The following is a 461,373-nucleotide window of genomic DNA, read 5'->3' as shown; positions in this document are numbered from 1 at the left end:
GGTATTCAAATTTGTGAGAAAGATTTTGAAGGTCCTCTAAGAACGCTTTCAAGTCTTCGTCGTTAAAGTCAGCGAAGAATGCGCTTCCTTCTTTAATTTTCTTTTGTCTATACAACCACTCTTTAACCACCGACCCCTTTGAATCAAGAGACGGAAGGATGAGACCTTTTAAAGAGTAGTAGGGTTTTAAGACGTCTGGACCTTTGTACTTAGTGAGTAGAACAGAGACTTTCATGTTACAGATTAGGAGGTTGCCTCTAAATTCTGAATTCTTAAACGTTCTACCAATAATGCGGACATTAATTTTTTGATAATCAATTAAAAAGAAATCCCGGCGGACCGGGATTTGATTGAGAGTAGTTTATCAAAAGGCGTATGACATGCCTATACTACTAGTAAACAAGTAGTCATTTACGTCTGTGATTCCCTCAACGCCGTCGAGTAAATCTGAAGCGACATATTTTCCTGAAAAGCGCAAATTGACTCCCAGGTTGTAGGTAAGATAGTACCTGAAGCCAAGTGCAGCGCCTACAGATGGTTTGTATTCTGTGTGGGTTTCTACCTCTTCTCCGAGTTTAGAGAAGGTCTCTGCAGGTGGGTAGGTAGACTGAACGCTGATGTAGCTCATTCCAGCGTTACCTTCCAAATAAGTGTAGAAGGCACCTTTCATGAATCGCACATCATCTCTTCCTGTGAGGAGAAGTCGTCCACTCACTTGGGCATTGAAATGATATCCTTCTACTTCTGTTTGATCGTAATAAGACCTGTTTGGGCTTGAGTAGAAGTGATTAAGTGTGTTCAGTTCAACTCCTCCACCAATAGAGAAGCTTCTGCTCTTAGAGGCTCTTGTGTGCATGGTAACGGAGAAGCTTGGATTGACATTTTTAAATCCAATAATTTGATCCTGAAGATCTCCTTGAATGGCTGAGATACCACCATTCACTTCAAGAACCGTGAAGCGTCTTTGACCAAAAGACAATACGGATAGCCCGAGAACAAGGCTGGAGATTAGAATTGATTTTTTCATGTTAGGAGGTGTTGTGTTGTTCGTTTACTAAATTGTGTAAAGCATTGAATATGTGTCGAAAAGCTTTTCTGACAGAAAGTACTTACAGAAGTCATTCTGATTTCCCTACACAAGATATACGCGTTCATGTAGGGGGAAGTCCACATAGAATTGAGTGAACGATTATCTTTGACTTATGACAAATCGTAGCCTATTATCATTCGCCACTTTTCTTTTTGGAATATCTGCCGTTGCGCAGCACAATTACATTCCGCTAGACTCGCGTTTAAATGATCGCATTCCCATGACGGGTACTCACCGCAGTATTTGGCCTGCTCGATTGGATGAGAATAGTATGCTTGAAGTGAGTAAAGCCCTAGATTCCTCTTTGGAAGCCCATGGTTGGTGGGATAAAGACATGCTGAGAAGAAAGTTGTCTGATGAGCACCTCATCGACATGGGCGGAGAAGATTGGAGTTTATTTGTCGATCCGATTTTCACGATGCATGGAGGCTTTGAATTTACCTCAGACGGTTTAGAAGGATTGAGCTACAATACCCGAGGTGGTCACGTGGAAGGGAGATTGGGGTCTCAGTTTACCTTTGAGACTACCTTGATTGAAAGTCAGATTTTTGTTCCTCAGTATTTGAATTCTTACATCGAAAACTACGGAGTAGTGCCCGGTGAGGGAATCGCTAAGGAGTTTTTTACGAACGGGTGGGATCACCGCTGGTCATCGGGTAGCTTGAGCTACACACCTAGCAAGTTTTTCAACTTCAGTGTAGGTCAGGGAAAATTCTTTTACGGTGAAGGATACCGCTCCTTGTTGCTCAGTGATAACGCCCTGAACTATCCTTATTTCAGAATTGAAACCACCTTCGGTCCATTTAAGTATGTCAATTTGTGGACGCAGATGTATGATATTCGTGAATCTGTCAATCTAAACCCTGGGAATCGCAGAAAGTGGATTTCTACACACTACTTGAGTTGGAACGTAACAGAGAGGTTGAATATCAGTCTTTACGAAGCAGTGGTTTACGGTTCAGACACGCTCAATGGCGGATTAGATGCTAGCTTCTTTAATCCTGTCATTCTTTATCGTCCAATTGAGGACCAAATGGACTCTCGCTTGGGTAATGTTTTGTTAGGCATGCAGTCATCCTATCACTTCCCAGGTGGGCATAATGTCTATGGTCAGTTTTTGATTGAAGAATTTGTGTTTGATGCCCTTGTGGAAATGAACGGCAGTTGGTTGAACAAGTTCGGAACCCAGCTTGGATATTCGTATACACACAACTTTGGACCGCACAGGGTAAATGCACTAGTGGAGTGGAATAGAATTCGTCCTTTTGTTTATACCCACAGAAATGTGTTGATGAATTATGCTCATTTCAATCAACCCATTGCACATCCTTTGGGAGCCGATGTGAACGAGTGGATACTTAGATTGAGATGGGAGAGAGGAAGATGGTCGGCACTCGCACATTTTAGTACGGCTAATGCCGGGCTGGCCAATACGATCAACGGCACATATTACGCGGAAGGAGTTGACTTATGGACACCGTATACTAGTCGCTCTAGAGATCATGGATTTTCAACGAACGACCAACCATCTGTTCGCATTACCAACGCGCGATTCCGGTTAGCTTGGATGGCGCAGACAGCTTGGAAAATGGAGTTGTTTGGTGAATGGGGATACCGTTCAGGTCCCATGTATCCTGCGGTGGCGATTGATGGAGTAGCCCCACCGACGACTTCGTCGAACTGGATCACTTTTGGTGTGAGAACTCAGCTCTACAGAACGTATTCCGACATTTAATTCTTACAGTACATTCTGAACAGAATTGACTGACGGAAAAACCGTTCGACACGGGATAGATGAACAGCGTTACTTGCCGCTATTAACATCTAATCCACGTCAGTCATGAAACGTAAAATCATTACTTCCGCCATACTCGTGTTGAGTGTGAATATGGTCTCTTTTTCTCAGGAAATTGGCTTGTTTACGGGCGTTCAACAAATCAGTGGCGAGCTCTCTGAGTACGATATGGTCGTCAATCCCATGGCAGCTGTTAGTGGGATATGGGAAATTGATGGCGTTCCACATTTTCGTTATGGTGGTGAATTCCGCATGGCATCAATGTCGAATGCTCCAGACGCAGATGGTTCGTGGTTAAGCGGATACCAATCTGAGGGCATGGATTATTCACTTATGGCTATTATGCGCTACTACATCAATACGCCCATCAATATGAAGGCTCGTAGAGGCTCCTTCTTGGCCTTCGTTCAAGGGGGTGTGGGCTTTCACATCATGAAATATCAAACCACTGTTCCAAATGTTCGCTCTTTCCAAAACAATGTAGATGAGCCACTTAAGTTATCTGACCCCATGGTGTCTAATGGTGGTGCACTTGAGCTAGGCATAGGTTTTCAATATTACTTAAGCACCAAATGGTCACTCTCTGCCTATGGAGGTGGACAATACACTGGCAATGATTACATGGATGGGGTGTCGGGAATCACCGATGTGAAAGACTATCCATTCTATGCAGTAATCGGGGCGTCGTACCGAATCTATTAAGAGCTATGATCTATCGCATCGCTGCGATGGGTTAGCCCTGAGGGGGGATGAAAGAGGAGTATTTTACTCCTCTTTTTTTTGGGATTCTAGCATGTAGTAATACGGGATCAGAAGCATCATTAACACGGGGTTCATAATGATTCTATGTAGGTGTGAAATCATGCTGCTGTAACCAGAGGGAGCGTAGAAGACCAACAACAAGTAGATAGGAACCAATACGAAGAGTCCAAAGATCAACACCCAAACGGCAAATCGCGTATATGTTCTATTTTGAAACAATCCGTGAATGAGGAGTATGCTGAAAAGATCGTTCAACAGATAACGAAAGGCCTTGTTGAGGACCACTTGAAACTTACTGCCAAACCGTATGTCTTCCCATGTGTCGGTCCAGGGTAAGATTTCTCCGTGCAGCCAAGAGTGTGGATTTAACCATGCTTGCATGAGGTAAGTGGAGCCCAGTCCAATTATTGCAGCGGCCACAATGAGCCAATTGGCGTTCTTAAAGGCGCGCATCATGATTCTGGAGTTTCGCTTGGATCTATGCGTTTAACGGATTTGCTCATGCCGTACTTGTTTACCCACCAAACCCACAAAAGAAAGATCACAACGTATAAAATTGCTGTGAAAAAGTACTTGTGATAGAAGTGATAACCTCGCCCGTCGTAATCCACATTGATAATGGCCAAAAGGAGCAGTCTGCCAATGTTGGCGATATGGACGATCAATAGGCCCAGTGGAAGGAACCATGTCATCGCTTTCCATTTCCCTCCAAATCCAATAACAAAGGCAAGGAAAAGAATCATCACGTTCACGGCGTTACATCCTTCTTCAATACTCAATGCATATCTGTCGTTTAGGTGAATGGTATCGTAGGTTTGCTCTTCGGCCGCTTGTATGTACAGATGTGCATCTTCATACAATTCCGTCTCATATCCGAGGAGGTCGGCAATTCCAACCGTTTGACGGGTCACAAAGTGCGTTACGGGATCTGCTTCTGGAGTCTCTAGGCTGTCGTAGTGTGAGATAAACTGTCCATAGATCACACTTAAAATAAGATAGGTAGCGAGAAAACGGATGAGGAATAAGAGTACTCCCTTCATCGGGCCAGATAGGAGAGGGGCAGAAGTATCTTCTTTGGACATAGATTGGAATATTGATCGGTATGAAGATACAAAGGTCTACAATATCCGAATGCGATACGTCATGTCTCTATGGACGCCAAACACTCCAATCACTTCTGTCTGCATTTTTAATGTCAAGATCGTAGCAATCAATCGATCTAGGCCTTCTTCTTCCCTTACATAAGTAGGAATCCTTAAACCGATAAATCAATCCAATTTCATGTGTTCCAGCCGTGTTTTCAATGCCTAGATTTGGCAAGGTAAAGTCGTAGCTATAGCCTAATGTTAGTGGGCCGAGAGTATACATGAAGCTCAAGATGAATGAATCGAAATCATCATCAAATACTACGATGTACTTCTTGCGATAAGCCATACCCAACATCAGGTTGGACATGACATCGTAGTTGACATTGAGCGTATTCGTCTGCAATACCTGTTGATGATCCATCACCCAACCAATACTCAAGTAATGAGGTTTGTTGGTGTACTTGCTGGTTTGGAAGTGGGTGTAGAAGTACGCCGTATATCTCGGCAAGAGTCGAGTTTCCATATTGAAGAAACTCTCCACGGGCTTGTTTACGTGAAAGGCTGCTACACCAAGACTTACATGACTTCCTCTCTTGCCAAATGAAAAGCGAAAACGCGATCCGACTCCGACGTCGAACACCATATTGCTGGTCTCGTTTTGCGGATTGACCTGCGATTGATTGACATACATTCCCAAGTAAGGATCGAGTTGATCAGAAAAGACCAAGTCTTCCCAATCTAAGCGACGTTGTCCAACCGCAAATTGCATCCCAAAGCTCCAGATGAATTTTTTATTTCGAAGGGCATCCAACCCTCTTCCAAAGCGGCCTGGGAGGTGAATAGCCACCAAGGCGGCTGCATTGGTGTTGCGCATGTAGCCTTCGCCTTCGGTATCATCATAGAGTCGTAACCCCAATCCTAAATTCCAATTCGGACAGCCACCAGTTACATAGGCCATATTCGTTTGGAATCGCGAAGGAACGCTAGTCCACTGTGCACGTGCATTAGCTCCCGCACTAATTTCTCCGGTTCCCCCGGCAAAAGCTGGGTTCAAATAGAGTTGGTTGATGTTGAATAATGAGAATGCCGGATCCTGCCCGAATGCCGTTGGGGCTATCAGGATGGTAGCGACGAGTACTATGTGTCTAGCGTATAAGCGTAACCGTACCATATCTCAACACTCTTCCGTTTTCGTATTCTTTTCCAGGCCAAATGTAGCCATCTACAAACACAGCGCTAATTTTCCACACATAAGCTCCTGATGGCAACTCGTCTTCTCCTTCGTTCATAAAGGTACCATTCCACGATTCGGTTGGAATGCCCTCTTCAGAAGATAGTTCAGTGGTTTCAAAAACCAGGTTGCCATAAGCATCAAAGATTTCGAGATGGTAACGGGCAATGCTGTTTCCTTTTGGTAGGAAAACATTACCATCACCTACACCAATCAAGTCGGGAGCAAAGGCGTTGGGAACTTCAAGTCGGTAGGCATTCAGAGTAATCGTCTGACATATGCTATCTGGACATCCGTATGGGTTGTCTACGCGCAAACACACGTCAAATTCCCAATCTCTTTCGTATCTATTCGCGTCAAAATCATGAAGCGGAGAGGACTCAGAACTTACTCGTCCATCCCCAAAATCCCAATGGTAAGTGGTGTTTCCATCCGTAAATTGCGAGGTGTTGATGAATTGCACGGTTCCATCACTGTTAAACTGAAAGTTGAAATCTGCTTCTGGACGAGGATAAACCGTAACTGCTCTCGAAATAGTGAAGCTATCCACACAACCGAAGCTGTTCTCTACAATGAGGGTAACATCATAGATGCCAGCACTGGTGTAGGTATGCGTTACGCTCGTGTCTGAAGTGTTGGTTGAGCTTCCATCACCAAAGTTCCAATAGTAATTGCTGATGCTTCCAGTTGGGAAGTTAAATGAACTCAAGCTGCTGAAATTCACAACAAGTGGTGTACATCCATATGTGCTATCCAAGTTGAAGTTGGCCGTAGGGGTAGGCGGAACTACGATGCTCGTGCTAGCGGTATCTGTACAACCAAAGGCGTTGTTGATTATCAACTGTACTTCATATATACCCGGTGCATTGTAGCTGAAGGTTGGGTTAGGAACGGTGTCGGTGTTGATACCCGGATTGTTGATGTCAAAATCCCACAAGTAAGAAATAGCTCCAACGCTACGGTCGGTGAAGGAATACACTTGTGGCGCTCCACAGATTCCTCCGGCAATTTTGGTAGTATCAAATGCCGCTGTAGGTAATGGGTTGATGACCACTTGCTGAGTGATGCTGTCGATACAACCATTGGATGTTGTCATCACGAGTGTAACATCGTAAGTCCCCGTATTGGCGTAACTGTGAGTTGGCTCAAATAAGGTAGATGTTGTTCCATCTCCCAAATCCCACATGATATTCGTAATTCTTGAACTCGTGGTATCACTGGTATTGTTGAAAGTGAACGGTTGTTCATTGATACAGAGGGATACCGGATCAAAGTTAACCACAGGGCCAGGGTGTACGATTACATTTCTCACCAGTGTATCTGGACAACCATCTGAAGTTCCTACAATGAGCTGAACAGGATAGGTGCCTGGATTGGCATAAATGTGATCTGGGTTAACGAGGAAGCTGGTTGTTCCATCGCCAAAGTCCCATTGGTAAGAGTTGATGAATCCACTTCCAATGGTGGTGTTGTTCACAAAATGGGTAGTGTCTCCTAAACAGACCGCATTCGCCGTGAATTGAACATTAGGCGTATCGTACACTTCTATGGTGACGAAGGTTGTATCGAAGGTACAGTTGTCGTTTGCAAATAGGGCTACAGTATAGGTGCCAGCTTGGTTATAGGTGTAAACGAGGGTATCACCTATGGCCGGTTGATTACAGTTCCCCGTGAGGGTGTCATAATCCAAACACCAAGAGAAATTTTGACTTCTGAAGCTTGCATTGGCAAAGGTTACGGTAAGTGGAGCACATCCACTGCGCGGGAATGCATTGATGAAAGCATTCACCGTTGCCCTTCTAACCGTGATATCCACATCGGCAGAATCTACTCCACACGGATTGTACGCGTAAAGGGTACTGGTATAGGTCGTATCTAAATTATTACCGTTATAGATGAAGTTATGGTTTTGAGCTCCCCACACGTAAATGGTGTCGTTGTTAGGAAGAACCAATGGCTGACGTAGAATGGTGTCCGCTGTACCATCGCCATAATCGAGTACGAGGTAATCTGGGCTGCCATTCACTTGACCGTCTAATTGGAACTCAACGCCCATAGGAGAACACCCTAACGTGTTGTCAGGTAACAATCCTGCAGAAGGGTTAGAACGAACGGTCGCAGTGCGGGTAAGGGTGTCGAAGCCACAGCAGTTTCCAACGGTGAGTTCGATGTAATAAGTGGTGTCTTGAATATTGCTTGGTTGGAGCGTTGGCAAAGTGCCGGATGAGGCTGTATTGCTTGAATACAATACAATTCTATTTCCTGCGCCGTCATCTGCATAGACCTCCCAATGATAAGAAGAGATGGTGCCGGTACTGAAGTTTGTAGCGTTCACCTGCAATGGCCCACAGCCATAATTGGTGTCCAGTACAAAATCTGCAGTCGGTGGAGATTGAATGTAGTACGACTTAGTCAGCGTGTCCGTACAACCGTATTCAGTCGCTACAATCAAGGTGACATCAATATTTCCAGTGGTAGTAAAGGTGTGAACGGCGGTATCCGTGGTGTAATCGGTTACACCGTCATTGTCCACATCCCATTGCCACGAAGTGATAGCTCCACCTAAATTCCCCACGCTTGAAAGGTCATAGAAGGTTGTTGGAAGATCAATACACAGAGTGTCTTGTCCACAGGTGCTCAATTCTCCAAAGTCGGCAGTAGGTCTTGGTCGAGTGATCACAGTGTCCGAAACCTGGTGGCTACAACCTCTGGCATCAATCACTTCGAATGAGATCAGATATTGTCCTGGGGCAGCATACTGATGAATTGGATTCTCAACTGTATCAGTAGTTCCATCACCAAAACTCCAATTCCAAGACACAATTGGAACATCTCCAGTGCTCAGGCTTGTGAATTGCGTGGCTTCGCCTTCACACACTTCCGTTGCGGAGAAATTAGCTACTGGATTCGGCCATACGGTAAGTATTTGCTCAGCGGTGTCTGAACATCCACTGGAGGCTGTAACGATGAGTGTTACTACGTAAGAGCTGTCTCCGGTTGTACCCCTATTGGTAAGCAGGATAGAAGGATTCTGAGCTGTGCTAAACAAAGTACCATCCACAAACCACTGATGACTCACACCCGAGGTAGATGTGTCAGTAAGTACAGCATTAAATGGATGACACGAGCTATCGGCATTGGCAAAGAAGCCCGCAACAGGATCCTCAATGGTATAGAATGGAAGTTCTAGCGTATCATTTGCACATCCAAAAGGCGAGCTGGCTATCAAGCGAACAAGAACCGTATCTCCATCGTCAAGAATGGTGTAGCTAATCGCATTTGCCCCTACATATGTTTGAAGGATTGCGTTGGAATTCGGGTCTACGATTTCCCAAGTGTACTGTGCATTGGCATCTGCAAAAGTGGTAAGGCTTACTGCGCTGGTGTCAATGGTGAACGGGGCACATCCACTTTGAGGGTTTCCAGCAAAGAGTGCAATGGGGTCTGGGTGAACGATAATGCTATCGCTGATGGTATCTGAACAGCCGAAGGAGTTCGTCGCTATTAGTGTAATGAAATAGGTGGTATCATTGGTTCCACTGTTCACAAAGGTCTCGGTGGGATCTTGTGACGTTGAGGTGTTTCCATTTCCGAAGTTCCATTCAAACGTCATGGAAGTGATGTCCATTCCGGTTTGATTCGGACTGCTGATATTGATGAAATCAACCTCAAAAGGACCACAACTATCGTTGGCATTTACAGTGAAACCTGCGGTAGGCGTAGGATAGAGGGTGAATTTTGTACTGTCGATATCTTGACAACCTCTACTGTCGGTTACGGTTTGATAAATCGTGTAAACAACAGAATCACTTGTGCTTGAAGGGAAAGAGATGCTTGGATTTGGATCCGTTGCATCATCTATTACCACCCCAGAGTTGGGTAGAACACCATACAAGTAGGTTAAGCCTGTTCCCGAAGCGTTATTGACAATACTGATGTTTGCTGGCCCACAGGCATTTGCAGATGTAGAGAAATCTGCCGTAGGGCGTGCGTAAACCGTAACCTCTTGCGAAGTGGAATCGGAGCATCCAAAAGGAGAGGTTGCCACGAGCCATACAGTATAGGTTGAATCGAAGTTGCCTTGAAAATCTGGAAATACGAAGGATGCAACACTGTCATTTCCATTGATTACAATGACCGAAGGAGAACTTACTCCCCACGCAAAGGAAGTCCCAGTGGGATAACTACCATTTTGCACAATGGTCACACTATCCGGTGCACAGAAAGGAGTGGGGAGAGTAAAATCAGCGTTTGGCAATGGATGCACTACCACGTTTTGCGTAGCAGTATCGGTACAGCCCGTTCCCGCAGTGATAATCAACTGAAGGGTGTATACCGAATCAAATTGGGTTGAGGTGTTGCTAAGTGTGATGGAAGGGTTTTGCTGGTTGCTAAACGAAACTCCATTCACAAACCACTCGTGCGAAACTCCAGCAGTCGACGTATCTGTCAAGCTCAAATTTAATGGTGCACAGCCGCTATCTGGTGTTGCGATGAATCCTGCTCTAGGATCTTCAATAGTGATGAATGGCAGTTCGAGCGTGTCGTTGGTACATCCAAAAGGAGAGGTCGCGATCAATCGGATAATGACCGTATCTCCATCGTTGTTCAATGTGAAAGACAATGCATTTGGACCAGAGAACGATTGAAGTATAGTTCCGTCATTTGGATCTACGGCTTGCCAGATGTATTGGTCGTTTGCGTTCACATATTGGGTAAGGCTTACTACCGAAGTATCGATGAGGAACGGTGCACAAGATGTACTTGGTGTTCCAGTAAAATCAGCAATAGGGTTGGGATGAACTGTAATGGTATCCACAAGAGTATCGCTACACCCGAAGGCATTGGTAGCGATGAGTGAAACGAAGTAGCTAGTATCGTTCGAACCATTGTTTGTGTACGTTACCGAGGTGTCACGAGCGGTTGAAGTTATTCCATTTCCAAAGTTCCATTCAAACGTCATGTCTGAAATGCTCATCCCACTTTGGTTAGGTGTTGAAGTATTGGTGAACAAAACGGTGAGAGGTCCACAGCTATCAGTCACACTAGGGGCAAAATCTGCAGTAGGTGTAGGGTAAATGGTGATTTTAGCACTGTCAACATCCATACATCCACGGCTATCTACTAACTGCTGATATATGGTGTATACGACTGAATCCGCTGTAGATTGTGGGAAGGAAATCAACGGAGCTGGATCATTCGGGTCGCTGAAATTTACGCCTGCGCTCGGATTGGCGAGATAGACATAATTGAGTCCGCTGCCTGAAGCGTTGTTCACAACCTGGGCATTCGTTGGGCCACAAGAGTTGGCCGGCAGATTAAAGCCTGCAGTTGGACGCGCGTTTACCGTTACTGTCTGCGCTACTGAATCGGCACATCCAAAGGGTGATGTAGCGATTAGCCAAACGGTATAGGTGGAGTCGAAACTACCTTGAATATCAGGGAAAACAAAAGATGCGATGCTGTCGGATCCGTTTACAATTTGAACAGATGGTGAACTGGCTCCCCATTGGAAAGTAGTCCCAGCTGGATAGGTCCCTGTTTGAGTAATTGTCACACTATCAGGTGCACAGAATGGAGTAGGGATGGTGAAGTCTGCGTTTGGATTCGGGTGTACAATCACGGATTGCTCCATGGTGTCGGTACAACCTGTACCCGCTGTGATAATCAATTGAATGACATACGCGGAGTCCACAGTATTGGAACTATTTGAAAGGTTGAATGACGGGTTCTGAACGTTGCTGCTCAACACTCCATTGATGTACCACTCGTGTGTTACACCAGCGGTAGAGGTGTCTGTGATATTGACGATTAGCGGACTACAGCCGCTATCTGGTGTGGCTACGAAGCCTGCAGCAGGAGATGGAATTACCGTGACCGTTACTTCAGAAGAGTCGGTACATCCGGTAGAAATGTTCGTTTGGATGAGGCGGTAAGTGGTAGTACTATCTGGCGAAACAGTTACAATGCCGTTATTGGCAAAGGTTCCACTTCCTGGAATGATCCAATTGTAGCTGAAACCTGGGGCATTCGATGTGCCCAATACGGCTGAATCTCCAATACAGATACTGCTATTAGGGCCCGCATCAACTGGTGGTAGTGGATTCACTGTAATCTCAACCGTATCGGTATTGACACAACCGGTTAAGCTGTCTGTAACGGTCAAGACATAAGTGAGGACCAAAGGTGATGAACCTGTGTGTGTAGCTGTAACCCAAGGGTTGGTATCGGTGGCTGAGTTTAAGTCAGAGGAAGGCGCCCAGCTCCAACTCACTCCCGTTGGAATAACTGCTTGAATCTGAATAGAATCATTCGAGCAGTAGTTTAAGTCTGAACCCGCATCTGCTTCAGGAAGAGGATGAACGAGAACGTATATATCGAGTGTTTCTCCTGGACATTGTGTAGGAGTAGGACCCGTTGCGTAGACTTGATAATGTACATACCCTGAAAGTCCTGAATTGATCAACACATCAGAAATAGAATCAGAACCACTCTGTGCACCGCTTATTCCTGAAGCTTGAGAAATGACGGAATAATTGAATTGAGTTCCGCTGACGCTAGAGGTTGGCACAAACTGGAAGCTTTCACCCGAACAGATCTCAAACGTGTCTACAGGCTGAGTGATATCCGGCAATGGATGGACAACTACGGTAAGGGTGGTGGTGTCACCCGGACAATCAGTTGGAGCGGGACCCAAAGCCCACATGTTATAAATAACCGTGTCTGGCGTGTTTCCGCTGTTGAAAAGCGTATCACTTATTGTACCGGTTCCCGATGGGGTCACGTTGAATACGGAACCTGTAGACACCGCACTCCAAGCTGAGCTACTGCCGGGAATAGTAGTGTTTAAGTTGAATAAGAGACTGTCGCCCGAACAAATCTCGCGAAGGAAAGGTCCTCCCAGCGTTGGACGAGGATTGACCACAATAGTAATCGTATCCGTGAATTCACAACTTCCATATCCCGTGGTGTAGTACAAATCAAACGTTCCTACGCTGCTTGGGGTGAAAACATTGCCGTTTAAAAGGGAAGGCAAGCCGTTAATCGACCAAGTACCTCCAATTGGGGTGCCTGTAAGCGTAATTGGGTCCGAATCAACACAGACGATAGTGTCAGGTCCAGCTACAGGCGGGACGGGGTCAACTACAGTGATAAGAACCGTATCAAGATCTGAACACCCATTCGCATCCGTGAAAGAATAAATGAGTTCATGCGTTCCCGTGCCGGCAATATTTGGGTTGAATCCATCGGTACCAACAATTCCATTTCCCGTCCATGTACCTCCAGGAGGGGAATAACCTTGAAGCGTTTCTACCACATTGCTGTTACAATAGGTGGTATCGTTGCCCGCGTCAACGTTCAAGATGGGTTGGAATACCGAAACGACAACGCTATCAATGGCAGAACATCCCAAGCTGTCAACAACGGTGAAATAAAAGGTCGTGTCGTTTAAAATACCAATTCCAATAGGATCTTCCACGCTTGCATCCACTAATAAGTTGCTTGGCGACCAAGACAGGGTGTAGGGAGGTGTACCTCCAGAGAACGATCCATCCAAAAAGAAGGTATCGCCTGCACAAATCTGAATATCAGATCCAGCATCAACAATGAGTTCAGGATTGACGGTAACCAGCACTTCTTCCGTGCTTTCACAGCCGTTAGAATCCGTCACGGTGACAACGTATCTTGTGGTATTTGTAAGTCCTGTAAGGGTTACAGTATCAGAATTAGAAGAGAAGCCAGATGGGGGAGCAGTCCGCCAATCGAAGGTATAAGGTGCACTTCCGCCGAGTACGCCTACTCCAAGGGTAATGTCAGAATTGTAACAGATGATGGTATCTGGAGAGGCAATAATACTCGGCCCAGAAGAGAAGTCGAGGGTTTGACATGCCGAGTCGATTCCGCATTCCGTTTCCACCACCATACAGACGGTGTATACTCCCGTATCTATAAAGGCAATGTGAGGATCCACATCATTGGAATCCGTTCCATCCACATACGCCCATCCGCTTGGCGGAAATACATGCCAGCGGTATTCGACCACGTAGGAATTATTCGTGTCAATCAGAGGGACATTTCCTCCTGCGCCGTAATTGATGGTGTCTAGCTCGCAACTGAATACATCGGCAGGCATGGTGAGGGAAGGTGGACCACCTACTACAATAGTGGTGTCGTAAAACACGCTATCACATGCGTTTACAGCGTAATACGTTACAGTGTAGGTTCCTGGGTTTGTGAATCGCAAATCAACTTGATCGTCATCTACACTGGTTCCATTTACAGAGGCCCAAGCGGAATCTGTACCATTGACGACATAACCTGATTCGGTAGGGAAACAGCTCGAGTAGAACGTGCTGTTATTGTTGAATGTGACATCCACAGGAGCACACGTTCCTGAGGCGGTGGTATTGACATCAATCACTGGTGCATCGCCTACACAAATCGTGATACAGGCTGTATCGTTACCACAGGGGTGTGCACCAGCGAGACATACTTGATACGATCCCGTATCTTGGAAAGTCACAACCGGGTTAGGTGAATTGGAGTTATTAATGGACCATCCGGTAGAAGGAGTAATGATCCAATCGCGTGAGTAGGTAAACGTACAATTGCCGCCTGTTACATAAAAGGCGCTATCTGTGAGATCTTCCAATTGTACGCTCTGACCTACACAAACGGTGCTGTCTTCGGCTTGAAGATTCAGTATAGGTGCTTGAGAAACCTCAATGGGGCTCGCAACGGCTTGAGTGGTGCCACAAGGGTTGGTAGCTCGCAAACGAACGTAGTAAGAGTTTGGGTTACCCAATAAGTCGGTAGTACCACATGAAGTAGTTGTATACGTGTAGGATACAGTATCAGGTGGTGGATGTTGGAAGGTCATGGTGGTTCCATCTCCGAATTCAATCACATAGGTGGTTCCCGGCGGGTTGTTGGCCGTATTTAGAATAGGAACGTCCAAAGTAAAAGGCACACATCCTTGTGATGAACCAATTCCAATACCTACGTTTGGATTCTGACCATTAAAGAAATTGTATTGAACCGTATCAACACAACCATTGGCGGCGGTAACCACAACCGTTATTGGGAAGTTGCCTAAGCTAGTATAGGTGTGACTCGTTCCATTGGGAAGTGTAGCGCCCGAGTACGGTGCTGAACCATCTCCCCAATCAATCCAATAAGAGGTGTTGATGGCAGTGGTAGATGAAACATTGTTGAGGGACAAAGTATAGGTTGAGGAGCCTCCTGCACCCACACAATTGGCAAAAGGGGTAAAGATGTCTTGGTCGGCAATAGCGGCTTCTGGTCCCGGAATAACCGAAAAGGTTTCACAGGCAGTATCTGAACAGCCGCCGTTTTCCGTGTAGACATAACAAATGTTGTGTGTTCCAGCTCCTGCAGCAGTAGGGTCAAAAACTCCATTGGTTACTCCTGGACCATAGTAGGTTCCTCCTGAAGGAGCTCCCCCGGTTAGGGTGATAGGAGCATCACTGGAACAAAAGCTATTGATTGGAGCGGTATAAGTGGCAGAAGGGATGCTATTACTAACAATGACATAAACCGAATCAGTCTGAACGTTTATGCCATCTGTGACCAACAATGAGGTGTAGTAAGACCCCGCCGTATTGTAGGTGATAATATGAGGACCGGAGGTCGTTTGGCTATTAGGAGTTCCACCAACGAAATTCCAGAAGAAAGTAGGGGAACTGAAGCCAACGGCAATTCCGTTATACGTGATGGTACTACCTTCACATAGGCGAATAGTGTCATTTACCGGCGCGGGATTGGCAAATGCTATTACAGTTTGTCCGTGTGCATACGTGCTTAAAACAGTAGCGCACACCAATATCAAACTGCGCAAGGAACGTTGAGATATAATCGTTCTACGCATAGAAAAAGGACAACTACATATTCAAATTCAACAAAGCTCCAAGTCCATTCTGAATTCGAATGTAAGAAGTTCCCATTTCTGTTTTCAAGAATTCAGGATATCCCTACAAGTATAACTTGAAGCTAATAATTGATTTACAATCAATTGATGTTAACATTGGTCAAGTATATTGGGGATGCGTTGCGAAGATAGAGAAACTTGGAGATACACGTTTAAGTTTTAAATCTAATACCGTAATTTGATACTGATAACTACCACCATTATCTATGCTCCAACAAATCCCGGTACCTGCTGTCATTATTGATACGGACAACAAGATTGTTGAAACCAATTCGCTATTCGACCAACTTAATGTTGACAGGAAAGACGTGGAGAATTTCCTAAGCACAGGAATGCTTGAAGTTTACGGTCGAAAATCGTCTTATAAAATTGAAATAGGAGAGAGACAGGCGGACGGATCGGCTATCATGTTGATTGTAGAAAAAGATTTCGCCGAGCAAAGTCAGGCCATGGCCGCACTCCTTCAGTCTTTGGAGGATATTATTCTAGAGGTGGATTCTCAATTGCGTTTTAAGAATGCGTGGACCAATGATGAATCACGACTATTTGCTCCTAAGAAGAACATTCTTGGTAAGAAGATCTCAGACATTATCCCTCCACCACTCTCCATTCAGTTGAGTGATGTTTGTCAGCGCATACTTTTTGGTTCTAGCGTAGAAACGGTGACATATGGTTCCCCCATTCCAAACGACAATAGAGAGTTTGAAGCTCGCATGACGCCTGTATACACTGGGAATGAAGTTTCGTCAGTAGCTGTACTTATCCGTGAAACCACAGAACTCAATCTAAAGAAACGCCAGCTTCGTGAAGCCCTAGGTCGACTGGAGTTGATTACTGGACTTCCAGATTCTCCGGTGATTTACACTGCTCAAGCAGATACAATTTCCAATCGTTTTACCAGTCAAAATGTGGTTCACTTGTGTGGATATGATTTGGTGGATGGAGAGTTAGAAAAGTCTTGGGGAGAACTTATCGTTCCAGAAGACATAGCGCAAGTAGATACGAGCATTCAGGAGTTTTTGTCGAGTAACGATCAGAGTGTTCAGCTCAATTATCGAATTCATCACAAAGACGGGCGAACGGTATGGATTCGTGAGTCGATGGTGAAAGATTTGAACCGAAAGCAAGAGATCACAGCCATTCATGGGACGTTGATGGATATCACCAGCTTGCAGTCGGCTTTGATGAATTTACAGGCCAATCAAGACCTGCTGAATAGAGCGGGTCATGTTGCAAAATTAGGAGCGTGGGAATTCAATCCGAAAAGTGGCAAGTACTTTTGGTCGAGTGAGTTATATCAGATTTTAGAGATTGATCCAGATTCAGAAATTAAGGCTGAATCGGGTTTGGATTATTACCATCCAGATGATAGAAATAAAGCCGAAGAAGCATTTGTAGCCCTAGTTGAAAAAGGTGAGAAGTACGATATTGATGTCCGACTTCATTATGAACATGGACGAACGAAATGGGTGAGGAGTATCGGTCTTCCCGTTCTGCGGGGTGATGAAGTGATATTCTGTTATGGCATGATTCAGGACATCACGGAAATGAAAGACAGAGAGCGTGAACTACATGAATCGATGTCTCTCTTCAACCAAGCCTTTATGAATGCTCCACTGGGTATTACGCTGATTGGAATGGATGGACTTTGGCTGAAGGTGAATCCAGCTCTTTGTTCCTTGACGGGATATACCGAAGAGGAGCTAGTGGGTAGACACTTTATGGATTTGGTTCATCCCGATGATATTCCTGATGACAAAGTGGCGTTCAATCAAATTATTGAAGGCAAGGCAGAGACCATTGAACGGGAAAAACGCTACATCAAGAAGAACGGAGACATCTTTTGGGTAAAGATGAATGCCTCTGTAGTTCGCGATAAATCGGGGAATCCACGATATTTTATTACACAGGTATTTGACGTTACCGATCGCCGGAATTATGAACTTCAAATTCTAAAGACCAGTGAAGAGGCGAGGAAGGCTGCGAAAGCAAAATCCGAGTTCCTCGCTCAAATGAGTCACGAAATTCGAACGCCGATGAATGCTGTGGTTGGTATCACCAATCTTCTGTATGAGGAAACACGCAACCAGCCAGAAATGCACGAGAAAATTGAGGTTCTCAAGTTTGGAGCCGACAATCTTCTAAGCATAGTTAACGATATTCTCGACGTTAGTAAGATTGAGCAAGGAAGCCTGAAAATCGACATGTTGAATGTGGATATTCGGGAAATCTTAAAGGGCGTTAAAGGAATTTATGCTCAACGTGCTGATGAGAAGCAACTGGATTTTAACGTTCATATCGGCGAAGACGTACCTATGTTGCTAAAAGGTGACCCTCAACGCATTACACAAATACTCAACAATCTGGTTTCCAACGCTATAAAGTACACCAATAAGGGGAAGGTGGATGTATACGTTGAAGGAGAGAGAAACAAGGAGAATTTCGATTTGAGCGTCCGAGTAGTGGACACAGGCATTGGTTTAGATCAAGATATTCAAAAGATTCTTTTTGAGCCTTTTACGCAATCCAATTCTTCAGCGGTGAAGAATATTGGAGGCACAGGGTTGGGACTTTCTATTTCAAAACGTTTGGCTGAATTGATGGATGGAAAATTGACCTTTCACTCCGTACTGAATCAGGGTAGCGAGTTTGTTTTGAATCTCACCATGAAAGTAGTTCGGAAAGACAAGACAAAAACCACGAGTAGCACGAGCTATGGTCAGTTGGGTTTGAAAGGCGTACGACTATTATTGGTAGAAGACAACACGATGAACGTATATGTAGCAACCCGGTTCCTTCGTAATTGGGGATGTACGGTAGAAGTTTCTATGTCGGGCGAACAAGCGATAGCACGAAGTGATCTTTCCGAAATTGATATCATTCTTATGGACATGCAAATGCCTGGAATGAATGGAATTGAAACAGTAGAGAAATTAAGAGAAGCGGATGTAGAAGCGCCAGTTTTTATGTTAACCGCTGCAACAGATTTGAAAGAAAAAGAGAACGAATGGCAACATCTAAAGATTGAAGATGTAATTTTCAAACCCATTGTTGCCGATGATTTATACCACAAGCTTTATCACGTGATTTCCTCTAAGTCAGTGAAATAGATTCCGTTTTGATCGATGTTGTAGTCGATTAATTCCCAATGGAGAAAAGTCGCTAGAATATGACGCGCTTTCTCTGGAGTAATATTGGCGGCTTTGATCAATTTGGAAATGGAAACGCGTTCACCGGCGTAGATGAGTTCGTAGAGCTTGCGATGGACATCTCCATATTTTTCCAATACCGTTGTTCGACTTGTTTCATCTCGCATTCTCCAAAATTCTAAGAGCACGCCATTTGCTGGATGATTCTGATCTGCCCTTCTGAAATAGGCCCATTTTTTACCGTCCTTATCTATGGCGAAATGCGGGCGTTCGTCGCTGGGCTCAACGATCACCTCTAGAACTTGTTTTCCAGAAACATCGTGTGCAATGGCGGTAAAGGATACATTGGGTTCGGTGTAAAGTTCAGCAGCCGCTTCAATCACATAGTATTCTTCATCACTGCGAACTCCGGCTATTCGACCATTGTCTTTAACACCGATGAGCAATCTCCCTCCATCTGTATTGGCAAAAGCAACTAGGGTTTTTGCGATTTTTCTCGCATCATCAACCCGAAATTTAAAGTCTTGGGTTTGGTGCTCTCCCTGTAGGATAAGCTCTTCAATGTAGTGCATCATTCAACAGATTTAGAGACTTTTAGCTCTTTGTATCCCGTTTCTGTATCATACACACGTTCAAATGCAGTGTTGGGAATGATGCCAATCACAATTTCCGCAGTTGTTCGAATTCTACAACCCGGACGAACATGACCACCTCGAACCTTCCCTTTGTCATCACCAATGGTCATGTGCAAGTGCAGTCCATCTTTACTTACAGTACCACTGATCTGAAGAATCTCAGAAGGGAGTTCACTTACTTTCACCGACTTCTTAGAGGCATAGCGAAGGGAAGCTTGTTTCAAACTACCAACTCCAGAGAGAACGGTGGCTGCTTCTATCGAATTCTCAATGGCCCAATCTTGAAGCGAGTGGTATAAATCCGCTCCCGGTTTTAGGCGTAGAACATCAATTTTCATGTCTTCTAAAGCTTGTGGTCCAAGATACGGGAGTCGTGGTCAAGTTCAGTAAACCAAACCTCATTTTATCTCGTATATGGTTTCAATGAGCCGTATTAATTCATGGATATCGGATGCGAGTGTGGATTGGGAAGATCCAACATTGTGCAGTGAAGAAGCCCTGTTGAAGCTTCGGGCTCCTGTATTATGTGAATTTTGCGTAGAATCCTGTATCCAGCTCCCTGAAGAGTTACGCGGTCCCTTTCTCGACTTTCTGGATTTATTGGAATTGGAATCGTGGACCTATAAGGACGTGTTCCATTTCAGAGTGGTTGTCCTCCGCATTCTACAATTGTTAGAGAGTATCTACCAGAATGGCTATTCCTCTGGAGTTGATCTGGCCAGCTGGTATATGATTGCCGCTTTTGCTGATTCATGGAATGACAAAATGCAAGATGTCATCCAATTGTGGAAGGGAAAGCGCTCTTTTCTTATGAATTGATGAAACTAGGCATCTTGTAGGATGTCTGCGTACTTGGGATCGCCTTCCATCGTCTTTCTGGAATAGGGGCAAAGCGGAACAATTTTTAAGTTTCTCGTTCGAGCATCCTTCACTGCATAATTGAGCAAGGCTTTACCAGCTCCTTTACCACGCAAGAATGGTTTTACCTCGGTGTGATGAAGGATGATGATCTTTTCCAATCGACTAAACTTCATGTACGCCTGAACGTCATTACCGCTTAGAATTTGATATTCACCGCGGTTATCTTCTGTTAAGTGTTCAGTTATTTGATGCGTTTCACTGCTCATTTTGGTGGGTGAAAGGTTCCATTTCTTGTTCAATATCTTTCCGAAGCTCAATAAGGCGTTTCGCATAGTTCTGCATCTGGGTTTCACTTTCAGTTTCTGGAATCCATGTTGGAACTTTCGCAGGTTGATTGTCGTCATCAACTGCAACAAACACGATGATACAGTGTGTTGTTTTAACCTTGCGTTGTGTTTTTGGATTTAAGGCTTCGAGATCTACGGCAATATGCATAGATGTGGTTCCTGTGTGGATAATTCGAGCATGTACTTCTACAATGTCTCCAATACGGATGGGTTTGTAGAAGCGAATACCGCCGACATAAACGGTTACACAATAATGACCACTCCAGTTTACAGCCAGTGAATATCCAGCTTGGTCAATCCACTTCATCACGGCTCCCCCGTGAACTTTACCGCCAAAATTAACATCGCTTGGTTCTGCGATAAATCGGAAAGTGAGTTTGGCGTTCTCTCTCAATGCTTCGTTCGTCATACGTTAAATATACGGCAACGTTCGTTAGATAAATGGCCCTGTGGAGATGTAGGATATTTCTTACATTAAACTCAAGGTTTAACCTTGACATACAACACACGGATATCATAGATGCTAATCACTCAGGCCGTGTGTAAAAGGCATAAACCTGATTGGTGGTAGTCTCGCCTTAAGGTGAGGCGATTGGTTCGCACCGAGTCATGTACTTGATTCTGTGAAGTAAGGGCGTTGAAAGACGCCCTTATTTTTTAGGTAAATTCAATGAAAAAGGCCGACTTCATTGTCGGCCCTAATTTCGAATAGATGCGTGAACTAAACAGCCGTGTATCCACCATCTACCAAGTAATACCCACCTGTCATGAACGAGGCTTTATCTGAACTCAAGAAAACAACGAGGTTGGCTACTTCTTCTGGTTGTCCAAGACGACCAATCGCGTGTTTGCTGGCCAAGAAATCCTTGGTTTCTTCGTCGAGGTTTGCATCGAGTAGGGGTGTTTGAATATAACCTGGACCAACGGCGTTACAGCGAATGTTCTTTGCACCGTATTCAGCGCCAATGTTCTTGGTTAGTCCAACCAATCCGTGCTTGGTGGTGGTGTAAGCGCTCGACATGGGAGCGGCAACCATACCGTGTACAGAAGCCATGTTTACGATAGATCCACCACCGTTTGCTTCCATGGCTTTGAGTTGATATTTACAACCGTAAAAAACGCCGTTTAAGTTAACATCCATCACTTTTTTCCAACTGTCTAGCTCATAGTCTCCAGTCTCGGCCATTTGACCGCCAATCCCCGCATTGTTACAAGCAATATCCAGTTTTCCAAAAGTGTCTACCGTGGCTTTTACCAAGGCTTCGTTTCCTTCTGCTGTTCCAGTGTCGGCCTTAAAGAATGCCGCTTTTCCACCTGCTGCTTCAATCTCTTTTACGGTAGCTTCACCGCCTTCTGTATTGATGTCAGACACCATTACAGATGCGCCTTCTTCAGCATAAGCAAGAGATACAGCTCTCCCAATTCCGGAACCGCCACCGGTTACAATGGCTACTTTTCCAGTCAATAATTTATTCATGATATATACATTAAAGTATTAACTCTGTGTTACAACACTAAAAGTACAAAACAACATTCGAAGCAGGGCAGAAGGGATGTTAAATCTGAAGGAAATAAACGGTTTAATTAGTAACAATCCATTTTGAGCTGACCCTTGTTCTGATAGTAGCTTAAGGGCTTGTTATTTCGTTCAAGAGTAATCTGATGAAGCGTCTCTACCACGCCCTTTTGCATGGCTATCGAACCACAAATCATAAACTGCGCACCCGATTGAAATGCTTCGGCTATTTTGACCTGATCTCTAAGAAGAAGGTCTTGGACATAAACTTTAGAAGCGTTTTCGCGTGAATAGGCGACCCTCAACTCACTCAATCTGTGGTCTTGAAAAGCTTCGGAGAGAATGCCTTCATATAAACGGAAAGATTGAGAGGTCTGGCCACCCCAGTACAAATCTATTTCTCGGTGTTTCGAGTTGTTTTCTATCATTCCCAAAAAGGGCGCTATCCCAGTTCCAGTTGCTATCATAACTGTCTTCGAAGACTTGGAATTGAAGTGAAATTCCCGGTTGCGCACAATTGAACCATAAAGTCGATCTCCACTTTTGAGATTACTCAAGTAGGTGGAACAAATACCATAATCATGTCGCTTGATGGATAGAAGTAAAGTACCTGCCTGAGTTTGCGCAATGGAGTACAGTCGCTCGTGTGTATGGTTCTCAGGAAGAATAGACAATAAGTCTCCAGACACATACTTGGCCGTTGGGCTTTCCAATTCTAACGTGAAGGTGTTATCCGTTCGGTTTTCGATGGCGGTGCAACGAAGTACATGGAAAGTGTGTTCCTTCTTCTTTGCTTTAATGGCAAGTTCGGGTTGTGAGACCGCCAATTCGAGTGGGAATAAATCTGCCCATTGCACGGTCCATTGATGGAACGATTCCCAGGATTTATTGTGAATGGTGTGGGTGTCCAATGCCTTACGACTCATAGGCAGGGCTGAAAGCATGTCCTCCACTTCAAAAGCAAATTGACAAAAGTTAGGATAGGAGAGTGAACCAAAGCCAACCACGGCATAGTTGAAGGGTTGGTTTGGATCAGTTGAGGCAATCAGCTTGGAGAATTTCCTTGCATTGGATGGCGCTTCCCCAGTGCCATATGTGGCTGTGAACACCACCAGATGCTTCATGGAAGCATAGGAACTGTAGTGATTCAACTCATCGATGTAGACACGTTTATTCGCCTGCATTAATGTTTCTGCAAAGCATTTGGCAAATTGGCCCGTTGTTCCCGATTCAGAACCGATCAACAGAACGATCTCAGCTTCATCTTTCCCGAACTTGTTCCGGGTCTTGCCTTTCAATCGGCGGAAGGTCATTATAAAACCCGATGCAATGAAGAACGTGATACAGATACATGAAAGTGCCAAAACAATAGACCAAGCAACGCTTCCTTGTCCCGTGTGTAAGGCCGTGCTTAGGTTTTGGGCGATTTGTGTGAATGGAAAGGGGGTTTCGCTCTCTACGACTCCTGTGTATTGATTCACAGAGATTTCAACATCCTTTAATTGGATGAGATAACGGTCTTCTGCATCGTCGGAAAACGGGAACTCTACTTTTCGTATATCAGCAATGGACAGTTGATTGAATACGGGAAATTCAGATGGATCTAACGAAGGTTCTGAAGAAGATGTCGATACTGGTGTGGTGGTTTCTGTCTCCCAATCGGGAATGAGTTCAAACCGAAGCAATGAGAGGTAGGTTCCAGTGATCGTGATGATGAGTATAGGCACCAGTGCGAGCCGGCCTAGATAGACGTGGAAATATTGAAAGAAGTTCTCTCGGATGATTTTGGCAGCGAAATTCCGTAATCCGCGTTGTCTCTTGATAATAAGGATTACACCAGAAACGGTGATAAGGAGTAGGAGGAAGGAAGAGAGCCCCACAAAGAATCTTCCCGTACTTTTCAGAAATAGAGAACGATGAAGGTTGGTGCACCACTCGTAAATTGGAGCTGTTTCAATCTGTTCTCCCAATAATTTTCCCGTTTTGGGATGGATGTAATACTGACCATAGTTTCCCTCTTTATCCAGTAAAGTTGCGGACACGTAGTGATGCTCGTCCGTTTGAATGTCGAGTACTTCATCGTATTTCTCACGAAGTACAGTCAGAGTTTGGGCCAAAGACACGTCTTCCATGGCTCGGGCTTCAGAACTGACCTCTAGCGTATACTGTATGGGTTCAAAGGAGAGGATGATTCCAGTGACGGATGCAAGAAAGATGAAGACAAAAGAAGATACAGCCAAGGCAAGATGACTGTATCTCCAAATGGAGCTGGTCATGTGATGTGGAAATTAGTTCGGAATCATTCGAACGTATCGGATGAAGCCGGTTCCTTCGTATTTGCCTGAAACATTCTCTGTAGTCAGCGGAAACTCTACATCACTCGTATGATATCCCACTTCTTCAACCGCGGTTTCAAAACGCAATTTATATCCCGCATTGAGCACGCTTTCATCAATTTCAATAATACTAATGCTGCGTTCTCCACCCGCTAAGGTTGCTCCTGTGATTCCATCCACGTTGCGAGGTTCTTTGCCGAAGTAATCCCACCACTCTGGAATAGAGTGATACCATTCTGAATCATCACCCAAGATGTAAAGGGTTCGCTCATAATCGCCTTCTGGATTGATGAGGGAAATTACAACGTATGCACCTTCTCCCTGATAATTCGTCATTTGAATCATACACTTGAAACTCTTTGATTCAGTGGTGTCGCTCTTGAAGCCAAAGATGAGTGTGATGGCGAGTAGCGCCAATATTGTGTTTCTTTTCATGGGGTGGATGTGTTAGTCTTGTAAGAAGCTGAGATTGATTTCCTGAGCACGCAATACTTCGTTTTCAAGAGCCAGATCGTATGGTGTTTCTCCAAACTCTGTCGTGCTATGGAGGTTGGCGCCATTTGAAATGAGCAGCTTTAGGATTTGATCGTCATTCGCCTTAAGTGCGGCTATGTGAAGAGGGGTTAATCCCTCTCCGTTAGTGGCATTTATATCTAATTCATGTTGCAGCGCCGCTTTTATCAATACTTCACTTCCCGTCTGAGCCGCTAAGTGGAAGAGATTATCTCCATTTGGTGAAGTGGTGCCGAAGTCGAATCCAGCGGATTCCAAGGCGTTCATGATTTGTTCAAATCGAGCCTGATCACCCGAAATCAATGATTCCGAAAGGAAGTAAGACAGGTTGTTTCCATTGATATCTACCACATGGACATCGGCACCCAATTGAATGAGTAGCTCAACAACTTCCAGTGAATTTCCAGATACCGCCATTGAGAGTGCAGATTCACCGTTGCTATTTGTCGCATTGATGTCGGTCGATGTCTTGGTGAGGAGCTCTACCACGTCCACGCTATTTCTAGCAGCCGCTTTCATGAGAGGCGTATTTCCCAATTCATCTGAAGCATCAGGCGAGAGTCCAGCGGATATGAAATACCGAAAGACTTCTAAGTCTGAAGATGAAGATGCGAGGAGATGCAACGCGTTTTCGCCATTCAAAGTCGTAACGGCTGGATCCACCCCAACACTTTTCAAAAACTGAAAAACCGCTATCCCATTTGGAGCTCGGCGCATTCCTTTACTCGCCATTATTGTCGCGTTACCTCCATCTTTCCTTATGGATTGAAAATCAATCCCAGCCTCTATTAGTGCTTGCATTACATGGATGTTTCCTGATTTCGCTGCGTAATCGAAAGCATTGTATCCCTGATTATTGGTGCTATTTAGAGGTAGACCTTTTTCAATAAAGTAATCGAGCTTGTCTAGTGAAGAAAGGTGAGGGGTGATAAGGAGGAGGGCGTTAGCTCCATCCAAATCCACCTCTGTCTTGAGGTTCGAACCAGCTGAAATCATTAAATCATAAAGGTCTGGATTCGTCTGACCTGCATAAGCTGCAAATGTGGCAACTGTAAATCCGTGATCGTCGAGTTTAGTAACATTACTACCTTCATGAATAAACCGTTCTAAAGCGGCCTGATTTCCCTTGTAGGCGGCCCAATGGGCATAGATTCTACCGTCGTGTGTACGCTTATCAACGGTATTACCTTCTTGATTCAACAAGTATTCAATGACCTCAATTGGAGCTTCATTCAAAAGAGCCAATACCATCGGATCAAAGTGCCAACGATTGAATTCTGCTGGATTATTTCCGGCTTCCACGAGCTGTGAAACCTGTTGAATGGTCGGTTGCGATTGCCAGAAAGTTTTGTCCAGCAGGCGGTTCTCTGTCTGACTAAATGCTGATGTCATACTCAGAGTAAGTGCGACTATAATAGAACTTAGTTTCACTTCTTATTATTTAGACTAATTAAAAATAAAGTGCAAACTTAAGTTGTACAGTCCATATGGCAAAGGGGGAGAATAGAACTATTCTGTGAAAAACACTTCCAGAAAGGTGAACAACATAATGGGTAGGGGCAACTGAAGTACATGCCGAACTTATATATCGACTTTATGTACAGCCTGAAAATGTCTATATTTAGTTAGTCTATTGACTTTATAACCAGGCACCTAACCCATGCGACACGTCTATTCCCTCATATTGGGACTGTCTTCTCTGGCGGTCTCTGCTCAAACGCTATCTGCACCCATTCCTCAAGGAGTTTATGGAGGAAGAGTGCTGGCTATGGATCAAATTGTAACTGGTCCTTCAGCATCACGACTCTATTTTTCTACCGAAAGTGCCAACTCACTTTTTTACATGGACATTCGATATTCCAGTGGCTACGCTATTTACGATTCGGTTCATCCCGTTCCAGCTGCAGATTGGGACGATGGATATGGAAGCGGCGTTCATGCTGTACAAGGTTTTGAAACCACTGGAGAAGCCTTCTTTTTAGCGAATGGCACCATCTATAAAGTAGACCCTTTTGCATCATCTGCCACTTCCGTATTGAACATGGCCAAGAACTTCATTATCGAGACGAATACTTTTGTGGCCGTTTTGAATGGAATGACCCCAACATCCAATGATTCATTGGTTTGGGGAACCTTGAACACCTCGGGGGGGCTAACAAACAGCGGAGGCATGGGGCTCACGCACCAATTCAATGGGGCGCCGAAAATGATTGTAGATCCACTCACCAACCACCTGTACCTTTTTGAAGGAGGAACAACGCCTTATCAAATGAAAATAGCGGCAAATATCCACAGTTTGTCGTCTGGTGCAAGCATTTCAAGCGCTGTTAATCCAGCACCAGTAGATCCCAATATTGAATGGATCACTTTTGGAATATCCCCAACGGGAGATTGGTATGTAGCAGGGGCTCCTGTTTTCGGCGCACCCCCATCAACCGATAAAAAGATCGCGATTTCTTCTGATAATGGTCTGACTTGGAATACTTCTGATTTTGCGCTTCCCGGCCCTCCCGGTGGAACACCAGGTCCTAATTTTGCCTTCACCGCGGTTGGTGCCGTACGATATGCGGTTTACTGCGGGGTTGCTTTTTCGGATTCCATTGGTGCACCTGGAAGTTGGAGGGAGATTGGACGGGCTTATACGGGCAACAATAACCGAGCAAACGATGGTGTTGTGGTAATTGATATGTACAATCAGGGTACGACGTTCATTACAACGAATGTAGGGTTGGGTGTGTCAACCTATGCAGCCGACACGGTAAAGGGAGCCAATCTAGGGCTCACTGCGGTACAAGTGAATGGCATCGACATGACAGATTCGTACGCCACTGGATGGTTTGCAAGTAAATCGGGTATTCGCAAAGTATCTGCTTATAAAAGTAGCACGCCGTTATGGAGTGATCCCATATTTCCAAGGGGTGACGGCTCACCTTATTACTCTGTAGCCATTGACCCTTCGGATAGTTTAACGGTATACGTTGGCAATGGCAGAATTTATAAAACAGAAAGTGGCGGGGCTCCTACGAGTTCGGCTCCTGATGGGTGGACATTGGTGTTTGACCCCATGATGGGCGGCACACACGGTGGAACCTATAACTTCCCACGAATTGGTACGCGTGTGACTGGACTGGCGGTGTCTCCTTTAGATCCAAACATTGTCTATGCGACATATACCTTAGAGAATACGGATGATGGAGGAATCTTTGTTTCAACGGATGGTGGTGTGACATGGACACAGGAGATGATCGTTGCTGGGGCGCCGGGAATGGATGTAGATGCAACGGATGTTGTGGCTGTTGAAGAAAGCGGGAAGTCGGTTTTCTATGTATCCCTTGCTTCAAATCCAATGACCAGCGGATATTATGGTATCTATCGAATTGAAGAAAGCGGATCGGGATCACGGACCAAGACGGCTGAAAGTGCATTCGGTGCCACCGATGGTATTTACAAGTTAAGTCTTACCAGTGGCCGAGATAGCTTGTTGGCAGTGTATAGAACCTCTTCTGCAATAAATCCTCCTAATCGTATATATGTTAAAGATATAGCGTCCAGTACTTGGAGTTATATTGTAGGTCCTACGGGTGCAGTTCCAACCGCCTTAACCAGCGGAGATGGCTATATATTCACAGCTAGAGATCATGAGATATATAGTCACCCTATAGATAGCGCAGTAGGTTCTTGGACATTGGCGTATTCCTATCCAGTAGGAACAAAAATCAATGTTCTCTACTACGATGAACTACTCGTGGGAGCGGGCACAGGATTGTACGCACACGATTGGAGTGGATCTATTGGACTTCCAGAGAGTATTGCAAAAAGTAGGGCATTCCCCGTTTATCCCGTTCCTTCAAGTAATAGTCTGTACTGGGATGTTCGTGATGATGTAACCATCTTCGACATCCATGGAAAGATCCACCTTTCTGAAGAGGAAGTTGATCACATCGATGTATCACAACTCCCCAAAGGTATCTATATCATTCAAGGAGAGCGTATTGGGATCCAGCGATTCGTAATTCAGTAAGGGAAGTATGCCTTTTTAAGTCGGACGGTAGTAGATGCTGGGTTACTTCCCGATACAGAAATTCGCAAAAATGTTCCCTAGCAAGTCATCTGTAGTGATTTCACCCGTAATTTCTCCAAGGTGAGCGAGTGCCTGACGAATATCGAAGGCAAGAAGGTCGCCGCTGATGCCGGTGTTAAGGCCATTTTGAATGCGTTCTACGTCTTCTTGGGTGCGAAGTAGAGCTTCGTAGTGTCTGGTGTTGGTAATTACCGTGTCGCTCTCCTGAAGGCGTTCTATCTCTACTGTGCTCAGCAAGTGTTCTTCGAGCTCTTGAATTCCCTTGTGATGCTTAGCCGAGAGCTGAAGGTCGGTGGTAGGGAATGCGGCAAGTTCATCGGCCGAACGAAGTGCATCTACCTTGTTGGCAATAACGATAACGGGCTTGTCACCCGCGCGGTCCTTTATCTTTTGGATGCGTTCCGCTTCGCTAGAGGCTTCGGCTTTGGAGGCGTCAAATAAGTAGAGTACTACTTTTGCTTGATCGATCTTGGCGTAACTCCGTTCAATGCCGATGCGCTCAATTTCATCTTGGGCTTCTCGCAATCCAGCGGTATCAATGAAACGAAAGGTGAGTCCACCCAAGTGAATTTCATCTTCCACCGTATCTCTGGTGGTGCCTTCTATGTCTGAAACGATGGCGCGTTCTTCTTTGAGTAATGCGTTTAGAAGTGTGCTCTTTCCCGCATTGGGAGCACCTACAATGGCTACAGGAATTCCCTCTACTATGGCATTCCCCAAACTGAATGATGAAATGAGTCGGTTAACAGTAGAGGTAATGGTGTTGAGCAAAGTTTCAAGCGCTGTGCGATCGGCAAACTCTACATCTTCCTCGGCAAAGTCCAATTCCAATTCGATGAGTGAAGCGAAGTTGATGAGTTCTTCTCGAAGTTTGGCCACCTCCTGACGAACGCCTCCGCGCATTTGATGCATGGCTACCTTGTGTGCCGCTTCATTTTCGCTCGCAATGAGATCCCCCACGGCTTCTGCCTGAGAAAGGTCCATTTTGCCGTTGCCAAAAGCTCTCAAGGTAAATTCACCTGGACGAGCAGATCGCGCACCTTTGCGAATCAATAACTCCATCATTCTGCGCTGAATGAAGGTGGAGCCGTGAATGTTGATTTCAACTACATTCTCTCCGGTGTACGAATGTGGCGCTCTAAAGAGTGAGATGAGTACTTCATCCACCAAATTCTCTCCATCCACTATAGAACCAAAATGTAGGGTCTGTCCCTTGGCATCAACAAGCTTCTTCTTGGGATTTGGAGCCCGATAAATGGAATCAGCGATTTCTATGGCCTTTGGACCACTTACACGAATAACGCCGATAGCACCCATTCCTGGAGGCGTGGCCAATGCACAGATAGTATCTTCAATGTAGGACATGCGGCAAAGGTAGGAAATGCCAAGTCTAAAAGTGGGTAGAGAAGCCCAGTACAAAGTTCTCTTGGAGGAATACAATTTCCTGAGAGGCGTAATCGCTATCGTCTAAAGTAGTCTTCACATCCGGAAGGTTGATGTAACCGGATTTAAGTTGGACGGCCATGTAGAAGTACTTCCAAAAGTTGATGTTTATTGAAGCATTCCCGCTCAGGCCAAATCCTGCCAAATGGAAGCGATCGCTCTGCTCATTTCCCATGAGAATCACATTCGACTTCGGAATATAGACCCCTGCATCAAAACCCAAGGTACCATAGACTTGTATGTTCCAGGCATTTACATTGGTGTTGCGAGCAGCCCATAATCGCTGCCAGTAATCGACACCCACAAACACATAATTCAATCCATCAGTATGTTCATACTTCAGAAAGCCGGTTGTGAGGTCGATGTAATCATCATCGTAGGTACCATCGAAAGGTGAACCTGTATTGATGCTTCCCTCAATTTGCACGGTTTGGTATTGACGAACCACGTATTTCATGTGATCATATCCCAGAGAAACACTCCAGTGATCATTCACAAAATACCCAAATCGAATGTTGGTTTGGGGAATAGTAATCGTTTCGGGATTGAAGTAAACATCGGGCTTGATGTGAGTTGGACGATCAGTAGCTACGACATCTTCCAGTGTGAAATTGTAGCCATTTCCACGAAATTGGATATCAGAATCCATGTATTGTGCTTGATTCCATCCCCAATTAAAATAAAACTGGCCCTTGGAATAGGCAGGTTCTGTTTGAGCAAGTGATGAGAGGGAGAGCAGGGCGGCGCAGGCCAAAATGATGTTTTTCATGTTTACTTGGTGGTGCGGGACTTTATCAATGGCGTTAACAGATAATCCAAGCCATTTCTTTTGATTTCAAAGATAGTGCGCAATTGCATTCCGAGCTTGCCTTGTGGAAAGGCATTCTTCCGATCAAACCATTCCAAATAGCTAATCGGTAAATCACATAGGTATCGTCCCTCGTATTTACCAAAGGGCATTTTGTACGAGACGATTTCCTTCAGAATTTCTGGATTCATCATAGGGGTGAAGAGCCTAGTAAAAACAGGGTAGGGCGTTTGTCGAGGCTAGGTGGTTGGTTCTTCCATTCGCCTACGGATTGTGTGTAAATCTCCTCGTCAGGCGAAGTGATGTGCGTAGCAATGCAAAGCAAGGTTTCATCTAAGCATGTGGAGAGTATGTCCTCGAGAAATTTATCATTCTGGAGAGGAGACTCCATAAATATTTGAGTTTCTCCCTTGAGTGCTCTCTTTTCAAGCGTGGCTAATTTCTTCTTGCGAACACTCTTTTCTGCAGGCAGGAATCCGTGGAATGTGAATTGATTTCCATTCAGACCCGAAGCCATGAGCGCCAATACTACAGATGAAGGCCCTACTAGCGGTATCACGCGAATCTTGTATTCGTGAGCCTTTAAGATGAGGAGCTCACCTGGATCACCAATGGCGGGAGCACCCGCGTCCGAGATGAGTCCAACGGGAAAACCCTCTTTACAAGGTTTGAGTAAGTCTGGAATCTCAGCCTCATCGGTATATTGATTGTAGATGCTGAAATGCAGGCTGGGCTGCGACTTGCCAGGGTGAACTCTTCGAATAAACTCCCGAGTGGTTTTCTCATTCTCTACGATGTAGTGATCAATGGAGTCTACCACCTTCTTAATGGAAAGTGGCAAAACCTCGAGAGGTTCGGTATCCGCTATTCTCGAAGGTATAAGATAGAGTGGGGCAGGAGGGAGTTCAGGTGTCATTTACCGTACTTCTTAACGATAGCTTCAGCAGCACTATCAATCATCGTAAATACGTCCTCAAATCCCCGATTGCCTCCGTAGTACGGATCTGGAACTTCCATTCCTTTCGGCATGTTATCAGCTTCGTCTAATAGTAGGGAAACTTTCAACTTATCCTCTTCATTTCTAGCGAGGTCGAGAACGTTTTTCAAGTTGGACTTATCCATCACATAGATGCGATCAAAGGCATCGAAATCGGCAACCGTGAATTGACGGCCAACGAGTTTGTCGATCTTCACATCGTGCTTGCGTGTGGTCATCACTGCTCTTGGGTCTGGATTTTCTCCAATGTGAAAAGCGGATGTTCCAGCAGAATCTACCTCAATATTTGTCCCTTCAGCTCGGTGACGTAAGATGCCCTCAGCCATTGGAGAGCGGCAAATATTCCCGAGACATACCATTAGAATCTTCATGAGAGGAATTTAGGTAAGGTTGGTTGAATTAGAAAGGTAAAACGAAGATTTTCCAGAAGTTGTAGGAAAAAAAGAACCCCGCGAGAAGCGGGGCTAAAATTTAGGCGAGAGTCAGTTTCTTTCTCAAGTCGTCTACATAGGTTCGGAAACGCTTGTCTGTCTCTGCTAAGTTGTTCACGGTTCGGCAAGCGTGTAGTACCGTAGCGTGGTCTTTGTTACCACATTGTGCTCCGATGGTTGCCAGCGAATTTTTGGTGAGTTGTTTGGAGAAGAACATCGTCAGTTGTCTCGCTTGTACAATTTCGCGCTTTCGCGTCTTTGACTTGAGCAATTCCATTGGCATGTCGAAGTAATCGCATACCACCTTTTGAATGTAGTCAATGGAAATTTCGCGAGTTGTGTTCTTAACGAACTTGTCGATCATTTGCTTGGCAAGGTCGACAGTGATTTTCTTTTTGTTCAAGCTAGATTGAGCCAAGAGGGAGATCAGGGCTCCTTCGAGTTCACGTACATTCGAATTGATGCTGTAGGCAAGGTATTCTACTACATCATCCGGCATCTCAATTCCATCCGTAAATAGTTTTTTGCGCAAGATGGCGATTCGAGTTTCCAAATCTGGCTTTTGCAAATCGGCACTCAATCCCCATTTAAAACGACTGAGTAGGCGTTGTTCCATTCCTTGAAGATCAACCGGAGCGCGGTCGGAAGTCAATACCACTTGCTTGCCGTGCTGGTGAAGGTGATTGAAGATCTCAAAGAACACATCTTGCGTTTTCTCCTTACCGCTGAAGCTCTGTACATCATCAATAATGAGTACATCAATCATTTGGTAGAAGTGAACGAAGTCGTTTTTTGTGTTGTTGCGGATGGAATCAATAAACTGTTGCGTGAACTTTTCTGCCGAAACATAAAGAACGGTCTTCTCAGGGTAGCGGTCTTTAATTTCAATACCAATAGCGTGTGCTAAATGGGTCTTACCTAAGCCCACACCTCCGTAAATCAGAAGGGGGTTGAAAGAGGTTCCTCCGGGTTTGTTCGCTACAGCATAACCTGCTGAACGAGCTAGGCGGTTACAATCTCCTTCAATAAAACTCTCAAATGTGTAGTTTGGATTAAGCTGCGACTCAACGTGCACCTTCTTCAATCCAGGAATGATGAAAGGATTGCGGATTCCATCATTCCCGCCAATTTCCACCGGCATGCTTACCTGTGGATTTTTAATTGGTCCTCTGTTCGTGCTAGGGATCTTAACCGTGTGCGGATTGGAGTTGCCATAGGTATTCTCCATAACGATGCTGTAAACCAACTTGGCATCGTCTCCTAGCTCTCTGGTGATTGCTGATTTCAACAATTTGATGTAATGTTCTTCCAGCCACTCGTAAAAGAATTTACTAGGTACCTGAATGGTTAGAACTACACCTTGAAGCTTGAGAGGCTTGATAGGCAAGAACCACGTTTTGAAAGCTTGGCTGTTGATATTGTCCTGAATATATTCAAGACAACCCTTCCAGACGGTTTCAGCGGTTCTGTCCATCGATCGAAATTAGCAGTTAGTAAATTGATTTTTAGTTGCTCAGCACCGTAAAAGTGTCACAGATGGACGAGTGCCTTGTTCCTAGGACAAATGTGTGAACAAAAAAGTTATTAAAAAAGGGAAATTAGACTTGACTTTTAACTTTTTTAGCCCAATCTTCTGAGCGAGGCTCTATTCTCTCAATCCCAGTATTTTTGCGGGAACGTGCTAATAATCAGATAAATGGTTACGACTGAAACTTTTGTCCGTGTCCGATATTCCGAAACGGATCAAATGGGTGTGGTGTATTATGGAAATTACGCTCAATATTACGAAGTAGGTAGGGTAGAGTTACTTAGAGAGTTGGGGATGAGTTACAGAGCCCTTGAAGAGAGCGGAACAATGCTTCCCGTTCTTCAGTTGGAATGCAAGTATATTCGTCCTGCCAGATATGACGACCGCTTGAAAGTGGTTACGAAAATCACAGAACTTCCCAACACACGCATTCGTTTTGAACATGAAATTTACAATGAAGAGGAGGTTCTTCTCAATGTGGGTTCGGTAACCTTGGTGTTTGTAAATATGGAAACAAACCGACCGCAGAAGGCTCCGCAGTCGGTTATAGATATCTTCAGCCCCTATTTTATTAACGAGAGCGAATAAGTTTTTCGCTGTACGCTTTGTCGTGCTCATTAATGAGTGTCATGATATACACACCATTATTGAGTGCTGAACCGTCGTAATTCCAATTGGACTGTCCGCTAGGAATGGTTCCATTGTCAAGTGTTCTCCCCGAAAGATCTGTCAGCATAAAACGGTACGAACTGTTTGCATTCAATGACACATTTAACTCTCCGGTAGTTGGGAAGGATGCTGTGTTGTTGAAACGAACGGTTTCCAATTGGCTTTCGTCAATACTCCAAGGAGCGCTTGGCAAGATGCTGTACATCACAAAAGACTCCCAAATGGGTTGGATGTTTTGTCCACCGTTAAAGCTGCTGTCGGCTTGAACGACTAACATGGCGGCTTGCGACATGGTCATATTTACACTGTATCCATAAAGCGACTCCAACAGTAATTTGTCGGTGGTCTCTCTTCCTAGCCGACTCCAGATTTCCATCATGGCAGCCACCCAGATGTCGGTGTTGGCATAGATACCCGTAAAGCTCAGAGAAGTGTACTTCTTGTTGCTATAGCCATTTCTACCTTGCCAGTATTCATTGTGTCCGTCCCAAGAGAAGATTCTATCGTAGCCATACGAGCTGATAGATCGACTGTAACTAGCAGCTAAATAATCACCGTTAGCTTCATCTAAGCAGCCGCGCTCTGTACCACTATTGGTATTCGGTGCGGCGCTGTAACTGATCGCGTGGCCGTATTCGTGTACAATTACATCTGCATCTTCCGCATCGTCAACACCGCCTTCGCCAAAGAAAAGTCGAGGTGGATTGGTAGAACGAGAGAACATTGAGTTATCTGATCCGCTCAGTGCGTTAGCATCTACGGGTATTTGATAGTTCACTAGATTGAAACCTAAACTCTGCATGTACAGCTGGAAAGCTGTGAGATGATAGAAAGCATTCCCTTGTTCAAAACGATCATCCGATCTGCCAAAATCAAATGTAGAAGACACGCCTGTTGCCACAGGAATAGAAGGACTGTCAAAATCTTGGATCACTACCCAAGGATTCTCGAGTTTGAAGCTGCCGTTAGAATAAGTGCCAGGAACCTGCTTAATGGTGCGGAGTGGATTTAGAACCGTTTCATTGTTATCGTTCATATCTAAATACGGACTCATGTAAGTAGATTGAGCCGTTGTAAGTGGATCTGGATTGAAGACTGCAATCGTAAGTGGAGTATCGACATGAAGATTCAAATCGCGGTGCCAAATCACCGAATTCGATGCATCAACAACCACTTCTTCGTATTGATACCCGTCGATGATCACCTTGCGAATGGTTGGTTGAAGATCGGTACCATTATAAAACCAAACTCCAGCTTCACTTGCATTTAAGAAATCATCTGAACTGATGGTAGTCGACTCCAACAGAGGTGTACCGTTAGCCAATGCCGTTGGATAAACATTTGCGGTGATCAGCGTAATTCTATTGTTGAGATCGACATTGGCGGTTAATCCCGCACCAAAAACACGTTGACCTGAAATGGTTTGATAAAAGCGATAGTGCTTTCCAGTTGGACTAGTGCTTACTCCATCAAGCTCTAATGCTGAGCCCGTCAGTTCCGGAACTTCATGGAAAACAGCGGTTCGAATGGCAGCTTCAGCATCGTCTTGGATACGTGTTCCGTCATACCATTGTATGGCCTTCTTTTGCATTACCGGATGAGCCCATGTATTGCTGTCTTCAAGTCCGTGTTTCTGACCGAAAACACTTGCAGAAAGGAGCATCGCAAGCGCAATGCAAACGTTTGTGGAGTAACCAGATCTCTTCATAACATGTCAGAATTTCCTTTCAAAGATAGTGTTTTCCATAGGCTCAATGGTTGATTCCAAATGATCTAGGTGAGATCGCCGAAATGAAATGGTGTATCGACAATCGTATTCCAACACTTGCTTTTCAATGGTAACGTCCAATTTATCGAATAGGTGTAGGACCTGACTCATGTGGTTGTAATCCGTTGTAAGAACACCTCCATGTTCCAATTGGTTTACTTCAATTTTTGTGGATTGAAGGGCTTCCTCTGTGGCTGTTCGATATGCGTTGATCAATCCTCCAACACCCAGCTTCGTGCCTCCAAAATACCGAACAACGATAGCTCCAACATTTACAACTTCTGCCGACTGTAATGCATATAAAATAGGGGTTCCTGCACTGTGAGAAGGTTCGCCATCATCGTTGGCACGAAAGGCAATTTCATCGGGATTGATGCGCCAAGCATAACAGTGATGTCGCGCTTGGTAATGTTCTTTCTTCAACTCTGCTAGCCGTTCCTTGAAATCATCTTCTGTTCGAACTGGGAAAACATAAGCGAAGAACTTACTACCCCTGTCTTTAAACAGAGCTTCCCCTGGTTGGTGTATGGTTTTGTAGGTGTCTTCTATGGATTCACTCATGTTCTAATTCAATAAACTCAAGATGGCAAAAGCGGCAGTAACCAATCCGATAATTCGCCACTTTGTAAAATATTCTGCAAAGAATAGTCGGGCAATAACAGCAGATATCGCAACTATTCCAACATTGTTAATCGGGTACAAGATGGCGCTGGGGAAGTCTCCTCCTAAGGCTTTTAGTAAGAAGAAAATACTCCCATAATTGGGGATGCCAAGCACAATTCCCCAAAGCCAACTCTTGGCGTCCCATGTTGTTTTCTTTTGAATGTAAATGGAATAAAGAAGATAGAGAACGCCCAAAATTCCCGCAACAGCAAAGGCAGAACTGGTAAATGTTGCAAGGTGATTTTCTTTGGCTACACCGCTTTCCACAATCTTCATAGTTGCATCCAGAACACCACTTCCTACAAAGAGTATGAGTGGTCCTTTCCATTCAAAATTCCCTGATGAATTCTCAGGCTTGTTAATGCTATACACCGCGAGGATGGCCAGAAGGATTCCGATGATGTGAAAAGTGGAGAGCCTTTCTCCATGCATCCAAACACCGAATAAAATGGGAATGATGAAGGACATTTTTACGGTTACCGAAACCACGTTTACACCGTAGTCTTGGGTAATCTTTGCCATAAGCTGGAAGAGGGTGATAAAGAGAAACCCAATTGCGAATGGCCAAACTCCCCATTCCAAAAGGGATTCTGGATGCTCCACGCTTCCTGAAAGTGGAAGCCACCCCAAGGTTCCAGCAATAAAATAATTGGCAACAATGGCTTGGAGGTTGTTCACATTAAATTTGCCAAACCACTTGAATATCACAAAAATAAAGGTGGAGCAGGCGATGCTCAGCAGAAGATAGATCATAGATGAACAAATCTCTGCCAAAGGTCCTGATCGACCTCTGTTGTGTCGATGAGTCTGGCGTTTCTCAATTCTGGAGATTCAATGCCATCACCGAATATCGACTGACCTGTAAGAATATAAGCCTCGTCCCATAGATCATCGTTGGTAAATCGCTTGATTGTTTCTGCACCGCCTTCAATCAACACGTGAACTATACCACGCTCAAATAACTCGTGGAGCAGTTCCATGGCCGTGAAGGTGTTCCAACCTTCGATGGGATCTTCATACCCGTAATCAGCGGCGTTCGGACCAACAATCCAGGTAGACTGTCCATCGTTCATCACCGTGTTTCTCTTGTCAATCGGACGTTGCGTCCAAATAATACGCTGTGGATTGTTACCTGGCCAAAGTCGGGCTGTTAGACTAGGGTTATCCATCACCACCGTTTTTCCGCCCACCAGTATTCCATCTACCTGAGCACGCAACTTGTGTACTTTTTGCTTGCTGCGGTGCCCCGTAATCCAATGAGGTTCATTGGGGTTTCTGGCTTCCTCTGATGGAGCTATAAAACCATCCGAGGAACGCGCCCATTTCAAAGTGACATAAGGTCGTTTCAACTTGTGAAATGTGAAAAAAGCTCGATTTAACCAACGGCACTCATCTTCTAATACGCCAACCTCAACACGAGTTTGGCTTTCTTCAAGAATTTCAATTCCCTTTCCGCCAACAACGCTATGAGGGTCTATTGTCCCGATCACTACATGCGGAATTCCCTCGCTTACAATGCGATTTGCACACGGTGGAGTTCTACCGAAATGTGCACAAGGTTCAAGATTGACGTAGATTGTTGCAGACTTGAGTCGGCTTTTATCCTCAACGGATTCTATCGCGACCACCTCGGCGTGAGGGGTTCCAGGTTTAGCATGCCAACCTTCCCCGATAATCTCACCTGCTTCAACAATAACGGAGCCTACCATAGGGTTCGGATGGGTATATCCCTCTCCATTCAAGGCGAGTTCTATACATCGACGCATGTAGAATTCATGATTCATCCTTCAAAAGTACATTCAAGTTTTTGTACTTCAATGGAGAGCTATTCAGAGAGGGGATAGACAGGAAAACCATCAGAGATGAGAGAGGGACCAAGGCATGGTATAGCAAGGGGTAATTGTATTATAAATTGTAGTTGTCACCTTTCATTTTCCCTGCATTCAAGTTCGTAATCGAAATGGAATTAAGGGGTATGGTAAACGTTTACAATCGCTTAGATTTCCACAAATTGAATTTCACGAATGAGATGCGGCATACTCTTATTGAGAATGACGAAATTGAAACCGGGGAGGGGAAGGACGAAGTCCCACCAATGCGATACTATGAAGTAAATGCAATACTTGGTGCTCTCAACTTTTTGTGTTTGTGCCGATAAGAGATGTCTCGCGATTTTCGCATCAGATCGTTACAGGCTGACTTACCTTTGCGCTATGACCACTCGAGAGTTTACAAATCAATGGATTTCTGCGCTGTCAGAGCGTTACGATTCTAGAGAAGCCAGTGAAATACTGCGCGTTTGGCTGGAAGATTCCGCCGGGATTAGTCGTTCTCGTTGGATGTTGATGGACGTAGTTCCCGAAGACTTAGCATATGCCGATTTGTTAGAACGACTCAAAGCCGGAGAGCCGATTCAATATATTACTGGGGTGGCTTTTTTTAGTGATTTGCTCTTCAACGTAAACCCAAGCGTGCTCATTCCACGCCCAGAAACGGAGGACTTAGTGAATTTGCTGAGGGACTATACACCCCGTGGTGCTTCTGTTTTAGACATTGGCACGGGGAGTGGTTGCATTCCTATATCATTAGCCAAAATGAGATCTGACCTTCAGGTTTGGGGGCTTGATTTCTCAAAACCAGCCTTGGAAGTTGCGGCGACCAATGCTGAAAAAATGCAGGTGAAATGCACCTTTATAGAAATGGACATTCTAAGTGAATGGCCGGAAATCAACTACGATATCATCGTTTCAAATCCACCTTACATTGAAGATAAGGAGCGCGATAGCATGAGTGGTCATGTGGTAGATTACGAACCTAGTTCAGCTTTGTTTGTACCCAATGAACAGCCCTTGTTGTTCTATTCGAGAATCATGGAAAGTGCTTATAATCATTGTGATCAACTCTGGTTTGAATGCCACATTGATCATGTTGAAGAAGTAGCGCAGCAGATGGTTGCCACGGGCTATGACAAGGTGACTACTTATCCCGATATTACGGGGAGATTGAGATTCGTTTCTGGAATATCGAATCCAATCTTGCACAGAGAATCCAATTGACGAAATTTGAGCAGATAATCCACAGCAATGAGTAAAGCTGAAGATAGAATACATCAGTTAAGACGAGAACTAGAAGAGCATAATTACGCCTATTATGTTCAAAATCAACCTTCGATCAGCGATCGAGAGTTTGATGTACTGCTCGAAGAATTGATCGGGTTAGAGAAGGAGAATCCAGCTCTATATGACCCGAATTCTCCATCGCAACGGGTGGGTGGACAAGTGACGAAAGACTTCGAAACAGTAGTCCACAAGCGTCCGATGCTTAGCTTGAGCAATACCTACAATCGCGAAGAAGTAGAGGATTTTATTCGACGTGTACAAAGCGGGTTAGAGCGCGAAGAAGTGCAATTTGTCTGTGAATTGAAGTACGATGGTGTCGCCATTGGAATCACTTATCAAAATGGAGCTTTCTACCAAGCCGTTACTCGTGGGGATGGTACAAAGGGAGATGATGTATCAACCAATGTTCGCACCATTCGCAGTGTTCCGATGAATTTGAAGGGAAAAGACTTTCCTGAAGAATTTGAGATAAGAGGAGAGATCTTCATGCCCTTGGCATCCTTTCAGAAAATGAATGAAGAGCGCGAAGAAGAGGGATTAGATACGTTCGCAAATCCTCGGAACTCGGCCTCAGGAACGCTGAAGATGCAGGATTCATCGATAGTTGCACAACGCGGCCTCGATATCTATCTATACTATGTATTGACCGGTGATAGACGTTTTAGCTCGCATTTTGAGAGCATTGAGGCGGCCTCCCGCTGGGGGTTTAAAACGCCGCCAGCTGAGAAGAACTTCATTCGAAGGGTTTCCAATGTTGATGAAATTTTTGAGTTCATTGAATACTGGGATGTTAAGCGCAACCATTTGCCGTTTGAAATCGATGGAATTGTCATTAAAGTTGACAATTACTCAGATCAGGAGGTATTGGGATATACCGCTAAATCGCCGAGATGGGCCATTGCCTATAAGTTCAAAGCAGAACAGGCGAGAACAAAGTTGTTAGGCGTTTCGTACCAAGTTGGCCGAACAGGAGCTGTTACACCTGTCGCAAATCTACAGCCCGTGCAGCTTGCAGGGACCACCGTTAAACGTGCTTCGCTACATAATGCCGATCAAATTTTAAAATTAGGTCTGCATTTTAACGATACGGTCTTGGTTGAAAAGGGAGGAGAGATTATCCCTAAAATTGTAGGAGTAGATGAGTCCGAAAGACCTTCGGACAGTGAACCTGTACTCTTTATTTCAGAATGTCCGGAATGTGGAGAGACGCTGAAGAAAGATGATGGAGTAGCACAACACTATTGTCCGAATGAACTCTATTGTCCGCCACAACAAAGAGGAAAAGTTGAACATTTCATATCTCGAAAGGCCTTAGATATCGATGGACTGGGAAGTGAAACGGTTCAATTATTCTTTGATAAAGGCCTTATTCAAAATGCAGCAGATTTATACCGTTTAACGGCAGAAGACTTGCTTCCACTGGAGCGATTTGCAGAGAAATCAGTAGAGCGCATGCTTCGTGGGATAGAGGCGAGTAAAGAGATTCCATTTGAGCGTGTACTCTTTGGGATTGGAATTCGTTTCGTAGGAGAAACCGTAGCTAAGAAATTGGCCAAATCATTGAAATCCATGGATGCTATACGTGCTGCTAGTGTAGAGCAACTGATGGAAATTGATGAGATTGGTGACAGAATCGCAAACTCCGTTGTATCTTATTTTGAAGAAGATAGGAATGTTGACTTCATTAATAAATTGAAAGAAGCTGGTCTGCAGATGGAGCTAGTTGAAACCGAAGGTGCAACCGAATTATTAAGCGGATCAACTTTCGTTGTATCGGGTATTTTCGAGCGATATGAACGAGATCAATTGAAAGCGGAAATCGAGAAAAATGGAGGCAAAGTAGCTAGTTCGGTTTCAGGAAAGACAACCTACTTACTTGCTGGTTCAGGAATGGGGCCGAGTAAATTGGCAAAGGCTGAGAAATTGGGAGTTACCATTCTTTCGGAAGATGAATTTGATCAGATGATAGCTAAATGATATTCGGGAAGAAGTATTGGTATAAGAAGACCGTAGAAGCTTGGAAGCCTTCTAGGGAGTTTGCGGGATGGGAGAAGGCTACACGAATCGGAGTGATCGTTCCTCAACTATCGGGATCTGATCAGGCAGTGATAGATCGTGTTATGGATGAGTGGCGGCACCATGGAAGACATGCCCATGTGCTAAAAATCTCTCAGCAAAAGATGTCCAAAAAGAAGGAATCCATTCGAGAACGCAACACGCTCTACGCGAATGAGTCCTCTTGGAAGGGCATTCCAACTAGTCCAGATTTTAATGACTTTATCTCTCACAGATACGACCTCGTTTTGCAACTTTGCACAGAATCTAAAGGGTTATCTCCGCTTATTCCTTACATGATAAATGCAGGATTAGTCGTTGGACCTGCTGGTGCTGATCCTCATCCATACGATTTACAAGTTAGAGTGGAAGATCGGCCATGGAGTGATGTCATAAATGAAATTGAGAATTGGCTTAAGAAAATTAAATATGTCGCATAAATTTAGAGGAACAGGTGTGGCGCTCGTTACACCGTTTGCAAAGGATGGTTCGGTTGATCACGAAGGATTGACTAAACTCGTTCACCATTGCATCGATGGTGGTGTAGAATACCTCGTGGTATTGGGAACAACTGGCGAAAGTGCCACTTTGAACGCAGAGGAAAAACTCGAAGTAGTCAGCACGGTGTTGATCGCCAATGCGGGCAAGCTTCCAGTGGTTTTAGGAGTTGGTGGAAATAACACGGCGGAAGTAGTTTCTTCTTTGGAATCGGGTATTCCAGAAGGCATTGATGCGATACTATCGGTAAGTCCGTACTACAACAAGCCAACACAAGAGGGCATTTATCAACATTACAAGGCAATTGCTGAAGTTTCTCCTGTTGATATCATCCTTTACAACGTCCCAGGTAGAACTTCTTCCAACATCTCTTCGGCTACAATCTTGAGATTGGCACATGATTTCGACAATATCATCGCTGTGAAAGAAGCTTCTGGTAATTTGGAGCAGGTGATGGAGATCATCAACGGACGTCCAGCTGGTTTTGCCGTTATCAGCGGAGACGACAACTTGACGTACTCCATTGTCGCTCTTGGAGGCGATGGGGTGATTTCAGTGAGTGGACAAGGTTTTCCTGAGATCTTTACTCCAATGGTGAGAAGCGTGCTTTCTAGCGAACTGGATAGCGCAAGAGAAATGCACTATCAATTGTTTGAGGTGACCAAGATGCTTTTTGCTGAAGGTAATCCAGGTGGAATCAAAGCAGTTCTCAAGCAACGTGGAATTTGTGGAGACACGCTCCGATTGCCACTTTGGCCCATCTCAAACGATCTTTACATGAAGCTCGAGAACGAGACCAATCGCTTGACCAAGTGACATCAATCTTCATATCGTATTAACCTAAGGGTAAGAACAGAGGGTTTCCTTTGTTCAAACCTTTAGGAATGCGAAAGCGTATAGTTGATACCGTAGTAATCAGTGATGTTCACCTTGGAACATACGGTTGCCACGCGAAGGAGCTGCATCAATATCTCCGCAGTATAAAACCTCGCACTCTTGTTTTAAATGGAGATATCATCGATATCTGGAATTTTAGAAAGAGATATTTCCCTAAATCACATCTCAGAATTTTAAAACGCCTCTTGCACATGGCGAGCAAGGGGACCGATGTGTATTACCTAACGGGTAATCACGATGAACTGCTTCGTCGATTTGCCGATTACGACCTCGGAAAAATTCACCTGCGCAATAAGTTGGTGTTAGAAAAGGACGGTTCAAAAATGTGGATTTTCCACGGAGACATCTTTGATGCGAGTATTCAGAATGCACGCTGGTTGGCTAAGTTGGGAGGTTGGGGATATGATATGCTCATTTTGATAAACCGTTGGATGAATTACGCTCTAGAAAAGATGGGGCGTGAGAAATACAGTTTGTCAAAGAAGATCAAGAACAGCGTTAAAAAAGCTGTGAAATACATCACCGATTTTGAAGACGCAGCTGCTGAGCTCGCGGTGGATCAAGGGTATGATTATGTGATTTGCGGACATATCCATCAACCTCAAATGCGAGAGGTGGAAACTAAGAACGGGAAAACTATGTACCTCAATTCAGGCGACTGGGTGGAGAATTGCACAGCGCTTGAGTATAATGAGGGAAAATGGACCATGTATCAACACGACATGAGCGATGTTGAAGATGAGTCACAAGATGTATTAATAGAAGCGAGTCCGAAAGCAATATTGGCCGAACTTCTCAAAGAAACCCAGATCATTGAATCGGCCTAAAGTGTTGTATGCGATTCAGGGGACAGGAAATGGTCATGTTTCTAGAGCGCGTACCCTATATCCCAGTTTGATAAAGTACTTTGATGTTGATTTTGCCCTAGTTGGCAAGAACAGCGAAGTAGAGTTACCCGTTCCACCGGTATGGACGGGTAGAGGAATTACGATGGAGTATTCGAAATCGGGAAGTGTTTCCATTTTAAAAACCCTCCGCTCGAATTCACTTACAGTCTTCAAAAGAGAGATTGAAGAAATGCCAGTGGAACAATACGATTTCATCATCAACGATTTTGAAAGTGTTTCCATCCGATCGGCAAAGAAAAAGAGAGTACCCGTATTTGGGCTGAGTCATCAAGCAGCGGTATTGGCCGAGAATGCGCCAAAACCAACGCTATTCATGCCTTTTGGGAAGTGGGTATTGAGGTGGTACGCACCTTTCTCTGAAGGATTGGGTTTTCACTTTCAACGATTCGATCAGCACATTCTCCCTCCGGTAATTCGCGAAGATGTTTTGCTCAGCAACCACCGTGTTGGAGATAAAGTAATCGTGTACTTGCCCGCCTTTGGTGCCAAAAAGCTAAAGAGGGTGCTTTCAGCCATGCCATATCGCTTCATTGTATTCCATAAAAGTGTTAAATCTGACTTCAGTGAGCAGAATTTAGAATGGAAACCCATAAATGCAGAAAAGTTTTCGACAGAACTTTTGCGATCAAAAGGGGTGCTTTGTGCTTCTGGATTTGAGCTTCCGGCAGAATGTTTACACCTGGGAATATCGCTCGTTACTATCCCCATAAAAGGTCAATACGAACAACACTGCAATGCAGAAGCGCTGCGCCAAATGGGCGTTCACGTCATTTATAAGCTGAATAAAACACAGTTGCTCTTGGCACTTCATGAAGCACTTGGCGGGAGGCGAATAGAGCAGGGGAAAGGGGATGTCCGACCCGAAGTAGCGGAGGCAATAAAAACTTGGTGGGAAGGAATGCGAAATTGATACTTTCTACGTTCTTGGATTTCCACTACTTTTGCAAGATGTTTCGAAAAACGGGATTATACATTTTTGTCATTTCGACAATGATTCTCTTCACAGGATGCAATGAATATCAGCGCGTCTTGAAGAGTACAGACTTGGAGTACAAGTACGACAAGGCATTGGAGTATTACGAAAACGGAGAATATAACTATTCGTTCGGTCTATTTGATGAACTGCGTACTCTTTACCAAGGAACAATGCGCGTGCGAGATGTGTATTATTACTACTCTTCATCGCTTTATCATTTGGAAGATTACATTCTAGCGGGATATCACTTTAAGACATTTGCTCAAACCTTTCCTCGTCATGAAAAGGCCGAGGAAGCTGCGTTTCTAGCCGCAAAGTGCTATTACCTAGAAGCGCCAAAGTATAGCTTAGATCAGAGCTATACGTATAAAGCAATGAATGAACTACAGCTCTTCATCAATACTCATAGTGGATCGATTTTTATTCCGGAGTGCAATGAAATGGTAGATGAGCTCAGAGCAAAACTGGAGAGGAAGAGTTTCGAAATCGCTCATCAGTACTATCACACACAGCGCTACCAAGCGGCCGTAGTATCGTTTAACAACACATTGAACGATTTCCCGGACACTCCGTACCGAGAAGAGGCAATGTATTACCGGATGGTTTCAGCATTTAAATTAGCTGAGAACAGTGTATTAGACAAGCAACAAGCTCGCTTTAGAGAAGCGAGAACAGCATATCTTGATTTTATTCGTGCGTATCCTGAAAGTGAATTCAGAGAAGATGCTGACGATGTAAATCAGGACATTGAAGAATTTTTGAACGGTTAATTAGTTTCTTGATGGATTACAAGAAGAGCCAAGCACCACGCACTACTATTACGCGCAATTTTAACGATATCGATGCGCCAACTGAGAACCTTTACGAAGCATTGGTCATGATCGCACGTCGTGCTGATCAGATCAATGATGAGATTCGTGAAGAGCTTCACGAAAAGCTTGAAGAGTTCGCAACTCACACAGAAAACTTGGAGGAGATCTTTGAAAACAAAGAACAAATCGAAGTTTCTAAGTTTTACGAAAGTCTTCCAAAACCACAAGCTCTTGCGCTTCAAGAGTGGTTGGAAGGGAATGTGCACACGCGCTACCCAGACGACGTAAAGAAGGTATTCTAAGTTAGCTATGCTGCACGGTAAGAAGGTCCTTTTAGGGATTACCGGCAGTATCGCGGCCTACAAGTCAGCTCACTTAGTGAGATTGTTCGTGAAGGCCGGAGCGGAAGTTCGTGTTGTAATGACGGAAGCCGCAACGGAATTCGTGACTCCTCTCACTTTATCTACATTGAGTAAAAACCCTGTTCTGTCATCGTTTACAAATGATGAGACAGGGAACTCGGTGTGGAATAATCATGTGGAGTTGGGATTGTGGGCCGATTTATTTGTTGTAGCACCTGCCTCCTCAAACACCTTGAGTAAAATGGCAAGTGGTCAGTGCGACAATCTACTTACGGCAACCTATGCCTCCGCCAAATGTCCTGTATTCTTTGCCCCTGCAATGGATCTGGATATGCACGCTCATCCAGCAAATGGAGCGAATATCTCCGCGCTTCAATCTTTTGGCAACCACCTCATTCCTTCAGAGGTTGGGGAGTTGGCAAGTGGTTTAAGTGGCGAAGGTAGAATGGCTGAGCCTGAGAATATTATTCAATTTATTGAAGAGACACTCAGAGCGGGATTACCACTTTCGGGAAAGAGGGTTCTAATCAATGGCGGACCAACTTATGAGGCCATTGATGCTGTGCGTTTTATAGGGAATCACAGTACTGGTAAAATGGCGATTGGTCTGGCTAAGGCTGCATTGGAGTTGGGAGCTCAAGTGCATCTCATTTTAGGCCCCACTTCTCAAAATCTCAATCGATCTGGTTTAACACTGGAAAGAGTAGTGAGTACCGATGAAATGCACGAGGCAGTGATGAAGGCTTTACCAAAAGCCGACATTATTATTCTTTCGGCCGCAGTTTCCGATTACAAGCCTGCTGAAGTCCTTACTCGAAAGCAGAAGAAGTCGGAAAGCAATTGGTCCATCGCACTTGTTCCTACTGTAGATATTCTTTCGGACGTGGGACAAAAGCGCACGTCTGGTCAGTTCTTGACTGGTTTTGCCTTAGAAACCAACAATGAAGAAGAGTATGCCCAATCGAAGCTAGAAAAGAAAAAGCTCGATTTGATTGTGCTGAATAGTCTTCGTGACTCTGGTGCGGGTTTTGGACACGATACCAATAAGGTAATTCTCTTTGATCGAAATAAGAATCGTACAGAATTACCGTTGATGAGCAAAGATGAAGTTGCGGTACGCATCTTCGAAAAGATAAATGAACTACATGCGTAAGTTTCTCTCCACTTGTATTGCTGTAATTTTATTGAGTTTCGGATCAACGGGTCAAGAACTCATGGCGACGGTTGTAATGCAAGCGCCAGCGGTTCAGATTACGGATAAATCCATCTTCAACAGTTTGGCTACTTCGCTTCAGGAGTTTATGAATAATAGAAAGTGGACTAACGAGAAATACGAACAGGAGGAGAGAATTGCTTGTTCTTTCGTTTTTACTATAAATTCCTACGACCAACAGTCTGGTAAGTTTTCGGGACAACTGCAAGTGAATTACAGTCGACCGGTTTACAACTCCACTTATCAATCTCCAGTCTTAAACTGGATAGACAACGCCATTCAGTTCGAATACGTTGAAGGATCGCCTATTGATTACGTAGAGAATCAACATTTGAGTAATATGACTTCCATCTTGGCCTATTACGCTTATGTGATTATCGGTTTAGATCAAGCAACCTTTAGCCCAGGTGGAGGAGAGGTGTACTTTGTGAAAGCGCAAGGAATTGCGGCCGCAGCTCAGAATGATAATGGAGCAACCGGTTGGAGATCTTTTGATAGCAACAGAAACCGATATTGGTTGGTCGATAACTTGTTGAACCCCGCATTCTCGCAAGTGATTAACACACTATACACCTATCATCGTTTAGGGTTGGACAAAATGTACGACCCAAGTCAGCAAGAAGCGGCAAAACTCCAAATCAAAAGCAGTTTGATGGCTTTGAAAGAAGTACATCAACGCAGACCAGGTTCATTCCTAATGCAAGTCTTTATGGAAGCTAAAAGTGATGAGATTATCAACATTTTTAGTGCAGGTCCAAAAATGGAAGCTCGTGATTTGGTAGAAGTACTGCAGACCATAGATGGTCCAAGAGCTTCCGATTACGACGCCATTACCGGTCAGTAATTTCCCTAAGCAAGCTCTTCAATTTCCTTCTTTCTTCGGGAACAACTCCTATCTTTGATCGAGGAGTACTATTACTATGATAACAAGTCTACACGTACGTAACTATGCGTTGATTGACGAGCTGGATATGCAGTTCGACAAGGGATTTTCATCAATTACTGGCGAAACAGGTGCGGGGAAGTCCATTTTACTTGGTGCAATTGGTTTAGCTCTAGGTGACCGAGCGGATCTAAAATCGGCCTTGAATGCCGATGAAAAGTGCATCGTAGAATTGACCGTTAAGATTGTGGGCTATGGTATGGAGAGTCTGTTTGATGAACACGACTTAGACTATGCTGACGAAACCATTCTTCGTCGAGAAATCTTGCCTTCGGGAAAATCTAGGGCGTTTGTAAACGATACCCCTACCAAGGTTACGGCTTTATCCGCTTTTGCCAATCGGTTAATCGATATTCACTCTCAGAACGACACCATCTTATTGAGAGATCCTGCATTTCAGCTGAATTTGATCGATGGTATGGCCAATAATGCCTCAGAGCTCAAATCCTATAAATCGGCCTATTCCAAATGGAGAAAAGCCGTGACTGATCACGAACAGCTTCTTCAAAAGTCAACAGATGGCCTGGATATGGATTATCAGCGATTCCTTTTGGACGAATTGGTGGAAGCTAAAATTGACAACCCAAATGAAGAAGAAGTTATTGAAGAAGAGCTTCATCGATTACAGCATGCAGAGGATGTAGCAGAATCTTTAGGTAATGCCGATCGAGTTTTGGTTGAATCCAATGGACTGTTAGAGAACATAGATGCATTGATGTCTAGCTTGACTTCAGGGGCTAAATACGATTCAAGAATTCAATCCATGGTGGAGCGAGTTCAATCCTCAAGGATAGAATTGCAGGATATTTCCTCAGAAGTGTCATCTCTTGCGGAAGATCTAGAGTCGGATCCACATCGCTTGCAAGTGCTTGATGACAGAATGGGTGTTCTCCAGCATTTAAAGGCAAAGCATCGAGCTTCAAGCATAGAAGAGCTCATGGAGCTTCGCGACGACATCGCAGTTAAGCTTGATACCTTCGAGAGACTAGAAGAACATCTAGCCGAAGCTCAGAAAGAAGTTGAGGAAGCTGCAAAGGAGCGGGATAACGCCGCTGTGAAGTTGACACAATCTAGAAAGAGTGTGCTTCCTGTAGTTCAAGATCACATTGCAGAATTACTCACTCGTTTGAATATGCCCGATGCTCGTGTGCAGCTTCAATTAGCCGCGGTAGAACCTTCGGGTTCCGGGGTTGATGAAATGGTCTGGCTTTTCTCTGCCAATGCAGGTCGAACTCCGCAGGCCATCAGTAAGATCGCAAGTGGTGGTGAACTTTCACGGGTGATGCTTGCTCTCAAAGCGCTGATGAGTAAAGTAAAAGGCTTGCCGACTATCATTTTTGATGAAATTGATACTGGTATCAGTGGTGAAACGGCAAAGCGTGTTGCAGAAATCCTACGAGAAATGGGCAGCAATATGCAAGTCTTGGCCATTACCCACCTTCCTCAAATAGCTGCAGCAGGACAAGCCCACTACCTAGTTGAAAAACAGGTAAATGCTGGAGCAACTCGCACACATATTCGTCAGCTTAATCCTGATGAAAGAATTGAAGAAGTAAGTAGAATATTGAGTGGGAAAGAGGCAACAGAAGCGGCTCGTGCTAATGCAAAGGAGCTTTTGGCCAATGACTAAGTATATCAAATACGTATCTTAGCCCGCTCAACAATTGATTTAATCTATCCAACATATGTCGAACAATCTATTAGCCGGCAAAAAGGGAATCATCTTTGGCGCCCTTAATAAAGACTCAATCGCCTGGAAAGTAGCGGAGCAATGTCACGCTCAAGGTGCTGAGTTTGTATTGACAAACGCGCCTATCGCTATGCGTATGGGTGAAATCAACGAATTGGCTGAGGCTACGGGATCACTTATCATTCCTGCGGATGCCACCAATATGGAAGATCTTGACAAGCTGTTCAAGGGTGCAGTTGAGCACTTGGGAGGTAAGCTTGATTTCGTGTTGCATTCCATCGGAATGTCTGTCAATGTTCGCAAAGGCAAGCATTACACCGACTTGAATTACGATTGGTTGGAGAAAGGATGGGACGTGTCAGCAGTTTCTTTCCATAAGGTTATGCAAACCGCATGGAATCTAGATTGCATGAATGAGTGGGGAAGTATCCTCGCATTGACGTACATGGCAGCACAGCGCACCTTCCCAGATTACAATGATATGGCCGACAACAAGGCGTATTTGGAATCTATTGCACGTAGCTTCGGTTACCACTGGGGTGTGAAGAAGAATGTTCGTGTGAATACCATTAGTCAGTCACCAACCATGACAACTGCAGGTTCTGGTGTCAAAGGATTTGATGGTTTTGTAGCCTACGCAGACAAGATGTCTCCACTGGGTAATGCTGATGCAGATGAGTGTGCATCATACTGTGTTATGATGTTCAGCGATTTCACGAAGAAAGTGACGCTTCAAAACCTCTACCACGATGGCGGCTTCTCAAACATGGGAGTGAGCGATGTGGTTATGGATCAATTCATATCAGGAGGAGAGAAGTAACGTTTTCTATTCCTATTTTATACAAAGCCATCTACTGTGTAGGTGGCTTTTTTTATAGGTTGAAGATTGGGTGATAGAAGTTTAGTTTTGTGAGGGTAGAGGCGTAAGTAAACGTTTATCCTACGACTAAGCGTGGTTTGATTCGTACCTTGATTGTGGGGAGGAGGAGCGGTGGCCCCCTGCCGATTTGCGAAGAGGACGCAGCCCGTAAAGCTTATACTCTAGCATGATGATAGATTTAATGTCCCTCATTTTTAGTATCTTATGAAGGAACAACCCATCTACAAGAGTCATGCATTTCAACGAAAGAGAATTAACCCTTCTGTACAACGCGAGAAATTCTCGTGATCGTCAGACTTTAGCCTACGCGCTAACCATTACATCGCACGTGAACAAGCAAGAAGTGAGTTCCGTTCCCATATCAGGTACTTTATTCCGAATTCTTCTAGACCGATTTGACGGCGACCCGAAGAGCTTGTTGAATAAAGCGGATCCCGAGTATCAGCGAATTCACAAAGGAAGAGAGTACAACCCTGCGGTGTGGATTGAAGCCATCAAAAGACGTCCCGAATTACTTCGGGCTCCCATTGCGATGTATAAAGGGAAGGTGGTTCTTTGCGATACACCTACCGCCATTCTCAAACTGGCAAATTCGAATATTGGAATTTCGGCCTAATTAGAACTCACTCTTCATGTGAAAGGTAATCTTGTCGAACTTGTCTTGTGCCATTTGTAATCCAAAGGCTGAGTCGGCAAGAAATACGAGCTTACCGAACTTGTCGGTGGCGAGATAACGCTGCTTTAAGCGTTTGAACTCTTCTAGTTGATCGTTGTCAGTGCTTTCAATCCAGCAGGCCTTAAAGGCAGGGAAATTCTCGTATGAACACTTTGCATTGTATTCGTGCTCTAAGCGGTATTGAATTACTTCGTATTGAAGGGCTCCAACGGTTCCGATAATTTTCCTTCCGTTTTGAATGAGAGTAAAGAGCTGTGCAACCCCCTCATCCATTAATTGATCAATCCCCTTGTTGAGCTGCTTAGCTTTAAGAGGATCTGCGTTATTAATGAAGCGGAAGTGCTCAGGTGAAAAGCTCGGGATTCCAGTATAATGAAGAGTTTCTCCACCGGTAATCGTATCTCCAATTCTAAAGTTTCCTGTGTCCGGCAAACCGACAATATCTCCAGGATATGCTGCGTCTACAATCTCCTTTTTAGAAGCCATAAACGTTGTTGGGCTGCTGAATTTCAAAGATTTACCCTGACGAACATGTAGGTAGTTGGTGTTTCGTTCAAAGGTCCCTGACACCACTTTAACGAAGGCAATACGACTTCGGTGATTCGGGTCGATGTTCGCGTGGATTTTGAATACAAAACCAGAGAAATCCTTCTCGCTAGGTTCTACTAATCTTTCTTCTGCTGCTTTAGGCTGAGGGGCAGGTGCAATGTCGACGAAACAATCGAGTAGCTCTTTAACGCCGAAATTATTCAAAGCTGAACCAAAGAAGACCGGACAAACCTGACCTTTGAGGTATTCATCTCGATTGAACTCAGGGTAAACTCCTTGAGCCAATTCCACTTCTTCACGTAGTGTATCAGCTGCATCACTTCCAATGTGATCGTTCAGACTTTCATCTTCAATGTTGTCAAATTCAATCGACTCCGCTATTCTCTGCTTACTCGCAGCACTAAACAACTGAAGGTTATTTCCCCACATATTGTAAACACCCTGAAAACGTTGTCCCATTCCAATAGGCCACGACATAGGGCAGAGGGAGAGGCCGAGTTTCTGCTCCACTTCATCTAGCAAGTCAAAGGCATCTTTACCTTCACGGTCTAATTTGTTGATGAAGATGATCATTGGAGTGTCGCGCATTCTACAAACTTGAACGAGTTTCTCGGTCTGAGCTTCCACACCTTTTGCAACGTCGATGACTACAATCACACTATCTACGGCGGTAAGCGTGCGATAGGTATCTTCTGCAAAATCCTGGTGACCAGGAGTATCTAGAATATTAATCTTCTTGTTTGCATATTCAAATCCCATTACGGAAGTAGCCACAGAGATACCTCTCTGTTTCTCAATTTCCATAAAGTCGGAAGTAGCAGCTTTCTTAATCTTGTTCGATTTTACAGCGCCTGCTTCTTGGATTGCACCACCAAATAGGAGAAGTTTCTCTGTTAGTGTCGTTTTACCGGCATCAGGGTGAGAGATAATACCAAAGGTTCTTCTACGTGCAATTTCTTCCTTAAAGCCCATGTCGTGTTCTTCCGTGTTGGATTAGCGCGCAAAGGTAGCTATTACACGCGTAGAAGCACAAGGCAGAAACAAATCTCATTTTTTTTCGCACTTTTGTTGAACTTTCCGGTTATACAGTTAAACAGAAGTTAAAATTGCAATGGAGAGTAAGTACTCAATAAAAGACTTAGAGCGATTAACAGGAGTTAAAGCGCACACCATACGTGTGTGGGAACAGCGCTACAACGTAGTTTGTCCGGCACGGACAGATACCAATATTCGACTCTATTGCGACAGTGATCTCAAACGTTTGTTGAACGTTTCAACGCTCGTACATAATGGGATGAAGATCTCCAAGGTTGCAGAACTTTCTGACGCTGAGAGAAATGCACTTGTGCTTGACTCGTCGAAATACAATGGTAATTACGAGAGCCAAGTAAACGGTCTTAAAATAGCCATGCTTGATTTTAACGAGCTTATGTTTGATAGAATCTTGACGAATAGCATCGCTCAGATTGGGTCTGAAGAGACTTTCTCGAAAGTAGTCGGATCATTCATTCAACAAGTTGGTTTGCTATGGCAAACGAATACAATCAGTTTGGTTCACGAGCATTTTGCTTCTAATCTCATCAAGCAAAAGCTGTTTGTGGCGATTGATTCTGTATTCTCTATGAACCAATCAGACTATTCAAAAACTCTAGTTCTTTATCTACCATCGGGTGAGCTTCACGAACTCGGTTTGCTCTATCTTAACTTCATTCTCCGGAATGCAGGGCACAGGGTCGTGTTCCTCGGTCAAAGCGTGCCTATTGATTATTTGAAAGAAGTTGTAGTTCGAATGAAAGCCGATGGTCTCGTGAGTGTTTTTACAACTACTCCATGTTCTTCGGACTTAGATACTTATTTCAAATCGGCCGTTGATTTGCTAGACGGAAGAGATTTGAAATGGTTCATCACTGGACAGCAAATCCGTGAATACGATGCATCTAGACTGGATGAAAGGTTCGTATTGACCCCAGACATTGCCTCTTTGAAGAAGGCCCTTTTCGAAAAACTCAGTGTTTAAGCGCATTCTGAACCTTGAGGAAATCTTTTGATCATTTTTAATCAATGTTGAAACAAAATGTTTAACTTTGATTTCAAATAGTTAAACAAAACTACTAAGATGTCAAACGCCGAATTCGGGAACCTTATCAACCAACATCATTCTTTTCTAAAGCAACTTGCATTGAAGTTGACGAAGAGAGGAGATGACGCTGATGACCTGATTCAGGAGACTTTCTATAAAGCCATAAAGAATCAGGATAAGTATCGTGCTGGAACGAACCTCAAGGGTTGGTTGTACACGATAATGAAGAACACCTTCATCAACAATTATCGCAAGAAGAAGAATCAAAACACATTCGTAGACGATACGGAGAATCGCTATTTCATCAATTCAGGTGAATCAGCCAAAACCGTGGATACGGACAGTCTCGTAGATCATGAGTACATCATGCGACAAGTAGAATCCATTGATAAAAACTACTTGGAAGCATTTATGATGCACTATAATGGTTACAAATACGAAGAAATTGCCGAAATTTTGGAAATCCCATTGGGTACAGTGAAGAGTAGAATCTTCTTGGCCCGCAAGAAAATGATGGATCGTCTCAAGGATTACCGAATTTAATCAGCACTATGTCAAAACCCACCGCCGTTGTTATTGGAAGCGGTTTCGCCGGTATGGCGGCTGCTACTTCTCTTGCCGCTAAAGGATATTCTGTTACGGTGTTGGAAAAGAATTCCACCCCAGGAGGGAGAGCTCGAAAATTCTCTGATTCAGGTTTTACCTTTGATATGGGACCAAGTTGGTACTGGATGCCTGATGTGTTTGAGGACTATTTCAACCACTTTGGCAAGAAAGTGTCTGATTATTATGAATTAGTCCGTCTAGACCCGTCTTACCGCGTTTATTTCGAGAAAGAGGCAGTTGATATGCCAGCGGATACAAACGCGCTGTTCAAGTTGTTTGACAAAATAGAGAAGGGGAGTGGCGATAAATTGAAGAAGTTCCTCAAGGAAGCGGCATTCAAGTATGAAGTAGGTATTCAGGAACTGGTCTACAAACCGGGTAGATCCCTCATGGAGTTTGCCGATATGAGAGTGGTCAAAGGACTGGTTCAAATGAATCTGCTCTCGTCGATGAAGTCTTACATTCGTAGACATTTCAAAGATCAACGACTCATCCAATTACTGGAGTTTCCCATTCTTTTCTTAGGTGCTCTTCCCAAGAATACTCCAGCTTTATATAGCTTAATGAATTATGCAGATATGCAATTGGGAACTTGGTATCCCAAAGGTGGTATGCATAAGATTGTTGAGGCTATGGTGAGCTTAGCTGAGGAGAATGGGGTTCAATTCAAATGCAATGAAGAAGTTCTGAGTTTTCATTATGAAGGAACTCGTATTTCAGAAGTGATTACGGCCAACGCGAATTATAGAGCGGATGTCTTTGTTGCTGCAGGCGATTACCATCACATTGAACAAAACGTTCTCCGAAAAGAATCGAGACAATACGATGAGAAGTATTGGGATTCTAGAAAACTAGCTCCATCTTCCATCATATATTATGTTGGATTGGATACCAAAGTAGATGAGCTTCTTCATCACAACTTGTTTTTTGACAGTCCATTTGATGTTCATGCTTCTGCCATTTATGAAAAACCTGAATGGCCTAATCACCCCCTGTTCTACACTTGCTTGGCATCTAAAACGGATGAAACTGTAGCGCCATCCGACGGTGAGAATCTTTTTATCTTGATTCCCATTGCCCCGGGAATGAAAGAAACGTCCGATATCATGGAGGTTTACTTTGAAGAGGTGATGAACCGAATAGAGACAAGAACTGGACAAGACTTACGTCCACATATTGTCTTTAAAAGAGATTATGCCCATTCGGATTTTGTAAAAGATTACCACGCATTTAAGGGAAATGCTTATGGTTTAGCCAATACGCTGGATCAAACCGCTATCTTAAAGCCAAAGATGAAGAGCCCAGTGGTTCCAAATCTGTACTATACAGGGCAATTAACAACGCCTGGTCCTGGTGTGCCACCTTCCTTGATCTCTGGTCGTGTCGTGGCTGGAGAAATTGTAAAAGATCAACTAAAAGTAACCGCATGAAAGCTCTGTTCGACCAATTGTCCTTTCGCGCTAGCCGCCTAGTAACACATCGTTACAGTACTTCTTTTACCTTGGGTATCTTGGGGTTACAACGTAAGTATCACGACCCTATTTATGCGTTGTATGGCTATGTTCGCATCGCAGATGAGATTGTAGATTCCTTCCACGATTATCCGAAACCAGAATTATTGGCTGAGTTTAAAAGAGATACCTATCTAGCTCTAGAAAGAGGAATTAGCACCAATCCCATACTCAACAGTTTTCAGCAAACGGTTAGAGATTACAATATTGATATTGAGCTTATCGAGTCTTTCTTGCATAGCATGGAGATGGACCTAAATCCTATTGACTATACCAGCGATAAGTACGAGGAATACATACTTGGCAGTGCAGAGGTTGTTGGGTTGATGTGTCTCAAAGTCTTCGTCAATGGTGATGAACAGACGTATCAACGCTTAAAACAACCGGCCATGAAGCTGGGATCTGCCTTTCAGAAGATCAACTTCTTGCGCGATTTGAGTGATGACTACCACAAGCTTGGCAGAACATACTTTCCAGGTGTGGATTTAAATCAGTTCTGCGATAAAACAAAAGCTGAGATTGAAGAAGATATCGAAGCCGACTTTAAAGCAGGTTTTGAAGGAGTTAGAGCTCTTCCGAAAGGTGCTCGCTTTGGAGTATATATTGCGTATGTTTACTATTACTCCTTATTTAGGAAGATCAAGAGAACGTCTTCTCATGTGATCTTCAAAGAACGGATTCGCATATCAAACAAGCGCAAATACGGTCTGTTTGTGAGTTCGTACTTGCGACACAGTTTTAACTTATTGTAATCGAATAGGTAACCCTAGCAGAAGGTTGGATTTCTGAATGAGCAGGCATTTTAGTGTTATTCTGTTCTTACCTTCGCCAGAGTTTATTTACGCCTTAACCACACATTCATGGCAGAACACGTAATCCTGGTCGACGAGCACGATAAAGAGCTCGGACTGATGGAGAAGTTGGAAGCCCACCGTAAAGGTCTTCTTCACCGCGCATTTTCCGTTTTTATCCTCAACGCCAAAGGTGAGATGATGATTCATCGTAGAGCTTTGGAAAAATACCATTCCGGAGGTTTGTGGACCAACGCTTGTTGTAGCCACCCTCGTCAAGGGGAGAGCATTCTAGAGGCTGGAAATCGTCGCTTAATGGAGGAGATGGGATTTACGACACCCTTAACTAAGGTGTTGGAGTTTACCTACAAAGCAGAGTTAGACAGCGGGCTAACCGAACACGAGTATGACCACGTGATGATTGGCCATTTTGAAGGTGAACCCAATCCCAACCCTGACGAAGTGTGCGATTGGAAGTGGATAGAAGTACCAGCCTTACGTGCCGATATTGAAGCCCATCCTGGAAATTACACGGAATGGTTTAAAATCATTTTTGACCGATTCCTCCAAGAGGCAAACGTATGATTGTCTCGGTTAGTCGACACGCACACTTTAATGCCGCACATCGCCTCTTCAACAAGGAGTGGAGCAATGAGCAGAATGATGAGATTTTCGGTAAGTGCAACAACCCTCATTACCACGGTCATAATTACGAATTGATCGTAACAGTTAAAGGTCCAATCGACCCCAAAACCGGTTATGTGATGGATATGAAAGTACTTGCAGATTTGATTGAAGACAAGGTTGAAAAACAGCTAGATCACAAGAACTTAAATGAAGAAGTTCCCATCTTCAAAACGCGTATCCCTACCGTAGAGTGGATCGCAGTTACGATCTGGGAATGGCTTCGACCACACATTTCTGAGGATCTAGATTTAAAGGTTGTTCTCTATGAAACGCCAAGAAACTTCTGCGAGTTCGATGGAACCACGCAACGATAGAATGGAAACCTCACCTGAGGAGATTCTCCACGTGATTGAAATGGCAGGGGAGTCGCATGTTGGGACGTCCAAAGAAACTCCGCTTCGTTCCGATGCCTTTGACATCTCAGATGATGAGAAAATTGACAGAATCGAGGAGAAGTTCCGTGATATTCTGGAGATTCTTGGGATGGACCTTAATGATGATAGTCTTTCTGGCACTCCTCGTCGCGTTGCAAAGATGTACGTCAAAGAGGTGTTTCAAGGGCTCAATCCTGCTAATAAACCCGAAGCGAAGCTGTTTGACAACAAGTATCAGTACGGTGAGATGCTAGTGGAGAAAGGGATCACTCTACAGAGTTATTGTGAGCATCATTTCGTCCCTATTCTAGGCAAATGTCACGTGGCCTATATATCAAACGGACAAGTTGTTGGATTGAGCAAGATCAATCGAATTGTGAAGCATTTCGCCAAACGTCCACAGGTTCAGGAAAGACTAACGGAACAGATTGCCGAAGAATTGAAAGCAGTATTGAACACAGAAGATGTTGCTGTATACATTGATGCAGAACACCTATGTGTTTCAACTCGCGGAGTGGAAGATTGTGGCTCGAGTACTGTTACCACTCACTACGGTGGCTCATTCCAAAAGAAATCCAAGCGCAAAGAGTTTTTGAAATATATATCTGCTTGATAGCCAGAAATCAACGGAGAGCCTAATAAAATCAATGGATTCAAGAGTTTATAAATCGAAAAAGGATTTGTATCCTTGAAGACAACAGAACACTTATGAAGATCCTCCGAAAATTGTTTCGACCTGCATGGAAGCATCGTGAATTTGATGCTGTTTCAGAGATGAATGAGAACAAAGCTGCGGCTATTCCAGTTGAAGAATACGATTCTGCCCTCACGGAAATCGAATTGAGAGATCGATAGCATTTGAGGGCTTATATAAAAGCCAACAAATGACGAAACTGAATATCTTTTGGCATCGGAGAGATTTGCGCATCGAGGATAATGCTGGACTCTACAAGGCGCTTAGGGGTGATTTACCGGTGCAACCTCTCTTTATTTTCGACGAGAATATTTTGTCTCAACTAGAAGATAAACGAGATGCTCGAATCACCTTCATCCACAATGAGATTACTCGCCTTTCAAAGGAGTATGAATCGCACGGTTCTTCACTCATGGTTCGTTATGGGAACCCCGTAGACATTTTGAAGGAGCTTTTGTCTGAGTTCTCGATTGAAAATGTCTATACAAATCGCGATTACGAACCGTATGCAAAGGAACGCGACTCAGAAGTTTATGAGTTGTTAAATGCCTCTAATGTCCATTTTATTGGTGCAAAAGATCATGTAATTTTCGATAAGGATGAAGTGGTAAAGGGAGATGGCTCACCCTATTTAGTATTTAGTCCGTATGCTTCTAAATGGCGACAAAAGCTGAATGACTTCTACACTTCCTCTTATCCTACAGAAAAGTATCTTGGTAATCTTCACCGGTCAACTCCCACTCAGATTCCGTCATTAAGCGACTTGGGTTTTGAAAAGAGTGAATTGGAGTTCCCATCCAGAGAGTTTCCAAAGAAAATCATCCGAACATATGATGAGACGCGCGACTATCCGGGTAAAGACGGAACCTCTCGGCTCAGCGTACACTTGAGATTTGGAACCATTTCTATTCGAAAACTTCTGCAAACAGCACTTAGTTCCAATCAAACCTTTGTGAACGAATTGATATGGCGGGATTTCTATCAAATGATCCTTTTTCATTATCCAGAATGTCCCACTAAAGCGATTAAACCTCAATACGATAACATCGAATGGGAGTCGAGTGAAGAGCATTTCGAGCGTTGGTGTAAAGGGCAAACTGGATATCCTTTGGTAGATGCAGGCATGCGTGAATTGAACTCAACAGGATACATGCACAACCGAGTTAGGATGGTGGTTGCCAGTTTCTTAACCAAACATTTATTGCTTGATTGGCGCTTGGGAGAGCGCTACTTCGCAGAGAAACTCCTGGATTACGACTTAGCTTCGAATGTAGGCGGGTGGCAATGGGCTTCAGGAAGTGGATGCGATGCTGCTCCGTATTTCAGAATTTTCAATCCTACCAGTCAATTGGAAAAGTTTGATCCGGATTTGAAATACGTTAAACGGTGGGTGCCAGAATATGGCACATCGTCGTACGCTAAACCTATGGTTGACCATAAGCAGGCACGTGAACGAGCGTTAGAGCGTTACAAAAGTGGATTGAATAACTAGTTATTCGCTTTTTCCTTCACTACTTCGCAACCGAACAATCCTTTCTCTTTGATGATGTTGTCTACATAAGCAGGTAAACTCTCTTCCCAACCCGATTCTCCGTTTTTGATTTTCGAGAGAACTTCTCTTGAAAAAACATGGAGGATAGACTCGTCAAAGTCTTCGATATCTACAATTCTACCGTTGTAGATGAGATAGTCGAAAATAGGGCGGAAGCGAGGGTGAACTTTTAGGTTCTTGCTGGTAGTGAGTTTGGATTTGGAAGTAGGTTTGAATGGATACACGTATATCTTGATGTCTTTGGAGAAGATTTTACCAAATGCCTCCAAAATGCCTCCATTCAAATTGCGATAGTACTTCTCATTGAAGATTTCTTCGAGGTTAGGGATGCCCATAATAAGGCCCGAACGCTTGGAAGTAAATCTTCCGAAATAATCCACCAACTTGTAGTATTCTTGATAGTTAGAGATGAGAACAGTTTGTCCAAGTGAACAGAGTATCTCAGCTCTATCCAAGAAGTCTTGTTCGTCAATTTCACCTTCGGCTAACAAGTTGTTAAGGGTGATTTCAAAGAGTACAACAAGGTTTTCGCGGTCTACCTTTCGTTCTTTAACGAACATTCGGTATCCCTTTTTAATCATATCGATATTCACCTTGGTAACTGGGCGGAAAGATCCGCGCAAGGCGAGTACATTCTTTTTGTAGAGCAGCTCGGCTGGAAGGAGGTTATTTCCTTCTGGACCAAAGATGACAGCGTCGGTGAACCCGTTCTTGATAAGCTGCAAACTCATCAATCGGTTGTCCACATCTTCGAAGTCTGGACCAATGAAATTGATCATGTCCACTTCGATGGCATCTCTAGAAATGTTGTCGTAAAGCGAAACTAAGAGCTCCTTTGGATCTTCCCAAAGATGGAAAGCTCCATGGATGAGATTAACACCCATAGCGCCAATGGTCTCCTGTTGATAGCGTGCCTCATTCTCGTGCATTCGTATGTGCAGAATGATTTCATTTGGCAATTTTTCAGGAGAAGTCTGGAAACGCAACCCCAACCAACCATGTCCTTTGAAGGTCTTGGCAAAGTTGATCGTAGCCACTGTATTCGCAAAAGTGAAGAAGCGTTTGTCAGGGTGCTTATCACGACTCAAGCGATCATTCATGAGCTTGTATTCGTGATCGAGCATTTTGCGAAGGCGCTCTTCCGTTACATAGCGATTGTCTTTCTCTTTGCCGTAAATGGCATCAGAGAAATCCTTGTCGTATGCAGACATGGCCTTTGCGATGGTGCCGGAAGCACCACCTGCTCTAAAGAAGTGACGAACAGTCTCTTGACCAGCTCCGATTTCGGCAAAGGTGCCGTAAATGTTCGGGTCAAGATTAATCTTCAACGCTTTTTGCGCTGGGTTGAGAATTAAGCGATCCATGTAAAGGGCTTTGCACTTTCGTACTTAGACAAAGGTAACGAGAAGTTCTACGTTTACCGTGAATTACCGTGTATTTTTGCACCATGGAAGTAATATTGTCTGGTACCGGAACATCGCAAGGCGTCCCAGTTATAGGCTGTGATTGTACCGTTTGTAAGTCGACTGACACTCACAATGTTCGACTGAGAACTGCCGCGATTATTCAAATGTCTAATGGACTCAATATTCAAATAGACTGTGGTCCAGACTTTCGTCAACAAATACTGGCAAATGATATTCATTCACTTGAACACATTCTGTTGACACATGAGCACATGGACCATATCGCTGGAATGGACGATGTGCGGGCTTTTAACTTTTCTAACAGGGTGGACATGAATGTGTATGGAACCGGACAGGTATTGGCCAGGATTCGCCACCATTTTGATTATGCCTTTTCTAGAGTTCCCTATCCTGGAGCACCTCGGATTGTAACGAATGTGATTGACTCTAATCCATTTCAATTGAATGATGTGATTGTTCAACCTATTCCAGTGTGGCATGGCAAATGGCCAGTCATGGGATTTAGAATCGGAAACTTTGCGTACATCACAGATGTGAACGCCATTCCCGCTTCTTCTCTCGAATTGTTGACAGAATTAGATGTGCTCGTTTTGGGCGTTCTTCACCAAAAACAGCATCATTCCCATTATCATCTAGAAGAAGGAATAAAGGTGGCTAAGCTCATTGGTGCCAATCGAACGATTTTCACACACATCAGTCATCAAATGGGATTGCATGACGAGGTTTCCGCGGAGCTTCCAACAGGAATTGAACTGGGATACGACGGGATGCGTATCCATGTACATCAGGAATAAAAACTAAACAGGGAAGTACTCTCCTTTGTTGAAGATTCCGCTCACTTTTCCTTTCAACTCAACTTTGGTAAAGGGTTGATTATAAGCGATACTAGCTGTGTCAGTTACGCGATCACTCCAAGTGGTGGTTTCGTTGTAGATGGTGAATTCAGCTGGGCTACCTTCTACAATTTCTATCGCACCTAGATTATATGAATCTCTCGGTCCATGCGCCACGCATTCCACCCAACGGTCGAGCGAAATCACTTCCGATAGGTGAGCTCCGTAAAGCCCAAATGCATGCTCTAGATAGGCCATGCCGAATGAAGCGTGCTCAAATTCACACTTCTTGTGTTCTACATCAAAAGGAATGTGATCTACTGCAATGGCGTCAATAGTGCCATCGTTTACCGCTTCAATGAGCGCGGCTTTGTCCTCGGTATTTCTCAAAGGAGGAAGCACTTTGTACATACTGTCGTAGTCTCTCAAAACTTCGTCAGTAAGGATCAAATTGTACAAATTCACATCACAGGTCACGTGAATTCCGTTCTCTTTGGCTTTTCGTATTCGGTCAACAGATCCTTTAGTAGAAATAGAAGACAAGTGAATGTGACCTTCGGTATAAGCTGCCAATTCCAAATCTCGGGCGACAATCAGCTCTTCACTCAAGTTTGGAATTCCCTTCATCCCTAAATATGTACCAGTATGTCCTTCATTCATCTGACCCGCAGAAGCGAGGAGGGGTTCAAAAGGAAAATCGACAATGGGCATTTCGTGCGGCTTAGCATAGAGCAGAGCCATACGAAGTAGGTTAGGGTTCTTGATTGGATTCTTGTCATCTGAAAACCCTACAGCACCTGCTCCAAACATGTCGTACATCTCCGTCATCTCTTCTCCCGACATGTTCTTAGAAAGTGCTCCAAGCGGGAACAGGTTAATCGGTGTGCCTTGAGCTTTCGCGTAGATATACTCAATATCACTTTTACTCTGAACGATAGGCGAGGTTGACGGCGTCAAGCAAACGGTGCTAAAACCACCTTTTAAAGCGGCATTTGCACCAGAGATAATGTGCTCTCGCTCTTCAAAACCTGGATCAGCAAAACTGCTGTGCATTTCAACCCAACCCGGAGAAATACATGCTCCGCTTAAATCGTGTACTCGCGTAGCATCATCTGCTTCAAGATTTTCGCCAATAGCAACGATCTGTTCATCCTTGATCAGGATATCTACTACACTGTTGTGGTAAGGTGAGCGCGTATCTATTACTCGCGCACTGCGGAGAAGAATGCTTGTCATGACCGCAAATTTATGCTTTTGGACGTCTCCAAAGAATCATTTCTAAAAGAAGAACCACAATTACGAGATAGATCCACAAATTCGATTGGGAATCAGGGGAATTCATTTCGTTAATCGCCGTGTCTATTTCCGAAGAATTACTGACTTCAAATACGGTAAAGTCTGCGGAATTGGTTTCTAAGATGCTCTCAATGTCATTGGTAGATAGCCTTCTCACGTCGCTTTCTCGTCTGTTGGCATGGTAAGCAATCAGCCCTAAAATTTCATCCTCAGACTTCAATTCTGCCATACCCGAGTGAAGAATATCCACTTTCGTATTCACATCTACATACTTTCCAGAAACTTTCTGTTCAGGTATGGATACGAGGCTATCCTGTACAATCTCAACAATGTGATCACCGCGCATGGCAACAGGAATTCGAAGCCATTCCGAATGATCTAAGTCAAAGCTGTACCAAGGTTTTGATTCCTTGAAAATCGCCATTTGATAGAGCAATACAGGATATAAATCGCTGGTGCCGTAATGCTTGTTTGGATGGGCATTCCATTGATAAACCTGACCAATACCACTTGGATATCGAATGAGTGACGGAGCGCCATTGCTTCTTGATAATAGAGATTTCGCACCCAAACGCACGTATTGATTATCAATTTGATACTCAAAGGATACGGCGGGCATTTTGACTCTGTCGGTACTCTCATAAAAGACACCCGAATAAAAAGGGTCATTGCTTTTTATCTCAATATCGCGAACCTTAAGGGTGTCGGATTGATAAAATGGAGCAAGTCCTAATGATTGTAACTCGGCATTAGTAGGACCGCTTGGAAAGACAAGTACTGAAGCACCCGACTCTAAAGCATCCGAAAGAGAAGGAGCAAGACCTGTAGGCCATTGGGACGTAGGTTCTACGACCACCAAATCGTAATTAGACAGACTTCCGAAAGGAATGTTTTGAAAGCTCACAACATCTACGGTAGAACTCGAATCTGAGATATAACTCTCTAGTGGCAAAAACTCTCCATTCGGATTCCGAATATCCAAGAAGCTCAAATTTTTTCGAGTATCTATGGCGATTGGGTAATGATCGTCAAAGTGAACACTCTCATCTTTGATTCTTATCTCAACCGGAATATGCTGCTGTTGAGGAGCTGAAAAAGAAAATTTACCTGTTTTTGGAGTATGGGGTTCAATTTCAATAGATAGAGTCCCCCTTACTTCGTTTCCAACCCATAACTCCACCTGTGTTTGTGTAGGGTTTTCTCCAAACGCATGGATGGAATAGTGTACGTCAACAGACTGCCCTGGTAAGATAACAGGAGTAGATATCCAGGCGCTGTCAATTGAAATATTAGAGATGCTTCCGCTTGGTTCAAATAGGTATGGAATCCATTTAATGGGTTGGTTATGCGTATTAAAATTCTCAATTGCAGATGATTGCCCATCTGTAAGCACGAAGAAAAGAGCTGAGTCTTTTAAGCCATAGGTTGAGATTCGCTTGGCTAAATCCGTCCAACTGATGGAGTTTTCTGAAAGTGTGATTTCATTGATCTTCCTACCTGCAGCTGTTGCATTTAACGGGACGGCATCAGAACCATCCAGCGTTGAAGTCAAGATGTGAAAGGATGCATTAGGGTAATTCTCTACGATTTGTTGCGCAGCTTGCTTAGCCTGCGACCACAGCGGCCCCTCACCAGATTTGAGAGACATGCTTGGAGAATTATCTACATAAATGAGAATATCATTGGTGGAGATCGATGGATTCGACTCTTTTGGAAAAAAGGGAAGGGCAAATGCGATGGTAAGCGATCCCCATGCTATTATCCTGCACAATAGAATGATCCAATGCTGAATGCGTTGTTGCTTTTTGGCAGATTGCTGAACTTCTTTTAGAAATCGTATATCGCTAAAATAAAGCGTCTTATACCTCTTCAGTTGAAGAAGATGAATAGCGATTGGAATGCTGATCCCCAGCAATCCCCAAAGCATATAGGGGTTGATAAAATCCATTGAGAGCAAACTTAACGAAGCAATGTGGTGTCTGCAACGTTGCGTGATAGAATACCTAATGAGCGGATGAAATGAATACTCCTTGAAAGCACTTCCTCTTGAGAAAGACTGTATTTGCCATTGGCAATCACGTGCGAACCTGCTGGAAACGTTTCAAATACAACGCGCTTGGAGCCTAAGTTTTCGGCGAGCCACCTCATGTGTTCAACACTAACTACATTGTCTTGTGACGTATCACTTTCATACCATGCTACAATGAAAACAGGTGTTCTTGTGGCTGTAACCGCGTCGTCTTCAAATGCTGATTCACAGAGTTCCTGCATTTCAGGAAGCGATTCAATCCTGTAGAATTTGTCCCAATACATTTGGTAGTATTCGTCTTCAACGCCCACATCGCGCATTCTCGATCCCAAAACCAATCGAGCAATAGTTTCACCCCAGTGGCCATTTAAGAGTCGGGCATTGGGGTCGGCAGGTGTAACATTGGGCGAGTAAAACACAAGTCCGGCAACCGTTGGGTCTAAATTCGCTAGTCGCAACCCTAATGGAGCTCCAGTAGAGGTACATACAATCAAGATGGAATCACCCAATCCATGTGCTATAGAAAGCGCTTGAAGCGCAGTGTGCCATGCTCCGGTTGCAGTGTAATGAAGTAGTGGATTATCTGTCACCAACCCGTGATCGAAGAGCGTAGGAGCAAACAAGTTAAAACCGAAGGTGTCGGCCATTTGGGTATGGGTTGGAGCGCCTTCTTCAGGAGTTGCGCTAAAACCGTGCAAGTAGAGAATGCAATAGGGTGTTTTAGCGCTGTCTTTTAAATACAGATATGGTTCACATCCTTGTTTAAAAGGAAGCGAATCATTCCAATCCTGAATACGAGACAAACTTCCGTCAAATGAGAGGTTCGTCTGAAAGGATGCATTTTCGTAATCGGGTCTGTTTGGAGAAGGGCCTAAAAACCAGAAAATCACTGCTAGCAATCCAAGCACTAAAAGAGTACGGCGCTTTTTCACGATTAATATCTACGAATAATTTCAACCTGATCTAATTGATAATGAAACCCTTGTCCAGGCAACTCTCTTACGCGCAAAACTCCTTTGAGCTTTACGACGTCATCGGTAGACATTCGATCAGGGACATCTCGAAAGGATAAGCCCATAACCGTTTCAGGTCCAGCCCCTCCACAAAAGAAGCAAGAACTGAATGCAAAGGCAGATAAGGCATAGTCGTCACCTTGAACATCTAAGGGAATGATATAGCCAGTAATCTGCACCGAAGTGCTATCAAGTCCTAGAATTTCAGGTGAGTATTCCGCTTTGAGCGACCAATCGCTGCGATCTCTATCGTAGAACTCTACAAATTCAACCTTGTTTAAATCTTCCCATTTAATAACCTGTTGAGCTTCGGCAGAAAGAGGAAGCCATAGCAGGATTAACAGATGTATGAAGTTTTTCATCCGGCGAGCTGCGTTTCAAACAGTGTAAAGAAAAAGCTTCCTGGCTTCACTTGCTCTAACCTCAAGCGGCCCATTAAAACTACATATTGATCGGTAAGCAGGCGAGGAGGAGCATTCTTGAAATACAACTGCACAACGGTTTCAGGACCCGCATTTCCACAGAAAAAACACTGTGCGAGCGGATAGGCTGAAAGCACATAAGTCTGGAGCTGGACATCCACTGGAACGATATACCCTTTGAGCATAATCATTTTTCCATCCAATTGTTTGAGTGTCTCCGTGTATTCAGGATTTACAAAAGCCCCATCTTCGTTTAATTCATAGCCTGTACCAGTAAAAGCTGACCAGTCTACAATCAATTGAGCTTGACTGTAAATACTACATAGAAGCAGTGTGGAGAATAGGATTTTACGCATTCTTTATATTCTTGTGGATCGTCATTTTAAAGATACGGATGATTACAGGAACCGACACTACAAGTGCAAGTAGCACTGCAAGAGAAAACAAGTAAATATCTGTAGGTGTGAGTGTGGGAGGTGCAAGGTTGACGCCGAATTTTTGAGCGATTTGACTTCTGTAAAGCACTTGAATCAACTTGATGATTCCAACACCAATCACCCAGCCCGAGGACGTAATAAAAAAGGCTTGAAGGTAAATCATGGCACCTAATCGCCGTGGAGAGAGTCCAAAAACCCTCAAAAGGGTATGGTCAAATTGTTGAGCACGCATCACTTCGTAAAGGGTGATGGAAATGCTGAATACCCCAAGTAATAGGAAAAGCACGCTCAACACGATGAATGCACTCTTGGTATTGCCGAGTAGTGCGTAAATGCGGTTGACTTCAATACTGGGTAAGATGGCTTGGAATGTAGACTTTTCATTGATTACCCGTGGCAATTGGAACATAGCCATTGGGGAATTTGTCTTGACTAAAACAGCGGTTACAGCTTGTTCTTCTTCAGATATGTGATGGACATGCCACACGCTAGAAAGCGGCGTGATGAGCAATCGATCTGCCACAGTTTGTGAGTTGTCGAACAAACCTACTACATGGTATTTCTCTTCATGATGATGCTCGTCAGCAGATTCGCCATGTTGACCTTGAAAATTATCTCCAATTGAAAGACCTAATTCTGAAGAAAGGGATTTGGAAAGAACGACATCCATGGTGTTGACAGGCCAACTCCCATCAGATAATGTTAGGTTATAAATGGACTTCCAAGTGCTATCTGTTCCCAGAATTCTGCGGCCTTTGTAGGTGTCGCCATACCCTATAAGCGAGGCCCGTTCAACCATGGGATTCTTCAACCATGGTTTCACTTCCTGCAAAGCGATATTTCCGAGTGGAGCATCCATGTGATACACATTGGCAAGTAATCCCTGTAAAGGAGAGCCTTTGGCAGTCCAAACCTGATTTACATCCCCTAAGTCGGATACCAATTGATCATCTACACTGGATTGCAGTGTAAAAAAGCCTGAGATTAAGCCAAATCCTAGAATCACCATGACCCATTGTACAATCAATCGAGTTTTGCGATTCCATAGCTGAAGAACAGCCAGCTTAAGCGTGGTCATCTTCTTCATTTTCCTATTTGTATGGTATTTGAAACTCTGCTCTTAACACGCTGATCATGGGTGACAATGAGGATTCCAATGTTTTGTTCTTTCGAGATGGTCTCGAAAATGTCCAAAATGGCACTAGCATTTACATCGTCTAGGGCACTTGTAGGTTCATCCGCCAATATGAAAGATGGTTTTGTACTTAAGGTACGCAGTATAGACAAGCGTTGTAGTTCACCTACTGAACATTCACTGGGCTTCGATTGTAGTAAATGAGAAACGGATAACTTCTCCGCATGCTCAGTGATGAAGCTCACGTCAGGCTTCTGACGAACCGCGTAACTTGGGAGCATGAGATTGTCTTGCACGGACAAGTCATTCAAAAAGTGATTCTTTTGAAAGATGAGTCCGATATGTCGAGACCGGAGTTTGTCGCGCTGCGTTTCCGATTTGCGAAGTAGGGAAGTGGTTCCGTAGAGTATGTTGCCTTCTTGAATGGCCAAAATACCAGAAAGAAGCTGCATCCAAGTACTTTTGCCACTACCAGAATTTCCGATAACGGCTATCATCTCTCCGCGATGAACCACTCCATCTGGAAAGGAAAGGGTCGTTCTTCCGTCGTACGTATATGAAAGTGAATTCCAACTAAGTTGATCAATCATGAACACAAATCTAAAACATGAAGTAGTAGCAATCCTAGGAGCTCACCCGAGTCCTTCAAGATATGCTTATTTGGCTGCCGATTCCCTACTATCCAAAGGTCATACTGTTATTCCAATAGGTCGTCGTGAAGGCGTAACAGCAGGCGGACTCTCAATTCAGACTGATCCATCTACCTTGATCGGACAAAATGTGGACACTGTGACGCTTTACATTAATCCTACTATACAAGAGGATTACAAAGAATTGATTGCCAAAGTTCATCCCAGACGCGTCATTTTTAATCCAGGTACTGAAAACATGGAGTGGGCGAAGGAGTTAGAAGCGCAAGGTATCGAAGCTGATATGGCTTGTACACTCGTGCTGTTGTCTACAGGGCAGTATTAACTCAAAAGAACTCGGCAATAGCCCAATACAGCGCCAAACAACCATAAATCAACTTCATACCCGACCCCAACAGGAATCCAATAAAGGAACCGATGGCTGATTTCAAGGCTTTTGACGAGTCCTTATCTTGCATCATCTCTCCAACATAGGCACCAATCATCGGTCCAATAATCACTGAGATTAATCCAAAAGGAGCGAAGAAAACGCCGATGAGAAGACCTACGGTTGACCCTCTTACTCCCGCTTTCGTTCCACCGAATTTCTTAGTCCCCCAAACCGGAATTACATAATCCAAGGCTGTGATTATCGCTGCGGCAATTGCAGTCCATATCAGAAAGGAGGTTGAAAAGCTTGATTCCGCGGTAAATGAGAAGAGTAGGAGTCCGATCCACCCCAGGGGAGGTCCCGGTAAAACAGGTAAAATACTTCCAGCGATTCCCGCGAGTATGAAGATGAAAGAGAGGAAATAAAGTAGATAATCCATAATCGTTTAAAAGCTAACGCTACTTGTGAAATTATTACCGATATTGAATCCTGTGCGAAAGCACCTACCAAATTTAATATTTACCTAAGTCCGAAAAGGGCAAAATAGAATAGAAAGCAATGCCAACACTTCACAAAGAGGAGAAGTGGGTAGAACTTTCTTTTCCATCGAACCAATCGCCAAACAAAAGTTACGCTGTTTCTAACCATGGCCGAGTAAGAGTATTTGATGTTGATATCAAACAAGGTCGCATTCTCCGAGGCGGCATTATTGGTGGATATCCTTCCTTAAAGATTCGTATCGATCGAAAAGATAAAACGTTCTATATCCATAAGTTAGTAGGAGAGTACTTTGTTGATGGACAAAGCGAAGAAAGAAGTAAACTCATCCACTTGGATTTTGACAAGAAGAACAACCACGTGTCCAATCTAAGGTGGGTGACCAAAGCCGAAGCGCTCAATCATCACAAAGAGAATCCAGCCGTGATTGCTGCCAAAAAAATACAAGCTCAGTACGTACCTGAAGTGGGACACAAACTCACTACAACAGATGTGATGCGTATCAAGAAGAAGATTTGGGATCCCAATCGGAAAACGCGACTTCGCTTGATCGCCAAGCAATTTGGTATTTCAGAAATGCAATTGTACCGAATTAAATCTGGCGAAAACTGGAGTCACATTCGTGTTGAAAACGAACCGGATCATACCTTAAAAAAGAAGTGAGTAGGTTGTAAATTGCCATGTGTTTGCAATTGTCGACGTAGAAACAACCGGTGGATATTCGGATAACCACCGTGTAATTGAGGTGGGTATTGCGATCAGTGATGGGACTCAAATCACTGAACGCTTTAACGCATTGGTGAATCCCGGACGTACCATTCCCGCTCACATCACCCAACTTACTGGAATATCCAATGCTGATATTGAGGGAGCTCCACCCTTTAGCGAAATAGCAGCCAAGGTGTATGATCTTCTTCAAGGTCAAGTGTTTGTAGCTCACAATGTAAACTTCGATTTCACCTTTATTAAAAGGGAATTGGAAGAGGTCGGGTATACTTGGAATGCGAAGAAGCTCTGCACTGTTCGATTGTCCAGAAAGATCTTTCCCGGATTGAAAAGTTATAGCCTTGGCAACCTCGCCAGTCATTTTCAAATTGTAAATCCGAATCCACACCGCGCATTAGCAGATGCAGAAACTGCAGCAGATATTCTTCATTTGTTATTGAAGGAAGATGAAACTGAAGTGAACTCGCAATTGAACAAGAATAGAGGTACTTCTCAGCTTCCCATCCATTTAGATGCGAATGTCTTCCACAGCTTACCGGAAACACCTGGGGTGTATTACATGAAAAGTGAGAAGGGGGAGAACCTTTACATTGGCAAAGCCATTAATATCAAACAGCGTATTTCTCAACATTTTACGGGCAGTTCGGGTGAGAAGCGAAGGCAGCGTTGGTTGCGTGAGATTCATGATATCAAGTACATAGAAACGGGTTCAGAAGGATTGGCACTCTTACATGAAGATCACGAGATAAGACATTACTGGCCACCGTACAATGCCGCTCAAAAGCACCCCGTAGCGAAGTGGGGTATTGTATCTTATAAGGATAGGAAAGGCGTGCCTCGACTGGCTGTTCAAAGAGCAGAAAAGCGCATTGATATCCTCGAACACTTCTACAGCTTTACATCTGCGCAACAGTTTTTAGGTGAATTGGTTAGAGAATTAGAGCTTCACCCAAAACTAAGTGGCCTCGGTTGGGACTCTGATGTAGAAATTGAACTCCACACCGAGCGTCTAAACGCTTGGCTTGACCAACGCAAGAAAGAGAGTGAGGTAAATGGTTATTTGAAGTTTGACGGTCCCGATGCTTCAGTGGGATATGTGCTCATTGAGAATGGAGGATACTCAGGCATTGGAACCGTGAGCTTAGGTATAGAAAAGTGGACATTATCTTTATTGAAAGAGAACTTGTGGCATTACCATGAGAGTCCAACAGCGCGACAAATATTAAACGCTTTACTTCGAGATCATCCGCTGCATTCCTTTGATATAGAGTAAATTGATAACGAATAAATCGGGGTAGATATGATGTGGAGAATTGTCCATATCACCATATCTTTGTTGTAACATTGATTGAATTCAAATTCAGAAAGTCATGAAAACGGTACTACATAAATCTACAGACAGGGGATATGCTAATCACGGTTGGTTAGACACCCACCACACTTTTAGTTTTGGGAATTGGTACAATCCTAATCAGATGCACTTTGGTGCATTGCGTGTGCTAAACGACGATATTGTGAGTCCCGAAAACGGATTCGGACAGCATCCACATGCCGACATGGAAATTATTTCCATTCCACTTAAGGGAGCTCTGACGCATCGAGATACCATGGGGCATGCACAGGCAATTAATACAGGAGATGTGCAGGTGATGTCTGCGGGCACAGGGTTACAACACTCTGAATTCAACGAGAGTAAAACCGATGAAGTGAATTTTCTTCAGCTTTGGATTTTCCCTGAGAAGCGCGGTGTAGAACCTCGTTATGATCAAAAAACCTTTGATGTTAGTGAGAGAAAGGGCATGTGGCAACGCATTGTTCAGCCAAAGGATGCAGAGGGCTCAGGACTATGGGTTCATCAGAACGCCTACATGTACTTGATAGATCTGAAGAGTGGTGATTCTACAGAATACCAACTCAACAGTGAGGGAAACGGGGTTTACTTCTTTGTGATTGAGGGAGCGCTCAACGTAGCCGATCAACATCTTGACAAAAGAGATGGACTTGGTGTGTGGGAATCGAGCAAAGTGAGTTTATCCGCCACTAGTGAATCTACGGTACTGGCTATTGAAGTTCCAATGGAACTACCGCAATACTAATTGTGAATAAACGAAAAAGGCCCGATGTGAATACATCAGGCCTTTTCTCTTATAAGTATGCGAGCTTATTTCGCTTGCTTTTCCTCCATTTCAAGGAATTCATCAAAGCTCATCAATTTGTCAACGAATGAATCTGGCGACAAGCGAACCACGCGATTCGCAACGGTTTGCACGAAAGTGTGGTCATGCGATGTAAACAATACCGTTCCAGGGAAATCACGCAAGGCGTTGTTGAAGGCTTGAATAGATTCGAGGTCCAAGTGGTTTGTTGGTTCATCGAGAATCAAGAGGTTACCTTTAGCCATCATCATTCTAGAAGTCATACAACGAACTTTTTCGCCCCCGGATAGGACGCTGACATTCTTGAATACCTCTTCTCCTGAAAACAGCATTTTACCCAAGAAGCCTCTGATAAATACTTCATCTTTCTCTTCAGAAAACTGACGAAGCCAATCTACCAAATTCTCTTTCCCTTTGAAATATTCCTCATTCTCGTTGGGTAGGTAAGCCTTGGTGATTGTCTGTCCGAAGCTAACCTCACCTGAATCCGCTTTTATTTCATCCATCAAGATTCGGAAGAATGAAGTGATGGCTAGACCGTTGTCGGCAATGAAAGCAATTTTATCTCCCTTATTTACCTTCAAATCAAAGTTTGAGAAGAGTGGCTGACCATCTACCGTCTTAGTCAGGTTTTCAACGTCCAAAATTTGGTTTCCAGCTTCGCGCTCTTGTTCAAAGATAATTGCCGGATAGCGACGAGAAGAAGGCTTGATGTCATCCAAGTTAATCTTGTCGAGCAACTTCTTACGAGAGGTGGCTTGCTTTGACTTAGAAGCGTTTGCACTAAATCGAGAAATGAATTCTTGAAGTTCTTTCTTCTTTTGTTCGGCCTTTTTGTTGGCAGCCGAACGCTGACGAAGAGCAAGCTGACTTGATTCGTACCAGAAAGTATAGTTACCCGTAAACAAGTTGATTTTACCGAAGTCGATATCAGCAATCTGAGTACAAACGGTATCGAGGAAGTGACGGTCGTGTGATACAACAATCACCGTGTTTTTAAAGTCGAGTAGATAATTCTCTAACCATCCAATAGTTCTGATGTCCAGGTCGTTAGTAGGCTCATCCAGAATCAGAACATCAGGATTGCCAAATAGCGCTTGAGCGAGGAGGATGCGTACACGTTGTGAACCATCGAGATCAGCAAGATTTCTAAAGTGATCCTCTTCTCCAATGCCCAGGCCGGAGAGAAGGGCAGCCGCATCTGGCTCTGCATTCCAACCGTCCATTTCAGCGAACTCATTCTCCAATTCAGACGCTTTAATACCGTCTTCTTCAGAGAAATCAGGTTTTGCATAAATGGCATCCTTCTCCTGCATGATTTGCCACAAACGTTGGTGGCCCATCATTACTGTATCAATGGCTCTACAGTCGTTGTACTCGTTGTGATCCTGCTTCAAGAAAGCCATACGCTTTCCAGGTTCAAGACTTACACCTCCTGAGTTAGGAGTGACTTCACCTGAAAGGATTTTTAGAAAAGTAGACTTTCCAGCGCCATTGGCACCGATGATTCCGTAACAGTTTTCACCGTGGAACTTGATGTTTACTTCGTCAAAAAGAACGCGCTTCCCAAATTGGAGGCTCACATTGTTTACTGTAATCACGACTGATGTGGTTTTGAGGGGGCAAAGGTAGGGAAGTGGAGTGGAAGAAATGAATTAATCTTTAATGAAGCGATTCTTGCGGGATAAACATCAGTCAATATTCCTTTCTATCCATTTGTTAGATGCTTCTAATCACGGATAATTCATGAGAATTCCATTTCGGATTTACGCTGTTCAATTGATAGTAGAAACACGTATTTCATGTTGAATATCAACAAACTGACCAAGAATCACTCATGATACTAAGACTTGCATCCGAGCCACTTACTGCGAAACTTCCAATGGTAAGTTAAAAGAAGGAGTTTCTGATTGAACTCATGAACCATGCTAAAAATCTCTTAGCCATTGGGTCTTTAAATAGTGATCGCTTTTTTACATGTCGATAGAGACAACGTCTTAAAAACCTTTAAGGAGATCCGAAGTTATCAAACAAAGATGTAACCACACGATAACGAGTGATCATGAGCTGCGTTAGATAAGTGCGTTCAATAAAAATGAGCCTAGAGCTATTAGATGGAACGTGACCCAGATCCTGAAACACATTCGGCTAAATCCCGTGATACGGAATCATCTTGGTTGGAAGACTAATTCATTGATCATTTTAATACTTCCAAAAACTAGAATAATGATGACAAGAGATCGTGCAGTTTCCATTGATAACGATGCATGATTCTCTAAATACGTTGTTCTTATAATTAATATTATGTTCAATTGATATTTCAAAGAAAAGGGAGATCAATTTATTAACCTCCCTTTTGTGAAGCTTACTCAGTGCGCTTCAATATTATTCAGCAGATTCAAGTGCTTTTACTTTCTGAGTGAACTCACCTACTTTCTCAACATTCCCCAACTTGAAGTACACCTCACGAAGAGCTTTAACCGTACTCAAGTCATTTGGATCTGCTTCGTAAGCGATCAAGAAATAATTAAGAGCTTCTTTATAGATTTCATCACGCTCAGCATCTAAACGATTGAATTCAGAAGTTTGGTTTCTATTCAAACTATTCATCTTCTCTGAAATCGCATTCGTTCTATCAATGAAGATATAACCCGCCATATACGCTGAAGCTGAATTGGTTGAATCTACTTCCAATGCTCTATTGTAGAACTCAAGTGCTTTTTCCGTATCGTTCTTCTTTGTCTGGTAGATATAACCGATGTTATACAAGTACAAAGTATTAGTTGGGTCCGACTCTAGCGCCGCTTCGAACTTAGAAAGTGCACTTTCATAGTCGCCCGTTTCCAACATAAACTGAAGTTGAAGATTCTGGAGACTAGCGTTTCCTGGATGCATCTCCAATCCCTTAGAAATAATTTCCATTGCCTTTGCCGTGTCTCCTAAATCATGAGTGAGTTTAGCTGACTGCCACCAAAGTGTGTAATTAATATCTGGAGAAAGAACTGGATCACTTGCCTTTCCTTGCTGAATGAGCATGTCCATAGTGTACTTATCCGGCATATTCATACGGTTTTCACTTCCGTTGTAATATGCTTGCCATACTCTACCTCTGTAATCATTGTCAATCAAGAAGTTATAGTGCTTCAACGCATTCTCATACTTCTCCAATTCAGTAGCGATACGCGCCATGGTGTAAACCGTTACCGTATCCGTTTTACCCAAATAATCTGTTTTGTACTTAATCACTTCAGAATGAAGATTGTAAGCTTGTTCTGCATCCTGTTTGCTGAAGTATGCGTCGTCTGCTAGAGCAGAAAGTGCAACTACGGAAGATGCAATACCACTTTGCGCTTCCTCCATGTAGTCGTCATCGTCCACTTTCTTATCATAGGCGATAAGCGCAGTGTAATTCTCGAGCGCTTCATGGATATACTCAACGGACGCTGATTCTTGATTCAATGTTTCATAAATCAAACCTCTGTGAAACAAGAATTTCTGCATCGTTGATTCACGGATGTCGTCAACGGATTTTGTTGCGATCACTGAATCGGCTTGATCAATGTAATCTTTAGCTGAAATCAAGTCAGGACGCTTCAATGCAAGAATTGCACTGGATACCATTGTTGATTCCTGGGCCAGCAATGCTCCTCCACTCATCAACGTCGCGAAGACAACTAAACGTGCTTTAGATACCATAGTATAAATACTTAATGTTTTTCCTGTTGGGTAAAAATAATGAATGTTTCGAAGCTTACTCGTTGGCAGTTTCTGTGCCAGCTTCCGGTGCAGCGTCTTCTGCCCCTTCCACATTTTCAACTCCATCTACATCTTCCAACGTTTCATCTTCGTCACTGGTTGGAACTTTTGCAACACTTGCAATAGAATCCTTCCCTTTAAGGTTGATAAGTCGAACACCTTGAGTAGCTCTACCCATCACACGTAATTCGCTGATTTTCATGCGGATCATTACGCCTGCGCGGGTGATAATCATCAAGTCTTCTTCGTCGGTTACACCCTTCATTGCGATGAGCTCACCTGTCTTATCTGTAACGCTAATGGTCTTCACACCTTTGCCACCTCGATTGGTTACGCGGTAATCTTCCAAGCTAGATCTCTTACCAGATCCCTTTTCACTTACAACAAGGATATCTGCTTCACCTTCTTGAACGCATACCATTCCAACCACTTCATCACCATCATGACCTAATGTCATTCCTCGTACACCCGAAGCAGTTCTACCCATGCTTCTAACCGCGCTTTCGTGGAATCGAATCGCCTTACCTGAACGAACGGCCATCAAAATCTCATTGTTGCCGTTGGTGAGTTTCGCTTCAAGAAGCATATCTCCTTCGCGAATACCAATGGCATTGATACCATTCACACGTGGACGACTATACGCTTCAAGCGGAGTTTTCTTAATGATACCACTCTTCGTACACATCACGATAAAGTGGTTGCTTATGTATTCTTCATCCTTCAAGTTCTTCACGTTGATAAAGGCCTTAACCTTATCATCTTGAGGGATATTGATCAAGTTTTGGATAGCTCTACCCTTACTTGCTCTTGTTCCTTCTGGGATTTCAAATACGCGTAGCCAAAAACACCTTCCTTGCTCTGTAAAGAACAACATAAACTGGTGATTGGTGGCGGCAAACACGTATTCGATAAAGTCAGCATCTCTCATCGAAGCCGCTTTCGCTCCTACACCACCTCTAGTTTGCGTTTTGTATTCGCTGAGTGAGGTACGCTTGATATACCCGGCATGTGAAATGGTAATAACTACCTCTTCATCCGGAATCATATCTTCAATGCTCACATCACCACCGGCATATTCAATGTTGGTTCTGCGCTCATCTCCGTACTTCTCTTTCACTTCGATAAGCTCTTCCTTGATGATGGACATACGAAGTTCAACCTCGTTCAAAATTCGCTTGTAGTAAGCGATTTTATCCATCAATTCAGCATACTCCTCTTTAATTTTATCGCGCTCAAGTCCAGTGAGCTTTTGCAGACGAAGATCTAGAATAGCACGCGCTTGTAGCTCGCTTAAGCCAAAGTTGCTCATCAAACCTTCACGTGCTTCTTCTACCGTAGTACTAGCACGAATCAATTTGATAACCTCGTCCAAGTTGTCGATGGCAATCAACAAGCCTTCTAGAATATGCGCACGCTTTTCAGCTTGAGCCAACTCGTACTTGGTTCGGCGAACAACGACATCGTGACGGTGGTCAACGAAGTGACGAATGAGGTCTTTCAAGTTCAACATTTCCGGACGTCCATTCACCAAAGCAATGCTGTTGATGCTGAAAGACGACTGGAGAGAAGTATACTTGAATAATTTATTCAAAACGACATTGGGAACCGCATCACGCTTTAAAACGTAAACGATACGCATACCGTTACGGTCAGATTCATCGCGAATATCCGAGATGCCGTCTAGTTTCTTTTCATTGATGAGATCGGCCGTCTTCTTGATCATTTCGGCCTTGTTAACTTGATATGGAATCTCGTTAACAATAATGCACTCGCGACCATTCACCTCTTCGATATTGGCCTTAGCGCGAAGCACTACTCTACCCCTACCTGTATGATAGGCATCACGAACACCTTCGTATCCGTAAATAGTACCTCCAGTAGGGAAATCAGGTGCCTTAATGCTTTCAATCAACTCATCGATCTCAACATCGTTGTTATCAATGTACTTGATGGTTGCATCAATCGTATCCGTCAAGTTGTGTGGAGCCATGTTGGTGGCCATACCCACTGCGATACCACTAGCACCATTCACAAGCAATTGTGGAATACGAGTTGGCAATACGGTAGGCTCTTTCAACGAGTCGTCGAAGTTAAGCTGGAAGTCCACTGTATCTTTTTCGATATCAGCGAGCATTTCCTCTGCCAACTTCTTCATTCGCACCTCGGTGTAACGCATAGCCGCTGGACTATCACCGTCAACGGAACCGAAGTTACCTTGACCGTCTACCAACGTGTAACGCAGCGACCAGTCCTGCGCCATACGAACCATAGTATCGTATACAGAGCTATCGCCGTGTGGGTGGAACTTACCAAGTACCTCCCCTACAATACGTGCGGATTTCTTATAAGAACGATTGGAAAATACTCCCAATTCGTGCATACCAAATAATACTCGACGATGCACGGGCTTTAAGCCGTCGCGCACGTCGGGAAGCGCCCGAGAAACAATTACAGACATCGAATAATCGATGTACGAGGATTTCATTTCCTCTTCAATGTTTATCGGTATAATGCGTTCTCCTTCAGCCATAATGTCAGTTTCAGATGATCACAATACAGTCTATGACAAGTTTCAAAAATAGGGTTTACTGAGCGTTACACCATAGCTATAGGCCGCGAATAATCTGTACTTTTTACACAAATCCGTGTTTATAACTCAATGCAAAGAAAATTTTCGATTCACTACGCTAAACGGTACATTTGGTTTAAACCAAGCTGGCACAACTTTCGTTGTATACGTAGACTCACAGACCAGCATATATAATATCATGGACGAAAATTTTTCACCCAGAGTAAAGGACGTAATCAGCTACAGCAAGGAGGAAGCTCTTCGCCTTGGCCATGATTACATTGGAACTGAGCACTTAATGCTCGGCTTGATTCGTGAGGGTGAGGGTACAGCCGTTCAAATTTTAGAAGATCTCGGTGTTGACATTCGCGCAATGCGAACAAAAATCGAGAACATCTCCGTGCCATCTGCGGCACGTCAGTTATCTTCCAAAAAGAATCTACCCCTTACGCGCCAAGCAGAAAAGGCTTTGAAAACAACGTTTCTAGAAGCGAAAATCTTCCAGAGCAATATCATACGAACTCCTCACCTCCTCTTGTGTATCTTAAGGAATGAGGACGATCCTGTTACCCGACTCTTAAAACAAATGGGAATAGACTACGAAAGCTTTAAAGGCGAGTTCCAAGCACATCATCTCGATAAAGGAACCGACTCTATCACTCCTTCAGAACCAAAATCAGAGATGCCTTTCGGCGATGAAGACGAGGATTTTGAAAACAAAGGAAGCGGTTATCAAAGTAGCGGAAACCCTAGAGGAAAGGCTGATTCTAAAACCAAAACTCCTGTTTTGGACAACTTTGGAAGAGACTTGACAAAACTAGCGGAAGAATCTAAACTCGACCCTGTAGTGGGGCGTGAGAAAGAGATTGAACGCGTTTCTCAAATCCTTTCACGAAGAAAGAAGAACAACCCCCTACTCATTGGAGAGCCTGGGGTTGGTAAATCTGCCATTGCCGAAGGTCTAGCGCTTCGCATTGTTAAGAAGAAAGTGTCTCGTGTACTCTTCAATAAGCGAGTGGTAACTCTTGATCTTGCCTCTTTGGTGGCGGGAACGAAGTACCGCGGACAATTCGAAGAGCGCATGAAAGCATTGATGAATGAACTCGAGAAGAATGATGACATTATCCTCTTCATCGATGAACTTCACACGATTGTAGGCGCAGGTGGAGCAACCGGTTCTCTCGATGCCTCTAACATGTTCAAGCCTGCTTTGGCGCGAGGAGAAATCCAATGCATCGGTGCAACAACACTTGATGAGTATCGTCAATACATCGAGAAAGATGGCGCCTTGGAACGTCGTTTCCAGAAGGTAATGGTGGAACCTACCTCTGTAGAAGAAACCATTCAAATCCTCAACAACATCAAGGACAAATACGAGGATCATCACAATGTAACCTACACTCAAGAAGCACTGGAAGCATGTGTGAAGCTCACGCAGCGCTACGTTTCTGATCGTCATTTGCCAGATAAGGCGATTGACGCCTTGGACGAAGCTGGTTCACGTGTTCACATTACGAGTATTCATGTTCCTAAAGAGGTTCTTGATCTAGAAAAAGAACTCGAGAAGATTCGCGAAGACAAGATCTCTGTCGTTAAAAAACAACGCTACGAAGAGGCTGCTAGACTTCGCGATGATGAAAAACGCGTAGAACAGCAACTCGAAGAAGCACAGCGACAATGGGAAGCAAACGTAAAAGAGAACAGAGAAATCGTCTCTGAAGAAAACGTCGCGGAAGTTGTTGCTATGATGACTGGAATTCCAGTTCAACGCGTGGCTCAACAGGAAAGTCAACGCTTAACTCGCATGGGCGACGAACTTAAAGGTCGTGTAATCGGACAAGATGACGCTGTTAAGAAGGTCGTTCGCGCAATTCAGAGAAACCGAGCAGGATTGAAAGATCCAAATAAACCCATTGGTTCATTTATTTTCCTTGGCCCTACTGGTGTAGGTAAAACGCAATTAGCCAAAGAGCTTGCAAAAACCTTATTCGACTCAGAAGATGCTTTGATTCGCATCGACATGAGTGAATACATGGAGAAATTCGCCCTTTCTAGATTGGTTGGAGCGCCTCCGGGATACGTAGGATACGAAGAAGGCGGTCAGCTGACCGAGAAAGTTCGTCGTAAGCCCTACTCTGTTGTTTTGTTGGATGAGATTGAAAAAGCACATCCTGACATCTTCAACTTGCTGCTTCAAGCCCTCGACGATGGCCAAATGACAGACAGCTTGGGAAGAAAAGTTGATTTCAAGAACTGTATCATTATCATGACCTCTAACATTGGTAGTCGCCAATTGAAAGATTTTGGTCAAGGTGTTGGTTTTGGAACCAAAGCACGTTCTGAAAGTGTTGAAACAAACACCAAAGGAATTATTGAGAATGCTTTGAAAAAGGCCTTTGCCCCAGAGTTCTTGAACCGAATTGACGATGTTGTTCTATTCAACTCTCTGAAACCGGAAGACATCCATAAGATCATTGATCTTGAACTAGCTAAACTCTTTGGTAGAATCAAAGACCTTGGTTATGAAATGAAGATTTCTAAAGCAGCCAAAGATTTTATTGCTGACAAAGGATACGATGAAGCCTATGGTGCCCGCCCATTGAGCAGAGCCATTCAGAAGTACATTGAAGATGGACTAGCTGAAGAGATCATCTCAAACAAGGTTGAAGAAGGCGATTCCGTGAAAATAGATTTCGATAAGAAGAAAGAAGAAATTGTAATCGTTGTCGAAAAGCAGAAGCAAGAGCCTGAAGCTTCAGGCGACGATTCCAAATCTTAAGCCGTTCTCTAACCCATGAGACCGCAAGCCGCCTCCGGGCGGCTTTTTTTATTTCTATTGAATCTGGAATATACCTTAGTGTAGGAAATTCCACTCCTACTTCGCCCCCGGAGTGGTGCTCACTTGTAGTATATTGGCATGATTTCTGAAATTTGATTTCCGAACTAACAATCATCGACATGAAACGCCTTTATATCACAACCGCCATCGCCTTCTCTGTACTACTACTAGCTCCCTCTTGTAAGAGCGTCGATCAATACGGAGTAGAACAACAAACTCCATTCAGAGGATCTGACTATGAATCTAGTCGACGCTACTTTAGAGCCGTTGGCAAAGGGCAAAGTGCCGACGAACGAGTGGCTCGCAGCAAATCAGACATGGACGCTCGCACTCAGTTAGCTGGAATGGTAGACGTTACGATTAAAGAGGTAGCGGACGATTACTTGAGAGAATCAGCGATTGTTGACCGCAGCGAAGTCATGACTCAATTTCAATCCCTTTCTCGTCAGGTGATGAATACGCGCTTAGCGGATGTGCGAAAGCTTGATGAAAAAGTATACTACAACAGTGAAAAGCAGCAATACACAGCCTTTACCGCTTATGAGATTCACAAGAATTCAATGTTTGATATGATTGAAGATCAAATTGAACTCAAAGCTGAACAGAATGAAGCGGTCGTTGAGGCGATGAAAGAAATCCTCGAGCAAGCCCGAAAGCAATCAGAGGAATAATCCAAGTTGCCTGTCTTTTAATTTCACAAAGTGCTCAGTCGAAAGATTGGGCACTTTTTTATTGGAATAATACCTCCTTTGTCCAACGGCATAGGCTTGCCGTAGCGACTCCGAAACTCTTCCTGTTCCCGCCATTCGTATTCCATATCGAAAGGCCTTTACACTTCCATTGTGCGTTTGTCGAATGGCGTTCATTACTTTGCTCTTCCTTTCCGGGTAATGTTCTTCCAGCCAATTCTCAAAAATTCCTTCGAGTTGCCCATTGAGCCGAACCGTAATGAACTTTGCTTGAACTGCGCCAGCCTCAGATGTAGCCTTCATCAGTGGCAATATTTCATGACTGTTCAATCCTGGGATAATGGGGGCAATCATAGCAACTGTTGGAATTCCCGCTTCCGATAACTCCCTAATCGCCCTTAGCCGCTTGTAAGGAGCACTTGCCCGAGGCTCGAGCGCTCTTTGAAGCTCTGCATCCAAAGTCGTTACTGAAATGGCAACACGAATTAAGTCTCGTTTTGCCATTTCCTTCAATACATCTAAATCTCTCAATACGAGAGCATTCTTCGTAATAACCCCTATAGGTTGGCCATATTCTAATGCTACTTCAAGCAATTGCCTCGTCAGTCCTAGTTTGCGCTCTACTGGTTGGTAACAGTCAGTGTTCCCCGATAACATGATAGGTTCACCATTCCAAGACGGCGTATTTAACTTCTTGCGAAGCAACTCTGCAGCATTCTCTTTGTAAAGAATTTTAGTTTCAAAATCACTTCCACTATTGTACCCCCAGTATTGATGACTGTTTCTGGCGTAGCAATACGGACAACCGTGCTCACACCCCGCGTAGGGATTCATACTCCAGCTCATGCTCACATCTGGACTTGTAACGGGATTAACAATTGTTTTCGGTGACGTTCGAATCAACTCAGTTCGCTCCTCCTCCGTTTCTACCAGCCACTCCTCTACCGGAACATACTCTAACTGTTCAAATGAATTATGCGGCTTGTCGTTGCTTCCTCTTTTCATGAAACCGCTTTTTGATCATTATCCAATCTCTTCTCCCACTCTTCATACTCCTCCTCCGCAAACCTTGGGTCGGGAATCATATCGGCCTTTACGAGCTTACTCACCTCCAAACTGTAGAAGCCAAACTCTTCAACCACCTTTCCTTCAACGATATATACACCTCTCCCTCTAAATGGCCATTGCGTAACTGATGGAGGAAAATGCACCGTGTCAAAAACACAGCCGTCACGATCTAAAAAGGTTCCAAAGTGCATTCGCTTACCCTGAGCCGTTCGAGTATCTTTAACTGTTATCAAGTAGCCATAAATGCGAATATTCTCTCCGTTGTAACGAGCGAAATCATTAGCTAAAACAGGACTGTCTACCTCCTCTTTCAACAAGTAAAAAGGACTCTCCAATGGGAAACCCAACAATTCTATTTGATCAAACAAATCTTCTAGTCCACTCTGATGCAATGAAGGAATCTCAAAAGGTCGACGTTCAGTCTTGAACAAACTGGGAACCAGTTCGTTTTTAGGCTTCTTTTCAAGTTTAAAATGAGCCTCCCAAAGCAACGCACGTTTTGATTTACCCGTAAAGCGAAAAGCGTTGATACGAATAAGAATACTCACTTGCTCTATACCTATCGACACTCGATTAATAAAATCGTCAAAGCTCTCAAACTCACCATTAGCGTCGCGTTCTTGGAGAATAGCAAGCCCCGTCTTATCGTCAAAGGAATGTAAATGCATAAATCCCAAATAGATATCCTTCCCTCTAATCGTGGTGTGGTAATCCCCCAAATTGACACACGGCGGACAAATAGTAGCACCAGCCATCCTAGCCTCGTGCACATAAAACTCCGTTCGATAAAAACCACCAAAATTATTGATGACCGCCACCATGTACTCCAATGGATAGTGCGCTTTTAAAAAGAGACTTTGATAACTCTCTACAGCGTATGAAGCCGAATGACCTTTAGCAAAAGCATATCCAGCAAAGCTTTCTATTTGTCGCCAAACTTCTGACGATTCCGAATCAGGATAACCCTTTGATTTACAATTGACAAAAAACTGTTCTTTAACCTTTTGAAACTCTTCTCTCGAGCGATATTTCCCAGACATTCCCCGACGCAAAACATCAGCTTCAGCTAGAGAAAGCCCTGCATAGTGGTGTGCAACCCGAATGACATCCTCCTGATAAACCATTACACCAAAGGTTTCAGGCATAATACTCAACAAAATGGGGTTGGCTTCTTTACGTCTTTCAGGATACCGGTAACGAAGAATGTACTCCCGCATCATTCCCGACTTTGCAACACCTGGACGAATAATGGAGCTAGCAGCAACAAGCGCTAAGTAATTATCAACCTTTAACTTCTTGAGCAACATGCGCATAGCTGGAGACTCTACATAAAAGCAACCAACAGCCCTCCCGTTTCTAAGTAGGTCTTTAACACCTTCATCGTCCTTAAATCGCTGAATATCATGAACATCAACCTCACCTTTATCCGGCTGATTCTTGCGAATAATAGCAATAGAGTCTTGGATCTTACTCAACCCTCTCTGACTCAAGATATCAAACTTGTAAATCCCAATATCTTCAGCTACAACCATGTCGAATTGCGTAGTTGGAAAACCTTTAGGAGGCATAAATGTGGCTGAATATGCTTGAACAGGTTTATCAGTGATTAATATTCCACCCGCATGAATACTCAAATGACTGGGAAAGTCTTGAATATACTGACTGTACTTAAGCACAGCTTGAACCACAGGGTCACTTGTTTTAGACTGAAACCTTCCCGACGCCAATCCATCAATCTCATGCTTGGGCAATCCAAAGACCTTCCCCAACTCACGAACCACTGCTCTAAACTGAAACGTATTGTAAGTAGCTAGTAGAGAAGTATTTGGGAACCTTCTAAAAATATAGTTCGTCATATCCTCTCTATCCTTCCAAGAGAAGTCAATATCAAAGTCAGGAGGATTAACTCGATATAGATTAATGAAGCGCTCAAAGTACAGATCGAGCTCCATGGGGTCTACATCTGTTATTCTCAGCAAATAAGCTACTACACTATTCGCACCGCTTCCTCGTCCTACGTAGAAATAACCCTTTGATCTGGCGTGACACACAATGTCCCAGTTGATTAAAAAGTACGAGACAAAGCCTTTTTCCCTAATGATACCCAGCTCTTTCCTGAGGCGTTCTTCCACGCTTTCGCCCCCATTGGGATACCGGTATGCAAGCCCCTCCTTACAGAGTCTTGTCAACAGCGCAAAATCCTCCTCCTCTGAACCTGTATACGTAGATTGATTTTGGGATTCCTGATCTTCGCCAAAACCAAAATACACATTGCACCGCTCGAGAATATTGGAACTGCGAATAAGCCAAGCTGGACGCTCAGCGTACGCATCAACTAATTCAACTGGAGTTCTGAAACGTTCCGACATTTCGCCTACTTCCTTTTGTGGAAGTTTACTCAACAAGGTGTTTCGATCAATGGACCTAAGCAACCTATGCGCATTGAAGTCGCGCTTGTGGCGAAAAGTTACAGTAATCAACGCAACATACCGACTCTCCTCCCATTGCCCCTGCTTCCACGTGGTTCTAAACATCTGATGTGGAGCTATGCCGATATACTCATTGGACTTCAGCTTTCTCCTAGGAGCATTCCTGAGAGGGTACACCACAACAACATCATCTTCATTTGCAAGAGCCATCTCTGCCGGGATTGGATCTCCAGAATGTAAGTATGAACTCAAAAACGTGTTAATCTCTTGAAAACCGGAGTTGTTAACTGCTAGCGCAATAAACTGTTGCTCGCTCCCCCTCCTAAAATCAACCCCAACTACAACATGTATGTTGTATTTAGGGGCTAATCGAAGCAATTGTAAAGCCGCTGAAGTATTGTTGATATCAGTAACTGCAATGCGATCATGCCCCTGCTCCACTGCTGTTTGGAGCAAGACTTCCGGCGATAAGGTGCCGTACTTAAAACTGTAATATGTGTGACAGTTAAGTAACAATTGGAAACACTTCTTATAAATGGTAAAACGATTAGAACAAGCTCTGCTGCCCCGACGGAGGATCTTCTTGTTGCCTCTTCCTTTGTCGAGCTCGAGTTTCCCCCATCCCCTCAAGCTTCAACTCATCGTAGATTTCATAATCATACTCTGTAAAAACCCTTTGCCCCACAGGCTTTAGTAGCTCCAACCCCTGGGATCTAGGGTTTTTGATGGCCTTATTGATGGGGTACGCATTCATCAAGGCTGCATCATATGGCTCTAACAGAGATGTAACCTCACTAAGAGGCAAATCCCTCGAAAGCCAATCCAATTCGGCGTCAGGCTCAAGAATAACAGGTGATCGATGGTGACCAATCTTTTGCATCAAAGAATTTGCAACGGTTGTAAGAATAGCAAAAGACCTCAATATTTCACCTGTCTCCGTGTTCACCCATTCATCCCAGACTCCCGCAAAAGCAAAAGGCCTGCGTTCTCGTAGGTAAACCAGATAGGGTTTATTTAGCTTTTCAACCTCAGGCCCCTCTACAAAAGCATCCGCCAAAACCAAACAACGCTTATCTCGAATGGAATTTTGAAACATCGGTTTGTGAATAATCCCTTTTGCACCGCGGTAGTTAGGATTGTTATCAGAATTGAAATCTCCTTCAGACCGAGCGTTGAAAACATACATGGGTTTCTTAGACCAATGAGGCGTGAAGCCAAACTGAAATCGTTGAACAGATTCCGGATTGTGATTGGTAATGACAGGTGCGTTAGAGCCGGGACCTACATTCGTATTGAAAGTCCATTTTTCAGGCGCCAGAACCTCTGCGTTGAATCTCTTTTCAACCGCCTTAACCTTGCTAACTGTTACATATCTACCACACATGATTGCGCTTTTTAGGCTCTAACTATAGCTTTAATTAATCGATTTTAAAGTCCTGATTTTAAAAATCATAACAACGTTTCATAAAAGAAATCTATCACCACTCACGACCTTCTGTTCGCCAACAGTATGGGCGGATCTCCATTAAAGGGATTCATCATTCTACCTATACTCCTAGCCTGCATTCCAGCCGCCCGAATAACAGACCGATCTCCATACTTATCTCTCATTTTATCCATCGCCTGATAGAGCTGTTGGATCTCAACATTATCCTCAAACAGATTCATTTGATGTCCACCGCTAACCAGATGACTCATTCGAATACCAATAAGCCGAACCAACAACCTCTTGTCATATAGTTTTCTAAACAGCTCTTTTACTTTTGGTATTAGGATATGATCCGAAGCGGTATACGGTATCCTAGCTTGCAGGGTGTGTGTATTGAAATCCGAATAGCGAACCTTAACAGCTACACAGGCGGTTAACTTCGTTCCCCGCCTAAGTTGGAACGCTAAATTCTCAGCCATGGCCGTTAGAATACTATCCAGCTTCACAACATCTATAGTATCCTTATCAAAGGTCCGCTCGGTAGAAATGGATTTGCGCTCTGAATATGGAATAATAGGCGTCAAGTCCACTCCCCTAGCCTTCTCCCAAATCACCTTGCCGTGCTTACCCAACACGCGCTCCATCATTTCCATAGGCATATCTTGAACCGTGTGAATCTTCCTAACCCCCAAGTGCCGAAGGGTTTGATACGTCTTTTCACCAACCATTGGAATCTTTCGAACCGACAAAGGCGCTAAAAACCCCCGCTCTTGCCCAAAGTCAATGTGCATCTGGTTATTCGGCTTCGCCTCTCCTGTGGCCACCTTTGAAACCGTCTTATTGACTGATAAACCAAAAGAAATAGGAAGTCCCGTTTCCTTCATAATTGTCTGACGCAGCTCTGAAGTGTATTGGTAACATCCGAAAAAGCGATCCATCCCCGTCAAATCAAGATAAAACTCATCGATGGATGACTTCTCATACGCCGGAACCGCATCCTTGATAACATCTGTTACTAGCTGCGAGTACTTTGTGTAATTGGAGGAGTTTCCTCGAATGACAATAGCCTCTGGACAGAGGTTAAGAGCCATCTTCATCGGCATAGCAGAATGCACACCGAATTTTCGAGCCTCATAACTACACGAAGCCACCACCCCTCTATCGCTGGTCCCGCCAATAAGTATAGGCTTGTCATTCAGACGACTATCCATCAGTCTTTCCACAGAGACGAAGAAGGTATCTAAGTCCATGTGAGCAATGGATCTCTCGCTAGAAGACCGCAATAAGTACCGCTTTCGCTGTGGCTTTACGCTTGACATCTGAGGTTTATATTTTCTGTTTGATTTCGTTCAAGTCCATTTGAATCTGACGTAGAGCTCCCGATAGATGATGCGTATCTGAAGCGGAAGTCACACCATCTGGAATCTCAAACGAAGTGAAGCCAACAGCCTTCCACACTTCTATCACATCGTGAACAGGAACTTCATACGGGTCGTATTCAAGATTATCCGATTTCAATCTGAAATACCCCTTGTTCAACTCACTTATGACACGTTTGTAGACTACACCCTCGCTTCGAGTGACCATCACATAGCATTCGTCATTCTTTATATCCGACCAATCCTGTACGTAGGCACATATAATGTAAGATCCCGGAGGAATAGGAAGCATACTATCTCCCTTAATTTGAAACACGCGATAACTCCTATTCCCTGTCAATTCAGGGAAAGGCAGATCAAATCGCGGCAATTGCTCTATGAAGTCCACATCGCCGTAACCGTTTAGATATCCTGCTGAAGCCTTTACTGGAACCAGAGAACTCAACTCTTGATCACTGTCTCGATCTACAGCAATCGGGAGAATTCGCAGAGAGCGACCAATCGTGTCGGGAATGTTACCACTTGACAAAGCTTCCGGATCGGATAAATCAGCACTAATTAGCGCGTCGATATTGACCTCAAAAAAATGTGCTAAATGTATAAGCGTAGCAAGCTTAGGCTCGCTTCGCCCTTCTTCGTAAGCGCCAATAATTGGACGCTTGAGTCCAACTCTCTCTGCTAACTGAGCTTGAGTGAGCCCTTTCTGCTTCCGAAGGTATTTTAAATTGGAGGACAAATGATGCATGTCGTTTTCTTTTGCTTTGCTAAAATAATAAGAATGATACTATTTTTAGCAAAGTTCAAATTAAGAAAACGAAATTTTATCCGATACGATTAATTATCAGCTAGTTACAGAGCGCTAAAAAGATACTGTTAATTTTAAACCTGCTCGCCCGCCATAGCGTGTCCAGCAATCCATCCGCCGGTCCAAGCAGCCTGAAAGTTGAATCCACCCGTGATGGCATCAATATCCAAGACTTCTCCCGCCATAAAGAGGTTTTCATGAAGCTTGCTAGAAAAAGTGCGGAAGTCGATATCATTTAAGTCAATACCCCCCGCTGTCACAAACTCATCTTTAAATGTACTCTTACCCGAAACCACAAACTCCGCCTTGTGAAGCTGATCTACCAGCTTCTTCAAACCGGGTTTTGACACATCTGACCAAGTGGCTTTTTCTGGGATTTTGGCGGATGTACAGATATTCTTCCAGAGTCGGAGCGGCAAGTCAAACAACGCATTACTGTGAATGCGTTTGCGTTGTTGATCTGGATCTTTTCTGAAATCGTTCAAAACATCCAAAAGCAACTCCTCTTCCAGTTGAGGGACAAAATTCACATGAAGAAGAAAACGATATGAAGTGCCGTGTAAATCACGAGCTCCCCAGGCGCTGAGACGAAGAATAGCTGGACCACTCAACCCCCAATGTGTAACGAGAAGAGGGCCGCTTGCCTCAATACCAAAAGCGGGTAACGAAAGTTCCACATTAGGAACACTAACCCCTGCCAATCCTGCAATTCTGGGGTCTTTTACATTGAATGTAAACAATGAAGGAACAGGAGGTACAATCTTATGTCCTAGCTTTTTAAGTGAGTCCCACATCTTTTTACTACTCCCCGTAGCAATCAAGACTTTATCAGCTGTAATCGCCTGCTTGTCTTCGAGGCGAACCAGCCACTTATCACCTTCTTTCTCTAGTCCTTCTACACCAGTTCTCGTCTTGATGACAACACCAGCACGCTCTGCAAATTCTGTCAAACAATCAACAATGGTTTGAGAATCATCGGTTACAGGGAAAATTCGGTTATCCGACTCCACCTTTAACTCCACGCCTCTATCTGTGAACCACTCCATTGTATCTGCCGTTCCAAATCGATGAAAAGGACCTTTGAGCTCAACGGTTCCTCTGGGATAAAACTCCACCAATTCATCAGGATTGAAGCATGCATGTGTAACATTACACCTTCCTCCTCCAGAAATTTTCACCTTTCCCAACAAGTTCGGTGTCTTTTCGAGGATTACCACTTCACTGAACGGATCAGCTTCAGCACAAGCAATGGCAGCAAAGAAGCCAGCAGCTCCCCCGCCAATAATGACAGATTTACTTCGCGTTTCGGACATTTTGCAAAGGTACGTACAGGATTGCGTTATCTACGCAATAGTTTAAATCCAAAATCTCTACCAATTTCACCTCTCGAGATTCGAATCCAAACCATAGCTAACTGTTCTAGTAAAACATAGGATTCGCTACCTCCCAAGTCGTAACACTCAGAAAAACCAATGGCTTTAGCCAATTGCTGAGCTACGTCTTTGGCATATGAATCATTTCCAGCATAGAACATGTCCATGCCCTGTCTGCCAAACATAGGATTAGCCAAGTTGTTCGCTCCTGTGGTATTAAAGCACTTTACTACATTCTTGCAATGAGTAAGCTCTTCTAGCGCGTGTGTAGTGGTCTCAAATGGAGTGCGCTTGTTCATGATGGAGTTCATAGCGTCAATAAGAACCTTGTTCTCGAGATCCCCCATCCGCTCGATCATCTCTTTCAATCCCTCAGGCTTAAACGCTGTAATAACGACATCGGATTGATCGACAGCATCTTCTACTCGCGCTACAGAAATGCTCGGGTGTTCCGAGAGCCAGCTCTTCGCTGAAAAATTCTCTAAATCTCTAACACCAAAGGTTACTGTGTACCCGTTAGCCGACAAAGATGAAGCTAAGCCTCGCCCCACATTGCCAGATCCAATTATCGCCACACTAGTAGGTTTCTTCACTCTCATGGCTCGAAGGTACATTATGTAACAATAATTTCGATTATTACGCTTATTTTTGACGCTGAGTTTAATTTTAAACTCTCAACTAACTACATCTAGACCATGACTACGCTCCGTGATTATTTACTCAAGTACTTCGATGAACACCCGTTTCTTGAAGAGGCATTACATGAGAATCTACTCAACGTTTCTGCTCTCGCAAGACAGCTAATGCCCGATTTAGAAGAGCACTTAGGCAAAGAGCTGAAGGAAGGTGCTGTGATTATGGCCATCCGCCGATTAGACCCTCCAGGATCTTACCGAGCCAAGCACAAACTCACTCTCTACATCAAGAGCCTTGGTGATATCGTTGTTCGATCTGGACTTGTTGATTACACTTTCATCAACTCTTCCACACTCGTAGAAGCTCAAGCTAAGTTCTTGCAAGAGCTAACCAACATGGGAGATGTCTTTCATACATTCTCCAGAGGTGTGGAAGAAACAACTGTAGTCGTTTCTCAAAAACTGGATGAAACGGTCAAGAAGTGTTATGCCAAGGAACGAATGGTTCAATCCCGCTCTCCGCTATCTTCCATTACCGTGAAGCTTCCACAAACCAATACAGATGTACTCGGTTTGTACTACTACTTATTCAAGCAGCTCGCTCAAAACGGAATCAACGTTGTAGAAGTTATCTCTACAACCAATGAATTCACCGTAATTGTAACAGAGAGCGATTTGAACCGCGCATTCCAAGTTATACACGGCCTCAAGAAGAATTAATCTTACTTGAGTTGACGTTCTACATCTATACCCACGAGGTGGATACACCCATCATCGCTCAGCTCATATAGATGTTCATAACACTTGTAGATGACTCGATCGTTTTCTCGAACAATTCCGGTCATCAAATCAATCATAAACCCTTTCTTGTGTAATTTTTGATAAGGAAGGGTGTACTCCCCTTTCTTAAAGTGGAAAGTCAGGATTTTCCAATTCTTTCTCAAACGGCGATGCGTATAGCGCATCATGTTTGAAAATTCAGAATTTAAAGCATTGTGGTAAGTGCTTCTGCAATGATCATCGCAGAATTTCTTGTCAGTACGACCATAGAAACTTGCTCCGCAGTGTAGACATTTTGTGTCCATTTTGGTTGGTGATTTGGTTAAAAAAGCGATGCAGGCTGTTCTAATGTACACATTGTTTTTAAAAAGCAACAAATCTCAAAAAGAATAGTCGTTTGCAAACGTGTGTAGACGATTGTACCCATCTATACACGGCACTTCTCTTTTTCATTACCTCACTTTTGAAGTCTTAATCAAAATATGATGGGTTATGAAAAACAGTGTTAATCGTGTTACCCTAATGGGGTCGCTCGGGAAAGATCCTGAAATCACCACATTTGAAAGCGGCAAGAAGAAAGCCTCGTTCTCAATTGCTACAAATGATTACTACACCAACGACAAAGGTGAACGTATTGAATCGACGGAGTGGCATCGTGCTATTGCATGGGGTAAAGACGCCGAGTATGTAGAGTCACACTTAAGAAAGGGAAAACGCGTCATTTTAGAAGGAAAGCTCACTACTCACTCTTACGAAAAAGGCGAGCAAACCCACTATGTGACCGAAGTGAGATGCAATACGCTTCAAGTGATAGCTTCTGCTGATACCGCTAAGGAATAAGAACGCCATTCTTTATGGAGATATTCTGCTCTCCATAGAGAGTGAACGAGGCTGCCTCATCCAATTGAGGTAGCCTTTCTCCATTCTCGAAGACCGCTTCCTTAGCATCTATCGTTTGCAAGGCACATTGATGGGAAAGATCGCCGATATCTCCAAGAATTGCCATGTACGCCAACTTGCCCGTCGTTTTATCAGGATGGTAGTTATACCGAATCCCTAGATCCGCAACAATGCTTCGATCTGAATAGCGAATCGTTACATTCTCAATCTTTAAATCCCACTGCTTATTGTCGTTAAGTGGGATTGCCTTGTAATCAGCAATGGAATAATCGTTCAAAACGGTCGAATTCGACAGTACGCGCAAAGCTTCTATCAGCAGAATAAAGTTGAGTTTCCTAGCCACGTTTCTATTCGGGTCACCGGGAGCAGCACCTGATTCAATCAAAATAGTGGGAATCCCCAAAGCTTGAACATTTTCTCCAAATGCCGTAGGATAGTACTCATCAGTATATTTACCCGCTCCAGGTTCGTAAAACTGCTTGGTGATCTTCTGTAAATGAGATATCCAATTCATCGATTTTCGGCGCGTAGGGTTAACCGATCTGCTCGCATCGGCTGAAGGTGCTAAAAAACTGATGACTGCACTGTGATCAGTGCCCTCTAAGTGGAATATGTTGCGCTGATCGTGTAGGTTAAACGCAACTTCAGCGCCAGATGCCTTGATGCGATCCATGAGTAATTTCGTTTCTGGTGAACTCAAGGCCACAGCATCTCTATTGGGATCGATATTCAACGCAGTACGTCTACTCCATCTTTCCGCTCCATCAGGGTTAACCATCGGAATAGCCCGTATATGAATTCGCCTTAATACATCCGCTAACCAAGATTCTTGAGCATGCGACTCTATATACAAAAGTAAATCCACCAGTGCGTAAGTAGCAGTCGCTTCATTGCCGTGCATTTGCGACCATAGCACTGCTCCGCGACTTCCGGTGCCAAGAACATACTCGCGAATCTCTCTTCCTTCTACCGACCTTCCTATTACGCTATAGTTAACGTTTACTTTTGTAAACAATCTCACCATTTGAGCATGAGTAAGCCAACGGTCATGCGGTTCACTATTGGAGTGCCACCATGACAATGCATTAGTCAAGGTAGAGTCAGAAGTAGACATTGAAGAAGAGTTTAATAACTTGAAACGAAATCTAGAGTTTACATACACTCTATACTTTCGCTGTTTATAACCTGATTTCAATGACCAAGATACAGTATCTAAGCGTTCTTGCTTCCATCCCCCTGCTTTCATTTGCTCAACCCCATTTGCAAGTCACCATTGGTGAGGTCAATCACCGTGAAGCATACTTCTCATGCATTGCATATGACGCATCCTATCGTCTAGAATTCTATCTCTCAAATGACAACAAGGGTGTTATACACGATAAACAAGGAGCAAGAATTTCATATGAACAGAATTTGCCCATTCGATTTACAGGTTTAACCCCTAACCAGTCTTATGATCTTAGGGTCAAGTACGCCAACAATTATGCCCCAACAGACACGGGAGTGGTTGCGTTGGCGAGTATTCACACTCCTTTGGATTGGCAGCACAGGGTTCCTGCACCTGACTTTAGCTTTGTAGCCGGTAGCTGTAATTATATAAATGAAGAAGATACCGATCGCCCTGGTAGTCCATACGGCGGAGATTATGAAATCTTTACATCTATGGCTGCGGAGGATGCTGATTTCACACTATGGTTGGGGGATAATGTGTATCAACGCCCATCAGACTATTCTAGTCCGTCTGGATTGTCGCGACGCTTTATTCAAGACCGAACAAATGCGCATTTACAAAAGTTACTTTCCACTCGTCCTAACTACGCGATTCTAGATGATCACGATTGTGGGCCAAACGACATGAACAGCTCATACTTCTTAATTGATAGTGGTTTGACTGCCTTTAAAACTTTCTGGCCTCGATCTCAATACGGAGTTAGAAATGTTAACGACCTGCGTTGGATACAAGTGCATAGTGATGTTGTCTTTATAGGATTAGACAACAGAACTCATCGTACTTCGACCAACTCACCCACTCCTCAGATACTTGGAACGGAGCAGATCGAATGGCTTATATCGCAAATAGAGTTTTACAATCGCGCTAGCTTCTTCATCATTTCTATAGGAGGACAAGTTCTTAACTCCGAAGCCGTGTTTGAGACGTATGCAACCTATCCTGAAGAGCAAGAGTATCTCTTGGATCGTCTTGCTTCTCTTGAGACGAATAACATCATTTTCCTCACAGGTGATAGACACCACTCTGAAGCTTCATCAATACAAACAAAAGAAGGCTTCCGCATAGTAGACTTAACTATCTCTCCCCTTACTTCAGGTGTAGCAAGTGCTACCAAAGGAGAGAACAATTCAAACAGAATAGGTGAACTGATTCATCAGCGTAACTACGCACTGATTACGGTGAAAGGTGAATCTGGAGATCGAGTACTAATCGCCGAATACAAGAACAAAGATGGTGAAGAAATAATCACATATACATTTCGTTCCTTGTAACAATTGTTATTTACATTTGAAGCATGGAAGATATTACCAAACGTATAACAGAGATCATTTCTAAACGGAAATTGAGCAACGGGGCCTTTGCCGACAAGATTGGAATCAAGCGTCCCATTATTAGTCACATCTTATCGGGACGAAATAAGCCTAGTTTACACGTGGTACTTCAGATTCTTGACGCTTTTCCAGAGATAGACCCATCTTGGCTTCTTTTAGGCAAATCTCAGAAGGTTGAAAATCCTCCTATTCCACAGGAACCCCTTGAAAAAACAGGTGCTCCAGAGCTTCCTTTCACTGAAACAAAATCTGAAGAGATTTCTGAAAAAGATGATAGCCTCCCTTCTACCCTACTATTAATAGAAGGAAACGAGTTCCGTATCATTAAGAAATCTAATTGACCGACTTGAAATAAGGTAGTCGCATGTATTCCGGTTCAAACCATTCTGATTGTTGGTATATCCAATACAATTGAGCTGAAGGGTTTTGAGCGAATTCATCACTTCCTTCTTTCATCGCCTCAAATCGGGCCTTGAGATCGGGATATCTCTGTAGTAGTTCTTCAGCTGTATCTTCAAAGACATAGGAACTGTAGTGCTCCTTTTGTTGAAAATACGTGGCAAACATATTCCACTTCACAAAACTGCTAGAAGCCATCGGCTCCAAACACTCAACCACATATCTTCCCATCCTTTGTTGTGTTGAAATTCGATAACACATTAGCTTTGAATATGTTCCAATCAAAATTTCATCTTCTACCACTTGCAAATCTCTAAGCATAACATGCCCTTCGTACGGCCGATCTGCTAAATGATACGCTTCAATGTTAAAACTAACTACGTATTCAGGTACCCTTGACGGTCGAGTAAATGTTACCGTATCCATCTCCACCCCGGCTGCTATAAAGCGATCAACGATATCGTGCTGACCAAAAGGGATATAGTAATACTGAGGAACTCGTACGGTTTCAACTTCAATGAGTCGGTTGTAATAAGGCAACTCCACCTCTTCTACCTCCTCACTGTACTTCAATCGCTCGCCTGTCGTAACCGCACTGGATACCACATCAGCTTTAAAAGATTGAAAATCAAGTAAAGAGTGCTGACTACTATCTATTTCCCATCGAATCGTGTAGGAATCTAACGAAGCGTTTCGATACTGCAACTTGGCTGCTCGGATCTGACTTCCCTTTTCACGTCCAAGATCTAAAACTCCTTCCAAGAAAGCTGTAGTAGCTCTCACGCGCACTTCATAAGGCTTTAACATGTGTGCTTCTGTCACAAAAGCAACAGCGCCACAGAGAGCCGCGTATCCTGTGGTATACATAGCACCTTCTTCAAACATGGCAAATCCTGCATTGGGAGTTCTCCCAAAGACATTCACGTAAGGAGACATCAACACATCCCTTTCCTCCATTTCATTGAACATGAAGGCTTCAGCTTCAAAAACTAAATCGCGCATGGGAGCAGGATACTTCTGCCAAGGACTCGTGATCAAAGTCATTTCATACGGGTAATCTGCACCATTGGTTGAATGCGTATCTACAAATATTTCGGGATCAAATCGCTTGAATAGCTCATAGAGTGCATACGTGTTCCTAGTGTCGGCCTTAATCAGGTCTCTGTTCAAATCGTAATTTCTGGCATTCCCCCTAAAGCCCTGATTAATAGGGCCATTTTGATTAGCTCTTGTATAAGGCCTTCTGTTCATAGCTCCTCCAATATTGTACATCGGTATCACCACTAGCATAGTCTTTTCATCTATGGATGGATCAGCAAGCATTGCATTAAGCCAATGTAGAGAGGCGTCTACTCCACAACTTTCTCCCGGATGAATGCCATTATTCACAGCAATCACCCATTTCGATTGACGCAAGGAATCAATGTTTTCCGGAGTTGTGGTTTCACTCGTCACAACCAAAGCGTGTATCGGAAGTCCGTAATCCGATTCACCTAAAACGATGAGAGCCGCATTGTCACTAGCTTCATCCAGTTTCTTATAAGCGTCGATTAACTCTGGGTAGGTATACGTTTGATTATCTTCATGACGCATCTCTAAATCCAGCAATTGGCCAAAGGAGATTTGAGTTGCAACAAGAGACAACAACAATGTGAACTTTACACGCATGACTTGTGTTCTTTTTTAAAAACCACGAAATGTACACATTGCGCACTACACAGCGAATTCCAATTTCATTAGATGAGGCCTGGGCGTATTTTTCATCACCGGGAAATTTAAATGAAATCACACCTGATGACATGGGGTTTCACATTCTCGGTGAAGTTCCTGAGAAGATGTATCAGGGCATGTTTATCAATTACAAAGTGACGCCATTACTCGGAATAAAAATGGATTGGACAACCGAAATTACGCATGTAGTTAATCGGTCGTTTTTTGTTGATGAACAGCGTGTAGGCCCTTATAAAATCTGGCATCATGAACACCATTTCAAAGAAATTGAGGGAGGTGTCGAGATGACCGACATCGTCAGTTATGCCCTACCTTTTGGATGGATTGGTAAACTCGCACATCCACTTTTGGTAAAGCGAAAATTGAATAGCATCTTCGAATTTAGATTCGCAGCCGTTGAACGTATCTTCGGCACCTTTAAAGACTCTATGGCATGAGTGAAGTGTTATTCGGAATTGATTTTGGCAGCAAGCTCGCAGGCACAACTGTAATTTCCATTTTTAAAAATGGGAGCATCTACTTTTTGGATGTAGATGATGGTGTAGATGCGGACGATTTCATCCTCAAAGCTGCGGATCACTTCAAACCCAATTGCGTTTTTATTGATGCCCCTCTCTCATTGCCCGGAAAATACCGCGGATGTTTAGGACTCGATGACTACATGTTCAGAAGAGCAGATAAAGAGTTGAAGGCTATGAGTCCTATGTTTTTAGGTGGATTAACCGCTCGTGCCATCCGACTGAAAGACCTACTTGAAGAAATGGAAATCGAAGTGATGGAGACCTATCCGAAAATTCTAGCAACTCGGTACGACCTACAAAATCTGGGATATAAAGCAAACTCCACCCAATTGAATGTGTGTCGTTCTAAGCTTCAAGATGCACTCAATCCCAATATTAACATGGATTGTAGCGATATCAAAACATGGCATCACCTAGACTCCTTGCTGGCATTGATGTCGGCCATGAACTACAAGAGCGGCACTGCGGAGATTTATGGCGATGAACGTGAAGGTCTTATCATTGTATGAGCAAGCAAAACCCCATAGATCCTGACAAGATCACAGATTCTCCTTCCAATTTACCGTATGCGCACACGGTAGGTGGAGCCAAGATTACCGTCCCCGATTTGAACAGAAATCGGTCGAGAGCTCTTGAAGCCATGGATCATCAGACGGATCAACAGCTCGAGCAAATTCGTCAGCAAATGGAGCTTCTTGCGCATCAAGCTAAAGCCATTCAGGAGCGCAGAGAATTGAGCGAAATGATCTACGCGGCTCACATTCCTTTCAAGCCCGAAATCAACCACATCTACCATCTTTATCAAAAGGCAGATGAAACCTATGTACTCTCCATGATTGGCCCCAACGAATGGTCCTCTGGAATGAAGTACGACGCCTTTGTTTACACCGTGAGATTGCTGGCAGATCACACCTGGGATATCCTGAAATAGTCAAAGTTATGTGAAAGCGCAACATTGAGCGTCTCTAGTTGTTTAACCTAGTAAATCAATGTATTATGCCTACCTCTACATCCAACAAGAGCAAGGTGACAAAAACCACTTTGCTTGACGCTTATGTTCGAGAATATTGCCTGACTGGACATCGTCCACCTTCCATCTATGCCTTCTGTGATGCTATGGAAATTTCAGAAGGTGACTTTTATAACTTCTTCACTTCATTCGACCAACTGGAAGCATCCATTTGGAAGGATGCCTTCGACCATGCCTATCATCGTGTCAATAACGATGACGAACTAGCCGAATTGAGTGTCCGCGACAAGTATCTAACGTTTGCGTTTGCTTGGGTTGAAGTGCTAAAAGAGCGTCGATCGTTCTACGTTCTCAGCTTCAAACACCAATGGACTCCCTTCCCTGAAAGTGCATTAAAGGAGCTTAGATCACATGCTAAAAAGAGCTTTGGCAACTGGATTGAAGAAGGAAGCTCAAATGGAGAAATTGAGAGAAGATTCAAGGTTTCTGATCACTACGATGAGGCTCTTTGGATCAACCTCCTGTTTATCACTGGATTTTGGATGAAAGACGATAGTGTTGGATTTGAAAAGACAGACGCAGCCATTGAAAAGAGTGTGAACCTTGGTTTCGATTTGCTGAACAAAGGTTCACTCGACTCCGCACTGGATTTAGGTAAATTTCTATTTCAGAATTTCAGATGAAAGAACAAGATAAGATTCCCACCTCCAGAGGTGCAAGAACAGGTCGTTTTATAAAGACCGGTGCCCAAATTGGAGGAAATTACCTCAAACACTACGCAAAGAAACTAGTCAATTCAGAAGCTTCAGATGAAGACTTGCACAAAGCGAATGCGCAAGACATTTATGGCGCTTTAAGTGAGCTAAAAGGTTCCGCTTTAAAAGTGGCTCAAATGATGAGTATGGATCAGGGAATCTTGCCTGAAGCGTATACGAATCAATTTTCCTTAGCGCAATACAGCGCTCCCCCTCTTTCCTATCCCCTTGTCGTTCGCACCTTTCAAAAGGCCTTTCAAAAATCTCCGACGGATGTATTCGACACCTTCTCAAAGAGTGCGATAAGCGCTGCTAGTATGGGGCAAGTTCATCGCGCCGAACTGGATGGAAAACTCTTAGCTGTCAAAATTCAATATCCTGGTGTTCAAGATAGCTTAGAATCTGACATGCGTATTGTAAAACCCATGGCTGCTCGATTGTTTCAGTTGAACAACTCGGATATCGATCACTATTTAGAAGAAGTGGCTGGACGCATGAAGGAAGAGTGCGACTACAGTTTAGAGCTCAAACGCAGTGTTGAAATTAGCAAAGCCTGTGCTCACATCAGTGGACTTACTTTTCCCACCTATTATCCCGAGTTGAGCTCAGATCGAATTCTCACCATGGATTGGATGGAAGGTGTTCACCTTAAAGAGTTTACGGAGTCAAATCCTTCCTATGAAGTTCGTCAAAAAGTAGGTCAGGCACTTTGGGACTTTTACGATTATCAGATCCATGAACTCAAATCGCTGCACGCCGACCCACACCCAGGAAATTTCCTCATTCGCGAAGATGGAACCGTAGGAGTGATTGATTTTGGGTGCGTGAAGAACCTTCCAGAAAAGTTCTACCATTCCTTCTTCAAGCTCACAGATGCTGAAATCTTGACCAATGACCAGAAGCTGGATGATGCCTTGCTAGAACTCGAATTCTACAATGAATCTGATGACCTTGAACTAAAGGAATTCATATCATCCACCATGCGAGAATTTTTGTCGCTTTTAGGACGTCCCTTTATGGAAGAAAAGTTTGATTTTGGCGATGAATCCTATATCAAAGCGGTCTTTGAATTGGGACAACGTTTTGGAAAAGACTCGAAGATTAGAAAAATCGGGGCTGGACGTGGACCAGCGGATGCCATCTATCTAAACCGAACTTATTTCGGACTTTACACACTTTTGAATAGATTAGGTGTTCAAGTTCGAACCTCTAGAAACAAGTGATGAACTACTGTCCTACTTGCGGATCAGACGCAATAGAATATAGAATTCCCGAAGGAGATCACCGCTCCAGAGCCGTCTGTTCTGATTGCAACTCCATCCATTACAGCAATCCACTCATGGTAGTGGGATGTTTAGTGGTGAATGATGGAAAGGTGCTATTAGCGCGGAGAGGAATTGAGCCTAGAATGGGTTTTTGGAACTTGCCCTGTGGTTTTATGGAGAATGATGAAACCACGGAAGTAGGCGCTCTTCGGGAGGTGTTAGAAGAAACAGGGTTAGAAGTAGAAATACAGCATTTGCATTCAGTTTACAGTGTGGTCCCGGCCAACCAAGTTTACCTTATTTATAAAGCCATAACTGACCGCACCGACTACAAGCTAACACCTGAAAGTACTGAGATTAACTTCTTTAGTCCTGATGAAATTCCTTGGGATGAAATTGCCTTTACGGCAAACATGCATGCATTGAAGGCTTTTGTTGAAAATCCCGAATCAACTAACGTACATTTGGGCTCTCATATTTGATTTATGTCAGCACCCCTACCCCTTCATTGCGTCAGCGTTCCTCCTACCCATCCTGCGGAAAATGGCAAATCACCAGTCGTTCTGTTGTTACACGGCTACGGTAGTCACGAAAACGATCTATTCTCGTTTGCAAATGACTTGAGAAGAACACATTACGTCATCTCACTTCGTGCTCCACTACGCTTGGGTTTTGGTGGGTTTGCATGGTATGAAATCAACTGGAACGAGAGCGGTGAAAAATGGACTGATGTAGAGGCTGGGTTGAACAGTCTTAAATTATTGGAGAGTTTCATTGATCAATTAGAAGATCACTTCCCCGTTGATTCCAACGCTATCACTTTAATGGGGTTCTCACAGGGTGCCATTATGAGTTATGCCTACAGTTTTCGTCATCCAGAGAAACTCAAAGCCGTCGTGGCTATGTCCGGTTATATCGTTTCGGAATTGATGCCTAAACAAGCCGTGATGCAGCTCGTTCAGAAAACGCCTTTTTACATCACACATGGTACGGAAGACGCGGTCATCCCAGTATCGTGGGCTAAACAGGGTGTTGATTATCTCGAGAAACTGAAAATAAATCACGTTTTCAAGACCTACCCTATGCCCCACGGGATCAGTCCAGAGGCCTATGCAGAATTAAAAGCCTGGCTCGTCGAGAATTTGGGTATCTGAAAAAGATGAAGTTGCTATCATTGCCTTCCTCCAGCTATAGTATCCATAGAAGCTCATCGCAGTATATACCACAGAGAGTCCACTGTAGAGAATCAATCCTCTATCAGCATATAGCCAAATGCTAAACCCATTAATGGCTATCCAATAAAACCAACCTGTAAGCACACGTCTTGCCTCTAAGAATGAGGCAACAAAGGCGAAGCCCGTAGACAGAGCATCTTCAAAGGGTCTACTTGCATCTGTTTGAGAGCTAAAGAAGTAGCCCAATCCAAGTGTAGTCAGAATCCCAATGCTGATAGCACTGATGTGCTGCATCACCTTCCAGCGAATCGGTTGAATTTGGTTCGAAGAGTCAGAATTTCCTGCCCACTTCACCCATCCATAAATTCCAATTAGGACATAGAAGAAAAATAGGATAGCCTCGGAATACAGTTGAGAATTGAGAAAAATGAAGATGCTCAAACCCGATCCGAGAATCCCCATTGGCCAGCAATAAACCGATCGTTTAATGAGCAAGATGAGATATGCTATGTTGAGGACAACCCCAGCAATCTCAATAGTATCGAGAGAAAAAAGCTCCATGGTCTTTTATTAGTGAGCCAAAGGTACATCTGAAGTAGAGTACAAAAAAATGAGGCTCCCACCGAGCGGTAGAAGCCTCACCAACCAAACTAACCTAACCAATCAACCTATGAAAACTACCCTAGATTGATATCCTTTCGGATATACTACTAACGTAGCTTCGGTGAAAATGGTTCTCATCTACATGCAAAAAAATCGTTAAGACTTTTAGCATGTTATAATTGAAGACGTGCAAGAGCCTAAACCCTTACACGTTTTAACTTTCAAGCTATTATTAACCTACTAGCTCCTTCACCAAATCAGCTGCTTCAACAAGCTGTACGGCAGAGTGAACCGCAAGACCACTCTCATCGATGAGCTTCTTCGCTTCTTCAGCGTTAGTTCCCTGAAGACGAACGATAATAGGCACTGGAATATCGCCGATGTTCTTATACGCATCAACAATACCCTGAGCAACGCGATCACAACGTACAATACCTCCGAAGATATTTACGAGGATGGCTTTAACATTCTTGTCTTGAAGAATGATGCGGAATGCTTTTTCTACACGAGCAGCATCAGCAGTACCACCTACGTCCAAGAAGTTTGCTGGGTTACCACCGGCCATCTTAATGATGTCCATAGTAGCCATTGCAAGACCAGCACCGTTCACCATACAGCCAACGTTTCCGTCAAGCTTAACGAAGTTGAGTCCAACTTCACCTGCTTCAACTTCCGTAGGATCTTCCTCTCTTAGGTCACGCATCTCAGCGATGTCTTTGTGACGGTAAAGTGCGTTATCATCAATAACGACCTTTGAATCAACTGCCAAAATCTTATCGTCAGAAGTCTTCAAGACAGGGTTGATTTCGAAAAGGGAAGCATCAATACCTTCGTACGCCTTGTAAAGCGACTTCACAAATACAACCATTTCTTTGAAGGCAGTACCTGTACAGCCCAAATTGAAAGCGATTTGACGCGCTTGGAAATCACCAAGACCAACCGCTGGATCGATCTCTTCAGTGAAAATCAAGTGAGGAGTCTTTTCAGCCACCTCTTCGATGTCCATACCACCTTCTGTAGAGTACATGATCATGTTGCGACCTTTTTGACGGTCGAGCAATACAGACATGTAGAACTCTTTTGTTTCGCTCTCACCAGGATAGTACACATCCTCGGCGATCAAAACTTGGTGAACCTTTTTACCCTCTGCAGAAGTCTGCGGAGTTACGAGGTTCATGCCAATAATATCATTTGCTCTCTCTCGAACTTCGTCTAGTGACTTAGCAAGCTTCACACCGCCGCCTTTACCGCGACCACCTGCGTGAACTTGTGCCTTAACTACCCACCATGACGTGCCGGTGTCTTCAGACAATTTCTTCGCTACTTCAACAGCCTCTTCTGGCGTCTGTGCCACCAAGCCGCGTTGAACGCGTACACCGTATCCGGCGAGAATTTCTTTACCTTGATATTCGTGGAGATTCATATTATGATTCGCTTTAGGTTGGCGCAAAAATAGGCCACGCCACCACAAAATCCTAGGCTAATGAGCCGTTATTTCCGTATTCTTTTTAGGAAATGTTGTCTCGTTCCAAAATCTATCTTTGCACCTAATGACAACAAGAACTCCCCTCCTGTGCTTCACGTTGTTCTGTGCCAACCTTCTCACAGCTCAAAGTGAACCAAAAGTGTATTCCATTGAACGTTGTTCTACTCCACCTGTCATTGATGGAAAGAGCAATGATGAGGTTTGGAATGATGCGGCTATAGCTACTAATTTCTTTATGCTCGAGCCTGAAAATGGCACTCCCGAGCGCAATGAGCGAAGAACTGAAGTTCAACTGGCATTTGACGATGATGCGATTTACGTCTTCGCACGAATGCACGATGAATCACCTGAACAAATTCTTCATCAATACTCTCCCAGAGATGTGTACAATGTGAATACCGATTACTTCGGAATTTTCATCAATCCGTTCAACGATGGCTTGAGTGATTTCAACTTTTACGTTACCGCTGCTGGAGTTCAATCCGATAGTAGAACGACCGACGATGGTGAGGACATCTCATGGAATACAGTTTGGAAAAGTGAGGTAAGTATCGATTCTCTCGGCTGGACGGTGGAGATGGAAATCCCCTATCAATGCCTGCGTTTTTCTGAAAAAGCCGTGAAAGATTGGGGACTGAATATGATGCGATATACGAGGAGAAATCGTCAGAATTACACGTGGAATTTCATTGATCGATCGGTAGCGACTTACGAGTTACAAACCGGACTATTGCGAGGCATGGAGAATATCAAACCTCCTGTCCGCCTGAGTCTTATGCCCTACTTCTCGGCCTATGAGAATGTTTACCCTTCTGGAGATCATGCGGAGTCGGTCAACTTTGGCGCCGATCTGAAATACGGAATTAACGAGAGCTTCACACTGGATGCTACGCTCATCCCCGACTTTGGTCAGGTGGCGTTTGACAAACAAGTTCTAAACCTTGGTCCTTTCGAAAATCAATACCAAGAGAATAGACAGTTTTTTGTGGAAGGAACAGATTTGTTTTCAAAGGGTAACATGTTCTATTCGAGACGAATTGGTGGTTCTCCTAAGAATATTACCAATGCCGACTTAAGTGATTTGTCGGATTTGACCCAAGATTACACACGCCTACTCAATGCCACCAAAATTTCAGGCAGAACGAGTGGAAACACTGGTATTGGATTTCTGAATGCCATCACAGATAATAACTACATCGAAGGCACCGACTCAACAGGAGAAGAGCTTCGAATCCTAACAGAGCCACTTACCAACTACAACGTGTTCGTGATTGATCAGCGAATCAACCGCAACCGATCAGTCAGCCTAGTGAATACGAACGTTATGCGAAATGGAGCTGCCAGAGATGCGAACGTTACAGGATTTATTGCTAACCTGAACAACAACAGCAATAGTTACAAGCTTTACGGAGAAGGGAAATACGCTCACATTGCTCAAGGCGATAGCACCATTGGCGATTATTCTACATATGTCGCTCTAAGCAAGATTAAGGGCAATTGGCGATGGAATATTGCCCAGCAATACGTAGGGGATGAATTTGACCAAAACGATCTAGGCTTCCAAGCACGCAACAACCGATTCGGCCATTCCGTTGAAGGATCTTATCAAATTTTTCAACCAACAGGATGGTTCAACCGCTATCGAATTACTGCTATTGCAACTCATTACATGCTCGCTAACCCGAGGGTTTATGAGAGTTTTGATGTGGAAGGTCACTTTTTCGGCATTACAAAACGGTTCTTTGCTTTCGGTCTTGATTTTGAATCTTCTCCTGTGGATAAAATCGACTACTTCGAAGCGCGCGTTCCGGACAGGAAGTTCATACGCCCACCGGGATATACTCATAGTGGTTGGATCAGCACAGATTACAGAAGACCCTTTGCCATTGACGCAAGCTTCACGTATTACCGCCAACCGGGATTCGACAACGAAATGTATTCGTTCAACATTGAGCCAATTGTTCGTGTAAATGACAAACTCAATTTCTCATATGAAATCACCCCTTCTTTCGAATCAAACAACACGGGTTGGAGTGGATTTATGGGGGATAGTGTAATCATTGGAGCAAGAGGTATTTGGACCGCTCAACAGAATCTCAAATTAAATTACATCTTCACTCCTAAGATGTCCTTATCCCTCAATTTTAGACATTATTGGAGAAGTTTGAGATACAATCAATACTATAACTTAGAAGAAGACGGAACGATTGAAGTCATCGCTGAAGATCTAGGCAACGATGTAAATTTCAACACGGTGAATGTCGATTTAAAGTTTTCTTGGTGGTATGCTCCAGGAAGTGAACTCGTACTGCTCTATCGCAGTTCTCTTATTGACTCCGATAACAACGTAAACTCTTCCTATGGTGAGAACTTCATTCAATCCATTGGAATGCCGAGTACACATATCTTCAGTATTCGATTGACCTACTTCTTGGACTACGCTATCTTCGCCTCATGACAAACACAATTCTATCCGCTCGAAACATCGTTAAGAGCTACGGTGATGTAAACGTTCTCAAGGGCGTTGATATTGATGTGTATTCTGGAGAAATAGTCAGTATTAGAGGAGCTTCTGGAGCGGGAAAAACAACGCTTCTTCAAATTATGGGCACCTTGGAACGTCCTGATTCTGGAAGTCTCATGTATGGCGACCACAAGGTTCATCAACTCAGAGATAAGGGTTTGAGTAATTTTAGAAATACTCATATCGGATTCGTGTTTCAATTCCACCACTTACTTCCTGAGTTCACCGCCTTAGAGAATGTATGTATGCCCGGCTTTATTGCAGGTAAACCCGATTCAGAAGTGAGAAAACGGGCGGGTGAATTGTTGAAAATATTGAACATTCATCACCGAATTGATCACAAGCCCAACGCCATGTCTGGCGGTGAACAGCAGCGTGTGGCTGTGGCTAGAGCACTGATCAATCAACCAGATATTGTGTTTGCCGATGAGCCTACTGGAAACCTGGATTCCGTGCATGCCGAAGAGATGCATGAACTCTTTCTTCGTCTTCGAAACGAATTCAACCAGAGCTTTGTGATTGTAACCCACAATCATGAATTAGCTGAACTTGCAGATCGCAAGTTGGAGATGATAGATGGTAAGATAATCCGATGATGTCGGAAAATATCAAAGAGATACTCGATGAATTGGTGGATCGATACAATCGTCCCAATTTTATCGAGGACGATCCCATCTCCATTCCACACTCTTTCACTCTTTCTCAGGATATTGAAATAGCGGGCTATCTCTCCGCTACCATTGCTTGGGGGCAAAGAAAAACCATTGTAAACAACGCCCACAAAATGATGGACATCATGGGTAATACTCCCTATGAGTTCACCATGAATGCATCACCTGCTGAACTGTCAGATCTTCGATTTGTACACCGTACTTTCAATGGAAATGACCTTGCATTTTTAATTTATGGTCTGCGTGATATCTATTTAGAGCACAAATCATTAGAGAAGGTCTTTCATCCAAGAAAGGGTGAAGACAATCTCTTTCCCGCTATTCAAAGATTTAGAGATCAACTGATCGGCACTCGCGAACCTGGCCGATCTGGAAAGCACATTGCGAACCCCAGCAAAGGAACCGCAGCGAAGCGGATTCACATGTACCTTAGATGGATGGTTCGAACCGACGACAGAGGGGTAGATTTTGGTCTTTGGAACTCCATCTCTCCGTCCTTGCTATCTTGTCCACTTGATGTCCATACAGGTGTTAATGCACGCGCTTTAGGGCTGCTCAACCGAAAACAAAACGACCGAAGAGCTGTAGAAGAACTGGATTTCTCACTTCGTTCGTTGGATGCTGAAGACCCTGTTAAATACGACTTTGCTCTTTTCGGAATGGGGGTAGATCCCTCTATGAAAGCATTGAAGTGAGGTAGTTTTAACGTATCTTTCCTCTATGCTACAAAAATTCTCTTCCTACTGGTGGTTCCTTACTTTGAGCGGGGTTCTCTTCTCAGCTCTTGGAGCTATGCTGTTATTCAGCAATGAATTTGGTCTATCTGATCTTCTCCACTACTTGGGCTTTGTCCTTGTGGGAATGGGGGTTTTCACAGGCATCATTAATTATGTGATGATGCGGAAGGAATCGCATTATGACTGGCGTTGGTTTGCCCTTGCAGCCGCTGAACTCGCCATGGGATTAATTATTCTATTCAATGATAATTGGGCCGAGAGTACCTTCATTCAAATGATAGGGGTCTGGAGCATTCTCATGGGCGCATACCTGATTTACACCGGATTAAAGAAAACCACAAAGTCGATTATTGTCACACTATCAGGCGTGATTTCTCTCGCCTTTGGAGGATTGATCTTCTTTGATCAAATGGAAGAAGGAAACCTTCACAAATTGGTAGGCTTGTATGCCGTGTTACTCGGTATTTTCGTCATCAACGGCTCACTAAAAATCCGAGCTTGGAAAGTAAATCACGAGGCGAAGGATACACTCAGTGAATAATCACTTTTCGTGAAACTCATCCGAAGTGAAGACGTGTTGATCGGACAAGTCTCCCGTATTTCGAATCATTTTCTGTGCTATCTGTTGAGGATACACTCCCTTCATCTTCTTTGGAAGAATAGCGTTCACCACCTTAAAGATGGATTTCGCCAACGCTTCTCCGCCTCTAGACTCGTCCCTTTCCCCCATTATTAGTGATGGTCGGTAGAAGTAAGCCTCATTAAAAGCACTTGCTACATCTCGTTCCATTTTCCCTTTGGTAGCATTGTAGAAAATGAAACTGTCGGGATTAGCTCCCATCGCTGAAACGACGTGCAAACTTCGAGCTTTTTCCTCCGATGCTTTCGTTGCAACGGCTACTGGAATGCCATAATCAATGCCAAAGTACACATCCTTGTTTGGCGTCTTTGCTTTGGTCGTCCCAATCGCTACGTACACATCCGACCCAGCAAATGGAATGGAAGAATGAGACAACTCACGTTGATTAGCAATCACAATTTGATGCACTGACTCACTAAAAATATCCGAAGGTCGTCGCACAACGGCATAAACCGTCACCCCCAGTTCATTCAATTGAGAAACCAATTCGCGCCCCACTACTCCAGTTGCTCCAAAAACAATCGCCTTACGGCTCGAGGTTTGCATAATTTATAGTTGAAAAGCGATATCCATCACTTGTTTCATACGTCTTTCGACTAAAGAAATCCCACACATAACTGGTGGCGAACAGCACCCCGGCCCATATCATTTCACTTTCAGTGAGAACCGGGCGATATCCATTTAAAAGAGAGTTTACGCCGTTCAACCCAACAATCCCACCCGCTGCAATCCTCTGAGCCACACCGATGGTCTTAAAAAAGGGTTTATAAATGCGAACAGCGGATATTTCTCTCAATTGAATTTCACCCCCTTCTATAAAGATAGAGGAATCGCCTACAGCCGTTAGATATCCCCGATAATAATCTTCCTCTCCATGAATGAGCACTCCAATTTCATGGGCGGTTTCAATTTTGACAATCTTTGCTACTTCACCTTGGATTACCAGGTATTGTTGTGCCTCCATCGTCACTGTCGTCAGGAGAAGAGTCATCAGGAGTATCAGTTTCATCTTTATCATCAACATAAATATAACGAACCTCAATGGGTTGAGTAATCTTCCATGCATCGCCAATCACGTCGGGAACATCTTCTTTCTCAAACTCGGGTTCAGGTTCTTTGACATGAGCATTATAGGGTGCTTTCGAATAGATAAATGCCATCACGATACCTGTCACCGCTCCGGCAAAATGACCTTCATAGGAAACGTGATTATCCAATGGAAACAGCCCCCACCAGAGTCCTCCATACAGGAAGATAATCAGCAAACTCAAGGACAACATATATCGATTTGCTCGAATCAAGCTACTCACGAATAGAAACGCAGCGAGTGAATAAATCGCGCCACTTGCTCCAATATGTATGGCATCTCTCGCTATGGCAAATGTTCCAATGGCTGGAAACAGTATGCTAAAGACCAATATTTTTAAAAAGATCGTAGGGAAATAATACCGCATGAGGGATAGCAATACGAACAAGCCAACCACATTGTTGAACAAATGCTCCCAAGATCCGTGCAGGAAAAAGAAGGTGATGACTCCAAAGACGCGATTTGAATCCCGTGGTCGTAAACCATGTTGAGACAGGTCAAGGTCAAAAATGACACCTATTGCGTGGATGGCAATGAGAGCAGCGACGACCAATCCTGGAAAAATGGTGTACGTCCAAAGTGGTTTTCTTTGTTCCAATGGATTCATGTTTGAAAACTAGCAAATGATTGTGTGAATCGAACAATCAATTCCTCCTAACTTTGACGTCAAAGCATAAGAAACATGACATCTCATACTCCCTTAGCAGAAAGAATGCGACCACAAGACATAGATAACTATGTTGGACAGAAGCATTTAGTTGGTAAAGGCGGTGCCCTTCGTCCAGCTCTTGAGCGCAAAGTGTTGCCGAGTATGATTTTGTGGGGACCTCCAGGTGTAGGTAAAACGACCCTTGCCTTCTTACTTGCTCGCACAGCAGATGTAGGATTTCACACCTTAAGTGCGGTAAGCGCTGGTGTTAAAGACGTTAGGGAAGTGATTCAAAGTGCGGAGAAAGCGACGATGTTCAGGACCACTCCCCCCGTTCTTTTTATTGATGAAATTCATCGGTTCAGCAAATCGCAACAAGACGCCCTCTTGGGAGCGGTTGAGCGAGGAACCATCACCTTAATTGGCGCTACAACGGAGAATCCGAGTTTTGAAGTGATTCCTGCACTATTATCGCGCACACAACTTTACGTTCTCAATTCTCTCAGTGAAGATGAACTGATAGAAATCGTTCAGCAAGCCATCGAAAAGGATGTGGAGCTATCTAAAAAATCCATTCAGTTGGAGAGCACTAAAGCTCTGCTTCGCTACTCGGGTGGCGATGCGAGAAAATTGTTAAATCAGTTAGAATGGCTGGTTGAGCGAGAATCTAGCTCGAAGGTGGTTATTAATGATGCCTATGTGGAATCGACGCTACAACAACGAGGAGCCCGATATGACAAAGCTGGGGAACAACACTACGATATCATTTCAGCCTTCATCAAATCCATTCGGGGCAGCGACCCCAATGGTGCGGTTTACTGGCTAGGTAGAATGATTGAGGGTGGTGAAGATCCGAAGTTCATCGCACGTAGACTTCTGATCAGTGCTTCTGAAGATATTGGTTTAGCCAATCCCACCGCATTAATCATGGCAACGAACACCTTTATGGCCGTTGAGCGTATCGGGATGCCAGAGGGACGAATTCCACTTTCGCAATGCGCCATCTATTTAGCCACTAGCCCGAAGAGCAATGCCTCGTACATGGCTATTAACAAAGTCCTGAGCGAAATCAAACAAAGCGGCGACCTGTCAGTACCACTTCACTTGAGGAACGCTCCTACAAAGACCATGAAAGACTTGGGCTATGGAGCCGGTTATAACTACAGCCATGATAATCCAGGTAATTTCGCAGATCAAGCTTATTTACCAGATGAGTTGGATGGTACACGATTCTTTGAACCAGGAGAAAGTGAGCGAGAAAAGCAATTGCGGCTCTTTATGGAACGCAGGTGGAAAAAGAGATACGGATACTAAACCTGTAATAACTCGAAGTCCATATCCTTCAGGGACTTCAAACGGATACAACCGTTTACAGCTGGCTTCGTGTGTCGCAAATCGATAGATTGGCATCACGGGGAGGTGGGCAAATTTTAATCCCACTAACCAATTCCAACAATTCCATCACTCATTTCACAAAGACTTTTTGCGGACATCTATCCACTCAATGAATACTCTAGCTTTCCGACTAACTACTTGGAGTAAATATCACGTTGTGCCCTCATTTAGTCCACAAGACAAAGCCTCTACCCCTAGCTCGATCATGCTCGGTTTGATCAATGAAGGTGGGAATTGTTGGTCAACACAAACAAAAAAGCCTCCCAAAAGGGAGGCTTTCTCTCTAAGAAGCACTTGACTCCTTAGAAACCATCAAATGTATGTGGGAAACTAACTTCTGTACCATCGCAGTTTGCATTTAGGAAAACTACGTTGTTACATCCGTCTTCATCTTTAAAATCAACTGTCACATTCGCTACTTCAGAAGTACCAGAAGTAAGGCTTACGTCAACAATACCTTCCGTAACAACATACTGACAAGTTCTTTCGAAGCGCATGTTTTCGGTAAATGACGTTGAAAAGCTGATGGTATCTGCCAAATCATTTCCATGAGCCATTCCATAGAGTTCAAATACGTCATCTTCAATGCTATCTGTAGTCGTAAAACCAGACTCCCATTCCATGGAAAGGTTTGCATTGTAGTTGTATTCCGTACCAATGGTAAAATTGCTACTTACCAATGAAATTACCCAGTTGTTGGCTGTTTGACCTGTATTGGTAACAGCGATATTACCGACTACAGGAACATCATCAACATGATAGCCTGTAAGGTTTAAATTAATAGAACCGGCTTGTGTGAAGTAATCCCCAGTAATGGAACCAGAGATCTTACCTCTTCTCGACTTACCATCTTGACAAATCACATTGGAAGTGCCAAAGTCTACAGTGATAGAGTCATTGGCTAGCGTAACTGTTGCTCCGTCTATAGTAGTAGAGCCGTTGTTTTGCAAATCTTCGTTTCTCATGGCTTCATCAACGCGCGAAACAACATTCATAAAGTAAGAAGTTGTTTCAATAAAGGCATCTCCCATGTCTAGGTCATCTTCAGTGATGCCACAAAGGTTAATGTCTTCACACGAGACCATTGTGCCCGCCAGAGCAACAACAGCAAGGGATTTGTAGAGGAAGTTTTTCGTCTTTTTCATAATTCAAAAATTTCAAATGATGGTTGGGTTGGTTAGATCGTTTCGTTATTTGAGTTGTTTTCATCTTCTGTTTCCGATGAAGACTCTCCTTCTTCAGAGCCGCTTTGAGCCGCTTCTTCTGATGGAGGTGCAATCAGTGCAGGCTCCTTGTCCACTTCGTATCCTTTGAGGTCTTTGCGATACAATGCCACGTTCATACCAAAGCGGATGTTTGCCATATTCAGATCCTTCGAAAGTTGCGCACTCATCACATCATCTGTAAGAAGATACAATTGAATGGGACCTAAATTCAATGAGAATCCGACACCTACATTCAGGTTATCTCCGTCGATAACCGCATAGTTTGCATAGAAGCTGAACCATTTGCTCCAGTTTCCAATGTAGCTCACACCAAAAGTATTGAAAGTGCGGTCTCCCCATTGATTCAACTGGTAAGTAGCTCCAAATCCGTGCTTCGGATGCAGTTGATATCTTGCACCAGCCATGTAACTTCTAGGAAGTGCTTGTGTAAAACTGCCACCAGCCGTTTCTTGAAAGTTTAAGGCATCTACGATATCATTCAGAATAGAATCCCCATTCATACTTCCTTCCTCTCCATAAGAGTACTCTACCCCTTCCCATGTATATTGTCCCTTACTGGTATAGGTTCTAGTATTCGTGCTCCACGTCACAGAGCCGATATCTAAAGCAGCGATGCTCACCTCAAGATTTGGCATCACTTCGTATGAAACACCTAAATCAAAGGCGTATCCTTTGTTGTCGCTAAAGAGGAAGGTATTAACTCCTGTAAATTCGGGATCATCCACATTCAATACCGTAGCTACGCGAGTCTCAATATCCGTGTTGAAAGTCCATACATCAGAATTAAAAGTACCCTGAAGATCTGTGCGAGTAGAAGACATATGGGCTAATCCACTTAAATACTTCAATCGACCACCCACTCTCATTTTGCCATCCATCAATTCGTGTTGGTAACCCACGTGATAAGTGAGATAGGAATTCAATGTAGTCTCGTTATTGGACATGTTGATTTGTCCATTAAGCGGAACAGAGCCGTAATACGCCAAATTCAGAATCTCAACAGGGTATTCAAAACTCACTTGATTCTTCACTTGTACGCCTAAGCTCCAAAAACCTTTTCCCGTTCTGAAACCTACGTAGGCAATATCCATCGTCTGATCGATGAGGAGTCGATCTCCTTCACTTACATTGTCTAATATGTATTCAATCGACTCATTTCCATTGAGTCCAGATGAAATTACCGGAGCCAAATCAAAACTTGAATTGTGTACATAGGTGCTCTGCATACCTATACCGGGAATACCAACAACGGCGCGATACGGTTGATAAGCTGACGGGTTTGCCATGTGAAATTCACCCACTCTTTCAAAGTTGTAGGCAGAAATCATGGATTGTCCGTGGGCTAGTGATGCTGCAGTAACGAAAGCACCTACCAGCATGTGTTTAGTAGAAACTTTCATTATAAATCGTATTTCAATTTGACATTCAAGCCCAGCTTCACTGCAATGTCGTAGTCCTCATAGATCTTGACGACATCGTTACCATTATTGGAAGTATTCATTGTAACAATCAACTGAAGCTTGCTCGCATTCAACAAGCGATCAATCTTGGTAGCTGTCAATACTTCTTCTTCGGTTGTAATGGTATACCCTGTACTTCTGCCGTTTGCATCAACAGGAGCTGCATCGAACAGATCGAGTGTTACGCTATCCAGAATTTGTTGTGAACTGGTAATGAATCTCACTTTCAAATCTGCGTCAAGTGGAAACTCATTCTCCACATGGAACTTCATCACTAGCTTCTCAATCGGGTTGTCTTGCTCTCTCAAATCAGAGAAATCGATATCGTTGATGTCCTGTTCAAACACCAAGTTCTGCGTTCTCAATTCTAATGGAAGATCAATGGTCACTCCCACTTGCATTTCTCCATCAGCTGTGATGAAATTGTCGATTCCCGTTTCACCAGCGGGATTCATTTGACCTGAGCCACTGTACAATATGGTATTCGGCACATTTGAAATGAAGTTCACAATATTGCTGGTTGAGTTGTTTATGATCACATGGGTTGTGTCATAAGCACCAATCGTGGAAGGCCCTGAAATGGTAATAGGATCTAAGCCCAAAGTGGACAACTGACCCGCTGTGTTTACGCCGTCCAACTTTAAATTCAATTGAAGGGGTAGACCAACGTTCGTTGTTACAGCAAGGTCGATGGTAGGATTCTCGAGATAGAGACCATTCAAGAAATTTTCAAATGCCTCTATTCCCAAATTTAAATTTCCCGATGGAACGGAAACATTTCTCTGACCAAAATAACCCACTGCATTTCCGAGTGTGAGGTTTTCATAGACCAATTCCAGGTCAACCGACTCTCCCGCAGCTGCGCCTCCGTTATTTAAAATGACAATGTCAAAGCTGATGTAATTCTCAGTGACACCGCCGTTTGTTAAATCCATCTCCAAACCTGCAACAGGAACAGTGGTGGTTGAAAGGCCTACAGGAGCAACAATGTCTACTTGGAAGGTTGTTCCTCCAATATCGGCATTGTTAATAACCACGCGCAATTCTACGGTATTGCTCAAGGGGTTATTTACACTCAAGCTCAATAACCCGTCGCGAACGCGAAGAGATTTGAACTTCGCTTCACCAATGGTTCCCAGCGAAGAACTCACAGAAAGTGATGGAATGTCTAAAGGAACTGTAGTTACGATAGGGTCCTGTTGAGGGACAGAAGCAAAATCATCAATGGAAAAGCCGAAAACACTATCGCTTTCGTAAATCACACGGAGTCCACCATCTGGATCTACCGTAAATAGAGTGTCGTTGACAAGGATGTCCTCTAGGCTAATTCTTGCGTTGGCAACCGGTAACTCCCATTCTCCGCGATACTGAATATCAGAGAATTTATCGAAGTCTAAATCCGGAGCACAACCAAGCATAGCTAAGCCGAGTGAAAGAAGGACTAAGTTCTTCAGTTTCATAGTTAGGTGTAGGTTTGTAGGAACACCAAAAGTAACTAAATGTAGGTAAAAACTGAAAGAAACTTCCTACAGAGCAACCATTTACAGGATCGTAAACTCTGTTCTTCTATTCAATGCTCGACCTTCTTCTGTTGAATTATCGGCAATTGGCACCGTTGCCCCAAAACCTTTCACTTGCACTCTATCTTCGCTAACTCCCTGTGAAACAAGATATTGCTTTACCGCTTCTGCTCTATCTAAACTCAATTTAGCATTGTAAGCGGCATTGCCCTCATCGTCTGTATGTCCGTCTACTCGAATCTTGACGTCTGGATTCAACTCCATAAAACCAACGAGTCGGTTGAGTTCAATTTTAGATGGATTCTGTAATTCAAATGAATCATATTCGAAGAACACATTTTTCAAAACCGCACTTTCCCCAGATACGATAGGCTTGAGAACAATCTCAACATATTCATCGGTAGCATCGGTTTGATCTTTTAGGTTAATCGTTTCCGAGTAGAATAAGTAACCCGGAGAAGTGACATTTACCGCATAATTTCCACCAGAAGGAAGCGATACATAGAATGTTCCGTCCGATGCATTCTCATCCGACAAAACCTCCTCGCCAGTTTCAAGGTCCACAAATGAAAGTGAAGCTTTAACAGGATTACTACTAACTTCCTCAACTACAATTCCATCAATCCATGCTACAGGAAGCGCACGAACTTCTTCAGGCAATTCAAATTGATATAGTTCTAGATGATCAGCTTCATTACCTCTGTCCGATGCGTAATACGCCGTTTTTCCATCTGGAGCTACCGCAAGTGAGAATTCATCTTGGAAAGTGTTAATCGGATAGCCCAGATTTTGGATGTTCGTCCAATTGCCATTTTCATCCTTGTGTGCCACGAAAAGATCTTCTTGCCCCATTCCGGTGTGACCATTGCTAGAAAAATAAAGGGTTTTTCCATCAAAATGCAGGAATGGACTAGCCTCTCCTCCTTCAGTATTCACATCGCCCTGTAGTTTTGTAGCTCTCGTCCAGCGGCCATCTACTAGATGAGATTCAAAAATATCTCCCTTATCACCTGATCCATTACCACCTCTCACAAACAGAAGCGTTTTCCCGTCTGCAGATATGGTGGGCTGACTCTCCCAAAAGCGGGTATTGATATTACCTCCAAGATTAAAAGGAGCTGCCCAAGTACCATCACTGAGTTTCTTCGACACATATATGTCACAAGAGCCAAAGCCTCCCTCTCGATTACAACCTGCAAAGAAGATGTAGTTCCCATCGGCTGAAAGTGATTGTGCGCCTTCATTGCCCGTGGTATTTAAAAAACCCTCTAGACGCTGAGAACGCGTCCATTCTCCATCCACCTTCTCGGTAGCGTAGAAGTCTTCATCCATTGGCTCGACGTTCATGTTTCGCCCCGTAAAAACTAGCGTCTTTCCATCCCCTGATACGGATGGGAAATATTGCATTTCCATGGTATTCACCATTTCTCCTAGCCACTGTGGTTCAAAAGGAACAGGATGGGCTATTTGAACCAATGCGAACTGTGCAGTCTCCTTCATCTTATGTGCTCTTCCCGCATATCTACTGTTCAACTCGTCGGAATCGAGGTAAATTTGAATAAGACTATCAGCCTCAGCATAATACCCCAATCGCAAGGCGGCATCTGTCCATCTGAAGTATACCGCCATGGGCATCCCGAATTCCACAGCTTTCGCGTAAGAGGTCATCATTTCATCTCCTTCACCCAAATATGTATGGATGTCGGCCTTAAAAAGCCAGGCTTCCGCGTAATCTTCACTGCTTTCTACCGACTTATTTATGTGCTCCAAGGCTTCCTGATAGTTTCCGTTAGCTACACTGGAACGCGCGTCTTGATATTCCCTTTGGGCACGTCTAGACTGGGCGCAAGCAGCGGTAGCAATGAATAAGAGGGGTAGTAAAATGGATAGTTTACGTATCATAAAGAGTAAAGCTGTGTGAAATAGCGCTTGAAGATAGGAGGAATTCTTTTACTCGAATATAGAATTGACCACTTACAAAACGTATTCCTTACGTAGGAATTGCTATTTTTGTCCCTTTGTTCAAATATGGATATGGACGACACGGCTTTCGAGCGCGTAAAAGAAGTATTTACCGAGTACTTAGAGCATAACAAACAGCGTAAAACACCTGAACGTTATGCCATATTGAAAGAGATCTACGCGAGTGAGGATCACTTCGATATCGAGTCCTTGTACATTTCAATGAAGAACAAAAACTATCGCGTGAGTAGAGCTACACTCTATAATACGATAGAACTTCTCCTCCAATGTGGCCTCGTGCGCAAGCATCAGTTCGGACAAAATCAGGCCCATTACGAGAAATCCTACTTCAATAAACAGCACGATCATGTTATTTGCACCGATACAGGTGAAGTAATTGAGTTTTGTGATCCCCGTATCCAGCAAATCAAAGCGACCATTGAAGAGGTCTTTGGTGTGAGCGTAGACGGACACTCCCTCTACTTTTACGCAAGGAGAAATGCTGAAGTAGAAAAATCGAATTCGAATTCCACAAAATAAGCAGAACGCTTTATGGCAGTAGATATCCTCTTAGGACTCCAATGGGGAGATGAGGGAAAAGGCAAAATCGTTGACGTACTCACTCGTCAATATGATATTATCGCACGTTTCCAAGGTGGACCAAATGCAGGTCACACACTAGAATTCGACGGAATTAAGCACGTATTGCACACCATTCCATCTGGTATTTTTCACGACAATTCCATTAACATTGTAGGTAACGGTGTGGTGATTGATCCTGTTATTTTCAAGAAGGAAATGGATGCGTTGGACAAGTTTGAAGGTGATTTCACTGAAAAACTTCTCCTTTCTAGAAAGGCACACTTGATCCTTCCTTCTCACCGTATGCTCGACGCAGCATCTGAAGCCTCTAAAGGCAAGAAGAAAATCGGATCTACCTTGAAAGGTATTGGCCCCACTTACATGGATAAAACTGGAAGAAACGGTTTGCGTGTAGGTGATATTGAACTTCCCGACTTCCGCGAGCGCTACAACAACTTGGTGGCAAAACACAAAGAGCTCATCTCTTTGTACAACTTTGAGTGTGATCTCGAAAGCATGGAAGCCGAGTGGTTTGAAGCTATTGAATACTTGAAAACGCTTACGTTGGTTGACAGTGAACCCTATATTCACAATGCACTTCGTGAGAATAAAAAGATTCTTGCAGAAGGAGCTCAGGGAACGTTGTTGGACATCGACTTTGGAACCTACCCTTTTGTGACTTCTTCAAATACCACCGCGGCTGGCGCTTGCACCGGTCTTGGTGTAGCACCAAATCGCATTGGAGAAGTGTTCGGAATCTTTAAAGCTTATTGTACTCGTGTTGGTAGTGGCCCATTCCCTACGGAACTTGAAGATGCAACAGGTGAAGAACTCCGCGCTAAAGGTCACGAGTTTGGCGCTACCACAGGTAGACCTAGACGCTGTGGCTGGTTGGATCTCCCTGCGCTTAAGTACGCCATTGACATCAACGGTGTGACTCAGCTTATCATGATGAAGGCGGACGTATTGAGTGGTTTTGACACCATCAAAGTCTGTACTCAATACAAGTATAGAGGTGAATTGGTCGACCATTTGCCTTACAGAATTGAAGATCACCTTGTAGAACCTGTTTACGAGGATCTACCAGGATGGAGCGAAGACCTAACTTCTGTACGTTCAGAAGACGAAATGCCTGCTAACTTGCGTTCTTACATCGACTACATTGAAAAGCACACTGGTGTTCCTATTAAAGTGGTTTCTGTAGGTCCAGATAGAACGCAAACCATTCAGAGATAAAATTTGTGAAGCTACTTCACACTCTTCTTTTCCTTCTCCTCGGAGTCACCGCCTTTGGTCAAACAAAAAAGACCAAAATAGAGATTGTATTTGCCCGAACCATCAAGCAGATCAACCGTTCTGGCGAGGTTGTACGACTCATTGGAGATGTTCGAATGAAACATGAAGGTGCGCTGATGTATTGTGATTCAGCGCACTTTTTTCCCGTTTCTAACAGCATGATTGCCTACAGCAATGTGCACATTAATCAAGGAGACACCCTACATCTTTACGGCGACATTCTCGATTACAACGGCAACACTAAAATGGCCGACATCCGAGGAAATGTGAAGCTCGTAGATCCAGATTTGACGCTCACTACCAGTGCATTGATGTTCGACAGAAATTCACAAGTAGGATACTATACCACTGGAGCAGAGATCATTGCAAAGAACGAGACCCTACGAAGTATTCGAGGTTTGTACGATGGCAACACCAATCTCCTTCGATTTAAGGAAAAAGTTGAACTTCAAACCGAAGATTACATCATCTATTCCGATACCATGTATCACCACAGCGAATCGGAACAAACGTGGTTCTACGGCAAAACACACATTACTGGAAATGGCGGCGACATTTACTGTAATAAAGGATACTTCAACGCTATCAACGATTACTCTTGGTTTGTAGACAGTGTATTCATCTACAATGACGCTCAGCTGATTCGCGGAGACTCTGTCTTCTACAACCAACAATCAGACGTCGGACAAGTATACGACAATGTGTTTCTCTCTGATACAGTAGAAGGTTACTCCGTGACAGGAACCTTTGCCCGATACACCAAGAAGAACAGCTATGCATTTGTGACTGGTTTTCCCGTTTACAGTATTGATGTTGATGGTGATTCGCTGCATTTGGCAGGTGATACACTACTTACTTTTCGTGAACACGACACGACGGAACGATTTTTGAAAGTGTACCACAACGTGAGAATTTATAAATCAGACTTTCAAGGACGCTGTGATTCACTCTTCTATTCTGAAATAGATTCCACCTTCCATTTATATCATCAACCCATTCTTTGGACGGGAATCAACCAAATGACTTCAGATAATATCGCCCTGAAATTACGCGACGGGAAAATGGATAGCCTTTTTATGACAGGCAATGCATTCCTGCTTTCTGAAACGGAGGAAATCCTATACGATCAAATTAAAGGGAAGAATATGTATGGACAGTTTGTGGACAATGAACTAGAACGCATATTCGTTTCAGGAAATGGTCAAACGGTCTACAACGCATACGATGAGAACGAGGTTCTACTCGGAATTAATCGCGCCGACTGTAGCGACTTAGAGATCAAGGTAAAGGACAACAAGATTATGCGAATTATCTTCTTGGTGAAACCCGATGCCACCCTCTACCCTGTTGAAGATATTCCAGAAGGTGAAAAGAGATTAAAAGGATTTAAGCCTAGATTTGAAGAGCGTCCGTCTTTAAGCGACATCTTTCAATGAAACAAGTACTCTCCATTCTATTCATTGCACTCTTCGGCTTTCAACTCAAAGCGCAGCCGGAATTTATAGAGGTTGAAAGTGTTTCTGAATGGGAAGAGGTTCTGACCCTCTCTCAACAAAGCAAACGCCTCCTCTTTGTTTATGTGGTTTCTGATGACTGTGATCCATGCGATCTTATGTTTAAGGAGACCCTTGGAAATCAAGGAATCGCCGAAGAAATCACAAACCATTTTATTCCTGTACTGATCCGTAATGAATCAACGGTTGGTAAGAAGTTCATTCTCACCTTCGACGTTGTTCAACTACCTTCAAGCTTGTGGATGACGGGAACAGAATTTGTTTGGATGACCCTAGAAGGTGAATATGACGCTGAAGAGTTCAATACAAAGCTATCCGATCTTCGCAACCTCATAAGAACCTACCCTAATAAGCTGCAATATGCCTTGAGTGGTGGAGATACACTTCAAGTAGAAGATTGGTTTGACTTGATGTTTCTATCTTCCATTAATAGAACGAGTTATGAATCTGACTTAATCAATCAGTTCAAGAATGGATTGTCGTGGGACTCCCTACAGTCTCCAAAGTACTGGCCTTTCTTAGCTACCTACGTATCCGACGTTCGAAGTCCGATTTTCAACTACATCGCAATTGATCCTGCGGAAGCTCTTGGCACCGATTTCCCATGGTCAGATTACTACGACATGATGTACGAACACAACCTCGACAAGGCCATTCGTGAATACGATTCCTCTCGGGTTGAATCGATCGAACTTCTCCTACTTCCTACAAAGATTTACGATTCTACAGCAACCAAGACAGATACAGTACTTACGAGAATTGCTCTATGGCAAGAATTCCTTCTTAGAACCGGAGAGTTTGGCGCTTACTTAGACTACAGCGACTCAGCACTGAGAAGCATTCCGCTGACAGAAGATATCGTTAAAGAGCAAATCCATGTACTCACCTCCTACTCATTGAGTGACGATGCATTTACGAGTGGATTGAGATGGGTAAATCACACATTAAAGACTGAAAAGTCTGCTAATTTATACATCATGAAGGCCGACATGCTTCTTCGATTGGGCAAATTGCCCCAAGCTACTGAAGCCTTGATAGAAGCAGAAAAGCAGAACCCGAATGACAAACAGAAAGAATCTATAGAGTTCTTAGATATGATCATTCGAAACCGCTATTGATAACTATACCACGTCCTTGTACTCGGCCAAAATCTTAGCCAAATCTGGCTTGAAATAATTCGGGCCTTTCATCACCTTTCCGTCCTCACGGTAGATCGGCTCTCCGTCTTCACCCAACTTAGACATATTGCTTCGTTGGATTTCATCAAACACACGTTCAATGACATCTTGCATACCGTGACTCAAGATCGTTCCACAAAGAATGTAGAGCATATCACCTAAAGCATCTGCAATTTCCACAGTATCGTGATTCTGAGCCGCTTCAAGATATTCTTCATTCTCCTCTCGCATCAGCTTGTATCTCAAAAGGTATTGATCTTGTGGAATCTCACCAACAGGCTTGGTATTCTGGGGAATTCTATATGTCTCGTGAAAGGTGTAAACGGAATCGAGTTGCTTCTTCATAATTAAATTAAATAGACTGACCTTTGTCAGGATTCTGGCGCAAAATAGCGCCTACCTTTGAAAACAAGATAACACAAGATGAAAGAAGTTGAGGTTATTACCACAGGCCACTGGATATTCGCCGCAATTTTCGCCGTTGCCTTTGTCATTTTCCTTGTTTGGAGTTACCGCAAAGACGCTGCACGCCATGCGAGATACGAAATGTCATCCTATGGAATCGTCACCCTTTTCGCTGTGTTGCTGCTCATCATCTATATTTTCAAACGGCTTATTTAAAGAATCATGGCAAGTTTTGTATCTGCCCAGGAAGCGATTTCTCACATCAAGTCTGAACAAAACTTATTTATCCACACCGCCGCTGCTGCACCACAAGCCCTCGTTGGCGCTTTAGTGAATAGAGCATCGGAGTTGTATGGAGTTAAGATTTACCATCTGCATACTGATGGAAATGCGGAGTATGCCAATGATGAATACGCGGGTATTTTCGATGTATTCTGTCTGTTTATTGGAGGAAATGTGCGCAAAGCCGTGTGGAACGGTAGAGCGCAGTTCGTACCCTGCTTCCTTAGTGAAGTTCCAGGTTTGTTCAGAAAGAATGTCATTCCTCTCGATGTTGCCCTGATTCAAGTTAGTCCTCCAGACCGACACGGTTTCTGTTCATTGGGAATCTCTGTAGACGCCACCAATGCTGCTTGGCACTCTGCAAAACTCGTAATTGCACAGATCAATGAAAACATGCCCCGCTCTCATGGCGATGGTTTGATTCACATTAGTGAGATTGACTACGCTGTGGAGCACACCCAGCCGCTCCCGCTGCACGAGCCAGCACCTATAACTCCCGAAGAGGCTAAGATTGGCAAGCACATCGGACAGATGATTGAGAATGGCTCTACTCTTCAGATGGGCATAGGCTCCATTCCCAACGCCGTACTCAATGAGTTGAGTACCCACGAGAATTTGGGGATTCACACAGAAATGTTTAGTGATGGGATTATCCCTCTAGTCGAGAGTGGTGTCATCAACAACTCTAAAAAGAAGATTCACCCTGGTAAAATTGTGAGTGGATTCGCCTTCGGTTCACAGAAGTTGTACGACTTCATCCACGACAATCCATTGGTGAACATGCTGGACATTGCTTACGTAAACGATGTTTCCGTGATTCGTAAAAACCCTAAAGTGGTAGCTATCAACAGCGCCATTGAAGTGGATGTAACTGGACAAGTTTGTGCAGACAGCATTGGCACAAAGTTCTACTCCGGCGTAGGTGGCCAAATGGACTTTATTCGTGGGGCTTCTCTTTCTGAAGGAGGAAAGCCCATCATCGCACTTTCAAGTGCAACGAATAAGGGAATTAGCAAGATCGTATCTCAATTGAAACCCGGAGCGGGCGTGGTCACTACTCGCGCTCACGTTCATTATGTGGTGAGTGAGTATGGTATAGCCGATCTTTATGGCAAATCTATTCGTGAAAGAATTCATGCTATGATTGATATCGCTCACCCAGATCACCGAGAAAATCTTGAAAGAGAGGCATTTGAGCTATATCACTCTTAAATTGGCATAAACCAGTGTAAGACTTACCTTTGCATCAAAGAACATAAGAAATGAATCGTCGCCAAACATTTACGTTTGTTGCTTCCCTTCTCGCAGTAGCAGCATTTACTCGTCTTATTCCTCACGCTCCTAACTTCACAAGTATGGGTGCTGTAGCTCTAATTGGTGGGGCTTGGTTTAGAAAGAGTTCATGGTCTGTTCTCTTACCTCTCCTTGCTCTATTTGCAAGTGATTTGGTTTTGAATAACCTCGTGTATTCTACTGGGTCTGGCTTCACTCTATTCTACAGTGGAGCTGAGTACATTTACGGAGCGTTCGCGTTGATTAGCTTACTAGGTGCATTTGGATTGAAAAATGCCAAGCTTTCCAAATTTGGACGCTACGCTATCTTCGGAGGAGTTTCTGCTTTTCTCTTCTTCCTCATCTCCAATTTTGGAGTTTGGATGGCGGATGCCGGAATGTACTCGAAAGATTTTGCTGGTTTGATGGCTTGTTACACAGCCGCTGTTCCTTACGCATTGAACTCGGTTGCTAGCTTTATAGCTTACGGATTCGCCATTATGGGAATCAAAGAAGTAGTTGAAGCTCGTTTCGCCGCTTCTCGTGCATAAGCGTAGAAATCGATCAAAATAAAAAAGGTCCGCCTCATTTCGAGAGCGGACCTTTTCTTTTCTGGGTCTATAGACCTAGACCTTTACTTATTGAAAGCGTAGTTTCCTGGAATAATTCCAACCGTCAAGGTGTCAACTACCGCTTGAGAAGAGATATCGTAACGATACACTTTTCCTGAGCTAGCGTAATCAACGGCGTCACCTAAATAAAGTTCGCCATCCACATCATTGTACCCCATAGAGTAAAGCGAAGCACCTGGAACCAATGAAGTAGTATTCAAGGCTGTGGCTGTAATGTCAAGGCTGAATGGAGTTCCGCCGTAACCATTGCTCAAGTAGTACAAAACTTGACCAGAAGCGTCGAGCGTTAGTCCAGTTGGTCGATCTGCAGAAGGGAATACAAGTCCGAGTTCCTCTGCCCCTGTGGCCATGTCGTATCTGTGAATACTTCCGTCTTCATTGTTAGAAGCATCGTTCCAATCGGTGTAGCCACCACACAATACCCATAGATCACCATTTGCATCAATGGCAATTCCATTAGGATTGTAGCCGGTGTACAAGGTGTCCACAACGGTATGCGTAGCAGTCTCAATTACAGTAACGGTTGAATCCAAACCGAAACCACCTGAATTTGCAACGTACAACATGCCATTGTGAAGTAACATGCGCTCTGGCCCTGTGTTTACATTCACACTTGCAACAAGCGACTGACTCGTTGTATTGTAGAATTCAACGGAGTTACTTCCCCAGTTTGAAATTGCTACTTCATTTGCACCAATACCTACAGCGTAACGCGGCTGTTGCAATCCCGTAATGGTTCCGTTTGAGCTCATGTCATCAGCATCAACGATTTCAACTACACCGCTGTTGTTTACAACAATAAATGCCTGATCACCAGAAATACTCATACTGTGAACCACGTTTCCAAGTGGGCGAAGGTTAACACTCGCAAACACATCGTTCTCAAGCGTTCCATCTGTGGTGTTGTAGAACGAAAGTGTTCCGTTTCCACCTTGAAAAGGACCTTCATTGGTGATGAACATCCCATTGGCATAATCTCCGTTGTTGCCTTTAGATGTTTTGGGCTCATCTTTAGCACATGACGCCAAGATTGGAAGTGCAGCTAAAAGGGCCCAAGAATTAATTCTCATGGTATTTAAATTGAAATTTGACTGATAGATTGCCTTGTATCCCCGGCATAGGGTAAAATCGTTGCTGACTGTATTCTTCGTTGGTGGCATTGAGAACTGCTGCTCCCAATGTCACATTTACCGAACGATAGGGTAACGTATAGTCAACCCCCAGATCTATTAGGTTATATCCGGGAATATCGTAGACTGGATTGTTGTCGGTTGTAGTATGTACGTTGGATGTTCGGGTTGCTCGCATCCAAAGAGAGGCCCCTAAAAATTTGACTGAAGCATTCAAAGCTGCTCTGTACTCTGGAGTATAAATCAATTGGTTCCCAAGCGTTGGATCGCTGGGGTTTGTACTTTCCAAAGTTTTCGTGCTATTCCAAGAACCCTCTACTCCAATTACAAATGGCACTGTAAGCGCAGATGATGAGGCATATGAACCTCCAACAGTCCCACCATAAAGTTCTACTTTTCGAACATTCATGGGGGAATAAAACGGTCCAACCGAAACCCAAAGAATATAGTCTTCTACTTGAGAATAGTATGGATCTACCGAGAGTGATAGTAGTCCTCCTGAAATATCCCACATCTTTTTTAGTCGGATATCTACCGTATAACCAAGCTCCGGACTAAGGTTGATATTCCCTCCTGGTGTCCAGTATAAATCATTTAAGGTAGGGAATCTAAAATGCTGACGATAGGAAGCTTGCGCATGAAAACCTCGCACATTATTCAGCTTCAATCCCACCGATGGCAACAGTGGTGTTTGGGATTGTTGATGATCTACTTTGAGCGCGCCATCCAAGATGAGATAGTCTTTTGCAAACGTCCAGTTCAAGCGTACACCAGCTCCCATTCGGTGTAAATCTGAAGTTGACTTAGAACTCCCTTTCACCTTTTGGTAAGCGTGATCAAGAACGGTAGTAAGCAAGAGAGATTCGTTAATATGGTAATAGAAAGATGCATCGCTGTATTGTGCCCAAGCCAGGTTGGTGTCATTTAAACTCGCCGTAGGATCTACGTAGCGTTGATCCTCCCAGTAGTTACTGGTTTGTATGTGATAGCCATACCTGAGCTGATCCACTTCATATCGGAAGTAGGCTCTGGTTTGATCGTCGTATTGTGTGGCACCTGGACCATAGGTCTGGCTAATGCTCTTGGGAATCCCCCTATCAATCGTAGATCCCCAAAAACCCCATGTAAGCTGACGATTCTCAAGCATCCAGTTACCCTCATAGGTAAGGTGTACGGCAGATTGATCCGAGCCTATCCTCTCGCGAACATCACCGTATAAATCCGTATACTCAAAATCGAGTGGCCCCCATTGATTGATCGTTCCTAGATGATGCGAGACCTGCTTCGTTTTAAATGATATTCTCGCCCGGTTTTCAAACAACCCAGACGTGCGATAAGTAAACGTATTTGAAACTTCTAGATCGTTGTTCAACTGTTTGTTGGAATACACTTGAAGGGCTCCCCCCATGTACGAAGAACCGTTTAAAGATCCCGCTGCCCCCGCATCAATTTCAACTTTAGCATCCAGAGGAAGGGTTGAAAGGTCTGTTAGACCTAAGGCCGGAGAATTTAGCGGCATACCGTTCCAATACACGGCAGTTTGAGAAGGACTGTATCCTCTAAAGGAGATCGTACTGGCCAATCCAGGTCCGTAGCTTCGTATGTAAATGGAGGAATTGCCCGCTAGCGATTCAGCTAGGTTTACATCGGCCATAGATCGAACGGGTAGCGTATCAATACGCTCATCCGAACCATAGCGTGCATTGCCAAAGCGAGGTGCTTCAATTGTCACTTCCGACAACTCTTCTTGAGCATCTGCCGAATAGGTGCTAGTTATTCCAAGGAATAATGCACCAACAATATGTAGGTACTTGTTTTCTTTCATGCCACGCTCTCTTTCTTCCCGAAGAGGATGTGTTATTACATTCGTGGCAGGTCTTCTGACTCTTCCTTTGTCTCATGCCTTCCCGATTTTACTCAGTGGCTGTGTGGATTGAGACACTCATGGAATTACAGCTGCGGGTACAGTTCCGGATTTACACCGGATTCCCTTTTCATCCCGAAACTTCGGGACACCGCGAATGGCGCGAAGGTAGTTAAATTCCTATCGCGGTTGGAAACGTTTTTAAGGCTTCATTGTAAGAGGATTCAAAGGCCAAGCCATTCACCCCTGTACGTATCTGATTTTGAGCCGCATAGTTTAGCAACTTCTCGGTTGGCATGTTGCCAACAAGATCATCGGCTGCCATTGGACAACCACCGAATCCCTTAATAGCTCCGTCAAACCTCCGGCAACCAGCGCGCCAAGCAGCATCTACTTTTTCAAACCAAGTAGACGGTGTAGTGTGTAAATGCGCTCCGAAGAGTACGCCATCGAAACGAGGAATGAGATTGCTAAATAGATAATCAATGCTATCTGGGTTTGAGGTTCCGATGGTATCAGACAAGGAGAGTACTTTCACCCCCTTACTCACCATTTTTTCTGCCCACTCTTCTACTATCTCTACACTCCAAGGTTCATCATACGGATTGCCAAACCCCATACTTAAATAAACCACCAAGCGCTTATCGTGCTTGTGTGTCAATTCGCTAATGGCCTTCACCACATCAAAAGCCTCCATCATGCTCCTGTTGGTGTTTCGCTGTTGAAAGGTTTCAGAAAGTGAAAATGGGAACCCCAAGTCATCGATAACATCGTATTCGCATGCTGCCTCCGCTCCTCGAACATTGGCCACTATACTGAGTAGTCTTGAGTCGGTTTGATCCAATTCTAACTTCTCCACTACCTCTCGTGTATCTCTCAATTGAGGAATCGCCTTTTCAGAAACAAAAGATCCAAAATCTATTGTATCAAACCCTACTTTCAACAAACTGTTGATGTAGTCGATCTTACGCTGTGTGGGAATAAACGGATGTATGCCTTGCATCGCATCACGCGGACATTCCACGATTTGCATGCGGGATTCTTGAGCCATTTCCTTTGTTGATTTTTGAGCCAGTGCGAAGATACGATTTAATGGGGTTTTAGGAGTTTGCGAGGTTTGAGGGGTTTGAGGGGTTTTAGTCTGGTGCCTCCGCGCTGAAGACTAAAGTCCTTTCAATATCCTCTTCACCATACCTGGGCCTTCGTAAATGAAGCCAGTATATACTTGAACCAAACTAGCTCCAGCGTCTAGTTTCTCTTTTGCATCTGCAGCGGTGTAGATCCCTCCAACAGCGATGATGGGGAAACTTCCCTTGGAAAGCTCTGCCAAGCGTTTGATTACCGCAGTGCTCTTATCCTTTACCGGAGCTCCACTGAGTCCACCAGCACCTATGCTCTCTACGTATTTTGCATCAGTGATGAGTCCAGATCTATCTATTGTCGTGTTGGTGGCAATTACCCCATCGATACCTGACTCACGAATGATATCCACGATGTCCACTAATTGTCCATCTGTAACATCTGGAGCAATTTTAAGTAGAATTGGTTTTCGTGCTGGTTTGGTTTTGTTGAGCTCTTCCAGTGTATTCAACAACTCTGTAAGTGGTTCTTTGTCTTGTAGTTCTCGTAAGTTTGGAGTGTTGGGAGAACTCACATTCACCACAAAATAGTCTACGTAATCGTACAAAGCATTGAAGCACTTTACGTAATCGCTTGTGGCTTCTTCATTTGGGGTTACCTTATTCTTACCGATGTTCCCTCCAATGATGAGCTTTGGGTTTCTCTTCTTGAGTCGCTCTACCGCACTATCTACCCCACTGTTATTGAAGCCCATTCTGTTGATCAATCCACTATCCATCGGCAAGCGGAACATGCGAGGCTTGGGGTTTCCCGGTTGCCCAACTGGGGTTAAAGTCCCTATTTCAATAAAGCCAAACCCAAAATTATACAGCTCCTTGTAGAGTTTGGCATCCTTATCAAAGCCAGCGGCTAGTCCAACGGGATTTGGAAATACAATACCAAAAACTTCACGTTCAAGGGATTTATCCTCCACTCTAAAGGCCGAACGAAGCATAGCGCCTACACCGGGAATGCGGTGAATGACCTTGACAAATTTAAATGTGAAGTGGTGTGCCGACTCAGGATTGAGTTGGAATAAAATGGGACGAATGATCGACTTGTACATGCGGAGAATTTGCCGCAAAAGTAATCAAGAAAGAGCGGAATTCCTCAATATGAAGCCTTGGCTCTATCCATGTCGCGCTTCTGTTGTTTCTCTTTCAACGTGTCGCGCTTGTCGTGTTGCTTCTTACCCTTTGCCAAGGCGATATCTAGCTTGGCCCATCCTCTGTCGTTGATGTACAAACGAAGGGTTACGATGGTTAACCCTTGATCTTTTAACTTCTTCTGAAGCTTGTCTAATTCTCGTCTAGAAAGAAGCAACTTGCGTTCGCGCAGTGGATCGTGGTTGAAAATATTGCCGTGATCGTACTCAGCAATGTGCATGTTCTTCACAAACAATTCCTCTCCTTCAAAATAGCAATAGCTATCCGCTAAGTTGGCCTTGCCTTGACGAATGGACTTAATCTCCGTTCCCTGCAATTTCAAGCCTGCGGTAAAGGTTTCCAGTAACTCGTAATCGTGACGAGCCTTGCGGTTTTTTATGAGGACATCATTTTTCATGAGCGAACAAAGGTAAGTAAACGGGCGACTATTCCTTATCGGATAGCATCGGAACAAAACGGAAGTCGCCATGCACCGCTCTCGAAAACTGTTTTTCGCTCTTTCGTGTGATGCAATACATCGTTTGTACAGCGTCTACAGCTCCAACCGGTATCACCAATCTCCCTCCCACTTTGAGTTGAGCCAGAAGAGCTTTGGGAATTTCTGGAGCCGCAGCCGTTACTACGATACCATCAAAAGGTGCAAACGTGGGCATCCCTTTATAACCATCGCCAAACTTAGCGGTAGGCTTGTATCCCAATTGTTGCAACAAAACACTCGTGTGATCAAAGAGTTCCTTTTGACGTTCAACCGTAAAAACCTTCACTCCCATCTCGCAAAGAACAGCGGCCTGATATCCAGAGCCTGTTCCGATTTCGAGAACCTTATCTCCTTCAGAAACCCCGAGCAAATCACTTTGGACAGCTACTGTGTAAGGCTGAGAAATCGTTTGGTTTGCGCGAATAGGAAACGCCTGATCTCGGTAGGCGTATTGCTCAAAGGAGCTATCCATATACAAATGACGTGGAACCTTCGAAATCGCAGTCAATACGGCTTCGTTGTTCACACCTTTTTCACGTAGGACCTCCACCAACTGGTTTCGCAAGCCCTGATGTTTTGGGGTATCTTTTCTCATGGTTGAATCGGCGCCACGAAATTAACAAACCAAAGTGCAAAATCGATTACAATCAGTCTGCCATTCTTCCTGTCATTTTGCCTTACCTTTGAACTCAAAGTAGAGTTACTATGCCGCTAAAAATAGGCGTTCTCGGAGCAGGACATCTAGGGAAGATTCACATTAAGTGCATCGGTTTACTACCAGAAACGTATTCATTGGTAGGGTTTTACGATCCGAATAATGAGGCTGCAGCCGCAGTGGAAGCCACTGGATTGAAGCGTTACGACAGCGTTGAAGCATTGGTTGAAGACGTTGATGTCATCGATATTGTCACCCCTACGCTTTCTCATTTTAATTGTGCAGTTACTGCCATTCGTCGGTCTAGACACGTATTTATTGAGAAACCCATCACTCACACCATTGAGCAGGCCCGAACGTTGATCAAACTCAGCGAAGAAGCTGGTATCAAAGCACAAGTAGGACACGTTGAGCGATACAACCCAGCCTTTGTGGCTGCGCGTCCGTTTATACAATCACCGATGTTTATTGAAAACCATCGACTTTCGGAATTTAATCCAAGAGGAACGGATGTGTCGGTTGTGATGGACTTGATGATTCATGATATCGACAGCATTTTGGCAGTGGTGAAATCGAATGTGAAGCGCATTTCAGCAAGCGGTGCTGCAGTGGTTAGTGACACACCTGATATTGCCAATGCACGAATTGAATTTGACAATGGTTGTGTTGCCAATTTAACGGCAAGTAGGATTTCCATGAAGACCATGCGCAAATCGCGCTTGTTCCAGAAAGATGCCTACATCACCGTAGATTACTTTGAAAAGACTGCGGAAGTGGTTCGTATGAAAACACACGAATCAACCGAAGAGAATCCATACGCCATGGTTCTCGACCTTCCAGATGGCAGCAAGAAGCAGATCTACTTTGAACAACCTAAAGTTGAAGAGGGAAATGCTATTAAAGATGAGCTCAAAGCATTAGCTGACGCAATCAATAATAACCATACACCAGACGTTACCTTGGAGGATGGCTACCGAGCACTGGAAGTAGCCCATCAAATTTCCGAACAATTGGAAAACTCCTTGAACGTGATTTCTAAATAATGAAGTACATCTATTCTCTAGTCCTCCTCGGACTTGTTCTTACCGGTTGTAAAAAGGATCCCGCAATTGTTCCTGCCTATCTTCATGTTGACGCAATGAAGGTGAATGCCGACTACGCTAAACACGGGACTTCATCCAGTAGAATTACTACCGTTTGGGTGGAGGTGGATGGAGAGTATATCGGCGTTTTTGAACTTCCAGCCGTGGTTCCCATTGCGGCCACAGGATCTCATAGAATCACTTTAACTCCAGGCATCAACTTGAATGGCATTCAGAGCCTTAGGAATATTTATGAATTCTATACGGAGTACGAACAAACCTTCAATTTTGAGGAGAATAAAGACTATTGGCCCAATGCCAGCGGTGATAGTATCGCAGAGGTAACCTATAGTGCTCGTACCTTCTACACCTACGATAACCTTGAGGATTTTGAAGGACTTTCATTGGCCTTTGAACGTTCCGTTCGAGCCGATACCGGTTTAGTCCGCTCCACCGATTCTCAATATCTCAATGTAGATCCTTCTATAGACGAGGAAAACACAGCGGTAGGCTACTCTTACCTCGGGGATGATGACCTCCTCTTTGAAGTGGTATCCGTAAAAGAATACACCGACCTACCGGCAGGTGGAGCGAACGTATACCTCGAAATGAATTACAAGATTGATGCTGTTGTAACGGTGGGAGTTTTCCGAAATGCCGAGGGACAAGTGGATCAAGTTCCTGTGGTGAGCTTGTACCCGAACGACGAGTGGCAAAAAATTTACATCAATCTAGTTTCTGAAATTAGCGCTTACCCAAATGCTGAAGGGTTTAGAATCTTCCTAGGAGGTGTCAATCTCAAAGGAAACGGTCCAAAAGAACTCCTCTTCGATAACATCAAGCTGGTTTATTGATGAAAAAGAATACGCGTAGGCAGATTGCTCTCTACGTAGCTTTTGATGCACTGGGTGCATTGATGGCCTATGCCGTGTTGTACACTTTTCGAAAGCAGTACATCGAACCTGATGTATTCCCTGTTGAGAATATCCCATACGACAACATCTTTTATCAAGGGCTATTCTTCACCACTGCTTACTGGCTTCTACTCTATACCTTATTAGGGTTTTACAAAGATATTTGGCGACGATCTCGATTGGTTGAAATCTTCCAAACCATTGGTTCTAACGTACTTGGATCACTTGTCATTTTCTTCGTTTTCATCTTAGATGATTGGGTGGCCACCTATAAAGATTACTATGAGAGTTTTGCAGTATACCTCGTAACCCTCATCATTCCTACCGTTACTTTCCGTTTCATTCTCTCTACCCGCACGAACCGAAGAATTCAAGCAAGAAAACTATGGTTCAACACACTGTTGGTTGGTTCGAATGAGAAGGCCGTTAAACTCTACTCGGATATCGAAAACCAACGAAACACTACGGGACACCACTTTGTCGGTTTCGTTTCGGTTCAGGAAAAAATCGAATTCTTGGTAGAAAAGGATCTTCCCCTACTTGGCAACTACAAGGAAATGAGTCGAATCATCGACGAATACCAAGTGGAAGAAGTTCTCATTGCCATTGAGTCACGCGAACACGAAAAGCTAGAAGCCATCATCAACTTGCTGGAAGATCACGATGTACGTGTGAAATCCATTCCTGATACCTACGACATTATTGTGGGGAAAGTACGTATGGAATCCTATGGCATTCCGCTTATCGAGGTGAAGCACGAGATAATGCCAGTATGGCAACGGACCGCAAAACGCGTATTCGACATCTTGGCCTCCTCCATCCTCTTGTTGTTGATTTCCCCTCTACTCATCTTCTGCGGAATCATGGTTTGGCAGAGTTCTCCAGGGAAGATCTTCTACCGTCAGCAGCGCATTGGAATCCATGGAAAACCCTTCCACATCATCAAGTTCCGAAGCATGTACGAAGATGCTGAAAAGCATGGTCCGCAGCTCTCCAGTGATGCGGATGACAGAATTACTCCGTGGGGACGCATCATGCGAAAGTATCGCTTAGACGAGTTTCCTCAGTTTTACAATGTATTGATCGGTGAGATGAGCATCGTTGGTCCGCGTCCGGAGCGTCAGTATTACATTGACAAGATCATGGACAAAGCGCCACATTACAAGCACATTCAAAAAGTAAAGCCCGGGATCACCTCTTGGGGGATGGTAAAATTCGGATACGCTTCCACCGTAGATGAAATGATCGAACGTCTCAAGTTCGATTTGATCTACATCGAGAACGTCAGTTTCTTCAACGATTTAAAGATCCTCTTCTATACCATTTTGATAGTTTTGCAAGGAAGAGGCAAATAGAATAACCACAAATCAAGGACATGCAGAACATTACTGTTATTGGAGCCGGAACCATGGGTAACGGCATCGCTCACGTATTTGCGCAGTTCGGATACAACGTCAATCTATACGATATCCACCAATCCAGCTTAGATCGCGCTGTGGCAACCATCACGAAGAACATGGATCGCCAAGTTGTTAAAGAGCTGATTTCAGAAGACGACAAGAACGCCGCTTTGGGTCGACTTTCAACCTCTACGGATCTAAAATCGTCGGTTGAGAAAGCCGACTTAGTGGTTGAAGCAGCTACAGAGCGAGTAGATATCAAGCTCGACTTATTCCGTCAATTGGATGAACTCACTAAAGAGTCGTGCATTCTGGCATCGAATACTTCCTCTATTTCCATCACCAAAATCGCGGCAGCTACTAAGCGTCCAGAGAAAGTGATTGGCATGCACTTCATGAACCCAGTTCCTGTAATGAAGTTGATTGAGATCATCCGCGGTTACAGCACCAGTGATGAAACAACTGAGGCCATTGTTGAACTTTCAAAGAAACTCAACAAGATTCCAGTTCCATGTAACGACTACCCTGGTTTTGTTGCGAACAGAATCCTTATGCCAATGATCAACGAAGCCATCATTTCTCTTCACGAAGGAGTTGCAGGCGTGGAAGAAATCGATTCCATCATGAAGCTGGGAATGGCTCATCCAATGGGACCACTTCAATTGGCCGACTTCATTGGCTTGGACGTATGTATGAGCATCTTAAATGTATTGTACGAAGGCTTGGGCAACCCTAAATACGCCCCTTGTCCACTGTTGGTAAACATGGTTACAGCTGGAAAGCTGGGAGCTAAATCAGGTGAAGGATTTTACGATTACAGCGAAGGCCCGAAGAACGCGAAAGTGTCTTCTCAATTCGTGTAACCATTGGAATATAGCTACAGAAAGAGGCCCATTGCGGCCTCTTTTTTTATGCCCCCTACTCCATATTGCCGCTTGTACCTTATATTGCGGCCCCGCAAAAATTCAATTAATCCAAAATACACACATGAAATACGCTATCCTTCCACTTATAGGAGCGCTATCGCTTTCTGCCTTTGGTCAAGATAACTTGGTAAACCAAGCCAATGCTAACGCCACAGAAGCGGGTCCGGGTTACCAATTCGAAACCCTTATTGACCTTGAAGCAACTCCAGTGAAAAACCAGTACTCTTCAGGTACTTGTTGGAGCTACGCTACCAGTTCATTTGTTGAGTCCGAAATGATTCGCATGGGTAAAGACCCTATCGATCTATCGGAAATGTTCACCGTTCGTCAGGTTTACATTGACAAAGCTGACAAATACGTTCGTCTCCACGGATTCTTGAACTTCGCACAAGGTGGTGCTCTTCCAGATGTGATGTACGTAATTAAGCATTACGGCGCCGTTCCTGAAGAAGTATATCGCGGTTTGAACTACGGTACCGAAATGAACGAGCACGGAGAATTGGAAGCAGCTTTGAAAGGAATTCTCGATGCTGTTATCGAGAACAAGAATCGCTCGGGTATTACTCCAGCTTGGAAAATAGGTTTTGACGCCTACCTAAGCGCGTATCTAGGTGAATATCCTGCTGAATTTGAATACAACGGCAAGAAGTACACTCCACGCAGTTTTGCGGACGACGTGGTGGGAATTGATCCAGACGAGTATATCCAATTGACTTCTTGGACACATAATCCATACGACACCGAAGTTCAGATTCAAGTACAAGACAACTGGACTTGGGGAAGCTCTATCAATGTAGAGTTGGATGAGATGATGAAGAACATCGACCATGCTTTGGAAGAAGGGTACACCGTTGCTTGGGCTGCTGATATCGAAAGAGGTTGGTTCAGCCTTCCAACAGGTTTGGCACTTGCTCCTGCGGGATGGGACGATATGGAATCGGCTGAAAAGACAGCTTGTTTTGAAGCTCCTGTAGCACAAATGGAAGTAACTCCAGAAATTCGTCAAGCTAGCTACGACAACTATGAGACAACCGACGATCACGCTATGCAAATCACCGGTAAAGTGAAAGATCAAAACGGCAACATCTACTACATTGTTAAGAACAGCTGGGGCGATCGCGAGAATGACTTCCGCACTGGGTACATCTACGCTTCTGAAGCCTATGTACGCATGAAAACCATCAGCGTAATGATGCACGAAGATGCACTAACCAGCCATGTAGAAGACTTGGTTGACTAAGAATAGTCGTGTTGAGATGATATGGAAAGGGAGCCAAAGGGCTCTCTTTTTTTTTTGTGAACGTAAGGTATTCCTAATGTCCATCATCCGGTAATACTAACTCTGTAGGGTTTGACGCAATGGCTACATACGCAGGTTGACTCCAAGGACCCCAGAGATTTCTACTCCTATAATCATTATCTTTCTGACACTCTCAGAAGACTACAGCTCTACATGATATCCATCACGTCCAAACGTCATTCGTTTAAATTCTATGCTCTCCTAACCTTCCTCACTTTATTTCTTCTGGGATTAGGAACCAGTTCTAAAGGCGAACATTAGAATCCAGTAGCGCACTTAAATAAGTACCTCTTGACACATTGAAGAGATGGAAAGAAAAAGTAAAAAAAGGGCTATATCAACGCACATAGCGGGTGAACAGCTACTAGCAAAGTCTTCAATTCGTAGTTTGGTACTGACAGATAGAAAATCGCTTCGAAGCCGCCAGAAGACACATACAAATCGTTAGAACACATACATTCATGACTCAAAAAGAACAAATAAAGACAAGTAAATTCCTGAGTTTGGTCTTGAGACACAGACCAGATACAATTGGTTTGACCTTGGATAAAAATGGGTGGGCCGACACTAAAGAGTTGTTAGAAAAAGTCAACAGCAACGACCTTAGTTTGACCTTTGATGAGCTCAAAACTGTAGTAGAAAATAACGACAAGAAGAGATTCCTGTTTTCAGCAGACTTTTCAAAAATAAGAGCCAATCAAGGGCACTCCATCGAAGTGGACTTAGAATTGAAAGAAAAAGTCCCACCTGAGAAGCTCTTTCATGGGACGGCAGAGAAAAACCTCTTGTCTATCCAAGAAAAAGGTCTGATAAAAGGTCAAAGACAACATGTTCACTTATCATCGGAGAAAGAAACGGCATATCAAGTTGGAAAACGATATGGAAAGCCAATCGTATTGACTATCAATACCGGCGAAATGCACAGACAAGGACAAAAGTTCTTTCAATCACAAAATGGGGTTTGGTTAGTGGATAGAGTATTACCAACCTTTATTACATTTCCATCATGAAAATATTTAAAATCTACCTTCTGTTACTTATTCCTATGGTTTCATGCGTGAATTCAAAGGGTAATGAAAGTGTTCCGAGCACATCAACAGAGGAAAGTAAACTAGAGAAGGATACAGTCCACTTCAATACTCACATAACAGGGTCTGGCAGTCCAACTGTTATTTTTGAATCGGGTTTGGGAACTCCCCTGAATAATTGGCATCAAGTCCAAACGAGTATTTCGGCCAACTATAAAACGATTTCTTACGATCGCTTAGGCATTGGAGGCTCATCAGCTACCGAATCTCCTAGAAACATTGATAACTTGGTTTCAGACTTACGTACGTTGATCACTCTGAACGAGATCGATGGTCCAATTGTGTTCGTTGGTCATTCTCTCGGCGGACATATTGCTAGAAAGTACCAAGAGCTCTATCCATCCAATGTTGTTGGCTTATTCCTGATTGATCCCACAAATGAATATTTGTATGACGCGGTTTTCAATGAAATGACTTCAGAAACTGTCGACTCAATGAAGACAGCTTGGGATGATAATTTTAAAAATCAGCCAATTGGGGTATACAACGAATGGAAAGAAGTAGATGGTATTGATGCGGTCTTGAGAAAATGTCCTCTACCTACGGGCATCCCAATCACCATCTTGGCTTCTTATCAAGAAAGTTCTTTTTTAACAGAGACAAATGCCAAGCTTAAAAAAGAGCTTTTATCAGATTGGCAAGAAGGCAAGGCTAATGTGACAATATTGGAGACTACAAATAGTGGTCACTACATACATTTGGGAGAACCGGATTGGGTAATTTCCCAATTGGAGACTTTTTTAATGAACATTCAATAGTTCTAACATTTAGCACTTGAAGTATAAAAGCCCAGGCATTCCGCTGGGCTTTTGTGTGTTATGAAAGTCCCCCTACTCTCCTTTTCCTCCGTCACCCGTCACTTAGCATCCATCCCCTTCAATTCCCATGCGAAAGGATTCGTGCGGTAGAAAGGAACTCTTCACCCGTCATCCAACATCCGCCATCCAACACCTCAAACACCTTAAACCTCTTAAACACTCTTAACCTATTCCCCCCTTCAATTCCCACGCGAAAGGATTCGCGCGGTAGAAAGGAACTGTTTCACCCGTCATCCAACATCCGCCATCCAACACCTCAAACACATTAAACCCCTTAAACACTCTTAACCTATCCCCCCCTTCAATTCCCACGCGAAAGGATTCGCGCAGTAGAAAGGAACTGTTTCACCCGCCATCCAACACCTTAAACACCTCAAACACCTTAAACACCTCAAACCCCTTAAACACCGCAACAAAGCGTACATTCCATCCATGAAAACTACACTCTCCACCCTATCAGTCATCTTGCTATCTCTATCGGCCCACGCTCAAAACCCAACGGAAGGTATAGGCGCGGTAATCACGCTCTCCATGATTACCTTAATTAGTGTTTTGGTTCTACTCGTCTCTTCTATCGTACGCCTAACCAAAGGAAAGAATAAGGCGAGTATTCTTGTAAATGTGTCGGGGGCTGTATCTATTCTGTGCTCCGTGTTGTCTATGGCTATTCTCAGGACAGAGATTGACTCTGGTTTTTTAACCACCTGTCTAGGAATTATCTTTACTTCCACTACTCTTATCGTTTTAAACCAGAGAGTTGGTAGGAGTAAGAATGAAGATCGATGAGTTTTAGTTTACTTCTTCCTCCTCGAAAATTATGGCTGGCTGTGAATACTCTATGACTAATTAGGTCACTCCTAAGTAGATGATAAGCGATAGAGCAGCAAAACCCTAGAAGAGCAAATGCCCAAAATTGTTTTAGAGACATATATCAACGCACCTGCCGAACGGGTATTTGACCTTTCACGCAGCATAGATCTTCACAAATTGTCGACCGCCCAAACAAACGAGGAGGCTATTTCTGGCGTAGTGACTGGATTGATTTCGATGGGTGAGCACGTAAAATGGCGAGCTCGTCATTTCGGTATTTATCAAACACTCACTTCCAAAATCACCGAATTCGACCGACCGAGATATTTTGTAGATGAAATGGTGCAAGGTGTCTTTCATTCATTTGTCCATCAACACCACTTTGAAGAGAAGAATGAAACCACCATCATGCGCGATATTTTCAATTATCAGTCACCTCTTGGCTTCTTAGGAAAAATAGCAGATGTGCTTTTCCTCAAACGATATATGACAAGACTTCTGAAGACCCGAAATGAGCTCATCAAAGAGTTCGCGGAAACTAGTCGATGGAAAGAAGTAATCACAGACTAAAAAAGACTCCTCATGTATGTTTTTGCTTCTGAGATTAGACTGTACACTACAGAAAGTAGGCGCTCCCACCCTTTCCTCGGCATGCGAATAAGTTCCATTACAAGAAACACTAGCCATCAATGAAAATGATACGATTCGTGCTTTCAATCATAGTGGGACTGCTGGTTTTGTCATGCACAAACCGCACCGATAATAGCAACCATCAAAATTCCCCCTTGTCAAAGAAGGCTTTCTACCAGGCTAGAATGCTAGAGAAGAATTTCCAGTTTGAGAAGAACGGACCTTGTGACGATGCACTTGAGGATACGTTACATGAGAGGTCGGTTGTCTATTTTGAATCCCGAACCTTTTCAGATTCCAGCGCAATCATTGAATTCAAGTTTATAGACGCATGTTGTCAAGAGTTTCTAGGGGACTACTCCATTGTGAATGATACTCTTATATTCAACTATGAACAGGTAAATGATGAGGTTTGCAGCTGTTTATGCTGGTACAAATACAAGTTGACTATTCACGAACCAAGTGAAAAGTATAGAGAAGTTAGAATAAAGACATACAATCAGTAAGCTCTTCAGCTCAATGGACAAACAATCTACATCACTAAATGCTTTGGCAACCTTGGGTTGGTTGTTCCTTCGACTCATCATCTTAAACGCCCTAATCCTATCCGCTGCATTGGCTCTAGGAGCTTGTCGGTATTTCTTGGAGCCAACAGACTCCTTCTTGGTAGGGTTTCCCATTCAGCTTTACTTCGTTACATTCTTGCTGTCGAATTTGGTTTACATCTTGGGCATCGTTTTCGAGGCTGTCTACCTCCAAATTTGGGACAAGAAAATTGACATTCGGAACTATGAAACGAAATTCTTCAAAATCAGCCTTGTGATGATTTTAATCGTTGCTGTATTTGGAATAGGGATGTACTTCATCCGCTATTTTGCTTGACAAAGAGGCTTAGAATTTCCGGGCAATATGGACTCCTCAGACTACATCGGAAACCCTACATTTCTCTTTTTCTCATCATGAAACATTACATTGGAATCACAGAGTATCAAAGTACTGGATTGGGGAGAAACAATACTTTGAATCCGAAGTGATGGAAATCAATAAGCAACAAAGGGCGACTATTAAAATCAACATCGAGAGTTCCAACTAGAAGCATGGAGAGATTAATTGAAAATATCAAATCTTACATTTCACTGAATGATAAGGAAATACAACTTCTTCATGATTCCGTTGAAAAGAGAGTATTCTCCAAGAATGAGGTGATATTTACGGAGGGGAAAGTATCAGATGAGATCTATTTTGTAACGAAAGGATGTGTCAGGCTCTTTTACAATGTAGATGGCAATGATAAAACGGCGTTCTTCTATACGGAAGGTCAATTTATTTGCGCTGGCGAAAGCTACACCTTCCATATTCCAGCCATGGAAAACTATCAAGCGATCGAACAATCGGAACTCTTCATCTTCACAAAATCGAAGATTGAACGCTTATTGAATGAAGCTCCTAAGTTTGAGATTATTGCTCGAATAGCCACCGAGAATGAACTCATCACTTGTCAGAAGGTAATCGCATCTTTCGTCACCAAATCTGCAGAGGAGCGCTATCTCGATTTATTGGTAGCACAAGGTGAACTGTTTCACCGTGTGCCTCAGCAATATATAGCCTCCTTTTTGGGCGTATCTCCTGAAACCTTGAGTCGAATAAAAGCACGCGTATTCAAGAGGATGCGTTCTTGACGATCGTCAAGAGAAAGCCGAACTCCCCTCTCTAGCTTTGTCAAAAAAACAATGAAAACAAAGAGAGTTTTAGTCGCAGGAGCAACCGGATACTTAGGGCAATACTTAGTTAAAGAGCTCAAAAAGAGAGGCTATTGGGTAAGAGTGCTAATCCGTCATGAAGATCAGATGCGAAAGTTTGACGCGGTAGATGACTACTTCATTGGACAGGTTACCGAACCCCAAACGATCGTGGGAGTTACGAAGGATATCGACTGGGTTTTCTCCACCATAGGTATTACCCGACAAAAAGATGGATTGACCTATATGGACGTTGATTACCGTGGCAATTCTAACTTATTAGCAGAGGCGCTGCACAATCAGGTAGAAGCCTTCCACTACACTTCAGCTATAAACGGAGACAAATTGCGGCACCTTAAGATATTCGAGGCTAAAGAGCGATTTGTGGATGAACTCAAGATGGCTGGAATTGACTACTGTATTTTCCGGCCGAATGGATTTTTCTCGGATATGAGAGACTTCCTCCAAATGGCAAAGTCAGGCCGAGTTTACTTATTTGGCGATGGTAGATATAAGCTGAATCCTATACATGGAGAAGATTTGGCAGCGGTTTGTGTAGACAAGGCTGAAGCCAGATGTAAAGAGTCCATTATTGGAGGTGTGGATGTCCTCAGTCAGAATGAATTGGCTGAACTTGCCCTAAAGGCCTGGGGAAAACCAATAAAAATCACCCACTTGCCCGATTGGACACGTAGATTTACCATCTGGTTGGCAAGAACGTTTACTTCTTCAAAAACCTATGGCCCAATAGAGTTTTTCATGACTGCCATGGCGAGCGATAATGTAGCACCCTCATACGGGTCAAAACGTCTGGAAGACTTTTTCAGGTCGGAAGTCAACGAGATTAGAATGAAGGTGTAAATGCATCCATTGGCCTTGTAAGGAGCTTGCCCATCCGTCCATGGAATGATCACTTGGCGTGGTCATTAACATTCTGCTATCTTTGATTTTCTCGAACTTGAAATCTAGAGGAATCAGATCAAATGATAGAGCATACTGGGTTAAATCAGAACCTTTATGAGGTTGATTCACAAGTATACGATAGGCTTTCGCTGAGCATTACTAATGTGGTGAATGAACGCGAAGGAGTTGAGTATGATGCTTGTAGATTTCAACTGAATGGAATGAATATCATTTCCAGAAGTTCTAAAACTACTCCCAAAAAATCTGGGCAATTTGTGACATTCTGGAAGCGAGATCAACTGGGAGAAACAGCTCCTCACTCAGAGAATGACCCTTTTGATTTTTACATCGTCCAATCAAGATCAAGAGATCAATTAGGACAATTCGTGTTTCCAAAATCGGTATTGATCAAGAAGGGATACATACGCACAGCCTTGAAAGACGGGAAAAGAGGCTTTAGAGTATATCCGATATGGGATCAAACCTCAAATAAACAAGCCGAGAAAACCCAAGACTGGCAACTGAAGTACTTTTATAAAATTGATGAATTGACCAACTTGAATAAAGTTCGTGAATTGTATGGAATTCAGTAACAGATGAGTGGTTCAGCGGGCAAGACTGGAATAAACTTGGCCATCACTTCTCAAAATTATCATGAAGTAATCATCAATAAATCAATTAAAAAACAGAATGTTATGGGAGCTTGGGACTACGGCATATTTGACGACGATACAGCATACGACTTCTTTGATGAGATAGAATCGGATGCGAAAGGCTTTTTCAAAAGATCGTTTGAAGCAGCCAATGAATCGGACTATCTTGATTACGATTCAGCTCATCGAATAACTGTTTCTGCAGCATACTTAGACAATTTCCTAAACGGGACAACGTATGCAATGGACTGTGACGAGGAAAAAGACATCAGTAATGTGAATTTATTCCGCGATTTAAAGGGAGAACTTGTACTAGATGATCTTAAAGAAATTGCAAGACAAGCATTGAACCGTGTCATCAGTGAAAATTCAGAATTAAACGAACTCTGGATGGAGAATGAAGATCTTTACCCCAAATGGAAAGGCAATATTGAAGCATTAATTAGCAGGCTTAAATAGCACTTAGCCTATTATCACACGCAGATTGATCGCCTTCCTTTAATCATAGACTCCTAAAATGACTAACGAGCTAAAGAACAATACGGGCACAAGAATAGGCTCCATGATTGTGGACCACATGGCCATGACTTTTATCGCGATGATATTCTTCATTCCAGGAATGGTCTCAGGATTTATGTCGGCTTTTGAAATTAGTCATGAGCCAACGAATATGGACTTATTAGGTGAATATAAATACCTAGCCTTAATAGGATTCGCTCTGTATTTCTGTAAAGACAGTATTAATGGCAGAAGTATCGGAAAGCGCGCCACGAAACTGCAAGTTGTCAACTACAAGGATGGAACTGTAGCTTCTCCCTTGAAGTGCACGGTACGCAATCTCTTCATTGTTGTGTGGCCCATTGAAGTGATAGTCACCCTTGCTAGTCCTAGCAGAAGAATTGGAGATTTCGTAGCAGGAACCAAAGTTGTCCCTTACACGCTTGAACGTGAACAACCTAAAGTGAACTATACTCAAATTGGAATAGCGCTAATACTGGCTTATTTATTCGCGGCTATCGTTCTGATCCTTCCACTTGAAGGATTGAAAGCAAAGGTTGAGAGTCACAGCGTTCGGTATGTAGAGCGCTCTTTAAACGAAAGTGCCGCCCGTGAAACCGAACAACGCTATGCCACACAAATGGATTCCTATCTCACCGCTGATGTTGTAGTCTATGACCAAATAGAAGACGGTGAAGATTTAAAGTATGTGTCTGTCATCCTTCACTTGAAGGAGAATTACTTGGAAACTACTGAAGACTTCGATTATATAAAATCAATCACACTCCCACTGCTGCTCAGACAATTTCCTGAAGGAACCTTTGTAGGACAGATTAAGTATGTCTACCGTGAACCTGGACAGCTAAACATTGAAACCTTACCGCTAGACTGGCGGGAGTAGGCTGGTCATCGGGCTTCAGGCACCATATTCACTTGGCGCCTTCCCTGTGTACTTTCGAAAAATTCGATTGAAATGAGCAGCGTCAGTGAAGCCTAACTTGTTTGCAATCTCCTTGATGCTCAAATTACTTTGCTTCAATAGGCTTTCTGCCATTTTCACTTTGGTCTCCACGATGTACTGCTGGAGTGATATTCCCAAGTGCTTTTTGATGTAGATCCCCACATAATTAGGCGATAGATAGAAGTTTTCAGCAATCACTTTGACCTTTACCCTATCCTTCTTCAATACATTCTGTCGAACATAAGCAAGTATCGCTTCTACTCGATCCGTATGTGATAGGTTCTGTACCGGTTTATCCTTAAATGATGTCTTCAAATTTCTAGATAAGACTATCAAAATTGCTCCGAACAGTTCGGTTATCACATTTCTACCATACGTTTCTGGATTCTCGAGTTCATCTCGAATGAGATAATACAATCCATAGAGCTGCTTGCGATCCATTTCATTTCGAATGACGCTTTTCGCAATGACATTAGAGTGGAAAATTACCGATTCCAGATTCTTTCGCCAGTACGTACTGGTAGTGAAAGATGCCTTTTCAATAAAGAGTTGTTCGGTAAACTTGATAATTCCAAATGTTGTCGGTTCGGATATAACGAATTCGTGTTCGTCTTTGGGAGTCAGAAAGAAAAGATCACCCGCCTTATAATCCACAATGCTCTCATTCAACAGATGTTGTCCGTTTCCTTTCAAGACAAAGGTCAATTCAAAGAAGTGATGCTTGTGGCGGGGATAGCCCCAATCGTTCACGGCTTCAAACTCAAGGACATCAATATCCTTTGTAATGTAAAATCGCTTTGCCATTGGGGTTGATTTATACAATTATACAATGGATTTATACAACAACATCCCTCATTCTCTACTCTATCTTGGTCCAAGTAAAAATCTAAACGATGATAGAAAAAGAAAAAATACTCAACGCATACATATTTAGACACGCGTGTAAACTATTCGATACGGAGAAGAAAATCAGCGATTCCGATATGCAATTCATTCTTCAAACGGCGCAGTTATCGCCCAGTTCCTTTGGTTTTGAACCATGGCATTTTGTGGTAGTTCAAGATCGAGGTCTTCGCAAAAAATTAAAGGAACAAGCATGGGGTGCAACTGCCAAGTTGGATACAGCCAGTCATTTTGTGATTTGTCTCACCATGAAATTTCCCCTCATGAAATACGACAGCGAATACATTGAGAATTTCATGAGGGATGTACAGAAACTACCCGAAAATGTAATTGAAAGCAAAGGCAAAATGTATGAGGTATTTCAAAAAAGTGATTTCAATTTGACCGACGAGAGAAAGCTGTTTGATTGGGCCGCCAAGCAATGCTACATACCATTGGGCAACATGATGACAAGTGCGGCAATGATTGGCATCGACTCCTGTCCTATTGAAGGTTTCAATCAGGAAATCAGCAATACAATTCTCAAGGAAGATCTCGGAATTGATACATCCCTGTATGGTATATCCTATATGGTTGCATTTGGTTACCGAGTGAATGAGCCCAGACCCAAAACCAGAAGAAACATAAGCGACTTCGTAACCTTTAAATAGTCGGTCATGAAAAGTTCTAGAGTCATACCTAACACGCTCCTTGCGTTAGTTTTCATCTTCAGTTCCTGTCAAACACCTAAGTCGGATACAGCAATGGCACCCCATCCATCATCAGAATTGAATGGAACAAATAGCCACTGGCCAAATGGCGCCCAGCTAGTTATTTCCTTTTCCATGCAATTTGAAACAGGAGGTCAACCAGAAGGTGCTGAAAGTCCATTTTCGGGAAACCCTTTAACCGCCGGAAATCCAGATATGCCGGCTAATAGCTGGTTCCGTTACGGTGCCAAAGAGGGTGTTAACAGAATGTTGAATCTTTGGAAAAAACATGGGATTCATGTAACCTCTCACGTTGTTGGTGAAGCAGCTATAAAATATCCCGAAGTAGCCAATGCCATAGCTGCTGGTGGACATGAAATCGCTGCACATGGCATCTCTTGGAGCGATCAGTGGAATATGAGCTATGAAGATGAACTCCAATTCATCAAAGAGGGAATTGACACCGTTGAAGCAATTACCGGACAACGAGGTAGAGGCTATAACGCCAACTGGTTACGCAGAGGACCAAACACACTAAAAGTTCTTCAAGATCTTAACTTTCTATATCACATTGATGATTTGAGTCGGGATGAGCCGTTTATACGAATGGTACGAGGTGAGCCATTTGTGGTTATTCCCTATACTCTACGCAATAATGACATTGTGAACATAGAGGGAAAAAACTGGAGTCCCGATCAATTTTTAGCGCAATTGAAAGCTGAATTCGACCAGTTGTATTCCGAAGGTGCCTCACAACGACGAATGATGAGTGTTAGCCTCCATGATAGAATCGGTGGAGCACCGAGTATTGTACACGTTGTGGATCAATTTATCGAATACGCGAAACAACACGAAGGTGTAGTGTTTATGCGAAAAGATGAAATTGCCGAATTGATAAAAGACGATCCGAATACACCGATCGACCATTCAGAAAGAGAATTCAATCAGTAAACTAAAAATCGGGGTCATCACTTTGGCGAAAACCGAGTATTGCACCAAGATTTAACCAATATGGAAATCACACACCATGAAGCATACACGACTATTTCAGCCCTATACTATGAATGGTAGAGCATTGAAGAACCGTTTTCTAATGGCTCCAATGACCCGTTCAAGAAGTGACCAACCAGGCGATGTTCCCAACAAACTGATGGCAACATATTACGGTCAAAGAGCTTCAGCAGGCCTTATCATTACAGAAGCTACGCAAGTCTCTTTGCAAGGAAAAGGATATGCTAGAACTCCCGGTATCTATACCCCAGAACAAATAAAAGGCTGGAAATTGACCACAGAAGAAGTACATGCAAAAGGAAGTGAAATCTTCTTGCAACTATGGCATGTTGGCCGAGTGAGTTCCTCTAAGGTAAACGGATTACAACCCATCGCTCCCTCTCCCATTACCGCCAAGGAAACCAAAGTGTACGTCTTTGACGGAGCCCCTAATGGTGATGCCACTTTCACACCCGTTGAAGAACCGCGTGAAATGACGCAAAAGGACATTGATCGCGTTATTAAAGAATTTGCTCAAGGTGCAAAAAATGCGATGAAAGCCGGATTTGACGGTGTTGAAATTCATGGAGCTAATGGCTACCTCATCGATCAATTCTTGCGCAGTAATTCCAATCGGCGAACGGACAAATATGGTGGCAGCATGGAGAACCGAATTCGCTTGCTCACTGAAATCACACAAGCCGTTGTGGATGAGGTTGGAAGTAGGAATGTAGGAATTCGATTATCACCATTCATCAGTTTCAAGGATATGGCAGATCCCGAAATTCTGGATACCATTATGCTTACCGCAAAGGCACTTGAGAAGATCGGAGTGGTTTACATTCATTTGAGTGAGGCCGATTGGGATGATGCTCCAGAAATTCCAGATGAATTTAGAATCGAATTGAGAAAGACTTTTAGCAACACCATCATCGCCACAGGAAACAAAACGCCAGATCAGGGTGAGCACTTATTGCAAAACAATTGGGTTGATATAATCGGTTTCGGACGAAAATTCCTAACCAATCCAGACTATCCAGAGCGTGTAAAATTAGACGCTAAAATGAACGAAATCAGCGATTCGCATACACTATTTGGCGGTGGAACTGCAAGAGGCTACACCGACTATCCATTTCTAACAAAAGACTAATTAATAGACGTAATCGTTGAAGAGAGCTACTGTCTGATTCTACAGGGATGATCAAAAGCATTGGTTGATTTCATTTTACACGCTCGTAGTAAATCAAAACAGCAGGTATACATCAGGCTATTTGTGGTAGAACAAATCACAAACACCTATCTGAATAAATCACTCCCGCCTTGTAGTGTTCCCTTTCGCCTACCACAAACAATCATCAACTAATACCTCACCCCCATCGCTCTAAACAAAAAGCCCATCAACCACGCGGGACCAATAAGCAAGAACTGAAGGTCTTTAAAGAAACTCGGTTTCTTCCCTTCTATACTGTGACCATAGAATTGTCCAACCCAAGCAGCGGCAAAAATGATCAGTGCCATACTCCAAACCGACATCGGAAGAAGCTGCAAACCGTACAAACCGATATAACACACCACACTGAACAGCGTCATTCCAATTCCCATGGGTATGCTGTGAGCATAGTAGAAGGCTAAGACAAAAAACAGAAGAACGGTTCCCCAATGGGCTATGCCATGCAAGGATTCAGGGAACAATTGAAGCAGTAATTCGTTGGGTATGCTGGCCACCAAAGCGAAGATGGAAAAGAAGATACTGGGGACACAAATCCAGTGGATCAACTTATTTAGCGGGTTTTGGTGACTTTCACCGTATTCGTCAAACCAAGAATCGAGACTTCTCATGATACAGTTTTTAGGGAAGTTCGAGCATTCTTCGGACATTTGCAATCCACAAAAGAAAACCGAATCATGTCGGACGATTTAAATAAGAAACTAGAATCCCTTCGTCAGAAGCTCGACGAAATGGAAACATGGCCAACGCTATACATGTACAAATTCATTGTACCTGCGGATAACCAAAAGGTAGCTCAGGTTGAAGCCCTGTTCGATACAAAAGAATCTCAGGTGACCACTCGTACGAGTAAGAATGGGAATTTCGTCAGCATCACTGCGGTTGAAATGATGATTTCACCGGAAAGTGTCATTGACCGATACAAGCAAGCTGAAGGCATAGAAGGGTTAATGTCCCTCTAGTTTATCGCGTCATCACGATATAATCTTTAAGCACCTTCCGTAAAAAGTCGGTGCTTTTTTCTTTTCCTTTCGTAATACCCAACACCTCTTCTAACTTGGCGACAAGTTCCTTTACAGCCTGTTCGTGACCACTTGTTGGATTTCTCTCTACCCGCAGAACCGTTTGCTTGATTAACAGCGCTTCTTCTTCTGACAATAAGCGAGCATTCGGGAACACCGGTTCATAGTTCTCTGTAGTCTCCAAATTGAGGATATGCTTCAGTGTCACATTGCGTTCCATTCGATCGCGAACCACAATGGTTCCGCCCAATACATCACCCAAACGCTGAGAGTATTTACCTGATAGTATCAAAACACTGGCAAGCGCACCAGAAGTAAGGAGGATGTCAAAAATGCGCATAAACCAACGCGAAAGAACCTCATCTAGTTTCACTCTACCACCATCCAAACGGATGGCACGAATGCCCAGAATGCGCTTTCCGGGGGTTCTCCCAGCCCATGCCAATTCGAATATGGCCGAGTAAAAGATGTAAAATGGCATCACAATCAACCATATGTAAATCTCTTCCACCGTATTTGAGGCATAGGGAAAGAACCACATGCCCAATAATGAAAGAAGTCCAATAGTCAACCAAAAGATGGTTTGATCGAGAGCGAAAGCCGCTAGGCGCATTCCAAAGCTTGCCAATTGAAGCTCTAGGGTCACGTTTTGCGGCGTTTGAATATCTACCGTTTTCATGCGTTCGTGAAAGTATGAAAAAAAGACTCTTTAAAAATCTAGAAGAAGATTAGATCTTATTTCTATTTTAGCTCTCCTCTCATGAAAGAAAGTCAGTTTATAAAGGATAACGCTCGCACATGGGCGCCCATTGAAAAATCGCTTCGCACTCTCAAACGTGGTCGCTTTACTTCCGATTCCAATTCAGATATTGGCGAGAAGTACATGCGACTGACCGATGATTTGAGCTATGCCCAGACGTTTTACTCCAAAAGATCGGTTCGCGTCTATCTCAATTCATTGGTGTCTGATGTGTATCGGGTAGTATTTCGGTACAGCGAAACTGACGAAGACAATTCCGTAAAGCGCTTTTGGATAAAGGACATCCCTTCTATCCTATATCACGGTAGAAAGGCATTCCTACTCTCCTTTATTATCTTCTGTGTCGCCATGATCATTGGCGCATTCTCTTTATCTCAAGATGCTTCCTTTGCCAATGATATACTCTCGGAAGGGTATGTGAACATGACCGAGCAGAACATCGAGAAAGGGGATCCTATGGCCGTATATAAGTCGGCAGATTCTTGGTCGATGTTTAAACGCATTGCCATGAACAACCTCAGGGTAATGACTTTCGCTTTTCTACTTGGGATATTCTTTGGTCTAGGCACCATCGGAGCCTTGATCAGCAACGGCGTTATGTTGGGTGTCTTCCAGTATTTCTTCTATCAAAGAGGTCTACTTTGGGAGAGTTTCCTAACCATTTGGCAACACGGTACGGTTGAGATTTCGTGCATCATTATTGGCGGCGGTGCGGGGTTGATGCTGGGTTCAGGTTACTTGTTTCCTGGCAACTATTCGCGTTTATTGTCTCTCCGATTGCAATTCTACCGAGGGATGAAGATTGCCTTGGCTATCATGCCTTTTATCATCTTCGCGGCCTTCGTGGAATCGTACATCACTCGTCACGACGACATGGCTCAGTGGATTCGCTTCACATTCATTCTCGCCAATGCTGCGATTATTTTCGGTTACTTCATCTACATGCCCTATCGCTATGGTAAAATTCATGGTCGCTTAGAACGTGGCCCAGATGAAGATGCGGCCTCTATCTCTTATCAATTAAAAGAAACCGGAATATTGAACATTGGAGAAGTGATTCAAAATGCGGTGATAAAAACGCAGCGCTTCTTTGTTTCTTTCGCTCCTGCCATGTTCACGATCATCACGCTTATCACCGCTGGGTTATTCTGGCAAAGTGAATGGCTCGTTCATCATATCGATTGGCAAGAAACAGGTACTAGGGGTTTGATCGCATTTGATTTTGCCTCAGCCGCAGCAGTTGGTTTGAATAACTTCCTTCAACTTCAAGCCCTTTCCGACTTCAACACGAGTCCCATCTACTTCGGACTACTTCTCTCTGCTCCACTTGCATTGATTCAAAGTATTGTGGTAGCGAGATTCAATGATATTCCCTTGGCACAACTGGCAAAAAAGGCGGTCAGTCACTTTATTCTACTCACCATCGTTCTTTCGGGATACACTCTCGCACCAGCCTTTTTAATCTTGCAATACGTTCTCCTCCTTCCGGTAGCTGGCGTCGCATTCCAAGTATCAATAAAAGACAACATCACCTACTTCAATGCCTTCTTTAAGTCGTTTAAGTTATACTTCTCAAACTTCAGCATGTCAATAGTTTGGGTAGGGTCTGTAGCCCTCGCCTCACTCCTGCTTGCTGTACTTGTTCAAGGTTCGCTTCTAGGAGTACTGATCTACTTCATGAACACCTTTATTAGCATCGATAACGTTGGAGATCCAACCATTACGTCAGCCATTCGATTCTTCATTTCCTTTGTGACCATTAGCGTACTGTTTGCATTAGCCCAAATTGGATACGCCCTGATTGCCAACACGGTTTTAGAATCGAGAAGAGCCGATGAACTGAGAAGTCAGATCTCGAATATTCAACCACGTAAAAAGCGATACGGCATTGATGAAACGATCTAGCTTTTTACTTTTTCTACTTCTCTCTTTTCAGCTATTCTCCAGTAATACGGGTTTAGACAGCTCGTTCTATGCCCAACAACTGGAAGAGTACGATTACAGCAAAGAAATTTCTGATCTGCCTGAAGACACCACGGTAGGTAGAGCTCAATTCCACCCCATTGATGAATTGAAGGAAGAGGATTTTGAGAGTCAAACTCTAACTCAAGGCGAAGATGAGTCTAGCGGCTTATTTACGACCCTTCTGATTATTGTCTTGGTGTTTGGCATCATCGGATACCTCATTTGGAGATATCAAAACTCCGGTAAAAACCTTGCGACGAAAGAGTTACAAGCGGCAACCTCAGTAGAACACGCCGAAAAAGACTTGCTGAATGTAAGTCTGGATGATTTAATCCGAAATGCAGAGCGATCAGAAGACTACCGTTTATTGGTACATCTTCACTTCCTAGAGCTTTTGCGTGCATTGCACGAAGCCAAGCATATCTCTTGGGTTCCCTATAAAACCAACGGACAGTATTTGTACGAGATCAGTGATGCAGAGGTACGCCGTCAGTACTTCGACATTGTAGTAGTATTCGACCGTGTTTGGTATGGATACAAGGAAATCAATGCAGCCAATTTCGACATTTGGTTCAACCGCGTAAACCGTTTGAAATCATGAAGAAATCATCGGTAATCGTAGTATCCATCGTCGCAATCATCATTATCGCCACAGGGGCGATGTTGTATTCCTTCTACACGAGCTTGGAGCACAGTTGGAGTTATCCAGGCTATATGGACAAGCAGCCTTATTCCAATGACTTGTTCCAAAAACTGGTAGAGCGCCGTAGCGACACTACTGTGAGTGAGAGTTCCCCGGTTGCTGAATGGCCTATTGACAGCTCAAACATTGGTGGGACGTTGGTTTATTATCACGACGATTATCCGTACCCTTCTTATGAGCACATGAAGGATTTGGATAGTCTGGTTCGCGCTGGAGCACATTATGCAAATCTCTCAAACGGATTAAATGACATCCTGCTCTGGAGATTCATATTGTACGGAGACACTACCCTACTGACACGTGAGAATCTATACTATCCCACTTCCTTGGATAGCTCAAGACTTCTCAATCAAGTGAATGCAATAGCTCAGCGGTTGTACAACCATAGAATTCCATCAGACAATGTGACTCTACAACTGGTTGACACAGATGTTTCGGCTACATTCAGCTATGCGGTTCGCAATGATACCATCCGACGAGAAGAATGGCATGAGGGGTACATTCACAAGAGCGTGCTAGATACCCTGTTTCCAACTGCCATTGTCACTTCTCATGTGAAGGGACAAACTTCCAGTGTTACATCTTTTGATATCCCCCGTGAAAAGGGACGGATTCACATTGCATTGATTCCGGCCATTTTTACCAATTATGCATTATCCAATACAGAGAACTTTGAGTTTGCTTCTCAATATGTGCAATCTTGGCCAGTGGAGATGTTAGTAACCGACGTTTACTATCCATCATTTGAGTCAGACAATCAGAACAACTCAACACTGGGTCAATCGCCTTTGCATTTCATACTGTCATTCCCTACTCTTCGGTGGGCTTGGTATCTGTTATTGGTATCTCTGTTGCTCTTTATTCTCTTCCGAACACAGCGAAAAGAGCGCATTGTGCCTGTTATTAAGGGAAGAACCAATCAAAGTTTGGAATTTGCCAAGAGTTTGGGAACCTTGAAATTCAAAACTGCAGGGGCAAACAAACATGGGGAACTCGGACTAGAGATGTACCGTCAGTTCCGCATTTGGGCCAAGCGAAGATTTAGAAACAATGGAAGTATGGATGCGGAATTTAAATCCCATCTCATTGGAATGCTTCCCAATCAAGCCGATCGGATTGAAACCTTGTTCTATCTCCACCACAAGTGTGAGACGATGACTCATGAGGTAACAACCGAAGATCTGTCAAAAATTTATTCAATAACAAGATACATCTACAGTCATGTCTGAAAATGAGAATATCCAACCATCAGGAGCGGAAACTCCAAAAGATGATGCTGTAACGCCAAATCCCACTGGGGGTTCTGCGGAATCAATGTCTTCGCCACTTACGGAAGTACCTACAACTTCCTATAGTGCTCACGAGAACAAGTTGACGGGCATGAACAAAAAGCTGAATGAGGCGAGAGCTGAAATTCACAAGTTGGTGATTGGCCAAGATAAATTCATCGATTTGCTCTTCATCGCCATGTTGAGTGAAGGTCATGCACTCGTAGAAGGTGTACCAGGGATTGCAAAAACGCTAACCTCTAAGCTTCTTGCCAAAGTGACAAGTTTGGATTTTTCGCGTATTCAATTTACACCTGATTTGATGCCAACCGATGTGATTGGTACCAATGTGTACATGATGAAAGAGGCTGAATTCAAGTTCAAGAAAGGCCCTATTTTCTCACAGTTTGTATTGATTGATGAGATCAACCGCGCTCCTGCGAAGACACAATCTGCGCTATTTGAGGTGATGGAAGAAACGCAGGTTACAGTAGATGGGACTACCTACCCCATGAAAACACCATTCATGGTATTAGCCACTCAGAACCCATTGGAACAAGAGGGAACTTACAAGTTACCCGAAGCGCAAATGGACCGCTTCCTTTTCCGTATTCTGCTCGATTACCCAAGTGAACTTGAGGAAATTCAGATGTTGGACCGCTTCTCAGGTAGCGTGAGTTCGCATGATCTATCTTCCATCAATGCCGTCCTTTCCAATAAGGATATTGAGGAATATCGCGAATTAGTGGAAAACGTAAACGTGGAACCTAGCCTGAGAAAGTACATTGCTCAGATTATTCAACTTACGCGCAACCATCCTGATTTATACCTGGGTGCGAGTCCGAGGGCTTCGCTTGCTATTATGAAAACGGCCAAAGCGGTTGCTGCTATCAACGGCAGAGATTTCGTTTCACCAGACGACATTCAATTCGTCCTCTACCCTGTTCTCAACCACCGTTTGGCACTCACACCAGAACGCGAAATGGAAGGAGTTACACTAGAAGATGTGCTAAGAGATATCATTGAAAAGACTGAAACTCCTCGATGAGAAAAATCCGAATTCGATCCTATTATATCCATCCTAAAACCTTTTGGTTCATAGGGGCCTTGATTCTCATTTTTATCTTGGGATTCATTTGGGATTTCCTATTCCTACTGGGTATTATAGGTGTCCTCGGTTTTGTGCTAGCCTTGCTGTATGACAGTTTGCTACTGTTTGGAAGAGGAAGTATTTCTGCGGAGCGAAGTGCCGCAAAAATCCTCAGCTTGGGCGATTCTAACCAAATTGTGTTGAAAATATTCAACAACACCGCCCGAAAGATCAACTTCTATATCATTGAAGAACTCCCCTTTCAGCTTCAAAACCGTGATTTTCGAATTTACGGTTCGGCAAAGTCTACGGAATCCTTTCGCGCAGAATACGAAATCACGCCAAAATCGAGAGGTGCTTTTGAGTTTGGAGATACCATGGTGTTTCTTCAATCTCCATGGGGTTTAGCAGAACGTCGCATACGATGCAAAACCGCCAGTGAAATGCGGGTATACCCATCTATCATTCAAATGAAACGCTTCCAGCTCGCCAGTATAGAAAAGCTACAGCGCGATTTTGGTAGAAGTAAAACGCGTCGCATTGGACACAACTATGAGTTTGAACAGATCAAGACGTATGTTGAGGGCGACGATTACCGCAGTATCAATTGGAAAGCGACGAGTCGTTTAAATGAACTCATGGTGAATCAATACACAGACGAGCAATCGCAGCCAGTGTATGTTCTGATTGATAAGTCGCGACAAATGCTACTCCCGTTCAATGGCATGAGTCTCTTGGATTACGCCATTAACACGGCTCTTGTGATCTCTAACGTGAGTTTGCAAAAGAGGGATAGAATCGGGTTGGTGACCTTTGAAAAGGGCATTGATACCATGCTAAAGGCTTCATCGAATCCAAAGCAACTTCCTACGATTCTCGAATCATTGTACAAGGAAAAGCCTGGTCAGCATGAATCCAACTTCAAGCTGATGTACAAGGTGATGAACAGTTTGGCAAGAACGCGTTCCCTCCTCTTCGTCTTCACAAACATTGAAACACGAAATCAACTCAACCGCGTTTTGCCAGAGTTGATCCGCATGCGAAAGAGACACCTCCTTGTTGTGGTGTTCTTCAAAAACACGGAATTAGAAGACTATGCCCACGAGTTTGCGCAAAATACGCTAGACATCTACCGCAAGACCGCTGCCTCGAAAATGGAAATAGACAAAACCATTCTCGTTCAGGAATTGAATCAAGCGGGAATACACACTTTGATTTCTCGTCCGGATGAATTGACCATTGATACACTAAACAAGTATCTTGAATTTAAGGCAAGAGGACTGATTTAGGTACATTTGCGCCCATGATTCGAATTGGTATTAGCGGAGGTCCTGGTACAGGTAAAACCAGTATTATTCAGGAACTCGAACAACGCGGACACACTTGCTTTCACGAGTATTCCAGAGAGGTAATCAAACATTCTCTGGAGAACAACTCCGATGTGCTACCCTGGGACAACCTACCTGCTTTTACGGAAAAGGTGATCGAAGGTCGACTTACCCAATACCACAGCGCCCAAGATCGCATTACGTCTTTTTACGATCGAACCATTATAGATTCTATTGCTTATCAGCACGTTGACCATCTTCCCGTTAAGCCTGAGTGGGATCAATTGGCCAAAATACACCGGTACCACGAACGCGTATTCATCACTCCACCTTGGGAAGAGATCTACCAACAAGACAATGAGCGACGTGAAACCCTAGAGAAACTCATTAGAATTCACGAAATTTTGTGTCATACTTACGAAGACTATGGATACCGCGTTATTGAAATCCCAAAGGCGTCGCTAAGTGAACGAACGGATTGGCTACTTGAACAGATTTGAGCAACGGAAGAAACATACACGAAACGCTAAAATCCTTTTTTGGATACGATAGCTTTCGTCCGGGCCAAGAGGAGATTATTCGCGATGTACTAGACCGAAAAGATGTCATTGCTCTGCTTCCCACAGGAGGCGGTAAAAGTCTGTGTTATCAAGTCCCAGCCCTTGCTCGTGATGGAGTGTGTATTGTGGTCTCTCCGCTCATTGCACTAATGAAGGATCAGGTCCAACAGCTCAACCAACGTGGGATTGACGCGGTTGCCCTCCTCAGTGGAATGTCCTATCGTGATATTGACCGTATTCTGGACAATGTGGTTTTTGGTGATGTCAAGTTTCTTTACCTCTCTCCAGAACGATTGAAAAGCGAGATTGTACGAGAACGCATCAAGCGAATGAACGTCAATTTGGTAGCCATTGATGAAGCGCACTGTGTTTCGCAATGGGGCTATGACTTCAGACCGCCCTACTTAGAAATTGCTGAAATACGTCCTTTTGTGAACGGGGCTCCATTCATCGCTCTTACGGCATCGGCCACTCCCGCAGTAATAGAGGACTTGAAAGGGAAATTACAGCTCGTCCATCCATCGGTACACAAGAAAACCTTCTTCCGCCCAAACCTGATTTTTAGGGTAGAGCATACGGAAGGTCCAGAGCAGCGTATCTTGGATATCCTTTCAGAAATTCCAGGGTCTGCGATTATTTACATTCGAAGCAGAAACCAAACAACCCACCTTGCTACGCGATTAGCAGCCATGGGAGTATCTGCGGTATCGTATCACGCCGGACTGGAGCGTCAGGATAGAGATATTCGTCAGGCCCAATGGATGGCAGGTGACATACGTGTGATGGTTGCTACCAATGCCTTTGGAATGGGCATTGACAAACCCGATGTGCGATTGGTTATCCACCTTGAACTTCCCGATGGTCCAGAGGCGTATTACCAAGAAGCAGGGCGCGGTGGTAGAGATGGAAAGCCCGCTTATGCCTACATGCTTCTTACCCCTAACTCAAAGCAGCGCCTAATTGAAAGGGTAAAATCACAATTGCCCGATCTTGAATTAGCACGTAGGGTATACACTGCCCTTGCCAATCATCTTCAAATACCCATTGGAAGCGGCGAAGGAACTTTTACAGGCCTAGACATACTAGGGTTCTCTAAGAAATATGACTTCGATCATCGCTCTGCGTTTCAAGCATTACTACTGTTAGAACGCTATGGCCTCATTCGACTTTCCGAAGGGTTTAAACCGAGGAGTACTGCACAAATCATACTGCCGCAACGCGAATTGTATGAATTTGAGGTGACGCACCCTCGCTTTGTGCCACTTATCCGACAAATGCTGCGGTGGTATGGCGGAATTACAACGGGGCCGACAGGAATAGACGAGCGAGCTTTGTCGGCTGCAATTCAACTCCCCGGTGTATCTGTGGTGCAGCAATTGAAAACTCTAGATGGGATGCGGGTGGTTGAGTACAGGCCCGCAACAAGTGGTCAGGGTTTGGAATGGACCATGGCACGAATGGAGAGCAACTACTTGCCCATTCAAAGAAAAGAATTGGTCAAGTTAGAGGAAGAGGCCATCAAGCGGATGAACGCCATGATCTACTTTGCTTCTCACGAACGAGAATGTCGATTTGGAGTACTTCTTGCCTACTTCGGGGAAAAGCCTGTTCGTTGCGGACAATGCGACCGCTGTAAAAGTGAAGACTATATAACTCCTGAAATCCCAGTAGACGAAGCCATTCGCACCGCATTAAGCACTTCGGATTACACCTTGTTAGAATTGGAGCAAAATCTCAATTCCTACCGTGTTGGTGACATTCGAAAAGCCCTCAGCATCTTAATGGACGAAGGGCAAATAAAGCGCAATCCCGACGGACACTATTCAATTCACAGCCGTTAACTTTGTAACATGAAGGCACGTATTGTATACATGGGCACCCCTGAATTTGCGGTAGCCCCACTTGAAGCATTGATTCAATCTCAACACGAAGTGGTGGCGGTTGTAACCGTACCCGATCGTCAAGCTGGTCGCGGAAGAAAACCAACTCCAAGTGCAGTTAAGGTATGTGCCGAAAAACACAACCTACCCATACTACAGCCCGAAAAATTGAGGGACGAGCAGTTCCAAGCTGAGCTCGTGTCGTACAATGCAGATCTATTTGTGGTGGTTGCCTTCCGTATGCTCCCTACTTCAGTTTGGTCCATGCCAAAGTTGGGTACTTTTAATCTCCACGCTTCCCTACTTCCTGATTATCGCGGCGCGGCTCCTATCCATTGGGCGGTAATAAACGGTGAAGAGAAAACCGGAGTGACCACCTTCCTCATCGATGAAGAGATTGATACTGGAAATATTCTCTTACAAGCCGAAACGTCTATTGGAGCAAATGAAACCACGGGGGAATTGTACCATCGATTGATGGACCTCGGTAGTCCTCTGGTAGTTGAAACTGTAGATGGACTGTTGAGTGGTAAACTGGAAGGAAAGACACAAAAGCATGTAGATTCTCCGAAGAACGCCCCCAAGTTGTTCCGAGAACATCAGTATGTGCCTTTAAATGATATCGCTGAAGCCGCACATAATCGCGTGCGTGGATTAACTCCCTTCCCTGCTCCTCTTATTGTACTAGAAACCAGTAGTGGCGAACGCATAGAAGCCAAAGTGGCCAATAGTACGTATGAAGAAGGCCAAATAGGTGAATGTGGCACACTGGAATGGCGAAAGAACGAGTTGGCCATTCAGTGCAAAAGTGGACTTCTCATCCTAGGTGAAATCCAATGGCCAGGGAAGAAAAAAATGGGGGTTGCCGACTTCAAAAATGGTTACACAGAGTATTCTGAGTTGAAAGCGCTCTGTACCCCTTGATTTTGCTGAGAACCTCTATTTGCAAGAAAAATCTGATGGGGTTTTCAACATTTCACCACTTTTATCAACAATAAGGCGCATTTATAGCCCTGAATCTTGCATGGATAGTGCATTCGTCTATATTTGTAAGGCATTCAAGCGAATTAGTATAACCAAAATTTCAATCGCCATGAACAAAGCTGAATTGATCGACGCGATGGCTGCTGATGCAGGTATCTCTAAAGCACAAGCAAAAAAGGCCCTTGACTCATTCACAGGTAATGTAGCAGGTGCACTTGGTAAAGGTGGCCGTGTTTCTCTAGTAGGATTCGGTTCTTTCTCTGTATCTAAGCGCGCTGCACGTGAAGGTCGTAACCCACAAACTGGTGCTCCGATCAAAATCGCTGCTAAAAACGTAGCTAAGTTTAAGCCAGGTGCTGAGCTCAACGACAAGTTGAACTAAGCCTAGCTTATAAGAAAAATCACCCCGACAAGCTTTTGCTTCGTCGGGGTTTTTTTATGCCCGTAAATGAGGGTCAGACTTCTGTTATCATAACCAATGATCAGATATTCAGATCAATATATGGTACGCAAGGGGAAAACAATACACTTTCAAACGAGTACCCTCTTCCATAGTGCAATTCGTACACATCGTTTTCATGCATCGATTCAGGGAAATACGTGAAGCGAATCTTTCTGTGTGTCGAGTACTTCATCGCTCCATCTTCATAGTAAAAGGATGCGTCCATGCCTTGATCTTCTGCGAAATATCTCGTTACTCTACCCAAGGAATCAGATAAGACCATGTAACCTCTTACGAACTCACCGTTCTTGACTTCCACACTCTCTGCGGCACGGTAGCTATATGACAATCTATACTTAACGAATGTTCCCCAAACCGTTGAGTCATTCTTCCGATCTGCCTTATATTCATCTACATACATTCCAGCAGGTGATAGATGGGTTTCCCGAACGCGTAGCCCATCTACATACTGGATCAACCTTTCCAATTGCCCATCTTCATATCTTAGGCATTCAACTACATGATGCTCTTTTCGACCATCTCCGTACTCTACCTCAATCGTTTGTTTCACTAAGAAGAGGTCCTCATCATAGTGATAGGATATGTCCCTTTGGATCATCTGAGAAGCTCCTTTGGAGTTCTCGAATTCATCCTTTCTCGTTTGAATGAGTCCGTTGTGATACGTGTATCTCGAGTGCTTTATCTTCCATCTTTCCCATTCCCAATTCTCTAAGGTCTCCATAGGTTCCAACTGTCGCGCTCGGACTTCTGTCATGGGGTCTAAATCACGGGGAGGTAGAAACATAGAATTGAGCCCGGGAACATCCATCTTGATCCATTCAACCTCTTCCCCTCTGGGATTTCCCTCGCACATGGAGTAAGAAATAATTTCATCATACTCATTAAACACAGTCACTTCAGCACTTTCAATCACCCGATCATAATCGATGAAGAATACCGTATCTGATAACAGGCCTCCTTCATTTCGGTAGGATCTTTTTAGGATTGCATTTGTTGGTACGGCCTTTCCGAAGATGGGATATTCATGAACATTATCTCTATTGATAATCAGTGTGCTCTTAAGCTGAGCATTTTGATAGTTGTGCTTCACTACTACATATCTCGCTATTCTATCCTTTCTCTCATATACATCTCTCCATTCGATGCCCTTCATCACTTTCGTATACACCACACGTCCTTTCGCATCACGAACGGTTCTATCCACTTCCTCTGGCTCTTGAAATCCCTCTCCATTCGGTTGTTTAAGTGCAGTTGAATGGATCACTGTATCGTCTTTCCAGGTGTATATCTCCTTTGATCGGAGTAGCAATGAATCGTGATTGCCCATTTCGTAGTTCAATCGCTCGCTTAACCGACCATCGTCGGAATACACATACCGATATTCACGGTAGAGGGAATAGAAATAACCAGAGGAATCATTCGGTTCAACTCGAGAAATGTATTGACGCTCCACATCGATCGCACCGTTATTGAGAAATTCCTTCTCCTGAATCAAATGCGCCGTTCCGTCTGGGTAAACCTTGTAAATGGTGTTATCTGGAACCCAAAATGCAACCGACTCCTGTACATCCAATGGCGTGGAAGCAGTTTGTTCTTTCTGACCAGAACAAGCGAAGAACAAAAAGAGAACGACAGGTAGCATTTTAATCATAGCTCTGTGAAAATAAAAAATGCCGAGCATAATTGCTCGGCATTTAGGTATTAGTCGCCCGAAGCTTGAAGCCCGGAGCCATTAATTATCATATCACCATTCCAGCAGCTACCGTTTCATTGGTCGTCTCATCAATCAAAATGATAGAACCTGTATGACGGTTTTTGCGGTATGAGTCTACGAACATCGGACGAGTGGAACGGATCTTCACTCTTGCGATATCGTTCATCTTGATGTCTTGATCCTCTTCATTTCTGTGAAGGGTATTCACATCAACTTTATAAACTACTTCCGTGATCATTGCACGAGCTTCATTCGTTGTGTGACGAATGATGTACTTCGCACGTGGACGTGGAGCGGCATTATTCAACCAACACAACATCACATCGAGGTCTTGTGAAGAATCTGGTTGATTATTCGGGCGAACAATCATATCTCCACGAGAAATGTCCACATCATCAGCTAGGTTGATCGTCACACTCATTGGAGGGAATGCCTCTTCAATCTCACCATCCATGGTAACAATACTAGTGATCGTCGATTCCAATCCACTTGGAAGAACCGTAACCTTATCCCCTGGCTTGAATACTCCACCTGCAATTCTACCTGCGTATCCACGATAGTCGTGGTATTCGTCAGAGTGTGGGCGAATCACCGTTTGTACTGGGAATCGGCAATCAATGTGGTTTTCATCGCTGCCAATGTGGATGGTTTCTAGTGTGTGAAGCAAAGTTCCGCCTTCAAACCAGCTCATATTCTCGCTTCGGTTCACTACGTTATCTCCATGAAGCGCTGAAATAGGAATGAAACGAACATCTTTGATGTCAAGTTTTGAAGCGAATTCTTCGTACTGATCAACGATTTCGTTGAAACGCTCCTCACTGTATTCTGCCAAATCCATCTTGTTTACACATACTACAATGTGCGGAATTTGAAGAAGAGAGGCGATAAAAGAGTGACGCTTCGTTTGCTCCAACACGCCGTTACGAGCATCCACCAAAATGAGTGCTACGTTAGCTGTAGACGCACCAGTAACCATGTTTCGGGTGTACTGAATGTGTCCTGGAGTATCGGCAATAATGAACTTTCTCTTGGGTGTAGCAAAATAGCGATAGGCCACATCAATGGTGATGCCCTGCTCACGCTCATCCTTCAAACCATCGGTAAGAAGACTGAGGTCAACATGCTGAAGACCTTTTTTGGTACTCGATTTCTCAACCGCATCCATTTGATCTTCAAACGTGCTCTTGCTATCGTATAGAAGACGACCGATAAGCGTTGATTTTCCGTCGTCTACACTCCCTGCTGTAGTAAAGCGAAGGAGTTCCATATCTAGATAATTGGTAGTATTCACAATATTCTTTTTGTCCGTTGAAACTTAGATGATCGGCTGTTTAGAAGTAACCCTGACGTTTGCGGTCTTCCATACTCGTCTCACTGCGCTTATCATCCTCACGATTACCGCGCTCTGTTACACGAGTTGAAGCCACCTCCTGAATAATTTTCTCCAAATCATCTGCATCAGATTCAACACCACCTGTAATGGTGATATCGCCGAGCGTGCGGAAACGGATCATTTTCACTTGAGGCTCATCGTTCTCACGAAGAGTGATGTAGTCAGAAACAGGCAACCAGCTATTGTGTCTCCAAATCACTTCACGTTTTCTAGCGAAGTACAGACTTGGAATCTCAATGTTCTCCATCAAAATGTACTGCCATACATCCATCTCTGTCCAGTTTGAAATCGGGAAGACACGGAAGTGCTCACCCATTCTCTTCTTACCGTTAAAGAGGTTCCAAAGCTCTGGACGTTGATTTTTAGGATCCCATTGACCGAAGTCATCTCTATGAGAGAAGAAGCGCTCTTTGGCACGTGCCTTCTCTTCATCTCTACGAGCACCACCCAAGCACGCGTCGTAACCCATTTCTTCAATGGTGTCGAGCAAGGTTGTGGTTTGAAGCGCATTTCGGCTCGCATTCGCTCCTGATTCCTCAAGAACGCGACCGTCATCAATGGATTTTTGAACACTACCTACCACGAGGTTGGCCCCCAAATCTTTGATTAATTGATCTCTGAACTCTATGGTTTCTGGGAAATTGTGTCCCGTGTCAATGTGTACCAATGGGAATGGGATCTTCGCAGGGAAGAATGCCTTTCTAGCCAAATGGGTTACAACGATGGAATCCTTACCTCCTGAGAATAAGATCGCCGGGTTATCAAATTGCGCATACACCTCGCGGATAACATAAATCGCTTCCGCTTCAAGCTCTTTAAGGTGTGAAAGATGGTAATTGCTCATATAGCTATTGTTTCGATGCAAAGATGCTAAATCCTACTAAATTGATATACTTTAAAATCAAAGTTTTTTCTCAATGAAACTGAGAACCTTAGCCACACTTTCAGCCAGATCTTCTGTATCGGTGTGCAAGTGGATGTCTGGACTTTCAGGAGCTTCAAACGGTGATGAAATTCCTGTGAAATCTGGAATTTCTCCTGCACGCGCTTTCTTGTAAAGTCCTTTTACATCTCGAGCTTCACAAACTTCCAATGGACAATCCACGAAGACTTCTACAAAATTCTCTGCTCCGACCGTTTGACGAACCTTTTCTCTGTCCGATTTAAACGGAGAGACAAATGCCGTAAGGACAACTAAGCCTGCATCTAACATCAGGTTGGCCACTTCACCAATTCTTCGAATGTTCTCTACTCTCCCACTCTCAGAGAAGTCGAGATCATTATTGAGTCCACGACGAACATTGTCACCATCCAAGATGTACGTTCGCGTTTTGCGCTCGTGAAGCACCTTCTCTACCGCATTTGCCACTGTGCTTTTACCCGATCCTGAAAGTCCTGTAAACCATAGAACCAATGGCTTATGGCCGTTCAGTTCTGCCCGCATTTCAGCGTTGACATCATGAATCTGTGGAATGACGATTACCTTCGACATTAGGCGTGAATGTTATATCTCAAAGTGAGATACGTTAGTATTGTAATGATATAAATGAGTGTCAGTGGTGCCCCAACACGCAAAAAGTCACTGCTCTTATACCCACCAGGTCCATACACCATGAGGTTGGTTTGATAACTCACTGGAGTTAAGAAAGATGCGGACGCTCCATAGGCTAGAGCCAAGAAATAAGGCGTTCCATCTACTCCATTTTGAGCAATAAGAGCTGCCACAATGGGGAATACAATGGCCACAGAAGCAACGTTTGTGACGAAGCTAGTGAGCACAACGGTAAGCAAGAAAACACTGGTGAGTATGGTAAAAGGACTGGCCCCATTCAGAAGTCCTGTAAGTCCATTGCTGATCCATGCCGCTGTTCCCGTGTGAATTAAGCTAGTACCCAAGGTTACTGCCGTTATCAGGATAATCAGCAAATCTGAATTGATATCCTTGCGCAAATCTTGAGCGGTAAACATTCCAAAGCTGGCAAGCACGCCGAGGAACATCAACAAGAACATAAAGAGATCTAAGTAACCCGCAAAAACTGCGCTCAATCCGAGAAGGGCCGCACCCATAATCCACTTCTTCTCTCTCTTGCCATTGGTCGCAATGCGTTCCATTACAGAAACGGTGTACAAATGCTTATTGCCAACAATGATGTTCTTGAATCGATTACCAGTAGTGATGAGTAGCAAATCTCCGAACTCCAATTCAACGTCACCAATCTTTCCTCCTAATCGTCTACCATCTCTGTGAATGGCAACAATGGCAGCATCAAACCGCTCTCTAAAATTGGTCTCTCTCACTTTCTTGCCGGCCAAATCAGATGTGATGGGAAGAAGTACTTCCACAACATCCAAGGCATCACCCATTTCAAATTTATCGCGCTTTGCTATCTCAAGGCCGTTATCATCCTTGAGCAATTCAACGATTCTATCAACCTCACCAGCGAAATAAAGTAGGTCGTTAGCCTGCAAACTTTCTGTTGGTGTTACTGGCGATATGAGTTTGTTTCCACGATAAATTTCAACCAAGAAAATACCGTCTAGGTTTCGCAGTCCCGCTTCCGTAATGGTTTTCCCCACTTTATTCGACTGTGGTAGAAGTACGGTTTCCACAATGTACTCTCGTCGGTTATGGGTAAAGTCCTCCAACACATCCTTGCGATTACTCAGCAGCTTATAACCCACAATCACTAGGTACAACAGACCAAAGCCGGTTACCAAGAGGCCCGGATATAGGAAATCGGAAAATGCCAATGGCTGTAGATCGTTGGCTTCTAACAATCCGTTTAAAACGAGGTTGGTACTGGTACCAATTACCGTGATGGTTCCTCCTAAAGTCGCGGCAAAACTCAATGGCATTAAGAATTTTGAGGGAGAGAGGTTTCTCTTCTTGGACCAGTTGTACACGTACGGAATCATCAAGGCCACAATAGGCGTATTGTTTACCACAGATGAAAGTAACGCTACCGAGGAAGTCATCCCTGCAAGAAAGGCGCGTGGTGATTTAATCGATCGGAACAGACCATCAATCAATCCCAAAAGGTTGAAATGCTTCCGCAGTGCTGAAGTAATAAAGATCAAAAGGAAGATGGTGAGAATACTTTTGTTGCTCACCGAAGAAAGCAGCACCTCAACGGGCACGATACCACTTACCACTAAAAGCATGGTAATCCAGCCAAACACCAGAGTGGGTTTGAAACGTTGGATGAACAAACTCACCGTAATGGCGAGCAAGGCTCCCAGAAGAATATAATGTACCGTAGTTTCTGTCATCTTTGTCCTGGTACTTCCAAATTAGGAGCATTTACCCCCCTCCCAATCTGTTCAGTACAAGTGCAATAATACAAAAATCTACTAATTCGATAGGATTAAATCAAGGAGCTAATCGATTCAAGGTCCATACGCCTTCCTCCAAGGTGTATAACAACCTATCATGCAACCTACTAGCTCTTCCTTGCCAAAACTCAATCTTGCTTGGAATCACAGCATAGCCTCCCCAGAAAAGCGGACAATCAGGTCCTGTTTCACCGTATTGGTCGGTATTCGCTTTCACGACCTCTTCCAACACTTCACGGTTTTCAATAATGGCAGATTGAGGTGAACTCAACGCACCAATTTGACTTCCAATCGGGCGTTCCTTGAAATACTTTTCATTCTCATCATAGGTCAAGCGCGTAACCTCACCCGAAACGCGAACTTGACGTTCGTGATCAGACCAGAAGAAAAGCAAGGTTGCCCTTGGATTCGCGTCCAATTGTTGTCCTTTTGCGCTGTTGTAGTTGGTGTAGAACACAAATCGACCTGACTCTACTCCTTTGAGAAGTACTATTCTCGCATCGGGCATGCCGTCTTTGGTTGCTGTAGCTAAGGTCATGGCCGTAGCATCACCCCTACCCGTTTCGCACCATTCTGCAAACCATGCGTCAAACATTTCCATGGGATTCTCTGGAGCATCGGCTTTATTTAGGCGACCTCTCACGTACTCCCTGCGATCTTTTCTGAGCTTTGTGTCTTCCATGCTACAAAATTCGTTGATTTGAGTTGGATTTCAATGAGAACCTAGCTAATTTGGAAACAATGGAAATTCCTACTACTGGCAAGCTACTAATCGCCGAACCCTTTTTGGGGGATCCCAACTTTGACCGCAGCGTCATCCTCATCACCGATCACGGTGAGGATGGTACCGTGGGCTATGTTCTCAATCGCCCTTTGGATTTAAAGGTAGATAGTGTGATTCCAGATTTCCCAGCGTTTGACGCCCCACTTTACAACGGTGGTCCCGTTGAACAGAGTAACTTGTACTTCTTGCACAAACGTCCCGATCTCTTTGAAGACTGCATTAAGATAGACGAGAATCTTTGCTGGGGAGGTGACTTTGAACGATTAAAGGAAGTCGTAGAGCTAGGGTTACTCCTACCTTCTGATATCCGCTTTTTCTTGGGGTATTCTGGATGGGGAAAAGGTCAATTACAAGCAGAACTCAGCGAGAAATCATGGCGAATTCTTCCTTTGGACACCATTCGTCTGTTTGATGAATCTCCTGAAAACTTCTGGAAAGCCGCCATCAATCAACTCGGAGGCGATTATCAGTTGTGGGCAAATGCTCCGTCAGACCCCTTGCTTAACTGATTCATTCAAAGCTGTGACAATTTCTAGAGCTTTTTGGTTGGAATACTTCTTCTTGCGGTATTGTCCAACCCATTGAATGCCATGCATCGCATTGCTCAACCAAACCTCATCGGCACGTTGAAGATCAAAAGGTGAAAAGCCTTTCTCTTCTACTTTTAATCCCCAAGCACTTGCAGAACGCAAAATATGCTTGCGCATCACTCCCTTCAAGGCGCCTGAACTCAATGGCGGCGTGGTCAGCGTATCTCCCGTAATCATATAAACATTGGAAGAAACAGCTTCAACGATGTGTTTGTCTTTATTGATGAGCAGGGCGGTATCGAGATCGTTTTCATCGGCATAAATCCCTGCCAAAGTATAGAGTAAGCTATTGGTCGTTTTCAAGTTGCTGAGCATCGATTCATGCACTTCATGATCCTTGTATACATCAACAGAAAGTCCTTCTGTATTCAATACGTACTCCACGTGTGGCCACGCCTCAACCTGAATGATGAACCCTTGATAGATTTTCTCTTTCGGTGTATACTTCCCCGGCGCATCGCGGTAAACCGTAAGGCGAACGCGTACGGCTCCGCGCTCCATGTGATTGGCGCGAATGGTTTCAAGCATTTGCTCTTCCAAGAATTCGGGGGACCAATCAAGCGGGATTTCCATGCGTAAAATTCGCATAGACGCCATCAAACGGAAATAGTGATCTTCCCACAAGAGAAAAGACTCTCCGTTGAACTTTACGGTTTCAAACAGCGCATCTCCATACTGAATGGGGCGGAAATCGGCTCTGAAGTGAACCGCATCGATGTCGAGAATCTCTCCGTTGTGATTGATCATGCGACAAAGGTACATTCAAAGCTGAATTGACAGAATAAAATTGTCATAGAAAGCATTTATAGCATATCACACCCCTTCTATCTTTTAGAGTGATAGGTATGAAAATAGAAAAGCCCCGCAAATGCGAGGCTTCTCAAGGTTAGGTTTACTTCTTAGTAAACAGAAAGGCGCTCAGTGCCTGTGAGCTTTTCACTCTTCACTTGAACAATGTAAACTCCTGGAGTCCAATTGCTCGCGTCAAAACGGAAGTCGTTGCTGTTTGGTTCAGCAGTAAATACCACGCGACCTGTAACATCAATTACTCGTACACTTTGAATAAGTTCTTCTGAACGAACGCGAACGTCGCCATTCGATGGGTTTGGATACATTTTGAAGTCAACCACCGCAGCTTCAACTACGCTGATATCATTGGCATCCATAACTGTCTTCATACGTGGAGTGATGAAATCCATTACAGTATCGATGTAAGCCAAACTTTGTGACTTGATGTTCGGGTTGGTCTCATTCGCTCCTAGTGGATCAGATGGGTCCCAGAAATCCCAAGGATTGGAGTTCACTGCAAACGGTAGGTTTGGATCAGCAGGTTGAATTCCAATTGGGTAAATACCGGAAAGGCCATCTGGGTTAGCTGGATGATTCTTAGAGATTGTCCATGTAGGATCGGTGTAGTTCTCACGCTGGAAAACGTAGTTATTGAAAAGCATGTTCGCTTTCTTGATAGCGGTGTAGCTACCAGCAACTTCTACTACATCCCAGAACTGACCGTTCACTGGAACGCGAACCATTCCCGAAACATAAGGCGCATAGAAATCATACACACAGTGAACCGACAACATTGGTACATCACCCGCTTCTAGCCAAGATTGATCTCCCAAGGCACCGCCCATGTTGATAACCATTCTAACATTTGAAGGTACACCTGCAATGTTCTCGATGTTTCTACCTGGAGCGTTGAAATCAATTACAGGCAATCCGTTGGAGTTAGTACCTGTGATTACCGCTTTACCGCCGAAACCATCCCAATCCCCTACGGTAGATGTATCTACATAAGGATCTCCAACATTCACTTTACCTCCAAAAATACCCACGGTATCTTGGTACTGGAATTTAGTAGGAGTGGTCAACTCGTTCAACTTATCGATGGTCGCATAAGCGAAGGTGATATAACCACCAGAACCTTGACCGATCAAGTAAATATTTTCATGGTCAACGCGAAGTGGGTTACCCATTGCCAATTGACTAGCGCGGATGTAACGAACGGCGTTTTTAGCATCTTGAACAGCATTATAAACAGCCATCAAGTTAGAACCGCGACGAAGGTCGAGATTTGACGTGTTGTTCGGCTGCCATCCCAATCTATAGGTAACCGACGCTGCAACATAACCCATTCGAGCGAATCGCTGACAAATTTCAACAGCAGCACTATCTTTTCTACCTCCCATCGGAGATACAAGACCTTTCGGCAAGAACGAACCCGTGTGGAAGTACATCACCACAGGGCGATTCATTTCATTATCAATAGCCGTGTCTGGCTGGTAGATATCCATATACAATGGAATCACCTGAGGACCACCCATTGCGGCTGGCACGTAAGCGCTAAAGTTGACGCCATAAGGCACGTCAGCTGTAACGGTAATATCGGCGTTCGTGAAAACCTCGTCCACGTAACGGGTTTGTCCACTTACAGCCATTGTTCCAGCCGCGAACAGGCCGGCAACGAGTAAAGACTTTTTCATAAGCTTTGTTCTGTTTATTGTTAGAAAGATAAGGATTAATCCACGGTGTATCAAGGTCTCCAATTGTAAGCGAGCGATAAATAAGCTAATCTGCCTACTTGAGGACCGCCATACACTTGATATACTTTGTTATTCAGCACATTACTTGCACCGAGTTTTGCTGTTAAATTCCAATCGGGAATCACATAGGTCACTTGCGCATCTAGCAAGTCGTAGCTATCAATGAAACCTGTAAACTGAGGCGAGCCTTCAAACTCGAATCCTTCAATCCACTTGTAAGTTACGTTAAAACCAATCTCGTGATTCTTGAATTTCACTGGAATTTCTCGCCCGCCAAAGCTGATGTTGAACTTGTTCTCTGGTGTGTTAAAGGCAGGAATAATAGGATCGTCTGTTGCCGTATTCAACACGTTCCAAGTGTAGTTTCCGCTTAGGTTGAAGTAATCGGCGAAGTAGTAGTTGAGTCCGATGGAAAACCCTTGGGTGGTTACAACGTCCTGCGCATTCGCCGCAATTCGATAGACATCCACATTTGTAATGGTTGGGAATTGAGGGTTGTCCGTAATATCTAGTCCTATTTGGTACCCGATAAAATCACGGTAGTAGCTGAAATAGTAGTTTGCATCTACATAAAGTGCTTTCCAAAGTGTGGTTCGGTATCCTATTTCGGCCGTTTGAACACGCTCTGGACGAATAGGATTAACACTAAAGTAGTTCATCTTGTAGTTCTGCTGATCCGTAATTGGTAGGGAAAGGAAATACTCGAGTTCATCTGCTGTGATTAGCGAATCGTATCCGTTCAGGTTACCGATCAACATGGCTGGGCCTACATTGTAGTACAAATATTGATCTTGAAGAGTAGGGTTGCGAATGGCACTGGAGAACGAAACTCTCAAGCTGTTGATTTCATCAATGTTGTAAACGACGGAAGCAGCTGGAGAGAATAGGTAATCGAAGTTCACATTCTTATCCATGCGAAGGGTGGCGCTTATCTTCCACTGTTCTCCGTTAAACATTCGCTCCCATCCACCGTAAACACCGTATTCCCAGTTCTGGATCACACGTCCGTTGGTATCGCTAAACAAGGTTCCGTTGGAGTTTGGCGTGTAAATACGACCGTTTCCTCCTACCGTAAAGTCCCCAAGATTAACAGGGTCAAACTTGTATTCACCTTGAAGGTGATAAAGTGACGAACGGTCTTCAAACATACTTCCACCATCCGCGAATGAAGTGGTTGTGATATAGTTGAATAATTTGTCGAATTCACGGGTGCCTGGCGTAGAGCCGGGGTTGCTCAAAGTGTTGTGAAGATCATTGTGCCACTGCGTTAGCTGTCCTCTATGTCTATCCACAAAATCTACCATGGCGGCATCGTATTCATTTTGAGGAAGACTCTCGCTTGGGTAGCCCGGTAGATTTCGCACCTGATTGCCATAATTGATCTTCCACAATTGAGAGTAGTTGTTGGCCCACACTCTACCCGACCTCAAACTGTCTTGCATACGAAGTGCTGTAAAGTAGGCATCGTAACTATTGCCGGCATCTTCATTGGTTGAATACGCTCGAACAAACCACTTGTCTTTGTTGCGAACTTCAACGCGGTTTTGGAAAAAGAGGATGTCTTTAAGGCTGTAGCGATTATCGCCCTGATAAACCGTGGTTCCCGTACCAAAGTTGAAGGCATAGATGAGTTCGATATCGCGATTGGGCTTATAGTGCAAACTCGTTCCCAACTTGATATTCTCAGTGTTGTAATCTACCAAATACTGCTCTTCTATCCCCGTTCTGTGATAAGTTCCCAATGCGGGATATTCTTTGGTTGAACCCGGTGTAAGATACCCCGTTTCATCACCGTAACGATTCACGGCATCGTATCCACCTGGATTATTAGCGGGAGACTCTGAACCGTCTGTAGGATTCATATTCGTAGCTTCCCAATCATCGGCTGCTAATCGATACAGATTGATCTTGTAGGCAAATACAGGCTCGCCTTCATCATTGTCAAAGGCCTGTGCCCATCGCACAGCTACTTCATTGAGGTTCCGCTCCCCCACTTTCACGCTTGCATCCAATCCACGAAAAACGAAAGGATCTTTGGTCGTCATTGAAATCACCCCATTAAAGGCATTCGGGCCATAGAACGCTGAACTCGCACCTGCGATGATATCCACGTTCATGACATCCAACTCTGAAGCTCCAAGGAAGTTACCCAAAGAGAAATTCAAACCCGGAGCCTGGTTATCCACACCATCAATGATTTGGAGGGAACGAACGGGTGAAGTAGAATTGAAACCACGGGTGTTAATCACTTTAAACCCAATACTTGCAGAAGTCAAATCCACTCCCTTCAAGTTACCTAAACCGTCGTAAAAGCTCGCACTAGGAGTTTCCTGAATCGCGCGTAAATCCAGCGCTTCAATGGTCAGTGCCGATTCTTCTTGCTTATCGCTCAACCTTCGTGCAACTACACTCACCTCCTCCAACACTTCTTGATCGGGAGATATACTGATGGTCATTTTGGAGCGAACGCTCGAAACATCCACGATTTTCTCCGCGTAGCCCATTCCCTGAACTTTGATCTGGGTTGGAATTTTAAAGAGCTGAATTTCGAATTCCCCATCAAAATTGGTGGAGACCGAAACACTTTGTCCTACTTCTGTAATCACAACACTCGGTAAAGGTTGCTTATCGTCAGCATCAATAATGACACCTGATAACAACTGAGCGTTAGAGAAATACGACAAAAACAAAAGACCTACGAGTACAATGTATCCCTTGCGCATAAAGGAGGATAGTTTCAATTGGAATGGAAATCTACCAAAAAAATTGGCATTTCAAACACCAAATTCTATTCGTTGCGCATAATTTTTACCGCCATAAAGTGTCAGGTTGACACCGATTTATTACCAAATGGAGGTAATTTGCTTCTGCAACTAATTCACTCATTTGCAGATGCTCGCACTTTCTTCAATCGAGCACTCAACAATGGAGGGGTCACTAAAGTGGTCAGAATGACAACAATAATTACAACAGCGAAGAGCTCGTCATTCAAAACACCTATCGATTTACCAATACTGGCGAAAATCAATCCTACTTCACCCCTTGGCACCAAACCGATACCAACGAGCAACTTGTCGTATCCCTTCTTCAAGAACATTCCTGCCAACAGTTTTCCAACAATGGCTACAACGGTAAGCATCAATCCCGCTAGGAGTACATCCCAATTTCCAAATGCCATGATATCCACTTGGAATCCCATCAACACAAAGAATACAGGTGCAAAGATGCCTTCAATTGGAGCAATCAAATCCTCAATGGTTTGATGATCGCGTTTGAAGCGCTTGAAGAGATCATCTCGCAACACCAAGCCCGCACAGAAAGCACCCACAATGCTGGCTAAGCCAATCACACTAGACAACCACGCGAAGAGAAGCAACAAGGTAAATGGAAAGAGTAAGAAGGTGTTTCTCCCTGCAAAGAAGCCAAAAAACTTGACTACATGACGTAGGAGGTATCGCTCAGTTACATATACAAACACTAAGAATAACAGGGCTTTGGCCACGATTACCACAATTTCAGTGAGGTCGATATTTCCACTGGTCACTAATCCACTTACAATAGCTAGAAGGATCAGTCCCATGATATCGTCGATAACCGCTGCACCTAGAACAAGCTTACTTTCCTTTAATTGCAAACTATTGGCATCCTTAAATACCCGGGCGGTGATTCCAATGGAAGTAGCTGCTAGGGTTGCCCCCACAAAGATGGCTACGTTTTGATCTTCAATTCCCGGAATGAGAAATTCTGCCACCAAGTAACCGAGGACAAACGGAAAGACCACTCCCAAAGTGGCCACCGAGAAACTAATAGATCCCATCTTGATCATTTCGGCACTGGAGACCTCCAGTCCAACCATGAAGAGCAGCAGCAATACCCCTAGCGACGAAAACAGTAAGGTGTAATTGGCATTTAGAAAATTATTCAAAAAGCCTTCGGACGTCATGACATTGACTATCCTAGCTTGTACATCATCGGGCAACTCGGTTTCATTGGCCACGTAGTTCTTCACTGCTACATCGAACTCAGCTTCCATATCTGAGGTTTCCTCGATGATTTCACGAATTTCATTCTGATATCGAATGGTGGTTACCAAGCGGTTGTTCAAACTAAAGAGCAATGCCCCTAGTGCTATTCCGATTATCAACTCCCCCAAAACCTCACTTTGCTTAAAACGACGGGCAATAAATCGACCCGAAACGGCGGCAATAAGAATGAGGAAAATGGCTAAAAATTCCTTCGTAAAAGGATCACTATGTCCCTCATCGGACGCGAAGGAGAGCGTTGGAAATAAGAATAAAAGACTGAAGAATAAACGCTTAGCGTATGGAATCATGAAATGTTTTTTGAGATGAACCCTTAAGATATATAATCTCGAACGCAATAAAAGCCATATCGTTCACAACATCTTCCTATAACATTGGTAGTACTTTCCAATTGGTGTTACTAAATTTGCGCTCCAACTCAGAAAAATTAGCCCTTTAGGTTATGTTGAATAAAATCATTCGTCTCGGACTTACCGCTCTCGTTCTTGTATGGGCCATCATCGAATTTGCTGATGGACACATCGGAAACGGAATTTTCATCACTTTGCTTTCGGGCATTGTGCTCTTCACCTACTTCCGTCACGAGCGCATGATTATGGCCTTGTGGTACATGCGTAAACAAGACATGGCTAAAGCGGCTAAACATGTGAATGCCATTAAAAATCCCGATCAATCGCTCACGAAGGGTCAAGTGGCGTACTGGTACTTCCTCAAAGGTGTTCTTGAATCTCAAACCAATATGAATAAAGCGGAGAGCTACATGCGCAAGGCTTTGAACACTGGATTGAGAATGAAGCAAGATCAGGCTATGGCCAAACTCCAACTCGCAGGAATTGCCATGTCTCGTCGCCGTAAGCGTGAAGCACAAGCACTTCTCACAGAAGCTAAGAAGTTGGACACTCGCGGAATGCTTGACGATCAAATCAAGATGTTTAAGCAGCAATTGAAGCGCATATAATTGGCCGACCTATCTTTGGTCCCATGCGCATCTCTGCTCTACTTTTTCCACTCACGCTTTCTTCTACTCTAGCGGTTGCTCAGAGTAACGACACCCTTCTGAATCAACGCATTGAGATTTGGATTAATCCTGATTCTCACGAATTTAGGGTTGAACAATCCAGTGAACTGTATCTAGAATCGGGAGCGTTAGAAGCTTATAATGATATCTCAGCTTGGTCTGACCCTCATTCTCATCTTTTTCAAGAATTACTGAATGAACAAGATGTTGATTTGAACTTTGCCGAAGATTGGGAAAAAGGAACGCTGATTGAGGATAGTGCAATTCGTCTTTCGTTTCCACAAGCTTCAAGCGTCAGATTCTCAATATCCGACAGCAAGTCTCATTTTGATGTGCCGACGAATGCTGAGCTGACCGTTGGAACGGTTACAAATTCATATCGCTTCTTCCCTCCACAACGCCAATATACAGGTGAAGGCATCGACGATCATTTCTTTGCGATGAATCGCCCCTTCTTCGCCTATTCTGTAAATAATGATCCTCAGACTAAACCGGCAAACGTGAATGGATACACCGCCGACAAACCCTATCGCTCTGAGTTAATCATTCACAATTCAGGAAACTATTCCGTTGTAACTCCAGATTATCCCGGCATTCGAACCGATGCGGAGATTGTGTCTGTTCAACGGACTTCCGAACCTTTCTTTGTACAGTCCAATCAACTATTCGACTTCACAACAACAGATGATGAATACGGAACCGTGCATTGGCTATATCACGAAAACCTCCCACCTATTTCCATGACGGAAACCGTGGGTCGCTTGGCGAAATACATCGAGAATTTATACGGTGATATTTGGCCAGAGAATATGAACGTTTGGGTAGTTGAAGACAAAGGCGCCCTCCGTTCACGACCGGGTTTATTAGTGGTTGAATACTCTGAAAATGATGCCGTTTTTGAATCGAGAGTGATTGAATCATTCATAGAAGCACTTTATAGTAGAGTGTTGTTTGTGAATGAATTAAAAGATCCTTGGCTCACTGTAGGAACCGCACATTATCACCGATATGACTTCCTAGCTACGGCCTATCCTGAAGAGAAGTTATTGGGCGAATACTCCAACTCACTCGTCGCACGATTCTTGGATGTTGAGGATCTCAAACCCACCTACTTCCATCGCTGGCTTTACCTCTACATGGCTCGCCAAGGATTGGATCAACCTCTATCCGATTCGGCACTTGCATTCGCTCCTCTAAATCGCGAAGCGGTGTTGAAGGGAAAGGCGGCGCTGCTGCTAAGCACCATTCGAGGATATGTGGGAGAGGTTGCCTTTAAAAGAGGTTTGCGTCGATTAATAGAGACGGAATCAGGAACGCCTACCGGACCTCAGGAGTTCGTGGCTCCTATTCGCTATTATTCCAACGTAGAACTCGATTGGGTTTTAGGCGATATTTACTCCACGACCAAGCTGGTGGACTACAGTCTAGATGACGTAGATCAGTGCAGCTACATGGTTACTGCTGATGTTACGAATCACGGTGAAGTGGCCATTCCATATGCCACACTAGGCTACGACAGGGATGGAAATCCCGTCTTGGAAGAATGGCACGAAGGTCACCTTGGATCTACAAGAATTCAGCTCCACACGGAATACTACAGCAAGGTGGAGCTTGATCCCAACGGGAATTTACCTGACTTTGACGAACAGGATCACATGAGGAAACCGACGGGGCTGTTTCAAGCGGTTGAACCCCTGCGACTCAATTTTTACACGGGATTGGATCAGGGCAAAAAAACGCAAATTAACTGGTTGCCATCTTTAAAATACAATGCCTACGACGGTATTCTACTGGGAATGGTTTTCTACAACAAAACCCTTCTTCCCAAGCGTTGGGAGTATCGAATTGGTCCAGAATACAGCACCAATACTGGTGAGTTAACAGGAATGGGGTCAATCAAGTACTATCATCCTTTGAACTCTGGCTGGCTGCAAGCTTTTAATGTAGGATTGTATGGTAAATACTTCCATTACGACGAAAATCTAGCCTATAGTCGAATGAGTCCAGGTATGAACCTCTACATCCGGAAGTCATCCCCCCGCAGTACCGTTCAACAGAGTATTCGATTGAGAGGCGTAGGCGTACAACGCGAATTGAAACTCGAAGACGAACTGAAACCCGTTACAGAAACCAATGCCGATTATTGGATAACCGATCTGCGCTATCGCCGAGAAGAACAAAATGTACTCGCTCCTTCTTTCTTAGAAGCAGATCTTCAAGTCTCTTCTCGATTTACCAAGGTGAGTGCTTCCTTCCGTCAGAGATTCATGCTTCCAAATCGACAGTGGTTGGGAATTCGAGTTTTTGCAGGAGCATTTGTACACAACATCCAACCAGAAGGCCAACCCTTCTTTGCCTTCGGAATGAGTGGAACACAAGATTACCTGTACGATTACAGCTTCATTGGTCGATCGGATTCATCGGGAGTATGGAGTCAACAGTTTTTCATCAGCGACGGTGGATTCAAAACCTCTACACAAGTTTATTCGGACACGTGGTTAGCCAGTATCTCCACCAATATTCCCATTTGGAAAGGAATTGGACTCTTTGGTGATCTAGGGTATGCAGGAAGACAGCAGCAATTATACTGGGATTACGGCATCCGGCTTTGCATTGTGCCTGATTTCCTTGAGTTCTACTTCCCTATTCAAAGTAATTTGACCAACCACATTTCGCAGCCGAACTACATTTCGCAGATTCGCTTCATTCTCAACCTCGATCAAGACGACATCATACAACGAGCAAGACGAGGATGGTACTGAGATTCAGAGTAGTAACAAAATGAGGAATAGCAATGCATATTCCTTACCTTTGTATTCGCTTTGCATAAACCCCAAGTTATGTCGAATACCATCGAAAAATCTACCACTGAGACCCAATACAAACAAATCGTACTCAACGATTACAAACTCGCTGTTACCAGTAGAGAAGCCAGTTTGATTGGTCGACGTGAAGTTCTAACCGGAAAAGCCAAGTTTGGTATTTTCGGTGACGGAAAAGAGCTCGCACAAATTGCATGGGCTAAAGCATTTAAGAATGGCGACTTCCGAAGCGGATACTACCGTGACCAAACCTTCATGATGGCCATTGGTCAGCTTACGGTTCAAGAATTCTTTGCAAGTCTTTACGCCACTACCGATACAGAATTGGAGCCCGCTTCAGGCGGTCGCCAAATGAATGGTCACTTTGCCACTCGAAGCTTAGACGAGAATGGCAATTGGGTAAACCTCACAGAACAAAAGAACTCCTCTGCAGATATTTCTCCTACTGCCGGACAAATGCCTCGCCTACTAGGATTGGCTCAGGCATCGAAGGTGTACAGAAACGTTGAAGCCATCGCTAATAGCGAGAAGTTTAGCAAATCGGGAAATGAAGTTGCTTGGGGGACCATTGGAAATGCTTCCACTTCAGAAGGTCTCTTCTTTGAGACCATCAATGCTGCTGGTGTGCTACAAGTTCCTATGGTCATTAGTGTTTGGGATGATGAATACGGAATTTCCGTTCACGCCAAGCACCAAACAACCAAGCAGAATATCTCAGAAATTCTCAAGGGATTCCAAACGGATGAAAACGGCCAAGGCTACGAAATTCTTCATACCAAGGGATGGGATTACGCATCTCTAGTTGAAACCTTCGAAAAAGCAGGCGCAATTGCCCGAGAAAAACATGTACCTGTATTGGTACACGTTCGTGAAATGACTCAACCACAAGGGCACTCTACTTCAGGTAGCCACGAGCGCTACAAGAGTCCAGAAAGACTACAGTGGGAAAAAGAGCACGACTGTATTGTCAAGTTCCGTCAATTCATTGAAGAGGCTGGAATTGGAACCGCCGAAGAACTAGATGCCATTGAAAAAGAAGCGAAGAAATCTGCTCGCGATCAAAAGGCGGCGGCTTGGAAAGACTTCAACGTTAGCATCAAAGCTGAAATCTCCGAGGCTGTTGCCCTTCTCGAAGGAGTGGTTTCCTTGAATGGTGAAATTCAAACGCTTATTGATAATCTCAAGGGCTTGATGGATCCATTGCACAAAGACGCAGTCAGTGCTGTTCGTCGCGCGCTTTGGATTTTGAGAGGAGAAAACAACGACGATAAAATGGCCTTGGTTCGTTGGTTGAATGGTCAAGAAGCCGTTAACCGCGATCGGTACAACACGCACCTCTACAGTGAAAGTGCACAAAGTGCATTGAATGTCACTCCTGTTGAGGCTGAATATGCTACCGATGAAGAAGTTGATGCTCGTGTCATCATGAGAGACAACTTTGATGCGATCCTCGCTAAGTACCCAGAAGTACTCATTTTTGGTGAAGACAGCGGCAAGATTGGTGATGTAAACCAAGGATTAGAAGGTCTTCAAGAGAAATACGGCGAAATTCGCGTTAGTGATACCGGAATTCGCGAAGCAACCATCTTGGGTCAGGGAATTGGAATGGCCATGAGAGGTCTTCGTCCAATTGCTGAAATTCAATACCTCGATTACCTTCTCTATGCCCTACAAATCATGAGCGATGACTTGGCTACGGTTCAATACAGAACCAAGGGTGGTCAGAAAGCGCCAGTGATTGTGAGAACACGTGGCCACCGTCTAGAAGGCATTTGGCACAGTGGCTCACCAATGGGAACCATCATTAACAGCATTCGCGGAATTCACGTTTGCGTACCACGAAACATGACCAAGGCCGCTGGTTTCTACAATACCTTGCTCGAATCTGACGAGCCTGCTTTGGTAATTGAATGTCTAAATGGATATCGTCTGAAAGAAAAGATGCCTAGCAATCTTGGAGATTTCAAAACTCCATTGGGTATTCCAGAAGTGATTCGCGAAGGTTCTGACGTTACTCTCGTTACCTATGGTTCCAACTGCAGAATCGCAATGGAAGCTGCCGAAGAGCTAGCAAAAATGGACATACAAATTGAAGTGATTGACGTTCAAACCTTGCTTCCATTTGATATCCACCACAGCATTGTAGAACGACTTGCAAAAACCAATCGACTGTTGGTGTTTGACGAAGACGTAAACGGTGGTGCAAGCGCCTTCATCTTGCAACAAATTTTGGAAACACAAGGCGGATATCGATACTTGGATTCAGCTCCTCAAACACTAACATCTAAGGATCACAGACCTGCTTACGGAACCGATGGTGATTATTTTTCAAAACCATCCGTAGACGACGTTGTAGAAGCTATCTACAATATGATGAGCGAGTTAAATCCCAATGCTTTTCCTAAAATGAAATAATGACGGAAAATTCATTCAAAATTTTGCACATCAATTTGGTGCGAATGTGATTTTTGACGTATTATTGTAGTAGAAAAATTTATTTGCGTCCTGAGAGAGAGAGCGAAGCACGCAGAGAGTGGAAAGTCCCCCGCCCGGGGGACTTTCTTATTTTATACCCTTTGGGTTTGATGGTTGTACACCAGTAATCGGGCGCAGAGCTCTAGAATCTTAAGGGCCAAGTAGCTACCTAACGCCTACTACTCTTATAGTGCTTATACCCCCCGTACATTATTCCTGCTCCCAAGATTAATTCTAAGAAACCGAGAGGTGCCGGTGTGGAAGGATTACCGGGTTGTGCGTATCCGATCATATAGGTAATACATACCAATAAGATAGTCAGCGTGAGCTTAGTGCTTAATGAAACTTTCATAGTTCGAGGTGTTTGATTTGGATTGGCGAACCGAATTCTGGTACCACGCGAATAAGATGTGCTCCGCGAGACACTTGAGGCAAAGCAATTTGGCTTCTCCCAATAGAAATATCATGACTTTCAGAATATAGAATTCTGCCACTCATATCTACCACCTGAACCATAGAAGCACCGCAGTTTGCCTTAGAATCCATCAAGAGATGATCTCCACTAATCCAAGCTGTAAGTCGATTTTTCACTCTTTCTTCATCAATGCCAATAGAACCTCTTCCTAGGTGAATGGCAAAACGAGTTCCTCCCCAAGTAGCGTCATGGGTAAAGCGATAATTCCCGTTCTCTAGGTCGTGGAAAATCCCATTCTTTTCATCTTCAAGCAAAATTGTCATGGCGGCGTTGAAATCACTCGGATCCAGTTCGATAAAATACTCAGCCCCATCCACTGCATTGGTAAACTCCATAGGCACTGTATACGTTGAATCCAGCGGCATGGTGCTAATGGACAGCAGAACCCCATCGGTACTCACCAAGCTCATGTTCGGAACTTCAAATCCCGGTGTCCTATCATAAGCATCCTCACTCCCTATTCTATCGTAGCTTGCATTTTCATCAATGGCAAGAAGTACTTGATCCCACGATGAGTCTGCAACAGCAAATGTGTTGAGTCGAACTAATGATTCATATTTCTTCGTTTTGAGATATCCACTTCCTGAATTGGTCAGGGTTCTATTGGATAGAGAAATGGTCAGGTTCTCATTGCTTGCATCTGTGAGTTCCAACTTCACCCAAAATGCCTGAAATGGATTGATGTATTGAGTTGCTGTAGCTCCCGCCAATAGAGAATTAGAGTGACTTACAGTACTTAATTCCCCACTGGGTAGAAAGGCGATGTATTGATTATTGGCAGCATCCCAAACATGCACGCCTGTATAGGTCAAATTCGTGTTAGCCGCCATTACGGACTCCAAATCAATCCAACATGGAAATGGATTATAAACGAGGTTCCAACCTTCATCTGTGGCTATGATAGGAGTTGACACCACTGGATCTAAGAAATTGTACAGCGTAAAAGAACGTGAATCAACATTATCGGGCACACTCGCACTAATACTCACCACTCCTCCATTAGTAAAGGGATAGTTGGCATCCCCCGTATAAATATTATACGCTGATGCACTGCTGTATGCAGCGGTACTCGAAAGGTCACCAATATCGGTCCAGCCATAGGCCTTTCCTGGGTTCAAAGCATCTTCGTCTGCGTCGTAGTAATAAATATTCCGTTGACCTGCAGTTATATTTGGATTGAAATCAGTGCCACTTAAAATGGACAGTGTTGTACCTGCTTCAAAGGGAAATCCGATTTGGCGCCAATGACCATTGCCGTCGTTCGTCAGGTCTATTTCCCAATTGGGAGCATTTCCTGTCGTACTAATCTTTGCTCCCGTCAGACCTGGATAAAAACTTGAACCGTATTCAAAGGTCAACGTCCCCGTATTGTTGAAATTGATATTGTTCGAACCTGAGATGGTAATGAGTCCACCTGATCGCACGGTCACCGTTCCCGCATTATTGAGATGTTGAGATCCATTGCCTTCCAAGTACAACACAGCTCCATCGCCGATAATGATATTTGCTGTCGCTGCAATATCCACATCATTTGCCCCGCTCGCTGTGAGCGCAAGAATTCCATCTGACATGTTTAGGCTGCCATCCAAAGAAGTTGAACCATTCGACGAACTGATTTCAAGAGTGACTGCTGGGTTGAAGATGAACACGTTTCCCTGTATATCTAGCGAACCATTGATAAGAATACTAGCGCTTAAGAAAAATCCTCCATTGAGAGTCACGTCACTATTAATGGTCACCAAGCCCGCACCAGTACTGGCCGAGATTGTAGCCCCGGTTACATCTGAATATGAACTAAACACTGCAGGTGAACAGCCTGTTTGCGGTGCAAAAGAGCAACCTGAAGCATTTAATGTTAAACTTCCATAGGTGACCGAACCTGATGTAATGTTGTAATTCACATCATCACCTCCAGTAATGAGCACTGAATTGCCAGAACCGGGATATCCCACTCCAGCTCCTCCGGAAACATTCCCCCACGTTGCAGGATTGTCCCAATTTCCGGTTCCGCCTCCAAGATCACTGGTAAAATCTTGGCCGAATAATAAGGCTGACGAAAACACACAGATCGCAGTAATTGATTTTCTCATTTCAGGTCTACTTGAGTGGTTAGTACTTATTCAATTTAGTGAAAAATAATGGTAGATGGTTTAGGATGAGGGGGTTGAGGGGTTTGAGGCGTTTGAGGGGTTTGAGGCGTTTGAGGGGTTTGAGAGGTTTCAGGGGTTGGATAGAGCCGTGAGGCCAAAAGCGAGAGCTAACAGCCGAAACCTCTACACTATCCCCTATCTTCGCGTCATGCGAATGTTTCCGAATACTGTAGCCGGTGTAATCGAAGCTCTAGAGACGAGTTTTGGCAAAGGCATCTACGCCGATAAGGTGGTTGAGCGAATCTTGAGAAGTAACAAAAAGTGGGGTTCTAGAGACCGTTCATTTGTTGCTGAACACACCTATGAAATTGTGCGCAACTGGCGATTCTTATGGTGGTTGTTAGACATGGAGCCATCCACCAAGAGAAAGTCGCTCTGGAAGCTAGTCGGTGTATACTTCCTTTGGAAGGGAATTGATTTACCAGATTGGCCAAAGTTTGATTCCATTCGAGATTTCGACCTCCCAAGTAGATTGGCTGAGCTCCCAAAAAACATTGGCATTGAAGAGAGTTTTCCCGAGTGGTTCAATGAGCGCGCTGAAAATGAACTCGGCGGTAATTGGGCTGCGATAGCCCATAACCTCAACGTTCCTGCCTATGTTATTCTCCGCGTTAACACCCTAAAATCTCATCGAGCTGATGTGATGGAGGAACTGCGAGAAGCTGGACACACCGTGACCGAATTGCCGGATAGCGAAATTGGAATCATCTTAGAAGGGAGACCTCGGCTGAATCACTTACCTGCTTTTCAAGAAGGACGAATTGAAGTTCAAGACGGTGGTTCGCAACAAATTGCTCCGTTTACAGGTGTAACTGCTGGACAAAAAGTAATCGATGCTTGTGCAGGTGCTGGCGGTAAAACGCTTCACCTTGCTGAAATGATGAAGAATAGAGGTAGCATTGTCTCTATGGACATCGAAGAACGGAAGCTAGGAGAATTAGAGAAACGCGCCCAACGCAGTGGTATCAATATCGTAAAAACGCATCCCATCGATAGCCGCACTACGATTTCTAAATACGAACATTGGGCAGACACCCTCTTGCTAGACGTCCCATGTTCTGGAACGGGGGTCATCAAGCGAGATCCCGATACAAAGTGGAAGCTTCAACCTGAACATTTAGAACGAACACTAGAAATACAGGCGGATATCCTAGAGAGGTATTCCAATATGCTTCGCCCAGGAGGAACCCTGGTATATGCCACTTGCTCCATTTTTAAATCGGAAAACGAAGATCAAGTCCGTAATTTTCTAGAGAATCATCCTGAGTATACTCTAGAACAGGAGGAGCGCGTAAATCCATGTGAGTATGGCGATGGATTCTACATGGCTCGTCTTATCAAAAATGACTAATCCCATCTCCCATGGCTTTTGAGCGCATCACAGAGAAGTCATCTCTCTACAACAATCTCGAACAGCAAAGTACTGAACAACTCCTAACGTGGATCAATCGCGAGGATCACAAGGTTCCTGCGGCTATCGAACCCATTATTCCCATCATTGCAGAATTAGTGGATAAGATTGCCGAACGAATGAAAATGGGTGGGCGATTGTTCTACATCGGCGCGGGTACGAGCGGAAGGCTTGGTGTAGTAGATGCCAGCGAATGTCCCCCAACTTTTGGCGTCCCTCATGGATGGGTAATTGGACTCATTGCCGGTGGAGATCGCGCCATGCGAAAGGCGGTTGAATTTGCAGAAGATGACACCGAGCAAGCATGGAAAGACATGACGGAGCACGCCATTGGCACCAACGATACCGTCATTGGAATTGCTGCAAGTGGCACCACACCTTATGTAATTGGCGGACTCAATGAGGCTAGAAAAAATGGACTCCTCACCGCGTGTATCACTTGCAACCCTGATGCTCCCGTTACTACCGCCGCTGAAATACCGCTCGTTGCCGTTACTGGACCAGAATTTGTTACGGGCTCCACTCGCATGAAGGCTGGTACCGCCCAGAAATTGATATTAAATATGATTTCTACCGGCGTGATGATTCGCTTGGGTCGTGTGCTAGGAAACAGAATGGTGGATATGCACCTCAGTAACAACAAGCTAGTAGATCGAGGAACACGAATGATTATGGACAGTACTGAGCTTCCCTATGAAGAAGCCAATGCGCTATTGGTTCAACACGGAAGCGTGCGCAAGGCCATAGAGGCTCATGAAGGCAAATAAAAGCTGAACGTTGAACCTTTCCCCTCTTCTGAGACCACCATTAATTCTGATCCGTGGGCTTGGACGAACTCTTTCACGAGGATAAGTCCCAATCCACTTCCAGGTTCATCTTCGGTGCCATTGCTTCTCTGAGGTGGCTCCATGTGTTTTAGTCGCTCTAATTGATCGACGGACATCCCAATACCAGAATCTTCTACCGAAAAGAAAAAACCCGAACCCGTTTTTTCAACCTTTATGACAATCTCCCCTCCTCGCTCTGTATACTTCAGTGCATTTGTAGTGAGATTCAGCAGAATACTCTTCAACATGTGAATATCTGCTTTAATAGATGTACCACTAGGAATATCAGTGATCAAGTTGACTTCTTTCTGAAGACAGGAGAGTTCCAAGAGATCAGAAACTTCGTCGATGATGGCATCTAATGAAACCTCTTCTGGAGAAAACGTAAGACTTCCTTGTTGACTTCTACTCCAATCCAAGACATTGATGAGGAGATCATGAACGCGATTTGAACTTACTTGAATCATGTTCAGCATTTCAAGTACATCGTCCATTTTGCCTTCCTTAGCGCTGTGCAATGCCAGATCACTCAGTCCAATTACCGCGGCAATTGGGTTCTTTAAATCATGACTTAAGATAGAGAAGAATTTATCTTTCAACTCGTTAAGCGCTAGCATGCGCTGTTCGTTCTCTTTGGCTTGTTGTATATTCTGAACGATGGAAATATAGTTGACTGGTTCGTCTTTTCCATCTTCATAAATCGCACTTACAATGGCATCAGTCCAAGTCGTATGACCATCCTGATGAATGTAGCGCTTCTCGATTCTATAGTGGGATCTGCGATTCTGGAGCAGATCATCAAAAAGCTCCTTTTCCCTAATCCGGTCTTCAGCGACCGTCACCTCTGGTAAGGAAACTCTACGCGCCTCCCTCTCTGACTCAAATCCGACCATTTCACAAAAAGCACTGTTGGCCGCAATAATTCTTCCTTGAGAATTGGCTAATACCACCCCAGCTTGAGCGCGATAGAAGATCGATCTCAATCGCTCCTCGCTTCGAATCAAGCGGTGTTCGATTAGCTTCTCTTCATTGATACTGACAATGACAGAAATGTAGTGCGTGATGACATTATTGGGGTCGGTTATAGGAGAAACAACGGCTTTGAGCCACTTGTCTCCACCTTCTCTTCTACGGAATCGGAAAACATCTTCAATATGACTACTTCCCTCTGCTCGTCGTTCCGCAAAAAGACGTTTCACATTTTGCCAATCGTCTGGATGTAAGAGCTCAGATGGATTTTGTAAGAGTACCTCTTGCGCCGTCGAATACCCCAGGAGATTCGCTGCACTTTCGTTGGCATACACTAAATTCTTGGAAGCATCCGCGATCAATACTCCTACCGAGAACCCATCGTACCTGCTCCAATCAAAGTTCGGCTGACAACGAAGATCGATATCGATAAAGACCGAAGCATCCGCTTTGAACTCTACTCGTGCTGAAAGACAACGTTCGTTTCTCCCAGTAAACTGTAACCATTCTGTAGCCCTCGACTTTCGAACTCGGTAAACAGCTGAAATCAAAGATGTTGGCAATTCGCCTAGGTCCAGAGCATCGCCCTCGGGAAGTGGCAGAATATTCTGACCACCGGGGAAAACCTCAACGTTGTTATCTTTAGTCACTCGAACCCATACAGAATTACGGTCCGCCCAATAGTGCGAAAACCAATCTGTATTTGTCTTAATTTTTGATTTCAAAGTGACTCGATTTTTTAGAAAGCCGACCGAAAATACGAGGATAAATCCTTTTAACCTAAGCGTTAAGCATGAACTATAACAGTTTTTCTGAAAGTACTCCAAAGAACAGCCTCAAAATGTACGGCTTGAAGCCCATAAAACTTGTAAGCTTTGCCCTACTATCACTGGTGCTATTTTCATGTTCCGACCGCGCTCCTTTTGGTGATACGAATTACAGTTTTCGCGCAATGGATGCCCCCGATGAATCGAACATTTGGATTGCTGCACAGCACGGCTTCTGGGCACACTCCTCCAATTCTGGTGAAACTTGGGATACCGGACATATTGCGGGATTTGATGGCGAAATAAGAGATATCGAAGCTTGGGATGAGAACACAGCCATCGCAATGGGAATTGAAAGTCCAGGAATACTGTGGAAAACGACAAACGGTGGTAAATCCTGGGTGGAAGTTTACCAATTGGATCATCCTTCTACTTTTTTTGACAACATGGATTTCAACTCCTCCGGCTCTGGTATTGTTATCGGCGATCCAATAGATGGAAAATGGACCATCCTTGGTACCCATGACTACGGAGAGAATTGGACGCGCTGGAGTCCTCAAACTTCCTATTCTGCTCACCCCAACGAAGTCGCTTTTGCTGCATCTGGTTCTGGATTGATCTGTGAAGATTCTCGAATTACATTCTTTACGGGAGGCGGTGCTAATGGCATGAGAAGCACAGACTCTCGTCTAAACCGCACCTTCCAAACGGATACCAGTAACACCTTTGGCATTTACTCTGCTACCCTCAACCACAAAGGCGACATTTTATTTGTTGGGGGCGATTACAGATTTCCTGATGCTACCCACGGAAATGGAGGGGTTTTGCGATTGGTTGATGGCCAGTACAACTTTGTTGAGTTTACCGATCCTCCTCGTGGATACCGAAGCTGCATCATACAACTCAGCGACCAATCTTTCGTATGCTGTGGGCCCAATGGTGTAGACTATTCTGCCAATGGTTTGATGTGGACTTCTCTCACCAAGGAAGGCTTTCACGTTCTAGCATCTCCCCCAAACAAAAGAGAACTATGGGCCGCAGGTAGCAATGGTAGAGTGGTTAATCTTACAGAGCTGTTACCGTAGAAGGCGTCAGTCACCCATCACCCGTCATCCATCATCCATCATCCATCATCCATCATCAGACATCAGACATCAGACACCCATCCCACGCCACAACATCAAAAAAAGAACGGCCATCTCTGACCGTTCTCCCCCAAAAACCATCGCAGAGATTAGCGTGCGAACGCGCCTACTACGAGGTAAGTTGAAATGTCTGTAGTGCTGATACTTTGTGTTGGATCGTGCACTACAAAAAAGGCTTCATAATTTGCCGTGATGTCTTCGTATGACATGTTAGCCGTTTGAGACAACGTGATGGTTCCTCCGTTTCCTGTTCCCATTTGAACAAATACATTTGAATTCGGAGTCTCGTTGTACGGCGTTCCATTTGGCGTATTGGCTGGATCTGCCGCATCGTGTGCATGTACCATGTACATTTCACCGTCCATTGTGTTCATCAAGGTCACTGTGATCTTAGACGAATTGTCATCAATCTCTTCTACCTCCATCTTTGCGCTAAAGTTGTTGGCGTGAGACCCACTATATGCATCACTGAATGCATAGTTGTACGTCATGGATTGCTTTGGATCCTCCTTCATGTCGTCATCCTTAGAACAAGATGCCATTCCTAGTGAAATAGCGAGTGCTAAAGTCAATTTAGCAGTTGTAGATGCAAAAGCGTTAAAATACTTCATCATTGTTTTTTTAATGGGTTATGATTCATCTACGCCACTACTCCACACCTTGGATTTCCTCTAGCCCAACTTTTTTTCAATCAATGTTGTAACATGCTGATTTAGTGAGTTATAAAAGTTGACATAAATCATGTTTTAAGGTGATGAGGGTCACGATATCCCCCAATAGTAAGGTGTACTTTCACTATGAAAATTAACGCGCCATGAAAAAGACAGTAGTAATCGGAGGCAATTTTGCCGGCTTCACCGCCGCGTTAGAGGTAAAGCGCCGCGGTGGAGATGAATATGAGGTTTTGGTAATTGACAAGAGCCCCGTATTCCTATTTATTCCAAGTTTAATCTGGGTGCCTTTCCGTAGAAGAGAAATGAAAGACATCACTATCCGCAAGGATGTCATCTTCAAGAAAAAAGGAGTCGACTTCATGCTTGCGGAGGCTTTACAAGTAGACCCTGACCACAACATGGTTAGAACCGACAAAGGAGATGTCCACTATGACGAACTTGTCATTGCCACAGGACCTAAAGTTAAATACGACGTAGCTCCAGGCGTTGCGGAATACGCCACATATATAGGCACTCCAAAAGGAGCGATGGATATTCGCAAAAGACTTGAAGAGTTTGAAGTGAACCCTGGCCCCGTAGTCATTGGTGCTACCCAAAGCGCTGGCTGTATGGGTGCTGCCTATGAGTTCCTCTTCAACTTTGAAAAGTGGCTTCGCGATAAAAAAATTCGCAAAAAGGTGGATCTCCACTGGATTACTCCAGAACCGTACGTAGGTCACTTTGGAATTGATGGAATGGTCGGTGCTGAAACCATGCTCAAAACCTTCATGAACATGTTTAACATCCACTTCCACACTGAAGTTGGTGTCGAAAAGATGGATGCCCATACCATTACATTGACCAATGGTGAAGAACTTCCACATGCATTCACGATGTTGATGCCGCCATTTATTGGAGTGGACTTCGTCACAAAGAGTCCACAATTGGGAGCAACAGCTGCAGGTTATATTCCAGTGGGTGAAGACTACCGTCACCCGGTATATCCCAATGTTTGGGCAGCCGGAATTGCAGTAGATGTTAAACTTCCCTTCACCCCGGGTAAAGTTCCTTTTGGTAGCCCTAAAACAGGCTACCCAAGCGATGAAACAGGAAAAATTGTAGCCAAGAATATCATCAAGGTTCACAAAGGAGATAAAAACCTAATCAAAAAAGCATGGGGCGCTATCCCTGGACTCTGTGTCATGGATGCTGGTAAAAAAGAGGTATTGATTATCAGTAATCACCTTTTCAAACCTAGAAGCTTTGCGGTCATGATACCGAACGTGCTTTACGACTTTAACAAAGTCTTGTTTGAGAAATACTTCCTCTGGAAGACACGCCACGGTTATAGCTTCTTACCGTAGACGTGCAAACGTGCAGAGCACGGCGCGTGTGGCATGGAGATGCCACGCAGAAAGGTTCCGCCTCCCGGCGGGACCTTTTTTTGTCTTCGGTCGTCTGGAGCCTCGGACTATTGACTTAGCTTCTAAAAAAACCAACCAATTCCTTACCTTCACATAAATACCTTACTATGTCAGAAGCAAATCCACATCCAGAAAGAGACACTTGGGAATTTTACAAAGACGAAGCCGATCTGTGGCGATGGAGAAGAACCGCTGTGAACGGACGCATTGTTGGAGCGAGTTCTCAGGGATATCACAACCGACAAGATTGTGTTGACAATGCGGAGAGAAACGGTTGGGAATAATACGGAGCTAACTTTAACCCATAGGTAAGCCTCGCCTATTCTCAAAGCAAACAGACCCATGCGCCTTTCCCTTTATGCTTTACTCTTCTTGTTACTCACCGGGTGCGGCCTTTTTAGAAGTGCCAGTATCCGAAGGGACATCTACCGCGCTAAGTTGGTCAATGCCCCTGTTAACGACACTCTACATGTAGAAAACAAGATGGGGTTGATGATGGTCTACGTTAAGGTCAACAATCATCCGAGACCACTTGAATTCATTTTTGACACTGGAGCAAACCTCACTGTTTTGAATTCAAATACAGCAAAGGAATTGGGCTTGTCATCGGATAAAACCATGAAATTGGGAGATTCTCAAGGATCGTCTTACGAAGTGTCGGTGATCAATCTAGATACCCTACAATTGGGAAATGGAGTTTATACGGATGTTCTTGCCGCCATTATTCCTTTCCCTGAGAACAGCATGATACCCTGCATGGCTCGTGATGGCATTTTGGGATATCATGTGATTCGGAACGCGCAATGGGCATACCACCCTGGTGACACTATTTTAGTAGGATCCATAAGCGATTTACGAGGAAACCGCACCTATGAAAATGTAGAAATGACAGGTAGAAAAGCACCTGTGCTCTCTCTTGATTACAATGGAGTGAGATACGGTGGTGTACTCTTCGACTCTGGCTCCACTGGAGGACTTGACTTGAAGAAATCCGCCATGAATCCGCACATGAATTCTAAGCGCTTCGTGACCCAAATAGACGGCACCACACAGGGTGTTTATGGAAATGTGCTGGACACTGTTTACCGGGTTTATAACGACACAGTCCAAGTTGCTGGCATCCCCCTGCTCTCCAATGTTGATTTCAGTGATAAAGTAGAGCGCAAAATTGGAATGAGCGCCTTTGGAAATAGGCACTTTATTATTGATGGTCAGAATGAACGACTCTATCTTGGGGAAGCTGAGAGTGACGCTGTCCTCAGCCGTTCATATGGATTCGTGCCTGGTTTGAGAGATTCTACATTATATGTTGCCAATCTGAATCTTCAATCCCAAGCCCATCAAGATGGAGCTGAAATGGAAAAAATCATTTATTCGATAAATGGTCGCACAGCAAAGGACCTATTGAATACGGATTGTGGATACTTGAAGATGATACTATTCTTCTCAAGGAATGAAGAGAACCTCACCATTCAGTATAGTGATGGAAGCGTATTCACCTATCAAAAACACGTTCCCAGAGGGGAGCTTTTGAATGAGAATTAAGAGGGCTGGATGCTTGACAGCTCAAAACAGAATCGCGTTCCCCCTGAAATGGGAGTAGTGACATAAACGGGAATCTCTAGTTTGGATGATAGCGTTTTAGTGATTCTCAATCCTAAACCCGACCCCATTTCACCAGATGTCCCTGAGCTAGAGGGGATTGCTTGATCTGAGTAAAAAGCTTCCGGAGATAGTCCCTTCCCTTCGTCTTCAATAAACAGAAGAACATGATTGTCCCTTCGCTTGGTGTAAACCTCTACAGCACCGCCCTTCGGACTAAATTTTATCGCGTTGTGGACCACGTTTCTAAAAATCACTTCCATCGCATTTCTGTGATTCTCAAGGTAGATACCCGGTGTGATATTGAAATTCAATTGAACCTTTTTCTGTTTGGCAAGAGGATAAAACATGGATCTAATCTGACGGAATACATCTTCCAAATAGAAGTGATCTTTCACAACCACATCTGCCCCCAATTCATTCCTCGACCAATACAGTAGGTTTTCAACCAGGAACATAGTGCTTCGCGTCATATCCAAGAGCTCCTTGGACAACTCCACTACCTCTTCCTTGTTTAATCTGTCGTTGCTGATCAACTCCATCGCTCCTTCAATACTCGCCATAGGACTACGGATATCATGCGCAAGCACAGAAAAGAGTCGGTCTTTCTCCGCATTGCTCTTCTCCAATGATTGAGTAAGAGTTGTATTCTGCAAACTTTTCTCCTGTAGGGATTCTAAAGATCTTTGGTATCCATTGATCGTGCGCGAATACAGGACAAAAACGATGGTTAAACTAATGCCGCTAGTAAAAAAGAAGTCGATGTATTCATTTTCTACACTTGAATACACCTCTTGATCTACGGGGGTAGCATAATCGTAATAAAACATGCCGGCGAGCAAGATCAAATGTCCTGCATAAACCCAAATCTGATACTTTTCATGCACCAAACCTATAACCGCCACAAAGGAAACGAGGGCAAGTACATAAGCAGGTCCATTAATCCCCCCTTTTGCGATAAATGAATAGATCACACCTACTACTGAACTAAAGACGACAATCATCAATCCCAAATTGGTGAGACCGAAGAATCGCGAAATTGTCCAAGCCAGTATGAGCATAACCATCACGAGGCCATCTACAATGGCGATCTCATACAGCTCTATCCATATTAACAAGGGTAAAAAAAGGATTAATAGTCCAGCCACGGAGAGAACCGTAGCATTAAAGACAATTCCCCGCGTTGGCAGACCATCATCCACTCCCAATAGATGTGTCCACAGTTTTTTCATAGGTAGTAGGTCAATTTAAGGAAAAAGATGGAAGGGTTGGGGGTTTTGGGTGGGTAGAAGTTTTAGGCGTTTTAGGGGTTTAAGGGGTTTTAGAGGTTTACGGGGTTTAAGGGGTTTAAGGCGTAGGTGGTTACTACCACAGGCCATACTACCCTGAACTACCGTGCGAATCCTTTCGCGTGGCCCCTGACCATTCTCTTGCGTGCTTTTCACAATAGGGCTCAAATGGAGTGTGCTTCACTAATTCCAACGAAAACAGCTAGTGACTACTAAGTTTTGCACTAATGGATTCGTGCGGAAGGGTTGGAAATGAGGTTGAGAGGTTTGAGAGTTTGAGGTTTGAGGTTTGAGGTTTGAGGTTTAAGGAGTTTGCGGGGTTTGCGGGGTTTTAGACGTAGATGGACCTCAAGCCTGCTGCCCAGAACTACCGCGCGAATCCTTTCGCGTGGTCCCTCGCTATTCTCTTTGCTTGCTTTTCACAACAGGGCTCAAATAAAGTGTGCTTTCCTAATTCCGACAATGACTACTCCATTCACATCGTCATTGCACTACCTTAGACCACGTCCCTTTAATCTCGCTTAAAGCAAAAGCGGATTGTAAACGAGCGATATAAGGAACACTAGTTAATTTCTCGGTTACGAAGCGCTGGTAATGGGAAATATCGCTGACCAATATTTTAAGGAGATAATCGAAAGATCCTGCAATATGGTGACACTCTACAACGTCATCTAACTCTAGGATCTTGGCTTCAAACGCCTTTAAATGCTCAGCTTCATGAGTTTTCAATGTCACTTCGCAAAAGGCAGTAAGTGTTCTTCCCAATTTCACACCATCTATAATGGCGGTATATCCTCTAATTACTCCAGTCTTTTCTAACTTTTTGATTCTCTCATAGATAGGTGTCGGAGAGCGGTTAAGCTCCGACGCTAACTGAGCTACGGTCATCTTGGCGTCCTTTTTCAATAAGGCAATCAACTTGAGATCTATGGAATCCATGGCAGTGAAATATTCTAAATACGTAGCAAAACTAGCCATTTATAGATGAATCTTCTACCCAATTAAAATTCATCCAGAAATATATACCAATACCTTTGCTATACACAGGATAAATTTAAACTCTACCCCATGAGTAAGCGTTTCCCAGAGAGTGAAATGATGTCGTACGGTTACGATCCCATGTTATCAGAAGGATCAGTTAAGCCTCCCATCTTTCAAACCACAACCTTTGTTTTCAAGACAGCCGAAGAAGGAAAGCGTTTCTTCGAAGTAGCCTATGGTCTTCGTGAAAAAGATCCAGCTGAATCAACAGGTTTGATTTACAGTCGATTGAATAACCCTAACTTGGAAATTCTCGAAGATCGTCTTACCCTTTGGGAAAACGCAGAAGCAGGTGCCGTATTCGAATCTGGTATGGCTGCTATTTCTACTACACTTTTGGAATTGCTACCTCCTCACAGTGTACTTATCCATAGTGCACCGCTTTATGGAGGAACCGACCACTTCATTCACCACGTACTTCCAAAGTACGGTATCGATTCATTGGGTATGGATCCAGGAGAGAGTCACGAAGAGGTCATTGCCCGAATTGAAGCCAAAGGCTGGTCAGATCGCGTTGCAGCGGTTTACATCGAAACCCCAGCTAATCCAACTACAGAGCTAATCTGTATCAAAAATTCAAAGCGCGTAGCAAAGCACTTTGAAACCGGTGAAAAGAAGGTTCCACTGATTGTGGACAACACGTACATGGGACCTGTATTCTGCAAGCCGAGTGAGTTTGGAGCCGACCTTGTTCTGTATTCTGCTACCAAGTACATCGGTGGGCACAGCGATGTTGTTGCTGGTGCTGCGGTAGGTTCAGCCGAATTGATTACACGCATCAAAACTTTGAGAACATTCTTGGGCAATATGGGGTCTCCATTCAACAGCTGGTTGCTGATGAGAAGTTTAGAAACACTTTCTATCCGAATGGAACGTCAAGCTCAAACGGCCGAAATCGTTGCCGATTGGTTGAAAGAGCATCCAAAGGTAGAAGTTGTTCATTACCTCAAGTACGCTAGCGAGCGCAACGAGCGCGAAGGTAAAATCCGTGAGGAGCAGTTTACGAGCAATGGTGCCATGATGGCCTTCAACATCAAAGGTGGTGAAGCTCAAGCATTCAAATTTTTGAATGGTTTGAAAATGGTGAAACTCGCCGTATCACTAGGCTCAACGGAGTCGCTTGCGGAACATCCTGCTACGATGACGCACGCCGATGTAGCCCAAGAAGACAAAGAGAAATACGGAATTGCCGCTAACCTTGTTCGACTCAGTGTTGGTTTGGAACACCCCGATGATTTGATCGAGGATGTTCGTAACGCTTTGGAACAGGTCTAATCCATAAAAACGGGATCAAGTGTTACATCAACTTTCACTTGATCCCATTTTAAGCTCATGTTCGAACTCGATAAGTCAATCGCGAACGTGTCTTGTATTCCGTACGTAGTTTGAGGTCGTGATATCACCGTCAGCATATCAAACTGAGCGTCTCTCGATGCTTTTCCATTCATATCTACTCCCCAGCCACTGTTTTTCGTATTGAAAATCACAATCCATTCATTGGGATTTGGGATGGTCCACAAGGAGTACTTTCCCGCTGGTAACCGCTTTCCATTCACCAGTAGATCTATATTGGATTCAAACGTGGTCACCTCATTGGCACCAGTTCTCCAAGTTTCCCCGTACGGAACAAGTGATCCAAAAATTTGACGGCCTTTCTTAGAAGGTCGAGAATAGTGAACCTCCATTCTCACACCATCTTCTTCATACAACTCCACCGCCTCTGGAGAAGCCTGCTTTGTTTGGTATCTCAGGTAGTAAAAGAAACCTGTTACAAGAATCAGTACCGAGAATAAAACAAGAAGTATACGTCTGAATGCTTTTTTCATAACTGGAGAATTGATTCTACCAAGGTAACAATTCATTTATTCTATAATCTCCCCATTTTTCTTAGGCTTCACATATATTTTGGTCTATTTTCATATTCTCAAGTAGACTCACCCATCCATGACGAAGCAATTTCTAAAGCTCTTTATCCCAATTGCTGTTTTGGCCTTGACCATTACATCGACCATTTATAGGATGCACTATACTCGGTTGAAAAGTGAAGTTGCGATAGAAAGTCAGCACAATGCAGAATCCATTTTGGATGATGTGATCCTCCGTTTCATCTCTATAGGCAGAGGATTGAACGGAATTGCTTCCACTACTTCATTGGATTCTACATACAGTCTAGAAGATCTATCGAGCAATTTAAAGGGATATATCTACAGTCGACATGAACTCACACAAGTTCGGTTCATCGATACAACGGGTATGGAGGTGATTCGCTTCAATCGAAAGAACAATATCATTACGCGAACTCCAGACTCTCTACTTCAGAACAAATCAAAAAGAGCGTATTTCAGAGATCACATCAATGACGAACCAAACACTTTGGGATTTACTCCATTGGATCTCAATATGGAAAATGGTCAATATGAATACCCATATGTGATCGTTATTCGTTGGTCATTTCCTCTTTTTGCTAGCGATGGAACCCGAATGGGAATGCTCGTTGCTAATATTGACGCAAGAGAATTGTTTGACGACGACAGCTTCCTAAATGTTCGAAATGACGGGGCGCTTATGTTTGCGACTCAAGAAGGTGCTGTTTACTACAACGATCACATCTATTTCCAAGAATCCGCCGACTCTCTCTTTAGCGCCATAGGCTTTGAAGGCTGGGAGGTAGAAAATGGATTCTCCAATGACAAGTCCATCTTTTTCAGAGACTTGCGTCCATCTTTACAGCAGATGATGGAGGATAATTTGAATACGGATGAAGTTCGAATCAAGGCTTCATCCAACAATCCTACAATGGTGCTCTACCGTCTTCCCTATGATAGCTACATCAAAAGGGTACATGTGAACCTACCCTATATCTTTATCATTCAATCCTTCTTCGTTACACTCATTGCGTTTTTCTGTTACCGTTGGGCGCGATTTAGAAAGTTGGAGCAATACAGCTTTAGCGAAGTGGTGAAGGCAAACCGAGCGTTGAATACATCGGAAGCTGCGTTGAAAGCCACTAAGAAAGAACTCGAAATTCTCGTAAGAAATCAGCGGAAAGAACTGACAAAGAACGCACAACTCCTCTCTACTCTCTTTGATTCAAGTATTCATTACGCCGGAGTGATGGACACCGATGGAAGACTCATAGACGTGAATCGAAGAACTTTAGAGACACTTGGAATTGATAAGAAATACGTTGAAGGAAAGTTCGTTTGGGATTTCCCAGTGTTTGGTGATCAAGAGCAGGTACGAAAAAATCTAACCCAAGCCATTGCCGTAGTTTTAAATGATGAAGTGGTTCATTATGAAACTACAATGATCGATAAGCAAGGTAAAAAGCGCCGTATTGCCTTTAGCCTTACACCACTTAAGAATGAAGCCGGAGAAATCACCAATTTGATTCCTGAAGGTGTTGATATTACAGAGCTTCATGAGAAGGATCGTCAGCTTCACGCACTGATCGATCAAATGGAAACACGCAACAAGCAGTTAAAGGAGTTCAGTCATATCATTTCACATAATGTGAGAAGTCCAATTGGTAACCTAGGACTTTTACTCTCCATATACGACGATGCTGAAGACAATGAAGAGCGTGCTGAAATCGTTGCTAAACTGAAAGAAGTAAACCACAGTTTACAGAACCTACTGGAAGAACTCTTAGAAACGGTAAAGATTCTAGACAATGCGGAGATCAAAACCCAAATTGTTGACATAGAGCCTGCCATTGAACAAGCCCAAAAGTTATTGGCGCGTCAAATTGAAGAAACCAATGCCCAGATTCATGTCGATCTGAGCGCTGTTAAGAAAGTGTATTTCCCAAAGGTCTACTTGAATAGTCTCTTGTTGAACCTGATGAGCAATGCCATTAAATACCGATCCGAAGAAAGACAGCTCGAGTTGAATATATCAACACGAGTGAATGAAGCAGGACGAACTGAACTCATCTTCTCAGACAATGGTTCGGGTATAGATATGAATAAGAACGCCCACAAAGTTTTTGGACTGTACAAAACCTTTCACCGCAGCAAGCCAGGCAAGGGTCTGGGTCTATTCATGACCAAAACTCAAATTGAATCGTGCGGAGGTCAGATTAAAGTAACGAGCAAATTAGATGTAGGTACCACCTTCACTATCATCTTCCCATCTTCAGAAAAACGATAACCAGCCATACAAAACACCCTGCATTATGTTACATGAAGGAAGTAAAGAGATTATTTGCATCATAGACGATGATGAAGTTTACCAATACACCGCTACAAAATCGATTAAGAGTAGCTCTGTAGTTAAGCGTGTATTGGTTTTCGGAGACGGTGAAGAGGCTTTTAATTATCTCAACGAAAACCTAGGTGTACGAGAAAAACTACCCGACATCATCTTTTTGGATATCAACATGCCTTATATGGATGGTTGGGAGTTTATGGAGCAGTTTGTTAAAATCAAACCCAAACTTAGCAAGCCAATCACGGTATACATGATCAGTTCTTCCGTTGTTCCAGATGATATCGAAAAGGCAAACTCCATTTCAGACATCTCTGATTACATCATTAAACCGATCACTCAGCAAATGTTCCGAGAAATACTCGATACTAAGTCTTAGTTCTAGAGAATACTTTCTCGTGTTCTTCACGCCACAGTGTTCCTTTACGTCTTGCTGTTTTTCGCAAATAGGACTTGATCAACCAATATGCTGTTGTGAGCACGGCCAAGAGTAGTAAACTCCACGCATTGGTATGGTTAGCAGGGATAATAACGTAGTAGGTCAGTAAATTGATGAGCAATTGAAGTCCGGCATATAGCGAACTTACCGCCAAATGTGGCCAGCCGACTTCATTTACCAACATGTGAAATAGGAAAGTTCTGTGAGGCTTTAGCGGATTAAAACCATGGAATACACGGTGTAAAACCGAATAACCTGCATCTACCGCATACACACTCAAGAAAAGTAAATATTGCCACTGTCCCGTATACAGAATAAGCGCTCCCATGGCAAATGCCGTTGAATACGCCATGGTGATAGAGCCGATATCTCCCGCAAATACAAGCGCTCTCCTTCTGAAGTTATAGATGCCGAACACAATCACAGAGAGCAATAGAAAAATCAGCAAGCGCATCTCAATGAAGCGCATTTCATAGTTGATTAACACCAAGGTTGCCAAATTCAAGCTCGCATTAATAGCCGTGATGCCGTTAATGCCATCCATGAAATTGAAAGCATTTACCCACCCAACTCCAACAACAAACATCAGGAGCAAAATGGGCCAACCGAGATTAGCTACATGAAGATCGAGCAACATCAAACCAACAGCTGCGATTTGAACCATCAATCGATAAACGGCTTTCACGTTCATCACATCATCCCAAAAACTCACCACAGACAGCATGAAGACACCTGCGAAGAAATAGGGATGTAATGGACCGTGAATGGCAAAGAAAAGCAGCACTACAATGGGAAATAGAATTCCCCCTCCCCGCAATACGGTGTGTTGATGATTGCTGCGATACCCAGGTTCGTCCGTAATGTCAAAGCGCTTTGCGATGTACATGTACAATTGCATCACACCAACTAGAATGATGAAAATAGCGGGATATATGAGGTATTCTAACTTCATTTGTTCCCCGATATTTCAGCATACAATGCACTTTGGGCATCCCAAATCACTTCAGAAGCAAAATGTTGTTCAACGCGCTTCCGACCAAACTCTCCGTGTTGCTCACACAAATCTGGGCGAGATAGATAATGATTGATAGAGGTTGCCAATAATTCTGAGTCTTTGGGGCGTATTTTCAATCCAGCGGAACTGTTTCCCAAGGTATCTCGCAAGCCTGGAATATCGGCAATAACTACTGGACGTTTCATGGCCATGGCTTGTAGGACTACGTTGCCAAACCCTTCGCGGTAACTGTATTGAATAACAACTGTGCTGGCCGCTATTACAGGTTGAATGGGATTCACTTGACCCAATAAATGAATGCGCGAATTCTCAACCATTGCCTTTACAATAGAAGGATCCAAAGGATCGCCTTCCTCTGCTGGTCCTGCAACTAGCCAATGTAGTTCTGCGTACTCACCCGCCAAGCGCTTATAAGCCCGGTAGACCTCGGTGAGTCCCTTATCTTTCGTCACCCTACCAATGGTAGTCATGACCAAAGCATTGGGAGAAATCCCAAGCTCAGATCTCAGGTCATTCCCCTTTTGAACCCACTCATCTGTGAGTTTATAGAGTTCCGTATTAATTCCATTGCTGCTACCCGCACCAAAAACAACGGCTTTTTGAGGATCTAACATGCCTATTTCCACGGCATGATCGCGCAGAGAAGGACTAATCACAATCACCTTTTCAGCCATCGAGCAAGCTAGCTTCTCCGTTCGGAATACGATCGCTCGTTTAAGGCCAGTCAAGGTGTCACTTCGAATTCCTCTCAATGTGAAGATCATTGGGAGTTTAGGTAGGAAAATTTTTGCCAATGCAAAGAGAAATCCTGTTTTAGGGCTTCCTACATTGATGACGTCTGGCTTTTCCTTCTTCAGAATTCGAATGAGTTGGAATAAGGATCTGATGTCTTCAAATGGGGCAATATCTCGATTCAATTGAATGGGAATAACTCTTCCCCCCTCTTCTTTGGCCAAATCATCCACCAATTTTCCCGGAGTAGACATGATACTCACATCGTGACCTTTCTCCGAGAAATACCGAACGGCACCCTTTAAGTGAAATGCAGAAAAGGCGTTGTTAATGACCAACATCAATTTCATACCACTATGAACGTTTGGGAATCACACCTGTAAAAGCTTCACCATCTCTTTCACTTACGGGTTTCACAGGCTGCGCAGGAACACCAGCCACCAAATAGTAATCGGGTGTGTCGCTTACCACGCTTGAATTGCTTGCAACCAAATTGCCCTTGCCCAATTTCACACCGCATTTTACGGTGACATTGGCTGCCAGCCATGAGCCCTCACCAATGGTAATAGGGCGGTAAATATTCTGACCGCTAGCAAAGCTTCCGTCTTTGAAAACGTGCTGGGCCGAACTGATCACCACATTGGGACCAAAAAGTACGTTGTCTTCAATATAAATTCCTGCCTTCGCATTAATCCATGTCCCTCTGGCAAAGTAGACGTTGTCTCCAACATTTAGTCCCTGTGGTCCATTGATGACCACTCCTCCCGCTAGTGTGAAGTTCTTGCCACACTTTCCAATAAAAGGGCTCACCAGCACCCCACGAAAACGTATGGTGAACTTATTGTCTGGTAACCATGCTGTGATCAGCTGGACAAACCAGAGTGGTAAAATATAGCGGAGTTGGTGGTAGATGGAGTTGATAGGACGTTCGATTTAGAATTCAAATATAGCGAGGTTCCCCTTAATCTAGAGGAATAGCATCACGCAGTTCGGTATACATCACAATTCTTCGCGGTCCGAGTACAGATTGACCGTATTCCCTCGCCTTTTGAATATTGCGTTCACCGATTTCCATCCAAGTATCACTATGGTCTATTAATTGGGCAAAAAACTGAGTTGCATGCTCTACATCATCCAATGGAAAGGTGTGTGCCTTATCAATCAACTCAACAATACCTCCAATGGGCGTCCCAACACAAACCAAACCTCTGGCCATGGCTTCAATCATGGAGCGTGGAACTCCTTCGGAATAAGAAGGCAGACAAAAAATGTGACAGGAATCCAGAATGCGAACGATGTTATCAAAGCCTGTCACTTGATTATGAAAAACCACATCATCATTCATATTCAACTGATTCACCAGTGCTCTTGCGCTTTCCTGCTCTGCTCCAGTTCCCACAAAATGCAATTCGATGGGGTACCCCTTCTCCTTCAACACAGAACCGATACGGATCAAGTAGGCTTGGTTCTTAGGAATCACAAAACTGGCCACCTCTACAATTCGAATAGGATTCAAAGGGGGTAATTCCCGAGGAGAATCCAATATGTATTTTTCATTTAATCGAATACTAGAAATGGCTTTCGTATTCACGTTTGCCGGAGGTGGATAGAGCGATTGGAGATGCGAAGCGCTCACGTAACTCCCGGTCTTTGCCGATTGAACAATGGCCTTCATTCTCTGTCCATGTACACGCCCAGCTAGCAGCATAATTTGCCGTTTAATCCGACCGTCATCTACCGAAAGTAAACTCTCTAAAGGATCGCCTACGAACTCAAAGATATGAGGTTTAGGCTGCTTTCGTCTTTGATTTATCAGATGAACATTCCATGCAGCGGTTGCAGGTATTCGGTAACAAATAGCGTCTACCCCATCAATCAACTTGGCAAAAGGCCTAAAATACTTCATGGAATCGATGAACCACTTCACGCCGTGAACTGCCGGTGTCCCATGAAACTCAAGTCGATCTCCAGAAGATTTTACCAATCCCGTCGAATCTTCCACCGACTTCAACCTGCACAACACATCCACCTTCTCAAACACTTCTAAATAAGGTGCAAAGAACTCGTAGTTAAAACCAAATGTATCATATACCTCACCATCACATTCATAGTAAACATGGTCGGTTACAAATAGAAGTCTGCCTTTCATGGGAACGAAGATAGGGGTTGGTCATTGGTCTTTCATCCTGGAGCCTGAAGTCTAGGACCTAGCTACTCTCCTTTTCCGCAGAACCAAATAACCCATAACAAATTGCATGAGCGTCAATATTTCAGCATAAAGCACATTGAGCAATACCTCATTTACGGTTTCATGGCGATAATAGGTAAGAATCAACAATACAGCAAAGGAAACACCTTGAAAAAGAACCTTCCACCTATGCTGACGGAAGGCATTAAATACAGCCCCCAAGAAAGTGTAGGCAAAGCCAGCCGTACTGGCCAGCAAAATCAGCATTAATGCATCCATATAAGCCGTGTAGGCTTCTGTAAATAGCAAGGTGATTATACTTTCTCCAAAGAGCCAAAAAACGAGTGTGAGTCCGATACCCAGTCCGCCACCAATGGCCACATTCAGCGCAACAAATTTATCCAAACCTCTGTAGTTCTTCACTTTCAACAATTCGCCATATCTGCTCTGCGTTGCTGTAGAAAGTGAGCCTACAATCTGACTTCCAATCATTCGGAAGTAGTAAAGTGTTCCCACTATACCAATCGCCTCCAGGCCAAAAAACTGCTCCAGGGCGAGTTTGGGATAATTGATGTAGTATTTTTCGATCAGCGCTATGATTACCATTGGAATGGTGAGAACAATCATGTGTTTGATCGGTGTAGGGACATCGGCGACTTTTCTCCCAAACTGTAGTGCCCAGCGCAAATCGAAAGCGACGAATAGTAGAATATTTGTTCCCAAATACACCCAAAGCAAGGTCAGGAAATCAGGTTTCCAGAGAATGCCTACCGTTGCCGTAACCACAAATGTGCCTCCGGTTTTAATCCATCGCGACATTGCTACGCGTTGCGTACTTTCAATCTTGTGGAAGAGCCCGTAGTATAAGTTAGATTGATTCTCCAGCAACTTCATGGTACCCAGTATGAGCACATACCAGAAATACTCACTATCTGTAAACTGAGTGGAGATGAGCAATACAGCAAATGCGAAGATATTTACGCGATTCCTATATCTGTGGTAGCTGTGATAATGGCCCTCTTCTGTGCCTGTTAGGTACAAGCTTCTAAGTTGTAAATCGAAAGCAAGCGTAATGGGAAGCACGAAGGCACCTACATAATTGAAAACTCCAATCTCTTCTGTTGAATAGAGTCGGACAAATACCGTGAGTAGCAGGAATTGAAAGGCTGCATAGCCAACATTTCCAAGTAGGGCAAAAATGAAATTGAATTTAAGCCCGTTGGTGGCTTTGTACTTCAGCATATACTATGAGGTATCACGCTGTGAAGATACGCTTCCTTAATCGTTTGCCGATTTATTGTCGAGTTGTTCGTACACGCTATTGTTAGAAATAAACTCAGGTACCATTTCCTTCATTACAGAAACCAAGGTCATTGGATCTGCATCAACGAGCGCTTCAGAAAGCTTGTCAATTTGGCGACGAACCACATCAAAATCGTTCTTCTGCACGCGTGCCTTGAGAATCTTAGCATTGTGTGTAGGAAGCGTATTCTCGTTGTTGGCAAGAAGTTCTTCGTACAACTTTTCACCCGGACGGAGTCCTGTCTCTTTGATTTCGATATCCTTACCCAAGCGCAAACCCGACAAAGCGATCATTTTCTTTGCCAAGTCATAAATCTTTACACTCTCTCCCATATCGAAGACGAAGATCTCTCCCCCTTCTCCCATGGCACCAGCTTCCATAACTAGGTTACAGGCTTCCGGAATCGTCATGAAGAAACGAGTAATATCCTTATGCGTCACTGTGATCGGTCCACCTTGTTCGATTTGCTTGCGGAAGAGTGGAATTACTGAACCATTGGATCCCAATACATTACCAAAACGAGTAGTGATAAACTGCGTCCTACATGTGCCAGAATTGGCTAGTGCTTGAGCGTAGATTTCAGCAATGCGCTTCGTCGTTCCCATTACATTGGTAGGATTCACGGCCTTGTCTGTACTCACCATCACAAACTTCTGAGCTCCGTACTCACAAGCTAAATCGGCCATGATCTTTGTACCAAATACGTTCACCATCAAGGCTTCGTATGGGTTTGCCTCCATCAACGGAACATGCTTGTAAGCTGCTGCGTGATAGATCACTTCTGGCTTATGCGTCTCAAACAATTTCTCCATGCGAAGAAAATCCTTCACACTTGCCACAACGAATTGACATCTATTGAAGAGATCAGGGAATTTAGATTTAATCTCAAACTCCAACTCATAGAGTGGGCTCTCCGCTTGATCGAGATAAATAACCTTCTTAGGACTGTAGTGTAAAACCTGACGAGCAATTTCAGATCCGATAGAGCCGGCTGCCCCTGTTACCAAGATCACTCGATCCTTAATCTCTCGTTCGATATTGAAGTTATCCAGTTGAATCGGATCGCGTTCCAGCAAATCTTCAATTCGCACTTGGCGCAACTGTCGTGCAGACAACTCACCGTTAATCCACTTTTCAGCTGGGGGAACAATCTTCACTTGAAGACCTAATCGAACCGCCTTATCGGAAATTTCACGAAGCTTAGCCCTACTCAATCCTTGAATTGAGATAACTACTTCACTGATTTCCTTTTGCTCAATAAATTTAATCTTCAACACCTTATCTGGGTGTAGAACTGGAATGCCTTCCAAAGACTTGCGAACCTTACTCGGATTTTCATCCATAAAGGCCACAACGTTTACGTTAGAAATGGGATCAGAAAGGAGAGCATTTCGAGTAATCATTCCTGAAGTTCCCGCACCGAAAATCACAATATTTCTATTGTTCATGCGGGCGCGCTTCACTGCCGTGATATAGATGCCTTTTACGAAGAATCGACTTCCAATTAGGAAGAACAGAACCAGCAGGAAATGAATGATGATGATACTTCTACTGAAGTTGAACACTCCAGAGTACAAGGGTTGAAACCAGGAAAAGTAAGCTGAAATAAAGAGAACTCCCCCACTTGCAATCATTGCACCTTCAACCAAGCGAACGGCGTCATTTACCCCAGTATGACGAACAATACCCGCATAACTTTGCGTGAGTAAGAAACCAATAAAGTAAGCCATACACGCTACAATTGCTTGTTGGCTCAAATCATTTGGATCTATTTCATGGAATTCGAAATTGTATCGCAAGACAGTAGCGATAACAAAGGCAACACCTACCATGAAGATATCGAAGGCAAGCACTACCCACCTAGAGAGAAAGCGGTCGTTATAACTGCTAAGAATTTTTCTAAGCATACTGGTTGATTGGTCTTGCCAAATGTAATGAATTTTCTTCCATGACATATGTGACATACGATTGCGAGGGTAAATGGGTTTTTAATTGTGCATCAGTGAGCTGTAGGTCTCATCCGTCACCTGTCACTTAGCATCCATCATCCCCCCCTTCAATTCCCACGCGAAAGGATTCGCGCGGTAGAAAGGAACTGTTGATCTCACCCGTCACCCAGCATCCATCCTCCAACACCTTAAACCCCGCAAACACCCATCATCCGTCACCCAACACCTTAAACACCGCAAACACATTAAACTCCTTAATCACCCATCACCCGTCACCCAACACCTTACCCCCCTTAACCCCATCAAACTCCTAACACACCCCAACCTCCCTACCCATCACTAACTACATACTTATCCCTATCTTTACACCCTTATTTACAATCCTAGTCATCCAACTCACTATGAACCTTACACGCATAGGTGTCTTTTACGACGGAAATTACTTTACACACGTTAGTAACTACTACAACTACGTACACGACAGAAAGAGCCGATTAAGCCTTTCTGGAATCCATCGATACATCACAGAACGTTTGGCCTTTTTAGAAGAAAATGAAGTGGAGCGATGCAAGATTGTTGAGTCCCATTTTTACAAAGGTCGAATTGTAGCATCGGAAGCAAGTGAAAAGGGAAACCAACTCTATTTCGATCGCGTTTTTGACGATATCTTGAGCTACGAAGGTGTCACTGCTCATTACCAACCTGTGAAGGGTATAGTGAATAGTCGTTCTGCCGATAAAGGCCTGAACCTGCAAATGGCTGTCGACATCCTGGATTTAGCCTACAATGACAAATTAGATGTCGTAGCTCTAATTGGCGCTGACGGCGACTACACCGCCATCGTGAACAAACTAAACTCACTCGGAATCAGAGTGATGCTCATCAGTTGGGATTTTGAATTCACCAATGATGACGGTAAGCGAATGACGACCAAAACTTCTCAAGACCTCATCAAGAGTGTATCTTACCCTATCCTCATGCACGATCGAATTGAAGAAGGTCTCGAAGATGACGACGAATCCATTCAAAACATTTTCGTCCTCCCTCCTCCTGATCAACGCGAGGAACGTCAACCGCGTGAAAGCAGAACTTTCGATTCTACGTCGGTTGATAATTCAGATGCAAAACCGGGAGAAGTTCACGAGAGCGAAATCCTAAGTTTGAAGACCGGATATGGATTCATTCAATTCCAGCCAAACAACCTCTTCTTCCACCACAGCAATCTCACCAATGCGGATTTCAACGACCTCTACGAAGGGGATGCGGTAAAATTCATCGTTGAAGAAAATGATAAAGGTGAATTGGTTGCCAAGGAAGTGGAGTTGATGGTATAAGGCGGTAGGGAACGTGATGATTCTGGCCCTGGAGATGTAGGATGGGTGGCGGATGCTGGGTGCTGGGTGCTGGATGACGGGTGACGGGTGCTGGGTGCTGGGTGCTGGGTGCTGGGTGTCCGATGAGCGGGGTCAATAAAACATTGAAATTCATTTTTCTCCATGAACCTAATCGTAATTGGCGGTGGCATAGTTGGTTTGGCAACGGCCTACAAATGGCAGTTGAAGAACCCTGAAGGAGTAGTGACCGTCTTGGAGAAAGAGGCAGGAGTTGCCAAGCATCAAACAGGAAGAAACAGCGGAGTAATCCACAGTGGAATCTATTACAAGCCCGGCTCACTCAAAGCCACTACGTGCAGAGATGGGTACCAACAGTTGGTTGAGTTTGTAGAGAAGTACAATGTTGACTACGACCTCTGCGGTAAGCTGATTGTTGCTACAGAAGAGCGAGAACTTCCCCAAATCGATAGAATTTATGCTCGAGGAATAGAAAATGGTTTGGAAGGACTGGAAATTATTGGTCCCGATGAAATGACTGATGCAGAGCCTTTTGTAGCTGGAATCAAAGCCATCAAAGTTCCTCAAACGGGAATTGTCGACTATGTAGGCATGTGTCTAAAGCTCGCTGAACTCATTGTTGAATTACAGCCTGAAAGTCGTGTATTGCCCCATCAACGCGTCATACGCATCACCCAAAAGGGAAAGGTAACCGCTGTAAAAACAGACACAGATACCTTTATTGCAGATCGTGTGGTTGCCTGTGGCGGCTTGGAAGCCGACCGATTGGCAGCATTGGATGGTTTGAACTTAGACGTGAAGATTGTTCCCTTCCGAGGAGATTATTACGATTTGACACCATCTGGAGAACACAAGGTGAAACATTTGATTTACCCCGTACCTGATCCAGATTTGCCCTTTTTGGGTGTTCACTTTACACGAATGATCAAGGGTGGCGTGGAGTGTGGACCCAATGCCGTTTTCTCCTTTAAACGCGAAGGATACTCCAAAACCTCTTTCAGCTTGCGAGACAGCCTTAATGCCCTGAGATTTTCGGGTACGTGGAACCTATTTAAGAAACACTGGCGTTACGGACTGGGAGAATATGAAAGGGCATTTAGTAGATCCAAATTTCTTGAAGCCCTTCAAAAACTCATTCCATCTCTGGAAGACAGTGACATCACTCCAGCACGCGCAGGAGTTCGTGCGCAAGCACTACGCCCAGATGGAACGCTGGTTGACGATTTCGTAATTGAAAAGGGGCGAGCGGCCATCCACGTCATCAACGCGCCGAGTCCAGCTGCTACAGCAAGCTTGGCCATTGCGGATCGCATTGTGAAAGCTCTATAGTCTGGAAACTATCAGACTACAACAACTTCAACAAATACTCTCCATACCCACTTTTCTTCAGTGGTTCGGCAATTTCACGTAGTTGCCTAGAGTCGATGAAGCCCATTTGGTAAGCTGTTTCTTCAATACAGCCAATTTTTACACCTTGGCGGTTCTCAATGACTTGCACGAATTGAGCAGCTTGTTGTAGGGAGTTAAATGTTCCCGTATCCAACCAAGCCGTACCTCTATCTAGGATTCCCACATGGAGATTTCCCCTTTTCAGGTACTCTCTGTTCACGTCGGTAATCTCATATTCTCCTCGTGGTGACGGCTTCAAGTTCTCCGCAATCTCGATCACCGAATTATCGTAGAAGTAGATTCCGGGAACGGCATAGCTCGACTTTGGCTGAGCAGGTTTTTCTTCAATACTAAGTGCATTGAGATTTTCATCAAACTCAACCACACCGTATCTCTCTGGATCAGAAACCTTGTAAGCGAATACAACTCCTCCAGATGGATTGGCTGAATCTTGTAGCAACTTACCCAACCCCGTTCCATAAAAGATATTATCTCCTAGGATAAGTGCAACCTTATCATTTCCAATAAAGTCTTTGCCCAATACAAAAGCCTGTGCCAGACCATTGGGTTCGTGTTGCACTACGTACTCAAATCGACATCCCAATCTCGATCCATCTCCCAATAATTTCATGAAAAGCTCCTGATCATGTGGTGTAGTGATGATCAGAATTTCACGAATTCCGGCACGCATCAACGTGTCCAGTGGATAGTAAATCATCGGTTTATCGTAAACAGGCATGAGCTGTTTAGATACTGCCAGAGTAAGCGGATGGAGTCGGGTTCCCGAACCTCCTGCGAGTATGATGCCTTTCATAAGTTCGAAGGTAGAAAAGTTTACGGTGATGGGAGGAATCTTAAGAGAAGTAGTAAGACATCAGAAGAAAAGGAAGAGTACTTCAAAGTAATAATCCTTCATTAAAGACACTTATTCTAATCTCTTCATCCAATTCAATGTTTAATCCTATTCTTCTGAGTGCCCCTGAAATTTTTGAGGTGGCATCGAATCGGAACCTTTCATTAAGACCAAAGCCGTCTTAACCAGTATCCGTAAATCTAGACCAAAAGAAATTTGTTGTACATATTGTAAATCAAAAGTGAATCTTTTCTTCCATTCAATTTCATTTCTACCACTCACTTGAGCTAAGCCTGTAATTCCTGGGACAACGTGATGCCTTTTGCGTTCTTCCAAAGTATAAAGCGCTAAGTACTCTGGTAATAATGGGCGTGGCCCAACAAAACTCATTTCTCCCTTAATCACATTTAGTAATTGCGGTAACTCATCAAGCCCAAATTTCCGAATGAACCTTCCAACCCTAGGAATAGACTCATTCTCTGCAGCGTAGTAACCATCACTCCGCATAGATCGGAATTTGTACAGCTTAAACGGTCGCTCACGATATCCAATTCTTTCTTGAACGAAAACCACCTTGTGGCTGATGAACAAGTAGACCAAAACAGCTGTAATACACAGAAAAGGGATAGCAAGGACAAAACATGTTATTCCCAAAAGACGATCGAGTACCGGTTTGACGGTTTTGCGATACATGCTCATTTTAGTGGTTTGGCTGGAACCCCACCCCAAGTTTCATTGATGGGGATATCTATATTCACAACAGCGCCTGCTCCTACTACACATCCTCGTCCCAATTTAGTCGCCTTTATCAACTTTGCCCCTGTCCCTATGTAAACCTCTTCTTCTAAGGTCGCTCCACCTGAAATATTAGCGGAAGGCATTATACAACTGTAATCTCCTATTGTGGTATCATGTCCAACGGTACACCCCAAATTGATGAGCACAAAATCACCAATCCGAACATTAGTTGTAATAATGGTGCCGTCGGCTATATATGTACCATTGCCAAGATGAACATATTCTGGCCAATGAATTCTGGCATTGGGATGAACGATGGTTGGAAAGGTTAATTTCTCATTCTTCTTCAGCCGTTCATGAATTGATCGCTTTAAACTAGGGTTACCTATGGCAATCATGACCTCATAGTGTCCTTCCGCAGTACTCAAATCAGCTACATCTCCCCAAATCGATAACCCATTAACAGGTTCTGTGGCATTGTCGTCCACAAAGGCAATCTCATTCCAATTCCCCAATGCTAGGGCTGTAGCGGCTACCTCTCTGCCTAAGCCACCTGCACCTACAATCAACAAGGTCATATGATTTGCATCACCGATCATGCTTTCGCCCTAATTTTAGAAACCAATTTCATTTTAAAAGGGAGGTAAACCGCAACTAATCCACCCAAAACTAGAATGAAATACGAAAATCGGTTATTCGAACTCATTCCTATCCAACCCAGATTAATGAGTAATTGAATGGACGCATAGATCGCAGAAACAGCCACATGTGGAATCTTCATTTCATTGGCCAAGTACTGATACAAATGGGTTCGATGTGCTTCAAAAATATTCTCACCTTTCTTTAATCTCGTAAGGATTGTAAACACGGTATCTACCCCATAAACCGAGAAAAAGACAAGGATTGAGAATCCATATCCAGATAGCATTAGATCCAACAAGATAAACGCCAGAATAAACGCCATACTCACGCTACCAACGTCACCAGCAAAAGTTCTGGCCTTGCGGCGTATGTTGAAAACCCCAAATGCAAGTACAGAAAGTAATCCTACCTCAACAATAGAGGAATCCAATAGAGTTTGGTACTCACCGCTGCTATACAGGAATAATGCTGGAACGATGATAGATAAAGCGTACAATGCCGTGATCCCATTAATACCATCCATAAAATTGAATGCGTTGATCCAACCTATGATTAAGACTAATGCAGCCAACCACAAATACCATGGTTGCGAATCAAATCCCATCCCCCATAAGAGAAGTACGACCGATAGGATATGAACCACCAAACGAGATAGCGGCTTAATGGTGTATTTATCATCAATGAAGCTGATGACAGAAATGGTAAATAAGCCTGATACGACCCAAGCGGCATGATCCATCACACTGCTATTCTGGGATACTATTAACCCTATGAAAATAGAAATCGGAAAGATAATCCCCCCTCCTCTAATGGTCAGTGTGGAATGCGAAGATCGACCTGATGGAACATCTACTATTCCAATGCGCGGTGCGATCCATATATAGAGCATTTCTAGCAGTACAAAAACTGAGAAAAGTACCGCTAGCGTAATGTTGTCAAGCTGAAACATCAGACAGTTAGTTGGATTGAGTCAATTTTTTTATTTGATCTAGATAGCTACCTACCACCCACTTTTCATCAAAAGTATCTTCCGCTAGCTTCCTTCCTCTATCCCCCATTTGCAATCGCTCACCTTTGGATTTACCCAAAAGTTTTAAAATCGCTTGCTGGAGAGAATTTACGTCTTTTGGCTCACAAAGAAATCCACTTTCATCTGCGATCACCGCTTGTCTACAGCCCGGTACATTGGTAGTAATAATCGGCACCCCTGAACTACTTGCTTCGAGCAAGACTCTGGACATTCCTTCCCGATAGGAAGGAAGTACAATGGCATCATACTTACCCAGCTCTAATTCAGGACTATCCGTTTGTGCATGGTAAATAATCAAACCGTCAGACTGCCATTGAGAAACGGTGGCGCGAGAGATTCCTGTTATCTGCATCTCATCCAATCCACCGAGAATGTGGAACTTGGCATCCACGCCTTCTGAACGAAGAATTTTGATGGCATCCACATATTCCACTACTCCTTTGTCCTTGATAACTCTACCTACAAAGCACAGCTCCGTACTGTCATTCGTCCCAAATGTTCGGTGCTTTGGATGGAACCGGTCGATGTCAACGCCTGAACCAGGAAGGAGAGAATAATTGGTTCTACGGCCAAGGATATGCTGAACGAAATAGGCTTGATCATCTTCATTCTGAAAGAAAATATGATCGGCTTTTCTCTGACTCAACTTGTAGAGTATTTTGATCAACTTCCATGTTAAGCCCCCTTTGATAAAGGCAGAACCAAGACCAGAAACATTATTGATAACCGGGATGCCATTCAACCTAGCTGCCAAAGAACCGTAAATATTAGGCAAGATGGCATTGTGCAAAATCACATCAGGTGCTATCTGTTTATAGATGGTTCTATACTTCAAAAACAATCGTATCTGATTGGAAAATGAAGCGTCGTTATTGTGAAAATCAAGACGATGAACCACAAAGCCTTCCTCTTTTAGAAGGTTGGAGTATACTTCATCCCAAGGGCACAAAACGTGAATCTCACACCCCATAGACTCTCTAATCTCCGCCAGCATTTTGCGACGGAAATTATAAACGGACCAAGCACTGTTATTTGAGAAAAGTATCCTCATCTCTTCTGCCAAACCACACGATTAATGTACGAGGTATAGGATAGAATGATTCGAACTACTTTTTCACCCACATTCGGCATAGAGTAATCCGCTACAGGTCTAAAGTTTCTATTCTCTAAGTTCTGAGAACTCAATTGGGTAAGACCTTGCATGATTCGTTCTGGATCCATACCAACCATCATTACAGAAGCTTCCTCCATTGCTTCAGGTCGCTCATGAGCATCTCTGATATTCAGCGCACGGAAGTTCATAATGGACGATTCTTCTGAAATTGTTCCACTATCCGAAAGTACCGCGAATGCATTCTTCTGTAGTGCGTTGTAATCAGAGAACCCTAGCGGTTTAAGGAACTGAACCAGCTCGTGCATTTCAACATTGGAAGTCGCGAGTCGGTTCTTCGTACGAGGATGCGTAGAAACAATGATGGGGTAACCGTACTTCTCAGCGATTGTATTTAGGGAAGTTAGAAGCCCATTGAAATTCACATCATTCGTAATATTCTCTTCCCTGTGAGCAGAAACTACAAAGTACTTTCCCTTCTCTAATCCAAGGCGTGTGTGTACGTCTGATGCGTCAATCTGATCCATATAATGACCCAGAACTTCAAACATCGGACTTCCTGTTTTGATGATACGATCGGCTGGAAGACCTTCTTTTAGCAAGTATTCTCTCGCTATGTCACTGTAAGTCAGGTTGACATCAGCCACATGATCTACAATCTTTCTATTCGTTTCTTCAGGAACGCGTTGATCGAAGCATCGATTTCCCGCCTCCATATGGAAAATAGGAATCTTTCTCTTCTTTGCTGGAATGGCACACAGGCAACTGTTTGTGTCGCCTAAAACCAGAAAAGCATCAGGAGCTTCACTTTCTAAGATTGGATCAATTTTAATCAGAATCTGTCCAACGGTTTCTGTCGCATTTTTTCCAGCGGCCTCCAAGAAGTAATCTGGTTTGCGAATTCCCATATCTTCAAAGAAAATCTGATTCAATTCATAGTCGTAGTTCTGCCCAGTGTGGACTAGAATATGCTCAATTGCATCAGACTCGTCTAGCTTTGCCATCACGCGTGCAAGACGAATAATCTCTGGTCTTGTGCCTACTACCGTAAGTACCTTTAACTTTTTCATACTTCTAAGAAATAAGTATCTGTTCGATTCTGATCGAAAATTTCATTGGCCCAGAAAAGGGTGATCAACTCCGTATCACCAACATTTGTGATGTTATGCGTGTATCCCGTTGGTATATCTACCACCTTAGGTTCTTTGCCGTTTACGGGATATTCAATTACTCGATCTGAGAAAATGTGTCTAAATCGAATGACCGCCTCTCCTCGAATGACTAAGAACTTCTCGGTCTTCGTATGGTGATAGTGGTTCCCTCTCGTGATTCCCGGTTTAGTTGTGGATATAAAGACTTGTCCAAACGCCTCAGACTTAATCCATTCAAAAAGATCTCCTCTATTATCCACTTTGAGTTCCATCGGATAAGCGAACTGATCTTCTGGAAGGTAGGATAAATAGGTACTATAGAGATACTTGGTAAGGGTATCGCCTACAGCTGGAGCAATAAGCGTTTCTCGATTGGTAGGAAATGAGGAGATCGTTTTAGCCAGATATCCCAAAGAAACATTGAAAACCGTTCTAATCTCTTCGTACTTACACTCGTTCTCGACGGAGTCATGTGAAATCTGCTCCAAGAACTGCTCTACCACATCATCTACATAAACCACTGGAAACGTGTAATTAGGATCTCTAATTTCCAATGGTTTACCGTGAGCTACATTGTGACAAAATGTAGAAATAACTGAATTGTAATTCGGTTTTGACCACTTGCCAAAAACACCGGGCAATCGGTAAATCACACCTTTCAATTTACCTTGATTTGTAGCTTCAACTACCAAATCTTCTGCCCTCTTCTTACTAATGCCGTACGGATTATCTATCAACGCCTGAGTGGAAGAACTCATGACAAAAACAGGACACTTCTCACCTCCCAAATGACGGATGAGCTGCTCCGTTAGATCGGTATTTCCGGTGGTAAACTCCTCTTCCGTTTTGGGACGATTCACCCCTGCCAAATGGTAAATGACATCTACATTTTCCAATAGGCTTGAATAATCGTCAACAGATGTGTTTCGAGTAATCTCTACCAGCTCCACTTCTTCCAGTCTTTGCAAACGGGAAATCAAGTTTTTCCCTATAAACCCACTGGCTCCTGTAACGGCTATCTTCATCCTTTCAATTCATTTTGAACGTATTCCAACTGAAGAATCAACTTCTTGAGTTCATCATTCGAAAGTCGGTATGTGTTATGAGAATGGTAGTCTTCGATTTTCTGAACTTCTTCATTTCCCTCGGAGAAGTACTTACCGTAGTTCAGGTCTCTATCATCTGCGGTTACTCGATAGTAATCGCCCAAGTCTTCACTCTTCACTCGTTCTTCTGCTGTAAGCAAGGTTTCATAGAGTTTCTCACCATGACGTGTTCCAATCACGCGTACCCCTACTGTACTGTTGAAAATATCGAGCATCACTTCTGCAAGCTGTCCAATGGTTGCCGCAGGAGCTTTCTGAACAAACAAATCTCCTGATTTTCCATTTTCGAAAGAGAACAACACCAACTCAACGGCCTGCTCCAACGACATCATAAAACGGGTCATTTCAGGATTGGTGAGTGTTAAAGGCTTGCCTTCTTTAATCTGCTGAATAAACAGAGGAATAACCGATCCCCTACTTGCCATTACATTTCCATAACGGGTTGCCGTGATGGTTGTGCCATGAGCCACACGCGATTTGGCAACCGCAACCTTTTCCATCATTGCTTTTGAAATCCCCATTGCATTAATGGGATAGGCCGCTTTGTCCGTGCTGAGGCAAATAACCTTTTCAACATGGTTGCGAATGGCTGCGTTCAAGACATTCTCCGTTCCGAGAACATTCGTCTTCACGGCTTCTATAGGGTAGAATTCACAAGATGGAACTTGCTTTAAGGCCGCCGCATGAAAGATATAGTCTACACCTTCCATCGCATATTGGAGACTATCGGAGTCTCTTACATCTCCGATAAAGAACTTTACTTTATCACTTTGAAGCTGATGACGCATATCATCTTGCTTCTTTTCGTCGCGACTAAAGATTCTGATTTCTTCAATATCAGAATCTAGGAATCCCTTCAGTACAGCATTTCCAAACGAACCTGTGCCTCCGGTGATGAGAAGTCTCTTATTTTTAAACATATGCTAGCTTATTTTCTCGCATCAACACTTCATCATGAATCACGGGGAAAATGAAGAATATCGCGAATCCGATAGACGGGGTTAAGTTGTTGACAGTAGCCAAAGAGAACGCTACAATGAGCATAATCAATGGCAAATTATTGTTCTGTTTGGTTTTAAAATTGATTCTCTTGGCGATTGGATTTCCTATCAAATAGACCTGAATTGTTCCTATTAAGAACCCAAATAAAGCAAAGGTATCAAGCACTTGAGAATGTTGTCCAAATCCCGAAACCCCAGCCCCAACTCTACGTATTGGATCTACAATGATTCCAAAAAAAGGATTATTCAGGAAAAGCTTAAAACTCTGAGAGTACGTGTCTGCCCTTGCTGTTACTGAAGCTCCCGAATTTCCTTTGATCAGCAAATCTCTAATCTCTTTTACCCTAGAAGCGTTCAATGAATCGCCTAGATAAGCCAATGCGGCATCCGATATCAAGACTATGATAGGTTCAAAGAACAAAAAGATAAATACACCAACCGTGACGATTATAATGGCACGTCCTTTCGAAAGTCGAGGGAAAAAGATCCTCATCACCAATGCAAAGAGACAAAGAAGCAGGCCGGTCATGAAGTTGGAAAGTAACACGGTAACAAATAAGAGCCCCAACAGTGACAGGACAGTAAGTCGATGCTTCCTTGGCATTGAATTCCTGCCAAAATAGAAAAGCAACGAACAGAAGATCACTACAATGAAATAAATAAACCCATACCCCCCAACAGAGGTAGAAGCTCTTTCAACGGCACCTCTTTCAAGAATATCTCTCGATGCGAAAGGATTAACCAGTAAGGCTCTGATCGTTGTAAGACAGGTCGCGACAATAAAGGGGATCAACCCGTAAATAATTCGCTTGTTGTAATAGTGAAAGCCGTAATATTTATTGATCTCATAACCAATGTAGAATAAATACAATTGTGAGAGCTCTAAGAATCGGTTTCCTATAACACCATTGCCAAAGAAGTAAGAAATCAATACGGTATATAGGACAAATACACCAACATACATCCTGTACTTCGAACGGTTGAATATTGCTCTTTTTCCAATAGTAAGCGAAACAAGCAACCAAAGGATCATCAATGCCGCCCACAATTGATTGAAGAATGAGAATACCCTTACCTGTGGCAAAAAGGATATCAATGCGAGTACAAACAGGATAATATTGCTGAGAATAAGTCTAGATCTCATCTTTTCTCCTTCAGAATAGTTTTGTACAATTCATCCCATTGCGACTCCAATCGTCTCCGATCAAAAGTGGTATTCACCCTATTGAAAGCATTATGTCCAAATTCCTTTCTCTTTTCAACGCTAGCGACTAATTCTGCAATGGCTTCGCTTAATTCAGAGGCATTTCCTGGCTCTACCAACCTGCCATTATGGCCATCAATTACAATTTCAGGAACTCCACCCGTGTTTGAGGCGACTAAAGCCAAGTGGTAAGAAGAGGCTTCTAAAAGCGCTACAGAGAGGGTCTCGTGCAAGGTAGGAAGAACAAATATATCAGAGGCATTCAGATAATCGCCCACATTTGCCTTATACCCTAAAAACACAACCTGACCTTTCGCAATCTGATCGGACAATTCTTCTTGCATCTCGTCTAGGTACTCTCCTCTTCCCACAATTAAAATGGTAAGATTTGTCTGCTTCGAGAGAGAGCGAATAGAATCCTTAAATATGTGATAACCCTTGTCTTTGGTAATTCTAGCCACTGAAATAGCAACTACTTGATCCGCAGGAATTTTCAGCTCCTTCCGAATGTCATCTCTTGAAATAGATTGAGATACTGGCGGTGGAAAGTTGTAAATAAATGACCTCGTCTTTGATTTAAGGATTCTTAAGGCCTTTCTATTTGCAACGTACTTACTAACTCCTACTGCTCTGGTTGCACTCAATAATGTGAATGGTTCAAGAATATAAGTCAGTAAGAAACTTTTAATCTTGGAGAAGTACAAGGCATCTCCTGAAAAGCCTCGAACAGAAACAACGGTACGTTTTACACCTGCCAATCTGCATGCAACGGCCATGTGGAATCCTGACAATTGTAACCCCGTATAATGAACGATGTCGGGCTTAATCTCACGAATCTGGTCTCTAAGATGGAGAATGCGTTTCCAACTGACACCTGCTCCAAGGCTCACATCATACCAAATCGTCCTAAATTCATAAGACTCCTTAAGCTCGGACTCCATAAGTCTAGTGGTACTTGTAAACGGCCCCCCTCCTTTACCAGCAGTGGATAAGTCCATTGCTATTACAGGTTTAGAAACCGTGCCTTGTTCGCTTTGTACTGTGTTCATCAATTAGGAAATAACACGTTCTAATTCTGACATATAGACTTGGTAGTCAAAAACTTGAGACTCTAAACATCTTTCTTTCAAACTGTTTTTTTCTTCAGTTGAAAGCATGAATACTTTCTTAAAGCTGTCGAACAAACTCCGTTCGGATGAAGGGTCAATAAAAAAGCCGAGACCCTCACCCTCGATGAAGTCACTGAGGTTACTCGTATTATTACACAAAACAGGTGTGGAACTTGAAACCGACTCCACAAATTTGGTAGGAAATCCTGCGGTGTTCACTCGATTTGTATCCCTTATGAAAATCGAGAAATCAGCTTGTGATAGATGGTGAATTACCTCTTTGTGATTCAATCGACCAAAGAACTGAACGAAAGTAGGTATACCCTTCTCCGGACTCATTTTAAAGCTCTCTCGATACTGTTCTTCAGTAATCCCAATAATTTTAAGCTCAATTGGCTTCTTGAATTCCTGCTCACATTGGACCAATGACCAAATGATCTTGTCAAGTCTATCCTTCCTTCCATTGCCAGGAGATCCGGCATAAATCAGCTTTAAGGTGTGGTCAGTAGAGGTAATCTGCTTCGGCCATTTCTCGTCGGCTTTGTCCACTGTAGGTGGTATTTGAACCACGTTGGGAACTATTTTGAAATAGTAGTTGTAGAGGAACTCAGAAATGGCAATGACTCCATTCAATCTTTTCTGAACAACTGTCATCAACAACCAAGTATCTATATTTTTCAGAATTCCCGACGGACTTTTCATGCTACCAAGAGCCCACTCTGTATTATCTGAAACTACAGGAATGGTTCGTCTCTGACAGAATTTAATGATTCTAGCCAAAGCAATGGACGAATAGTTATAAGCGATTACCGCTTTAATATCCCCACCCTTAGAAACTTCTTCAAATACCTTTAGAAATGATTGATGAGAAGTGACATTGCGAACCCAATCGAGGACTCCTGTTGGATACGGAACACTATATACATCAAAACCATGCTCCTGATGATACGTCTTCAGCACGTCTCTTTCTTCTAGACCGTGCTGAGTATCCACAAATACGATGTGGTAGCCTAGGTCCTTATAACCCTTTGCCAATCCGATTACGCGTTGTGCAGCTGCGTTACCATCTGGAAGTATGAATCCTCCTATATATATGATTGTCCCTTTGCTCATGTTTCCAGAATCAAAATGGGTTGTATCCGTTGTCTACATACCTCACTTTATTCCAAAATTTGAAATGCTTAATGGCAAGAAGGTGAGCTTTGAGTGATGAGAACTTTGATTTTCCTGTAAGAATCCAAATCATCACTTTCAATGTTCTCTTGTATTTCCATTGTGACAAGAGCTTTTTAGAATCAGCTCCTGAAAAGTGAAGTACAGCAATTTTCATTACGGCAAAAGATCTCCAATACTCAATTTTCGGTGAGTTCGAATCTCCATCGGCCGTGGTGACCTTGCCTTTATGCCAAATCTTCGCATTTGGCGTGTAAATCAATTTATTTCCAGCCTTGACCGCTCTGAGTGCATAGTCGTTTTGCTCCCCATAGAGAAAGAAGTAATTTGAATAATACCCAACTTGATCAAAGACAAGTTTCGGAATCAACCAGAAGATGTCATCAATCATACCCATCTCCATCTCTTGATCGTATTGACCGAGATCCTTCTCTCTTCTATTCTTGACAAAAGCGGGAAAATCAAGTAATCCAGTTTTGCCTTTACCATTACCGATGAACTGGAGTGTATCTTGTTCATCATAGTTATATACTTTACCTGATACGATGGCCTTATTATCGTGCTTCTTGGCGGTTTGTATCAATTCAGTGATTGCTTTCGAATCGATGATAGTGTCATTATTCATGACAAGTGTGTAATCCGAATTTCTTTGCTCGAAAGCAATTTTCAATCCTACATTCACACCCCCAACGTACCCGATATTGTCAACAATTCTATGAACAGTCAATCGTGAATCATCAAGAGGTAGTAAAGATTTAAGCTCTCTGAAATTATCTTCTGTAGAGCCATTGTCAATAACCACTAAATGAATGTCTTCTCCCACCGATTCTAACACGGAAAGAGCACATTTGCTGGTATAGTCGTTCTGATTGTAATTCAGTGTAATCGCTGTAATCATGGCCTATAGTCCTAATGGTGTGAAATCAACGTCTGGATAATAAGTGGCATACCTGCGGATACGAGCTTGAAGTTCCTTAGGCAGTCCTTGTCCGCGTCCAGCCACGCCTTTGTTCTTTCTGGTATTAGCTTGGTTGGAGGCACTAATTGCATTGTTCAATTTATCATCCGACAGTGGCTCATCCATGAAATTGAAAATGCCTTTGATGACACCTCCAAAATCTTCTTTTAGGTCTTGATAAGTGATCAAATGCACCTTTCCCTCTTGGCGCAAAGGAGAAGTCATCCAACCTGCATAAAAATTAAAGTACCAAGGAATGATCATATCAACTACAAAACTAAACTTAGCTTCATCGTCCATCTTCGACCAAATCTCATCGTTCATGAAACCAGCTGGAACCCTTACGCTCTCTTTGTTCATGTGATCGACATAAGAATATACTGTATCGAAGATGTCTCTCACTTGAAGTACAATGTGAGAATTGATGAGACGACATATTTTCTCCGTATACAAGCTATACCTACAATGTTGATGAGAAGAGTAAACTTTAGGAGCATTTGAGTTTCTCAAAAGTGGTAGCAAATCAATTTCCTGCTCTCTGTGTTCAAAACTGGGAGCCAGCCTAACACTTGGCCAATCCAGCAATTCTTCAACAACATGAGATAACCAAGTTGATCCAGATTTGGGCGCACAAACTAAGAAGAGATGTTTGTCAATTTTTGTCTTGAGAACTTTATCAACAAATTGATAATCATACACTTTTGGATCTACATCTGAAACCGAAGGCAGGTTGAGTCCAGAAATAACTCCTTGTGATTTCTTGGCCAACTTACTGAGTGCTTGTTTTGACTTTTTGATCATATCAATGATGTATGTTATTTTCTTCTGAGTTTAGAAAGAAGTGCATTTCGTTCCTCTTTGGACGCGATGTACCAAGTTCCAAGCAAGAGCAATGGACCAATAACGAAATTCAAATTGCGAGTTAAATCGTTCATCTGACTCAAAACTGTGAGAGACACTCCTCCAATGAACACATATGCCATAAGCTTCAAGGTGCTCAAGCGATATGAGAAATCAAATGTGATTCTGGTGTAAATCATATAGACCCAAAAGAAAACAAATGGGGATACGATAAATTTCAACGTCCATCCTATCAATCCATAACGATTCACAGCCCAGTAGGTAACGAGTAAGTCAATACTTCCATAAAACAATCTAAACACCCCGTGAACCTTAATTTTACCCATCGGGGTAAGGGATTGTGAGAACACGTACCACCAGACAAAGAAGGAAGTTCCCATCAAATGATAGGGTAGATAATTCGAGGCATCAAGAAATTCTGTGGAATAGAAAGTTACAATAATGAGTTTATGGTACGGAATACCTATAAACAGTAATGGAATTAATCCAAAACTACCAATGCGCAATGCATCATTAATAAGCCCACTTACCTCCTTATGGCCTTTCATTTCACTAAATCGAGGATACAAATACGTCGAAAGAGCTGGAAGAATAAAACCTGTAAAAATACTAGCGAATAACAAGATTGGACTATACAAACCAATAGCATCAACTCCTAGGTGATCCAATACAATAGACCTTGTGACTAATTCCACAATAATCAAGAAGACACCAACAGTGAGACCAAAAGCAGAAAACAGGAAGAGTTCTTTTAAGAAATCTCTTCTGAGTGGCGCTTTTATAATACGTGCAAAACTAATCTCATACTCTTGAAAACACTTCTTGTTCGCAAGCCACATTAAAACCGCCACATCAATTGCAATGGCCAAAGGAACGTAGGCCACCGCCCCTTCTAACTCCCAAATTAGAATGAGTGGGATGGAAATGACAAACTGAATAGCGCTTGTAATAATTCGCGCTCTGGAGATGGCTCGTACATTTTTAAAAGCCTTCAGTATAGAGAACGGAAAACTGTGAATTACGAGGATTGGAAACGTAAGAAGCGCAACAAAGAAGTATACAATGTATTCATCTTCACCAAAGAGATAATTTGTGACCTCTTCTTTAAAACCAAGCATTAACCCAACGCTCAGCACCACAAACCCAAATATGACTAATGCATATGACTTAAATGCTGAGTAAATAAGCGATTTAGCATCATCCTTTGATTTACTTTCAGCTAATTGCTTGACAAAAGCTTCAGCTGTCCCAATGGTCGTAAACTGCGAAACTTTATTGGTTAGAAATGTAATTTGATCTACGATACCTACACCAGTAGTACCAAGAATCAAAGCGCTAATCTTTACACGAGCTAAACTTGCAAAAAATTGAGCAAATCTAGTTCCTGCAAGCATCGAGGTGCTTTTTAAGAGACTTTTAAATTCCGATGCCAAAGCTCTATTGTCTAGGTTAAAATTGCTTGCCAGGTATTCCCTTGACCTTCGATTTCGATTCAACTGATCGGATGAGCAATGTATTTGCAGCCACCACCACTTCTGACCCAATGATTACATTCATTAAAACCGTTGAACCCGATCCAATGTATGAATGCTGACCAATTTGAATTTTACCACTGCTCGCAGGATATTGATGACTGAGATTAGATTGTGTCAACTCCATGTGCGTGATAAAAGTGCACTTCATAGAAACAACCACGTTAGAAGAAATGTGTATTTCTTCTCTCAAATCAAAAAAGCACTGCTTCCCTATGTGAACATCATTACCTATTCTGAGCTTTCTCAAATCATGGCAATTGTGAAATACAATCCCCGTTTCTATATCGCAGTTGGAACCTATTTGAGCCCCCATTAATCTCATGATGGGGATGATAGACTCCTTTCCAACCCTGCTCAAGTAAGAAAAAGCGTTGCTTCGTCCAGCCAGTAGATAGCGAACGAAAAAGCTGATGCTGTTCCACCCAATAATGAATGGGCGGAACAGATAGCTAAGTACTTTAGAAGCCTTTCGAAGCAAATCGAGCATCATTTAAAAGCTCTAATGTTTTCAATGACGTATTCTACTTCTTCGTCTGTAAGATCTGCATGGAGCGGAAGTGTCATCAATCGTTCAGATTCAGCTTCAATAAATCCACAGTCTTTTGCATATGGAGTAAAGAGAGGCTGCATCGATAGCGGTGTGTAGTGACAACCCGTAGCGATTCCCTTCGATTTAAGGTGAATCATCAATTCATCTCTTCTATCCGCTCTAATACCAAACATTTGGTAGCAGTAGTTGGAAGGCTCAAAAGGAAGCAATGGCATAACACCTTCTACTCCTTGAAGTCCATCCATGTATTTCTGAATGATCTCAGATCTCCTAGCATTCATTGCCGGCAACTTCTTAAGCTGGGCCAATCCAATCGCTGCCGCGAGGTCATTCATATTGTATTTATAACCGAGCACATTGATTTCATAAAACCAGTGCATGGCATCACGCTTCTCGTCGGTGTACGATTGCGCTGTTTTCCAGTTATCCTTATCGATGCCTACCCAGCGCATTGCCTTTACATCCTTAAAGAGCTCAGGATCGTTGGTCACCATCATACCTCCGTCGCCGGTGGTCATTAACTTCTTCTCTTCAAAGGAATAACAACCAATGTCTCCCCAGGTACCAAGGATTTTACCTTTGTACATAGCTCCTGCTGTATGGGCGCAATCTTCAATAACACGAAGACCTTTTTCCTTTGCCCATGGCACCAATACCTCCATAGGTACAGGATGTCCGGCATAGTGAACCGGAATGACAGCAACGCAATCTTCATCATACTTGGCCTTCATATCGTCCAAATCGATACCGAGCGTCACTGGATCTGAATCCACGAATACAGGAACCAAATCATTGTACAATACCGCTGTTGCCGTAGCGGCGAAAGTCTGAGAAGGAACAAGAACCTTCTTTCCTTTTGGGAAATTAAAGCACGCAATAGCAAGGTGTAGTGCCGCTGTAGCTGAATTCACGCCAATGGCGATTTCAGAACCGACAAACTTTGCCCACTCTTCTTCGAATTCGTTCACATTTGGCCCCAGTCCAATCCATGATCTTTCAAAGGCAGCTTTAATGTTATCAAGCTCTTCCTGACCTACTGAAGGTTTGAATAGTCTAATATTCATATGCGTTTAATTTACAGCTCAATGCCCTTGTACTCTTCGACAAATTGAGCCAGCGTTAAGTTGTTTTTATCTTTATCTGAAAGCGTTGGCTCCACACCGTTCAATGGCCAATCGATTCCAATGTCTGGATCGGACCACAGAATACCACGTTCCGCTTCTTTGTTGTAGAAGTTGTCGACTTTATATACGACCTCGCTATTTGGCTTCAAGGTGCAGAACCCATGACCAAATCCTCTAGGAATGTAGACTTGCTTTCCATTTTCTGGTGTCAACTCTACAGCATCCCATTGTCCAAAGGTGGGCGAACCCAATCTGAGATCTACAAACACATCCCAAACGGCACCAGCAATACAGCGAATCATCTTTGTTTCTGAATGCGGCGGAAGTTGAAAATGCATTCCACGAACAACACCAGTGTGAATGGATTTGGAGTGATTCTCTTGTTTCCACTCTCTGTGAATACCGTGAGCTTCAAATTCTTTCACATCATAGCTTCTCATAAAAAAGCCTCTGTGATCGCGAATGGGGTTTAGCGTAATCTCAAAAACGCCTTTTAGCTTTCTCTCTTTGAATTCCATCTCTCTGAGTAGTCGTTTATCTGAATTGAGCAGAGTTGTTCAGCACCACTCTCTGCCACCGACATATACCAATCAAAAGTGTACTTGATCGTGTCTGATGGTCCGAGAATTGGATGCCAATTCAATCTCTTTTTCGCTTTATTAATGTCTAATGTGAGAAGGTTTGCCTCGTGGTGAACTTTCTTGTCTGAAACATCAATCCAAGAAACTTTACCAGACAGCTTTACAAAACCATCCACAAGATCTTTAACCGTTAATACGTTCTCTGCTTCTGGCCCAAAGTTGAACGCTTCACAGAGCTCCGTTGGATTCTCAAACATCTTAGCTCCCAAAAGAAGGTAACCTCCAATAGGTTCTAATACATGTTGCCAAGGTCGAACAGCAAGTGGACTTCTCAATTCGATATCCTTCGATTGTTGAATCGACTTCATACAATCTGGGACGATTCGATTATCTGACCAATCTCCGCCGCCAATGACATTTCCAGCTCGAACAGAAGCAACAGACTTCAAATGATCATCGTAAGAATTGGGATTGAAAAAAGACTTTCTAAATGATTGGATAAGAATTTCCGCCGCCGCTTTGCTTGAACTGTAGGGATCATATCCTCCCAATTCATCGCTTTCACGATAAGGCCATTCCCACTCTTTGTTCTCATACACTTTGTCTGTAGTAATGAAAACACCAACTGCCTTTTTCGAAAGAGATCTCAGAGCTTCCAGGATATTAGCGGTACCGGTAACGTTCACCTCATAGGTATACACTGGATCATTGTAACCATCAATCACTAGGGCTTGAGCAGCCATGTGAAAAACGAAATCAGGCTGTTCTGCTTCAAAGATTTCAACCATCTTCGAAAGGTTTCGAATATCCTCTCGATAATCGACAATCTTAGATGATAGCTCTAACTGATGGTAGAGATCTTCTTCCCGTTTGGGGTCAAGACCAATACCAACCACATGAGCACCAACGGAATGCAGCCAATAGGACATCCAAGAACCCTTAAAGCCCGTGTGCCCCGTTACAATTACCTTTTTTCCTCTATATACTTCTAGAAACTTCATGGAAACTCAGACTAAATGATTACCAAATCTTCCATTCGGCTTCGTTCTTATCCCAAAGCTTGTTCAAGTGATTCACATCGCGAACCGTATCGGCACATTCCCAGAAACCATCGTGGATATGAACCATCACTTCGCCTTCGTTTGCCAAATCTTCAAGTGGACCGAATTCAAAGTCGCAATTCACATCGGTGCTCAACTTGTCCAGCATACTCTTATTGAATACCATAAACCCTCCATTGATCAAACCCTGACCAATTTGAGGTTTCTCTTCAAAAGACAACACTTGACCATCTTTCTGAATCACCTCTCCAAACAGTGAAGGAGGGCGTACACCCGTAATGGTGACTGTCTTTTGGTGGTTCTTATGGTACTCGAGAAGTGCCTGAAGATCAACATTAGAAACGCCATCTCCGTAGGTGAGGAAATTCACATCGTCCAAGTACTTTTCTAGACGCTTGATTCTGCCGCCTTTCAAAGTTTCAAGTCCCGTATCCACGAGCGTTACCTTCCATTCATCAGCATTATCGCTGTGGTACTGAATCTCACCCGTAGCTGTGTTGACCGTGAAATCTGAACTGAAGTTCTTCAACTTGTAGAAGTAATCCTTAATCACATTGCCTTTGTAACCCAAGGCAATCACGAACTCATTAAAGCCATGCGCAGCATATATCTTCATAATGTGCCAAATGATAGGGCGACCTCCAACCTCTACCATTGGTTTCGGAATCAATTCCGTTACATGTCCTAATCTCGATCCGTAGCCTCCAGCTAAGATTACTACTTTCATGGCTTTTCTGTTTGTTGGTTTATGTAAAAACTAGCAGCTTCTTTAAGTCCCTGTTTAACAGTATACAGTGGATTGTATCCTATGAGGTTTCTCGCCTTAGTAATATCCGCAAGACTGTGTTTAACGTCTCCAGGTCTTTCTTCCTGATAAATAGGTTTCAAATCCGAATCCGTCAATTCCGCAATTATCCCCCATAGCTCGGTCAATGTGGTTCTATCCCCACATGCAATGTTAATCACCTCATGAGACTTGAGGTCTGTAGTCAACATACCTTTGATGTTGGCCTGAATGGCGTTCTCCACAAACGTAAAGTCTCGAGAAGTTTCACCATCCCCAAAAATCTTTGGTGCCTCGTTGTTAAGAGATGCTTTGAAAAAAAGAGGAATTACTGCCGCGTAAGGATTGTCGAAAGACTGGCGTGGACCAAAGACGTTAAAGTAGCGAAGACCAATACTGTGAAATCCGTATACTCTGGAAAAAGTATCACCGTAAAACTCGTTCACTCTCTTCGTAATCGCATATGGGGAAAGAGGTAGTCCTTCCTCCCCTTCTACTTTAGGTAACTTCGGACTAGTACCATAACTCGATGAAGATGCGGCGTACACAAAACGCTTTACATTTCCATTCTCCTTAACCGCCTGAATGACGTTCAAGTATCCACTGATATTTACCGCATTTGAAGTGATGGGATCTTTGATTGATCTGGGAACGGATCCCAATGCAGCCTGATGAGAAACGTAATCCATGCCTTCCACAGCAGTGACACACGTCTCATAGTCTCTGATATCCCCCTCCAAAAATTCAAAAGCTGGATTGCTCATGAATTCTTCAATGTTGTGGTAATAACCATTTGAAAGGTTATCCAACACCCTCACCTTTTTCGCACCAAAGTGCAGCAGGTAATCAACCAAATTCGAACCGATGAACCCCGCTCCTCCTGTAATCAGAAAAGAGCTCGTACTCAAATCAATATCGTGATACTTGTTTCTTGACATATCTTATAATCTTGCTGTTACCGATTCTTTAGGAAGAATGGATTTAACATCGAATATCACGTGTTGATCACTGGCCAACTTCTTGAGATCTAACTCTAAAAACTGTTGGTGTGCAACAGCCACGATGATAAGTGAATAGTCGCCAGGGCTGAGTTCAGAATGCTCTGTTTTGATATCTATACCGTACTCATGCTTCACCTCCGCCTTTTCAGCCCATGGATCGTATACATCCACATCCATATCATAGGTGATGAGCTCATTGTAGATATCAATAGCACGAGAGTTACGGATATCAGGACAGTTTTCCTTAAACGTGATTCCCAACATCAAAGCCTTAGAAGAAGCAACCGCAATATGACGCTTCAACATGTGCTTCACCGACTGAGTGGCGACATACGCTCCCATTCCATCGTTCAATCTTCTACCTGCTAGGATAATTTCTGGATGATAGCCTACTTCTTGTGCCTTCTGAGCTAGGTAATAGGGATCAACACCAATACAATGACCTCCAACTAGGCCCGGTCTGAATGGAAGGAAATTCCATTTTGTACCAGCCGCCTCGAGAACCTCGTTGGTGTCAATACCCAGAAGGTTGAAAATCTTTGAGAGCTCATTTACAAAGGCAATGTTGATATCTCTCTGACTGTTCTCAATCACTTTCGCGGCTTCGGCAACCTTGATATTCGAAGCGCGATAGGTGCCAGCAACAATAACCGTTTGATACACTTTGTCAATGTACTCAGCGGCCTCTTCTGTTGATCCAGAAGTCACCTTTAAGATTTTTGTTACGGTGTGCTCCTTATCTCCCGGATTAATTCTTTCTGGAGAATAACCAGCGTAGAAATCCACGTTGAACTTCAAACCCGAGAAACGCTCTAATACAGGGATACACTCATCCTCCGTAACGCCAGGATATACAGTAGATTCATAAACCACAACATCCCCCTTCTTCAATACGCTACCAATTGTTTCGCTAGCTTTAATCAAAGGAGTGAGTACAGGTCTGTTGTGATGATCTGTTGGCGTAGGAACCGTTACAATGTAAAAATTGCATTCCGCTAAATCTTCTTTCGATGTAGAATTGAGTAGACCAATTTCCCCCTTTCTAACATCCTTGCCCAACACAGAGGCTAAGTTCTCATTATCAACTTCTAAGGTTGAATCAATACCGTTATTGAGTTCATCAACTCTTGAACGATTTATGTCAAAACCTACAGTCGGGAATTTCTTTCCGAACTCTACAGCGAGAGGTAGGCCAACGTACCCGAGGCCGATGATACCAATCTTTGTGTCTTCAATTCTATTCATAATCTGATTCTATGATATATTATTTATTCACCCAGATCAGGGCAAACAAAGGTTTATCACTATCTGAAATCTCCTTGGCGATTTTATAACCAATGAGCACATTCATGTGATTTTCTGCTTTTTTGATAAGACTCTTGAGATACGGGATGTCGAATTCCTCTCCAATGAAGATTAATTCTATTCGGCCTGACTTAAAATCATCAATTGATTTTGATGAAATCCAAACTTCATCCAATCCTTGTAAGCGGTCTACAACATTGTCGATCAATGCGTCTAGACGGGTTACTTTTCTCACCATGTTGGTGATATCGGGAACTAAGGGATGATTGTAATTGACGCGAAATATCTTCTTTCGTCCATCTAACTGACTCTCTAGAAGTCCGGCCTCTTCAAACCTATTGAGTTCAACGCGCACCGCGTTACTACTCTCGCCGAATTCTTGAGCCAAACCCTGAAGATATCCTTTAGACTCACTGTCTAAAAAGAATTTCAGGAGTAGCTTAATTCTCGTTTTTGATGTGATGAGAATGTTTAGCAAGAGGGTTAGGTTGGGTTGGTAGCTTAATCAGGTAACAAAATTACTTGATTAAGTCTCTTGAGCAAGAAAAAGAGGTAAAATCTACGTAATCATAGTTTTACCTCTTTTCATTTCTCTAGCTTCTCTTGAATAATCGAGCAAAGAAACCTGGTTGATCCTCACTCTCGCCATAATAACCGTAGCCGTAGCCGTAGCCATAGCCATAACCGTAGCCATAGCCGTAACCATAACCGTAACCATAGCCATTGTTTGTGCGTTGTGCATCGTTGAAGACGATATACATATTCTCAATGTTGCGCACCTTTCTCGTATCCTCCATCGCCCTAACGAGACCTTTAACGGTGTAGTTTTGTCGAACGACGAAAAGGTTCAAATCGGTGTACTTAAACACCTCGAAAGTATCCGCCACAACGCCAATTGGAGGAGTATCAAATATGATGTACTCGTACTTCTTCTTAAGCTCTTCGATCAGATCAGCGAATTTCGAAGACATGATCAATTCTGACGGATTTGGCGGAACGACGCCCGCACTTATAATATCAAGGTTCTCAGACTGAGTTGTCTTTTGAATAATTTCTTGAACTGACACTTGACCTGCCAAGAAATTGGACAATCCGACATCATTCTTCAAACCAAAGTCATTGTAAATCCTCGGTTTTCTTAGGTCAACTCCAATCAACACCGTTTTGCTTCCGCTGATTGCAAGAATGGAAGCGGTATTAATACTTACAAAGGTCTTCCCTTCACCCGAAATACTTGAAGTTACTGAGATTAAGTACGGTGTACTATTCTCCGTATTAATGAATTTCAAACTAGCTCTTAGTCCTCTGAACGCTTCAGATAACGCAGCTTTCGGTGAATCCAATACTACGAGGTTGCTCAGTTTGCTATTATGGCCTAATTGACCAATTACGTCAATTGATGTAATAGCCTTGAGGTCTTCTTGGCTCGCAATCTTGGCTCTGAAGAAATCTTTCAAGAACACATAGATGGCTGGAAATACAAGTCCCAATAGAAGTGCTATACCATAATTCAACGATGTTCTAGGTGAAATTGGAAGAGCATTGGTTCTAGCTGGATCAATTACGCGTTGATCAGGTTGAACGGATGCCTTGGCAATACCAGCTTCAGCGAGCTTTTGCATCAAAAACGTGTACAACTCATTGTTGATGGTATAAATACGCTGAATTTGGAGGTAATCACGCTCCATTCTTGGCAATTTCGCAATCTCACCTTCAACTTCTCGAATCTGTCTATTGAGGTCGCGAATTAAAATCTTGGACCCCTCAGAAAGATTATTGAGGTTCTCCTTCAAAGATTCGATCGTGACCCTTAGTTGGTTGGAAACCCCTCTCACCTGAGGGTTATCTCTCGTAGCTCCAATTAAAAGTACTTGTCTTCTGTTGTAGAGCTCTTGCAAGCTGCTTACTAATCTAACTAAGGTTGGATCATTTACACCGAGAGTGCTCGGTGCGATGATATTGTCAAGTTGTGACTCATCCTGCAACAAGGAAACCATGTAGTTATAGTATTCCAAGTTGGATCGCTCAATATTTTTACGCTCAATTAAGCTATTCAAATTTGACGCAATCACACGTCCTTGTTCACTAAGATCTATGACTTGTTCTTCGGTGCGATACTCTTCTCGTCTCGATTCGGCAACATCAAGACTATCCTCAACTCTCTTCAACTGTTCACTGATGAAGTCAATAGTAGATTGAGCCTGATTGGTCTTCTCTTCCATCCCCATGGCTATGTACTCCTGCACTAGCATGGTAAGGAATACCTCATTCTTCATTTTCTCAGGTCCTACAAGCTGAATATCAATACCTGAAGCACCTTCCGCTGTTGGCAAAATTTGAATGGCTGATTTCAGTTCTAGAAGAAGTCCTACTGGATCTCTAAAAACGAACTTAAACTCTTGATTTGACTCAAAAGAGAGTTTCATAAATGAAGACGTAGGCACCAATTTAAACCTCCCAAAAGGTCCTTCTACCCATTCGTTCAGAGTGCCAGATATATTGAGTTCAATAGACTCTAAGACATTGGAGACTTCGGAAACTTCTCTAGAGATATAATCATACTGTTGTGCTTTTGCCGGAATGTTTGCGGAAAGCTCAAAATCCCCAGAAACCCCTTTAAAAACAACATTGAATGGCACACTCAAGGTTTGTTGTACAGTGGAATCCATCACAATGATAAATGGACGATAAGCATATTGCTCTTCACCGATAAGTCGACCGTGGGAGTAATATGTAATTCCAAAATCAAGCTTGCTCAAAGTGCGCTCAATCAGACTGTAGCTCTGAAGAATCACTACTTCATTCTCAAACTTAAGTCGAGGGTTATAATAACCAATGGCACTCATCAATCCTTCAACTCCTCCTCCTGCACCATTGCCTTCGTCGGCAATAACTACTGTAGTGGAAGTGCTATAAAGCTTCTTGGAATATCTATTGGTTAGAAACGCTAAGAACAGAGCAATAACAACACAAAAGCCGAAAATATGCCAGTGTCCGAGCATTTTGTAAAGAATCGCCTTAACGTCTATGGCATCGTCTTTATGCTCGTTGAAAGGGTTGTTTGGATTCTCAGACATCAATTGCTCAAATTACGAAGCGAAACCGCGATTAATAACACTGAACTAATTATGGAGAGGGTCTGAACAAAAGATGTAAACCCTTTCTCTCCAATACCCCAAGACTTTTGCTTCATTGGTTTCACATTGATCACATCATTGGGCTGAACCATAAAATCCGGATTGGTCAATACGCTCACATCTGTCAAATCCAAATCAATTACTCGAACTCCTTCTGGATATTGGCGAATGATCTGAACTTCCCTACGTTTACCATAAATATTAGCATCGCCAGCAAGTGCGAGCGCTTCAAATATATTTGCCTGATTCTGATAGATGGTATACTTTCCTGGGCGATTGACTTCGCCAATTACACTGAATCGGATACCACTCAATTGAACACTCGTAAAAATAGCGTCTTCTTGAAAATAAAGGCTAAGCTTCTCATTGATAACCACTTTAGCCTCTTCAATCGTCAATCCTTCCACTAGAACTGAACCCACGACGGGCAGTTCAATTCTACCTTCACTATCTACGGAATAACCTGTGATATAGAAATAACCATCACCCACGTTTTGTAGGTTCTGAGTTCGTGCATTATTGAATGCTACGGAAGCCTCTTCACTAAAGCTGCGAACGGTTACATTCAAAATATCATTCTCTTGAATAACATATTTCTGACGTTGAATAGAGTACAAAGAATCGGCTTGTTGGCCTTCTTCTACTTGCAAATACGTCAAGTCTTTTTGGGGGATGCAGGAAGTGGTACCAAGTCCTATAACCAATACTAAAAAGAGAGAGGCAAGTGAAAACCTCCTGAACAGAGTGCGCGATTGCGCTGCTTGCTTGGGCATATTTGGTAGTTGGGTTATTACTAAGCTGCCAAATATACGAAGCCCAAGGCTCTTACCACATGCAAGAAGTAAATAATAGGTTAAAGATTTAGTGATTTTAAGTCAGTTGTACTTAGAACTTAAGTAGGGAGGTACTATACTCTGAGTTCTTTGTAGCAGACTGAGTGTATGTACATTACCCGTGTTGCCCGCCTTTTTGATTGTAAATGAATTTATTGAACATTGTCAACCTTTTTCGTACTGCCACATTTTCACAATACAATGAAGTTCAGATTTTCTACCCTTCACCATTGCTACGCTAATACGATAAATGTGAATGCTGAGAATCACCAACAGTAACTTCCCCCCAATGGACACCGCTTTTCTTTGACTTTCATGCTGTGACCATACACTAAACTTCCCCTATCTTCGTGTCTTTAGACGCCAGTTGCCAAGCGAAAGCTTGAAGTCAGAATCCGGTGGTCCAAAACTCTTGACTCGTATGATAAAATTTGCCCTCATAGGTTACGGAAGAATTGGCAAACGCCATGCTGAAATGATTCTCGCGAATCCCGATGCTGAATTGGTAGCAGTCATTGAAAACCAATCTGACGTAGAATTGGACATTGATGTTCCTCTATTTGACACGATAGAGGCTTTCTTACAGTCGAATATTGCGTTTGACGTCGCCAACATTGCCACACCCAACGGGTTACATGCAGAACACGCTCTTCAATTCTTGGAAGCAAAAGCTCATGTGGTGATCGAAAAACCTATGGCATTATCTAAGGAAGATGCTGAAAAAGTGATCTACAAATCACTTCAAGTCCATCGCCATGTTTTTGTAGTGATGCAAAACCGCTATTCTCCTCCTTCAGAATGGTTGAAATCACTGATTGCAGATGGAACTTTAGGCGATATCTACATGGTTCAAATCAATTGCTATTGGAACCGCGATGGTCGATACTACCATGGTGACTCTTGGCATGGAACCATTGCACTAGACGGCGGAACACTGTTTACTCAGTTCTCCCACTTCATCGATGTGATGTACTGGCTCTTCGGTGATATCAAGAATATTACAGCTCGACTAAACGACTTCAACCACAAAGAAATTACTGAGTTTGAAGACTCTGGAATGGTTCAATTCGACTTTGTAAACGGCGGTATGGGATGCATCAATTATTCTACTTCCGTTGCTCACTCAAACTTGGAAAGTAGCATTACTATCATTGCTCAAAATGGCAGTGTGAAGGTAGGTGGACAATATATGGACCAAGTGGAAGTATGCAATATCCCAGGCTACACCATGCCACAACTCGCTCCTACTAATCCGGGTAATGACTACGGTTCCTACAAAGGTTCCGCTGCGAACCACAACTTCGTGATCCAAAACGTAGTCGATGTACTGTCCAATCAAAAAACAATCACCACTAACGCCCTAGAAGGAATGAAGGTGGTGGATATCATTGAACGGATTTACGAGGCTGGAAGGAAGTGATGAGGTTGGGTTGGTTGGGTTGAGGTTTCAGGGGTTTTAGACGTTTTAGGGGTTGGATGTTGGATGACGGGTGACGGGTGACGGGTGACGGGTGATAGATGTCTGATGACGGATGTTGGATGAAGAGGATTATGATCGTGTGAAGCGTTGTGTTAGTTCTTCACCTCGTGGGATTCCTTTAGATATACAGCTATGTGAAGCTCAAGTAGAATGGTCTACTCAAAACCCCAACAAAGTACTTAGCAAAAGTTCTCTAACTCACTGCGCTGTATACCCACCATCCACTATGATATTCTGACCTGTGATGTATTTTGCCTGATCACTCAGCAAAAATTGCACGACAGGTGCAATATCGTTCGGATTTCCCATCCTGCGTAGAGGTACTCTTCTTTCGTAAGCTTCTACAAACTTTGGATCTTGATGATCAAATATTCCTCCTGGAGAAAGTGCATTTACTCGAACGCCATGCTGACCGTAATGCGAAGCCAAATAGCGCGTCAAGTTGATCAACCCTCCTTTGATGGCTGAATAAGCAGCTGGAGCTGATATCCCTGTATTTTCATAAAGCGTTGGATCGTTCCCTACTACCCCGTAGATGGAGGCTATGTTAACTACAGAACCACTGTTTTGCTTGACCATGTGAGACAGTACGCGTTGAGTGATGTAGAAAACACTGTTCATCTGCATGTCTACATTCTTCCTCCAACTTTCTATCTCAATTTGATCTACCGGTTTTCCCCAATCCGACGTTCTCGGGTAGGCATTGTTGACCAAACCATCAATAGAACCGAATTCTTCTACGATGGACGCAATGGTTTCATCCACCGATGTTGGTTCGGTAATATCACACTTCCATGTGCCTTTCACGAGATCGTTCTCTACATGAAGGTCGAGGTTAATAGAGCGATATCCCGAAGCATTCAATTCGCGAATGATCTCGGATCCAATCAATCCAGAACCTCCTGTCACTAGTACTACCTTACCACTCATCTAAACAGATTTTTAGCGTTTTCAAACTTTCAGAGAATTCATTCATCGGAATGGACCCCGATGTCAAACAATTCAACCAATAAGCCATTTGCAAATTGTACGTCTCTTGAATATCCACTTCTACATGGTGAATGATATCCGTACGATTCGCAATCACCAATCCACGAATTAAATCAATCTCTATGGTACCATCCTCCATTACTACTTCTAGCGTTCGCTTTGGATCTCTCCTGAAGTAATTCAAAACGATGTTGATGACCTTGTCGGGATACTCTAACCAATAGCGCGCACTATCCACAGAATCAATCTCTAAATCAGAAACAGTTCTCAAGTTGTTCTGTACTGAAGTTGGATCTCCAAAGAGATAGCGAACAAAATCGATTTCGTGAGTTAGATCTAGATGAACGCCACCGCCCTGTTCGCGTAGGGCACTGTAATTGGTTCGATAGTCTTGATTGGGGCGCCAATCGGGTAAATAGGAACCACAATAGGATTGTACTTCTAGCACCCGCTTTCCCGCTAAATAGTGCTTCGCCCAAGTGATGAGTGGATGGAACCGCAGATTAAATGCGGTATACACCATACTTTGATGCTCGGCAATGAGCCTCTCCAGTTCAGCCGCATCTTCCGAATTGTGTAGGGGCGGTTTCTCTAGAAAAACAGGAATTCCTAGAGGGAGGATTTGGCGTAAACTTTCAGCGTGAACCGAAGTTGGCGTGGCCACCAAGGCGAAATCACAATCACTTGGAATCTCTGCAATGCTATAGATACTTTGGACTCCTTCCACCTCTGCTCCATCTCTTGAACGACGAAGAGCATAGAACTCCGCGTCAGGACGAATGGCTATCAAGGCCTCCTTATGTTTTCTGGAAATGGATCCTAGTCCAACAATTAGCACCTTCATATCTCTATTTCTAGCAGATTTTCGCTCAACAGGATTTCCATTACTCTAAAATCTCTTGGCTCATCTAGGTCAAAGCAATGGTGTTTCATTACATAAGCCAAAGAGTACGGTGTGGTAGAAGTTGAATATCCCTTGTTAAAGTATTCTCTTTTAAACAGGTAGAAGGATGCATTCATGTCATACACCAAGGGCGCATTCTGTCTAGATTTCACGTCGCCGGCATCTTTCACCACTTTTGCAAACCCATTCTCGCCTGTTTCAACCATGTTGAAATACGGATTACGAGCAGCAGGACTTACAGAGAATATATTGAGTGCTTCCTCATTGCTCGACAATTGCTCATAAGCCTGTTCAATGTCGTTCAGGGTTCTCAGCGGAGAGGTGACGTCTAGATCCAGAATATAGTCGTAGGTTTTCCCATACAATCGCTCCGAATACAACATTGCATCCTCAATGGCTGCAATTTTACCTGCTTTATCCGTCGCAAATTCATCGGGACGAATATATTCGGTACTATACCCTACCTCAGCGGCGCATTTTAAAATTTCATCACTGTCTGTGCTCACCTGAATATCGGCACCGTACTTCTCCTGTATAATCTGAGCGAGATTAAGCGTGTAATGAAGCAAGGGCACTCCATTGAGGGGCTTGATATTCTTTCCAGGAATCCCCTTGGAACCTCCTCGCGCACAAATCGTTATCAACAAAGACCTCATAAATCGAGATGTTTAATATCCTCTTGAGCTTTTTGAAAATCATCCGGCTTTCCGATATCAAGCCAATACTGTCTGAGTGGGAATGAAACGACATTAAATCCATTCTGAACCAAATCCTGCATCAAATCGGTGCTGTTGTAGAAGGTACCTTTTGGAATACGATTCAGCAACTCTCTTTTAATCAAATAGATACCGCCGTTGGAATAGTAGGTGTAGGTCGGTTTTTCCTTGAACGAAATGATGTGATGATTGCTAGTTTCCAACACCGCATAAGGAACATCCACTCGATACGGAATGGTAACAATAGACATGTCGGCTCCTTTCTCTAAAAAGTCCAAAAAGAACTCTTCATAATCGAGTTCAGTAAGGATATCCGAATTTGTAACTAAGACGTAATCGTGCAATAAGCCTTCAGCATAACTCACAGAGCCGATGGTCCCTAAAGGTTGATCTTCTTGTATATACTTGATATGTATGCCTTTGTCTTCGCCAGATTTAAAGGTCTGTTCGATTTGATCTCCTAAGTAGTTAATGGAAATCCAGATATCGTCCACGCCGAATTTCCGCAGTCGATCAATCCCGTGCTCGATAATGGCCTTACCTCCAATTTTCAAGAGTGGTTTTGGTGTATCCTTGGTCATGGGAAGAAGTCGAGTCCCCTTTCCCCCCGCCATAATAATGGCATCCATTGGTAGATAAGAGCTGACGTATCGGAAGTTGATCACATTCACAATTCGCTTCTCTGAATCCACCACTGGAAGGATTCTAAAACCACCTTCTCTCAGCGCAATCACATTCTGAATGTCGTACTTGTCTTTGGTGATGTACTTCGGCTTTGACTGTACGAAGTCAGATACTCGATCTTCCAGTGCCTTCCCGCTGATCAAACCTCTCCGAACATCCCCATCGGTCAAACTGCCAATCAAAACACCTGCTTCATCAACGGCGAAAAGAATCGCGTCTGCTGCCAACTCGTTTAGCCTTTCTAAAGCCTGACGAATGGTGGAGGTATGTGGGATGAGATGTAGTTTGTAATCTATCATTTAGCCGATTTTATGATCTCAACGATGCGCTTCGCTGTATCGTCTTTCTTGTATTTATTGGCTCCTGTATATCTGCCCAATGAACGAACCTTCTGTAAAGCCTTTCCCAATTCAATCGCATCAAAAGCGACGTCCACTACATTATTGCTGCGCGTCCTTCCATCCTGACGATTACCGACATTGATGGCGTATACGCCTGCTGAGGCCGCTTCAATAATGCCGCTTGATGTGTTCCCAAGGAGCATCTCTGAGGACACCATTGCCGCATAGTAATTATCCCTACCAAAGGTTTCTACTAAACTGAATCGATCTGGCATCTCACCTTTGAGTTGTTCGAATAGGTCTCTGTACAGTTGCCCCATCGCATCTGAATTCGCCATGGTCACTACAAAGTGTAAATCTGTCACTGTGTTGGTAAAGAACACTTTCAACTGTCGGATATGCTCGTGATTGGATTCTGCATTTACGGTTTCCGGATGAAAGGTAATGAGAACAAACTTTCCTTCAGGAATGGCAAATTGCTCCCTTACTTCATACCAAGACGGAAGATCTCGAAGGTTCAATCCATCTAAACTCAATGCTCCCACGTCATATACATGAGGGTGATCAGGCAGCAATGATCTCACTTTCTGCGCGTATTCCTCAGTACTAGTGAAATGAATGGCAGAAGCCAATGTAATCTGATGACGATAAATCTCGTCTATCGCGCCGAGCGTCTTCTCTCCTCCGTGAAGATGAGCCAACTTTATTCCAAAGGGAATGGTCGACTGAACCGCCGCATTCATCTCAAATCGATCTCCCAATGTGAAAACCAAATCGAATGAATGCAATTTCCAATATTCTGAAAAAGCGACAACCGTTTCTCCATACTGGCGTACAATATCACTCGCAGTATCTCCTTCGGATAAACCTACAACGGAATGAATTTGTCCAAATCCATCTTTCTCAATCAAGTTGATGGTCATTCCCTGCGACTTGGTTAAATGCATGCCGAAGACAATGATATGCAGATCCACCTCCTCATCCGCTTGAAGGTGTTTTAGCAGTGGCGTGTAGATACCGTAATCTGCTCTGGAACTGGTAAGTACACCTATCTTCATCATGAAAAATCAGATTCTTTCAGCTGGTGACCTACGGCGAGATTCTTCGATGCTGTTTTACCTATCACTTCATTCCATCGCATCGGACTAATACCGTCTCCCGGTCGCAATGGAATTAGGTGGGATTCTGTAAAAACTTGTCCTTTCTCGATGGCTTGATTGAGATGTAAACTCTTTCTAGCAATGGCCATATTCCTCTTCTCACTTGCGCTGGGAACTTTTTCACCATTTCCAGATATCGCTTTCTCAATGTTCCGAATAGATGCCACCATCTCAATAAGTTCAGAAGGCTCTAGAGAAGCTTTGTGATCCGGACCTGGCATATTCCGATCCAGTGTAAAGTGCTTCTCGATGACGGTTGCACCCAAGGCAACCGCCGCAATCGGCACTTCAATTCCTAACGTATGATCGGAATATCCAACTTGAACCTCGTATGTTCGCGCAATCGACAACATCGCCATGAGATTCACATCATCCATGGGTGTTGGGTACTCTGTATTACAGTGAAGTACTGTGATATCATCTTTCGAAATACCGCGCTCTAGAATTTCAATTGCCTCTCCAATTTCACTCATAGTAGCCATACCTGTGGATAGGATGACAGGCTTTCCGAATGAAGCTATTTTAACGAGGTAGGGATAGTTCGTAATTTCTCCACTGGGGATTTTAAAACGATCAAAACCCAAACTATTGAGATAGTCCAAGCCTTCTGTATCAAATGCAGTGGAGAAAAAGCGAACACCTTTTTCCTCAGCGTACTCAATCAACGCAATGTGATTTGAATCAGAGAGCTCTAGCTTTTTAAGCATATCGTATTGCGATTCGTCCGAACCCGGTTCATTCGCCTTCTGATAGTCTGCTTTTGTTGCAGATTTTGAAACGATCTTATCTGCTTTGAAAGTTTGAAACTTCACATAATCCACACCCGCTTCGGCAGCCGCATCAATCAACGCCTTTGCCTTATCCAGACTGCCATTGTGATTTACTCCAGCTTCAGCTATGATTAGTGTGTGATGTCTCATTTATTCAATTTTCTTGCGGGATTCCCGACCCATGTTTCACCGTCTGGAACGTTCTCCAAAACGACAGAGCCTGCCCCAATTTGCACATCATTACCGATGCGCACACCTTCTTTTACGACAGAATTGGCACCAATCATGGTTCCAGCTCCCACACGAACGGCTCCTAAGAGTACAGCTGCAGGAGCGATGTGACTTCCATCCCCTACTTCACATTCGTGTTCTACAATGGCATTGGTATTAATGATACAGTCTTCGCCTATTCTCGCAAAGGCATTTATTCTTGCTCCAATTCCAATGTATGAACCGCCGGAAATCGTCGCCGAGCTACTCACTCTCGCTGAGGCGTCAATCACCGTTGTCATTACACCTCCATTCGCTCGAACAGCATTTGCCGCAAGGCGACGGACACGGTTATTTCCAATACCTGCAACAAATTGACAATCCTCACTCCAAACTGGAAGATCTACATCCGTTTCAATCCCCATATATTCAAGTGAATACGGATTCTGCTCTGCAACCCCCATGGATAAATAACCCACTGGTTTTACGGACATAGAATCTATGACAACCCAGGCATGACCTGAATTTCCCAATATGTACACAGGCTTATCCTTTAACACCGCTTGGAATATTTACAATTCTATCTTCTAGGAACACAGAGTTCGTCAGACTATCGGTCTGACAATCCTTGTACATCGGCAATTCACTCATCAGCTTCCAAATGGGACGTGTCATCACACCCGCTTCATTGGTCGCTTTCAACAGCGCGTCGCGTTCGGCTCTATTCTCAGTCTGGATGGCCATTAACCAATAATTCCATCGCGTAGTGGTTTCCGGCGGAGATAAGAGCTGTATCCCCACTTTGGAAAAATACTCGGCATACCGCTCAAACAGCAATTGCTTCTCTTTGATTAGGTCATCACACACTTCCATCTGAGCCAAGAGAAGTGCAGCATTCAAGTTGGGCATTCGATAATTAAATCCCGTCTCATCATGCACGTATTCCCAAGGATGAGGAACCTTTGCAGTAGTGGTGATGTATTTCGCGTGGGTAGCCATTTCCTCATTCTTGCTAACCAAGATGCCACCTCCACCCGAAGTAATCACTTTATTCCCGTTAAAAGAATACGCACCAACAACGCCCATGGTACCCGCAGGTTTGCCTTTGTATTCACATCCGTAGGCTTCTGCAGCATCTTCTACCAATGGGATACCCCACTTCTCAGACACGCGAAGCATTTCGTCCATGTGAACCATGAAACCAAAAGTGTGCATGGGTAAGATAGCGGCAATTCGTCTACCTGTTGATTTGTTATAAACATCTGCCCCCCTACGTTCTCCGAATTCCTCAAAGAAGGATTCTACCGCGGAAGGGGACAATCCCAATGTATCTCTATCAACATCCAAAAAAACAGGATGCGCATGTAAGTAATGAATCGTATTTGCTGTAGCTACAAAGGTGAGCGCCTGTGTTAAAACCTCTTCATCTCTTTGAACACCTGCCAAAAGTAGACTGATGTGAAGTGCAGCCGTCCCATTGACCATGGCAACCGCCTTCGAAGTATGCGTCTCTCTGGCTACCCATTTCTCGACTTCATCAACAAACTTCCCGACCGATGAAACAAAGGTGGATTGTATAGATTCCGAAACATATTTCAATTCATTTCCTCGAAAAACCGGAGCATGAAGAGGAATGAAATCGCTTGGAACGCCATTGATTTCTCGAATGGCACGTATCGTTGCTTTGTGATCCATCACATTTTGGAATCTAAGTATTTCCCCTTCTCCTCATGAAGAAAATTGGGAATCATTTGCTTGAACAAGGTGACAATTTCTCCCTTGCTCCATCGCTTCTTTTCACGCATTTGGACAATCTGACCTTCAAAGAAATTCGTTAAGTCTTCCTTGGATTCCCACTCGTTCTTGATGACTCCCAAATTGTCAAAACGCTCCATATCAAGCACTTCGCTATCGGTATAAAATTCCTCAAAATCCTTTTCTCCCGTGGTATCCGAAGGGGCAAACAAACATGGCCACTTTCCTTCTTTCGGCAAGGTTGCCATCAATGCTCGAGCTTCATCTTCTGATTCACACTCGTATGCCTCTAATCCCCTGCTCTTCAAATAACGCACAGCGATATCGGAAAAAGTAATGAGATGAAGGTTTTCACTCAACTTTGGAAAGAAGATGTCGCGGTTATCTCCAAAAAGGGTGGACATCAAGCATAGTTCTCCAGACTCCTGAGGGGTAACAAAATAACGACGAACATCATTAGGAGCTGCAATGGGCTGGTTTTTCAACAATCGTTGATTGAACCCGTGCAACAGAGACCCATCCGAGAAAGCAACATTTGCAAAACGGGCTGTAGAGATAGAGATCTCTCGACTTCGCTTCATCAAGAACATCTCCATAATTCTCTTGGAAGCGCCCATCATGTTGACTGGATTCGCGGCCTTATCCGTAGAAACACAGAAATACTTCTTTACCCCCTTCTCAATACACTGAGCAATGGTTTTATCCGTATTGAAGACGTTGACGTCTATCATGCGCATCAACGTAAATGGATCCTTTTCGCTTCTTACATGCTTGAGTGCAGACAGATTAAGCACATAATCATAACCCCCTGACTGCTCGAAGAATGCATCGTATTCAACGCTGCCAATGTCCAATGCAAAAGTTTGAAAATCGCCGGAGATATACCCAAATGTGCTTCGAATATCACGCACCAGTTCCACCAAGTTGTTTTCTGATAAATCAACAACGTGAAGGGTTTTGGGATTGCGTTTAAAAATCTCCTTAGTCACAGCTTGCCCAATAGATCCAGCACCTCCCAAAACTAAAAACCTAGACGTACTCACTCGACGAACAATTTCGTCTTCATACTGACTTACATCTGTACTGAAAAGGGCTGTGTTCCGGCCTATTAACTCAAGCATTCTTCAATTTTTCTTTAGGTGCTAGGGCAAAAGTGTGGAGTTGCTGAAAGTGGATCTCTGCAGATTTGCACGATACCCATTCATCACCAAACTCTTAAACTAGGCTAAAATAGTGGAACCGTAGCATCTCTTCAACATATTGGCAGGAATAGTGTGTTGGGGGTTGGGGTTGGGTGATGGATGATGGATGACGGGGGACGGGTGTGCGACATGTGGGGTCAAATCCTCAACCCCTTCACGCTGCTCGGTACATTCACAATTCTATCTTCCAAAAATTGAGAATGGGTCAGATCGGTCGTTTGACAGGATTTGAACTCTGGCATCTTGTGGAGGAGAGTCCAAATAGGACGACAAGTAATATCGGCTGCATTGAGAGCATCGAGGAATTCCGTTCGTTGTTTCCTATCCGCCAATTGAAGGGTGATCAGCCAAAAGTTTGCCTTTGTACCGGGGCGTTCTGAGCGCATCTTCACGCCTTCTCTTTCCATGTGCTCGGAATAGACATAGCCCAGAGCGCGCTTTTGATAGAGCATTTCGCTCAAGTGTTCAATTTGACCTAGTGCCAGTGCGGCGTTTAGGTTAGGCATCACGTAATTGAAACCAAGTTCATCGTGAAAATACTCGTATGTGTGCGGCTTTTTCGCGGTACTGATCAAATGACGAGCGCGATTTGCGAGTTTAGAGTCGTTAAGAATCAAAGCACCACCTCCACCGGAAGTGATGGACTTATTGCCATTAAAAGATAGTGTCCCGATGGCACCGAAGAGCCCGACATGCTTATCTCCCACCTTTGCACCCAAGGCTTCAGCGGCATCTTCAATCAACGGTAAATCCCACTCCTTACAGACAGCGGCAATCTCTTCTATTCGAACGGGAAAGCCGAGTGTATGCATGGGCAATACAGCGGCAATTCGCTTGCCCGACTTTACATTGAAAACACCGTTAGAGCGTTTTTCACAGGAAGATTTTAAGAAGCCTTCAAGGGATTCTGGCGACATTCCCATACTGTCGGCGTCTACATCTACAAATACAGGTTGAGCACCCACATAACGTATGGCATTGCCCGTTGCTACAAAAGTAAGCGCTTGTGTAATCACTTCATCTCCTGTGGTCACTCCAACCATGTGGAGCGCAACGTGTAAGGCCGCTGTCCCATTAGAAACAGCCACCGCCTCTTTCGCACCCGTATATTCCGCTAGAGCTTTCTCAAACTTTTGGATGTAGGCTCCAGAAGCTGAAGTTTCTCCTGAGACGACTGCATCATTAACATACTTCTGCTCATTACCATTAAAAAATGGAACATGAAGTGGAATTTGACCTTCTTTTACCCCGTAGATTTCGCGGATAAACTGGATGGTGGATTTGATCATAAATTCGAAGAATACCTAGGTCTCAGAAGTTTAGATATAATGGTGAACACCTAGATGCAAGAGGTGCGATAATTATCTGGTAAAGATAGTGTAACCAAAACTCTTAATAAAGCTGAACCCCACGACTGGGATTTAGCGAGTTCTAGTTACTACCCCATTGAGTAGTTGGTACTCTTGTTTGGATTCTGGACATTGGGCTTTACCCCCGGAATCGAAATGCAATCGATGCCCGTATTCACTCACCCAACCTATTTGTTGGGCTGGATTGCCAACCATTAAAGCATATGCAGGTACATCTTTGGTGATGACAGCTCCAGCGCCAATTAAGGCATAGGAACCAATCTCATTTCCGCAAACAATAGTTGCATTGGCACCAATTGAAGCACCTTTCCGAACATAGGTAGAAACGTATTCCCCTCTTCGTATTACTGCACTTCGTGGGTTGGTAATGTTGGTGAATACGCAAGAAGGTCCCAGGAAAACATCATCTTCACATTGCACTCCTGAATAGATGGAAACATTGTTCTGAACCTTCACATTGGAACCCAAAATCACGTTGGGAGATACCACCACATTCTGACCGATATTGCAGCGCTCACCTAACACAGCGCCATCCATGATGTGACAAAAATGCCAGATTTTTGTTCCCTTTCCAATCACTGCATTGTCAGCAACATAGGAACTTTCATGAACCGTATAGGGTGTTTTCATCGCAGGGATCTACAGTAGATTTCGAATTCCGAAATCAAACTTAGGTAAAGTTATTGGAGTGGGATGCCCTTACTTGATATTCAAGATAAATCCTTCGCCGTGCACATTCTCGATTTCAATAGAAGGATCAGCGGATAAATATTTGCGAAGTTTAGCTACATACACATCCATGGAACGTCCTGTAAAGTAGTTCTCATCCTTCCATATCTTCACCAAAGCAACCGAGCGTGGTAGTAAATCGTTCTTGTGTCGAGCTAACAAATCCAACAACTGAGATTCTTTGGGTGACAGCTTCTGATCTTGTCCATTGTGCGACAGAATACGCAAGCGTGGGTCAAATTTGAATTCGCCAATTTGATGTTTGTCGCCTTCACTTTTACTGTGACCAGGCTGACGTTGAAGTATGGCTTTGATTTTATAGAGTAAGACCTCCGTATCAAAAGGCTTGGTGAGGTAGTCATCGGCTCCAATGCGGAAACCTTCAAGCACATCCTCTTTCATGCTCTTTGCGGTAAGAAAGATAAGCGGTTGATTGGGCTTCGACTTTCTTATTTCAGTAGCGGTGGAGAATCCATCTCGCTTGGGCATCATCACATCGAGAATACACAGATCCCATGGACCATCTGCAAACTTAGATAAGCCTTCGTCCCCATTCACGGCGAGTTCAGCTTCAAAATCGTGAAGCTCCAAAAAGTCTTTTAACATGGGACCAAACGACGGGTCATCTTCAATCAAGAGAATCTTACTCATGAGGTAGTTGGTTTTCGTTTTGCTAAGGTTGAACAGCCTTCCCAGAACGAGATCTATTATTCAACTATTGTAGTAAGATACGATGGACGGGCAACAAAGTCAATTCTAAAAATTGGCTGTGCTTCTCCTCTATCTCAATACCCTAGCGGCTTCGAAGCTAGTTTACTCCGAGATAACCTGCATTGTTGAGGGACAATTTTTGCATAAGTTTAGGATTTAAGGGAAAGAATTGGCCCTTAGTCCTCTCCTACCGCTTGAATCTATTACAGCTATGACCTTTGGTTAGTGTTCTTCCCACGCGAATGGATTCGCGCGGTAGCAGTTACACAGCTATTCATGCTTGGCTTATGATGCTTTCTTGCCTCGCCACGCGAAAGGATTCGCGCGGTAGCAGTTACGCAGCTATTCATGCTTGGCCTAGACGTTACCTGAAAGCCAAAAACCTGCTCTGCACAGGTACTATGATCCAGTACTCGGGGTCGGCACCGCCCTAAGCGCTTCTCTCCAATGTCTATTCACAAAACCAGTGGAACGAACTTTTTGTAAGTCCATTTTTGAAAAGAAAGGTCGCTGAGCTTTGGTTGGGAATTCTTCTGTGGTACAAGGAGTAATACTTCCTGACAGATTGCATTCCTCTTTGATGGCAAGGGCAAAATCGTACCACGACGCCACTCCTTCATTGCTAAAGTTGATGATGGAGTTGAGATGCTGCTTTCGTATTTCTTCGTTCGACAAAAGAAACCAAATGAAATTGGCTAAATCATACGCCAGCGTAGGTGAACCGATTTGATCTGCCACCACTTTCAAATCTCTTCCCTCCCCCAATAATCGCTTCATGGTGTTGAAGAAATTTTGATTGAGATCGGAATACAGCCAACTCGTTCTTAAGATGATGAAATTCACACCCGATGATGCTAAAACATGCTCACCTCTCAACTTCGTTTCTCCATAAACACCAGTAGGATGCGGATGATCTGATTCCTTCCGCAATCCATCTACAGGACCACCATAAACGAAGTCGGTAGATACGTGAAGAAACGTGACTTCCTTTATTTTACAAGCCTTCGCGAGATTCTCCACAAGTTGAACATTGCCGTATTCAGCAGCGCCAGGTTCGTCCTCGGCACGGTCAACAGCGGTATAAGCAGCGGTATTTACGAGGTGGGTAATCCCCTCTTTCTCGATGAAATCGACAATGGCAGTAGTCTCACTCAAATCGACATCGTTTCGGCTCGTAAAAACAGCATCTACACCTACCGGTAAAGTAGCTGCTACGCATTTACCCAGTTGTCCAGCTCCGCCTGTTACCCAAACTTTCATTCCCATTCTTTCTGCGCTTCATTCAATGATGGGAGAACTAAATCCTTTTCGCTCAACTTCAATTCAACGTTGAGCTCTGGCCATTCAATCCCAATGGTAGGATCATTCCAAATCACTCCCCTTTCGTCTGCCTTCGAGTAGTGATTATCGCATTTGTAGGAAAAGATGGTATTAGCTTTCAAGGTGACAAACCCATGACCAAATCCTCTAGGGACATACAGCATTTGCTTGTTTTCACCATTGAGTTCAACCCCAAACCACTTTCCATAGGTCGGTGAATTTGGACGAAGATCCACTGCTACATCCCACACAGCTCCCTGTATCACACGTACCAATTTGGCTTGTGCAGCATCACCGATCTGAAAGTGAAGTCCACGCAACACTCCTTTGGACGACATGCTCTGATTGTCTTGAACAAAATTGGCATTTGCCCCCGTGAGCTTTTGAAAGAGCTGATCGTTAAACGACTCAAAAAAATAGCCACGGTGATCGCCAAAAACTGTGGGCTCTAACAGATAACAATCTGGAATGGGTTGGTCTAATACCTTCATGGTCAATATTGCGTAGAATTAAGAGCGCTCTAAGGTAATAACAAAGGTACTGCCTTCCCCTACCGTACTCTTTACTTCAATCTTTCCTCCGTGTCTGTCAATTATTTCCTTGGCATAAGCCAAACCGAGTCCGTGCCCCTTTACCGTGTGAACATTTCCCGATTCTGCGCGATAGAACCGATCAAATATATGCTCTCGAACTTCTCTACTCATTCCGATCCCGTTGTCGGAAATGGAGATGACGACATAAGAGTTCGACAACTCTGTGTCAATTCGAATATGCGGTGGTTCCATGGAATATTTCACCGCATTATCGATGATATTAATCAACACATTTGAGAAGTGGTGATGATCTACATTGACCTTCTCATCCTCCAATCCATGAGGATTGTATTGAATAAAACCTCCGCGTTGTTCAACGGTCAATTCCAAATGACTCTTGGCCCCTTCAATGAGGTCCGAAAGAGAGATATTCTCGCGTTCTAGGCTGATTTCATCCTTATCTAAAAGCGACATTCGCAGCACGTGTTCTACCTGCTTGTGCATCCGCTGGTTTTCATTCCGAATAATCTGGGTGTAGTGAGCTCGCTTTTCGGGATCATTCTGCAGCTTTGGAGAATTCAGTGCATCTATAGCCAAGTTGATGGTAGCTAAAGGTGTTTTGAATTCATGGGTCATATTGTTGATGAAATCAGACTTAATACTACTGATCTTCTTCTGCTTCAACATTTGTCGGATGGTGGTCCAGAACGTAATCACCACGCCGAGTGTGAACACCAAGCTCAAGGCCACCATTGTCCACATACTACTGTACACTTCGTTCATCTTGTTGGGAAGTTGAACGTGCAAGTAAACGGGCTTATCCCATAGGTCATTTCGCAACACTTGAACTTTATACGAGGGTAAGTAGGATTCGAAATCCTCTGAGATCAGACTACTAAATTCACCGTCTTCTGAAAGGGCAAATTCAAAATTGCTCGCAATTCCTTTATCCTCTAACTCCGATTTCAATACACTATCCACCGCGTCCAAGTCGAAGCGTCTGCCAATAGGAACATACTCTCGCATGGTATTCCGCACGAACATTTGAAGTACTGTATCCATCATCAGCACCTTCTCTTCAACACGATGCATTTGGGCTTGCTGAAGGTGAATCTTTCCATCGTCTGATCGCTTACCACTCCCTTCCTGACTCACTTCTACACGATAAGGACCAGCTGGTGAATAGTACGTTGTATCCGCCTGAAAACTAAATGTGTAAAACCCTGTACTATCGAGGAACTGAATTTCATCTCGATCTAGAATATTGGGATTGATAGCAGAATCAACCTGAAATACATGAGGGATCTGCGACTGTAACCATGGGCGAAAATTCTCTTCTTGTTCAATGATTCGCTTGGCATCCAAATCTTCCAAATCCTCACCCGTTGTCCGCATTGCCTCCATCACCTCGCTGTCAAAACGAGCCTTGCGAACTTCTACCGCATTAGAAAACAAATAAACTTGAACCACAATGGATCCAATCAATGCAGCGGTGATAAAACCGATTAGAATTTTCGAATTGTTATTCGTCATTTGCCAAAAATAGTCGCTGAAGTCCGTATGGGGGTAAATTTAACGGGAATTTGGTTTTTGGCATTGGGTCTATGACCGCGATAGAGCCTGCAGCACAGTCATCTCGCCAGGATAAATGGTTTAGCTCTCTAGAAGCCAAAGCCCATAGCCAGAACTCTGGAGCCTCCACTCGTCCTCCATCCCCACAATTCATTACATTTGTCACAATGATGAGAAGACCTATGCGCAAACTTTTTGTTCCTATCGCTTTACTGGCCACTACTACTAGTTGCGATAAATTGAATGAACTGACTGTATTTGACATTTCTACCACTACAGAAATTGTCATTCCGGCTACAACGGGGATAAATCTCCCGTTTTCAATGACCACTCCTAACATCGAAACGAATTCGAGTTCCACTTTTGAGAATAACGATACAAGAGCGGATCTCATTCAGGACATTCGTCTCACAGATTGTGAATTGGTTATTACAAGTCCATCGAGTGCAAACTTCGATTTCTTGAACAGTATCGAGATTTACATCAGCACACAAGAACTACCAGAAGTATTGGTTGCTGAGAAGCAAAACATCCCAGAAGATGGAAGAACTTCTCTTACTCTTGATGTGACCAATGAGGATTTGTCGGAATACATCAAGTCTGAGCGCTATGACATGCGTACTAAAATCGTAACGGATCAAGTGCCAGGATCTGAAGTTCGCATTGATGCCTCTACTGTATTTCGTGTAGACGCTAAAGTATTGGGGATTTAATTCATGGCAAATGCAGATGAGTTGAGAGCGCGATTCATAGATTATCTCAACTCAAATCAGCCTCTACCTCTCACAGGACAAGAGAACTTAGATGCTTCATCAAAAGCCATTTTGGAAGAGATGGCTAACCGAATGAAGAACAATTACCCGTATGCTCATCCATTGTATGCGGGTCAGATGTTAAAGCCACCTCACGCAATAGCCCGTGAAGCCTATGCTTTTGCTCAGAATATCAACCCCAATAACCACGCGTTAGACGGCGGTAAAGAGAGTTCAGCCATGGAGATGGAGGCTGTGGCGGGCATTGCGAAAATGTTTGGTTGGGATACCCATATTGGACACCTCACTGGAGGTGGTACCATGGCGAATTTAGAAGCACTATGGATTGCGAGCCAGATTCACCCCAACAAACGCATCTTGGCTTCTGCTGCTGCACATTACACGCACGAACGCATCACCTCTGTTCTAGGAATCCCTTTTTCGAAAGTCTCGAATGCCATAGATCGGCCAGTAATGGATCTTTCTGCCTTGGAAGATGAGCTGAAGAAAGGAGATGTTGGAACCGTTGTGCTCACAGCTGGCACCACTGGAACTGGACATGTTGAACCCATTGCTGAGGGCATCGCATTGTGTAAGAAATACGGAGCACGATGTCACATTGACGCGGCCTACGGTGGCTACTTCACACTCTGTGTAGCGAGTTCTCCTCTTCAAGGTAATTTCAATGCGATCACCCGTGCAGACAGTATCGTTATTGACCCGCATAAACACGGTCTTCAACCTTATGGTTGTGGATGTGTCCTCTTTTCCGATCCGAGTATTGGGAAGTTCTACTTGCACGATTCGCCCTATACCTACTTCACATCCAACCAACTTCACTTGGGTGAAATCAGTTTGGAATGCAGTCGACCAGGCGCAAGTGCCGTGGCCTTGTGGACCACCATGCAGCGCTACCCATTGACTGAAGATGGAGAAATGGCTCAGGGGTTGTCCAACTGCCTCAACGCAGCTAAAACGCTGTATTCAAAATTATTAGAAAACGGAAACTGGATTCTTCCTTACAAACCTGATTTGGATATTCTCATCTTCGCTCCCAAATGCTCTCGAGTATCCGAAATATCAGAGGCTTCCCAAACGATGTTTGATAAAGCAGAAGAGAACGGACTCTATCTAGCGCTGTACAAGATGCCATCGGAATCACTTAAAGCCGTGATACCCGAAATCGAGGTAGATCGCCCGACTGTCACCCTCCTTAGGTCAACATTAATGAAATGGAATCACCTGGATTATATCGGTGATATCTTCCGAATTTTGAAATCGATCTCTTAGAAAATCCAACCCACACGAAGACGTGCATAAGGGATGCCGTATTGAATGGCCATCTCCCCTGTTCCACTATTATCACCCGATACCAACATACAATAGGCAGGGAAATCAATACCCACACTAAATCTTTGGTAGCGATTATTGTGGAATGGACGACTGTAACGAATGCCCGGAGCAATAGTCAATCCGAAATCCAACTGGTCCATGCCAAAATCAGATTCGGTGTACAACAGTTCTTCTGAAGCGCGACCATAGGCCTGACGATAGCCCAAGTCGAAGGTAGCTAGGATAGGCATGGTAAATGCCAGCTCGCCATTGTGAACATTGCGACTCATTCTAGACGTAATCTGTCCACCGATACCAACGCGAATGCTTTTCTCTAAGTACTTGTAATCAGCATTGTACAGACTATCTGCTGTAAACTGATCGAAGTGATATGCGGCGATGTCCGTATAACTCGTTGCCTTGCTGCGGTAACTCAAGTCCAACATCCATTGCCAATTACCATCATCTCGACCATCTTTGAACTGTGACCAGATAAATCCAGTGGCGAAAGTGTTGGTAGTTCCACCTTTTGCCTTGAAGAAATCGTCCAATTGAGTCGTTCCATCCGACAATTCATATCCTCCATAGACCTCAATCATAGCCGATTGTGCCTCTGCTTTTGGAGACATCAAACCCAAGGCTGATACAGCCAACAGTACGAGAGCGTTCTTCTTCATAGGCTCAAAAATAAAAGAAATGCGCAATGGTTGGATATGCAATTCCACTTTTCATCAAATCTCTGCCACCATGCAACGCACACTTCCACCTCCCACTCTCTCAATAACAGGCACGGGAACAGGAAGCAAGGAGGTATATTTTCTCAGCTGAAAAATCTGCTCTGTGGTAAAAGATCTGCGGGCCGACGAACTCAATAATAGGCAATTTTGCCCGTCTTCAGATTCAACTTCTAGCATATTACCAGCAAAGGCTTTTACTTGGTCTTCAGTGAGAATAACTTGTTCTTTCCCGGCATGATCAAAATGATGACTCAACGCTTCACGGACATGAGTATCCCTAATCATTTCGGGCGCCCAAGCAACAAACTCTTTACCCACACACATCATTACATTAGTGTGATACACCGGTATTCCATTGCGATCCACGGCATCAAACGCGAAGAGTTCATATCCAAGTTGAGCACATAATTCTCTAGCCAACAAAACATTACTTCTGGAGGACTCACAGATATAAGCTTCCTTGCGTTGACGATCAAAAACCAGACTACCGGTTCCTTCTAAATACTTACCCTCTTTCTCATAATGTGTCAGGTCGATAATTTCTGAATACCCGTAATACTCCTTCAATCGATCAATGATATCCGTGCGACGCTCCAATCGACGATTCTCGGCCTCCATGGGATAGAGAACGATGACACCATTCTCGTGGGTAGAAAACCAGTTATTGGGAAAAATAGCATCCGGCTTGGGGGGCAAAATCGTGTCTTCTTCCACCACATGAGGAATGTGATGAAGAGTCAGAACCTGTGTTAGTCGATTAAACTCATCCAAAGCTTTTGAACTTGCCTCCGCAGGAATTTCTTCCATTTGATATGCATTACTCGCTGCAGTTTGTGGATTAAAAGCAAAAGAACGAGGTCTGATAAGAAGCAACATTACAATGAAGTATTAGGAATTGATGCAGTCAACAATCACTCGAATTACGTTCAATTCTTTCATTTTTTATATGATTTCTGTCAATTATCAACACATTTCGAATCATTTTCCTCAAAAATAATGACTGCCGAATCTGCGCGTTTCCCGCCGTACTGACACACATTCTGCAGGATAGTCAGTCGCCTCAAAATCAGTGCATTTGATCACTACACTCCACTAAACACTTTGTAACACACTGATTAACAGATATATATTTTTGAACATTTATCATGTTTCAGGGTTCTATGAAGAGTTGTCGCACGAAGTTTGCGCGAAGAGACACGAAGTCATGACATGTTACGACAGAGCATGACCATTATGAACCAAACATCACTAAATGAAAGTGCTTGTTATCGGAGCCGGCAATATGGGTTCCACGTATGCTGAAGGTATGAGAGATTCCCACCTCTTGGGAACAAAACAAAAACTCATGATCTACGACACCTCAGAAGAGCGTAGAAATCAATTGAAGGAAGACAGTGAATACGATGTATTCGACAATCTAGAAGAATGTCTTCCTCAAGCTGATGTCATTTTTATCGCGGTTAAACCGTATCATGCCTCTGAGCTTTTTGCCAAAATGAAACCGATGGTAGGAACCGATCAAATCATCGTTTCCATTATGGCAGGTGTAACCTTAGAAAGTATGGTAAGCGAACTGGGCCTAACCAAGGTAGTGCGTGCCATGCCGAACTTGCCTGCACAGGTGGGTAAAGGAATGACATCTTACACGTCTACCGACGATGTCAGTCGAGTTGAACTTCTCACCATTGGAGGATTGTTGGATACCACAGGTAAATCCATCCATGTAAGCAATGAGCGTTTTATCGATGCATCTACGGGTATTTCAGGAAGTGGTCCTGCCTATATTTTCTATTTCATGGAATCCATGATGGAGGCAGCCCGCCAAATGGGATTCAGCGACAAAACCGCCAAAACACTAGTAAGCAGCACATTTGAAGGAGCTGTTGAATTGTTCAACCAGAACGATATTACTCCGGTTGGCTGGATGAATCGCGTGGCTTCCAAAGGAGGAACTACCCGAGCAGCACTTGACAGCATGCGAGACAATAATGTCAACGAACTGATTAAGGACGCGGCATACGCAGCTTTTAATCGGGCTACGGAGATTGGTGAAGAGCAATCAGCGGAGGCTTAATTCACCTGAGAAAAGAAACAGTATTAACCTAATTCGTTGGTAATCTGCGAAAACCGCAGTCTTTGTCGGAAACACCCCGACTCAGAAATTAATTCGTAATCCAAAAATATGGAGACGAAAAGAGTGGTCATTAAAGTCGGCACGAACGTTATGACCAATAAAGATGATAGAATCGTGCGCCCTATCCTTCAACGCTTGGTACACCAAATTGCCGAGCTTTATGAAAGAGACATTCATACTATCCTAATTTCAAGCGGATCTGCCATTGCAGGTAAAGAGGTGCTTGGTGATTGTAAGATAGATGATCCTAGTGTTCGCCGACAGGTTTTCAGTTCCATTGGACAACCTCGAATGATGCGAATGTACTATCAACTCTTTCACGACTACGGTCTAACCTGTGCTCAGGTACTCGCAACAAAGCGAGATTTCAACCCAGGAGTACACCGAGAAAATATGATTAACTGCTATGAAGGCCTCATTTCGCAAGGTGTCATTCCTATTGCGAATGAAGATGATGCTACATCAGTTACTCAATCCATGTTTAGCGATAACGATGAACTAGCCAGCCTTGTAGCGGAGTTAACCAAAGCTGACATGATGATTATCCTCACCGATATTGACGGTTTCTACACGGGGCACCCCGATGATAAGGATTCCGTGATCATATCGGAGGTACTTCCTGATCAAGATGTAGAGAAATACATCCAAGACAGTGAAAAGGATGAGCATCAAGGAAGAGGCGGAATGGAATCCAAGGTAAAAATCGCCAAGGATACTGCGTCGAAACACATTCCAACCTACATCGCCAATGGTAAAATTGACAATGTGATTGTAGATATCATTGACGGTAAAAAAGTGGGTACAGTTTTCAGAAACCCAGATGACGCAATGAAATCAAGTTTAGCTTAAACCACTAACATGGAATTACAAACAACAGAAAAGAAAAATAGCGTTCTGCAGAGTATGATTGACATTCTCGATCGCAGACGTACCGATATTATTAGCGAGAATAAGCGCGATTTAGACGCGTATGACCCGAATGATAGAGCGATGTACGATCGCCTTATTGTGAATGATGCCAAGGTAGATGGCATGATTGAAGCCGTTCGCCAGGTAAAGGCTATGAAGGATCCCGTTGGTAACATTTTGTCGGAAAGACAACTTGACAACGGACTAAAAATCCAAAACAAAACTGCTCCATTTGGGAATATCCTGATCATCTATGAATCTCGTCCGGATGTAACCATTGAAGCCGCTGTTCTCGCTTTTAAAGCAAACAGTAAAATCTTGCTAAAGGGAGGTAAGGAGGCCGTTCACAGCAATCGCATCTTAGTTGAATGCTGGCATGAAGCCCTCAAAGAAAATGGTTTAGATGACTCTTGGATTCGAATGTTGGAACTCAACCGAGAGGCCACTCAAGAATTCTTGAGAAATCCTGATGTCAAACTCGACTTGATTGTCCCACGAGGTGGCGAAAGATTGATCAAATTTGTGAAAGATCACGCTACGTGCCCGGTTTTGGTAAGTGGTAGAGGGAACAACTTCCTGTTCATCGACAGTGAAGCCGATTGGAAAAAATCCATCGATGTCATCCTAAATGCTAAGACCGATAAGATTTCAGCTTGTAACGCCCTTGATAAGATCTTGATCAGCGAAGAGCTTCCAGAATTGGATCAGAAAATTGTGGAACTCAACTCCATTCTCAGAGATGCTGGTGTTGAAGTACTTGGTGACAAGTACGTTCATCAACTCGATGCTCAAACTAAGACCATTGATGACCAAAATACGTGGTTTGAAGAATTCCTTGCCATGAAATGCGTTGTGAGCGTAGTTCCTACTTTAGAAGAAGCCACGCGTAAAATCAATGAATTCAGCGGAGGCCATAGTGCCGCCATCATGACAGAGAACTCCAATCGAGCAGATGTATTTATGGAGACTGTAGATAGCGCTGCCGTTTACCAAAACGCTTCTACACGATTTACTGATGGAGGAGCAATGGGAGTTGGAGCTGAACTTGCCATCTCTACGGATAAACTGCACCACAGAGGTCCATTGGGACTAGATCAGTTGGTGACCAACAAGTACTACGTGTACGGGAATGGACAAGTGAGATAGGATAAGGCCTTAACTTCGCCCAAAAAAAAACGGTAGAATAGTCACACCTGTGCACTATTCTACCGTTTTTTCATTCTATAGAGCCTCCGCCCTATTTATACTAGAAACCCACTCCAATACCTAAGCCAATTCGCAACGACTTAAAATCCATTGGGAGATTGTTTGATTGATCTCTATCGTCATAGCTGAACAAGTCGTAACCAACGGTTAATTGCACAAATCCATTGGCTCCACGCCCACTAAGAACAGAAGAACGCACTCGTCCTTCTAGTGTGGACCATTCTACAGCGGTAACATTATCACCTGCAGGAGGAGCAAAAGAACTCTGGTAAAAAAGTCCCACAGCATCACCATCTTGTTCCGCTTGCAAACCAATCTCAAATCCATCTGTCCACACTACTGGTCCGCCATAGGTATAGTTCTGAAATAATCCCTCGCCTGTTCCTGTTCCGCTAATTCCAGCTCGAATGTAGGACGCTCGAACCAAATCAAAGATTTTCAGTCCTACTCTGAACTGACGAGAGGTCATTGCCCCTTCAAAATCGCGGGAATCACTGTCTTCCTCAAGTCCGAACATATTGCGGTAATTCCCACCGGCATAAAGGCTTAAAAAACTTCGCCCTTTTTGATCGGATTGAATCATGTCGTAGTACAAATTGACATCAATTTCAGGCCATCCAAAGTCGGCACCATACGACTCCGCATTAATATCTGGAACCACTTCAAATGGAACTGGGAAGTAAACACTACCCGAGACATCTCCATGGAAATTACTTTGTGAAAAAGCGAATAATGGAGTAAGAATAAAGAGAAATGCTAATCTGTATAGACGCATAAAATTAGATTTTGGGTTCATATACATCGCGAGGAATGTAGGAAAAATCCGCAGAGGGGGGCTTGGTCTTTGGCTTCTTTGCTGGTGGCTGTCGCTTAACAGTCTTCGGTAATCTGGAGTCATAGTCTAACCAACTGCGTCAGCCCTTGCACAGCCCTTGCCTCAGGCTCTTATACAGCCCTTTCCCTACGCGCACTCTGGACAAACGCCCTGAACCAACAAATCTTCAGACTCCATCACATAGCCTTTTGGCAAGTTGACGGCTGGGATTACCACGTTTTCCAAACAACGCGTATCTCCACAAGAGGTACATTTAAAATGTACGTGATTGTCGTGATGGTGATCTTGGGAACAACCACCGCCACACAAAGCATACTTCTTCACCGTTTCATCATCCACAACTTGATGAATGATACCCGCTTCTTGAAGCGAAGTGAGAGTTCGATACAGAGTCACACGGTCCGCCTTGGGCATAGCGGTTTCCATGTCTTGATGCGTAATGGCCTTTCCGACATTCAGCAACTGATTGATCACCTCTCGACGAATCTCAGTTGAACGTAAACCGTGTGACTTCAATATATCTTCTGCCCTGCTCATTTTAGCATTATTCTACGCGCAAATGTCCGTAATAAATCCCTTGATTACCCAATTTATCAACGGCAATAATGGCCACTTCGTACTCCCCTGCTTTCGCATCAGTAGGAATGGTAAGGCTTACCGCAGAAAGATCGAAGGAACTCACGTTTTGATCAGCGAGATCGAACTCGCGTTCTCCAAACGTAATGTAATGATCCACATCTTCTTGTTGACGAAGGAGGATATGAATTTCTTCAAACTCGTCTACATCCGATATACTTCCCGCCAAGGAAATTACATCTCCAGGAGCAAATTGAGGCGTCGCGCTAAAGTCAGGAGCTGTTACACTGATGATAGGCTCACTTCCATTCTTAATAATGAGCACCTTCTCTACAAACTCACCTTCATTTCCCGCTTTATCAAGAACGCGTAAAACAGCATGGTACACACCAGCGGTGGCTTCTTCAGGAATGATAGTTGTATCAACAGCTACCGCCGACTTCCCATTCACGCTGATGATATTCACATACGTCCACGGTGTAAAACCCGCCTTGTTGTGGTCGTGACCATCAAAATCATCGTGCAAATCAATCTTTACTTGCTTTAGAGCTTCATTGTCACTCACCTCAGCCATAACACCTATGGCAGTACCCGCATTTAGATAAATAGGATTCTCTGATTCTCCCTGAACGGTAGCAGAAACAAACTTTGGAGGCGTTGTATCTCCCTTGTCTTTTGTACAAGAAACCAACGTGAGTAAAGCAAAAGGAACAATAAGTAATCTCATCTTTGACATGTATTATTTTCGCAACTATGTTGCAAATATACACCTGAAACCCATTAACGCAACTTTGTTGCATTAAAATTTATAAGCTACTTGAAGAATGAGGTTAATTCCCTGTTCGGGAAGATTGAGAATGCGGTAGCGAGAAATATGGCGAAGGTACTCCGCATTGGTAAGGTTCTGCCCGCGCAAACGCAGTTCTAAAGACGATACATCGCCCAACTGAATTGAATATTGCGCATAAGCATTGAGTAAGATATACCCAGGCGTTTGTCTTTCGTTGTTGGCCACTCTGTTTTGCGCAAAGGTGTTGACCACCTCTGCACCAACTTTCCAAGCACCATTCGAAAACTCCGGAATTAAACTTATACTAGTTGCGGGTTGAAATGGCAGATAGCCTCCGGTTTCTCTATTTCTAGACTCTAAGATTTGATCTGAATTTATGGAGAGATTGAAATACTTGCTCGCATGGTACGCGAGGTGAATTTCCATTCCAGATATGTAAGCAGGCGCATGTTCGTATGCATAGATCTGACCTGCATCTGGAAGTGGACTAAATTCTCCAGTAGGATTCAAGAAAATATAATTACTGTAAAGGTACGCCCACCCCGTCACTTTGAACTCAAAAGACCCTTTTCCATTTCTCGGCACCAACTCTTTGAATACCGACAATTCTATCAAGGTTCCTCGCTCCAATTCTAAATCGGGGTTTCCTACTTCATGTCTGAATGTCCCATGATGAACTCCATTTGAAGCCAGTTCGGCAACAGCTGGAATTCGCTCAGAATAACTCAATTGCCCAGTGAATTGAAAATCATTCCAAGATTTAGCTGCTCCAAGTGAAAACGACTTAGCCCAGTAGTTCGACTCGAAGTTAGGAACGCGCTCCACCAGTGAGTCTGGTGCAGCATACCACGGTTGCTCATAGCCCGTAACCACCATGTGCGCTTGATCAAAGCGGACTCCAGTCGATATATTCCACGATCCCAAAACAAAATCGGATAGTGCATACACTCCATAATTTTGTCGACTAAACGTTGGCAAGAGGAACTCCCATCCAGATCTTTCATTCTCTTGAAACTGTGCGCTTCCTCCCACACTCCAGTGAGCATCAAGCCAGTTAAACTTGCGCTTTCCAGAAACTTGGGTTGTTCTTAAATCCAACCCAATGCCCAAAGTATTGTTTGGATCTACATAGTTGAGACCATGTGCATGGGGTGCAGAGCGCTCTTCTCTATGATTGTGTTGATAAGCCATTTCCAGGGCCCAAGTCCCATTGAAGTCCTGCTGATAGGTACTATTATAACTTACTTGGATCTTATCGTGAACGGTCCGCTGATATGGGATGTTTACATCGCGCTGATTTCCCACATCAGAAATATCAAACTGCCTAGGAATCCCCATGGCTCCCGGAAAAAGACCAATTTTCTGAGAAAAGCGACTCACTCGAGCCTTCCAGTATCCATGTATTCCAACATATCCACCGAAATCGAGGTTCCCATTGATTTCTGTGCCTGCCGTATTCTTTAGGACTCCATCTGGAATGGTAAGATTATATCCATTATAGGTAAATGACTCCGCTGGAACGCGATAATCGCCAAAGTCTTGGAGCGTGAAACGACCCCGCACATAAACATTTCTCCACCGATAAGATAGAGATGTCGAGGTACCTATTGCCTTGTTATTGCTTTTGGCAATTCCACTTACTTCCCCGTGAAACCCTAATGGAGGAAAGGTGTTGTCAGAATTAGCTAACACGATTCCGCTCGCTGAAGCCGGACCGTATTCCAAAGTTTTAACACCTGTTAAAATGGACACACTGTTGACACTAAATTGATCAATTTCTAGTCCGTGATCCATCCCCCATTGCTGACCTTCTTGTAGAATTCCGTCTTGAACTACATTTACTCGAGTCCCCACAAATCCTCGAATCATGGGTTTTGAGATTCCCACTCCTGTGTTGACAGAATGAACTCCAGGAAGTCCATCAATAGATTCTGATAGCGAATTCCCGGCTCTATTGCGCAGGTGATCTTCATCGATGCTCTCTGCGGTTGAAGGACCATCTGAAGTCAATGAACCGTAAACCGTAACCGGGGCTAATTTCGTATACCTCTTTTCAAGCTGAGATTCTACGACAAGATCGGACGGACTTACATGAACCACTTTTGTGAGATAGTCATCGGATTCAATTACCAAATCCACCGCTCTATCATTGGGAAGCGTCAGTACCGCCAAACCGTTTAAACCATCTGTGATAGATCCTCCGGGAATTCGGACAGTGAAAACCTGAATGCCATTCTCTTGCTCGTCTACCACTCGTACTTCCACACTTCGCTGTGCGAATACCGACGTAAAGCTCAGTAGGCAGAACAGCGAGAAGAAGTATTTCATGAATGTATTATTTGGAAAGTAGCTGGATAAGCTGATCTAGGGTCAATGCCTCTTGTTCACCCGTGGACTGATCCTTCACCTTTGCAATGCCATCGTTCATTTCACTTTCACCGATGATGGCCACGTGTGCAAAACCTTTCTTATCTGCGTAATCGAACTGCTTCTTAAACTTGGTATTGTCTGGGTAACACTCTGCTGCAATTCCTTTCTCTCTCAAAGCGGTTGCCCACTTTTGAGAAGTAAGCATCTCCGCTTCTCCCATATTGAAGAATAGTATGCTTGGTTTGCTTTCACTGCTATCTGGGAACAAATTCAATTCCTCCAAACACAAGTAGATTCGGTCTAAACCAAAGCTGACACCCATTCCACTTAAATCTTTAAGGCCAAAGATTCCCGTGAGATCGTCGTATCTACCACCACCTCCAATTGAGCCCAGCTGAACATCGTTTGCCTTCACTTCGAGAATGGCCCCTGTGTAGTAGTCTAAACCTCTTGCCAAAGTGAGATCCACTTTAATGGATGCGGTCTTCAAGCCCAAGGCATCGACTTTATCCAACACAAAACGCAGTTCTTCTAGACCTTTCATTCCCATTTCCGAATCTTTCAAGAAATCGGTCAAGAAGTCTAGAACCGCCTCATTGCTATCATCCATAGAAAGCAGTGGAAGAACTTTTTGCGTGCCCTCTTCAGGAATTCCACGCTCAACCATTTCGGCCACTACTTTCTCTGCGCCAATCTTGTCTAGTTTATCTAGGGCTACGGTAAAATCCACCAACTTGTCAGATGCGCCTATCACTTCCGCAATACCGGCAAGCACCTTGCGGTTGTTGAGATGGATGGTCACATTCAACCCCAACTGCGTAAATGCTCTGTCGTAGAGTTGAACGAATTCTACTTCCTGCCAAAGCGAATCACTGCCTACCACATCGGCATCGCATTGCCAAAATTCGCGGAAACGCCCTTTTTGTGGACGATCCGCCCTCCAAACGGGTTGCATTTGATAGCGCTTAAAAGGAAAGGCCAACTCATTTCGGTGTTGAACTACAAAGCGCGCGAAAGGCACGGTAAGATCGTAGCGAAGGGCTTTGTCAGCTATCTCTAAAGCCCACTTATTCGGAGAATCGCTGTTGCGAATTTCCTGCGGAAGCTTCGCCAAGAAGTCCCCCGATTTTAGAATTTTAAAGATCAAACGATCTCCTTCCTCACCGTATTTGCCTGTGAGTGTTTCAATATTCTCGAAACTCGGCGTTTCAATGGGCTGAAAACCATAGCCTTCGAAAGCGGTACGCAATACATTCATAATGTAATGTCGGCGTGATACTTCTTGCGGATTGAAGTCACGTGTACCTTTGGGAATGCTCGGTTTTACGGCCATGAGAATAATTTTTTCGCAAATATATAGTGTACATTTTAGGCAGTGCCTATGTACGCGTACTCAATTTAAGACGGTAGAGTCTAGGGATGATAAAACTGAAGGTTACAGTAACTGAAGCAGATGGCAAATTGTTCATCATCTATCAGGTCTTCAAATGTACCTTGGTTGTGACTCCAGTTTTCCAGAAAGGCTTTATCGGAATAGAAGATGTTCGCGAGGTATTCGGATTCATATTCCTCATAGAGAACTAAACCCAAACAATGTGCGGCTTTCTTACTCTCTTCTATGCTCATTCCCATAAATGATCGTGGAAACCTCCATCGCAGCAAATCCTCGCCCCGCTGCATGTATTGCTTGAGTGTATTGGGACCGGGGGTATTAAAGATGACACGGTGATAGGTTGGATCGTCTTTGGCGTATTCCACCAAATATCTACCCTGTGTATAAATGGGAATGCCGTTTTCCGCTTGATTGTCGTCAATTCCGTGATGAACGCGGGCTTCATCTGAATAGCGCTCGCCATTCACGACATAAACGTACTTGATGTAATTCGGAATCTGGCTCGTTACTGTCACATAGCCTGTTCCCATATTATCTTCAATACGAGAATCTGTGTACCAGCGTCTTCCTTCACTAATTCCAAAATAGAGGAGCAAGCCTGTCACGACCAGTGCGATAGCCTTCTTGTAATTCTTCGAAGCTTCTGCATCTTGCTTCTCCCGCAAGACGCGCACGCGTCGAATCATCTCCTTTCTCTTGGCTTCCTTTAGCGCCTTTTCTGCCGCTTCTTTTGCTGCCCTTGCACGTAAATTGGCAAAGGTTTCAGAGGAATGAGCTTGCTGTGGTCGCCCGGCATTGTTCCACTCTTCCAACCGATCATACGCAATGGCAACCAAGGCAAATTTGTCCTTGGCATTGGGGTCTGAGGAAATGTCTGGGTGAAACTGTTTAGCCAGCTTCCGATACGCGGCACGAACTTCATCCCACGAGGCTCCATTGGGCAACCCCAAAATCTTAAACGCCTGCTGTATGCTGATTTTTTTTCGTGCCACACAAAGAGATTAGAGAGCTCAAGATACAACAACTCCATCCCCTTTGCAGAAGATGGAGTCGCAATAATAAACAACTTGTAAGTAAATGCCTAAGCAAAAAGCGGACGCTCGCTCATCATGTCGTGAACCTCTGCTGCTACTGCATCTAGGTTTTCTTCGTTCTCCGGATCCATGATCACGCGGTCGATTAATTCCACCACTTTGTCCATGTCCGATTCCACCAACCCACGAGTGGTAATTGCCGCTGTTCCCACGCGAATACCACTGGTTACAAATGGAGATTTATCATCGAAAGGAACCATGTTCTTATTCACCGTGATTTGGGCTTTCACTAGTGCATTTTCAGCAAGTTTACCAGTCACATTCTTATTTCTAAGGTCAATCAACATACAGTGATTGTCCGTTCCTCCCGAAATAATATCATATCCTCTCTTCACAAATGCTGCGGCCATTGCTGCTGCATTCTTCTTAGTTTGAATGATGTAATGAAGAAATTCATCAGAGAGCGCTTCGCCAAAGGCAACAGCCTTTGCTGCAATAACGTGCTCTAGTGGACCACCTTGTGTACCCGGGAATACGGCTCCATCTAAAATGGCACTCATTTTCTTGATTTCACCTTTCGGTGTTTTCAATCCCATCGGGTTGTCGAAGTCGCTTCCCATCATAATCATACCACCACGCGGACCTCGAAGGGTTTTGTGCGTAGTTGTTGTTACGAAATGGCAATGCGGCATAGGATCGTTCAAAATTCCTTTCGCAATTAATCCTGCAGGGTGACTCACATCAGCAAGAAGGAAAGCTCCCACCTCATCAGCAATTTCGCGGAATGTTGCGTAGTCGATATCTCTAGAATAGGCCGACGCACCGCAAATAATGAGCTGAGGCTTCTCTGCATGAGCCACTTCGCGAACCATGTCGTAATCAATGATTCCCGTTTCTTTCTTCACCCCGTAGAAACACGTTTGATAGGTCTTTCCACTAAAGTTTACAGGAGAACCATGCGTGAGGTGACCTCCGTGTGAAAGGTCGAATCCCATGATTTTATCGCCTGGTTTCAATACAGCCAAGTAAACTGCTGCATTTGCTTGCGAACCTGAATGTGGTTGAACGTTTACGTACTCAGCTCCAAAAAGTGCTTTTGCACGATCGCGAGCCACGTCTTCAACTTTGTCAACCACTTCACAACCACCGTAGTAGCGCTTACCTGGATAACCTTCAGCATATTTGTTAGTCAATACAGATCCCATGGCTTCCATCACCTGGTCTGAAACGAAGTTTTCAGAGGCTATAAGCTCTAATCCTTCTGTCTGGCGCTCACGCTCTTCTGCAATGAGCTCGAAAATGGTGGTATCTCTTTCCATATTATGTTGTAATCTTGCATCAAATCGGTCAGAAAACGCTCAAAAATACAGGAAAATGATCAAAGCGAACGACCCTAATCGACGCAGTTGGATCAAAGTTGATGAAGGTTCAGACTTCCCCATCCAAAATATCCCGTTTGGGGTGTTTATTCCAGAGGATGACATTATCACTACAGGCACGAGAATTGGCGATACAGCCATCGACTTGTCGGCCATGCAGCAGTTGGGATATTTCAAGGATATTGAGATATCTGACGACGTTTTTCTACAAGACACATTGAACGATTTCATCGCACTTGGTCGTGGTATTAACCGCCAAGTTCGCGATAGAATTGCTAAAATCTTCGACGAAAACAATGCTGAATTGCGCGACAACGAAGAGCACAAGGCACGAATTCTCTTCCCAGCGGACAAAGTTCAGATGTTGATGCCGATCTTTTCACAAGATTACACCGACTTCTACAGTTCTCGCGAGCACGCCACCAATGTGGGCACCATGTTTCGCGATCCAGACAACGCCTTACTACCAAACTGGCTTCACCTGCCGGTAGGTTACCACGGAAGATCTAGCACTATTGTGATCTCGGGTGAGCCTATCCATCGCCCAATGGGACAGCGCAAGCCAAAGGATGCCGACAAACCCGTATTTGGACCATCGGTTCGCGTTGACTTCGAATTGGAAATGGCCTTTATCACGGGTGAAGGTAAAGCCATGGGACAACGCATCAGCACAGAAGAAGCTGAAGAATACATCTTTGGTATGGTGTTGTTCAACGACTGGAGTGCGCGTGATCTTCAAACTTGGGAGTACGTTCCACTCGGACCATTCCTCGCCAAAAACTTTGGATCGAGTATTAGTCCTTGGGTGGTAACCATGGATGCACTTGAGCCTTATCGTTGCGAAGGTCCTAAACAAGAAGTTGAAGTTCTCGATTACTTGAAAACAGAAAAAGACGGAGCGTTCGATATCAACATCTCTGTGGCTATTCAACCTGAAGACCAAGAGGAAACTGTTGTTTCGAATTCCAACTTCAAGTACATGTACTGGAGTATGGCTCAGCAATTGGCTCACCACACGGTGAACGGCTGTAAAATCAATCCAGGTGATTTGATGGGGTCAGGCACCATTTCTGGACCAACACCAGATAGCTACGGATCGATGCTAGAGCTAGCTTGGAATGCAACCAAGCCTATTCCTATGAACGGCGGTGGCGAAAGAACTTTTATTGAAGACAACGACACCGTGATTATGCGTGGTTACTGTAATAACGGAACCACTCGCATCGGTTTTGGAGAAGTGAGCTGTAAGATTCTACCCGCTATAGAATAAATCTCCTTCAGATAATTGAAAAGCCCCCATGTTGAATGGGGGCTTTTGTTTTTAGGACTTATTTGATCAACAGTATTTCTCGCTGTTGTTCCCCATTTGGATTGGTCAGTGTAATGATATACGTTCCAGTCACAAAGTTTTGAGTGTTTAATTGAACATCGGAATCGATCCATTCATTCATCAATACTCTCCCCTGTAAATCGGCAACTTGCAACAAACTCTCCTCTGCTTGAGCGTCGAAATGAATGTTCACTATTCCATCTGAAGGATTCGGATAGACCGACAATCCCAAATCTACTTCTTCAGCAATAGAGGTTGTTGGACTTGCCTTACAAATAGGTGCAGGGGCACTTACCACGTTTGGATCTCCAATGCTAAACCAGTCGATGGAAAGATCGTCACAGTGCGATTTGATCTCTACCACATTAATCCCGGGTTGTAACGTTATGGGTTGCAGAATCACGTTGGTAAAAGTGGTTGCTCCGCCCGAAGCTGCAAGTGAAACTGGAGCTCCCCAGGCGGAAACGCCGTTCACGAATACCTCAATCTCACCTGCATTGACCAATGCATATTCTAAGTTGAAATCTGCAGTAAATGTATTTGCACTTTGAAAGGTGTAACGGATGTATTCTTGGTCGTCAATATCCTTCACAGCGAACTCACCGGTTGCTATTGGGTACAACCTCAACAACTCACCTTTTCTTCCGTAGCTCAATGATCTAAGGTTCTCTGGTTGATCATTGGGATCAGGGAATTGAGTGAAGAAGTAAATCATCTCTGGAGGCAAGGTTTTGTAGTACGCTACATCCTGACCGCCGTAATCAAACCACTCGGCTTCAACCTTGGTATCTGGTGTTCTGTGCGTTCCTCCAAATGGGCGAGAGTCCCGTGAATTCAAAGGAGCCAAATTGCCTCCATTAATTTGGACTTTTGCCGTGGCCGTCATTTTCAACTCCGGGGAGGTTCCTGCTGCGTTTGCTGCAATCATCCGTACAGAAAGCGTTTTGGTGGTCGCATTCCAGTGATATGCATTTGTACTTGAAGTCCACACAGCTGCCTCGGAACTCTTTGAGGAATAGCCTGAGGTGGAAATGGTCAGGTTCGTAGGCGAATCCAAAATTTGAAAATCGATGACGTCCCCATTCATAGCATAGTTGAGGTGAATGTCGAGCGGATCTGGAATTCCCTCCAACAAGCGGAGTTTATAAACCCTACCTAAGTTTGGAACTACTCCGTACTGGGCTTTGTCTTGAAGCCTTTCATCCGTGTGGATACAATGACCGTCTCCCCACTCCATGTACTGATTCCCCGCGTCTGGATTGGTGTTTGCGCCACCAATTGTGTAGAGCTGATAATTGTAGAAAACATTCAACGCTGCGAAGTGATAATCAGTGGTATAGCTCTTTGCGTTCAAATAAGAGGTAAAGTTGGTTTGATCTACCATGAACGGATGATACACACAAACAGCGCCCCAGGGCTGAGTCAGTACGCCATCTACATCATGAGCAACTGACATCAATCGAACGGACATAGGTTCGATGATCTCTGGGTCGTACAGTTTGGAATTTGGAGTAAAGGTGCAGCCCTTAAAAATATTGTTCGTGCGGTTCTCTCTACCTCCAATCAATTCAAAAACACCTTGATGGGTGTAATTAAAATCAGCAAAATGACTGTCGTATGCGGCCATATAACCGTCATAGAGAGAAATGGCTGAATTGGTAAAATGGGTACTGCCTCCAAGTGGATTGTTAGCAGAATGGCCCACGAAAAGCGAATTGTACGTTCGTCCTTTGAAGGAAGTAACTGTCATGCCTTTCCCTACACAATCGGCCAATATGGTGTTGTGAAATTCAATGCCCTTATCCACGGTTAGGGTCCACCAACCTCTGTAACAATGGTAGGCAGTGAAGTTGGTCACCGTCTGCCATGAGAGGTTATTGAGAAAGTAATGACCTCCGTTAAAGCCCGTGGTGGAATTGTCATCATTTGCATGATCTTGATGGAACCCAGTCATGGCTCCATGAGCAGTGTTATTGTGGAATTTGGTGAGTGGTAAACGGCTGGGCTGCAAACTAGAATAAGCAGGATCATTCGCCGAAGGTCCCGTTGGATCTTTTGGCATTCCATACCAAAAGCCCATGCCTTGTATCCCCGCTACGTGATTTCCCTCAAATGTATTCTGTGGATTTGTAATCCAAAATGCACCAGGTCCTCTTGCGCGAATATGTGCCTCTCCTCTATCGGAACCAATAAATGAACTAGCTCCAATTCCCAATGGAGGTCTACGTACATTCATCACGAGGTTGTTATTCATCACATTGCCACTTTCTACAGCATCTTCAAAGAACATTGCATGACCTTGTGTTTCGAATACCACGTTGTCATTCACCGTTGAATTCTGAGTGCCGTGAACAGTTACCGCCCTAAAATAGAGGTCGTGCAAAGAGCTATTCATCAAATACTGACCAGAAACATCTTTGGCCATATGCCAATGGAAAGGATAACGGGCCTTGAATTCCTGCTGCCCCATTCTGAACAATTCAACACCTGAAACAAATCCAAATGCCGAGTACATAATCATGATATGTCCACCGTGATGGGTTACTTCTGAAGATTTATCCCCTTGAATCTTGATGTTTCGCGTGAGCATACCCACTTCAGTTCGCTCGTCCAAGTCCCAAGACTGAGATCCGCTGGTGTAAGTTTGAATCTCTCCATAGTGACTGAATTGTAGAGGAGGATTAATTTCAATGATTGTGTTTCCATTCACAACTTGCGTAGAAACCACATTCACTCTTTCCGCTTGTTCCAAGTGCCCATCATCTCCCCAAAAGTTCTGCAAATCAAAAATGTAGGGAGCAGAAGAAGCGATAACGATTTCATCGCCCGGATTCCATCCAGAAACGATTCCTTCAACTTCTATTTGTCCTTCACCAACATTTGCAGTGCGATCTAAAACTGTCCAACTCGTTTTTTCAACTCCGTGGACGTGAAGCATTCCATTCGACATTACCATGATACCCTTCGAATTCTCTGGGGGAAATGAAGTGACTCCAGGAATAATGGCAGGAGATTCGCCATTTAAGGTAAGTACGCCTTTCCCTCTCCACGGCTCATCTTCTGTCCCCCATTCAAAGAGAGATAGTTCACCAGAAATAAGCATGTATTCGGTTTCGATAGATACCGTTTCCAATTCGGGAAGAACCACTAGCTGACCATGAACACGTATCGCTTGCACTTCAACATCACAGTCGATCACAACCGCAGATTCTAATGGTATGGTCACTTCATCGCCGGGACCAGGAACCGCGCCGGTATTCCATGTACCTGGATCCGACCATCTGAGCATTTGTCCAACATGAGGTGTCGCCGGGTATGGAACTACAACTCCATTTTGTATGGAGCTAACTGGATTTTGGCCATTGACAGAATGAAGGCCGAACCAGATCAGTAATAGCATCAAATGCCACTTACTGAGCGTAATCTTCAAAAGCATAAGGTTAGAATTAAGAGAGTTAATAATTGAGAGTTCTCAAGTTACATCCACATATAATGGTATCAAATGAAACTAGATGATAAATGCAATTTGAAGGGAATAAATTGATAATCAACACCCTACTCGATCACTTCTCATTTTCACTATCTATGGTGCATCTGCCCTGTATACACCATCAAAACAGGCGCACATTTTTAGTATCTTTCTTGTTATAATTCAGAAAGTCTATCTTTTTAGAATCATCGAGAATAAAATCTAATTTCACCCCTTCTAAAGGGCAACTTTAATGGAAGACACCAAATCCGTTCAACACGATAAAGACAGAGCTGAAATCATCAATCGCTATAGAGCACTTCTTCGCTCTATGGAAGGAAAGGCAGATGCCAAAGACAAGAAGATGATTCGCAGAGCCTTTAACTTGGCGCTTGATGCACACAATGGTGTAAAGCGCAAGAGTGGCGAACCGTATATTTTACACCCCATTGAAGTAGCTATTATCGTTGCCCGAGAAATCGGACTGGGTCCAACCAGTATTGCGGCGGCTCTGCTCCATGATGTGGTAGAAGACTCCGATTATACGTTGGAGGATATCGAGAGGTTGTTTGGTGAGAAGGTGGCTCGAATCATTGATGGCCTCACGAAAATGTCGGGGGTATTTGATCAAAACATCAGTGCTCAAGCGGAGAATTTCAGAAAGCTCCTGCTCACCATCTCAGATGATTTGCGTGTTATTCTTATCAAGATTGCCGACCGTTTACACAATATGCGTACGATGGAAAGCATGCCACACCACAAGCAACTAAAGATTGCGAGTGAAACGCTTTTCATCTTTGCCCCACTAGCGCATAGAATTGGTCTGTACACCATCAAGTCGGAGCTTGAAGACCTATCACTAAAATATACCGAACCTGAAGTCTATCGAGACATTGCGCTCAAGATAAAGGCAAGTCGCGCTGGTGAAATGAAATACCTGAAGCGCTTCTCCTCTAAAATCAGAGATAGTCTGAAGAAGGAGTCGTTTGAATTCACCATAAAAGAACGCACAAAGAGCATCTTCTCCATTCGTAGAAAGATGATCAACCAAGGTGTGAGCTTTGATGAAGTGTACGACAAATTCGCCATGCGGATTATTGTTGATTCACCACCTGATCAGGAGAAAGCCGACTGTTGGAGAGTGTATTCTATCGTTACCGATTTCTATCGCCCCAATCCCGACCGACTGAGAGATTGGATTTCTGCGCCGAAATCGAATGGCTATGAATCTTTGCATACCACCGTTATGGGACCAGAGGGTCACTGGGTAGAGGTTCAAATCCGTTCCAAGCGAATGGATGAAATTGCGGAGAAAGGTTACGCTGCTCATTGGAAGTACAAAGAAGATAAGGCCACAAGTGACAATCTAGATCAGTGGTTGAGTCGTGTTCGCGATTTACTTGAGAATCCTGAATCGAGTGCTGTTGAGTTTGTAGACAGCTTTAAAATGCAACTCTTCAGCGATGAGATTTTCGTATTTACTCCACAAGGAGATATGCGAAACTTGCCGAAGAACTCTTCCCCACTCGACTTCGCATTCGACATTCACACAGATATTGGCCTGCATACCTTAGGCGCTAAGGTGAACGGCAAACTCGTGCCATTGAGCTTTAAACTCAAGAGTGGAGATCAGGTTGAAATCATTACTTCCCAAAAGCAAAAGCCAAAGGAAGATTGGTTGAATTACGTCCAAACTTCACGCGCTAGATCCAAGATCAAGCAGAGCTTGAAAGACGATTACAACCGCATGATCGACAAAGGTCGCGCTGTGCTCGAACGCAAGTTGAACTTCATCAAAGTCAAGATGACGGAGAGCAATGTTCAACGCATGGTAAACCACTTTGGTTTTAAAAACCCGAACGAACTCTTCTACAAAGCAGGAATGGGCATTGTAGACAATAAAATGTTGAAGGAGTTCGCCAAGGAAACCCAAGGTGGAATTTATCAGTATCTAAAGAGCAAAATTCGTCGACAACCACAGGTAAAAGACACCGAGAAGAAGGATGTTGTTGGAAGCACCCTTGTATTTGGTCCCAACGAAGAAATTCTCGAATACAAGCTGGCCAAGTGTTGTAACCCCATTTCAGGCGATGAGGTATTCGGCTTTGTCACTGCAAACGAAGGGATCAAAGTCCACCGTTCTGATTGCCCGAATGCCATTAGCATGCAGAGCAAGTTTGCGAACCGTACCATCCGTGCGAAATGGGTGAAAACAGAAGCCAGCAGCTTCATTGCCAACCTTGTGATCAAAGGGATTGATACCGTGGGTCTCGTTAATAAGGTCACCCAAATTATTTCCAACGACCTCAACGTTAACATCCGCTCCATCAGCATTGCCGGAGAAGATGGTGTTTTTGAAGGAAATATTACCGTAGTTGTAGAAGACCGCATTCACCTCAACAATGTTATGGACAAACTAAAGAAGGTTGAAGGTGTGGTGAGCGTGGAGAGAAAGTTTGCTACGAGGTAAGGAGGCTGTGCAAGGACTGCGTAAGGGCTAATGCAGGGGTTTCACAAGGGCTACGCAGGGACTGCGTAAGGGCTAACGCAGGGGTTTCACAAGGGCTGTGCAGGGACGACGTAAGGGCTAACGCAGGGGGTTCACAAGGGCTGAGCAGGGACGGCGTAAGGGCTAATGCAGGGGGTTCACAAGGGCTGTGCAGGGACTTCGTAAGGGCTAACGCAGGGGTTTCACAAGGGCTGTGCTAGAGTGCTTGGTAATAGATACCGATAAGGATTCTCAACATCAAATTCACCAGAATGATAAATGAGGACCTCTCCTTCAGCATCACCTAATTCCAATTTGTCAACTCCCGTTAAACACAGAGAACTGTTCTCAAAAACCTCTTTTTTGAAGAGGAGATATTTGTACTCAACTACTCGAATCGATTCACCACATGCAATGAATCCACCCGACAGTAATTCTACACTCCTATTGTTGGAAATCGGTAAAGACAAAGTGGTTACCCCTACTGGAAAGATGATGGCTTGGATGAAAAGTAGCGGGAGGGCAATCGCAATAAATCCAATCTTCTTCCAAGTATTACGCAATGTGGCAAAGATTATGACAGTTAGAGCAGCTAACATGAGTGAAACGACTTGCTTAGTGTACGCTCCACGAGGCTCTACCTTTAAATGGAGCATCCCGAAGACCAAAAGGATATAAATGAGTGACAGCCCTAGCCACAAGACCCAAATGTACTTTTCAACCCCAACTAGTCGCTCTTTCCAAAGTCCTGGAAGAAAATTGAGCGCTAAGATCAAAACTGCAAAAAGAAAAACTATTGTCATTTGATTAAATGGGCATCGAACTCCAAATGGTAGAATTAGGCAATTCAAACCATAAGAACCACAACATAATACTTAGTAAACCGAACGTTCAACTCTGCAATAACCGCCCTCTCCAATGCAGGTTCCATGCTCCAACAAGTGGAATGGCAGTTACGCATGTCGTAATAATAAAATCTAGAATGCCATATTTCTGCCCTTCTGATGTCAACCATCTATGAGTCACAATTGAACTCCAGATAATTTGAACCATTTGAGCGAACGCAAAGAGCATTTTGCCTCCATCAACTTGTAGAACAAGGAACACGATGATCCAAAATTGACATACAACATTGAAAGAGGTGGTGACTATTAAAGGTATACTCCTTCCTGAAATCCAGAAAGATAGTGCGGTTGTATAAAGAATGAAGGCTGTTTGCGAGAGAGCCGCTGAGAACAATAAAATAGCGTAACCCACCATAGGAGATACACTTCGAGCGGTGATCAAAAACACGCCGAAGCCAATCAACAAAGGCAACAATGCGAAAAATATCAATCGCTTAGGGCTGCGAGTCAAAAAGAGAGAAGCTAGATTCATCTTTCACGAAAGTAGCACTTATCACTCCAGTATCAACTTTCTTCTGACTTCCACATCTCCAACTACAAGAGTAACAAAGTACACTCCCCCACTTTTAAGCTCGCTGAATGAGTGCTCAATGTGATTCTCCCCAATCGCAACTTGAAGAAGTTCGTTGGATTCGATCAGTTTTCCGTAAGCATCGTGGAGACGCAGTGCTACGGTTTGACTCTCTTGGAGGTGAAAGCGTAAGTTGAGCTTTCCAGAACTGGGATTGGGATAGAGCTCAAATTGCAATGGATCGTTACTTGACGGATTTATCTCATCCACACCTACTGATTTTGGAAGTGAGAGATATACGGCATAGATCTGCGCACTGGCTGCACTTTGCGAACCATCGTTCACAAAGAAAATATTGGGCTGTGAACTTGAAATGCCTCCGTAGATATACCCCACAAGTACACTGTCCTGGGTCAAGCTATCCAACTCAAAAACAAAATTGCTAAAATGTGGGAAGTTTATATTCGGAATGAACTCAGCCCCTGCGCCAAGAAGGGCAGGCATTTCAACGGGGAGTTTGTATTCAGTCATCGTGCCATTGGCCTCTCTAGTTACCCGAGCAATAGTCTTCACAAAAGGAACATTATTGTCTTGAACCAAGGTTCCTGCTTGGTCGTAATACTGTGCAATTCCACCAAAAAACACAGTGTGCATCTCATTCTGACTAGACGAATACAAGGGCAATGTTGGACAATGGTAGTGATTGTAATATTGTTGGAATCCAGCGTCTACCGCAAAACCTGTAGAATCAACGGTTACCGAGCTTAGATAAGGAATGTCTGCATGGACTTGAAAAACACCAGAAAACATCGTCACCCCTTGCTCTCCATTGGGTAATATTTGGGGTTCTGCATTGTAGTCACGGCGATGTAGATCGGCACTGCTTACGTAGGCTGTCAAGTGATTAACTACCAACGTTGTACCATCGTCCGTCAATTTAAACTTCCGAATCGCATTGGTATAAACCTGTGTAAAACCAGGTCCGTGGTTCGGCCCCATGGGATTGTAACTCCCCAAAAACTTTTGCCCCCCTAAAAGATAGTAGGTGTCATTGATCTTCCTAAGCTGACCTCCCGTCACTTGAAACTGAGCATCTGTAATTTGGCGGATATCACTGGTGAAAGAGGTGTTATTGATCACAGCATTGATCACATTGGGAACGTGTATCGCAGTCAGTTTGTCGTAGGTAGTATGGGCAGCCTGAGTGGCGCTGTAGCCATAGCCTCCTAAACAATACAAGTAATCTCCTTCTTGATAGTGTTCCATATTCGTTGAGCTCAATTGCTCACGAATGGAAGCTGGCAAACTCAATAGTGAAGCGGTCCACACTTGTAACCCTACAGGGTCAATAACCATCAACTGATTATTGTGCCCGGCAACATCGAAAGAGGCCCACGGTTGTCGTCTGTGCAATCCATCTAGTCGTCCTCCCACAATCAGCCATTTTCCATTTGCCTGACCAAAGGCATAGGATTGGAGTCCTCCTAGATTGGGAATGGAAATAGGATGTAAACGGACTTCGAAGGGTACAGTTTGCGCTATAGACCCTGTGGAAAGGGTTATCATAAACGCAGCTAAAATCGAACGAACACCGTGAAAAGTAAGGTTCATGGCAGTCAGGCTAAGTGGTTAAACACGTAAAAGTAGCCCTGAGGTGCCAAGGGTTATGTGACAAATGGTACTTAGGGAGAGTGTTGTGGAGTCGGAGTACTGCGTGCGGTGTTGGAACCAGTTATCTAAAACCTCATAAACCCATCCATCTGCAATTGGAGTACCCGAAGTGTTTCATCGTCTACAATCGTGTCATCTTCATCGAGGAGATCGTGTAATCTGGAAATGGGAACCTTGTTGGAGAATACCTCCATCTTTAAATAGTGCAACACTCCCGTGAGGTGATCCATTCCTCGAAGGTTTCCCGCTCTTCCGGTGGCAACGCCAACCAAAGCGACCTTTTTCCCTACCCACATAGCAGGATCTACACCGTCTAAGAAAGTTTTAAAAATTCCGGGGTAACTGCCATTGTACTCTGGAGCAATGATGATAAAGCGTTTGGCAGGTATGATTTTGCTTTCCAACAACGCCTCTACTTCTGCACTTCTTTGTCCAAACAAGTCCGAAACAATAAAATCGTTGGGCAATTCATCCATTCGGAAAATAATGGGGTCTTCCCCCGCTTCTTTCAGGAGTCTTTCGTAAGTTGAAACCACCTTAAGTGTTTGGTTCTTCGGACGGTTGGTTGCGCATATAATTGTGATCATCGAAAATCGAGATATCTGTTCATAAAATTCGGTCACGTGAGGCGATTCTTACCTTTTGCCCCCAAATGACTTTTGTACTTTTATCCGGTCTCAAAAAGAGGTGTGTCAACCTAATTTCGATCACGGATGAAGTTCACAACACCTCTCTGTGCAAGAGATAAAAGGCGAAATTCAGAAATATAACCGAGAATGGGTAAAATCGTTGCAATAGCGAATCAAAAAGGCGGTGTAGGAAAAACGACAACTGCAGTAAACTTAGCTGCATCACTGGGCGTTTTGGAGCAAAAGGTATTGTTGATTGATGCAGATCCACAGGCAAACGCAACCTCTGCTTTGGGTTTCGATCCAGACAATATCCAACTCGGAACCTACCAAGCCATCGAACACGAGGCTGACGTTAAGGATATCATCCTCAAAACGGAAACTCCAAATGTAGACTTGGTTCCGGCTCACCTAGATTTGGTTGCCGTAGAAATCGAATTGGTAGACAAAGATCGTCGCGAGTACATGCTCAAATCAGCATTGAAGAACGTTCGCGAAGCTTACGATGTAATTCTAATCGACTGCGCGCCTTCACTCGGTTTGATTACCATTAATGCTCTTACTGCAGCCGATTCAGTCATTGTTCCTATTCAATGTGAATATTTTGCACTCGAAGGTTTGGGTAAGCTACTCAACACCATCAAGAGCATTCAACAATTGCACAACCCCGATCTCGATATTGAAGGGCTACTGCTTACCATGTACGATCAGCGTTTGCGCTTGAGCAATCAAGTAGTAGACGAAGTGAAGAATCACTTTCAACAAATGGTATTCGACACCATCATTCAACGCAATGTGCGCTTGAGTGAAGCTCCTAGCTTTGGTGAATCCATCATCATGTACGATGCAACGAGCAATGGAGCGGTGAATTATCTTAATTTAGCCCGCGAATTCCTGTCGCGTAACGGCAGCGCCCAAAAAGCAACTGCAGAAGCATAAGATGACCGCAAAGAAAAAGCCCGCACTCGGAAAGGGACTTTCCGCCCTCCTCAAAGATCCATCGTCAGATGTGAGTTCAGCACAAGATGAACGCGCACCAGAAGTGGTAGGTCATATTGCGGAGATTGATATTGACAGTATTGAAGTAAATCCATTCCAGCCTCGTACGCATTTTGACAAAGAGGCCTTGGAGGATTTATCGAATTCCATTAGCGAATTGGGGATTGTTCAACCGATTACCGTTCGCAAAGTTGGATTCAACGAATACCAGCTCATTTCAGGTGAGCGAAGATTCCGCGCCAGTAAATTGGCCGGACTCAAGGCAATCCCTGCCTACATTCGCTTGGCAGATGATCAGGCGATGTTGGAGATGGCCTTGGTGGAAAATATCCAACGTCAAGACCTCGATGCCATTGAAATAGCATTGAGCTACAAGCGACTTATCGAAGAATGTAACCTTACACAGGAGCAAATGAGCGATCGTGTTGGGAAAAAGCGTTCTACCGTTACAAATTACCTTCGTCTACTCAAACTTCAACCGCTCATTCAAGCGGGTATCCGCGATAGAATGTTGAGCATGGGACACGCTCGTGCCTTGGTGAATATTGAAGATGAAACGGAACAACTCAAGATTTACCGCGACATCATTGCGGAAGACTTGAGCGTACGTCAAGTAGAAGAACGCGTACGTCAGATGAAAGACCCTAAACCAGAATCAAAACCGGTTCAGGATGAACTTCCACCTGCCATTCGCGATATCCGCAGCCAATTGGCCGGATACTTCGATTCCAATGTTGAGGTGAAGAGAAATGCGAAAGGCAAAGGAAGTCTCGTTATTAAGTTCGATTCCGATCGAGATTTAGAACGAATCCTTGAGTTGATCAACCGTTGAGACATTCGAATAACATCCTACCCTTTTTGACAGCGGCCTTTGTGCTGCTGTTGTCGTTTTCTGGCACCGCTCAAGTAGAAGAGGGAGAAACCGAAAACGATTCTATCCACGAATTGCCCAACTTGGAAGCCGACCCCAATCTCTTCCGATTTGGACAATCCAGCGACTTAGAGGCTCCCAAGACGGAGGTGGAAGAAGATACAGGGCACTCCCCTACCAAAGCCACTCTCCTGAGTTTGATCCCAGGCGGCGGACAGATTTACAACGATAAATGGTGGAAAGTTCCGATCATTTATGGTGGCTTAGCTACCTCAGGATACTTCATTTACGACAACAACCAACAACTTCGGTTCTGGACGAATATCATTAATCAACGCCTTGATTCTACCCAAACCGACGAATACGAAGGAATTTACTCGGACAATCAGCTCTTCACCATTCAAAATAGCTACCGACGTTACCGAGACTTGAGTATCATTATTACCGTGGCCATCTACGGTCTACAAATTCTAGACGCCAACGTAGATGCGCACTTATATAACTTTGACGTATCTGATGATATTTCGCTCCATTGGGAACCTACCTTTGTAGCTGACCCAAGATTGGGAGCGGTTTATGGAGCGTCATTTCGAATACGATTTTAAATGAAAATTGCACTGCTCGGATATGGGAAAATGGGAGTTATTATTGAAAAGATGGCTCTTGAACGCGGTCACGAAGTGGTACTCCGCGTTGGACGAGATGGCTGTACCGACGAAGAACTTCGTCGTGCAGATGTAGCCATCGACTTCTCCCTACCTTCCGTTGCATTTTCGAATATCCAACGATGCATCGAAAACGATGTTCCCGTTGTTAGTGGAACCACAGGCTGGTTGGATCGCAAGTCTGAAATTGAAGCCCTTTGCAAAGAGCGCAATGGCAGCTTCATTTATGCCTCGAATTTTTCGCTAGGCGTGAACCTCTTCTTCGCCCTGAATGAGCACTTGGCAAAACTGATGAACGGTCATGAGGTCTATAATGCCAAACTGACTGAAATTCACCATACTCAAAAGCTAGATGCCCCAAGTGGAACAGCCATCACTCTAGCCGAAGGAATGTTAAAGAATTTAGAAAATTACAGTTCTTGGAAGCTGGTTGAAAACGGCGAACTCGCTGACGAAAATCAGTTACCCATTGAGGCTGAGCGAATTGACCCTACTCCAGGCACTCACATCATTCAGTACTCTTCTGAAATTGACGACATTGAAATCAAGCACACCGCGCACAACCGCAATGGATTTGCACTAGGCGCCGTTATTGCTTCCGAATACCTGCTACAGAATCCCGGCATCCGCACCATGAAGGATGTCCTTGGACTGGCTTAAACCTATATCCTCTACCTACCATGATGTACTTGTATCTCTTTATCGGACTCGCTATTTACCGCGGACTCATCTCGTGGAAGTTCTACGTGGCAGCCGGTAGAAAAGCTTGGGAGGCATTCGTTCCCTTCTACAACGTTTGGGTTCTACTCAAAATCACCGACCGACCAAAATGGTGGATTCTGTTGTACTACGTTCCTGTAGTCGATAACGTGATGGCAATCATTCTCACCTATGAACTTCTTCACGTTTTTAAATTCCGTGAAATCAAGTATGCCATCCTTTGTGTACTAACCCTTGGACTCTACCTCGCCTACCTGAACTACACGGAACCACTTAAGTATCATGGTCGAGATGATTCTTGGATAAAGAAAAACCTAGGTTCATGGGTGAATGCCGTTTTATTCGCGGTAGTGGCAGCTACCCTCATTCGCTCCACAACGTTCGAATCTTACACGATTCCAACGGGTTCCATGGAAGAATCGCTCATGGTAGGCGACTTCCTGTTTGTGAGCAAAATGCAATATGGTGTTCGACTTCCAATGACTCCATTAACAGTTCCATTGGTCCACGACACCATTCCTGTGTTGGGTATTCCGGCATACACCGACTTTATTGAGTTACCTTACATTCGATTGCCAAAGATCAACGAGATTCAACAAAACGATCCCGTGGTCTTTAACTATCCCGCACAAATCAACACTCAAGGGGGGCGCCAAACTGCCAACGGTCCTACTCCACTTGAAGTAACCGTTCCACCAGTAGACAAGAAAACCAACTTCGTAAAGAGAGCTGTAGCCGTGGCCGGTGATACACTCGTTATTGATGATGGACAAATCTTCATCAATGGTGTGAAAAGTGAACTTCCAGATCGCGCTAAACCTCAGTTTAAATACTTAGTGGAATTCGATCCTGCTTTCTACCTCGATCCTGTATTTATGAAGGAAGAATACGACATTGAATTTGCGGGAGGTTCACAAGAGATGACCAATCAAACTGCCGGAGATGTTCGCATTTATCCAAGAGGCGTTTTTGATGAATTCGGAATCGTCACCACGAATAACTTCTATGCCATCGACCTCACAGAAGAGAATGCAGAGAAGCTCGCTCAGCACCCAAAAGTTCTTCGACTTGAAAAACTTATTCAAAGAGTAGATTCCAGCAACTATGATGAGGTGGCAAACAGCCGCTGGTCGCTTAGTCTTTTTCCAAATTTGAGTTCCCATGCTCCGGCTCAACATGTTTGGACACGCGACGATTACGGTCCACTTTGGATTCCTGAAGAAGGTGCTACAGTAGATCTAAACTTGGAGAACCTTTCCATTTATCGGAAAATCATTGAAGACTACGAGCATCATAGCTTGGAAGTGAAAGACGGCAATATCATGATTGATGGCGCTGTAGCGACCTCTTATACCTTCGCCCAAAATTACTATTGGATGATGGGCGACAACCGTCACAATTCACACGATAGTAGGTATTGGGGATTTGTTCCTGAAGATCACATTGTGGGGAAACCTGTGTTCATCTGGATGAGTTTAGATGGCTACGAAAGTGGATTCAAGAAATTGAGAACCGACCGTATCTTCACAACTGTAAATGGTTCAGGCGAACGCGTTCATTACTTCTGGCCATTCATGGCTGTAGTTGTCATTTGGAATGTGATTGCTCATTTCCGCAAAAAGAAGAAGGCGAAAGCTGCGTAATTGATGCCGAAAACGGTACTTCCCCCGGCTCTTTTCCCTCCCATTGTGTATATGTCACTGTGGATAGGAGAAGACGTAGCTTGGAATGTAGAACGCAAATACGAAAAGCGCAGTTGGAGAAACCGCTACCGGATCTTGGGACCAAATGGTGCCCAAGATTTAAGCGCTCAGATTAATCATCAATCGGATAAGTCCGTCTTCTCTAAAGTAGAGCTTGATCACAAACACGATTGGGTCAATAAAGAGTGGAAATCCATCGAAACGGCCTATAGAAACGCAGCTTTCTTTGAAGCCTTATCTCCCGAGCTGCAACCCATTGTATCTCATCCGCACTCTTCACTTTTAGAACGATGTGAGGCCAGTATGAAATGGGTCTTGGAACAGCTCCAACTCCCCACTTCATTGGAGTACAATGATGGTCTTCCCATGCACCCCACAGTAATGAAACCCAACGAGAAATTCGACACTATTGCATACCGACAAGTCTTTGCTTCAAAGCACGGCTTTATTGGGAATTTGAGTGTCCTCGATCTCTTGATGAATGAAGGTCCATTGGCATACGACATCCTCACGGAACAATACAAACTCGTTTCAAGCGACCTCTGATAAAACCGTTTTTCATCTCCCCTTTTATACTGCCTTGAGTTCGTTAACTTAGCGCTCCGATGAAACACACCATTTCCATTTTATTTGCACTTCTGTTTACCCTGCCAGCTTGGGCGCAAGAAGAATGTGAATTCACTAGAACGTACTCCATTTCAGCTGAATCTGGAATGAAAATGCGATCTCAACCGCAAGCAGGAACTCCCGTTGTTACCTACGTTATGTTCGATTCCATTGTGGAAGCATGTGACATTTCATTTGGTCAGGCTGAGTTTGAAGAAATTAAAGGTGACTGGCGAAGGGTGCGCTACAAAGACAAGGTCGGGTATATGTTCGACGGGTTTTTGAAGCGTATGGATACCCTCGCTGTTCCGATGGATACCCTATCCATGGACACGCTTTCCTCCGATTCTCTTCCTGTATGGTCAACGGATTCAATATCCATGGTCAATGATAGTTCCCTCGTCGAAGCGATAGTGAAAGACACCGTTTACTTCGTTTGGGATCGTACGAAACGTGACAGCATTCCATCAAACGGTCGATTAGATCGTCAGCAAATTAGAGCGTTGGCGACCGTATTGAATAAAACAGAACTTCGCAGAGATTCCTTGATTTCATTCCTTTATGAGCTCCCAACCTTGGGAAGTCAGGATTCTGTTATTGCATGGATTGATGCAGGCATGCCAGGAGGAATTCAATCCCACCAAAACCTCTCTTCAACCGAGGTTGAAGCCCCTACTACCTCTAGTCCAGTAGAAGAAACACCGAAAGGACCACCTCCTTTTACCATTCAATTAGCAACTGAGGCTTACAACTATTGTGGAGATATCAATCAGATTGATCCTAGTATGAATTGGTATGGACTATTCCCCGACGAACCAATGGGTGGATATTTCCTAAAGCGAATCGACCTTGAACTTGTTGTGAGTAAAACGCGTTTAGGTTCTTCTATGGAGTTCGACATTCGCAATAGTTCGGGAAATTACGCGCACTTCCTATTTGGAGTGAATCGCTTGTTAGACACCAACAAGTTCTATCAACTCTCTCCTGAACGATTTGTGCATATCCCACCAGCTCTTTTCCCTGGTCAGCAAATGGAAGCATTTGCGCAGTACAATCGTCCGAGTGCCGCCAACGTATTCATCTCAGCTACGGGAAGCGTAGTAGAAGTGGGTGCTTGTCCGGTAATTGACAACTACAAAATGCGCATTAACACCCAAGGTCCACGTGGTGAGATCATTCAAGATATCACGCCCCTTTTTGGCAATTTGGGCGAATGTGGTATGCCTGAAATGTACTGGTTTGGCGACCTCAACGGCGACAACTATCCAGAACTCGTATACGTAGCAGCAAACAAAAAGAAGAACGTATTTACACTTCTCCTTTCCAATACACAACTTGAAGAAGGACTCTATACCGTTGGTTCAACATGGACCATTGAAACATGCGACTAACCACCGCAGTATAGCGTTCAAACCCCAAAAGTCAAATTCCCCATGGATATCGAATTCAACAAAAACGAAGATGCGCTAAAGTTGCTCGTTTCAGAAATGAAACAACGCCTCAAAAAAGTAGCTCTCGGAGGTGGTGAAAAACGTATTGCCAAACAACATGCTCAAGGGAAACTCACAGCCCGCGAACGCATCTCTACCCTACTTGACAGTGGCAAGCCACAAATTGAGATTGGTGCATTTGCTGGTGAAGGCATGTATGCGGAATACGGCGGTTGTCCAAGTGGCGGCGTAGTAGTGGTGATGGGATATATTAAAGGAAGATTGACCATCGTAGTTGCCAACGACGCTACTGTAAAAGCGGGTGCATGGTTCCCAATCACGGGTAAGAAGAACTTGCGCGCTCAAGAAATTGCCATGGAGAATCGCATTCCAATTGTATACTTGGTTGATAGCGCTGGTGTATTTCTCCCAATGCAGGATGAAATTTTCCCGGACAAAGAAAACTTTGGTCGAATTTTCCGCAACAACGCTGTGATGAGCTCCATGGGAATCACACAGATTTCTGCCATCATGGGATCATGTGTGGCTGGCGGTGCCTACCTCCCTATCATGAGTGATGAAGCCATGATTGTGGACAAAACAGGATCAATCTTCCTAGCAGGTAGCTACCTCGTTAAGGCGGCGATTGGGGAAAACATCGACAATGAAACCTTGGGCGGTGCCACCACCCATTGTGAGATTAGTGGAGTGACCGATTATAAGATGCCCAATGACAAAGAGGCATTGAAGTCCATTCGCAATATCATGGACAAGATGGGTGCTCCTAAAAACGCCGGATTCAACCGCATTGAATCGAAAGCGCCAGAATTTGATGAGAAAGAAATTTACGGACTCATTCCTCGCGATGGCAAGCCCTACAAATCCATGCAAGTCATTCACCGCTTAATTGACGCCGACTCATGGGAAGAATACAAAGCGGGTTACGGTAAAACTATCATTACGGGCTATGCACGAATGGATGGTTGGGCAGTTGGAATTGTGGCCAACAACCGAGAAATCATAAAGAGCAAAAAAGGAGAAATGCAGTTTGGTGGTGTAATCTACAGCGACTCTGCCGATAAAGCTTCTCGCTTTGTAGCCAACTGTAACCAAAAGAAAATACCATTGGTGTTCCTGCAAGATGTTACTGGCTTTATGGTGGGTAGCCGCTCAGAACACGGGGGAATTATTAAGGACGGAGCGAAGATGGTGAATACCGTTTCGAACTCTGTGGTACCGAAATTCACCGTAATTATTGGAAACAGCTTTGGTGCAGGTAACTACGCGATGAACGGCAAGGCATACGATCCTCGTCTCATTGTAGCTTGGCCCAACGCCAAACTTGCAGTAATGGGTGGCGATCAAGCTTCTAAAGTGATGCTCTCCATCGAGAAAGCTTCGGCTAATGAAGAATTGACTCCAGAACAAGAACAAGCACTTCTCGATAAAATCAAGAAGAGATACGACGAGCAAATGTCGCCGTATTATGCCGCTTCACGAATTTGGGTGGATGCTATTATTGACCCTTTGGATACCCGAAAGTGGATTTCCATGGGAATTGAAGCAGCTAACCAATCTCCAATAGAGAAAGAATACAATCCTGGTATTATTCAGGCGTAGTGAGGCTTCTTGAGAGTTATGGAATCGGTGGGCTTTCGTTTACTGACGAAAGCTCAGATCTCTGTTTGTCAACCGAACCTTCACTGTATTGAGGTTGTCGGAGTTTGGCCGAGAGCATGTCCGCTTGATTCACATCCTCCCCCGGTAATTCTTTCACTTGGAATTTGCAATGCGAATAGGTTGTAGACTACCATAAGTGAGATGTAAGCAGGAAATAACCCTGTGAGTAGATTCACGCGGAAGTAAAGGACTTATTATGGCTCATTCAGTTCTTGACTCGAAGCAAACTGCAGACAAATCACTGTAAACACTAATCTTCTGTGCGAACGAGAACGTATGGTGTGGTTTATATAAATTCGCTCCAAACTTTCTCGTATTATGAATTTTAGAGACTTCTTCGCTCTCGTCTTTAAGCTCGTTGGACTTTATCAGTTGACAGGACTCGTTACCATGCTAATGGGAATTCCATCGATTTTGGTTGGAAGTGGCTTTGGTCTTATGGGTTATGGAAGCATGGCCTTGATTATTATAATAGCCGTTCAAGTGTTGGTTATTTATCTCTTCCTTTTTAAGGCCCATCAAATTGTTGGTTTCCTAAAACTCGACAAAGGATTTGATGCCAAGGAAATCAATTTGGGTAGCCTGGACGCTCGCTCTCTGTTAAGAGCATCCATCATCATTCTAGCTACTTATTTCATTGTCAACGGATTAATCGGCTCATTGACACAGTTTGGAAACTATGTGAACTTGGACCCGTCTCTTGTTAGTCCAGAAACAAAACGCACCACCTTACTTCAGACGCTTCTTTCTTCATATTCTACCTATAACATTATTGTTGGTGTAGCGCTCTGGTATCTCCATGAGAAACTCGTGAACATACTTTCTCCAGATGTGAGTGAGGAGAATTAGGAGTTGTAAGTTAAAGGTTCTGGATACAGTCGAATCACATGGTAAATAGAGCTATGTGCCGCCAATAAAGCTCCTACAACACTGTAATCTTCCTGTACAAGTAATCTTCTCCCATAGCAATACGGAGGACATATGTTCCTGCCGCTAGACCTTTTACGTCAATGGAGTAATTGGATGCATTCACGGAGTTGTTCAATACAGAGTTTCCCCCCACACTGAACAGTTCTACAGAAGTGATGTCAAGGCTTGACTGAATAGACAGTACATCGCTAACAGGATTTGGACTCACGGTTAGTAGTACCGTTTCGAGGTCAGAATCGCCACTAAGCGTTACATGAGCCACCGCACTCTCATCTCCTAAAGAGATCACTTTATAGGAAAATTCATCTGTGCCATCCCACACATCAGAAGGGAGGTACGAAAAACTTCCATCGGAATTTAACTGAAGGAATCCTTTGGTGGGAGCATCTACTAAAACGGCTTGCATCTCGCCGTGACTCCACTGCTCGTCATTGGCCAATACCCCCTCTACATCATCGTAGTAGCTAGAACCTGTGATTCCAGTATAGGCATCCTTTCGGGCAAGGGTAAAATCAGGAAGATCAGGCAACTCAGAACGCATGATAGCATAACTCGTCTTCTCGCTTTGGGTTACTTGATTCACTACATTCCAATTGGTCCACCCTACTCTGTTTGCTTCCGTTTCCGATTGATTCCCCCAGATAAATTGGAGTCGAACGCCCGCTGTCGTGTCATATTCACGAACGGCGGTATTGACATCATCCGAGAAAACTACTCGGTGACTCGGATCTGAGAATTGCAGTAAAATCCAGGGAAGACGGATGTGAATAGAATTGGTATCGATGATCACCGCATCTGTGCTGGTCACCTTTGAAAATCCTTTTGCCACGTTCAAATTTCCAATGTATTGGACATCTTGTACGGAGCTGTTGTTCTTCCATCGAACCATTCGCCAGTCTCCAGTGGCTGAAGGTACACTGTGATACAGTTGATCTGGTTCTCGAATGCCATGCCAGATCCCAAAGAGGTCATACGCTCGCATAACCTGTAAATGCGCAGTTCCACTCGTAATCTCCAACAAGAACTCAGCTCGAATATCCAGAGAATCTCCATTGGGTTGGAGAATTTCCCCTTCTGTATCACCATAGGTATCAAATGCGATGAGTAGCGTATCATCCGGACCAAAGGGCTTGCCCGTTTCGAGGTAGAGTTCAAAGAGTCCAACGGTAGGTTTTGTGTATACTTCCTCGATATTACAACCTACACAGGGGGTCATCCAAGAAGTCCAAGTCGCCACAGTATCTTCATACCCCATCAATCCAAAGTTCTGCTCTGCCGCAGCAAAATTGGGCCACAACACACGGGTAGATGAGTTTACTTCAATGGGATCTGTAATCCACGTGCTCTTAAACCATTCATCAATCCAAGCAAAGTAAATTCCGCCACCACATTGAGCCGTTTCAATATTGTGTAGCATCCGAGCTCCAAGCACACCTTGCTCCTCTTCGGTATGTCCGCCATGATTCATGCCACTGGCTGAATAATGCGCTACACCCCAACTTGATGGAACGCCAAATTCTGCAATGATGAGTGGCAAATTCGGATAGTGATTCTTTAAATCAGTCAGATATCCCAAGTACGAATTCATCCCGTATTGATCCGAAAAAGAACGGTACTGCGGAGTAGCGCTGATGAAATCTGGATAGTAGGGATAAGCGTGATAACTCACGAATAATCCCGCGGGAGCCTTACTAATATCAACCTTAGAGAGATCCACTTGGGCAGAATCTTCCTCTCGATGAGTTTCCACAGGGTGCGGAAGAGGATCCAAAGTAGGCCAGCTACTCATACTCACTGGACGCATGGTTTCGTACTCGTTCCATTCATGTTGAATGAGTGAATCCATTTGCGCAACCAACCATGCTTCGGCTGGATCCGCTCCTGCGATCGATAAATATGCACCATTGTACTGAGTGAAGGTAGGATGAGAAGCATTGGCATTCCACACTTCTTCCGGGTAAATCTCTCTGCCCATCAAGTAACCTACACACCAATCGGAAACATCCGAAGTATAGCTACCATAGGCCTTTCCAAATCGTTGTCCGATTTGAATATCTCCGTGAACGGCTCCAACGTTCTCTTCCATTTCACGATGGAAATAGTTGGTCAGAAAAAACAGGTCGTGATTGTAATTCGGAACTTCCTCTTCGAGCCAAACGCCTTGAAAAAAGTAGAGGGGCGTTTGAGGATGTGCCTCATTATAACTCTTTAGTTCATCGTAAAATCTTGGATAATGAAGCGTGTATAAACGGATGCAGTTGAAACCTGCCTCGTGAATTTGCTCAAACCAGTTCTTGTAATCTCTTGAAGTTGCGGCCAGCTCACCTGGAAAAGTACCCGGCACACTCACCCCCAAGTTCACTCCTTTGATAAAAATGGGAACGTATTCCGAACCATTCCACGCTGTAAGATGTGTAGAATTCGTCGAAAAAGGAACAGCTTCAGAAATGGAATCGGACTGTGCAAATGAAGAGGTAGTCGCGATAAGTGCTGCAAGAAGTAAGGCGTATTTCACGGAGGGTTGTAGTTTGAACTAAAGGTATTCATAAGCAAGGATATTCCCACAAAATGAAATCACCTTCTTTCATTTCTGTCTCGATATACTTACCATTGAAACGGAAATCTGCTCTATCGTCCGAAACCATTGGTTATATTTGATGTTTAGGCTCGCACAAACTATGAAGAAATATTACGCTGTCCTTTTATCTGGACTCCTTGCAATTCCTGCGTTTGGACAGGTTCATGTTGAATCCTCCACTTTTTCAATATCGAGACAAAACGACTTTGTCCCGCGAGAAGTGGAGCCTGGCTTTAATGCCAATATATATTCCTTAGAAGCGCCAGATGCCATGAGTTGGCGAGCACAACTCAACGAGGTAAAGAGAGCTGCTGCGGAAGCCTATCCTGCAGCAGAAACAACTCCAGTTGAACAATTCAAAAATGTTCCTACCCCAGGAATTGAATGGACATCAAAGATGTACCGTGTATTTACAACTATTGGAACTACAGGTCCACTTTACGGAGGCATTCCGAATGACAATACCCTAGCTTTTAGCAAGGATGGAATTATGCTTGCAGCTGTAAACTCCATGCTTTGGGCCTATGACACAAAGAATGATACTGTACATATTGTCAATTCATTTATTGGATTAGACGCAGTTGGTCCCGATGCGGGCAACGATAGAGGATTTGATCCGAAATTGATGTACGATGAAGAAGCTGATCGCTTCGTACTGGTCTTCCTTAAAAACAATACTGCGGCAACCAGCAAGATTGCCGTTTGCTTCTCATCTACGAATGACCCGAACGATCCTTGGTACACGTATATTCTGCCAGGTAATCCATTGAACAATAACCGATGGACCGATTTCCCTGCGATCAGCATGACAGAAGATCATCTCTTCATAACGGGTAACTTGATTATTCCCAATGTTTCTTGGCAGGTTGGTTTTGATGGCAGCATTATTTGGCAATTGGATAAGCAAGCAGGTTTTAATGGAGATACAGTCATGCCGAACCGTCTTTATCACGATATCAAATTCGGCACTAAATACATCCGAAACCTCCACCCTGTAAAAGGATACAATGGTGACATTGATACCGCCTTCTTCTTGTCCAATCGAAATTTTGACATGCAGAACGACAGCATCTTTATCCTTTCGGTTCGTTCCGATATAACAGGTACAGAAGACTTGTCCATCGATGTTGCAAAGTCGGACATTAACTACGGTGTTCCACCGAATGGTCAACAACAAGACACCGACCCCAATGATCCAACGGACGGGTTACAAACGAATGATGGCCGTGTTTTAGGAGCCATTCAAATGAGTGATGGTTCCATTCAATTTGTATCCAATACGAGAAACTTCACGACGGGAAGATCCTCCATTTATCACGGTACCATTGTAGATCCAGCTGGACAACCATCCATTACAGCTCAGCTCATTTCCGATCCTCAACTCGATTTTGGCTACCCAAATATCGCATGGTCAGGTAATGAAGAATGCGACCACGAAGTTATTATCGGCTTTAACCACACCTCTGCAACCGACTTTGCTGGAGTAAGTGCTGTGTACTACTCCAATGATGGTCAATATTCCGACGTTTTGAGAATCAAAGAAGGCGAAGGCGTAGTGAAGCGACTTGCGGGCGGCGATCGTTGGGGCGATTACTTCGGAATTCAACATGATTTCGCCCACCCCGGAAATGTTTATGTAGCTGGTTTTTATGGTACATCCGACAATAGTAACTCGGCATTTTTCGCTCAACTTACATCCCCCGACTCCTCTAAACTATCGGTGAATCTGGTTCATACCTCCTCTCCTCAGAAATGCAATCAATATTTGGATGCACAAGTCAGTGGAGGGGTTCAACCCTATTCCTATTGGTGGAATGGTGTGGCTGGCAATAACACCTACACTTCTTGTGGCATGGATACCATTCAATTGATGGTAAGTGATGCAAGAGGTTGTGAAACGACGTTGGATTATGTGGTTCCATTCAACATTCCAAACAACACCATGACCTATCCAAATCCAACCACCGGGTTTATAGGTGTAGTATTTAATGCACAAAATGCCGGTGAGGTTGTTGTACAATTATCGGATATGACTGGAAAACAGGTTTGGGTAGTGACAGAACAGGCAATTTCAACTGGAAAACATTACCTTGAGTTTGATTTGGCACCAGTGGCATCTGGTGTTTACATTTTGAACATACTCCAAGGTGACGAATCTATCTACACCGAAAGAATCATCAAAAACTAAAAAGGAATGAAGCGCTCACATAGAATTCTACTCGTACTTGTCCTAACAGGAACCATTGAATTTATTTTGGGTGCTTGCGTCCGTATTTTAAATCTTGCTGGAGCCAATTTAATCATGACAATCGGCTTGCTGTCTCAGATTTCGGCCCTTGGCTATGCTGGGTATTTGAGTTTGAAAAAATCAAGAGTGGCTGTGAGATAAAGGTCGGGCGAAATTGAATTTATACAAGAAGTAAGACAGATGCACTGTGTAAGTCATCTGTCTTTTTTTATGTCATGATGAGAATAGAATCGAGAAACATCCACGCATTTAGTGGCCTTGGAGCGGATGAGACCGCTTTCGATAAACTTCAACTGGCTCCACATTCCATCATTTATCACCCCTGGCCTGCGAAAATGCCGCATGTCCGTATGGAGGAATTCGCCCTTGAAGTGGCCAAGACCATTCGTGAAGACTCGCCAATTCTCATGGGCTTATCCTTTGGAGGAATCTTCGCTATTGAAGTAGCCAAGCACCTTGTAGACGCAGAGATCATCTTGATTTCTTCAGTTGTAAAAAGTTCCCATCTCCCCAGATACATGCGTATCGCGGGGCGACTAAAACTCTATGCCCTTATTCCTCCCATTCTATACATCACCCCAACCCCACTTCTTATAAAGGCATTTGGAGCTTCCACTCCCGCTTTAAAAAGATGGTTGATCACCATTGTAACATCCAGTTCAGTGAGCTTCAATCGTTGGGCAGTAAAAGAGCTCTTGGAATGGAGAAACTCGGATCAACCTTCCCAATATTTTCACATACATGGGACAGTAGATCACGTGCTGCCCATTCGAAAAGGCATGTCGGTCGATTTAGAGCTAAATGGTGGTCACCTAATAATTCTAACACACGCTAAAGTGATCTCTGAGGTCATTCTTCAACGAATTAGTTGAAAACTATGGGAACACCTACACCTAGATGAAGAGAATAAGTTGCTATTCCAGCGTCTGGAAATACAGGTTCAAAGGAAAAATTCTCTCTAGTATTTGTTGGGATGACACTGTATTCGAAGCGACCAAACAACCTTAAATACTTCCAAGGTTCATAGTTTACTCCAATAGAGAAACCCATTCCGCCTCTACTGTCACGCCATCTATCGCTACCTTCTGTCATTGGTGTTGGATGCAAAACTTGAGAATATTCCAAGTTGCCGTTGCGGTACGAATTAAAGGTGTAAGTCCTATCCGACACGTCACTAAGTCGGTACCATATCCCAAAGTTTATTCCAACTTTCCGGAATGCTGAACTCATTTGAAGTCTTACAATCGATTTCACTTCTTTTCCCTCTAAAGAGTATTGACCTACTACCGAACCGTTGTTGTACTGCTGCACGGCTGAATAAGCTCGAGATTGATACTCATAAGCTATCCCAATGTAAAATCGACCAAAGGTGGCACTGTCGTCGTACTCCCAAACCTGACCTATTTCCAATCCAAGCATTCCCCCCGGACTAACCTTCTGATTAGAGGGTTGATTAAGGAGATTCTCATTATCAACTTGTTCAGACCAATCGGGTACATTAGTGGGAGTAGAGCCGCTGCTAGGCGAAACTTCATTGTCATTACTAAACACAAAATGAGTGGCAAAACCACCATAAGGTAGAATGTAGAGAGACTTCACAGGTGGTACCTTACGGAGTTCTTCGTAGTTCTGAGTTTGGGCGGATATATCCAAAACTCCAACAAACCCAAGCACCATCATGATCAATATTCGGATGTAATTCATAGTTCTCAATTCTTTAAGAATTACAAGACAATAGGCACCCCAACCCCTATTGTTAAAGTATGGGTGTCCAATCCATTTCTTCCGAATTCAAACCAACCACCTGAAAACATAGTGGTTGGGATATGGCTGTATTCGTAACGGGTAAAAACTCGGGCATACTCCACAGGTTGAAACAGTACTCCCAAGGAAAATCCAACCCCAGATCGTGAGGTAAACCATTCATCATTAACTGAATACGAATAAGCTGGACTTGTAGATGTTACAGTGTATGGATATACGCGCTCTTGATACTCGAGATTTCCATCTTTATACGATCTAAAATGCACCGTTCTATCCCCGAGATCGCTGAATCTATACCACAGCCCCATGTGAAATCCTATGGCGTCCATGGTTTGGTTTAGATTGAGTCTTACAGTGGTCTTACACTCAGTACCACGGAGGTAATTTTCGCCAACAACGGAACCATTATCGTATTGTTGATACCCTGTATAACTTCTTCTTTGGTATTCAAACCCTACGGATAAATACGTGCTTGTTTCATCTTGATCAAGTCGATCGAAACGTAGCCCAACTTCAACACCAAAAACGGGTGATGACTCAACATTTTGAACCGTTGGCTGCTCGTTCAACTCATATCCATCGGTATAGGGGTCCCAATCTGGAGCATTGAAAGGTTCACCGAGTTGATTGTTCTGCCACAACGGGTCAGTAGAATTCGCGAAGCTCATCATATAGCCTCCATACGGCATAATGTAAAGTACAGGATGATCTACGTAGGAGCGGGTACGATTTTCGTCAATTTGCCCCACGGCACAATAGGCCGTGAAGAAACCCAACATCGTTAATGTTGACTTTTTCATGGTTTATTTCTTTGGTTTGGTGAAACCAATATAGGAACTCTGAAATAATTATTTCAAAACGATTCCTTTAAAACCAAAGATGGCCTCGCTCGACAATGGTCCACTTGCCGGCAAATACTTGGACAATGTGTACATATCCTGCATCTTATGGAGCGCCATCCGAACAATTGCATCGTGATCAAAAGCCAATTCCGGCAAGGCATCCAATGGAAACCAAATCGCTTTTGCGGCATCATCCCCTGCTTGTGTGTCAAACAATTCGTGAAGAATAGCGCAATAGGCCACCGAGATGACACGCTTTCTGGGGTCTCGATCGGGCTTACCAAACGTACCAATTTGTGCAAGGCTTTGCAGTTGAACGCCTGTTTCTTCCAACAATTCTCTACGGGCCGCATCGGGTAAATCTTCATCCTTTTCCACGAAACCGCCGGGCAAAGCCCACTTCCCTTCAAAAGGTGGATATTTTCTTTCAATCAAGAGAATCTTCCACTCCGATTCATCCCAAGCAAATGCAATTAAGTCTACCGCTACATCCATAATTATCGTAAGAGAATTGCAATGAAAAAGCCGATGCTCACCGACATGAGCGTCAAGATAACCAACAACAAAATAGTGAGTACGGGAACAGTGAGAATCGTTCTACCCCAAGAAATATCATTGACCTTTTTAATGAGGATGGCTCCGTAAACTAAGTTGATCACCATAGAGATTGTCATTTGGCCTAGAGCGTGAAGTACATCATAATACGACAGTACTATGAGCGGTATGCCCAGCAAAGAAGTGTGACCAAAGTAGTAGGCTGATGTTACCATATGTTCGCCTAGATAGATCCCTTTGCCCTTCAATAACAACCAGAGGCAAAAGGCGCCAAATGGTATCATCATCAAGGTGAAAAACGAAAGGTACTTCCTGATGAAGGTTTGTATCTTTTGATTGATCTCCGCTTGAAAAGCAGCCTCATCAGACGGTTGATCTGCAAGATCTCCAGAAACAATTCCCTCCGACTGCATCTCTCCCATTTGCTTGTCGTACACTCCAGTTGATAGAGTAAGCAAAGCGCTAAAAGTTGCCATTAAAAATGCGTAGCGAAAAGGATTGAAATACGTTCGCGTCATTCCCGACCAATACCCCTTAACCACTGCGCTTGGTCGGAGTGTGAGGTCCTCTATCGTCCGCCATAATCCGCGCTCTACATTCGTCAATACCGAAAGCATTTCCAGTAAAATGACGCGAATAGTCAGCCGTTTATGTACTTGATATTGTCCACAATGAGGGCAATATAGGTCGGCCATGTTGTCTGATAAATCATGGCTACAATTGATGCAAACACGGGGTTGAGTAGTGTCGTCTTTCATAGGTTGAGGATGGATGGTTCAAGATAGCACTTTACCCTCCTCACTTCAATACTCAGAATAACTCTTTCGCGATATTGTAGATGTTGTCGCTCTTACCCATGGAATAAAAGTGGATGACCGGAATTCCTGCGGCTTTCAGCTCGCCAGCTTGCTTAATGGCCCATTCAACTCCAATTTGACGAACGGCAGCATTGTCGTTAGCCTTCATTACTTCTAGTGCAAGTTCATCTGGCAAATCAACGTGAAACCTATGCGGCAACATGCTCAATTGTTTCTTAGTGGCAATGGGTTTTAACCCCGGAATGATGGGAATAGTGATGCCTGCTGCTCTGCACTTGTCCACAAACTCAAAATACTTTGAATTGTCAAAGAACAGTTGGGTAACGATGTAATTCGCACCGGCATCCACCTTTCGCTTCAGGTTGGAAACATCCACATTCAGGCTTGGCGCCTCAAAGTGTTTCTCCGGATAACCCGCTACACCAATACTGAAGTTGGTTGCAGAATTGTTGATGAGCTCATCGTCTAGATAAATTCCTTGATTCATATTGACGATCTGTTCAACCAATTCAGAAGCATAAGCGTGACCATCGGTTTCAGGAACAAAATAAACTTGGTCTTGCATCCCGTCGCCTCGAAGGGCCAAGACGTTCTCTACCCCTAAGAAGTGTAAATCGATGAGCGCGTTTTCCGTGTCTTCTTTGTCAAAACCTCCACAGAGCAAATGCGGAACGGGATCCACCTGGTATCTATTCATCAAAGCGGCACAAATCCCAACAGTCCCCGGTCGTTTTCTCACTACTTTCTGCTCCAATAAACCGTTGGGCAAACGCTTGTAAACAACTTGTTCTCTGTGATAGGTAACATTGATAAATGGAGGTTTAAACTCCATTAAAGGATCAATATTAGAATAGATATCATGAATAGTTTGCCCCTTTAGAGGAGGTAAGATTTCAAAGGTAAACAGTGTTTCATTCCTCGCTTCTGCATCTTTAATATGTTGATCTACACGCATCTTAGTAGTATAAATTCGGGCCCAACCATCTTTCCGCAATTTCTACGGAAATACCTTTGCGTTGAGCATAGTTTTCAACTTGATCTTTATTGATTTTTCCCAACCCGAAGTACTTCGCATCGCGGTGACCAAAGTAGTAGCCACACACAGAAGCCGCTGGATACATCGCTTTTTGCTCGGTGAGAATCACCCCAGTGTGCTCAGTTGCATTCAAAACTTCAAACAGCGTGTCTTTCTCCAGGTGATCTGGACATGCTGGGTAACCTGGCGCGGGGCGAATTCCCTTGTATTCTTCGGCAATAAGTTGAGCATTATTGAGCTCTTCCTCAGAAGCATATCCCCAATAATTAACGCGAACTTGCTGATGCAGATACTCGGCAAAAGCCTCTGCTAATCTATCCGCTAAAGCTTTGATTAATATACTGTTGTAATCATCACCTTTGCGTTCTAGTTCATCTGCACGCTCTGCTAACTCTCCTCCTGCTGTTACGGCAAACCCACCCACGTAATCTTCACTTGTATCGATAAAATCAGCAAGGGCATACAAGGGTGTATCTCCCGCTTTATCGTTCTGCTGACGCAAGGTGATGAAGCGCTTCTGCTCATCCTTATGGGCGAATACAATGTCATCCCCTTCTCTATGAGCTGGAAAAATTCCATACACTCCCTTTGGTTTAGCCCAACGTTCTCGCTCCATTTGATCGAGCATGCGAACCGCATCTTGGTATAGTGCTTTGGCTTGCTCTCCTACTACCTGATCTTCAAGAATTCGAGGGAATTTCCCATGCAAATCCCATGTTTGAAAAAATGGAGTCCAATCGATATAGGTTCGCAAGGTTCGCACATCGGTGGTGAGCGAATACACCCCTAATTGTCGAGGTTTACTGGCCTTGCCTTCTGGATTAAGGCGGAAGGCTCGAGCTCTTGATTTCTCCAGTGAAAGCAAGGGCTTCTGTTCTTTTCGCTTCGCATATTGTTCAGCCAGTTTCAAATACTCCTCTTTAATTGCGCCGTGGTAAGTATTCGAATCTTCACTCAATAATTTTTGTGCGGTGGGCACCGAACGAGAGGCATCATTTACGTGGATAACGGGCCCTGAATAGGCCGGAGCAATTTTAACGGCTGTGTGCGCTCTAGATGTAGTTGCTCCACCAATCAATAGAGGCAACGACAAGTTACGAGCTTCCATTTCCTTGGCTAAGAATACCATTTCATCCAAAGACGGTGTAATCAAACCGCTCAAACCAATGATGTCTACTTTCTCTTCTACAGCCGTGGTTAGGATTTTCTCTGGGGGAACCATCACCCCTAAGTCCACGATTTCGAAACCATTGCATTGCAGCACCACACTTACGATATTCTTTCCGATGTCGTGCACGTCTCCTTTCACCGTTGCCAGTAAAATCTTTGGACGATTTTGACGCTCGTTTGGATTGAGGCGCTGCGACTCCAAGAGGAAAGGCTCCAACCAAGCAACAGCGCGCTTCATCACACGTGCACTTTTCACCACTTGAGGCAGAAACATCTTTCCAGAACCAAACAGATCCCCTACTACGTTCATACCGTCCATCAACGGTCCTTCGATCACAGAAAGTGGAGAGCCCAATTCTTCCAAGGCCAATTTCGCATCCTCCTCAATAAATTCAGAAATACCATTCACCAATGCGTGCTCAATTCGCTTTGCAACCGGCACTTCCCGCCAAGATAGATCTCTAACCTTCTCTTTGCGAGAACCCGAAATTGACTGAGCCAATTCTAAGAGTCGCTCGGCGGCGTTCTCATCTGCATCAAAAAGGACATCTTCAATACTCTTTTTGAGTTCTGGTTGAATCTCTTCGTAAACAATCAATTGAGAAGGATTCACAATCCCCATGTCCATGCCATACTGAATGCCATGATATAAGAAGGCTGCATGAATCGCTTCTCGCACAGTATCGTTTCCACGGAAAGAAAAACTCACGTTCGACACTCCACCACTCACCTTTGCAAATGGCAGATTCTCTTTGATCCAACGGGTTGCCTCAAAGAAGTCAAGCGCATTTCGTCTGTGCTCTTCCATCCCTGTTGCCACTGGAAAAATATTCGGATCAAAGATGATATCCTCTGGTGGGAACCCTACCTCATCGACTAAAATGCGATAGGCGCGTTCACAAATTTCAATTCGTCGGTTGTAAGTATCTGCCTGACCCTTTTCATCAAAGGCCATCACGATCACAGCGGCTCCCATCCTGCGAATGAAAGTAGCTTGAGCAATAAATTCATCAACCCCACCTTTTAGACTGATGGAATTGACAATGGCCTTGCCTTGTATACACTTCAATCCCGCAACAATGATTTCCCATTTTGAAGAATCAACCATGATGGGAATTCGCGAAATATCTGGTTCTGCCGCAATCAAATTCAAGAAGGTTGTCATGGCTTCAACGCCATCAATCATCCCTTCATCCATGTTCACATCCAGAATTTGGGCTCCGCCTTCCACTTGATCACGTGCCACTTCAATCGCTTCATCAAACAAATTGTCTTTAATCAAGCGCAGGAACTTTCGAGAACCTGTTACATTGGTTCTCTCTCCTATATTGATGAAGTTTGAATCATCAGTAACAATGAGAGGATCTAATCCAGATAAGCGTAAATAAGCCATAGACTAAACGTGCGATTTAACGACAGAACGCGGTTCATACTTCGCGGCTAAACGTGCGATTTCAGAAATGTGCTCTGGTGTAGTTCCACAACATCCTCCAATAATATTGACCGCTCCTCTCTCCAAAAATTCAACAATTTGGGCTCCCATCTTCTCAGGGGTTTCATCGTATTCACCAAAGGCATTTGGTAAACCAGCGTTGGGGTGAGCGCTCACCAAAAATTCTGCTTTCTCGGATAACGTTTGCACATAGGGACGCAATTGTTCAGCTCCCAGGGCACAGTTCAAGCCAATGGAGAAAAGAGGAATATGCTCTAAACTAATCAAGAAAGCTTCCGCCGTTTGACCACTCAGCGTTCTTCCTGAAGCATCTGTAATGGTGCCAGATACCATGATGGGAACTTCAACTCCTCTCTCAGCGAAAACATCTTGAATGGCGAAAAGGGCAGCCTTCGCATTCAAGGTATCGAATACGGTTTCCACCATCAACAAATCGACACCTCCTTCAAGCAAGGCATCCACTTGTTCAGTATAATTCTCCACCAGTTCATCAAAAGTTATCGCCCTGAAGCCCGGATTATTTACGTCTGGAGATAAAGATGCAGTGCGGTTTGTGGGACCTATAGATCCCACAACAAAAAGTGGTCGTTCTGGTGTCGATAATTCGTCTGCCACTTCACGAGCAAGTTTAGCAGATGCGATATTGATGTTTCGCACTTCTTCTTCCAGACCATAATCGGCCTGTGAAATTCGATTGGAATTGAAGGTATTGGTCTCTACGAGATCAGCTCCCGCTTCAAAATAAGCACGATGGATGTCACGAATGATATCGGGCTGAGTTATAGACAACAGGTCATTGTTCCCTTGAAGCGGCTGGTTCCAATCCGCAAACTGGTTACCGCGAAAATCTTCTTCAGAGAGTTTGTGACGTTGAATCATCGTCCCCATGGCTCCATCAAGCACAAGAATGCGCTTACGAGCGATATCGTAAAGCTGGTCTGATCTATTCATTTAATGAGATACTGCTAAAATTGAACTCTGATCTTGCTCGAGGCTTTGTAAAGTCTGTTCCGAAAGAAGGGCTGCCGACCAAAGGCCTGTCTCTAGTAATTCCAACAGGTTGCGAATTCCAATTCGCCCTTCTACATAAGATTCCTTTACCGATCTAAATGTACCGAATACCTCTTCAAAAGCATAGATAGGAAGAGGTCCAGATTGATTTCCATTCAAATGAACACAAACCGGAAAATCATTTTCAAACTCTAAATCACTGTTTAGTTTTTTGTAGGCATACCGGTAGTCATAGGTAAGAGCTGAAATATCGCTCAACACTGCTGCACCCGTTGGTAAACTGCCAGCTCCTTTTCCTCTAAAATACTGTCGCTCTGAAAACGCTCCTTCCACCACAACACCGTTCAAGGCATCGTTTACTGCGAAAAGCTCTTCATCTGAATCTACAAAGCTTGGAAGCACATAAGCACGAACTCTATCGTCTTCCTTCCAACATCGAGCAATCAGTTTAATCCGCTGATTTCTCTCTCTTGCAATGCGTTGTAAGCGAGGTGTTATGTAGCGGATTCCATGGTGTGGAACACTAGAAGGAGGAACAACCAACCCGAATGAATGCGCGATAAGGAGTGTCAATTTAAACTTCGCATCCCATCCATCCACATCCAGCGTAGGATCGGATTCTGCATAACCTGCCTCTTGCGCCTCATTCAAAACCGAATCAAAATCTCCACCATTCTGAAGGGCTGACAAAATGTAGTTGGTAGATCCATTTAAGATTCCCTCTACTTTCTGAACCAAATCATTATCGTAGTACTCTTCCAAATTTCGAATGATGGGAATAGAGGCCGCACAAGCTGCTTCATACAAAAACGACCTTCCAGTCTCTCTCTGAATTTGGATAAGCTCTTCGAGATGTTCTGCCACCAACTTCTTATTTGCTGAAACCACATCTTTCCCAGAGCGCAGGGCTCTGGTCACGATTTCATACGCAGCTTCGGCATCATCTATCAGCTCTACAATCACATCAATATCCTCGTTGTCCAGCAACTCTTCAGGAACAGTGGTGAAGAGATCGCGCGGCGCAGTTCTTGGCTTAGAAGGATCGAGAATACAAATACGAACTACTTCGGCTCTTTTAAATTTTGAGGCTTGCAGCGTTTCGTAAAGTCCGCTGCCCACGCAGCCGAAACCAAAGATTCCAAGTTTTAAGCTTCTGTTCGACATTCTTCTTTCTTTGAGATCGTTTGTAAAAGTGATTTCACGGGAACATTGCTGTAATTCCCTCCCTCCCAGTGGATCGCCCACAAGCCTGAGCTCTTTCTGAGATCCCTCTGTTTGAATGTGGATTTCAGATCGCTGGGCGTATTCATCAAGCCCTTCTGCTGACATCCTTGGGTTGGTTGAATCCATTGTGATTCTAGTCGCATTTCTGTCTCTTTTAAATTTTTCAAAGACGCATAGCTTATCAGAAATGCAAAGTCAACTTTGGTGTACAGGAAATATCAAAAGCCGCACGAGTTGATGAAAATCAACGGTACGGCTTGTCATCTCCTGATTAAGTCAGAAGAGATATTCACGAATTTGCATGTGCAATGAAGTCTCCACTCACTCATCTTCTTCCCGCATATTTGTTGCGGAAACAGGAATTAGCACCTTATGCCGTGCGGCCAGGTTGCTAAGGTTTCGTAGGGCCATGTCCCTCCACCTTTCTAGATAAGCCAATATGTCGTAGAACGATGTCGCAAAGATAGAGGATAAAGAACTGAAAAATCCAAATCTCAGACGAAGTATTTACTAAAGTGCTGATTAACAATCTACTGAATGTCTTCTATTGATGTCAACAAAAGTCTACTTTATCTATTCTTTCGACTTCCTCGTTCGTAAATGAGGCCTTTTCATCCCATGATTGCATAAAAAATTCAATATTTACAGCCTCAATATCACTCCACCTTCAGGGTCATTCCTTCGTGGAAAGAATCTTTCAAATCGCATGACGAACGACAACATAGATCAGCATATCAACAACCTTTATAAGATTGTAGATAAGCGTACCATCTTTGAGAACTTGAACTCACCACGTTCCGTTGCCGAGTATTACCACAAAAGTGCTTTCCTCTATAAGAAGTTTCATTCTCCAGCGGGAGCCATGCACCTTCCCATAGAATTTGAAAAAGATTCACATGCCAATAAGCTCAAGTACCAAGCGGAAACGGTTCGTCTTGAGATAGAAAAACACGGCTATTCCAAGGTGTTGGAGTTAGGATGTGGAATGGGCTTCAATACCACTCATCTCGCACAATCTCTTCCAGATGTACATTTCAGTGGGATTGATTTAACTCCTCAAAGTATCAAGTTTGCGAAGAAGAGCTCCAAAGATTTGTCCAATGTAAACTTCCGTTGTGCCGACTTTGATCAGCTAGAAGTTGACTCCGAGAAATACGATTTGATTTTTGCAGTAGAAACACTGTGTCACTCTCTCGATCTAACAGCTGTGCTTGAAAAGGCTTCTCGAATGCTCAACAGTAATGGTCGGATTGTCATCTTTGACGGCTACATAGCAGATGATGCAGATCTAACCAATAAAAGATTCCTCGAAGCCTATAAAATCAATACATGGGGGTTTGCCCTCTATGAATACCAAAGCTTGGTTGAAGCGAGAAACATCGTTCATTCTACCTCACTGAAGTTGGAAAGTGAAGTGGATCTTACTCCGAACATTCTGCCCAATGTCAAGACCTTTGATCGCGGCTCTAAATCTGCCTTGAAATACCCATTGCTTCTAAAAACTTTGATCAAACTGCGAATTATCCCTTTGGTCTATATCAAACAGTTTGCATCGGGAATGACGGGAACTTACCTCCTGTATAACAACGTAATGAAGTACTACAAATTCGTCTTTGTCAAGCCCTAGAATAATTGAGCGGCTGACCATGTACTCTCTTCATTCTACTAGACTTCACTTGCACTTCAAGTATTCTCTGGCTTATCGTTCACGTGATTCATTTCGACTTGATAAACTTTTATCCTTCCGGAATTGAATCCTCGGCTCCGTTGCAAATGCGCTGATAATGCACAATGTAAGGAGTCACTACATGCGAATGGAAGCTTAGTTAGTGTTTGTGAATTGGAACACTAGAGATTGGAGCGTAAATGTTCATGAACGTTGGGGAACAAGACTTAGACGAAAATTAAAAAGGGAAATGAAGAGCTAGACAAAGTGGGAAGCAACGTTGTAAATGTAAAGCGCAAGGTGGAGGAGAAAGGAAGAGATTAAAAACTTAAGGATGAAAGGCTTAGGATAAAGATGAAAGGTTTAGAATGAGAATTATGGGCGGTAATGGAAATGAAGTTAGTTGGGTGCTCCTGCCCGGGGCCAGCTCCCGCTGCCCCAGCATCAAGGTACAAAAGCGCTGCATTGTACTTGTACGATAAACGTTTAAATACGGCTAGTTATCCACTTCTTCATTTAGACTGTTGAGAATCCGTCTTTCAACTATATTTTGTTTAATTTGAAAGTGGGGTCAGCGGGCTGGCCCCTTGGGGAATTGCCCAACCCCAGTCTCAGATTAAGGATGTAACTAAGGGTAATGCTCAAGATTACATTCTCCACTAACACTCCGAACATACCACGAATGGCTTAAACACCCTTCCTACAATTTTCAATTTTCTCATGCCACATCGCTCACTCAACACTTCTCGCCTCATGAAATACTTCTTCCCTCTGCTATTTCTTCTAGTATTTCCTTTCATGGCCATCGCCAATGATGGAGTTTATTGGAGCAGTGGTGGTGTCATCTATCCCATTCAGGAATCTCGTATTACCCTAGATAAAGAGATCCTTACTTTTAAGGTTGATGAGGACCTGGCTCATGTAAATATTGAATTCACTTTTATCAATCTCGATGAAAGTCCCAAAACTCTTCTCGTTGGTTTTCAAGCGCCATTTCCTTCGGGAGATGTGCAGTTTAACATTCAGGAATACAATCCGATTCAGAATTTTACCATCATGTCTCAAGGGGCTGTTCTTCCCTACCGATTGATGATTGCAGAATGTGAGGATTGTGTACTTCAAAGGGTTTCAGATATTAAATCAAGTGATTTGTATTCAGGTGTTTACGTTTACCTGTTTGAGATTACGTTTGCTCCTGGGGTCAATAAGATCAATCACAGCTACTCATTTCGCGCGAGTTCATCAGTATATATGGAAGAGATGTACGATTATATTCTTACCACAGGGAGCAAATGGGCAGGTGGAAAAATTCGAAAGCTAGAGATGAACTTCGACTTAGGTGATAATCAGTTCTTTTATGTCAACGATATTTTTGGAGAAAACGCCGATTGGTCCATCATTGGGACTGGAATAGTCACGGATGAAAAGTTTGGTTATGACCCACCAGACACTTCTAAAATGGTACGAATTCTATCGGGATTCTTGAAGATTTCAGTTCACGATTTCAACCCCACCAAGAATATCCATTTCGGAATCATCAATAGAAATTCCTTCATTTCTTATCCAGTTTACGCTGAAAAAATCCAATCGGGGGAAGTCATTACCACATCTCTTTTCGGAGACCCTTCCTCCTACTCTAAATCTGAGCTCCGAATCAAGAGAAACACGATTTACGCTCAGCACGGATACGTCTTTTCAAGTCCGGACTTACAAGAATATTTCTCACAATTTGGATGGTATATCCCGAATCCAAATTTGAAGATGGATGATATTCAACTTACTACTTGGGAACGTGAGTTCATTGCAGAAGTTCAAGAGATGGAGGAACGGTAAAGTCCTAACACAAGACTAAAGATTCTTCCCTCCTTGCACCGCTCAAACTCATGCGCTACATTTGTCCACATACGTGGAAAGATTTGACTGATTGCAACCACTTTAAAAAATGCTAAAGCAGTGCATCTGCACTACCTCGGCATCTTCTCGGTCAACTTCCCCACGATTTCAATTAATCGCAAAAAATGCACCGGAGAATATGAGTTATCTCTTCACTTCCGAGTCCGTTTCTGAAGGGCACCCAGATAAAATCGCTGACCAAATTAGCGATGCCATCCTCGATAATTTCTTAGCATTCGACCCCCATTCCAAAGTAGCTTGTGAAACGCTTGTTACTACAGGTCAAGTGGTTCTTGCTGGAGAAATTAAAAGTGAAACGTACATCGACGTTCAAAAAGTAGTACGCGAGGTGATTTCCAATATTGGATACACCAAGAGCGCATACATGTTTGAAGCCAATAGTTGTGGAGTTTTGTCTTCACTTCACGAGCAGTCATCCGACATCAACCAAGGTGTAGACAGAGGTGCTTTGGAAGAACAAGGCGCTGGTGATCAAGGCATGATGTTCGGCTACGCAACCAACGAAACCGAAAATTACATGCCTTTGGCTCTTGATTTGAGTCACCGTTTGCTTCGTGAACTTGCAGCGATTCGCAGGGAAATGACGGACATTAAATGGTTGCGTCCTGATGCAAAAGCGCAAGTTACTTTGGAGTACAGCGACGATCATCAACCGCAACGCATCGTGACCATTGTAGTAAGTACACAGCACGATGAGGACGTTTCGCAAGAGGAAATCAAACAGTCTATTATCAACACGTTGATTCCTCGAGTAAAAGCTCAGTTGCCAGAATATATTCAGGCCCTATTCAACGACGATATCACCTACCACATCAACCCTACTGGAAACTTCGTAATTGGAGGTCCACATGGTGATGCAGGTCTTACTGGTCGTAAGATTATTGTTGATACTTACGGCGGTAAAGGTGCCCACGGTGGAGGCGCATTCTCAGGTAAGGATCCGAGTAAAGTAGACCGCTCTGCAGCGTACGCCGCACGTCACATCGCCAAGAACATGGTGGCTGCTGGAGTTGCCGATCAAATGCTTGTGCAGGTGTCTTACGCCATTGGTGTTGTAGAACCTACCGGAGTGTTTGTGGATACGTATGGAACGGCTAAAGTGAACATGACCGATGGCGAAATCGCTAAGAAGGTTCAAGAGCTCTTCGACCTACGTCCGGGATTGATTGAGAAGAATCTCAAACTCAGAAATCCGATCTACAGCGAAACTGCAGCTTATGGACACATGGGAAGAAAACCTCAAGTTGTTACCAAGCGCTTTGAACGCCCAGATGGCGGAGGTCCTGAAGTGAAGGAAGTTGAAGTTGAACTCTTTACTTGGGAAAAAGAGGATCGAGTAGACGATATCGTCAAAGCTTTCGGATTGTAATCCCTAAGCCCTCCACTTGGCCCATGATAGCCAAATAATTTTGCGGTAGATTCTGCCGTACCAGGAATAATGCCAATGCTTCACTTGAGGTATTGGCATTTTTTCTTTCGTCAACTTATTTGCTGTGTGTAGCTTGCGAACTACATCCTCCACACCAGCTCTATTCCCTTCGTGAAAAATTACAAACCAGGTTTGTCCATTGGGATGATACCAATCGGTTTTAATCGCTCCAAAGCCAAATTCTCTTGCTAACTCACGAATGTACTTCTCTGTGAAGGTTACGCAGCCTGGATACACCCATTCATCTCCTTCGTAATTTTCATCTCCCAAAACAAAAGTGGCAGCAAAAATCCCAGAGAAATGCAATGCTCTTGACGCTTCTGCAAAACACTGTTTGATTTGAGAAACTGAGGTATGCGAAAAAATAGATTGAGCAATCATGAAATCGAAAGTGGTTCGAAAGGAACTCATTTCGAAAGAATCCGAAGAATTGAACAGTGGCTTTTTGATGCGAATCAACTCCTTACCCAACTCATTTGCGATTCCCTCTTCCACCAACCAAGAATTGGGTTCTATGCCGTAATAATTCCCCTTTCTCAGATAGGGAATGAAGAGCTTACCCGCTCGAAGCGAACCACAACCAATATCCAAAAGTTTGTGCGAATCTCTCAGTCCAAGGGAAGTGAGCAACTTGAATTGCATCGCACCTACGAGGTCATATTTCAAAGGAGGACCAACATACGCTTTGTAGTGTTGATCTCCCGCTTTGAGATTTTCAAACGTATCCGTGGAAGTCGTCATAGCAAACAATTTGTCACAAGGATTCTATCTTTACTTTCTGTAAGATAGAACCAATTGTTCTGACGAACAAGTCGCTACAAATTGAGCAAAGCTCTCACGGCATCTGCATCCTCGGGAGTGTCTACACTTACGGAAATTTCATTCACAATTCCACAGTACAGAGCTCTGCCACTTTCTAACCAGCGCAACTGTTCCAAAGACTCTGCTTTTTCCAATTCGCCCATGGCCATCGATGCAAAGGAGCGAAGGGCACAAGGACGAAAAGCATACAGACCTATATGACGATAAAAATCAGCGCGTTTCAACCATTCAGAACGATCATAGCCACGAACAAATGGAATGGGATGACGACTAAAATAAAGGGCCTTTCCATTCTGATCTAAGGTGACAAACACATTGTTTGAACTTTCCAAATCGGCGGCATTCGTGACATGGGTGACCAACGTGGCCATCTCGCATTCCATATCGGTAAAAGGTTGGATGATGGTACGAAGACTTGCCGGATCCAAAAGTGGTTCGTCTCCTTGAACATTGACTATGATATCATACGTATCACCTGACTTCTCCGTCCAAATATCAAAAGCCTCTAAACAGCGATTAGTTCCTGTAGAATGATGCTTAGCTGTCATCACAACATTACCTCCAAAACGCTTTACTTCACTTTCAATTCTCGCATCATCAGTAGCAACAACGGCCACATCTACTCCTTGCGATGCCCGTTCATAAACTCTTCGAATCATGGTTTTACCCTCCAAATCAACAAGGGGTTTTCCAGGGAAACGTGTGGAGTCATAGCGAGCTGGGATGATGCCAAGAGTTTTCATAGTGAAGGCGTTTCAGCGAATTGTTCGTCGCAGATGCGACATTCAGTTGAAGGTAGTCCTCCCTCTAGACGAGAGGTGTATAAAAGTAGGTTAAAGGTACTCTCTTTGCACAAGTTATCCGAACATGGTAGCGTTTGATTGGCAATTTCAACAACAAGCCTATGTCATCTTCAAACATGAAGTCGCTTCTCAACTGGATGCGCGAATCACTTACCTATCGGGTCGCACTAGTGGCCGTACTCACTCTCATCCTCCTCATTCCCCTTGAATTGGTCAAAGGCATCATTTCTGAACGAGAAGATCGTTCTGCCTCTGCCATTAATGAGGTAAGCTACAAATGGGGAGATTCACAAACGTTTGCGGGTCCAATGCTGGTTATTCCTGCTCATTTACCAGGATCCAATCGACAAAATGGAAACTTGCAAGTACTTCCTCTCGAATTAAATTACAATGTAAATGTCTCTACCGAAACCAAGAAAAGAGGGATTTACGAGGTCCCAGTTTATCGATCAACCATTGAGTTCACAGGTTCAATCGAGGTGGAAGACATCGAGAATAAACTTCCTTCGCAATATGAATATGACTACGCCAATGCGCGCGTAATTCTTCACATTTCGGATGTGAAAGGTCTGGCTTCAAATGCAAAACTGACCATTGACAACAAGACGTACAAACTGAGTTCCGTGCGCTCTACAAGTGTCCTTCCCGGAATCAATCTCTCTTCCCCTATCGTTATTGATAGTCTGAATAAACCCATTCGCTTTTCTGGAAGCATAGAGTTAAATGGAACTAGCAGACTACACCTACTGCCATTAGGATCCACAACACAAGCTACCATCGTATCAGACTGGCCTCATCCGCATTATGAAGGAGCTTTCGTGACTTCCGAAGAACCTCAAATCAGTTCTGAAGGCTCATCCGGTAAATGGAGAGTTCTTGAAATCAACCGTGAATATCCTCAAGTCTTTCTGAACAAGGATTATTCACTACTCAGTAGCAACTTTGGAGTTGAATTTATGCAGCCCGTAGACCACTATGCAATGAGTTTTCGTGCTGCCAAGTATGGGATTCTCATCATCTCACTCACTTTTGTGGTATTCTTGCTGATTCAGTTGGTTGTAAAACTGCGCGTTCACAGTGTGCAATATATCATGGTGGGCATTGGCCTCGTCGTCTTCTACCTCCTCCTTGTTTCCTTTGCGGAGCAAATTGGATTCACATTGGCTTATGCGATTGCTGCCTTAATGACTACCGCCCTGATTTCGTGGTATGCTAAAGGAATCTATAAGAAGAGAGGTCCGGTAAGTGCACTCGCAGGTACGCTAGTAATCACTTATGGATTCATTTTTATCGTGATGCAACTTGAAGATCTAGCCCTCATCGCAGGCTCTATCATTCTATTCGTTGCGCTCGCTGTATTGATGTATTTCACACGTCAATTACAAGAATCGAATGAAACGGAAGAGAGCTAGTTTATCTTCTTTCCTTTTAAAAGTATCAATGAAGGTCGTCCCTAGGGCGACCTTCTGTTGTATACACTCACATGCATTGCCATGACCGTAACAGAACTGGGAGCCTATAGAGATACCACCCCCTGGCGCACATGACTGCGACTCCATTATCACCTATCATGTCAAAACGGCTGATATTGCGATTACAGAAAAGGAATGTACCAACACCTCTGCTTGTATGGGGATTACGGGAAGTCGTTCATCATTTAAATTACCCCGCTTCTATCGCCATCTTGAGTTGATACTTACAACCATGGAATACGTGATGCAACAAATTGCGAGCGACAACATTTACACTCAGTCTTTGCCGGTCTTATCACTCCAAGCCTAAGCTCAGATACGAAAAAGCCCCACCAACCGTGTTGATGGGGCTTTACTTCTATATCTATTCTATCACTCTAAAACCTGTTGCTTTTACAGATTCTGGAACTGATTTTCGTACATCACTTTCGATGGAGTAACAGACATTACGGGCATATTCGCGTTGTAGATGATCTTCTCTACATCATTGCTGAAAATGCGAAGGCCTTTTCCTTGTTCACCTTCCTCCATGATGATGATCATATCACCATTTTGAGAATCGGCATAGTTCAACGTCGCTTCTGCCACGCTCTTACCTTCTTCGCGAATTACCTCACCCGCGACTTTAATACCAGCTTCCGCAATAAATGTCATGGTTTGCTTGAGGCTCACTTGAAGTTTCTGAGCTTCTTCTTTCGATCTAGAAACACCTACAATCTGAATTTCAGAACCGAAAAGACGTGCATAATGAAGAGCAGTTCCCACTTTTTCACGAGATCTTCTGTCCAATACAATTGGGAAAATGATCTTCTTCGGTTCTGCTGGCGCAACCCCACCATTTACTGTAATAACAGGTGGCTTAACGTTATTGACTACTCGATAAGCGTTCGATCCCAGTGTAGATTTCTTGAAGTTACCTGGCTTACCGTTGGTACCCATCACCACAAGAGTAACATCTAGCATTTTGGCTACCTCAGCAATCTCTTCGTGCACAGATCCAGAAGCGGTCATGTGCGACATACGAATGCCTTCAGACTTGTGCTTTTCGATCAATTCATCTAGTTGCTTGAGTGTCTCTTCCTTCAATCTTTCCATTTGCTTTTCTGCCTCACTACTGAAAAGACGTGCAAACAGACCTGCATCTTCCATCACAGAAAGAAGTACAATTTCAGCTTGCGTTTTCTTGGCATAAATAACGGCATGGTCTAGTGCGAGAATGGATTGTTCTGAAAATCCAACTGGCACGAGGATACGATTGGTGGTTTGAGTCATAATTGTGAAGACTAGTTTGAACTTGAAACCAAATGTAGAACTTTTTACCCATGAACGGAATACGTATTTTCGGACAGTGAAACGAAATATGCTTGGGCCTTCCGAATTGATTCTAAATTCCGATGGCAGTGTCTATCATCTGAACCTCTTACCAGAGGATATCTCTACAACTATTATAACCGTAGGCGACCCTCATCGCGTGGGCGAAGTCTCTAAACACTTCGACGCGATTGAGTTAGTGCGTGAAAACCGCGAGTTCGTCACTCACACGGGGACCTATAAAGGAAAGCGAATCACAGTTATTTCTACGGGTATCGGTACCGATAATGTCGATATCGTCCTCAATGAATTGGACGCTCTTGTCAATATCGACCTAAATGCTCGGATGCCGAAATCTGAATTGACTTCACTTGATTTTGTACGAATCGGAACTTCAGGAGCCCTTCAATCCGACATCCCCTTAGGTACGTGGCTTCTCTCTTCTTCCGCCTTTGGATATGATGATTTGTTACATTTTTATTCGGAACTGAATACTTCGCAAGAAGCTGCTGAAGACTTACAGAAGTACATCGGCAGATTACCTCTTCCTTATCGGGCTGCAGCATCAACATCTCTATCTGAAGTATTTCCAGAGACGGATTATAAACGGGGACATACACTCACCATGCCTGGGTTCTATGCCCCGCAAGGCCGCGCGCTTCGCATCGGTAATCCTACTGCAGATATCTTCCACAAGTTTGCAGAATTTGAGTTGGAAGACGGGAGTCGGCTGACCAATTTGGAAATGGAAACAGCGGGATTGTATGGATTGGCAGAATTACTAGGGCATCGAGCTGTGAGTATTTCCGTGCTGCTCGCTAATCGAATGAATGGAGAATTCCACGACGATCCCAAAGGAGCTATGGAGAATCTGATCTTACATACGCTCAACTGCTTGGTCTCTTGATATTAAATTGTGATTACCATCTTTAGGCAAAGGGGTAAATATTCACAGCTTTTTCCTACTTTCGCGCCCGAAATCAGATAATTGACACTGAAGAAGCTATGGCTGGAAACAGAACATTCACAATGCTTAAGCCTGATGCCGTTGAAAACGGACACATCGGTGCTATCCTTGCTAAAATCAACGAAGCTGGATTCCGTATCGTTGCAATGAAGATGACTCAATTGAGCCGTCGTGACGCCGGACAATTCTACGCGGTACACAAAGAGCGTCCATTCTTCGGAGAATTGGTAGAATACATGACTTCAGGTCACATTGTAGCTGCTATCCTCGAAAAAGACAACGCTGTAGAAGACTTCCGTACCCTTATCGGTAACACTGACCCAGCTAAAGCTGACGAAGGTACGATCCGTAAAATGTTTGCAACTAGTATTGCTGCTAACGCCGTTCACGGTTCTGATAGCGATGAAAACGCTGCAATCGAAGGAAACTTCTTCTTCTCTGGTCGCGAGCGCTACTAAGAAGACTGCTTGATATAATGAAGCCCCATTGGTTTACCAGTGGGGCTTTTTTCATTCGAGATCTTGCAAGCCTTGGGATTACGACTTCCACGATGTTAAAAGCTAAGAAGATTGTACGTTACAAAGAGCTTAAACACGTGTGACGCAGCGGTGAACCCATCGTTCAAATTGGTTTCCACAAAGTAAGACAGCCCAAATCGCCAGTGGTAATCTTGTCTCCATGTCAGCCCACCTCGCCAACGAATTGAACTTCGCGGCTCTGTATCCAACCAAGGGCCTAGGCCACTTTGAAGAAATTCGGCATCCAACGATCCTTGCAAAGCCTTGTTTTGCGTCAATGTGGGCTTGGTGATGGCCACTGCGAACTCTGGTCGCGCTCGGAGTCGAACTTGTCCATACCAGTTGTTGATTTGCACCTCATCAAATACGCGCATCTCCGCCCGAATGTGCAATCGATAGGCAAACCGAAGTTCTGGATCAGTGCTCCATCGGCTTCCCAATGCCAAGCGAAATTCACGTCGAGCTAAGTCCTCACTTAAAATATCCTTCTCTAAACTCTCTTGAAAATAACCCGCCGCAACTTCCCAAAGCGAATGATTACTATTCTCTTTTTGATAAGTAAATCGAAGTACTCCCTTATTTCCTAGCACCTCAGAATTCCATGGTGTTCGAATACTCAACTCAGTATTCAGTGAATGATACTCGCCAAACCCCATGTTCACATTAACATCCTGCCAAGAGACGATCTGCCCGCTAATAGCAGGGGAAAACACCAGTGTAAAAAGAACAAACTGCAGTTTTTTGAGGAAGGCAGAATTCATTACACAATGATACAAAACCGACCTAGGCGGTTCTATCTCATTCTAATAGAAAATATGTATGTTTAAGAATACATCCATTCATCGTACCTTAACGGTGACAATCATCAACTAACTTTCATGAAAAAACGAAAGACGTTAGCCTTACTGTTTGCGTTGGCTGCCTTGGGAATCACGAGTTGTTATCCCGGAGGGGCAGACTATGTGGAGGATCTCGATTTAGTGGTTACACAATACGATGCCAATCACAATTTTACAGGTAAAACCTCCTACGCCCTCATCGATTCTGTTCTCCATATTGGAACCGATGGTTCCGTAATTAAGAGAGGTTTTGATGAAGATATCCTCGATCGAATCGATCAAAATATGATGGACTTGGGCTACACGAAATACGACACTGTATCTTCCCCTTCTTCTACCCCACCCGATTATGTACTCCGCGTTTCAGCCATGAAATTGACTGCAGACGTTGTTTATTGCGACTATTACCCGGGCTATGGCGGCTGGGGCTATTGGGGTGGTTGGGGCTATTGGGGCGGCTACCCGGGCTACGGTTGGGGATACACCTGGTGTGGTTCAGGCTATAGCTACGACATTGGTACTCTCGTTATTGAGATGGTAGATTACGCCAACCCGAACACGCAAGACGGCCAATACAATGTAGTGTGGGTGGGCTTACTCAATGGGCTTGCTTCCGGACGAACCAATGCCGATCAAAACCGAGTAATCAATGCGATTGATGATGCTTATGATCAATCCTCATACCTTGTGCCTTAAAACCTGAACGATGAAAAAAGTACTCTTCACAACCACATTTGTGTTGCTAGCCTTCATCGCAGGCGCGCAATCCTACACTCGCCTTTCTTATCCCATCAGTTGGGGAGCTGGCGCTACGAACGACTTCATCAGCAATACCAGTTGGGTGGGTCTACACATAGAATTTGGTCACGCTGTTCACAAAAACTCACACTTTGGATTCGAAAGCGGATGGGTAACGTTATACGACAAGCTACCCGATTACATCGAAACATTGGAAAACGAGAATACCACGATTCGAGGTACGCAATACCGCTATTTCAACGTCATTCCCATCCTCGCTAAATATACCTACCGCTTTGAAACTACAGGTAGTATTCGCCCTTTTGCCGCGGGCGGTGCTGGAATTAGCTACGCAGAACGCCGTAAAGATGTTGGGATTATTAGCATTATAGATGATGAATGGCCAGTGATGCTCGCTCCGGAAGTGGGAGTTACATACGATATGGGTGGAAGCACCTTATTCACCCTATCTGCCTATTACAATTATATGTTTGCTCGAGGCGACTTAGACAGCCACTCCTATTGGGGTGTGCGTGTGGGATTTGCTTGGGAGTAAGTCTCAACCTTATTGAAACGCAAAGGGGCCTCGAAAGAGCCCCTTTTTTTATTGTCTAGAACGAGTATGACAAACCTGTCACAGTGCCATAATCCAAAAGCGCTCCTCCAGTTGATGGCGATTGGGTATCGTAACTGTCATACAACGTAAGGGTAAGAGAGAGATCATCTACAATTTCCCACGCCAATTGGATTTCGCCATCGTGACGAAAACGCCCAACTTCAGTTACACCAAAGTATACTGACTGACTAGTGGTTAGACTGATCTTAGGATTTCTATAGCGAAAGAAATGGAAGCGAATTAGTGCAGGTACCTCTATTGAATTTAATCTAGCACCTGCAAAACTTTCTTCTTGGTTGATTACTGCACCCACTCCACCCGCAATTCGCATTTGATTCGTGAGGTATCTAGTGTAGGTCACACCGGGGCCCTCCTGGTAACGATACCTAAGTCCCAAGGTTACGTTTCGTTGATAGCTCAATACGCCAAAAATGGACCAGCGATTGGCAAAGTAGAAATTGGACGTGAAGTGAAGTTCTTCACGTTCCCTCGTTAAGCTATCGCCCTCCCCTGTAACAATCATAGAACCTGACAATGCCATATCTAAGTGTTCTCCGGCATAGTTCACGGAACCCGACATATTATAGCGACTGATGTTGCTGCTCCGGGTATACGAGTAGCCCGCACTAAAAAGACCACTCCATCTCTTCAAAAAGGAATTCTCGAAACTGACCAAATAGACCAATTCGGTAAACGGAACCACAACCGTATCGTTTAAGTCGTAAATGCGAACCGTTCCCGGCTCTCCCGGCAACACCCAACCCAAGAATTCCCCTGCATACAGGGTCTTCATGCGGTAAATATTACTCGAAGCACGGAAGGTACTAACCTCATAATGCTTCAAGGTTACGTCTCCTATCACTTCAGCGTCAAAATTGATGAGACCGACATCTATAGAGGTAAATTCGCCGTATAAGTACAATCCGTTTCTGAGCCATAAAGTATCAAAAACCGGCTCCTTTCGCGCCGCTTCTGCCGCATTCTCAGCCTGTACCGCTTGAAGTTCGGCAAGGGTAGAATCATTCATGGTACTCAGTGAATCCGGTTGCGCGAATATCACCCCACTGGTTAGAGCGAATAAGAGGAGAAGTAGACTTCTTTTCAAATCGATGGGCTAGTAGTTGGTTATCGAATTAGACTAATATAATATCTTTCACTATTTCACGACCAATCGTTTCATTCAATGCTTCTGCCAGGCGAGTGCGCTGCATCGACAATTCGTTGCGCAATGAGGCACTGGTCAATTCCACATAAATTCTACCTGTCTTGTCCAATCGGATACTCACAGTTCTGCGGTCAATTGCAGGCCCCAAGACCTTTGACCAAGCAGCGACTACTTCGGCCTCTGCCAACTTACCCGTCAACTCATGTTGCTTCAAAAAGGAGCGGATGGCGTCACCTAGAGATTGTTCGTTCGACTTTTTCACGCTTCTAATTCTTTAATAACTCCTTCACTATTCACTTCAAAAACAACACTTTCCTCTACAATGCGCTTCACGATTTCATTCGTTCTATCCGCATGGGTATCGGTGATGAAGATTTGCCCAAACTGATGATCGTTTACCATAGACACAATAGCTTCTACTCTTTGTTCATCGAGTTTGTCAAAAATATCGTCGAGTAACAAGATCGGCTTTCTTCCTGTAACGTGCTTTAAAAACTCAAACTGAGCCAATTTCAATGCGATGGTGAAGGTCTTCTGCTGACCTTGAGATCCAACTTTCTTCAGCGGGTACTCATTCAATTCAAACTTCAAATCATCTTTGTGAATTCCCGCTGTGGTGTACTGAAGAATCTTGTCCTTATCTCTTGATTCGAGTAGACATTCCTTCATGGACTTTTCGTTCAATTGAGAGGCATAAGAGAGATTTACATCTTCATTTTCGGAAGCAATTTTCGAATACGCCTCCAGCATGATAGGCTTCATTTGATCCATGAAAAGCGTGCGCCTCTCGTTGATCCGAACTCCCCGCTCGATGAGCTGCTCATCGTATATCTCCAAGGTAGCCTCTTCCCACTTCCTGTTTTTTGCGAAGTATTTCAGTAGACTATTTCTCTGAGAAAGTGCCTTGTTATAAGCCAACAAATCATCCAAATAAAGTTTGTCAGATTGAGATATTACCCCATCCATAAACTTCCTCCGGGTTTCACTTCCTTCCAAAATCAAATCCCTATCTGAAGGAGAAATCATCACTAAAGGAAAGAGACCGATGTGATCGGCTAAGCGCTCATAATCCTTTTGATTCCGCTTGAACACCTTCTTCTGCCCCCGCTGAAGGGCACAGTAAACCGTATCCGTTCCATTTTCGGTTTCAAAAGCACCTTCAACCACCATAAATGGTTTGCCATGTCGAATATTCTGAGAATCAACCGGATTAAAGTAACTTTTGGTCACTGCGAGGTAGTGAATAGCATCCAAAACGTTCGTCTTTCCAACGCCATTGTTACCTACAAAGGCATTTACTTTGGAAGAAAACGAAAGCTCAGCGTCTGGATAGTTCTTAAAATCAACAAGATGCAGCTTTTTCAGGACGGCAGTACTCATGTCAGCAAAAGTACGAGAAACACTACGTAGAATCATACTTGCGCCATATCTAAAAAACGTTATTTTTGCCCTCTGTCAAAAAGACTCAAATGGCTAAGAAGAAGAACATCCAGCAGACTGAAACTGCAATCGACAACGTAGATGCTACACTCAGCAGAGCTGAACAATTCATCGAAAACAACCTGAAGCAAGTCCTTATTGGACTCGGTGCAGTTATCGCAATCGTACTTGGATACTGGGGATACGGTGAATACATCGTGGCTCCTCTTGAAGACGAAGCTCAGCACGCTATTTTCCCAGCGCAACGCGCAGCTCAAAACGATTCTCTTCGCTTGGCTGTAGAGGGCAACATCAACCAAATGGGTTTTGTTGAAGTTGCAGACGAGTACTCTAGCACGAAAGCGGGTAACTTGGCTAACTATTATGCAGGCATGTGCTACTTGCAAATGGGTGAGTTCGAAAAGGCCATTGAACACTTGGATAAATTTTCAAGCAACGATGGTGTTTTGAACGTTCAAGCTGTTGCGGGTATCGGTGATGCATTCCACGAATTGAATCAGCCAGAGGAAGCATTGGATTATTACACCAAAGCGGCTAACCTCGACGGTAACGATTTCAGCACTCCTGTCGTTCTCAAGAAAGCAGCTCAAACAGCTGAAATGTTGAGCAAATGGAGCACCGCACTCAAAATGTACAAGAGACTTCAAAAGGAGTATCCTGACGCTCAAGAATCAAGAGAGATTGAAAAATTCATCTCTTATTGTGAACAGAAAGAAAACGCTTAATGGCTACAGCCAACAAGAATCTTTCGAACTACGATAAAAACACAATGCCGAACGCATCAAGTATGCGCTTCGGCATTGTAGTTTCTGAATGGAACGAAGAAATCACCGAAGGGCTCTTTCGTGGAGCCTATGATACCTTAATTGATTTAGGGGTCGCACGACACAATATCATTCGGGAGAACGTACCAGGTTCCTTTGAACTTCCATTCGGAGCAAAGTGCATTCTCGAATCGGAGAAAGTAGACGCCGTTATTGCCATTGGTGTGGTTATTCAAGGAGAAACCAAGCACTTCGATTTTGTTTGTAGTGGGGTTACTCAGGGAATTGTAGAGTTGAATAATACCTACTCTGCTCCTACCATGTTCTGCGTTCTCACCGATATGAATATCGAGCAAAGTCGAGCGCGCTCTGGTGGCGAGCACGGTAACAAAGGTGTAGAAGCCGCGGTAGCAGCGGTAAAAATGGCCGACTTAAAGCGCAGAAGACTCTCCAACTAACACTTCCACGTGAACGGTGGGTTCAGTACCTTTAAGGCGCAGCTAAAACCATTCACGATGAAAAGGCTCATTACTCTTACCATCGCCCTAACCTTAAGCGTTCTCGCTTTTGGGCAAACGGTCCGTGAGACATTAGAAGTTTCAACTTTTAATCGCCTCGAAGTTTCGGGTGCGTATCGTGTATTCATTCGTCAAGGTCCCACCCAAGAAGTGGTAGCCATTGGCTCGGAAGATGCCATTGACGGATTGAAGGTGGAAGTCAGCAACGGACAACTTGAAATATCCACGCGGGGGTTTCTAAACACATCAAATTCTGATGTCCGTTTGTTCATTACAGTTACTCAACTCAAGTCCATTTCTATTAGCGGTGCTGTTTCGTTGGAAGCTAAAAACCGCATTGATGGAAGTGATTTAGATATCGAAGCCTCTGGAGCTGCCGATATGGATCTGAAGGTGGACATGAGCAATGTGAAAGTATCGGCAAGTGGCGCTGCGGAAATCAACCTTGAAGGAAGAGCTCGATCATGCCAAATTGAACTTTCAGGATCATCGAGTTTAGATGCCGAAGAATGGCTAGTAAGCCGTATGTCTATTGAAATTAGTGGTGCATCTAGTGCCGATGTTCACGCTATAGAAACCCTTGAAGTTGAAGCTTCTGGAGCAAGTAGTGTTACCTACAGAGGAAACCCCACCGTGGATTCCGATATTTCCTATGCTTCCAGCTTAACCAAAAAATAGTCTCTCCCATGTCAATTGACCCAAACGTACTGGCTAAAGCAAATAGCTGGCTGAATGACGACGCTGTTGATACGGATACAAAAGCCATCATACAGAATTGGATTCACACCGAATCCCATGAATTGACGGAAGCCTTCTATAAAGACCTCGACTTTGGAACAGGCGGAATGCGAGGTATTATGGGAGTGGGAAGCAATCGCATTAATAAGTACACCCTAGGTCAAGCCACTCAAGGTTTGTCGAATTACTTAAAGGAATCGTTCAGCACATCTATCAAGGTGGCCATTGCCTATGATTCCCGAAACAATAGCTCTACCCTGGCTCGTGAAGTAGCGAAGGTCTTTGCAGGAAATGGCATACACGTCTATCTATTCGAAGAACTCCGACCAACTCCAGAGTTGAGCTTTGCCGTTCGACATTTAGAATGTCAGGCGGGTATTGTACTTACCGCTTCTCACAATCCAAAAGAATACAACGGTTACAAGGTGTATTGGAATGATGGTGGTCAACTGGTTCCTCCTCACGATAAAGCGATTATTGAGCAAGTTCGCCAAGTCCAACTTTCAGAAGTATTTTCATCCAATGATGACGCATATATCACTCTGATTGGTGAAGAAGTAGACCGTGCGTATTTGGATCAAATCCAACAGCAATCACTAGGCAACTCCGGAAAAGATCAACTAAAAATAGTTTTCACTCCACTGCATGGAACTTCCGTTACATTGATGGAACGCGCACTGACTTTATGCGGTTTCAAAAATGTATCCGTCGTGGAGAAACAAGCCACTCCTGACGGCAACTTCCCTACGGTGAAGTCTCCTAACCCTGAAGAAGCGGAGGCCTTAAGCATGGCTGTGGATCAAGCAGAACGAGAAAAGGCCGACATCGTGATTGGATGTGATCCAGACACGGATCGAGTAGGTATTGCCGTACGCGACAACGAAGGTAAATTGGTTCTCTTGAACGGCAATCAAACAGGCGCGGTCCTCTTTGATTACATGTTGGGCACTCTGAGTGATAAGGGAAAACTACCGAGCAATGCATTCACTGCCATCACCATTGTAACCAGTGATTTGATGGAACGCATTGCCCAAGGTTACAAAGTAGAGGTTCTTCGCTGTTTAACTGGATTTAAATGGATTGCCGATTTGATTCGCGTCAATGAAGGTGCAAAGAAGTTCATCGTAGGAGGCGAAGAGAGTTATGGCTATATGATTGGCGATTTTGTTCGCGACAAGGATGCCATTTCCGCAACAGTTCTCATTGCAGAAGCTGCCGCAGCCGCATTGGCTAAGGGAAGTTCGTACTACAACGAGTTGATGAAGATTCACAAAGAACACGGCTACTTCCAAGAAAAACTCATTTCGATCGTAAAGACTGGAAAGTCAGGGGCAGAGGAAATCGAAAAAATGATGGAAAACTTCCGATCTACTCCGCCTAAAACACTCGCCGAAATGCCAGTTATAGAGGTGCGCGATTATCAAGTGGGAATCATTACAAACACGGTAACTGGCAAAACCTCTCCCACTCACATGCCTTCGAGTAATGTGATTCAATTTGTAAACGAAAACGGTGATATCGCCACGGCACGACCGAGTGGAACAGAACCTAAAATCAAGTTCTATTTCTCTGTCATGCGACCTTGGACCACTCAATCGGAATCGGAAATTCAAGCAGAATTGAATCGCATTATTGGCAAAATGACTTCCGAATTAGGAGTAAACTAAGAAAACGTACATGGGATTATTTAAAAGGTGGTCCATCAATCTCATCTTTGCCCTAGCTGGATTGGTCTACTTGTTAGGCATGCTAGTGGAAATAATGGATGTAGATTCTGCTCAGTATGCGCTGATAAGTAGAGAAATGCTGGAGTCGGGCAATTTCTTGGAAGTCTACCTTCAAGGGAATAATTATCTCGACAAACCCCCCTTGTTGTTCTGGATTTCGGCCCTTTCCTTCAAACTATTTGGATATGCCAATTGGTCGTTCCGATTGGGCAGTGTGCTATTTAGTGCTGTAGGTGTTATTTCAACCTACAAGCTTGGCAACCTGTTGTACAACAAACGTATAGGCTTTCTTGCAGCTTTGATGTTGATGAGCTCTCAAGCATTCATATCCATGAACCAAGACGTTCGTACGGATACGATTCTTGCTTCGGCTGTGGTGCTTTCGGTTTGGCAACTCACAGAATTCCTATACTACAAACAAAAGCGAAACCTCGTTTGGGGATTTGTGGGAATTGCTATCGCGATGATGACCAAAGGGCCCATCGGTTTGATGGTACCTATATTAGCTCTAGGTAGCTATGCCATTGGCAGAAAACGCTATCGCGATCTCTTCAAGGTGGAATGGTTGATCGGATTGGGGATTACACTGGTGCTACTCCTTCCGATGAGCTACGGTCTCTACACTCAATTTGACCAACACCCCGAAAAAGTTCTCGCCTTCAATAGTGATGCTGGCGTAGTTAGGAAGGATTCAGTAAGCGGACTCAAGTTCTACTTCTGGGATCAGAGTTTTGGGCGGATTACCGGAGAGAATGTTTGGTCGAATAATTCCGGCCCAGACTTTTTCATTCACACTTTCCTATGGAGCTTTATTCCTTGGTCGATTTTAGCTGTTTGGGCCATCTTTTGGCGTGTCATAGTAACGACAAACGACATCATCAAGGGTCAGAAAAAACAAGAGTGGTTAACCTTGGGTGGATTTATTCTTCCGTTTATCGCTTTCAGCTTATCCCAATACAAGTTACCCCATTACATCAATGTGATTCTTCCATTTGCGGCGATCATCACTTCTGAGTTTACCCTTCGAGTGGTGTATGAAAAATCCAAAGGATGGTACCGTGCGGCCTATATTATCCAAGGCTTAAACATTCTCGCATTGATTTTGATTTACGCCCTGTGTCAATTTTGGTTCTTTCCAGACACAGCTGTGCCCTGGACGATCTTTGGTGTATTTGGATTGGGAACAGGTGTTTACTTCTATTGGAAAGGAGCGGCAATTGACAAACTCATCCTCTCTACCCTATTCTGCATGCTAACGGCTAACGTGTACTTGAATGGTCAGTTCTATCCTGAATTGATGAAATACCAACCAAGTGATCGTGTTGCAGCTGATATCAAACGTTTAAATATTGATGAGGATCACTTCTTTGTATCCTTCCCTCCCGGTGGCTTTAGCTTGGCTTATTACACAGGCTTCAACCTGACCAATATTCGAGAAGAGAGTTTGGATACCACTGAATTCCCAAGAAACAGTTTCTACTACGGTAGTAACAGCGAATTAGAAATGTTGCGTGAACATGGAATCGATTATCAGGTTATTCATACCTATCCCACATTCCATGTCACAAAACTCAGTTTGCAATTCCTCAATCCAGAGACGCGAAACGAAGTTGTTGGACAGGCCAATTTGGTAAAGCTTCTTCCTTAAAATAAGGACGTTATGAAAAATACGATCTTCCTCCTGTCACTAGCCTGTTTAACGGCTTGTAACTCTTCTGAAAAGACCGAATCTGCTATGGAGGATACAGCGCCTCATGAGCATTCGGAATCATTTATCGGTTACCTTCACTTGAATGATTCTACACGTGTTCCATTCAACTTTGACTGGGATGAATCTTCTTTTGTGATCCATAATGGTGAAGAGACAATAGAAGCTACGGATATTAAGAGATCAAATGACAGTTTCTACATCAAGATGCCAGTTTTTCAAGCGGGAATAGAAGCCGAATTCCTCAATGATGAATGGAAGGGTGAATGGGTCAAATACGATACTGAAACCCCTTATCGCGTGCCATTCACAGCAATGATGAATGAAGCTCGTTTTGCAACGGGAAATCCATCTGAAAATAGCAAACTGCAATCGACCTACCGAGTAGAATTCCGCACGGGAACCGATAATCCGAAAGATGCTATCGGAGAATTTCAACAAGACGACGAAGGAATATTGTACGGTACCTTCCGCACAACGACTGGTGATTACCGCTATTTACAAGGGGCTGTTAACGGCAACACCTTCAACTTAAGCAAGTTTGATGGAACTTTGGCCTACCTCTTTACCGGAACAATAGATGGTGATACGCTTCGCGGAATGCACTACAGCGGCCTCACCTATGCCCAACCGTGGAAGGCTTGGATTGAACCAGGGTTTGAACTTCCTGATCCAACACAACTGACTCATCTAAAGGAAGGCTATACCTCTGTTTCATTTGAGGCAATCCATGCGAAAACCGACGAGACCTTTTCCTACAACTCTACTCAAAACACGGGTCCCGTTATCATCCAAATCATGGGAAGCTGGTGCCCGAATTGTATTGATGAAACTCAATACTTCAAAACCCTACACTCTCGATTTGCAGATAGAGGTCTGACTATTCTCGGACTCTCTTTTGAGCGTTCAGCAGATTACAAAGTAGCAAAGGGAACAATCGCCAAGATGGTAGCGGACCTCAATATTCCTTATGATGTATACTTTGCTGGTCGCGCGACAGGAGAAAGCATCGCAGAAGTACTACCGGCCATAGACAACTTCATGTCGTACCCTACATCCATCATCTTAGATGCGAACGGAAATGTCGTTTCTATTCACACAGGTTTTGCAGGCCCAGGCACCAGTAAATACGATGGATATGTAGAAGAAACCGACGCCCTCATTGAAAGTCTACTCATCAACTAGGCATGTCGCACGAACTCCTTCCCCAACTCAAACAAGCTGCTGCTGCCAAGAAAAAGGCGCATCAAAAACTCGTGCGAAAATTAGCGAAGGAAGATGGAAAAAAGCTCGATCGCGAAATACATCAATTGCACGAAGAAGTATTTGCCTGCACGGATTGTCTGCAATGTGCGAATTGTTGTAAAACAACAGGCCCTCTCTTTACCCGAAAAGACATTGATCGAATCAGCAAACATCTAAAAATGAAAGCTGCCGACTTCGAAGAAAAATACCTCAGAGTAGACGAAGACGGCGATCATGTCCTTCAATCCGTTCCATGTACCTTCTTAGGAGAAGACAACTATTGTAGCATTTACGATGTTCGTCCTAAAGCTTGCCGCGAATATCCACACACCGACAGGGATAAACAGCAACAGATCCTGCACCTTACGCGTAAAAATGCCAGTATTTGTCCGGCTGTATTTACGATTTTGGAGAGGGTACTGGAAAGGTGAGAGGGGCTGCAGAATGGTTTCACAAGGGCTGCGCAAGGGCTTTGTAAGGGCTGGCGCAGTTCCAGTCATCAGTCTTCCACCCCCTAAAACCCTTTAAACCTCATAAACTGTTCAATTCATTTCTTTCTCCGCTCTATGAAAACTCACATTCCTTCTCACTGTGGAAATTCTCCGAAAGGCGAACTCATAAAGAACTTAACGCTACTCTTCGCTAAGTACGATGTAGATGCAGCCGTGGAATTCTTGGATGAGAACATTCTTTGGACCTTGGTTGGCCATCAGCCGATACAGGGAAAAAAGGCCTTTAAAGAAGAGCTCATAAAAATGGCAGATAACACTGTTATGGAGCTCTCAATTTTTAACTTAGTAACGCACGGAAAAGCTGCTTCTGTAAATGGAGAAATGAAGATGAAGGATGGAAAGGTCTTTGGCTTCGCCGATTTCTACGAGTTTACAAGTGCAAGTGGCAAAATGATAAAATCTATCACTTCGTATGTGATTGAGAAAGAAGGGCTGCGCAGGTAGCTGGAGCAAGGGCTACGCAGGTGGCTGGAGCAAGGGCTACGCAGGTAGCTGGAGCAATGGCTGTGCAGGTGGCTGAAGCAAGGGCTACGCAGGTGGCAGGAGCAAGGGCTGCGCAGGTGGCTGGAGCAAGGGCTACGCAGGTGGCTGGAGCAAGGGCTACGCAGGTGGCTGGAGCAAGGGCTACGCAGGTGGCTGGAGCAAGGGCTGCGCAAGTAGCTGGAGCAAGGGCTGCGCAGGTAGCTGGAGCAAGGGCTGCGCAGGTGGCTGGAGCAAGGGCTGCGCAGGTGGCTGGAGCAAGGGCTGCGCAAGGACTTTGTATGGGCTGGCGCAAGTTCCAGTCATCAATTATCCGTCATCCAACCTCTAAAACACCTCAAACCTCTAAAACCCAAAACACTCTCCCTTATCCACGCGAAAGGATTCGCGCGGTAGTAGTGTCACCTCTCATCCATCAACTGTCATCCGTCAACTGTCATCCGTCATCCAACCTCTAAAACACCTCAAACCTCTAAAACTTCTCAAACCCAAAACACTCTCCCTTACCCACGCGAAAGGATTCACGCAGTAGAAGTGACACCCCTCATCGATCAACAGTCATCAGTCCCCCGTCATCCAACCTCTAAAACACCTCAAACCTCTTAAACCCATCAAACCCAAATCATACTCCCTCATGTTTCAATGACTACTTACACGGAAATACATCACAACATCAAACTTTACTGACAAAGAAATTGCAAACTCGGTGGAAGAACATGGATTTTATTCAATCCGTTCTAGTTCTGGGCAAAATGGAAGAATATATCATTTCAAGATGAGGCCGTCCTTATTGAACTACTTCAGAGGGGCTACAAGTCAAGTTGTAAGAGTTACTGGTATCGACGAAAAAGAAAATTTGGCTTTGAAAATCGAAGTTCATCCAATATTAATTCTAGCCTTTCTCTTCTATGCCTTCATAGCCTTATTCATCTGTGTTGAAGCGTATCAAAACACCGACTATGCTTTAGTGACCTCTTTTTTCATGAGTATCTTTATAGTCCTAAGTATTCTTTTGGTTTTTATTTTCTTTGAAATGAAATACACTGAACAAAGATTACGTGAGATCTTCATCTCCATTGAAGCTGCTTAAGATGAAATTATTCTTACCATTAACCATAATAACCTTGCTCAGTTGCTCTCCTCAAAATACGACTGAGCAAGATAGAAGTAGAGTAACGGAAGTTTCATTGGAGGATTCTTCCTTTTCTCAAACACCGACAACTGATATACCAAAAGTGGATTATAAAGAGTACAAAAACCAGGTGTCGGACAGTTTACAACTTACATCTCTAGTGCAGAACATGTTTGAGTGGCACGAAGCAGAGCTTCTAGATGACTTCCCTTTTAAATACGACAATTCAGACACCATATTTGTTGGGATTGATTGGCATGCATACAATCAATTAGTGAAAGAATTTATTTCCACTCAATACTTCTCAAATTATTTCCTTCAAACGCACCGTTCCATAGCCATGGAAATTGATGAATCTATTAAACAGTCCAGTATAGAATGGAGAAACATCTTGGATGGTTTAACACATTGGGATACCGGTGCTGATAATTGGTGCGCTTGCCAAGACTATCCAGATGAGTATTGGAAACTCATATCTCTTCACCATATTCAGATTGAAGGCGATTCGGCACGTTTTCAATGGACGTGGAATACAGACGTGAGAGAGTATACACATTATCAATCGTTGTCAGCTGTGAAGGTAAATGACCAATGGAAAATCAGCTCTATTCAAGGAATTTCCTATCTAGAGGGTCTATATAAAGATCCTGCTGGCTAAGCTTGACCCAGTTTCAGACACTAAATTACGAGTCACCCGTCACCCAACCTTTAAAACACCTTAAACCTCTAAAACCCATCAAACCCAATACACTCTACCTTACTCACGCGAAAGGATTCGCGCGGTAGTAGTGACACCCCTCTTCCATCAACAGTCACCCGTCATCCAACCTCTAAAACGCCTTAAACCTCTAAAACCCATCAAACCCAAAACATACTTCCCATGACAACCATAGAATCTTTCCTAGAATCCGACATCCGCGTAGGCACTGTTCTATCTGCTGATGAATTGCCAAATGCCCGTGTTCCTGCTTGGGTTATGACCATCGATTTTGGAAGTGAGATAGGAATAAAAAAAAGCTCCGCGAGAATCACGAAGCTTTATGATGTAAGCGACTTAGTAGGTCGGCAAGTATTGGCAGTTGTGAATTTTCCACCCCGACAAATCGGTAAAATCACTTCTGAATGTTTGGTACTCGGACTTCCAAAGGATGATAACCCCGATACTGAAGTGGTTCTTATTCAACCGGAACGAGAAGTGAAAAATGGAACACGATTGCTTTAGTTATTCCACCACAACAGCGGTTCCACTCGCGCTCACCATTAGCATACTGCCTCCAGAGCCAATCACCTCATAGTCGAGGTCAATACCAACTACGGCATTAGCTCCCATGGCACGTGCTCTTTCTTCTAACTCACGCATAGCCGTCGTTCTCGCTTCCATTAGCACTTCTTCATAAGCGCTGGAACGTCCACCAACTACATCGCGAATGGATGCAAAGATGTCGCGGAACAAATTGGCACCAATAATGGTCTCGCCAGCCACTACGCCTTTGTAGTCGGTAATCTTCTTTCCTTCGATGGAATGGGTTGTAGTTACAATCATTGTTATTGAGATTTTGGTTGATTCAATTTTACACCGCACTTGTAACAGTGTTCGGCATCCACTTGATGGACACTTGCTCCACAATTCGTACAAGCTCTACTTTCTGTCTCTTCCTTGCGGGCTGAAACAAATTCTGAAGTTACAATTCCGGTTGGTACAGCAATAATACCGTAACCCAGAAGCATGATGACAGAAGCCAGCATTTTCCCCAACGGAGTGACGGGAGAAATATCACCATAGCCAACTGTAGACAAGGTAACGATGGCCCAATAAATGGAGTTAGGAATATCCTTAAAACCACTTTCGGCCCCTTCAATCACGTACATCAGCGATCCCATAATGGTTACGATGACCAATATGGAGAGAATAAATACACTGATCTTTCGTGAGCTATTGATCAATGCCCTCATCATCACAATTCCATCTCTAGAATAGTGATACAATTTGAGGACTCTGAAAACTCTGAGAATCCTCAATCCTCGTATTACCACTAAGTATTGAGATCCAGCAATTACTAGGCTCAAATACGTAGGGATAATGGAAATCAAATCGATAATCCCCAAGAATGACAAGGTGTACTTCCTTGGGCGAATGGAAATAAAAACACGCAGCAAATACTCGATTGAGAAGAGAATCGTGAAGACCCATTCCAAAATGAAGAACAGCTCTCCATACTTGGCATGGAGTGTATCTACACTATCAAAAAGGACAATGAGTATAGAAAATACAATGGCCCAAATCAAAATAACATCAAACGCTTTTCCCGCTGGTGTATCCGACTCAAATATGATTCGCTCTAGCCTTTGCTTTGTTGTCATGGTATGAAGATAGAAAGAATGTTGGTTTTGAGGGGATGTGACGGGTGATGGATGTCAGATGTCCTGCCGCGCGAATCCTTTCGCGTGGCTGATGAAGATGATGGATGACGGGTGACGGATGTCCTGCCGCGCGAATCCTTTCGCGTGGCTGAGGATGGTGATGGATGATGGATGACAGGTGATAGGTGACGGGTGACTGAAGCCTAGAGTCTGACATCCGCAGCTCACTTTAACCACCTCTTCCTTATCTTTGGAGAATGAACTTGCAAGAAGCACTACCAAGATTTGGCGTCTTGATTCAAATACTCCATAAAGGGGAATTTCCATCACTCATTCAGATAAATCGAAAGATGGTGGATGAAGGGTTTTCTGTGAGCACACGGACGATTCAAGGGGACATTGCCCACCTTCGAGAAACTTTTGGAGTGGACATCCTCTACCACAAGGGAAAAGACGGCTATTTCATTTCCGAAGAAGGTCAGGAAGCGACGGATAAGTTCCTTGATTTCCTTGGTGTTTCGCGTGTTTCCGAAATTGTGGGTCAAGCCCTACGCGAGCAGAAGGAAATGTCACCGTTTGTGAGCTTTGAACACGAGGGGCTTTGGGCAGGTACACGCTGGTTACCCACATTGGTTCAGGCGGTAAAAGAGCATAAGTGGATTGGGTTTGATTACCGGAAGTTCGAAACAGATCAAGTAAAACACTATTCCCTCCAACCCCTACTTTTAAAGCAGTATCAGGGAAGGTGGTACCTCATCGGAAAGCAGCAAAATGGAGAAGACCGCACCTTTGGCATCGACCGGATTGAGGAGTTAAAAATTCGCGATCAAAAGTTTGATCCACCAGCTGAAGATCCTCGCGATCGCTTTACCCATGTTGTTGGATTGGACCACAGTAGAGGAAAGGTAGAAACCGTTCGCTTTACCTGTGACCCTGTTCAATCGCAATACTTAAAGACGTTGCCGCTACACAAGAGTCAGCGAATTATCCGCGATGGAAGTCTAGAGACCGTTTTTGAAGTCAAAGTGATTCCCAATTACGAATTTATTCAACGTATCTTGATGATGGGAGCTCGCGTTAAAGTGACTCAACCTTCATCTCTAGCTACCGAAATCTACAGCCACCTCAAGGAAGCCGCCAATCGTTATGAGTAATCCCATTATTACTGCAAGCGACATTTTGTATCAAGACAAGCACATTATTGCGGTTAAGAAACCCGCAGGATTGATGGTGGAGCCCGATAAACACGGTCACCCTAACGCGGTGGAGCAAGTTCTGGCCCTTCTCCCCCGCCCCCCAAAAAAGATGAAAGGTGGACTAGGCGTATTCTACAGATTAGATCGTCCCGTTTCAGGTATCTTGATCTTCGCCCTTAAAAATTCAGCCCTCAAGGACTTGAATAAGCAGGTTGAATCTCGAACTATCAAGAAAATATACCGCGCCGAAGTGGAAGGAATAATCGAAAGTGATTCTGGAGTTTGGAATTGGAGTTTGGATCGCAGTGATGATGGAAAGCGAGCCATCGTGAGTGAATTGGGTAAAAAATCTGAAACACGATGGCGGGTCATCGAACGAAGTTTCAATTCAACCATTTTGGAGATTCAGATTATCACCGGTAGATTTCATCAGATTCGAGCGCATGCTGCCAAGGCGGGATATCCCATAGTTGGTGATGAGATTTACGGCTCTAACGTTTGCAAGACGCACGGAATCCGCCTTCATGCCTACTCTTATTCATTTGATCATCCAGCGGATCACAAACGCATGATATTGATTGCGGATAACTTCAATTTCTAATCAAACACCTCTTCCATGCAGTACAAGGTTAACACTCCTGAGGAATACATAGAAAGCATTCCAGAAGAGCGAAGAGCGCCCATCGAAAAGCTCAGGGCAGTAATCAATGAGAACTTACCTTCGGGATTTGAAGAGTGTATTTCCTATGGTATGATCGGTTGGGTAGTTCCGCATTCTATTTATCCTGCCGGATATCATTGTGACCCAAAATTGCCCCTTCCCTTCTTGAGTATCGCCTCACAGAAGAATTTTATCGGGTTTTATCACATGGGAATTTACGCCGACCATCAACTTACACAATGGTTTCAGGAGGAATACGCCAAGGTAGTACCCACTAAACTCGACATGGGCAAGAGTTGTATTCGGCTAAAGAAACCAGAGCATATCCCCTATGATTTAATAGGGGAATTGTGTACCCTGATTACCCCTGAGAAATGGATTGAAGTATACGAAGGGAACTTAAAGCGATAAGCACTCGCTTCCTTCCCTATTCTCCCCATCCATCTTACCTTTGTGAACCGCGTATATGCGCTTATTGAAAGAAATAAATACCAGCTTATGAGCAGTGCAAACTGGACTACCGTAAGGGAGTTTGAAGATATCACCTATAAAAAATGTGGCGGTGTTGCCCGTATCGCATTTAACCGTCCTGAAGTTCGAAATGCATTTCGACCAAAGACAACAAGCGAACTTTATGAAGCTTTTTTGGACGCGAGAGAAGACGTCAATATTGGTGTAGTTCTCCTGAGTGCAGAAGGTCCGAGTCCAAAAGACGGCGTGTATTCTTTCTGTTCTGGCGGTGACCAAAAGGCACGTGGACATCAAGGTTATGTGGGAGAAGATGGAATGCATCGATTGAACATTCTTGAAGTACAGCGCTTGATTCGCTTTATGCCAAAAGTGGTAATTGCAGTTGTTCCCGGTTGGGCGGTAGGTGGTGGTCACTCACTGCACGTAGTATGTGACTTGACGCTTGCGAGTAAAGAACACGCTATTTTCAAGCAAACGGATGCGGATGTGACCAGCTTTGACGGTGGTTATGGCTCTGCGTATTTGGCGAAAATGGTGGGACAAAAGAAAGCCCGTGAAATCTTTTTTCTAGGAAGAGATTACAGTGCAGACGATGCTGTCGCAATGGGCATGGCAAACGCTTCCATTCCTCACGACGAATTAGAGGATACTGCTTTCCAATGGGCTCAAGAGATCTTGGAAAAATCACCAACCTCGATAAAAATGCTCAAGTTTGCCTTCAACCTAACCGATGACGGCATGGTTGGTCAACAGGTATTTGCCGGTGAAGCCACACGCCTTGCCTATATGACGGAAGAAGCGAAAGAAGGTAGAAATGCTTTCCTAGAAAAGAGAAAACCAGATTTCAAAGATATCAAGTGGATTCCGTGAGGAATCGAGAATACAAACTCTAAACTAAAAAAGCCCTGTGAAGACTTTCACAGGGCTTTTTTCAATCTAGTACCTCGTCAAGTACCAGTACCGATACTATACAATCTCCACCAACTGAATGTCAAATGTCAATTCTTGACCAGCGAGTGGGTGATTTGCATCAATGATGATTGCTTCTTCTTGAACTTCGTGAACTTTCACTTGCATCTCACGTCCGTCAGGTGAACCTGCTACGAGAATCTGACCCACTTCTGGCTTCAAATCTGCTGGCAACTGACTGCGCTCAACTTTGTGATATAGTTCTTGATTAACTGGACCATATGCTTGTTCTGGAGAAAGGGTAACGGTTTTCTTCTCGTTCACTTCCATTCCATCAACTGCAGCGTCAAACCCTGCAATCATTTGTCCTGCTCCTACGGTAAACTCCAATGGTTCACGATCTACACTGCTGTCGAAAATTTCGCCAGAGTTCAATTTACCTGTGTAGTGCACGCGTACTTTGTCGTTTGCTTTTGCTGTAGACATATCCTTGTTTTTTTCTTAGTCGCCGCAAAGGTAGGGCTACTAGTTCGAAATGCCATGAAAATCAAGGATTTCCGAGTTATAGAAAGGTTAAACCTGCAATCCAATGGCTGCCAATTACTTCTCTTTCATCTCGGTATGAGTGATCTTGATGATCTCTGTAAAATTGGATCGTGACTCGTGTTTTTCGCTTTCACTCTTCAATATCTTCTCGATTTGATCCAATTCTGCCTTTCCCGCTTCATATCCAATTTGGAACAATTCGCGTAAAATGGATGGATCAAAACCCAACGTGGTATACTTCCTCGCCTCAGAAGGATCGATGAAGGAATCACATAACTCCATTCGGTATCGAACGTTTTGAAAAATGGCCAAGCGGAATACCCGATCGGCAATTTTCATGGTGCTTCCCAAGTCGTCGTCTTCTGCCAAATGATTGGCATGGGAGCCCAAAATATGTGTGCACGATTCAATCAGTGGATCAATGGGAAAGTTGTTGAACAATCCTCCGTCTACATAAACCTTGTCCCCCATTTTATATGGGTGAAAGATCAGCGGGATGGATGCGCTAGCCAAGGCAGCGTGAACGGGATTTCCACTCTTAAAGATCACAGGACTTCCAGACCTCAATTCACTAGCTGTCAGATAGCAATCCTTCTGAAGTTCTGAGAAATCATCTACCCTCACGATACCATGTAGCCTGTCGTATAAGGTATTCAAGCCTTGTTGAAATGCAGCTTTCAACAGTTTGAACCGCTTGGTATTGCTGTCTATATCCAAGTCGATAAAGGCTTCTAACATGTCGTCTGCGTTCAATCCTGATGCCGACAACAGAGAAACAATAGCGCCCATACTGGTTCCAGAAACCGAATGAATGGGAATATCACGCTCCTCCAAGGCCTTTAAATATCCAATGTGGATTACACCGCGAGCCCCTCCACCAGAAAGACAAACTCCAATTACAGGGTCTTTATCCTTGCTCTTCCAAATATCACTTAACCAACTCATTAATCTTCTGCATCAATATAATCATAGGGAGAGTCAGGATTGATGGCCGATAGCAGTAAAGCCAAAAACAACACCACACCACAACCAATCACATTGTACATCAAATAGCCAATTTCAATAACATCCATGATGTTCAAGGTATGGGTAACCAGGACGGCAATCTCAGCAACAATAGCCGCAATAAACACGGGGCGAGCTGTGATTTTCTTGAGGAAAAACGCAATGATGAAAATACCTAATATGGTTCCGTAAAACAGAGATCCTAAAATATTGACCAGCTGTATGAGGTTATCTACCAAGTTTGCACTCAGGGCAATCACAATGGCAAGCAATCCCCAAAGAGCGGTAAACATCTTTGACATAGACAGTATGGAACCTTCGGAATCTTCGTCCAATTCCTTTCTTCTCAATTCATAGTTAGAATCAATAGACTCATCCTTTCCTGTCAGCCGGAGTCGCTGCACAAAATCGACAACTGTAGTTGAAGCGAGGGCGTTGAGTTCACCGGCAGTACTAGACATGGCGGCCGACATTATCACGGCCAAGAGAAGTCCAACAATACCAACAGGCATGTAGTCCAAAACAAAAGTTAGGAAGATATAGTCACTATCCTTGCGTTCTATGCCAGGATCAACGGCTTGAAGGAAGTCTTTTACTTCTTCTCTTTCTTCTTGAGCTTCCGCTTCAAAATGTCGGATATCATCCTCTAATTCCAACTTTGCATGTCCCTCTGCTTTTAACCACTTGGCAATAGCTTCTTGCTTCTGGAATTGAATCTCGTTGAAATGATCTTTGTGGATCTCGATTTGCCCATTGTATCCCAAATCTGCAGCGCGCTCCAAACCGGAGGAATTGAAGAAAATGGGAGGAGAAACGACTTGGTAAAAAATGAAGACCATTACCCCCACAAGAAGGATAAAGAACTGCATGGGCACTTTGAAAAGTCCGTTGAAAATCAAACCGAGTCGACTTTCTTTCAATGATTTACCTCCGAGATATCGCTGTACTTGACTCTGATCTGTTCCGAAGTAACTCAGCATGAGGAAGACACCCCCTGTCAATCCCGATATAAGGGTATATCGATTGTCGAGTTCTAGTGAAGTGTCTATGATTTCCATCTTTCCTAGCACTCCCGCTAGTTCCATTCCACTGGCAAAAGACAGGCTATCTGGAAGTTCGTGAACGATTAAGAAAAAGGCCAGAACCATCCCAAAGAGTATGACGACCATCTGCCATTTCTGGGTCATAGAGACGGCCTTGGTCCCTCCTGAAACCGTATATAATATCACCAGTATTCCCACAATTAAGATGGTCATCTGGAGATTCCAAGACATGATTTTCGACAATATAATAGCTGGAGCATAAATGGTAATTCCAGCCGCTAATCCCCTGGAAACCAAGAAGAGTAAAGCTGTAAAGAGCCGAACGCGAAGATCAAAACGCTTCTCCAAATACTCATAGGCCGTAAACACCTTCATCTTGTAGTAAACCGGAAGGAAGAAAGCACTTATAATGACGATGGCAATTGGAAGTCCGAAGTAGAATTGAACAAACCCCATCCCTTCTTCATACGCTTGTCCGGGTGTACTTAAGAACGTAATCGCACTGGCTTGGGTAGCCATAATACTGAGGCCTATGGTTGACCACGACATTTTCTCACCCCGAAGGAATCCATCTAGGTTTTGGTCCTTTCTAGATTTCCAAACACCGTATAGTACAATACCAACCAGGGTAATTCCCAATACAATCCAATCTAACGTTTGCATCAGTTGTACATATAGGTTAGTACTGAAAAGACCACAATTTCAGCCAATAGAGCGAGCAACACCAAAGTGTACGCTTGGCTCCATCGCTTAAAAACCGATTTACTTTTACTCATAAGAGAGGATATTGGCTAGTAATCTAAATGCTCCAGGAACACCTGCTGGCAATTCTCTAAAGAAACTAATTCCCACATAGGTGAAACTTCCCTTTCCGTACGGGGCAAAAATCAGTCCACCAATTCGAGCAGGCTCTCCTTCGTCATGCCAAGAGAGCAAAGGTTGGTATTTCTTGTCCCAATCTGTGGCAAAGTAAAGTCCTCTTTCCTGAACCCATCCTTCAAAATCACTTTCCGAAATTGCATTGGGATTGTTGAAGAAGGGATGTGCAGGATCTATAAACCGCACACGAGCATCTTCCTCGGTTACTCTATCTCTACCAATTGTAAAAGGATAGGGACCGATATCAGATGAGAGCAAATCGCGGGTGGCGGTATTGTATTGAACCACCAAGTTTCCGCCATTCTCCACATACTTCATCAACTTCTCCTTGTAGTTCAATAGCCAAGGATGAACATTGTAAGCTCGAATGCCAATGACAATGGTTTGAAACATTCCTAGATCGTCCGAGTTGGCCAAGTCATTCTCACTCAAGTTCACCACATGAAAGCCCATTTGCTGGATGGCCACATCTACCTCATCTCCTGCTCCTTGAATGTAACCGATGGTTCCTTTATCAATCACCAAATTCAATCGAACGACCTTGGATTGTGCATTTCCAAAAACAACTTGAGTAGGAATGTGTGGATATGCAATTTCGGTGAACTCTTGAATTGGATCACTCACAAAAGCCAACTCGGGCTGAAGGGTTCCTTCGCTGCTCTCTGCAGGCGGTGTTACCTCAAAGGCCACTACCTTTTCTTCATATTTATCGGTAAAATCAAGTGGGATAGACCGCGGTGAAACCGACCACCCTTCCGGTACTTTTAGTCGAGCTGCCGTTGAAAAATTATCTTCAAAGCTCTTTACTCGAATGCGGACGGTCTTACTTTCATCACTTGCGAAAATGAAGACAGGTTCGTCAAAAGTAGCGGTTGCACGAGGGGAAACCACAAATGGACGTCGTTGCTCACCTTCTACTCTATCGCTCCACTTATAATCGACGGGAACTCGAACAAAGAAGCCCGCATTCTCATACTCTATTCGGAATTCAACTTCACAGACAGGAGGGTTTTGCGGAAGTCCTATAAGCGTGGGATCCGTCACGTGATAGCTTGCATCAAACGGTGCGCGTAACCAGTATGGCTGACTCACTTCCATAGGAGTTTTGATCTGTAGTGATTGTGTAAAGAAGCGATTCAAGGGTAGTTCTTCCGCCTTCTTTAATGTTAAACCACCATTAGGCCAGGTAACAGAAGTAACGCTTAATCCATCGGTTCCACGAGCTATCAATCGAGCTTTGGCATTGAAGTATACGCTGGGTAAGGCCGACCAATCTTCCGCGATCACTTCCACATAAAGTCCAGCACAATCAGCGATAAGCTCATCAACCTGTTGTAGCTTAATCTGTGCCCAGTGCTGTTCTAAATGATCAACAATGCCCGCGCGAAGTGCCAATAGCTTAGGCAAACTGGCCTCCGGGTGCTGTGGATCAAACTCCTCTTGAATCGCTTCAGCGAGGCGAGCGACTTCTGGCGTAGCACCAACTGTTTCCCAACTTCTATCAATGGACTCTAGCAAATCCTCTTCTACTACATCCCCTTTCAAGTGTTGGAAATATTCAAAAGTTTCCCCCATAGTAATGCTTACGCCAAACCCTTGGCATTTATGCTGACTGCGGGCTTTAGATCCAATTTCTACATACGATTCACCTAGGTATCGATCGTACCCACCAATATCCGATTTGATGTACTTCGGATCATTTGCGGCAAGAGAATCCAAGTTCGGATCCCATCTCCAGCTATAGGTATTCCAATAGACCGATTTGGGCTGCCATGGTTCAATCTCATTGTTCAATTGCTCAGGAAAAGCATCTGGGTTAGCCGCTAATTCATAGGCTTCTAACGCCAACATTGCACTAGCTGTATGGTGACCATGCCCTCCTCGTGAATCGGGCGGGAAACGCGTCACAATCACATCGGGACGAAATGTGCGAATGGCTCGAACAACATCGCCGAGTACCACATCGTGATTCCACTTCTCCAAAGTCTCATCCGATGTTTTTGAATACCCAAAGTCTACCGCTCTACTAAATGCTTGTGTTCCTCCATCAATACTTCTAGCCGCCAGTAATTCCTGTGTTCTCAAGATTCCCAAATGCGGCCCTAGCTCAGTACCAATCATATTCTGTCCGCCATCCCCACGAGTGAGAGACAAGTAGCGAACCTCTGCATTTCTTCCATTTCCCAACCATGCAATTACTCGAGTATTCTCGTCATCGGGATGGGCGGCGATATATAGAACCTTCTGAAAAGTATTGAGCTTTTCTATCTTCTTTTGAATTTGTCCGGACGATTGAGCGTTGAGCGAAACACTAATAACACTGGCAAAAACGAACAAACTAAATCTCTTCATCATATATAATGGTGGTCATTGAACTTTCGAATATAGCGAAGGCCTGCCGAAGAACGGCTATGAAAATTGAACCTTACTCTCTCGTATTCGTTACCTTAGCCGGAACTCGCACGTTTAACATCACAGTCTGTATAGATGAATAAGCTTTACACTACAGCACTGTTAACAGCATTCATGGCTACCCATTCACTCTTCGCACAAGAGTCGCCGCGATTGCTACTTAACAGTGGCACCTACGAATTACAGCCATCGGCTATTTCAGAAGCCTTAACGCTGAATGAAGCTGAAGGTTTAACCGCTATTCGAATTGTTCAATTCGAACGTCCACTTCTTCAAGAAGAACGAGAATTGGCCGAATTTAAGTTGGGTGAAATCCTCGGTTATCTTCCAGAGAACGCGTACATCATGATTCTGAAAAGCGACGTACGTCTTGAAGACTTTGAGGGACTTCCCCTGTATGGTGTTGCGCGCTTGTCTCCGGAAATGAAAATGACTCATCGCCTGTATCACATGGATATTCCAGACTATGCATGGCGAGGCGACCGCAGAATAGAAGTAGTGGCTGGTCTAGATAAGTATGCCAACGCCGAGGTTATCTCTCAAAACCTCATTGCCGCTGGTTTTACTGTAGTTGAATACAACGTACAACAACGAACCATTACTCTGGAAATAGATGTAGACAACAGAACGGTTCTAGCCGCTCATCCTCATATCCTCTTTATTCAACCTGGCGAAGCTCCTGCAGAACCGGAAAATTTCAACGCGATTCGCAGTGCACGTTCAACCACCATCAAAAATCGGTTTGCAGGAGGTAGACATTACGATGGATCTGGCGTAGTTGTAGGCCATGGTGATGATGGCGACATTGGACCGCACATTGACTACACCGGTCGGATTATCGCAAGAAATACAAACGCAAGTAGCGGAGATCACGGTGACCACGTGGCAGGAACCATCTTTGGCGCGGGAAATATCAATCCTCTTGCAGAAGGTATGGCCCCTGGCGCAGACCTCTACTACTATCGCTACCCACGCAACTTGAATAACGTGGATGCAGATTACCAAAGTGATGCCGTTCGCATTACTAACTCAAGTTACTCCAACGGTTGTAATGCCGGTTACACGGCCTTCACCCAACAAGTGGATGAAGATGGATTGCAAAACCCAAAACTTCTTCATGTCTTCAGTGCCGGAAACGACGGAGCATCAAACTGTGGATACGGAGCTGGTGCTGGTTGGGGGAATATTACCGGTGGTCATAAAATCGGCAAAAATGTCATTGCAACTGCAAACGTCACAGCTGCCGACCAGATTGCTGGCTCTAGTTCTAGAGGTCCAGCGGCAGATGGCCGACTCAAGCCAGACGTAGCAAGTGTAGGTACTTCCGTTTACTCTACAATTGATCCTAACACCTACGGTTACAAAACGGGAACATCCATGGCCGCTCCTGGTGTGGCTGGTGCAGCTGCCCAATTGTTTCAAGCCTTTGTTGAAAATCAAGGTTCTGAACCCGATGGAGGTTTGCTCAAGGCTTTTATGATGAATACTGCGGACGACCTCGGTAACGCCGGACCGGACTTCATTTATGGTTACGGTAGAATCAACAACCTACGTGCGGTTCGCGATATCGAAGATGGGAATTACATCACTGACTCAGTAACCACCAGTCAACGCGATAGTTTCCTTGTATCTGTTCCACCTAACACCGCCGAATTGCGCGTGATGGTTTATTGGACCGATCCTGCAGGATCTATCAATTCTGCCCGTCCTTTGGTGAACGATCTCAACGCAACCGTAGTAACTTCCAATGGCACGGTATATCAACCTTGGGTACTCGACCCTACCCCACAAGTGGCCAATTTGAATGCTCCTGCTGTTCGTGCAACAGATTCATTGAATAATACAGAACAAATCACCATTGATAACCCAAGTGCTGGTGATGTTTATGTAAAGGTGGAGGGAACAAACGTTCCACTTGGTCCTCAGAAATATTACATCGTTTACTCTTTTGTACCTGATGCCGTTGAGTTGACCTATCCATTTGGTGGTGAGGCTATCATTGCTGGAACTCAGACCGAAATCTACTGGGATGCTTCTCCGGGAACTTCATCATTTACGATTGAATTCTCGGATGATAACGGCTCGAGCTGGTCGGCCTTGACCACCGCTGGTGCCAATGCTCGACGAGCAACATGGAATGTACCGAGTAACCTCGCAACCGATCAGGCGCTTGTTCGAATTTCTCGTGGAACTCAAACCGATGTGGTAAACAGTCCACTTGTAGTTGTAGGTAGACCCAATCAAATTGGAGTGGTTCAAGCTTGTCCCGACAGTTTCACGGTACGTTGGCAGCCGGTAATTGGCGCTAATGAATACGAGATATACACTTTGGGCAACAAATACATGGACAGTATTGGTAGAACTACCGATACCTTCTACGTATTCCGCGGTTACTCGCCAAACAACGAAATTTGGTATTCCGTTTCAGCCGTTCCTACGGTTGGAGGAAAAGCAGGCCAACGTGCCATTGCCAAGACCAAGGCCACTGGACTTCAAAACTGTGCAATCTATCGCGACTTAGCAGCATTTGAAATTTCGAGTCCACAACCTGGAAACATTCAGAGTTGTCATGATCTAAGTGCGATGCCTATCATCATTGAGCTATCCAATGCAGGGTTGAGTACTTTGGATACCTTGCCGATTGCCTATTCGGTGAATAGTACGCTGTATCGCGACACCCTTTTCACGACGCTTAACACTTCGGGTTCAACCCAAATGACACTTTCCACTACCATTAATGGAAATGTAGGAGGTAGTTTTGATGTGAAAGTTTGGAGTGAATTGTCAAATGACGGCAACCGATACAACGATACAGCAGAAGTGAATTTCACAGTAGTAACTTCTGGATCGGCTAAAGCCATACCTTTTGTGGAAACCTTCGATTCATGGACCAACTGTGGAATTGCCACCGACTGTGGAGCAACGGTTTGTTCACTATTCAATGATTTCGAAAATCTCGCGAATGGTGTGATTGATGATATCGATTGGAGAACCAACAACGGCTCCACTTCGTCCAGTGGAACAGGACCTTCAAATGATCACACCCAAGGAAATTCATTGGGCAAATATCTCTACTTGGAAGCCAGCGGCTCATGTAACTTCAAAGAAGCCGTATTGATGAGTCCATGTATCGATATTACAGCTGCTAATCAACCTGAGCTTTCCTTCTGGTACCACATGAATGGTGCAGATATTGGTGAACTTCGCGTGGATATTTTCAGCGAAGGCATTTGGTATTTAGATGTCATTACCCCACTAACGGGACCACAAGGAAATGCTTGGATGCGTGTTTCTACGAGTTTGATTCCTTGGGCTGGAAAAGTAGTTTCTGTTCGATTTAGAGGGTCAACTGGTGGTGATTACCAAGGCGACTTAGCCATTGACGATTTGAGTGTCATTGAATCCAATGTAGCTCCTACGGCCGACTTCATCGCCGATAAGAATACTCCTTGTTTGGGCGAAACCGTTCGCCTTGAGGATAAAAGTGTGAATGTAGCCTCTTCTTGGAATTGGAGCATCACTCCTTCTACCTTCAACTTTGTGAATGGTACTACAGCAAATAGTCAAAATCCTGAAGTTCAGTTTACCGCTTTGGGGAACTATGACATCAAGCTCGTGGCTAGCAATTCTGTGGGGTCAGATTCCATTACCAAGGCCGGATTCATCACTCTAAACAACGGATTAACTCTTCCATTTATAGAAGATTTCCAAAACGGATTTGTGCCTACCGGATGGGAGTTGGACAATCCTGACAACCTCCTCACCTGGGAAGGACAGTCTTGTTTAGGCCCCGATGGCACAGCTACCATTGCTGCACGAGTGAACAACTTCAGTTACAATGCATCTGGACAGTTGGATGCACTGGTTTCAAGTAGCTTCGATCTGATTTCACTGGGCAACCCTGCCGTGGTGTTTGATATTTCATATTCCGGGCACACTAACAATTCAAACGATCGTCTGCGCATGGAGGTTTCTACGGACTGTGGACTGACTTGGAATGCCACTGGATATGACTACACCGGTAGTGATTTGCGTACTACGGCAACCACTTCTAGCAACTACATTCCAACAAGCGCTGCCGCTTGGCGTCAGGATACGGTCGACTTAACTTCTTATGCTGGTCAGAGTGTTAAAATTCGTTTCGTGAATATCACCGATGGTGGAAACAATCTCTACCTCGACAACATTCAGTTGTACGATTTGAGCGTTGCCGCCCCTTCAGCTGGATTTGTGAGCGACTTACAAGACTCTTGTTTAAGTAGAACATTGACCTTCACTTATACAGGTAACGCTACGGATGTAGAATGGGACTTCGGATCTGGAGCTACACCATCAATAGCATCGGGCGTTGGTCCTCATGCTGTCTTGTACAGCTTTAGCGGATCTAAGAGAGTACAAATGGATGCTACCAACTTGGGTGGATCCACTCATACAGACTTGTACTTCATCTTGGGTAACCCTCCTATTGCACGATTTAATTATGCCGTGGATGTCACTGATTCCATGACATACAATTTCACCAATACAAGTTTGGGAACCATCACTAACTACACTTGGGACTTTGACGATAATGGAGCTACGAGCACCAGTACGAATGCTCAACACACCTTCTCAACTGGAGGAGATCACGATGTGATGTTAATTGCCGAGAACCGTTGTGGTCCAGATACAGTCATAACCACCATTGCGGGCATTTCTGTTCCTGAAAACGCTCCGGCAAGTTGGGTACTCGCTCCAGTTCCTGCCAGCGACTTCATCACATTGATGAACACGGATGGAAACTTGGAAATTCAATCTTCAGCGATTTACAATATGCAAGGACAACTGCTTTCTGAAGTATCGAGTGAATCAACACTTCAGAGCATCACATTCAACACCAGCCAACTTCCAGTTGGAGTGTATTTCCTTCGCGTTCAATCTAACGGTGAAGTCATTACTTACCGCTTTGTAGTGGGAAGGTAAGTATGTGAGTGAGTGAAATAACTGACGACCCTCGAGAAATTGAGGGTCGTTTTTTTTATTGTTTTAGGGGTTTTAGGGGTTCTATTTGCTGCGATTGATCTTGTGGAATGCCTTTGGAAAAGAAGTTTATACTTTTGAGAAAGAGACGGTCATTTATTATGCCGACTACAAGTGGTTTAAAGACAATCGAAAGGAGTTTTATGAAGAGAATTAGATCTACAATGTTGTACATACAGAGGAGAAACTCGGCTTCCTTCAATTAAACGATGGAAAAACTCAACACACCTCCTCACTTCCTGTCACAATTGACGAATTATATAAAGTAATTAAGGATGTTGAGAGTTCGAGCTTGCCTTAATACTCCACCTAAGCCCCAGTCATCCAACTACCACCATCCGTCATCCAACCCCTAAAACTCCTCAAACCCAAAACACTCTACCTTACCCACGCGAAAGGATTCGCGCGGTAGAGGTGTCACCTCTCATCCATCAACAGTCATCCGTCACCCAACCACTAAAACTCCTTAAACCCATCAAACCCCTTAAACCCATCAAACCCATCAAACCCATCACCCCATCAAACCCACTCCCCATGCACAACCTCCTACTCACCCACCTCAGCGAAACCCGAAGAAGAAGCATTCTACTATGGAGTGCATTACCCACTGAAAAGATGAATTGGAAACCCGATGAAACAGCCATGACTGCAGGAGAGCTCATCCGACATGTGCTCGAAGCTGATTACGGTTGGAACATGATTATTCGTCACGAGGATATGTCCAATTACTCCGCACCATGGAAAGGAAAACCCATCCTTGATCTCCAAACCGAATTAGACTTTGCTGAGCCTTATCGCAAGGCATTTCTCTCCACCATCCGTGGATTGAGCACTGAAGATCTCGAGGCTGTTTCTGTTCACCATCCCGGAAGAGCCAAACCAAAACACATGGCGGAATACATCTTGCGTACTGCCTATCACGAAGCCGTACATGCGGGACAGTTTCAGTCCTATCTTCGTCAGCTAAACGTAGAGCGACCGTTTATTTGGGATTAATCATCAGTCATCTAACATCAAACATCAGTCATCAGTCACCCGTCATCAGTCACCCATCACCCATCAGTCACCAGCCATCCCCCCAACAACCGTGTCCCCTTCAAGAACAATCCAAGCGACATATTGAATCGTTCCATTTGGATCGAGGAGTGAAAAGTGATTGATTGTCCCTATCTCTAAGTTCTTTCCCTCACTTTCCGCAAGAATATGGGCAGCGTCTGACGTGTGAATCCCCTCTCGAATAAGATAGCGGTGAGAATCTTCTTCAAGATAAACCCATGACAAATTGATTTTATCTGGGACTTCCGTAGAATCTAAAACGCCGCTTACCACCGAGCAATCTTCTAAAGCAGGGTCTAAAGTAGGCTCCGTACTTAGCATCAACGCACTAAAAAGCACAATACCTATCAACAAGATCACTTTCGTTTTTGAAGACATAAAAGTGGGGTAACAAGTGAATTAGGCATGGAACATCTCGTCCACAATCGGACGAAGTCCAGATAAGAAGAATTCAACGGCAATCACCATAACGATCAAGCCCATCAGGCGCATCATCACAGTGTTTCCGGTTTCGCCTAGAATTTTGATGATCTTAGAAGAAGAGTAAAGAATGATGTACGTGAGAAGCATGACTACAGCGATGGCCGTGATGAGTGCAATTTTCTTCATCAATGTATCCGCACCTTCCATAAGGACAATGGCATTGGTCATAGCACCGGGACCACAGATCATGGGAATGGCCAAGGGTGTTACCGAAATATCATTCACATAGCTCTTCACCTGATCGTCTTGCACCTTCATTCGTGCCAAGCGGGCTTGAAGCATATCCATCCCCATCAAGAAGAAGATGATCCCTCCAACAATCTTGAAGCTGTTCACCGAAATCCCAAAAAAGCTAAACAGCAGTTGTCCGGAAAAAGCAAAAGCAATGATGGTAAAAAAGGCCACCAATGACGCTTTCTTTGCTGTCTTCGTTCTATTCGATTGATCCAATTCTGCCGTCATGGTCATGAAAATCGGCATGGTTCCCAATGGATTGATCAGGGTAAAGAAGGATGTGAAAGCCAATAAGGCAAAGGATAGCGCTTCATTCATGAGGCAAAGTTCGGAAAAGAAGTTGGGAGTTTGGAGCAATGATGCCCAACTGGGTTCTAGGTACGCTCGAAGTCTGAAGTTAGAAGCCAGAAGTCTGGAACCAAAAATCCTACCTCCTATGCAGAGCCAATAACAACATAAACATGATGGCTCCATTAATTAGCAACAGCTCAAACCCTGCGGTATAACCGATGAGTTGCTCGGAGTACATGTTAAATAGGAAGGTTAAAATCGGACTTGCAATGGCTGCAAGAGGAACCCATTTGTCGCGAACCTTTAATGATGTAAACAAGCCAAAGGAATAGAGTCCAAGTAAAGGGCCATAGGTGTATCCCGCAGCTTCAAAAATTCGAGAAATCACATTCTGAGGAGCGGTATACTTGAAGAGGATGATAACGATGAGAATGGTTATCGACATCCCAATATGAACAAGGCGGCGTTTTCTAACGAGTGATCGCTCATCGTTCTTTAACAAATCTGAATCTATTGGCGTAGTCACTTCCTTTCTTCTATCGATTTCTAGAATATCCACACAGAAAGAAGTAGTCAGCGCGGCTAATGCTGAATCAGCACTGGAATATGCTGCTGCAATCAGTCCAATGATGAACATCACACCAACAATCACGGGAAGATGTCCGCCCAAAGCGATGGTTGGAAATAAGTTGTCATCCGCGGCAGGCAATCCCATTGCAGAACCGTAGTCATAGAGCAAAACACCGAGTGCCAAGAAAAGTAGATTCACAAAAATCAAGGAAGTGCTGAGGCCATACATGTTCTTCTGTGCATCCTTCAAAGATCTACAGGTGAGATTCTTCTGCATCATATCTTGATCCAACCCCGTCATACAGATTGTAATAAACATACCTCCAAGGAATTGCTTTAAAAAATGACGTTTTGAATCATCCCCAAAGAAAGATCCCCAAAAGCCCCCTTCTCCAGATTCTTGTCCGAGGAAAAACACCCGACTCATGGAAGATTCTGAAATGTACTGTGTGAGTGAAACGCCTTCTGGAACAATCGCATCCGACAAATAGTAAACGGTTAGTCCCACTGCTCCAAGCATAAAGAGCGTCTGCAGCGTATCTGTATAAACAATCGTTTTGATCCCTCCTCTAAACGTGTAAATCCAAATCAATGAAATGGTTCCACTCACCGTTACCCAGAAAGGTACGCCCATCGCTTCAAACACTGTAAATTGAAGAATATTCGCAACCAAGAAGAGTCGAAAACTCGCTCCTACTATTCTGGACAACAAGAAGAAGGAAGCTCCTGTCTTATAGGTACTTCGACCAAACCGCTCTTCCAAATAGGAATAGATCGATGTCAGGTTTAATCGGTAGTACAGCGGCAGTAACACATGCGCAATCACCATATATCCAGCAAAGTACCCCAACACCATCTGCATATAGGAAAACTGAGAACCCGCTACCCATCCTGGAACTGAAATGAACGTCACGCCTGAAAGCGAAGCCCCAATCATTCCAAAAGCGACTACATACCACGGAGAATTTCGGTTCCCCGTAAAGAAGGTTTCATTGCTGTCGTTCTTGCCCGTTACCTTCGCTATAATCAACAATACAGCGAAATACAGGAGTATGAGGAGTAGAATAAGGTTTGCGTTCATGGGGGTAAAGATAGGATTTGGTCTTGGGTCTTTCGTCTATGGTTCTAGCTTCATGCCACTGGCTTCCGCTTCAAATATGGGGCAATGGGTAACAAGGTAATCCCGAATGGAAGAACGCACTACAATGAAAATAACTTTGAACAGTTCATTTCTAGCACCTTGAGGCAGTTGCGGAACGAGATTCACCATTAGAAATTCTCAGACAGATTCTACGAAAGGAAGAGGTACTTCCTATGTGCATTGAACATACGTCGTGAATTCAAAAAATGCTGTCTAGTTTGCGAAGGTCAATGTTGTTGACTAAACCTATTTGAATAAAAAATTCTAGCCTTAGGCAGAAATTGGCCGCACAACGCCCCAAGACCAAAGACCAAAGATTAACTTTACCCCATGCAATACTCATCAAAAGTTCTGGAGAACGCGATTCATGAAATTGCGAAATTACCGGGCATTGGCAGACGTACGGCGTTGAGATTGGCACTGCATATTCTACGACAATCGCCGGAGGAAATGCACTTGCTTTCGGACGCTATTCGGGTGTTGGTGGATGATGTAATGTATTGTAAAAACTGCCACAATTTGAGTGACTCGGACATTTGTGGGATCTGTGCAGATCAGACTAGAGATAGAGAAACACTTTGCGTTGTTGAAGACATCCGAGATGTGATGGCGATAGAGCAAACCGGACAATACAAAGGATTATATCACGTTCTCGGTGGACTCATTTCTCCCATGGAGGGAATTGGTCCGGGTGAACTGACGATACAATCGCTGGTTTCCAAAATTGAATCGGGCGAAATCAAAGAGGTGATCTTTGCCCTGAGCTCCAACATGGAAGGAGATACTACCACATTCTACATCTTCAAACGGTTGAACAATCCTGATCTTACGGTCTCTACCATCGCTCGAGGACTGGCCGTTGGCGATGCGCTGGAATACGCTGACGAAATCACTTTGGGACGCTCTCTTCAACACCGCGTTCCGTACGAGAATTCAACGCGATGAACGCTACCCGCGTCAAAATACTTCTACACCTTGCGGTATTTGCCTGGCTTTTCTCGCTTTGGCAATTCACGAATTATGGAAATGAAGAAGATGCGTATACGGCTGTGATGACAGCATACGAGAGTCATTCCTCAAATACCTATGTCCTCTCGCGTTTCCCTGGGCATCCCGTGTACGAATACCTCCTTAGATGGTTATATCCCGTCAACCGCATCGGCTACTCCCTACTTAGTATCATTGCTACCTATGTGAGTTTTCTATTGGTGATTCGCATTGCCAAAAGACACATGGGAGAAACCAAAGCACATTGGGTTGGTATTACTTTTCTATTGACCCCCATTGTTGGTATCATGGCTTGGCAAACCATGGAATACATGCTAACGTTGGCTTTCTTATTAGCGGCTTGGAATTCGGCCGAGCAAAAGAACTGGATGATTGCAGCAGTCTTTACGGCATTGGCAACAGGTTGTCGACTTCCTTCTTTGATGTACGGTCTTCCTCTCTTTATACTGCTTTGGCAAAATTCTTCACTCTCTAAAGCTCTTTTCTTTGGAGGGTTGAGTTTTATTCTGTCTTGTGTGCTCTACTTCCCCGTTTATCGTGAATATGGTTGGGATTTCTTCACAACTTACGACCTTCCCTATCCACCCATTGCAAAAGTCGTTTACAAAGCCACCTTGGGTACCTATGGCATTTTCCAATTGATTGCAATCGTATGGGCTAAGGCCGGACTAAAATGGAATATGTTCTTAATCAATGTATTCAAGCAAAATTCCCTACCTGTGGCCGTTGCCTTCCTCATGAGTCTTGGCTCCTATATTTTCTTACCAGAAAAGTCTGCGTTCCTCATTCCTTTCGCAACTCTAGGTTGGTTTATCCTCTTCCAATATTCCAACCAGCGCTTCTCGAAAGCAATTGTGGTGATGAGTGTCCTGGGCGCATTCACATTGGGAACCGATCTCAGTGATGATATGAGAGGTATTCCTTCCGATCAGGCTTCCTTCACTATTCCTGCTGGAAATCAAGATATCGCTGTGATGCTTTTTAAAGGCCCCGCTCGCGCAAGTATCATAAAGGCTGAAAACAAGATAAACACCACCAAAAAGATCGTTCGAAAGCTAGATGAATTGAATCAACCAGCCTTAGTAATTACCGGATGGTGGTATCCTTTTATTCAGGTAGAAGAACTGCGGCTGAAGAATTTTACACATGTCGTTCCCGATCCTTCTGAGCCTCGGAGAGCGGATGTAGAATATGTGTATTATGCGAATGAAATAGACATACAACGAGCAATAAGCGAAGGAAAGTCCATATTTTTCACCCCTGAATCAGAAATCTACAACGAGCAACGTTACGGACATAATCTCGTAGCTAAGTACGGTACACCCCTCGAAATCCTGACTGAGTGAAACTTTCCATCATCATCGTGAACTATAATGTTCGCCACTTTTTAGAGCAGTGTCTCTATTCGGTGGAGAAAGCTATCTCGGGTATAGAAGCGGATGTCTGGGTGGTAGATAATGCCTCTGTAGATGACTCTATGGAGATGGTTCGAGAGAAGTTCCCTTGGGTTCAATGCATCGACAATGCAGAAAATGTGGGTTTCGCAAAGGCCAACAATCAAGCTGCAATTGCATCGAACAGCGAATACGTCCTTCTTCTCAATCCAGATACCATCCTCCCTGAAGACAATCTGAAGAAAGTACTTGCCTACATGGATTCCCATCCCAAATGCGGTGCTTCAGGTGTTCGAATGTACGATGGTGCAGGAACATTTCTTCCTGAATCAAAGAGAGGTTTACCTACACCATGGGTTGCTTTTTACAAGATTTTCGGACTCAGCTCCATTTTTCCCAAGTCCGAGAAATTTGCTCGTTACCACTTGGGACATCTAGATCCAAACGAAAACCAACGGGTTGAAATTCTCGCTGGGGCATACATGATGATGCGCAGAGATGCTTGGAATAAGGCTGGCATGTTGGATGAAACCTACTTCATGTACGGGGAAGACATTGACCTGAGTTATTCCATAGAAAAAGCGGGATATGAAGTCCATTATCTCGCAAACGCTCCTATCATCCATTACAAAGGTGAAAGCACGAAAAAGGGAAGCTTGAATTACGTGTTCATCTTTTACAACGCCATGCTCATCTTTGCAAAAAAACACTTGTCTAAAGGATATGCCAGCGCCTTTTCGCTACTTATTCGCATGGCAATCTACCTTCGAGCAGCACTTAGTATAGGCAAGCGAATTGTATCTCGATTGGCACTTCCCGTGCTCGACATCCTCGTGTTCACTGGTGGCATGCAGTTCATCATCAAGTACTGGGAACACAACCATCGTTTTATTGAAGGAGGTAGTTATCCCGATTTCTACAAGTGGGGAATCACCCCAATTTATGCGCTTTTATGGGTCATTGGATTGATATTGGCCGGAGGTTATCGAAAGCCAATCAAGCTAAATCGCATTTTGTCGGGATTGATTTTGGGAACCTCATTCATCTTCATTCTCTATGCACTGAGTCCCGATGAGTTCCGATTTTCAAGAGCACTGATTATCATGGGCAGTGCATGGATGACATTCGCAGTACTTACCCTTCGCTTTGCGATCAGTTTTGTTCCGGGATCTCAAACTGGACTTTGGAGCACCGATCAACGACGGGTTGGCTTCATAGGCTTTGAAAAGAATGCAAATGGTGTCAAATCTCTCCTAAGTAGCGATGAAAGGCCATTAAGCACCTTTGACATCCTTGAGTTGGAAAACCTACAATCGGAGTGTTACGCCTTAGATATCAACGAATTGATATTGGATAGCACTGCGCTTTCCTACGCTCAGATTACAGAGATTTTCAAAGAATATGGTCGCCAAAAAATTCGTTTCCAAATTGCATACCCAGAGGAAGGTTGGATGATTGGGAGTAACAGTATTCATACACGCGGACAAGCATTGGGGAAAAAGAGCTTTGCTTTGAGTGAAGCAAAGGTGCTCCGTAACAAGCGGACATTTGACATTTTGGTGTGTCTCTTTTTGTGGACATTATCCCCTATTGCTATATGGGCGCCTCGCTTACGCGTACTGTGGTGGCAAACTTTTTCGGTTCTTTTGGGAATGAAAACTTGGGTGGGATATGCCAACCCACTACCTTCGCTTCCGAACATCAAGAAAGGTGTTATTCCTATCAAAAATCTGCAAGACAAAGACTTACAGATGAAAGCAGACAACGCCTATGCCTCCACGGCCGATATAAATGTGGATGCTAGGGCCTTGATTCGTTTCTTGAGAAAGGGATAAAATCCACACGCCACCTCGCAACTCGTGTTCAAATCCACACTTTCTACCCGACCTTTTTCTTACCTTCGCAGTCGCGAAAAACAACGCACCCATGGCTCAACACGAATTGATCATGCCCAAAATGGGCGAAAGTGTAGCTGAAGCTACAATCATCAATTGGCTCAAAGAAGAAGGCGAAACCATTGAAATGGAAGAGTCTGTCTTGGAGATTGCCACTGATAAAGTAGACAGTGAAGTTCCGTCTCCAGTGGAGGGAACACTCGTTAAGAGATTGTTTGCTGAAAACGATGTGGTAAAAGTTGGTGAAGTAATTGCTATCATCGAAACAGAAGGCGGCGACGCTGCCCCAACTGCTTCGTCGAATGGAAGCGAAACCCCAAAAGAGAGCAACACTCCGGCTGCTCCAGCGGCTGCATCTGAAGCTGAAAAGCGCGTTTCTGACGCAATGGAAGCTACGGGAAGTATTGCACGCGAAAGCAACGGTAGATTCTACTCTCCTTTGGTACGCAGCATTGCAGAAACTGAAGGCATCTCTCAATCTGAACTCGATTCAATTGAAGGAACAGGATCTGAAGGCCGCGTAACGAAAAGTGACATTCTTAATTTCATCGAAAACAGAGGTTCTGCTCCAGCTAAGCCAGCAGCACCTGCAGCTACCCCGGCAGCAGCTCCAGCAGCTCCAGCACAAGGTGGTGGAATGCCTAAGTACACGGGTACAATCCCTGTATTCCCTGGTGATGAAATCGTAGAAATGGACCGTATGCGTAAGCTTATCTCCGAACACATGGTGATGAGCAAGCACGTTTCTCCACACGTAACAAGCTTTGTTGAAGCCGATGTAACCAACATCGTCAACTGGAGAAATAAGATCAAGAAATCCTACGAAGCTCGCGAAGGCGAAAAAATCACCTTCACTCCAATCTTCATTGAAGCTTTGGCAAAGGCGATTAAAGACTTCCCGAACATCAACATTTCTGTTGATGGAACCAATTTGATCAAGCACCGCCAAATCAATATTGGTATGGCTGCTGCACTTCCTTCAGGTAACCTTATTGTTCCTGTTATTAAGAATGCAGATCAATACAACTTGAATGGCTTGACCAAGCAAGTAAACGATTTGGCCAATCGCGCACGCGCCGGCAAATTGTCACCTGACGAAATCAAGGACGGAACGTACACCCTTACCAATGTCGGTTCATTCGGCAATGTGATGGGTACACCTATCATCAACCAACCTCAAGTAGCCATCATGGCTGTTGGTGCTATTCAGAAGAAGCCTTCTGTAATTGAAACACCAGAGGGAGATATGATTGCCATTCGTCACAAGATGTTCTTGAGTCACTCCTACGACCACCGCGTTGTAGACGGTGCACTAGGTGGAATGTTTGTTCGTCGAGTTGCTGATTATCTGGAACAATGGGATCCGAACAGAGATATCTGATCTACTCATTCTCATAAATAAAGGGAGCCGAAAGGTTCCCTTTTTTGTTGTTTACGGCTCTTATCTGTTCACTAGCACGATCCAAACCATATAAAAGTGCGATCTTGCTCTCACTTCTAAACGCTACAATTACGATTCATGGAGTTACAACTCAAAAGACCTATTTGCTTTTTCGATTTAGAAACCACAGGCATCAATGTGGTAAAAGATCGAATCGTGGAAATTTCCATCATGAAAGTATTCCCAGATGGAGAACGCGAAAGCAGAACCTGGTTAGTAAATCCTACTATTCCCATTCCAAAAGAGTCGTCTGACATTCACGGAATCACCGACGACAAGGTGAAAGACAAGCCAACGTTCAAAGAACTGGCGCACCGTGTATACGACATGGTGAAGGATAGCGACCTGGCGGGATACAACTCTAATAAATTCGACATTCCGCTTTTGGCTGAAGAATTCCTTAGAGCTGATGTTGATTTTGAAATGAACAAGCGAGTGGCTGTAGACGTACAGAATATTTTCCACCGAATGGAGCAACGCACGCTTTCTGCAGCTTACAAGTTCTATTGCGGAAAAGATCTAGAAAATGCCCATACCGCAGAGGCTGATGTTACTGCGACCTATGAAGTTCTAAAGTCTCAATTGGACAAGTACGAGGAATTGCAGAACGACATGGAATGGCTGAGTGAATTCTCAAATCGTCAGCGTGTAGTAGATTTTGCCGGATTCATCGCCTACAATGAAAAAGACGAGGAAGTCTTCACTTTTGGAAAGTATAAGAATCACTTGGTGAAAGATGTATTGGACAAGGATCCAGGGTATTATGGTTGGATATTAAATTCCGATTTCCCCCTTTACACCAAGAAAATCCTCACATCTATCAAGCTAAAGGGAATGAAGATGTAAGGTCGATTGCCCTACTGTTACTATCTTCCGCCTTCCTAAATACTAAGTTGCATGAAAATTCTATGCATTGGTCGGAATTACATTGACCACGCAAAAGAGTTGAACAATCCCGTTCCATCAGAACCCGTCATTTTTGGCAAGCCCGATTCGGCGATTCTACCCAATGGACAGGATTTCTACATCCCAGAATTCAGTTCGGAAATCCATCACGAGCTTGAATTAGTGGTACGTATTTGCAAACATGGGAAGCACATTCAACCCAAGTTTGCCAAAAAATACTACGATAGAGTTACCGTTGGAATCGACTTCACCGCTCGAGATTTACAATCCAAATTGAAGAGCAAGGGCCTACCTTGGGAAATCTCTAAAGGATTTGACGGATCGGCAATTGTAGGTGATTTTGTGGGGATAGATGAACTCGAAACCGATATTCAAAATACTGATATACGCCTGACTGTGAACGGGGAAACAGCGCAGCATGGCAATACTTCTGAAATGATTTTTCAAGTGGATGACCTCATTTCGCATTTGTCTACGTACTATACATTAAGACAAGGCGACTTGATTTTCACTGGAACTCCTGCTGGGGTTGCAGCCGTAAAGCAAGGAGATTGTTTAGAAGGATTTATTAATAATCGAAGCACTTTTAAAGTAGACGTTAAATAATCTATTCACAACTGTGAATAAAAGAACGCTGCTGGAGTGGAAGAGATAATTATATTTGTTTCCTGTGGTGTACACTCGCAATAAAACACTAAGTATGAAAAAATGGTTACCCCTACTGGGGCTTTTGCTGTTGGGAACTGCCTCGCACGCTCAGTTCGTAACGCTGTTTCAAGAAAATTTTGATGGCGGTACTGTCACTACGACAGCCGAGACTGAAGATAACCTTGGTGGTCCTTCGGTTGCCGGTGGATGGTCTTCCAACACCTCCCTTGCAGTTTCGAACCCAAATAGCTTCCACGCTACAAGAACTCCGAATAAGTCGAAATACTTATATACTTCGGTATTCTCTACAGCTACACTCGCTTATGTAACTTTAGAATTTGACCACATTGCCAAGATTAACTTGGTACAACAAGGTCGTTTAGAGTACTCTGTAGACAACGGTACTACTTGGACACAAGTTCCTGCCTCTACTACCTACTTAGGTTCTAGTACAGGTTACCCATCTACGAACTACTTTAACGGTACATCGTACGCCAACCCAAGCAATACTCCTTATTGGGATCCGTTGGCAAACACCACTCCAAACGCTTCGTGGTGGGCGCACGAAACCTTTGACCTAACACCAATTATTGTTAATGCAACTACTCCGTACACGCAAGTACAACTTCGTTGGGGTTTAGTTGATGTAAACCCTAATCCAAGTGTTGCCACGTATGCTGGATGGTTCATTGATAACATCGAAATCATCGGTGCAACGTGTGAGCTTCAGCCGCCAGTTCTCGATTGGAGCTTTGCGACGGCTCGTCAACCCGTAGGTGCTCGTTACCAAACAAGTCAAGAAATTCGCTTAGAAGTGAGCGATGCAGGCTCTGGTGTGGATACTGTATGGTTGTATTACAACATCAATGGTGGTCCAGACTCAGTGATTGTAATGACTCCAACCGTTGCAGGCTCATGTCCTACTACAGCTCAGTACTTCCACCAAATTGACAGCTTGAATATTGGCGACACCGTTCGCTGGCGAGTTGAAGCTACTGACTGTGCCTGTCCGAATACTACCATCTATCCTGGTCCAGCATCGCCGGATCCATACGCTACTTTCTGGCTAGATACTCCTCCTCCACGTAAATGTGGTCAGACTTCTGTAAACAGTTTCCCTTATTTGATTTCCAACTTGCCTTGGACAGAGAACTTTGAAAACCCTGCCCTTTGGTCGGCTGGTTCTGGTTCTGGTGACGCGGGTTCATCTCACCGTGGTACATTCCCTATGGGTAATCCTCCTGCGGGTCGAAACTGGCAAGTCTCCCCTCTTCCTACCAATGCGGGTTACGGTTGGAGTGTTCGTTCTGGAGCCACAGGTACAGCAAATACAGGCCCTGCCGGAGATGCGACTACCGGTAATGGTAAGTATCTCTATACAGAAGCCTCACAAGGTTCTTCTCCAGTGAATACCTCACCGTTGATTACTCCTTGTATTGACCTTCCACAAAACACATGTGCAGTACTTGAATTCCGTTACCACATGTACGGTTCTGACCTTGACGTGCAACTTCCTGGTGTACTCCGTGTTGACATTGACACCTCTACAAGCACTGCTAACTCAGGATTCAATGCGTATGTGAACGGTATTGAGATTCTTGTGGGTCAGCAAAACACTTCTAGTTCAGACCCATGGCAGACAGCTATTATTCCTCTAGAAGATTATGCTGGTCAAACAGTTAACTTCCGTTTCTTCGGTGTAAAGAGAACTTCTGGAGCGAAGCAAGATATCGCGATTGACGATGTAAAGATTTACGAACCAGATCCAGTGGATATGGAGATGATTTCATTCGTAAATCCTATCAACGGCTTGTGTTCATATAGCAATGCTGAAGACATAGAAATTGTAATGCGTTCTAAAGGATGTCTTTCTCAAGACTCAATTCCAGTAGGATTTAGTGTGAGCTTGAACGGAGGTACTCCTGTAATCCATACAGATTTGGTTACAGATACACTCGATCTTGGTTCATCGCTTCAACGCATCTACAATCCTAAAGCTGACTTGAGTGGTTACGGTTTGTTTGAGATTTACGCTTGGGTAGATATGCCTGGTGATGGAGACCGTGACAACGATACAATCGGTCCACTTTACATTGAGCACATTCAGCCGATCTCAACCTTCCCTTACGTCATGACATTCGACGATCCAAGTTGGGTGTACGGTGATGGTACATTGAATAACCCAGGTACTTTCGGTACAACCGATTGGGAACAATTCCCGCCACACAACCAAGCTCAAATTGGCTTCGTTGTTAATCGTGAAGTAACGGAAGATCACAACACAGGTCCACGTAGAGACTTTTCAAATTTTGGTCAGTACCTCTATGCAGATAGCCGCGCTGTTGGACAGAATTTCGGTAGAATTGAGCTTACTCGCTGTCTTGATTTGACAAGCATGACTCATCCTACATTCTCGTTCTGGTATCACATGTACGGTTCAAATATTGATTTCCTCAAGATTCAAGTTCAGCTTGATGGATCTACAGCTTGGTCAGACATTAACGGCGGTACGATTTCAAATAACGTACCTCCTCACACCCACGAGACTGACGCTTGGAAATACAAGAATGTCGACCTAACTCCTTATGTTGGTGGCCTAATCCGTCTACGCGTACTCGTTCGATCTAAAGGAACGAGCAATGCTACAGACGTGGCGATTGATAACGTAATGATTTGGGACGAAGATGGTCAGACAGACGTTGGTGCAGCCTACATTACTTCCCCTGTTGTTGTAAACAAAACGGTGGCTACACTTCCACAAGCTAAGGTTTACATTCAAAACTTTGGTGAGTCTGCTGTGTCTAACATTCCAGTGAACATCACTATTACAGACGCTTGTGATCCTACTCAAACTCAAACGCTAACGTACACTCACCCTGGCCCTCTCGCAGCGCACTCGGGTACAGAAGTAACCTTCCCTACTACTCCAAATTACCCATTGGGTACATTTGAAATGAGAGCTTGGACAGGAATGACGGGTGATGCAAATAGCTACAACGACACCACGGTTAGTTACTCTGCTACTTTCCAGTCTCTATCCATTCCTTATGCTGAAAACTATGACAGCTGTGGATTCGATACGAAAGGTTGGTTCTCTCAAGGAGGTCTTCTTGCTTGGGAGCACGGTACACCAAACAAAGGTGGAGGATGGACTACTGCATTTAGCTCACCTAACTCTTGGAACGTAGCGAACAACTTCGACTACCAAAACCAAGACGAATACTTGCGCGTACCACCACTTATCGATTTTGATACAGTTGTGGGTGCAATCCTCCGCTTCCGTCATAAGTTCAACTTTGCAGCAAACGACGGTGGTCGCCTCGAATACTTCCAAAACGGTCAGTGGAACCAGTTCGGTTTCAACTCATCACAAGTGGGTATTAATTGGTATGGCAATGCCGGAGTTGGCGCCTTTAACGGTCAAGAAGCTTGGACTGGAAACCAGCCTTGGGCAATTTCAGAATTTCCACTCTTGATTTGGAACTTCAACACCAACCCACTGCGCTTGCGTTACGCAATGCAAACGACCAATACTTCTAGTGGTGGTCAAGGTTGGAGTATTGACGATTTCCAAGTGATTGTTCCTCCTCAAAACAGCGTGAGTCCAATCTTTGGTGACACGAAAGAATACCTCGTTGTTCCTAACAACCCTGCTACGATTCTTGCCAAGGTTCAAAATACAGGTGAGAAAACACTGGACTCATGTTCAATCCAATTCCGTGTAGATAACGGCCCTTGGTCACCAATTGAATACGTTGCACCAGACAATGGTACATGGTACAAAGGAAGAGTGATTCCATTTGAATTCGATACGAAGACCGTTCCTTTGGCTCCTGGTCAGCACACAATCGATATTCAGACTTCGCTTCCTATCAGCACGTATGATGGTATGCCGAAGAATGACAACCGCCCTGCGGATGACATGTTTAGCTTCACCGTTGATGTATTGCAAGACGTAACTCCGACAAGAGATACTTCTGCTTACTGTAACGACTTTGAAGATGCATCCCTCACTCCACTTGTGGCTCTTCACTCTTACAACAAGAACAGAGATCACGACTGGGAGTTTGGTACGCCGAACCACCCATTGTTGAACGGTACTCACTCAGGTGTAAACGCGTGGGCAACTCGTTTGGATTCGAACTACCATAACTTAACGGAGAGCTCACTTCACACTCCTTTCTTTGCTCTCGTTCCAGATTCTACCTACAAAATGGAGTTCTGGCACAAGATGAGCGGTGAAGAATACCACGATGGTGGTGGTGTAGAATTTAGCTTCAACGGTGGTATCACTTGGTATGCATTGGGTCAAGTATTCCCTAGTGGCGACTGGTACAACACTACTCACGTTACATCACTGAGTAGATTGAACGGTGGTTGGACAGGGAACTTTGGATGGACACATTCTTCTTGTTCATTCCAAGTTGACACCCCAGGTACAGTAGTATTCCGTTGGAGATTTGCGGCTGATTACACCGTAGACGGTGCAGGTTGGATTATTGATGACTTCTGTTTCAATATTACCGGCGAAGCGCCAACAACTGGTCCAATCAGCATCAATGAGCTTGAGAAAAATGCGATCTCTAGCATCCAGCTCTACCCTAACCCAGCGGTAGACTACACCGATATTCAACTCATCGCAGCTGAAAACGGAGATGCTAAGTTTACAGTAACCAATCTCGTAGGTCAGACACTTCAGACCATCAACGAGAGAATTACAGTAGGCAAGAACAACATTCGAATCAATACCTCTGAATTGACGAACGGTGTTTACATTGTAAGTACTGAATTGAACGGAGAAGTAAGTACAATTAAGTTTGTAGTTGCTCGATAGTTAACTCCGATAGATGAATAGAAAGGGCGCCAAATTGGCGCCCTTTTTTTATTTCAACTGACCATAAGACACTCGCCCTCAGTTGTGTAGGACAAAATGTCTGATTCCACATCAACTTTCTGTCTTGGTCTTACAATTGATGAAAGCTGAGCATATCACAAGCATATACACAATGAAACTCGATAAATTCACCATCAAATCACAAGAAGCCATCCAAGCTGCTCAACAGCTCGCGATGGATCGCGGGCATCAGGCCATTTCTGATGCTCATATTATGGAGGGAATTCTTGAAGTTGACGATCAAGTCCTCCCCTTCCTACTCAAAAAATTGGGGGCAAATCTAGACCCCATTCGAACAGCAGTCCGTGCACACATTGAAAGTCTGCCTCGCGTAGAAGGAGGTCAGCAGTACTTGAGTCGTGAAGCAAACGACGTTCTCAGCAAAGCGCAAGGCGCCGCTCAAAAAAACGGTGATGAATTCGTATCACTAGAACATGTTCTTATTGGGTTGCTTTCTGCCAATGGTACCGTTAGTAGAATCTTGAAAGATGCAGGTATCAATCAAAAGGATCTTCAAATTGCCATTGATGAATTGCGCAAAGGGTCCAAAGCAAATACCGCCAGTGCAGAAGACAGTTACAATGCTCTGGGTAAGTATGCGCTCAACCTAAATGAACTTGCAGATACCGGTAAACTTGATCCTGTAATTGGTAGAGATGACGAAATTCGTCGCATCCTTCAAATTCTCTCAAGACGAACCAAGAACAACCCTATCCTCGTGGGAGAACCAGGGGTAGGTAAAACTGCGATAGCCGAAGGTTTAGCACACCGTATCGTTCAAGGAGATGTTCCGGAAAACCTAAAATCGAAAGTCATTCACTCATTGGATATGGCCAGTTTGATTGCTGGTGCCAAATACAAAGGTGAGTTTGAAGAACGACTAAAGGCAGTGGTAAAGGAAGTAACGAGCAGTGATGGAGAAATCATCCTCTTTATTGATGAAATTCACACATTAGTTGGTGCTGGTGGTGGTGAAGGGGCCATGGATGCCGCTAACATTCTTAAGCCAGCATTGGCAAGAGGAGAGCTGAGAGCTATCGGAGCAACAACCCTGAATGAATATCAGAAGTACTTCGAAAAGGACAAGGCGCTTGAACGTCGATTCCAGAAAGTGATCGTTGCTGAACCGGATACCGAAAGTTCGATTTCCATCTTGCGTGGGATCAAAGACAAGTATGAAACCCATCACAAAGTTCGAATCAAGGATGAGGCAATAATCTCCGCTGTAGAACTTTCACAACGCTACATCACTGATCGATTCTTGCCAGACAAGGCCATCGATTTGGTAGACGAAGCTGCTTCGAAATTGCGACTTGAAATCAACTCAAAACCTGAGGAAATTGACGTCTTGGACCGCAAGATCATGCAACTTGAAATTGAACAGGAAGCCATTAAACGCGAGGACGACAAAAAGAAGTTGGCTCTTATTAAAGAGGAGTTGGCAAATCTACGCGAAGACAGAAACGCGCTTGCTGCAAGATGGGAAGGCGAAAAGGAAATCGTTGAGCGCATCCAAAAAGCGAGGGAAGATATTGAGCGCTTCAAGCATGAAGCTGATCAAGCTGAACGCGCTGGGGATTTCGGGAAAGTGGCAGAACTCCGCTATGGACGCATCAAAGAAGCCGAAGAAGACTTGAAGAAAAGCGAAGCTGATCTAGAAGCGCGAGAAACCGGCAATTCGCTTATCAATGAAGAGGTTACCTCAGAAGACATTGCCGAAGTCGTTTCTAAATGGACAGGTATACCAGTGAATAAAATGCTGGAATCTGAACGCTCCAAGCTCTTGCGCTTAGAAGAGGAACTCCACAAAAGAGTAGTTGGTCAAGATGAAGCCATATCTGCAGTTTCCGATGCCATTCGCAGAAGTAGAGCAGGTTTAGGTGATGACAAACGACCCATTGGTAGTTTCATCTTCTTGGGCTCAACCGGAGTAGGTAAAACCGAATTGGCGAAAACACTTGCGTCATTCCTCTTTGATGATGAAAATGCGTTAACGCGCATTGATATGAGCGAATATCAAGAGAGACACGCAGTGAGCCGACTCATTGGAGCACCTCCGGGCTATGTTGGATATGATGAAGGAGGCCAACTCACTGAAGCAGTTCGCAGAAGACCGTATTCGGTTGTCTTGCTCGACGAAATAGAGAAAGCACATCCAGATGTATTCAACATTCTGCTTCAGGTCTTGGACGATGGTCGACTTACCGACAACAAAGGTCGTACGGTCAATTTTAAAAACACCATCATCATCATGACCTCCAACCTCGGTTCTCAATTGATCCAGGAGAAACTGGCAGACTATGACGAAAACAGGCCAAATGATGTGATGAATTCATTGAAAGATGAAATTCTCACGATGCTAAAAGCGCACATGCGACCAGAATTTATCAATCGTGTGGATGAAATTGTCACCTTTACTCCACTGAGTTCAAAAGAAATTTCAGGAATTGTTGACATCCATCTACAACAGCTCAAAAAGATGCTGGCGAAAAAGGATATTACTCTGGATTTCACTCCAGAAGCTGTAGGTCATATTGCGCGCGTTGGATTTGATCCACTTTTTGGCGCTAGGCCCGTAAAACGAGTGATACAGCGAGAAGTACTCAATCCTCTATCGGTGAAAATCATCGGTGAAGAAGTGACTGCAGACAGTGTAATTCTCGTAGATGAATTTGAAGGAAACATCGTTTTTAGGAACATATAATATTCGATAATACGCACTAAATGAGGGGCTTTTTCCACTAGGAAAAGGCCCCTTTTACAATTGGTTGCTATCATTATTGGGAATTAAAAAGATTTTATTTGTAACTTTCTTCACCGAAGCCTAATTATACGCTACTATGAAGAAGTCGCACACCTTCAGATTACGCTCTAATGCTTTGGCCCTCATCACCGCTTTTTCGTCGGTTGCTATGCTGGGTCAATCCAATGATGGCGTTCAGAATGTTGAACTCTTTCCGGAAAAGTCTACACCAGAAGTGGTTGAAGTGTCTGGGATTTTCAGCATGGAAGTTACATGGACAGGTGTGCAGTCTCGAATTGAATCCATCAACTGGGATAATTTTGGACTGAGCAATTCAGGTAGTGCATATTTGCGAATTCTTGATGCCGAAGGCACAGAGCTGTACACAGGCTACCCAACTGAGCGTTCCAACGGAGATCATCAATTTGAAGTGGCATCCGTCTTCTTCGAAACAGGCTTCACTTACACCTTGGAATTTGACCTCAATCAAACCAGTATTTCTATCTACTCCAACAACGTATTCCCTTGGAGACCAGACAATGCTGATCCTATTGATATTGAAAGTACAGAGTTAATCGGAGTAGCAGATCAACCCGTTGATCCCGACAAAGTATTCCCCTATTTCACTATGAATATGGTATACGGTGTGGGTCTAGAAGAAACGACCCATGAATCTTGGTCTACTTATCCGAATCCTGCTACAGATTGGATTTCATTGCCTGAATTGACAACCTCCGCTCAAGTAGATTTCTATTCAGTTAGTGGCCAATTGGTTCACTCAGAAAATGCAGAAGCGAATCAATCTAGCATCTCTACATCTACCCTAGCCGCTGGAATGTACATTGTGGCTGTCCGCGGTGAAAATGGTGAACTGATTGCTCGTTCAACCGTCACAGTAGAATAAGCTTCTCTTCATAGTAAATAAGATGGAAGTAAAAGTTTCCATCTGAAGTGTGGTATTCGAGTCGGGTGCGGGAATCTTGATCATATTCACGACACTAAACACGCCTTTCCACAAGTGACTCCTTACGGGGAAACGTGACAAACCAATACCCAGACTCCAATAGTATTTTGAGCCTCGAATGAATAACGGAATGGCTTATCCAGCGGAATTATAACTCGGATTCTCACTACCTCCTTTCAACCCTGTAGCACCATAACCTACTGCTCTCCTACCCCGCCAAATCCAGCAATCGTGTAAAGTCGAGGTTCATTGAGCGTATCTGAAGGCGATCAGAAGTACTATGCACTCAATTGAATTGAAAGTGCATCGAGAGTAGTTAGTTTCCCCATTGGCTGTGTTGATAGCGTTGCGCATTTCGAGCATGTTGACGAACCGTTTTTGCAAAGGCATGGTAGCCCGGACGGTCAGGGTCGGCGCACATGAAGATATAATCGTGTTTTTCAGGATTCAGCACCGCTTCAATGGCCGTAATCTCTGGGATAGAGAGAGGTCCAGGAGGTAGGCCTGAGTATTTGTAGGTGTTGTAAGGAGAATCCAATTCCAGCATACCATACAGCACTCTGCGCACCTTGGGTTGATCTGGATTCGCCTTCTCATAGGCATACTTCACCGTAGGGTCCGCCTGGAGCTTGATACTCTTGTCCAATCGATTCAGGTACAATCCTGCTACTTTGGACATTTCATCCGTCATATAGGTTTCACTTTGAACGATGGATGCAAGTGTCGCGACTTCCTCAGGTGTGAGCCCCAAATTTTTGGCCTTCTCCACTCTAGTGTTATTCCAGAACTTATCTCTCTCTGTAATCAAGCGGTTTACCACATCTGTCGGCGAAGTAGTCCAATATACTTCATAAGTGTTCGGTACGATATAAGCCAATCGATACTCAGCTTTAACCTTGTGTTCTCCCCAGATCTCATCACTGTTCAATGCCAAGTAAAAGGCTACAGAATCGGCTTGAAGGTCCCGTGCTAACTCTCCGGCTAAATCCGCAAAATCAATCACATGATGAAACTGTAACTTCGTAGGAGTCTGAATACCCGCTACAAGTCGGTTTACCATTTCTCGATTGGTCATTCCCTCCGTAAATACATACCGGCCTGGCTTCAGTTTTTCAGGAAGGCCTTTGAGTTCCGCCCATTTTTCAAAGCTATCCGCATCTACTAGACCTGAATCCAAAGCAGCAACAATATCCTGCAACTCCGAGTTGGGATGAACGAAAAACTCAATAGGCTCACCTTTGAAGTTCGATTCAAACAAAACATCATATCCAATAACGGCTACTATCGAGCCAGCGAGTACAACAAAAACTCCAAGAAAGAATAGAATCCTCTTACGCATCATGATCAATCACCTCTAGTTTTTTCCCTGTTGATTCAGGAACTTCCAAACGCTCTGGTACCTTTCGTTATTGGGATACAGCTCCATTAACGGTTTCAATACAACCTTGGCATCGGAATATTTCTTTTGTGCTATATAACAGGAAACCAAGTTTAAGCGGGCAGGCTCGTAATCTGGATTGAGTTTTATTGCCGTTTCAAACTGAGTCACTGCTGTAGCGGTATCTCCATACAAAAGGTCCACATAACCCAGGTTTCCGTGTCCTTCTGGCAAATATGGATTGGCTTCCACAATCTTTTTGAAAGAAGTTTCTGCCGTTTGTATGTCGCCCATCTTTAATGCAACAGCCCCAAATTTATTCTCAAATTCGAGCACGTGAGGTGCCAGTAAGGTTGCCTTTGCATAAAAACCTCTCGCCTTCTCCAATTGTCCTAGCTCATCATAGGCTTGACCAATCCGGTATGCGGTCCACGCATCTCTATTGTCGTAGGTTGTAGACATCAGTCCATCTAACACACGTTGAGCCCCTTCGCTTTCAATATACTGAACCATCAAGGCAGGTGTGTTTCTCAAATAGTAAATGTGCACTCTCTCCGAAACTGAGGATCCTTCAGGAAGTTTTTGAACATATTTCCAAGCTGAATCCAATAAAGTAATGGCCCCTGAGAACTGCTCATACTGCTGAATAAAGGCTCTTGCCTTACTTCGAACAGACGGATTAGGATTGTTGATGGCAACCAACGCTTGAAGAACTCTTTCTGTTTGTTCTAATCGCTCGCGAGTCCTAGTACTCGGAACAGCAATCTTGTGATCGTGCACTGTGACGTGAGGAATATCTTCAGAGCTTGAAACTGGCATATGACACGAAACACAGTTATCAGCTACTTCCTTTCGAACAGGAAGTTCTTCTGAACACAACTGCAATTCTCCTCCAGTCGTATGGCACGTCGCGCATCGAGCATTGAAGATATCAATATTCGTCTCCCGTACACTGATATGCGGGTTGTGACATGAAATACAGTTAAAGGTGCCCTCGGAGTGAATCACACATTGCGACTGAGCAAATCGGTCTACATGACTTGCCATAATGAAAGATTCATCACTGTCTTCATAGCGCGGCAAGTAAACATCCATCACATCCGACAATACCATACCCGGTTTGAAATCGAAGAAGCTCTTCCCCTCTGCCAAAACTGCATTTCCTTGTAAATGACACCGCTGGCAAATCTCCACTTGTCGTTTGGCATCTAATCGTCGAGGATTAACAATGCTGTAATCCGGACCCTGACTGGTGTCTACGTGAATTCCTGCAAGCTTTTCTTTGACGTGAATCTCCCCCGGTCCATGACATCTTTCGCAGTCAATTCCCATGGGAACACGATTGAACTTATTGTTAGACCCGCGCACGAAATCCACGGGCATTGCATTGTGACAACTCATGCACTCCAATCCAATCTGTCGACTAAACCTTGTGTTATTGCCATGCTCAAACCCTGGTGGCAGGTCGGCTTTCTCAGATTGTGTGTAGAACGTAAAAGGCGCTTGATACAAGAATCCATTCACATTGTAAATGTGACTATTCGTGTGCTGTCCAGACCCTATGATATAATCTATCTTTTGAATGCGCTTGTGAATGGTGTCCACTCCGTCTAGGCGAAACTCCAGAACCATTAACTGGTCACCGTAGAAATAAGGTTTGTAGGATAGGTTCGATTCTTCATCGTGGATAACCACAGAACCATTCCAATCGTAATGGGCCTTTTCTTTGTTCGCCGGGCCGAAAGAGCTTCCCATCCCAGTGTGCACGAACGTGTGACGAATGTCTGCATGACAGGACGAACACGTTTCAATCCCCATGTATTTCACGGAATCTGCATGATTTCTCCAAGTGAGTTCAGCTTTCACTTCCGACGGTTTGTCTGAACTGAAATCACATTGCGCGAGAAAAATGCCCAATGAGAAAATAGCGATTATGATAAGGAATGAACGCTTCATAAGAGATGCTGCATTTGAACCACATCTTCGAAGTAATCCTTCTTGCGCAGCCAATCCTTCAGAACGCCTACGCTCACAAAGCCCACCGACTCAAATAGCTTAATGCTACCTTCATTTCTACTACCAATTTCGGCAAAGAGTTGATGAAGGAAAGCGACATCTCTCGAATAGTCAATCAACCAGCGGAGAGCCTCCTTACCGAACCCTAAATTACGAGCACTAGATTCAATCAAGATACCCACTGCTGCTCTTTGGTGGCGTTCTGAATATTGATAAAGATCGAGTAAGCCTACAGGCGATTTCGTATCCCTACGCTCAATGACCCACCGGAACTGACCAGCCTCTGCTAGCGTCTCTGAAGCATTGTTGACATAGCGTTGAAATGTGCCTCGCGAAAGTGGAACCTGACGATCACCCGCTGTCCAGTTGGAGGGATTGTTCTCCCAATCCATCAACCAATCTACATCGGTTACTTCCAATGGCCTAAAGTGCAATCTTTCCGTATTGTTCGTCATATTCTACCTTTCCCAAACACCTGCAAATACAAATTGTGCAGGTCCAACGAGTTTAACATGGTGATACGCGTTGTTTTCAAAGGTAAAAGATACAGATAGGTTTCCACCCGGAGTTTTAATCTGAATATTCTGAGCGTTTGACACCCCACTGTGGTGAAGAGCTAAAGCTGAGGCAGTTACACCTGTACCACAACTATAGGTTTCACCTTCCACTCCACGCTCATAGGTTCTAACATGAAGGGTTTCCGAATCCCATTCAATGAAATTTACATTTGATCCCTCTACACCGTAAACCTCGTTGCGAATTCGACGTCCTTCCTTGTCTACTGGAAAGTCTTCTACATTCTCAACAAAGCATACATGATGCGGTGACCCCGTATCCAAGAACCAATCGCCGTTTGAATCGCGAATTTCACGAACATCATTCATCCCTAGCGATACAATACCATCCGCAACGGATGCCTCGTGCAAACCATCAATAGCCGTGAAGGTGATATGTTCATCCTTACCAATCCCTAGATATCTAGCGAACCGGACCGAACATCGCCCACCATTGCCACACATCGTACTCTCTCTTCCATCGCTGTTGTAATACACCATCTTGAAATCGGCATTGGGATCGTCTTCTATCAAGATGAAACCATCGGCGCCAATGCCAAACCTGCGATGACATATGAGGGCAATTTGCTCTTGAGAAAGGTGAGAAAGTCCTCCTTCACGATGGTCAACCATCACAAAGTCGTTTCCAGTACCTTGGTATTTGTGGAATGAGAATTTCATTTGGCGAAGGTAGCAATAAGATCCTTTAGAACAGATGGTTAAATTCGTGTTAACCCACAATCCATAAGGCCTAAGAGTTGTTAACTTGCTATGAGAATCAACACAAAATCAAACATAAATCAATAGTGATGAATTCAAAACAAATTCTATCCTCCCTCGGAATTGCCGTTGCGGGTGGTGCTATTGCTGTTTCGAGCTATGCCCTATTCATGGAACCCACTCAAAAAGTGGTTATTCAAGAATCGCCAAACCACCACAGTATAACTACATCGAGTGCTTCTCCCCTACGTTGGGACAATTTTTCGGAAGCAGCTGAATCCACGGTTAGTTCCGTTGTACACGTAAAAACGGCCGTAGAGCAAGGCTATTACATGAGTCCTTTTGGCGGCTCCTTCTTTGGCAATGGAAACCGAACTCCACGTATTGTCGAGGGCAGCGGTTCCGGGGTAATTATTTCTGAAGACGGATACATTGTTACCAACAACCACGTAATTAAGGATGCACGTGAGGTGTCGGTAACCACGAACGACAATCGCGAATTAAAGGCGGTGGTGATTGGGTCTGATCCTACAACAGACATCGCTGTCCTCAAAGTAGAAGCGGATGATCTCAAACCGCTTCCCATCGCTAATTCTGATGATGTCCGATTAGGACAATGGGTGTTGGCAGTAGGCAATCCTTTCAACCTTAACTCTACCGTTACAGCCGGAATCATCAGTGCAAAGGGCCGAAGTATCAACGTGATAGATGAGCGCTCTGCCATAGAATCCTTCTTACAAACGGATGCGGTGGTAAACCCAGGAAACAGCGGAGGTGCTCTGGTAAACCTCAACGGTGATTTGGTGGGAATCAACACCGCCATCAGTACACATACAGGTACATTTGAAGGTTACTCCTTTGCGGTTCCTAGCAATTTGGTTCAAAAAGTGGTCGATGATATCATTGAATACGGTGTGGTGCAACGTGCCTACCTCGGGGTGAATATATCGAACGTGACTCCACAATTGGCTACCGAGCTGGATCTCAACCGCACAACCGGTGTTTACATTGCCAACGTTGTAGAAGGAAGCGCTGCACAAAGTGCAGGAATCAAAACAGGCGATGTCATTACAAGGATTGAAGATCGCCAGATAACGCGTTCCAGTGAACTTCTCGAAGTAGTAGGTAGAAAACGTCCGGGTGACATTGTAAGGGTCACTGTAGACCGCGAAGGTTCTGAAGAAGTATTCGACCTCACACTCACCAATAGTATTGGAAATACTGCATTGATCACTGCCACACAAAGCGATTTCACAACCGATTTGGGAGCCACCTTTGAAGCATTGAGCAATGAACAAAAACGCAGTCTAAAATTGCGTGGAGGTGTGATTGTAACCGAACGAGGTGACGGTAAGCTAAAAGATGCAGGTGTTCCGCGTGGTTTTATCATCACTAAGATGAACAACATCAATGTGACTTCACCAGAAGATATCGAGAAGATTCTCAGCGACCTACGTCCGGGAGACGGACTTCTCATTCAAGGCTACCACCCCAACGGAAGACCTGCCTATTTCGCGTTCGGGATGTGATTCCATAGTAAGTGTATTTTTTACACTATAAAATTAATTGTAAACCCCTCTATATGAGGGGTTTATTTATTTGATAATTATTGCCGATACCATCTAGGGGGGTTATTTTTGCGGCAGTTTTTCATGCTCACTTAAAACACACATCATGGCTGAGCCACGTGCATACGAAACTGCCGTTCAAGAACGCATCGGTATGGAGAAATCCGCCACTGAATTCATCAAAGTAATCAGCGATCTTTTCTATGACAAAGGCGTTGAGACCGTTCTTTTCCGCAACCAGCTTATCGACAAGCGTCCAAGCGAGATTTTGAATCTCCACAACTACGCTAAGAAAGTAGTGGGAAAAGACATCACGATTGCAGACACACTTGCTCTTGCAACGGAAGTATTGGCAGCCGATATCTGCCCTGCTCGTTTCGACATTGGTCGATTGACAGCAGAATGGATGGAAGAAGGTTCTTCATTCGACAGCAAAGCGGCATTTGTTGCTGCGAAGATGGGCGAGTTCATCGGAGGCTCTAGCGATAGTGAAGTTGAGCCGAAAGACGTGGTTCTTTACGGATTTGGTCGTATCGGCCGTCTCGTAGCTCGCGAGCTTATTGCTCAGGAAGGTCGTGGTCAGCAGTTGCGCCTTCGCGCGATTGTTTCTCGTGGCGAAACTCCTGAATCATTAGAAAAGCGTGCATCGCTTCTTCGCGTTGACTCTGTACATGGTGAATTCCCTGGAACGGTTGAGGCTGACGTTGAAAACATGAACCTGTTGATCAACGGTCGTGTAATCAACATGATTTCTGCCAACCAGCCAGAAGATATCGACTACACAGCCTACGGCATCAACAATGCACTTATCATCGACAATACCGGTGCATTCCGCGATGATGTAGCACTTGCACGTCACCTAAAAGCGAAAGGAGCTGCTAAAGTTCTTTTGACGGCTCCAGGTAAAGGAGTTCCAAACATCGTTCACGGGGTTAACCAAATGGACTACAACCCGAACGAAATTGACATTTTCTCTGCAGCGTCTTGTACAACCAACGCGATTGTTCCTGTATTGAAAGTGATCAATGACAAATTGGGCATTGATAAAGGTCACATTGAGACCATCCACGCCTACACCAACGACCAAAACTTGGTTGATAACATGCACAGCAAATACCGTCGTGGTCGCGCTGCTGCCTTGAACATGGTTATCACTGAAACAGGTGCAGGTAAGGCTGTTGATAAGGTAATCCCAGGCTTGGGAGCTAAATTGACTTCGAACGCCATTCGTGTTCCAGTTCCAGATGGTTCATTGGCTATCTTGAACTTGACCGTTCAAAAAGATACAACTGTAGAGGGTATCAACGACATCATGCGCGATGCCGCCCTTCACGGTAACTTGGTTGAACAAATCAACTACAGCATTAGCAACGAATTGGTATCTAGCGATATCATCGGTAACTCTTGTCCGTCTATTTTCGACAGCAAGGCGACTATCGTTCATAGCGATAACCGCTCTATGGTATTGTACGTTTGGTATGATAACGAATACGGTTATACTCGTCAGGTAATGCGCTTGAGCAAGTACATCGCTCAAGTTCGTCGCAAGCGTTACTATTAAGATTATCGAAGGAAGGCGTAGAACTTTCTACAGATAAAAAGGCTCAAATCAAGAATCCCCTTAGTTCATCGCTAAGGGGATTTTTTATTCTCGGATCTCTAAATCCATTTCTATGATTTCGCCACAATCTGGATTGGGTGCCCCATACATATCACGAACGCGAACCCAGTAACTGCTGTTGGCAGAATTCGAGGAGAATCGAACATCTATATCCATGTGTTCCGTATATCCAATGTGTGGTGGTAACTTGAAGTAAAGTGTATCTAACACTTGATCATCCAAAAAAGGACCTGAATAGGTGAATTCCTCCGACTCTAAAGTTTGAGGGTTAATGGCGTATACACGCAAGGTGTCACCACTTCTTGATACCGTTGAGTCGGTTTCAAATCGAACATTGAGAATGACTTTTTCCAATCTATCAAGTGGCATCACTCCAAGGTCTACATGGTAATCACTAGGATTGAAGAATGCAAAAACAGGATCTCTTCCCGTCATGCCCGATATCCACAATCGCGGATTCTCTTCTTTGCACATCGTACATCCTTCTGTCTTGTATTTACCCGCAATTCGAAACCGACCATTTTCGTCGGTAGTGGTTCTGAATTCCTGCCAATCCCCTTCATAAACCACTTCTACATTTGCCAAAGGTGCCCCAGTGTCACACGATTCTAGAATGGTCCCCGAATACTCAAATTCAACAGAACGCTTACAAGAGGCAAGGCTGAAGAGGATTCCAGCACTTAGGAGTATACCCTTTATTTGTTTCATAAGAGAGTGGATTGAGGTCAGTAATCTTCGAAAAGTAAGGGTTGAACATAATCCATGCAGGCAATATTTCCACGAATGGTGCTCAAGCTGGCTTTATACAATATATCATCATATGGGACCGGAGAAGCTCCAATCCAGATTTCAATCGTCCCACTTGAATGGAAGTATCCTGTGTGAGGAGGAAATACCAAAGCGACAGAATCGAGTACGGTCGTAGAATCGATCGGTCCAACCATACGAGCTCTTGAAAAGACGCTAAAATCTGTAGACATTACGAACACATATAAACTATCACTGGAATCAAAAGGCACCAGTGATTCCGAAAAGTCAAATGACGTATAAACCTGTTGTCGCCATGCCATCTGATGCAGGTCTCTTGACTCAAAAATATCTTGCGCAATGCGAACGGTATCGGCTATCACTCCAGAAACGGTCCGATAGGCATACAAACTATTCTGCTTCACCGTCCACAAGCTGATTCTCTTCTCTGTGGATAGGGTCAACTTAAAACGTCCCTGGGAATCGGTAGTGTCATAAACAATACCATCATACGCGGTGCTATACTCTATGATCACATCTGAAATCGGAGTTTCATTGGCACAAGATTCTACCAATTGCCCACTGATTTCTATGGTTTCCGTCCGATCACATGAGCAGGATGCAAGCGTGGCCATAAGAGTAATACCACTGAGGAGTTGTAGGAGGTGTTTTAACATGAGAGAGTTTTGTCCTTTCGAATTTAGACAATTCCTCCACGATTTCCATCCTCACCTTCACGTGGGACACGCATCAATCCATCAATTCACAAACTCTAAAATAGTGGTGTAAGCCTGCTCGTTACAGTCGATATTCTCATGGTTAAGGGGCAAAACAGCCCTGTAGAATGCTGTCGAATCTCCAATGTTTTCCAACTGTCCAATGATATAAAAATTCCCATCCTGCGCTAAATACCCAGTATGTGGAGGCAGATTTAAGGTTACCTCCTCCAATATCATCGAGTTGTAAAATGGACCGTTGATCACCCATTCGTCATCTGTAAACGCAGGCTTAATGTGAAGCTCGGCCTTTTCAGAAAATCCAACAGAGTCGGATAAACCGTTGAGCAGAAACTGAAATTGAACACGGTGATCCAAATATATATCCCCCAATTGGGTAGTTTGTAAAAACCGATGTCCGATGGGAATATCAGAGGTGTCGTCTTTCAGGAGAGACAAACTGTTGTTGCTATACCCCAGACCAGGTTCTTCTATCATGGAGAATCGGAACTTCCCATCTGCTCCTGTTGTATCAAATAATTGACCTTCAGAATGCGAGTAATACGTCAATACCGCTCCTTCAACTGGAATGGGATTCGCACAGGATTCCAAGACAGTTCCTGAAATTTCTACACTTCTCTCACATTCACATGAAGTAAGCGAAACCAATAAAACACCAAGGATTAGTTTAGGACTAATCTTCATCACAGCTATCTATTTTACGAGCTGCGAAAAATAGAAAGAGCCCACTCAATGGTGGGCTCTTCGGTGTTATGATTGTGTTTCGCTTATGTTAGCCTTTGTAAAAAGGAAGCTTTACCACAACGGCTTTCAAAGCCTTGTTTCTCACTTGAATAAAGATTTCAGAATCTGCAGCAGACATTCCAACAGGAACATAGCCCAATCCAATTGCCTTTCCGGTGCTTGGCGACATTGTTCCACTGGTAACAACTCCCACTTCATTTCCATTGGCATCCACAATCGGATAACCGTGGCGAGGCACCCCTCTATCTACCAATTCAAATCCAACCAACTTCTTCTCTACTCCCGCTTCCTTCTGTGCTTTGATAGCTTCAGAATTGATGAAGTCTTTCGTGAATTTGGTAATCCACCCCAGACCTGCTTCTATAGGAGAAGTCGTGTCGTCAATATCGTTTCCGTAAAGGCAGAAGCCCATTTCCAAACGTAGGGTATCGCGTGCGGCCAATCCTATCGGCTTAATATTATGATCTGCACCTGCTTCAAATACCGCATTCCAGATTGTCTCTGCCGCATCATTTGGGAAGTAGATTTCAAAACCTCCGGCTCCTGTGTAACCCGTGGCAGATACAATTACGTTCTCAACTCCAGCAAAGGTTCCTACTTCAAAGGTGTAGTAGGTCATTTCTGAAAGATTGATGTCGGTTAGTGACTGAAGTGCAGCTACCGCTTTTGGACCTTGAATAGCTAAAAGAGAGAGCTCGTCAGATTGATTCTCGAGCTCACAGTCAAATGTGTTGTGTGAAGAAATCCAATTCCAATCCTTCTCAATGTTCGAAGCATTGACCACCAAAAGGTAGTTTTGATCATCCTGACAATAAACAAGCAGATCATCTACTATCCCCCCTTTGTCATTGGGCAAGCAACTATATTGAACTTTCCCTGGAACAAGCTTAGCAGCATCGTTTGAGGTTACTTTTTGAATAAGATCGAGTGCTTGAGGTCCACGAACCCAAAACTCACCCATGTGACTCACGTCAAAAACACCCACATGCTCGCGAACGTTGTTGTGTTCAGCAATTACACCTTCGTACTGAACTGGCATGTTATAACCAGCAAACGGAACCATCTTGGCACCGAGTTTCTCGTGAACAGCGGTTAGAGCTGTATTCTTCATTTCAATCGATTCTGGGTTAGCAACTGTCTACTATCCGTGGATGTGTTCCTTCACACCAAGCTGAGCCATTACGGTCGCTTCGTATTCCAGCAAATCATTCCACAGGGGATCCACCTTCTCTCTACCGCCAATTTCGCGGGCAAACTTGAGGAACATGGTATAGTGATTGGCCTCACTCACCATCAATCGACGGTAGAATTCAGCCAATTCGGCATCTTGGATATTTTCTGAAAGCACCTTAAAACGCTCACATGAACGCGCTTCAATCAGTCCTGCGATGAGCAATCGATGCACCAATCGCATCACTCGATCACCCGATTTCGGAAAGAAGTCCATGATGCTATGCACGTACTCGTCTCTGCGTTCACGTCCAAGCTTCATTCCTCTTTTTACGATTTGCTGGTGAACCATCTCAAAATGGCTCATTTCCTCTCTAGCCAATGCGGCCATAGCCTCCACCAACTCAGGATAATCGTGGTAACCAATAATGAGAGAGATGGCGGTAGATGCCGCTTTTTGCTCACAATACGCATGATCTGTGAGAATCTCTTCAATGTTCTTTTCAGCGATGTTCACCCAACGTGGATCCGTTGGCAACTTTAATCCTAGCATGCTCATTCTTCGGCGTTCTTCAGAAAGACGGCTAATTTTTCGGCAAAGCTAACCATTCCTTTCATCTCATTCGCACCTGCAAGCCTCTCTTTCTCAAATATCAATACTTGATTGCCTCGCGCTTCAAGGTGATATTCTGGATTGGCCAAGTGTAGCTCGATCAAATCTTTGCTAAAGAATTCACGAATCGCCTTCTCATTACTGCCTTGCAATTTAAACTTAGAACTAAAGGTTGGATGTTCATCGAAGTTGATATCACTAAAGCCCGCAAAGGAAGCAACACGGTCGAGGAGTCGCTCTCTATCTAACACGAACTGTGGCAACTGCACCTCTGTCTGAATGTACATCATGGTGGAATGAGTTGAACCTCTGGCGATGAATTCTCCTTGGAAGTAATCTACATCGGCCATGATGAAATTCAATCCTGCCACTTCTCCCACAAGTCGGTTGCGCTGCCCTTCAATCCGTACTGTTTTAAAGTACTGGAATCGATAATACGGTTGTCCGGTATACAAAACACCTGGATGGTAGGAATATCCGCTCTCTTCCGCCCATTCTGCCAAGGCTTCCTGACGATTCGATAAAGGTCCCGTGTCAGACGGAGCCTCTCCAAATGGCATCCAAGAGGCAAATGGGTGATGTACTTTTACCGGAAGATCATCTACCCCTACTACCTCAAATCGTCCCCCTCTTCGCATAAAGAGCTCTTCATAGTATTCCAATTGGATCAATACATTTTGATCTACAAACTCGGCCAAGGAACAATCGACAATCATCTCTGCTGAAGAGGGTACCGTATCAATTTTCTCTCGCACTCTTCCGAGGTTCAAGAAGCTCCCATAATGCTTGATGGAAAGGAGGTAGGAATTGTCGTCTTCTTGGTACAATAGGGTGTTTGGGCGAAAAAGGAATCGAAGAATATGACCGAATTTACCCGATGTGAGCAGTTGTAAGAGTATCATGGTTAACACTCCTCCAAGGATGCCGTAAAGCAATCCAAATTCCCACCCAAGTCCAAAGGCCACGGCCCATCCCACAAAATCTTCCCATCCAATTTCAGCCACACTTCTCAAATGAGAAGGTGCTGCCATTCGATATCCGATGTACACCATCATTGCCGCAACTGCGGGCACCAATAATTCTTCAACAATAGGAGAAGCCAGCAACATCAACAACAAGACAACCAATACATTATTGAGATTGGAAAAGCGTGACGTGGCACCGAGTTGTACGTTGGTAGAACTTTGGGCAATGGTCGCTGTAACGTTGAGTCCGCCTAATAGACATGAAAAAACCGAGGCCAATCCCAAGGCTGTAAGCTCTGTATTGATATCACTCCTTCTGTGTTGAACATCGAGGCGATCTGTAGCGCGGAGGTTTGTTACCGATTCATTCAGCGAAACCAGGGTAAAGCCCAAAACCACACTCCAAAAATTCCATGTTCCAATCATACTGAAGTTCGCACGGTGAAACCACTCCATGACCCCTTCGTGAAAGTGAACTTGTTCGTGTAAGGACGCTACATATCCCGCTCCTTCATTAATTCGTAGATATCCCGCCAAAGCAATTCCTCCAAAGAGCAACCAAATAGGTGCGGGAAGCATGCGGATAAGACGGTTCTGATAACTGCTATAAATAATCATGAACACCAAGGCGGTTAGCCCTAGACCTGAAATCCAATAATCGGTAATTCCATCTACGGCCCTATTCAAGAAATAAGGATACTTCGAGATGATCTCTCCAATACTGTGATAATCGTAAAAGGGCTCAGCCCCAAATAGCAAGGGAATTTGTCCGATAATAATCCAAACACCCAAAAGCGCCACAATGCCTCGTCGAACGGCAATGGGAATGATATCAAATCGGTGCACTTGTCGGGTTAATCCAACCGCCATAATAAGTGCACCTGAAATCGCACCTGCGGCCAGCATCATAAAGTAACCACGATCTAAACTTCCTCCACCCAATATAAGCGCCCCCATCATCCAAGCAGCGGCAGAATGAACTCCGGGACCGGAGATATTCACATAGGCTCCACCAAAGGCAGACACCATAAATCCTCCGATAACGACTGCAATCACACCCGCCTCTATGGGCGCATGAGCAACGAGAGAAAGCCCAATGGCAAACATCAGAGAAACTGGTCCAACCAGCAATGCCGGTAGACTATCCTTCTTTACGAAAGTCCAGTTTTGTAAACGTGCTCCACTCATGATAAAGCCTTTTTAGCAGTTTCTCGTGTCGTGTGCACAATCAATAAATCGCACGGTAAATCGCTCAATACGTATTCTATATCGTGAGTAAATAGTCGATCAAATAACCCCAATCGTGTATCGGGAGAATTCATTACCAGCAAGTCCACCCCTTTATCAGCAGCAAAGTGACCAATGCTATATCCCGGTCGACCATATAGCACATGCTTCGTCAGTTCTGTATTATTGGGTACATCTACTTCACGGATGGCCTTGTTCAATCGGCGGTGTTCTGCTCGGGCTAGCACCCTCCTCTTTCGTTCTGCATTGATCAATCCCTTGTCGTCATTCACACGCACGCGAATAGCTTTCGTTGGTACCTCATCGGCAATCATCAACTCGTTGGCATTGAACTTTCCAGCTACATATACCGCGGTTTTAACCGTATCGGGTGTTTTGGGATGAGATAATCCATTTACGAGAATGCGCGAGCATATCTCACTTTCCTTTTTGGGGTTAGTGATCAACAAGATGCTACAGTTTGCTTCTCTACTGAGCTTGCGGGCAATGGATCCACGGAAATACCGAACCAGGTTCTCCTTTTGAAGGGCTCCTGCAATCAATAAGTCGGTGTTCTTCTCTTTGCAGACATTTAGAATTACATCCACGGGTTTGCCACTTTTAGCAACAATTTCTGGGGCCAACTCTTGTCCACCAGCCCGAGTAATTAATTCGTCAAACTCCACCCGTTGTGCATCGCTCAATTCACCTACGTGGATTAAAGTGAGCTGAGCTTCAAACATCTTTGCGATACGAACGGCTTCAAAAAGCAGAGCTTCCGCACGAGGAGACAGAGCAATAGCCAGTGCAACTCGTTTAAAAGTCACCGGAAATCGCTTCTCTTTCGCTGATTCTAGTTCGGTCATTTTGTGAAGATAAAGCTTTGATTTCACTCGCCAACACAGGGTTATTCACTACGGTATGTTTAAAAGACGGAAAGTTCTGACGCTCAGTCTTGAAAGAGTATTGCTAAATTGGTTTTGTGAGATTTTGCCTCCGACCATACCTAACCCTAGCGATCTTTTCCATTCCGTTTCTCTTTCTTGGATGTGGATCAGACTCGAAATCTGTAGAGACTGGACAAGACTCTACGGACACGACCATCGCATACATGCCTTTCACCATGAAACGGGGTACCCTTCACGTTTTAATGGACAACAATGTTGCGAGTTATTACATATTGAAAGGCCAGCCGCGTGGCTTCGATTATGAGATTCTAAAATGGTATTGTAAGGATCATGGTTTGAATTTAGAAATCGATGTCATTCCTAATTTTGATTATATCCTTGACAGTTTAACGGCTGGAAAAGGTGATTTAGCTGCGGGCAATCTCACTATTACTGGAGAACGTCTACGCAAGGTTCAATTCTCTACACCTCTCCACTATACACGTCAGGTGCTGGTTCAGCGTATTACACCAGAAGCTCGCAGATCACGCTCCAAGCGCAAAGAGTGGTTAGTTGATCATGTTTTGGAATTGGAGGGCCGAACGATTCACGTAAATCGAACGAGTTCTTTCGCAGAACGACTCTACAATATCGTTCGCGAAAACGGCATCCAAATGGACATTGTAGAAGTTCCTGCAGATGTAGGTTACACACGACTCATTGAAATGGTTAGCGAAGGAGATATCGACCTTACGGTAGCCGATGAAAACATTGCTCGTCTCCACCGTGCCTATTACTCGAACCTCGATATCAATACGCCTATCTCCCTCACACAGGCCATTGCCTGGGCCATCCCACCCGATCGCGACAGTCTTAAAATGTCGATCAACAATTGGTTAGCTACCAAAACCACTAGTGCTCGATACAACATTATCTACAACAAATACTTTAGCAATTCCATTCGAAACTCTAGGGAGAGCATCCGCGAAATCCAAGATGGCCGTATTTCTTCTTACGATGAAATGATCAAGGAACGCGCTCAAGATATGGGATGGGACTGGCGATTAGTAGCAGCTCTCATTCATCAAGAATCTCGATTCAATGCCAATGCCAAATCACCTTTCGGTGCTACTGGCTTAATGCAAGTGATGCCCGCTACTGGAGAGCGCTTTGGTGTATCGCCAAGCGAATTGCACATCCCCGCTCAAAATCTTCAAGCCGGAACAGGATTCCTACTTTGGTTAGAAGACTATTGGAAGCGGAAGATGGAAGACTCTACAGATATAAAAAAGTTCATCCTTGCATCCTATAATGTTGGTCTTGGTCACGTTATTGACGCCCGCAACCTTGCCATCAAGTACAATCTAGAACCCGATGTTTGGTACGACAATGTGGAGGTTATGTTAAAGAACAAAATGCTTCCTAAATACTACAACGACCCCGTTGTTGACCACGGTTATTGCCGTGGATCAGAACCCTACCACTACGTTCGAAATATCCTAGAAATCTACCAGTACTACAGAGAATTTACAGATCACAATAGCACTTTAGAAGATTTAGCTGACCTTTCCACAAGACCTACTCTAATGGGAAACGTTGGGGTTGGAAAGTTGGATGAGTGATTGGGATTGATCTTTGGTCTCTAGCTTCTCATTTTTAGCGAACGTCTACCTAGCTTGAGTATCAAGTCTACATCAATATTAGGATCTACACACTACTTTCCGCACACTTGCAATTAGAAACTTCTTCTCACCTCTCCCGTACCGAAGTAATGAATTCCAAAATAAGGCGCTATGGGTCTATAGTCCTCGGTGGCTTGCTTGGTTTTCATTTCGAGTTCTCCGTTATACCACCAGCCAAGCATCATGCTTTCCCCCGGTTTAAGTCGAATACTCCCAACCGTAATACCCGTATTTCTAGAGGATAAAACATCTCCTTTTCCACGATATTGATAGAGGTGTGACGTTTGTCCAAAGGGGTCTCTTCCTACCTCAAGAAATTGTATACCTACGTAGAATTCACCATTGATGATACTGTGGAAATCTATAGGGATGGTAACTACTTTATCCTGGTATTGAATTGGAAAGTCAATCACTGGAGATTCAAAAATAAACCGACCATCTTTCCATATTACCAGTCTAATTATCGAAGTACTGCGGAGAATCTCCTCTACCCGTAAAGTTAGAGAGTCTAAAACGACAGCCCCTTCCGCGAAGTAACCGAGAAGATAGTACTCACCAGGTTCTCGCTGAAGTTGATAGCGCCATTTCCTGTGATCAAGAAAGGTCAAACCCGACCGGTCATAAACCGCAGCCTCATCAAGGAGAATAGATTCTTCTATCAACACAATTGTATCCCCAGTATGAACACTGACCAAAGTATCATGAAATGACATTGAATGAAGGTACAATGCGTCCATTTGATCTTCGGGAATAGATGCTTTCCCTTCTAAATCGGACAACCAAGTTGCTCCTTTCCAACTTAACACAATGACATCCTGTATAAGTGCGTGGGAAGTATCTACAAAATAGATGGAATGCGAAGCTTGAGACAAGCCTAGCTGATTCATTCCCGTTAGTAGAAGAATCATTAATCTAATTCTCATCATTCATCAAGGACATTCTCCTGGATTAATTTGCAGTTCCGACCATGAACCTGTGTCGTTCACCCCCCCACAAGCTACGAACTGGGCAAGTAATCCAATGCTGATCGATATTGGGATAATACTGACAATCACATCCATTCGAACTCACATAAGAACCACCTAGCCACTTTGGCCATGCCCCCATGGTTTGCATTCCTACTCCAACGATTCCCCCCCATTGAAGTGCATAACACGAGAGTTAGGGCAAATCCACGAGCTACTCTTACTTTCGATTTAAGAGATATTACTCAATAATTCATGAGCGAGATAAATCAAGGTGATACTTTCATTTACGCTCATCAAGCTATTCAGTTCATTGTAATTTTATACTGATAGAAATTACTGCTATTACTTCAATATAAAACACTTAGAGACCTCCTCTTGAACAAGTTGGCCATTGGCTAATGATAGGCGCGTAATAAGCTTCATACTAAAGACAGGCAACTAGAGCCTTATCACTCACTTATCCAATGCCACAATATTCGAATCTCAACAGAGTTCTCTGAAAGTTGAGTGACTTCCTCTGCATAGGATGACAAGAGCGTGATCTTATTTTCTTCAATCTGATACACATTGTATTTAGTCTTCCATGAATCCCCCTCATGGAATAGTTCTTCAAACTCTAGAACAAAATAATCTGTAGAATATCTTTTAAGATAGAACTCAATCGGAGCAGAACTATCTAGGATCATAGGAGATTTTAATTCAAAAAAATCGAACACTTCTGCTACTATTGGTAGATCCATCCAAATCAAAAGCGAATCTTCTCCTTCCTTATATCCAAACTGACTAACATCATGATAGGCTTTAGAGAACAAATCCAATCCCCCATCATTGAAGGTTGAATCTGAGATCTGTGCTGTGCCAATGATAGAAAAGAGACATAGGAGGAGTAGCAATAGATGTTTCATGGTCATTGGTCTTTGGCTTCCTGTTAATAGCTACCGCGGATCAAGCTTCGGTTGATAGTTTACAATCTGCGGTCCACAGTGGGCAGTGTTCTGGAGTCTAAATTTCCACCTCCCTGTAAAACCCCTGCGTCAGCCCTTGCACAGCCCTTGCAAAGCCCTTGCAAAGCTATCTGTGCAACCCCTGCAACGCCATCCGTGCAACCCCTGCAATGCCAACTGTGCAACCCCTGCAAAGCCACCTAACGTAGTCTCCGGCCTTTGGCTACCGCGGACAGTCTTCCGTCTACAGATTAAAGACTCCCGACTAGAATGCAAAATAAATAAACGGCTGCAAATCCGCAGAAAGCACCTGATAAGCCACATAGATTGCCACCACACTGATGAGGATTTTAACCGCCCAATGACTATGTATGAAGGCCTCTCTATACTTGAGTTTGAAGGAGGACGGTAACCAGTGTATTATCATGCCGAGCCCCATTACTGCAAAGACGTTCCAGAAGGCTCCGAGAATCTGTGGAGCCAATTCAAGTTGGAAATCCGTACCAATGCGTTGAAGCATGAGTCGGGCATTGTCGAAGCTCACATTCCGGAACCACGTACGGGTAAATGTGATAAAGACAAAAGTGAGTAGTATTCCCCATGCGCGGAAGTACCATTTGGAGCGGTCGCCCCAAGGACTGATCTTCTTCCAAAGTTTGTAGAACACAAGTCCGAAGCCGTTCAATCCACCCCAAATCACAAAGTTCCAACTGGAGCCATGCCACAATCCACCAATCAACATGGTGAGCATGATGTTGATGTTATTCTCCATCCAGTGGCGGAATTTTTCACTCACATGAGATAAAATGGCCGCACTTCCCACCACCCCAGCACAAGCGACAGGAACCACCCATGATTCCGCCAAGTAGCTAACGGTAAAGAGTATAACAAACATGGTACTGTAAGAGAAGACACTTCCTTTGCGGTTCCCGCCCATTGGAATATAGAGGTAATCGCGAAGCCAAGTACTCAACGATATATGCCAACGTCTCCAGAAATCGCTTACACTTGTGGCCTTATAGGGAGAGTTGAAGTTAACAGGAAGTTGGAACCCTAGAAGTAGGGCTACACCGATGGCAATATCTGTGTATCCTGAGAAATCGGCATATACCTGAAGTGAATAGCCAAAGAGGGCCATCATGTTTTCAAATCCAGTGTACATACCTGGGTTGTCAAATACACGATCTACAAAGTTTACGGCGATGTAATCCGCCAAAATAACCTTCTTCAACAGACCATTTAGAATCCAGAAAATCCCCGTTCCCCACGCGATTTTGTCGAGCTTATAATCACGGTATAGCTGCGGAATAAACTCACTGGCACGCACAATAGGTCCAGCAACAAGTTGAGGAAAGAAAGAAACGTAGAATCCAAAATCAAGCGGGTTCTTTACGGGCTTAATGAGTCCGCGATAGATGTCTACGCTGTAGCTAATGGTCTGGAAGGTAAAGAAGCTGATCCCTACTGGCAGCAAGATCTTTTGGGTCACAAAGGAAGTTCCAAACCAATGGTTGGCCATAGCCGCAAAATGGTTGGTCACTTCTAAATCGAGTCCGAAGCTTGTATTCAAGAAATCCGTGAAGAAATAGGCGTACTTAAAATAAATCAGCACGGCTAAGTTGATAGTGACGCTGGTTGCTACAAGTATCTGTTTGGTGAGCTTTTTATTCGCTGAATAAATCGCTTGACCCAAGAAAAAGTCAACAGCTGTGGAAAACAGTAGTATGGTGAAGAAATACCCATTGGTCAAGTAGTAGAAATACAAACTCGCAAAGAACAGAAAGGCGTTCCTGGCGTGATTCTTCTTGTAGATAATGCTGTATACAGCGAGCACCACAGCAAAGAAAATCCAGAAGATATAGGACGTGAATAAGAGGGGTCTCTTATCGTCGTACAACAGATATTGACTTATTACCTCCCAGCTCATCTGTTCGCTCTAATGTGGTCTAACCATGCGCGCTCAAAAGCATACGCCAACAAATCCGCTTGCATTCTATATCCTTCTCTCGTGAAGTGAATTCGGTCTCTTCTTGCCAAATCAGAGTCTACCCATAAATCCACACTGCCCATTCCTCCCATTACTTCAAACAGATCCCACACGGCTGCATCGCGCTCTTTGGCGAGCTTCATCATAACGTCACGCACAGCTATCGCATTTGGATTAGCATATCTCCTGCGGTAGTAGCTGTCATTATTGGTAAGGAAGAGGAATACTACGTCGGGATTGGCTTCCTCCAGGATGTCCATCAAGGTGTCGTATCGAGCTTCAAACTCTTCGGGCTTAAAACTCTCTTCACTCATATAGGCATCGTTAATTCCAATGCCAAAAACAACCAGATCAGGTGCAATGGATTTGATGTTCCGCTCAAAATCATCGCAACGCAAATAGCTTTTAGTGCTTGCTCCATTTACTCCGATTGCATGATAACTGAGTCCAGGGTAGTTATCGAGATACTGCACACCTTGCCAAATGAACTTCTCAGCATCCTCCTTGCCATCTAAGGAAAATGTAAATTCTTGGTACTCTTTTGTGAATCGAAATTCCGTGAATCCCCTTTCGTCATAGAAAATGGTGTCTACCTCAAATTGGGATGAATCGACCACGGGATAAAACAGTTCGTCTCGCTTGGGGTGGTAGATTCGAATCCCAGAAAACACATATCGGTCATTTTCGCCATCGTATGCACGGAGGGATACGGTTGCATCTCTATCCGTGGTTTCTGTTGTAATTCCACTCATCCCCCACTCTGCGTCGTGGTTACTCACGGAGCAGCGGAATCCTTTCCAATCGGCTCGAGAAGTGAAAGAGAAGTTGTGGGGCTCATTGGTTTGTGCGAGCGAGAAGGGAAAGAAGAATCCTCTTCCTCCTTTTAAACCCGGACTCATTCGCTGCATGTTCTCACGCATAGCCTGAGATAAGGTTCCAGCTTGCACGTGAGATCCTCCCATGTGCAATACATTGATCTTCCCTTCCCCTTCAAATGCGAGTTGATCGAGTTTATCCAAAAAATCATCCCATTTGTCGTCATCGCCTGGAAGTTTAATCTCGTTGGCTTCCAAGTGCATGAAGGGATACTTTTCTTGAATCTCCGACTGTCCAAACGCACATAAACTCCCGCTCAACGCGGCTATCATCCAAGCCTTTCTCATTGAATCGCAGTTGTATCTGGTTGAACATCGGTTGTATCCGCATAGCGCTCAGGATACATCTCTCTTTCAAATGCTTCGTACATCCACGTAGCCACTTGACGTGCCCCTCTAGGTGTAAAGTGAATGTAATCTTGTCCGGCTAACGGAGGCTTCGCACTTACCCATTCTGGCATGGAGTTCTGTCCGCCCATTGCACCAAAGATATCCCAGAAGCCTACATTCTCGCTTAATGCCACTTTTCTCAATTCGTTGCGAACCCAAGGAACGGCCTCATAGGTGACATAGGAAGTTCCCTCTTTTCGGCTCATGTCCGATGGACCTACCATCACGATTGTCGCTTCTGGAGCGAGTACTTTCAAACGCTGAATTTGTCGACGTACTCTACGAGCATATTGCTGGGCGTGTTGTTCATCCTTGATGTATGGAACGGTATTACCGCCATATTGATAGATGATGAGATGAACGGGTTCTGTACCTACCATTTCAGCAAAACTCGCGCGACTCATTCTGGTGAACACCACCCCTGAGGCACCGCGCATGGCAATATTATCTACGGTTACTCCAGAATTTCCTTCCAGGGTTAAACCATAAACATCAGGAGAATCCGCTCCTTCAAATTCAAATCGAATCACTTTTGGTGTTGCCGAGAAATTCCACGATCTACTCATCAGTTTTGAGTTGGCCTGAATGAGCTCTTCTGTGTATAGAGTATCATTCACGTAAACGGTGAGTCGAACAGCTTTTCTATTCTTGCCAAAGAAGAGTCGCATGCGCGAATATTGACGCACGTGTTTATACCCTTGAACGGAAGGTCTGAACTCTAGCCACCCCATCGTGGTATCGCTCAACGTTGTATCGAGGATAGGGGAAGTATATCTACAGAGAACAGCTCTATATCCGTAGTCACTATGAGTGATATTGGAATCTCGTCTACCAAAGGCGGTGTATCGATTCCAGTTCTCAGAATGTGTCTGACGAATGGAAAAATTGGGAGCTAAAGGCGTAACGGCAAGCATACCAGGGCCGTATCCACCGTACTCTTCTTGCCATTCTTCCCGTAAGTAAGAGGTTATTCGATCTCCTTCAATCTGAGAATCGCCGAAGTGCAGGACACGAACTCTTCCATTGTTCCCTATGCCAGCCAACGCGGCGCTGAACTTGCTCAGTCTCAGTGTATCGCTTTCGGCGAATTGTAGTTTTCGAAACTCCAGTGTTCGAAGCAACTTCTCTTGTGCACGTTTCTCTGCTTCACTCCTAGCCTTACCTGCGGTATCTAGTCGCGTCATGTGTGATGCCCGCAGTATCGCGTCCATATCCACTACTTGTGCGGTATCGGAACTCACAAACTCGTCCCAAGTGGGATAGCGCAAGCTAACGCCGAGTACATTCACTCCACCTTTGGGAACCACAAACATGAGGGCGATAGCAATCGCTCCTACTCCCAGCAGGAATAACAAGGTTTGATGCGGGCGAATCATTGGGCTCGCGGTTTGAGAATCAACAATTCTTGACCTTCGCGGATGTCTTCATTAATTCCGTTCCATCTCATAATATCATCGGCACTCACGCCCGGAAATTCACGAGCAATCTTCCAAAGTGTATCTCCAGTTTTCACTTTGTATTTCACTTCTTCTCGGTCTTCTTCATCACTTCGAACGGTTCCTTCCGAACTGGAGGTACTCGCCGTCATTGGCTCTCTGCGAACTTCCGGCATCCCTCTTCGCTTGTAGATAATCAGCTCTTGTCCCACGCGAATCACATCCGAACGCAGATCATTCCACTTCTTTAAATCGGAAAGTCCTACATGGTGTCTACTGGCAATGAGTCCAAGTGCATCACCACTGCGAACGCGATAAACTATGCGTTCATGCGTCGTTGGATCTGGAATATTTTTGGAAATGCGCTCTCTAGATTGATGAAGTGCCACCGCTGCAGCGCTATCGTGCAGACGACCGAGTTCTATCCAATCGGCCATTTCGTTTTCTGTAAGTGGCTTCGGGAAACGGAGGTAGGCATCTTCATCCCAATTGAGATGATCTCCTTTCATGGCAGGATTCAAACGAGCAAAAGCCGCATATTCGTGCTGATTCCACCCCATGACATCTTTCAAATCAATCCAATACAAACTGCCCGATACTTTCGAACCACGAAGTTCCATTTTGGGCAAACTATCCATGCGAACCTCTTTCCATGCTTCAAAAAGAGCTTCTGCCTCAAGATAGGCCATGGCATTAAAGGCGAGTTTACGAGCGTAGGTTGGACCGTAGACAAAGGCTCCATCGGCGAGGACAGAGTCTTCAAACTCATCGAATAAATCATTCCAATATTCCCTCGCCGCTCGGGTAGACCAAATCGGGTCCATGCGTTGATCATATCCTTCCCAAACCTCCAAATTGTAACGTGTTGCAACGGGAGCCGACAAACGCCACCAGCCTGTGCGATTCGATTCTAAATTGAGAGTAGCCATGCCTTGAACGAGGTACCCCTTAGAATGCACAAATGCCTCCATAGACTGAGCTTGGGAGACATAGGTAATCAGAATAAAAAGTAAAACGGCGATTCGACGCATCTGCCAAAAATAAAAGAATGGTTCAGACTTCAACTCATTTCTGTGCAAAGTCTGAACCATTTCTTTCAACAGGATATCCTGTAAAAATTAATGATGCGGTGGAGGTGGACCATTCTGTCCTCCAGAACCTCCAGCACTATTAAACTTGTACAAAAAGGTGAGCATTACATACCTACCCAAGGAGTTGGTTTGGGTTTCCACGATGGAGTTCAAAGTGGCATATCGATTAATTCCACGGTTCTGATTGAGAATATCGAACACTGTTAATTCAAACTGAGCCGTTCCGTCTTTAGAAAGGTTGTAGCGTACATTCGCATTCCAAACAGGTACAAACTGATCATCTGCAAAAGATGCATTGGTGTACGTTTGAAGATCTACCCCTGTCTCAATTCCAAATCGCTTGTTCGGTGTCCATTCAACGTTTGCAAAGTAACTGTGACTCAAATACTCTTGATTGAGTTGTTCTTGAAGGGAATAGAACGACCAGTTGTAGTTGAGTTCTCCACCAAAGCTGTAGCCAAAGAATTCCTGATTGGTGTTTCTGAAGGAAAGCTGACCGCCTACATTGGAACCACTTTGAATATTCAATTCGCCATTCAAGCTGTTCGGTGATTGATTGTATCCACCGTTCACACGAACACGCGTACTCATTCCCAATTGCTTGATTGTGAAGCGGTAGTTTGCATCGGCACTCACTCGGTAGGCTGGTTCGGAATAATTCTCTGGTCGAAAGATTCGAACGTAGTTGCTGTCGATGGTCTGATCGGTACTGATCACATTGTCTGTTCTCCCCCCACTGATGCTGGCAAAGAATCCAGATCCATCAAAACTGTTCCACCTGCCGTAGTGCATCCACATATTGTGACTCACTTGAGGTTCCAAGTTAGGATTACCAACATACTTTACGAGAGGGTTGGTGATATCGAGCAACGTAAGCAACTGTGTGAGCTCTGGCATATCCACGCTGGTAGAGTAATTAGCTCCTACTCTACTAAAAGTTGAGATACTCCAGTTGTAATTCACGTAAGGAAGTGCGTATACGAATTCACGCATCGGAATGGTAGTAGCAAAACGCTCCTCTACCGCAGACTGGGTGTATCGTGCGGCTCGAACACCTACGTCGATGTTGTGTGCACTGCCGGTATAGCGATAAGCCACACGTCCGGTTTGATTGCCTTCTGTTAGGGTAAACGTTGGACTGTAATCCACCAAAAGACCACCTGAATTAGCATCTCTTGTTTCACGAATCAAGGTTTCATCTGTGGTACTCATGGAAACCGTCCCTTCTAAGAAGTGATTCTTCGCGATGGGTTCAGTATAAGTAGCACTCGCATTGTACTGCATGGAAGAGGTATTGTCTTTCCGTGCCTGATTCAGACTATCAATAGTTCCTTCAATGGGAAACTGGTTGTAGTTATTCCAGATACCATCACTCTCCTTATCTGAAGTTGTGAGTCCACCTGTAATCGACATGATCCGCCCTTTTGTCTTGAACTTGTGAATGTAATTCAAGCTCCCTTGGGCCGATACATTCATATCCTCTGAATAGGCCGAACGATCAGAGATTTGCAGCATTCCAACTGTGTCAAGGCGTCGAGTTTCATACGTGCTAGAATTTGAAAATCCCGCTTGATATCTACCTGAAGCTTTGATTTCAACTCGATTCATCGAATCTAAATCAGAACGATGACTAAGTGAGAAAGCATGGTTGTTTAGCACAGAATTATCTTCACTTTCACGGTAGCCATAAATGGTTCTATCGTTGGCGAATTCCTCAGAGTTCTGGATCGTATTGGTGAAGTTATCCAAGTGAGTGAAGAAGTACGAAGAGTTAAATCTGTGATTCTTGTTGGGATCCCAATTGAGGTTCACCCCTGCTGCACCTGAGAAATACTGACCATCATTTGGCCCACCCCAGCTCAATGGAATCGTTTCAGTTCCATCCATCGTAATCATAAACCCGCCTCTTCCACCTGAAGAAGCCCCCGCCATATCGCGGTAATCCCCAAAACTGAAACCGTAATCATTCACGTTGTTCATATTGGCTAAAACTGAAAGGCGCGTTGTAGCAGTAAAGCGGTGAATTCCGCCTTTAGCCATAAATGGAACGCGGTTGTCGGCCACTCCACCACCGCCTTCGGCATATCCAAAGTAGCCGTTCTTTCTATCCTCTTTAAGCTCTAGATTGATAGTCTTCGACCGCTCTCCATCGTCTACTCCTGTGTATTTTGCCTCGTCTGTTTGTCTATCGTACACTTGAACACTCTTAACAGCATCAGCCGGAATATTTCGTGTGGCTACGGTAGGATCTCCACTAAAGAACTCTTTCCCATCCACTAGAACTTGCTCTACTTTCTGACCTTGTGCGGTAATGGTTCCATCGCGGTCTACGTCAACACCGGGAAGCTTCTTGAGAAGGTCTTCCACATTGTCGTCTGCTCTTACTCGAAAAGCAGAGGCATCATATTCAACGGTGTCTTTGTTGATGAGCACGGGTATACGTTGACCATTCACCACAACTTCGGAAAGCACGTTCATTTCGGGAGATAGAATGATATCTCCTCGATTGGCTGCCGTTCCATTCTCGCCCACTTTAATTTTCTCAGAATGAGTTCCATACCCTAAGAAGGAAAGTTGAAGAATGTATTCTCCAACTCCGATTCTATCCGTCTGAAAGGTTCCATCTGGATTGGAAAAAGTAAAACTCTCAACTGTGCTATCGCTTGCGGTGAGAACCGCTACGCTAACCATATCTAATGCAGCTCCTGTAGAGTCGATGGTACGTCCTGTAAAGGCAACCGACTGTCCAAAGGCTAACTGCGATGCGACCATTGCCATAGCCGCGAATACTAATCTTTTCATTGAATTCATCTTGAAGGTAGAAATCTAGCGACCGTACATTCGGCGCATTTCGGCCGTTTTCTCGATGACGATTTGCTCATATTCCTCACGAGTTACTTCCTCGCCATTATCGGGAATCTCCGGAGCATCCTCGTCTTCAGGTCGTGTTTTGCCCATGGCAATCGCCTCTGCAGTAATCACATAACGACCATCATCGTAATCCACATAGAGGACGGCTCCAGGGAAGCCAACATATTCTTGAGGTCCTGTTTTAAGGCGAATACGCGGGGTAAACCAAGCCAGAATATTTACAGTGTCATATTTGGTTGTACGTGCTTCAATACAAGGATATCCGAGTACAATCCCTTGCTTCCCCGTCAATTTCCATCCATCCATATTCAGGGTGTCGGTAATCAAGAATGGCTTCGTCATAAACTCCGTGTAGTGCTGGAAGAATTGGGTAGCAAAATCGATGTGATACACGTCTTTGGGTTCCCAGCGCATCATTCTCATGCGCATACCACCCGTGTTGAATTCGTCTTCTTCCTCCTCTGGTTTAAAGGTGCAATCACTACTCTCTGGAGTGAAGTACAACTCCCATTGCTGCGTAACTTCAGTAGGCATATCGGGTCGTCTTCTCATCCACTCGTTATCCGAGATATCGCGAATCGATTTGTATCGGATATAGCCTGTGGTAGTTGAATCTTGACCAAAGGAAAACACGGTGCCCGCCAGGATAGCAAGCACAAGGGCTAGTCTTTTCATAGTTAGTGTATAGTTTGAACCGAAAGTATTTAGGATAACGTTGATTTCAAACACTTTTATATTTCTATTAACAAAAAAGGGCTGCCAATACTGGCAACCCTTCTATGATGCTATAAAGTGAGCAAGGTTTACTTCACTTCTTCAAATTCTACGTCAGTAACGTCGTCTCCGCCGTTATCTGGACCTTGAGAGCCTGCTTCCTGACCTGCACCTGCCTCTTCTTGAGCCTTGTACATTTCTTCAGAAGCATTCTTCCAAGCTTCGTTGATTTTCTCAAGCGCGGTCTCAACCGCTGCCAAGTCTTGACTTTCATGCGCTGCTTTCAATTCGCTCAACGCACCTTCAATAGCCGACTTGTTGCCTTCAGAAAGTTTGTCGCCAAACTCACCAAGCTGCTTCTCCGTTTGGAAAATCATTTGATCCGCTTGGTTGAGCTTCTCAACTCTTTCTTTCGCTTGCTTATCTGCATCAGCATTTGCTTCAGCTTCGCGCTTCATGCGATCAATTTCCTCTTGAGAAAGTCCGCTTGAAGCCTCAATGCGAATAGACTGCTCTTTACCCGTAGCCTTGTCTTTTGCAGATACATTCAAGATACCGTTTGCGTCGATATCGAAAGTAACTTCAATTTGAGGCACACCGCGTGGTGCTGGTGGAATATCATCGAGGTGGAAACGACCGATGGTCTTGTTGTCTTTTGCCATTGGGCGCTCTCCCTGCAATACGTGGATATCTACTTGAGGTTGGTTATCCGCTGCAGTTGAGAAAGTCTCTGACTTCTTGGTTGGAATGGTTGTATTCGACTCGATCAAGCGAGTGAACACTCCACCCATGGTTTCAATACCCAAAGAAAGTGGAGTCACGTCCAATAGAAGCACGTCTTTAACGTCCCCTGAAAGGACACCACCTTGAATGGAAGCACCAATCGCAACAACCTCATCAGGGTTCACCCCTTTAGATGGCTCTTTGCCAAAGAACTTCTTAACAGCATCTTGGATGGCCGGAATACGAGTAGAACCCCCAACAAGGATTACCTCGTCAATTTCTCCTACCTGCATGCTAGCGTTCTTCAATGCTGTACGGCAAGGCTCAATGGTACGGTCAATAAGGTCACTTACCAATCGTTCAAATTCTGAACGAGAAAGTGTGCGAACCAAGTGCTTAGGGCCACTCGCCGTTGCAGTGATGTACGGAAGGTTGATTTCAGTGCTAGAAGAGCTAGACAACTCAATCTTAGCTTTCTCAGCTGCTTCTTTCAAACGCTGAAGAGCCATCGCGTCACTGCGAAGGTCAATTCCTTCTTCCTTATTGAACTCGTCTGCCAACCAGTCAATGATGCGTTGGTCAAAGTCGTCACCACCCAAGTGTGTATCACCGTCGGTTGACTTCACTTCAAATACACCATCACCTAGCTCGAGAATTGAAACGTCATGTGTACCACCACCACAGTCGAACACTACAACTTTCATATCCTCACCCTTCTTATCGATACCGTAAGCAAGGGCTGCTGCAGTAGGTTCGTTGATAATACGACGAACTTTCAAGCCTGCAATCTCACCGGCTTCTTTCGTAGCCTGACGCTGTGCGTCATTAAAATATGCTGGTACAGTAATAACCGCTTCAGTAACACTTGAACCCAAGTAATCTTCGGCTGTCTTCTTCATCTTCTGAAGAATCATAGCTGAAATCTCCTGAGGAGTGTACATACGGTCGTCAATCTTAACGCGTGGTGTATCGTTATCTCCTTTCTCTACCGCGTAAGGTACACGTCCTGCTTCCTTAGCAATGCTGGAATAAGACTCACCCATGAAACGCTTGATAGAGTAGATCGTTTTATGTGGGTTGGTGATCGCCTGACGCTTTGCAGGGTCGCCCACTTTACGCTCTCCGCCTTCCACGAAAGCAACCATCGAAGGAGTAGTACGCTTACCTTCACTGTTTGGGATAACTACGGGTTCGTTACCCTCCATTACCGCCACACAAGAGTTGGTCGTTCCGAGGTCGATTCCAATGATCTTACTCATTTGTTCCTATTTTGATTTTGATCTTAATTCTATTGATTGTCCTGAGACATCCTCCATTGGTCAAAGGATATGCCAGTGGCGTAAAAACAAAAAATCCCGACGTAGATGTCAGGATTTGTTGTTTTCTGGTGACAGATTGTCCACTTTACTCCATCACTGGCAGAACAATGTGTCGGTTGATGTCACCTTACCAAAGCGAAGGTGGCAGGTATAATCTCCGTATACCAATTCATCGATAGCCTGCTGATGAAGGCGTTTATTCAATGCATATGAACTTCTCATAGAAGAGAACACACCCACTCCTCCATCCACATTGGTGAAGAACGGAGGATCTTGAAGAACTCCCGTTTGTGGTTGACTCACATTGATGTGTGTCGCCAAATCGTCTCCTCCACAATCCACAACGAGGTCTACTCTTCTGTGAATGCGAATTCTATTTCCTGTAGGGGCATCCAGTTTGTTGGCTAAGTTGCCATAGAACTGATCGGTGTTAATAGAGGTAAGAATGTTCCCCGTTCCCGAAAGTGAACTTCCCGTAAAGGTTGGGAAATCATAAGCCACTCTGCCTCGAATACTATCTGCCTTATTATCACGAGGGAATTCTACATAATAGAGGTACAAGTGGGCTTGATAAATTCGTCCATCTTCCGCTTGCTCCCATTCTACGCGCATTCCGTTGATGGCAGTGGGATTCACCGTAGCAAATCGTGGATAGAGAATGTTGAACTCCTTAACTAAATCTGTGGTAGCAGTGATGGTTTTATCATCTCCTCGGGTCACTTTTACGCGGTAGCTATTGACTTCATCTAAATTCGCATTGACGCGATAAACGTGATAGCCTTCGGTTTCAAAGAAGCCCGAATCTAGCTGAACAGAATTGTCTTTAACTGCCGGAAAAGTATTGATGATGTTGCCGTTTTCATTCAACTCAATCAACTCTACTTGAAGCGAATCGTAATACAAACTATCGCTTTGGCTATTCCCGCCCAAAATACCTTGTTCACCAAGGTAGGCACGAGTAATTCGGATATAGTGTACCGGATCATCGGCGTCTATAGCGCCGTACAATACCGTAGTCTCTCTAAATGGTGCATTTACATTGATATCGTTGTCACACGATTGCATCAATGCCGCAAGTCCAATAAGTGCAAAAGCTAAACGCTTCATTCTAATGCTTTAAATTCAATAGGGTTCAAAGGTAAGCTTTGAAGACCAATGACTCGAATACGTACGTAACGAAGTTTCAGCAGGTCCCGTTGGCATTCTGTCATGATTAATTGCGAACGAGTCCGACTCTTTTCTATTTTGGCTCTCCTAAACGCCACCGATGCTCAATTTGTTCTACATCGTAGTTGCCCTTTACATCTCTTGGATTTGGGTAGATTACTACAGAATTATAGATGTTTACCATTCCGATAAACTCATTCATTTCATTTTCTTCTTTGCTTTAGGCGCAGGCTCGGTCTACATTGTGTGGGGATTAAATGACTGGATATTTTCCTCCATCAATTGGCGGATGAACGGGAACACATGGAACGATTTGGCTTACACAACCTTCAAAGTTGGAGCGCTTGAAGAGTTCGCCAAATTATGTGCATTTGGAGTGGGTGTACTGGTGATCCACAAACACATCGAGGAACCCATTGATATCATAGCCTTCCTGTGTACTGCCGCGCTAGGCTTCGCCGCTTTCGAGAATGTGCTTTATTTCATGCGCGATGAAGGTCGAACGATTTTCTCAAGAGCCATCCTCACTTCAGTGGGACATATGATGGACACAGCGTTAATTGGATATGGAATCATTCATTACAAATACAGTCCGAACAAAGGAAAGCTCCACATTCCACTCTTGTACTTTCTAGCCGCATGCGGACTTCACGGCATGTACGATTTTGCCTTGATGCATAAAGGCGAAGGACTGGTGAGCAATCTCGGATTCTTTGCCGCCATTGTGGTGTACGTATACTCGATTTCACTCTTTGCCCAAATTATCAATAACGCGTTGAATTTCTCTCCTCATTTCACGTACAAGAAGGTCGTCAACCCTCAACGCGTAGTGGGGCACATCATTTACCTGTACATCTTTGTGTTTGTCGCGCTCATTGGTGCGGCGATCTTCAATGACAACCTTTCCTTTTTCTTCGGAACCCTGTACAGCAATGTGCTGATTTATATGAGTATCCTGACCCTTCTCGCTATCCGAATGGGACGGTTCAAACTCGAGAAAGGTGTATGGAATCGACTTGAACTTCGACTCCCCTTTATTTATCAAATCATAGATGGACGACCAAATTTTATCGTGGAAGGAGATGATGGAGATGAAGTTATACTCTCCTCTAAAATTGACGAACTCATCACCCTTTCTAATTCCAAAATGTCAAAGGGAAATATAGACTTACCGGTGCATGGTAAAATCATACGCAAATCGTATTCGTTGAGAGGTAGAAGCATTTACACCTTTGAAATCACGGAAGGAAAAATGACGGGACAGCGTGTGCTTCTGCATGAATATAGAAATGCATCGTTCGCAAAGAGTGATAAATACATCCGACTTAAGATTTCTAATCTCCCAGAGTCCTCCGACGCCTTATCTTCCTTTACCCTTCAAGAATTGGGCTTTGTAGATTATGCCTTGTTGATGATTCCAAAGGATGAACGTTAATTGACCCACACCAAAGAAACAGACCTTAAAAGAAAGTCGTAGCGGTTGACATAAGTTCGTACCTTCGTTGTTCAAACGCTAAATAAAAGCTGATGTCAACGGCTAAATCTGACTATAAAAAGATCACGACCAATTCCGTTCAAGAAATGAAGCGCAACGGGGAGAAAATCTCCATGTTGACGGCGTACGACTACACCCTTGCTAGGATAGTAGACGCCGCAGGAATTGACGTAATTTTAGTAGGTGACTCCGCCTCCAACGTGATGGCGGGACACGAAACCACATTGCCTATTACACTCGATCAAATGATCTACCACGCTAGCTCTGTAGTAAGAGCTATTGATAGAGCATTGGTGGTGGTTGATCTTCCTTTTGGCTCTTACCAAGGAAACTCTAAGGAGGCACTGACTTCAGCTATCCGCATCATGAAGGAATCAGGAGGACACGCTGTGAAGCTGGAAGGCGGAACTGAAATTGTGGATTCCATTGAACGCATCTTGAAAGCGGGAATTCCGGTTATGGGTCACCTTGGACTCACTCCTCAATCGATTTATAAATTTGGAACCTACACGGTTCGCGCCAAAGAGGAAGCCGAAGCAGAGAAGTTGCTGGAAGATGCGAAAGCACTTGAGGAAGCTGGATGTTTTGCCTTGGTTCTTGAAAAAATCCCAAGAAAACTCGCCAAGCGTGTTGCTGAAAGTTTAGAAATCCCAGTTATCGGAATTGGTGCTGGCCCAGACGTAGATGGACAAGTACTCGTATTACACGACATGCTCGGAATGACTCACGAGTTTCACCCGCGCTTCCTCCGTCGCTACCTCGATTTGTACGATCAAATCACTGGAGCAGTAGGAAATTATGTGTCCGATGTTAAGAATCGTGATTTCCCGAACGAAAAAGAATCGTACTAAAACAAAATGAAGCTGGATATTCTCTACGAGGACAACCACCTCATTATTGTTAATAAACAGGCGGGACAAATTGTTCAGGCCGATGCCACGCGCGATAAAACCCTTGGGGAGTACGTTGCCGATTACATCAAGGCGAAGTATGAAAAGCCAGGTAATGTGTTTGTCGGTATTCCCCACCGGTTGGATCGACCAACTTCTGGAATTGTCATTTTCACACGCACAAGTAAGGCGCTGACGCGAATGACAGAACTCTTCAAGAAGCGAGAAATCTCCAAGACCTATTGGGCGGTTTCCGCTACCCAACCCTCTCCTCTTTCGGGTCGGTTGGAGGATTACCTCCGAAAGAATCCAAAACAGAACAAGAGCTATGTAGTTCCCAAAAACACTCAGGGCTCTCAACTGGCCATTCTCAATTACAAGTACCTAAAGTCCACCGACCGATATCATTTGATAGAAGTTGATCTTGAAACGGGAAGACACCATCAAATCAGAGCTCAACTCACCCATATCGGTTGTGTGATCAAGGGAGATGTTAAATACGGAGCCGATCGACCAAATAAGGATAGAAGCATCCATCTCCACTCGCGCAGTGTTTCCTTCGTTCATCCCATCAAGAATGAAGAAATAAATCTAACAGCAAGCACCCCAAATGATCCCGTTTGGAATGCATTAAATTAGGGCATGAAAAATCTCTTGCTCTTCATTCTTCTGTTGCTGCTATGGCAATGTCATCCAAAAGAAACTCCCGTAACGAAACCACACAACAATTCTAAAGGCCCGGTCATTCTCATTCACGGAGGTGCTGGGCAGATCTATGAAGGTCGGTATACCGCTGAAGAAGAAGCTCAGTATCACCAATCTCTACAGCATGCTTTAGATAGTGGTTACGCTTGGCTGAGTCGAGGAGAAAATGCTGAAACCGTTGTTGAAAAAGTTATACGTCGTTTGGAATCTGACTCGCTCTTCAATGCCGGCAAAGGAGCGGTTTATACAGCGGAAGGCAAGGTTGAACTCGATGCGTCTATTATGCGAGGATCAGACCTCAACGCTGGTGCCGTTTCCGGTGTTCAACATATTGAACACCCCATTTCATTGGCACATTGGGTGATGGACTCCTCTAAACACGTCATGTTAAGCGGAAGAGGTGCTGAACACTTTGGATTTATGATGGGGTTGGATTCCGTTTCGAACGAAATATTCCACACTGTTCAGAGCGAATCCAATTACCGCAGAATCATGAAAGAGAAATACGGCACAGTGGGATGTGTGGTATTGGATAATCACGGAAACCTTGCGGCCGGAACTAGCACAGGTGGAATGATGATGAAGGAATTTGGCAGAATTGGCGATAGTCCTATCATCGGTGCGGGAACGTATGCAGACAATCAAGGATGTGCGGTAAGTTGCACGGGTCACGGTGAATACTTCATTCGCTATGCCGTTGCTCATCACATATCCCAAACCGTTTCGAATGGCGTGCCAATACGTGATGCCAGTTCAGTAATCATCCATCAAACCTTGAAAAATGCCGGTGGAGAAGGTGGAGTAATTGCGGTAGACACAGCGGGAAATTACACTTTCCAGTTCAACACCCAAGGAATGTTTAGAGGTGTGCGCAATGCCGATACCACGTACACGTTGATGTACGAAGAATAAAAAATCCCCGACGTATGTCGAGGATTTTCGCGCAATCTATAGTGTGGATTCTTAGCGAATCTCGATGGTCCTTGGACCTTTGTCTTTCACCTCTTCCACTTTTGGAACGGTGATGTTTAGAATTCCATTTCTATGTTCGGCAGAAATCTGGTCTTCTTGAACCTTTCCCTTTGGCAAATTGAACTTGCGAGTGAAAGACATGGTTTTAAATTCGCGGTATTTGTAACCTCTTTCACTTTCCTCTTCGGATTTGTGCTCTGCAGATACCACCAATTGGTGATTCTCAACTGAAATAGTGATTTCTGATTTCTCAATTCCTGGAATCGTCATCTCGATGTTCCATTGCTCAGCACCTTCTTTAATATTAGAGGCAGGCGACCAACTTTCATTGCGGTTGGTGTTCAAGCCATCGTTGAAGAAATCCATCATCATTCGGTCTACGGGTGACTGTGTTGGGGCAAAACGAGTTTTCATATTCTGTAATTTTTTGTGAGTTCGTAATCGAGTTCTGAGTGGTTTTAGTCAATCGACATGCCATTGAAAATTCCTTGAAGAATTACGACACATTGACACCTTGGAGTGATATCAAAACGACATAACGTCAGTTTTGAATTCAAACCTACCGACAAAGCGACTTATTCTTTTTGTATTTTAACTGCAAATTCAAATCACCCATGAAACGGACGCCATTCCTACTTCTTCTCACTACTACGCTCTTTTTAATCCAGTGTAGCACAGTTCCTCTAACGGGAAGGAGACAATTCAACTTGATCAGCGACAATGAAATGATGAGCATGAGCTTTTCACAATACGATCAGGTATTGTCTGAGAGTAAACTCTCTCAGAACACGGCTCAAGTTCAAATGGTGAAACGCGTCGGTGAACGCATCAGCGCCGCTGTAACCAACTACCTCAATGCAGAAGGTCACAGTGAATTATTAGAAGGCTTTGCGTGGGAATTCAATTTGATTGAAAGTGACGAATTGAATGCGTGGTGTATGCCTGGAGGCAAAGTAGCTTTTTACACGGGTATCATGGATGTTTGTCAATCTGAAGCTGGAGTTGCTGTAGTCATGGGACACGAGGTAGCTCACGCTATCGCTCGTCACGGTAACGAGCGTATGTCGCAAGCACTGGGCGCTCAACTAGGTGGACTAGGATTGAGTGTTGCGCTTGCTGACCAACCTGAGAAAACACAGAGCCTGGCGATGATGGCTTATGGCATTGGTGCTCAATATGGAGCCATGCTTCCCTTCTCTCGACTTCATGAGTCGGAAGCCGATGAACTGGGCCTATACTTTATGGCCATGGCGGGTTACAACCCTCAAGAGGCTCCTAAATTCTGGCAGCGAATGTCAGCCATGAGCGGCGGATCAATTCCAGAGTTCATGTCTACACACCCTAGCCACAACACACGCATCACCGATCTAAACGGATGGATGACAAAAGCCACAGAATACTACAATTCAAGCTCTGCGAATAACGGAACAACTTCCAACGGTAAACTCATACCTAAGCGATAGTCTATGGACATTAATCCCATCGTACTTTCCATTCCTGTATTCTTTGGACTTATCGTCATTGAATGGGTGTACGATTGGATTTCTAAAGGAAGTAGCTACCGAGCCAATGACGCATTTGGCAATATCTCCTGTGGAATCTTTGAACAGTCAACCGGACTACTGGTTAGCATTCTCACTGTTGGACTCTATTCCATCACCTATGAATATTTCCACATCTGGAATCTCGAGCAGAATTTCATCAATGGCGTTCTACTCTTTTTAGGGGTCGATTTCCTTTATTATTGGGCACACCGAATGAGTCATGAGGTCAATCTCTTTTGGATTGGACACGTCGTTCATCACCAAAGTGAAGAGTACAATCTAAGTGTAGCTCTTCGACAGGGTGCGCTCCAAAAGATCTTCACCTCTCCGTTCTATCTTCCGCTGGCTATCATCGGGTTCTCCCCAGAGTGGTTTCTGTACATCCTAGCCTGGAACACACTCTACCAGTTTTGGATACACACGGAGAAAATTGACAAACTAGGCCCGCTAGAATGGATCCTCAACACTCCTTCTCATCATCGCGTTCATCATGGTAGAGACCCCAAATACATCGATAAGAACCACGCGGCTACATTGATTATTTGGGATAAAATCTTTGGTACCTTCCAAGCGGAAGAAGAGCATCCTCACTACGGTATCACAAAACCCGTCAACAGCTTCAATCCCATTGACGCTCATTTCAAACCCATCTCTGACTTATGGGATGAAGCCAGAGATCTGACTGTCCGGGAGAGAATTCAGTTGTTATTCGCCCCTCCTGGCTGGGCGCCTAAACGCTTGGGAGGCCGACAATATGCTCCTGAAGTGAGAGAAGAATCGAAGTATACCGTATCACTCAGTGTCACTCAGAGACTGGCACTCATAGCCGCCTTCATCGTTCAAATCGGCTTTGTTTCGATAGTACTCTTCGGCGCTAAATCACTTACTCCAATTCCACTTATCTCAGCTGTTCTCATTATTAGCATCAACATTGGAACTCTTGGCACTCGTGCAAATGGCAGAAACCCAAATCTAATCGTGGAAGCGCTTGGTCTGCTCGCCACTCCCATTTTCACTTTCTGGTTTACCCATAACTCTATTCTCGTTTTCGGGTTAATCATTGCAATTTTAGTCTGTTACATCCCTTTCTATAGAAAATCTCAGAACACAGCACATGTTGTCTGAACAGAAGTTCATCTGGATATTCACCCTCTTATCAATAGCGAGCTTTATCACATTAATGGAAGCCCCAAGTCCATGGGGTTATTACACACTTCCCGTTCCTGGTCTTCTTTTACTTTATTTCTGGTTTCAAAACCAAGGATGGATGTATCGACTGTTTAGCATTGCGTGGATTGGCTACGTGATTACCGATGCTTCGTACGTCATTCATCACAGCTTCTCTTCCATCTTAAGCTCCTTACTGTCTATTCTTACTATCATTTTTACCATCGCGGGATTTCTGACATGGAGAAATGGCTACATCAAGAAGAGAGCATATATCGGATTGATTGCAGTGGCCTATGGAGCAGGGTATTTTCAACTCATCCACGATGCCATTCCAAAAGAACTTTTGGCACCAATCGCTGTCTACGCCGTCTTTGATGCCGTAATTTTTATTGTGGTGGCCGGGTTGAATCTGAAAAACTCCTTTAGCTACATGCTATGTTTATTTGGAGTAAGCACCTTCTTGATCTCGGATGCGCTTTACGCTTTTCACTTCTTCGTAGAACCGCTAGAATACGGTGAACCCATCATGTCGATTCTACACAACCTAAGCCGACTACTTTTCATTTTGGGAATTCTGCAAGAGAACAAAAGTGTTGTTCCCTCCCATCAATGAGGATCCACATCAAAGTAAACCCGCACTTTTCTGTGGTCTTTGTGAAACTGAAGTCGCTTGCTTTCTGTCAGCAATGCGTCCTTCACCTTAGGCAATGGCAATCCTTGTTCTAGCTTGAGGATAATACGCTTCTGATACTGCCCTCTCACTCGAGCGATGGGCGCAAATTCTGGCCCCAAAACTCTTTCGCCAAATATTCCATGTAACCTCTGAGCCAAAAAGTCTGCCGCTGCACTCACTACCTCCACCTTTGGGTGACGCATTTCAACGTGAATAACTCGATAATAAGGTGGATAGTGATACTGCTTGCGATCCGCCAGTTGCTCGCGAAACATCTCCTCAAAACTATAGGTGGTAACCTGCTGGATGATGCGGTGATCTGGACGATAACTCTGAATCAAAACCAGTCCGCGTTCTTCCCTTCGTCCCGCTCTACCCGCCACCTGACTCATCAACTGATAAGCACGCTCATGTGCACGGAAATCGGGATAGTTTAGCATACTGTCAGCCGAAAGCACTCCCACCAAGCCTACATCGTCGAAGTCGAGGCCTTTGGCCACCATCTGGGTGCCGATAAGGATATCAATTTCCCCCCGTTCAAATCGATCCACCAACTTTTGGAAGGCATTCTTCTTTCGCGTGGCATCCAAATCCATGCGTGCAATGGAAGCATTGGGAAACAAGATTTGAAGATCTTCCTCGATCTTTTCGGTTCCAAAGCCTTGCATTTTCAACTCAAAACTACCGCACGACTTACAACGCTGAGGCGGTGCAATACTGTACCCACAATAATGGCAGCGCAATTGGTGCGATCCTTTGTGGTAAGTTAACGTGATATCGCAATTCACACATTGTTCTGAATGACCACAACTCTGGCAGATTACGACGGGAGCAAACCCCCTTCTATTCTGGAATAGAATGACCTTCTTATCCTCTTTCAATTGCATCCTCATCTCCTCATATAGTCGATGAGACAAGTGCCCATGCATCTGTTTTTGAATGGTGTCTTTCTTGATATCCACCGCTTCCACAATCGGCAATCGAACGCCACTGTATCGCTCTCCTAGAAAGGCAAAACCATATTTTCCCTCTTTGGCATTGTAGTACGATTCCAATGAAGGTGTTGCTGAGCCCAACAGCGATTTCCCCTTGTGAAGATGAGACAGCACAATTGCTGCATCTCTACCATGATATCGAGGTGCGGGATCGTATTGCTTGTACGAAGACTCGTGCTCCTCATCCACAATGACGAGTCCGAGGTTTTCAAAAGGAAGAAAGACCGATGAGCGCGCTCCAAGAACAACCATAGGTTTGCGCTCTGGATCTAACATTCTCTCCCAAAGCTCTAGGCGTTCTCTATCACTCATCTTACTGTGGTATACCGCCGCCTTCGATTCAAAATGGGATTGAAGTCTACGAACCATTTGAGCCGTTAGTGCGATTTCCGGCACCGTAAATAACGACTGCCGACCAAGCTCTATTTGCTGATGAATGAAGTGAATATAAATCTCCGTCTTCCCACTGGAGGTTACACCATGAAGCAATGAAGTATTGCTCTCCATCCACCCCGTCTCCAAATCTTTCGCCGCTTTCGCCTGAGCTGGTGTAAGAGTCGGTTTATCGAGTGAAGCATCAATTTGCTCTTCTTCTACTTTGAACTCAGCAATTTCTAGCCACCCCTTCTCAATCAATGCTTTTAGCGGAGCTTTTGTCGCTTTCGCCTCTTCGAGCAATTCCTTCTCTCTCACCCAAGGTTCACTGCCCAAACTCATCTTAAAGTACGTGAGCAAGAGTTCCTTTTGAACCTTGGCATTAGAAAGTGAGTCAAAGGCGTCTTGTGTCATCGATTCATTGTACCCTTCCGGCCAACGAACCTTCTTTTCCACCTTGGACTTCACAGTAGACTTCACAGCCTCATCCAAGTCGATGTACCCTTCTGCGTACATTCTCCGAATGACAGGCATGGGATTCTTCCATCCCAATTTCTTGGTGAGATCGGTGATCTTCATTTCCTTTAACTCACGCAAGAGGTTAAACACTTGAAATTCATTATCTTTCAAGTCGCTTTCCTCAAACTCAAGTTCAGGATTGATGCTGATTTTTGTCTCTGATTGCATCTTAAACGCCGCAGGAAGTGCAGCGTTCATCACTTCTCCCATAGAACACATGTAGTACTCCGACAACCACTTCCAGTAGTGCAGTTGAATGGGTGTAACGATCGGAATATCATCCTCTACATCCAGAATCTCCTTCACATCATATCCCGGAGGCGTATCATGTACGCGAAGTACAATTCCAGCATAGAGCTTTCTCTGACCAAATTGAACCAAAACGCGGTGTCCCTCACTCAACCCCTCTTGCCAAACCAATGGAATTCCATAGGTAAAGCTTTGGTTGAGAGCTAAGGGAAGAATAACATCCGCGTATACGGCCATTAAGAAAGAATTTCTACTAGGTCTAACAAATGTTTGCTGAGCGTTTCATGATGCTTAACCGCTTGCTTGAATGGCACCTCAACCATTTCACCGTTCTTTTGTCCGATCATTACATCAGTAGAACCTGCGAGTAAAGCTAGAACAGCGGCATGCCCCATTCGAGAGGCCAAAATTCGATCAAAAGCTGTGGGTGATCCCCCGCGTTGAATATGGCCAAGAACCGTCACTTTCGACTCCCATCCCTCAAACTTAGCGTTCACTTTTTTAGCAATTTCAATCGCTCCACCTGCGTCATCACCTTCTGCAACAATGATGATGGCGCTCGATTTCTTCATCTTCCAGTTCTTCTCCAGCTTCGCGGTGAGGTCTTCAATGTAAGTGGTCGTTTCTGGAACTAGAACTGCTTCAGCACCTGAAGCCAATCCTGTGCGGAGCGCGATGAATCCGGCGTCACGCCCCATCACTTCTACAAAAAACAAGCGATTGTGACTCGCCGCGGTATCGCGAATTTGATCAATGGCATGAACCGCCGTATTTACAGCGGTATCATAGCCGATGGTATAATCAGTACCAAAAAGATCGTTATCAATCGTGCCAGGGCAGCCCACTACCTTCACTCCATGTTCATCATGAAGAGCTGCGGCCCCTGTAAAACTACCATCACCACCAATCACAACGAGACCTTCAACCCCATGTGCTTTCAGGTTTGCGGCCGCTTGAGCGCGACCTTCAATGGTGCGAAAGTCATCGCTTCTAGCCGTTTTCAAAAACGTACCTCCGCGATGAATAATATTTCGAACGGATTCGTGAGATAGAGGAATGAAATCGTTTTCAATCATTCCTTGATAGCCGCGGTAAATACCTACCACTTCAAGTCCAAGACTCAAAGCCGTACGCGTAACTGCACGTATTCCTGCATTCATTCCCGGAGCATCTCCCCCGGAAGTCATAACCGCTATTTTCTTCATGTGTATTCTGTTTGTGAGCCTTTAGAATACAAACCTTTCTCACTTGCTCTTGTACATCTCCAATCCAACGTAACGGCATTCTAATTTGCCGTTGTACATTTTGATTTTCGACTTGGTTCTAAGACCCAGATACTTCAACGCCTCCAAATCGGAAGAAATAAACCACGCCGTCCAACCGTCATATCCCTGCTTTAAGGTATCCCCAATCTCTTGGTATAGCTTAAAGTTATCGGAAGTCAGCTTCTTGTCGTACGGAGGATTGAAGATAAGCATGCCATTTTCTTCTGGCTTGGTTGAGCCAATAAAATCTTGATGCCATACTTTGATTCGATCTTGAAAGAGGGCTTTTTCAATATTGATATTCGCCTTTGTCAGCATACTTATGTCGGAATCCGAACCTATGATCTTGCAAGAAGATGGATTTGCTTTGTTTAATGCCGACTCCTCAATTACCGCGTGAAGTTCTTCATCGTAATCGCGCCAATGCATAAAACTAAAATCCTTGCGGTAGATATTGGCTGGAATATTATCCGCCAAAATAGCCGCTTCAGTAAGGATGGTGCCCGAACCGCACATTGGATCGTACAAAGTTTGACGACCTTCCCATCCCGAAAGGCGAATTAGACCTGCCGCGAGTACCTCATTGATAGGAGCTGGACCAACCGCATCACGATAGCCTCTTCGGTGTAGAGAGCGCCCACTTGAATCCAAGAACACCTCACAGTGATTGCGAATCAAGTGAATGGAAATCACCACATGCGGATTCTCTTTATCGATAGAAGGACGGCGCTTGAACTTCTTAGTAAAGCGACCTACCACAGCATCTTTAGCACGGAGAGAGGCGTAATGTGAATTCGAAAAAGTATCCGAATGCACCACGGCATCAATCATGATATTCTTCTCAATACCAAACAAATCTTCCCATGGAATCTGAGACATGTTGTGGTAAAGATCATCTTGGCGATGGACTTCAAAGTTCGCGATGGGGCGCAGAATTCTCAGCGCCGTAGCCGACCAAAGGTTTGATTTATAAATGAAACCCAAATCGCCGGTAAACGAAACCGCTCTTTTAAGTGGTTTTACATCACGTGCACCCAAATGGCGCAATTCACGCGCAAGAACAGTTTCTAGTCCAAAAAATGTCTTGGCAATCAAGGTTTGATCCTTGGTCGATATTGTCAACTCCATGGCGCAAAGATACACCTAGGGAATGGGACTACAACGATTCTCATAATGGATAGAAAGATGGAAAAAAGTAAGAACAGTACAGCGTAATCCGTTACCCCATTATCTATCTTGCTACATGTTGGAACTCCTCTCATGCGAAACTATCTCTCCATCATCCTTTTCTCTTTACTCCTGCTTCAAAGTTGTGGAACCTCATACTTAAAAAAAGATGTGAACCGCTTGATTTATAGGGCAGAATTAAAGAATTGCAAAAGCGATACTCGCGCTGAAAAGCTAGAGTTGAGATTGCATGTAAAGTACTCGTACCAATCTAGAAAAGTCCTCTCCCCCTTGCTAGACTCCATCTATGCACATGAATTGAGTGATACACTACTAATGCGAGAAGTCTACCTCGGAGGATGTGTGAATTGTCCTTTCCATGAACTCGACATCTTTACATCCCAATACGTCATACGAGTCCTTCATCATCCACTCAACAGCAATCCCTTTCAAGTTGACACGCTTCAATATTCCTCACTTACTCCCGATTTAGAAAGTGCACATGTGTTGATTGCCCAATTACATGAAGCCATGAGAAATGGCATAAAATGGTGGGATAAACCCGCTCGCATCACCCTACCTGAATGCGAAGATACCCCATCGAATTTCAACTTCTTCATCATTGCCTTGAATCGGAGGTCCTATTCATATTTAAGAGATTGCACTGGACTCTTTCCTTAAATTGGAGTGGCACACATCTTGAATACATCGAGTTGAATCAACACAGTATTGATATGAAGAACACATTGATTTTAGCGTGTAGCATGCTAATTAGCACCGCTGCACTCGCCCAAAGCCGACCGACAGAACTCACCGTTCAACCGTCGCGTACCGTTCAAACTTGTGAAGAAATTAAGGGCAATCCGCTGCACAGTCGAGCAGGAAGAGAGCTCCGAACCTCCTTGAAAGAAGTGAGATCAGCAGAGAATCCAAATGCCCTTCGAGCCATACACAGAGCTGAATTCAAACCCATTCATCGAGAAGAAATATCAATAAAACCGATGAGACACTGATAGCACTCTATCTGTCGATAGGCAGTCAATCCCTAACTTCGCACCATGGAACTAGATGTTTGGGATTGGCTGCTTTTTATTTTGGGAGGATTTGCAGCGGGTATCATTAATTCTCTGGCTGGAAATGGATCGGCTATCACCCTCACACTGCTCTTGGCAACGGGCTTAGATTCCAATATTGCCAACGCCACGAATCGAGTGGGAGTCTTACTTCAAACCACCACTTCGGTTCTCTCATTAAAGCGCAGCAAACGAACTTATTTCTTGGTAAAGGATAGCTCGTGGTACTTCATCCCTACGGTACTCGGCTCTCTGATCGGCGCTTACGTCGCCATTGATATTCCGGAGGCCATCATGAACTACATCATAGGTAGTTTCATGGTTATTCTCCTTTTCACACTGTTGCTCAAACCCAAAAAATGGTTGATCTCCACCGATAGTTCCAAAAATCGCAAAACACTTCTCAATTGGATGCTACTCTTTGCAATTGGTCTGTATGGAGGATTCATTCAAATGGGAATTGGCATCATGATGTTGGCCGCATTGGTCCTCAGTGCGAAATACAGTTTAAAAGATGCCAACATCATCAAACTCATCTTGGCCTTTGTACTCATCATTCCCGCATTCATTATTTTCTTGTTGAGCGGTGATATTGAATGGATCCCCGGAATTGCACTTGCCATTGGTGCGGTTGGAGGTGCATATGTGGGAACTCGGTACATCCTATACATGAAGAAAGCCAACGATTACATACGCTACCTCCTCATAGTGGTGATCCTTTTTGCCATCGTTAAGCTCTTCACTCCGTGGATTTAAACCCAGCCGTAAAGTGATGCTTTCAATTTGGATAATGTAAAGTTTCTTTACAGTACATTTGCAATCCTGTTGCATATAATTGACCATGATGCAGCATAAGCTATTATCACGAACATGACCGCATCCATCATATTCTTTCTATCCGTTTGGGTGGGAGTACTTATTGCCAAAGTAATTCGCAAGCAGGTGAAGGTAGGAACCTCCATGTTACTTGCCTTCAGCGGTTCTTTCTTATTCTCCGTATCGGTTTTGCATCTCATTCCGGAATTGTACGGACACAATCACAGTCACTTGCCTGGGCTGCTCATGTTGGCGGGTTTTATCTCTCAATTCTTAATGGACTTTTTGAGCAGAGGGGTTGAACATGGTCATACCCATTCTGGCGATGTAATGAAGGGCATCCTTCCTATTGGAATCTTTGCTGGACTTTTCATCCATGCCTTTATGGAAGGTCTACCTACGTTCGGCATGAACGATGTTTCTTTGAGAGGATTTGTAATTGCGGTGGCTTTACATAAAATCCCTGTCGCTATTGTATTGTACGTCTTGTTAAAAGAAGCGTCTATTCCACCCATTCGACTATGGCTTTCTATTCTCGCTTTTAGTTTGATGGCTCCCTTGGGTTCACTCACCATAAGCGTCTTACCTGTGCTTCAAGAATGGACGACACAAATTAGTGCCTTTGTTATTGGTATTTTCTTGCACGTGAGTACCACCATTCTCTATGAATCGAGCAAAGATCACAAGTTCAATGTTCGCAAATTGGTTGTGGTCATTTTAGGCGCACTTTTAGGCTGGCTCACCATTACGCACTAATTGTAACACCTCCGTTTTGCTCTATAACCCATCACTATGAAGTTATAGAGACAAATGATAGTTCTAGGGTTGAATCCATCCACTCGAACTCTATCTTTGCACTGCAAATCGGATAAATCATAAATTCTAAATCAAATACATATGGCTGTTCTAGTTGGAAAACAGGCTCCAGATTTTCAAGCTGCTGCTGTGATCAACGGCGAAGAGATTGTTGAGAATTTCTCACTTTCACAATTCCGTGGTAAGTACGTGATCCTCTTCTTCTATCCAAAAGACTTCACCTTTGTGTGCCCTACTGAATTGCACGCATTCCAAGCTAAATTGGATGAGTTCAAGAGCCGTAACGTAGAAGTGATTGCCGTTTCTACAGACACCGAGCAATCTCACTGGGGTTGGTTGCAACTCACTAAAGATCAAGGTGGTATTCAAGGTATTACTTACCCAATTGTTGCGGATACCAACAAGACGATTTCACACAACTACGACGTACTAGCTGGTAACTGGTACTTCGACGAGAACGATCACCTTACTGCAGAAGGCGAATTGGTTGCTTACCGCGGCTTGTTCCTTATCGATAAAGAAGGTGTAGTTCGTCACCAACTTGTGAACGACCTTCCATTGGGTCGAAACGTTGACGAGGCTATTCGCATGGTTGACGCACTTCAATTCAACGAAGAAAAAGGTGAGGTTTGTCCAGCTAACTGGAGCAAAGGTTCAGAAGGTATGAACGCTACACACGAAGGTGTTGCTGATTACTTGAGCAAGAACTAAAATTGACCTCGTATCATATTGAAAGCCCTCCAGAGTTGGGGGGCTTTTTTTATTGGGCTGCTTGCTGATAGGAACCATGGCCAACTTGATACGCCATGCTCAGTGGTCACTTGTTTTCCACTTGTACTCTATCACTTCTCTCCTCGCTTCGCCAGCCCATAGAGCTACGCGATTTAGCAAGATTCTATTCACAGAATCGGGCGGATATTGAGCTTCTAGTGCGATGCCACTCATCGGACGCAGCCCATCGTGTTTGAGGTCGGTACTGGTATAAACCTGAAGAGAGGGCATGGTACTATTCACTTTCAACTCCAAACCATTGGGACCGGTGAGGGTACATCTTTCCATATCTCTTCCAGAACCATCACTCATAAAACAGATATCAAGGGTATCCTTTCTGGGACCTGTCATGATGCGTGAAATAGCAGTGGGCTTACTGAGGTCATTCCACCCCTTCATCGACTTTGGTCGACCTTTCGGCAAACCATCCGCATCCAACAATTGGAAAAAAGGAGTGTGAATTTGCAGTTGATGCTTGGCTACTGAGCGATCACCTGAAAGATTGAAGTAAGTATGTAACGTTGGAGCAAACAGAGTGTCGTGTGAAGACTGTGCACGGTATTCTACTCTCAGCCCATCATCCAACAACCAATAAGTACAGGTAACCTCCATTCTTCCCGGATACCCATCTATATCTTCTGTTTGATTCAAATAGAAACGTGCCATGGCTTGGTCGGGACGCAATTCTGCGAGTTGCCAATTCTGGAACTGCAAACCATTGGATCCGCCGTGAATGTGATTCACGCCTTCGTTCTGTTCCAATTGATATTTCTTGCCTTTCAGTTCAAACTGACCTCCTCTAATTCGATTCGCAACTCGTCCAATAGAAGCACCCGCAACCGATTGCTTTGAGCGCGGGTCTGAAGGTGACTTAACGATATCCCATTTCTTCCTTCCTGACACGAGTTGAATGGATTGAATTCGCGCTCCGTAGGACCACAACTCAACGGTTGCATTTTCGCGGGTCAAAGTGACTACCTTAATTTGCCGATCGGCTTTAGATCTTCCCAACGGCTTCGCTACAGCGTTGACACTCATTTTGTTTGGTATTTATATCCAAGGTACTGCCAAAGTTTCGTAATCCATAAAAACGATGCACACATATCTTTATCTTCACAAAAAAAAATCTCTCAGATGTCTGACGTCAATGACAAAAAGCAAGTAGCACTCGTTCTAGGTAGTGGAGGCGCTCGTGGATTAGCCCACATTGGAGTGATTGAAGAACTTGAAAGCAGAGGGTATACGATCAGCTCCATTGCGGGAAGCAGTATTGGAAGCGTGATTGGTGGCGTTTATGCCGCTGGCTACTTGGACGAATACAAAGAGTGGGTACTCAATTTGGACAGAAGGCGGGTCTTCCAACTCATCGACTTCACCATTTCCTCTCACGGCTTTATTAAAGGTGAACGCGTGTTTAACGAAATGAAGCAATTTGTTGGAGAGGAGAGAATCGAAAACTTAAAAATCCCGTTTTGCGCCATTGCCGTCGACCTCGAGCATCAAGAAGAAGTCGTGTATGATTCCGGTGACCTTTGGCAAGCCATTCGAGCTTCTGTGGCCATTCCTTCCGTCCTTACCCCTGTACAGCACAACAACCGAGTATTGGTAGATGGTGGAGTGGTGAACCCCTTGCCTGTCAATCGTGTTTCTCGGATAGAAGACGACATCATGGTGGCAGTTGACCTTAATGCGCTCATCGATCTAGAGGTGGTCCACGAAAAATCTTCTGCAGATCAAAACGAAATCGAGCAGAATAAATTCATGGAGTCCATTCGACAGAAAATTGGCGACTGGTGGCCTTGGGCCAGTAACGGTGATGAGGGAGAAGAAAAGAGTCACATTAAGAAAAATTATCTGGGAATTTTAAATGCGTCTTTTGAGATGATGCAAGACCAAGTGGCTACCTTAGCCATGAAGCAAAACCCTCCAGATGTTCTGGTCAAGATTCCTAGAAAATGCGCGAGCACATTTGACTTTTACATGGGTAAACAGCTGATCGAAACAGGTCGACAATTAACGGCCAAAGCACTGGATCAATTCGAAAACAAATAAATATCAACCCTGTTAATACCATAAAACGAAATAGTATGAGTACAACTGCTTTTAAAGGAGCCCCAGTTCAACTGGCTGGAGAATTACCATCAGTAGGTTCTGCGGCACCAGATTTCATTATCACAGACACAGATTTGCAAAACCGTAGCTTGGCAGACTTCAAAGGAACCAATGTGGTTCTGAACATCTTCCCAAGTGTAGATACAGGAGTTTGTGCTGCATCGGTCCGCACTTTCAACAAAATGGCTGCTGACTTAAAAGACACAAAAGTAGTTTGTGTTTCTAAAGATCTTCCATTTGCTCACAAGCGCTTTTGTGGTGCCGAAGGAATTGAAAACGTTATCAGTGCGTCTGATTTTAGAAGCAACAGCTTCACGACCAATTACGGTGTTGAAATGCAAGATGGTCCGTTGGCCGGCTTAATGGCTCGTTCAATTGTTGTCATCAACAAAGAAGGTCAAGTTGTTCACAATGAGATTGTTGACGACATTGTTCACGAACCAAACTACGATGCAGCTGTAAGCGCATTAAAATAATTTGAAAAAATGGGTCTCACGACCCCACCCTATTCCAATTTGTCGCGTTATAGGTATAGTTGAAAATGAGACACCAAATATCACAGCGCGACACGTGATGTTCTCATAGCGAAAAAGGCTCCAGTACAGCGGAGCCTTTTTCAGTTTCTATCATTCGCTAATAACCACTCTAGAGCGGCTGGAAATCGTTTTCTCCAGGCGGTTTCATTGTGATCATCATTTAGGTCTACAACATACTTGTAGACCGGACTCGCTGAACTATTCTCTGGGTAATGCTTTTTCAGCATCTCCGTTCCCTCCAATAAAATACGGTCAACCCCTTTCCCTCCAATGTCAAAGTAAATGGGTACGCGTGGGTAAGGCCTACTTTCTAATTCATCTGCCAAAAAGATGCTGTACTGATCTTCCTCTGTATTCACATAAAGCGCAGGAGAAAAGCACAAGACGCCATCCACTCGATTACGTCCGCTCCTACCATATTCCCTTCTCATCATGTAGGCTAAAGCCCCACCGGCAGATGATCCTCCAACAAATCTTCGGTTGGTGTCAGTTCGGAAAGCTGAATCAACTTTGGGAAAAATGAAATGGGCCAGCCATTCTCTGAACGGCTTTCCTTTCACATAATCCATGTACTCCTCCATTCTATTTACTGAATTTTCAACGCCCACCACTATTACCTTACTTGCTGTATCCGACTCTAAATACTCATCAATGCCCCACTCTCCCATCGAGGTGCTAAAGCGTTCATCAAACAAATTCTGGCCATCCATCATGTACAGCACAGGGTACGTAGCGGTGCTATCTCTTTCATAATTCTTGGGTAGATAGATGTGAAGCTTTCGCGGCGCCAATTCGCCCTTGGGATCAGCCACATTCCACTGAAATACATTTCCAACTGCTGTAGAGGTAGGCTCTGGTCGATGCCACGACTTTACACTGAATACCACACTCGTATCCGTTTTTGGAGACAGCACAATATTTCCGCCATCGCCGTTTTCAATCATTCCTTCCTTTGCCCAATCTCCCAAAGTGAACTTGAACTCAATGCTTTCCTCCTTCTTCATTTCAAGAGTAAAAACATAGTAATCGTCAACCTTCTCCATCAAGGTAATGGCTGGATTCCAATTTCCTAGCTCTGGAGTATTGCCTACTATGTAAACCGAATCTGGCTTTAAACCAGATGTATCTTCAACTTGAATTTCTACGGTAATGGTAGATTTAGAGCACGACATCGCCCCTACCATCAACATGAAAAGCCACAATCGACCAAAGTTTATACAGAGTTTATTCATTATGCTTGGCTAATAATATCGAGGAAAGTATCTTCACCGTAAAGTACAATAATATGGAGTATAACTTTCCACAGACCAAGCGTCTAGATATACGATGGAGCGACATCGACCCGAATTTCCACATGCGCCATTCTGTTTACTATGATTTTGGTGCTGCACAGAGAACCGAAGTATTGAATGCCATTGGACTCACCATGGCTGTATTTGCCAGAGAGAAAGTAGGTCCTGTTCTATTTGAAGAAAAATGTCAATTCAAGCGAGAACTTCACTTTGGAGATGAAGTGGACATTAAGGTTGAAATTGTCGGACTATCTAGGGATTTTGAGCGCTTCGCATTTCGTCACACCTTCGTAAAGACTGATGGTACCATCGCAGCCATCCTCACCTTGAATGGTGCGTGGATAGACACCGTTAAGAGAAAACTCACTCTTCCTCCGAAAATGATTGAAGAAGCATTTGATAAGCTTCCCAAGGCTGATGACTTTGAATGGATTGCCACCAGTAAGAGTCCGAAGTAATATCAAACAAAAACGGCTGCCTATTGGCAGCCGTTCTTCCCTTAACGTGTTTAGTCTTGCTGATTAAGCTTCCACTTCTTCAGCCACTTTTGCAAGCTGCACTTCGCCTTCAAGCTTAATTTCATCGCTTACTAGCAAATTACCTGCTTCATTGACAACGTGGAACTTCAAGCCGAAGTCCTTGCGGTTCAATGAACCTTTAAATGAAAAGGCAGCCTTTGTATTTCCCCATGGGTCTACAACCGTTCCCCCTACTTCAATTCGGATGGTTACAGGCTTGGTTACGTCGCGTATGGTCATCTCTCCTGTTAAGTCAAACTCATTGTCTTTCACATTCGAAACTTCGCTACCCACAAAAGTCAATTTTGGATATTCTTCTGCATTGAAGAAATCATCACTGCGCAAGTGGTTGTCGCGATCTTGTGAACCCGTAGTTACACTTGCTACATCTGCTGCAAAGGTGTACTTACCTGTAGTGAAATCTTCACCTTCCATTTCTACTGATCCCTCTACTGAACCAAAGTTCCCAGTAACAGTAGTAATCATCAAGTGCTTTGCCTTGAATTGAATGTTAGTGTGAGTGGTGTCTAGTGCCCATTTTTGAGTACTCATAGCTTTATTTATTTGTGAGTTAATGCTCGGTTTTACATTGACCATTCAACCAATGTTACAACAAAGATAGTAATTAATGTTACAACATCAAACTGATTGCCATAAAAAAATCGGGTGAGGAGTTCTCAGACCTTCACCCGATTCATCGAATAACCCCTAACTGATAGAATTCCGCACACGTGAAGTAAATGCACGCAATGCTTCTCCTTCTTTCATGCCTTTTTGAATATTCTCTAAAATCTCCAAGGCTCCGATGATGTGAGTCAACTGCTCACCCTCATCGTCTCCACCTACCTCTATAGCAAGTGGTTGTTCTTCAAGCAGAGCATTCTCTGCTGCACGCAGTTCTTCAATAGAATACGTCTTAACGAGATTGCGAATCACAGGAACTTTCATGCGTTCTTCGCTTTTTCAATCATTTTTCTGAGATACTCTTCTTTGCTTGTAGCGCTTCCTTCTACAAGTTCTCCGTCTTTGAATACGGCTAGGAAAGGCAGATTGTCAACGCCTGCAAGCTTACGAGCCTTTTCACTTACCTCAGCATTGACATCCAAGAAGGTTACATCGCTCATTTCATCTTCATCAGAAATGCGGCGAAATTTAGGAGCAAAGAGCTTACATGAACCACACCAATCGGCGTAGTATTTCACAGCAACAATGCCGCCCTCATTAATTTTAGATTCGAAAGTTGTATCGTCTACTGGATGTACCATTGGTCGCTTTGTTTGTTATGCACGACAAAAGTACAATGGAATCAATCGAGAAAAATTACCTCCTCATAATTTCCATCTATCACCCCTCCAGCTCGTCCTTGTACTTGCGGTGATAGAGATCTCTCACAATACCGTCACTCACACCTATCTTGGGAACGTACATGTGACGCGAGTGTGCCCATTGCATGGCACTCTTGTAAATGCTCAATGCTGGTTCGATTACATCAGCTCGGTCGAAGTTCAAGCCCAACTCGGTTACTTTCTCATCTCGAGTAAGAGCAGAAAGGATTTTAGCCTGAGCATTTAAATAACGCATCGTGAGCGGTTCATTGATCTTCTTACCGCTCATCTTGTGAAGTTTGTTGATGTTACCACCCGAACCTATCATGGCCAAATCGCTACCAGGTGTAACATTTTGTTCAATCCACGTTTTCATCTCAACCCATTCTGAAGCCGTGTCCATTTGATTGAGGAGTCGAACTGTACCCACTTTGAAACTACGAGAAGTGACGATATCTCCTCCTTCTAGTAAGGTGAGCTCTGTTGATCCACCCCCTACGTCGATATAAAGAAATCGGGATTCAGCGGGTTGAACACGGTCAAACAATTTGGATTCAAATATGAGTCGAGCCTCTTCCTCTCCATCAATAATTTCGATGTTGATTCCCGTGGCCTTCTTAATCTTCTTCACCAATTTCTGTCCGTTCACTGCTTCGCGCATGGCACTGGTAGCGCAGGCGCGATAGTCCTCCACTCCATGAACTTTCATAATCGATTCATAGGCCTTCATGCCTTCCAACATTCGCTGGCGATTAGAACGTGTGATTTTTCCCTTCATAAAGGAATCGGCACCCAAGCGAATCGGCAATCGGATCATGCTAGATTTCTTGTAATACGTATATCCCTTCGTAGGTTCGTGAATGACGTTCGTAATCAGCAATCGAACAGAGTTTGATCCAATGTCAATTGCACCGAGCTTCTTCAGCTTCATAATCTCCTATTTCCTCCCTCCTCGCTTCAGCTGGTTTGCAACGTATTCGGCCATGGCCATTTGAGAACGTATGCGGGGTCCAGGTATCTTGCGGTAGGTATTGTCTTGTTCTGCGTTGTGAATTCGAGATTTCACATTGTCTTTCCAAATAATCTCCATGTGATCGCGAATTTCACGCATCACACTTTGGCTAAAGATAGGAACACTAACTTCTAATCGGTAATCCAAATTTCGAGTCATGAAGTCAGCCGAAGCAATATAACACTTCGGTTTACCCGCATTTTCAAAGAAGTAAACACGGCTATGTTCTAAGTATCTGTCGATTACACTGATGGCTTCAATATTTTCACTCAAGCCCGGAACTCCAGGAATCAAGCAACAAATACCGCGAATAATCAGTCGGATTTTCACTCCTGCGTTGCTGGCTTCATAAAGCTTATCTACCATATCGTAATCAGACAAGCTATTCATCTTCAAGAACATGGAAGCCTGTTTTCCCGCTTTGGCATTCTCTATCTCCTGGTCAATTAACTCTAAGAAGCGCTGACGGGTTGAATGCGGACTTACAATCAAGTGGTCGTAAGTAAACTGGAGATAATTGGCTCGGATGAATTCAAAGATCTGGCGAATCTCCTTTGTAATTCGCGTATCAGAAGTCATCAAGTGATAATCAGTGTAGAGCTTCGCAGTTCCTTCGTGATAGTTTCCTGTGCCAATGATGGTATAATCGACGAGCTTCTTACCCTCACGACGTTGGACTAGTGTAACCTTGCTGTGCACTTTCAAGCCAGGCACTCCGCTAATCACATTTACCCCTTCTGCCCTGAGCTTTTCTGTCCAATAAATGTTCGCCTCTTCATCAAATCGCGCTTGCAATTCAATCACCACGGTAACTTGCTTACCGTTCTTAGCGGCATTGATGAGGGCAGAAATCACCCGACTCTCGTCTGCCAAGCGATAGAGCGTAATTTGAATTTGCTCAACCAGCGGGTCGATCGCTGCTTCTCGCAAGAAGCGAATCACGTAACTAAAAGTATGGTATGGAAGGAAAATCAATACATCCTTCTCTTTTACAACACCTAGAATGGATCGTTCCAAGTCTAGGTCGGGATGATACATCGGCTCCAACTTGTCGTATTCCAAGTCCTTTCTTCCCACATTTGGGAATTTCATCAGGTCTTTTTTGTTGTGGTATCTACCTCCTGAAATCAAACTGTCGAAACTGTCCAATTCCATCTTACCCTTGAAGTAATGGAGGTAGTCTTTGGGAAGCTCTTTATCGTAAACAAAACGAACGGGATCGCCTATTTTTCGTGCTTTGAGTCCTTTTTCGATCTTTTCTAAGAAGCTCTTCGACACGTCGTTATCCAGGTCGAGTTCCGCATCACGAGTGATCTTGATGGTATGTGCCTCAATGCGGTCGAACGGATAAATGAAGAAGGCGTACTTGAGGTTAAACCGAATCAAATCATCGAGATACATGATGTAATGTTTGCCGTATTTTGGCAAAATCACAAATCGCCCAATCAATTCAGAAGGAACCTCAATTAAAGAATAGACTGGATTGTTGGGATCGGCATCTTGAATGAGCTTAATAGCCAAGTAGATGCTCTTATCTCGCAGTTCTGGAAACTCTCTTCTATCGTTGAGCAGGAGGATGAAAACAGAAGGACTCACTTTTTCAACGTAGTACTTCCGCACAAACATTTGCTGAGAATGCGTAAGATTCTGCTCGTTGATAATCTCAACGCCTTCCGACTTGAGTTCTAGAATCAATTCGTCATAAATGCGCGTTGCTTCTCTTTGTTGAGAAATCACCTCGTCGGTCATAGCCTTCAACAACTTGTTCGGCGACCAACCTCCCAATTGAGCTTTTACTTTCTTCCCTTTTAGGGCGTGCATCCGCTTTACCGATGCATATCTAACACGAAAGAATTCATCCAAGTTGTTGGAAAAAATCCCTAAAAATCGAATTCGTTCAATCAGGGGTACCGAAGAATCGGCGGCTTCTTGTAATACACGAGCATTGAATCGCAACCAGGATAAGTCGCGATTGACATAGCGTTCTCTCTCTTTCATGAATGGCTTTTCTTCCTCTTTTTGGGGTAGTCAAAGTAAAGCAATTCGGCACTATCTTGTACGTCTTTCCAGTGTTCTTCTGCAAAGTGTAAACACACCACGCCTGATGTTGGAACATTGTCTACTCGCTGATCTACACAGCGATTCACAAAATTTGTGATGGTTGGATTGTGTCCAAAAACCATCACAGAATCTAGATCGTCAGAAAGTTCGTGTAAGAAGGATATCAAGTGATCTGAAGTGGCCATGTAAAGTCGGTCGTCTACCTTGATATCTGCAAAAGGAAAATTCAGCGTTCGGGCAAAAATCATAGCCGTATGAAGCGCGCGGGTAGCGGGACTACTCACTAACATGCTTGGCGCGGACATTTCATCGGCTAACCATTGGGAGATCATATGCGCATCGCGAATTCCGCGTCCCTTTAGAGGTCGATCGTAATCGTCGATGTCATCGTATTGCCAAGAACTCTTGGCATGCCGAACCAAGTAGAGAGTCTTCATCTAATTTGCTTTAATTTCAAAATACGTCATTTTATGATAAGAAACATGAAAACAGAAGGTTAACTCTATGCTGTTATATCTACACATTCAGTAGATTTCTCCAACCTACACACGCCTTTCTTCGTAAATTCGTAGCATGAGAAATTCTGTTTACACGATCTTCTTTCTTCTCTTTTCGGTTTCCTCCCTCGCGAAGTTGCCGTCTATAGAAGTGTTCATGAGTCAGTATTGGCACCCTGCATCAGGGCCATATATCGAGCTGTATGTCTTCTCAGACCCTTCCACTCTTCGGTTTGAACCGATCGATTCCAAGTTTCATTCGGGAATTCAAATTGACATTCATATTAAGGATGGAGACGAGACGATTGCCGAAAAATCAGAACAAGTTCTCTCTCCTGCCCTCGTAGACACGAACAATTCTTTTGAAATTGTTCATCTCATGAAATTGGCTATTCCAGACGGTAAATGGCAAATCGAGCTGAAATTGTCGGATATCTATGGACAATACTATAAAGTCCTAAAAGATTCCATCGAGATCGTAGGGCCAAAAGCTTTCATGCTCTCCAAGTTACAGCTCACCTTGCCTTTGGCACCTTCCCCTGCCTGGAATCGCTACGGAATTCCGGTGTATCCAAAATCTCTTGAAGGTGTTTCCTACTTCCCTACTGAAGACACGTTGATTCAACTCTATTCTGAAATCTATCAACCGAAAGATGAAGATGCCGTAGCTGTTTACACCTCCTTTATTGAAGCAAACTCTGGCAGAACGGTTTCTAACTCCGAACGAGTATTCCGAAAGTCGGCCGCTCCACTTACCCCCCTCGCCGTTCGATATGACATCAGGGAATTGCCTACAGGAAGTTATTTTGCCAAGCTTTGGATTAAGAATCGAGAAGGTGTAGTGATCGCCTCCGACTCTGTGAAGTTTGGTCGATATAACACGAGAGTGAATACCAATATGGAATTAGAGCTTCCTCCTGATTATATCTCATTTATTCCTCCCAACACTTCGCTTGAAGACTTAAAGCGTATGGTTGATTGTCTCCACCCGATTTCAACAGACCATCAAATTATACAAGCGAGAGGTCTCGTGAAAGACGGGGATTCCACGCAACTTCACAAGTATGTAGATGCGTTTTGGAACCGTCAGAGTCCTACGAACCCTGCAGCGGCATTCAACCAATATATGGAGCGCATTGCCGAAGCCGATGAACGATTTGGAATGGGAAATCGTCCGGGGTACTTAACCGACCGCGGAAGAGTGTGGATGCAATACGGGGAACCGAGCAATACAGAGTCGAGCAACTTCGACAACGCCACCTATCCATGGGAAATTTGGCGCTATGATCGATTGTTGGCTCCAAATAGGCCGAGTCAAGTGAATAAGGTCTTTATTTTTGTCAATCGCGATGTTGCGGGAAATAATTTCCGTCTAGAACACTCTGATGCCAACGGCGAGAACTACAATCCTCAATGGAAGTATCAAGTGAACCGTGTGGGTACTCCTCCGGGAATTGACGGTAGATCCAGCAACACGAACAGCGATCCATTTGGAACGCGATTGAACAACAACAGCATCATGAACGGAAGTACTTCTTCTGGTTATGAACGTAGATAAAGACCACGAATGAAGTCAATTGCCGTAGCCATTCTGAATTGGAATGGACGCCCCCTGCTTGAACGTTTTCTGCCCAGTGTACTCCAACATAGTGATCAAGGTGATGTCATTGTTATCGACAATGGCAGTACGGATGACTCTATTGAATGGCTGAAGTCGCACCATCCCGATGTTCGCATTATTGCTCTTGAATCGAATTCAGGATACGCGGGAGGCTACAACGAAGGCATGAAGCAAATTGAACACGAATATGTGGTTTTGCTCAACTCGGATGTAGAGGTAACCAAAAACTGGCTTCAACCCATTCTAGATCGCTTCGCATCTGATGAACAAATAGGTGCAATTCAACCTAAAATTCTCTCGCTGAACGAGCCGTCTAAATTTGAATACGCAGGAGCGGCTGGAGGGTTCATTGACCAACTGGGGTACCCGTTCTGCAGAGGTAGAATTTTCTATTTCACGGAAGAAGACAAAGGTCAGTACAACGACGCCATGCCCGTGTTTTGGTCAACCGGTGCCTGCTTAGCCGTTCGCGCTGAGGCTTACCACAAGGCGGGTGAGCTAGATCCACAGTTCTTTGCGCACATGGAGGAAATCGATCTCTGCTGGCGCATGCAACGAAACGGCTATTCGTGTTGGGTAGAACCCGCAAGTGAAGTGTATCACTTAGGAGGCGGAACTCTTTCTAGTCAATCCACCCAAAAAACCTACTTGAACTTTCGCAATAACCTCATCCTACTTACAAAGAATTTGCCTCAGCGTAAGATTCTCAGTGTCATTTTAGCCCGACTCATCTTAGATGGTGTGGCAGGAATCCAGTTTGCCTTGAAAGGACAAATTCCACATACACTGGCCATTGTAAAGGCGCATTTTCACTTTTACGGCAGATATGGTAAGATTGTAAAGAGACGCTCTGGCGAGTTCCCATGGCCACTCACAGGAGTGTATCGTCAAAGCATCGTTCGACAAGTTTTCTTGGGCGGTATGAAGTCGTTCGACAAACTGACGAAATCAGCCTTTACCTTTCCTAAGGCAAGCCGAAATAGCTAAGGCATAACCATCTAGTCCAAAGCCCGTAATGCTGGCCATACACTTGGTCGCAGTCATCAAATTCTTTCGAAACTCCTCTCGAGCAAACACATTGCTAATGTGGACTTCAATAACCGGGGCAGGAACTAAAGAAATGGCATCGGCGAGTGCGATGGAAGTGTGGCTGTAGCCGGCTGCATTGAGAATAATGTAATCTGCATCAAAGCCTGCCATTTGTATTTGGGTGACCAGTTCACCTTCCGAATTGCTTTGAAAGTAGCTCAAATCCACCTTGGGGAACTCCATGCGCAGGCGTTCCAAGTAGGTGATAAAGTTTTCGTTACCATAAATTTCAGGCTCACGACGTCCCAAGAGATTCAAATTGGGACCATTAATTATTTGGATTTTCATGACTTGGGATTGTCTATCAAAGATACAGCTTCCTATCTTGGTATCATGACTTGGGAACGAGCAGAGAAAGATTTTTTCCGGTACTTGAAACTCGAACGAGGACTCAGTGCCAACACTTTAGATGCCTATTCGAAGGATATCGCCAAACTCTCCAAATGGGCTATTGAAGGTGGCATATCGGTTTCATCCATTCAACTGGAACAGCTTCGGGAGTTTTTGAAAACACTGAAGAACTTGTCACCTCGATCTCAAGCTCGACTCATCACCAGCGTCAAGGCCTTTTTCCGATTCTTGCTCTACGATGAATCCATCACTTCTGATCCCACAGAATTACTGGAGGCTCCGAGAATTGGACAGAAGTTACCCGATTATCTCTCCCACGGTGAGGTACTTCAAATGATTCATGCCATTGACCGTTCTACAGATGAAGGCGAACGAAATAGAGCCATTTTAGAAGTTCTGTACGCTAGCGGACTGCGTGTCAGCGAGCTCATTCAACTACGACTCACCGACATTCACGCCGATCGCGGATTTTTACGCATCATAGGAAAAGGCGATAAGGAAAGGCTCGTCCCCATTCACGCCATTGCACTGAAAGCACTAAAACTCTACATTCACCAAATCCGCAATCATGTGGATATACAAAAAGGTGAAGAAGACATCGTTTTCCTCTCCAAACGAGGCAAGCGAATGGCGCGGAGTACCGTTTTCACCATGATTAAGAATACAGCTGAAAAAGCAGGAATTCGAAAATCCATTGGTCCGCATACCTTCCGACATTCCTTTGCAACAGCACTCGTCAACAATGGCGCTGACCTTCGGGTGGTTCAGCAACTATTAGGACACGAATCGATCACCACTACGGAAATCTACACGCATTTGAACGATACGCAACTCAGAGAGGCAATGGACCTTCATCCTTGGTCGGATAAAGCTTAGCGGATATTCCAGACTTTGATTTGATCTTCGGCCGTAAGCCCTGAAAGCACTTCCACTTTAAGACCGTCGCTCAATCCGAGCTCTACGTCTCTTCTCTCAAAGCTTTGATCGCCCACCTTTACTTCCACGAAAGGCTGATCACCATCAAATTGAAGGAGTTTTTCATCTAAACGCATCACGCTATCACGGCTAGACAAAACAATATCGGCATTGGCTGAATAACCCGCTCGAATAAACTGAGAGGTATCCAGTGAAACGTCGGCTTTAATCTCAAATTGAATAGCGCCGTTCTCTTCCGTTCCTTTTGGAGCGATGTACTTCAGTTTAGCGGAGAAAGTCTCATTCTGAATGGCTCCTACGGAAATCACCAAGTCCATTCCTGTGCTTAGTTTTCCCACCTCTGATTCATCGATAAAACCTTCAAAGATCATATCGTTCATATCAGCTACTGTGGCTACGGTAGTACCATCGTTGAACGTATTCGATTCGATGACTTGATTTCCTTTCTTGATGGGAACTGCCAGCACCATTCCTTCAACAGTACTGCGAATTAAGGTAAGTGACGAGCTACCAGACTTTTGTGTAGCACCTTCACGAATGATTTGGAGGTTATCCTTTGCAGCTTCCAACTCCGCCTGTGCATTTTGGAATTGCAACTGAGAGCTTTGAAATGCTTGATCCGAAACGACCTTTTGTTCGTGCAGGCGTTGCTGACGATCAAAATCTCTTTTCGCTTGGTCGAAATTTAGCTGAGCTACATTCACTCTATTCTCAGCATTATTCAATGAAACCATGTCTGGAATCACCTGAACTTTGGCAATTAAATCATTCTTCCCGACGTGATCTCCAGGTTCAACAAAGAGCTCATCGATAATTCCTGAAACTTGAGGTTTGATATCAATTTCTTCACGGGGAACCACCTTACCTGTTGCTACCGTCTTTTGAACGATGTTGCCAAAGTCAACGGCTTCAGTTTCATATACAATGGGATCTTCTTGAGACTTATCATATAAATACCACATGGTATATACCACACCAAGAAGAAGAAGGAGGAGCAATCCTACGCGAGTGAGTTTTTTCATAGTTCGGTCGATGGAATCGCGTCAAGTAGCACGTAAATGTAACAAACGGAATACAATTTCCATTAGAGTTTCATCCCTTCTCCGTGTCTTGACCAATGAATGTAGTTCTTGAGAAAGCCCCACCCATATCCAGCATGCATCACAACTGTTGTAATCACTGCAAGTGAACCAACGCGAATGGACTTATTCTGAAAAGTGGCGTCTACCCAAACGGCTAACGTGTAAAGTATCATGGGAATTGCAAGCAGACTTCCATAGTAAGACAAAATGGCGAGAATGGAAACGATGAAATACGTTATGAAGGCGAGCGGAAAAACGTGCGTCAACTTCATTTCTTCCGGATGCAATTTCCAAATATTGATTCGTGCCGCTCCAAATCTATACACCTGCTTGAAGAACTGCCTGATACTAGTTCTGCGCTTGTGGAATACATGCGCGTCTTCAATTAGTGCTGTTCTATACCCCGCTTTTATCAAACGAATACTCAGTTCTATATCTTCACCGCAACGGAAGGTGCTATAACCGTTCACTGCTTCAAAAGCAGAACGCTTCATCCCCATATTAAATCCTCTGGGGTGATAGGTTCCCACATGTGATTTCTTCCCACGAATTCCACCCGTAGTGAGCATGGAAGTCATGGAATATGAAATGGCCTTTTGAAGGGTCGTGAAATCTGCATGTGCCGCATCGGGTCCCCCGAAAATATCAGGGTCATTCTTTTCGATGTAGGCATCAATAGCCTTCAAATATCCCGATGGAATAATGCAATCTGAATCTAAGAAAATGAAGTAATCCCCTATTGCAATTTTAGCTCCATCATTTCTGGCGGCGCTTACAGGCAAATACTCCTCGTAGTGAAGAGTTAGCGGATATACCTCTTGATCGAGAAAGCGCTCGAGTTCAGGGCGAAGCGTATCCTTGGGCGTTCCATCTGAAATAATGACTTCAAACGAATCATAATCTTGTTCGAGTAAGCTTTCCAGAAACTCGGTAACCTCTTCTGGTCGACCGAAAGTGGGGACGATTAGTGAAAATCTAGGATGACTCATTCACCTAGCGTTTCGTCGATGGTATAATCCACCGTCTTCGCAGAATTTCTAGACATCAATTCTGCCAAAAAGCCTGTTGTGAATAGCTGAGTACCTAACAACATGGAAGTCAAGAACATATAGAAGAGAGGATTATCGGCAATCAATCCAGGATCACCGCCTGCGCTTAATTTCCAGAACTTCCAGGCAATCAAGCCCACCATTGCAACAAAGCCGATAAAGAACATCAAGGTTCCTATCAATCCAAAGAAATGCATGGGACGCTTGCTGAATCGAGTAACCACGTATAGTGTGAGCAAATCCAGAAATCCATTGATAAAACGGTCGAGTCCAAACTTGGTTGTGCCATACTTCCTCGCTTGATGCACCACCACCTTTTCGGTGATTTTAGGGAAGCCCGCATTCTTTGCCAAAATGGGAATATAGCGGTGCATTTCACCGGTAACGTCAACGTTCTGAACCACCTCGCCTTTGTAAGCCTTCAGGCCACAGTTGAAGTCGTGCAAGTAAATACCCGACATCTTGCGAGTGGCCCAATTGAACAGTTTGGTAGGGATGGTTTTCGAGAGCGGATCATGACGCTTTTTCTTCCATCCTGAAACCAAATCCCAACCGTCTTCCATAATCATCTTATAGAGATCTGGAATTTCGTCTGGACTATCTTGAAGATCGGCATCCATGGTAATCACCACATCGCCTTTCGTCTTTTTAAAACCAACGTTCAGTGCAGCTGATTTGCCTTGATTCTTGCGGAAACGGATGGCGCGAACGTGCTCAGGATCTTCGTTATGAAGCTTCTGAATCACCTCCCAAGAGGAGTCCGTAGAACCATCATTCATGAAGAAAACCTCGAAAGAGAAATTATTCTCCGTCATGACTTTAACAATCCAAGCATAGAGTTCTGGCAAGCTTTCCTCTTCGTTGTAGAGAGGGATAACCACCGAAATATCTACAGAATTTGCCATCTATTACTTCGTATCTAAAGGCTTAGCCTTGGTGAGTGCAGCTGAAATCAACAATCCAAAGATGGTATTCACAACAATGAGGAACAAGTACTCATTGATCAGACCCACTTTAGTTTTCACTGCCAGTTGTTCATCCAACATCTCCGCTTGCATTTGCAATTGCTCGGGTGTTGGATTGGCCAATTTCGCAACATATTGCTGGAACTGTACTTCGTATCCTCTTAATTCTGTGACAAAGTTTGGATCAATTCCCCAGAAGAGAATCAACTTGACAACTATCAAAATGGCCGTTGTCATGATTGTAGGTAAAATCCAAGCGGAAAACGTCTCTTTAAACGAACTATAACCGCCGTTCCACTTCTTAAATGTCAGAACCGACATGATCAAAAGCACGATGTTCAGCGGGTAGCGAACAAATTCCCACATGATGTAGTACGGGTCCACGACGTAGGCGATTACCAAATAGAGGACGGCAATGGCACTCATGATTCCGCCATAACGGACAGCGACTTTCTTTAAAAGTGGATCCATGAAAGTGTGAAGTTGTTCAGTTTTGTAATTCAGCAAATATAACTGGAAGAAACTACTTACAGATGGGTGACAACGAGTCGTTCTGTAACGTACTGATCTTTTAGTTTATAGCGAACGGTGTATACCCCTTCTATCCACTCACTTACATGAAGAGTAGCGCCTTGTCCACTATAATGTACTCGACCATTTACATCGAATACCTCAACCGACTCCGTACCTTCTGGAAGGTAAACCACATCATTGGCAGGATTGGGGTAAAGAGTTCCGATTGCTTCACTCCACTCTGCATTTGAAAGAGCAAAGGGGGTAGATCGGATGGGAATATTCACAAAACCAGAAGGCAAATTAGTAGCTAAGCGAATGGTCGTATCTGAATTGAATACACCGGAATACGAATAAATCAACTCCAGAACTTTGCCCTCACCGGGCAAGAGTGTTTCTGGCTGATCCGTGCCATTAGTATAATTCAAGTTGCTCAACCCTGTTGGAAAAGGCTGAACAAAAACCGGTTGATTTCCGGTGTTCAAAACGGCCGTTCTGAATATCACGTTGTGGTTGGCTTGTGCATCTACGGGCAGGTAGAGGGTGTCGTTGGCGAGCGACAATTCAAAGTCAACAGGTGCAGAGGAATTTGTCACAAAGTTGTTGATTCGGCGGACCATTTGTGGATAATCAACAAATGGGTTTCTGTTGTTCTGAATAGCGTAAACATCATCGTTTCTCCCCTTTTCAAAAGCCGAAGGAGTAAACTGCTCATTCCAGGCTTTAAGAATCGCCTCTTGTGGGGCAAAGAAGTTCTGATAGTCTTGGTATCGAATAACGAAGTACAACATGGCACGTGCTGCTGCTCCTTTATGAGCATCGCGAGGTTCAAATACAGAATTGCCATATTTACTTCCTCCCCCTGTCCATGAAGGATTGGCAACCATTCCAAAAGGGTGATTATTCCTTCGGCTGTTCACCGCTGCATCGGTAGGATACAAATGGTGAATGTCACTTCTCATGGGTTGAGCGGAGTTGAAGAAGCCTTGCGGAAAAGTGTGCTCACAGTTGAAGTTGTTCGCATTCGCGCCAGGTCTATCGTTGAATGTCGCTACCCTTCCGGTATACACGCATTCCACATCTCCACCTACATTGTCGATGGATCCATACATCTGATCGCGAGCTCCATCGTACGAAAGCGAACTGTAATTCTGCGCAAGTAAAGTATTCAAGGCAGACTTTAGGGCTTCCTCATTTAAGTTCTCAGTAGGAGCATAGTACGATTTCGAATATCTTCCTTGTGCATTCACCTCTAGAGAGACTGCACCTGCGGGACCATTATCGGCAAAGAGGATATTACCGCTGTAATCCACATTGTGAATTGGACTAAATACCACCCAAACTGGAGTTGAATCCAAAGGAGCAATGCTCACCGTATTCGGATTAAAACGAAAGGCATCGTCTCCGTATACTTCGCGACTCAGGTTCAAGTCCAAATCCACTTGATTCGGAGTTTTGTTGTGAATCATTACTTGAAGGCTATCCGGAGTAGTTTCTAAAACGTAACCGAATTGCAATTGTGAAGGAGATACTTCAAGAGATTGGGCAGAAATAGCGCCACTTGCAAGAAGCAAGGCTTTGAGCGTCAGGTTCATTCGTTTCATGCGGGCAAAGATAGCCAATGCCATCAGGGAAATAGTACTGAAAAACCTTTTTTCATTCGGTTTTCTAGCCTTACCTTTGCAGTGGGCAAGTCTCATACAACCAGCTCCTGGTGAACTCCCCCAGGTCCGGAAGGAAGCAAGGGTAACTGGTTGAGCGGTGTGATATGAGGAGCTTGCCCATTTTTTGTGCCTTATCGTTTCGATTTAACGCACATCATCTTTTGCAACTCCCTACGCATCAGCCGTTAACAGAATCTCTTGCTTGACGAATCTCCGACCTTCCACCTTTGTCAAATTCTCACTTCTCATCTCCCACACCTCACCCTCTTTCCCTACCTTTGCCTCGATTTTAAAATCTCAATCTTCACAGCATGAAGTTTTTCATTGACACTGCTAACCTCGATCAGATTCGCGAAGCTCAAGATTTGGGCGTATTGGACGGGGTAACTACCAACCCATCGCTCATGGCCAAAGAAGGCATCAGCGGTCAGGAAAATGTAATCAACCACTACAAGGCAATTTGCGATATCGTGGATGGCGATGTAAGTGCTGAAGTGATTTCTACCGACTACGAAGGAATCATTAAAGAGGGTATGGCTCTAGCTGAACTCAATCCAAAAATCGTTGTGAAGGTTCCTATGATCAAAGACGGTGTTAAAGCCATCCGCTACTTTAGTGATCAAGGCATCAAGACCAACTGTACATTGGTATTCTCTGCCGGACAGGCTCTTCTTGCTGCCAAAGCAGGTGCAACATACGTTTCGCCATTTATCGGTCGCTTGGATGATATCTCAACGGATGGTCTTGACCTCATCGAGAAAATCCGTGTGATTTATGACAACTACGGTTACGAAACTGAAATTCTAGCCGCTTCTGTTCGTCACCCAATGCACATCATTGAGTGCGCTGAAATTGGTGCAGACGTAATGACGGGTCCTCTAAGTGCTATCACTGCTCTTTTGAAGCACCCATTGACAGACATCGGCCTACAGCAATTCTTGGCAGACCACGCAAAGTCAAATTCATAATTCGAATTGATTCGAATAGAGAAAGGGCGCTCGTTGAGCGCCCTTTTTTTGTTTATTCCTTACGGTCATCAAAATACAATGACCGCGACATATCCCTTATCACCCTCTATAAAGTTGGCATATACTGCTCGATTCGCTTCATCATATTCAAAAGAGGTAAAGTTGGGAAGGATATCACTTTCGCCACTGTACTCCCCCACTCGCTCCACTTGAACCGAATCTCCTGAACTCGCAAAACTCAAGTGGAAAAGTGCGCCGTCATCAACGTCGTTCAACTCTTCTATGGAGATTTCCTCTTCAAAATCATTAGCATGTAACCGCTCTAAATTCTCCACATTATCGAAGTAAAAAACGTGTAAGTCATCATCTTCAATTAATGAAATGATCTCAGAATTAACAGCGCACATGTCCTTGTGTCGTCTAGGAATGACTTTTCTCCACGCTCTCTTTCCGTCTACCGAAATACTCTCTACAACCACATTTTTAAATTCAAAGTCGTGTCCTTCTGCATTGTCATACGCCTCCCAAACTACATAGCTACCTCCATCTGATTTGAACAATACGTTTGATAATTGATAATTATATCCACCAACCGTAAACCTTCGAGATATGCCACTCACATCTTTGCTAAGCGAGCTCGCATTGTAATTCAATGGATCTCCTTCATTGTAACGAGAGTTGAATCCAAAAAATTCAGGTTTAGCAAACTCAAAAGTCGATAAGTTTATGGACTGAAAATACACGCCAATAACTTGATTTTTCACACCCAAACAAGCAAATCGAAAAAGTGAATCGTTTACATAACTCCAAGAGCTCATTTCACCAAATGGGACTTGAATCTCATTGAGATCTAACTTAATATCAAGAACATTTTCATTCGCTCTATCCGTGACATAGACTTTAATTTCTGTATCGAGTAAACTTCCAAACCAAGCTGTCTGCTCATCGTTGGATGGTCCAATAGAATACGCCAAGACCTCCGTATCCGTCACTTCCAATAAGTCGAAAGTCCCCAATGAACTTGCTGCTCTGGAATGAATACTCTCAAATCTTAATGGCGAAGAATCTATCGGTAAATACACAACCGCTTCAAGCTCTTGAAAATCTGGACTTTGACCAGTCAGCAAAGCTTCTTCATTCAAATCACCGTAAAATGTATTAAGACTAAATCTGTCTTGAAAGCTCCTTACAACAGGACCTACAAGTTTCTCTCCATCCAACATAACTGGAACTTCAGCCACTACGGTTGGATTCAAAAAGTTCCCATTTGATAAGACACGAGCACCAATAATCGAAATACTGCCACTGCCTTCAGCCTTCTTCTCTTGCATTTCATCGGTCATCATGAAAAAATAGTAGAGATGACTGTCATAAATTCCTCTACCAAAGTAGGTACACTTCTCACCGTTATATTCAAAATCAATATAATCATCTACAGAAACGTGAGACCCTAGTATTGACTTATCAAATAAATAAGAGTCTGTCGATGGAACACTCCCTAAATTACTAAGTGGATCTCCCTCGTGTACCACCAGCAATTGATTACCTGTTGAATATAATTGTACATCCTCACCACTGTCCAAATCGTACGGAAAAGAGAACTCAATTTTAGATTGAGAGAACAATGTGAATGGAACCACTGTAAATGCAGCTAAGAGTAATTTCTTCATGATCCTGAGATAAGAGATGTCCTAAAGTAGAAAAACAATTAATCAAATTCTCCTCATCCTGTAATCAAAGCCTTGAATTCACAGCTATATCGGCGATATTTCACCCTCAACCGGATGGTTAACCCATGCTAAAACCGTACATTCACAGGTGATTTTTTGACTATCAATCTTACTGTAATGGCCGACTTACTTCGCATACATCCAGACAATCCTCCTCAGAATTTAATTGACAAAGCGGTAAAGGTTTTAAAGGACGGTGGACTGGTTATTTTCCCGACAGATTCCGTCTATGCAATAGGTGCTGATATTCGTCAACCTAAGGCACTGGAACGATTAGCAAGAATCAAGGGAGCATCACTAGATAAGGTGGATCTCTCTTTTATCTTCCCAGATCTGAGTCACCTGAGTGAATACACTCGTCAGTTTGACACGTCTACTTATAAACGTTTGAAGCGTGCGCTTCCAGGTCCTTTTACCTTCATCCTGGAATCCAATAACACGATTCCAAAGATTTTTAAAAGCAAGAAGAAAACCATTGGTATTCGCGTGCCCGACAACAATATAGCTCGTGTATTGGCGCTCTCGCTCGACAATCCTTTGGCATCTACCTCGGTGCACGATGACGATGAGGTGATTGAATACACCACTGATCCCAGCCTTATTCAGGAGAAGTACGACCACCTCGTTGATTTGGTTATTGACGGAGGATATGGTGACAATGAAGCTTCTACGGTAATCGATTTGTCGAACGGAGAGATTGAAATTATCCGTTTGGGAAAAGGAGACCCGAACGACATCTACTAAGCCAAATCTCTGGCGGCATGGTCCGCCAGTGCTCTTCGATCTATTTTATCCGTAGCAGTACGAGGAAAAGTGGAAATCACAACCACTTCCTTGGGACGATGGTAGGGCGATAAAAAATCAAAATCCAATGGGATGGATGGTTCTTCATCCACCACAAAAACTGCTTTCATTCCCATGGTTTCATCGGGTATTCCAACAAGGAATCCGTGTATCCCTAGGTTTCGCTCTATGGTGGTTTCCACCTCCTCAGGATGAATTTTCACTCCACCCGAATTGATGACAAAATCTGCTCGTCCCAGCCAACGGAAGGTGGTTGGCGACACCCACTCTACCACATCCGTGGTTACCAAATTCGATTGATTCCATTCAGGAGCGTGAATGACTAGACAATCATTCTCATTTGCGGAAAAATGTACACCAGGCAAGGCGTGAAATAGATTCTTACCACCCGATTCAATCTTCTTAATCGCAATGTGGGATACGGTTTCCGTCATTCCGTAGGTCTCGTAAATAGCTGAATCCACTTGTTCCAGTTTCTTTCGCAGACTCACCCCTACTGGTGCTCCTCCAATAATAATTACACCGTATTTGAGAAGGTGATGAAGCCCAGCCTCCACTTGCATGGGTACGAGAGCGGCAAAGGAAAACTCGCCTTCTACTTCCGAAAGAACATTAGAAGAGACAGCCGCGATTTCTAAAGTCCACCCCCCTCTCATGGCTCTTACCAACATCATTTTGCCGGCAATGTACGAAGCAGATAAGGCTAAGAGAGCTCGTAGGGGTCGATCTAAATCTAAAGCTTTTAAAGTCGCACCAGCAGAATGCCACATCACTGATTTTTCGATCACGACCTTCTTGGGAACTCCAGTACTACCGCTGGTTTGCAAGGTAATGTAGGTATGCTCATTACTCCACTCCTCCAAGAACTGAGCAACCTCGGGAAATTGTACGGACACTTCCTCTCTTGTTATCGCTCTGTTCTTGTGTGTCAGCTTGAATTCAGGGTGAATAGTCATGAGTATTCCATGGTTTTAAGCGCCATGCCTCCATTGAGGCTGATCGCGTTTAGCAAAATAACGCCGGACAAACTTGTGGACTTCCTCCATGCACTCGTGGAGAAATTCGAATTCATCCGACTTCAATAGTCCCCTACGGTCCAAATCTCGAAACAGGGCTTCCATTCGATATAAGCTTTGAACCAGTACTTTCCACGAGCGCGAATTCGCGTTGTGATACGACGCTGTGGTTACATCTTCAAATCGCAGTTGAACCGTTCGCATAACCAGTATAAGTTCTTCTGCCAGACGAGAGAGATTGCGCAACTGCAATCTCTTTACAATTACCGAGGAGCAATCTAGTAAGTCAGCTGCTGCCTCTCCTGCTCTTTTCTTGTTCATACACACAAGGTACAAGAGAGGAAGCAAGCAACTCGTTTGCAAACGCTTACAAACGGATAAACTTAAAACAGTCCGTCAATTGTACCATTGGCATCAACAGTAATGCGAGTTGCGGCAGGCTCAGCCGGTAAACCTGGCATGCGCATCAAGTTCCCCACAACCGCTATGATGAATCCCGCTCCACGAGCAAATTCGAACTCGCGAACGGTAATACGAAATCCCGACGGTCGATTTCTCAACGAATCATCATCAGAAAACGACTTCTGCGTCTTGGCAATACAAACGGGCAAATTAGATAGTCCGAGCTTATCAATTTCTCGTAAATCCGCTTTTGCCTTAGCGGAGAAGTCCACACCATCCGCTCCATAAATGGTGGTAGCGATTTTTTCAATTTTCTCCTCCACCGTTTGCTCAACATCGTAGAGCATTTTCAAGTTAGATTTGCCTGACTCTGCTTCCTCAATTACAGCTTTGGCAACATTGCGAACGCCTTCTCCGCCCTTCGCCCATCCTTCTGAAACCTCGCATCGAACGCCTAGTGATTCGCACTTCGACTTCAACCACTCGGTTTCTTCATCTGTATCCGTTACAAATTGGTTGATTGCAACCACCGGCTGAACCCCAAAAGTCTTCATATTCTCCAAGTGCTTCTCAAGGTTTCCAAAACCTTCTTGTACTCGTGAAAGTGACGGTTCATTGAGCTCCGACAAAGGCGCTCCGCCGTGATATCTCAATGCGCGTATGGTAGCAACCACAACTACTGCTGCAGGTTTCAATCCAGATGCTCTACACTTTAAGTGGAAGAATTTTTCCGCTCCCAAATCAGCACCAAATCCAGCTTCGGTAACCACATAATCACCCAAACTCATGGCCATCTTCGTAGCAAGGATAGAGTTTGTCCCTTGAGCAATATTAGCGAATGGACCACCGTGGATAACCGCAGGAACTCCTGCCAAGGTTTGAACCAAGTTCGGTTTGATGGCGTCTTTCAACAGTGCTGCCATTGCCCCTTCGGCTTTGAGGTCTCTGGCATAAATCGGTTTCTTATCGAAGGTGAATCCAACAAAGATGTCGCCCAGCCTGCGTTGAAGATCTTTTCGGTCATTGGACATGCAAAGAATGGCCATTATCTCGCTTGCTGCCGTGATATTAAAACCATCTTCACGAGGAATACCATTGGCTTTTCCTCCAATTCCACAAACGATTTGGCGGAGGGCTCTATCATTCATATCCATTACACGCTTCCAGCGAATGGTTCTTCCATCCAAGCCCAAATTCACTTCCGGCTTTGCTTGAATATTGTTGTCAATCATAGCAGCCAAGAGGTTGTTGGCTTTCTCAATAGCCGCAAAGTCACCTGTAAAATGAAGATTGATATCCTCCATGGGAATCACCTGCGACATACCACCGCCGGCTGCACCGCCTTTCAATCCAAAAACAGGACCAAGACTTGGCTCACGTAGAGCTGCTACTGTTTTCTTTCCTTCAAAATGTAAACCTTCCGACAAACCGATAGTTACGGTTGTTTTCCCTTCGCCAGCGGGGGTTGGGGAGATAGCGGTAACCAAAATTAGTTTGGCTTTCTCCACTTTCGATTCATCTATTAAATCAAGGGGGAGTTTCGCTTTAAAGTGTCCGTAAGGCTCCAAAACACTCTCTTCCACCCCTACAGAGGCGGCAATTTCACGAATAGGTTTTATATCTGCGCTTTGAGCGATTTCAAGATCCGATTTCATATGCGTATCGTTTAAGATGACTCAAATATAGGGTGACTCCTGCGGCAAGACCATGACAGATGTTTGCTTTTCCAGAAAAATCCAAATGACGAAAACTACAATTCCCTCATCTTCATTGGTGCAACCCATTTCATCGAAATAAGAGGTCCCCCCACAACATCCTAATATATCTAGCTGATAATCAATACTCAATCATTATTGTGTAAAGTATTTTTTACATTATGTAAACTTTACATAACTTTGTGTCTGGAATAATTGACAAACTTACCGACCATGTCTTACCAAGAAAAGAAAGCCCTACTCAACATGATGATCACGTTCGGCGTGATGATCATCTATGGTTCCTACGTGTACAACAACAACTGGAATCCCAATTTCAATACAGACGAAGAGTTGCAATTCTGGGCGAAGACGCTGTTATTTGTCATCCCCGTTCAAATTGTCATTCACATCCTAGTCCATATTCTATTCTCCATCATCAACTCCATCGCTACCAAGAATACGGAGTTCGAACTCACTGATGAATTCGACAAAATCATCGATTTAAAAGCCTCTCGAAATTCTTCCACCACCTTTTCACTGGGTATGATTGCTGGCTTTGTTGTGATTTATATGGGCTACGGACTCACTTACTTTTTCATCTCGTTAATTGCCGCTGGTATGATCTCAGAGATCGTGGACGGTATTAGTCGAGTTTACTATTACCGACAAGGTGTTTGATATGGCCAAACTGAAAGTCAAAAACAAGATTCGCACACTCCGTTTCATGAATGGTGAAATGACCCAGCAGCAACTGGCCGAAACGGTTGGTGTTTCTCGTCAGACCATCGTTGCCATTGAGAAAGAGAAATATTCGCCTTCACTAGAACTCGCCTTTAAAATCGCCCAAACCTTCAAAGTACCTCTAGAAGAGGTCTTTTTCTATGAGATTTAAACCAAACCCAAATGAAAAGCATTCAAATTACGCGCTACGGCGGGCCTGAAGTATTGACCTATGCCGAACGGCCTAGACCCTCCGCAAAACCGGAAGAGGTAATCGTAAAGGTCCACGCAGCCTCTATCAACTCCGCCGATAGGAGAATTATATCGGCCAACCCCTGGTTTATCAAGCTTGCCTTTGGTTGGAACAAACCGAAAGTGACCGGATTGGGAACCGATTTTAGCGGTGAAATTGTCGAACTAGGAAAGGATGTAACCAAATGGAAAGTAGGCGACATGGTCTTTGGGGACATGTCGAATCTAAAACTTGGTACTCTTGCTGAATATCTGGCTGTTCCCGCCAAGGTTATTGCCCAAAAACCAACGCGACTTAGTCATGTTGAATCTGCATCACTACCTCTAGCCTCTCGTACCGCCTTAGAGGCCATTCGCGATCATGGTAAACTTTCAAAAGGTCAACACATCCTGATTGTTGGTGCATCTGGTGGTGTGGGAAACTCGGCCATTCAATTGGCAAAAGCTCACGGAGGAATCGTTACGGCTGTTTGCAGTACTAAGAATGTAGAGAAAGCACTCGAACTCGGTGCCGATCATGTGATCGACTACAAGCGTAAATCCCTCGCAGACAACGATGTGAAATACGATATTATCCTGGGTGTAAACGCCTACGAAAAACCCTGCGTATATGCCGAGCAATTGAAGCCGGGTGGAAAATTCATCTATCTAGGAGGAGGCATGCCCACTCTATATCGAACCTTCTTCTTCAAGAAGATCATTGCCAGAAAATACCGCATTTCTGTCTCCATTGTTCAGCTCAAAAACACGGTAGAAGATTTAAACATCTTGGCAGAAATGGCGGATAAAGGCTCGCTTAAACCAGTCATTGAACGAGTTATCCCTTTTGAAGAAGGCATAGAGAGGTTGGTTGAAAACGGTTCGCGCAGCGCATCTGGAAAGTGGGTTTTCACCTTATAAAAAAGTGTATCTTCCAATCAAACCTCAACACCTATCTCGATGGAATGGATTAGCCGTATTCTGATTGGCGCTATCGCCGCTTTTCACCTGTATATTCTCTACTTTGAAATGTTCGCCTGGGAGACCAAAGGGCCGAAAATATTCCGACAATTTCCAAAAGAGCTCTTCCCAAAGACCAAGGCCATGGCCGCCAATCAAGGTCTTTACAACGGATTTCTTGCCGCAGGTTTAATTTGGAGTTTGCTGATTTCTAATCCCATCATGCGATTAGAAGTGTCCGTATTCTTCCTGTCCTGTGTGCTAGTTGCAGGGATTTACGGAGCGCTAACTGCCAGCAAAAAGATCCTGTACGTTCAGGGAATACCCGCTCTATTAGCACTCATTGCTTTGCATCTATAGACTCTTTGCAATTCTGTGTATATTTAGGGAACGCCTGAGAAATACACGGATCTATGAAACGAACTGCCCTCCTCTTCCTGCCCCTAGCTTGGTCGTGTGCCGAGCCAGATGCATCTCCTTCCCATGCAGAATTTGCTGCACTTGAAGTGACCCAAGTGGAAGACGATGGCTTCATCAATCCAGAAGGAACCACTATTCGCGACAGAATTAATGCTCCAGAAGGCTATTTGAGGGTTTGGCAAGACAGCACCTCCTTTGGTGCGCACTTGCGCTATCTCCCCGTTCGCCCAGACGGTTCTGAAGTTCGTTACTACGACGGTACTTTTAAATCTAACGACGGAAAATATGTGGCCGTAGTGGATCTCCCCATCGGTACCCGTGACCTCCATCAATGTGCCGATGCCATCATGCGACTTCGTGCGGAATACCTATGGAATCAAGGAAGATACAGCGACATTCACTTCAACTTCACCAATGGGTTCAAGGCCGATTACGTCAATTGGATGCGCGGTCAGAGAATTTCGGTTGATGGAAATCAAGTTCGATGGACAGCTGGAGATCATGTATCGAATACCTCGCAAGATTTGTGGGATTATCTGGAAATGGTCTTTGCCTTTGCCGGATCTCAATCACTTCAACTCGAATTGGAATCCGTGGATCCAATCAACATGAAAATTGGAAACGTACTCATTCAAGGAGGCTCACCTGGACATGCCGTGATTGTGGTAGATATGGTTATCCATCCCAAAACAGGAGAACAAATGTTTCTGCTGGCCCAAAGTTATATGCCTGCTCAAGAAATTCAGGTGCTCAGCAATCCAACCGATGCGAGTATTAGTCCGTGGTATAAGCTCAACCCTGAAGCGAGCATCTTTACACCAGAATGGACTTTTGAACCGACCGACCTGATGCAATTTCCGGAGGAGTAATCTAGAAAATACCGCTCTTCATCCTTGCACAACTTTTCCGACAAATCACGTCACCTCTATTCTGCTTCTACTACGGCTTCCATCATGGAGAAGTACGTAAATCCAGAGATAGAAGAGACCGCAAAATAACATCCCAATAGCATGTCGAACACTGGATTAATCATTGAAGAAAGAGCACGAGACATTGGCGATTTTCTAGTCGGCCGTCTCCTTCCCTTTCGAAAGAAAAGAATGGTTGGACCGTTCATTTTCATCGACCACATGGGCCCTGCCACCATTGGAAATGGCAATTTCATGGACATAGGTCAGCATCCCCACATAGGTATCTCTACACTCACCTATCTCTTTGAAGGAGAGATTGTTCACCGAGACAGCACCGGAGCCGTTCAGCGAATTATGCCCGGTGCCGTGAATTGGATGACCGCTGGGAAAGGTGCGGTACACACCGAAAGAACCCCTGACGATCTGCGAAATCAGATATCGACGACTCATGGTTTTCAAATTTGGGTGGCTCTTCCTTTGGAAAGTGAAAACATAGAACCTTCATTTCATCATGTAGGTGCATCTGAACTGCCCACTTGGACAGATGGTCCGATGAAATTTAAACTGATTGCTGGTGAAGCATTTGGACGAAAAAGTCCCGTTCCTGTTTATTCACCACTCTTTATGCTAAAGGTTGAAACCACGGAAGAAAAGACCTTAGACCTCAGCGGAAAACTGAGTGGTGAGATTGGAATTTGCGTGGTAAAAGGTGCCGTTCGTGCATGTGGGGATCACATTGAAGAAGGGAACATGCTCGTATCTACATCCGAAGAAAGTTGTGTAGTGACTGTAATGCCCAACTCCTTGCTTCTCCTCTTTGGAGGCGAACCTTTTAAAGAAGAGCGCCATATCTGGTGGAATTTCGTTGCATCTGAACAAAAGACTATTGAAGCGGCCAAAGAGCGCTGGAAGAATGGTGAATTCAAGATGGTAGATGGTGAAAATGAAGTGATTCCGTTGCCGGAGTATTAAAACACAATTCTGCTTCGTTCTTTTTAGAATAAACCTTCTCTCATGAAACTCACTTTCCTCAGCTTATTCTACTTCGTAACTTCACTCTCCGTTTACTCTTACCAGTCACTTCAAATTTCAGATTCAGGACGTTACAAAATTGAAATTGAAGGCAAAATTGGATTCACAAACTCAAGAGGTGAGCTCATCATCCATCCTCAATTTGACGATGCGTCCAACTTTGATAGCTACTTCGCTTTTGTTCAGAAAAGTGGTCGATTCGGTGTAATAGACACCAACGGTAGATATCTCGTACCTGCAATTTTCGATCTCATTTCAGAAGACCAATTCAATAATCATTGGGAAGCATTCATAGGTGAGCAATTGTACACAATTGGAGAAGACTGGAAGATTTATAGAATTGACTCTAATCTTCGCAAACACTTATCGTATCCACTATATTCAAACAATTACCCAGAAGATCCAGACTACCTTGTAAGATACGATTCCGAAGAATTAGTAATACACGATTGGACAGGTCAAAAACTTGCAAGCATTCCAAAAAACGAGGAGTTTATTGGACATAATGAGTTACTGGTTTTCCCCTATCACCAACCGCAAAAACACTTCGTAAACAGAATTACAGGAACAAGTACTGTACTGCATCTACCAGGCAACCTTAAATGGTCATACGATTCTGAGTATATACTCCATATTGAAGAGAGTGATACTCTCACTCATATCAATATTCTCAACTTCGAAGGGGAATGGGTAGACTCAATGACCACAATCTCTTCAAACCTCCTTGAACTCGAGCTACACGGAGATTTCCTCTTCTTTAAGAAGAAACAAATTAGAGAAGCAGTATGGAATGTTAAACGAATTGGATCGAGCGGCTTCTATCTTGTATCGCCAGAGGCACGAGTACTTTATGCGATAGGCGAATTGATAGTTATAGAGTATTCCGCTGACTCCATCCGCTCAATACGAATAGGCGACGAGTCGGCAGAAAGACTCTATTTCAACAATATGGATTGGACGGAACAAAGACAGATGACACCCAATCTATTTACCTCTGGATTTGAATGGTTTAGTAAAGGAAATTCCCTACTCTGTCTAAATCAAAATGGAGAAGTTGTTCAGGAACGGAAGTGTGATTTTAGAATTGAACGGATTGCTGGCCAGTTCTTAATTTTTTCCAACGACTCCAATGACTTAATTTCCATAGGTGATCTGCAAGGAAATTGGCAAACACCTTTTATCTATGATATTGTCGAATTTGATAAAGACTACATAGAAGTCGAATCCACCGGATTCACTGGTCACCAATACATTCTGGCAGATGGTAGCATGGTTCGAAATGCATCTACAAACCCTGAGCCATCCAGAAAACTGAATATTAACTACCGTATAATAAATCAAGTACAATTATTCTCTAGCGTATTTGATTCAAGCAGTTCGAGAAGGGCGCCATCAGAAAAATTCTACTACCCCATTAATAAAAAAGAGTTTGAAGACACTCTATTGTTACTCATATCAGAACCCTGCTTTAGGTGGGATAAGGACACTAACATCTTGGCAAGAAGAGTGGAATTTATAAATAATACAAGCGACACAGTCTTCTTAGCTAAACATAATCTGGCTGTTTATCAAACTATACAAGCGCAAACAGAAAACGGTGATTGGAAAGACATTCAACACACTCCAAATTCGGGATGTGGGAATTCCTACTCAACCTCATTTTTACCTCCACAATTTGCTTGGAGTTGGCTAATTCCGGAATTTGAAGGAGGAGTTGAAACGGAGATGAGAGTCAGTTTAAGTCATTTATATTTCAAACCTTCTCCTAATACTTCACAAGATGATTTAATGTTTGAATATACCTATCCAAGCAACGATAGCTTGAATTACTTTCCATCCGACACCGAAACAAAGAATCATATTCCGGCCTTGGATTCCCGTGAGCATTCAATTCAAAGCACGTCGTTTAAAGGGAGAATAAATCCAGTTCAGTTCTGGAAATTCTCAATTCGCCAACCATATGGATTCTTCCGATACTAGACAGGAAATTTTCGGAACGATACTTGCCTCCCATCCTTCCAAACTACATCTTCAAGATGAAACGCATTACACTACTCGCCTTTTTCCTTGTTCTCAGCACAGTGCTCAGCGCCCAGTTGCTCTTCCCAATTTGCGGGGAGAATGGGAAGTGGGGATACATGAATGAAGAGGGAGAGTGGGTGATTCATCCTAGATTTCACAAGGCCTATGACTTTTCAGAAGGTCTTGCGGCCGTTCGAGAAGGAGGTTATTACGGATTCATCAACTCCAACGGAAACTGGGTATTTCAACCCAAATTTGAATTCGCCCGTCCTTTCAAAGATGGACGAGCTATTGTCTATGAATCGGAAAAACCTTCGGTACTCCTGCGAAATGGTGAATTCCTCTACCGCAATGTCCACCAAGCGATTGAATACGCAAACTCCGATGTCCTTCTTGTAGTGTTGAATCCCTCCATGGATTTGGTGTTACTGAATAACGAAAATGAGATCATACACTCTGCCACCGGAGGATCTGCTTACGCCATTTTACCTCATTTATTTGTGGTGAGCTATAGAAATGAAGAGGAAATAACCGAATCACGACTCATCAATGATGAAGGCGAAGTTCTATACACGAAACAACCCAACGACGAATTTTATTCAGCCGGAGATCGAATGTTGATTGCGCGTTCCTCCGATGCTTTTATAGAAGTTGACATCCTTGACGAAGAAGGCCATGTAACGGGCACCTTTAACAACTCTATTCTCGATGCTTACTCATACGTACACGAACTTCATTTCAATGACGATAAGGCCATAACCCGCATCTATTTGGAAGACCGTCCTCCCTCAGAAAACACCAACAACTCGGCAACGATTCTTGCCATCTTAGAAGACGACGGTACGTTTACACCCTTTCCAGACTCCATTAAAATGGCTACTGGAATAGTTGACAACCGCATGTTAGTGCGCAACAGTGAACACGACTGGTGGTTGTGTGACGAAGATTTTGACAAGGTTGGAAATTTCGTTTTTGATGGGTTTATCATTCCGATTAATCAACAGCAGTTTGCTACTCCTCCGTTTACGGGTGGATATACAGGAGCCATGTATAAGGATGAATGGTATTCTGTAAATGAGAATGGACGAATATCGAACCGAATGACATTTAGCAATTTTGCCGATCCCCACGTTCTCAATGAAGGTGTGATTCGCTTCTCAAGAAACACCTCTGACTTTCACCTTCGTGCTTCGAAACGATTGTATGGCTTATGGGATCTTACTTCAGGCAACCTAGTGCCCGCGGAGTACGACATCATCACTCCTACTCCCCTCTCCAATAAGTGGTATGCTGCCACACAAGATGTGAAAAGCGGTTTCATAAAGACGGATAACACCCGATTGGGCTTTTTGCACGACGTTCCTTATTCCCCCGTAAACGTTGATCATCACATCCGAATGCTGCGATTTAACCCTCCCATACGTCCTGATAGCGCTAGCAGAGCCATGTACAGCATGGATGGCCATTTTGAATACGTTGAAGCCCCTAAAAAACGTGAGCTTTACTTGGAATTATGGTCTCCTCCCACCGAGTTAAAATCCAGTGGAATGATGGTTCATATTGTGAATGGAATGCATTCGAGTGATGCAAACCTTCGTTCACTAGATGGCGAATTATTCATTTCTATTGAAGCCAAAGATGCTAGTGGAAACTGGAGGCAAATCACCCACTTTCCAACATCTTGGTGTGGCAATTCACGTTATCCCTTGCGCATCCCTCCCAAGCATCGTGCAACGTACATCTTTCCAGAATTTGAAGGTCAACTTGAAACCGAATTGAGAGTTGCACTTACAGGCATTCTCGAAGAGACAGATGACAGCGATGGGTTCAGCAGACCAGCAACTACCATCTACAGCGATACATTTACAGGACACATCAACCCTGCACAACTTTGGCGTTCACAAGTAGCAGTACCTTGAGGACATGAAAACATCCATCTTCTCTGAGGCATCAGTGTTGGGAAACACAAGAAAATCCCTATGTCACCGCTGAGAGAATGCTATGAATCTGCGGGACTTCAGTACGTCTAATTGAAAATCTATAGTGGAAATGTGGTGTTTCAAACGAATCCAGACATCACCACCATTGTATTGGAAAAAATCATTTTGGTACACCAAGAGATAGGCATCGACTTGTAGTTGTATTACCCTCCATTACTCGACACACCGCTTAAACTAAACCCTCTTCATTATCAATCGAATAGACTTTATCTCCCAAATCTGTAACATATGAGAAGTCCGACATGCAGATTATCCATATGAGAGGTGACCTTTTCAAAATGCGTAGAAGAATTGTTATTCGATGATGTCTCACCGTCAAACACATAGAAAATTTCTTTCTTTGATAACGATGGCATTTCATCTGATCCATTGAGAATGTACGAGTTACGATTCATCTCTTGGTACTGCATATAATGACGTTCAAAACGTGCTGTAATGCCTAAACCTATTCCTTGACGATTCTTATTAGGAAACCACAGGTAATTCAGTCCAAAACCCCAATTTATACCGCCAGCAGTCCAAGTGAAGCTTTCCTCGGAGTTGACTTCCATCTCATTCGAACCATTATGTTCGACATAATGGTAAGTATAGTCGTCATTTACGCTCATCCAAGAATACCCTACGTATCCCATAAGTCTCAGAGTGTGGGACTTTGAGATATTCCATCGTTCATGAAAGAAATCCCATCCGAATTGAGTTTGTACGGAGTTGAATGCTATCTCAAGCGAGCGACTATAACTTTCTCCAAGTCCCGTTGATCGATTATATACCCTTGGTTTAGCATTCGGTACGAATCCAGTTTTATATCCCAATCCAAACGTATAACCATCTTCATGAGTGAATTGAAAATTAATTCCCAAATCAATCCTACCCTGAGAACGTATCCAAATTCCTCGGTAATCATGCGCAAATAAATACTGAGAAGTGTCGTAAGGAACTTGAAATGGACTTTGCAAATAGTTCTTCTCTGAAGGAAGCTGATCATCTAAGGCCAAGTTGCTTGGACCAATATCAAAACCTACCTCAACGTTCCATGGATTATGGAATTGAGCCAAACAGATACTAGGAAATAAAAGTAAAGCCGTGGCTAAAGTTCTAATCATAGAACAATTCTTTCAACAATGTACTCTCCATTATGGAGTAGGACCTTAACAATATAAACACCTTGAGCCAATTTCGAATTTTGCATGCTCAAGATATGAGAGTCAGCGTGGTTTGAAGATATTAATCTGCCATCGAGTGTAAAAATATCTACCCGATCCATTTGATTATCTGTGTTGATATAGATTGAACCATTCAAAACTTGAATTGAACCGAAATCGTGTTTTCCCACGCATTGTGTTATTTCAACGGCATCAATAGTTTGACAATAACCTGAGACCAAGTCTACATAAACAAGTGAATATGTTCCCGGACCATTAACCGTTACAGAACTAGAGTTTGTAGAACCCGGAATGTCTACACCATTTAGTCGCCATCTAGATTCCACGTTAGGAAACAGTTGAACTAAATTGGGGTATGTTGCATCGTGAATTGTGAATGATTGTCTACAGTATTCTAATGAATTTGCTACGATCCGTGGTACTAGTCTTTCGTTAGGGCGATACTCTAAGCTTTTACAACGACACGTCTCGTCTCCTTCAACCTCTCCGGCGTTCTCGCGTACTCTACTTATCTGTCTAGTAGATGAATTAATGTAAGCTGGAATCCCACTTGAATGAAGTGTAAGCGTAATGGGATATGCGTTATACCATCTAAAGACACCACCATAGTTGAGCAGATTTGCAATATCTGTTTGAACGTTTGCAATTCCAATTTTGGAATAATCTTCTGAATACCACCAGAATCCATAATCTTCATTACAACATTGCCCTTCAGAAATTGGGGTCATTTCATCGCTGTAACCGATGTCGTGAAATCCAACAACATGAGTGGCCTGATAGGTGCTACCGAAATCAATATCTACATGTCCAGAAGTTCCACTTCCGTCAGCGTAGACTTTGGCTTGTCCAACATGTAGAATAACCTTCGGGATGTTCGACTTGAGATAAGTTATAGAAGAATATGCTCTATTTCCCGAACCAGGTAATGAACTCGTGTAAATTGAATACTTAGTGCCTAATCCGTTTAGGGCGTTGGATAAATCACTTAAGTTCGAAACAGGAAATGAAGGTGGGGGGGATGCGCCTACATTTCCAGTACTATCTTTTTTTACAATAGCTCCAGTAGGTGATATCGTGGCAATACCGTAAATGGTTTTTGCAAGTTCTCCTCCGAATTTAAGGTAGCCCTTCCAATTAGGATTAATCCATGCTTTCCAATAGCCATTGTAAATTTCGAAGCTCTTGACATCTAACTCTGAGAAAATGTTCTGACCATTGATATTCGGCTCGAGATCAAGAACCAAAGTAGAAAATCCAAAATCTAATTCTCCTGCTCTGCCATGGCTCGTAAACAAACCATAAGATCTGGAGTCATAGTTATAATTGTAGTAAGCGCGACTCGAGACGCGAAGAGGCTTCTCACAAAAACACTCACTATTGCGATAAAATAATTGTGTGCAAAGATTTAATAGTTCTACTTGAATCAAAGATTCTTTGATTTCAATAGAAGTGTTAAAGGCTCCGTCATCCCAATAGAAGTACAAATCGAGATTCATACCAGGACCATCCATTAAGCGTGTCGTTTTTCGATAAGCTCCTCCAAACCAGTCACCGTCATCGACTACTTCATGGTTGTCCGTCCATTGATTTGGGTCGATTGTACGATATGAATACACTATGTTAGGTCGGATCGTCGCACAAATACAATCTGAACCGGTTTTCGAAAACGTTACATTGAATTGATTGAGGAATTCTTGTACTTCACCCTGTGGAAGTTCTGAACTTGCTAGGAAATGATCTAGAGGTATTTCTTCTATAGCAAGCCATGCTTTTATTCTTTCGTATAGTTGCGGTGATACTGAGATCACACCATTAGGTGATTCAGAAAGCACTTCAGCACCTAGGGCGTGAGATCTTTCTTGTTCTTGAGCAAAGCAAACTACAGACATTCCCAGAAAAAATGAATACAGCAGAGAATTTAGAACATTAATCTTCATCGTTGTAATGAGTCAAGCTGAAGTTGATTTTCGGAAATTATTTATTCTCACGTAATTATGAACTGAAAAAAGTTTCAATACTTACTGATATGTTTCCCTCCTAAGCATCAAGCAACGTACATTTTTCCAGAATTTGAAGGTCAATTTGAAACCGAATTGAGAGTTGCACTTACGGGCATTCTCGAAGAGACAGATGACAGCGATGGGTTTAACAGACCGGCAACTACCATCTACAGCGATACATTTACAGGACACATCAACCCTGCACAACTTTGGCGTTCACAATTAGCAGTACCTTGAGGACATGAAAACATTCATCCATCTTCTCCGAGGTATCAATGTTGGCGGGCATAAGAAAATACCAATGGCTCAACTCCGTGAATGCTACGAATCCATCGGGTTACATAATGTGAAAACGTACATCCAGAGTGGAAATGCCGTTTTTCAATCGGAAGACGAAGTTTTAAAGAGTGATCTTGAGAATGCCATTCTAGGAAGCACCGGATTTGAAGTTCCAACCATGTTGTTTTCGCCTGAAGAATGGAAAAGTGTTCAGTCGGATATGAACACGGTATTTGTCCAACTTCCCGAAGATCACAAAGCCTACATCACCTTACTCGAAACAGCACCAAGTGCAACAGAAGTGAACCGATTGCGAGAAAAGCTCGGATTAGAAGAATCGCTAAAAGTGGTTGGCAGAGCCGTGTACCTATCCTATCCGAAATCGCTTGCGAAGCCATCTATCAACAACAATGTTCTAGAAAAGATTCTGGGACAGCGTGCTACCACGAGGAATCAAAACACAGTGAATGCACTGGCTAAAATGATTGAGCAACTCTAGTCATTCGAATACTTCACTCCAACGTGTAAAACAATCCAAATTGGATAGAAAGCTCTGAGACCTTTAAAACATCCTTCTCAATATCATCAACTTGAGTACCGCTCATATAGTGATATCGGATATTCGTCCCATCTTTTACATCATACTGACCCGATGATAATTCTGTGCGATAGACTTCGTCCAATTCATAGGAGTATCCTTGAAAGACTCCAAATCCTATGAAATAGCCAAAGCGGGGAACAATGGTTTGCCCCCAACGAATCGACAAAGAGTGCTGAAAATTAAATTCAGATGATTCTAATGCTTCATGCGGTTTTTCGTCGGTCATATCCATTAAGGTGGACTCCAGCTTCCAAGTCCTATTGCCAGCATAGATCTTAAAAACAAGTTCCAAATCGAACTCTTCATCACTTAAAAAATCAACCCCTAGCCCCAAACCTCCGGCCTTATACGTCATACTTTCGCTTACCTGCAATTTATTAAGTGGCGTATTTCCGTTGTAGGTAGACGGTCCGAAGAAATCAGAATAGTATTCACCTTCGCTGTACATCACATCTGTTTCAAGAAAAAACCTGCTCGATGAAATTGGAAAATGGAAACCAATGGAATATGAATTCGTGAGGTATCGATTCTCAAATGGTCGTGAATACTCCGCATTTGTAACTCCTTCCAATTGAAAGGGAATAACTAAAAAGTCTTCATAATTCGCTGCATTAAACTCTCTTTGAAATCCTGCATTTCCAGACGTATAGGAAATTCGGACATCCATTTTATCGTGCGAAATAAAAGGTTGAGAATAGGAAATAGCAGGAATAAACAGAGCGAAAACGAGGAGCTTTTTCATAACTGAGGTTTGAGTAGTTCAAAATACAACTCTCCCATCAAAGATCACTCCACACGCTAAAGATCGAACAAGCTCAAATCCCAATCGCGTTGAACCTTAACCAAATGGCCTTTGTAAATGTAGAGTGGACCTTCTATGTTATTGGTGTAGAGTGAACCTGTTCCTAATCCTTGAGCCATTTCCACGCCCAGAGTACTGGTCCATTCGGCAATGGCATTCAATCCTATGTTTGATTCGAGAGCAGAAGTCACCCACCATCCGATGTCAGCCTTCTCTGCTCGAGTAATCCAATCTCTACTTCCTGTCCACCCGCCAATAAAGGAAGGTTTTAGAATGATGAACTGAGGCTTAATGGTATCCAACAAAAGCTGACGTTTCTCGTAGTCGTGTACTCCGATAAGCTCTTCATCCAACGCAATTGCCACAGGTGTACTGGCGCAAAGTTTTGCCATTTCATCCCATTGTCCCGCTTTAATAGGCTGCTCAATACTGTGTATATCCAGAGCTTTGAGTTGTTCAAGGACAGGCATCACATTCTCTGGTGTAAAAGCACCATTGGCATCTACCCTCAATTCGAGTTCTTCTGCTGAATATCTAGATCGAATAGACTGTAAAATCTGATGTTCTGTATCCCAATCAATAGCACCAATTTTCATTTTCAAACAACGAAATCCGGCTTCAATCTTCTCATCAACTTGCTTTCGCATAAAATCCTCATCCCCCATCCAGATCAATCCATTAATAGGTTGACCTTCCTCTCCTCTACTGTAAAAAGTATCGAAGAGAGAAAGTGGTTCGGACGTATTCAAATCGCGAACAGCCTGCTCCAAACCGAACTGGATAGATGGGAATTCAGCCAAGCGAGGATACCAGTACTTCATCCCTTTGTTGACGTACTTACAAACCTCATCCAACTTGGTTTCATATTCAGGGACATCGTCAGGACTCAATCCACGAAGCAATCCACATTCACCAATGCCATACTTCCCTTCTTCTCTTACGATAATGAAGAACGTTTCTTTTGTGGTGAGCACACCTCGGCTGGTGCCTGCTGGTTGACGAAACTGTAATTCGTGTTTGATCCATCTAGCCTTCATATTCAATATCAGATTTAGTCGGCTTACAAGAAGCTGTGAAGATTAATACCCACACCTGCTATAAGTGCATAGAGCAAGGTACCTATGGCCAGTGGTTTTAGTAGTGGATCAAACTCATCCGCCGATTTGGCCTTCATGGCTTTTTGGCGTTGTATAATGATCAATGGAGACACTAGTATGAATAACCATGCTCCCATGGTTTCTGTTTGAAAATAGACGTATAACGCCATACTGACCAATGAACCAAAGAGCAGTAAGGTATGATAGCGTTTTGCTGCAGTCAATCCTATTCGAACTGGAACAGTGATTTTGCCAGCCGCTACGTCGTTTTTCATATCGCGCATATTGTTCAGATTCAATACGCCCATGGCCAACATTCCTATAGAAGAAGCTGGCAATAATATCCAAAAGTTGAGGAGATTAGTCTGCAGGTAAAAACTTCCCATCACGCCAATCCATCCAAAGAAAATCAACACATAAACATCGCCATATCCCTTGTAACCATAAGCTTTTCCCCCTACAGTGTAACGTATAGCTGAAGAAACGGCTCCCGTATTCAGGAGTAAAAACAAGTAAAACACCCACGTTTCGGTGTGTCGAGTTCCGATATAACTCAACCATGCCCCACACAGCCACGCAGCGATAGCGACCAACCAGACGGCATTGCGCATGGCATTGGCAGAAATTTCACCCGATGCAACGGCGCGCTTCTCTCCTTGTCGAATATCATCCGTCCCCTTTACCCCATCTCCATAATCGTTCGCATAATTGCTCAAGACTTGATATAACAATGTGGTAACAAGCGACCAAATGAGAATGCTCCATTCAAAACTTCCTTTTGAATGCGCCAAGAAGTTCCCCAAAAAAATACAGGAAAATGCTAGTGGTAAAGTTCGGAGTCGGGCCGCAGCCACCCACGATTTAGCGGACATAGGTAGAAATTATGCCTCGAAAATACGGAAACAAGACGGGGTATCAAGCCTCTTCCCGAAGGAAGCTGAAATACGATTTGAGTACGTCTGCGTTCTTCTCTCCTGGCGTATACACTTCTAGCAACCTCGGACCATCTCCTTCTTGAAGCAACCAGGAGAGCCCCTCAAGCCACTCTTCTTCAACTCTTACCTCTCGGTGATTCAATCCGTACGATTCTGCAATACCCTTGGCAGAAGTGGCGTGCTTCGTTTCAAAATACTCCTCTAGTGCATCGGTGGAACTCGGTCCTTGAATAAATCGAAATATCCCCCCTCCGCCATTGTGAATAAGGAGAATACGCATGGAAGGTGGAACTACTTTGTTAAAGAATGCATTGGAATCATAAAAGAAACTAACATCACCTGTCAGTAGCAAAACAGGCTCTTTACTCGCCCAAGCCATTCCTACAGCGGTACTTGAACTTCCGTCAATTCCTGCGGTTCCTCTATTACTGAAGTGCAGGTTTTCTCTGCCGTCATCAAAGAGCTGAACATATCGAATAACCGATGAGTTGGCTATTTGAAGTTTCCAATCCGACGGAATGCGTTTTAGCGTATCTCGAAAAAGATAGAAATCACTGAAAGGAGCTGAAACGGCATATCGATTATGAGCTTCTCTTCGCTTCTGGGCGACTTCCATCCATGTGGATCTATACGCGCTATTTGAAGGTTGAATATTGGGAAGAAAATGAGATAAAAATTCTTCAGGTCGAGCAATCACACCATGGGTGAGAGCCCGATAGGTGTCGGGCTGAGGCCATTTGAAATCCACGTGAATGTGATACTTCGGTGGATTCTTGCGAAGGAGGGCTTTCACCTTCTTCGAGACAATCGCTCCTCCAAAAGTGAGAAGCACATCGGGCACCAAGTCATCGAGATCTGTATCTGACAACGTATTGATTACTCGATCAATATGACCAATAGTGGCTTCTTCTGGCAAATTAGTTGTCGACTCTGTCCAAATCAAAGTACTTCCATCTTTTGCCAATTGATGAATGGCATCGGCCCAATGAGGACCTGGAAGTAATTGTCCCACAAGAACCCACTTCTTTGAGGCCGTATTCCAGATATCAATCACCTCCGCCAGTTCGGTCTTCGACAATTGTGGTCGACCGCCAACTACCGCAATTTTCTTCGGAATGAAACGCTCTTCCGTAAGTCCGTACAAGGGCTCTTCAAACGGCAAATTCACGTGAATTGGACCTTCTCGCAAGGCCGCCATACTCAGTGCTTCATTCAGAATTCTGTCGTTGTAAGCACGATCGGCTTCACTCGGACTATCCACCAACAGATTGGCTTCTGCCACCACGTGTTCTCGGTATAAACCCTCCTGACGAATGGTTTGTCCTTCGCCTTGATCTACCCATTCTCGTGGACGATCAGCGGTGAGAAGAACCAAGGGTAACCGCTGATAGAATGCCTCCACCACAGCAGGCAAATAATTGGCTGCTGCAGAACCAGAAGTACAACAAACCGCAACGGGTTCTCTCCGCTCTTGAATCACACCCAAGGCGAAAAACGCAGCACTTCGCTCATCTGGAATGATGACCTTTTCAAAACGATCATCGCGTTGAAAGGCAATCACCAAGGGGGCATTTCGAGATCCGGGTGAAAACACCACCGTTCGAATACCATGGAAATAGGCGATTTCGAGAAGGGACTGTACGTTCCGCTTATCGGAGTAATTCATGAGGGATAGTTATTCCTGAGTAATAACGCTTTTGAGAGTATTCAGTTTAATCACTGTTTCCTCCCATTCGGCTTCGGGATCCGACAAAGCCGTAATTCCTCCACCAGCGTATAAAGCTACACGCTTTTGCCCAACCTGCATACATCGAAGATTTACATAAAATCTGGAGTTCTCTTCGGATGTCCACCCTAAATACCCTGCGTAGAGCTCTCGGTTGAAATTCTCGAGTGCGTCAATAATGGACAAGGCATCGCGTTTGGGCATTCCGCACACAGCAGGGGTTGGATGGAGCGAATGTGCCCAGTCCACAGGAGTCCCTTCATTGGGCAATCCCGCAGTGATACGGGTAATCAAGTGTTGAACGGGACCTGCTGCAATTATTTCAGGACCTTTGGCATCTACCTTAGCAGACCCCAACTGAAGCAGCGTATCGTTGATCGATTCTGTGACCGCCAACTGTTCATCGTACTCTTTTTCAGTAAACTCAGGTCCATCAGGTTTACGCGTCCCCGCAAGAGCCATGGTATAAATGGCGTGCTCATCTGACGTTAACAGCGTTTCTGGAGTAGCTCCCATCCATAGTCGGCCTTCAATAAAAAGGGCATAAACAATAGCTTGCGGATAAGCATTTACTAGTTTTTGGAAAGTGGACGCATAGTCTAGCTCCATTTCCAAATCTTCTCTTCGTGCAATGACCACTTTTCGCAGATGATTCTGAACAATCTGCTTTACAGCTGCTCGCACTCGCTCTATGTGCGCTTCCTTAGAATCGGAATGAACATCCGCCAGCTCATGGATATTTTGGGCGTTGATAGAAGGCCAAAGTTCCGCAGCATCCAATGGACCTTCGGCATGAAAAGTAGTGGCACGCCCTATGAATGGACTCACGTGAACTTTCGTATCACCTAGTCGCTCTGGCACATCTTCCGAAAGCTTCCACCCTTGAGTGGGCAGACCGGGGATGCGCCAAATTAGGATATTACTATGTTCACTTTTGCTTGCTGGCACGAGGAACAATCATATTAGTCATCTTGCAAAAAGAAATCAACTTGCCGTTTTCATCCTCCACCTTCATTTCCCAGAGATGGGTAGATCGTCCTTTGTGGATAATCTTTCCGGTACAATACACCATCCCTTTGGTAATACTTCTCACGTGGTTTGCAGAAATCTCTATTCCTACCGCCACATACTTATCGGGATCATCTACAAACATCATTGAGGCTCCACTTCCTAAAGATTCACAAAGGGCTACTGTAGCACCTCCATGTAACAATCCTACAGGTTGATGAACGCGAGAATTCACAGGCATAGAGGCCTTCACCCAATCCTCACCGAAGTCAATGTATTTTATTTCAAGCGTTTCCATCAAAGTATTTGTTGAAATCGCATTGAAATGTGCTAGTTTCTCTTCTTTAGTCATAGTGCAAAGATACCACGCTGAGAACAAATATCAGCCCTAAGCTCCCATTGCCCTTAATCCTTCATACACTAAAAATGCAGGCCAAACGAAGGCTTTGAATACACCGAGTACCCCCATCCAAAAAGAGGTTGCTGCTTGGATGTAGTACACCATGGCGCCAATCATCCCTAAGCCGTAAACCGCACCAGAAGTTCCGGATTTCTTCACTTTATCTTTCATAATTTCTATAGGTTGTGTTTTGATTATTAGGCCTATACAAGTTCGGAAAAACGAAGGACAAAGCGTCGAAACTAAGTGGAAGAATGATGCAAAACCCGTTTAAGAATTTGCAATACCAGAACTTTTCTTTTTCCAGTTAACGAAGGGTTGAAGTGAGAGATCGAAAAGCCTGATCGAGTAAACGAGAAAATTTCTTCTATAAAGAAATACGATTCACTTTACTTCATTCGTTCCAAGTGAAACCTTTCTCGCTATGAAAATTCACTCTCTTCTCAGAATGTCGGCTTTTTGCCTTCTCCTATTCCCGTCTTGTCAATCTTCAGAGAATCCCAATACTGAAGAAGTAGTTGAACCTACTGAAGTTGAATCCGTCGACTATGCCGATAACCTTCTAGCTCACCTCCCTAAAAATGAGATCTCTGAGCACGCCATTCATGCATCAAGTGGCGGTAAGATTGAATTGAAAAGCGGTGTAGAAATCGAAGTACCTAAAAACGCATTTGCCGACGCCAGCGGAAACCTCATTGAAGGAACAGTAACGCTGTATGTAGAGGACATGACTTCCCTTTCTGCTGTTCTGAATTCAAACATTACCATGACAGCGAAAAGTCCAGATGGAACCCTAGGAAGTTTTCAAACTGCCGGGATGATTTCTATCACTTCAGACCCCAACATTACGATTGCCGATGGTAAATCCTTGTCCATTCAGCTACCCGCTGATTCCAAAGACGACTACCCCCTTTGGAGATTTGATGCAGAATCCGGTGAATGGATACAGATTTCAACATCCACACAGGTATCCACCACCACAACCACGCAGCCTTCGCAAACCGATAAAGATGAGAGTATTGTGGAAATCCCTCCATTGAGTACAGCGGGTATTTGGGATATTGTGGTTGACCCCCGTGGTCAACCTCGCACCTGTGCCACTGAGGTGTTCGAAGACATCTTCGTATACTATCCAGCAACTTGCATGAGTCAGTTTCACAATGAACGCCCAGTGGAATGGCAAGAGTACAATGCCAACAATGCTTTGAGCATTCGAATGGATATAAGCAAGGCCATGACACATTGGGAATTTGCCAATTTTCGACCCATGTACTTTTCTGCGGTTGACGAGGAGAACCTCAAACGATCTATGCGATTGAGTACCAACTATCTTCAATTCAGAAAAACGCCTGAAGGACATTATGAAATGTACTCCTACAACCGAAGAAACGACGGTGACTCCGTATTGGTAGAAGTGATTCCAAACTATACACCAAACCAACGTCGACATGCGATGGAGGTTCAGCAGAGCATCCACAACAAATGGCGATGTGATAGTGCATTGATGGTCCTCTCCGACCGACTTGTTAAAGTGGCGAAGAAAGAATACAACGGTGATAAATGGAGCACCGACTTAACGCGAACGTCTGCCTTTGTCAATAATATCATCAATGGAGATAAATATGGAAATGAATATCGCCTTTCCGTCCAATTTGTATTAGGGAAATACCCAGAATCCTATCGCAGGATTAATGATCCAGCTGCTTATTATGCGCAAGTAAGACGCGAGAATAGCAAATGGACTCGTTATTCTGATTCGATTCGAGAATACAGAGAGCGCATCACTCAAAGGATGGATCGCGTCTCTGAAACCCTCTCAAGGAATTTTGACATCAATACCTTTGGTATATTCAATTGCGACCGATTCTACCGCGTGCCTTCTAGCGATTTTACCGTACAGTTCACCAATGTCAATGGCCAACACCTAGACATCACCTATTTGCGATTAATAGATGCCAGCGACAATGCCATTGTGGATCAGAACATCAATAAAACAGGGGTTCAAGTAATGAAGCTAGGAACGGATACCCGCTTCACCTTCATTGCTTTAGGCCGTGACAACCAAGCCTATCACGGTGAAATAAACACTTCTAACTTCTCTGATTCAGGAGTCAATTCATTCATATGTGAACCAGTGGGTCCAGATGGAATTGACACATCCAAGCTTGTAGCATCCAACTAAGCGACATTATCATTCCGTTGAATATGAACTGCTTCGCTCTCCTCCCGTTCCCTCTTCGGTTGTTTTTGCCAACTAAACCGTAATAAAATGTCAGTTACCAGAAGTATCCGCCATCCGTCACCCAACCCCGTAAACCTCTAAAACACCTTAAACCCATTAACCCCTCCTAACTAGCCCTAGGTAGCGTCGTTCCTCCTCACCATCGGGCTAACGGAGTTACCGCCGCTGGCGGTTATCAATGAAACGGTTACTGACTCAAGTCATCCGTCACCCGTCACCCGTCACCCGCCATCCGTCTTCCAACCCCGCAAACCTCTAAAACACCGTAAACCCATTAACCCCTCCTAACTAGCCCTAGGTAGCGTCGTTCCTCCTCACCATCGGGCTAACGGAGTTACCGCCGCTGGCAGTTATCAATGAAACGGTTACTGACTCAAGTCATCCGTCATCCGTCACCCGTCTTCCAACATCTTAAACATCTTAAACATCTTAAACCCCTTAAACTCATTAAACGCATTCAACACCCATCACCTAAAACCAACACCTCGAACACCCACGCGAAAGGATTCGCGCGGTAGAAAGGAAATGTAGATTTCATCTGTCATCCAACATCCATCACCCGTCATCCGCCATCCGTCACCCATCACCCGCCATCCGTCACCCATCACCCGTCATCCAACATCCATCAACCTACATCCATCAACCGTCACCCGACATCCAACCCCTTAAACCTCTAAAACACCTTAAACCCAACACCCTCAACCCTTATCCCCACAATTCCTCACACCCTCACCAAAAAAACCTTTCCCACCTCTAATCTTCCCACTACCTTTGTGCTTTACCTTCACTCGTAACGAAGAAGAGCATGATCAAAGTAACTTTACCCGACGGGTCTGTAAAAGAAATGCCCGTTGGAAGCAGCGCCATGGATGTGGCGAAAGACATCAGCCACGGTTTGGCTAGAAATGTACTTAGCGGAACCTACAATGGAGAAACCATCGAATTGATGGAACCTTTAGATGGCGATGGAGAACTCACGCTATTTACGTGGGATCAAGAAGAAGGAAAACGTGCATTCTGGCACTCGTCTGCCCACGTACTTGCACAAACCCTACTTCATTTTTATCCGAACATCAAACTCACCATCGGACCTCCCATTGAAAATGGATTCTACTACGACGTAGATTTCAATGGCGTTTCTATTGGAGAAGCTGATTTTCCGAAGATTGAGAAGCAAATGCTTGAATTCGCCAGACAGAAGTCGGAATTCAAAATGCGTTCAGTTACCAAGGCTGAAGCTTTGGAAGAATACAAGGACAACGAATACAAGACGGAATTGATCCAGAACTTGGAGGATGGAACCATCACTTTCTGCGATCACGCCAACTTTACCGATCTATGTAGAGGCGGTCACATCCCAAACACCGGTTACATCAAATCAGTGAAAGTGATGAACTTGGCCGGTGCCTACTGGAGAGGTAACGAAAACAACCCACAGCTTACTCGTGTCTATGCCATTTCCTTTCCGAAGGCAAGCATGTTAACCGAGTACTTGGAGTTGCTGGAAGAGGCTAAAAAGCGCGATCACCGCAAGTTAGGTAAGGAACTTGAACTCTTTACTTTCTCTCAGCGAGTGGGTCAAGGTTTGCCATTGTGGTTACCAAAAGGTGCAGCCCTTCGCGAGCGTTTGGAGCAATTCCTCAAACGCGCTCAGAAGAAGGCTGGATACCAACAAGTGATCACTCCGCACATTGGAAACAAGGAGTTGTATGTAACCTCTGGCCATTATGCGAAGTACGGCAAGGACAGCTTCCAACCAATTCACACCCCAGAAGAAGGCGAAGAGTACTTGTTGAAACCGATGAACTGTCCACATCACTGTGAAATTTACAAGTCATCCCCACACTCGTACCGCGACCTCCCTCTTCGTTTAGCGGAATTTGGAACCGTGTACCGCTACGAGCAAAGCGGCGAACTTCACGGTCTCACTCGTGTGAGAGGTTTTACTCAAGATGATGCACACATCTTCTGTACACCGGATCAGTTGAAGGATGAATTCAAGAAAGTAATTGATCTTGTACTTTATATCCTCAAAACTCTTGATTTTGAAAACTTTACTGCTCAAGTATCGTTAAGAGATACAGAGAACCGCGAGAAGTACATCGGATCGGACGAAAACTGGGAGAAAGCAGAACGCGCCATTATTGAAGCTGCCGAAGAGAAGAAACTCAATACGGTTGTAGAATATGGTGAAGCAGCTTTCTACGGTCCAAAGCTCGACTTCATGGTGAAAGATGCATTAGGCAGAAGTTGGCAGTTGGGTACAATTCAGGTAGATTACAACCTACCCGAGCGTTTTGAATTGGAATACAAAGGGAGCGACAACGAACTCCACAGACCGGTGATGATTCACAGAGCACCATTCGGATCTATGGAAAGATTTGTGGCTGTGTTACTTGAGCATTGCGGAGGAAACTTCCCACTTTGGTTGATGCCAGAGCAAGTTGCCATCCTTCCAATTTCAGATAAGTATCAGGACTACAGCGTTAAAGTTTCGAAATTGCTTGAAAATTACGATATTCGCGCCCTGATTGACGACAGAAGTGAGAAGATCGGAAGAAAGATCCGAGACGCTGAAGTCAAGAAGATTCCATACATGTTGATTGTAGGAGAAAAGGAAGCCGAAAGCGGAATGCTCGCTGTTCGTCGACATGGAGAAGGAGATATTGGAACCATGAGTGTGGAAGAATTCGCCAAAGTGGTTTCAACCGAAGTTGAAGAAAAGCTAGCTTCATTTGAAGACTAACTTACTGAATAAAAAGAAGTTAAATTAAAATCTTAGAACTCTGAGGAGACCAAGAAGAGCCCCACAGCGCGTACAAAGACAGGAAGATCTTCACTTGACAAATGAGAAGATCCGAGTGCCTAAAGTACGTGTGATACAAGAAGGAGCAGAACCCCAAATCATGGCTACGCGCGACGCGTTGTCACTTGCAAAAGAGCAAGACTTAGACTTGGTGATGATCACTGAAAAGGCAGATCCACCAGTTGTACGTATCATCGACTACAAGAAATTCTTGTACGACCAGAAGAAGAAGCAGAAGGAAATTCAGCAGAAAGCTCAGAAGGTCACCGTAAAAGAAATTCGATTTGGTCCGAATACTGACGACCACGATTACGAGTTTAAGCTCAAGCACGCACGCAAGTTTTTGGAAGAAGGTGCAAAGCTTAAGGCTTTTGTATTCTTTAAGGGACGTTCCATCGTGTACAAGGACAAGGGAGAGATTCTCTTGTTGCGTCTAGCTCAGGATCTAGAAGACGTGGGAAAGGTTGAACAACTTCCTAAGCTTGAAGGAAAGCGTATGATTATGTTCATCGGATCCAAGAAAAAGAAATAAGCAAACTGTAAGTCTCGCGATAAACTGTAGGATTATGCCGAAAATGAAAACTAAGTCTAGTGCTAAGAAGCGTTTCAAGCTCACTGGTACTGGCAAGATTAAGCGCAAGCACGCTTTCAAAAGTCACATTTTGACCAAGAAAGCAACTGACCGTAAGCGTCGTTTGACGGATGCTACTTTGGTAGACAAAGCCGACGTAAAATCAATTA

At 44.0% G+C, this 461,373-nt stretch carries 409 protein-coding genes, 1 other RNA gene and 2 riboswitches (2 of these 412 running past the window's edge); of the genes, 192 read left to right on the top strand and 218 right to left on the bottom strand.

Annotated elements, in window-relative coordinates:
- Together F8C82_RS05160 and F8C82_RS05155 are read right to left on the bottom strand one after the other, a co-directional pair.
- Positions 1-235: the 5' portion of a hypothetical protein gene (locus F8C82_RS05160; RefSeq protein ID WP_151692483.1), read on the bottom strand. The gene continues 92 nt to the left of window position 1, outside the view; the window shows 235 of its 327 coding nt (coding positions 1-235); its start codon is at positions 233-235; its stop codon lies off the left edge, out of view.
- 129 nt (positions 236-364) lie between these two features.
- The gene (locus tag F8C82_RS05155; RefSeq protein ID WP_151692482.1) at positions 365-1,027 is read right to left on the bottom strand and encodes a hypothetical protein; all 663 of its coding nucleotides are present in this window, start codon (positions 1,025-1,027) and stop codon (positions 365-367) included.
- Positions 1,028-1,202: 175 nt separating this feature from the next.
- Here F8C82_RS05155 and F8C82_RS05150 point away from each other — a divergent pair, with 175 nt between their 5' ends.
- A complete protein-coding gene (locus tag F8C82_RS05150; protein WP_151692481.1) occupies positions 1,203-2,825 on the top strand; it encodes a capsule assembly Wzi family protein in 1,623 nt (540 codons plus the stop codon).
- 105 nt (positions 2,826-2,930) lie between these two features.
- Positions 2,931-3,587: a hypothetical protein gene (locus F8C82_RS05145; RefSeq protein ID WP_151692480.1), complete on the top strand. Its 657-nt coding sequence runs from the start codon at positions 2,931-2,933 to the stop codon at positions 3,585-3,587.
- Between the two features lie 63 nt (positions 3,588-3,650).
- On the opposite strand, the gene F8C82_RS05140 is transcribed toward F8C82_RS05145, so the two are convergent.
- From F8C82_RS05140 to F8C82_RS05125, 4 genes are all read right to left on the bottom strand, one after another.
- Positions 3,651-4,103 (bottom strand): exosortase F system-associated membrane protein, encoded by a 453-nt coding sequence (locus tag F8C82_RS05140; protein WP_151692479.1) that lies wholly within the window; start codon positions 4,101-4,103, stop codon positions 3,651-3,653.
- A complete protein-coding gene (gene xrtF / locus F8C82_RS05135) occupies positions 4,100-4,729 on the bottom strand; it encodes an exosortase family protein XrtF (RefSeq protein WP_151692478.1) in 630 nt (209 codons plus the stop codon). Before xrtF ends, F8C82_RS05140 begins: the two co-directional genes overlap by 4 nt.
- Before the next feature lie 67 nt (positions 4,730-4,796).
- On the bottom strand, positions 4,797-5,906 hold the full coding sequence (locus F8C82_RS05130; RefSeq protein ID WP_151692477.1) for a PorP/SprF family type IX secretion system membrane protein: 1,110 nt from the start codon (positions 5,904-5,906) through the stop codon (positions 4,797-4,799).
- A complete protein-coding gene (locus tag F8C82_RS05125) occupies positions 5,881-15,855 on the bottom strand; it encodes a PKD domain-containing protein (RefSeq protein ID WP_151692476.1) in 9,975 nt (3,324 codons plus the stop codon). Before F8C82_RS05125 ends, F8C82_RS05130 begins: the two co-directional genes overlap by 26 nt.
- A gap of 266 nt (positions 15,856-16,121) precedes the next feature.
- Here F8C82_RS05125 and F8C82_RS05120 point away from each other — a divergent pair, with 266 nt between their 5' ends.
- The gene (locus tag F8C82_RS05120) at positions 16,122-19,025 is read left to right on the top strand and encodes a PAS domain-containing hybrid sensor histidine kinase/response regulator (protein ID WP_151692475.1); all 2,904 of its coding nucleotides are present in this window, start codon (positions 16,122-16,124) and stop codon (positions 19,023-19,025) included.
- Here the strand turns inward: F8C82_RS05120 and F8C82_RS05115 are convergent.
- Positions 18,995-19,639 carry an AlbA family DNA-binding domain-containing protein gene (locus F8C82_RS05115; RefSeq protein WP_151692474.1) on the bottom strand — a complete coding sequence of 215 codons (645 nt, stop codon included), beginning with the start codon at positions 19,637-19,639 and terminating at the stop codon, positions 18,995-18,997. The two genes, F8C82_RS05120 and F8C82_RS05115, sit on opposite strands and share 31 nt — an antisense overlap.
- Positions 19,636-20,037, bottom strand: a complete 402-nt coding sequence (locus F8C82_RS05110; RefSeq protein WP_151692473.1) for a PPC domain-containing DNA-binding protein — start codon at positions 20,035-20,037, stop codon at positions 19,636-19,638. The genes F8C82_RS05115 and F8C82_RS05110 overlap by 4 nt, the downstream gene beginning before the upstream one ends.
- 85 nt (positions 20,038-20,122) lie before the next feature.
- On the opposite strand from F8C82_RS05110, the gene F8C82_RS05105 reads away from it, so the two are divergent.
- Positions 20,123-20,518: a hypothetical protein gene (locus F8C82_RS05105; protein ID WP_151692472.1), complete on the top strand. Its 396-nt coding sequence runs from the start codon at positions 20,123-20,125 to the stop codon at positions 20,516-20,518.
- Positions 20,519-20,523: 5 nt separating this feature from the next.
- On the opposite strand, the gene F8C82_RS05100 is transcribed toward F8C82_RS05105, so the two are convergent.
- From F8C82_RS05100 to F8C82_RS05075, 6 genes are all read right to left on the bottom strand, one after another.
- Positions 20,524-20,826, bottom strand: coding sequence for a GNAT family N-acetyltransferase (locus F8C82_RS05100; protein WP_170266161.1), 303 nt, complete (start codon positions 20,824-20,826; stop codon positions 20,524-20,526).
- The gene (locus F8C82_RS05095; RefSeq protein WP_151692470.1) at positions 20,816-21,316 is read right to left on the bottom strand and encodes an acyl-CoA thioesterase; all 501 of its coding nucleotides are present in this window, start codon (positions 21,314-21,316) and stop codon (positions 20,816-20,818) included. The genes F8C82_RS05100 and F8C82_RS05095 overlap by 11 nt, the downstream gene beginning before the upstream one ends.
- A gap of 312 nt (positions 21,317-21,628) precedes the next feature.
- Positions 21,629-22,384: an SDR family NAD(P)-dependent oxidoreductase gene (locus tag F8C82_RS05090; RefSeq protein WP_151692469.1), complete on the bottom strand. Its 756-nt coding sequence runs from the start codon at positions 22,382-22,384 to the stop codon at positions 21,629-21,631.
- Positions 22,385-22,491: 107 nt separating this feature from the next.
- Entirely contained in the window at positions 22,492-24,699 is a 2,208-nt protein-coding gene (locus tag F8C82_RS05085; RefSeq protein ID WP_151692468.1) for a PepSY domain-containing protein, read from the bottom strand.
- 12 nt (positions 24,700-24,711) lie between these two features.
- Positions 24,712-25,194, bottom strand: coding sequence for a DUF2271 domain-containing protein (locus F8C82_RS05080; RefSeq protein WP_151692467.1), 483 nt, complete (start codon positions 25,192-25,194; stop codon positions 24,712-24,714).
- Between the two features lie 12 nt (positions 25,195-25,206).
- Positions 25,207-26,664, bottom strand: a complete 1,458-nt coding sequence (locus F8C82_RS05075; RefSeq protein WP_151692466.1) for an ankyrin repeat domain-containing protein — start codon at positions 26,662-26,664, stop codon at positions 25,207-25,209.
- Positions 26,665-26,932: 268 nt separating this feature from the next.
- On the opposite strand from F8C82_RS05075, the gene F8C82_RS05070 reads away from it, so the two are divergent.
- A complete protein-coding gene (locus F8C82_RS05070; RefSeq protein WP_151692465.1) occupies positions 26,933-29,293 on the top strand; it encodes a T9SS type A sorting domain-containing protein in 2,361 nt (786 codons plus the stop codon).
- Positions 29,294-29,335: 42 nt separating this feature from the next.
- Here F8C82_RS05070 and mnmE read toward each other — a convergent pair whose 3' ends face one another.
- The 6 genes from mnmE to dnaA all read right to left on the bottom strand — a co-directional run bounded on the left by mnmE (position 29,336) and on the right by dnaA (position 34,506).
- Positions 29,336-30,718: a tRNA uridine-5-carboxymethylaminomethyl(34) synthesis GTPase MnmE gene (gene mnmE, locus F8C82_RS05065; RefSeq protein WP_151692464.1), complete on the bottom strand. Its 1,383-nt coding sequence runs from the start codon at positions 30,716-30,718 to the stop codon at positions 29,336-29,338.
- A 25-nt stretch (positions 30,719-30,743) separates the two neighbouring features.
- Positions 30,744-31,565: a hypothetical protein gene (locus F8C82_RS05060; protein ID WP_223279447.1), complete on the bottom strand. Its 822-nt coding sequence runs from the start codon at positions 31,563-31,565 to the stop codon at positions 30,744-30,746.
- 2 nt (positions 31,566-31,567) lie between these two features.
- Positions 31,568-31,795, bottom strand: a complete 228-nt coding sequence (locus F8C82_RS05055; protein WP_151692921.1) for a DUF3820 family protein — start codon at positions 31,793-31,795, stop codon at positions 31,568-31,570.
- On the bottom strand, positions 31,795-32,520 hold the full coding sequence (locus tag F8C82_RS05050) for an SAM-dependent methyltransferase (protein ID WP_151692463.1): 726 nt from the start codon (positions 32,518-32,520) through the stop codon (positions 31,795-31,797). Before F8C82_RS05050 ends, F8C82_RS05055 begins: the two co-directional genes overlap by 1 nt.
- Positions 32,517-32,972 (bottom strand): low molecular weight protein-tyrosine-phosphatase, encoded by a 456-nt coding sequence (locus F8C82_RS05045; protein WP_151692462.1) that lies wholly within the window; start codon positions 32,970-32,972, stop codon positions 32,517-32,519. Before F8C82_RS05045 ends, F8C82_RS05050 begins: the two co-directional genes overlap by 4 nt.
- Positions 32,973-33,072: 100 nt before the next feature.
- The gene (gene dnaA, locus F8C82_RS05040) at positions 33,073-34,506 is read right to left on the bottom strand and encodes a chromosomal replication initiator protein DnaA (protein ID WP_151692461.1); all 1,434 of its coding nucleotides are present in this window, start codon (positions 34,504-34,506) and stop codon (positions 33,073-33,075) included.
- Between the two features lie 222 nt (positions 34,507-34,728).
- On the opposite strand from dnaA, the gene F8C82_RS05035 reads away from it, so the two are divergent.
- A complete protein-coding gene (locus F8C82_RS05035; protein ID WP_151692460.1) occupies positions 34,729-35,148 on the top strand; it encodes an acyl-CoA thioesterase in 420 nt (139 codons plus the stop codon).
- On the opposite strand, the gene F8C82_RS05030 is transcribed toward F8C82_RS05035, so the two are convergent.
- The 4 genes from F8C82_RS05030 to ribD are packed head-to-tail and all read right to left on the bottom strand — an operon-like array spanning position 35,132 to position 39,444.
- Positions 35,132-36,937, bottom strand: a complete 1,806-nt coding sequence (locus tag F8C82_RS05030) for a hypothetical protein (protein ID WP_151692459.1) — start codon at positions 36,935-36,937, stop codon at positions 35,132-35,134. The two genes, F8C82_RS05035 and F8C82_RS05030, sit on opposite strands and share 17 nt — an antisense overlap.
- Before the next feature lie 6 nt (positions 36,938-36,943).
- On the bottom strand, positions 36,944-37,558 hold the full coding sequence (locus F8C82_RS05025) for an IMPACT family protein (protein WP_151692458.1): 615 nt from the start codon (positions 37,556-37,558) through the stop codon (positions 36,944-36,946).
- Between the two features lie 3 nt (positions 37,559-37,561).
- On the bottom strand, positions 37,562-38,413 hold the full coding sequence (locus tag F8C82_RS05020; protein WP_151692457.1) for a DMT family transporter: 852 nt from the start codon (positions 38,411-38,413) through the stop codon (positions 37,562-37,564).
- The gene (gene ribD, locus F8C82_RS05015; RefSeq protein ID WP_223279446.1) at positions 38,410-39,444 is read right to left on the bottom strand and encodes a bifunctional diaminohydroxyphosphoribosylaminopyrimidine deaminase/5-amino-6-(5-phosphoribosylamino)uracil reductase RibD; all 1,035 of its coding nucleotides are present in this window, start codon (positions 39,442-39,444) and stop codon (positions 38,410-38,412) included. Before ribD ends, F8C82_RS05020 begins: the two co-directional genes overlap by 4 nt.
- Positions 39,445-39,873: 429 nt before the next feature.
- Here ribD and prmC point away from each other — a divergent pair, with 429 nt between their 5' ends.
- The 13 genes from prmC to F8C82_RS04950 all read left to right on the top strand — a co-directional run bounded on the left by prmC (position 39,874) and on the right by F8C82_RS04950 (position 52,629).
- On the top strand, positions 39,874-40,716 hold the full coding sequence (prmC, locus tag F8C82_RS05010) for a peptide chain release factor N(5)-glutamine methyltransferase (protein WP_170266160.1): 843 nt from the start codon (positions 39,874-39,876) through the stop codon (positions 40,714-40,716).
- A 27-nt stretch (positions 40,717-40,743) separates the two neighbouring features.
- The gene (ligA, locus tag F8C82_RS05005) at positions 40,744-42,756 is read left to right on the top strand and encodes an NAD-dependent DNA ligase LigA (protein WP_151692455.1); all 2,013 of its coding nucleotides are present in this window, start codon (positions 40,744-40,746) and stop codon (positions 42,754-42,756) included.
- Entirely contained in the window at positions 42,753-43,274 is a 522-nt protein-coding gene (locus F8C82_RS05000; protein ID WP_151692454.1) for a DUF6913 domain-containing protein, read from the top strand. The genes ligA and F8C82_RS05000 overlap by 4 nt, the downstream gene beginning before the upstream one ends.
- The gene (dapA, locus tag F8C82_RS04995; protein ID WP_151692453.1) at positions 43,264-44,148 is read left to right on the top strand and encodes a 4-hydroxy-tetrahydrodipicolinate synthase; all 885 of its coding nucleotides are present in this window, start codon (positions 43,264-43,266) and stop codon (positions 44,146-44,148) included. The genes F8C82_RS05000 and dapA overlap by 11 nt, the downstream gene beginning before the upstream one ends.
- 68 nt (positions 44,149-44,216) lie before the next feature.
- Positions 44,217-45,056, top strand: a complete 840-nt coding sequence (locus F8C82_RS04990; RefSeq protein ID WP_151692452.1) for a UDP-2,3-diacylglucosamine diphosphatase — start codon at positions 44,217-44,219, stop codon at positions 45,054-45,056.
- The gene (locus tag F8C82_RS04985; RefSeq protein ID WP_151692451.1) at positions 45,043-46,047 is read left to right on the top strand and encodes a glycosyltransferase family protein; all 1,005 of its coding nucleotides are present in this window, start codon (positions 45,043-45,045) and stop codon (positions 46,045-46,047) included. Before F8C82_RS04990 ends, F8C82_RS04985 begins: the two co-directional genes overlap by 14 nt.
- 38 nt (positions 46,048-46,085) lie before the next feature.
- On the top strand, positions 46,086-46,883 hold the full coding sequence (locus F8C82_RS04980; RefSeq protein ID WP_151692450.1) for an outer membrane protein assembly factor BamD: 798 nt from the start codon (positions 46,086-46,088) through the stop codon (positions 46,881-46,883).
- A gap of 11 nt (positions 46,884-46,894) precedes the next feature.
- Positions 46,895-47,227 carry a DNA-directed RNA polymerase subunit omega gene (locus tag F8C82_RS04975; RefSeq protein ID WP_151692449.1) on the top strand — a complete coding sequence of 111 codons (333 nt, stop codon included), beginning with the start codon at positions 46,895-46,897 and terminating at the stop codon, positions 47,225-47,227.
- A 7-nt stretch (positions 47,228-47,234) separates the two neighbouring features.
- Positions 47,235-48,440: a bifunctional phosphopantothenoylcysteine decarboxylase/phosphopantothenate--cysteine ligase CoaBC gene (gene coaBC / locus F8C82_RS04970; RefSeq protein WP_151692448.1), complete on the top strand. Its 1,206-nt coding sequence runs from the start codon at positions 47,235-47,237 to the stop codon at positions 48,438-48,440.
- Entirely contained in the window at positions 48,433-49,344 is a 912-nt protein-coding gene (porD, locus tag F8C82_RS04965; protein ID WP_170266159.1) for a type IX secretion system protein PorD, read from the top strand. Before coaBC ends, porD begins: the two co-directional genes overlap by 8 nt.
- A gap of 76 nt (positions 49,345-49,420) precedes the next feature.
- Positions 49,421-51,073 (top strand): DNA repair protein RecN, encoded by a 1,653-nt coding sequence (gene recN, locus F8C82_RS04960; protein WP_151692446.1) that lies wholly within the window; start codon positions 49,421-49,423, stop codon positions 51,071-51,073.
- A gap of 55 nt (positions 51,074-51,128) precedes the next feature.
- Positions 51,129-51,953, top strand: coding sequence for an enoyl-ACP reductase FabI (locus tag F8C82_RS04955; RefSeq protein ID WP_151692445.1), 825 nt, complete (start codon positions 51,129-51,131; stop codon positions 51,951-51,953).
- Positions 51,954-52,245: 292 nt separating this feature from the next.
- Positions 52,246-52,629 carry an arsenate reductase family protein gene (locus tag F8C82_RS04950; protein WP_151692444.1) on the top strand — a complete coding sequence of 128 codons (384 nt, stop codon included), beginning with the start codon at positions 52,246-52,248 and terminating at the stop codon, positions 52,627-52,629.
- On the opposite strand, the gene F8C82_RS04945 is transcribed toward F8C82_RS04950, so the two are convergent.
- Positions 52,630-54,210, bottom strand: a complete 1,581-nt coding sequence (locus F8C82_RS04945; protein WP_151692443.1) for a peptide chain release factor 3 — start codon at positions 54,208-54,210, stop codon at positions 52,630-52,632.
- Positions 54,211-54,349: 139 nt separating this feature from the next.
- Between F8C82_RS04945 and F8C82_RS04940 the strand changes: the two genes are divergently transcribed.
- The 9 genes from F8C82_RS04940 to F8C82_RS04905 all read left to right on the top strand — a co-directional run bounded on the left by F8C82_RS04940 (position 54,350) and on the right by F8C82_RS04905 (position 61,473).
- Positions 54,350-55,255, top strand: coding sequence for a MerR family transcriptional regulator (locus tag F8C82_RS04940; RefSeq protein WP_151692442.1), 906 nt, complete (start codon positions 54,350-54,352; stop codon positions 55,253-55,255).
- A 99-nt stretch (positions 55,256-55,354) separates the two neighbouring features.
- Positions 55,355-55,861, top strand: a complete 507-nt coding sequence (locus F8C82_RS04935) for an RNA polymerase sigma factor (RefSeq protein WP_151692441.1) — start codon at positions 55,355-55,357, stop codon at positions 55,859-55,861.
- A gap of 8 nt (positions 55,862-55,869) precedes the next feature.
- Positions 55,870-57,354, top strand: a complete 1,485-nt coding sequence (locus F8C82_RS04930; protein ID WP_151692440.1) for a phytoene desaturase family protein — start codon at positions 55,870-55,872, stop codon at positions 57,352-57,354.
- On the top strand, positions 57,351-58,187 hold the full coding sequence (locus F8C82_RS04925) for a phytoene/squalene synthase family protein (RefSeq protein ID WP_151692439.1): 837 nt from the start codon (positions 57,351-57,353) through the stop codon (positions 58,185-58,187). Before F8C82_RS04930 ends, F8C82_RS04925 begins: the two co-directional genes overlap by 4 nt.
- A gap of 108 nt (positions 58,188-58,295) precedes the next feature.
- Positions 58,296-58,811: an isopentenyl-diphosphate Delta-isomerase gene (gene idi, locus F8C82_RS04920; protein WP_151692438.1), complete on the top strand. Its 516-nt coding sequence runs from the start codon at positions 58,296-58,298 to the stop codon at positions 58,809-58,811.
- On the top strand, positions 58,808-59,227 hold the full coding sequence (locus F8C82_RS04915; protein WP_151692437.1) for a 6-carboxytetrahydropterin synthase: 420 nt from the start codon (positions 58,808-58,810) through the stop codon (positions 59,225-59,227). The genes idi and F8C82_RS04915 overlap by 4 nt, the downstream gene beginning before the upstream one ends.
- 1 nt (position 59,228) lies before the next feature.
- Positions 59,229-59,900 carry a GTP cyclohydrolase I FolE gene (folE, locus tag F8C82_RS04910; protein ID WP_223279479.1) on the top strand — a complete coding sequence of 224 codons (672 nt, stop codon included), beginning with the start codon at positions 59,229-59,231 and terminating at the stop codon, positions 59,898-59,900.
- Between the two features lie 95 nt (positions 59,901-59,995).
- Positions 59,996-60,142, top strand: coding sequence for a hypothetical protein (locus tag F8C82_RS14715; protein ID WP_170266158.1), 147 nt, complete (start codon positions 59,996-59,998; stop codon positions 60,140-60,142).
- Between the two features lie 29 nt (positions 60,143-60,171).
- Complete coding sequence (locus F8C82_RS04905) at positions 60,172-61,473, top strand: cryptochrome/photolyase family protein (protein ID WP_151692435.1); 1,302 nt, start codon at positions 60,172-60,174, stop codon at positions 61,471-61,473.
- On the opposite strand, the gene F8C82_RS04900 is transcribed toward F8C82_RS04905, so the two are convergent.
- Positions 61,470-62,897, bottom strand: coding sequence for a TonB-dependent receptor (locus tag F8C82_RS04900; RefSeq protein WP_151692434.1), 1,428 nt, complete (start codon positions 62,895-62,897; stop codon positions 61,470-61,472). The two genes, F8C82_RS04905 and F8C82_RS04900, sit on opposite strands and share 4 nt — an antisense overlap.
- Positions 62,898-62,980: 83 nt before the next feature.
- Here F8C82_RS04900 and F8C82_RS04895 point away from each other — a divergent pair, with 83 nt between their 5' ends.
- Entirely contained in the window at positions 62,981-63,754 is a 774-nt protein-coding gene (locus tag F8C82_RS04895; protein WP_151692433.1) for an MBL fold metallo-hydrolase, read from the top strand.
- Positions 63,755-63,757: 3 nt separating this feature from the next.
- On the opposite strand, the gene F8C82_RS04890 is transcribed toward F8C82_RS04895, so the two are convergent.
- From F8C82_RS04890 to F8C82_RS04860, 7 genes are read right to left on the bottom strand one after another with little or no spacing between them, the layout of a single operon-like run.
- Positions 63,758-65,029 (bottom strand): dihydroorotase, encoded by a 1,272-nt coding sequence (locus F8C82_RS04890; protein ID WP_151692432.1) that lies wholly within the window; start codon positions 65,027-65,029, stop codon positions 63,758-63,760.
- 10 nt (positions 65,030-65,039) lie between these two features.
- A complete protein-coding gene (locus F8C82_RS04885) occupies positions 65,040-67,037 on the bottom strand; it encodes a BatA domain-containing protein (protein WP_151692431.1) in 1,998 nt (665 codons plus the stop codon).
- A gap of 11 nt (positions 67,038-67,048) precedes the next feature.
- Positions 67,049-68,050, bottom strand: a complete 1,002-nt coding sequence (locus F8C82_RS04880; RefSeq protein WP_151692430.1) for an alpha/beta hydrolase — start codon at positions 68,048-68,050, stop codon at positions 67,049-67,051.
- Between the two features lie 2 nt (positions 68,051-68,052).
- Positions 68,053-68,493: a DUF3299 domain-containing protein gene (locus tag F8C82_RS04875; protein ID WP_151692429.1), complete on the bottom strand. Its 441-nt coding sequence runs from the start codon at positions 68,491-68,493 to the stop codon at positions 68,053-68,055.
- Positions 68,490-68,909, bottom strand: a complete 420-nt coding sequence (locus F8C82_RS04870; protein ID WP_151692428.1) for a hypothetical protein — start codon at positions 68,907-68,909, stop codon at positions 68,490-68,492. Before F8C82_RS04870 ends, F8C82_RS04875 begins: the two co-directional genes overlap by 4 nt.
- Entirely contained in the window at positions 68,902-70,068 is a 1,167-nt protein-coding gene (locus F8C82_RS04865) for an ABC transporter permease (RefSeq protein ID WP_170266157.1), read from the bottom strand. The genes F8C82_RS04870 and F8C82_RS04865 overlap by 8 nt, the downstream gene beginning before the upstream one ends.
- Before the next feature lie 5 nt (positions 70,069-70,073).
- On the bottom strand, positions 70,074-70,715 hold the full coding sequence (locus F8C82_RS04860; protein WP_151692426.1) for an ABC transporter ATP-binding protein: 642 nt from the start codon (positions 70,713-70,715) through the stop codon (positions 70,074-70,076).
- Between F8C82_RS04860 and F8C82_RS04855 the strand changes: the two genes are divergently transcribed.
- Positions 70,714-71,100, top strand: a complete 387-nt coding sequence (locus tag F8C82_RS04855; protein ID WP_151692425.1) for a CoA-binding protein — start codon at positions 70,714-70,716, stop codon at positions 71,098-71,100. The genes F8C82_RS04860 and F8C82_RS04855 overlap by 2 nt on opposite strands.
- Position 71,101: 1 nt before the next feature.
- On the opposite strand, the gene F8C82_RS04850 is transcribed toward F8C82_RS04855, so the two are convergent.
- Positions 71,102-71,584, bottom strand: a complete 483-nt coding sequence (locus tag F8C82_RS04850; protein ID WP_151692424.1) for a DUF456 domain-containing protein — start codon at positions 71,582-71,584, stop codon at positions 71,102-71,104.
- A 119-nt stretch (positions 71,585-71,703) separates the two neighbouring features.
- On the opposite strand from F8C82_RS04850, the gene F8C82_RS04845 reads away from it, so the two are divergent.
- The 3 genes from F8C82_RS04845 to F8C82_RS04835 all read left to right on the top strand — a co-directional run bounded on the left by F8C82_RS04845 (position 71,704) and on the right by F8C82_RS04835 (position 74,465).
- Complete coding sequence (locus F8C82_RS04845; RefSeq protein WP_151692423.1) at positions 71,704-72,306, top strand: HNH endonuclease; 603 nt, start codon at positions 71,704-71,706, stop codon at positions 72,304-72,306.
- Between the two features lie 19 nt (positions 72,307-72,325).
- The gene (locus tag F8C82_RS04840; protein WP_151692422.1) at positions 72,326-73,642 is read left to right on the top strand and encodes an exonuclease domain-containing protein; all 1,317 of its coding nucleotides are present in this window, start codon (positions 72,326-72,328) and stop codon (positions 73,640-73,642) included.
- A 97-nt stretch (positions 73,643-73,739) separates the two neighbouring features.
- Positions 73,740-74,465, top strand: coding sequence for a pirin family protein (locus tag F8C82_RS04835; RefSeq protein WP_151692421.1), 726 nt, complete (start codon positions 73,740-73,742; stop codon positions 74,463-74,465).
- A 65-nt stretch (positions 74,466-74,530) separates the two neighbouring features.
- Here F8C82_RS04835 and F8C82_RS04830 read toward each other — a convergent pair whose 3' ends face one another.
- The 3 genes from F8C82_RS04830 to gyrA all read right to left on the bottom strand — a co-directional run bounded on the left by F8C82_RS04830 (position 74,531) and on the right by gyrA (position 80,811).
- Positions 74,531-76,126, bottom strand: coding sequence for an ABC-F family ATP-binding cassette domain-containing protein (locus F8C82_RS04830; RefSeq protein WP_151692420.1), 1,596 nt, complete (start codon positions 76,124-76,126; stop codon positions 74,531-74,533).
- A 784-nt stretch (positions 76,127-76,910) separates the two neighbouring features.
- Positions 76,911-78,221, bottom strand: a complete 1,311-nt coding sequence (locus F8C82_RS04825; RefSeq protein WP_170266156.1) for a tetratricopeptide repeat protein — start codon at positions 78,219-78,221, stop codon at positions 76,911-76,913.
- 55 nt (positions 78,222-78,276) lie between these two features.
- Positions 78,277-80,811 carry a DNA gyrase subunit A gene (gyrA, locus tag F8C82_RS04820; protein WP_151692418.1) on the bottom strand — a complete coding sequence of 845 codons (2,535 nt, stop codon included), beginning with the start codon at positions 80,809-80,811 and terminating at the stop codon, positions 78,277-78,279.
- Positions 80,812-81,049: 238 nt separating this feature from the next.
- Between gyrA and F8C82_RS04815 the strand changes: the two genes are divergently transcribed.
- On the top strand, positions 81,050-83,629 hold the full coding sequence (locus F8C82_RS04815; protein ID WP_151692417.1) for an ATP-dependent Clp protease ATP-binding subunit: 2,580 nt from the start codon (positions 81,050-81,052) through the stop codon (positions 83,627-83,629).
- A 179-nt stretch (positions 83,630-83,808) separates the two neighbouring features.
- Positions 83,809-84,360: a hypothetical protein gene (locus F8C82_RS04810; RefSeq protein ID WP_151692416.1), complete on the top strand. Its 552-nt coding sequence runs from the start codon at positions 83,809-83,811 to the stop codon at positions 84,358-84,360.
- On the opposite strand, the gene F8C82_RS04805 is transcribed toward F8C82_RS04810, so the two are convergent.
- The 7 genes from F8C82_RS04805 to F8C82_RS04775 all read right to left on the bottom strand — a co-directional run bounded on the left by F8C82_RS04805 (position 84,349) and on the right by F8C82_RS04775 (position 93,460).
- Positions 84,349-85,383 carry a PA0069 family radical SAM protein gene (locus F8C82_RS04805; RefSeq protein WP_151692415.1) on the bottom strand — a complete coding sequence of 345 codons (1,035 nt, stop codon included), beginning with the start codon at positions 85,381-85,383 and terminating at the stop codon, positions 84,349-84,351. The two genes, F8C82_RS04810 and F8C82_RS04805, sit on opposite strands and share 12 nt — an antisense overlap.
- Positions 85,380-88,391, bottom strand: a complete 3,012-nt coding sequence (locus tag F8C82_RS04800; RefSeq protein WP_151692414.1) for a DNA polymerase III subunit alpha — start codon at positions 88,389-88,391, stop codon at positions 85,380-85,382. The genes F8C82_RS04805 and F8C82_RS04800 overlap by 4 nt, the downstream gene beginning before the upstream one ends.
- 31 nt (positions 88,392-88,422) lie before the next feature.
- On the bottom strand, positions 88,423-89,259 hold the full coding sequence (locus F8C82_RS04795) for an SOS response-associated peptidase (RefSeq protein ID WP_151692413.1): 837 nt from the start codon (positions 89,257-89,259) through the stop codon (positions 88,423-88,425).
- A 101-nt stretch (positions 89,260-89,360) separates the two neighbouring features.
- The gene (dinB, locus tag F8C82_RS04790) at positions 89,361-90,623 is read right to left on the bottom strand and encodes a DNA polymerase IV (protein ID WP_151692412.1); all 1,263 of its coding nucleotides are present in this window, start codon (positions 90,621-90,623) and stop codon (positions 89,361-89,363) included.
- A 7-nt stretch (positions 90,624-90,630) separates the two neighbouring features.
- Positions 90,631-91,428 carry an XRE family transcriptional regulator gene (locus F8C82_RS04785; RefSeq protein WP_151692411.1) on the bottom strand — a complete coding sequence of 266 codons (798 nt, stop codon included), beginning with the start codon at positions 91,426-91,428 and terminating at the stop codon, positions 90,631-90,633.
- Between the two features lie 134 nt (positions 91,429-91,562).
- Positions 91,563-92,801: a BaiN/RdsA family NAD(P)/FAD-dependent oxidoreductase gene (locus F8C82_RS04780; protein ID WP_151692410.1), complete on the bottom strand. Its 1,239-nt coding sequence runs from the start codon at positions 92,799-92,801 to the stop codon at positions 91,563-91,565.
- 26 nt (positions 92,802-92,827) lie between these two features.
- Positions 92,828-93,460, bottom strand: a complete 633-nt coding sequence (locus F8C82_RS04775) for an NADPH-dependent F420 reductase (RefSeq protein ID WP_170266155.1) — start codon at positions 93,458-93,460, stop codon at positions 92,828-92,830.
- Between the two features lie 96 nt (positions 93,461-93,556).
- Between F8C82_RS04775 and F8C82_RS04770 the strand changes: the two genes are divergently transcribed.
- On the top strand, positions 93,557-94,216 hold the full coding sequence (locus F8C82_RS04770) for an ACT domain-containing protein (RefSeq protein WP_151692408.1): 660 nt from the start codon (positions 93,557-93,559) through the stop codon (positions 94,214-94,216).
- 2 nt (positions 94,217-94,218) lie between these two features.
- On the opposite strand, the gene F8C82_RS04765 is transcribed toward F8C82_RS04770, so the two are convergent.
- Positions 94,219-94,464, bottom strand: a complete 246-nt coding sequence (locus F8C82_RS04765; RefSeq protein WP_151692407.1) for a hypothetical protein — start codon at positions 94,462-94,464, stop codon at positions 94,219-94,221.
- A gap of 304 nt (positions 94,465-94,768) precedes the next feature.
- Between F8C82_RS04765 and F8C82_RS04760 the strand changes: the two genes are divergently transcribed.
- Positions 94,769-95,116 carry a single-stranded DNA-binding protein gene (locus tag F8C82_RS04760; RefSeq protein ID WP_151692406.1) on the top strand — a complete coding sequence of 116 codons (348 nt, stop codon included), beginning with the start codon at positions 94,769-94,771 and terminating at the stop codon, positions 95,114-95,116.
- Here F8C82_RS04760 and F8C82_RS04755 read toward each other — a convergent pair.
- Entirely contained in the window at positions 95,106-96,290 is a 1,185-nt protein-coding gene (locus tag F8C82_RS04755) for a M14 family zinc carboxypeptidase (protein ID WP_170266154.1), read from the bottom strand. The genes F8C82_RS04760 and F8C82_RS04755 overlap by 11 nt on opposite strands.
- Before the next feature lie 80 nt (positions 96,291-96,370).
- Between F8C82_RS04755 and F8C82_RS04750 the strand changes: the two genes are divergently transcribed.
- Together F8C82_RS04750 and F8C82_RS04745 are read left to right on the top strand one after the other, a co-directional pair.
- Positions 96,371-97,678: an alkaline phosphatase D family protein gene (locus F8C82_RS04750; protein WP_151692404.1), complete on the top strand. Its 1,308-nt coding sequence runs from the start codon at positions 96,371-96,373 to the stop codon at positions 97,676-97,678.
- A 23-nt stretch (positions 97,679-97,701) separates the two neighbouring features.
- Positions 97,702-98,079, top strand: coding sequence for a helix-turn-helix domain-containing protein (locus F8C82_RS04745; RefSeq protein ID WP_151692403.1), 378 nt, complete (start codon positions 97,702-97,704; stop codon positions 98,077-98,079).
- Here the strand turns inward: F8C82_RS04745 and F8C82_RS04740 are convergent.
- Entirely contained in the window at positions 98,072-99,805 is a 1,734-nt protein-coding gene (locus F8C82_RS04740; RefSeq protein ID WP_151692402.1) for a M14 family metallopeptidase, read from the bottom strand. The two genes, F8C82_RS04745 and F8C82_RS04740, sit on opposite strands and share 8 nt — an antisense overlap.
- 29 nt (positions 99,806-99,834) lie before the next feature.
- On the opposite strand from F8C82_RS04740, the gene F8C82_RS04735 reads away from it, so the two are divergent.
- From F8C82_RS04735 to F8C82_RS04705, 7 genes are all read left to right on the top strand, one after another.
- Entirely contained in the window at positions 99,835-100,305 is a 471-nt protein-coding gene (locus tag F8C82_RS04735; protein ID WP_151692401.1) for an SRPBCC family protein, read from the top strand.
- On the top strand, positions 100,302-100,898 hold the full coding sequence (locus F8C82_RS04730) for a DUF429 domain-containing protein (protein ID WP_151692400.1): 597 nt from the start codon (positions 100,302-100,304) through the stop codon (positions 100,896-100,898). Before F8C82_RS04735 ends, F8C82_RS04730 begins: the two co-directional genes overlap by 4 nt.
- Entirely contained in the window at positions 100,895-101,320 is a 426-nt protein-coding gene (locus tag F8C82_RS04725) for a DUF2452 domain-containing protein (protein ID WP_151692399.1), read from the top strand. The genes F8C82_RS04730 and F8C82_RS04725 overlap by 4 nt, the downstream gene beginning before the upstream one ends.
- 65 nt (positions 101,321-101,385) lie before the next feature.
- The gene (locus F8C82_RS04720; protein ID WP_151692398.1) at positions 101,386-102,042 is read left to right on the top strand and encodes a TetR/AcrR family transcriptional regulator; all 657 of its coding nucleotides are present in this window, start codon (positions 101,386-101,388) and stop codon (positions 102,040-102,042) included.
- Positions 102,039-103,337 carry an ABC1 kinase family protein gene (locus F8C82_RS04715; RefSeq protein WP_151692397.1) on the top strand — a complete coding sequence of 433 codons (1,299 nt, stop codon included), beginning with the start codon at positions 102,039-102,041 and terminating at the stop codon, positions 103,335-103,337. Before F8C82_RS04720 ends, F8C82_RS04715 begins: the two co-directional genes overlap by 4 nt.
- Positions 103,337-103,861 carry an NUDIX hydrolase gene (locus F8C82_RS04710; protein ID WP_151692919.1) on the top strand — a complete coding sequence of 175 codons (525 nt, stop codon included), beginning with the start codon at positions 103,337-103,339 and terminating at the stop codon, positions 103,859-103,861. The genes F8C82_RS04715 and F8C82_RS04710 overlap by 1 nt, the downstream gene beginning before the upstream one ends.
- A gap of 3 nt (positions 103,862-103,864) precedes the next feature.
- Positions 103,865-104,533, top strand: a complete 669-nt coding sequence (locus tag F8C82_RS04705; RefSeq protein WP_151692396.1) for an alpha/beta hydrolase — start codon at positions 103,865-103,867, stop codon at positions 104,531-104,533.
- On the opposite strand, the gene pnuC is transcribed toward F8C82_RS04705, so the two are convergent.
- Together pnuC and sucC are read right to left on the bottom strand one after the other, a co-directional pair.
- Positions 104,498-105,115, bottom strand: a complete 618-nt coding sequence (gene pnuC / locus F8C82_RS04700; RefSeq protein WP_151692395.1) for a nicotinamide riboside transporter PnuC — start codon at positions 105,113-105,115, stop codon at positions 104,498-104,500. The genes F8C82_RS04705 and pnuC overlap by 36 nt on opposite strands.
- 274 nt (positions 105,116-105,389) lie before the next feature.
- The gene (gene sucC / locus F8C82_RS04695) at positions 105,390-106,580 is read right to left on the bottom strand and encodes an ADP-forming succinate--CoA ligase subunit beta (RefSeq protein WP_151692394.1); all 1,191 of its coding nucleotides are present in this window, start codon (positions 106,578-106,580) and stop codon (positions 105,390-105,392) included.
- 127 nt (positions 106,581-106,707) lie between these two features.
- On the opposite strand from sucC, the gene F8C82_RS04690 reads away from it, so the two are divergent.
- The 4 genes from F8C82_RS04690 to F8C82_RS04675 are packed head-to-tail and all read left to right on the top strand — an operon-like array spanning position 106,708 to position 111,116.
- Positions 106,708-109,101: a DUF5916 domain-containing protein gene (locus F8C82_RS04690; RefSeq protein ID WP_151692393.1), complete on the top strand. Its 2,394-nt coding sequence runs from the start codon at positions 106,708-106,710 to the stop codon at positions 109,099-109,101.
- 8 nt (positions 109,102-109,109) lie between these two features.
- Entirely contained in the window at positions 109,110-109,763 is a 654-nt protein-coding gene (locus tag F8C82_RS04685; RefSeq protein ID WP_151692918.1) for an ABC transporter ATP-binding protein, read from the top strand.
- A complete protein-coding gene (locus F8C82_RS04680; protein ID WP_151692392.1) occupies positions 109,760-110,533 on the top strand; it encodes a TIGR02757 family protein in 774 nt (257 codons plus the stop codon). The genes F8C82_RS04685 and F8C82_RS04680 overlap by 4 nt, the downstream gene beginning before the upstream one ends.
- Before the next feature lie 25 nt (positions 110,534-110,558).
- On the top strand, positions 110,559-111,116 hold the full coding sequence (locus F8C82_RS04675; RefSeq protein ID WP_151692391.1) for an HdeD family acid-resistance protein: 558 nt from the start codon (positions 110,559-110,561) through the stop codon (positions 111,114-111,116).
- Here F8C82_RS04675 and F8C82_RS04670 read toward each other — a convergent pair whose 3' ends face one another.
- Genes F8C82_RS04670 through F8C82_RS04660 form a run of 3 tightly spaced genes read right to left on the bottom strand, consistent with a single transcriptional unit; the run spans position 111,117 to position 112,909 of the window.
- Positions 111,117-111,761, bottom strand: a complete 645-nt coding sequence (locus F8C82_RS04670; RefSeq protein ID WP_151692390.1) for an NAD(P)H-binding protein — start codon at positions 111,759-111,761, stop codon at positions 111,117-111,119.
- Positions 111,742-112,179, bottom strand: a complete 438-nt coding sequence (locus F8C82_RS04665; RefSeq protein WP_151692389.1) for a hypothetical protein — start codon at positions 112,177-112,179, stop codon at positions 111,742-111,744. The genes F8C82_RS04670 and F8C82_RS04665 overlap by 20 nt, the downstream gene beginning before the upstream one ends.
- Positions 112,145-112,909 carry a rhomboid family intramembrane serine protease gene (locus F8C82_RS04660; protein WP_151692388.1) on the bottom strand — a complete coding sequence of 255 codons (765 nt, stop codon included), beginning with the start codon at positions 112,907-112,909 and terminating at the stop codon, positions 112,145-112,147. Before F8C82_RS04660 ends, F8C82_RS04665 begins: the two co-directional genes overlap by 35 nt.
- 75 nt (positions 112,910-112,984) lie before the next feature.
- On the opposite strand from F8C82_RS04660, the gene F8C82_RS04655 reads away from it, so the two are divergent.
- Positions 112,985-114,265: a replication-associated recombination protein A gene (locus F8C82_RS04655; RefSeq protein WP_151692387.1), complete on the top strand. Its 1,281-nt coding sequence runs from the start codon at positions 112,985-112,987 to the stop codon at positions 114,263-114,265.
- Between the two features lie 383 nt (positions 114,266-114,648).
- Here F8C82_RS04655 and F8C82_RS04650 read toward each other — a convergent pair whose 3' ends face one another.
- The 4 genes from F8C82_RS04650 to F8C82_RS04635 all read right to left on the bottom strand — a co-directional run bounded on the left by F8C82_RS04650 (position 114,649) and on the right by F8C82_RS04635 (position 120,454).
- On the bottom strand, positions 114,649-115,491 hold the full coding sequence (locus F8C82_RS04650) for a hypothetical protein (RefSeq protein WP_151692386.1): 843 nt from the start codon (positions 115,489-115,491) through the stop codon (positions 114,649-114,651).
- 32 nt (positions 115,492-115,523) lie between these two features.
- Positions 115,524-116,972: a DUF5723 family protein gene (locus tag F8C82_RS04645; protein WP_151692385.1), complete on the bottom strand. Its 1,449-nt coding sequence runs from the start codon at positions 116,970-116,972 to the stop codon at positions 115,524-115,526.
- Positions 116,972-118,492, bottom strand: a complete 1,521-nt coding sequence (locus tag F8C82_RS04640) for a molecular chaperone (protein ID WP_151692384.1) — start codon at positions 118,490-118,492, stop codon at positions 116,972-116,974. The genes F8C82_RS04645 and F8C82_RS04640 overlap by 1 nt, the downstream gene beginning before the upstream one ends.
- A gap of 81 nt (positions 118,493-118,573) precedes the next feature.
- A complete protein-coding gene (locus F8C82_RS04635; protein WP_151692383.1) occupies positions 118,574-120,454 on the bottom strand; it encodes an OmpA family protein in 1,881 nt (626 codons plus the stop codon).
- 132 nt (positions 120,455-120,586) lie between these two features.
- On the opposite strand from F8C82_RS04635, the gene F8C82_RS04630 reads away from it, so the two are divergent.
- From F8C82_RS04630 to F8C82_RS04615, 4 genes are read left to right on the top strand one after another with little or no spacing between them, the layout of a single operon-like run.
- Positions 120,587-121,054: a Fur family transcriptional regulator gene (locus F8C82_RS04630; protein WP_151692382.1), complete on the top strand. Its 468-nt coding sequence runs from the start codon at positions 120,587-120,589 to the stop codon at positions 121,052-121,054.
- Between the two features lie 12 nt (positions 121,055-121,066).
- Positions 121,067-122,332, top strand: coding sequence for an adenylosuccinate synthase (locus tag F8C82_RS04625; protein WP_151692381.1), 1,266 nt, complete (start codon positions 121,067-121,069; stop codon positions 122,330-122,332).
- Positions 122,333-122,337: 5 nt separating this feature from the next.
- Positions 122,338-123,828 (top strand): OstA-like protein, encoded by a 1,491-nt coding sequence (locus F8C82_RS04620; protein ID WP_170266153.1) that lies wholly within the window; start codon positions 122,338-122,340, stop codon positions 123,826-123,828.
- Positions 123,825-125,024: a thioredoxin domain-containing protein gene (locus tag F8C82_RS04615; protein ID WP_151692379.1), complete on the top strand. Its 1,200-nt coding sequence runs from the start codon at positions 123,825-123,827 to the stop codon at positions 125,022-125,024. Before F8C82_RS04620 ends, F8C82_RS04615 begins: the two co-directional genes overlap by 4 nt.
- A gap of 3 nt (positions 125,025-125,027) precedes the next feature.
- Here F8C82_RS04615 and F8C82_RS04610 read toward each other — a convergent pair whose 3' ends face one another.
- A complete protein-coding gene (locus tag F8C82_RS04610) occupies positions 125,028-125,429 on the bottom strand; it encodes a pyrophosphohydrolase domain-containing protein (protein ID WP_151692378.1) in 402 nt (133 codons plus the stop codon).
- A gap of 78 nt (positions 125,430-125,507) precedes the next feature.
- Here F8C82_RS04610 and F8C82_RS04605 point away from each other — a divergent pair, with 78 nt between their 5' ends.
- The 3 genes from F8C82_RS04605 to F8C82_RS04595 are packed head-to-tail and all read left to right on the top strand — an operon-like array spanning position 125,508 to position 127,594.
- Positions 125,508-125,705, top strand: a complete 198-nt coding sequence (locus F8C82_RS04605; RefSeq protein ID WP_151692377.1) for a hypothetical protein — start codon at positions 125,508-125,510, stop codon at positions 125,703-125,705.
- Positions 125,706-125,711: 6 nt separating this feature from the next.
- Positions 125,712-126,983, top strand: coding sequence for an acetyl-CoA hydrolase/transferase family protein (locus tag F8C82_RS04600; protein WP_223279444.1), 1,272 nt, complete (start codon positions 125,712-125,714; stop codon positions 126,981-126,983).
- Between the two features lie 50 nt (positions 126,984-127,033).
- Entirely contained in the window at positions 127,034-127,594 is a 561-nt protein-coding gene (locus F8C82_RS04595; RefSeq protein ID WP_151692375.1) for a DUF6580 family putative transport protein, read from the top strand.
- An 83-nt stretch (positions 127,595-127,677) separates the two neighbouring features.
- On the opposite strand, the gene F8C82_RS04590 is transcribed toward F8C82_RS04595, so the two are convergent.
- From F8C82_RS04590 to F8C82_RS04565, 6 genes are all read right to left on the bottom strand, one after another.
- Positions 127,678-128,745: a YncE family protein gene (locus F8C82_RS04590; RefSeq protein ID WP_151692374.1), complete on the bottom strand. Its 1,068-nt coding sequence runs from the start codon at positions 128,743-128,745 to the stop codon at positions 127,678-127,680.
- Complete coding sequence (locus F8C82_RS04585) at positions 128,735-130,630, bottom strand: TonB-dependent receptor plug domain-containing protein (protein WP_151692373.1); 1,896 nt, start codon at positions 130,628-130,630, stop codon at positions 128,735-128,737. The genes F8C82_RS04590 and F8C82_RS04585 overlap by 11 nt, the downstream gene beginning before the upstream one ends.
- A 28-nt stretch (positions 130,631-130,658) precedes the next feature.
- Positions 130,659-130,840: riboswitch (cobalamin riboswitch) on the bottom strand.
- 1 nt (position 130,841) lies between these two features.
- Positions 130,842-131,720 carry a hydroxymethylglutaryl-CoA lyase gene (locus tag F8C82_RS04580; protein ID WP_151692372.1) on the bottom strand — a complete coding sequence of 293 codons (879 nt, stop codon included), beginning with the start codon at positions 131,718-131,720 and terminating at the stop codon, positions 130,842-130,844.
- A 111-nt stretch (positions 131,721-131,831) separates the two neighbouring features.
- Positions 131,832-132,854 carry a quinone-dependent dihydroorotate dehydrogenase gene (locus tag F8C82_RS04575; RefSeq protein WP_151692371.1) on the bottom strand — a complete coding sequence of 341 codons (1,023 nt, stop codon included), beginning with the start codon at positions 132,852-132,854 and terminating at the stop codon, positions 131,832-131,834.
- A gap of 44 nt (positions 132,855-132,898) precedes the next feature.
- Positions 132,899-133,351 (bottom strand): SsrA-binding protein SmpB, encoded by a 453-nt coding sequence (gene smpB, locus F8C82_RS04570; RefSeq protein ID WP_151692370.1) that lies wholly within the window; start codon positions 133,349-133,351, stop codon positions 132,899-132,901.
- A 28-nt stretch (positions 133,352-133,379) separates the two neighbouring features.
- Complete coding sequence (locus F8C82_RS04565) at positions 133,380-134,027, bottom strand: protein-L-isoaspartate(D-aspartate) O-methyltransferase (RefSeq protein ID WP_151692369.1); 648 nt, start codon at positions 134,025-134,027, stop codon at positions 133,380-133,382.
- A 110-nt stretch (positions 134,028-134,137) separates the two neighbouring features.
- On the opposite strand from F8C82_RS04565, the gene F8C82_RS04560 reads away from it, so the two are divergent.
- From F8C82_RS04560 to F8C82_RS04490, 15 genes are all read left to right on the top strand, one after another.
- Positions 134,138-135,130, top strand: coding sequence for a Gfo/Idh/MocA family protein (locus F8C82_RS04560; protein ID WP_151692368.1), 993 nt, complete (start codon positions 134,138-134,140; stop codon positions 135,128-135,130).
- Entirely contained in the window at positions 135,130-136,023 is an 894-nt protein-coding gene (locus tag F8C82_RS04555; protein ID WP_151692367.1) for a hypothetical protein, read from the top strand. The genes F8C82_RS04560 and F8C82_RS04555 overlap by 1 nt, the downstream gene beginning before the upstream one ends.
- Entirely contained in the window at positions 136,023-137,438 is a 1,416-nt protein-coding gene (locus F8C82_RS04550; protein ID WP_151692366.1) for a sugar transferase, read from the top strand. The genes F8C82_RS04555 and F8C82_RS04550 overlap by 1 nt, the downstream gene beginning before the upstream one ends.
- A gap of 20 nt (positions 137,439-137,458) precedes the next feature.
- The gene (locus F8C82_RS04545; protein ID WP_151692365.1) at positions 137,459-138,346 is read left to right on the top strand and encodes a 3-hydroxyacyl-CoA dehydrogenase family protein; all 888 of its coding nucleotides are present in this window, start codon (positions 137,459-137,461) and stop codon (positions 138,344-138,346) included.
- Between the two features lie 124 nt (positions 138,347-138,470).
- Entirely contained in the window at positions 138,471-139,649 is a 1,179-nt protein-coding gene (locus tag F8C82_RS04540; RefSeq protein WP_151692364.1) for a C1 family peptidase, read from the top strand.
- A gap of 521 nt (positions 139,650-140,170) precedes the next feature.
- A complete protein-coding gene (locus F8C82_RS04535) occupies positions 140,171-140,719 on the top strand; it encodes an RNA 2'-phosphotransferase (RefSeq protein ID WP_151692363.1) in 549 nt (182 codons plus the stop codon).
- A complete protein-coding gene (locus F8C82_RS04530; RefSeq protein ID WP_151692362.1) occupies positions 140,716-141,555 on the top strand; it encodes an alpha/beta fold hydrolase in 840 nt (279 codons plus the stop codon). The genes F8C82_RS04535 and F8C82_RS04530 overlap by 4 nt, the downstream gene beginning before the upstream one ends.
- A 492-nt stretch (positions 141,556-142,047) precedes the next feature.
- Positions 142,048-142,401 (top strand): hypothetical protein, encoded by a 354-nt coding sequence (locus F8C82_RS04525; protein WP_151692361.1) that lies wholly within the window; start codon positions 142,048-142,050, stop codon positions 142,399-142,401.
- Between the two features lie 117 nt (positions 142,402-142,518).
- Positions 142,519-142,995 carry an SRPBCC family protein gene (locus F8C82_RS04520; protein WP_151692360.1) on the top strand — a complete coding sequence of 159 codons (477 nt, stop codon included), beginning with the start codon at positions 142,519-142,521 and terminating at the stop codon, positions 142,993-142,995.
- A gap of 579 nt (positions 142,996-143,574) precedes the next feature.
- A complete protein-coding gene (locus F8C82_RS04515; protein ID WP_151692359.1) occupies positions 143,575-143,937 on the top strand; it encodes a hypothetical protein in 363 nt (120 codons plus the stop codon).
- A 215-nt stretch (positions 143,938-144,152) separates the two neighbouring features.
- A complete protein-coding gene (locus tag F8C82_RS04510; RefSeq protein ID WP_151692358.1) occupies positions 144,153-144,734 on the top strand; it encodes a Crp/Fnr family transcriptional regulator in 582 nt (193 codons plus the stop codon).
- A 51-nt stretch (positions 144,735-144,785) separates the two neighbouring features.
- Positions 144,786-145,655 (top strand): SDR family oxidoreductase, encoded by an 870-nt coding sequence (locus F8C82_RS04505; RefSeq protein ID WP_151692357.1) that lies wholly within the window; start codon positions 144,786-144,788, stop codon positions 145,653-145,655.
- Between the two features lie 122 nt (positions 145,656-145,777).
- Positions 145,778-146,290 carry a MepB family protein gene (locus F8C82_RS04500; RefSeq protein WP_151692356.1) on the top strand — a complete coding sequence of 171 codons (513 nt, stop codon included), beginning with the start codon at positions 145,778-145,780 and terminating at the stop codon, positions 146,288-146,290.
- A gap of 3 nt (positions 146,291-146,293) precedes the next feature.
- On the top strand, positions 146,294-146,809 hold the full coding sequence (locus F8C82_RS04495) for a DUF4259 domain-containing protein (RefSeq protein WP_223279442.1): 516 nt from the start codon (positions 146,294-146,296) through the stop codon (positions 146,807-146,809).
- Positions 146,810-146,867: 58 nt separating this feature from the next.
- The gene (locus F8C82_RS04490) at positions 146,868-147,749 is read left to right on the top strand and encodes an RDD family protein (RefSeq protein ID WP_151692355.1); all 882 of its coding nucleotides are present in this window, start codon (positions 146,868-146,870) and stop codon (positions 147,747-147,749) included.
- A 15-nt stretch (positions 147,750-147,764) separates the two neighbouring features.
- Here the strand turns inward: F8C82_RS04490 and F8C82_RS04485 are convergent, their stop codons facing one another.
- Positions 147,765-148,613 (bottom strand): AraC family transcriptional regulator, encoded by an 849-nt coding sequence (locus tag F8C82_RS04485; protein ID WP_151692354.1) that lies wholly within the window; start codon positions 148,611-148,613, stop codon positions 147,765-147,767.
- An 89-nt stretch (positions 148,614-148,702) separates the two neighbouring features.
- Between F8C82_RS04485 and F8C82_RS04480 the strand changes: the two genes are divergently transcribed.
- The 3 genes from F8C82_RS04480 to F8C82_RS04470 all read left to right on the top strand — a co-directional run bounded on the left by F8C82_RS04480 (position 148,703) and on the right by F8C82_RS04470 (position 151,541).
- Positions 148,703-149,362: an NAD(P)H-dependent oxidoreductase gene (locus tag F8C82_RS04480; RefSeq protein ID WP_151692353.1), complete on the top strand. Its 660-nt coding sequence runs from the start codon at positions 148,703-148,705 to the stop codon at positions 149,360-149,362.
- Positions 149,363-149,368: 6 nt separating this feature from the next.
- A complete protein-coding gene (locus F8C82_RS04475) occupies positions 149,369-150,352 on the top strand; it encodes a polysaccharide deacetylase family protein (protein ID WP_223279440.1) in 984 nt (327 codons plus the stop codon).
- A gap of 76 nt (positions 150,353-150,428) precedes the next feature.
- Complete coding sequence (locus F8C82_RS04470; RefSeq protein WP_151692352.1) at positions 150,429-151,541, top strand: alkene reductase; 1,113 nt, start codon at positions 150,429-150,431, stop codon at positions 151,539-151,541.
- 209 nt (positions 151,542-151,750) lie between these two features.
- Here the strand turns inward: F8C82_RS04470 and F8C82_RS04465 are convergent, their stop codons facing one another.
- Entirely contained in the window at positions 151,751-152,230 is a 480-nt protein-coding gene (locus tag F8C82_RS04465; RefSeq protein WP_151692351.1) for an Mpo1 family 2-hydroxy fatty acid dioxygenase, read from the bottom strand.
- Positions 152,231-152,296: 66 nt separating this feature from the next.
- Here F8C82_RS04465 and F8C82_RS04460 point away from each other — a divergent pair, with 66 nt between their 5' ends.
- Positions 152,297-152,581, top strand: coding sequence for a DUF493 family protein (locus F8C82_RS04460; RefSeq protein WP_151692350.1), 285 nt, complete (start codon positions 152,297-152,299; stop codon positions 152,579-152,581).
- Position 152,582: 1 nt separating this feature from the next.
- Here the strand turns inward: F8C82_RS04460 and F8C82_RS04455 are convergent, their stop codons facing one another.
- The gene (locus F8C82_RS04455) at positions 152,583-153,320 is read right to left on the bottom strand and encodes an RDD family protein (protein ID WP_151692349.1); all 738 of its coding nucleotides are present in this window, start codon (positions 153,318-153,320) and stop codon (positions 152,583-152,585) included.
- A gap of 81 nt (positions 153,321-153,401) precedes the next feature.
- Between F8C82_RS04455 and F8C82_RS04450 the strand changes: the two genes are divergently transcribed.
- The 9 genes from F8C82_RS04450 to F8C82_RS04410 all read left to right on the top strand — a co-directional run bounded on the left by F8C82_RS04450 (position 153,402) and on the right by F8C82_RS04410 (position 163,561).
- Positions 153,402-155,306 (top strand): stage II sporulation protein M, encoded by a 1,905-nt coding sequence (locus F8C82_RS04450; protein WP_151692348.1) that lies wholly within the window; start codon positions 153,402-153,404, stop codon positions 155,304-155,306.
- Positions 155,293-155,967: a hypothetical protein gene (locus F8C82_RS04445; protein WP_151692347.1), complete on the top strand. Its 675-nt coding sequence runs from the start codon at positions 155,293-155,295 to the stop codon at positions 155,965-155,967. Before F8C82_RS04450 ends, F8C82_RS04445 begins: the two co-directional genes overlap by 14 nt.
- Positions 155,964-157,298 carry a hypothetical protein gene (locus tag F8C82_RS04440; RefSeq protein WP_151692346.1) on the top strand — a complete coding sequence of 445 codons (1,335 nt, stop codon included), beginning with the start codon at positions 155,964-155,966 and terminating at the stop codon, positions 157,296-157,298. Before F8C82_RS04445 ends, F8C82_RS04440 begins: the two co-directional genes overlap by 4 nt.
- Positions 157,291-158,385, top strand: coding sequence for an AAA family ATPase (locus F8C82_RS04435; RefSeq protein WP_151692345.1), 1,095 nt, complete (start codon positions 157,291-157,293; stop codon positions 158,383-158,385). The genes F8C82_RS04440 and F8C82_RS04435 overlap by 8 nt, the downstream gene beginning before the upstream one ends.
- Positions 158,382-159,716, top strand: a complete 1,335-nt coding sequence (locus F8C82_RS04430; protein WP_151692344.1) for a DUF58 domain-containing protein — start codon at positions 158,382-158,384, stop codon at positions 159,714-159,716. The genes F8C82_RS04435 and F8C82_RS04430 overlap by 4 nt, the downstream gene beginning before the upstream one ends.
- A 14-nt stretch (positions 159,717-159,730) precedes the next feature.
- The gene (locus F8C82_RS04425) at positions 159,731-160,255 is read left to right on the top strand and encodes an AAA family ATPase (protein ID WP_151692343.1); all 525 of its coding nucleotides are present in this window, start codon (positions 159,731-159,733) and stop codon (positions 160,253-160,255) included.
- Entirely contained in the window at positions 160,252-162,156 is a 1,905-nt protein-coding gene (locus F8C82_RS04420) for a RecQ family ATP-dependent DNA helicase (RefSeq protein WP_151692342.1), read from the top strand. Before F8C82_RS04425 ends, F8C82_RS04420 begins: the two co-directional genes overlap by 4 nt.
- A 9-nt stretch (positions 162,157-162,165) precedes the next feature.
- The gene (fmt, locus tag F8C82_RS04415; RefSeq protein ID WP_151692341.1) at positions 162,166-163,119 is read left to right on the top strand and encodes a methionyl-tRNA formyltransferase; all 954 of its coding nucleotides are present in this window, start codon (positions 162,166-162,168) and stop codon (positions 163,117-163,119) included.
- 169 nt (positions 163,120-163,288) lie between these two features.
- The gene (locus F8C82_RS04410; protein ID WP_151692340.1) at positions 163,289-163,561 is read left to right on the top strand and encodes an HU family DNA-binding protein; all 273 of its coding nucleotides are present in this window, start codon (positions 163,289-163,291) and stop codon (positions 163,559-163,561) included.
- Positions 163,562-163,661: 100 nt separating this feature from the next.
- Here the strand turns inward: F8C82_RS04410 and F8C82_RS04405 are convergent, their stop codons facing one another.
- The 6 genes from F8C82_RS04405 to pdxH form a co-directional block, all read right to left on the bottom strand.
- Positions 163,662-165,323 carry a hypothetical protein gene (locus F8C82_RS04405; protein WP_151692339.1) on the bottom strand — a complete coding sequence of 554 codons (1,662 nt, stop codon included), beginning with the start codon at positions 165,321-165,323 and terminating at the stop codon, positions 163,662-163,664.
- Between the two features lie 58 nt (positions 165,324-165,381).
- Positions 165,382-166,623 carry a sulfate adenylyltransferase subunit CysN gene (gene cysN, locus F8C82_RS04400; protein ID WP_151692915.1) on the bottom strand — a complete coding sequence of 414 codons (1,242 nt, stop codon included), beginning with the start codon at positions 166,621-166,623 and terminating at the stop codon, positions 165,382-165,384.
- A 64-nt stretch (positions 166,624-166,687) separates the two neighbouring features.
- The gene (gene cysD, locus F8C82_RS04395; protein WP_151692338.1) at positions 166,688-167,593 is read right to left on the bottom strand and encodes a sulfate adenylyltransferase subunit CysD; all 906 of its coding nucleotides are present in this window, start codon (positions 167,591-167,593) and stop codon (positions 166,688-166,690) included.
- A 57-nt stretch (positions 167,594-167,650) separates the two neighbouring features.
- Positions 167,651-168,241, bottom strand: coding sequence for an adenylyl-sulfate kinase (gene cysC, locus F8C82_RS04390; RefSeq protein ID WP_151692337.1), 591 nt, complete (start codon positions 168,239-168,241; stop codon positions 167,651-167,653).
- Positions 168,241-170,019, bottom strand: a complete 1,779-nt coding sequence (locus F8C82_RS04385) for an SLC13 family permease (RefSeq protein ID WP_151692336.1) — start codon at positions 170,017-170,019, stop codon at positions 168,241-168,243. The genes cysC and F8C82_RS04385 overlap by 1 nt, the downstream gene beginning before the upstream one ends.
- 100 nt (positions 170,020-170,119) lie before the next feature.
- On the bottom strand, positions 170,120-170,764 hold the full coding sequence (gene pdxH / locus F8C82_RS04380) for a pyridoxamine 5'-phosphate oxidase (protein ID WP_151692335.1): 645 nt from the start codon (positions 170,762-170,764) through the stop codon (positions 170,120-170,122).
- Positions 170,765-170,823: 59 nt separating this feature from the next.
- Between pdxH and F8C82_RS04375 the strand changes: the two genes are divergently transcribed.
- Positions 170,824-171,375, top strand: coding sequence for a YqgE/AlgH family protein (locus tag F8C82_RS04375; protein ID WP_151692334.1), 552 nt, complete (start codon positions 170,824-170,826; stop codon positions 171,373-171,375).
- Here the strand turns inward: F8C82_RS04375 and F8C82_RS04370 are convergent.
- The 4 genes from F8C82_RS04370 to F8C82_RS04355 form a co-directional block, all read right to left on the bottom strand.
- The gene (locus F8C82_RS04370; RefSeq protein WP_170266152.1) at positions 171,355-172,203 is read right to left on the bottom strand and encodes an aminotransferase class IV; all 849 of its coding nucleotides are present in this window, start codon (positions 172,201-172,203) and stop codon (positions 171,355-171,357) included. The genes F8C82_RS04375 and F8C82_RS04370 overlap by 21 nt on opposite strands.
- A gap of 152 nt (positions 172,204-172,355) precedes the next feature.
- Positions 172,356-173,939: a T9SS type A sorting domain-containing protein gene (locus F8C82_RS04365; protein ID WP_151692332.1), complete on the bottom strand. Its 1,584-nt coding sequence runs from the start codon at positions 173,937-173,939 to the stop codon at positions 172,356-172,358.
- 50 nt (positions 173,940-173,989) lie between these two features.
- The gene (locus F8C82_RS04360) at positions 173,990-176,722 is read right to left on the bottom strand and encodes a TonB-dependent receptor (protein WP_151692331.1); all 2,733 of its coding nucleotides are present in this window, start codon (positions 176,720-176,722) and stop codon (positions 173,990-173,992) included.
- A 155-nt stretch (positions 176,723-176,877) separates the two neighbouring features.
- A complete protein-coding gene (locus F8C82_RS04355) occupies positions 176,878-178,332 on the bottom strand; it encodes a cation:proton antiporter (RefSeq protein WP_151692330.1) in 1,455 nt (484 codons plus the stop codon).
- 152 nt (positions 178,333-178,484) lie between these two features.
- Here F8C82_RS04355 and F8C82_RS04350 point away from each other — a divergent pair, with 152 nt between their 5' ends.
- From F8C82_RS04350 to F8C82_RS04340, 3 genes are all read left to right on the top strand, one after another.
- A complete protein-coding gene (locus F8C82_RS04350; protein ID WP_151692329.1) occupies positions 178,485-179,000 on the top strand; it encodes a DUF2892 domain-containing protein in 516 nt (171 codons plus the stop codon).
- Between the two features lie 23 nt (positions 179,001-179,023).
- The gene (locus F8C82_RS04345; RefSeq protein ID WP_151692328.1) at positions 179,024-181,822 is read left to right on the top strand and encodes a hypothetical protein; all 2,799 of its coding nucleotides are present in this window, start codon (positions 179,024-179,026) and stop codon (positions 181,820-181,822) included.
- Positions 181,823-181,900: 78 nt separating this feature from the next.
- Positions 181,901-184,297, top strand: coding sequence for an alpha-ketoacid dehydrogenase subunit alpha/beta (locus tag F8C82_RS04340; protein ID WP_151692327.1), 2,397 nt, complete (start codon positions 181,901-181,903; stop codon positions 184,295-184,297).
- Between the two features lie 408 nt (positions 184,298-184,705).
- Here the strand turns inward: F8C82_RS04340 and F8C82_RS04335 are convergent, their stop codons facing one another.
- Positions 184,706-186,922 carry a hypothetical protein gene (locus F8C82_RS04335; protein ID WP_151692326.1) on the bottom strand — a complete coding sequence of 739 codons (2,217 nt, stop codon included), beginning with the start codon at positions 186,920-186,922 and terminating at the stop codon, positions 184,706-184,708.
- Between the two features lie 208 nt (positions 186,923-187,130).
- Between F8C82_RS04335 and F8C82_RS04330 the strand changes: the two genes are divergently transcribed.
- Together F8C82_RS04330 and murQ are read left to right on the top strand one after the other, a co-directional pair.
- Positions 187,131-188,333 (top strand): RsmB/NOP family class I SAM-dependent RNA methyltransferase, encoded by a 1,203-nt coding sequence (locus F8C82_RS04330; RefSeq protein WP_151692325.1) that lies wholly within the window; start codon positions 187,131-187,133, stop codon positions 188,331-188,333.
- Between the two features lie 11 nt (positions 188,334-188,344).
- Positions 188,345-189,160, top strand: coding sequence for an N-acetylmuramic acid 6-phosphate etherase (murQ, locus tag F8C82_RS04325; RefSeq protein WP_151692324.1), 816 nt, complete (start codon positions 188,345-188,347; stop codon positions 189,158-189,160).
- Here murQ and F8C82_RS04320 read toward each other — a convergent pair.
- The gene (locus F8C82_RS04320; protein WP_170266151.1) at positions 189,145-190,914 is read right to left on the bottom strand and encodes a PAS domain-containing sensor histidine kinase; all 1,770 of its coding nucleotides are present in this window, start codon (positions 190,912-190,914) and stop codon (positions 189,145-189,147) included. The two genes, murQ and F8C82_RS04320, sit on opposite strands and share 16 nt — an antisense overlap.
- A 68-nt stretch (positions 190,915-190,982) precedes the next feature.
- Here F8C82_RS04320 and F8C82_RS04315 point away from each other — a divergent pair, with 68 nt between their 5' ends.
- Complete coding sequence (locus tag F8C82_RS04315) at positions 190,983-192,041, top strand: WD40/YVTN/BNR-like repeat-containing protein (protein ID WP_151692322.1); 1,059 nt, start codon at positions 190,983-190,985, stop codon at positions 192,039-192,041.
- A gap of 149 nt (positions 192,042-192,190) precedes the next feature.
- On the opposite strand, the gene F8C82_RS04310 is transcribed toward F8C82_RS04315, so the two are convergent.
- Positions 192,191-192,712 carry a hypothetical protein gene (locus tag F8C82_RS04310; protein WP_170266150.1) on the bottom strand — a complete coding sequence of 174 codons (522 nt, stop codon included), beginning with the start codon at positions 192,710-192,712 and terminating at the stop codon, positions 192,191-192,193.
- 203 nt (positions 192,713-192,915) lie between these two features.
- Between F8C82_RS04310 and F8C82_RS04305 the strand changes: the two genes are divergently transcribed.
- From F8C82_RS04305 to F8C82_RS04295, 3 genes are all read left to right on the top strand, one after another.
- Entirely contained in the window at positions 192,916-194,118 is a 1,203-nt protein-coding gene (locus tag F8C82_RS04305) for an NAD(P)/FAD-dependent oxidoreductase (RefSeq protein ID WP_151692320.1), read from the top strand.
- Positions 194,119-194,285: 167 nt separating this feature from the next.
- The gene (locus F8C82_RS04300; protein ID WP_151692319.1) at positions 194,286-194,462 is read left to right on the top strand and encodes a DUF1508 domain-containing protein; all 177 of its coding nucleotides are present in this window, start codon (positions 194,286-194,288) and stop codon (positions 194,460-194,462) included.
- Between the two features lie 58 nt (positions 194,463-194,520).
- Positions 194,521-195,723 (top strand): retropepsin-like aspartic protease, encoded by a 1,203-nt coding sequence (locus tag F8C82_RS04295; protein ID WP_151692318.1) that lies wholly within the window; start codon positions 194,521-194,523, stop codon positions 195,721-195,723.
- Here the strand turns inward: F8C82_RS04295 and F8C82_RS04290 are convergent.
- The gene (locus tag F8C82_RS04290; RefSeq protein WP_151692317.1) at positions 195,720-197,012 is read right to left on the bottom strand and encodes a sensor histidine kinase; all 1,293 of its coding nucleotides are present in this window, start codon (positions 197,010-197,012) and stop codon (positions 195,720-195,722) included. The two genes, F8C82_RS04295 and F8C82_RS04290, sit on opposite strands and share 4 nt — an antisense overlap.
- Positions 197,013-197,552: 540 nt before the next feature.
- Positions 197,553-198,047: an Lrp/AsnC family transcriptional regulator gene (locus tag F8C82_RS04285; protein ID WP_223279438.1), complete on the bottom strand. Its 495-nt coding sequence runs from the start codon at positions 198,045-198,047 to the stop codon at positions 197,553-197,555.
- A gap of 90 nt (positions 198,048-198,137) precedes the next feature.
- Between F8C82_RS04285 and F8C82_RS04280 the strand changes: the two genes are divergently transcribed.
- The gene (locus tag F8C82_RS04280; protein WP_151692316.1) at positions 198,138-199,385 is read left to right on the top strand and encodes a cystathionine gamma-synthase family protein; all 1,248 of its coding nucleotides are present in this window, start codon (positions 198,138-198,140) and stop codon (positions 199,383-199,385) included.
- Here the strand turns inward: F8C82_RS04280 and F8C82_RS04275 are convergent.
- On the bottom strand, positions 199,382-199,936 hold the full coding sequence (locus F8C82_RS04275; RefSeq protein ID WP_151692315.1) for a DUF2911 domain-containing protein: 555 nt from the start codon (positions 199,934-199,936) through the stop codon (positions 199,382-199,384). The genes F8C82_RS04280 and F8C82_RS04275 overlap by 4 nt on opposite strands.
- Before the next feature lie 118 nt (positions 199,937-200,054).
- Here F8C82_RS04275 and F8C82_RS04270 point away from each other — a divergent pair, with 118 nt between their 5' ends.
- Both F8C82_RS04270 and F8C82_RS04265 read left to right on the top strand, forming a co-directional pair.
- On the top strand, positions 200,055-202,262 hold the full coding sequence (locus F8C82_RS04270) for an ATP-binding protein (protein ID WP_151692314.1): 2,208 nt from the start codon (positions 200,055-200,057) through the stop codon (positions 202,260-202,262).
- 25 nt (positions 202,263-202,287) lie between these two features.
- Positions 202,288-202,698: a response regulator gene (locus F8C82_RS04265; protein WP_151692313.1), complete on the top strand. Its 411-nt coding sequence runs from the start codon at positions 202,288-202,290 to the stop codon at positions 202,696-202,698.
- On the opposite strand, the gene F8C82_RS04260 is transcribed toward F8C82_RS04265, so the two are convergent.
- From F8C82_RS04260 to F8C82_RS04235, 6 genes are all read right to left on the bottom strand, one after another.
- Entirely contained in the window at positions 202,688-203,710 is a 1,023-nt protein-coding gene (locus F8C82_RS04260) for an MraY family glycosyltransferase (RefSeq protein WP_151692312.1), read from the bottom strand. The genes F8C82_RS04265 and F8C82_RS04260 overlap by 11 nt on opposite strands.
- Entirely contained in the window at positions 203,707-204,855 is a 1,149-nt protein-coding gene (locus tag F8C82_RS04255) for a glycosyltransferase family 4 protein (protein WP_151692311.1), read from the bottom strand. Before F8C82_RS04255 ends, F8C82_RS04260 begins: the two co-directional genes overlap by 4 nt.
- Positions 204,856-204,859: 4 nt before the next feature.
- The gene (locus F8C82_RS04250; protein WP_170266149.1) at positions 204,860-205,315 is read right to left on the bottom strand and encodes an acyltransferase; all 456 of its coding nucleotides are present in this window, start codon (positions 205,313-205,315) and stop codon (positions 204,860-204,862) included.
- A gap of 151 nt (positions 205,316-205,466) precedes the next feature.
- A complete protein-coding gene (locus F8C82_RS04245) occupies positions 205,467-206,654 on the bottom strand; it encodes a glycosyltransferase (RefSeq protein ID WP_151692309.1) in 1,188 nt (395 codons plus the stop codon).
- Between the two features lie 51 nt (positions 206,655-206,705).
- On the bottom strand, positions 206,706-207,935 hold the full coding sequence (locus F8C82_RS04240) for a lipopolysaccharide biosynthesis protein (RefSeq protein WP_151692307.1): 1,230 nt from the start codon (positions 207,933-207,935) through the stop codon (positions 206,706-206,708).
- 36 nt (positions 207,936-207,971) lie between these two features.
- Positions 207,972-209,903, bottom strand: a complete 1,932-nt coding sequence (locus F8C82_RS04235; protein ID WP_151692305.1) for a polysaccharide biosynthesis protein — start codon at positions 209,901-209,903, stop codon at positions 207,972-207,974.
- Positions 209,904-210,346: 443 nt separating this feature from the next.
- Between F8C82_RS04235 and F8C82_RS04230 the strand changes: the two genes are divergently transcribed.
- Positions 210,347-211,279, top strand: a complete 933-nt coding sequence (locus F8C82_RS04230; RefSeq protein ID WP_151692303.1) for an NYN domain-containing protein — start codon at positions 210,347-210,349, stop codon at positions 211,277-211,279.
- Positions 211,280-211,441: 162 nt separating this feature from the next.
- The gene (lhgO, locus tag F8C82_RS04225) at positions 211,442-212,626 is read left to right on the top strand and encodes an L-2-hydroxyglutarate oxidase (RefSeq protein WP_151692301.1); all 1,185 of its coding nucleotides are present in this window, start codon (positions 211,442-211,444) and stop codon (positions 212,624-212,626) included.
- Between the two features lie 16 nt (positions 212,627-212,642).
- Here lhgO and rfbA read toward each other — a convergent pair whose 3' ends face one another.
- The 24 genes from rfbA to F8C82_RS04105 form a co-directional block, all read right to left on the bottom strand.
- Positions 212,643-213,500, bottom strand: a complete 858-nt coding sequence (rfbA, locus tag F8C82_RS04220; RefSeq protein WP_151692299.1) for a glucose-1-phosphate thymidylyltransferase RfbA — start codon at positions 213,498-213,500, stop codon at positions 212,643-212,645.
- 147 nt (positions 213,501-213,647) lie between these two features.
- A complete protein-coding gene (locus F8C82_RS04215; protein WP_151692297.1) occupies positions 213,648-214,232 on the bottom strand; it encodes a sugar transferase in 585 nt (194 codons plus the stop codon).
- A gap of 2 nt (positions 214,233-214,234) precedes the next feature.
- Entirely contained in the window at positions 214,235-214,876 is a 642-nt protein-coding gene (locus tag F8C82_RS04210; protein WP_151692295.1) for an acetyltransferase, read from the bottom strand.
- Entirely contained in the window at positions 214,873-215,868 is a 996-nt protein-coding gene (locus tag F8C82_RS04205) for an MraY family glycosyltransferase (protein WP_151692293.1), read from the bottom strand. The genes F8C82_RS04210 and F8C82_RS04205 overlap by 4 nt, the downstream gene beginning before the upstream one ends.
- 7 nt (positions 215,869-215,875) lie before the next feature.
- The gene (locus F8C82_RS04200; protein WP_223279477.1) at positions 215,876-217,000 is read right to left on the bottom strand and encodes a glycosyltransferase family 4 protein; all 1,125 of its coding nucleotides are present in this window, start codon (positions 216,998-217,000) and stop codon (positions 215,876-215,878) included.
- On the bottom strand, positions 216,997-218,130 hold the full coding sequence (gene wecB, locus F8C82_RS04195; RefSeq protein WP_151692289.1) for a non-hydrolyzing UDP-N-acetylglucosamine 2-epimerase: 1,134 nt from the start codon (positions 218,128-218,130) through the stop codon (positions 216,997-216,999). Before wecB ends, F8C82_RS04200 begins: the two co-directional genes overlap by 4 nt.
- Complete coding sequence (locus F8C82_RS04190; protein ID WP_151692287.1) at positions 218,127-219,236, bottom strand: polysaccharide biosynthesis C-terminal domain-containing protein; 1,110 nt, start codon at positions 219,234-219,236, stop codon at positions 218,127-218,129. The genes wecB and F8C82_RS04190 overlap by 4 nt, the downstream gene beginning before the upstream one ends.
- On the bottom strand, positions 219,233-220,237 hold the full coding sequence (locus tag F8C82_RS04185; protein ID WP_151692285.1) for a polysaccharide biosynthesis protein: 1,005 nt from the start codon (positions 220,235-220,237) through the stop codon (positions 219,233-219,235). Before F8C82_RS04185 ends, F8C82_RS04190 begins: the two co-directional genes overlap by 4 nt.
- Entirely contained in the window at positions 220,230-221,462 is a 1,233-nt protein-coding gene (locus F8C82_RS04180) for a hypothetical protein (RefSeq protein WP_151692283.1), read from the bottom strand. Before F8C82_RS04180 ends, F8C82_RS04185 begins: the two co-directional genes overlap by 8 nt.
- Entirely contained in the window at positions 221,459-222,571 is a 1,113-nt protein-coding gene (locus F8C82_RS04175) for a glycosyltransferase (protein WP_151692281.1), read from the bottom strand. The genes F8C82_RS04180 and F8C82_RS04175 overlap by 4 nt, the downstream gene beginning before the upstream one ends.
- 3 nt (positions 222,572-222,574) lie before the next feature.
- Complete coding sequence (locus F8C82_RS04170; protein ID WP_151692279.1) at positions 222,575-223,744, bottom strand: glycosyltransferase; 1,170 nt, start codon at positions 223,742-223,744, stop codon at positions 222,575-222,577.
- Between the two features lie 10 nt (positions 223,745-223,754).
- Positions 223,755-224,702 (bottom strand): glycosyltransferase family 2 protein, encoded by a 948-nt coding sequence (locus tag F8C82_RS04165; RefSeq protein WP_151692277.1) that lies wholly within the window; start codon positions 224,700-224,702, stop codon positions 223,755-223,757.
- A 3-nt stretch (positions 224,703-224,705) separates the two neighbouring features.
- A complete protein-coding gene (locus F8C82_RS04160; protein ID WP_151692275.1) occupies positions 224,706-225,563 on the bottom strand; it encodes a sulfotransferase domain-containing protein in 858 nt (285 codons plus the stop codon).
- A gap of 14 nt (positions 225,564-225,577) precedes the next feature.
- Positions 225,578-227,056, bottom strand: a complete 1,479-nt coding sequence (locus tag F8C82_RS04155; protein WP_262714040.1) for an oligosaccharide flippase family protein — start codon at positions 227,054-227,056, stop codon at positions 225,578-225,580.
- A gap of 16 nt (positions 227,057-227,072) precedes the next feature.
- Positions 227,073-227,648 carry an acyltransferase gene (locus F8C82_RS04150; RefSeq protein ID WP_151692271.1) on the bottom strand — a complete coding sequence of 192 codons (576 nt, stop codon included), beginning with the start codon at positions 227,646-227,648 and terminating at the stop codon, positions 227,073-227,075.
- The gene (locus tag F8C82_RS04145; protein WP_151692269.1) at positions 227,645-228,772 is read right to left on the bottom strand and encodes a DegT/DnrJ/EryC1/StrS family aminotransferase; all 1,128 of its coding nucleotides are present in this window, start codon (positions 228,770-228,772) and stop codon (positions 227,645-227,647) included. Before F8C82_RS04145 ends, F8C82_RS04150 begins: the two co-directional genes overlap by 4 nt.
- Positions 228,773-228,783: 11 nt before the next feature.
- Positions 228,784-229,350 (bottom strand): dTDP-4-dehydrorhamnose 3,5-epimerase, encoded by a 567-nt coding sequence (gene rfbC / locus F8C82_RS04140; protein ID WP_151692267.1) that lies wholly within the window; start codon positions 229,348-229,350, stop codon positions 228,784-228,786.
- A complete protein-coding gene (gene rfbG, locus F8C82_RS04135) occupies positions 229,326-230,414 on the bottom strand; it encodes a CDP-glucose 4,6-dehydratase (protein WP_151692265.1) in 1,089 nt (362 codons plus the stop codon). Before rfbG ends, rfbC (F8C82_RS04140) begins: the two co-directional genes overlap by 25 nt.
- A gap of 19 nt (positions 230,415-230,433) precedes the next feature.
- Positions 230,434-231,201, bottom strand: coding sequence for a glucose-1-phosphate cytidylyltransferase (gene rfbF, locus F8C82_RS04130; RefSeq protein WP_151692263.1), 768 nt, complete (start codon positions 231,199-231,201; stop codon positions 230,434-230,436).
- The gene (locus tag F8C82_RS04125) at positions 231,198-232,196 is read right to left on the bottom strand and encodes an SDR family oxidoreductase (RefSeq protein WP_151692261.1); all 999 of its coding nucleotides are present in this window, start codon (positions 232,194-232,196) and stop codon (positions 231,198-231,200) included. The genes rfbF and F8C82_RS04125 overlap by 4 nt, the downstream gene beginning before the upstream one ends.
- Positions 232,197-232,199: 3 nt before the next feature.
- A complete protein-coding gene (locus tag F8C82_RS04120; protein WP_151692259.1) occupies positions 232,200-233,504 on the bottom strand; it encodes a nucleotide sugar dehydrogenase in 1,305 nt (434 codons plus the stop codon).
- Positions 233,505-233,523: 19 nt separating this feature from the next.
- Complete coding sequence (locus tag F8C82_RS04115; protein WP_151692257.1) at positions 233,524-234,042, bottom strand: helix-turn-helix domain-containing protein; 519 nt, start codon at positions 234,040-234,042, stop codon at positions 233,524-233,526.
- A gap of 115 nt (positions 234,043-234,157) precedes the next feature.
- Positions 234,158-236,641 carry a GumC family protein gene (locus F8C82_RS04110; RefSeq protein ID WP_151692255.1) on the bottom strand — a complete coding sequence of 828 codons (2,484 nt, stop codon included), beginning with the start codon at positions 236,639-236,641 and terminating at the stop codon, positions 234,158-234,160.
- Positions 236,641-237,474 (bottom strand): polysaccharide biosynthesis/export family protein, encoded by an 834-nt coding sequence (locus tag F8C82_RS04105; protein ID WP_151692253.1) that lies wholly within the window; start codon positions 237,472-237,474, stop codon positions 236,641-236,643. The genes F8C82_RS04110 and F8C82_RS04105 overlap by 1 nt, the downstream gene beginning before the upstream one ends.
- Positions 237,475-237,955: 481 nt before the next feature.
- On the opposite strand from F8C82_RS04105, the gene F8C82_RS04100 reads away from it, so the two are divergent.
- Positions 237,956-238,954, top strand: a complete 999-nt coding sequence (locus tag F8C82_RS04100) for a Gfo/Idh/MocA family protein (RefSeq protein WP_151692251.1) — start codon at positions 237,956-237,958, stop codon at positions 238,952-238,954.
- Positions 238,955-239,212: 258 nt separating this feature from the next.
- Here F8C82_RS04100 and F8C82_RS04095 read toward each other — a convergent pair whose 3' ends face one another.
- The 15 genes from F8C82_RS04095 to F8C82_RS04025 form a co-directional block, all read right to left on the bottom strand.
- Positions 239,213-239,944, bottom strand: coding sequence for an SDR family oxidoreductase (locus tag F8C82_RS04095; protein WP_151692249.1), 732 nt, complete (start codon positions 239,942-239,944; stop codon positions 239,213-239,215).
- Positions 239,934-240,848, bottom strand: coding sequence for a Gfo/Idh/MocA family protein (locus tag F8C82_RS04090; RefSeq protein WP_151692247.1), 915 nt, complete (start codon positions 240,846-240,848; stop codon positions 239,934-239,936). Before F8C82_RS04090 ends, F8C82_RS04095 begins: the two co-directional genes overlap by 11 nt.
- Positions 240,845-241,564, bottom strand: a complete 720-nt coding sequence (locus F8C82_RS04085) for an acylneuraminate cytidylyltransferase family protein (protein WP_151692245.1) — start codon at positions 241,562-241,564, stop codon at positions 240,845-240,847. The genes F8C82_RS04090 and F8C82_RS04085 overlap by 4 nt, the downstream gene beginning before the upstream one ends.
- Positions 241,561-242,607: a nucleotidyltransferase family protein gene (locus F8C82_RS04080; RefSeq protein WP_151692243.1), complete on the bottom strand. Its 1,047-nt coding sequence runs from the start codon at positions 242,605-242,607 to the stop codon at positions 241,561-241,563. The genes F8C82_RS04085 and F8C82_RS04080 overlap by 4 nt, the downstream gene beginning before the upstream one ends.
- Entirely contained in the window at positions 242,604-243,710 is a 1,107-nt protein-coding gene (gene neuC, locus F8C82_RS04075) for a UDP-N-acetylglucosamine 2-epimerase (RefSeq protein WP_151692241.1), read from the bottom strand. The genes F8C82_RS04080 and neuC overlap by 4 nt, the downstream gene beginning before the upstream one ends.
- The gene (gene neuB / locus F8C82_RS04070; RefSeq protein WP_151692239.1) at positions 243,707-244,729 is read right to left on the bottom strand and encodes an N-acetylneuraminate synthase; all 1,023 of its coding nucleotides are present in this window, start codon (positions 244,727-244,729) and stop codon (positions 243,707-243,709) included. The genes neuC and neuB overlap by 4 nt, the downstream gene beginning before the upstream one ends.
- Positions 244,726-245,331 carry an acetyltransferase gene (locus F8C82_RS04065; protein WP_223279475.1) on the bottom strand — a complete coding sequence of 202 codons (606 nt, stop codon included), beginning with the start codon at positions 245,329-245,331 and terminating at the stop codon, positions 244,726-244,728. Before F8C82_RS04065 ends, neuB begins: the two co-directional genes overlap by 4 nt.
- A gap of 4 nt (positions 245,332-245,335) precedes the next feature.
- Entirely contained in the window at positions 245,336-246,484 is a 1,149-nt protein-coding gene (locus tag F8C82_RS04060) for a LegC family aminotransferase (protein WP_151692235.1), read from the bottom strand.
- The gene (locus tag F8C82_RS04055) at positions 246,484-247,665 is read right to left on the bottom strand and encodes a UDP-N-acetylglucosamine 4,6-dehydratase (protein WP_151692233.1); all 1,182 of its coding nucleotides are present in this window, start codon (positions 247,663-247,665) and stop codon (positions 246,484-246,486) included. The genes F8C82_RS04060 and F8C82_RS04055 overlap by 1 nt, the downstream gene beginning before the upstream one ends.
- 218 nt (positions 247,666-247,883) lie before the next feature.
- Positions 247,884-249,035 carry a LegC family aminotransferase gene (locus F8C82_RS04050; protein ID WP_151692231.1) on the bottom strand — a complete coding sequence of 384 codons (1,152 nt, stop codon included), beginning with the start codon at positions 249,033-249,035 and terminating at the stop codon, positions 247,884-247,886.
- 132 nt (positions 249,036-249,167) lie between these two features.
- Positions 249,168-249,746, bottom strand: a complete 579-nt coding sequence (locus F8C82_RS04045) for an acyltransferase (RefSeq protein ID WP_151692229.1) — start codon at positions 249,744-249,746, stop codon at positions 249,168-249,170.
- Between the two features lie 69 nt (positions 249,747-249,815).
- Positions 249,816-250,496, bottom strand: coding sequence for a response regulator transcription factor (locus F8C82_RS04040; protein WP_151692227.1), 681 nt, complete (start codon positions 250,494-250,496; stop codon positions 249,816-249,818).
- 459 nt (positions 250,497-250,955) lie between these two features.
- Entirely contained in the window at positions 250,956-251,822 is an 867-nt protein-coding gene (gene rfbD, locus F8C82_RS04035; RefSeq protein ID WP_151692225.1) for a dTDP-4-dehydrorhamnose reductase, read from the bottom strand.
- Entirely contained in the window at positions 251,813-252,367 is a 555-nt protein-coding gene (gene rfbC, locus F8C82_RS04030) for a dTDP-4-dehydrorhamnose 3,5-epimerase (protein ID WP_151692224.1), read from the bottom strand. Before rfbC (F8C82_RS04030) ends, rfbD begins: the two co-directional genes overlap by 10 nt.
- A gap of 18 nt (positions 252,368-252,385) precedes the next feature.
- On the bottom strand, positions 252,386-253,942 hold the full coding sequence (locus F8C82_RS04025) for a sensor histidine kinase (protein ID WP_151692222.1): 1,557 nt from the start codon (positions 253,940-253,942) through the stop codon (positions 252,386-252,388).
- Positions 253,943-254,148: 206 nt separating this feature from the next.
- Between F8C82_RS04025 and F8C82_RS04020 the strand changes: the two genes are divergently transcribed.
- On the top strand, positions 254,149-254,694 hold the full coding sequence (locus F8C82_RS04020; protein ID WP_151692220.1) for a hypothetical protein: 546 nt from the start codon (positions 254,149-254,151) through the stop codon (positions 254,692-254,694).
- A 3-nt stretch (positions 254,695-254,697) separates the two neighbouring features.
- Positions 254,698-256,023: a pyridoxal phosphate-dependent decarboxylase family protein gene (locus F8C82_RS04015; protein WP_223279436.1), complete on the top strand. Its 1,326-nt coding sequence runs from the start codon at positions 254,698-254,700 to the stop codon at positions 256,021-256,023.
- On the opposite strand, the gene F8C82_RS04010 is transcribed toward F8C82_RS04015, so the two are convergent.
- Positions 256,020-256,742 (bottom strand): hypothetical protein, encoded by a 723-nt coding sequence (locus tag F8C82_RS04010; protein ID WP_151692218.1) that lies wholly within the window; start codon positions 256,740-256,742, stop codon positions 256,020-256,022. The two genes, F8C82_RS04015 and F8C82_RS04010, sit on opposite strands and share 4 nt — an antisense overlap.
- Before the next feature lie 54 nt (positions 256,743-256,796).
- Positions 256,797-257,678 carry a citrulline utilization hydrolase CtlX gene (gene ctlX, locus F8C82_RS04005; RefSeq protein ID WP_151692216.1) on the bottom strand — a complete coding sequence of 294 codons (882 nt, stop codon included), beginning with the start codon at positions 257,676-257,678 and terminating at the stop codon, positions 256,797-256,799.
- A 376-nt stretch (positions 257,679-258,054) separates the two neighbouring features.
- Here ctlX and proC point away from each other — a divergent pair, with 376 nt between their 5' ends.
- The 3 genes from proC (at position 258,055) to F8C82_RS03990 (ending at position 260,991) form a co-directional block, all read left to right on the top strand.
- Positions 258,055-258,876 carry a pyrroline-5-carboxylate reductase gene (gene proC, locus F8C82_RS04000; protein ID WP_151692214.1) on the top strand — a complete coding sequence of 274 codons (822 nt, stop codon included), beginning with the start codon at positions 258,055-258,057 and terminating at the stop codon, positions 258,874-258,876.
- A gap of 108 nt (positions 258,877-258,984) precedes the next feature.
- Complete coding sequence (proB, locus tag F8C82_RS03995; protein ID WP_151692212.1) at positions 258,985-259,785, top strand: glutamate 5-kinase; 801 nt, start codon at positions 258,985-258,987, stop codon at positions 259,783-259,785.
- A gap of 9 nt (positions 259,786-259,794) precedes the next feature.
- The gene (locus F8C82_RS03990) at positions 259,795-260,991 is read left to right on the top strand and encodes a glutamate-5-semialdehyde dehydrogenase (RefSeq protein WP_151692210.1); all 1,197 of its coding nucleotides are present in this window, start codon (positions 259,795-259,797) and stop codon (positions 260,989-260,991) included.
- A 100-nt stretch (positions 260,992-261,091) separates the two neighbouring features.
- On the opposite strand, the gene F8C82_RS03985 is transcribed toward F8C82_RS03990, so the two are convergent.
- The 7 genes from F8C82_RS03985 to glyA form a co-directional block, all read right to left on the bottom strand.
- Entirely contained in the window at positions 261,092-261,826 is a 735-nt protein-coding gene (locus tag F8C82_RS03985; protein ID WP_151692209.1) for a hypothetical protein, read from the bottom strand.
- A 186-nt stretch (positions 261,827-262,012) separates the two neighbouring features.
- Positions 262,013-262,423 carry a Fur family transcriptional regulator gene (locus F8C82_RS03980; protein WP_151692207.1) on the bottom strand — a complete coding sequence of 137 codons (411 nt, stop codon included), beginning with the start codon at positions 262,421-262,423 and terminating at the stop codon, positions 262,013-262,015.
- 7 nt (positions 262,424-262,430) lie between these two features.
- The gene (locus F8C82_RS03975; protein WP_170266147.1) at positions 262,431-263,189 is read right to left on the bottom strand and encodes a DUF4625 domain-containing protein; all 759 of its coding nucleotides are present in this window, start codon (positions 263,187-263,189) and stop codon (positions 262,431-262,433) included.
- A gap of 72 nt (positions 263,190-263,261) precedes the next feature.
- Positions 263,262-265,580, bottom strand: coding sequence for a TonB-dependent receptor (locus F8C82_RS03970; protein ID WP_151692203.1), 2,319 nt, complete (start codon positions 265,578-265,580; stop codon positions 263,262-263,264).
- 7 nt (positions 265,581-265,587) lie between these two features.
- The gene (gene hisS, locus F8C82_RS03965) at positions 265,588-266,955 is read right to left on the bottom strand and encodes a histidine--tRNA ligase (protein ID WP_151692201.1); all 1,368 of its coding nucleotides are present in this window, start codon (positions 266,953-266,955) and stop codon (positions 265,588-265,590) included.
- 80 nt (positions 266,956-267,035) lie between these two features.
- A complete protein-coding gene (locus F8C82_RS03960; protein WP_151692199.1) occupies positions 267,036-268,007 on the bottom strand; it encodes a J domain-containing protein in 972 nt (323 codons plus the stop codon).
- 89 nt (positions 268,008-268,096) lie between these two features.
- Positions 268,097-269,368 (bottom strand): serine hydroxymethyltransferase, encoded by a 1,272-nt coding sequence (gene glyA / locus F8C82_RS03955; protein ID WP_151692197.1) that lies wholly within the window; start codon positions 269,366-269,368, stop codon positions 268,097-268,099.
- A 55-nt stretch (positions 269,369-269,423) separates the two neighbouring features.
- Between glyA and fahA the strand changes: the two genes are divergently transcribed.
- Positions 269,424-270,698: a fumarylacetoacetase gene (gene fahA / locus F8C82_RS03950; protein WP_151692195.1), complete on the top strand. Its 1,275-nt coding sequence runs from the start codon at positions 269,424-269,426 to the stop codon at positions 270,696-270,698.
- Between the two features lie 58 nt (positions 270,699-270,756).
- Here the strand turns inward: fahA and F8C82_RS03945 are convergent, their stop codons facing one another.
- Entirely contained in the window at positions 270,757-274,194 is a 3,438-nt protein-coding gene (locus F8C82_RS03945; RefSeq protein WP_151692193.1) for a G8 domain-containing protein, read from the bottom strand.
- 286 nt (positions 274,195-274,480) lie between these two features.
- Here F8C82_RS03945 and F8C82_RS03940 point away from each other — a divergent pair, with 286 nt between their 5' ends.
- On the top strand, positions 274,481-276,697 hold the full coding sequence (locus F8C82_RS03940; RefSeq protein ID WP_151692192.1) for a RelA/SpoT family protein: 2,217 nt from the start codon (positions 274,481-274,483) through the stop codon (positions 276,695-276,697).
- A 221-nt stretch (positions 276,698-276,918) separates the two neighbouring features.
- On the opposite strand, the gene F8C82_RS03935 is transcribed toward F8C82_RS03940, so the two are convergent.
- The 4 genes from F8C82_RS03935 to F8C82_RS03920 all read right to left on the bottom strand — a co-directional run bounded on the left by F8C82_RS03935 (position 276,919) and on the right by F8C82_RS03920 (position 280,389).
- On the bottom strand, positions 276,919-277,518 hold the full coding sequence (locus tag F8C82_RS03935) for a hypothetical protein (protein WP_151692191.1): 600 nt from the start codon (positions 277,516-277,518) through the stop codon (positions 276,919-276,921).
- An 88-nt stretch (positions 277,519-277,606) separates the two neighbouring features.
- Positions 277,607-278,092, bottom strand: a complete 486-nt coding sequence (locus tag F8C82_RS03930; protein ID WP_151692190.1) for a hypothetical protein — start codon at positions 278,090-278,092, stop codon at positions 277,607-277,609.
- A 21-nt stretch (positions 278,093-278,113) separates the two neighbouring features.
- Positions 278,114-279,742 (bottom strand): T9SS type A sorting domain-containing protein, encoded by a 1,629-nt coding sequence (locus F8C82_RS03925; RefSeq protein WP_151692189.1) that lies wholly within the window; start codon positions 279,740-279,742, stop codon positions 278,114-278,116.
- Positions 279,743-279,867: 125 nt separating this feature from the next.
- Positions 279,868-280,389: an NADPH-dependent FMN reductase gene (locus F8C82_RS03920; RefSeq protein WP_151692187.1), complete on the bottom strand. Its 522-nt coding sequence runs from the start codon at positions 280,387-280,389 to the stop codon at positions 279,868-279,870.
- A 189-nt stretch (positions 280,390-280,578) separates the two neighbouring features.
- On the opposite strand from F8C82_RS03920, the gene F8C82_RS03915 reads away from it, so the two are divergent.
- From F8C82_RS03915 to F8C82_RS03875, 9 genes are all read left to right on the top strand, one after another.
- The gene (locus F8C82_RS03915) at positions 280,579-281,370 is read left to right on the top strand and encodes a ParA family protein (protein WP_151692185.1); all 792 of its coding nucleotides are present in this window, start codon (positions 280,579-280,581) and stop codon (positions 281,368-281,370) included.
- A gap of 1 nt (position 281,371) precedes the next feature.
- Positions 281,372-282,262 carry a ParB/RepB/Spo0J family partition protein gene (locus F8C82_RS03910; RefSeq protein ID WP_151692183.1) on the top strand — a complete coding sequence of 297 codons (891 nt, stop codon included), beginning with the start codon at positions 281,372-281,374 and terminating at the stop codon, positions 282,260-282,262.
- Positions 282,263-282,288: 26 nt separating this feature from the next.
- Complete coding sequence (locus F8C82_RS03905; RefSeq protein ID WP_151692181.1) at positions 282,289-282,906, top strand: DUF5683 domain-containing protein; 618 nt, start codon at positions 282,289-282,291, stop codon at positions 282,904-282,906.
- The gene (gene dapB / locus F8C82_RS03900; RefSeq protein WP_151692179.1) at positions 282,907-283,626 is read left to right on the top strand and encodes a 4-hydroxy-tetrahydrodipicolinate reductase; all 720 of its coding nucleotides are present in this window, start codon (positions 282,907-282,909) and stop codon (positions 283,624-283,626) included. It begins immediately after the preceding gene.
- A gap of 20 nt (positions 283,627-283,646) precedes the next feature.
- Positions 283,647-285,329 (top strand): signal peptidase I, encoded by a 1,683-nt coding sequence (lepB, locus tag F8C82_RS03895; RefSeq protein ID WP_151692177.1) that lies wholly within the window; start codon positions 283,647-283,649, stop codon positions 285,327-285,329.
- A gap of 3 nt (positions 285,330-285,332) precedes the next feature.
- Positions 285,333-285,935 (top strand): WbqC family protein, encoded by a 603-nt coding sequence (locus F8C82_RS03890; protein WP_151692175.1) that lies wholly within the window; start codon positions 285,333-285,335, stop codon positions 285,933-285,935.
- A 59-nt stretch (positions 285,936-285,994) separates the two neighbouring features.
- Positions 285,995-287,386 (top strand): SH3 domain-containing protein, encoded by a 1,392-nt coding sequence (locus tag F8C82_RS03885; RefSeq protein WP_151692173.1) that lies wholly within the window; start codon positions 285,995-285,997, stop codon positions 287,384-287,386.
- A gap of 42 nt (positions 287,387-287,428) precedes the next feature.
- Entirely contained in the window at positions 287,429-289,045 is a 1,617-nt protein-coding gene (locus tag F8C82_RS03880; RefSeq protein WP_151692171.1) for an acyl-CoA carboxylase subunit beta, read from the top strand.
- A 378-nt stretch (positions 289,046-289,423) separates the two neighbouring features.
- Positions 289,424-289,954 carry a hypothetical protein gene (locus F8C82_RS03875; protein ID WP_151692169.1) on the top strand — a complete coding sequence of 177 codons (531 nt, stop codon included), beginning with the start codon at positions 289,424-289,426 and terminating at the stop codon, positions 289,952-289,954.
- Between the two features lie 73 nt (positions 289,955-290,027).
- On the opposite strand, the gene F8C82_RS03870 is transcribed toward F8C82_RS03875, so the two are convergent.
- On the bottom strand, positions 290,028-292,550 hold the full coding sequence (locus F8C82_RS03870; RefSeq protein ID WP_151692167.1) for a T9SS type A sorting domain-containing protein: 2,523 nt from the start codon (positions 292,548-292,550) through the stop codon (positions 290,028-290,030).
- Between the two features lie 163 nt (positions 292,551-292,713).
- Here F8C82_RS03870 and F8C82_RS03865 point away from each other — a divergent pair, with 163 nt between their 5' ends.
- From F8C82_RS03865 to F8C82_RS03860, 3 genes are all read left to right on the top strand, one after another.
- Entirely contained in the window at positions 292,714-294,801 is a 2,088-nt protein-coding gene (locus F8C82_RS03865; protein WP_170266146.1) for a T9SS type A sorting domain-containing protein, read from the top strand.
- Positions 294,802-294,807: 6 nt separating this feature from the next.
- On the top strand, positions 294,808-295,002 hold the full coding sequence (locus tag F8C82_RS14710; protein WP_170266145.1) for a hypothetical protein: 195 nt from the start codon (positions 294,808-294,810) through the stop codon (positions 295,000-295,002).
- A 74-nt stretch (positions 295,003-295,076) separates the two neighbouring features.
- Entirely contained in the window at positions 295,077-295,733 is a 657-nt protein-coding gene (locus F8C82_RS03860; protein WP_151692163.1) for an alpha/beta hydrolase, read from the top strand.
- Here the strand turns inward: F8C82_RS03860 and F8C82_RS03855 are convergent.
- Genes F8C82_RS03855 through F8C82_RS03820 form a run of 8 tightly spaced genes read right to left on the bottom strand, consistent with a single transcriptional unit; the run spans position 295,726 to position 304,839 of the window.
- Positions 295,726-296,565, bottom strand: coding sequence for a hypothetical protein (locus F8C82_RS03855; RefSeq protein ID WP_151692162.1), 840 nt, complete (start codon positions 296,563-296,565; stop codon positions 295,726-295,728). The genes F8C82_RS03860 and F8C82_RS03855 overlap by 8 nt on opposite strands.
- Before the next feature lie 20 nt (positions 296,566-296,585).
- Positions 296,586-297,425, bottom strand: coding sequence for a hypothetical protein (locus F8C82_RS03850; RefSeq protein ID WP_151692160.1), 840 nt, complete (start codon positions 297,423-297,425; stop codon positions 296,586-296,588).
- 48 nt (positions 297,426-297,473) lie between these two features.
- Positions 297,474-297,962, bottom strand: coding sequence for an NUDIX domain-containing protein (locus F8C82_RS03845; RefSeq protein WP_151692158.1), 489 nt, complete (start codon positions 297,960-297,962; stop codon positions 297,474-297,476).
- A 2-nt stretch (positions 297,963-297,964) separates the two neighbouring features.
- Positions 297,965-298,780 (bottom strand): DUF3667 domain-containing protein, encoded by an 816-nt coding sequence (locus tag F8C82_RS03840; RefSeq protein ID WP_151692156.1) that lies wholly within the window; start codon positions 298,778-298,780, stop codon positions 297,965-297,967.
- A gap of 52 nt (positions 298,781-298,832) precedes the next feature.
- Positions 298,833-299,795 carry a methylenetetrahydrofolate reductase [NAD(P)H] gene (metF, locus tag F8C82_RS03835; protein ID WP_151692154.1) on the bottom strand — a complete coding sequence of 321 codons (963 nt, stop codon included), beginning with the start codon at positions 299,793-299,795 and terminating at the stop codon, positions 298,833-298,835.
- A gap of 1 nt (position 299,796) precedes the next feature.
- Entirely contained in the window at positions 299,797-302,439 is a 2,643-nt protein-coding gene (metH, locus tag F8C82_RS03830; protein ID WP_151692152.1) for a methionine synthase, read from the bottom strand.
- Positions 302,440-302,442: 3 nt separating this feature from the next.
- Positions 302,443-303,450 carry a homocysteine S-methyltransferase family protein gene (locus tag F8C82_RS03825; RefSeq protein WP_151692149.1) on the bottom strand — a complete coding sequence of 336 codons (1,008 nt, stop codon included), beginning with the start codon at positions 303,448-303,450 and terminating at the stop codon, positions 302,443-302,445.
- Positions 303,451-304,839, bottom strand: a complete 1,389-nt coding sequence (locus F8C82_RS03820) for a homoserine dehydrogenase (protein WP_170266144.1) — start codon at positions 304,837-304,839, stop codon at positions 303,451-303,453.
- A gap of 217 nt (positions 304,840-305,056) precedes the next feature.
- Positions 305,057-305,170: riboswitch (SAM riboswitch) on the bottom strand.
- Positions 305,171-305,440: 270 nt separating this feature from the next.
- On the opposite strand from F8C82_RS03820, the gene F8C82_RS03815 reads away from it, so the two are divergent.
- From F8C82_RS03815 to metK, 3 genes are all read left to right on the top strand, one after another.
- Entirely contained in the window at positions 305,441-306,361 is a 921-nt protein-coding gene (locus F8C82_RS03815; protein WP_151692145.1) for a class I SAM-dependent methyltransferase, read from the top strand.
- Between the two features lie 792 nt (positions 306,362-307,153).
- Positions 307,154-308,233, top strand: coding sequence for a YARHG domain-containing protein (locus F8C82_RS03810; protein ID WP_170266143.1), 1,080 nt, complete (start codon positions 307,154-307,156; stop codon positions 308,231-308,233).
- A gap of 199 nt (positions 308,234-308,432) precedes the next feature.
- The gene (gene metK / locus F8C82_RS03805; protein ID WP_151692141.1) at positions 308,433-309,683 is read left to right on the top strand and encodes a methionine adenosyltransferase; all 1,251 of its coding nucleotides are present in this window, start codon (positions 308,433-308,435) and stop codon (positions 309,681-309,683) included.
- A 3-nt stretch (positions 309,684-309,686) separates the two neighbouring features.
- Here metK and F8C82_RS03800 read toward each other — a convergent pair whose 3' ends face one another.
- Together F8C82_RS03800 and kdsB are read right to left on the bottom strand one after the other, a co-directional pair.
- Positions 309,687-310,484 (bottom strand): methyltransferase domain-containing protein, encoded by a 798-nt coding sequence (locus tag F8C82_RS03800; RefSeq protein WP_151692139.1) that lies wholly within the window; start codon positions 310,482-310,484, stop codon positions 309,687-309,689.
- 74 nt (positions 310,485-310,558) lie between these two features.
- Entirely contained in the window at positions 310,559-311,308 is a 750-nt protein-coding gene (gene kdsB / locus F8C82_RS03795) for a 3-deoxy-manno-octulosonate cytidylyltransferase (RefSeq protein ID WP_151692137.1), read from the bottom strand.
- 161 nt (positions 311,309-311,469) lie between these two features.
- On the opposite strand from kdsB, the gene creD reads away from it, so the two are divergent.
- Positions 311,470-312,780 (top strand): cell envelope integrity protein CreD, encoded by a 1,311-nt coding sequence (creD, locus tag F8C82_RS03790; RefSeq protein WP_151692135.1) that lies wholly within the window; start codon positions 311,470-311,472, stop codon positions 312,778-312,780.
- A gap of 453 nt (positions 312,781-313,233) precedes the next feature.
- Here creD and F8C82_RS03785 read toward each other — a convergent pair whose 3' ends face one another.
- On the bottom strand, positions 313,234-314,112 hold the full coding sequence (locus F8C82_RS03785; protein WP_151692133.1) for a universal stress protein: 879 nt from the start codon (positions 314,110-314,112) through the stop codon (positions 313,234-313,236).
- Between the two features lie 76 nt (positions 314,113-314,188).
- Between F8C82_RS03785 and F8C82_RS03780 the strand changes: the two genes are divergently transcribed.
- Entirely contained in the window at positions 314,189-315,058 is an 870-nt protein-coding gene (locus F8C82_RS03780) for a nucleoside phosphorylase (protein WP_308419977.1), read from the top strand.
- A 98-nt stretch (positions 315,059-315,156) separates the two neighbouring features.
- A complete protein-coding gene (locus F8C82_RS03775) occupies positions 315,157-315,576 on the top strand; it encodes a nucleoside-diphosphate kinase (RefSeq protein ID WP_151692131.1) in 420 nt (139 codons plus the stop codon).
- Positions 315,577-315,671: 95 nt separating this feature from the next.
- On the opposite strand, the gene F8C82_RS03770 is transcribed toward F8C82_RS03775, so the two are convergent.
- A complete protein-coding gene (locus F8C82_RS03770; RefSeq protein ID WP_151692129.1) occupies positions 315,672-316,397 on the bottom strand; it encodes a DUF2490 domain-containing protein in 726 nt (241 codons plus the stop codon).
- Positions 316,398-316,514: 117 nt separating this feature from the next.
- Here F8C82_RS03770 and F8C82_RS03765 point away from each other — a divergent pair, with 117 nt between their 5' ends.
- Both F8C82_RS03765 and F8C82_RS03760 read left to right on the top strand, forming a co-directional pair.
- Positions 316,515-317,171, top strand: coding sequence for a DUF4136 domain-containing protein (locus tag F8C82_RS03765; protein ID WP_151692127.1), 657 nt, complete (start codon positions 316,515-316,517; stop codon positions 317,169-317,171).
- Between the two features lie 10 nt (positions 317,172-317,181).
- Positions 317,182-317,769 carry a hypothetical protein gene (locus F8C82_RS03760; protein ID WP_151692125.1) on the top strand — a complete coding sequence of 196 codons (588 nt, stop codon included), beginning with the start codon at positions 317,182-317,184 and terminating at the stop codon, positions 317,767-317,769.
- A gap of 55 nt (positions 317,770-317,824) precedes the next feature.
- Here F8C82_RS03760 and F8C82_RS03755 read toward each other — a convergent pair whose 3' ends face one another.
- From F8C82_RS03755 to recF, 3 genes are read right to left on the bottom strand one after another with little or no spacing between them, the layout of a single operon-like run.
- A complete protein-coding gene (locus tag F8C82_RS03755; RefSeq protein WP_151692124.1) occupies positions 317,825-318,934 on the bottom strand; it encodes a DUF481 domain-containing protein in 1,110 nt (369 codons plus the stop codon).
- Between the two features lie 28 nt (positions 318,935-318,962).
- Complete coding sequence (locus tag F8C82_RS03750; RefSeq protein ID WP_170266142.1) at positions 318,963-319,256, bottom strand: DUF721 domain-containing protein; 294 nt, start codon at positions 319,254-319,256, stop codon at positions 318,963-318,965.
- Positions 319,253-320,374, bottom strand: coding sequence for a DNA replication/repair protein RecF (recF, locus tag F8C82_RS03745; protein WP_151692120.1), 1,122 nt, complete (start codon positions 320,372-320,374; stop codon positions 319,253-319,255). The genes F8C82_RS03750 and recF overlap by 4 nt, the downstream gene beginning before the upstream one ends.
- Positions 320,375-320,463: 89 nt before the next feature.
- Between recF and F8C82_RS03740 the strand changes: the two genes are divergently transcribed.
- The 11 genes from F8C82_RS03740 to F8C82_RS03690 all read left to right on the top strand — a co-directional run bounded on the left by F8C82_RS03740 (position 320,464) and on the right by F8C82_RS03690 (position 330,480).
- Positions 320,464-321,159 carry a tetratricopeptide repeat protein gene (locus F8C82_RS03740; protein WP_151692118.1) on the top strand — a complete coding sequence of 232 codons (696 nt, stop codon included), beginning with the start codon at positions 320,464-320,466 and terminating at the stop codon, positions 321,157-321,159.
- On the top strand, positions 321,159-321,656 hold the full coding sequence (gene ribH / locus F8C82_RS03735) for a 6,7-dimethyl-8-ribityllumazine synthase (RefSeq protein ID WP_151692115.1): 498 nt from the start codon (positions 321,159-321,161) through the stop codon (positions 321,654-321,656). Before F8C82_RS03740 ends, ribH begins: the two co-directional genes overlap by 1 nt.
- 57 nt (positions 321,657-321,713) lie before the next feature.
- Positions 321,714-322,394 carry a head GIN domain-containing protein gene (locus F8C82_RS03730; protein ID WP_151692113.1) on the top strand — a complete coding sequence of 227 codons (681 nt, stop codon included), beginning with the start codon at positions 321,714-321,716 and terminating at the stop codon, positions 322,392-322,394.
- 8 nt (positions 322,395-322,402) lie between these two features.
- Complete coding sequence (locus F8C82_RS03725) at positions 322,403-324,121, top strand: phospho-sugar mutase (protein WP_151692111.1); 1,719 nt, start codon at positions 322,403-322,405, stop codon at positions 324,119-324,121.
- Between the two features lie 10 nt (positions 324,122-324,131).
- Entirely contained in the window at positions 324,132-325,829 is a 1,698-nt protein-coding gene (locus F8C82_RS03720) for an ArnT family glycosyltransferase (RefSeq protein WP_151692109.1), read from the top strand.
- A 12-nt stretch (positions 325,830-325,841) separates the two neighbouring features.
- Positions 325,842-327,074, top strand: coding sequence for a TlpA family protein disulfide reductase (locus F8C82_RS03715; protein WP_151692107.1), 1,233 nt, complete (start codon positions 325,842-325,844; stop codon positions 327,072-327,074).
- A 2-nt stretch (positions 327,075-327,076) separates the two neighbouring features.
- Positions 327,077-327,565 carry a YkgJ family cysteine cluster protein gene (locus F8C82_RS03710; protein WP_151692105.1) on the top strand — a complete coding sequence of 163 codons (489 nt, stop codon included), beginning with the start codon at positions 327,077-327,079 and terminating at the stop codon, positions 327,563-327,565.
- Positions 327,566-327,700: 135 nt separating this feature from the next.
- Entirely contained in the window at positions 327,701-328,090 is a 390-nt protein-coding gene (locus tag F8C82_RS03705) for a nuclear transport factor 2 family protein (RefSeq protein ID WP_151692104.1), read from the top strand.
- Positions 328,091-328,110: 20 nt separating this feature from the next.
- The gene (locus tag F8C82_RS14950; protein ID WP_229732418.1) at positions 328,111-328,584 is read left to right on the top strand and encodes a hypothetical protein; all 474 of its coding nucleotides are present in this window, start codon (positions 328,111-328,113) and stop codon (positions 328,582-328,584) included.
- A 633-nt stretch (positions 328,585-329,217) separates the two neighbouring features.
- On the top strand, positions 329,218-329,916 hold the full coding sequence (locus F8C82_RS03695) for a hypothetical protein (RefSeq protein ID WP_151692102.1): 699 nt from the start codon (positions 329,218-329,220) through the stop codon (positions 329,914-329,916).
- 222 nt (positions 329,917-330,138) lie between these two features.
- Complete coding sequence (locus F8C82_RS03690) at positions 330,139-330,480, top strand: tRNA-binding protein (protein WP_151692100.1); 342 nt, start codon at positions 330,139-330,141, stop codon at positions 330,478-330,480.
- On the opposite strand, the gene F8C82_RS03685 is transcribed toward F8C82_RS03690, so the two are convergent.
- Both F8C82_RS03685 and F8C82_RS03680 read right to left on the bottom strand, forming a co-directional pair.
- A complete protein-coding gene (locus F8C82_RS03685; protein WP_151692098.1) occupies positions 330,481-330,801 on the bottom strand; it encodes a heavy metal-binding domain-containing protein in 321 nt (106 codons plus the stop codon).
- A 2-nt stretch (positions 330,802-330,803) separates the two neighbouring features.
- The gene (locus tag F8C82_RS03680; protein ID WP_151692097.1) at positions 330,804-331,619 is read right to left on the bottom strand and encodes an ion transporter; all 816 of its coding nucleotides are present in this window, start codon (positions 331,617-331,619) and stop codon (positions 330,804-330,806) included.
- Positions 331,620-331,876: 257 nt separating this feature from the next.
- Here F8C82_RS03680 and F8C82_RS03675 point away from each other — a divergent pair, with 257 nt between their 5' ends.
- The 4 genes from F8C82_RS03675 (at position 331,877) to F8C82_RS03660 (ending at position 334,817) form a co-directional block, all read left to right on the top strand.
- Complete coding sequence (locus F8C82_RS03675) at positions 331,877-332,773, top strand: helix-turn-helix transcriptional regulator (protein WP_151692095.1); 897 nt, start codon at positions 331,877-331,879, stop codon at positions 332,771-332,773.
- Positions 332,766-333,416: an RluA family pseudouridine synthase gene (locus F8C82_RS03670; protein WP_151692093.1), complete on the top strand. Its 651-nt coding sequence runs from the start codon at positions 332,766-332,768 to the stop codon at positions 333,414-333,416. The genes F8C82_RS03675 and F8C82_RS03670 overlap by 8 nt, the downstream gene beginning before the upstream one ends.
- Before the next feature lie 15 nt (positions 333,417-333,431).
- Positions 333,432-333,887, top strand: a complete 456-nt coding sequence (locus tag F8C82_RS03665) for a DUF1801 domain-containing protein (protein WP_151692091.1) — start codon at positions 333,432-333,434, stop codon at positions 333,885-333,887.
- An 87-nt stretch (positions 333,888-333,974) separates the two neighbouring features.
- Positions 333,975-334,817, top strand: coding sequence for a 1,4-dihydroxy-2-naphthoyl-CoA synthase (locus tag F8C82_RS03660; RefSeq protein WP_151692090.1), 843 nt, complete (start codon positions 333,975-333,977; stop codon positions 334,815-334,817).
- A gap of 96 nt (positions 334,818-334,913) precedes the next feature.
- Here the strand turns inward: F8C82_RS03660 and F8C82_RS03655 are convergent, their stop codons facing one another.
- The 4 genes from F8C82_RS03655 to F8C82_RS03640 form a co-directional block, all read right to left on the bottom strand.
- A complete protein-coding gene (locus F8C82_RS03655) occupies positions 334,914-335,342 on the bottom strand; it encodes an FKBP-type peptidyl-prolyl cis-trans isomerase (protein ID WP_151692088.1) in 429 nt (142 codons plus the stop codon).
- A gap of 114 nt (positions 335,343-335,456) precedes the next feature.
- On the bottom strand, positions 335,457-336,347 hold the full coding sequence (locus tag F8C82_RS03650; protein ID WP_151692086.1) for a patatin-like phospholipase family protein: 891 nt from the start codon (positions 336,345-336,347) through the stop codon (positions 335,457-335,459).
- A complete protein-coding gene (locus tag F8C82_RS03645; RefSeq protein ID WP_151692085.1) occupies positions 336,347-338,113 on the bottom strand; it encodes a sodium:solute symporter in 1,767 nt (588 codons plus the stop codon). Before F8C82_RS03645 ends, F8C82_RS03650 begins: the two co-directional genes overlap by 1 nt.
- Before the next feature lie 105 nt (positions 338,114-338,218).
- On the bottom strand, positions 338,219-340,684 hold the full coding sequence (locus F8C82_RS03640; protein WP_151692083.1) for a PIG-L family deacetylase: 2,466 nt from the start codon (positions 340,682-340,684) through the stop codon (positions 338,219-338,221).
- A gap of 132 nt (positions 340,685-340,816) precedes the next feature.
- Between F8C82_RS03640 and F8C82_RS03635 the strand changes: the two genes are divergently transcribed.
- Positions 340,817-345,703, top strand: coding sequence for a S8 family serine peptidase (locus F8C82_RS03635; RefSeq protein WP_151692082.1), 4,887 nt, complete (start codon positions 340,817-340,819; stop codon positions 345,701-345,703).
- A 591-nt stretch (positions 345,704-346,294) separates the two neighbouring features.
- Entirely contained in the window at positions 346,295-346,756 is a 462-nt protein-coding gene (locus tag F8C82_RS03630; protein ID WP_151692080.1) for a DinB family protein, read from the top strand.
- A 63-nt stretch (positions 346,757-346,819) separates the two neighbouring features.
- On the opposite strand, the gene F8C82_RS03625 is transcribed toward F8C82_RS03630, so the two are convergent.
- The 3 genes from F8C82_RS03625 to F8C82_RS03615 all read right to left on the bottom strand — a co-directional run bounded on the left by F8C82_RS03625 (position 346,820) and on the right by F8C82_RS03615 (position 349,475).
- Complete coding sequence (locus F8C82_RS03625; protein ID WP_151692078.1) at positions 346,820-347,194, bottom strand: hypothetical protein; 375 nt, start codon at positions 347,192-347,194, stop codon at positions 346,820-346,822.
- 21 nt (positions 347,195-347,215) lie between these two features.
- The gene (locus tag F8C82_RS03620; RefSeq protein WP_151692077.1) at positions 347,216-347,851 is read right to left on the bottom strand and encodes a MarC family protein; all 636 of its coding nucleotides are present in this window, start codon (positions 347,849-347,851) and stop codon (positions 347,216-347,218) included.
- A gap of 109 nt (positions 347,852-347,960) precedes the next feature.
- Positions 347,961-349,475 (bottom strand): sodium:solute symporter, encoded by a 1,515-nt coding sequence (locus F8C82_RS03615; RefSeq protein ID WP_151692075.1) that lies wholly within the window; start codon positions 349,473-349,475, stop codon positions 347,961-347,963.
- 390 nt (positions 349,476-349,865) lie between these two features.
- Here F8C82_RS03615 and recR point away from each other — a divergent pair, with 390 nt between their 5' ends.
- The 9 genes from recR to F8C82_RS03570 all read left to right on the top strand — a co-directional run bounded on the left by recR (position 349,866) and on the right by F8C82_RS03570 (position 365,368).
- Complete coding sequence (gene recR, locus F8C82_RS03610) at positions 349,866-350,480, top strand: recombination mediator RecR (RefSeq protein WP_151692073.1); 615 nt, start codon at positions 349,866-349,868, stop codon at positions 350,478-350,480.
- Complete coding sequence (locus F8C82_RS03605; RefSeq protein WP_151692072.1) at positions 350,477-351,889, top strand: ArnT family glycosyltransferase; 1,413 nt, start codon at positions 350,477-350,479, stop codon at positions 351,887-351,889. Before recR ends, F8C82_RS03605 begins: the two co-directional genes overlap by 4 nt.
- Positions 351,886-353,772 carry a glycosyltransferase family 2 protein gene (locus F8C82_RS03600; protein WP_151692071.1) on the top strand — a complete coding sequence of 629 codons (1,887 nt, stop codon included), beginning with the start codon at positions 351,886-351,888 and terminating at the stop codon, positions 353,770-353,772. The genes F8C82_RS03605 and F8C82_RS03600 overlap by 4 nt, the downstream gene beginning before the upstream one ends.
- Before the next feature lie 91 nt (positions 353,773-353,863).
- Positions 353,864-355,213 carry a dihydrolipoamide acetyltransferase family protein gene (locus F8C82_RS03595; protein ID WP_151692069.1) on the top strand — a complete coding sequence of 450 codons (1,350 nt, stop codon included), beginning with the start codon at positions 353,864-353,866 and terminating at the stop codon, positions 355,211-355,213.
- A gap of 138 nt (positions 355,214-355,351) precedes the next feature.
- The gene (locus F8C82_RS03590; RefSeq protein WP_151692068.1) at positions 355,352-356,119 is read left to right on the top strand and encodes a 3'-5' exonuclease; all 768 of its coding nucleotides are present in this window, start codon (positions 355,352-355,354) and stop codon (positions 356,117-356,119) included.
- A 51-nt stretch (positions 356,120-356,170) separates the two neighbouring features.
- Positions 356,171-356,785 carry a fumarylacetoacetate hydrolase family protein gene (locus F8C82_RS03585; RefSeq protein ID WP_151692066.1) on the top strand — a complete coding sequence of 205 codons (615 nt, stop codon included), beginning with the start codon at positions 356,171-356,173 and terminating at the stop codon, positions 356,783-356,785.
- A 94-nt stretch (positions 356,786-356,879) separates the two neighbouring features.
- A complete protein-coding gene (locus F8C82_RS03580; RefSeq protein WP_151692064.1) occupies positions 356,880-361,661 on the top strand; it encodes a T9SS type A sorting domain-containing protein in 4,782 nt (1,593 codons plus the stop codon).
- Between the two features lie 172 nt (positions 361,662-361,833).
- On the top strand, positions 361,834-364,425 hold the full coding sequence (clpB, locus tag F8C82_RS03575; protein ID WP_151692063.1) for an ATP-dependent chaperone ClpB: 2,592 nt from the start codon (positions 361,834-361,836) through the stop codon (positions 364,423-364,425).
- A gap of 136 nt (positions 364,426-364,561) precedes the next feature.
- Positions 364,562-365,368: a T9SS type A sorting domain-containing protein gene (locus F8C82_RS03570; protein ID WP_151692061.1), complete on the top strand. Its 807-nt coding sequence runs from the start codon at positions 364,562-364,564 to the stop codon at positions 365,366-365,368.
- 376 nt (positions 365,369-365,744) lie between these two features.
- Here the strand turns inward: F8C82_RS03570 and mltG are convergent, their stop codons facing one another.
- From mltG to dapF, 4 genes are read right to left on the bottom strand one after another with little or no spacing between them, the layout of a single operon-like run.
- Positions 365,745-366,770, bottom strand: a complete 1,026-nt coding sequence (mltG, locus tag F8C82_RS03565) for an endolytic transglycosylase MltG (protein WP_151692060.1) — start codon at positions 366,768-366,770, stop codon at positions 365,745-365,747.
- A 12-nt stretch (positions 366,771-366,782) separates the two neighbouring features.
- Positions 366,783-368,762 carry a tetratricopeptide repeat protein gene (locus tag F8C82_RS03560; protein ID WP_151692058.1) on the bottom strand — a complete coding sequence of 660 codons (1,980 nt, stop codon included), beginning with the start codon at positions 368,760-368,762 and terminating at the stop codon, positions 366,783-366,785.
- Positions 368,759-369,277 carry a GNAT family N-acetyltransferase gene (locus F8C82_RS03555; RefSeq protein ID WP_151692056.1) on the bottom strand — a complete coding sequence of 173 codons (519 nt, stop codon included), beginning with the start codon at positions 369,275-369,277 and terminating at the stop codon, positions 368,759-368,761. The genes F8C82_RS03560 and F8C82_RS03555 overlap by 4 nt, the downstream gene beginning before the upstream one ends.
- A gap of 3 nt (positions 369,278-369,280) precedes the next feature.
- The gene (gene dapF / locus F8C82_RS03550) at positions 369,281-370,057 is read right to left on the bottom strand and encodes a diaminopimelate epimerase (protein ID WP_151692055.1); all 777 of its coding nucleotides are present in this window, start codon (positions 370,055-370,057) and stop codon (positions 369,281-369,283) included.
- A 128-nt stretch (positions 370,058-370,185) separates the two neighbouring features.
- Between dapF and F8C82_RS03545 the strand changes: the two genes are divergently transcribed.
- Complete coding sequence (locus F8C82_RS03545) at positions 370,186-371,625, top strand: trypsin-like peptidase domain-containing protein (protein ID WP_151692054.1); 1,440 nt, start codon at positions 370,186-370,188, stop codon at positions 371,623-371,625.
- Between the two features lie 145 nt (positions 371,626-371,770).
- Positions 371,771-373,225, top strand: coding sequence for a glyceraldehyde-3-phosphate dehydrogenase (locus F8C82_RS03540; protein ID WP_151692053.1), 1,455 nt, complete (start codon positions 371,771-371,773; stop codon positions 373,223-373,225).
- 84 nt (positions 373,226-373,309) lie between these two features.
- On the opposite strand, the gene F8C82_RS03535 is transcribed toward F8C82_RS03540, so the two are convergent.
- The 7 genes from F8C82_RS03535 to F8C82_RS03505 all read right to left on the bottom strand — a co-directional run bounded on the left by F8C82_RS03535 (position 373,310) and on the right by F8C82_RS03505 (position 380,354).
- Positions 373,310-373,993, bottom strand: coding sequence for a carboxypeptidase-like regulatory domain-containing protein (locus tag F8C82_RS03535; RefSeq protein WP_151692052.1), 684 nt, complete (start codon positions 373,991-373,993; stop codon positions 373,310-373,312).
- Between the two features lie 17 nt (positions 373,994-374,010).
- Entirely contained in the window at positions 374,011-374,709 is a 699-nt protein-coding gene (locus F8C82_RS03530) for a hypothetical protein (RefSeq protein WP_151692051.1), read from the bottom strand.
- Between the two features lie 81 nt (positions 374,710-374,790).
- The gene (locus tag F8C82_RS03525) at positions 374,791-375,456 is read right to left on the bottom strand and encodes a hypothetical protein (protein ID WP_151692050.1); all 666 of its coding nucleotides are present in this window, start codon (positions 375,454-375,456) and stop codon (positions 374,791-374,793) included.
- Between the two features lie 85 nt (positions 375,457-375,541).
- Entirely contained in the window at positions 375,542-376,624 is a 1,083-nt protein-coding gene (gene gcvT, locus F8C82_RS03520; RefSeq protein WP_151692049.1) for a glycine cleavage system aminomethyltransferase GcvT, read from the bottom strand.
- 30 nt (positions 376,625-376,654) lie between these two features.
- A complete protein-coding gene (miaE, locus tag F8C82_RS03515; protein ID WP_151692910.1) occupies positions 376,655-377,236 on the bottom strand; it encodes a tRNA-(ms[2]io[6]A)-hydroxylase in 582 nt (193 codons plus the stop codon).
- Positions 377,237-377,238: 2 nt separating this feature from the next.
- The gene (locus F8C82_RS03510) at positions 377,239-379,449 is read right to left on the bottom strand and encodes a SulP family inorganic anion transporter (RefSeq protein WP_151692048.1); all 2,211 of its coding nucleotides are present in this window, start codon (positions 379,447-379,449) and stop codon (positions 377,239-377,241) included.
- The gene (locus F8C82_RS03505; RefSeq protein WP_151692047.1) at positions 379,446-380,354 is read right to left on the bottom strand and encodes a universal stress protein; all 909 of its coding nucleotides are present in this window, start codon (positions 380,352-380,354) and stop codon (positions 379,446-379,448) included. The genes F8C82_RS03510 and F8C82_RS03505 overlap by 4 nt, the downstream gene beginning before the upstream one ends.
- A 257-nt stretch (positions 380,355-380,611) precedes the next feature.
- Between F8C82_RS03505 and F8C82_RS14975 the strand changes: the two genes are divergently transcribed.
- Positions 380,612-381,997 (top strand): MltF family protein, encoded by a 1,386-nt coding sequence (locus F8C82_RS14975; RefSeq protein ID WP_170266140.1) that lies wholly within the window; start codon positions 380,612-380,614, stop codon positions 381,995-381,997.
- A gap of 113 nt (positions 381,998-382,110) precedes the next feature.
- On the opposite strand, the gene F8C82_RS03495 is transcribed toward F8C82_RS14975, so the two are convergent.
- The 10 genes from F8C82_RS03495 to F8C82_RS03450 all read right to left on the bottom strand — a co-directional run bounded on the left by F8C82_RS03495 (position 382,111) and on the right by F8C82_RS03450 (position 396,482).
- Positions 382,111-382,983, bottom strand: coding sequence for a DUF4388 domain-containing protein (locus F8C82_RS03495; protein WP_151692045.1), 873 nt, complete (start codon positions 382,981-382,983; stop codon positions 382,111-382,113).
- Between the two features lie 491 nt (positions 382,984-383,474).
- A complete protein-coding gene (locus tag F8C82_RS03490) occupies positions 383,475-383,930 on the bottom strand; it encodes a hypothetical protein (RefSeq protein WP_151692044.1) in 456 nt (151 codons plus the stop codon).
- Positions 383,931-384,234: 304 nt separating this feature from the next.
- Entirely contained in the window at positions 384,235-385,896 is a 1,662-nt protein-coding gene (locus tag F8C82_RS03485) for an MBOAT family O-acyltransferase (RefSeq protein ID WP_151692043.1), read from the bottom strand.
- The gene (locus F8C82_RS03480; RefSeq protein ID WP_151692042.1) at positions 385,893-387,119 is read right to left on the bottom strand and encodes a GDSL-type esterase/lipase family protein; all 1,227 of its coding nucleotides are present in this window, start codon (positions 387,117-387,119) and stop codon (positions 385,893-385,895) included. The genes F8C82_RS03485 and F8C82_RS03480 overlap by 4 nt, the downstream gene beginning before the upstream one ends.
- Positions 387,116-388,597: a GDSL-type esterase/lipase family protein gene (locus tag F8C82_RS03475; protein ID WP_151692041.1), complete on the bottom strand. Its 1,482-nt coding sequence runs from the start codon at positions 388,595-388,597 to the stop codon at positions 387,116-387,118. The genes F8C82_RS03480 and F8C82_RS03475 overlap by 4 nt, the downstream gene beginning before the upstream one ends.
- On the bottom strand, positions 388,594-389,688 hold the full coding sequence (locus F8C82_RS03470) for a LysM peptidoglycan-binding domain-containing protein (RefSeq protein WP_170266139.1): 1,095 nt from the start codon (positions 389,686-389,688) through the stop codon (positions 388,594-388,596). The genes F8C82_RS03475 and F8C82_RS03470 overlap by 4 nt, the downstream gene beginning before the upstream one ends.
- Positions 389,689-389,775: 87 nt before the next feature.
- Positions 389,776-392,550 carry an outer membrane beta-barrel protein gene (locus F8C82_RS03465; protein ID WP_170266138.1) on the bottom strand — a complete coding sequence of 925 codons (2,775 nt, stop codon included), beginning with the start codon at positions 392,548-392,550 and terminating at the stop codon, positions 389,776-389,778.
- 24 nt (positions 392,551-392,574) lie between these two features.
- The gene (locus F8C82_RS03460) at positions 392,575-393,294 is read right to left on the bottom strand and encodes a GLPGLI family protein (RefSeq protein WP_151692038.1); all 720 of its coding nucleotides are present in this window, start codon (positions 393,292-393,294) and stop codon (positions 392,575-392,577) included.
- A gap of 128 nt (positions 393,295-393,422) precedes the next feature.
- The gene (gene dnaK / locus F8C82_RS03455) at positions 393,423-395,315 is read right to left on the bottom strand and encodes a molecular chaperone DnaK (protein ID WP_151692037.1); all 1,893 of its coding nucleotides are present in this window, start codon (positions 395,313-395,315) and stop codon (positions 393,423-393,425) included.
- Between the two features lie 153 nt (positions 395,316-395,468).
- Positions 395,469-396,482, bottom strand: a complete 1,014-nt coding sequence (locus tag F8C82_RS03450; RefSeq protein ID WP_151692036.1) for a DUF4249 family protein — start codon at positions 396,480-396,482, stop codon at positions 395,469-395,471.
- Between the two features lie 160 nt (positions 396,483-396,642).
- Here F8C82_RS03450 and F8C82_RS03445 point away from each other — a divergent pair, with 160 nt between their 5' ends.
- From F8C82_RS03445 to F8C82_RS03430, 4 genes are all read left to right on the top strand, one after another.
- Positions 396,643-397,977, top strand: coding sequence for a PrsW family intramembrane metalloprotease (locus tag F8C82_RS03445; RefSeq protein WP_151692035.1), 1,335 nt, complete (start codon positions 396,643-396,645; stop codon positions 397,975-397,977).
- Between the two features lie 92 nt (positions 397,978-398,069).
- Positions 398,070-398,888, top strand: coding sequence for a 3-methyl-2-oxobutanoate hydroxymethyltransferase (gene panB, locus F8C82_RS03440; RefSeq protein WP_151692034.1), 819 nt, complete (start codon positions 398,070-398,072; stop codon positions 398,886-398,888).
- A 6-nt stretch (positions 398,889-398,894) separates the two neighbouring features.
- Complete coding sequence (locus tag F8C82_RS03435; RefSeq protein WP_151692033.1) at positions 398,895-399,566, top strand: RluA family pseudouridine synthase; 672 nt, start codon at positions 398,895-398,897, stop codon at positions 399,564-399,566.
- Between the two features lie 3 nt (positions 399,567-399,569).
- Positions 399,570-400,544: an isoaspartyl peptidase/L-asparaginase family protein gene (locus tag F8C82_RS03430; protein WP_151692032.1), complete on the top strand. Its 975-nt coding sequence runs from the start codon at positions 399,570-399,572 to the stop codon at positions 400,542-400,544.
- Between the two features lie 51 nt (positions 400,545-400,595).
- On the opposite strand, the gene F8C82_RS03425 is transcribed toward F8C82_RS03430, so the two are convergent.
- A complete protein-coding gene (locus F8C82_RS03425; RefSeq protein ID WP_151692031.1) occupies positions 400,596-401,018 on the bottom strand; it encodes an Hsp20/alpha crystallin family protein in 423 nt (140 codons plus the stop codon).
- Positions 401,019-401,218: 200 nt separating this feature from the next.
- Here F8C82_RS03425 and F8C82_RS03420 point away from each other — a divergent pair, with 200 nt between their 5' ends.
- The 3 genes from F8C82_RS03420 to F8C82_RS03410 are packed head-to-tail and all read left to right on the top strand — an operon-like array spanning position 401,219 to position 403,931.
- Positions 401,219-402,067 carry a M48 family metallopeptidase gene (locus F8C82_RS03420; RefSeq protein ID WP_151692030.1) on the top strand — a complete coding sequence of 283 codons (849 nt, stop codon included), beginning with the start codon at positions 401,219-401,221 and terminating at the stop codon, positions 402,065-402,067.
- A gap of 3 nt (positions 402,068-402,070) precedes the next feature.
- Entirely contained in the window at positions 402,071-403,273 is a 1,203-nt protein-coding gene (locus F8C82_RS03415) for a sterol desaturase family protein (protein WP_151692029.1), read from the top strand.
- Positions 403,263-403,931, top strand: a complete 669-nt coding sequence (locus F8C82_RS03410; protein ID WP_151692028.1) for a lysoplasmalogenase family protein — start codon at positions 403,263-403,265, stop codon at positions 403,929-403,931. The genes F8C82_RS03415 and F8C82_RS03410 overlap by 11 nt, the downstream gene beginning before the upstream one ends.
- On the opposite strand, the gene priA is transcribed toward F8C82_RS03410, so the two are convergent.
- Genes priA through F8C82_RS03395 form a run of 3 tightly spaced genes read right to left on the bottom strand, consistent with a single transcriptional unit; the run spans position 403,925 to position 408,522 of the window.
- Positions 403,925-406,366, bottom strand: coding sequence for a replication restart helicase PriA (gene priA / locus F8C82_RS03405; protein WP_151692027.1), 2,442 nt, complete (start codon positions 406,364-406,366; stop codon positions 403,925-403,927). The genes F8C82_RS03410 and priA overlap by 7 nt on opposite strands.
- Entirely contained in the window at positions 406,366-407,340 is a 975-nt protein-coding gene (gene pfkA, locus F8C82_RS03400) for a 6-phosphofructokinase (RefSeq protein WP_223279473.1), read from the bottom strand. Before pfkA ends, priA begins: the two co-directional genes overlap by 1 nt.
- Positions 407,341-407,373: 33 nt before the next feature.
- Positions 407,374-408,522, bottom strand: coding sequence for a THUMP domain-containing class I SAM-dependent RNA methyltransferase (locus F8C82_RS03395; RefSeq protein ID WP_151692025.1), 1,149 nt, complete (start codon positions 408,520-408,522; stop codon positions 407,374-407,376).
- A gap of 132 nt (positions 408,523-408,654) precedes the next feature.
- Here F8C82_RS03395 and F8C82_RS03390 point away from each other — a divergent pair, with 132 nt between their 5' ends.
- The 5 genes from F8C82_RS03390 (at position 408,655) to F8C82_RS03370 (ending at position 411,977) form a co-directional block, all read left to right on the top strand.
- A complete protein-coding gene (locus F8C82_RS03390) occupies positions 408,655-409,242 on the top strand; it encodes a hypothetical protein (protein WP_151692024.1) in 588 nt (195 codons plus the stop codon).
- Between the two features lie 53 nt (positions 409,243-409,295).
- Positions 409,296-409,574 (top strand): hypothetical protein, encoded by a 279-nt coding sequence (locus tag F8C82_RS03385; RefSeq protein ID WP_151692023.1) that lies wholly within the window; start codon positions 409,296-409,298, stop codon positions 409,572-409,574.
- Between the two features lie 45 nt (positions 409,575-409,619).
- Positions 409,620-410,390, top strand: coding sequence for a sulfite exporter TauE/SafE family protein (locus F8C82_RS03380; RefSeq protein WP_151692022.1), 771 nt, complete (start codon positions 409,620-409,622; stop codon positions 410,388-410,390).
- A gap of 114 nt (positions 410,391-410,504) precedes the next feature.
- Entirely contained in the window at positions 410,505-411,206 is a 702-nt protein-coding gene (locus F8C82_RS03375) for a ZIP family metal transporter (protein ID WP_151692021.1), read from the top strand.
- Between the two features lie 141 nt (positions 411,207-411,347).
- On the top strand, positions 411,348-411,977 hold the full coding sequence (locus F8C82_RS03370; RefSeq protein WP_151692020.1) for a peroxiredoxin: 630 nt from the start codon (positions 411,348-411,350) through the stop codon (positions 411,975-411,977).
- 99 nt (positions 411,978-412,076) lie between these two features.
- Here F8C82_RS03370 and F8C82_RS03365 read toward each other — a convergent pair whose 3' ends face one another.
- On the bottom strand, positions 412,077-413,075 hold the full coding sequence (locus F8C82_RS03365; RefSeq protein WP_151692019.1) for an aldose epimerase family protein: 999 nt from the start codon (positions 413,073-413,075) through the stop codon (positions 412,077-412,079).
- Between the two features lie 96 nt (positions 413,076-413,171).
- On the opposite strand from F8C82_RS03365, the gene F8C82_RS03360 reads away from it, so the two are divergent.
- On the top strand, positions 413,172-414,089 hold the full coding sequence (locus F8C82_RS03360) for a patatin-like phospholipase family protein (protein WP_151692018.1): 918 nt from the start codon (positions 413,172-413,174) through the stop codon (positions 414,087-414,089).
- A 35-nt stretch (positions 414,090-414,124) separates the two neighbouring features.
- Entirely contained in the window at positions 414,125-414,625 is a 501-nt protein-coding gene (gene tpx / locus F8C82_RS03355) for a thiol peroxidase (protein WP_151692017.1), read from the top strand.
- A gap of 140 nt (positions 414,626-414,765) precedes the next feature.
- On the opposite strand, the gene F8C82_RS03350 is transcribed toward tpx, so the two are convergent.
- A complete protein-coding gene (locus F8C82_RS03350) occupies positions 414,766-415,917 on the bottom strand; it encodes an alpha/beta hydrolase-fold protein (RefSeq protein ID WP_151692016.1) in 1,152 nt (383 codons plus the stop codon).
- A gap of 53 nt (positions 415,918-415,970) precedes the next feature.
- Between F8C82_RS03350 and F8C82_RS03345 the strand changes: the two genes are divergently transcribed.
- Positions 415,971-416,435, top strand: a complete 465-nt coding sequence (locus F8C82_RS03345) for an acyl-CoA thioesterase (protein ID WP_151692909.1) — start codon at positions 415,971-415,973, stop codon at positions 416,433-416,435.
- 63 nt (positions 416,436-416,498) lie between these two features.
- Here F8C82_RS03345 and F8C82_RS03340 read toward each other — a convergent pair whose 3' ends face one another.
- The 6 genes from F8C82_RS03340 to F8C82_RS03315 all read right to left on the bottom strand — a co-directional run bounded on the left by F8C82_RS03340 (position 416,499) and on the right by F8C82_RS03315 (position 421,330).
- On the bottom strand, positions 416,499-417,047 hold the full coding sequence (locus F8C82_RS03340) for a YceI family protein (RefSeq protein ID WP_151692015.1): 549 nt from the start codon (positions 417,045-417,047) through the stop codon (positions 416,499-416,501).
- 156 nt (positions 417,048-417,203) lie between these two features.
- Entirely contained in the window at positions 417,204-417,443 is a 240-nt protein-coding gene (locus tag F8C82_RS03335) for a DUF6952 family protein (RefSeq protein WP_151692014.1), read from the bottom strand.
- Positions 417,440-417,760: a thioredoxin family protein gene (locus tag F8C82_RS03330; RefSeq protein WP_151692013.1), complete on the bottom strand. Its 321-nt coding sequence runs from the start codon at positions 417,758-417,760 to the stop codon at positions 417,440-417,442. Before F8C82_RS03330 ends, F8C82_RS03335 begins: the two co-directional genes overlap by 4 nt.
- 79 nt (positions 417,761-417,839) lie before the next feature.
- A complete protein-coding gene (locus tag F8C82_RS03325; RefSeq protein ID WP_151692012.1) occupies positions 417,840-418,751 on the bottom strand; it encodes a Ppx/GppA phosphatase family protein in 912 nt (303 codons plus the stop codon).
- A gap of 6 nt (positions 418,752-418,757) precedes the next feature.
- On the bottom strand, positions 418,758-420,830 hold the full coding sequence (gene ppk1 / locus F8C82_RS03320) for a polyphosphate kinase 1 (RefSeq protein ID WP_151692011.1): 2,073 nt from the start codon (positions 420,828-420,830) through the stop codon (positions 418,758-418,760).
- Positions 420,827-421,330 carry a SixA phosphatase family protein gene (locus F8C82_RS03315; RefSeq protein WP_151692010.1) on the bottom strand — a complete coding sequence of 168 codons (504 nt, stop codon included), beginning with the start codon at positions 421,328-421,330 and terminating at the stop codon, positions 420,827-420,829. Before F8C82_RS03315 ends, ppk1 begins: the two co-directional genes overlap by 4 nt.
- A gap of 136 nt (positions 421,331-421,466) precedes the next feature.
- Between F8C82_RS03315 and F8C82_RS03310 the strand changes: the two genes are divergently transcribed.
- Positions 421,467-422,948: a GWxTD domain-containing protein gene (locus tag F8C82_RS03310; protein WP_151692009.1), complete on the top strand. Its 1,482-nt coding sequence runs from the start codon at positions 421,467-421,469 to the stop codon at positions 422,946-422,948.
- 9 nt (positions 422,949-422,957) lie between these two features.
- Positions 422,958-423,998, top strand: a complete 1,041-nt coding sequence (locus F8C82_RS03305; RefSeq protein WP_151692008.1) for a glycosyltransferase family 2 protein — start codon at positions 422,958-422,960, stop codon at positions 423,996-423,998.
- On the opposite strand, the gene F8C82_RS03300 is transcribed toward F8C82_RS03305, so the two are convergent.
- A complete protein-coding gene (locus F8C82_RS03300) occupies positions 423,960-424,388 on the bottom strand; it encodes a type II 3-dehydroquinate dehydratase (RefSeq protein ID WP_151692007.1) in 429 nt (142 codons plus the stop codon). The genes F8C82_RS03305 and F8C82_RS03300 overlap by 39 nt on opposite strands.
- Positions 424,389-424,433: 45 nt before the next feature.
- Here F8C82_RS03300 and xerD point away from each other — a divergent pair, with 45 nt between their 5' ends.
- Positions 424,434-425,327, top strand: a complete 894-nt coding sequence (gene xerD, locus F8C82_RS03295; protein WP_151692006.1) for a site-specific tyrosine recombinase XerD — start codon at positions 424,434-424,436, stop codon at positions 425,325-425,327.
- Here the strand turns inward: xerD and F8C82_RS03290 are convergent.
- The 5 genes from F8C82_RS03290 to F8C82_RS03270 form a co-directional block, all read right to left on the bottom strand.
- Positions 425,324-426,409, bottom strand: coding sequence for an efflux RND transporter periplasmic adaptor subunit (locus F8C82_RS03290; protein WP_151692005.1), 1,086 nt, complete (start codon positions 426,407-426,409; stop codon positions 425,324-425,326). The two genes, xerD and F8C82_RS03290, sit on opposite strands and share 4 nt — an antisense overlap.
- 62 nt (positions 426,410-426,471) lie before the next feature.
- Positions 426,472-427,458: a glycosyltransferase gene (locus tag F8C82_RS03285; RefSeq protein ID WP_151692004.1), complete on the bottom strand. Its 987-nt coding sequence runs from the start codon at positions 427,456-427,458 to the stop codon at positions 426,472-426,474.
- Positions 427,455-428,423: a glycosyltransferase family 2 protein gene (locus tag F8C82_RS03280; protein ID WP_151692003.1), complete on the bottom strand. Its 969-nt coding sequence runs from the start codon at positions 428,421-428,423 to the stop codon at positions 427,455-427,457. Before F8C82_RS03280 ends, F8C82_RS03285 begins: the two co-directional genes overlap by 4 nt.
- Positions 428,424-428,426: 3 nt before the next feature.
- Complete coding sequence (locus tag F8C82_RS03275; RefSeq protein ID WP_151692002.1) at positions 428,427-428,954, bottom strand: DUF4199 domain-containing protein; 528 nt, start codon at positions 428,952-428,954, stop codon at positions 428,427-428,429.
- A 56-nt stretch (positions 428,955-429,010) separates the two neighbouring features.
- Positions 429,011-430,600 (bottom strand): endonuclease, encoded by a 1,590-nt coding sequence (locus F8C82_RS03270; RefSeq protein ID WP_170266137.1) that lies wholly within the window; start codon positions 430,598-430,600, stop codon positions 429,011-429,013.
- 83 nt (positions 430,601-430,683) lie between these two features.
- Here F8C82_RS03270 and ffs point away from each other — a divergent pair.
- Together ffs and fsa are read left to right on the top strand one after the other, a co-directional pair.
- Positions 430,684-430,782, top strand: an RNA gene (gene ffs / locus F8C82_RS03265) — signal recognition particle sRNA small type.
- A gap of 189 nt (positions 430,783-430,971) precedes the next feature.
- A complete protein-coding gene (gene fsa / locus F8C82_RS03260) occupies positions 430,972-431,628 on the top strand; it encodes a fructose-6-phosphate aldolase (RefSeq protein WP_151692000.1) in 657 nt (218 codons plus the stop codon).
- Between the two features lie 68 nt (positions 431,629-431,696).
- Here the strand turns inward: fsa and F8C82_RS03255 are convergent, their stop codons facing one another.
- Positions 431,697-433,298 carry a hypothetical protein gene (locus F8C82_RS03255; protein ID WP_151691999.1) on the bottom strand — a complete coding sequence of 534 codons (1,602 nt, stop codon included), beginning with the start codon at positions 433,296-433,298 and terminating at the stop codon, positions 431,697-431,699.
- Positions 433,299-433,475: 177 nt separating this feature from the next.
- On the opposite strand from F8C82_RS03255, the gene F8C82_RS03250 reads away from it, so the two are divergent.
- On the top strand, positions 433,476-434,102 hold the full coding sequence (locus F8C82_RS03250) for an L-threonylcarbamoyladenylate synthase (RefSeq protein ID WP_151691998.1): 627 nt from the start codon (positions 433,476-433,478) through the stop codon (positions 434,100-434,102).
- Here F8C82_RS03250 and F8C82_RS03245 read toward each other — a convergent pair.
- The 3 genes from F8C82_RS03245 to F8C82_RS03235 all read right to left on the bottom strand — a co-directional run bounded on the left by F8C82_RS03245 (position 434,099) and on the right by F8C82_RS03235 (position 437,235).
- On the bottom strand, positions 434,099-435,118 hold the full coding sequence (locus tag F8C82_RS03245) for an AMP-binding protein (protein ID WP_151691997.1): 1,020 nt from the start codon (positions 435,116-435,118) through the stop codon (positions 434,099-434,101). The two genes, F8C82_RS03250 and F8C82_RS03245, sit on opposite strands and share 4 nt — an antisense overlap.
- A 15-nt stretch (positions 435,119-435,133) precedes the next feature.
- Entirely contained in the window at positions 435,134-435,499 is a 366-nt protein-coding gene (locus tag F8C82_RS03240) for a hypothetical protein (protein WP_151691996.1), read from the bottom strand.
- A 62-nt stretch (positions 435,500-435,561) separates the two neighbouring features.
- The gene (locus tag F8C82_RS03235; RefSeq protein ID WP_151691995.1) at positions 435,562-437,235 is read right to left on the bottom strand and encodes a formate--tetrahydrofolate ligase; all 1,674 of its coding nucleotides are present in this window, start codon (positions 437,233-437,235) and stop codon (positions 435,562-435,564) included.
- 273 nt (positions 437,236-437,508) lie between these two features.
- On the opposite strand from F8C82_RS03235, the gene F8C82_RS03230 reads away from it, so the two are divergent.
- The 8 genes from F8C82_RS03230 (at position 437,509) to F8C82_RS03195 (ending at position 445,492) form a co-directional block, all read left to right on the top strand.
- A complete protein-coding gene (locus F8C82_RS03230) occupies positions 437,509-437,955 on the top strand; it encodes a hypothetical protein (RefSeq protein WP_151691994.1) in 447 nt (148 codons plus the stop codon).
- 1 nt (position 437,956) lies between these two features.
- A complete protein-coding gene (locus F8C82_RS03225) occupies positions 437,957-438,169 on the top strand; it encodes a helix-turn-helix transcriptional regulator (protein ID WP_151691993.1) in 213 nt (70 codons plus the stop codon).
- 11 nt (positions 438,170-438,180) lie between these two features.
- A complete protein-coding gene (locus F8C82_RS03220) occupies positions 438,181-439,149 on the top strand; it encodes an NAD(P)-dependent alcohol dehydrogenase (protein ID WP_151691992.1) in 969 nt (322 codons plus the stop codon).
- A gap of 39 nt (positions 439,150-439,188) precedes the next feature.
- Entirely contained in the window at positions 439,189-439,548 is a 360-nt protein-coding gene (locus F8C82_RS03215; protein ID WP_151691991.1) for a DUF1304 domain-containing protein, read from the top strand.
- A 53-nt stretch (positions 439,549-439,601) separates the two neighbouring features.
- Positions 439,602-440,477, top strand: coding sequence for a DUF4846 domain-containing protein (locus tag F8C82_RS03210; RefSeq protein ID WP_151691990.1), 876 nt, complete (start codon positions 439,602-439,604; stop codon positions 440,475-440,477).
- 141 nt (positions 440,478-440,618) lie between these two features.
- Entirely contained in the window at positions 440,619-441,491 is an 873-nt protein-coding gene (locus F8C82_RS03205) for a pirin family protein (RefSeq protein WP_151691989.1), read from the top strand.
- A gap of 42 nt (positions 441,492-441,533) precedes the next feature.
- Entirely contained in the window at positions 441,534-443,531 is a 1,998-nt protein-coding gene (locus tag F8C82_RS03200) for a WG repeat-containing protein (protein WP_151691988.1), read from the top strand.
- A gap of 56 nt (positions 443,532-443,587) precedes the next feature.
- The gene (locus F8C82_RS03195) at positions 443,588-445,492 is read left to right on the top strand and encodes a WG repeat-containing protein (protein ID WP_151691987.1); all 1,905 of its coding nucleotides are present in this window, start codon (positions 443,588-443,590) and stop codon (positions 445,490-445,492) included.
- 287 nt (positions 445,493-445,779) lie between these two features.
- Here the strand turns inward: F8C82_RS03195 and F8C82_RS03190 are convergent, their stop codons facing one another.
- Both F8C82_RS03190 and F8C82_RS03185 read right to left on the bottom strand, forming a co-directional pair.
- Entirely contained in the window at positions 445,780-446,676 is an 897-nt protein-coding gene (locus F8C82_RS03190) for a hypothetical protein (protein ID WP_151691986.1), read from the bottom strand.
- Complete coding sequence (locus F8C82_RS03185; protein ID WP_151691985.1) at positions 446,673-448,625, bottom strand: T9SS type A sorting domain-containing protein; 1,953 nt, start codon at positions 448,623-448,625, stop codon at positions 446,673-446,675. The genes F8C82_RS03190 and F8C82_RS03185 overlap by 4 nt, the downstream gene beginning before the upstream one ends.
- A gap of 352 nt (positions 448,626-448,977) precedes the next feature.
- On the opposite strand from F8C82_RS03185, the gene F8C82_RS03180 reads away from it, so the two are divergent.
- The gene (locus F8C82_RS03180) at positions 448,978-449,514 is read left to right on the top strand and encodes a DUF1697 domain-containing protein (RefSeq protein WP_151691984.1); all 537 of its coding nucleotides are present in this window, start codon (positions 448,978-448,980) and stop codon (positions 449,512-449,514) included.
- A gap of 13 nt (positions 449,515-449,527) precedes the next feature.
- Here the strand turns inward: F8C82_RS03180 and F8C82_RS03175 are convergent, their stop codons facing one another.
- The 7 genes from F8C82_RS03175 to F8C82_RS03145 form a co-directional block, all read right to left on the bottom strand.
- The gene (locus F8C82_RS03175; RefSeq protein WP_151691983.1) at positions 449,528-450,358 is read right to left on the bottom strand and encodes a hypothetical protein; all 831 of its coding nucleotides are present in this window, start codon (positions 450,356-450,358) and stop codon (positions 449,528-449,530) included.
- 56 nt (positions 450,359-450,414) lie between these two features.
- Positions 450,415-451,455: an o-succinylbenzoate synthase gene (locus F8C82_RS03170; RefSeq protein ID WP_151691982.1), complete on the bottom strand. Its 1,041-nt coding sequence runs from the start codon at positions 451,453-451,455 to the stop codon at positions 450,415-450,417.
- A 23-nt stretch (positions 451,456-451,478) separates the two neighbouring features.
- The gene (menA, locus tag F8C82_RS03165; RefSeq protein WP_151691981.1) at positions 451,479-452,387 is read right to left on the bottom strand and encodes a 1,4-dihydroxy-2-naphthoate octaprenyltransferase; all 909 of its coding nucleotides are present in this window, start codon (positions 452,385-452,387) and stop codon (positions 451,479-451,481) included.
- Between the two features lie 43 nt (positions 452,388-452,430).
- A complete protein-coding gene (menD, locus tag F8C82_RS03160) occupies positions 452,431-454,116 on the bottom strand; it encodes a 2-succinyl-5-enolpyruvyl-6-hydroxy-3-cyclohexene-1-carboxylic-acid synthase (RefSeq protein WP_151691980.1) in 1,686 nt (561 codons plus the stop codon).
- A 9-nt stretch (positions 454,117-454,125) separates the two neighbouring features.
- Positions 454,126-455,037 carry a chorismate-binding protein gene (locus tag F8C82_RS03155; RefSeq protein ID WP_170266136.1) on the bottom strand — a complete coding sequence of 304 codons (912 nt, stop codon included), beginning with the start codon at positions 455,035-455,037 and terminating at the stop codon, positions 454,126-454,128.
- 67 nt (positions 455,038-455,104) lie between these two features.
- Entirely contained in the window at positions 455,105-455,536 is a 432-nt protein-coding gene (locus F8C82_RS03150) for a PaaI family thioesterase (RefSeq protein ID WP_151691978.1), read from the bottom strand.
- A gap of 36 nt (positions 455,537-455,572) precedes the next feature.
- Complete coding sequence (locus tag F8C82_RS03145) at positions 455,573-455,755, bottom strand: hypothetical protein (protein ID WP_151691977.1); 183 nt, start codon at positions 455,753-455,755, stop codon at positions 455,573-455,575.
- 253 nt (positions 455,756-456,008) lie between these two features.
- On the opposite strand from F8C82_RS03145, the gene F8C82_RS03140 reads away from it, so the two are divergent.
- The 4 genes from F8C82_RS03140 to rpmI form a co-directional block, all read left to right on the top strand.
- On the top strand, positions 456,009-457,766 hold the full coding sequence (locus tag F8C82_RS03140) for a hypothetical protein (protein WP_151691976.1): 1,758 nt from the start codon (positions 456,009-456,011) through the stop codon (positions 457,764-457,766).
- 865 nt (positions 457,767-458,631) lie between these two features.
- Entirely contained in the window at positions 458,632-460,572 is a 1,941-nt protein-coding gene (thrS, locus tag F8C82_RS03135; RefSeq protein ID WP_151691975.1) for a threonine--tRNA ligase, read from the top strand.
- Positions 460,573-460,666: 94 nt separating this feature from the next.
- The gene (gene infC / locus F8C82_RS03130; RefSeq protein WP_151691974.1) at positions 460,667-461,164 is read left to right on the top strand and encodes a translation initiation factor IF-3; all 498 of its coding nucleotides are present in this window, start codon (positions 460,667-460,669) and stop codon (positions 461,162-461,164) included.
- Positions 461,165-461,198: 34 nt separating this feature from the next.
- On the top strand, positions 461,199-461,373 hold the 5' portion of the coding sequence (rpmI, locus tag F8C82_RS03125) for a 50S ribosomal protein L35 (protein ID WP_151691973.1). Its footprint extends 20 nt past the window's final position; the window shows 175 of its 195 coding nt (coding positions 1-175); the start codon lies at positions 461,199-461,201; its stop codon lies off the right edge, out of view.

The sequence above is a fragment of the Phaeocystidibacter marisrubri genome (assembly GCF_008933165.1).
GTDB classification, from domain to species: Bacteria; Bacteroidota; Bacteroidia; order Flavobacteriales; family Schleiferiaceae; genus Phaeocystidibacter; species Phaeocystidibacter marisrubri.
The sequence above is the reverse complement of the archived record's forward strand: the minus strand, read 5'-3'. Positions and strand labels throughout refer to the sequence as shown.

What these genes read in the sequence shown, in the direction of transcription:
- F8C82_RS03710 (WP_151692105.1), top strand. Translation starts at nt 327,077, where the DNA reads ATGTCGCACGAACTCCTTCCCCAACTCAAACAAGCTGCTGCTGCCAAG.
- F8C82_RS03200 (WP_151691988.1), top strand. Translation starts at nt 441,534, where the DNA reads ATGAAACTCACTTTCCTCAGCTTATTCTACTTCGTAACTTCACTCTCC.
- F8C82_RS04085 (WP_151692245.1), bottom strand. Translation starts at nt 241,564, where the DNA reads ATGAGGTCTTTGTTGATAACGATTTGTGCGCGAGGAGGTTCCAAGGGG.
- F8C82_RS04725 (WP_151692399.1), top strand. Translation starts at nt 100,895, where the DNA reads ATGAGCAAGCAAAACCCCATAGATCCTGACAAGATCACAGATTCTCCT.
- F8C82_RS04145 (WP_151692269.1), bottom strand. Translation starts at nt 228,772, where the DNA reads ATGAATATTAGACTATTCAAACCTTCAGTAGGTCAGGAAGAGCTTGAT.
- F8C82_RS04045 (WP_151692229.1), bottom strand. Translation starts at nt 249,746, where the DNA reads ATGAAAACACCCTATACGGTTCATGAAAGTTCCTATGTTGCTGACAAT.
- F8C82_RS04785 (WP_151692411.1), bottom strand. Translation starts at nt 91,428, where the DNA reads ATGCATCATTTGTCCTCCAATTTAAAATACCTTCGGAAGCAGAAAGGG.
- idi (WP_151692438.1), top strand. Translation starts at nt 58,296, where the DNA reads ATGGCAGAACACGTAATCCTGGTCGACGAGCACGATAAAGAGCTCGGA.
- F8C82_RS04875 (WP_151692429.1), bottom strand. Translation starts at nt 68,493, where the DNA reads ATGAAAAACTTCATACATCTGTTAATCCTGCTATGGCTTCCTCTTTCT.
- recN (WP_151692446.1), top strand. Translation starts at nt 49,421, where the DNA reads ATGATAACAAGTCTACACGTACGTAACTATGCGTTGATTGACGAGCTG.
- F8C82_RS04755 (WP_170266154.1), bottom strand. Translation starts at nt 96,290, where the DNA reads ATGTCTACTTCTGACTCTACCTTGACTAATGCATTGTCATGGTGGCAC.
- F8C82_RS05115 (WP_151692474.1), bottom strand. Translation starts at nt 19,639, where the DNA reads ATGATGCACTACATTGAAGAGCTTATCCTACAGGGAGAGCACCAAACC.
- ligA (WP_151692455.1), top strand. Translation starts at nt 40,744, where the DNA reads ATGAGTAAAGCTGAAGATAGAATACATCAGTTAAGACGAGAACTAGAA.
- F8C82_RS04090 (WP_151692247.1), bottom strand. Translation starts at nt 240,848, where the DNA reads ATGAAGGTGCTAATTGTTGGACTAGGATCCATTTCCAGAAAACATAAG.
- F8C82_RS04515 (WP_151692359.1), top strand. Translation starts at nt 143,575, where the DNA reads ATGGACAAACAATCTACATCACTAAATGCTTTGGCAACCTTGGGTTGG.
- glyA (WP_151692197.1), bottom strand. Translation starts at nt 269,368, where the DNA reads ATGGAAAGAGATACCACCATTTTCGAGCTCATTGCAGAAGAGCGTGAG.
- dapA (WP_151692453.1), top strand. Translation starts at nt 43,264, where the DNA reads ATGTCGCATAAATTTAGAGGAACAGGTGTGGCGCTCGTTACACCGTTT.
- F8C82_RS04125 (WP_151692261.1), bottom strand. Translation starts at nt 232,196, where the DNA reads ATGTCAAGAAACAAGTATCACGATATTGATTTGAGTACGAGCTCTTTT.
- F8C82_RS03680 (WP_151692097.1), bottom strand. Translation starts at nt 331,619, where the DNA reads ATGACAACAAAGCAAAGGCTAGAGCGAATCATATTTGAGTCGGATACA.
- F8C82_RS04375 (WP_151692334.1), top strand. Translation starts at nt 170,824, where the DNA reads ATGGAAATTCCTACTACTGGCAAGCTACTAATCGCCGAACCCTTTTTG.
- F8C82_RS05060 (WP_223279447.1), bottom strand. Translation starts at nt 31,565, where the DNA reads ATGAAAAACATCATTTTGGCCTGCGCCGCCCTGCTCTCCCTCTCATCA.
- F8C82_RS03480 (WP_151692042.1), bottom strand. Translation starts at nt 387,119, where the DNA reads ATGAGAAAGGCTTGGATGATAGCCGCGTTGAGCGGGAGTTTATGTGCG.
- F8C82_RS04500 (WP_151692356.1), top strand. Translation starts at nt 145,778, where the DNA reads ATGATAGAGCATACTGGGTTAAATCAGAACCTTTATGAGGTTGATTCA.
- F8C82_RS03225 (WP_151691993.1), top strand. Translation starts at nt 437,957, where the DNA reads ATGGCCAAACTGAAAGTCAAAAACAAGATTCGCACACTCCGTTTCATG.
- F8C82_RS04715 (WP_151692397.1), top strand. Translation starts at nt 102,039, where the DNA reads ATGAAAGAACAAGATAAGATTCCCACCTCCAGAGGTGCAAGAACAGGT.
- F8C82_RS03720 (WP_151692109.1), top strand. Translation starts at nt 324,132, where the DNA reads ATGGGATTATTTAAAAGGTGGTCCATCAATCTCATCTTTGCCCTAGCT.
- F8C82_RS03395 (WP_151692025.1), bottom strand. Translation starts at nt 408,522, where the DNA reads ATGGAGTTGACAATATCGACCAAGGATCAAACCTTGATTGCCAAGACA.
- F8C82_RS05085 (WP_151692468.1), bottom strand. Translation starts at nt 24,699, where the DNA reads ATGACCAGCTCCATTTGGAGATACAGTCATCTTGCCTTGGCTGTATCT.
- F8C82_RS03495 (WP_151692045.1), bottom strand. Translation starts at nt 382,983, where the DNA reads ATGATGAGAATTAGATTAATGATTCTTCTACTAACGGGAATGAATCAG.
- F8C82_RS03705 (WP_151692104.1), top strand. Translation starts at nt 327,701, where the DNA reads ATGAAAACTCACATTCCTTCTCACTGTGGAAATTCTCCGAAAGGCGAA.
- F8C82_RS04455 (WP_151692349.1), bottom strand. Translation starts at nt 153,320, where the DNA reads ATGAAAACGGTAGATATTCAAACGCCGCAAAACGTGACCCTAGAGCTT.
- F8C82_RS03375 (WP_151692021.1), top strand. Translation starts at nt 410,505, where the DNA reads ATGACCGCATCCATCATATTCTTTCTATCCGTTTGGGTGGGAGTACTT.
- F8C82_RS03940 (WP_151692192.1), top strand. Translation starts at nt 274,481, where the DNA reads ATGGAAGACACCAAATCCGTTCAACACGATAAAGACAGAGCTGAAATC.
- F8C82_RS03290 (WP_151692005.1), bottom strand. Translation starts at nt 426,409, where the DNA reads ATGAAAAAACTCACTCGCGTAGGATTGCTCCTCCTTCTTCTTCTTGGT.
- F8C82_RS03810 (WP_170266143.1), top strand. Translation starts at nt 307,154, where the DNA reads ATGAAATACTTCTTCCCTCTGCTATTTCTTCTAGTATTTCCTTTCATG.
- F8C82_RS04635 (WP_151692383.1), bottom strand. Translation starts at nt 120,454, where the DNA reads ATGATACGTAAACTATCCATTTTACTACCCCTCTTATTCATTGCTACC.
- F8C82_RS03970 (WP_151692203.1), bottom strand. Translation starts at nt 265,580, where the DNA reads ATGAAATACTTCTTCTCGCTGTTCTGCCTACTGAGCTTTACGTCGGTA.
- proC (WP_151692214.1), top strand. Translation starts at nt 258,055, where the DNA reads ATGAAAGTGCTTGTTATCGGAGCCGGCAATATGGGTTCCACGTATGCT.
- F8C82_RS04280 (WP_151692316.1), top strand. Translation starts at nt 198,138, where the DNA reads ATGAGTAAGCGTTTCCCAGAGAGTGAAATGATGTCGTACGGTTACGAT.
- F8C82_RS03855 (WP_151692162.1), bottom strand. Translation starts at nt 296,565, where the DNA reads ATGAATTACATCCGAATATTGATCATGATGGTGCTTGGGTTTGTTGGA.
- F8C82_RS04625 (WP_151692381.1), top strand. Translation starts at nt 121,067, where the DNA reads ATGGCAGTAGATATCCTCTTAGGACTCCAATGGGGAGATGAGGGAAAA.
- F8C82_RS03220 (WP_151691992.1), top strand. Translation starts at nt 438,181, where the DNA reads ATGAAAAGCATTCAAATTACGCGCTACGGCGGGCCTGAAGTATTGACC.
- F8C82_RS04530 (WP_151692362.1), top strand. Translation starts at nt 140,716, where the DNA reads ATGAAAATATTTAAAATCTACCTTCTGTTACTTATTCCTATGGTTTCA.
- F8C82_RS03915 (WP_151692185.1), top strand. Translation starts at nt 280,579, where the DNA reads ATGGGTAAAATCGTTGCAATAGCGAATCAAAAAGGCGGTGTAGGAAAA.
- sucC (WP_151692394.1), bottom strand. Translation starts at nt 106,580, where the DNA reads ATGAATCTCCACGAATATCAAGGTAAAGAAATTCTCGCCGGATACGGT.
- F8C82_RS05030 (WP_151692459.1), bottom strand. Translation starts at nt 36,937, where the DNA reads ATGAAGAGATCTGGTTACTCCACAAACGTTTGCATTGCGCTTGCGATG.
- F8C82_RS03585 (WP_151692066.1), top strand. Translation starts at nt 356,171, where the DNA reads ATGAAAATTCTATGCATTGGTCGGAATTACATTGACCACGCAAAAGAG.
- F8C82_RS04645 (WP_151692385.1), bottom strand. Translation starts at nt 116,972, where the DNA reads ATGAAAGTTTCTACTAAACACATGCTGGTAGGTGCTTTCGTTACTGCA.
- F8C82_RS03690 (WP_151692100.1), top strand. Translation starts at nt 330,139, where the DNA reads ATGACAACCATAGAATCTTTCCTAGAATCCGACATCCGCGTAGGCACT.
- F8C82_RS05080 (WP_151692467.1), bottom strand. Translation starts at nt 25,194, where the DNA reads ATGAAAAGAAACACAATATTGGCGCTACTCGCCATCACACTCATCTTT.
- F8C82_RS05150 (WP_151692481.1), top strand. Translation starts at nt 1,203, where the DNA reads ATGACAAATCGTAGCCTATTATCATTCGCCACTTTTCTTTTTGGAATA.
- F8C82_RS03685 (WP_151692098.1), bottom strand. Translation starts at nt 330,801, where the DNA reads ATGATTGTAACTACAACCCATTCCATCGAAGGAAAGAAGATTACCGAC.
- F8C82_RS04745 (WP_151692403.1), top strand. Translation starts at nt 97,702, where the DNA reads ATGGAAGATATTACCAAACGTATAACAGAGATCATTTCTAAACGGAAA.
- F8C82_RS05035 (WP_151692460.1), top strand. Translation starts at nt 34,729, where the DNA reads ATGGTTACGACTGAAACTTTTGTCCGTGTCCGATATTCCGAAACGGAT.
- F8C82_RS03635 (WP_151692082.1), top strand. Translation starts at nt 340,817, where the DNA reads ATGAATAAGCTTTACACTACAGCACTGTTAACAGCATTCATGGCTACC.
- F8C82_RS03370 (WP_151692020.1), top strand. Translation starts at nt 411,348, where the DNA reads ATGGCTGTTCTAGTTGGAAAACAGGCTCCAGATTTTCAAGCTGCTGCT.
- F8C82_RS04510 (WP_151692358.1), top strand. Translation starts at nt 144,153, where the DNA reads ATGGAGAGATTAATTGAAAATATCAAATCTTACATTTCACTGAATGAT.
- F8C82_RS03535 (WP_151692052.1), bottom strand. Translation starts at nt 373,993, where the DNA reads ATGAAACAAATAAAGGGTATACTCCTAAGTGCTGGAATCCTCTTCAGC.
- F8C82_RS03510 (WP_151692048.1), bottom strand. Translation starts at nt 379,449, where the DNA reads ATGAGTGGAGCACGTTTACAAAACTGGACTTTCGTAAAGAAGGATAGT.
- F8C82_RS04610 (WP_151692378.1), bottom strand. Translation starts at nt 125,429, where the DNA reads ATGAAGAAGCAACTCGATTCCGTTTACACCTTTCACGAGACATATAGA.
- F8C82_RS03490 (WP_151692044.1), bottom strand. Translation starts at nt 383,930, where the DNA reads ATGAAACATCTATTGCTACTCCTCCTATGTCTCTTTTCTATCATTGGC.
- F8C82_RS04430 (WP_151692344.1), top strand. Translation starts at nt 158,382, where the DNA reads ATGAGAAAAATCCGAATTCGATCCTATTATATCCATCCTAAAACCTTT.
- ppk1 (WP_151692011.1), bottom strand. Translation starts at nt 420,830, where the DNA reads ATGAAAGAGAGAGAACGCTATGTCAATCGCGACTTATCCTGGTTGCGA.
- F8C82_RS04480 (WP_151692353.1), top strand. Translation starts at nt 148,703, where the DNA reads ATGATAGAAAAAGAAAAAATACTCAACGCATACATATTTAGACACGCG.
- F8C82_RS04545 (WP_151692365.1), top strand. Translation starts at nt 137,459, where the DNA reads ATGCAGAACATTACTGTTATTGGAGCCGGAACCATGGGTAACGGCATC.
- F8C82_RS03665 (WP_151692091.1), top strand. Translation starts at nt 333,432, where the DNA reads ATGCAGTACAAGGTTAACACTCCTGAGGAATACATAGAAAGCATTCCA.
- F8C82_RS03985 (WP_151692209.1), bottom strand. Translation starts at nt 261,826, where the DNA reads ATGCGTCTATACAGATTAGCATTTCTCTTTATTCTTACTCCATTATTC.
- F8C82_RS04655 (WP_151692387.1), top strand. Translation starts at nt 112,985, where the DNA reads ATGACATCTCATACTCCCTTAGCAGAAAGAATGCGACCACAAGACATA.
- thrS (WP_151691975.1), top strand. Translation starts at nt 458,632, where the DNA reads ATGATCAAAGTAACTTTACCCGACGGGTCTGTAAAAGAAATGCCCGTT.
- F8C82_RS03445 (WP_151692035.1), top strand. Translation starts at nt 396,643, where the DNA reads ATGCTCAATTTGTTCTACATCGTAGTTGCCCTTTACATCTCTTGGATT.
- smpB (WP_151692370.1), bottom strand. Translation starts at nt 133,351, where the DNA reads ATGAAAAATGATGTCCTCATAAAAAACCGCAAGGCTCGTCACGATTAC.
- F8C82_RS03765 (WP_151692127.1), top strand. Translation starts at nt 316,515, where the DNA reads ATGAAAAAACGAAAGACGTTAGCCTTACTGTTTGCGTTGGCTGCCTTG.
- F8C82_RS03875 (WP_151692169.1), top strand. Translation starts at nt 289,424, where the DNA reads ATGAATTTTAGAGACTTCTTCGCTCTCGTCTTTAAGCTCGTTGGACTT.
- F8C82_RS03545 (WP_151692054.1), top strand. Translation starts at nt 370,186, where the DNA reads ATGAATTCAAAACAAATTCTATCCTCCCTCGGAATTGCCGTTGCGGGT.
- rfbF (WP_151692263.1), bottom strand. Translation starts at nt 231,201, where the DNA reads ATGAAAGTAGTAATCTTAGCTGGAGGCTACGGATCGAGATTAGGACAT.
- F8C82_RS03145 (WP_151691977.1), bottom strand. Translation starts at nt 455,755, where the DNA reads ATGAAAGATAAAGTGAAGAAATCCGGAACTTCTGGTGCGGTTTACGGC.
- F8C82_RS03465 (WP_170266138.1), bottom strand. Translation starts at nt 392,550, where the DNA reads ATGAAAAGATTAGTATTCGCGGCTATGGCAATGGTCGCATCGCAGTTA.
- F8C82_RS04080 (WP_151692243.1), bottom strand. Translation starts at nt 242,607, where the DNA reads ATGATAGATTACAAACTACATCTCATCCCACATACCTCCACCATTCGT.
- F8C82_RS03530 (WP_151692051.1), bottom strand. Translation starts at nt 374,709, where the DNA reads ATGTTAAAACACCTCCTACAACTCCTCAGTGGTATTACTCTTATGGCC.
- F8C82_RS04900 (WP_151692434.1), bottom strand. Translation starts at nt 62,897, where the DNA reads ATGGATCGCTTAATTCTCAACCCAGCGCAAAAAGCGTTGAAGATTAAT.
- F8C82_RS05120 (WP_151692475.1), top strand. Translation starts at nt 16,122, where the DNA reads ATGCTCCAACAAATCCCGGTACCTGCTGTCATTATTGATACGGACAAC.
- F8C82_RS04475 (WP_223279440.1), top strand. Translation starts at nt 149,369, where the DNA reads ATGAAAAGTTCTAGAGTCATACCTAACACGCTCCTTGCGTTAGTTTTC.
- F8C82_RS04845 (WP_151692423.1), top strand. Translation starts at nt 71,704, where the DNA reads ATGCCAACACTTCACAAAGAGGAGAAGTGGGTAGAACTTTCTTTTCCA.
- F8C82_RS03360 (WP_151692018.1), top strand. Translation starts at nt 413,172, where the DNA reads ATGTCTGACGTCAATGACAAAAAGCAAGTAGCACTCGTTCTAGGTAGT.
- F8C82_RS03990 (WP_151692210.1), top strand. Translation starts at nt 259,795, where the DNA reads ATGGAATTACAAACAACAGAAAAGAAAAATAGCGTTCTGCAGAGTATG.
- F8C82_RS04580 (WP_151692372.1), bottom strand. Translation starts at nt 131,720, where the DNA reads ATGGCTCAAGAATCCCGCATGCAAATCGTGGAATGTCCGCGTGATGCG.
- metH (WP_151692152.1), bottom strand. Translation starts at nt 302,439, where the DNA reads ATGGCTTATTTACGCTTATCTGGATTAGATCCTCTCATTGTTACTGAT.
- tpx (WP_151692017.1), top strand. Translation starts at nt 414,125, where the DNA reads ATGAGTACAACTGCTTTTAAAGGAGCCCCAGTTCAACTGGCTGGAGAA.
- F8C82_RS03280 (WP_151692003.1), bottom strand. Translation starts at nt 428,423, where the DNA reads ATGGCAAATTCTGTAGATATTTCGGTGGTTATCCCTCTCTACAACGAA.
- F8C82_RS04975 (WP_151692449.1), top strand. Translation starts at nt 46,895, where the DNA reads ATGGATTACAAGAAGAGCCAAGCACCACGCACTACTATTACGCGCAAT.
- F8C82_RS03655 (WP_151692088.1), bottom strand. Translation starts at nt 335,342, where the DNA reads ATGTCTACAGCAAAAGCAAACGACAAAGTACGCGTGCACTACACAGGT.
- F8C82_RS03380 (WP_151692022.1), top strand. Translation starts at nt 409,620, where the DNA reads ATGGAACTAGATGTTTGGGATTGGCTGCTTTTTATTTTGGGAGGATTT.
- cysN (WP_151692915.1), bottom strand. Translation starts at nt 166,623, where the DNA reads ATGGAACTCCTTCGCTTTACTACAGCAGGGAGTGTAGACGACGGAAAA.
- F8C82_RS03850 (WP_151692160.1), bottom strand. Translation starts at nt 297,425, where the DNA reads ATGAAAAAGTCAACATTAACGATGTTGGGTTTCTTCACGGCCTATTGT.
- F8C82_RS03945 (WP_151692193.1), bottom strand. Translation starts at nt 274,194, where the DNA reads ATGCTTTTGAAGATTACGCTCAGTAAGTGGCATTTGATGCTATTACTG.
- menA (WP_151691981.1), bottom strand. Translation starts at nt 452,387, where the DNA reads ATGTCCGCTAAATCGTGGGTGGCTGCGGCCCGACTCCGAACTTTACCA.
- F8C82_RS04760 (WP_151692406.1), top strand. Translation starts at nt 94,769, where the DNA reads ATGAAAAACAGTGTTAATCGTGTTACCCTAATGGGGTCGCTCGGGAAA.
- ribH (WP_151692115.1), top strand. Translation starts at nt 321,159, where the DNA reads ATGGCTACAGCCAACAAGAATCTTTCGAACTACGATAAAAACACAATG.
- F8C82_RS05075 (WP_151692466.1), bottom strand. Translation starts at nt 26,664, where the DNA reads ATGACATCAGCATTTAGTCAGACAGAGAACCGCCTGCTGGACAAAACT.
- panB (WP_151692034.1), top strand. Translation starts at nt 398,070, where the DNA reads ATGTCAACGGCTAAATCTGACTATAAAAAGATCACGACCAATTCCGTT.
- F8C82_RS04525 (WP_151692361.1), top strand. Translation starts at nt 142,048, where the DNA reads ATGAAAACTACACTCTCCACCCTATCAGTCATCTTGCTATCTCTATCG.
- F8C82_RS03800 (WP_151692139.1), bottom strand. Translation starts at nt 310,484, where the DNA reads ATGACGACTTCCACGGATACGTTTGAAAATCTCAAAGCGGGAGATCAA.
- F8C82_RS04825 (WP_170266156.1), bottom strand. Translation starts at nt 78,221, where the DNA reads ATGGTATCTAAAGCACGTTTAGTTGTCTTCGCGACGTTGATGAGTGGA.
- F8C82_RS04405 (WP_151692339.1), bottom strand. Translation starts at nt 165,323, where the DNA reads ATGCTCGGCATTTTTTATTTTCACAGAGCTATGATTAAAATGCTACCT.
- F8C82_RS03590 (WP_151692068.1), top strand. Translation starts at nt 355,352, where the DNA reads ATGGAGTTACAACTCAAAAGACCTATTTGCTTTTTCGATTTAGAAACC.
- F8C82_RS03505 (WP_151692047.1), bottom strand. Translation starts at nt 380,354, where the DNA reads ATGACCGAACTAGAATCAGCGAAAGAGAAGCGATTTCCGGTGACTTTT.
- F8C82_RS04675 (WP_151692391.1), top strand. Translation starts at nt 110,559, where the DNA reads ATGCTACAAAAATTCTCTTCCTACTGGTGGTTCCTTACTTTGAGCGGG.
- F8C82_RS04240 (WP_151692307.1), bottom strand. Translation starts at nt 207,935, where the DNA reads ATGCTGAAGTACAAAGCCACCAACGGGCTTAAATTCAATTTCATTTTT.
- F8C82_RS04705 (WP_151692396.1), top strand. Translation starts at nt 103,865, where the DNA reads ATGTCAGCACCCCTACCCCTTCATTGCGTCAGCGTTCCTCCTACCCAT.
- F8C82_RS03325 (WP_151692012.1), bottom strand. Translation starts at nt 418,751, where the DNA reads ATGAAGCTGAAGAAGCTCGGTGCAATTGACATTGGATCAAACTCTGTT.
- F8C82_RS04290 (WP_151692317.1), bottom strand. Translation starts at nt 197,012, where the DNA reads ATGAAAAAACTGTGGACACATCTATTGGGAGTGGATGATGGTCTGCCA.
- F8C82_RS04650 (WP_151692386.1), bottom strand. Translation starts at nt 115,491, where the DNA reads ATGAAAAAGACGAAAAACTTCCTCTACAAATCCCTTGCTGTTGTTGCT.
- F8C82_RS03885 (WP_151692173.1), top strand. Translation starts at nt 285,995, where the DNA reads ATGAAACACACCATTTCCATTTTATTTGCACTTCTGTTTACCCTGCCA.
- F8C82_RS14975 (WP_170266140.1), top strand. Translation starts at nt 380,612, where the DNA reads ATGAAACGGGGTACCCTTCACGTTTTAATGGACAACAATGTTGCGAGT.
- F8C82_RS04805 (WP_151692415.1), bottom strand. Translation starts at nt 85,383, where the DNA reads ATGAAAAGAGGAAGCAACGACAAGCCGCATAATTCATTTGAACAGTTA.
- neuB (WP_151692239.1), bottom strand. Translation starts at nt 244,729, where the DNA reads ATGAGACATCACACACTAATCATAGCTGAAGCTGGAGTAAATCACAAT.
- F8C82_RS04495 (WP_223279442.1), top strand. Translation starts at nt 146,294, where the DNA reads ATGAGTGGTTCAGCGGGCAAGACTGGAATAAACTTGGCCATCACTTCT.
- metK (WP_151692141.1), top strand. Translation starts at nt 308,433, where the DNA reads ATGAGTTATCTCTTCACTTCCGAGTCCGTTTCTGAAGGGCACCCAGAT.
- F8C82_RS04360 (WP_151692331.1), bottom strand. Translation starts at nt 176,722, where the DNA reads ATGCGCAAGGGATACATTGTACTCGTAGGTCTTTTGTTTTTGTCGTAT.
- cysC (WP_151692337.1), bottom strand. Translation starts at nt 168,241, where the DNA reads ATGTCGAAGGTAATCGTCATTCCACAGATTCATGATGTCAACGCTGAA.
- F8C82_RS04630 (WP_151692382.1), top strand. Translation starts at nt 120,587, where the DNA reads ATGGACGACACGGCTTTCGAGCGCGTAAAAGAAGTATTTACCGAGTAC.
- murQ (WP_151692324.1), top strand. Translation starts at nt 188,345, where the DNA reads ATGGCTTTTGAGCGCATCACAGAGAAGTCATCTCTCTACAACAATCTC.
- folE (WP_223279479.1), top strand. Translation starts at nt 59,229, where the DNA reads ATGGAAACCTCACCTGAGGAGATTCTCCACGTGATTGAAATGGCAGGG.
- F8C82_RS04490 (WP_151692355.1), top strand. Translation starts at nt 146,868, where the DNA reads ATGACTAACGAGCTAAAGAACAATACGGGCACAAGAATAGGCTCCATG.
- F8C82_RS04915 (WP_151692437.1), top strand. Translation starts at nt 58,808, where the DNA reads ATGATTGTCTCGGTTAGTCGACACGCACACTTTAATGCCGCACATCGC.
- F8C82_RS04295 (WP_151692318.1), top strand. Translation starts at nt 194,521, where the DNA reads ATGCGCCTTTCCCTTTATGCTTTACTCTTCTTGTTACTCACCGGGTGC.
- F8C82_RS04350 (WP_151692329.1), top strand. Translation starts at nt 178,485, where the DNA reads ATGTTGAATAAAATCATTCGTCTCGGACTTACCGCTCTCGTTCTTGTA.
- F8C82_RS03235 (WP_151691995.1), bottom strand. Translation starts at nt 437,235, where the DNA reads ATGAAATCGGATCTTGAAATCGCTCAAAGCGCAGATATAAAACCTATT.
- F8C82_RS03845 (WP_151692158.1), bottom strand. Translation starts at nt 297,962, where the DNA reads ATGGATGTAGCGGTAGACTTAATTGCATTTGCTTGGGATGAATCGGAG.
- F8C82_RS03330 (WP_151692013.1), bottom strand. Translation starts at nt 417,760, where the DNA reads ATGGTACATCCAGTAGACGATACAACTTTCGAATCTAAAATTAATGAG.
- F8C82_RS04120 (WP_151692259.1), bottom strand. Translation starts at nt 233,504, where the DNA reads ATGAATAGAATTGAAGACACAAAGATTGGTATCATCGGCCTCGGGTAC.
- F8C82_RS03975 (WP_170266147.1), bottom strand. Translation starts at nt 263,189, where the DNA reads ATGAGATTACTTATTGTTCCTTTTGCTTTACTCACGTTGGTTTCTTGT.
- F8C82_RS03925 (WP_151692189.1), bottom strand. Translation starts at nt 279,742, where the DNA reads ATGAACCTTACTTTTCACGGTGTTCGTTCGATTTTAGCTGCGTTTATG.
- F8C82_RS03275 (WP_151692002.1), bottom strand. Translation starts at nt 428,954, where the DNA reads ATGGATCCACTTTTAAAGAAAGTCGCTGTCCGTTATGGCGGAATCATG.
- F8C82_RS03175 (WP_151691983.1), bottom strand. Translation starts at nt 450,358, where the DNA reads ATGAAAAAGCTCCTCGTTTTCGCTCTGTTTATTCCTGCTATTTCCTAT.
- prmC (WP_170266160.1), top strand. Translation starts at nt 39,874, where the DNA reads ATGACCACTCGAGAGTTTACAAATCAATGGATTTCTGCGCTGTCAGAG.
- F8C82_RS04230 (WP_151692303.1), top strand. Translation starts at nt 210,347, where the DNA reads ATGAACCTTACACGCATAGGTGTCTTTTACGACGGAAATTACTTTACA.
- F8C82_RS04980 (WP_151692450.1), top strand. Translation starts at nt 46,086, where the DNA reads ATGTTTCGAAAAACGGGATTATACATTTTTGTCATTTCGACAATGATT.
- F8C82_RS03185 (WP_151691985.1), bottom strand. Translation starts at nt 448,625, where the DNA reads ATGTCTGTAGTTTGCTTTGCTCAAGAACAAGAAAGATCTCACGCCCTA.
- F8C82_RS03935 (WP_151692191.1), bottom strand. Translation starts at nt 277,518, where the DNA reads ATGACAATAGTTTTTCTTTTTGCAGTTTTGATCTTAGCGCTCAATTTT.
- F8C82_RS04150 (WP_151692271.1), bottom strand. Translation starts at nt 227,648, where the DNA reads ATGATGCTCGATTTGCTTCGAAAGGCTTCTAAAGTACTTAGCTATCTG.
- F8C82_RS03695 (WP_151692102.1), top strand. Translation starts at nt 329,218, where the DNA reads ATGAAATTATTCTTACCATTAACCATAATAACCTTGCTCAGTTGCTCT.
- F8C82_RS03460 (WP_151692038.1), bottom strand. Translation starts at nt 393,294, where the DNA reads ATGAAAAGACTAGCCCTTGTGCTTGCTATCCTGGCGGGCACCGTGTTT.
- F8C82_RS04870 (WP_151692428.1), bottom strand. Translation starts at nt 68,909, where the DNA reads ATGCGTAAAATCCTATTCTCCACACTGCTTCTATGTAGTATTTACAGT.
- F8C82_RS04520 (WP_151692360.1), top strand. Translation starts at nt 142,519, where the DNA reads ATGCCCAAAATTGTTTTAGAGACATATATCAACGCACCTGCCGAACGG.
- F8C82_RS04165 (WP_151692277.1), bottom strand. Translation starts at nt 224,702, where the DNA reads ATGATTACAGCGATTACACTGAATTACAATCAGAACGACTATACCAGC.
- F8C82_RS04095 (WP_151692249.1), bottom strand. Translation starts at nt 239,944, where the DNA reads ATGAGTGGTAAGGTAGTACTAGTGACAGGAGGTTCTGGATTGATTGGA.
- F8C82_RS03980 (WP_151692207.1), bottom strand. Translation starts at nt 262,423, where the DNA reads ATGAGCAGGGCAGAAGATATATTGAAGTCACACGGTTTACGTTCAACT.
- F8C82_RS05055 (WP_151692921.1), bottom strand. Translation starts at nt 31,795, where the DNA reads ATGAATCCAGAAATTCTGAAGGAAATCGTCTCGTACAAAATGCCCTTT.
- F8C82_RS04110 (WP_151692255.1), bottom strand. Translation starts at nt 236,641, where the DNA reads ATGTCTGAGAATCCAAACAACCCTTTCAACGAGCATAAAGACGATGCC.
- F8C82_RS04560 (WP_151692368.1), top strand. Translation starts at nt 134,138, where the DNA reads ATGCCGCTAAAAATAGGCGTTCTCGGAGCAGGACATCTAGGGAAGATT.
- F8C82_RS04670 (WP_151692390.1), bottom strand. Translation starts at nt 111,761, where the DNA reads ATGCAAACCTCGAGCCGTAAGGCGATTGTTTTTGGAGCAACTGGAGTA.
- F8C82_RS03310 (WP_151692009.1), top strand. Translation starts at nt 421,467, where the DNA reads ATGAGAAATTCTGTTTACACGATCTTCTTTCTTCTCTTTTCGGTTTCC.
- F8C82_RS04740 (WP_151692402.1), bottom strand. Translation starts at nt 99,805, where the DNA reads ATGCGTGTAAAGTTCACATTGTTGTTGTCTCTTGTTGCAACTCAAATC.
- F8C82_RS04025 (WP_151692222.1), bottom strand. Translation starts at nt 253,942, where the DNA reads ATGACGAATAACAATTCGAAAATTCTAATCGGTTTTATCACCGCTGCA.
- F8C82_RS04660 (WP_151692388.1), bottom strand. Translation starts at nt 112,909, where the DNA reads ATGAATCCATTGGAACAAAGAAAACCACTTTGGACGTACACCATTTTT.
- F8C82_RS04940 (WP_151692442.1), top strand. Translation starts at nt 54,350, where the DNA reads ATGGAGAGTAAGTACTCAATAAAAGACTTAGAGCGATTAACAGGAGTT.
- F8C82_RS04185 (WP_151692285.1), bottom strand. Translation starts at nt 220,237, where the DNA reads ATGTTTAAAAATAAGAGACTTCTCATCACCGGAGGCACAGGTTCGTTT.
- F8C82_RS04060 (WP_151692235.1), bottom strand. Translation starts at nt 246,484, where the DNA reads ATGGATCACAAAGCAACGATACGTGCCATTCGAGAAATCAATGGCGTT.
- F8C82_RS03170 (WP_151691982.1), bottom strand. Translation starts at nt 451,455, where the DNA reads ATGAAGGCTAGATGGATCAAACACGAATTACAGTTTCGTCAACCAGCA.
- F8C82_RS05145 (WP_151692480.1), top strand. Translation starts at nt 2,931, where the DNA reads ATGAAACGTAAAATCATTACTTCCGCCATACTCGTGTTGAGTGTGAAT.
- F8C82_RS04885 (WP_151692431.1), bottom strand. Translation starts at nt 67,037, where the DNA reads ATGGATTTTATCAACCCCTATATGCTTTGGGGATTGCTGGGGATCAGC.
- F8C82_RS04765 (WP_151692407.1), bottom strand. Translation starts at nt 94,464, where the DNA reads ATGATGCGCTATACGCATCGCCGTTTGAGAAAGAATTGGAAAATCCTG.
- F8C82_RS03255 (WP_151691999.1), bottom strand. Translation starts at nt 433,298, where the DNA reads ATGAAGAAATTACTCTTAGCTGCATTTACAGTGGTTCCATTCACATTG.
- lhgO (WP_151692301.1), top strand. Translation starts at nt 211,442, where the DNA reads ATGAACCTAATCGTAATTGGCGGTGGCATAGTTGGTTTGGCAACGGCC.
- F8C82_RS04210 (WP_151692295.1), bottom strand. Translation starts at nt 214,876, where the DNA reads ATGATCGGTGATGCAAATCATATGACCTTGTTGATTGTAGGTGCAGGT.
- F8C82_RS04440 (WP_151692346.1), top strand. Translation starts at nt 155,964, where the DNA reads ATGAAGAAATCATCGGTAATCGTAGTATCCATCGTCGCAATCATCATT.
- ctlX (WP_151692216.1), bottom strand. Translation starts at nt 257,678, where the DNA reads ATGTTGCTTCTTATCAGACCTCGTTCTTTTGCTTTTAATCCACAAACT.
- F8C82_RS03385 (WP_151692023.1), top strand. Translation starts at nt 409,296, where the DNA reads ATGAAGAACACATTGATTTTAGCGTGTAGCATGCTAATTAGCACCGCT.
- F8C82_RS05025 (WP_151692458.1), bottom strand. Translation starts at nt 37,558, where the DNA reads ATGAGTGAATCCATAGAAGACACCTACAAAACCATACACCAACCAGGG.
- F8C82_RS05090 (WP_151692469.1), bottom strand. Translation starts at nt 22,384, where the DNA reads ATGAATAAATTATTGACTGGAAAAGTAGCCATTGTAACCGGTGGCGGT.
- F8C82_RS05000 (WP_151692454.1), top strand. Translation starts at nt 42,753, where the DNA reads ATGATATTCGGGAAGAAGTATTGGTATAAGAAGACCGTAGAAGCTTGG.
- miaE (WP_151692910.1), bottom strand. Translation starts at nt 377,236, where the DNA reads ATGCTAGGATTAAAGTTGCCAACGGATCCACGTTGGGTGAACATCGCT.
- F8C82_RS05125 (WP_151692476.1), bottom strand. Translation starts at nt 15,855, where the DNA reads ATGCGTAGAACGATTATATCTCAACGTTCCTTGCGCAGTTTGATATTG.
- F8C82_RS03770 (WP_151692129.1), bottom strand. Translation starts at nt 316,397, where the DNA reads ATGAATTCTGCCTTCCTCAAAAAACTGCAGTTTGTTCTTTTTACACTG.
- F8C82_RS04990 (WP_151692452.1), top strand. Translation starts at nt 44,217, where the DNA reads ATGCGAAAGCGTATAGTTGATACCGTAGTAATCAGTGATGTTCACCTT.
- rfbD (WP_151692225.1), bottom strand. Translation starts at nt 251,822, where the DNA reads ATGGGAATGAAAGTTTGGGTAACAGGCGGAGCTGGACAACTGGGTAAA.
- F8C82_RS04190 (WP_151692287.1), bottom strand. Translation starts at nt 219,236, where the DNA reads ATGAAGATAGCCGTTACAGGAGCCAGTGGGTTTATAGGGAAAAACTTG.
- F8C82_RS03560 (WP_151692058.1), bottom strand. Translation starts at nt 368,762, where the DNA reads ATGAAGCGTTCATTCCTTATCATAATCGCTATTTTCTCATTGGGCATT.
- F8C82_RS03645 (WP_151692085.1), bottom strand. Translation starts at nt 338,113, where the DNA reads ATGCAAACGTTAGATTGGATTGTATTGGGAATTACCCTGGTTGGTATT.
- F8C82_RS03430 (WP_151692032.1), top strand. Translation starts at nt 399,570, where the DNA reads ATGAAAAATCTCTTGCTCTTCATTCTTCTGTTGCTGCTATGGCAATGT.
- dapB (WP_151692179.1), top strand. Translation starts at nt 282,907, where the DNA reads ATGAAAATTGCACTGCTCGGATATGGGAAAATGGGAGTTATTATTGAA.
- F8C82_RS04050 (WP_151692231.1), bottom strand. Translation starts at nt 249,035, where the DNA reads ATGATCAAATCCACCATCCAGTTTATCCGCGAAATCTACGGGGTAAAA.
- F8C82_RS03570 (WP_151692061.1), top strand. Translation starts at nt 364,562, where the DNA reads ATGAAGAAGTCGCACACCTTCAGATTACGCTCTAATGCTTTGGCCCTC.
- F8C82_RS04020 (WP_151692220.1), top strand. Translation starts at nt 254,149, where the DNA reads ATGATGAGAAGACCTATGCGCAAACTTTTTGTTCCTATCGCTTTACTG.
- F8C82_RS04410 (WP_151692340.1), top strand. Translation starts at nt 163,289, where the DNA reads ATGAACAAAGCTGAATTGATCGACGCGATGGCTGCTGATGCAGGTATC.
- F8C82_RS05050 (WP_151692463.1), bottom strand. Translation starts at nt 32,520, where the DNA reads ATGACACCTGAACTCCCTCCTGCCCCACTCTATCTTATACCTTCGAGA.
- F8C82_RS04535 (WP_151692363.1), top strand. Translation starts at nt 140,171, where the DNA reads ATGACTCAAAAAGAACAAATAAAGACAAGTAAATTCCTGAGTTTGGTC.
- F8C82_RS05070 (WP_151692465.1), top strand. Translation starts at nt 26,933, where the DNA reads ATGCGACACGTCTATTCCCTCATATTGGGACTGTCTTCTCTGGCGGTC.
- F8C82_RS03555 (WP_151692056.1), bottom strand. Translation starts at nt 369,277, where the DNA reads ATGACGAACAATACGGAAAGATTGCACTTTAGGCCATTGGAAGTAACC.
- F8C82_RS04665 (WP_151692389.1), bottom strand. Translation starts at nt 112,179, where the DNA reads ATGGAGGCACAACAATACCTGGTAATCCAAGGTGAAGTAGCAAAGATT.
- F8C82_RS03435 (WP_151692033.1), top strand. Translation starts at nt 398,895, where the DNA reads ATGAAGCTGGATATTCTCTACGAGGACAACCACCTCATTATTGTTAAT.
- F8C82_RS03150 (WP_151691978.1), bottom strand. Translation starts at nt 455,536, where the DNA reads ATGACTAAAGAAGAGAAACTAGCACATTTCAATGCGATTTCAACAAAT.
- F8C82_RS04795 (WP_151692413.1), bottom strand. Translation starts at nt 89,259, where the DNA reads ATGTGTGGTAGATATGTAACAGTTAGCAAGGTTAAGGCGGTTGAAAAG.
- F8C82_RS04435 (WP_151692345.1), top strand. Translation starts at nt 157,291, where the DNA reads ATGTCTGAAAATGAGAATATCCAACCATCAGGAGCGGAAACTCCAAAA.
- F8C82_RS03760 (WP_151692125.1), top strand. Translation starts at nt 317,182, where the DNA reads ATGAAAAAAGTACTCTTCACAACCACATTTGTGTTGCTAGCCTTCATC.
- F8C82_RS03625 (WP_151692078.1), bottom strand. Translation starts at nt 347,194, where the DNA reads ATGTCTTCAAAAACGAAAGTGATCTTGTTGATAGGTATTGTGCTTTTT.
- F8C82_RS04930 (WP_151692440.1), top strand. Translation starts at nt 55,870, where the DNA reads ATGTCAAAACCCACCGCCGTTGTTATTGGAAGCGGTTTCGCCGGTATG.
- F8C82_RS03880 (WP_151692171.1), top strand. Translation starts at nt 287,429, where the DNA reads ATGGATATCGAATTCAACAAAAACGAAGATGCGCTAAAGTTGCTCGTT.
- F8C82_RS04010 (WP_151692218.1), bottom strand. Translation starts at nt 256,742, where the DNA reads ATGAAGAAGAACGCTCTCGTACTGTTGGCTGTATCAGCCTTGGGTTTG.
- xerD (WP_151692006.1), top strand. Translation starts at nt 424,434, where the DNA reads ATGACTTGGGAACGAGCAGAGAAAGATTTTTTCCGGTACTTGAAACTC.
- fmt (WP_151692341.1), top strand. Translation starts at nt 162,166, where the DNA reads ATGAAGGCACGTATTGTATACATGGGCACCCCTGAATTTGCGGTAGCC.
- F8C82_RS04600 (WP_223279444.1), top strand. Translation starts at nt 125,712, where the DNA reads ATGGCAAGTTTTGTATCTGCCCAGGAAGCGATTTCTCACATCAAGTCT.
- F8C82_RS04710 (WP_151692919.1), top strand. Translation starts at nt 103,337, where the DNA reads ATGAACTACTGTCCTACTTGCGGATCAGACGCAATAGAATATAGAATT.
- F8C82_RS03865 (WP_170266146.1), top strand. Translation starts at nt 292,714, where the DNA reads ATGAAGAAATATTACGCTGTCCTTTTATCTGGACTCCTTGCAATTCCT.
- F8C82_RS04950 (WP_151692444.1), top strand. Translation starts at nt 52,246, where the DNA reads ATGCATTTCAACGAAAGAGAATTAACCCTTCTGTACAACGCGAGAAAT.
- F8C82_RS04245 (WP_151692309.1), bottom strand. Translation starts at nt 206,654, where the DNA reads ATGAAAGGCAGACTTCTATTTGTAACCGACCATGTTTACTATGAATGT.
- F8C82_RS04850 (WP_151692424.1), bottom strand. Translation starts at nt 71,584, where the DNA reads ATGGATTATCTACTTTATTTCCTCTCTTTCATCTTCATACTCGCGGGA.
- F8C82_RS04855 (WP_151692425.1), top strand. Translation starts at nt 70,714, where the DNA reads ATGAACACAAATCTAAAACATGAAGTAGTAGCAATCCTAGGAGCTCAC.
- F8C82_RS03910 (WP_151692183.1), top strand. Translation starts at nt 281,372, where the DNA reads ATGACCGCAAAGAAAAAGCCCGCACTCGGAAAGGGACTTTCCGCCCTC.
- F8C82_RS03180 (WP_151691984.1), top strand. Translation starts at nt 448,978, where the DNA reads ATGAAAACATTCATCCATCTTCTCCGAGGTATCAATGTTGGCGGGCAT.
- F8C82_RS04575 (WP_151692371.1), bottom strand. Translation starts at nt 132,854, where the DNA reads ATGTACAAGTCGATCATTCGTCCCATTTTATTCCAACTCAATCCTGAG.
- F8C82_RS03140 (WP_151691976.1), top strand. Translation starts at nt 456,009, where the DNA reads ATGAAAATTCACTCTCTTCTCAGAATGTCGGCTTTTTGCCTTCTCCTA.
- proB (WP_151692212.1), top strand. Translation starts at nt 258,985, where the DNA reads ATGGAGACGAAAAGAGTGGTCATTAAAGTCGGCACGAACGTTATGACC.
- F8C82_RS03305 (WP_151692008.1), top strand. Translation starts at nt 422,958, where the DNA reads ATGAAGTCAATTGCCGTAGCCATTCTGAATTGGAATGGACGCCCCCTG.
- neuC (WP_151692241.1), bottom strand. Translation starts at nt 243,710, where the DNA reads ATGATGAAGATAGGTGTACTTACCAGTTCCAGAGCAGATTACGGTATC.
- rfbG (WP_151692265.1), bottom strand. Translation starts at nt 230,414, where the DNA reads ATGAAGTTTCTAGAAGTATATAGAGGAAAAAAGGTAATTGTAACGGGG.
- F8C82_RS04860 (WP_151692426.1), bottom strand. Translation starts at nt 70,715, where the DNA reads ATGATTGATCAACTTAGTTGGAATTCACTTTCATATACGTACGACGGA.
- priA (WP_151692027.1), bottom strand. Translation starts at nt 406,366, where the DNA reads ATGGCCGTATACGCGGATGTTATTCTTCCCTTAGCTCTCAACCAAAGC.
- dapF (WP_151692055.1), bottom strand. Translation starts at nt 370,057, where the DNA reads ATGAAATTCTCATTCCACAAATACCAAGGTACTGGAAACGACTTTGTG.
- pnuC (WP_151692395.1), bottom strand. Translation starts at nt 105,115, where the DNA reads ATGGAGCTTTTTTCTCTCGATACTATTGAGATTGCTGGGGTTGTCCTC.
- F8C82_RS04330 (WP_151692325.1), top strand. Translation starts at nt 187,131, where the DNA reads ATGCGAATGTTTCCGAATACTGTAGCCGGTGTAATCGAAGCTCTAGAG.
- F8C82_RS04905 (WP_151692435.1), top strand. Translation starts at nt 60,172, where the DNA reads ATGACGAAACTGAATATCTTTTGGCATCGGAGAGATTTGCGCATCGAG.
- F8C82_RS05095 (WP_151692470.1), bottom strand. Translation starts at nt 21,316, where the DNA reads ATGACGAACGAAGCATTGAGAGAGAACGCCAAACTCACTTTCCGATTT.
- F8C82_RS03890 (WP_151692175.1), top strand. Translation starts at nt 285,333, where the DNA reads ATGCCGAAAACGGTACTTCCCCCGGCTCTTTTCCCTCCCATTGTGTAT.
- F8C82_RS04215 (WP_151692297.1), bottom strand. Translation starts at nt 214,232, where the DNA reads ATGTATCGCAAAACCGTCAAACCGGTACTCGATCGTCTTTTGGGAATA.
- F8C82_RS05155 (WP_151692482.1), bottom strand. Translation starts at nt 1,027, where the DNA reads ATGAAAAAATCAATTCTAATCTCCAGCCTTGTTCTCGGGCTATCCGTA.
- F8C82_RS03605 (WP_151692072.1), top strand. Translation starts at nt 350,477, where the DNA reads ATGAACGCTACCCGCGTCAAAATACTTCTACACCTTGCGGTATTTGCC.
- F8C82_RS03315 (WP_151692010.1), bottom strand. Translation starts at nt 421,330, where the DNA reads ATGAAGACTCTCTACTTGGTTCGGCATGCCAAGAGTTCTTGGCAATAC.
- F8C82_RS04335 (WP_151692326.1), bottom strand. Translation starts at nt 186,922, where the DNA reads ATGAGAAAATCAATTACTGCGATCTGTGTGTTTTCGTCAGCCTTATTA.
- F8C82_RS04460 (WP_151692350.1), top strand. Translation starts at nt 152,297, where the DNA reads ATGTCGGACGATTTAAATAAGAAACTAGAATCCCTTCGTCAGAAGCTC.
- F8C82_RS04720 (WP_151692398.1), top strand. Translation starts at nt 101,386, where the DNA reads ATGCCTACCTCTACATCCAACAAGAGCAAGGTGACAAAAACCACTTTG.
- F8C82_RS03195 (WP_151691987.1), top strand. Translation starts at nt 443,588, where the DNA reads ATGAAACGCATTACACTACTCGCCTTTTTCCTTGTTCTCAGCACAGTG.
- F8C82_RS05100 (WP_170266161.1), bottom strand. Translation starts at nt 20,826, where the DNA reads ATGAGCAGTGAAACGCATCAAATAACTGAACACTTAACAGAAGATAAC.
- F8C82_RS04540 (WP_151692364.1), top strand. Translation starts at nt 138,471, where the DNA reads ATGAAATACGCTATCCTTCCACTTATAGGAGCGCTATCGCTTTCTGCC.
- F8C82_RS03340 (WP_151692015.1), bottom strand. Translation starts at nt 417,047, where the DNA reads ATGAGTACTCAAAAATGGGCACTAGACACCACTCACACTAACATTCAA.
- dinB (WP_151692412.1), bottom strand. Translation starts at nt 90,623, where the DNA reads ATGTCAAGCGTAAAGCCACAGCGAAAGCGGTACTTATTGCGGTCTTCT.
- F8C82_RS03415 (WP_151692029.1), top strand. Translation starts at nt 402,071, where the DNA reads ATGGACATTAATCCCATCGTACTTTCCATTCCTGTATTCTTTGGACTT.
- F8C82_RS03345 (WP_151692909.1), top strand. Translation starts at nt 415,971, where the DNA reads ATGGAGTATAACTTTCCACAGACCAAGCGTCTAGATATACGATGGAGC.
- F8C82_RS03725 (WP_151692111.1), top strand. Translation starts at nt 322,403, where the DNA reads ATGTCAATTGACCCAAACGTACTGGCTAAAGCAAATAGCTGGCTGAAT.
- F8C82_RS03390 (WP_151692024.1), top strand. Translation starts at nt 408,655, where the DNA reads ATGCGAAACTATCTCTCCATCATCCTTTTCTCTTTACTCCTGCTTCAA.
- xrtF (WP_151692478.1), bottom strand. Translation starts at nt 4,729, where the DNA reads ATGTCCAAAGAAGATACTTCTGCCCCTCTCCTATCTGGCCCGATGAAG.
- F8C82_RS03920 (WP_151692187.1), bottom strand. Translation starts at nt 280,389, where the DNA reads ATGATCACAATTATATGCGCAACCAACCGTCCGAAGAACCAAACACTT.
- hisS (WP_151692201.1), bottom strand. Translation starts at nt 266,955, where the DNA reads ATGGCCGTAAAACCGAGCATTCCCAAAGGTACACGTGACTTCAATCCG.
- F8C82_RS03730 (WP_151692113.1), top strand. Translation starts at nt 321,714, where the DNA reads ATGAAAAGGCTCATTACTCTTACCATCGCCCTAACCTTAAGCGTTCTC.
- F8C82_RS03230 (WP_151691994.1), top strand. Translation starts at nt 437,509, where the DNA reads ATGTCTTACCAAGAAAAGAAAGCCCTACTCAACATGATGATCACGTTC.
- F8C82_RS04160 (WP_151692275.1), bottom strand. Translation starts at nt 225,563, where the DNA reads ATGATCAAAAAGTCAAAACAAGCACTCAGTAAGTTGGCCAAGAAATCA.
- F8C82_RS05110 (WP_151692473.1), bottom strand. Translation starts at nt 20,037, where the DNA reads ATGAAAATTGATGTTCTACGCCTAAAACCGGGAGCGGATTTATACCAC.
- fsa (WP_151692000.1), top strand. Translation starts at nt 430,972, where the DNA reads ATGAAGTTTTTCATTGACACTGCTAACCTCGATCAGATTCGCGAAGCT.
- F8C82_RS03660 (WP_151692090.1), top strand. Translation starts at nt 333,975, where the DNA reads ATGAGCAGTGCAAACTGGACTACCGTAAGGGAGTTTGAAGATATCACC.
- F8C82_RS04300 (WP_151692319.1), top strand. Translation starts at nt 194,286, where the DNA reads ATGTCAGAAGCAAATCCACATCCAGAAAGAGACACTTGGGAATTTTAC.
- F8C82_RS04040 (WP_151692227.1), bottom strand. Translation starts at nt 250,496, where the DNA reads ATGAGTAAGATTCTCTTGATTGAAGATGACCCGTCGTTTGGTCCCATG.
- F8C82_RS04730 (WP_151692400.1), top strand. Translation starts at nt 100,302, where the DNA reads ATGAGTGAAGTGTTATTCGGAATTGATTTTGGCAGCAAGCTCGCAGGC.
- F8C82_RS04550 (WP_151692366.1), top strand. Translation starts at nt 136,023, where the DNA reads ATGAAAAAGAATACGCGTAGGCAGATTGCTCTCTACGTAGCTTTTGAT.
- F8C82_RS04945 (WP_151692443.1), bottom strand. Translation starts at nt 54,210, where the DNA reads ATGGGCTTTAAGGAAGAAATTGCACGTAGAAGAACCTTTGGTATTATC.
- F8C82_RS03670 (WP_151692093.1), top strand. Translation starts at nt 332,766, where the DNA reads ATGAGTAATCCCATTATTACTGCAAGCGACATTTTGTATCAAGACAAG.
- F8C82_RS03285 (WP_151692004.1), bottom strand. Translation starts at nt 427,458, where the DNA reads ATGAGTCATCCTAGATTTTCACTAATCGTCCCCACTTTCGGTCGACCA.
- metF (WP_151692154.1), bottom strand. Translation starts at nt 299,795, where the DNA reads ATGCGTGTAGATCAACATATTAAAGATGCAGAAGCGAGGAATGAAACA.
- creD (WP_151692135.1), top strand. Translation starts at nt 311,470, where the DNA reads ATGTCATCTTCAAACATGAAGTCGCTTCTCAACTGGATGCGCGAATCA.
- F8C82_RS04265 (WP_151692313.1), top strand. Translation starts at nt 202,288, where the DNA reads ATGTTACATGAAGGAAGTAAAGAGATTATTTGCATCATAGACGATGAT.
- F8C82_RS03270 (WP_170266137.1), bottom strand. Translation starts at nt 430,600, where the DNA reads ATGAAACGAATGAACCTGACGCTCAAAGCCTTGCTTCTTGCAAGTGGC.
- F8C82_RS03815 (WP_151692145.1), top strand. Translation starts at nt 305,441, where the DNA reads ATGACGAACGACAACATAGATCAGCATATCAACAACCTTTATAAGATT.
- F8C82_RS03630 (WP_151692080.1), top strand. Translation starts at nt 346,295, where the DNA reads ATGCACAACCTCCTACTCACCCACCTCAGCGAAACCCGAAGAAGAAGC.
- F8C82_RS04690 (WP_151692393.1), top strand. Translation starts at nt 106,708, where the DNA reads ATGACAACAAGAACTCCCCTCCTGTGCTTCACGTTGTTCTGTGCCAAC.
- dnaA (WP_151692461.1), bottom strand. Translation starts at nt 34,506, where the DNA reads ATGGACAGAACCGCTGAAACCGTCTGGAAGGGTTGTCTTGAATATATT.
- porD (WP_170266159.1), top strand. Translation starts at nt 48,433, where the DNA reads ATGCGTAAGTTTCTCTCCACTTGTATTGCTGTAATTTTATTGAGTTTC.
- F8C82_RS03615 (WP_151692075.1), bottom strand. Translation starts at nt 349,475, where the DNA reads ATGAACGCAAACCTTATTCTACTCCTCATACTCCTGTATTTCGCTGTA.
- dnaK (WP_151692037.1), bottom strand. Translation starts at nt 395,315, where the DNA reads ATGAGTAAGATCATTGGAATCGACCTCGGAACGACCAACTCTTGTGTG.
- F8C82_RS04470 (WP_151692352.1), top strand. Translation starts at nt 150,429, where the DNA reads ATGAAGCATACACGACTATTTCAGCCCTATACTATGAATGGTAGAGCA.
- F8C82_RS04275 (WP_151692315.1), bottom strand. Translation starts at nt 199,936, where the DNA reads ATGAAAAAAGCATTCAGACGTATACTTCTTGTTTTATTCTCGGTACTG.
- F8C82_RS03210 (WP_151691990.1), top strand. Translation starts at nt 439,602, where the DNA reads ATGAAACGAACTGCCCTCCTCTTCCTGCCCCTAGCTTGGTCGTGTGCC.
- F8C82_RS04200 (WP_223279477.1), bottom strand. Translation starts at nt 217,000, where the DNA reads ATGAGGATACTTTTCTCAAATAACAGTGCTTGGTCCGTTTATAATTTC.
- F8C82_RS04585 (WP_151692373.1), bottom strand. Translation starts at nt 130,630, where the DNA reads ATGAAAGAAAACAAGTACCTACATATTGTTGGTGCATTATTCCTTGGA.
- F8C82_RS04485 (WP_151692354.1), bottom strand. Translation starts at nt 148,613, where the DNA reads ATGGCAAAGCGATTTTACATTACAAAGGATATTGATGTCCTTGAGTTT.
- lepB (WP_151692177.1), top strand. Translation starts at nt 283,647, where the DNA reads ATGATGTACTTGTATCTCTTTATCGGACTCGCTATTTACCGCGGACTC.
- F8C82_RS03595 (WP_151692069.1), top strand. Translation starts at nt 353,864, where the DNA reads ATGGCTCAACACGAATTGATCATGCCCAAAATGGGCGAAAGTGTAGCT.
- F8C82_RS03825 (WP_151692149.1), bottom strand. Translation starts at nt 303,450, where the DNA reads ATGAATAGATCAGACCAGCTTTACGATATCGCTCGTAAGCGCATTCTT.
- F8C82_RS04170 (WP_151692279.1), bottom strand. Translation starts at nt 223,744, where the DNA reads ATGAGCAAAGGGACAATCATATATATAGGAGGATTCATACTTCCAGAT.
- F8C82_RS04775 (WP_170266155.1), bottom strand. Translation starts at nt 93,460, where the DNA reads ATGAGAGTGAAGAAACCTACTAGTGTGGCGATAATTGGATCTGGCAAT.
- F8C82_RS03245 (WP_151691997.1), bottom strand. Translation starts at nt 435,118, where the DNA reads ATGACTATTCACCCTGAATTCAAGCTGACACACAAGAACAGAGCGATA.
- F8C82_RS03485 (WP_151692043.1), bottom strand. Translation starts at nt 385,896, where the DNA reads ATGAGCTGGGAGGTAATAAGTCAATATCTGTTGTACGACGATAAGAGA.
- F8C82_RS04565 (WP_151692369.1), bottom strand. Translation starts at nt 134,027, where the DNA reads ATGAGAAAAGATACCCCAAAACATCAGGGCTTGCGAAACCAGTTGGTG.
- F8C82_RS04315 (WP_151692322.1), top strand. Translation starts at nt 190,983, where the DNA reads ATGAACTATAACAGTTTTTCTGAAAGTACTCCAAAGAACAGCCTCAAA.
- mltG (WP_151692060.1), bottom strand. Translation starts at nt 366,770, where the DNA reads ATGATGCGTAAGAGGATTCTATTCTTTCTTGGAGTTTTTGTTGTACTC.
- F8C82_RS04445 (WP_151692347.1), top strand. Translation starts at nt 155,293, where the DNA reads ATGAAACGATCTAGCTTTTTACTTTTTCTACTTCTCTCTTTTCAGCTA.
- F8C82_RS04615 (WP_151692379.1), top strand. Translation starts at nt 123,825, where the DNA reads ATGAAACAAGTACTCTCCATTCTATTCATTGCACTCTTCGGCTTTCAA.
- F8C82_RS04305 (WP_151692320.1), top strand. Translation starts at nt 192,916, where the DNA reads ATGAAAAAGACAGTAGTAATCGGAGGCAATTTTGCCGGCTTCACCGCC.
- F8C82_RS04640 (WP_151692384.1), bottom strand. Translation starts at nt 118,492, where the DNA reads ATGAAACTGAAGAACTTAGTCCTTCTTTCACTCGGCTTAGCTATGCTT.
- F8C82_RS04465 (WP_151692351.1), bottom strand. Translation starts at nt 152,230, where the DNA reads ATGAGAAGTCTCGATTCTTGGTTTGACGAATACGGTGAAAGTCACCAA.
- F8C82_RS04680 (WP_151692392.1), top strand. Translation starts at nt 109,760, where the DNA reads ATGATGTCGGAAAATATCAAAGAGATACTCGATGAATTGGTGGATCGA.
- fahA (WP_151692195.1), top strand. Translation starts at nt 269,424, where the DNA reads ATGATCAAAGCGAACGACCCTAATCGACGCAGTTGGATCAAAGTTGAT.
- F8C82_RS04835 (WP_151692421.1), top strand. Translation starts at nt 73,740, where the DNA reads ATGAAAACGGTACTACATAAATCTACAGACAGGGGATATGCTAATCAC.
- F8C82_RS03840 (WP_151692156.1), bottom strand. Translation starts at nt 298,780, where the DNA reads ATGAAAGACGACACTACTCAACCCCGTGTTTGCATCAATTGTAGCCAT.
- F8C82_RS04175 (WP_151692281.1), bottom strand. Translation starts at nt 222,571, where the DNA reads ATGAACACAGTACAAAGCGAACAAGGCACGGTTTCTAAACCTGTAATA.
- F8C82_RS04105 (WP_151692253.1), bottom strand. Translation starts at nt 237,474, where the DNA reads ATGCCCAAGCAAGCAGCGCAATCGCGCACTCTGTTCAGGAGGTTTTCA.
- ribD (WP_223279446.1), bottom strand. Translation starts at nt 39,444, where the DNA reads ATGAATCATGAATTCTACATGCGTCGATGTATAGAACTCGCCTTGAAT.
- F8C82_RS04385 (WP_151692336.1), bottom strand. Translation starts at nt 170,019, where the DNA reads ATGACAGAAACTACGGTACATTATATTCTTCTGGGAGCCTTGCTCGCC.
- F8C82_RS03410 (WP_151692028.1), top strand. Translation starts at nt 403,263, where the DNA reads ATGTTGTCTGAACAGAAGTTCATCTGGATATTCACCCTCTTATCAATA.
- F8C82_RS04425 (WP_151692343.1), top strand. Translation starts at nt 159,731, where the DNA reads ATGATTCGAATTGGTATTAGCGGAGGTCCTGGTACAGGTAAAACCAGT.
- F8C82_RS03820 (WP_170266144.1), bottom strand. Translation starts at nt 304,839, where the DNA reads ATGTCAGCAGAAGGGCTTGATGAATACGCCCAGCGATCTGAAATCCAC.
- F8C82_RS03420 (WP_151692030.1), top strand. Translation starts at nt 401,219, where the DNA reads ATGAAACGGACGCCATTCCTACTTCTTCTCACTACTACGCTCTTTTTA.
- clpB (WP_151692063.1), top strand. Translation starts at nt 361,834, where the DNA reads ATGAAACTCGATAAATTCACCATCAAATCACAAGAAGCCATCCAAGCT.
- F8C82_RS04890 (WP_151692432.1), bottom strand. Translation starts at nt 65,029, where the DNA reads ATGACAAGCATTCTTCTCCGCAGTGCGCGAGTAATAGATACGCGCTCA.
- F8C82_RS05105 (WP_151692472.1), top strand. Translation starts at nt 20,123, where the DNA reads ATGAGCCGTATTAATTCATGGATATCGGATGCGAGTGTGGATTGGGAA.
- F8C82_RS03540 (WP_151692053.1), top strand. Translation starts at nt 371,771, where the DNA reads ATGGCTGAGCCACGTGCATACGAAACTGCCGTTCAAGAACGCATCGGT.
- F8C82_RS04770 (WP_151692408.1), top strand. Translation starts at nt 93,557, where the DNA reads ATGACTACGCTCCGTGATTATTTACTCAAGTACTTCGATGAACACCCG.
- F8C82_RS03675 (WP_151692095.1), top strand. Translation starts at nt 331,877, where the DNA reads ATGAACTTGCAAGAAGCACTACCAAGATTTGGCGTCTTGATTCAAATA.
- F8C82_RS04310 (WP_170266150.1), bottom strand. Translation starts at nt 192,712, where the DNA reads ATGAAGTATTTTAACGCTTTTGCATCTACAACTGCTAAATTGACTTTA.
- F8C82_RS03425 (WP_151692031.1), bottom strand. Translation starts at nt 401,018, where the DNA reads ATGAAAACTCGTTTTGCCCCAACACAGTCACCCGTAGACCGAATGATG.
- F8C82_RS04370 (WP_170266152.1), bottom strand. Translation starts at nt 172,203, where the DNA reads ATGATCAATCACAACGGAGAGATTCTCGACATCGATGCGGTTCACTTC.
- F8C82_RS03785 (WP_151692133.1), bottom strand. Translation starts at nt 314,112, where the DNA reads ATGACTCAAACCACCAATCGTATCCTCGTGCCAGTTGGATTTTCAGAA.
- F8C82_RS03240 (WP_151691996.1), bottom strand. Translation starts at nt 435,499, where the DNA reads ATGAACAAGAAAAGAGCAGGAGAGGCAGCAGCTGACTTACTAGATTGC.
- F8C82_RS04180 (WP_151692283.1), bottom strand. Translation starts at nt 221,462, where the DNA reads ATGAGATCTAGACTTATTCTCAGCAATATTATCCTGTTTGTACTCGCA.
- F8C82_RS04355 (WP_151692330.1), bottom strand. Translation starts at nt 178,332, where the DNA reads ATGATTCCATACGCTAAGCGTTTATTCTTCAGTCTTTTATTCTTATTT.
- F8C82_RS04345 (WP_151692328.1), top strand. Translation starts at nt 179,024, where the DNA reads ATGCGCATCTCTGCTCTACTTTTTCCACTCACGCTTTCTTCTACTCTA.
- F8C82_RS03205 (WP_151691989.1), top strand. Translation starts at nt 440,619, where the DNA reads ATGTCGAACACTGGATTAATCATTGAAGAAAGAGCACGAGACATTGGC.
- F8C82_RS03470 (WP_170266139.1), bottom strand. Translation starts at nt 389,688, where the DNA reads ATGCGTCGAATCGCCGTTTTACTTTTTATTCTGATTACCTATGTCTCC.
- rfbC (WP_151692267.1), bottom strand. Translation starts at nt 229,350, where the DNA reads ATGGAATTCAAAGAGAGAAAGCTAAAAGGCGTTTTTGAGATTACGCTA.
- rfbC (WP_151692224.1), bottom strand. Translation starts at nt 252,367, where the DNA reads ATGAAGGTATTAGACCAACCCATTCCAGATTGTTATCTGTTAGAGCCC.
- F8C82_RS04055 (WP_151692233.1), bottom strand. Translation starts at nt 247,665, where the DNA reads ATGCTTGAGTTAATAGGCCGGAACACAGCCCTTTTCAGTACAGATGTA.
- F8C82_RS04750 (WP_151692404.1), top strand. Translation starts at nt 96,371, where the DNA reads ATGACCAAGATACAGTATCTAAGCGTTCTTGCTTCCATCCCCCTGCTT.
- F8C82_RS05140 (WP_151692479.1), bottom strand. Translation starts at nt 4,103, where the DNA reads ATGATGCGCGCCTTTAAGAACGCCAATTGGCTCATTGTGGCCGCTGCA.
- F8C82_RS03335 (WP_151692014.1), bottom strand. Translation starts at nt 417,443, where the DNA reads ATGAAAGTTCCTGTGATTCGCAATCTCGTTAAGACGTATTCTATTGAA.
- F8C82_RS14710 (WP_170266145.1), top strand. Translation starts at nt 294,808, where the DNA reads ATGAAGCGCTCACATAGAATTCTACTCGTACTTGTCCTAACAGGAACC.
- F8C82_RS03475 (WP_151692041.1), bottom strand. Translation starts at nt 388,597, where the DNA reads ATGATTCGCCCGCATCAAACCTTGTTATTCCTGCTGGGAGTAGGAGCG.
- wecB (WP_151692289.1), bottom strand. Translation starts at nt 218,130, where the DNA reads ATGAAAAAGTTAAAGGTACTTACGGTAGTAGGCACAAGACCAGAGATT.
- F8C82_RS05130 (WP_151692477.1), bottom strand. Translation starts at nt 5,906, where the DNA reads ATGGTACGGTTACGCTTATACGCTAGACACATAGTACTCGTCGCTACC.
- F8C82_RS03250 (WP_151691998.1), top strand. Translation starts at nt 433,476, where the DNA reads ATGGCCGACTTACTTCGCATACATCCAGACAATCCTCCTCAGAATTTA.
- F8C82_RS04865 (WP_170266157.1), bottom strand. Translation starts at nt 70,068, where the DNA reads ATGACCACGCTTAAGCTGGCTGTTCTTCAGCTATGGAATCGCAAAACT.
- F8C82_RS03450 (WP_151692036.1), bottom strand. Translation starts at nt 396,482, where the DNA reads ATGAAGCGTTTAGCTTTTGCACTTATTGGACTTGCGGCATTGATGCAA.
- rfbA (WP_151692299.1), bottom strand. Translation starts at nt 213,500, where the DNA reads ATGAAAGGCATCATACTCGCAGGAGGTTCGGGAACCCGACTCCATCCG.
- F8C82_RS04340 (WP_151692327.1), top strand. Translation starts at nt 181,901, where the DNA reads ATGTCGAATACCATCGAAAAATCTACCACTGAGACCCAATACAAACAA.
- mnmE (WP_151692464.1), bottom strand. Translation starts at nt 30,718, where the DNA reads ATGTCCTACATTGAAGATACTATCTGTGCATTGGCCACGCCTCCAGGA.
- F8C82_RS04100 (WP_151692251.1), top strand. Translation starts at nt 237,956, where the DNA reads ATGATAAAATTTGCCCTCATAGGTTACGGAAGAATTGGCAAACGCCAT.
- F8C82_RS04810 (WP_151692416.1), top strand. Translation starts at nt 83,809, where the DNA reads ATGAAACGCCTTTATATCACAACCGCCATCGCCTTCTCTGTACTACTA.
- F8C82_RS03775 (WP_151692131.1), top strand. Translation starts at nt 315,157, where the DNA reads ATGGCTGGAAACAGAACATTCACAATGCTTAAGCCTGATGCCGTTGAA.
- F8C82_RS04505 (WP_151692357.1), top strand. Translation starts at nt 144,786, where the DNA reads ATGAAAACAAAGAGAGTTTTAGTCGCAGGAGCAACCGGATACTTAGGG.
- F8C82_RS04815 (WP_151692417.1), top strand. Translation starts at nt 81,050, where the DNA reads ATGGACGAAAATTTTTCACCCAGAGTAAAGGACGTAATCAGCTACAGC.
- F8C82_RS04780 (WP_151692410.1), bottom strand. Translation starts at nt 92,801, where the DNA reads ATGTCCGAAACGCGAAGTAAATCTGTCATTATTGGCGGGGGAGCTGCT.
- F8C82_RS14715 (WP_170266158.1), top strand. Translation starts at nt 59,996, where the DNA reads ATGAAGATCCTCCGAAAATTGTTTCGACCTGCATGGAAGCATCGTGAA.
- F8C82_RS04235 (WP_151692305.1), bottom strand. Translation starts at nt 209,903, where the DNA reads ATGCTTAGAAAAATTCTTAGCAGTTATAACGACCGCTTTCTCTCTAGG.
- F8C82_RS05045 (WP_151692462.1), bottom strand. Translation starts at nt 32,972, where the DNA reads ATGAAGATTCTAATGGTATGTCTCGGGAATATTTGCCGCTCTCCAATG.
- F8C82_RS03300 (WP_151692007.1), bottom strand. Translation starts at nt 424,388, where the DNA reads ATGAAAATCCAAATAATTAATGGTCCCAATTTGAATCTCTTGGGACGT.
- F8C82_RS04935 (WP_151692441.1), top strand. Translation starts at nt 55,355, where the DNA reads ATGTCAAACGCCGAATTCGGGAACCTTATCAACCAACATCATTCTTTT.
- F8C82_RS03350 (WP_151692016.1), bottom strand. Translation starts at nt 415,917, where the DNA reads ATGAATAAACTCTGTATAAACTTTGGTCGATTGTGGCTTTTCATGTTG.
- F8C82_RS03620 (WP_151692077.1), bottom strand. Translation starts at nt 347,851, where the DNA reads ATGAATGAAGCGCTATCCTTTGCCTTATTGGCTTTCACATCCTTCTTT.
- F8C82_RS05020 (WP_151692457.1), bottom strand. Translation starts at nt 38,413, where the DNA reads ATGATCTATCTTCTGCTGAGCATCGCCTGCTCCACCTTTATTTTTGTG.
- F8C82_RS04270 (WP_151692314.1), top strand. Translation starts at nt 200,055, where the DNA reads ATGACGAAGCAATTTCTAAAGCTCTTTATCCCAATTGCTGTTTTGGCC.
- pdxH (WP_151692335.1), bottom strand. Translation starts at nt 170,764, where the DNA reads ATGGAAGACACAAAGCTCAGAAAAGATCGCAGGGAGTACGTGAGAGGT.
- F8C82_RS03640 (WP_151692083.1), bottom strand. Translation starts at nt 340,684, where the DNA reads ATGATGAAGAGATTTAGTTTGTTCGTTTTTGCCAGTGTTATTAGTGTT.
- kdsB (WP_151692137.1), bottom strand. Translation starts at nt 311,308, where the DNA reads ATGAAAACTCTTGGCATCATCCCAGCTCGCTATGACTCCACACGTTTC.
- coaBC (WP_151692448.1), top strand. Translation starts at nt 47,235, where the DNA reads ATGCTGCACGGTAAGAAGGTCCTTTTAGGGATTACCGGCAGTATCGCG.
- F8C82_RS03740 (WP_151692118.1), top strand. Translation starts at nt 320,464, where the DNA reads ATGGCTAAGAAGAAGAACATCCAGCAGACTGAAACTGCAATCGACAAC.
- F8C82_RS04285 (WP_223279438.1), bottom strand. Translation starts at nt 198,047, where the DNA reads ATGGCTAGTTTTGCTACGTATTTAGAATATTTCACTGCCATGGATTCC.
- F8C82_RS03860 (WP_151692163.1), top strand. Translation starts at nt 295,077, where the DNA reads ATGATGAGAATAGAATCGAGAAACATCCACGCATTTAGTGGCCTTGGA.
- F8C82_RS04450 (WP_151692348.1), top strand. Translation starts at nt 153,402, where the DNA reads ATGAAAGAAAGTCAGTTTATAAAGGATAACGCTCGCACATGGGCGCCC.
- F8C82_RS04925 (WP_151692439.1), top strand. Translation starts at nt 57,351, where the DNA reads ATGAAAGCTCTGTTCGACCAATTGTCCTTTCGCGCTAGCCGCCTAGTA.
- F8C82_RS04365 (WP_151692332.1), bottom strand. Translation starts at nt 173,939, where the DNA reads ATGAAAAAGTCTTTACTCGTTGCCGGCCTGTTCGCGGCTGGAACAATG.
- cysD (WP_151692338.1), bottom strand. Translation starts at nt 167,593, where the DNA reads ATGAGCAATTACCATCTTTCACACCTTAAAGAGCTTGAAGCGGAAGCG.
- F8C82_RS03190 (WP_151691986.1), bottom strand. Translation starts at nt 446,676, where the DNA reads ATGATTAGAACTTTAGCCACGGCTTTACTTTTATTTCCTAGTATCTGT.
- F8C82_RS03930 (WP_151692190.1), bottom strand. Translation starts at nt 278,092, where the DNA reads ATGAATCTAGCTTCTCTCTTTTTGACTCGCAGCCCTAAGCGATTGATA.
- F8C82_RS04555 (WP_151692367.1), top strand. Translation starts at nt 135,130, where the DNA reads ATGAAGTACATCTATTCTCTAGTCCTCCTCGGACTTGTTCTTACCGGT.
- F8C82_RS04205 (WP_151692293.1), bottom strand. Translation starts at nt 215,868, where the DNA reads ATGTTTCAGCTTGACAACATTACGCTAGCGGTACTTTTCTCAGTTTTT.
- F8C82_RS04260 (WP_151692312.1), bottom strand. Translation starts at nt 203,710, where the DNA reads ATGAAGTTAGAATACCTCATATATCCCGCTATTTTCATCATTCTAGTT.
- F8C82_RS04955 (WP_151692445.1), top strand. Translation starts at nt 51,129, where the DNA reads ATGTCGAACAATCTATTAGCCGGCAAAAAGGGAATCATCTTTGGCGCC.
- gyrA (WP_151692418.1), bottom strand. Translation starts at nt 80,811, where the DNA reads ATGGCTGAAGGAGAACGCATTATACCGATAAACATTGAAGAGGAAATG.
- recF (WP_151692120.1), bottom strand. Translation starts at nt 320,374, where the DNA reads ATGAGTACTGCCGTCCTGAAAAAGCTGCATCTTGTTGATTTTAAGAAC.
- recR (WP_151692073.1), top strand. Translation starts at nt 349,866, where the DNA reads ATGCAATACTCATCAAAAGTTCTGGAGAACGCGATTCATGAAATTGCG.
- F8C82_RS04735 (WP_151692401.1), top strand. Translation starts at nt 99,835, where the DNA reads ATGTACACATTGCGCACTACACAGCGAATTCCAATTTCATTAGATGAG.
- gcvT (WP_151692049.1), bottom strand. Translation starts at nt 376,624, where the DNA reads ATGAAGAATACAGCTCTAACCGCTGTTCACGAGAAACTCGGTGCCAAG.
- F8C82_RS04590 (WP_151692374.1), bottom strand. Translation starts at nt 128,745, where the DNA reads ATGAGAATTAATTCTTGGGCCCTTTTAGCTGCACTTCCAATCTTGGCG.
- F8C82_RS04895 (WP_151692433.1), top strand. Translation starts at nt 62,981, where the DNA reads ATGGAAGTAATATTGTCTGGTACCGGAACATCGCAAGGCGTCCCAGTT.
- F8C82_RS03650 (WP_151692086.1), bottom strand. Translation starts at nt 336,347, where the DNA reads ATGAGTTGGTTAAGTGATATTTGGAAGAGCAAGGATAAAGACCCTGTA.
- menD (WP_151691980.1), bottom strand. Translation starts at nt 454,116, where the DNA reads ATGAATTACTCCGATAAGCGGAACGTACAGTCCCTTCTCGAAATCGCC.
- F8C82_RS04595 (WP_151692375.1), top strand. Translation starts at nt 127,034, where the DNA reads ATGAATCGTCGCCAAACATTTACGTTTGTTGCTTCCCTTCTCGCAGTA.
- F8C82_RS04605 (WP_151692377.1), top strand. Translation starts at nt 125,508, where the DNA reads ATGAAAGAAGTTGAGGTTATTACCACAGGCCACTGGATATTCGCCGCA.
- F8C82_RS03580 (WP_151692064.1), top strand. Translation starts at nt 356,880, where the DNA reads ATGAAAAAATGGTTACCCCTACTGGGGCTTTTGCTGTTGGGAACTGCC.
- F8C82_RS03215 (WP_151691991.1), top strand. Translation starts at nt 439,189, where the DNA reads ATGGAATGGATTAGCCGTATTCTGATTGGCGCTATCGCCGCTTTTCAC.
- F8C82_RS04015 (WP_223279436.1), top strand. Translation starts at nt 254,698, where the DNA reads ATGGCAAATGCAGATGAGTTGAGAGCGCGATTCATAGATTATCTCAAC.
- F8C82_RS03365 (WP_151692019.1), bottom strand. Translation starts at nt 413,075, where the DNA reads ATGAGTGTCAACGCTGTAGCGAAGCCGTTGGGAAGATCTAAAGCCGAT.
- F8C82_RS03715 (WP_151692107.1), top strand. Translation starts at nt 325,842, where the DNA reads ATGAAAAATACGATCTTCCTCCTGTCACTAGCCTGTTTAACGGCTTGT.
- F8C82_RS04255 (WP_151692311.1), bottom strand. Translation starts at nt 204,855, where the DNA reads ATGAAATTGATGTTGGTCATTAACAACGCCTTTTCTGCATTTCACTTA.